The organism is Streptomyces goshikiensis (assembly GCF_014650555.1).
Taxonomy (GTDB): domain Bacteria; phylum Actinomycetota; class Actinomycetes; order Streptomycetales; family Streptomycetaceae; genus Streptomyces; species Streptomyces goshikiensis.
The window spans coordinates 112,387-467,802 of the sequence record NZ_BMVE01000007.1; the positions used below are offsets into that span (position 1 = coordinate 112,387).

184 protein-coding genes and 2 pseudogenes (1 of these 186 only partly in view) are annotated in these 355,416 nt (G+C 74.1%); 69 read left to right on the top strand and 117 right to left on the bottom strand.

Translation table 11 applies throughout. The features are described from left to right. Positions 1-694, top strand: the final stretch of a protein-coding gene (locus IE248_RS21600; RefSeq protein ID WP_190031436.1) for a serine/threonine-protein kinase. The gene continues 908 nt to the left of window position 1, outside the view; 694 of the gene's 1,602 nt are visible here — the last part of the coding sequence; the start codon falls outside the window, past its left edge; its stop codon occupies positions 692-694. Here the strand turns inward: IE248_RS21600 and IE248_RS21605 are convergent. Continuing rightward, complete coding sequence (locus IE248_RS21605; RefSeq protein ID WP_190031437.1) at positions 651-1,613, bottom strand: LysR family transcriptional regulator; 963 nt, start codon at positions 1,611-1,613, stop codon at positions 651-653. The two genes, IE248_RS21600 and IE248_RS21605, sit on opposite strands and share 44 nt — an antisense overlap. A 71-nt stretch (positions 1,614-1,684) precedes the next feature. Here IE248_RS21605 and IE248_RS21610 point away from each other — a divergent pair, with 71 nt between their 5' ends. Then, positions 1,685-2,527 (top strand): NAD-dependent epimerase/dehydratase family protein, encoded by an 843-nt coding sequence (locus tag IE248_RS21610; protein WP_190031438.1) that lies wholly within the window; start codon positions 1,685-1,687, stop codon positions 2,525-2,527. 24 nt (positions 2,528-2,551) lie between these two features. On the opposite strand, the gene IE248_RS21615 is transcribed toward IE248_RS21610, so the two are convergent. After that, on the bottom strand, positions 2,552-3,298 hold the full coding sequence (locus tag IE248_RS21615; protein ID WP_123076033.1) for a GntR family transcriptional regulator: 747 nt from the start codon (positions 3,296-3,298) through the stop codon (positions 2,552-2,554). A 224-nt stretch (positions 3,299-3,522) separates the two neighbouring features. Here IE248_RS21615 and IE248_RS21620 point away from each other — a divergent pair, with 224 nt between their 5' ends. The 6 genes from IE248_RS21620 to IE248_RS21645 all read left to right on the top strand — a co-directional run bounded on the left by IE248_RS21620 (position 3,523) and on the right by IE248_RS21645 (position 9,045). After that, a complete protein-coding gene (locus IE248_RS21620) occupies positions 3,523-4,692 on the top strand; it encodes an ABC transporter substrate-binding protein (RefSeq protein ID WP_073793967.1) in 1,170 nt (389 codons plus the stop codon). Next, positions 4,692-5,591, top strand: coding sequence for an ABC transporter permease (locus IE248_RS21625; protein WP_047960455.1), 900 nt, complete (start codon positions 4,692-4,694; stop codon positions 5,589-5,591). Before IE248_RS21620 ends, IE248_RS21625 begins: the two co-directional genes overlap by 1 nt. Then, positions 5,588-6,511 carry an ABC transporter permease gene (locus IE248_RS21630; RefSeq protein ID WP_373301583.1) on the top strand — a complete coding sequence of 308 codons (924 nt, stop codon included), beginning with the start codon at positions 5,588-5,590 and terminating at the stop codon, positions 6,509-6,511. Before IE248_RS21625 ends, IE248_RS21630 begins: the two co-directional genes overlap by 4 nt. A gap of 6 nt (positions 6,512-6,517) precedes the next feature. Continuing rightward, positions 6,518-7,639, top strand: a complete 1,122-nt coding sequence (locus IE248_RS21635) for an ABC transporter ATP-binding protein (protein WP_190031439.1) — start codon at positions 6,518-6,520, stop codon at positions 7,637-7,639. Then, complete coding sequence (locus IE248_RS21640; RefSeq protein WP_190031440.1) at positions 7,636-8,310, top strand: HAD family hydrolase; 675 nt, start codon at positions 7,636-7,638, stop codon at positions 8,308-8,310. Before IE248_RS21635 ends, IE248_RS21640 begins: the two co-directional genes overlap by 4 nt. A gap of 186 nt (positions 8,311-8,496) precedes the next feature. After that, positions 8,497-9,045, top strand: coding sequence for a DUF1062 domain-containing protein (locus tag IE248_RS21645; protein WP_073780769.1), 549 nt, complete (start codon positions 8,497-8,499; stop codon positions 9,043-9,045). 85 nt (positions 9,046-9,130) lie between these two features. Here the strand turns inward: IE248_RS21645 and IE248_RS21650 are convergent, their stop codons facing one another. Then, a complete protein-coding gene (locus IE248_RS21650; protein ID WP_124289847.1) occupies positions 9,131-9,637 on the bottom strand; it encodes a hypothetical protein in 507 nt (168 codons plus the stop codon). Between the two features lie 86 nt (positions 9,638-9,723). Between IE248_RS21650 and IE248_RS21655 the strand changes: the two genes are divergently transcribed. Further along, positions 9,724-10,809, top strand: a complete 1,086-nt coding sequence (locus tag IE248_RS21655; RefSeq protein WP_190031441.1) for a DUF2330 domain-containing protein — start codon at positions 9,724-9,726, stop codon at positions 10,807-10,809. A 26-nt stretch (positions 10,810-10,835) separates the two neighbouring features. Here the strand turns inward: IE248_RS21655 and IE248_RS21660 are convergent, their stop codons facing one another. The 4 genes from IE248_RS21660 to IE248_RS21675 form a co-directional block, all read right to left on the bottom strand. Further along, positions 10,836-11,699 carry a DMT family transporter gene (locus tag IE248_RS21660; RefSeq protein ID WP_190031442.1) on the bottom strand — a complete coding sequence of 288 codons (864 nt, stop codon included), beginning with the start codon at positions 11,697-11,699 and terminating at the stop codon, positions 10,836-10,838. Positions 11,700-11,814: 115 nt separating this feature from the next. Beyond that, entirely contained in the window at positions 11,815-12,312 is a 498-nt protein-coding gene (locus IE248_RS21665) for a MepB family protein (RefSeq protein ID WP_190031443.1), read from the bottom strand. Beyond that, on the bottom strand, positions 12,309-13,130 hold the full coding sequence (locus tag IE248_RS21670; protein ID WP_008743526.1) for an ATP-grasp domain-containing protein: 822 nt from the start codon (positions 13,128-13,130) through the stop codon (positions 12,309-12,311). Before IE248_RS21670 ends, IE248_RS21665 begins: the two co-directional genes overlap by 4 nt. Next, on the bottom strand, positions 13,127-14,035 hold the full coding sequence (locus IE248_RS21675; protein WP_190031444.1) for an ATP-grasp domain-containing protein: 909 nt from the start codon (positions 14,033-14,035) through the stop codon (positions 13,127-13,129). The genes IE248_RS21670 and IE248_RS21675 overlap by 4 nt, the downstream gene beginning before the upstream one ends. A 300-nt stretch (positions 14,036-14,335) precedes the next feature. On the opposite strand from IE248_RS21675, the gene IE248_RS21680 reads away from it, so the two are divergent. The 7 genes from IE248_RS21680 to IE248_RS21710 are packed head-to-tail and all read left to right on the top strand — an operon-like array spanning position 14,336 to position 20,465. After that, complete coding sequence (locus tag IE248_RS21680; RefSeq protein ID WP_190031445.1) at positions 14,336-15,832, top strand: sensor histidine kinase; 1,497 nt, start codon at positions 14,336-14,338, stop codon at positions 15,830-15,832. Further along, positions 15,829-16,230: a roadblock/LC7 domain-containing protein gene (locus IE248_RS21685; protein WP_008743530.1), complete on the top strand. Its 402-nt coding sequence runs from the start codon at positions 15,829-15,831 to the stop codon at positions 16,228-16,230. The genes IE248_RS21680 and IE248_RS21685 overlap by 4 nt, the downstream gene beginning before the upstream one ends. After that, positions 16,227-16,601: a DUF742 domain-containing protein gene (locus tag IE248_RS21690; protein ID WP_073793978.1), complete on the top strand. Its 375-nt coding sequence runs from the start codon at positions 16,227-16,229 to the stop codon at positions 16,599-16,601. The genes IE248_RS21685 and IE248_RS21690 overlap by 4 nt, the downstream gene beginning before the upstream one ends. Next, on the top strand, positions 16,582-17,214 hold the full coding sequence (locus IE248_RS21695) for a GTP-binding protein (RefSeq protein WP_073793979.1): 633 nt from the start codon (positions 16,582-16,584) through the stop codon (positions 17,212-17,214). The genes IE248_RS21690 and IE248_RS21695 overlap by 20 nt, the downstream gene beginning before the upstream one ends. After that, the gene (locus tag IE248_RS21700; RefSeq protein ID WP_073793981.1) at positions 17,211-18,449 is read left to right on the top strand and encodes a cytochrome P450; all 1,239 of its coding nucleotides are present in this window, start codon (positions 17,211-17,213) and stop codon (positions 18,447-18,449) included. The genes IE248_RS21695 and IE248_RS21700 overlap by 4 nt, the downstream gene beginning before the upstream one ends. Then, complete coding sequence (locus IE248_RS21705; RefSeq protein ID WP_008743534.1) at positions 18,446-19,681, top strand: cytochrome P450 family protein; 1,236 nt, start codon at positions 18,446-18,448, stop codon at positions 19,679-19,681. Before IE248_RS21700 ends, IE248_RS21705 begins: the two co-directional genes overlap by 4 nt. A 52-nt stretch (positions 19,682-19,733) precedes the next feature. Further along, positions 19,734-20,465 (top strand): DUF7873 family protein, encoded by a 732-nt coding sequence (locus tag IE248_RS21710; RefSeq protein WP_190031446.1) that lies wholly within the window; start codon positions 19,734-19,736, stop codon positions 20,463-20,465. 331 nt (positions 20,466-20,796) lie between these two features. On the opposite strand, the gene IE248_RS38220 is transcribed toward IE248_RS21710, so the two are convergent. The 3 genes from IE248_RS38220 to IE248_RS21725 form a co-directional block, all read right to left on the bottom strand. Continuing rightward, a complete protein-coding gene (locus IE248_RS38220) occupies positions 20,797-21,519 on the bottom strand; it encodes an anti-sigma factor family protein (RefSeq protein WP_008743537.1) in 723 nt (240 codons plus the stop codon). Further along, a complete protein-coding gene (locus tag IE248_RS21720; protein ID WP_037795127.1) occupies positions 21,516-22,112 on the bottom strand; it encodes a sigma-70 family RNA polymerase sigma factor in 597 nt (198 codons plus the stop codon). The genes IE248_RS38220 and IE248_RS21720 overlap by 4 nt, the downstream gene beginning before the upstream one ends. 113 nt (positions 22,113-22,225) lie before the next feature. Then, positions 22,226-23,224, bottom strand: a complete 999-nt coding sequence (locus tag IE248_RS21725) for a DUF1996 domain-containing protein (RefSeq protein WP_190031447.1) — start codon at positions 23,222-23,224, stop codon at positions 22,226-22,228. Between the two features lie 203 nt (positions 23,225-23,427). Between IE248_RS21725 and IE248_RS21730 the strand changes: the two genes are divergently transcribed. From IE248_RS21730 to IE248_RS21740, 3 genes are all read left to right on the top strand, one after another. Next, positions 23,428-24,177: a DUF1838 family protein gene (locus IE248_RS21730; RefSeq protein WP_190031448.1), complete on the top strand. Its 750-nt coding sequence runs from the start codon at positions 23,428-23,430 to the stop codon at positions 24,175-24,177. Between the two features lie 397 nt (positions 24,178-24,574). Then, positions 24,575-26,350 (top strand): S8 family peptidase, encoded by a 1,776-nt coding sequence (locus tag IE248_RS21735; RefSeq protein WP_079195869.1) that lies wholly within the window; start codon positions 24,575-24,577, stop codon positions 26,348-26,350. A 259-nt stretch (positions 26,351-26,609) separates the two neighbouring features. Then, a complete protein-coding gene (locus IE248_RS21740; protein WP_229895443.1) occupies positions 26,610-29,378 on the top strand; it encodes a helix-turn-helix transcriptional regulator in 2,769 nt (922 codons plus the stop codon). Positions 29,379-29,584: 206 nt separating this feature from the next. Here IE248_RS21740 and IE248_RS21745 read toward each other — a convergent pair whose 3' ends face one another. The 11 genes from IE248_RS21745 to IE248_RS21795 form a co-directional block, all read right to left on the bottom strand. Further along, positions 29,585-30,508, bottom strand: a complete 924-nt coding sequence (locus IE248_RS21745; protein WP_373301570.1) for a glycoside hydrolase family 19 protein — start codon at positions 30,506-30,508, stop codon at positions 29,585-29,587. Positions 30,509-30,688: 180 nt separating this feature from the next. Further along, positions 30,689-31,102 (bottom strand): rodlin, encoded by a 414-nt coding sequence (locus IE248_RS21750; protein WP_073793990.1) that lies wholly within the window; start codon positions 31,100-31,102, stop codon positions 30,689-30,691. A 346-nt stretch (positions 31,103-31,448) separates the two neighbouring features. Continuing rightward, positions 31,449-31,640, bottom strand: coding sequence for a DUF5302 domain-containing protein (locus IE248_RS21755; protein WP_037796998.1), 192 nt, complete (start codon positions 31,638-31,640; stop codon positions 31,449-31,451). Between the two features lie 142 nt (positions 31,641-31,782). Then, complete coding sequence (locus IE248_RS21760) at positions 31,783-32,058, bottom strand: hypothetical protein (RefSeq protein ID WP_037799276.1); 276 nt, start codon at positions 32,056-32,058, stop codon at positions 31,783-31,785. Beyond that, positions 32,055-32,801, bottom strand: a complete 747-nt coding sequence (locus IE248_RS21765; protein ID WP_229895444.1) for an HNH endonuclease family protein — start codon at positions 32,799-32,801, stop codon at positions 32,055-32,057. Before IE248_RS21765 ends, IE248_RS21760 begins: the two co-directional genes overlap by 4 nt. 133 nt (positions 32,802-32,934) lie before the next feature. After that, on the bottom strand, positions 32,935-34,851 hold the full coding sequence (locus IE248_RS21770; RefSeq protein WP_229895445.1) for a hypothetical protein: 1,917 nt from the start codon (positions 34,849-34,851) through the stop codon (positions 32,935-32,937). Further along, the gene (locus IE248_RS21775; RefSeq protein WP_190031449.1) at positions 34,848-38,519 is read right to left on the bottom strand and encodes a DUF5682 family protein; all 3,672 of its coding nucleotides are present in this window, start codon (positions 38,517-38,519) and stop codon (positions 34,848-34,850) included. The genes IE248_RS21770 and IE248_RS21775 overlap by 4 nt, the downstream gene beginning before the upstream one ends. Further along, positions 38,516-39,673 carry an ATP-binding protein gene (locus IE248_RS21780; RefSeq protein ID WP_073775924.1) on the bottom strand — a complete coding sequence of 386 codons (1,158 nt, stop codon included), beginning with the start codon at positions 39,671-39,673 and terminating at the stop codon, positions 38,516-38,518. Before IE248_RS21780 ends, IE248_RS21775 begins: the two co-directional genes overlap by 4 nt. Positions 39,674-39,819: 146 nt before the next feature. Next, the gene (locus IE248_RS21785; RefSeq protein ID WP_229895446.1) at positions 39,820-44,769 is read right to left on the bottom strand and encodes a DNA-binding protein; all 4,950 of its coding nucleotides are present in this window, start codon (positions 44,767-44,769) and stop codon (positions 39,820-39,822) included. Beyond that, the gene (locus tag IE248_RS21790; protein WP_073775926.1) at positions 44,766-45,620 is read right to left on the bottom strand and encodes a DUF4132 domain-containing protein; all 855 of its coding nucleotides are present in this window, start codon (positions 45,618-45,620) and stop codon (positions 44,766-44,768) included. The genes IE248_RS21785 and IE248_RS21790 overlap by 4 nt, the downstream gene beginning before the upstream one ends. A gap of 260 nt (positions 45,621-45,880) precedes the next feature. After that, positions 45,881-48,061: an FUSC family protein gene (locus IE248_RS21795; RefSeq protein ID WP_190031450.1), complete on the bottom strand. Its 2,181-nt coding sequence runs from the start codon at positions 48,059-48,061 to the stop codon at positions 45,881-45,883. A 235-nt stretch (positions 48,062-48,296) separates the two neighbouring features. On the opposite strand from IE248_RS21795, the gene IE248_RS21800 reads away from it, so the two are divergent. Then, positions 48,297-48,644, top strand: a complete 348-nt coding sequence (locus IE248_RS21800) for a hypothetical protein (RefSeq protein ID WP_037799271.1) — start codon at positions 48,297-48,299, stop codon at positions 48,642-48,644. A 58-nt stretch (positions 48,645-48,702) separates the two neighbouring features. On the opposite strand, the gene IE248_RS21805 is transcribed toward IE248_RS21800, so the two are convergent. Next, positions 48,703-49,236, bottom strand: coding sequence for a GNAT family N-acetyltransferase (locus IE248_RS21805; RefSeq protein ID WP_229895447.1), 534 nt, complete (start codon positions 49,234-49,236; stop codon positions 48,703-48,705). Positions 49,237-49,409: 173 nt separating this feature from the next. Between IE248_RS21805 and IE248_RS21810 the strand changes: the two genes are divergently transcribed. The 3 genes from IE248_RS21810 to IE248_RS21820 all read left to right on the top strand — a co-directional run bounded on the left by IE248_RS21810 (position 49,410) and on the right by IE248_RS21820 (position 54,709). Then, positions 49,410-50,525 carry an alpha/beta hydrolase gene (locus tag IE248_RS21810; RefSeq protein WP_190031451.1) on the top strand — a complete coding sequence of 372 codons (1,116 nt, stop codon included), beginning with the start codon at positions 49,410-49,412 and terminating at the stop codon, positions 50,523-50,525. Between the two features lie 63 nt (positions 50,526-50,588). After that, positions 50,589-52,022, top strand: a complete 1,434-nt coding sequence (locus tag IE248_RS21815; RefSeq protein ID WP_190031452.1) for an SWIM zinc finger family protein — start codon at positions 50,589-50,591, stop codon at positions 52,020-52,022. Continuing rightward, complete coding sequence (locus IE248_RS21820) at positions 52,019-54,709, top strand: DUF7824 domain-containing protein (RefSeq protein WP_190031453.1); 2,691 nt, start codon at positions 52,019-52,021, stop codon at positions 54,707-54,709. Before IE248_RS21815 ends, IE248_RS21820 begins: the two co-directional genes overlap by 4 nt. 46 nt (positions 54,710-54,755) lie before the next feature. Here the strand turns inward: IE248_RS21820 and IE248_RS21825 are convergent, their stop codons facing one another. Further along, positions 54,756-55,475: a glycoside hydrolase family 16 protein gene (locus IE248_RS21825; protein WP_229895448.1), complete on the bottom strand. Its 720-nt coding sequence runs from the start codon at positions 55,473-55,475 to the stop codon at positions 54,756-54,758. Between the two features lie 160 nt (positions 55,476-55,635). On the opposite strand from IE248_RS21825, the gene IE248_RS21830 reads away from it, so the two are divergent. Then, the gene (locus IE248_RS21830; protein ID WP_190031454.1) at positions 55,636-57,711 is read left to right on the top strand and encodes a SpoIIE family protein phosphatase; all 2,076 of its coding nucleotides are present in this window, start codon (positions 55,636-55,638) and stop codon (positions 57,709-57,711) included. Beyond that, entirely contained in the window at positions 57,708-58,097 is a 390-nt protein-coding gene (locus tag IE248_RS21835) for a VOC family protein (protein ID WP_037796989.1), read from the top strand. The genes IE248_RS21830 and IE248_RS21835 overlap by 4 nt, the downstream gene beginning before the upstream one ends. A gap of 9 nt (positions 58,098-58,106) precedes the next feature. Here the strand turns inward: IE248_RS21835 and IE248_RS21840 are convergent, their stop codons facing one another. Further along, positions 58,107-58,949: a class I SAM-dependent methyltransferase gene (locus IE248_RS21840; RefSeq protein ID WP_073794457.1), complete on the bottom strand. Its 843-nt coding sequence runs from the start codon at positions 58,947-58,949 to the stop codon at positions 58,107-58,109. Between the two features lie 165 nt (positions 58,950-59,114). Here IE248_RS21840 and IE248_RS21845 point away from each other — a divergent pair, with 165 nt between their 5' ends. After that, complete coding sequence (locus IE248_RS21845; RefSeq protein WP_190031455.1) at positions 59,115-59,714, top strand: TetR/AcrR family transcriptional regulator; 600 nt, start codon at positions 59,115-59,117, stop codon at positions 59,712-59,714. A 22-nt stretch (positions 59,715-59,736) separates the two neighbouring features. Here IE248_RS21845 and IE248_RS21850 read toward each other — a convergent pair whose 3' ends face one another. The 3 genes from IE248_RS21850 to IE248_RS21860 form a co-directional block, all read right to left on the bottom strand. Next, positions 59,737-61,644, bottom strand: a complete 1,908-nt coding sequence (locus IE248_RS21850; protein ID WP_190031456.1) for a helix-turn-helix domain-containing protein — start codon at positions 61,642-61,644, stop codon at positions 59,737-59,739. After that, positions 61,641-63,020: an MFS transporter gene (locus IE248_RS21855; protein ID WP_073794008.1), complete on the bottom strand. Its 1,380-nt coding sequence runs from the start codon at positions 63,018-63,020 to the stop codon at positions 61,641-61,643. The genes IE248_RS21850 and IE248_RS21855 overlap by 4 nt, the downstream gene beginning before the upstream one ends. A 355-nt stretch (positions 63,021-63,375) precedes the next feature. Next, positions 63,376-64,065 carry a TetR/AcrR family transcriptional regulator gene (locus IE248_RS21860; protein WP_190031457.1) on the bottom strand — a complete coding sequence of 230 codons (690 nt, stop codon included), beginning with the start codon at positions 64,063-64,065 and terminating at the stop codon, positions 63,376-63,378. A gap of 83 nt (positions 64,066-64,148) precedes the next feature. On the opposite strand from IE248_RS21860, the gene IE248_RS21865 reads away from it, so the two are divergent. Continuing rightward, on the top strand, positions 64,149-65,081 hold the full coding sequence (locus IE248_RS21865) for an MBL fold metallo-hydrolase (protein ID WP_190031458.1): 933 nt from the start codon (positions 64,149-64,151) through the stop codon (positions 65,079-65,081). A 114-nt stretch (positions 65,082-65,195) separates the two neighbouring features. Here the strand turns inward: IE248_RS21865 and IE248_RS21870 are convergent, their stop codons facing one another. The 6 genes from IE248_RS21870 to IE248_RS21895 form a co-directional block, all read right to left on the bottom strand. After that, a complete protein-coding gene (locus IE248_RS21870) occupies positions 65,196-66,704 on the bottom strand; it encodes a DUF4246 domain-containing protein (RefSeq protein WP_190031459.1) in 1,509 nt (502 codons plus the stop codon). Positions 66,705-66,811: 107 nt separating this feature from the next. Beyond that, positions 66,812-67,387, bottom strand: coding sequence for a hypothetical protein (locus IE248_RS21875; RefSeq protein ID WP_037795057.1), 576 nt, complete (start codon positions 67,385-67,387; stop codon positions 66,812-66,814). A 170-nt stretch (positions 67,388-67,557) separates the two neighbouring features. Then, positions 67,558-68,745 (bottom strand): cytochrome P450 family protein, encoded by a 1,188-nt coding sequence (locus IE248_RS21880; RefSeq protein ID WP_190031460.1) that lies wholly within the window; start codon positions 68,743-68,745, stop codon positions 67,558-67,560. Beyond that, on the bottom strand, positions 68,742-69,932 hold the full coding sequence (locus tag IE248_RS21885; protein ID WP_190031461.1) for an MAB_1171c family putative transporter: 1,191 nt from the start codon (positions 69,930-69,932) through the stop codon (positions 68,742-68,744). Before IE248_RS21885 ends, IE248_RS21880 begins: the two co-directional genes overlap by 4 nt. Then, positions 69,929-70,456: a M48 family metalloprotease gene (locus tag IE248_RS21890; RefSeq protein ID WP_073794460.1), complete on the bottom strand. Its 528-nt coding sequence runs from the start codon at positions 70,454-70,456 to the stop codon at positions 69,929-69,931. The genes IE248_RS21885 and IE248_RS21890 overlap by 4 nt, the downstream gene beginning before the upstream one ends. Positions 70,457-70,591: 135 nt before the next feature. After that, positions 70,592-71,047 carry a helix-turn-helix domain-containing protein gene (locus IE248_RS21895; protein WP_008743477.1) on the bottom strand — a complete coding sequence of 152 codons (456 nt, stop codon included), beginning with the start codon at positions 71,045-71,047 and terminating at the stop codon, positions 70,592-70,594. A gap of 653 nt (positions 71,048-71,700) precedes the next feature. On the opposite strand from IE248_RS21895, the gene IE248_RS21900 reads away from it, so the two are divergent. Further along, positions 71,701-73,422, top strand: a complete 1,722-nt coding sequence (locus IE248_RS21900) for an FG-GAP-like repeat-containing protein (RefSeq protein WP_190031462.1) — start codon at positions 71,701-71,703, stop codon at positions 73,420-73,422. 145 nt (positions 73,423-73,567) lie between these two features. On the opposite strand, the gene IE248_RS21905 is transcribed toward IE248_RS21900, so the two are convergent. Both IE248_RS21905 and IE248_RS21910 read right to left on the bottom strand, forming a co-directional pair. Beyond that, positions 73,568-76,003, bottom strand: a complete 2,436-nt coding sequence (locus IE248_RS21905) for a SpoIIE family protein phosphatase (protein ID WP_190031463.1) — start codon at positions 76,001-76,003, stop codon at positions 73,568-73,570. A 105-nt stretch (positions 76,004-76,108) separates the two neighbouring features. Beyond that, complete coding sequence (locus IE248_RS21910) at positions 76,109-77,269, bottom strand: PP2C family protein-serine/threonine phosphatase (protein WP_073794018.1); 1,161 nt, start codon at positions 77,267-77,269, stop codon at positions 76,109-76,111. Between the two features lie 186 nt (positions 77,270-77,455). On the opposite strand from IE248_RS21910, the gene IE248_RS21915 reads away from it, so the two are divergent. After that, complete coding sequence (locus IE248_RS21915) at positions 77,456-77,617, top strand: DUF5670 family protein (RefSeq protein ID WP_037795052.1); 162 nt, start codon at positions 77,456-77,458, stop codon at positions 77,615-77,617. A gap of 51 nt (positions 77,618-77,668) precedes the next feature. Beyond that, positions 77,669-78,034, top strand: a complete 366-nt coding sequence (locus IE248_RS21920) for a PRC-barrel domain-containing protein (RefSeq protein ID WP_100582958.1) — start codon at positions 77,669-77,671, stop codon at positions 78,032-78,034. A gap of 68 nt (positions 78,035-78,102) precedes the next feature. Here IE248_RS21920 and IE248_RS21925 read toward each other — a convergent pair. Further along, positions 78,103-79,346 (bottom strand): annotated as a pseudogene (locus tag IE248_RS21925) (cytochrome P450). Between the two features lie 136 nt (positions 79,347-79,482). Between IE248_RS21925 and IE248_RS21930 the strand changes: the two are divergent. Further along, positions 79,483-79,935: a DUF5709 domain-containing protein gene (locus IE248_RS21930; protein WP_190031464.1), complete on the top strand. Its 453-nt coding sequence runs from the start codon at positions 79,483-79,485 to the stop codon at positions 79,933-79,935. 24 nt (positions 79,936-79,959) lie between these two features. On the opposite strand, the gene IE248_RS21935 is transcribed toward IE248_RS21930, so the two are convergent. From IE248_RS21935 to IE248_RS21980, 11 genes are all read right to left on the bottom strand, one after another. Next, complete coding sequence (locus IE248_RS21935; protein WP_190031465.1) at positions 79,960-80,814, bottom strand: VOC family protein; 855 nt, start codon at positions 80,812-80,814, stop codon at positions 79,960-79,962. A gap of 42 nt (positions 80,815-80,856) precedes the next feature. Further along, positions 80,857-81,048, bottom strand: a complete 192-nt coding sequence (locus tag IE248_RS21940; protein ID WP_037795047.1) for a DUF6381 family protein — start codon at positions 81,046-81,048, stop codon at positions 80,857-80,859. Positions 81,049-81,129: 81 nt separating this feature from the next. Further along, the gene (locus IE248_RS21945; protein ID WP_190031533.1) at positions 81,130-81,912 is read right to left on the bottom strand and encodes a YhjD/YihY/BrkB family envelope integrity protein; all 783 of its coding nucleotides are present in this window, start codon (positions 81,910-81,912) and stop codon (positions 81,130-81,132) included. Between the two features lie 148 nt (positions 81,913-82,060). Next, positions 82,061-82,480 (bottom strand): VOC family protein, encoded by a 420-nt coding sequence (locus IE248_RS21950; protein ID WP_008743468.1) that lies wholly within the window; start codon positions 82,478-82,480, stop codon positions 82,061-82,063. A gap of 65 nt (positions 82,481-82,545) precedes the next feature. After that, positions 82,546-82,776 (bottom strand): hypothetical protein, encoded by a 231-nt coding sequence (locus IE248_RS21955; protein WP_190031466.1) that lies wholly within the window; start codon positions 82,774-82,776, stop codon positions 82,546-82,548. Positions 82,777-82,780: 4 nt separating this feature from the next. Continuing rightward, a complete protein-coding gene (locus tag IE248_RS38225) occupies positions 82,781-82,903 on the bottom strand; it encodes a hypothetical protein (protein ID WP_256382374.1) in 123 nt (40 codons plus the stop codon). Between the two features lie 127 nt (positions 82,904-83,030). Continuing rightward, on the bottom strand, positions 83,031-84,215 hold the full coding sequence (locus IE248_RS21960; protein WP_190031467.1) for a nitric oxide synthase oxygenase: 1,185 nt from the start codon (positions 84,213-84,215) through the stop codon (positions 83,031-83,033). Positions 84,216-84,252: 37 nt separating this feature from the next. Continuing rightward, positions 84,253-85,473: a 4-nitrotryptophan synthase gene (txtE, locus tag IE248_RS21965; protein WP_073794029.1), complete on the bottom strand. Its 1,221-nt coding sequence runs from the start codon at positions 85,471-85,473 to the stop codon at positions 84,253-84,255. Then, positions 85,470-86,009 carry a cupin domain-containing protein gene (locus IE248_RS21970; RefSeq protein ID WP_073794031.1) on the bottom strand — a complete coding sequence of 180 codons (540 nt, stop codon included), beginning with the start codon at positions 86,007-86,009 and terminating at the stop codon, positions 85,470-85,472. Before IE248_RS21970 ends, txtE begins: the two co-directional genes overlap by 4 nt. A gap of 11 nt (positions 86,010-86,020) precedes the next feature. Continuing rightward, positions 86,021-87,601 (bottom strand): cytochrome P450, encoded by a 1,581-nt coding sequence (locus IE248_RS21975; RefSeq protein ID WP_268254098.1) that lies wholly within the window; start codon positions 87,599-87,601, stop codon positions 86,021-86,023. A 367-nt stretch (positions 87,602-87,968) separates the two neighbouring features. After that, complete coding sequence (locus IE248_RS21980; RefSeq protein WP_190031469.1) at positions 87,969-88,523, bottom strand: hemerythrin domain-containing protein; 555 nt, start codon at positions 88,521-88,523, stop codon at positions 87,969-87,971. A 189-nt stretch (positions 88,524-88,712) separates the two neighbouring features. Between IE248_RS21980 and IE248_RS38230 the strand changes: the two genes are divergently transcribed. Beyond that, positions 88,713-90,371 (top strand): alpha/beta hydrolase, encoded by a 1,659-nt coding sequence (locus tag IE248_RS38230; RefSeq protein ID WP_190031470.1) that lies wholly within the window; start codon positions 88,713-88,715, stop codon positions 90,369-90,371. 52 nt (positions 90,372-90,423) lie between these two features. On the opposite strand, the gene IE248_RS21990 is transcribed toward IE248_RS38230, so the two are convergent. The 3 genes from IE248_RS21990 to IE248_RS22000 all read right to left on the bottom strand — a co-directional run bounded on the left by IE248_RS21990 (position 90,424) and on the right by IE248_RS22000 (position 93,363). After that, entirely contained in the window at positions 90,424-91,155 is a 732-nt protein-coding gene (locus IE248_RS21990) for a hypothetical protein (RefSeq protein WP_037796984.1), read from the bottom strand. 155 nt (positions 91,156-91,310) lie between these two features. Beyond that, a complete protein-coding gene (locus tag IE248_RS21995) occupies positions 91,311-91,730 on the bottom strand; it encodes an SSI family serine proteinase inhibitor (RefSeq protein ID WP_229895449.1) in 420 nt (139 codons plus the stop codon). Between the two features lie 337 nt (positions 91,731-92,067). Beyond that, positions 92,068-93,363, bottom strand: a complete 1,296-nt coding sequence (locus IE248_RS22000; protein ID WP_190031471.1) for an amidohydrolase — start codon at positions 93,361-93,363, stop codon at positions 92,068-92,070. A 163-nt stretch (positions 93,364-93,526) separates the two neighbouring features. Between IE248_RS22000 and IE248_RS22005 the strand changes: the two genes are divergently transcribed. Next, positions 93,527-93,700, top strand: a complete 174-nt coding sequence (locus IE248_RS22005; protein ID WP_037796982.1) for a thiazolylpeptide-type bacteriocin — start codon at positions 93,527-93,529, stop codon at positions 93,698-93,700. A 73-nt stretch (positions 93,701-93,773) separates the two neighbouring features. On the opposite strand, the gene IE248_RS22010 is transcribed toward IE248_RS22005, so the two are convergent. From IE248_RS22010 to IE248_RS22095, 18 genes are all read right to left on the bottom strand, one after another. Beyond that, on the bottom strand, positions 93,774-95,714 hold the full coding sequence (locus IE248_RS22010) for a TOMM precursor leader peptide-binding protein (RefSeq protein ID WP_190031472.1): 1,941 nt from the start codon (positions 95,712-95,714) through the stop codon (positions 93,774-93,776). Continuing rightward, positions 95,711-96,466, bottom strand: a complete 756-nt coding sequence (locus IE248_RS22015; RefSeq protein ID WP_037796981.1) for an ABC transporter permease — start codon at positions 96,464-96,466, stop codon at positions 95,711-95,713. Before IE248_RS22015 ends, IE248_RS22010 begins: the two co-directional genes overlap by 4 nt. Continuing rightward, positions 96,463-97,491 carry an ABC transporter ATP-binding protein gene (locus IE248_RS22020; protein ID WP_190031473.1) on the bottom strand — a complete coding sequence of 343 codons (1,029 nt, stop codon included), beginning with the start codon at positions 97,489-97,491 and terminating at the stop codon, positions 96,463-96,465. The genes IE248_RS22015 and IE248_RS22020 overlap by 4 nt, the downstream gene beginning before the upstream one ends. Positions 97,492-97,562: 71 nt before the next feature. Continuing rightward, on the bottom strand, positions 97,563-98,687 hold the full coding sequence (locus IE248_RS22025; RefSeq protein ID WP_190031474.1) for a zinc metalloprotease: 1,125 nt from the start codon (positions 98,685-98,687) through the stop codon (positions 97,563-97,565). Continuing rightward, a complete protein-coding gene (locus IE248_RS22030) occupies positions 98,684-99,769 on the bottom strand; it encodes a lantibiotic dehydratase C-terminal domain-containing protein (RefSeq protein ID WP_373301585.1) in 1,086 nt (361 codons plus the stop codon). Before IE248_RS22030 ends, IE248_RS22025 begins: the two co-directional genes overlap by 4 nt. Continuing rightward, on the bottom strand, positions 99,766-102,549 hold the full coding sequence (locus tag IE248_RS22035) for a lantibiotic dehydratase (protein ID WP_229895450.1): 2,784 nt from the start codon (positions 102,547-102,549) through the stop codon (positions 99,766-99,768). Before IE248_RS22035 ends, IE248_RS22030 begins: the two co-directional genes overlap by 4 nt. A 12-nt stretch (positions 102,550-102,561) precedes the next feature. Beyond that, positions 102,562-104,154 (bottom strand): SagB family peptide dehydrogenase, encoded by a 1,593-nt coding sequence (locus tag IE248_RS22040; RefSeq protein WP_190031475.1) that lies wholly within the window; start codon positions 104,152-104,154, stop codon positions 102,562-102,564. A gap of 44 nt (positions 104,155-104,198) precedes the next feature. Continuing rightward, entirely contained in the window at positions 104,199-106,130 is a 1,932-nt protein-coding gene (locus IE248_RS22045; RefSeq protein ID WP_373301586.1) for a TOMM precursor leader peptide-binding protein, read from the bottom strand. Between the two features lie 4 nt (positions 106,131-106,134). After that, a complete protein-coding gene (locus IE248_RS22050; protein ID WP_190031477.1) occupies positions 106,135-108,360 on the bottom strand; it encodes a TOMM precursor leader peptide-binding protein in 2,226 nt (741 codons plus the stop codon). A 120-nt stretch (positions 108,361-108,480) separates the two neighbouring features. Next, on the bottom strand, positions 108,481-110,157 hold the full coding sequence (locus tag IE248_RS22055) for an AfsR/SARP family transcriptional regulator (protein WP_373301575.1): 1,677 nt from the start codon (positions 110,155-110,157) through the stop codon (positions 108,481-108,483). Positions 110,158-110,674: 517 nt separating this feature from the next. Beyond that, positions 110,675-111,166: a hemerythrin domain-containing protein gene (locus tag IE248_RS22060; RefSeq protein ID WP_100583024.1), complete on the bottom strand. Its 492-nt coding sequence runs from the start codon at positions 111,164-111,166 to the stop codon at positions 110,675-110,677. 49 nt (positions 111,167-111,215) lie between these two features. Then, positions 111,216-111,485, bottom strand: a complete 270-nt coding sequence (locus tag IE248_RS22065; RefSeq protein ID WP_037796974.1) for a GlsB/YeaQ/YmgE family stress response membrane protein — start codon at positions 111,483-111,485, stop codon at positions 111,216-111,218. 116 nt (positions 111,486-111,601) lie between these two features. Next, the gene (locus IE248_RS22070; protein ID WP_037796972.1) at positions 111,602-112,024 is read right to left on the bottom strand and encodes a YjbQ family protein; all 423 of its coding nucleotides are present in this window, start codon (positions 112,022-112,024) and stop codon (positions 111,602-111,604) included. 44 nt (positions 112,025-112,068) lie between these two features. Then, positions 112,069-112,734 (bottom strand): HAD family hydrolase, encoded by a 666-nt coding sequence (locus IE248_RS22075; RefSeq protein WP_190031478.1) that lies wholly within the window; start codon positions 112,732-112,734, stop codon positions 112,069-112,071. Positions 112,735-112,825: 91 nt separating this feature from the next. Beyond that, the gene (locus tag IE248_RS22080) at positions 112,826-113,056 is read right to left on the bottom strand and encodes a DUF5133 domain-containing protein (RefSeq protein WP_037795297.1); all 231 of its coding nucleotides are present in this window, start codon (positions 113,054-113,056) and stop codon (positions 112,826-112,828) included. Between the two features lie 132 nt (positions 113,057-113,188). Next, complete coding sequence (locus IE248_RS22085; protein WP_073794052.1) at positions 113,189-113,812, bottom strand: hypothetical protein; 624 nt, start codon at positions 113,810-113,812, stop codon at positions 113,189-113,191. A gap of 1 nt (position 113,813) precedes the next feature. Beyond that, the gene (locus IE248_RS22090) at positions 113,814-114,356 is read right to left on the bottom strand and encodes a hypothetical protein (protein WP_190031479.1); all 543 of its coding nucleotides are present in this window, start codon (positions 114,354-114,356) and stop codon (positions 113,814-113,816) included. A gap of 60 nt (positions 114,357-114,416) precedes the next feature. Next, a complete protein-coding gene (locus tag IE248_RS22095; protein ID WP_190031480.1) occupies positions 114,417-114,962 on the bottom strand; it encodes a gluconokinase in 546 nt (181 codons plus the stop codon). Between the two features lie 211 nt (positions 114,963-115,173). Here IE248_RS22095 and IE248_RS22100 point away from each other — a divergent pair, with 211 nt between their 5' ends. The 4 genes from IE248_RS22100 to IE248_RS22115 are packed head-to-tail and all read left to right on the top strand — an operon-like array spanning position 115,174 to position 120,319. After that, a complete protein-coding gene (locus IE248_RS22100; RefSeq protein ID WP_008743730.1) occupies positions 115,174-116,007 on the top strand; it encodes an SDR family oxidoreductase in 834 nt (277 codons plus the stop codon). Positions 116,008-116,041: 34 nt separating this feature from the next. Next, the gene (locus IE248_RS22105) at positions 116,042-117,514 is read left to right on the top strand and encodes a cytochrome ubiquinol oxidase subunit I (RefSeq protein WP_190031481.1); all 1,473 of its coding nucleotides are present in this window, start codon (positions 116,042-116,044) and stop codon (positions 117,512-117,514) included. Further along, complete coding sequence (locus tag IE248_RS22110) at positions 117,511-118,530, top strand: cytochrome d ubiquinol oxidase subunit II (RefSeq protein WP_037796967.1); 1,020 nt, start codon at positions 117,511-117,513, stop codon at positions 118,528-118,530. Before IE248_RS22105 ends, IE248_RS22110 begins: the two co-directional genes overlap by 4 nt. A gap of 19 nt (positions 118,531-118,549) precedes the next feature. Continuing rightward, positions 118,550-120,319 (top strand): cation:proton antiporter, encoded by a 1,770-nt coding sequence (locus IE248_RS22115; RefSeq protein WP_190031482.1) that lies wholly within the window; start codon positions 118,550-118,552, stop codon positions 120,317-120,319. A gap of 13 nt (positions 120,320-120,332) precedes the next feature. Here IE248_RS22115 and IE248_RS22120 read toward each other — a convergent pair whose 3' ends face one another. From IE248_RS22120 to IE248_RS22140, 5 genes are all read right to left on the bottom strand, one after another. Then, complete coding sequence (locus IE248_RS22120; RefSeq protein ID WP_190031483.1) at positions 120,333-121,913, bottom strand: GMC oxidoreductase; 1,581 nt, start codon at positions 121,911-121,913, stop codon at positions 120,333-120,335. A 23-nt stretch (positions 121,914-121,936) separates the two neighbouring features. Beyond that, a complete protein-coding gene (locus tag IE248_RS22125) occupies positions 121,937-122,881 on the bottom strand; it encodes a cyclase family protein (RefSeq protein ID WP_073794058.1) in 945 nt (314 codons plus the stop codon). Positions 122,882-122,895: 14 nt separating this feature from the next. Further along, positions 122,896-124,719 (bottom strand): glycoside hydrolase family 15 protein, encoded by a 1,824-nt coding sequence (locus IE248_RS22130; RefSeq protein ID WP_073794059.1) that lies wholly within the window; start codon positions 124,717-124,719, stop codon positions 122,896-122,898. Positions 124,720-124,813: 94 nt separating this feature from the next. Then, positions 124,814-126,325 (bottom strand): glycine betaine/L-proline transporter ProP, encoded by a 1,512-nt coding sequence (proP, locus tag IE248_RS22135; protein WP_100582977.1) that lies wholly within the window; start codon positions 126,323-126,325, stop codon positions 124,814-124,816. A 189-nt stretch (positions 126,326-126,514) separates the two neighbouring features. After that, a complete protein-coding gene (locus IE248_RS22140; protein WP_190031484.1) occupies positions 126,515-127,537 on the bottom strand; it encodes a cation diffusion facilitator family transporter in 1,023 nt (340 codons plus the stop codon). Positions 127,538-127,697: 160 nt separating this feature from the next. On the opposite strand from IE248_RS22140, the gene IE248_RS22145 reads away from it, so the two are divergent. Then, positions 127,698-128,792, top strand: a complete 1,095-nt coding sequence (locus IE248_RS22145) for a carboxylate-amine ligase (protein ID WP_073794062.1) — start codon at positions 127,698-127,700, stop codon at positions 128,790-128,792. A gap of 45 nt (positions 128,793-128,837) precedes the next feature. Here IE248_RS22145 and IE248_RS22150 read toward each other — a convergent pair whose 3' ends face one another. The 4 genes from IE248_RS22150 to IE248_RS22165 are packed head-to-tail and all read right to left on the bottom strand — an operon-like array spanning position 128,838 to position 133,516. Next, a complete protein-coding gene (locus tag IE248_RS22150; protein WP_190031485.1) occupies positions 128,838-130,409 on the bottom strand; it encodes an amidohydrolase in 1,572 nt (523 codons plus the stop codon). Between the two features lie 13 nt (positions 130,410-130,422). Beyond that, entirely contained in the window at positions 130,423-131,340 is a 918-nt protein-coding gene (locus tag IE248_RS22155) for an ABC transporter ATP-binding protein (protein WP_190031486.1), read from the bottom strand. Next, a complete protein-coding gene (locus IE248_RS22160) occupies positions 131,337-132,449 on the bottom strand; it encodes a FecCD family ABC transporter permease (protein ID WP_190031487.1) in 1,113 nt (370 codons plus the stop codon). Before IE248_RS22160 ends, IE248_RS22155 begins: the two co-directional genes overlap by 4 nt. After that, the gene (locus IE248_RS22165; protein WP_229895451.1) at positions 132,446-133,516 is read right to left on the bottom strand and encodes a FecCD family ABC transporter permease; all 1,071 of its coding nucleotides are present in this window, start codon (positions 133,514-133,516) and stop codon (positions 132,446-132,448) included. The genes IE248_RS22160 and IE248_RS22165 overlap by 4 nt, the downstream gene beginning before the upstream one ends. Positions 133,517-133,705: 189 nt before the next feature. Here IE248_RS22165 and IE248_RS22170 point away from each other — a divergent pair, with 189 nt between their 5' ends. Next, positions 133,706-135,403: an ABC transporter ATP-binding protein gene (locus tag IE248_RS22170; RefSeq protein WP_190031488.1), complete on the top strand. Its 1,698-nt coding sequence runs from the start codon at positions 133,706-133,708 to the stop codon at positions 135,401-135,403. Next, positions 135,400-137,277 (top strand): ABC transporter ATP-binding protein, encoded by a 1,878-nt coding sequence (locus tag IE248_RS22175; protein WP_190031489.1) that lies wholly within the window; start codon positions 135,400-135,402, stop codon positions 137,275-137,277. The genes IE248_RS22170 and IE248_RS22175 overlap by 4 nt, the downstream gene beginning before the upstream one ends. Positions 137,278-137,686: 409 nt before the next feature. Here IE248_RS22175 and IE248_RS22180 read toward each other — a convergent pair whose 3' ends face one another. The 3 genes from IE248_RS22180 to IE248_RS22190 form a co-directional block, all read right to left on the bottom strand. Beyond that, positions 137,687-153,373: a non-ribosomal peptide synthetase gene (locus IE248_RS22180; protein ID WP_190031490.1), complete on the bottom strand. Its 15,687-nt coding sequence runs from the start codon at positions 153,371-153,373 to the stop codon at positions 137,687-137,689. A 69-nt stretch (positions 153,374-153,442) separates the two neighbouring features. Then, positions 153,443-154,477, bottom strand: coding sequence for an iron-siderophore ABC transporter substrate-binding protein (locus tag IE248_RS22185; RefSeq protein WP_199848803.1), 1,035 nt, complete (start codon positions 154,475-154,477; stop codon positions 153,443-153,445). A gap of 109 nt (positions 154,478-154,586) precedes the next feature. Further along, positions 154,587-155,945, bottom strand: coding sequence for a lysine N(6)-hydroxylase/L-ornithine N(5)-oxygenase family protein (locus tag IE248_RS22190; RefSeq protein WP_100582985.1), 1,359 nt, complete (start codon positions 155,943-155,945; stop codon positions 154,587-154,589). A 247-nt stretch (positions 155,946-156,192) separates the two neighbouring features. Between IE248_RS22190 and IE248_RS22195 the strand changes: the two genes are divergently transcribed. After that, positions 156,193-157,140, top strand: a complete 948-nt coding sequence (locus IE248_RS22195; RefSeq protein WP_190031491.1) for a methionyl-tRNA formyltransferase — start codon at positions 156,193-156,195, stop codon at positions 157,138-157,140. A gap of 169 nt (positions 157,141-157,309) precedes the next feature. Then, on the top strand, positions 157,310-158,437 hold the full coding sequence (locus IE248_RS22200) for a MarR family transcriptional regulator (protein WP_159032097.1): 1,128 nt from the start codon (positions 157,310-157,312) through the stop codon (positions 158,435-158,437). A 53-nt stretch (positions 158,438-158,490) separates the two neighbouring features. Here IE248_RS22200 and IE248_RS22205 read toward each other — a convergent pair whose 3' ends face one another. The 5 genes from IE248_RS22205 to IE248_RS22225 all read right to left on the bottom strand — a co-directional run bounded on the left by IE248_RS22205 (position 158,491) and on the right by IE248_RS22225 (position 164,458). Then, positions 158,491-160,332, bottom strand: coding sequence for a siderophore-interacting protein (locus IE248_RS22205; RefSeq protein ID WP_190031492.1), 1,842 nt, complete (start codon positions 160,330-160,332; stop codon positions 158,491-158,493). Between the two features lie 97 nt (positions 160,333-160,429). After that, positions 160,430-161,473 carry an ABC transporter substrate-binding protein gene (locus tag IE248_RS22210; RefSeq protein ID WP_190031493.1) on the bottom strand — a complete coding sequence of 348 codons (1,044 nt, stop codon included), beginning with the start codon at positions 161,471-161,473 and terminating at the stop codon, positions 160,430-160,432. Between the two features lie 14 nt (positions 161,474-161,487). Further along, entirely contained in the window at positions 161,488-162,294 is an 807-nt protein-coding gene (locus tag IE248_RS22215) for an ABC transporter ATP-binding protein (protein ID WP_100582989.1), read from the bottom strand. Next, the gene (locus tag IE248_RS22220) at positions 162,291-163,397 is read right to left on the bottom strand and encodes a FecCD family ABC transporter permease (protein ID WP_190031494.1); all 1,107 of its coding nucleotides are present in this window, start codon (positions 163,395-163,397) and stop codon (positions 162,291-162,293) included. Before IE248_RS22220 ends, IE248_RS22215 begins: the two co-directional genes overlap by 4 nt. 5 nt (positions 163,398-163,402) lie before the next feature. Next, complete coding sequence (locus tag IE248_RS22225; protein ID WP_190031495.1) at positions 163,403-164,458, bottom strand: FecCD family ABC transporter permease; 1,056 nt, start codon at positions 164,456-164,458, stop codon at positions 163,403-163,405. A 132-nt stretch (positions 164,459-164,590) separates the two neighbouring features. Between IE248_RS22225 and IE248_RS22230 the strand changes: the two genes are divergently transcribed. Further along, positions 164,591-165,373 carry a helix-turn-helix transcriptional regulator gene (locus IE248_RS22230; protein ID WP_229895452.1) on the top strand — a complete coding sequence of 261 codons (783 nt, stop codon included), beginning with the start codon at positions 164,591-164,593 and terminating at the stop codon, positions 165,371-165,373. Here IE248_RS22230 and IE248_RS22235 read toward each other — a convergent pair. From IE248_RS22235 to IE248_RS22270, 8 genes and pseudogenes are all read right to left on the bottom strand, one after another. Further along, the gene (locus IE248_RS22235; protein ID WP_190031537.1) at positions 165,357-165,989 is read right to left on the bottom strand and encodes an isochorismatase family protein; all 633 of its coding nucleotides are present in this window, start codon (positions 165,987-165,989) and stop codon (positions 165,357-165,359) included. The two genes, IE248_RS22230 and IE248_RS22235, sit on opposite strands and share 17 nt — an antisense overlap. Positions 165,990-166,094: 105 nt before the next feature. Next, positions 166,095-167,750, bottom strand: a pseudogene (locus tag IE248_RS22240) ((2,3-dihydroxybenzoyl)adenylate synthase); the annotation flags it as partial. Then, entirely contained in the window at positions 167,747-168,952 is a 1,206-nt protein-coding gene (locus tag IE248_RS22245; protein WP_100582994.1) for an isochorismate synthase, read from the bottom strand. The pseudogene IE248_RS22240 and the gene IE248_RS22245, both read right to left, overlap by 4 nt. Positions 168,953-169,133: 181 nt before the next feature. Beyond that, positions 169,134-169,949, bottom strand: a complete 816-nt coding sequence (locus tag IE248_RS22250; RefSeq protein ID WP_100582995.1) for a 2,3-dihydro-2,3-dihydroxybenzoate dehydrogenase — start codon at positions 169,947-169,949, stop codon at positions 169,134-169,136. 205 nt (positions 169,950-170,154) lie between these two features. Beyond that, the gene (locus IE248_RS22255; protein WP_190031538.1) at positions 170,155-177,300 is read right to left on the bottom strand and encodes a non-ribosomal peptide synthetase; all 7,146 of its coding nucleotides are present in this window, start codon (positions 177,298-177,300) and stop codon (positions 170,155-170,157) included. A gap of 20 nt (positions 177,301-177,320) precedes the next feature. Further along, positions 177,321-188,405 (bottom strand): non-ribosomal peptide synthetase, encoded by an 11,085-nt coding sequence (locus tag IE248_RS22260; protein ID WP_190031497.1) that lies wholly within the window; start codon positions 188,403-188,405, stop codon positions 177,321-177,323. 65 nt (positions 188,406-188,470) lie between these two features. Then, positions 188,471-189,856, bottom strand: a complete 1,386-nt coding sequence (gene entS, locus IE248_RS22265) for an enterobactin transporter EntS (protein WP_190031498.1) — start codon at positions 189,854-189,856, stop codon at positions 188,471-188,473. 31 nt (positions 189,857-189,887) lie between these two features. Then, the gene (locus IE248_RS22270; RefSeq protein WP_100582998.1) at positions 189,888-190,130 is read right to left on the bottom strand and encodes a phosphopantetheine-binding protein; all 243 of its coding nucleotides are present in this window, start codon (positions 190,128-190,130) and stop codon (positions 189,888-189,890) included. 203 nt (positions 190,131-190,333) lie between these two features. Here IE248_RS22270 and IE248_RS22275 point away from each other — a divergent pair, with 203 nt between their 5' ends. Continuing rightward, positions 190,334-190,900 (top strand): GNAT family N-acetyltransferase, encoded by a 567-nt coding sequence (locus IE248_RS22275; RefSeq protein ID WP_229895454.1) that lies wholly within the window; start codon positions 190,334-190,336, stop codon positions 190,898-190,900. A 76-nt stretch (positions 190,901-190,976) separates the two neighbouring features. Here IE248_RS22275 and IE248_RS22280 read toward each other — a convergent pair whose 3' ends face one another. The 6 genes from IE248_RS22280 to IE248_RS22305 form a co-directional block, all read right to left on the bottom strand. Continuing rightward, positions 190,977-191,186, bottom strand: coding sequence for an MbtH family protein (locus IE248_RS22280; RefSeq protein WP_100582999.1), 210 nt, complete (start codon positions 191,184-191,186; stop codon positions 190,977-190,979). A gap of 60 nt (positions 191,187-191,246) precedes the next feature. Further along, complete coding sequence (locus IE248_RS22285; RefSeq protein WP_190031499.1) at positions 191,247-194,081, bottom strand: condensation domain-containing protein; 2,835 nt, start codon at positions 194,079-194,081, stop codon at positions 191,247-191,249. 6 nt (positions 194,082-194,087) lie between these two features. Then, positions 194,088-195,566, bottom strand: a complete 1,479-nt coding sequence (locus tag IE248_RS22290; protein WP_190031500.1) for a lysine N(6)-hydroxylase/L-ornithine N(5)-oxygenase family protein — start codon at positions 195,564-195,566, stop codon at positions 194,088-194,090. 212 nt (positions 195,567-195,778) lie between these two features. Beyond that, entirely contained in the window at positions 195,779-196,693 is a 915-nt protein-coding gene (gene argB / locus IE248_RS22295; RefSeq protein ID WP_190031501.1) for an acetylglutamate kinase, read from the bottom strand. Beyond that, positions 196,690-197,718, bottom strand: coding sequence for an N-acetyl-gamma-glutamyl-phosphate reductase (gene argC, locus IE248_RS22300; protein WP_190031502.1), 1,029 nt, complete (start codon positions 197,716-197,718; stop codon positions 196,690-196,692). The genes argB and argC overlap by 4 nt, the downstream gene beginning before the upstream one ends. 34 nt (positions 197,719-197,752) lie before the next feature. Further along, positions 197,753-198,382 carry an isochorismatase family protein gene (locus IE248_RS22305; protein WP_308438167.1) on the bottom strand — a complete coding sequence of 210 codons (630 nt, stop codon included), beginning with the start codon at positions 198,380-198,382 and terminating at the stop codon, positions 197,753-197,755. A 249-nt stretch (positions 198,383-198,631) separates the two neighbouring features. On the opposite strand from IE248_RS22305, the gene IE248_RS22310 reads away from it, so the two are divergent. Further along, the gene (locus IE248_RS22310; RefSeq protein ID WP_073794064.1) at positions 198,632-199,879 is read left to right on the top strand and encodes an arsenic transporter; all 1,248 of its coding nucleotides are present in this window, start codon (positions 198,632-198,634) and stop codon (positions 199,877-199,879) included. A gap of 115 nt (positions 199,880-199,994) precedes the next feature. On the opposite strand, the gene IE248_RS22315 is transcribed toward IE248_RS22310, so the two are convergent. Beyond that, the gene (locus IE248_RS22315) at positions 199,995-200,684 is read right to left on the bottom strand and encodes a sigma-70 family RNA polymerase sigma factor (RefSeq protein WP_190031503.1); all 690 of its coding nucleotides are present in this window, start codon (positions 200,682-200,684) and stop codon (positions 199,995-199,997) included. Between the two features lie 154 nt (positions 200,685-200,838). Further along, positions 200,839-201,531 (bottom strand): hypothetical protein, encoded by a 693-nt coding sequence (locus IE248_RS22320; protein ID WP_190031504.1) that lies wholly within the window; start codon positions 201,529-201,531, stop codon positions 200,839-200,841. Positions 201,532-201,782: 251 nt separating this feature from the next. Here IE248_RS22320 and IE248_RS22325 point away from each other — a divergent pair, with 251 nt between their 5' ends. Then, complete coding sequence (locus IE248_RS22325; protein ID WP_190031542.1) at positions 201,783-202,913, top strand: MFS transporter; 1,131 nt, start codon at positions 201,783-201,785, stop codon at positions 202,911-202,913. Beyond that, positions 202,910-203,968, top strand: a complete 1,059-nt coding sequence (locus IE248_RS22330) for a sugar ABC transporter permease (protein ID WP_190031505.1) — start codon at positions 202,910-202,912, stop codon at positions 203,966-203,968. The genes IE248_RS22325 and IE248_RS22330 overlap by 4 nt, the downstream gene beginning before the upstream one ends. A gap of 21 nt (positions 203,969-203,989) precedes the next feature. Here the strand turns inward: IE248_RS22330 and IE248_RS22335 are convergent, their stop codons facing one another. Beyond that, a complete protein-coding gene (locus IE248_RS22335) occupies positions 203,990-205,129 on the bottom strand; it encodes an acyl-CoA dehydrogenase family protein (protein WP_308438168.1) in 1,140 nt (379 codons plus the stop codon). Positions 205,130-205,337: 208 nt separating this feature from the next. On the opposite strand from IE248_RS22335, the gene IE248_RS22340 reads away from it, so the two are divergent. Together IE248_RS22340 and IE248_RS22345 are read left to right on the top strand one after the other, a co-directional pair. After that, complete coding sequence (locus IE248_RS22340; RefSeq protein WP_190031506.1) at positions 205,338-207,125, top strand: CoA transferase; 1,788 nt, start codon at positions 205,338-205,340, stop codon at positions 207,123-207,125. Then, positions 207,122-208,819, top strand: coding sequence for a class I adenylate-forming enzyme family protein (locus IE248_RS22345; protein WP_190031507.1), 1,698 nt, complete (start codon positions 207,122-207,124; stop codon positions 208,817-208,819). Before IE248_RS22340 ends, IE248_RS22345 begins: the two co-directional genes overlap by 4 nt. 100 nt (positions 208,820-208,919) lie before the next feature. Here IE248_RS22345 and IE248_RS22350 read toward each other — a convergent pair whose 3' ends face one another. From IE248_RS22350 to IE248_RS22375, 6 genes are all read right to left on the bottom strand, one after another. After that, positions 208,920-209,726, bottom strand: coding sequence for an ABC transporter substrate-binding protein (locus IE248_RS22350; RefSeq protein ID WP_190031508.1), 807 nt, complete (start codon positions 209,724-209,726; stop codon positions 208,920-208,922). Further along, entirely contained in the window at positions 209,684-210,550 is an 867-nt protein-coding gene (locus tag IE248_RS22355) for a metal ABC transporter permease (protein ID WP_268254099.1), read from the bottom strand. Before IE248_RS22355 ends, IE248_RS22350 begins: the two co-directional genes overlap by 43 nt. Continuing rightward, the gene (locus IE248_RS22360; RefSeq protein WP_037794121.1) at positions 210,547-211,182 is read right to left on the bottom strand and encodes a metal ABC transporter ATP-binding protein; all 636 of its coding nucleotides are present in this window, start codon (positions 211,180-211,182) and stop codon (positions 210,547-210,549) included. Before IE248_RS22360 ends, IE248_RS22355 begins: the two co-directional genes overlap by 4 nt. A 161-nt stretch (positions 211,183-211,343) precedes the next feature. After that, positions 211,344-211,751 (bottom strand): copper chaperone PCu(A)C, encoded by a 408-nt coding sequence (locus IE248_RS22365; protein ID WP_308438169.1) that lies wholly within the window; start codon positions 211,749-211,751, stop codon positions 211,344-211,346. Between the two features lie 126 nt (positions 211,752-211,877). Continuing rightward, a complete protein-coding gene (locus IE248_RS22370) occupies positions 211,878-214,133 on the bottom strand; it encodes a heavy metal translocating P-type ATPase (RefSeq protein WP_190031544.1) in 2,256 nt (751 codons plus the stop codon). A gap of 50 nt (positions 214,134-214,183) precedes the next feature. Then, entirely contained in the window at positions 214,184-214,423 is a 240-nt protein-coding gene (locus IE248_RS22375) for a hypothetical protein (protein WP_100583011.1), read from the bottom strand. 148 nt (positions 214,424-214,571) lie between these two features. On the opposite strand from IE248_RS22375, the gene IE248_RS22380 reads away from it, so the two are divergent. From IE248_RS22380 to IE248_RS22410, 7 genes are all read left to right on the top strand, one after another. Continuing rightward, on the top strand, positions 214,572-214,838 hold the full coding sequence (locus IE248_RS22380) for a DUF4235 domain-containing protein (protein ID WP_073794078.1): 267 nt from the start codon (positions 214,572-214,574) through the stop codon (positions 214,836-214,838). A 154-nt stretch (positions 214,839-214,992) separates the two neighbouring features. Beyond that, complete coding sequence (locus tag IE248_RS22385; RefSeq protein WP_190031509.1) at positions 214,993-215,355, top strand: hypothetical protein; 363 nt, start codon at positions 214,993-214,995, stop codon at positions 215,353-215,355. A gap of 48 nt (positions 215,356-215,403) precedes the next feature. Next, complete coding sequence (locus IE248_RS22390) at positions 215,404-216,387, top strand: LLM class F420-dependent oxidoreductase (RefSeq protein WP_190031510.1); 984 nt, start codon at positions 215,404-215,406, stop codon at positions 216,385-216,387. A gap of 98 nt (positions 216,388-216,485) precedes the next feature. Then, complete coding sequence (locus IE248_RS22395; RefSeq protein WP_190031511.1) at positions 216,486-217,025, top strand: type 1 glutamine amidotransferase domain-containing protein; 540 nt, start codon at positions 216,486-216,488, stop codon at positions 217,023-217,025. Between the two features lie 71 nt (positions 217,026-217,096). Beyond that, positions 217,097-218,131 carry a zinc-binding dehydrogenase gene (locus tag IE248_RS22400; protein WP_073794083.1) on the top strand — a complete coding sequence of 345 codons (1,035 nt, stop codon included), beginning with the start codon at positions 217,097-217,099 and terminating at the stop codon, positions 218,129-218,131. Positions 218,132-218,728: 597 nt separating this feature from the next. Then, on the top strand, positions 218,729-219,493 hold the full coding sequence (locus IE248_RS22405; RefSeq protein ID WP_008742472.1) for a thioesterase II family protein: 765 nt from the start codon (positions 218,729-218,731) through the stop codon (positions 219,491-219,493). Between the two features lie 216 nt (positions 219,494-219,709). Beyond that, positions 219,710-222,583, top strand: coding sequence for a helix-turn-helix transcriptional regulator (locus IE248_RS22410; protein WP_229895455.1), 2,874 nt, complete (start codon positions 219,710-219,712; stop codon positions 222,581-222,583). Between the two features lie 69 nt (positions 222,584-222,652). Here the strand turns inward: IE248_RS22410 and IE248_RS22415 are convergent, their stop codons facing one another. After that, complete coding sequence (locus IE248_RS22415) at positions 222,653-223,285, bottom strand: response regulator (protein WP_008742470.1); 633 nt, start codon at positions 223,283-223,285, stop codon at positions 222,653-222,655. Next, a complete protein-coding gene (locus tag IE248_RS22420) occupies positions 223,278-224,573 on the bottom strand; it encodes a sensor histidine kinase (RefSeq protein WP_073794084.1) in 1,296 nt (431 codons plus the stop codon). The genes IE248_RS22415 and IE248_RS22420 overlap by 8 nt, the downstream gene beginning before the upstream one ends. A gap of 165 nt (positions 224,574-224,738) precedes the next feature. Between IE248_RS22420 and IE248_RS22425 the strand changes: the two genes are divergently transcribed. The 9 genes from IE248_RS22425 (at position 224,739) to IE248_RS22465 (ending at position 341,769) form a co-directional block, all read left to right on the top strand. Then, positions 224,739-225,272: a hypothetical protein gene (locus tag IE248_RS22425; RefSeq protein ID WP_190031512.1), complete on the top strand. Its 534-nt coding sequence runs from the start codon at positions 224,739-224,741 to the stop codon at positions 225,270-225,272. A gap of 62 nt (positions 225,273-225,334) precedes the next feature. Beyond that, positions 225,335-225,835: a PH domain-containing protein gene (locus IE248_RS22430; RefSeq protein ID WP_008742467.1), complete on the top strand. Its 501-nt coding sequence runs from the start codon at positions 225,335-225,337 to the stop codon at positions 225,833-225,835. Beyond that, the gene (locus tag IE248_RS22435) at positions 225,832-227,382 is read left to right on the top strand and encodes a PH domain-containing protein (RefSeq protein WP_190031513.1); all 1,551 of its coding nucleotides are present in this window, start codon (positions 225,832-225,834) and stop codon (positions 227,380-227,382) included. The genes IE248_RS22430 and IE248_RS22435 overlap by 4 nt, the downstream gene beginning before the upstream one ends. A 326-nt stretch (positions 227,383-227,708) precedes the next feature. After that, positions 227,709-262,133 (top strand): type I polyketide synthase, encoded by a 34,425-nt coding sequence (locus IE248_RS22440; protein ID WP_190031514.1) that lies wholly within the window; start codon positions 227,709-227,711, stop codon positions 262,131-262,133. Positions 262,134-262,252: 119 nt separating this feature from the next. Continuing rightward, on the top strand, positions 262,253-272,593 hold the full coding sequence (locus IE248_RS22445) for a type I polyketide synthase (RefSeq protein ID WP_190031515.1): 10,341 nt from the start codon (positions 262,253-262,255) through the stop codon (positions 272,591-272,593). Between the two features lie 21 nt (positions 272,594-272,614). Next, entirely contained in the window at positions 272,615-292,633 is a 20,019-nt protein-coding gene (locus IE248_RS22450) for a type I polyketide synthase (protein ID WP_373301579.1), read from the top strand. Positions 292,634-292,755: 122 nt separating this feature from the next. Further along, positions 292,756-302,367, top strand: coding sequence for a type I polyketide synthase (locus IE248_RS22455; RefSeq protein WP_190031517.1), 9,612 nt, complete (start codon positions 292,756-292,758; stop codon positions 302,365-302,367). A gap of 62 nt (positions 302,368-302,429) precedes the next feature. After that, positions 302,430-324,893, top strand: coding sequence for a type I polyketide synthase (locus IE248_RS22460; RefSeq protein WP_190031518.1), 22,464 nt, complete (start codon positions 302,430-302,432; stop codon positions 324,891-324,893). Positions 324,894-324,960: 67 nt separating this feature from the next. Further along, positions 324,961-341,769, top strand: a complete 16,809-nt coding sequence (locus IE248_RS22465; protein ID WP_190031519.1) for a type I polyketide synthase — start codon at positions 324,961-324,963, stop codon at positions 341,767-341,769. A 104-nt stretch (positions 341,770-341,873) separates the two neighbouring features. Here IE248_RS22465 and IE248_RS22470 read toward each other — a convergent pair whose 3' ends face one another. The 3 genes from IE248_RS22470 to IE248_RS22480 all read right to left on the bottom strand — a co-directional run bounded on the left by IE248_RS22470 (position 341,874) and on the right by IE248_RS22480 (position 345,008). After that, positions 341,874-342,911 (bottom strand): ACP S-malonyltransferase, encoded by a 1,038-nt coding sequence (locus IE248_RS22470; RefSeq protein ID WP_073794098.1) that lies wholly within the window; start codon positions 342,909-342,911, stop codon positions 341,874-341,876. 163 nt (positions 342,912-343,074) lie between these two features. Continuing rightward, positions 343,075-343,947: an ABC transporter permease gene (locus IE248_RS22475; protein WP_078489213.1), complete on the bottom strand. Its 873-nt coding sequence runs from the start codon at positions 343,945-343,947 to the stop codon at positions 343,075-343,077. Next, on the bottom strand, positions 343,944-345,008 hold the full coding sequence (locus IE248_RS22480) for an ABC transporter ATP-binding protein (protein WP_073794100.1): 1,065 nt from the start codon (positions 345,006-345,008) through the stop codon (positions 343,944-343,946). Before IE248_RS22480 ends, IE248_RS22475 begins: the two co-directional genes overlap by 4 nt. Before the next feature lie 324 nt (positions 345,009-345,332). Between IE248_RS22480 and IE248_RS22485 the strand changes: the two genes are divergently transcribed. The 3 genes from IE248_RS22485 to IE248_RS22495 all read left to right on the top strand — a co-directional run bounded on the left by IE248_RS22485 (position 345,333) and on the right by IE248_RS22495 (position 348,132). Further along, entirely contained in the window at positions 345,333-345,905 is a 573-nt protein-coding gene (locus tag IE248_RS22485; protein ID WP_190031520.1) for a sugar phosphate nucleotidyltransferase, read from the top strand. Further along, positions 345,902-346,636, top strand: coding sequence for a thioesterase II family protein (locus IE248_RS22490; protein ID WP_008743182.1), 735 nt, complete (start codon positions 345,902-345,904; stop codon positions 346,634-346,636). Before IE248_RS22485 ends, IE248_RS22490 begins: the two co-directional genes overlap by 4 nt. A gap of 83 nt (positions 346,637-346,719) precedes the next feature. Beyond that, entirely contained in the window at positions 346,720-348,132 is a 1,413-nt protein-coding gene (locus IE248_RS22495) for a class I adenylate-forming enzyme family protein (protein WP_037794802.1), read from the top strand. Positions 348,133-348,225: 93 nt separating this feature from the next. Here IE248_RS22495 and IE248_RS22500 read toward each other — a convergent pair whose 3' ends face one another. The 4 genes from IE248_RS22500 to IE248_RS22515 all read right to left on the bottom strand — a co-directional run bounded on the left by IE248_RS22500 (position 348,226) and on the right by IE248_RS22515 (position 354,581). Next, positions 348,226-349,887, bottom strand: coding sequence for a flavin monoamine oxidase family protein (locus tag IE248_RS22500; RefSeq protein WP_190031521.1), 1,662 nt, complete (start codon positions 349,885-349,887; stop codon positions 348,226-348,228). A gap of 182 nt (positions 349,888-350,069) precedes the next feature. Continuing rightward, on the bottom strand, positions 350,070-350,813 hold the full coding sequence (locus IE248_RS22505) for a 4'-phosphopantetheinyl transferase family protein (protein WP_100583911.1): 744 nt from the start codon (positions 350,811-350,813) through the stop codon (positions 350,070-350,072). Next, positions 350,810-351,706 (bottom strand): metallophosphoesterase family protein, encoded by an 897-nt coding sequence (locus tag IE248_RS22510; RefSeq protein WP_037796951.1) that lies wholly within the window; start codon positions 351,704-351,706, stop codon positions 350,810-350,812. Before IE248_RS22510 ends, IE248_RS22505 begins: the two co-directional genes overlap by 4 nt. Next, positions 351,687-354,581 (bottom strand): helix-turn-helix transcriptional regulator, encoded by a 2,895-nt coding sequence (locus IE248_RS22515; RefSeq protein WP_190031522.1) that lies wholly within the window; start codon positions 354,579-354,581, stop codon positions 351,687-351,689. The genes IE248_RS22510 and IE248_RS22515 overlap by 20 nt, the downstream gene beginning before the upstream one ends. Before the next feature lie 485 nt (positions 354,582-355,066). On the opposite strand from IE248_RS22515, the gene IE248_RS22520 reads away from it, so the two are divergent. Further along, on the top strand, positions 355,067-355,416 hold a 350-nt coding region (locus IE248_RS22520; protein ID WP_308438170.1), incomplete at its 3' end, for a carboxyl transferase domain-containing protein.

Here is a 355,416-nt window from a genome sequence, read left to right on the forward strand (position 1 = left end):
GGAACAGCCCACCCGGCGGGAGCCTCCCACCCGGCGGACGCCTTCCGCGGCCGGGGTCTTCGAAGTCTCCTGGTCCGGCCAGGAACCGATCACCGACTACGCTCCCTGCACGCGACGGCCGTCCAGAACGGTGTTACGGGTCCTGGCGGTCTGGGTGATCACCGCGGCGGCTTGCCTGCTCTTGGCCACGGGCGCCGTCGCGGAGTGGGACCCGGCGCCGGACGGGCAGAGGAACCCGGCATGGGTGCTGCTCGCCATGGTGGCGGTCCTCGGCTCTCTGGCGGGGCTCCTGTGCCTCTTCCCTCTCGTGGAAGCCCTGCGCCTGTGGCCTCTGCTCCGCAGGTCAGGCGGAACGCCCTGGACCCTCACCGTCGGTCCGCAGGGCATCGCCACAACGGGAGGCGTGATTTCTCGTACGGTCGCCTGGGACCAGATGGAAGCGGTCACCAGGGAGTCCATCCGCGCCGCTGTGCCCTACGAGTTCACCGGGCTGCACATCCGTCTGGCGAAGGACTCCAGCCAGTCTTTACGCGATCACCCGGCGGGCTGGCCCTACTCCGACGGCCCCACCCATCGCGGTGACGGCAAAGTACCGTTCTGTGTTCTCGGCCCACTGACCACACAGCAGCGCATCCGGCTCGCCGAAGCCCTCACCCGGCACGGCGGTCCGCTCTGGTACCCGCTGGTGAGCTAGGACGCGCCCGGACGGTGTCGGACGCCGCGCCGGCCGGGCCCGCCGCTTCGACGAGGGCTTCGACCAGGTCCTCGACGTACCGCGGCCGCGGCCGCCGGCGGCGGGGGGTGACCACCGCGATGTGCCGGGCGGGACGCGGTGGTTCGACCCGTACCAGGTGGGTTCCGGCGGACTCCGGGGCCAGTGCGATCCCCGGGATCAGCGAGACGCCGACGCCCGCCGCGACCAGCGTCCGGGCGAAGAAGTAGTCGGTGGTGGAGCCCGCCACCCGCAGCTCGAACCCGGCCCGCTCCGCGTACCGGCGCAGGAAGGCCTCCGTCCGCAGACAGCCCAGCACCCAGCGGTCGGAAGCGAGTTCACCGAGGCCGACCTCCTCGCGCCCCGCGAGCCGGTGCCCGTCCGGGAGGACGAGCCACAGCGGGTCGTCCGTCAGCGGCGTCCGGTCCAGCCCGGTGTGCGGCGGCGGCGGGCCGTCGAAGTGGTACGTCAGCGCGAGGTCGGCGACGCCGCGGCGGACCATCGTGACGGCGGCCTCCGGTTCGGCCTCCAGGACCGTCAGCTCCACCTCCGGATGCGCCCCGACGCACCGCGTCAGCGCCCCCGGCAGCAGCCGGCGGCCCCCGCTGGTGAACGTGGCGACCGTCAGCCGGGGCCGCTCCGTCAGCCGGTCGATCTCCCGGCGGACCAGGTCCAGTTCGGCGGTGATGGTCTCCGCCGTCTCCACCAGCAGCCGCCCGGGCTCGGTGAGCGTGACCCCGCGGGTGCTGCGCACGGCCACCGGCCGGCCCAGGCTCCGCTCCAGCGCCGCGATGTGCTGGGACACCGCCGACGGGGTCATGAGCAGGGCGGCGGCGGCCCTGCTGAAGCTGCCGTGCTCGGCCACGGACCGCAGCACCCGCAGCCGCTGCACATCGATCAACAGTTTTCCTTCACGCGCGTTCAGTGAGCAGCCAGTTCCGCTGGCGACCCTACAGCGGCAGGGTCGGACCCATGAAGCGGATTCTTGTCATCGGCGGCAGCCGGTACTTCGGAAAGCACCTGGTCAACCTGCTGGCGGAGGCCGGGCACGCGGTGAGCGTGCTCAACCGGGGCTCCGCCGTCCCGCCCCGGGGCGTGGGGCACCTCGTCGCCGACCGGGACGACGAGGAGCGGCTGCGCGCCGCCCTCGGCGGGCGCACCTTCGACGCCGTCGTCGACCAGGTCTGCTACACGCCCGGTCAGGCGGCCGTGGCCCGCCGTGTCTTCGCCGGGCGGACCGGGCGGTACGTGATGACCTCGACGATGGAGGTGTACGACCCCGCGCCACCCACCGCCGAGGCCCTCGGCTACGCGGAGGGCAAGCGGCGGGCCGAGGAGGTGTTCCTGGCCGAGCCGGCCCCCTTCGCCTTCGCCACCGTCCGCACCGCGCACGTACTCGGCGGCGGCCGGGCGGATTTCACCGGGCGGCTGGCGCACTACGTCGGGCGGATCGCCGCCGGGGCGCCGGTCGAGGTGCACGCGGCCCCGTACGCGACCTCCTTCATCCACCACCACGAGATCGCGGAGTTCCTGGGCTGGGCGGCGACGGGTGCCTTCACCGGCGCCGTCGACGCCGCCTCGCACGGCGCGCTGGACGTGCGCGAGCTGTGCGGGCTGATCGCGGGGCGGCTGGGCCGGCCGGTCCGCTACCGGGTCGTCGCCCAGGGCGCCGCCGCCTCGCCGTTCTCCTTCGACCGCGCGTACGCCCTGGACAACTCCCGTGCGGATGCGCTCGGTTTCCGCTTCGGCCACGTCGCGGACTGGCTTCCGCGCGCCGTCGACGAGACGCTCCGCGCCGCCCCGGACCGGGCCTGAAGGAGACGGCCTGAAGGAGACGGGCTAGCGGTCGCCCGCGTGCCGCTCCAGCGGAGTCGCCACCGCCGAGTTGCTCACACTGAACGTGACGCTCCCGGCCAGGTAGCGGTCGTCCGACCACTCGATCGGGCGCCCGGTGTTGGTGGCCGATACGTGCCGTTGGCGCAGCAGCGGGCTGCCGCGCCGGATCCCCAGCAGCCGGGCGTCCTCACTGCCGGCCGCGAGCGCGTCGATCAGGTGCTCCCCGTAGTGCGCGACGATCGCGGAGCCGGCCGCGAGGCCGTCCATGACCGAGCGGCAGTCCGGCTCCATCGCCTCGACCGCCGCCGCGACCCAGTCGGCGTACGCGGTGCGCTCCACCATGGTCGGCTCCCCGTCGAGCAGGCGCAGCCGCAGCACGGCCAGGATCTCCGTACCCGGCGCCAGCGCGAGGCGTTCGGCCTCCTCGGCGGTGGCGGGCCGCCGGGTCCGGGACAGGAAGCGGCTTCGGACCTCGTGTCCGACGCCCTCCGCCCACTGGGCGAAGCTGTTCAGTTCGCCGAAGCTGTGCCGGCGCTCCTGGCGCAGCACGATCCGCCGGGCGCCCTGCCGGGAGCCGATCAGCCCCTCGGAGGCGAGCGTGGCCACCGCCTGGCGGACGGTGCCGCGCGAGGCGGACCAGCGCGCGGCCAGGTCGCTCTCTGAGGGCAGCTGGGCCCCCACCGGGTAGTCGCCGGAGAGGATCGCGGCGCGCAGCGCCTCGGCGATCTCCAGATAGCGGACCCTGCCCATCGCGTGTGCCTCCTCGCTCCTCGTCGTGTGCGGCCACCCTAACCAGGGGCCGTTCTCTTGATCATTGACGCTGATCTGTCACGACTTCTTTCGGTCATTCGCATCTCTTCGTCGAGCCGTGCTCCACGGTCCAGCCCCCGTTCACCGTCCGTACAGCGGGCACGGGCGAACTGGAGCCAACTTGTTCAGACAAGTGATTGCCCCCTTAGTCTCCGGGAGAGACCGTGCTCAGTTCCTCCGCCCGTCGCGGTGCGGCCGTACTGCTCAGCGCCGCCGTCCTGACCACCCTCAGCGCGTGCGGCGCCGCACCCGAGGAGAAGACCGCCGGCGCCGGCGCCGACGGCAAGGCCAAGGTCCAGCCGGGCGCCGCCACCTCGGTGGCCGACCTGGGCGGCATGGAAGCCCTGGTCGCGGCCGCCGAGAAGGAGGGCCAGCTCAATGTGATCGCGCTGCCGCCGGACTGGGCGAACTACGGCGAGATCGTCAAGGCCTTCCAGGCCAAGTACCCCAAGATCAAGATCAACAGCGAGAACCCGGACGCCGCCAGCGCCGACGAGATCGCCGCCGTCAAGTCCCGCAAGGGCCAAAAGCGCGCCCCCGACGTCCTGGACCTCGGCATAGCCTTCGCGCGCAGCGGCGCCACCGAGAACCTGTTCGCCCCCTACAAGGTCACCGCCTGGGCCAAGATCCCCGACGCCCAGAAGGACGCGGACGGCCGCTGGTACAACGACTACGGCGGCTACGTCTCCATCGGCTGCGACGCCGCCCGCATCCCGAACTGCCCGCAGACCTTCGCGGACCTGCTGAAGCCCGAGTACAAGGGCAAGGTCGCCCTCAACGGCAACCCCACCAAGTCCGGCTCCGCCTTCGGCGGCGTCTACGCGGCCGCCCTCGCCAACAAGGGCTCCTTCGCCGACGTCCAGCCCGGCATCGACTTCTTCGGCCAGCTGAAGAAGAGCGGGAACTTCATCCCGGTCGAGTCCACCCCGGCCACCGTGGAGAAGGGCGAGACGCCCATCTCCATCGACTGGGACTACCTGAACGCCGGCTACGCCGACCAGTTCAAGGGCAAGGGCGTCGACTGGAAGGTCGCCGTCCCCACCGACGGCGTCTACGCCCAGTACTACTCGCAGGCCATCAACAAGGAGGCCCCGAACCCGGCGGCCGCCCGCCTGTGGATGGAGTTCCTCTACAGCGCCGAGGGCCAGAACCTCTGGCTGAAGGGCTACGCCCGCCCCGTCCTGCTCCCCGGCATGACCCAGGACGGCACCGCCGACAAGGAGGCCGTGGCCAAGCTCCCGAAGGTCGAGGGCACCCCGGCCTTCCCGGCCTCCGAGCAGCTCGACAAGGCCAAGGCCACCCTCGCCGAGAAGTGGGACAAGGCCGTCAGCTGATGTCCGCCACCACCACCCCCCACCCGAAGGGGACCGCCGGCGGCAACCGCCGCCGGCGGCGCGGCCCCCGCACCTGGCTCGCCGCCCTCCCCCTCCTCGCCTTCACCGGGCTCTGCTTCGGCATCCCGCTCGGTGCCATCGCCTTCGGCGCGGTCACCCGTACCGACCCGGCGACCGGCGCCGTCCGGCCGACCGGCGAACACCTTGCGCGCTCGCTCCAGGGCCCCTACCTCGGCTCGCTCATCGGCAGCGTCCAGCTCTCCGCCCTCACCGCACTCGTCGGCGGACTGCTCGGCGTCCTGATCGCCCAGGCCGTGGTCACCTCCCGCTCCACCGCCCTGCGCAGCGCCGCGCTGACCGCCTCCGGCGTCCTCGCCAACTTCGGCGGAGTCCCGCTCGCGTTCGCGTTCATCGCCACGGTCGGCATCTCCGGAGTCGTCACCCAGCTCGCCGACCTCGGCGGCCTCGGCTGGAGCCTCTACTCCTTCACCGGCCTCACCGTGGTGTACCTGTACTTCCTGATCCCGCTGATGGTGCTGGTGATCGCCCCGGCCCTGGACGGACTGCGCCCCCAGTGGCGCGAGGCCGCCCAGAACAACGGGGCCACCGCCGGACAGTTCTGGCGCCACGTCGGCCTGCCGGTCCTCGCCCCCTCCCTGCTCGGCGGGTTCGTGCTGCTCTTCGGCACCGCCTTCGCCGCGCACGCCACGGCCGCCGCCCTCGTCGGCGGCTCCGTCCCGCTGGTCACCCTCAAGATCGCGGACGCGCTGTCCGGAAACGTGCTGACCGGCCAGGAGAACGTGGCGCTGGCCCTCGGCCTCGACATGATCCTGATCGCCGGCCTGGTCATGGCGGTCTACCTGCCCCTCCAGCGACGGAGCGCCCGATGGCTGCGATGACCCCGACCGCCCCCGACACGGTGGAGGCCGGGACCTCCGGCGCGGCGCCGCGCGCGAGCACCCGGCGCCCCCGCCCGCGTTCCCGCCCCCGACCCCGCGTCTGGCGCGGAGCCGTCCTCGCGCTGGCGGGCGCGTACTTCCTCACCCCCCTCATCGCCTCCTTCGTCTTCACCGTGCACGTGCCCGGCCGGGGGATCTCCTTCGAGGCGTACACCGAGCTGCTCGCCGCCGACGGATTCACCCAGAGCCTGCTGCTCTCCCTCGGCCTGGCCGCCGCGACCATCTCGCTGTCGCTGCTGCTGGCCGTCCCGGCGCTGATCGCCGTACGGATCGGCTCGCCCCGGCTGCGGCCCGTCGTCGAGGTGGTGTGCATGCTGCCGCTGGTGGTACCGCCGATCGCCCTGGTCACCGGCATCACCACGGTGCTGCGCTGGGGACCGGAACACCTCTCGCGCACCCCGCTCTACCAGACGTTCCTGGCCGTCCAGAACGAGGACTTCCCCGTCGTCCTGGTCCTCGCCTACACCGTGCTGGCGCTGCCCTTCGTCCACCGCTCGCTCGACGCGGGCCTGCGCGCCATCGACGTGCCGACGCTGGTCGAGGCCGCCCGCAGCTGCGGAGCGAGCTGGCCGCACGTCGTCCTGCGCGTGCTGCTGCCGAACCTGCGGGCCTCCCTCGCCGGAGCGGCCTTCCTCACGCTGGCCCTCGTGCTCGGCGAGTTCACCATCGCCTCCCTCCTCGGCTTCCGGCCCTTCGCCGTGTGGATCGTCTCCATCTCCGGCGCCCAGGCCCGGATGTCGGTCGCCGTCTCCATCCTCAGCCTGGTGATCACCTGGCTGCTGCTGCTCCTCCTGTCGCGGGCCGCAACCGTCCCGGCCACCGTCTCCGCCGCTCCCGCCACCTCCCGCAAGGAGTCCTGAACCCTCATGTCCACCACCCTTCCCGCCGCGCGGAAGCCGGGAGACGCCGACGTCAGGGACACCCCCGCGGGCGCGCGCGTCGAATTCCGCGGCCTGCGCCGCGCGTTCGGCTCCACCGTCGCCCTCGACGGCCTCGACCTGACCATCGAGCCCGGTGAACTCGTCGCGCTCCTCGGCCCGTCCGGCTGCGGCAAGACCACCGCCCTGCGCGTCGTCGCCGGCTTCGAGCAGCCCGACTCCGGCGAGGTCCTCGTCGACGGACAGGACATCACCCGGATCCCGGCCAACCGCCGCGACGCCGGCATGGTGTTCCAGTCGTACAGCCTCTTCCCGAACCTCAGCGCCCGCGACAACGTGGCCTTCGGCCTGCGCGTACGCAAGGTCGCGGCGGCCGAGCGCCGCGAGCGGGCCGCCGAACTCCTCGACCTGGTCGGCCTCCCGGACCACGGCGACCGCTACCCGCACCAGATGTCCGGCGGCCAGCAGCAGCGCGTCGCGCTCGCCCGCGCGCTCGCCCTGCGGCCGCGCGTGCTGCTGCTCGATGAACCGCTCTCCGCGCTGGACGCCAAGGTCCGGGCCAACCTGCGCGACGAGATCCGCCGGCTCCAGCTCTCCCTCGGCATCACCACCGTGTTCGTCACGCACGACCAGGAGGAGGCCCTGTCGATGGCCGACCGCGTCGCCGTGCTGAACGCCGGCCGGCTGGAGCAGTGCGCGGCCCCCGCCGAGCTGTACGAGCGTCCCGCCACGCCGTTCGTCGCCGAGTTCGTCGGCACCATGAACCGGCTCCCGGGGCGGCTCGCCGACTCCGGGCTCGTGGAGGTCGTCGGCGCGCGCCTCCCGGTGGACGGCCCGGTGCCGGCGACGCGGGACGTGGAGGTCCTCGTACGCCCCGAGAACGTCACCGTCACCGTCCCGGCCGAGACGGACGCCGGCACCGACCGCACGGCCACCGTGGTCTCCGCCTCGTTCCTCGGCTCCGTGACCCGGCTCCACCTGGTCCTGCCCGACGGCACCTCCGTCAAGGCCGACCTGCCCTCGCGGGACGCCGGTGCACTGGTCCCCGGCGCGCGGGCGACCGTGGGCCTGACCGAGCGGCCCGTCCTCGTCGTGGCGAGGCCCGCATGAGCGAACTCGGCGCGGTCCTCTTCGACATGGACGGCACCCTCGTCGACACCGAGGTGCTGTGGTGGCGCACCACCGAGGAGGTCGCGGACGGCCTGGGGCACGCGCTGACCGACGCGGACGCCCCCGAGGTGGTGGGCCGCGCGGTGGAGGACACCGCCGCCCACCTGGTACGGGCGGCCGGCGCGGGCGATGCCGCCACGGTGGCGGCCGAGCTCACCGAGAACTTCTTCCGCAAGGTGGAGGCCGGGGCGCCGATGCGGCCCGGCGCCATGGGGCTGCTGACCGAACTGGCCGCCCAGGGCGTGCCGTTCGCGCTGGTCAGCGCCTCGCCGCGGGTGGTCGTCGACTCGGTGGTCGGCGGTTCGCTGGCCCGGGTTCCGTTCGCCTTCACCCTGTCCGCGGACGACACCCCGCGCACCAAACCGCACCCCGACCCGTACCGGGCGGCCGCCGAACGGCTCGGCCTCGCACCGCGGGAGTGCGTCGCGGTCGAGGACTCCCCGGACGGCGCCGCCTCCGCGGAGGCGGCCGGCTGCGGGGTCCTCGTAGTGCCCTCCCTGCTGCCGGTCCCGCCCTCCCCGCGGCGGGTGTTCGCCCGGTCGCTGGAGGAGGCGGACGCGGAACTGCTGCGGCGCTGCCTGGCCGCGGCCCACGGCGGCCCGTCCGCATAGGGCGCCACGAAAACCAGTGGAGCCGCCCCGCTGTGGGCCATTACCGTGCTGCCGGACAAGTCGTCTAGGCAAGGACGTTCCGTTGTACACCGTGTGAGACCCCCCGAGTGCTGATTCGTCGCGCGGCGCGCATGTGCGCCGTGCTCCTTTCTGCTGCGGTCTTCTCACTGGAACCGGTGTACTTCTGTGCTCAATACCTGGGTGGTCACTCCCACCTGCCTTCCGCTCGTTCTCCGCCGATGCCACACCTGCGCGTCCGAGCGCTTCCGGGCGAACGGCAAATTCCGTGTCAACGCCAACCACAAGCTCCTCGACGCCTGGCTCCTCGTGCTCTGCACCGTCTGCGGGGACACGGCGAAACTCACGGTCCTGGAGCGGGTGCACGTGCGCTCCGTACGACCCGAGCTGCTGGACCGAATGCATGACAACGACCCGGGCCTGGCAGCCGAACTGCTCCAGGATCCGGTCGTGCGGCGCCGCAATCACATCGCCCTCGACTGGGACGGCGCCTGGCGCCTCGACACCGGCGGATCGGATCACCTGGACGGCGAAGTGCTCGACGTCTCGGTCCGCTTCGCGGCGCGGATCCCGGTCCGGCCGGTGCGGTTGATCTCCGAAGGGTGCGGTCTTTCCCGGGCCGAGGTCGGGAGACTGATCACGGACGGGAAGCTCGTCTCGGCGGTCCGGCTGAGCGGCAGGCTCTCCGGGGACTTCACCTTCATGCTCAAGCGCTGACCCCTCCCGGGGCCGGGGCCTGTCCGGCGGGATCCGCCGGACAGGCCCCTGGCGCGGATCCGGCCGGAGGCCGCCTCCGGGCGGGTCAGGTCATGCCGAGGATGTCCAGGATGGCCCGGGCGTACTCGGCGTTCCCGGAGGCCGGGCCGCCCGCCGCCTCCCGGAGCAGCCCGGCCGTCCCGGTCCGTATGAACGCGGCGCACTGCCCGTACAGCCCGGCCTCGTGACTGCTCCCGTCGTCCACGCAGCACAGCAGGCACAGCAGCGTCCACAGCAGGGCCTCGCGGGTGTCCTGCCGGGGCGGTCCCGCGGCCCACACCGCCATCAGCACCCCGCACACCGCGGGGGCGGGCGGTTTCAGGGCCTCCGCGAGGAAGACGTGGCCCTCAAGGGCGCGGAACGCCGACGGATGGCCCTCGGCCGCGTCCCGTACGGTGCCGACCAGATGGCCCGCCGAATGCCCGCAGCCGCACGGGATCGCGTCCCAGTCGTGCCGGGCGAGCTCCGCCTCCACGGAATCCGGGATCAGCGGACTGAGGGGCGGCGCGGGGCGGCGCTTCCCCGTCCGCTGCGGCATGTCGTTTTCCCACATGGCGCACAGTATGAGGGCCCGGGCGGCGAGCCCGCGACGGTGGTCGGAACCGTACGGCGCGACGGGCCGTCCCAGACCCCGTGTGGATGAGACGAAGAATTGCGGCCGTGCTGTTCGCCCTGCTCGCGACGCAGCTGGGATCCCTGATCAGCCCGGCGTACGCGTGCGGGTGCGGGGCCATGATCCCCGACCGGATGGCCCGCATCGGGGTCGACCGGGAGACCTCCGTCGTGCGCTGGGACGGCCGGGCGGAGCAGATCGTCATGCGCTTCACCGTCGCGGGCGACGCCAAGCGGGCCGCCTGGATCATGCCCGTGCCGAACCGGGCCGCCGTCGAGCTCGGCGACGCCGCCGTCTTCGACCAGCTCGCCACGCTGACCCGGCCCGAACGCAAGACCCGTACCCACTTCTGGCCGCGCGAGCGCGACTGGCCGTTCGCCGCCGGCTCCCGGGACGGCGTCGGCGCCCCGCTCCCCGGCGCCGGGGCGCCGGCCGTCGGCGTCGTGGGCCGCGAACGCCTCGGCGACTTCGACGTCGCCCGCCTCACCGCCACCGACCCCGACGCCCTGCGCGACTGGCTGCGCTCCAACGGCTTCGAGCTGCCGGACCGGCTCTCCACCGAACTGCGGCCGTACGTCGACCAGAAGTGGGAGTACGTGGCCGTACGCCTCGCGCCCCGCGAACCGGGCACACCGCTGCGCGGCACCCTCGACCCGCTGCGGATCCGCTTCGACAGCGACCGGCTGGTCTACCCGATGCGGCTGTCCCGCATGGCGCGGACCGCGCAGTCACTCGGCCTGTACGTACTGGCCGACCACCGGATGGAGCCCAGCTCGCCGATCGGCGGCGACGCCCCCGAGGTGACCTTCGCCGGGACCGTCACCCCCCAGGGCCCACTGGCCGGCCTCACCGACGGCAAACCCGCCTTCCTCACCGCCATCGACCAGCGCTTCCCCGAGCCGGGGCGGATCGACGGCGACCACGAACTGCGCCGGACCGCCGCCGACACCCCGTACCGCCGTGCCGTCTACCGCGACGAACTGCTCACCGCCGGCGGTATCCCCGTCTGGCTCCTGACCGCCGGGGGCGCCCTCGCGGCCGTGACCGCCGCCGGCCTCGCCGCGGGACTGCGGATCCGCCGGACCAGGGGCCCGCGCCGCGCCGGGGCCTGAGCGGCCGCACCGGGCCCCGGCGGGCGTCACGGCGCCTCGGCGCCGACCTCCGGGCGGGACAGGGCGAGGATCCCGGCCGCGATCAGCGCGAGGCCGAGCAGCTGGGGGAGCAGCCACCAGCCCGCCCGGACGTGCTCCTCGTACAGCAGCACGCCCAGCGCGATGCCGAGCGTGGCGTCGCCGAGCGTCAGCGCGGGCTGCGAGGCGACCAGCGGGCCGCCCTGCATGGCGTGTTCGAGCAGCAGCAGGGCGCAGATGCCGGTCGCCACGAACGCGTACGTCTGCCAGGCGGTCAGGAACGCGACGATGCCGCCGCCGTCGCCGAGGCGGACCACGGCGGACTTCATCAGCGCGGCCGTGAACGCGTAGCAGACGGCGGTGGCGGCCCCGAGGCAGCAGGCCCTGGCACGCCCGGGCGGGCGCCGCAGCCCGGTCACGGCGAGGACGGCGACGGCCGCCGCGCCCCCCACCAGGGCCGGGATCCACCGATCGAGCGGTACGTCCGTCAGGTTCCCCTCGGGCGAGGCCCCCACCAGCGCCAGCCCCAGCCCGCCGACCACCGCGGCCACGGCCAGCCACAGCGCCCGCGGCAGCCGCCGCCGGCCCAGCAGCGAGGCGATCAGCAGCGCGAGGGGCAGCTCCAGCACGAACAGCGGCTGTACGAGGGCCAGCGGGCCCGTCGCGAGCGCGAAGGCCTGCCCCGCCCCGGCGGCGATCACGGCGAGGATCCCGGCGACCCACACCGGCCGGCGCAGCAGATCGCGGATCAGGCCGAACCGGAATCCGGCGCTCTGCGGCACGGTGAGGGCCGCCTTCCGCTGGAGCACGGTGGCCAGCGCGTTGCTGAGCGCCGCGAACAGCGCGAGGAGGACCGGCAGGACGACGCCCATCCCGCGATCCTCACGGCGCCCGCGCCCCGCCCGCCCCGCCGACACGCCGGCCGGCCCGCATTCCCCCGTCCGCGCCGCGCCCGAGCCGCGTGCCCGCGGCCGGGCCGGGGCCGCGTCAGGGGTGGTAGAGCCGTCGCGCCCGGCCGAGGTCGGTGGTGGAGGGCGTGCTCAGGTCCAGGAAGTGTTCCAGCTGCCAGGCCTGGGTACGGGCGGCCTGGCGGCTGGGCACGGTCACCCACGGCGGGTACACGCGCAGGGCCCGCTTGCCGCCGGCGCCGTCCACGGAGACCACTCCGTGCCGGCGCATCGCGTCCATGGAGAACACGAACTGGCCGAAGTGGTCCTGCTCGCGGCTGCTGATGACGAAGAGGTCCACGGGATCCGCCGCGTCGAACGGCTGGATGGGACCGCCGGGGGACCTCTTCCACACCGTGACGAACTGACCGACCTTCGTCGGCGTCGTCCGCGCCACCCGGAACCGGACGGCGCGGCCGTCGAGGGTGAACACATGGGCGGCGTACTCGGCGCTCTCGGCCTCCGGCACCGGCTCCGAGCAGGCGAAGCCGCACGGGTCGTAGGCGAGTTCGCGCGCCGCGCGCAGCTCGGGGTTCATGAATCCGTCCCGTCACGAGGGGCCGGGACGGAGGGCGGTCCGGCCCGGCGCAGGGTCAGCGAGGCCAGGGCCTCGGGGGCGCCGGCCTGGCCGCGGACGCCGGGGAAGGCGTTGACGTCCACGATCAGCGGGGCGCCGTCGCCGGATTCGATGATGTCCACGCCGTACACGTCGAGCCCGAACGCCTCGCCGACCCGCAGCGTCAGATCCGTCCAGGCGGACGGCAGCCGCGGCAGCGGCAGGTTGGGGCCCCGGCCGTCCGGCGAGAGTTCGGAGCGGCGCCGGGCCGCGAAGACCCGGCCGCCGATCGCCCAGAGCTTGTGGTCCCAGCCGCTGTTGGGCGTGAACGCCTGCACCACGACCGGCTCGCGCGGCCATGCGCGGGCCAGCTCCGCCAGTTCGCCGGGGGTGTCCACGCGGGCGACCAGATCGCCCCGGCGGCTGCGCCGGCTCTTGACGACCACGGGGGAGTCCAGGGACTCCTCCGCGGCCCACGCCGACAGCGAGGCGTGGGTACGGGTGGCCGCGAAGGGCAGGCCCGCCCGTATAGCCAGCTCCGCCATCTCGGTCCGGTCCTGGCACCGCGCGGTCGCGGCGGCGGAGTTCACCACGGCCGCGCCGCGCCGCTCCAGCTCCCGCGCCAGCTCCAGGGCGCGGGGCGTGCGCGACTTCAGCAGGTACACGTCGGCCGGCGGCCCGGGGACCCCGGGCGCGGTACCCGGATCCAGTACCTCCACCCGGTGCCGGGGGGTGAGCAGCGCGGCCGCGCCCGCCAGCAGCGGATGCCCGGGTTCCGGCGTGATCAGGCCGATCCTCACAGCGGCTCACCCGCCCGGGCGGAGACCTGCGCGGGGATCGACACGGACAGCGCCTGGGCCCGGGGCCGGGGCGCGGGCGGCGGGACGGGCGTGCCGCCCGCCCGCGCCAGGTCCAGTACCGCCCGGGCCACCCGGGCCGCCGCGTCCGGGACCTGACGGAAGCTCGGGAAGTCGTTCACGTCGACCACCATCGGCCCCTCCGGTCCCAGGAGCACGTCCACCCCGTACAGGTCCAGCCCGTACACCGCCCCCACCTGCGCGGCGATCGCGGCGACCTCCGCCGACAGCGGCACCCGGCGCTCCCGGACCGCCGGATCCGGGTGCAGCGGCGAGCAGCGCTCGGTCGCGAACAGCTCGCCGCCGACGGCGTACACCTTGATGTCGGTGCCCGAGTTGCGCACGTACGGCTGCGCGATGAGCAGGCCCTCGCCCGCCAGTTCCGGGAGCAGCGGTTCGAGCTGCCCCGGCGAGGACACCAGGTGGACGGCCCGCCCCGAACTGCCGTCGGAGGGCTTGACGACGAGCGGGTACTCGGAGGCCGGGATCTCCCGCAGCAGCTCCGGCCGGGCCACGGCGTACGTCGTCGGCATCGGCAGCCCCCGGGTGCGCCCGATGGCGGCGGCCAGCGCCTTGTCCCGTACGCCCCGGATCGAGCGCGCGTCGTTGACGGTGGTCATCCCGGCCGCGGCGGCGGCTTCGAGCAGCGTCAGCCCCGGTCCGCCGGACACGGTCTTGAGCACCCACGCGTCGTGCGTGCCCGCGCCCATGACCTCGGTCATCCGCAGCAGTGATCCGCCCGGCCGCACTACGTCGACCTCGTGGCCCCAGGCCGTCAGCTGCCGGACGACCTCGTTCGGCATGCCGTCGTGGCGGTAGTGCTCCTCAACCAGGAAGCAGAGCCTCATCGACCTTTCCCCACATTCCCCGGACGTCCGCCGATCCCGTCCGGCGAGTTGTGACGTCACAGGATGTCATGGACCGCAATGTGATGATCCCTCCGCATGCGGGGCCGTCGACTCCGCCGGGAGTTCGGTGGGTGGAACGGCCCGGGGTCAGAAATCGCCGCAGATCCGCTGTAATCGGTCTCGACGGGGGGAGATTTCTGTCAGGGGCTATCTGAAACGATCAGCAACCCTCCTATAGTTGGCCATCGTTGCCGCAGGAACCCCTTCTTCCATTTTCGCCCCGGTTTGAGGCTCTGATTGATGACGGCGTCGTCCTCCCCCCTTCGCCCCTCCGCCCTCGCCCTGCTCGTCACCTCGGTGGCCTCGGGCGCGTTCTGCACGGCGGCGGTGGCAGCCGCCCCGTCGTCCGTCCAGCTCCCCCTCGGCTGGTTCGCCGGTTCCGGCGCGCTGCTGCTCAGCGTCGCGGCCTTCGCCGTGACCTGGCTCGCCCACTCCGCCCGGTTGCTGCGCCGTCAGGTCGGTGACGCCGAGGCGCGGAACGCGAGGCTGACCGCCGAGACCGCCGCCCGCGCCGCCGAACTCGACCGGCTCGCCGGGATCCACGCCAAGGAGACGGCGGCCCTCGCGGCCGCCCACGCCGCCCGCCTCGGCGCCGCGAACGCCGCCCACGCCGACACCCGCGAGCGCCTCGGCGAGGAGCTGCGGCGCGCCGAGTCCGGCCGGGCCGCCGCCATGGCCGCCGCCGCCAACGCGGCCGGGCGGATGCAGGCGCTCGCCACCGGGATGCTCGCCGACCTGCGCGAGATGGAGCACCGGCACGCCGCCGAGGACGTCCTGGCCGACCTGCTCCACCTCGACCACCGCACCGCCCAGGCCGGCCGCCTCGCCGACTCCGTCGCCGTCCTGACCGGGGCCCGCTCGGGCCGCCGGTGGGCCAGGCCCATCGTCATGGAGTCCATCCTGCGCGGCGCGATGGGCCGGATCGGCGGCTACCAGCGGGTCCGGCTGCACTCCACCAGCGACGCCGCCGTCGCCGGGCACGCCGCCGAGGGCGTCATGCACGCCCTCGCCGAACTCCTCGACAACGCCGCGAACTTCTCCCCGCCGACCGCCGAGGTCCACGTGTACGTGGAGGAGGTGCCGGCCGGGATCGTCATCACCGTCGAGGACAGCGGGCTGGTGATGAGCGACCTGCAACTGCGCCGCGCCGAACGCGCCGTGACCGCCGAGTCGCTGGACCTGGCCGGAATCTCCGGCACCCGCCTCGGCCTCGCCGTCGTCGGGCGCCTGGCCCGCAAGCACGGCCTCACGGTCTCCTTCCGCCCCTCCGCCCGCGGCGGTACGGGCGCGCTGATCCTGCTCCCGCACGAGCTCCTCAGCAGCACCAACCCCGAACCCCCGCTCTCGCCGTCCACCCTCCCGGCCGACCTGCCCGCGGCCACGGCCGACGGCGCGGCGGACGAAGGCGGCGTTCGGACCGAACGGGCCGCCCCGGCCCCCGCCCCTGCCCCCGCCCCGGCGCTCGCCGAGGCCGAGGCCGCCCCGGAACCCCCGGCCCGCCAGGGCGACGGGGAAGGGCCGGAGATCGGCGAGAGCGGACTTCCGCAGCGGCGCCGGGGGCGGACCCTGGCCGCCGCGCACCCCGACGGGCCGGACGCCGCCGGCCGGGCCCCCCGTATCCCGCCGGGCACGGCGTCCAGGTCGGCCGCCCGCTTCGGCAGCTTCCGCCAGGCCGTACGCGCCGCAGGCACCCCGCATTCGAACCCCCCGCACCCGGAAGGCGACACGGAAAAATGACCGGCACCACCACCGACGAGAAGCTCAGCTGGCTCCTGGAAAGCCTCCTGGAACGCACCCCCGGCGCCCGCCACGGCCTCGTGCTCTCCCGCGACGGCCTCAAGCTGTGCCGCACCCCCGAACTCTCCGTCGACCAGGCCGACCAGCTCGCCGCGATAGCCGCCGGCATCCAGAGCCTGTCGCACGGCGCGTCCATCGAGTTCGGCGACGGCACCGGCGGCGTGCGCTCCGCCATGGCCGAGTTCTACGGCGGGATCCTGTTCATCGTCGAGGCCGGCGAGGGGGCGCACCTGGCCCTGGTCGCCGCCGAGGACGCGGACGCCGGACTCGTCGGCCACAACATGTCCGAACTGGTGGAGCAGCTGAGCGAGCATCTGATCGCCAGGCCACGGGGTTGAGCCGGAGAAGGCCGGGCCGGGACGACTCCCCGGACCGGCTGTACACCCTGACCGGCGGCCGCAGCAGCTCCGGCTCCGACGTGTTCGACCTGGTCACCCTGATCGTCGCCGAGTGCGATCCGGTGCCCGGCATGCAGTCGGAGCACGCGGCGATCCTGCGGATGTCCCGGTTCCCGACGGCGGTGGTGGAGATCGCGGCCGAACTGGAACTGCCGGTGTCGATCGTCCGGATCCTCCTCGCCGACCTGCTCGGCACCGGGCGCATCAGCGCCCGGCACCCGCGCACGGCGCACGGCTCGGCCCACTCGTCGTACCGACTTCCCGATCCCGACATCCTGGAGCAGGTGCTCGTTGGACTCCGCAATCTCTGAACAGGGCGCAGACCGGCCCGACGACCGGCCCCCGGCGCTGCGGAGCACCGCCGACAACGGCCTGAAGATCGTCATCGTGGGTGGTTTCGGCGTCGGCAAGACCACCATGGTCCGCTCGGTCAGCGAGATCCGACCGCTGAACACCGAAGAGACCATGACCAAGGCCGGCGAGGCCGTCGACGACACCGCCGGCGTCGCCACGAAGACCGCGACCACCGTCGCCTTCGACTTCGGCCGCATCACCCTCGACGCGCACAACGTCCTGTACCTGTTCGGCGCCCCGGGCCAGGAGCGGTTCTGGTTCCTGTGGGACCGATTGTTCTCGGGCACCCTCGGCGCGGTCGTCCTCGTCGACACCCGGCGGCTCGCCGACTCCTGGTACGCCATCGACCGGCTCGAACACCACGGCACGCCCTTCGTCGTGGCCTGCAACGACTTCGGCGGCCCCGCCCACACCCCGGAGCAGGTCCGCGAGGCCCTCGACCTGCCCGAGGGCGTCCCCCTGGTGTTCTGCGACGCCCGCTCGCGCGAGTCCAGCAAGGACGTCCTGATCTCCCTCATCCAGCACCTCCAGGCGTACCCCGCGCCGCTGACCCCGGAGCCCGCCCCGTGACCACCCCCGCCGCCCACGAAGCCCCGCCCGTCCACCTCGGTGACCCCCGCTTCCAGACCGACCCCGCCGAGCTGTACCGGGAGATGCGGCGCGACCACGGCGCCGTCGCGCCCGTGGTCCTCGACGGGGACGTGCCCGCCTGGCTGGTCCTCGGCTACCGCGAGCTGCACCAGGTCACCGGCGACCCCGTGCTGTTCTCCCGGGACTCGGACCTGTGGAACCAGTGGGACCGCATCCCGGCCGACTGGCCCCTGCTCCCGATGATCGGCCGCAAGCAGCAGTCGATCCTCTACACCGTCGGCGAACGCCACCGGGAGCGGGCCGGGGTCATCACCGACGCCCTGGAGTCCGTGGACCCCTTCGAACTCAAGGGCCACGCCGAGCGGTTCGCCGACGAGCTGATCGACGGCCTGTGCGGCAAGGGCGCCTGCGACATCGTCGGCGAGTACGCGATGCTGCTGCCCCTGCGCGTCCTCGCCCGGATCTACGGGTTCTCCGACGAGCAGGGCCCCGGCCTGGTCACCGCCATGAACGACATGATCAACGGGCGGGAGGGCGCCCTGGAGGGCCAGCGCCACCTCGGCGAGTCGATGTACGGGCTGCTCGCCGCCAAGCGGGCCGCGCCCGGCCCCGACGTCGCCTCCCGGATGCTCGCCGCCGGGACCGGGTTCACCCTCGACGAGATCGCCCAGGACCTGATGGTGATGCTGGCCGCCGGCCACCAGCCCACCGCCGACTGGATCGGCAACTCGATGCGCCTCATGCTCACCGACGACCGCTTCGCGGCCTCCCTCGCGGGCGGCCGGCACAGCGTCGGCGAGGCCATGAACGAGGTCCTCTGGGAGGACACCCCCACCCAGAACGTCGCCGGCCGCTGGGCCTCCCGCGACACCCACCTCGGCGGCCGCCGCATCGGCCGCGGCGACCTGGTGCTGCTCGGCCTGGCCGCAGCCAACTCCGACCCCCAGGTGCGCACCGACTCCGGCGCCCTCACCGGCGGCAACAACGCCTTCTTCTCCTTCGGGCACGGCGAACACCGCTGCCCCTTCCCGGCCCAGGAAATCGCCGAGGTCATCGCGCGCACCGGCATCGAGGTGCTCCTCGACCGGCTCCCCGACGTGGACCTCGCGGTGCCCGCCGACGCTCTCGCCCGGCGCCCCTCGCCCTGGCTGCGCGGCCTCACCGAACTGCCCGTCTCCTACACGCCCACCCCCGCCCTTGGAGCCGACCGATGACGTGCCCGATCGACCACACCGGCCCCGCCGCCATCACCCTGGACCCCTTCGTCACCGACCTCGACGCCGAGAGCGCCGCCCTGCGCGCCGCCGGCCCGCTGGTCCGGGTCGTCCTGCCGGGCGGCGTCGCCGTGTACGCGGTCACCCACCACGCCGAGGCCCGCAAGCTGCTCACCGACCCCCGGGTGGTCAAGGACATCGACGTCTGGGGCGCCTGGCAGCGCGGCGAGATACCCCTGGACTGGCCGCTGATCGGCCTCGCCAACCCCGGCCGCTCCATGCTGACCGTGGACGGCGACGAGCACCGCCGGCTGCGCGGCCTCGTCGCCCAGGCCCTGACCGTACGGCGGGTGGAGAAGCTGCGGGCCGGCATCGAGGCGCTGACCACCGGCATGCTGGACCGGCTCGCCGCGCTCCCGGCCGGCGGGGCGGTCGACCTGAAGGCGGAGTTCGCGTACCCGCTGCCGATGAACGTCATCAGCGAGCTCATGGGCGTCGACGCCGCCGACCACCCGCGCCTGAAGGCCCTGTTCGAGAAGTTCTTCTCCACGCAGACGCTGCCCGAGGAGGTGCCGCAGATGATGGCGGACCTCGGCGCGCTGTTCTCGCGGATCGTGGAGTCCAAGCGGGAGAACCCCGGCGACGACCTCACCAGCGCCCTCATCGCGGCCTCCGAGGACGGCGACCACCTCACCACCGAGGAGATCACCAACACCCTCCAGCTGATGGTGGCGGCCGGCCACGAGACCACGATCAGCCTGATCGTCAACGCCGTCGTCGCCCTGGAGACCCACCCCGACCAGCGCGCCCTCGTCCTGGCGGGCGAGGTCCCCTGGGAGAACGTCATCGAGGAGACGCTGCGCTGGTCCACCCCGACCTCGCACGTCCTGATCCGCTTCGCGACCGAGGACATCGAGGTCGGCGACCGGATCCTGCCGAAGGGCGAGGGACTGATCGTCTCCTTCGGCGCCCTCGGCCGCGACGAGGCCCAGCACGGCGAAACGGCGGGCGAGTTCGACGTCACCCGCACCCCGAACCGGCACATCTCCTTCGGCCACGGCCCGCACGTCTGCCCCGGCGCGGCGCTCTCCCGCCTGGAGGCCCTCGTCGCCCTGCCCGCCCTGTACGCACGCTTCCCGGGCCTCCGCCTGGCCGTCGCCCGCGAGGAACTGCGCAACAAGCCGGTCCTCACCCAGAACGACCTGTTCGACCTCCCCGTCCGGCTGGCCTGACGCCCCCGGAAAATCGAATGTGCCCGCGAATCGGAGCGGATAGGTTGCTCACGTGCCGAAGCTGAATCAGATCATCGCAGTCGAAAAGGGCGTCAAGTCCAAGTCCCTCCAAGAGCTGACCCAGGCTCACCACGACGTGCAGAAGCCCGCCCTGCTGGCCGGCATCTCGCGGACGTACCAGCCCAAGGACGAAGAGGGCGAGCAACTGCCGCCCGAATCCACCCGGGTCCAGATCCAGGCGGAAGAGGTGCTGCGCGCGACGGCGGTCACGCTGTCGCGGCTGTTCGACGTGACGGCGACCAAGGACTGGGCGAACCGCACGGCCGCCGCCGACGTCGTCGTCGACGGGAACACGCTGCTGGCGCAGGTGCCGGTCCCGTACCTTCTCTTCCTGGAGAAGCAGCTCACCGACCTGCACGCCTTCGTGCGCAAGCTGCCCGTCCTGGACGCCTCGGAGTCCTGGAACCTCGACCCGTCCACGGACGCCTGGAAGACGGACCCGGTGCGCACCATCCGCACCAAGAAGGTGCCGCGCAACCACGTCAAGGCCGAGGCGACGGAGAAGCACCCGGCGCAGGTCGAGGTGTACTACGAGGACGTCGCCGTCGGGTACTGGACGACGGTGAAGTTCTCCGGGGCACTTCCCGCCCGCCGGGTCAACGAACTGCTGGACCGCGTCGAGAGGCTCCAGCAGGCCGTCAAGTTCGCCCGCGAGGAGGCGAACGGCACCGAGGTCACCGACCAGCGGGTCGGGGACGCGGTGTTCGGCTACCTGTTCCGGTAGCCCCACGATCTCCCCCTGGGAGCAGGGGGTGGCGCGAGAGCGCAAGCTGAAACTGACGTTGAAGCTGAATGAGGGGTGGCATCCCTCTCAATCTCAGATTCTTGCTCAAGTCTCAGTATTCGCCGCCGATCACCGGATCGACCGAGCGCGGACGACCACCGACGGATAGGGGTTCAAGTCCCTTCTGCGCCTCTCTCATGGCGCGGTAGTTCAAAGGTAGAACACGTCGGTATGAGAATGATCCGCGACTCTTAAACGCCGCCGGTGTGCGCAATTGGGTGGCAAGCAGGGGCCCGGGAGCTGGACATGCTCCCGGGCCCTGTCATGTTCGCTATACCCGGACGGAGACGAACCGGGTGCCGGCCTCGTTCTCGACGAGGACCTCCTTCACATCGGCGGGATCGACCGCCGCCGAACCGTCCAGCGCGGCGCCCTTGCCCTCGCCGTTCTCCTGGCCGCCCACGACCCAGCTGCCCGCGCTGGTGCGCTTGCCGTCCTTGGAGACCACGACCAGCCGGCACCGCTCGCCGGGCGGCACCCCGGTCACCGCGGCGTGCACCCGCACCCACTTCGCGGCGGGCGTCACCTGTACGGTCGCCCGCGCGCCGGTGACCTGGTCGGTCGCCGAGCCCACCTTGGTCCCCGGCACCGGGGTCGGGGCCGCCGACACCGTCGGGGACGGCGGGGGATCGAGGGCGACGTTCTGCCCGTCGTCCGTGCCCAGCTGCGTACCCGCCCAGAACACGGCGGCCAGCGCGGCCGCGGCCGCCAGTCCCGCCAGGCCCGCGCCACGGCGCCGCGCGGCCGTCTGCTCGGCCCGCACCTGCCTCAGCGTGCGCTGGAGCAGCAGATCGCCGCCCTGGGGCGGCCCGTCCAGGAACGCCTCCTCGGGAACCTCACCGAGCACCGCCTCCATTTCGCGCAACGCCGCCACCTCCTCCCGGCACCGCACGCAGCCGGTCATGTGTTCCTCGACCCGGCGGACCTCCTCCTCGTCGAGAACGCCGAGAACGTATGGGCCGAGCAGCTCCTCCTCGTGCCGCTGCCGGTTCATGCCACCACCTCCCGCAGTCCTGCCGGCTTCTGCGGCGGCCTGCCCCTTCGTCTGCCGTCCCTACCGCCGCTGTTCTGGAAGACCTCGCGCAAGGCCTTGAGCGCGTAGTGCGAGCGTGATTTGACCGTGCCCGCCGGGATGCCGAGCCGGTCGGCGACCTCGGACACGCTCAGCTGCCGGTAGTACAACTCCGTCAGCACGTCCCGGTGTTCCGGTGACAGCTGTTCCAGCGCCCCGAGCACGGCCATGGTGTTCACCACCGCGTCGGCGTGGTCCGCCTCGACCGGGGGAGCGGCCGCGGAACCCGACACCTCCGCCGGGCGGGCCGCCTTGGCCCGGTATCGGTCGGTGATGATGTTGCGGGCCACCGTGAGCAGCCAGCCGCGTACCGAGCCCTTCCCGTTCACCAGTGCCTCGGAGTGCCGCCAGGCCCGGATGAGCGTCTCCTGGACGACGTCCTCGGCCGCGGCGCGGTCCCCGGTCAGCCGGGTGGCGTACGCGAGCAGGGCATGGCCGTGCTCCTCGTACACCGACCTGATCAGTGCTTCATCGGTCGAGCCCCGCCGAGTGCGGGGCCACAGTGGTCCGGCCATCTCACCCTCTCCGTCTTCCTCGCGATCCGTGGTGCGGACAGAACACGCCACCTGGCCGGACCCGGTTCACGTGACCTGCGTCACTCGGGGTGCGGTCCGGGTCCGCGCACCGCTCAGATCCGGCAGTGGCGGCCCTCGTTGAGGCAGTCGACGACCCCCTGCATCTGGCGGTCGGTCATCGCGTTCACGAACATCGCGTGGTCCGTCTTCGCGCTGTGCCGCTGCTCCGGGAAGGAGTCCAGCGCCAGCGGGACCTCGGGCGGCACCTCGTACGCGAGGGAGAGCCGCAGCTCGGGCACGGGGAAGGTGCCCGTCGGGCAGACCCCGTTCGCGGCGGGGAACGCCAGGTGCGAACGGTGCCCGGCGCTCTGGGTGTCCAGCCCGTTCCAGCAGCTGGGGAAGACCAGGGTGCGGGTCACGCGCTCGCCGGCGGGGCAGCGCGGGTAGCGGGTCGTGGAGCGGCCCGGGGAGCCGGAGCAGCCCCAGCGGGCCCGTACGTCGGCGTCGCTCGCCGCGGTGAAGGCGACCGCGTCACCGGTCATGCCGCGCAGGAACCGGGGCATCGGCACGACCTTGCCGACCGGGTTGCCGCGGAACTCCACGCCCACCGCCTCCTCCGCCAGGATCGCGCCCGCGTTGCCGTGCCCGGCGGAGCTCTCGTGCGCCCCGCCGCCCGCCCGGTCGGTGCGGCGCAGCACGGGCCAGTAGTACGTGGACCGGTCGCCGCCGCGGCAGCTGGTGGGCGCGGCGGCCAGCGTGGCGTCGGTGGACAGGGCGGTGGTGGACAGGTTCCCCACGTACGCGTGGGTGTGGTGGGCGCCGGCCGTCAGCCCGGGCGAGACGACCAGGTTGTCCTCGTTGTAGTGGCCCTCCTCGTTGCGGCCGCACTCCACCGTCACCGTGCCCGTCGAGGCGTCGGGCCCGGCCGGGCGCGGCTCCGCGGGCCCTGGCGGTACGTCACGTATGTCCACGTACTCCACGGCCGCCCCGGACCCTGCCGAGGTGTGCGCGCGCGACCCGGCCGCCCGCGAGGCGCCCAGTACGGCGGCGAGCAGTCCGCCGCCCAGGACCAGGCAGACGACCAGCGTGAGCAGTCGGTGTTCATTCCCCATGGCGGCCACCGTTGCCGGTGCCCGCCGCGCCCGTCAACCCGGTCTCGCGATGCCGCGAACGGCCGCCTCGAACCGAGCGCACGGCGGCCCTCGGGCCCGCCCCGGCCGGCTCGTCCGCCGGTCCGCGAACTGGCCCGCCCGGCCGCCCGGTTGGCCGGGCCGCCGCTTGCCCGCGCGCGCGGAGATCACGCAGAGTACGCGGTATGACACCCACGGAACTCTTCCGGGCGTTCGCCCGTACCCGCGCCTCGCTGGACGGGAGCGAGGTGACCTACTGGTGGACCGGCGACGTCTACTCCTCGGCCCCCGGCGAGCCCTACGAGCGCCTCTTCGGCTTCGAAGGGGTCAACGTCGGGCGCCTGGTCCCCGACGAGGACGCGGAGGCGGGAGCGGACGCGTACCGGTTCCTCAGCCGGGAGGCGGCCTTCTACCTCGACCCGAGCAGCCGCGAGATCCTGGAGACCTGGCGGGGCGAGCGGGTCGTCCACGTCTGGAACGACCCCGCCAACCAGCGGTGGCGGCCCTTCCCCGTCCCCATGACGGAACTCGGCGACCAGGTCTGCTTCAGCCTGGAGATCCCGCTCGCCTACCCCTCGCCGCTGCCCGTCGCCGACTACCCCGCCCACTCCGCCGACGACACCTACCGGGCGCTGGAGCTCTTCCAGTTCTTCGCTCCCGCCTCGGTCCTCACCACCGACGCGCCGGGCGTCGCCGCCACCATGTCGTGGACCCGGATGTCGCCCTGGCTGCCCTGGATGCGGCAGGGGCGGCGGCCGGGCGGGCTCACCTTCCACTGCCGCGGCCGCAAGCTCGGATCCTACGTCGAGGTGCCCGAGCGCACCCGCGCGTACATCGCCGCGAACCACCCCGAATACGCCCGTGCGCCGCAGGCGTGGAGCGAGCCGAACGAGACCAGCTGGACGTATTTCCGCAAGCTGAACCCGCCCGCGTAACGCGCGCGTAACGCGCGTGTATCGCACGGGGGGTGCGGGGGTGGCGTAGGGGGGTCGACAAGGGTTTTCCCCGTATCGGGTTCATCCCCGCGTTGCCTACTGTCTGCCCACCGGCGATCTTCCCCGGCCGTGAGGACCCCGCACCCACCCCACATGGTGCGAAACCGCACGGCCGGGCAGGCCGTCGGCAACGCCGTTGCCCAGCCCCGCCGTCGCGGCCGGGCAACGCGGCGCGCGGCGGTGGCCGGCGCGGGTTCGACCAGCCCGCGCCCGGCCCCGCGGTCCGCCGGTTCACCTCCCACACAGCTCAAACCGGCCGCTCCGGCCTGCCCGGAAACGGCCCGCGAAAGGGAACACCGTGCACGCAAACAGACGTCGGCTCATATCCGTGGTGGCCATGTCGGTCACCCTCCTCGCCGGCTCCGCTACCGCTTCGGTGGCCCTGACCCAGTCGGCACCCGCCGCGGCCCCGGCCGCGGCCGCCGCGGTCCCCGCCCCCACCGCGCCGGTCGAGAACCTGATCGTCGGCTACAAGTCCTCCGCCACGGAGGCCAGTTCCAACACCGCGGCTGCCGATGACGCCACCGCGAAGGGCAAGAAGGCCGGCAAGAAGGCGAAGTTCGACCGCCGCCTCGGCACCGGAGCCGCCCTCGTCAACCTCGGCGGTGCGACCGCCCCGGCCGACGCGGCGAACGTGATCGCCCAGTTCCGCTCCGACCCCGACGTCGCCTACGTCGAGCCGGACACCCGCGCCTACGCCATGGCCGTCACCCCGAACGACACCGAGTACGCCAAGCAGTGGGACCTCTTCGAGCCCACCGCCGGCATGAACGTTCCGCCGGCCTGGGACAAGACCACCGGCTCCGGCGTCACCGTCGCCGTGATCGACACCGGTTACGTCGCCCACTCGGACGTCGCCCCGAACATCGTCGCCGGCTACGACTTCATCTCCACCGCCTCCGAGGCCCGCGACGGCAACGGCCGTGACGCCAACCCCGCCGACGAGGGCGACTGGAACGCCACCGACGGCGAGTGCGGCGCCAGCTCCAAGGCCAGCAACTCCTCCTGGCACGGCACCCACGTCGCGGGCACCATCGCCGCCGCCACCAACAACTCCAAGGGCGTCGCCGGCATCGCCTACGGCGCGAAGATCCAGCCCGTCCGCGTGCTCGGCAAGTGCGGCGGTGCCACCTCGGACATCGTCGACGCCATCACCTGGGCCTCCGGCGGCTCCGTCGCGGGCGTCCCGGCCAACGCCACCCCGGCCAAGGTCATCAACATGAGCCTCGGTGGCCCGGGCGCCTGCGGCACCAGCTACCAGAACGCCATCAACGCCGCCGTCGCCCGCGGTACCACCGTCGTCGTCGCGGCCGGCAACAGCAACGCGAACGCCTCCGGCTTCTCGCCCGCCAGCTGCAACAACGTCATCAACGTGGCGTCGACCAACCGCGCCGGCGACCGCTCGTACTACTCCAACTACGGCGCGATCATCGACGTCGCCGCCCCGGGCGGTGAGACCCGCCGCGCCACCGACACGCCCGGCACCGTCACCACCCCCGAGAACGCGATCCTCTCCACCCTGAACGCCGGAGCCACCACCCCCGGCGCCGAGGCCTACAAGCCCTACCAGGGCACCAGCATGGCCGCCCCGCACATCGCGGGTCTCGCCGCCCTGCTGAAGTCCGCCAAGCCCTCGCTGACCCCGGCCCAGGTCGAGTCCGCGATCAAGAACACCGCCCGCCCGCTGGCCGGCACCTGCACCGGCGGCTGCGGCACCGGTCTCGCCGACGCGGCCGCGGCCGTCGCCTCCGTGACGACGACGACCCCGCCCGCCGGCAGCTTCGAGAACACCACGGACTTCGCCATCGGTGACAACGCCACCGTGGAGAGCCCCATCACCGTCAGCGGCGTCACCGGCAACGCCCCGGCCGCCCTGAAGGTCGGCGTGAAGATCGCGCACACCTACATCGGTGACCTGAAGGTCGACCTGGTCGCCCCCGACGGCAGCGTCTACACGCTCCACAACCGGACCGGCGGCGGCACCGCCGACATCAACCAGGTCTACACCGTCAACGCCTCCTCCGAGGCCGCCAACGGCACCTGGAAGCTCCGCGTGAACGACAACGCGGGCGGCGACACCGGCAAGATCGACTCCTGGAGCCTCGGCTTCTGATCCGCCACCGCGCCGGGGGCCCCACACCCCGGCCGGACGCGGTCCGGGCCGCGCCCCGGCCCGGCTGACGGGCCGATAGTACGGACCAACACAGCCCGCGGGCCTGCCGGTACACCTCGTACCGGCAGGGCCGCCGGGCTTTCCCGGGATCCGACTGAATTCTGCGTCACAATCGGGGTCGACACGCCATCCGACCTCGTATTGTCGCCTCTCACAGGAAAGGCACAGGAGCTGGGGACCGAGAGGCTGGTGGCTGTGCGTGGTGGCGGCGACGGGGAACGCTGACACGACCGTCGGACAGGGCGGGATCATCGAGGCGGTCGACCGTGCGCTGACCACGCACGGCAGGGCCCTCCTCACCGGACCCGCCGGCGCGGGCAAAACAGAGGTGGTGCGCGCCGTCGCGGCCGCCGCCGAGCGCCGCGAGACCGTGCTCCGCCTCGCCCCCGAGGCCGGCGACGAGGCGATACCCGAGGCCTCGGCCGCCGCCCTGCTCTCCACCGTCCCCCGCACCGCGCTGGAACGGCTGGCCGGACCGCAGCGCACCGCCATCGCCCTGCTGCGCCGCGAGACCGACGAGCCCCGCGACGGCCGCGACCACGTCGCCCTGCGCCTCGCCCTCGTCGAGGTCCTGCGCACCCTCGCCGCCCGCACCCCCGTCCTGATCGTCCTCGACAACGCCCAGTGGCTCGACGCCGAGAGCGCCGATCTGCTCCGGTTCGCCCTGCGCCTCACCCCGCCCCGCGTACGGGTCCTCGTGGCCGAACGCGTCCAGGGCGGCGGCCCCGCCACCGAACCCCTCTGCGGCCCCGGCACCCCCGAGATCCGGGTCCCCCCGCTCGGCGCCGAGGAGATCGCCGAACTCCTCGTCCGCCACAACCTGCCCGCCCGCCTCGCCGGCCGCATCCACCAGGCCAGCGGCGGCAACCCCCGCCTCGCCCTCGCCCTCGGCCACTCCCTCGCCGAGGCCGGCGGCGCCCGCGACGGCGGAGCCCACCACGCCGACACCCTGCCCGTCTCCGGACAGGCCCGCGAGGTCGCCCGCAGACTGCTCGCCGAAGCCCCCGCCGAGGGCCGCCGCACCCTGCTGCTCGCCGCCCTCGCCACCCGCCCGACCACGGCCCTGCTACGGCGGGCCGGCCGCCCCGACGCCGAGAGCGAGCTCGCGCGGGCCGAACGGGCCGCACTGGTCACCGTGGGGGAGGACGGCGCGGTCCGGTTCACCGCCGGGGCGCTGCGCACCACGCTCGCCGCCGACGCCGGATGGCCCGAACGCGCCGCCGCGCACGCCGCGCTGGCGGGCGCCGTGGACGATCCCGTCCAGGCCGTACGCCACCGCGCGCTGGCCGTGGACACCCCCGACCAGTGGCTCGCCGCCGAGATCACCGAGGCCGCCGCGGCCTGCCGGCGCCGCGGCCAGCGCGCCCTCGCCGCCGAACTCGGCCTGCTCGCCGCCGAACGCACTCCGGTCGACCTCGCCGGCGAGGAGCTGGCCCGGCTCGTCGCCGCCGCCGAGGACGCCGGCTGGGCCGGCCGCGCCGACCTCGCCCGCCGCGCCACCCGCGCCGTCCTGGCCCGCGACGCCTCGCCCGCCGACCGGGTCCGGGCCCGGCTCGCCGTCATCGACGCCGCCGGGCAGGCCCTCTCCGACCTCGACGAGACCTTCGCCCACGCCATGGCCGACGCCGCCACCGAGCCCTCCCTCCAGGCCGCCGTCCAGCTCCGCGTCGCCTGGAAGCACAACCTCAGCGACGGCGACCCCGTCCGCTCCCGCGACGCGGCCGCCGCCGCCGGAGAGCTCGCCGCCACCGGCGGGGACCAGGTCGCCGAGGCCATGGCCCTGGCCGTCCGGGCCCGCATGGGCCGCATCCTCGGCGACCCCGACGCCGAGGAGATCCTGGCCGAGGCCCTCGCCGTGCCCGCCCCCGAAGTGCCCCTCGGCATGCGCAACGCGCCCCAGTACCTCGCCGTGCGCCACGCCCTCTTCGACGACCGGCTCGACGACGCCCGCCGCCAGCTCCTGGTGCTGCTGCCCGCCGTCCGGCGCACCGGCTCCGCCGAGGACGTCTTCGAGGTGCTGCGCAGCCTCACCGAGGTCGAACTGCGCGGCGGCCGCTGCGCCGCCGGCTCCGCGCACGCCCGGCACGCTCTGGAGCTCACCATCGAGGCGGGCCTCTCGCCCGGACCCGCCTGGTACTGCGCCGCGACCGCCGAGGCGCAGGGCGGCAGCTTCGCGCGCGCCGCCGGATACGCCCGGCGCGGCATCCAGGCCTCCGAGGAGGAACACGACCAGGTCTTCCTCTCCCGCAGCCTGTACGCCCTCGGCCTGGTGGAACTGGCCACGGGAGAGGCCGCGAAGGCGGTCGCCACCCTGCGCCGGGTCGCGGAACTGGAGGCCGCCCAGCAGGTGGTGGACCCCTCCGTCCTGCGCTGGCACGGCGAACTCGCCGAGGCCCTGGTCGCAGCCGACGCGCCCGACGAGGCGGCCCGGCTGATCGAGGACGTCCGTACGACGGCCCGCACGCTCGGGCGCACCACCGTGACCGCCGCCCTCGACCGGGCCCAGGGCCTGTGCCTGTCGGCGCTCGGCGAGGCCGAGGAGGCCGTGGCCCTGCTGGAGGCCACCGCCCGGCGGTTCGAGGCCCTCGGGCTTCCGCTGGAGCGCGGCCGCACCCTGCTCGCGCTCGCCCGGGTGGAGCGGCGCCGTCGCCGCCGCGCACCGGCGCGCGCCGCGCTGCGGGCGGCCGCCGAGGTCTTCGAGCGGGCCGGCGCGAAACCCTGGCTGGACCTGGCGCGGGAGACCGCGCCCGAGACCGCGGCCACCGCGGCCCGCCACCCCGGCGTGGCGGCGCTGACGGACGCCGAGACGAGGCTCGCGCTGCTCGTCAGCCAGGGCGCCAGCAACCAGGAGGCGGCCGCCAAGCTGTTCCTCAGCGTCAAGACGGTGGAGTCCCGCCTGACCCGGATCTACCAGAAGCTCGACGTCCGCTCCCGCGCCCAGCTGGCCACGGCGCTGCGCATCGCCTGAGCGGAGCCGGGGCGCTCCGGCCCGGGCCCGCCTGGCCTTCCGGCCCGGGCCCGCCCGGTCATCCCGCCCGGGCCCGTCCGTTCTTCCGGCCCGCGTCCTGTCCAGGACGCGGCCGGGGACCGTCCCCTTCGCCGACCCGCGCCGCGCGGCGCCCTGGTCATCGTCGGCGGCGAAGGGGCAGGCCCCCGGCAACCCCCGGTGGGTGGTCAGCAGCTGAGGTTGTTCCCCGGCGTGACGCCGAGCAGCTGGGTGAAGCTCTGGTACTTCGAGACGCGGCTCTGGACCTGGCCGGGGTTGCCGCCGTTGCACTCCAGGGAGCCGTTGATGGAGCGGATCGTCTCGCCGAAGCCCGCGCCGTTCACCATCGCCGCGTGCGCGGTCATCGTGCCCGGGCCGTTCTGGGTGTTCCAGTACCAGAGCGCCGTCTTCATGGCGACGGCCGGGTCCTGCTCGACCAGGTAGGGGTTGGCGAGGAGGTTGATGCCGAGGGCGTCGCCAGCGGCCTTGTAGTTGAAGTTCCAGCTCAGCTGGATCGGGCCGCGGCCGTAGTAGGCGGCCTGGCCCGCCGGACAGCCGTAGGGCTGCGTCGCGTCGCAGTAGTGCGGGTAGTTGGCCGTGTTCTGCTCGACGATGTACACCAGCCCGCCGGTCTCGTGCGAGACGTTCGCGAGGAAGGCGGCCGCCTCGCGGCGCTTGACGGTGTCGTCGCCGGTGCGGGCGAAGCCGGGGTACGCGGACAGCGCGGCCACCAGGCCGTTGTACGTGTAGAAGGAGTTCCGGTTCGGGAACATCTGGTTGAACTGGGCCTCGCTGACGACGAAGCCGGAGGGGTTGCCCGGGTCCGGGTCCGGGTCCTGGCCCCCGCCGCCCCCGCAGGCGCCCTGGTCCGACCAGACGCCCCACTGGCCGGTGGTGCCGGGCGTCTCGCCCTGCGTCCACCACTTCGCCAGCCAGTTGTGGCCGCCGTGCGAGGCGGTCATGCCGTTGGTGTAGACGGCCGAGGAGGCCCAGGCGCCGGCGCAGGCCGGTGCGGCCGCGGCGGGCGAGGCGGGCAGTGCGATCGCGAGGCCGAGGGTGACGGCAGCGGCGGCGGCCAGCGAGAGGGCGCGGCGGCGTAGCGCACGTATCACGTAAGAGCTCCTTGAGTGGGGGGAGTTGCCGTGGGGGAGCGACTACCGCCACTGAACCGAAGCTGGTCTGGACCTGTCAAGGTCTAGACCATATAAATCCTGAATCCCTGAATCCCTGACTCCGCAAACGCCGGACCGGCGTGACGACCAGGGTCGTCACGCCGGTCCGGAGGGAACGGATCAGCTGCCGGCGGAGAGGTTGCCGGAGAGCACCGGGATGTTGTCGACGATGTGCGACAGGGACTCGTCGCCCTTCGCCTGGGTGGAGTTCTCGGCGCACTGCTGGTTCTGCGGGTTGGACAGCACGTTGACGTCCTGGACGCCGATGTTGGCGAGAACCGCGACCAGCGACTGGGCGTTGACCTTGGCCGGCAGGCCGACGCAGAGCTTGTTCAGGGAGCCCTGGACGGCGCTGAGCTGCGGGCTCATGGCGCCGTGGGTCTCCTGGTTTCCGTAGATCTGCGAGGCGTTGTTGCCGTTGACCGTGTTGACGCCGTTGTCGTTGCCGATCGCCATCGCCGGGGAGGCGGCGATGGCACCCGCGCCCAGGGCGGTCGCGGCGATCGCGGCGGAGGTCATGAACTTCTTGAGCATGTCTCGGAATCCTTCTTGTCGCATGAGTCGTTCCCCGGCGGGACATGCTGGTCAACTGCCGACGAGGCCCTTGGTTATCGCTCATCACCCATGCGGCCCAACAACTCACTCCCCGTGCGCCGTGGCCGCCCCCGCGTGCGCCCCCTCGTGCCCTGGGGGAGGCGGGGGTCGCGCCGGGAGTGCTCACCGGCGCCCGGCCGCGCGGATCCTCCCGCGCCCCGGGCGGCCGGCGGGGCGGGGCGGTCACCGGGGCGGCTGCTGCGGCCGGGGTGACCGGGAAAGGCGGAGTTGCCCGGTCCCGCCGTCGGGACGGCGAGACTGAGCTCCTCGACGGTGGGGGCGAGGGTCAGCCGGTCTTGCGGCGGACCTTCTTGTTCTTGCCGCCGGCGCCGCTGCTGGAGCCCTGCACCTTGGCCCGGTTCTGGTGGGCCTGCTGCGCGTGGGCGTTCGCCGCGTTGCGGTCCAGCGCCTCCCGGAACTTGCGCTTGGCCGCGTCGGCCGGCGACTCGTCCTGCGGGGTGTCTGTTTCGTCAGCCATCTTGTCCTCCTGGGGTGATCAAGCCGTTTCAGTCTGTCAGCTGCCGTGCCCGCTGACCAGCGGTTTCCCGCCGGACGTGGCGGACCGCCGCCGAAGCGGCACCACATCGGCACCACATCGGCACCGGCCGCCGCGACCGCGATCAGGCCGGTGCGGCCGGTGCCTGCGCCCCGTTTCCCGCCCGGATCGCGGCCAGCGCGGCCCGGTGGAGCGCGTGCGGATCACCGTGCGGGAGCGGGCTGCCGCTGAGCGTGTACCACTCGTCGGCGTCGGTGTACTGCACCTCGAACCGGATCTTCCCGTCCGGTGCCGCGACGGTACGCAGCGTGAGCGGACCGGTGATGACGCCGACCTCGTCGGTCATCGCGCCGCCCGGTCCGGCCGGCACGTCGTCCTGCCACTCCTGTGGGTGATTCATCGGCCGCACGTGTCGATCATGGTGGTGAGCATGGCCCTCTCGGGTTCGGTGACGGTCAGACCATAGTCGGATTTCACGACGGTCCACGCCCGCCCGTACTGGCACCAGCTGCTCTTGTCCGTCGGCTGCCACAGGTCGGGGCTCTGATCGCCCTTCGACCTGTTGGAGGCCGCCGACACCGCCAGCAGCTGCGGGTGGGTCAGGTCGTTCGCGAAGGCCTTGCGGCGGGCGGCGTCCCAGCCGGCGGCGCCGGAGCGCCAGGCCTCCGCGAGCGGCACCATGTGGTCGATGTCCAGCTTCCCCGCGTCGGTCGTGGCCGAGCCGTCGTACAGGCTCTTCCAACTCCCCGACACGGCGCGGCACTCGGCGTCCTGGGTGACCCCGGAGCCGTCCCGCTTGAGGACGACCTCCCGGGTGTCGCACTTGTTGCCCTGCTCGGCCCAGTGCGTGAACTTGTCCCGGCTGTACCCGGCCATGGTGCCCGGTTTGGCCACCTTCAGGCCGGCCAGCCGGGTACGGGCCACGGCCGCGGTGACCATGCCGGGCAGCACGTCCCCGGCGGCCGGTTTGCCACCGCCGGCCGGCGCGGACGGGGCGGGCGCGGAGGTCTTCCCGCTCGGCTTGCCGCCCGCCTTCCCGTCCGGCTCGCCGGCCGCGCCGCCGGTGGATCCGGCGCATCCGGACAGGCCCAGCACCAGCGCGACGGCCAGTGCCCCGCCCCGTACGCGTATCTGACGTCCCATGACCCCACCCCGAGCAGACTCCGCACTCCGACCGGGGAAGACTACCCATAACCGGACATCCAACCGCACGAAACGAGCCGATGGGCGGTGAAGATCACACCGGTTCATGCGCCTTTAGGGGGACTTCGCCCGATCAGGCCCAGGAGGCCGCCACCAAGGAACGCTCCGCCGCCGCGAGATGGGCCGCCGCCGCCAGCCAGGCCCACGCGTACCGCTCGGCCGACGCGTCCGCCAGACGCCCGAAGGCATCGCGCGGGCGCCGGTCCGCCTCCGCGGTGAGCGCGGCGGCCAGCTCCGCCGCCGAGCCGAACCCGGCCCGGCGCAGCGCCGCCGCCAGAGCGGCCGGCTCCGCGCCGCGCGCCGCCTCGGCCACCGCCCGCCGCCCGCCCGCGACGCCCGCCTCCAGCAGCCTCCGTACCCGCCACAGCGGGGAGTCGGCCAGCGGATCCGCGCCGGCCGCGGGCGCGGACTCCTGCGGTACGAGGCCTTCGGCACCACCCGGGAAATGGGCGCCCTGGAGGCGGTCGTAGCCGAGGTCCGCCCGGCCCAGCCATTCCGGCGGCAGCCGCAGCGAGTGCTCCGCACCGGGTACGGGGCCCGCCGCGAGCGGCCGCAGGGTCGCGGCCCGGTCCAGGTCGGGGCGCCCCAGCACCCGCAGCACCAGCCCCGGATGCCCCGCGATCCTGCGCAGGTTGGCCGCGTGCGGCAGCTCCGGATGCGGATGCGCGGGTGCCAGCCGCAACAGCGGAGCGCCCGGGGTCAGTTCGCGGACCAGGACGTGGTCGCCGCTCGCCCCGACCACCCGGACGTCGCAGCCCAGCAGCCCCGGCTCGGCCCCCTCGGCGGGCATCGCGGCCACGGCCTCGGCCGCAGGCCGGGAGAACAGGGCCGCCGTCGGGCCCTCGCCCCACGCCACACCGCCCACCGCGGTCGCCCGCACCCCGCGCCCGGCCCCGAGCCGCCCCTCGGGCGACACGGTCGCGCCGACGACGCGCAGGCCGCCGCGCGCCAGCCCGGCGTGGTCCAGCACCGCCCCGCCGAGCGCGACGGAGGCGGCACCCGCACCCCGGGCGCGGGACAGGCCGCCGGGGCGGACGTCGGACACCGAGTAGTGCGCCCCGTCCACGCCCAGCAGGTGCGTGGCCACACCGCCGTACCCGGTCGCGGAGAGCACCGGCTCCCGGCACAGCCCGTACACCCGCAGGCTGCCGCCCGCCTCGTAGGAGCGGCGGACGGCCCCGGTCAGCCCGGCGCCCGCCGCGCCGGACGCCAGCAGCCCGGCGGTGTAAAGCAGTTCGCGGAAGGCCCCGGTGAGCTCCGCCAGCCGCTGCGCCGCGCTGCGGTCCCGGGCGGCGCGCAGGCCCCGTACCACCCGCAGGGCGGCGGCCTCGGCGCGCGGCAGCCCCGCGATCCGCGCGGTGTGCGCGGCCCGCAGCAACTCGGCCTGGACGACGGCGCCACCGGCCGTCACCCCCGCCGCGAGCGCCTCGGCGGCGGCTCCCCAGAGCGCGGCCGCCGCCCGCACCTGCGCGGCGGTGAGCCCCCCGCCTTCCGCGGCCCCCTCCGCCCCGCCCGCCGCGGGGCCCGCCGCAGGCCCGGCCGCCGCGCGGGCCGCCGTCGTCGCCGTCGTCGCCGCGGATGCCCCGGGCGCCGCACCGGGCCCGGCGGCTGCCGCGGGCCCCGTCACCGGGTCGGGCCCCGGGGCCGGGGGCGCCGGCTCCTGCGGGTCCGCGATCGGGGACGCGCCGAGTACCGCCGCGCGGTGCAGGCAGCGCGGAGCCAACAGGCAGCCGCAGACGGCCTGGTCCGCCTCCGTGACCACCCCCGAAGGGCCCGGCCGGAGGGTGACCACCGCGTCCTCGCCGAACCGGACGCCGACGCTCCCGTCGGCGGCCCGGACGGCGCCGGCGGCGCAGCCCTCGATCGCGGCGTCGAGCTTCTTGCGCAGCCGTCCGCTCAGGCTCTCCACCGCCTCGGCGAGGACCTCGGGGGCGACGGCGGGAAGGAGGACCGAACCCGGCCCGCCGGTGCTCGACTCATCGATGCTCAATTGGATTCTCCACGAAGGCGTTCGCCCACCCAGCGGGCGAGGGCGAGAGGACTGAGCGCGGCCACCGGCATCCCGGCCGCCACGAGCTGCCGCGCCACCGGCACCGAGTACCGCGGCGTGCCCGCGTCGTCGAGCGCGGCGCAGCCCAGCAGATGGGCGCCGGAGGAGGCCAGCGCGTGGACCTCGCCGAGCAGCCCGCCGAGCGGCGCGCCCTCCTCGAAGTCGCTGACCACCACGACCAGCGTCCGGCTGGGCACGGTGATCAGCGAACGGGCGTGCGCGAGACCCGCCGCGATGTGCGTACCACCGCCGACACGGACCTCCAGCAGCAGAGACAGCGGGTCCTCGACCCGGTCGGTGAGGTCCACCACCTGCGTGGAGAACGCCAGGAAGTGCGTGGAGAGGGTCGGTACCCCGCCCAGCACCGCCGCCGTCAGCGCCGACCAGATGACGGAGGCCTCCATCGATCCGGACACGTCCACCACCAGGATCAGCCGCCAGTCCGCCTCCCGGCTCGCCCGCGTGCTGAACACCGGCCGCTCCGGTACGACCACCACCCGGCCGTCGTCCAGCCGCCGGGTGTGCGCCAGGTTGGCCCGCAGGGTCCGGGCCAGGTCGAGCCGGCCGCCGGGCCGCCGCGTCGGACGCGGGGTGGCGATGCCCGACAGCGCCGGCCGCAGCCGGGTCGCCAGCTCCCGGGCCAGCTCGTCGACGAGCCGCTTGACCAGCGGGCGCAGCCGGGCGAGCTGCGCCTCCGGCATGCCCCCGGCGAGCGAGAGCACCGAGGTCAGCAGCTCGACGGAGGGGCGCACGAGCGCCGGGTCGAGCTGGGCCAGCACGTCGGTGCGCCCCGCGCCGGCCGCGTCGGCGAGCACCTCCTCCCGTACGTCCGCGCCGAACAGGGCCTCCAGCTCCGCCGACCACTCGCGGGCGGTGGGGAAGGAGGGATCCTGGCCGCCGCCCCGGCCGGCGCCGCCCTCGACGTCGGAGGCGCCCTCGCCGCGCCCCGCGCCGTACAGCTCGTCGAGCGCGCGGGCGTAGCGGCGCGCGTCGGCCGGGAGCCGATCGCGCTGGCGGCCGAGCAGCAGCCGCCACCGGTCGGCCGGAGCCAGCCGCTGATCCGCCGCAGCGGGGCCGCGGCCGGTGGCGCCCGGAGCCGCCGGGGCCCCGGGCCCGGCCGCGTCGGCCGTCCCGGTCGCCGGGGCCGGCAGCGGCAGGGACTTCAGCGCCGCGAGCCCCGCCGCGTCGGCCGCGGCCCACAGGGCGAGCAGCGCGGGCGGCGCGTCCAGCGATACGTCGATCCGGTCGCCGAGCCGCTCGGTGACGGTGTCCAGGAGCCGCCCCCGGGCCGCCGGGGACAGCGCGTCGAAGCCGCCCCGCAGCGCCGGGAGCCGGTCCAGGAACGCCTGGTCGGCGAGGCCGTCCACCCGGTCCAGCAGCGGGGTGAGCGCCGCCGGCGAGGACTGGAGCAGGGGACCGGCGGCGGTCAGCAGCCCGCCGAGCCTGCGGGCCAGCGCCCGCCGGGCCCCGGGGGTGACGGCGCCGTCGATCCACCCGGCGGCGCGGCCGCCCAGCCCGGCGGCCGGATCCAGGTCCAGGAGCACCCGTACGGCCAGGGCCGCGCCCTGCATCAGCGGCGACGCGGTGTCGGACAGCTCCGCGAGGGCGGAGTCGATGCGGAGCCCCAGGTGCCGGCCCGCGGCCCGGTCGGCGAGTGCCACCAGGGCGCCCGCGTCGGCGGGGTCGTCACTGCCGGCCAGGCCGGGCAGGGCCCGTACCGCGGCCTCCAGGAGCTCACCGGTCAGCTCGCCGGCCGCCGCCAGGGCCTCGGCGGAGGTCCCGGGGAAATGCCCGCGCCGCAGGCCCTCCAGCAGCTCCAGCGCCTGGAGGAGTTCGGGCAGGGCGGCGGTCTCGGGCAGCACTGCGGCCGCCTCGTCCATGCGTACGTCGACCAGCTCGGGCAGCTCGCACCGCGCGGCGGCGGCGAGCCCGGTCAGGATCTGCGCCGGAGTCGGGCCGCCCTCGGCGGCGGCCCGGCGTGCGACGTCCCGCAGCGTCCCGGCGGCCGCCTGGGCGGCGTTGACGCCGCGGACCCCCGCCAGATCGAGGCGCGCGGGCACGGACGGCGTCCAGGACAGCCGCCACTTGGTGCCGAGGGCGGTGCCGTCGCCGGTGGCCGCCACGGCGAGCTGCTCCCCGTAGGAGGCCCCGCAGACCAGCAGCCGTTGCAGCATGACCTCGCGGCGGGCGTCGAGCGGCGAGCGCAGCGGATCGAGGCGGACCTCCCGGGGCGCGGGGTCCCGCGGGGACGGCAGCCGCAGCTCGGCCAGCTCGGCCTCGACGGAGGGTCCGAGCCCGGAACGCGGGGCGTGCGGCGTGACCCGGCCGCGGCCGGTCCCGACGAGCACGGCCTCCAGGGCGCGGGCCTGGGGCCGCCCCCCGCCGAGCACGGAGCCCACGGCCTCCAGCAGTTCGCCCCGCCCGGGGGCCGGCAGCGCGCGCAGCCCGGCCAGGTCGCAGGCGACCCGCAGCATCTCGGCCGCCTCACCGGTCCCGGCGACGTGCCCGGCCCGGCGCAGCTCCCGGCACACCCCGACGATCGCGACGGAGGCGGCCTCCCGTACCCGCTCAGGCTCCCCGCCGGCCTCCAGCACGGCCTGCTGCCACAACGGGTCCCGGATCCCGGCGGGATACCCGGACCGGGAGTCGAGCAGCTCGTACGCGTAGGCGACGAGCGACGTCACCACCCCCTGCCCGGAGCTCCCCCCGGACCCCGCGCCGGTGCCCTCCCCGACAGGAACCCCGTTTACCGGGCCCGGGCCGGTCCGGCCCGGGGTCGCGTCGGGTCGCCCGGCGACGGGCGGCACCGGGTTGGCGCCCGCACCGGCCGTCCCCGTGGCCGGGCCGGTACCGGCGGTCCCCGCGTCGGGGAGCGGCAGGGCGCTCGTGTCCGAGGGGTCGGGGTTGGCCGGAGCATGTCCGTGTGGGGCCGGGGCCACGAGGGCCGGGGCGTGGAAGGCGCCGATGACGGCGGCCACGCGGCGGCCGCCGGACGCGGCCCCGGCGATGACCTCCCGCATCCGGGCCTCGCGGGCCAGGTCGGTGGCGGGGACGGCCGCGTCCGCGCGCAGCCCCCACCCGACACCCAGCGCGGCGCGCCGTACCGCCTCCGGGGAGCAGCCCGGAGCCAGCACCTCCACCGCGCGGTCCCACAGGTCGTCACCGTCACGTCCCGAGCCGGACGCGGACAGCGCGTCCGCGAACGGCCGCCGCCCCGGGGCCGGGGCCCCGGCCCCGCCCGGCAACGTCCACCCCGGGTCGCCGAGCGGCAGATCGCAGCACACGACCTCCGCCCCGCGCGCCCGCGCCCAGCGGATCGCCGCCAGCTCGGGCGAGAAGTCCGCGAACGGGTAGAACGCCAGCCGGCCCTCCGCGCCGGCCCCGGCCAGCGCGACCGGCGCCACCGTCTCCGGGTCGGCCAGATGCCCCAGCCACGGCTGGAAGTCGGCCGGCAGCTCCACGCAGACGACCTCCGCCCCCGCCGCGTCCAGCAGCGCCGGCACCACCGCGGCCAGCGCGGGGCTGTGGTGCCGCACCCCCAGCAGGTACGGCTCGCGGCACGCGGCGAGCGCGTCCACCGCCGCCCGGGGATCGATCAGCTCCGTCACCGAAGGCTCCCGCGCAGGTCCCACAGCCGCCGCCACATCGCCGAGCCGTCCTCCGCGCGGCGCCGCACCGGGCCGTCCCAGTACCCCAGCAGCCGCCCGTGGTCGGCCGGGTCGTCCTTGCGCACGACACCCAGCAGATGCCCCGGCAGCAGGTCCAGTACGTCCCCGCCCGGCAGGTACGCCGCGGCGACCCCCAGTGACGCGGCCACCTGTACGGCCTCGGCGGTGGACATCACCGTGCCCGGCCGCTCCACGTCCCAGCCCTCGGCGGAGCGCCCGGACCGCAGGTCCCGGAAGACCGTGACGAGCGCGTCGAGCACCGCGTCGTCGACCCCGAACGAAGCCCCGGCCCGCTGTACCGCGGCGACGGCCTGACGGCGGATCAGCGTGGCCTCCGCGTCCGCGTCCGCGATCGGCTCGACCGTCTCGAAGTTGAACCGCCGCTTCAGCGCGGCGGACATCTCCGAGACCCCGCGGTCACGCAGGTTGGCGGTGGCGATGACGGTGAACCCGGGGGCCGCCGAGACCACCGCGTCCTCGGTCGCGGTCAGCTCGGGCACGCTGACCCGCCGGTCGGACAGGATCGACACCAGCGCGTCCTGTACCTCCGGCAGGCAGCGGGTGATCTCCTCGACGCGCGCCACTCGGCCCGTCCGCATCGCGGAGAGCACCGGGGAGTCGACGAGCGCGCCCGCACTCGGGCCCTGGGCCAGGAGCAGGGCGTAGTTCCAGCCGTAGCGGAAGGCGTCCTCCGTGGTGCCGGCGGTGCCCTGCACGGTCAGCGCGCTGGTGCCGCAGACGGCGGCCGACAGGAGTTCGGACAGCATGGACTTGGCGGTACCGGGCTCGCCGGTCAGCAGCAGCCCGCGTTCACCCGCGAGGGTGACCACGCAGCGCTCCACCAGCGCCCGCTCGCCGACGAACTTCGGGGCGATCGCCAGCTTGGCCGGCAGGCCCGCGCGCCGGCGCCCCGGCAGGACCAGTTCGGCGCCGTCGCTGCCGCAGACGAACGTGACGACGGCGCGCGGGGTCAGGGCCCAGCCGGGCGGCCTGGGCCCGGTGTCCTGGGCGGCGAGAAAGGCCAGTTCGGCGGCGTACCGCTCCTCGGCCGGCATGACCTGCCGGGCGGGCGCGGGCTGTTCGGTGACGGTCATCGGGGTCGTCCTCTGAGGTGATGCGGGAATCGGAATCGGGAATCGGGAACGCGGACATGAGGCAAAGGGGGGAGGGGGCGGGCGCGGCGCACCCCGCAGGGCAGCGCCGCGCCCGCCGACGGGAGCTCCCACCGGGGCGCCCGGTGTCAGCGCCGTCGGGTGCGGGTGCGCTTGACCTTGAGCTCCTCGAACCGGGGCGCGTCGCCCTCCCGCACACGCCGCCAGGCCCGCTCGTACAGCTCCGCGACCGGCTCGGTCGGCACCAGCACGCCCAGCGTCGGGTACTCGCCGCAGACCAGCCCGTACAGCGGGAGCTTCCACGTCTCTACCGGCAGCGCCGGCGCGGCCGACTCGGCCCACCCGCCCGGCAGGAACAGCGAGCGTCCGGCCCGGCTGCGGCTGGCCTCCACCACCAGCTCGGTGGCGGCCAGTTCGGCGCGGGCCGCCTTGAGGCGGGCCGGCTTCCAGCCCGTCCACCGCGCGACGTTGCGGTCGGTGGGGTCCGGCATCGCGAGCAGCGTCAGGTACAGCACCGCGGCGTCGGCGCCCAGCCCGTACGCCTCGCCCACCTCCGCCACCAGCCCCGGTACGGAGCGGCTCGGGTCCTGCGGCCACCAGGTGCCGTCCGCGTCGGTCCCGCCCGCCGCCGGGGCGCCCGGGTCGGCGAGCAGCCGGGCGAACGCCGGTTCACGCACGGCCCGCAGCGCCGTCTCGACGGCGCCGGGCAGCTGCTCGTCCCCGCGCAGCAGCGGCAGGTACGGGTCGCAGCCGGTGGAGTCCAGCAGCGTCGGCACCAGCGCGGGCTTGGGACGGTGGTCGTGCGTGGGCAGCACGACCGCGCCGTACCGCTCGTAGCCCTCGGCGGTCTCGGTCGGGTTCCCGGCCGCCGTGCGGAAGGAGCCGAGGTCCGCGTAGTTGTCGAGGCTCAGCAGCAGTTCGGGCGCCGCGAGCCGCTGTCGCAGGGCGGTGAGCACCGGCGGCAGCCCCGCGCGCAGCCCGTCACCGGCGGGCAGCCGGTGGGCGAGCCAGGCGGCCAGCCTCAGCGAACCGGTCAGTACGGCCGAGTTGAAGGGCCGTTCGGCCGGTACGGCCGGCTCCACGTGGTCGCCGACGACCTTCCAGGGCAGGTCGGCGGAGAGCTCCGGCGCGGCCGCCGGGTCGAGCAGCGCGGCCAGTCCGTGCCGCCCGGCCCACCCGTGCCGCGCGACGCGGGCGACCTCGGTCGTCAGCCAGTCCGGTACCGGCGTACGACGGCCCACCCGCCGGTTCCACACCGCCGCGGCGGCGGCCACGTCCGGCCCCTCGCTCCACAGCCGCGCCGGATCGGCGGGCAGCAGCGCCGCCACCACGGCCTGCCGGACCCCGCTGGGGAGCGCCTTGAGCTCGTCGCGGGCGTGGCCCGCCTCGGTCGCCTTGACGCCGAGCACCTTGCGCTCCTGCGCGGGCAGGAAGTTGTTCTCCCAGCTGTCGACGCGGGGCAGCCCCGCGACGATCAGCCTGGCCATCACACCGGAGACCCCGGTGAGCCGGAAGAACTCCTCGGCGGCCTCCGCCACGAAGGGCGCCGCGCCCCGGCCGGCGGCCTCGTCGAGGAAGACGGAGAGCCAGCCCGGGCCGCGCTCCCGGTCGCCGAGCGGGGCGTCACCGAGCGCGGTGTACGGGCCGGGGACGTCGAGGCGGCCGGTGGGGTCGTACAGCAGCGCCCCGAACTGGTGGCCGTCCGGCACGGAGGTGTCGTCCTCGGTCAGGGCGAGGACCGCGCCGCCGCCGAGCGGGAGCACCGCCCGGTGCGGCACGCTCCGGGCGAGGCCGTCGGGGGTGCTCAGGTGGCGCTGGTCGAGGTGGACCAGGACCCGGCGCCAGTGCGCGGCGCAGCCCTCGGCGGAGTCCAGGCCGAGTTCGTCCACCAGCCGGAGCACGGTGACGAGCGCCGCCCGCTCCTCCTCGGAGGCACCGACGGCGACGGCCCGGTAGGCGAGGGCGGCGGGCTGGTCCAGCAGCGCGGTGAACGGCAGCGAGCTGTACGGCAGCGCCGGCATCTCGAAGTGCAGCCGGCCGGGCACCCCGGGCGCGTCCGTCCGGGACCGGGCGGCGACGAGCTCGCGCAGGAACCGGTGCGCGGTGTCGTTGTCGCCGCCGTAGCCGTAGTACCCGGTGCCGGTCACGCCGTTGAGGGCGTCGCCGAGCAGCCGGTCGGCGGGCCCCCGCACGGTCTCGGCGGCGGCCGCGGCGTCGGGGTGCAGGCGGGCCGCGACCCCGTCGAGGGACTTCTGCTGGCTGACCGCGAACCGCAGTACCTCGACGACGCCGCCGATCATCTTCGGGTCGGTGACCCCGGGCAGCGCCGCGCTCACCAGGCCCGGCAGCTCTTCGGCCGTGCGGACCCCGATCGCGGCCTTGAGCAGCGCGCCGACGGTCTCCCGGTCGGCCGCGCGCAGCACCAGCGAGGCCTCGGGGTCGCGCGGGCGCAGCGCGTACCAGTAGTCCAGGGGCGGCAGGTCCACGCTGCCGGTGGCGAACCCGGCGGACCGGTGGGTGTCGTGCGAGGTGACGGTGATCACGCCGTCGGGGTCGGTCAGGTTCAGCTCGCGCCAGCGCTCGGTGACGGCGCGCGGGCGCTCGTCCCCGGGGAACACGACGGCGGCGACGGGCATCTGGTGGCCGTCGGGCACGACGACCGTGCGCCCGGAGGTGTCGGAGGCCTGCCACCCCTGGTCGCGGACGTGGACGGGCCGCCAGCCGAGCAGGCCGTCGACGGGCGCGCCCAGCACCGAGCCCGGCACGGTGGGAGCGGGCCGCAGCCGGCAGGAGGCCAGGGCGAGGTTCGAGCCCTCCGGGTGCCCGCGCAGCGCGTCGGAGAGGACACCGGGCAGGGACCGGCGGCCGTGGCGGGCGCCGGCGGGGGCGGTGGGGTCGTACTCGCGCCAGCCGGGCTCGGGGTTCTCGGCGCGGTTGCGGTCCCACCCCTCCCACACCCAGTAGGAGGTGCCGTCCGACAGCATCGCCCGCTCGGCGGGCAGCGCGGTGTCGCCCGCGTGCAGGACGCCGGCGCCGGTGGCCCGGCCGCCGCCCGGCAGCGGCAGGCTGATGTGCTCGGAGCGCAGGTCCCAGTGGCTGCGGCCGTTGGTCTCCAGGGTGAAGACCTCGTCGGGCGCGGTGTGCCAGTAGCCCTCCGTCGTGGGGTTGCTCCAGGACGACCAGAAGACGAGCAGCGCCCCGTCGACGTAGTGGAAGCCGTAGTGGTACGAGGTGGTGCCGCCCGGGGTGCGCAGATCGTGCGTCAGGACGGTCCCGTCGGCGTCGAGGACACGGACCTGGGTCCGGCTCGCCACGATCAGGTACGGCCACGCCTCCACGACGGTCAGGCCCTGCGTCCCCTGGCCGGGCTGCATCTCGGCGACCGCGCTCTCCCAGGCGGGCCAGGCCAGTTCCTCCAGGAGGCCGCCGCGCAGGGTGCGCGCCAGGGTCTCGCCCAGGTCGGTGGCGGCCGCCGCGGCCACCTCCACCGGGGCCAGCTCCAGCGCCTCGTACGGCAGCCACGTCAGCCGCGCGATCGCGTCGGGCACCCCGGGCAGTCCGGCGGCCTGCGAGGACCGGGCGACCTCGCGCACCCATTCGGTCAGCAGCGGGCGCCCGCCGGGCGCGGCGGCGACCTGCCGGACTATGTCCTCGCCGGCTTCGCTCAGCCCGTTCAAGGCCTTGCGGAAGGCGGGGTGGAAGCGCTCGTCGGCGCCGAGGGCGACCAGATCGCGGCGCTGCCCGGCGCGGGCCCAGTCGCTCAGGTTCAGCTGGGCGTTGCCCTTGGGGTCGGGAGCGGCGACCGGGATCTCCAGCGAGAGCAGCAGGTCCAGCAGATCGACGTCCTCCACGTCCACCCGCAGGCCCTCCTCCCGGCCGGGCAGGGCCAGTTCGGCGCGCAGCCGCCCGGCGCAGCGCCCGACGAGGTCGAGCAGGGACGGCGGAGTGGGGCGCCGGCCCCAGCCGGTGTGGCGGGCCTTGTGGAAGCGCTCCAGCCAGCCCGCGGTGCCGTCCGGGGAGCGTTCCTCGGCGGGCACCTCCTCGGCGGCCAGCCCGGCGGTCGCGCCGGACTCCTCCAGGACGTCCAGCCACAGGCCGGTGAGGTCGCCGTCCCCGCCGCCGCCGGGCGGGGTCAGCCCGAGCAGGGTGCCCCGTACGGACGGGACCCGGCGGGCCAGCTCGACCAGGGCGCCGCGGTGCGCCGTCCACCAGCCCTGCGAGGCGCGCATCGTCGCGGGCAGCGGCAACAGCTCGGCGAGGTAGTCCTGCTCGGGCTCGGTGCCCTTGAGTCCCGCGGCCCTGGCCAGGCGGCGCAGCTCGACGGCGACCTGCGCGGAGGGCGCCAGTCCGCCCGCGGTGCGGCGCACGCACAGCCGGCGGAACCGCTCGAACGCCTCGGCGGGGGACACCCGCGCCGTCAGCTCCTTGCCGTACCCGGTGAGCACCTTCACCGGGAGGGCGCCGGCCAGCGCGAACTCCAGGAACGCGGCGTCCAGGCGCTCCTCGTCGATGGTCAGCCCGTTCTGCGCCTCGGCCTTGCGGGCGCGGGTGAACAGCTGTCCGGCGTACGTGGTGTTCTCGACGCCGAGGAAGACCCGCGCGGCCTGCTCGTAGAAGACGGGCAGGAAGTGCGGGACGGAGGCGCCGAGCCGTTCGGCCATCTCCAGGCAGGCGTCGAGCGCGGCCTTCGGCTTGGTCTTGGCCTGCCGGGCGGCCCGGTCGAGTTCGGGGACGAGGGCGAGCGCGTGGTGACCGTCCTTCGGGTGGTGCACCAGCACCCACTCGGGGAACCCGAGGGCCTGGCGCTGCCCGAGGCCGACCACGGGCGGTTCGCCGTCCTCGGGCACGAGGCCCAGGAATCCGGCGGCGAGGTCCTCGGCCGCGCCGAGTTCGGCGGCGGCGAGCCGCACGACGACGCGGCCCTCGTCGAGGGCGGGGTGCCGGTAGGACCGCGCGGTCAGGTCGACGGCCCCGGGGCCCGCGTCCGGGGTGCCCGTCGGGAGCACCGCGCCCGCCTTGAGCAGCAGTTCGGCCTCGCTCACGGCCCGCCCCTTGGTGTTCTCGGTCGTGGTGTTCACGCGTTCCCGCCCTCTTCGATCGTGCGCCCGGCGTACAGCGCCGCGGCCATCCGCATCCCCTCGGACCAGGCCACCGGCCCGACCTGGGTCAGCCGCACCGCCTGACCGTCCTCGCCGTGCCAGCTGAGCCCGCCGGTCGTCTGTTCGTCGTCGTAGTACGGCTCGCCGATCCACACCGACGCCTCCGTGGTCCGGCCGCCGTCGCGGACGGTGGTGGTGGCGTAGCCGCCGGAGACCCGGTAGCCGAGCCCGGTGGCCCGCGCGGCGAGGCTGAAACGGTTGGGGAACGCCCCGCCCGCGTAGTCCCGCACCTCGTTGGTGTTCGCCGGGAGCACCTCGGGGCGCTCCCAGGTCGCCCGGTGGATCTGCTCGACCCGCTGGGTGATGCCGAGTTCGGCCGCGAAGTCCCGTACGTCGTCCAGGTCGGGCAGCAGCACCGGGTGCGGCAGGGTCACCGTGCGCGGGGAGAGCCGTACGGTCTCGCCGTCCAGGTTGACCACCTTCAGCTCGCCGGCGTCGGTGGCGTCCCGCAGGAAGCCCACCTCGTCCGGGTCGTCGCCGACGACGGCCATGTCGCGCAGGGCCTCCCGCCAGGCCTCGTCCCGCCACACCCGGGCGAGCAGCGCGGTCGGCACCGGCAGGGAGGACACCATCCAGCCGTCCACCTGCGCGACGCAGGCGGCCGCGTGCCGGTCCAGCCACTCGGCGAGCTGGCGCAGCCGGTCCACCTCGGGGTGGTCCCGCAATGCCTTGGGCAACGCCTTCAACTGCCGCCCCGTGGCGCCGCGTGCCACCACGCGCCCGTCCACGAGGGCGATCTCGTACCCCTCACCCGCCGCCAGCCAAGCCATCAGCCGTGCCCCTCCGCCTGTTGCGAATCCGCTTCCGCGCAGCCCTCACCGGGGCGACGACAACGCCCCTGAGCTGCGGTATGCGGGGAGACTAGCGAGGGCCACTGACAACGCCACCACCAGGGAGGCGGGATGGGCGGTACGCGGGTGCCGGCGGGCCCGCCGGGGGCGGCCGGGAGCGACCGGGGACGGCCGGGCGGACGACGAAGCCCCGGGACCACCGGGCCCGGGGCTTCGCGCACTTCGCTTGACCGCCGTGTTCAACGACCGGCGCTCCCCGAGGTCACGCGGTCCACGGCGGCCATTCGCGTCAGGTCGGCCGTCAGCGCGTCCAGCCAGATGGCGGCGGCGAAGAACAGCGGCGGCCCGAGCTCCGGCGCGGCCGGCCCGTAAGGGGCTCCGGGGGCCGGTTCGGCTCCGGGGGGAGCGGGCGCCCGCCGCAGGCCGTCGGCGACCCCCGCCGCGTGGGTGTCCGCCCAGGCGGCGGCCTCCGGATCGAAGGCGGGGCCCGAGCGGGCCAGCAGCCGCCGAGAGCCCCACAGCACGTGATGGCCCGTCATCAGGACCGCCTGCCAGTCCGCGACGGGTCCGGTGTGCTCGCGCGGCTCGCTCTGGTACTGCGCGAAGGCCGACTCCGCCATGATCAGCGCGTGCTGGAGCGGCTCGTCGTCCGGGGCGTCCGCGGGCCGGGCCGCCACCACGGCCGCCGTCGTGTCCTCGACCGTCTTCGCCGCCGTGCGCAACAGGACGGAGGCGGAGCGGCGCAGCTCCCGCTGCGCCCCGCGCGGCCAGGCCAGCAGCCCGAACACCATGCCGATCAGGCTGCCGATGACCACGTCCAGGATCCGGACCTCGGCCAGCTGCCAGGTCGCGGGGGCGAGCTGCGCGAAGACGAGGGAGACCACCACGGTGAACATGCCCTGTGCCCAGCCCACTCCCCGGACCGGCCCCACGCTGAACGCGACCAGCATCACGAAGGGCAGCGCGACGGCGTAGACGGTGGTGTGGCCGGCGACCGTGGCGAGGACGACCCCGGCCACCAGGGCTCCGATCAGGGTGCCGGTCAGGGCCTGGCGCACGCTCGTCCGGGTCTGGGCGACCGTGGTCCGGGTGAGCGTGAGGGCGGCCAGCATGGCCCAGAACCCGTGCGGGAGGGAGTCCAGGCCCGCCACCGTACGGGCGGCCGCCAGCGCGAGGCCGATCCGTACGGCGTTCTGGAAGTACACGGAGCGGGGCCCGGCATGCCCGACCAGCCGGTGCCACCACAGCTGCGGGGCGCGCTTGCGGGCGTACCAGAAGCGGCCGGGGTCGATCAGGGAGGGCGCCGCCGCCCGCCCCCGTACGGCCAGGTCGGCGGCGGTCGCCAGGCCCACGGTCGCGTCCGCCACCTCCAGCAGCGCCGCCCTGTGGCGCAGTACGGGGGCGGTCGAGAGCGGCGGGTCCTGCGCCGTGGCCTCCCCGCGGGCCTGCCGCAGGGCGTCGGCGGCCCCGGTTCCGACGGCCCGGCCCGCGCGCGCGGTGCCGCTCAGCTTGGCCGAGGTCTCGGTGACGGCCCGGCCCGCCGCGGCCAGCAGGTCGGGCCCGTGCCGCGGGGGCCGGTGGCCCGGGGGCGGGGCCAGCCGGAGCAGCCGGGCCAGCAGGGTGCGGGCGGCGAGACCGGCGTGCGCGAGCGCCCGGTCCCGCAGGCCCGGCCCGGCGGGCCGCTCCGCCTCCGCGACGAGGGAGGGCCGCAGCGACTCGCCCGCCGCCATGGCGGCCTCCCGCGCCGCCGGGGACAGGGCGTACGGGGGTCTGCCCAGCTCGTCCGCGCAGCGTGCGGCGGTCGCGGACGCCCGGGCCACCAGCCGCGCGTACGAGGTGTCGCGGCGTTCGGGCAGCAGGAACGCCTCGGCGAGGATCAGCAGCACGATGCCGAGGGTCGCGCCCGCCAGCCGGGAGCCCAGGGTGTCCGGGAGGTACGGCGGGAAGCACGGCAGGATGTAGAGCAGTTGCAGCCCGGGGGAGGCGCCCGCGGCCTTCGGACCGGCCGCCGCGACGAAGGCCACCGCGAAGCCGATGACCAGCACCCCGAGGACGGCGCTCCAGGTCCGTACGGCCAGGTAGGTCCCGGCCGTCACCAGCACCCAGGCGACCGGCAGCGTCCACACCAGCACGGCCGCCCGCTGGGGGCCGGTACCGGGGATGTGGGACAGGGCGGCCATCGAGACCGCCCCGAAGAGGGCGTACGTCGCCGCGACCGAGTCGTCCAGCCCGTACAGGCACAGGTAGAACCCGGCGCAGGCCGCGAGGGTGGTGCGTACCGCGCGGCGCGCCGCCAGGGCCTTGGGGCCCGGACCGCGCAGCCGGCGCAGCCAGTGCGGGCCGCGCGGGTCGAGGGGGCCGCGCGGGCCCGTCGGGCCGGCGCGGCCGCCTCGGTTGCCGCCGTCAGGATCAGCGCCCATGACTCCAGCATCAGCCCCCCGGCCCGAAGCCACCATCCCTGACGGATCTGTCAGTCAGGGCGGCCGGTGGGCGGCGGGTGGGCGGCGGTGCCGAGGCGCAGCCGATCACCGGTCGCCGCTACCGGATAATTGCGCCGTACCCCTGCCGGCGCGAGGCCGGCACGCCCCGGAAACGGGCGAGAAGACACCTGAGATGCCGGGCCGGACGATCGCGCGGCAGGAGATGGAGCCCCCGATGGACGTACAGCACTTCGAGCGGATCACCTCGTTCATCGAGGCGCGGCTCACCCCGCTGTTCGCCGCGGAGACCGGCAGCGACAACGGCTTCGCCATGGACGACACCTCCCGCGCCCTGCGCGCACTGCGCAACGCGGTGCTGGAGGCGTCGGCGGTCAAGGGCCTCATCGAGAAGCGCGAGACGGCCGAGCCCGCGGTGCGCCGCGTCATCGACCAGTCGGTCGAGCACCACTGGGACGTACTGCGCGGCATCGCCCGGCAGTGGGAGGACCACGCCGACTTCGCCCGCGAGTTCAAGCGCCACGCCTGGGAGCTCGACGCGGCCCCGGCGGCGGCCGCGCAGTAGCGGCGGCCCGGCCACGGCGCGGCGGCGGGCGAGCCCGGCCCGATCCGAAAGACGGGCCCTACGGGCGCGGGCGGTGGTAGCGGACCTCCGGGACGGGGACGTCCGCCACGGGGTCGGCGCAGGTGCCGCCGTCCGGGCCGAAGCCGGCGCGCTCGTAGAAACGGCGGGCGCGGTCGTTGCCCTCCACCACCCACAGCCGCATCCCCGGGTACGGGGACAGGCCGAGCACCTGGTCCATCAGCGCCCGGCCCACGCCGCTGCCGATGAGGTCGGGGCGGGCGTAGAGGGCGTACAACTCGCCCTCGCCCGGCGGCAGGTCCTCGTCCCGGGCGGGCCCGAAGCAGGCCCAGCCGGCGACCGTCCCGTCGGCGCTCTCGGCGACCAGCTGCGTCACGCCGGGGGCGGGCGCGGCGAACCGCTCGCGCCGCTCGGCGGCGTCGGCGGCGGCGTCGAGCCCGTCCAGGTAGGACCGCGGCAGCAGCCCGGCGTAGGCGTACCGCCAGCCGGCGATCCGCAGGGCCGAGACGGCGTCCACGTCCGACGCGGTCATTTCGCGGACGACGAGGGGGGTTTCACGCGATGCGGTGGTCATGCGGCCGAGTCTGGCAGGGTGAAATCCGGCCGGGCAAAGGGATTGACCGGCCGAAGCGTCCGATCATGGAACGGATCCGCCCGCGCCGCGCTCTAGCCTGACGCGCACCCGCAGAGGGTGCCACCGGGCCCGCGGGGTCCGGGCCGCCGTTTCGCAGAGAGCTCTCCTGATCCGTGAGTCTGACAAGCACCACGCTCCTGGCCGTCTTCCTCCTCGCCACCGCGATCGTGTTCACGGCCGCGGTCTGGCTGTGGCCACGGCTTGCGCGGCGCGGGTGGAGGCAGGTGCTGGGCCGGGTGGGGCTGGTGGTCGTCGTCCAGGCACTGGTGCTGTCCTCGGTCGGACTCGCCGCGAACCGGAGCTTCCTGATCTACGGATCCTGGACGGAACTCGCGGGACGGGAGAAGGCGACGGCGGCCGACCACGCGGACGTGGCCGGCGGCTCGGCCGTGGAGGTCATCGGCCGGGTGAAGCCGGACTACCCCGGCGGCGGGACGCGCCGGCTGGGCGGTGACATCCAGAAGATCATGATCCAGGGCCAGAAGTCCAAGATCGCGACCCCGGCCTACGTGTACCTGCCCCCGGAGTACTTCCAGAAGGGCAACGAGAAGCGGAAGTTCCCCGCCGCCATCGTGCTCACCGGCTTCCCCGGCACCGCCGAGAACCTGCTGGAGGGGCTGCGGTACCCGAAGACGATGTGGACGCTGGCCAAGGAGAAGAAGTCGCAGCCGATGATCCTGGTGATGATGCGCCCCACCGTCGCGCCGCCGCGCAACACCCAGTGCGTGGACATACCGGACGGCGGCCCGCAGACGGAGACCTTCTTCGGCACCGACCTCCCGCAGGCGATCTCCGGTGCCTACCGGGTCGGCACCTCGCCCCGGAACTGGGCCATCATGGGCGACTCCACGGGCGGCTACTGCGCGCTGAAGGTCGCGCTCCAGCACCCGGAGAGCTACTCGGCCGGAGTCGGCCTGTCGGCGGACTACAAGCCGGACATCGACTCGAAGTCCGGCGACCTCTTCCACGGGAACACCAAGGAGGAGCGGCGGTCCGACCTGCTGTGGAGCCTGGACCACCTGCCGCAGGGCAACTCCTCCTTCCTCGTCACCACCTCCCTGCAAGGGGAGGGGAACTACGGTCCCACGCAGGAGTTCATCAAGAAGGTGAAGGCGCCGGCGCGCGTCTCGTCGATCACCCTGGGCAGCGGCGGGCACAACTTCAACACCTGGAACCGGGAGATCCCGCCCTCGCTGGTCTGGCTCAGCGGCCGCCTCAGCGCGCAGTGACCGCGGGGTCAGGAGACCGCTCCCGAACGGCCGTTGTCAGTGCCCGGACCTAGCGTTGCGTTCATGACCCGATCCGTTCAGGCACTCGCCTACGCGCGCTCTTCCACCCTCACCTCCGACGCGGGTGGCCGGCTCCTCGGGCTGGAGACCGCCGGGGGGCTCACCCCGGCCGGGGCCGAGGCCCATCCCCGGTTCTTCGCCGGGTTCCTGACCTCGCCCCAGGCCGCGGCCCGGGGGCTGCTGGCCGTCGCCGACGTCGCCGCCACCCGCTACCACCAGCGCACCCTGCGGGCCTCGCTGGACCCGGTGGTCACCGGCAACGGCGACCGGCTGCGGTTCGAGTCCTTCTCCGGATGCTGCGGCGTGTACGCCCGCCTCGATGTGCTCCAAGGCGGCCTCGACGGGGCCGACACCGGCCACGGCACCACCAACGTCGACGTCAACAACCCGCTGCGCGAGGCGCTTTCCCGGCTCGCCGGAGACGACCCGCTGCACCTGCGGGTCGGCCCCGACGAGCTGGCCGTCACCACCCTGGACGGCCCGGTCGTGGAGAAGAAGGTGCCGCTGCCCGACCGCTGGCTGCGCGGCTTCGCCGAGTCCCAGGTGATATCGGTCGGCTTCGACCTGCGCGCCGAGCTCACCGCCGCCGAGGCCGTACGGTTCCTGCGCGCCCTCCCGCGCACCGCCCCGGGCGCCGGCGCCGCCCGCGGCCCGATGTGGGTCGTCCCCGCCGGCCGCACCCTGCGGCCCACCACCCGGCCGGTCCCCGGCGCCGTCTGCCTGCCCGGACCCGACCGGCTCGCCGCGCTCCAGCGGGTCCTGCGGCACGCCACCGGCCTGCGCGTGTACGGCCCCGCCGCACACGACGGCGCGCCCACCGCCTCCGCCTGGGAGGTCACCATGCCCGGCATGCGGCTCACCCTCACCCTCTCCCCGGAGCCCGCCCGGGGCTTCTCCGGCGAGGGCGGCGTCCTGGAGGCGCTCGCCACCGACGAGGCCGCCGGGGACGCCGAGCTGGTCTCGGTGCTGCTCGCCTGGGAACCCCGTATCGACACCGCCGACCTCGCCGAGCAGTCCGGACTGAGCGTGCCCCGGGTGCGCGCCGCGCTGGCCCGCCTCGGCACGGCGGGCCGGGTCGGCTACGACGTCGCCGACGCGGCGTACTTCCACCGCGAGCTGCCGTACGACGGCGCCCGGGCCGAGCGGCACAACCCGCGGCTGGTCGCCGCCCGCGCGCTGCTGGCGGCCGGGGCGGTCCTCCCGGGGACCGGGGACACCTCCACCGTGGTGTCCGGGGACCGCCACTACCAGGTCCGCGAGGCGCCGGGCGGCGTCCTGAGCTGCACCTGCCAGTGGTGGGCCGACTACCGGGGCCGGCGCGGCCCCTGCAAGCACGCCCTCGCCGTCCGCATGGCGCGCCGCGCCACCCCCGCGCCCGCCCCGACAGCGCCCACCACGGCCGCACCCGCCGCACACGTTTCCGGAGCCACCCGATGAACCAGATCCTCGACGCGGTCCGCGCGGGCCGCACCAGCCTGCTCCCCCTCCTGATCAAGCGGCTCACCCTGCCCGAGCGCCGGGCCCTGCTCCCCGAACTCACCGCCCTGCGCAAGGAGGTCCGCGACTGGGACTGGGCCCGCCGCCGCGAACACGGCGGGGTCGCCTCCGCCCTGCTCGTCGCGGGCGCCGGCTGCCACACGGGCGCCGCCGCCGCGGCCGCCTGGATCGGCTCGCGCGACCTGGCCGAGGGGGGCGCGGCCCGGGGCAGCTCCCGGTGGGCCGGCCTGCTCGCCGTGCTCGGCGACCGCGAGCCCGCCTGGCTGGGCGACGTCGCCCACCGCCTCGCCGCCCGCGCCGTCACCGTCGAGGACAACTACCCGCTGATCCGGGAACTGATCGGGCTCGCGGACTGCCCCGTCCCCACCACCGACGGGTTCGTCCACGCCTGGGCCGAGGACATGGCCTTCGGCGGCTACCCGCGCTCCTCGCGCCACCTGCTCTCGGTGGCGCTGCGCGAGGATCCCCGGGCCGCGGAGATGGTGCCGCTGCTGTTCCAGACGGCCGAACCCGCCGCCACCCTGAACTGGTACGTCGATCCGCAGGCCCCCGACCACTGGCCGTCCGCACTGACCGCGCTCGTTCGGGAGGGCATCGTCGAGCGCCGGGTCCTGGTCGACGGCTGTGTGGCGCGGCTGCTGCGCGGCGGGCGCCCGGGCGGGCTGAAGTTCTACCAGGTGCTGCTCCAGCGCCTCGACCTCACCCCGGCGGAGCTGCGGGAGCACACCGCCGACTGGATCGCCATGACCGCCGACGCGCCGTCCGTGCTCGCCGGGCAGGCCCAGCAGGTCCTCGCCGGCCTGTCCGAGGCGGGCGAGCTCCCCGCCGAGCGGCTCGCGGAGATGTCGGCCGGGGTGCTGTTCCGCCCGGAGAAGAAGCTCGTACGCGCCCAGCTGGTGCTGCTGGGCAAGGCCCTGCGCCGCGACCGGGAGGCCCGGCACGTACTGCTCCCGGCCGTCGCCGCAGCGTTCGGGCACGAGGACACCGCGCTACAGGAGCGCGCCCTGGGGCTCATCGGCAAGCACCTGCGGCCCGGCGACGAGGAGCTGCGTACGGAACTCGGCTTCCAGGCCGAGCTGCTGAGCCCGGTCCACCGGCGGGCGGCTGCCGAACTCCTCGGCGCCGGGGGCGTCGACTTCGCCGACGAGCCGCCGTACGAGGAGATCCTGCCGCCCGCGCCGGTGCGCCGCCGTATGCCGGACCAGGCGCGGACGCTCTCCGAGACCGTCGAACTGGTGGCGGCCCTGTCCCGCTCCGCCGCCCCCACGGTCACCGAGTTCGAGTCAGCCCTCGACGGCCTGGTCCGCCACGCCCACCACGACCGGACGGCCCTGGCCTCGGCGCTGCGCCCGGCACTGGCCGACCGCTGGTGGGCGACGGGCGACCGGCAGGCCGAAGCCGGCCAGATCCACGGGCTGGAGCTGGTCGCGGCGGCGGTACTGGGCTGCGTACGCGCGTACGACCTGAGGCCCGGGAGCGTCCCCCAGAGCGCCGGCTACCACCAGAACTGCGTGCACAGCGTGCTGGGCGCGGTGGTCGCCGACCGGCTGCGGGAGGCGGCGCACCACGCGGTGAGCGGCACGCTGCCGTTCCTGCTCGCCACGCCCAGCTGGGACACGGGCTCGCTGGAGCCTCGGGAACTCGTCGAGCGGCTCGCAGCGTACGGGCGCCTCGGCGTCCGGCCGGCCCCGGTGGACTTCGCCCAGGCGCTGCTGCGGGTCCGGCGCGACCCCGCCGCCGCCGAGACCGCGCGGGCCCTCGGCACCCGGGAGGGCGAGCGGCTCGCGGCCTGGCTCACCACGGCCGGAGAGCCGCCCGAGCTGCTGCGCCGGGTCAGGGAGCCGGATCTGAGCCTGCGCGGCCACTGGTGGGACCGGGACTGGGAGACGATGCGGCGCATCGTGATCGAGACGGCCGAACGGCCAGTGCTCCAGAGCGAGTTCCCGCAGTCCTTCCACGGGCTCGGCCGGCCGCGCACGGGCAACGGCCACCGCTGCTACTGGGTCCCCGACGACGCCGCGTACGGCGCGGTGCTGCCCGAGGACCGCGAGACGCAGGCGGCCTGGCTGCTGCCCGAGGTGACGGTCTGCGCCGCCCTGGACGGGCGGGGCGCGGGCGCGCGGCTGTCGCGGCTGGCCGAACTCGGTGGCCCGGCGGGCCCGGCCGTCCACCTGGCGGTGGCCACGGGGCTCGGCGCCCGGCATCCCGAGGACCGGCTGGCGGCCGTGGACGCCCTGCTGGTGCTCGCGGCCCGGGGCGAGCTGGACACGGCGCTGCTCGGACAGGACGTCGCCGAGCTGCTGCGGCTGGGCACGGTCAAGCCCAACCGGCTCGCGGACGCGGCCCGTACGATCGCCGCGACCGGGGCGTACGCCACCACCTGGGCGGTGCTCGACGGGGCGCTGCCGGCGCTGCTGGCGGGCGGTGCCGGAGCGGCGCGGGGCGCCGGGGAGCTGCTGGCCGTGGCGGCGGACTGCGTGGAGCGGTCCGGGGCGGGCGGCCCCGGCCCCGAGGGCCTGGCGGCGGTCGCCTCGCGCGCCGGATCCTCCCGACTCGTCACACAGGCGCGGCGGTTGAGGGCGGCGCTGGCCGCGGCCGAACCGGAGGCCGTCGCACTGGTCTCGTAGGCCGGGCGGGGGCGGTGGCCGAGGCCCCGCCCCGCCCGGGCTCTTCTCAGGGGCGGTAGACGCGCAGCCCGGACACCTCGTAGGAGATCTCCGAGACTCCCGGGGCCGGGGGAGGGTGGTACCGCCCGGCGCAGATGGACAGGTTGACGATGAGGTAGGCGCGCCAGCGGCGGCCCACCCCGCGCCGGTCCGCGTAGACCTGCCGGCCGCCCACGTACCAGACGACCGAGTCCGAACCGAACTTGATCTTGAGGTCGATCCAGGCGCCGGGGGCGACGGCCGGATCCCGGTAGTAGGAGCCGCTCTGCCGCACGTGGTTGGAGAGCTCCAGCAGGTCCGGGTTGTCGGGGTGGTACTCGAAGACGTCCACCTCCTGGCCGCCGTCCCGCCAGGTCCAGATCGCGGGCCAGGCGCCGACCGCTTGCGGCAGCTTGACCCGCGCCTCCAGGGTGTCGTTCGCGCGGACCATGAAGCCCTCGGAGCTGCCCTCCGTGGTCAGCAGTCCGGTGTTCCAGTTGCCGTCGGGCCGGCGCGTGGCGCGAAAGACGCCGCTACGGCTGTACGAGGGATCCGAGACGAGGTGGTCGAGTTTGTTGTCGCCCGGATTGACCGGGCCACCGTTGGGATAGGCCCACGAGCGCCCGGCGACCCACTGGGACGTCGAGCCGAAATCGGCGGTGAAGACGGGTGCCGCGCTGGTGCGCCGGAACCGTGTGAGGAATTGCGAGATCACCCCGTTGATCTGCCCATGTCGCACAACGGTCATTCCCGTGATGCCATCCGAAAACACCATCGAAGCCGCTCTTGGCGGGTCACCGGCTGTTACCGTGCCAATTCCGGGTGTCGTTCCCACCCGGGGCGGGAAGCCGCCCTCCGGGACGACGGGCAGAATTGAGGGCGTGGGCCGCGTGCGGAAGGGGGCTCGGATGCCACCGGACCGGCCGTCGGACGACCGGGATCCCGGCCCGATCCGTTCCGAGCCGGGATCCCTGCTCGAACACGTCTCCGTGGCCGTCTTCGGCATCGACGAGGACAACCGGGTCGCGTACTGGGGCCCCGGCGCGCAGAGCCTCTTCGGCCACGAGGCCCGCTCGGTGCTGTCCCGGCCCGCGGCCGCCCTCTTCCCCGGCCCGGCCCCCGGCGCCCCCGCCTCCGCCGAGCACCTCACCGAGCGGGCCCGGGCCCTGGGCTACTGGCGGGTACGCCTGCCCGCCCTGCACCGCGACGGCTCCGTCTTCGACTGCGGTTTCCGCGTCTTCCCCGTCATCGGCCCGGACGGCGGCGGCGTCGTCATGGGCCTCGCGAGCCGCTCCGACGAGCTCGACCGGGTGAAGACCAACCTGTCCTTCCTCGACGCGCTCTTCGAGACCTGCCCCATCGGCCTGGTCATGCTCGACGAGGAGCTGCGCTACGTCCACCTGAACCAGGTACTGGCCGACATGGACGGGGTCCCCCTCGCCGACCACCTCGGCCGCCGGATGCAGGACATCATGATCACCTCCGACGGCGGCGAGTACCAGCGGATGCTGCGTTCCGTCGCCGAGGAGGGCCGGCCGGTCGTCAGCACGCTCGTGGGCCTGCGCACCCCGGGACACCCCGACCGGGACCAGGTGCGGTCGGTGAGCTTCTTCCCGCTGACCGGCGCCGTCGACACCCGGCGCGGGGTGGGCGGCCTCCTGGTCGACGTCACCGACCGCGAGCAGGCCATCCTGGAGGCGACGGCCGCCCGGCAGCGCCTCGCCCTGCTCGACCGGGCCTCGGCCCGCATCGGCACCACCCTCGACGTCCGCGTCACCGCGCGCGAGCTGGTCGAGGCCGCGATGCCGGACTTCTGCGACGCGGCCGTCGTGGAACTCGTGCAGTGGATGGCCGAGCCCGAGGTGTTCGACCCGGCGCTCCCCCTGATCACCCGCCGGATCGCGGCCGGCACCACCCTCGGCGACGCCGCCGTCGAGCTGGTGTCCGGGCTCGACACCGTCACGTACCCGCCGGACTCCAGCATCCACGAGATGCTGCGCACCGGGCGCCCCCTGTGCGTCCCGGTGAACGAGGACTTCGTGTCCCGGACCGTCGTGCACGACCAGCGCGCCCGGCTGCTCAGGGACAGCGGTCTGGCCGGCATCGTCATCGCCCCGCTCGTCGCGCGCGGCACCGTCCAGGGCGTCACCATGTTCGGCCGCTCCGCCGCCCGCCCCGCCTTCGCCGACGAGGACCTCAGCCTCGCGGGCGAACTGGCCTCCCGCGCCGCCCTGTGCCTGGACAACGCCCGCCTCTACAGCCGCGTCAAGGACATCGCCCTCACCCTCCAGCGGGCCCTGCTCCCCAGCGCCCCGGCGGCCGGCCCGTACGTGGACATCGCCCACCGCTACCTGCCCGGCAGCCACGTCACCGAGGTCGGCGGCGACTGGTACGACGCGATCAACCTCCCCGGCGACCGCGTCGCCCTCGTCGTCGGCGACGTGATGGGCCACGGCGTCCCCGCCGCCGCGGCCATGGGCCGGCTCCGGATCACCGCGAAGACCCTCGCGCGGCACACCGGGGAGCCCGGCGCGCTGCTCGAAGAGCTCGACGCCTGCGCCCAGGAGGCCGGCATCGAGTGGGCCACCTGCCTGTACGTCCGCTACGACCCGTACACCGGCCGCGCGACCATCGCCAACGCCGGTCACCCCCCGCTCCTCGTGCGCCACGCCGACGGAACCGTGGAGACCGTCGGTGACATGCTGGGCGTCCCGCTCGGGGTGGGCGGCGTACCGTTTCTGACCACGGAGGCCGAGCTGCCCGAGGGGGCCACCCTGGCCCTGTACACCGACGGCCTCATCGAGACGCGCGGCCAGGACATCGACACCGGCATGGAGGCGCTGCGCGCCCAGCTGCGCGGGAACGTGGACTCGCTGGAGGAGGCCGCCGACCGCATCCTGGGGAACCTGCTGCCCGACACGGCGACCGATGACACCGTCCTCGTCCTCGCGCGGGTGCGCCGTGCGGGACAATCGCCGGCATGAAGATCAACATCGCGAGCGTCTTCGTCGACGACCAGGCCAAGGCCCTGCGCTTCTACACCGAGGTGCTCGGGTTCCGGAAGAAGACCGACGTCCCCATGGGCGGCGACGTGTCCTGGCTGACCGTGGTCTCCCCGGAGCAGCCGGACGGCACCCAACTGCTCCTGGAACCCAGCGGGCACCGCGCCGTCGGCCCCTTCAAGGAGGCGCTCGTCGCCGACGGGATCCCCTGGACCTCCTTCGCCGTCGACGACGTCCACGCCGAGTTCCGGAGGCTGTCGCGGCTCGGCGTGCGCTTCGTCCAGGAGCCGGCCGAGATGGGCCCGGTCACCACGGCCGTCCTGGACGACACCTGCGGCAACCTGATCCAGATCGCCCAGATGCACTGACCGCCGGGCCTACCCGGCCGCCGCGCCGCCCCGGCGCGCGGTGACCAGCAGGTACTCCCACTCCATCGCCCCGTCCCGCAGCGCGCCGCCCGCCAGTTCGTCCAGGGCGCGGTCCAGGTCGGCCGTCTTGCCGGGGTCGTCGGCGATGTTCCGGTAGACCGCGATCGTCGGCCCGTACGTGGCCTTGAAGAACGTCCGGAACTCCTCGGGACTCCCGAAGTGGTCCACGCGGACGGTCCCCCGGCGCGCCTCGAACCCGCTGACACCGTCGCCGAGCAGCGTACGGACGTGCTCCTCCCGCCCCCACAGCGGCGGCGGCTGCGCCCCGGGCGGCGGGGGCGGCGCGTACGGCTTCATGGTGGCGAACATCTGCCCGATGAACCCCTCCGGGGTCCAGTTGACCAGCCCGATCGTGCCGCCCGGCCGGCAGACCCGGAGCAGTTCGTCGGCCGTCTGCTGGTGGTGCGGGGCGAACATGACCCCGACGCAGGACATGACCGTGTCGAACGCCCCGTCGGCGAAGGGCAGCGCCTCCGCGTCCGCCTCCTGCCAGCGCAGCTCGGCGCCGCGCGCCGCGGCCTCCCGCCGCCCCACCTCCAGCAGCTCGGGCGTGAGGTCGGAGGCGACCACGACCCCGCCGGCCAGCGCGGCCGGAACGGCGGCGTTACCCGATCCGGCGGCGACGTCGAGGACCAGGTCGCCGCGTTCGACCCCGCAGGCCTCCACCAGCACGGGCCCGAGGGCCGAGACGACCTCCCGGGCGACGGCCGGGTAGTCGCCGAGCGCCCACATCGTCCGGTGCTTCGCCTTGAGCGCCCGGTCGGCCTCGCGCGCGTCCGCCGTATCCGTCATGCCGTCCGCCTCCATCGCCTGGTGCCTCGCTCCTGCCTCTCCCGAGCATAGGAACCCGGGCGGGCCCCGGCCCGTCGAGCGGCGGATGGCGGTAAGCCGGACCGGGGCCCGGAGGTTCGGCGGAGTGCCGGCCGGCGGCGGGCACCGCTCCGTACAATGCCCGCCATGGGTACCGCGGAAGACCTCATCGAAAGCACCCGCGAACTGCTCTGGGAACGCGGATACGTCGGCACCAGCCCCAAGGCCATCCAGCAGCGCGCCGGCGTCGGCCAGGGCAGCATGTACCACCACTTCACCGGGAAGCCCGGCCTCGCGCTCGCCGCGATCACCCGTACGGCCCAGGAGATGCGCGCATCCGCCGAGGCCCGGTTCACCGCGCCCGGCACCCCGGTCGAGCGCGTCGCCGCGTACCTGCGCGGCGAGCGGGAGGCCCTGGGCGGCTGCCCCGTCGGCCGTCTGAGCCAGGACGCGGACGTCATGGCCGACCCCGTCCTGCGCGCGCCGGTCGTCGAGGCGCTGGCGTGGCTCCGGGGCCGGCTCGCCGAGCTGCTGGCGCAGGGGTGCGAGCGCGGTGAACTGCGCCCCGGGCTGGACCCGGAGGCGACGGCCGACGCCATCACGGCAGTGCTCCAGGGGAGTTGGGCGCTCACCCGCGCGGCCGGGAGCGGTGAGCCGTTCGCCGACGCGGTCGACGGGATCCTCGCCGTACTCGCCGCGACCCCTGCCCCTGCCACTGCGGCGGAGCCCGCTCCGGGGACCGCCTGACGGGCGGTCAGGCGGCGGGCGGTCAGCGCGGCACCGGGCCGCCCCGGTCCGAGACCCGCAGGATCCGCAGCGCCAGCTGGATCTCCAGGGCGCGCGCGGGGGAGTTCCAGTCGTCGCCCAGGATGTTCCCGATCCGCTCCAGGCGCTGCACGACGGTGTTCACGTGCACGTGGAGCGCGCCCTTCGTCCGGGTCAGACTGCTGCCGTGGGCGAAGTACGCCTCCATGGTCGCCACCAGCTCCGTCCCGCGCCGGGCGTCGTAGTCGACGACCGGGCCGAGCACCTGGCGTACGTACCCGCCCACGTCCGTGCGGTCGCCGAGGAGCACGCCCAGGAAACCCAGGTCCGCCAGGCCCGCCCCGTAGCCGGTGTGACCGAGCGCGTGCAGCGCCTCCAGGCAGCGCAGCGCCTCGGCGTACGCCTCCGGGAGGTCCCCCGGGCCGGCGGCCGGACCCGCCGCGCCCGCCGTGACGGGGGCGCCCAGCGCCTTGCCGAGATCGGCCGCGAGGGACCGCGCGAGGACACCCGGTTCCGCGGCCGGAGCCAGCAGTACGACCCGCCCCTGGTACAGGCCGGCCAGACCGTCGCGGGCCTGCGCGTGCCGGGCCGCCTCCGTCGCCAGCCGGGACCGCAGCGCCGCCTCGCAGTGCAGGACAACGACCGCGTGCGGCCGGGTGAGGACGACCCCGAGCCGGCGCGCCCGCAGGCTGTGGCTGCCGGTGTCGCGCGGGCTCCCGGGCTGCCCCGGGGTGAGCAGATCGCCGAGCAGCTCGCCCCGTACCCGGTCCTCGGCGTGGGCGATGGACCGGCGCAGCAGGAGCAGCAGCGCCGTCACCAGCCCCGCCCGCTCGAACAGCCGCCGGTCGCTGTCCGCAAGGTCGGCGCGCCCCACGAGGGTGATGCCGCCGAGGAGTTCCGGCCCGGCGAGCACCGCGCAGACCCACGCCCCGTCCACGGCCACCGCCCGCCCGCCGGACCGCGAGGCCGCCAGCCCGGACGCGGACGGGCCGAGCGGATCGGTACCGACCCGGGCGAGCTCCACACCGTCGGCGTCGTGCACCACCAGCCCGCCGCCCAGCAGCGTCGCGACCTCCCGCGCCACATCGGCCACGTCGCCCCCGCGCAGCACCAGATGGGTCAGGCGGTCGTGGGTCTCGGCCGCCAGCCGCATCGCCTCGCTGTGGGCGCGGGCCCGCTCGGTCGCGGCGTTCAGCTCGACCAGGGCGGCGCGGGTCTCCTCCAGCAGCCGGGCGCCGTCGATGGCGACGGCCGCGTGGTCCGCGAGGGAGGCCAGCAGGGCCACCGCGTCCGGCGCGAACTCGCGCACCTCGCGGTCCGCCGCGTACAGCACGCCGATGACGCGGGTGCCGACGCGCAGCGGAACGCCGAGGATGCCGCGCAGCCCCTCCTCCCGCACCCCGCTGTCGATGGTCCGGGTGTGCCGGAACCGGTCGTCGCCGCGGTAGTCGGAGCTGGCGTACGGGCGGGCCGTCTGCGCGACCAGGCCGCCCAGCCCCTCGCCCATGCCGAGGCGCAGCTGCTGGAAGGCGGCCGAGACGGAGCCGTCGGTGACCCGCATGAACGTGTCCCCGGCGACGGGGTCGTTGAGGGTCAGGTACGCGACGTCCGTGCCCAGCAGCATCCTGGCGCGGTGGACGATGGCCCGCAGGACGGCGTCGAGATCGCGCAGGGCGGCCAGATCGCCCGCGGTGTCGAACAGCGCCGTGAGCTCCGCCTCGCGCCGGCGGTGCTGGTCGAGGGTCCGCCGGATCTCCAGCGCCACCCCGGTGGCCTCCTCGACGGCCCGCTGCTCACCGGCGCCCGCCCCGGCGCCCCGGGCGGCGGCGGCGGGCCGGGCGAACTCCTCGGCCGGCGCGCCGCGCCGCAGCAGGTCCAGCAACTCCCGTACGGGGTCCATCGCGGAGGTCATGCGGACAGTGTGCCCGCCGCGTCCTTCCGGTCGTACCCCGGTGCGGGTGCCGGGGCCGTGCCCGTACGCGCCAGGTCGCGGCCCCGGGTCTCGCGGGCGAAGGCCACGGTGAGGGTGGTGACCACGGCGGCCGCGCACAGGTACAGCGAGACGGGCAGGGACGAGCCGTGGTCCTTGAGGAGTTCGACGGCGACGATGGGCGCGAGCGCCCCCGCGACGATCGAGGCGAGCTGGGAGCCCATGGAGGCACCGGAGTAGCGGACCTCGGTGTCGAACAGCTCGGAGATGAAGGCGGCTTGGGGCCCGTACATCGCCCCGTGCAGCAGCAGGCCGGCGGTCACGGCCGCGGTGATGACGACGAACGACTCCGAGTCGACCAGCGCGAAGAACGCGAACGCCCACACGGCCATGCCGGCCGAACCGATCAGCGTCACCGGGCGGCGCCCGATCCGGTCCGACAGCGCGCCCCAGGCGGGGATGGTGACGAAGTGGACGGCCGAGCCGATCAACACCGCGTTCAGGGCGGTGCTCTTGGGGAGACCGAGGTGGGCGGTGACGTAGACGAGGAGGAAGGAGGTGAGGACGTAGTACGAGATGTTCTCGCCGAACCGCGCCCCGACGGCGGTCAGCACCTGCCGCCAGCTGCGGCGGAACACCTGTACGACGGGCAGCTCGCCGCGCGCTTCGCCCGACGCGCCGCGGGCGGCCTGCGCGGCGAGGAACACGGGGGACTCGGACACGGACAGCCGGATCCACAGGCCGACCACCACCAGGACACCGGAGAGCAGGAACGGCACGCGCCAGCCCCAGGCCAGGAACGTCGCGTCCGACTGCACGGCGGCGAGCAGCGCGAGCACCCCGGTGGCCAGCAGGTTCCCGCCGGGCGCACCGGACTGGGGCCAGGAAGCCCAGAAGCCGCGGTGGCGGTCACCGCCGTGCTCGGAGACGATCAGCACGGCCCCGCCCCACTCACCGCCGAGGGCGAACCCCTGGACCAGCCGCAACACGGTGAGCAGGATCGGCGCCCCGACCCCGATGCTCGCGTGGGTCGGCAGCAGCCCCATCGCGAAGGTCGCCCCGCCCATCATGAGCAGGCTGAGGACGAGCAGCTTCTTGCGGCCGAGCCTGTCCCCGAAGTGCCCGAACACCACCCCGCCGAGCGGCCGGGCCAGGAACCCGATCGCGTAGGTGACGAAGGCGATCAGGGTCCCGGTCAGCGGGTCACTGGTGGGGAAGAACAGCTTGTTGAACACCAGCGCGGCGGCGGTGCCGTAGAGGAAGAAGTCGTACCACTCGATGGTGGTCCCGATGAGGCTCGCCGCGACGATCCTCCGGATTCCGGTTGGGGACGGTGCGGCTGTTGCGGGGGAGGACATGTGCACCACTTCCGGGGTCTGCAGGGACGTTTGGCGTGGCCACACCATAGAAGCCCGCAGTTCGGCGGCGTATGTGGCGGGACATCACATTCAGGCGCCACCCTGTGTACGCGACCGCCACATCGCCGACATGGATGCCCTGAAAGGCTGCGGGAACCACCCCCCCGACACCTGCCGGAATCGCTTGGATCAGCCCCCTCGGCACTGCCCGTCCGGTGATGCGGCCTCGCCAGGCGACGTCACGGGGGCTGGGTAGCGGTCACGGCGTTGGCATCGCCGGCCGGGCCGAGTCGGACCGCGTCAAGGATCGGAGTTCCGGGGAGGTCCTTGCGGCCTGCGGCCTTCCGCGGGCCGTTCAGGGTGAGGGCGTGTGCGGAGCGGGGCCGGGGGCCGGGCTCCGGGTGAGGCGCCGCGTATGCGTGGTGGTGGGCATGGGCCGGTCCGGCTCGGGGGCGGTCTCCCGCGCCAAGCCGTTGAAGGTGGCGAAGACCAGGCGTTCGGTCTGGAATTCGACGCCTTGCCGGTCGTCGATGTGTACGAGGCCGTCGATGAGCAGGACGGCCAGGCCGTGGATGGCGGCCCAGACCACGAATTCGGCGCCCGGGCGGGCTCCCGAGGGCAGGTGGCCCGCGTCGGTCAGACGGTCGAGTTCGGTGGTGAGTACGTCGTGCGGGTGTGGCGATACGGCGGACTGCGCCGGGGTGGCGCCGCCGCGGAAGACGAGCCGGGCGACGGCCGGGTCTTCGACGGCCCAGGTGACATAGGCGCGTCCGCACGCGGCGAGACGTTCGGGACCCTGCTCCGGCGCTGCCTCCATGGTCTCGCGCAGGCGATTCCCCAGCCGGGCCAGCACGACCTCGGACAGGGCGGATACGAGTTCGTCACGCGAGCCGAAGTGGTGGTAGGCGGCGCTGGGGCTGACACCGACCCGCGCCGATGCCTCACGCAGCGACCAGCCGTCGACACCCCGCTCTCGTACGAGGGTCTCCGCGGCCTCTAGCAGGGCGCCGCGCAGGTCCCCGTGGTGGTATCGCTTCCTTGCCATGCCTCCATCTTAGCGGTGTTCACATTGCGTGTTAGGCTCCGCCTGACATCTCAACGCCGTTCAGATTGATCTGGAGTTGCGCCATGTGCCCCACTGACCCCACGCCTCTCGCCTCCGACGGCGCGCCGGATGTGCTCCAGAGCCCCCCGCCCGTCGTAGCGGGACCTCCCGTCGAGGTGTCCGCGGGCGTTTTCGTCATCCCTGACCGCCGCGTCGAGTTGGTCCCCAACATCGGCATCGTCCTCGGGGAGAAGGCCGCGCTGGTCATCGACACCGGCATCGGCCCCCGCAACGGCGCGCTGGTGCTGGAGCAGGCCCGGCGCCTGGCCGGCGACCGCCGCCTGTACCTGACCCTCACCCACTTCCACCCTGAGCACGGCTTCGGCGCGCAGGCGTTCAAGGGCGCCGCCACGATCGTCTACAACAGCGGCCAGCGCGCCGAACTGCGGCGCAAGGGAGCCGGCTATCTCGGCATGTTCAAGGGCCTGAGCCCCGCGGTCGCCGCCGAACTCGAAGGAGTCGAACTGGTCGACCCCGATCTGGTCTACGAGGGCGAGGCCGAGATCGACCTCGGCGGCCGTACCGTGCTGCTGCGCGAGTTCGGTCCCGCGCACACCGGCTCCGACCAGGTCGTCCTCGTGGACGGCCGGGTGCTGTTCGCCGGCGATCTGCTGGAGACCCGCATCTTCCCGATCGCGCCGTACTTCCCGCCCCACGACACCGATGTGGACGGCGAGGGCTGGATCGGCGTGCTCGACCAGCTCGCCGCACTCGCCCCGCAGACCGTCGTTCCCGGCCATGGCGAGGTCACCGATGCCTCGCTCATCCACGACGTCCGCGACTACCTCGCCTACGTCCGCGACGAGGCCCTGCGGCTGCGCGAGTGCGGCACCAGCGCCGATGAAACGGTCGCCGCCATCGACAAGAACGCCCGTGCCCGCTGGCCTTCCTGGGAGCGCCCCGAGTGGATCGGCCTCGCCGCCCGCGCCTTCTACGACACCCACGCATCGGCCTGAGCGGCATCACCCTCACGCCCCGCCGGGACTCCGCAGCGGGCGCCCGGAATTCGCGCGGAGGGATCCCGTGGCGACCGCGTGCGTTCTGCCCGTGCCCCAGTGATTCCGGCGGGTTCAGTGCTCGCAGAGGGAGAATTCTCGTTCGTAGAGCTGATCGTTGTGTTCGGCGACGAAGAACTTGCGTTCCCGCATGAGCTGTTCGCGGTGTTCCTTCGCCTGTTCGAGCGTCATGGTCGAGGTGTCGGACCACGGTTGCTGCGGTGGCACGTCGGAGGTGGAGACGATGCTTTCCGACGGGTCGACCAGGAAGAACGCGAGGATCTTGCGGTGCCCCGGGCGGGTGGTGTCCGTCAGGCGGAACGAGCCGACGCGGTGCTGCAGGACGTTCGGGAACGCCAGGCAGCGGCCCGCCGGGGTCGATGCCGATCCCAGCGTCTGGTTCAGGGCGTCCTCGTCCTCCAGGCCGTAGACCTCGCGCAGACCGTTGTCGTCGTTCTGCTCGTAGCTCGGGTCGTCGAGCGCCGCCCGGAAGCTCAGCCGGCTCTCGGTGATGTTCTCGCTGTCCCAGTAGTAGATGCCGGTCGAGACGATCCGCTCGTTCATCATCCCCTCGACGTGCCAGGAACCGCCGGCGTACTCGGGCTTGTCCGGGGTGAGGTGGATGGTGGCGAGCTTGACGATGACCTGGAGACGGCGGCCGCGCAGGTCGACCCGGTCGGATGCGCCGGGCCGTTCGGGCGGGGTGAAGTCCGGGGCGTCCGGGATGACCGGGCTGCGGTTCTCCCACCAGTCGTCCAGGGCCAGTTCCCACGCGCTCAGGGCTTCCGCGTAGGCCTCGTCGTCGCCGTGGGCGGACTTTTCCGGACGCTGAGGTTCCGAGTCGTACCAGCCGTAGGGATCGGCCTCGATCCGCAGGGGCCGGGGGTGGCGCAGATCGGTGAGCACGTTCTCGAACAGCGGGCGCAGGCGCGCGAACAACTCCGGCAGGACGGATGCCAGCTCGCGGTGAACCTCGGGGTGGACGTTGTTGACGTACGAACGGAAGGCGACGTCGCCGTCCTCACTGACGTCGACGTCGGTGGGCAGCCACTGGAACTTCTCCGAGAACTCGTACCTCGAATAGCGGTCCGTCGGATTCAGCCAAGCCCGCTCGGGGCCGCCGCTCACCTCGTTCACCAGGCAGAACAGCGAGGGATGGACCAGATCCAGTACCTGGCCGTCGGAGCCGGGGTGCCAGTCCTTCTCCGCCTCGGGGACCTGTTCCAGAACCCGGACCGCCTCGCGCAGCCGGGACCTGAGCCCGTCGTCGACCAGCGCGTCCGACTGCCACACCCCGTCGACGGCGGACACCTCGACGCCGGTTCGCCCGTCCCGCAGCGCCGCGTAGTGCGCGAGTTCCGCGAGGACGTAGCGAACCTGCGCCTCGGTGAGGCCCTGGCCGAGCGCTTCACGCGTCCACCTGGCGACGACGTCGGCGTCGTTCCTCTTGTCGAACCATCCCGGCTTCGCCCGAAGGTGTGCGCTGCACCGCATCATCTCCAGCTCCCGCAGCGTCCGGGGTGCGGCGAAGGCTATGGAACGGGATGTGTGGAAGGGCAGCGGGAAAGCAGACAGGCCGGTCACTTCTTCAGGTCCTCTGACTCGATGTGCGGTGGCCGGAAGAATACTTCAGGGCACTGACACCGGGACCGGCGCCGAGGAGAGGCGCCGAGGACTCCACCTGGCGGCGCTCAGCGGTTGTTGCAGACCCGGTTGAAGGAGCGGTTGGCCGCCTGGCTCCAGGCCTGCCAGTAGGCGTCGCTGTGCTGCGCGCCGGACTTGTCCGCCACCGGCTTGGTCTCGCAGCTCTTCTTGGCCGCCGCCGCGCCCGCCTGGGTGCCGGCCGCTCGGCCCTGGGCTACGTCCCGCCGGGAACCCGGCTGGAGGGGCGGGGTCGTGTTCTGCGGGTTCTGGGGCTTCGGTGTCGCCGCCGTGCCCACCCTCTTGCAGTTCACGAAGACGAAGTTCTGGTTCTCGTTCGCCGCGAGGACGGTGTAGTCGACGTTCTTCTGGAAGCGCTGCACGCGGAAGGTTCCGTCCGGGCCCACCGCCAGGTCCACGGTGGACTCGCCGTCGTTGAGCTTGCGGGGCGCCGTGAAGCCCTCGCCCGTGATCGTGACGTACGTGTCGTTCGGCCCGGGCGTGACCGTACAGCTGGCGGCCGGTGCCGCCGCGTCGGCGGCCGGTGCGAGGACGACGGCGCCACCGCATACGACCGAGGAGGCGAGCAGGGACGAGACCACGGCGCGTCGGGTGCGTCGGTACATGAGGGTGCTCCCATCGGATGTCGAGGAAGGGAGGGAGGGGCGGGGCGGCGCATCGCCGGTGCCCGCCCCACTCCATGCTCCCCCGGCCACCGGGGGGTGTCGACCGGGAGCCCTGGTTCCCGGTCGTGGGGCGGGCTCCGCGGCCGGTCAGAGGGTCGGGGGACAGGCGGTCAGAGGGCCAGGGGGAGGGCGGTCAGGCCGCGGGTGAGGCGGGTCCGGCGCCAGCTCAGGGACTGCTCGGGGACGGCCAGGCGGATGTCCGGGAAGCGGGTCACCAGGGTGCGGAGCGCGATCTCCGCCTCGGCGCGGGCCAGTGGGGCGCCCGGGCAGCGGTGGATGCCGTGGCCGAAGGAGAGGTGGCCGCCGGCGTCGCGGTCGAGGTCGAGGCGGTCCGGTTCGGGGAACGCCGCCGGGTCGCGGTTTGCGGCCCCGGGGGCGATGAGCACCGGGAAGCCCGCCGGGATGTCGACCCCGCCGACGCGCAGGTCCTCCGTGCTGTGGCGGAAGGTGGCCACGCTCACCGGGGAGTCGAAGCGCAGCAGTTCGTCCAGGGCGCCGGGGATCAGGTCCGGGTCCCGGCGCAGGCGGTCGAACGCCTCCGGGTGCCGGAGCAGGGCCAGGACGGCGTTGCCGATGAACTGGGTGGTGGTCTCGTGCCCGGCGACCAGGAGGAGGGCGGCCAGGGAGACGGTCTCGTCCCGGTCGAGGCCGCCCTGGTCGCAGTCGCGCAGGAGGGAGTGGAGCGGGCCCTCGCCGGGGGTGGCGCGGGCCGTGTCGACGAGGTGGGTCAGGTAGTCGCCGATCCGGTGCGACGCGGCGTCGACACGGCCGTTGTCGGTCGCGTCGAAGAGGTCGTGGGACCAGCCCGCGAGGGCGGCGCGGTCGGACTCCGGCACCCCCAGCAACTCGCAGACGACGGTGACCGGCAGGGGCACCGCCAGCTCCGCCACCAGGTCGACCTCCGCGCCCGGCCGCCACGCGGCCATGAGGCCGTCGACGACCCGGGTGACGTACGGGCGCAGTTCCCGGACGCGTCCGGTGGTGAACAGGGGCGTCGCCACCCGCCGGTGGCGGGTGTGCGCGGGCGGGTCGCTCGCCAGCATGTTGCGGGAGAGCGCCGGGTGCAGGTCGCGGTCCGAGGGCCGGCCGGCGAAGAAGCGGGCCGTGTCCTTCGACAGACGGGGGTCGGTGAACGCCTCGCGGGCCTCGGGGTGGCCGGTGATCAGGTACGCGTGGTGCCCGCCGGAGCCGGTGGGGACGCGTTGCACCGGGCAGCCTTCGCGCAGCCGGTCGTAGGTGGGGTAGGGGTCGGCGAAGAAGCGCGGGTCGCGCAGGGGGTCCTGCCGGGGGGCGGTCACGAGGCCGCGCCCGCGTGCTCGGGCGCCGGGCGCCGCGCGTAGGCGGCCGCCACGAGCAGCAGCCACGCGGTCTCCGCCGGGAGGTCGCCCTTGCGGGAGCGGGTGCCGGCGGCGGGCGGGGCCTCCTCGCCGTCGAGGGGGAGTCCGGAGCGCTTCGCCTCGACGGCCGCGGCGATGACCGCCGCCTCCACCTCGGCCTCGCCCCCGGGGGTGCCGGCCGCGCCCCGGCGGGCGACCTCGGCGGCCACGGCGTCCCGTACCGATGCCTGACGGTACCGGCGCAGGGCCAGCACGCAGTCGTTGATCTCGATGACCCGGCGGTGGAGGTGGAAGTCGAGGTCGTGGGTGTCGGCCTCGGTGTTGCCCGGGTCGAGCACCACCTCGGGGACCGCCGAGGTGACCTCCCGCCACAGGGGCTCCAGCGCGGTGAACGAGTTCCGCTCCCAGCGGCGGCGGCGCAGTTGGCTGAGCGGCCACAGCAGGGCGGGGAGGGTGAGTCCGGCGGTGATGAGGAGGACGGCGACGGCGGGCGCGCTCACGCTGAACGCGCAGCGCACGGGCGTCAGCGGCGTCGAGCACCGGGCGTGGTCGGGCACGAGCCCCAGGCCGAGCCCGATGGAGACCAGGGCGAAGAGCTTGTACGCGGCGTAGACGAGGGCGAAACCACAGCCCACCGAGGTCGCGCGCAGGCCCCAGCGCTGACTGCGGCGGGTCGAGCGCTTGGACTGCGCCCAGGTCTGGAGCAGGAAGTCCTTGGCCGTGTAGCCCAGGTAGGAGATGTAGATGAGCACGTAGCACGCGTACAACACCGGGCTGCGCCCGGTGAGTTGTTCGGCCGCGAAGAAGGCGGTCATGCCGGCGACGCAGACCGCGAGGGCGATGACGCGCAGCCGGATCTGCCGGTGGGCCCGTTCGCGCTCCAGATTGAGCTGGAAGAGGAAGGCGAGGACCGAGGTGGCCGCCGTCAGGGTGAAGGTGTTGCTGAGGAGCCGGGCGACGTGGGGGACCACCGATTCGACCGCGCGCTCCACGGCGGGCGCGTAGGAGGCGAAGGCGAGGGCGAACGAGGTCAGCAGCGCCGCCATCGCCCAAGTCCCCCTGGGGCGGTGTCCGCCGCGCCCCCGCACCCAGTAGGCGGCGAAGCACAGCAGCACGACGGCCGTGCCCGTGAACACGATGTTGATCATTTTCGGTGGCGTTTCTTCCTGTGCGGCTCGGCGAACAGCGCGTCCCAGCTCTCCGCGCCGCTGGCGGGCCGGATCGACGGACTTTCGCGTCCCCGGTACATGAGTTGGCGGATCACGCTGGCCATCACCTCGGCCTCGCGTTCGTCCTCGCTGGTGTAGCTGGTCCGGCCGGACATGCGCCGCACGAGGGTGGGGTCGAACCCGATCGCGCGCAGGGTGTCCTGGTCCAACTCCAGGCTGCCCGGGTGGTCGCAGATGATGTGGCTGATCTCGTGGGCGAGGATGTGGTTCTGGTGGAGGGGGGAGGTGGCCTCCTCGTAGAACAACAGGTCGGCGTCCGGGGTCTCCAGGCGGATTCCGCACGGTGCGTCCATGGCGCCCAGGGTGCTCAGGGGGCGCAGGACGATGGGACGTCCGCGCTGCTCGGCCACGGCGTCGCGGAGGTCACGGGTACTGAAGCGGTGCGGGAGCCGAAGCGCCTCGACGCGCGCCTCACACGTGGCGCGAAGCTGCTCAAGGTCCATGTCCTCACTCTGGTGACGCCGGCCGGCCGGGGCGCACCTCTCCCTGGAAGCCCGGTACGCGCGCGTCCCCATGCTGACATGTTCGTGACTCCGCCCCGAGGCCGGGGTGCCGCCGGAACGGGGCCGGCGCGCGGCTCAGTCGTCCAGGTTGAGGTCCTGCCCGCCGTCGTCGGTGGTGAGCCCTTCGAGCTTCCGGGCCTGTTCGATCACGGTGGACAGCATCTTCAGGCTGTCGACGCTCAGCCCGTTGGCGCGCAGGGCCACTTTGCGGACGTCCTGGTCGCGCATGGCGGCGAGGAGGCCGATCTCCGCCTTGGTGCGCTCGGCCGCCGCGCTGTCGACGAAATAGCCCGCCGGTACGCCGAAGAAGTCGGCCAGGGCCTTGATGGTGTGCCGCGTCGGGTTCCGCTTGGCGCCGGTGCGCAGTTGCTGGATGGCGCTCGCCGTCACCCCGCGCCCCTCTCCGGTCGCGGCCTTGCGGATGCCCTCGGCGACCTCCGCGTAGGTGTAGGGCCCCCGGGAAGGGGGGTGCACCTCGCGGAAGAGGTGGTCCAGGAGTTGGGCGAAGGTGGGCGACTGGTCATCCTCCACGTACACGACCTCCTTGGTGTGATGCCGAGCCTTTGCCCACCACAGTGTTTCTCGAAGCCCCTCGGGCTGGCCCCGGCAACACTTTGGTTGACGCCGGACAGTCACTCTGGTGTACGTTACCAATGCTTCGCCGCCACTGAAGTGTTGAGGGGGGAGTGGTGGCGTTGCCGGCGGGTCGAGGTCGAGCTTCACGGGGGTGGGCTCGGCCGAAGGCCCGGAGCGCCGTGGCCGCGCCGGAACGGTTCCGTCCCGCCCGGCGCGCGGCGACGCCGGGGGGAGGCGCGGGCCTGCGCCGCCGTCCGCCGACCACACGGTCGGCGGACACCCCCACGGCCCCGCCCCCGCCCCCCGCCGGCCCAGCCCGAGCGTGCCGCTCCAGGCGGCGCTCGCCACCGCCACCACCGCCTGCCCCACAGGTTGTTTGCTCTTCTATCCTGGCGGCGCCACCTCATTGCAAACCGCTGAAGGTCGGCGACAGCGGCTGGAGTTGCTCCTCACCAGTCTCTCCTGAGGCCTCTTCAACGCCGAGATGGCCCGTGGCCCCCGCCTGACCGTGGGGGCCGCGGGCCGTTTCGTCGGGCTTCGGCCGCGGTTTTCACCACTTCGGAACGACAGGCTCCCCACGGGGTGCCTTACCGGAAAGTCAGGTCTCGTTGAACAGAAGTTTCCGCAGAGCGGCGTCGATAGCCACGGCGACGGCTGCCGTGGCGGCCGGCCTCGCGGCGGTGGCCACCCCTGCGCTGGCCGTTGACTCCAACCCCGTGTTCTCCCAGTCCAGGCAGGATCAGGTGCTGCCGCCCGGTGTTCTATGGCAGAACGGGATCGGGCTCGTCTCTGGTGTCGCGCGCGGCAAGATGATCTACGCGTTCTCCACGAAGCCCCTGGACGGGCCGGTGGCCGCGGCCGATGGGCTGCCCGCCTCCTTCGCCAAGCGGTCCAACATGTGTGAGGAGGTCGAGGGGGCGACGTCGGTCTATGCCTGTTCGGTGTGGGACGACGAGAAGCCGAACTTTCTCCTCGGCCAGGACACCGCCGACTTGACGACGGTTTACGAGGGCTACGCCTACGTCCCCCGGGGCGGTGACCTGCAGGCTGCCGTCGCGGCGGCGCAGAGCGCCGGCACCCGCCCCAGCAGCCCGACCGGCGGCGCGACCAAGCTGACGGTGAAGAGCCTGGAGCGGGCCGCGCGCAACACGGCTACCTTCCACACGCCCGATGTCCCCGCCGGTGCGTCCGTGCGCCACCGTGTCGAGGTGCACGCGCTGGACGCGGGCTGGCGGAACTTCGTGTACTTGCCGGGCGAGGGATCACCCGACCGGGCGTTCACCCCGCTGGCGCGACTGAGTGACGTGACCACCAGCGAAGGCATGTCCTGCACGTTCGGGCCGGCCATCGGCTTCTACCAGACGAACGGCAGCTGCACGTACCCTGCGGGCGAGCACTGGATCGAGTACACCCTCACGGTGCCCGCGGGCAGCGGCACGACGCCGCTGGTGGTCGACACCACCAGCAACATCTACACCAGTGGCCCCAGCCAGCGGGCCAAGACCTCCTTCAGCACGGGTAGCGGAGCGCCGCGTCGGCTCCACTACCTCCTCGCCCGTGACGGTGGCGGTCAGCTGTTCCGGTACTGGGGGGACGGCGAGGACTCGCTGGCCGGTGACCGGGCCCTGATCGGCGGCGGCTGGAACACGTACGACCAGCTCACCAAGCTGACTTCGGTCACCGAGTACCTCAGCTACCGGTCCGACACGCCGGCCAGTGTGGTGGCCGGGACCGGAGAGGTCGTGGGCCGTGATGCCTCGGGCGTGCTGTGGCACTACCGGCGGCAGTTCGGCGCCCAGAGCGGTTTCGCGGACCGCACCCGGGTCGGTGGCGGCTGGAACGTCTACGACCAGCTGATCGGCGCCGGTGACATCTACCGGGACGGGAAGCCGGACCTGCTGGCGCGTGACAAGGCCGGTGTGCTGTGGCTGTACAAGGGCACCGGCAACCCGGGCAGCCCGTTCCAGGACCGGGTTCGGGTCGGTGGCGGCTGGAACGTGTACGACCAGCTGATCGGCTCCGCGGACATCACCGGCGACGGCCGCCCCGACCTCCTCGCCCGTGACAAGGCCGGTGTGCTGTGGCTCTACAAGGGCAATGACAACCCGACGGTTCCGTTCGAGGACCGCACCCGTATCGCCGGTGGCTGGAACGTCTACGACCAGTTCAGCCTCGTCGGTGACATCACGGGCGACAACCGCGCCGACCTCGTCGCTCGCGACGCGGCGGGCGTGCTGTGGCTCTACAAGGGCAACGGCAACCAGCCCGTCCCCTTCGACGACCGCACCCGCGTCGGCTCCGGTTGGAACACCTACGGGCAACTTCTCTGATGACCTGACCGAACGCCCGTGAGGGTGCTCCGCGGGAGCGGCGGCCGGCCCGTGTGCGCGGGCCCACCTTTCAGGCCCGCGCACACGGGGCCGGCCGCCGCAGGGCCGGCATCGAGGGCTCCGGCCCAGCTGCCGTGCTGCGGCTTCAGGCGGGCGGGTGGTGCCAGGGGATTTCGGCCCATACCTGTTTGCCGCCGCTCAGGGGGACCGAGCCCCAGGCCGTCGTCGTCGCCTCGACGATCAGCAGGCCGCGGCCGCCCGTCGACTCCCAGCTCACCCAGGGCGGTTTGACGGGGCTGCGCGGCGAGACGTCGTTCACGGCGATCCGCAGCCGGTCCGCCGACAGGGTCAGGTCCATGCCCACCTCGCCCTGCGTGTGCGCGATGGCGTTGGTGACCAGCTCGGACACGACCAGCAGGGCCGCGTCGAGTTCCTCCACCACGCCCCAGGAGCGCAGGGTGCGCGCGGTGAACCGGCGCGCGTGCAGCACCGCGTTGGGCAGCCGCCACACCGTCCAGTGGCTCCGCCGCGGCCGGTCCCCGGTGCCGTCGTACCGCAGCAGCAGCACCGCCACGTCGTCGTCGCGGCGGCCCACGCCCACGACCAGCTCGTCGGCGACCCTTCCGGGATCGGCCGGGTTGGCGGCGGCGAGCACCTCGCACACCCGTCGCATGCCCTCCTCCAAGTGCAGCCTGGCGGACTCGACCAGACCGTCCGTCAGCAGGACGAGCAGGGTGCCGGGGAGCAGGCCCACCTCGGTCATGGGGAACTCGGCCTCCGCGAGCACCCCCAGCGGGGGCCCGCCCTCGACCGCCAACTCCTCGGCCACGCCGTCGGGATGGCGCAGCAGCGGCGGCAGATGACCGGCCCGTACGAACCTGGCGATGCCCTCCTCCATGTCCAGGTCCACGTACGCGCAGGTGGCGAACAGATCGGTCTCCATGCCGGCGAGCAGCCGGTTGGCCCGTGCGACCACCACGTCCGGCGGGTGCCCCTCCACCGCGTAGGCCCTGACCGCCGTGAGGATCTGGCCCATGATGGTGGCGGCTCCCGCGCTGTGCCCCTGTACGTCCCCGATGACGAAGGCCACATGACCGGCGCTGAGCGGGATGACGTCGTACCAGTCGCCGCCGACTTCGAGTCCGGCCGTCGCGGGCAGGTAGCGGGCCACGGCGACCCCGCCCGCCAGCTCCGGAAGCTTGCGGGGGAGCAGACTGCGCTGGAGCATCGCGGCCAGTTCATGGCCCGCGTCCAGCGCGTGGGCGCGCACCAGCGCCTGCCCCACCAGCCCCGCGGTCGCGGTCAGCAGCGAGCGCTCCTCCGGTCCGAACCGGTGCTCCGTGTCCCAGCCCACCAGGCACACCCCGACCATCCGGCCGTCGGCGGGCAGCGGGAGCACCGCGAGACCGCCGGGCCCGACGCCCAGCAGACCGGGTTCGAGGGCCGCGCCCGGCGGCCACAGGCTCATGTGGCCCCCACGGACCGCGCTGCGCAGGGTGGGCAGGTCGTTGAGCGGCACGTCGGGCCACTCGGACCGCCATTCCGAGCGCCAGACCTCGGGCCAGGCATCGGGTTCCGGAGGGTCGAGGGCGGTGACGATGAGCCGCTCGGGCTCCAGTTCGCCGACCGCGACCCGGTAGGCGCCGAGCGGTTCGCGCAGGGCGGCGACCACCAGCCGGCTGACCTCCCGGATCGTCGCCGCTCCCGCGAGCGTGGCCGACAGCCGCTGTACGAGGGAGACCTCGTCGGCGCTGGGGCGCAGATAGGTGGCATCGGCGACCACGCCCAGGACGCGCCGCGGCGTGCCACCGGCGTCCACCTCCACCCGGCAGCGCAGCCCCAGCCAGCGCAGCTCCCCGTTGGGGCGGCGGATACGGAACGCCAGCTGCTGCCCGGTGGCGCCCGCCAGCCGGTCCGGCTCCACGATCGCCATCAGCGCGGCCATGTCGTCGGGGACGGCGCAGGCGAGCACGGTCTCCACCTGCCCGTCGAACCCCTCGGGAGACAGACCGAGCAGGTCCAGCACGTGCGCGTGGGCCTCGATGCGGCCGGTGCCCAGTTCCAGGATGAACGCGCCGCCCTGGTCGGGCACCAGGGACTGGCTCAGATGCGCCTGCGGGGCCTTGCGCCCGGCGAAGCGGGCGGCGACGGACGCGAGCCCCGCCGCCACCTGGTCCGCGTAGAGCTCCAGCAGGCTGCGGTCGTCGGCGCTGAAGCCGTCACCGGCCTCCCCGGCGACGATCAGGCACCCGAGCTCCTGTTCGCCGTGGCCCAGTGGCAGTGCCCCCAGCGAGATCGTGGCCGGGGTGTCGGGGTCACCGGGCCGGACCCGGGTGGGGAAGTGATGGGGATCGTCCTCGATGAAGGTGGCGAGTTCCTTGGGGTTCAGCCACAGCGGGCTGCCGGAGCGGAAGGCGTTGGCGGCGGGCGAATGGCTGTCCACGGAGAGGATCGCGGGCAGTCCGTAGAGGACGCCCCGGTTCCCGGTCAGCTCGGCGAGATGCAGTTCCCTGCCCTGGTCGGCGACCACGTAGACAGCGGCGAGCTCAGCCCCACAGAACGCGAAGCGATGACTGGGCACTGTCCCTACCACCTCCGTCCGAAGGCCGGCGACCGTCCTCTCCCCATGCTTCGCGCCCGGGACCGTCCGGGCGAGTCGGACCAGGGCCGCCCGCCGCCGCGGACCCTACGCCGGGCCGGCGGCCGGCCGGGTTCCCCCGTCCTCGCGCCGGTCGACGAGGAGGACCGCGACGTCGTCCGACAGGCGGCTCTGGGTGTGGCGGAGCAGCGCCTGGCGCAGACCCTCCAGGAACGCCTCCCGGGTGTGGTCGCGCAGGGCCGCCATGGCCTCGGTCAGGTCGAAGAAGGTGTCGTCCGGGTCGCGGGCCTCGATGACGCCGTCGGTGCACAGCAGCAGCCGGTCTCCCGGAGCGAACGGATAGCGCTCCGTACGCCCGGGAGGGCCGCTGATGAACTCTTCGAGCCCGAGCGGCGGCATGGGGGCGGCGGGCATCAGCGCCCGGACCGTGCCGTCGCGCAGCAGCAGCGGCGGCGGATGACCCCGGTTGATGACCTCGATGTGCGGGCCGTCCGGGATCTGGGCCACGAGCGCGGTCACGAAGCCCTCCAGGACGGCGTCGTCCCCGCCGACCATGCCCGTGACCACGGCGTCCCGCCGCAACGCCGCTCCGCAGTGGCGGATGACCTCCACCAGGTCCTCCTCGTAGTGCACGGCCTCCCGGAACGCCCCCAGCACGACCGCGGCGGCCCGGACGGCGGGCAGCCCCTTGCCCCGGACGTCCCCGACGATCATCCGGACCCCGTACCGGGTCTGGACCACGTCGTACAGGTCGCCGCCGATCTGCGCGCCGGCCTCGGCCGCCAGGTACATGCTGGACGCCCGTACGGAGCCCAGCCGGTCCGGCACCGGCCGCAGCAGCACGTCCTGGGCGGCGGTGGCGATCCGACGGACCTGGTTGAGCTCGTTCTCGGTACGCCTGCGCGCGGCGCGGCTCGTCATGAAGCTCGCCACGGAGACCAGGAACAGGGCGAGGAAGTTCGTGTAGACCTGCTGGCTGCCCCAGGCGTGGTTGTGGGTGGCGGTGGCCACGCTGACGGCGACGGCCACCCCGGCCGCCGCGAGGGTGCCCTTGGGGCCCATCGTCACGGCCGCCAGCGCGGGCGTCGCCACCAGCATCGGGCCGGTGTACAGGACGTGCGCGGGCGAGAACTCGACGACGAGCACCAGCAGGGCGATCGCGAACGGCACGCACTCCGCGAAGACGAAGAGGACCTGGTGGTGGCCGTCCGCTCGCGGTCCAAGGGACGAGCGCAAGGGCGCTCTCATGACTCCAGCCTGCCCCGGCCGGACCGGTGACCGCCACTCCGGCCCGTCCGGGGCGCGGCCGGTGCCGGTGCCGGGCGCTCCGCGAGGACGAGGGCGCCAGCCGATTTCGGCATTCAGGTGATCCGCAAATCCGGCAGGTGTGATCCGGAGGACGCAGGGCACACGTCTGAACGGAGGTTGATAATCATGGTCCCCCTGCTTCTCGTTCTTCTGCTGATCCTGCTTCTCTTCGGCGCCGGTTTCGCGGTGAAGATCCTCTGGTGGATCGCCATCATCGTGCTGGTGCTGTGGCTGATCGGTTTCGTCGCCCGTCCCAAGGGCGGTAGCGGACGCTGGTACCGCTGGTAGCGAACCCGCGCCGCGTAAGGAAAAAAGGCTTACCGGAGGAGTTGTTCTCGCGTGTCTGAGTATGTGTGGAGTTACAAGGCGACCTCGGGCCACCTGGCGGGTACCGACCTGAGGGGGTACAAGGTCGAGGCGATCGACGGCGGCGTCGGCAAGGTGGACAAGCACTCCGACGAGGTGGGCGACGCCTACGTGGTCGTGGACACCGGGATCTGGATCTTCGGCAAGGAGGTCCTGCTGCCGGCGAGCACCGTCATCCGGATCGAACCGGAGGAGAAGCAGATCTACGTCGACCGCACCAGGGAACAGATCAAGAACGCCCCTGAATTCCACCGCGAAAAGCATCTCGAAGACGCGGTCTACCGCGAGGAACTCGGCGCCTATTACACCCCCGGCGCCCCCTTCGGACGCCCCGCCTGATTTCCGCGCAAGCCGAAAGGGCCCGGACTCGATCGTCGAGTGCGGGCCCTTTCGGCTGTCTTCGGAGATTACGACAGGCTCATCTCGAAACCGCTGCGCGGAAGCGTCGGCATTCGGGACAGCGGGATGGTCAGGTCCTGGTCGGGAACGGCGAAATCCAGTCCCGCCAATTCGGTGGCCAGGACCGCGAGCGCCGTCACGGTGATGTCCTCGCCGGGGCAGCGGTGGCCGCCGGCCGGATCCCCGCCGCCCTGGGCGATCAGGTGGTCCAGGGTTTCGGCCCCGGTGGTGAAGCGGTGCGGGTCGAACCGGTAGGGGTGGTCCCACAGGGCCGGGTCGTGGTTCTGCCCGTACAGGTCGAGCAGCACCAGCGTCCCCTGTGTGATGTCCTCGCCCCGCCAGTTCAGGTCCCGCGCCGCGAGGCCGCCGACGAACGGGGCGAAGGGGTAGAAGCGGCGCACCTCGTGGGCGAACGCCTCGGCGTAGCCCTTCTCGGATTCGGAGCGCAGCAGGTCGCGCTGGTGGGGCCAGCGGTGCATGGCGTGGGCGGCGAAGGTGGCGAACCAGGCGATCGCCACCGTGGGACGGATGATGTTCAGGAGCTCCACGGCGGCGGTGCGCGGGTCGAGCGGGTTTCCGTCCTGCCCGCGGTGCCAGGCCAGCGTCTCCAGCGCGGAGCTCTTGAGCTCCGGCTCCGGCCGCTCGCGCACGCCCAGGACCGTACGGGCGAGTGCCTCCTCCTGGCGGGCCCGGGCGCGGCGGGCGCGCAGGTGCCGGGGGCCGGGAGTCGCGAAGCCGTCGACCATCGCCGTGCAGTCGTGCGCGAGCTCCGCGGCCGCCGGGCCGGTGAGGGGGACTCCCACCCAGTCGCAGACGGCGAGGCGAGGACCCGGGCGCTCTCGTCGAAGAGGACGACCCGCTCCCGTCCCCAGCCGGCCACCGCCTCGCGCCACCGCCACCCGACGTGCCCGGCGAGCACGGCCGGGGCGTCCGGGGCTCTGAGGAGGGCGTTGAACATCGCCTTGCGGGCCCGGTGGGCGTCGCCGTCGAGGGTGTGCACGGCGCCCTGCCCGAAGAGCGTGTCGAGGACGGGATCCGGCAGCGCCGAGGTCCGTACGACGTGCTGCTCGTCGTAGAAGAAGCCGACCGCTTCCGGGCCGCGCAGCGCGACCGTCTGGCGGCCGAGGAGGCGGGTCCGGACGGTGCCGCCCGTCTCCGCGCGCATCCGGTTGGGCAGCCACGCGTAACCGTGGCTCATGAGACCGAGCGTGCTGTCGCTCCACGAGGCCACTGGATTCTTGAAGGGGGACATACGGGGCGGCTACCCGGTGCGACCCCCCGCACACCCCCGCGCGCACCCCCGTGCGATCAATGCCCGCCGCACTGCGTGATCCCCAGATTTCTGGGGAGGTGCCCAGAGAGGCGCGACGAGGGAAGGACACGTGCTCATGAGTGACTCGGACGCACGGGGCGACGACGTCTACCAGCCCCAGCCGGAGGACGAGCGGTCCGAAGGCCAGCCGGACATGGATGACAGCCTCGGGGAACCCGATACCGACGCCATGCTCGACCAGGGCTACTCCCCGCCCGAGCGCCCCTACGCCAGCGACCGCCACGCCACCACCGGCGAGGAGCAGCGGCTGGGGGAGAGCCTCGACGAGCGCCTGGCCCGCGAACTCCCCGAACAGGGGCCCCCGGCGGGGGACGGGATCGGCGACCTGGCCGACGGGGAGGGCGAGCCCCTGGACCCGCAGGCGGGCGGGGCCCGCGCCGGCCGGCTGGCCCCGGCCACCGCCTCCCCGCGCGGGAACAACGTGCTCGCCCGTGACGTGGGCATCGACGCGGGCGCCGCCTCCGCGGAGGAAGCGGCCGTACACGTCATCGAGGAAGAGCCGCCGTAGACCCCGGCTGAGGACGGGGCGCCGTCAGCCCGCGCCGGGCGCCGTCCGCGGTGCGAGCACGGTGAACAGCGCGCCTTCCGGGTCGCCGAGGGTGACCCACCGGCCGGTGGCGGAGGTTTCGACGGGGGACGCGACCCGCCCGCCCGCGTCCAGGGCCGCCCGGACGGCCTCCTCCAGGTCGGGCACCCGGAAATGGACGTGCCACCGGGGGCGGATCTGCGGGTCGGGGTCCTCGCCCACCGCTCCGCCACTGATCCGGGCGACGGTGTCCGCGCCGTGGCGCAGTACGACGTGGTCCTGCTCGTAGGCCGCCGTCACACAGCCGCCGGGCGGCTCGCCGGCCCAGTCCAGCACCTCCCCGTAGAAGATGGCGGCCGCGAAGGCGTCGCGCGTACGCAGCTCCAGCCAGGCGGGGGCGGGACCGCGGCCCACCCGCCAGCCCGGCAGGACCCGGCCCTGCCACAGCCCGAACACCGCGCCCGCGGGGTCGGCGGCCATGGCGGCGCGGCCCCCGCCGAAGCTCAGCGGGCCCACCGCCACGGTGGCCCCGCGCTCTCGGATGCGCGCGGCGGCCACATCGGCGTCGGGGACGGCGAAGTACGGGGTCCACGCGGCGCGCAGCGACAGCTTCTCGGCGTACGCCCCGATGCCGGCGACGGGAGCGCCGTCACGGTAGGCGAGCGAGAAGCCCTCCCCGCGGCCGGGCCGCCGGAACGACCAGCCCAGCACGGCGCCGTAGAACCGCTGCGCGGACGCGAGGTCGCGGGTCAGCAGGCTCACCCAGCACGGCGCGCCGGAGCCCTCGTGGCGTGATGTGGACACCGGGCCACCGTAACCGGGCAGGGCGGCGAAGGCCGCGAGGCGCCCGGCACCGATCATGGAAAGGGACCGTAAGGGGGCCGCCCGGTCATGGCTGCACGGCTACATGGGGTCCATGGTTCCGCTGCCCCTGCCGTTGACCTGCTCGCTCTTCTCGCGGATGCGCAGGGCCTTGTCCGTCAGCCGCCGCCGCTCCGCCGGATCCATGGCGTGCTGCGCCGCCTGCTCCAGCTCTTCGGCCTTGTCCCGCATCTGCCGGGCCCGCTCGCTCGGCCGGCTCGCGTTGCTGCTCATGATCAGTCCTCGGGTCGTGGGGAGCGCCGTCCCCCCAGCCAAACAGCACCGGGCGCCGCCCGCCACCGTGGCGGACGCCCGTCAGCGGCCCTGACCGGCGGGGTTCGCCCGCCGCCGCAGCTCCTCGTGGAGCAGCCGGCCGACGAGTGCGCCGCCGAACACGACGACGCCGATGGCGACGAGCCAGGACTGGAGGACGAGGACGGTCCCGAAGGGGCCGTAGGTGACGGCGCTGGAAGCGATCAGCGGCGAGAAGACGAGGCGGGAGAAGATCCGCAGGCCGAGCAGGCCGAGCATGGTGGCCACCGCGCCGGGGAAGAGGGCGGTCCAGCCCACCCGGCCGGCGAGCAGCAGCCGCTGGGACCACCAGAAGAACAGGGTGCCGATCAGGACCGTCACGACGCCGCGGACGGTGGAGTCGCGCCACGGCGGGGAGATGCCCGCCAGGTAGAGCACCCCGATCAGTACGGCGAGCCACAGCGCGTGCCGCCACCGGGCCCACCAGCGGGCCGGGGGCAGGTCCCAGACCTGCTCGTAGCCGCTCTGGAGCATGGTCCCGAAGGACAGGCCGAACACGGTGAGCAGCGCCAGGCCGAAGGCCGTCGTGGTCCGCCACGCCTGACCGGGCAGGGCGAAGAGCCGCTCGATCTCCAGCCGGGCGGGCGCCGAGACGCCGAGCCCGTCCCCGAGCCACTGCGCGAACCCCCGCCCGTCGGCGGCGTCCGCCGCGGAGACGACGATCAGCAGGGGGACGAGGGTCAGGAACCCGAGCGCGGCGAACCCGAGCGCGCGCTGCCACAGATCCAGTTCCCGTACGTGACCCCAGCGGCGCCCGGCCCGCGCACGGCGGAGCGCGCTGCGCATCCGGCCGACGGGCGAGAGCCGCCCGGTCGTCGCCGGAGGGCCGCGATCCGGGGAAGGCGGGTTGACGGGCATGGCCGCTCCAGCTGCTGCCTTCCCCACGGTAGGCCGTCCGGGGCGGCGGCTCCACCGGGTGCGCCGCCCCCCGGCCTCACACGGGGCGGATGCCGGGTCCCTCCGCGGCGGAAACGAGGAGGAAGGCGTGGCCGGCGGGGTCGGTGAGGCGGCGTACGTCCGTACGGTCGTCCAGCCGGGTGCCGTCCTGCCCGGCCCCCACGGGCCGGGCCCCGAGGGCGACCGCCTCGCGCTCGGCCTGGTCGAGGCGGTCCGGGGCCACGAGGACGTGCAGGTGGGCCTGCTGTGAGTCCTCGGGGCGGGGCCAGCTCGGTGGCGCCTGCCCGGGGTCACGGCGTATGCCGACGAGGACGCCGGTGGCGCTGGTGACGAGGAAGAGGTCGGGGTCGGCGGAGGACCGGCCCGCCGCGGCGTCCAGGAACTCCGCGTAGAACCGGGCCAGGGCCTCGGGCTCCGCGCAGTCCAGGACGAGGAAGCTTGTCTTGGGAACCGTCATGTCGCCGCGTGTACCCCGCGGTTGGGGTTGCACACGGGCCCGCCCGGCGCGCGCGGGCCGGGCCCTCAGGCGGCGCGCCGCCGGTGCCGGCCCCGGTGCCTTTCCCGCTCGGGGGCGCCAGGCGCCGGCGCGTCCTCGTCCGGCGCGGGAGCGGGCACGGCGTGCAGGTGTCTGCCGCTCTGACGAGCCGGGTCCGGAGCGCTTTCCGCCGGCCCGAGGATGCGCTCCTCGTACCGGCCGAGTCCGAGGGCGGCGCACATCAGCAGGGGCGGTACGAGCAGTGCCAGGAACAACACGGCACTACCGGTGCCTGGCGAGGCTGACGTAGAGGACGAGGACCGCGAAGGCCATGACCAGGAGGTGCAACCACGCGGGTCCGGCGTTCGCGGCCCATGCCAGCGTTGCTGTCGCATTCGATGTCATACCTGCGCGCATGCCCGCCTTCGGCGAGCTGACGCACTTCCCCGCGACCGGCGTGTGCCGAGGGGTCTGCCCGGGCCGGCGCCGGGCCCGGACGGGACTCGGCTTGAAGGCCTTCGCGGCCACGGGCTCAGTGGGGGTAGGGGCATGCGCCGGTGCCCGGATCCGGGGCGGGGGGATAGAAGTTGGGGCGCTGGTCCGTGTCGTCGTAGGAGCGGTGGAACACGGGGGTGATGCCGCCGGAGAGCGGCGGGACGATCCAGGTCCAGTCCGCGGGCACGGTGCGGCCCTCGCGCTCCTCCCTGGCCAGGTGCGCGAGGAAGCGGCGGGATTCGGTGTGGTGGTCGCTCATCCTGGCGCCCGCGGCGCGGAAGGAGTGCAGGACGGCGACGTTGAGCTCGACCAGCGCGCGGTCGCGCCAGAGCGTGCCCTCCCTGCTGGTGTCCAGGCCGAGGCAGGCGGCGACGGCGGGCAGCAGGTTGTAGCGGCCTTCGTCGACGAGGTTGCGGGCGCCGATCTCGGTGCCCATGTACCAGCCGTTGAAGGGGGCGAGGGGATAGTCGATGCCGCCGATGCGCAGGCGCATGTTGGAGATGGCCGGTACGGCGTGCCAGCGCAGGTCCAGTTCGGCGATCCGCGGGCAGTCGGGGTGGGTGATCGCGACCTCCATCACCAGGTCGTGCGGCAGCTCGAAGAGCATCGGTTTGTCGTCCGCGGTGTCGACGACCAGGGGCAGGATGTCGAAGGGCCCGTCGGGTCCCTGCCAGCCGAGGTCCCGGACCCGTTCGGTGAAGTCCACGTAGCCCGCGTCGCCCTCCACCGTGCCGTCGCCCCGGCGCCGGCCGGCGTAGCGGATGAGCTGGTCGTTCCAGATCCGCGGGCCGGGCCGGCCGGGTGCGTCGGGGGCGAAGACGGAGATCACGGGGCGGATGCGGCCGCGGTTGGTGGCCTGGCGCAGGTGATCGCACAGGTACCGGTGGATCTCCCCGGGGGTCTTCGCCTCGCGGCGGTCGAGGACGCGCAGGCTGTTCCAGTAAAGGCGGCCGATGCAGCGGCGGGAGTTGCGCCACGCGACGCGGGCGCCGAAGGCGAGTTCGCCGGGGGTGTGCCGGTAGGTGCCCGCGGTGTCGATGGCGGCGCGGACCTGGCGCAGGCGCCGGGCGAGGGGGACGGGTTGCTCGGGGTGCTCCGTGTGGAACTGGCGGAGGAACTCCTCCGCCTCGTCGCGTTCGGCGACGGCAACGGTCCCGGGTCGCCGGGCGGTGGCGGAGTGGGCACGTGTCGGGGTCGGTGCGGGCAGGGGCGTGGAGTTCACGGTTTCCTCGCGGAGGCGTGGCGCCGAAGTGGGGGCTTCAGCGGAGGCTGAGCGGTAACGACCGCAGCGACCGGAATTCGAGGTTCTGGTTCCAGACGGGCTCGCCGGCCGGCCGGACGGCGGGGAAGCGGCGCAAGAGCGCGACGAAGAACCACTTGAGCTGGAGGCCGGCGATCTGCCTGCCGAGGCACGCGTGGACGCCCTGGCCGAACGAGAGGTGCCTGGCGCTGTTGGGCCGGCCGAGGTCGAACACGTCGGGGCGCTCGAACACCTCGGAGTCCCGGTTCGCCGCGCCGAGGAAGAGGGCGAGGCTCTGGCCCTTCCCGATGCGTACGCCGCCCACGTCGAGGTCCGTCGTCGCGACGCGCCAGGTGAACTGGTTCGAGGCGTTGTGGCGGAACACCTCGTTCGCCGTGTTCTCCACGCAGGCGGGCTCCGCCAGGAAGCGGGCGATCTGGTCCGGGTTCCGCGCGAAGGAGAGCATGCCGCTGCTGAGGGAGCCCGGTGTGGTGGGCGCGAACAACGCGATGAACAGCAGCACGAGCTGGTGCACCGTCTGCTCCGGCGTGGTCTCCGTCAGACCGTCCTGGGCCGCCGCGAGGCGTGCGATGACCGTGTCCGGGAGGACCTTGCCCCGCTCGCCCTCGATGAGTTCGAGCGCGTACGTGTGGAGGTCCGCGAGGAGTTCCAGCAGGCGGCCGAGTTCCACCGGCTGGTCCTGCGGCCCGGACCAGTACGTCATGAGCGTCTCCACGCACGGGATGACGAAGGCCAGGTCTTCCTCCGGCACCCCGAAGGCGGACACGGCCGAGCGCACGGGGAGTTCGGCGGCGAACGCGGCGACGGCGTCGATCTCCCTCGTCCCGCCGGGCACCGAGGCGACGAGGTCGGCCGCGACCCGCTCGATGACCTGGCCGTAGTGTTCGTGCGCGGCCCGGGTGAAGCCCGACTGGGTGGACCTGCGCAGGGCGTCGTGGAGCGGCGGATCCGTGTACATCATGACGTTCTTGGTGAACCGGTGGTAGATGTCGTCGGGCGGCAGCGGCTCGCCTGGGAACTTGACCTCCAGCACCTCCTCCATCCGCTCGGCCTTGAGCCGGGGGTCCTTCAGCGCTGCCGCGCAGTCGGCGTACTTCATGACGGCCCAGGCGTTCAGCCCTTCGTCCCAGTGGACCGGTTCGCGCCGCGCCAGGCGGGCGTAGACGGGATAGGGGTCGGCCACGATGCCCGGGTCCGAGAGCGGGGACGGCTTGGTCACGGTGTCCTGCCTTCCTTCTGCGTTCCGGGGTCGGGGAGCGCGGCCGGGATGCCGGGCGGACCGAGCACCTCGATCCCGTACGGGGCCGCGACGGCGAGGATGTGCTCCAGGTCCGGCAGCGCGTCCACGTCCGACGGAATCTCCAGGGACCGCGCGGGCCGCGCCAGTTCACGCAGGAAGCCGTCGAATCCGCCGGGTTCGGTCACGTGGAGGAACCTCGCCTCCTCGGAAGTGACGAGGAACGTGTGGGGCGCGTGGCGAGGGCCGTAGACGAACGAACCGGCGGTCGCCGGGAATTCCCGGCCCGCCACCCAGAACGTCATCTCCCCGTCGAGGACGTACCACCATTCGTCGTCGTGATGGTGGACGTGCAGGGGCGAACCGGAGCCGCTCCGGCCGAGGAACTCGACGACTGACGAGGCTCCGTTCATCTCCGCGGAGGAGCCCTTCACCTTCGCCAGGAAATCGAGGAACCACAGGGCTTCTCCCTCGTCCCGGCCCAACGCGATCGGCGCGGTCCGGCCGCTTTCCGTCATCTCCGGTCCTTTCATCGTGGGACCAGCCTGACCGGTACGGCCGATGGCACCACGGAGATCGTGGAATGGAACTGCACCTTGATGTGCCGCAGGGGCACGACGTGGAAGTTCTTCAGGATTTCCGTCAGCAGCACGATGCACTGCTGCTCGGCGAGCCTGTTTCCCACGCAGTGCCGGGGGCCGGCACCGAAGGGGAGGAAGCTGGAAATGGTGTCGTTCCGCTTCTCGCCGTCCGCCGGGAACCGCTCCGGGTCGAAGCGGTCCGGGTTGAACCGCTCCGCCTCGCGGAAGATTTCCGGGTTCTTCCCGACGGCGTTCTTCATCCACATGATGACGGTCCCCGGCGGGATGCTCATGCCCTGTTCCACCACGGCGCGCTCGTCGCTGAACTTCGCGCTGAAGGGGACCGGCGGGAACATGCGCAGCGTCTCGTAGACGATGTTGCGGACGTAAGGGTCCGGGCCGGGATCACCCTCCTGGGCGAAGGACGAGGAGGCCTCGATCGTCTTCCGTGCCTTCTCCTGGACGTGCGGATCGAGGGAGAGCATCACCAGGGCCTGGGACAGCACGTAGGACATCGGATCCGCGCCGCCGAGGATCAGCGACATCAGCTCCTCGACGCGGTCCTCGGCGGACCACGGCGCCCGGGTCACCCGGTCGAGCAGATCGCCGCCGGCGGCGCCGGTGGCCGCTGCGGCTCCGGTGGCCCCGTGGGCCGGGCAGGCGGCGGGGATCCGCTGCTCACGCCGGGTCACGACCTCGCCGAGTTCCGCCGCGACGCGGTGGTAGGCGGCCCTCACCCGGCGCCGCCGCCTCGGGAAGACCCACCTGACGAAGAAGGGGTGGAAGGCCCGGAAGCTCACCTCCTCCTCGATGGCGCTCAGCGCGCGGTGGTACGCGTGCAGGTCCGCTCCGACGTCCCAGTCGTCGCCGAAGAGGAAGGCGCTGAGACAGTTCACGCTCCAGTCGCGCAGGTCGGACTGGAGGCCCTCGTACCCCTCGTCGACGTGCTTCCACTTGTCCACGTACCGCTCGGACACGTCCTTCAGCACGTACCCGCGTTCCGAGACGCCGCGGAAGGTCATGGAGGGTGCGATGACCTGCCGATGGGTCTGGTGGAGTTCACCCCCCGCCATTCCCATGAGGCTCCGGGACAGCACGGTCCGGTCGGCCCGGCGGTGCGAGTCGAGTTCCTTCCTGAGGAGGTTCGGGGACACGTACGAGAGCGACACGAACGGGGCGCTTCCCCAAGCGGCATGGAAACGCACGAGGGGACCGTACTCGTCGTGCAGCGCCTGGAGGGATTCGTGCCGGCCGCCGTGGCCGTGGAGCAGCAGATCGCTCATATTGCCGAGGAAGAACGACGGTTTCGGCCCGGGCAGATGCCGCCGGGACCGGAATTCGGTCAGACGCCTGCGTACGGCGAGAACCAGGAGTCCCGCAACGGCCGCCGAGACGAGTGCCACCGGCCAGCTCCGCAGGCTGAGGCCGGTCCACAATCCGAAACCCGCCACCAGGAGGGTCGCGGTGACTCCTGCCGCGTAAATGGCTCGATAGAGCGAAAGCAAAGGGCGTGTGCTGGGCGCGCTCATGGGTAATCCCCTCCACGGCTTGCGAGAGCCTTCCCGCGGGCCAAAAGCGGCTCGAACGGGCCAATGCTTGAGGGACTTTTGATGCCCCGTCAGGCTATGGAGACGATTCCCGGCACCGCAATATCGCAGGAGGGGATGGCCGGTTCCCACTGGAGTGCCGAATCGGTGCGGCACCCGGCGCGGGAGCCCGGGCACAGCAGGCCAGCGTTCCCCCCGGCGCGCTCCCCGCCGCGCCGGGGCAATCGGCCGCGCCGGGCGAGATGGCTTGTTCCCGGACGGCGGCCGCGCCGGGGAATCCGCGCCTCCTCCCACCGGGGGTGAACAGCGGGCGGCGCGCCGGCCACAACGCGGACCGCCCGGCGCGCCGCTACCGGCCGCGGCCCGAGACGAAGTCCCGGGCGCGGTCGACCAGACCGGTCACGGGCGCCGGCAGCCGGCCGGCGGGCGGGGTGCCGGGCGCCCCCGGGTGGGGCCGCGTCGGCGCGAACTTCTTGGCCCGGCGCACCTTGTCGCCGAGCCGGTGCAGGTCCTCGGACGAACATCCCTGCCGCAGCCGCGGGAAGAGGTTCTGCTCCTCGTCCCACACGTGCGCGGTCACCTCGGCCCGGAGCTCGGCGATCCGGCGGTCGAATTCGAGGCCCGCGCCGTCCACCCCTTCGAGGTCCTTCAGCATCCTCTCCACCCGGGCGTGGTCCGCGAGCTCCTTGTCCGCGATGAGCTCCCCGTCGGGGAAGTGCTCGCGGATCGCCGGGTAGAGGTGCTCCTCCTCGGCGACCGCGTGCCGTACGAGTTCGATCGTGAGCTGCTCGGCTAGCGTCTGCCGGTCGAGCGCCGGGGCGGTCCGTTCGATCGCGGAGAACAGGTCGTCCACCTCACGGTGATCGCACATCAGCTCCTCGATGACATCCGCACCATGTCCCATGTCACTGCTCCGTTCCGATCGCCGGTGGCCGGGCGGAGTGCCGGTCGTCCCGCGCGTACCCACCCGGCCACGGAGCTAACGCGGGCCCGTTCGGACGCCCGTGAGTTGCCCGGCGCGCCGGGCACCGATGTCATGGCGGGAAGGGCCGCCGGCACCGCGCGGGCCCGTTTCCCTGACGAAGGGCCGGCGATGCGAACGACCGGGACGGCGATACCGCTGCGCGCAGCCGCCGGGGCGGTGGCCGCCGCCCTGCTGGCGCTGCTGTCGGCCGCCGGCCCGGCATCGGCGGGCGGCCCGGGCGGCGGCGACGGCGGCGACGGCGGTCGTGGTGTCGTGCTGCGCTGGAAGCCCTGTACGCGGAAGGCGCAGGCGGGCTTCGAATGCGCGGTGGCCAAGGTGCCCCTGGACCACGCCGAGCCCTCGGGCCGCACGATCGACCTGGCGGTGATCCGCCACCGGGCGGCCGCGGCGGGGCGGCGCGCCGGATCGCTGTTCTTCAACCCCGGCGGACCCGGCGGCCCCGGGACGGTCGGACTGCCCGAGCTGTACCGCAAGTTCCCCGCCGAGCTGAGGGACCGCTTCGACATTGTCAGCTGGGACCCGCGCGGGGTCGGCGAGAGCACGGCGGTGCGCTGCTTCGACACGGCGAAGGAGGCCGCGGCCTGGCACGCCAAGGTCCCGCCGTTCCCGGTCGGTGAGGGGCAGCGGCAGGCGTTCGTCACCGCCTACGCGGAGCTGGCGCAGCGGTGCGAGCGGCGGGACCCCGAGCTGCTGCGCCACATCTCGACCGCCGACACCGCGCGCGACCTGGACCTGCTGCGCCGGGCGGTGGGCGAGGAACGGCTGCGCTACTGGGGCGTCTCCTACGGCACGCTGCTCGGAGCCACGTACGCGAACCTGTTCCCCGACCGCGTCGGGCGCCTCGTGGTCGACGGGAACGTCGACCCTCGGGCGTGGACGGACGGCGGCGCGGGCACCGAGCCCGCCCGCAGCACCTTCCTGCGCCTGGGCTCCGACCTCGGCTCCGCCGACACGCTCGGTCAGTTCCTCGACCTCTGCGGCCGCGCGCCGATGACCGGCTGCGCCTTCTCCGCCGGCAGCCCGGCGGCGACCCGGGCCAAGTACGCCACCCTGCTGGCACGCCTCGCCGAGCGGCCGGTCGGCCGCTGGACGTACGCCCGCGCGGTGAGCGAGGTCCGGGGCGGCCTCTACACCGTGCACCCGGGCTGGTCCGGGACCGCCGCGACCCTGGAATCGCTGTGGCAGGGAGTGGCGCCCGGCGAGTCTCCGGCCGTGGCCGCGCCCGCCCGCTATCCCGGGTTCGAGCAGTCGCTGGCGGTCCTGTGCGCCGAGAGCCCCAACCCCGCCCCGCCCGGGCGCTACCCCGCGCTGGAGGAGCGGGCGGTGCGGGAGGCCGGTCCGCTCGCCCGGTGGTGGGTGTGGGCGAACGAGCCCTGCGCCGCGTGGCCGGCCCGGGCCGCCGACCCGTACACCGGCCCCTGGAACCGGCCCACCGCGCATCCGGTACTGGTCGTCAACTCGGTGCACGACCCGTCCACCCCCTACCGCGCCGGAGAGGCGATGGCACGGGAGCTGGGCCGGGCCCGGCTGCTGACGCTCGACGGCTACGGGCACACCGCGCTCGGCAACCCGAGCGCCTGCGTGGGGCGCCACGTCGTCCGGTACGTCCTGACCGGGGCGCTGCCGGCGCGGGGCGCGCGGTGCGCGCAGGACACCCCGCCGTTCGTGAATCCGGGAGAGCCGTCGGCGGCGACCGCCGCCGTCACCCCTCCGGGCGGGCTGCTCCGTACGTGGCCGCCGGCCTGGCTGCCGCGCGGCGCCGGCTGACGGATCGACCGGAGCCGGCCCGGGGCGCCGGCCGCGCCCGCCCCGCCCCCCGTCAGGCCGACGCGTTCCAGGCCGTTGTCAGGCCGTCCAGCCACGCGGGCGGCAGCTCGGCGGCGTCCCACTCCTCCCGCAGCGCCGAGGGCGCCGTGGCGAGGCGTTCCAGGACGGCGAGGCTGGTGGGGGAGTGGACGACGGAGTAGCGGCCGTGGATCGCGATGGGGCTGCCGGGGCCGTACTCCGTGTACAGCCGCTCCAGACGGGCCCGGTGGGACGCGCTGAACTCCGTGAGCCGGCCGGCGTACTGGGCCCGCTGCCTGGAGCTCATCGTGCCGAGGATGGCGGTGAGGACCTCGGAGGTGACCTCCGGGTCGAAGTCGGAGACGGAGGTGAAGGAGAGGTAGAGGGGGGTGACCGCCACCTGCGCCCGCTCCAGCTCCATCCGCCGTACGCGCGGGCGCTCCTCGGGGGACTCGTCCGGCGCGTCGGATCCGGCGGAGCGGCGTCCGGCGCGGGTGGCGATCGCGCCGAGTTCGTCGACGACGTCGCGGGCTCCGTCGAGCCAGCCGGACTCGTACGGCTCGCCCTTGTCCCCCGGGGCGCTCCCCGCCCGGGCGGTGATCTCCTCGTACGCGCGGGCCAGGGCGCCCGCCTCGACGAGTCCGATCAGTTCCTCCGTGTCGCCGGTGAAGACGCCCGCGCGGGCGAGCAGCTGGAGGAGCGTCGTCTTGGCATTGGCGACGCTGACCGCGTCCGGCAGCTGCGGTCCCTCTCCGGCGGCGTTCATCGGATCCTCCTCGTGACTCGGGCGGCGCGGCGCGGGGTACGCGTACGCGCTCGGTCCAAGGATGCAACGCCCGATGATCGAGTCGCGAACCGCCACCGCCTCCGTACCCGGGCGGGTACGGAGGCGGTGGCGGGCGCGGGGGGAGGTCCGGCGGATCAGAACGCGAAGGCGGCGTTCCCGTTCAGCGTCGCGGACATGGCGCACGAGTTGGAGAAGGTGTGCTTCCAGGCGATGCGGCTGCCCTTCCAGACGCCGTCCGCGGTGACGGTGACGGGGTCGTAGTGCATCGGACAGGCACGGTTGGTGTCCGGGGCCGCGAGGAGCGCGTCGAGGCTGCCGGCGGCGGCGTTGAGGGCCGCGCAGGCGCCCCGCGGGTCGGGGTGCGTGCCCTGGGCGGTCGGTGCGCAGCTGACGGTGGTCGCCCGTACGACGGTGGCGGCGTTCTCGCCCTGGGCGACGGCGAGGACCACGGCGGACGGGGCGTACAGGCTCGCGGGCTGAGCCTCCGCGATGCCGATGGAGCCGGCGATGGCGACGAGGGCGGCGGCGGAGACAGCAGCGATGCGGTGACGCACGACAAGACTCTCTTTCAATTCGAAGGACATGTGCAGCATTTGGCTGCGGTGTGTCGGGTTGACGTCGCTGAGTCTCTCGGGTCTGAAGGGCGCGCGCACATCGGTGACCGATTTCCGGACACTCCGTTCGCATGTCGGCGACCGAATGGTCGTTCGGCCAGCTCGGACGGGGTGTGTGCCCTTCGCGATCACGCGAAAACGGAGGGTGACGGCGGGAGTGACGTGCCGATCGCGGGCCGTTGACCTGCTGCCGGTCGCGCGCGGTTCATCGAACATCCATCCAGGCTGACCGGATAGTGCCGTTCCGGATGCTCCGCGGAGGGGGATTGAGGCTCGGTTACGGGGCGCCGAGCCGGGCCAGCGCCGCCGTCGTCAGGGCCCGCACGCCCGCCGGCAGGGCGGTACGGACGTCGGGGGCGAAGTCCGGCGCGTGGTTGGCCGGCAGGGCGGCCAGTTTCTGCGCCGCCGTCGTGCCGGGGGCCCGGGACCAGGCGGCCGGGCCGGCCGCGCCCAGCATCCAGTACCCGAGCCGGATGCCCCGCTCGCCGTGCACCTCCAGCCCCGCGTCACCGAACAGGGCGAAGTCCTCCGTCGCCAGCGACGGCGGCCACATCATCACCCGTTCGGCCCCGAAGGCGGCCGTGTGCGCCTCCCGTACGCTCGCCGTCACCCCCGGATCGGGATGGGTGACCGGGGAGGCGGAGACCCGGAGGATCTCCGGCTCCCGGGGGCAGTCCGCGGCCGCGCACTCGGCCCGCACGATCCGTTCCACGGCCTCGGCGGCCCGGGCCAGCGAGGCCTCGCTCACCGCCCGGACCGTGAGCGCCAGTTCGGCGCGGTCCGGGATGACGTTGGCCCGGTCCCCGGCCCGGAACGAGCCGACGGTCACCGCCACCTGCTCCGCCGGGGCGGCCTCCCGCGCCACCACCGTCTGCAGCCGGGTCACCACGTGGGCCGCGGCGACGACCGGGTCCACGGCGAGGTGCGGGGCGCCCGCGTGCCCGCCGCGGCCGTGCACCACCACCTGGAAGGTGACGCTCCCGGCCGTCACGGGCCCGTACCCGTGGGCGACCATCCCGGCCGGCAGCGGCGCCGCGTGCTGGGCCAGGACCTCGTCGGGCCGGCCGCACCTGCGGTAGAGGCCGTCGGCCAGCATCGCCCGGGCCCCCTCCAGCGTCTCCTCGGCCGGCTGCCCCACCACCACGAGCGTGCCCCGCCAGGCCCCCGGCGTCCCGGCCAGCAGCGCGGCGGTGCCCGCAGCCGCGGCCAGGTGCAGATCGTGCCCGCAGGCGTGCGCCACCTCCCCCTCGGCCGCGTACGGAAGACCGCTCGTCTCCCGCACCGGCAGGGCGTCGAGCTCGGCCCGCAGCAGCACCGTGGGACCGTCGCCGTTGCGCAGCACCCCGGCGAGCCCGTGTCCGCCGATGCCGCGCGTCACCGCGAACCCGGCGGACTCCAGCCGGGCGGCGAAGCGGTCCGCCGTACGCCGCTCCGCGCCCGACAGCTCGGGATCCCGGTGCAGCTCCAGGTAGAACGCCGTCAGGGCGTGCAGGTGCGCGTCCAGCCGGGCGAGCGGCGCGGGGACGGGCGGGGAGGCGGGTGCGGCGGCGGAGGAGGGTACGGGGCCGGTCATGCGGCCATGATCGGACAGCCGTTCCGGAGGCGGTGCGGCAGGGCGCTGACACGTGGTGTCAGAGGAGTGTCAGCGCCGCGAAGGGTCGGGTGACGGCGGCACCGGCTCTGATGGGGACAGACACGGCACGGCCCCGTGCCCGCCCGCACCAGAAGGAGTCACCATGGAGAAGTCGCCGCTCGCCTCGCTCGCGGAGGAGATCCTGGAGCTGGAGTCGGAGACCTTCGAGATCTCCGACTACTCGGACGCCAGCGAGGTCGTGCTCGCCGGTTCGACGAGCTGCAGCTCGACCTCGACCTGCTCCTCGACCACCAGCACCACCTCCTGTTCCGCCTGATCCACCGGGCCGCGCGGACACCGGCGCCCCGCCCCTCGCCGAGCGAGGGGCGGGGCGCCGCCGTTCACGGTTCCTACGGGAACGGGTGCGGAACCATCCGGACCTCCGCCTCGGTCAGGTCGGTCGCCCGCAGCCCCGCCCGCCGCGGCGCGCTCCGCAGCCTCGGCAGGTACGGCGCCCGCTGCCGGGACCACCCGAAGTCGATCGGCAGCAGCCCCGGCACCACCGCGCACACCGTGCGCAGCCCGATCCGCCGCTGCTCCGGCGTGGTCTGGTCGACGACGATGACGTCGTGCCCCGCCCGCGTCAACTCCTGTACGCAGCACAGCAGATCGTCCCTCAGGTCGCCGGTGCGCGGCCGCCCGTCCTCCGTCCAGGACCGGTAGACCTCGTCCATCGCGCGCACGGCCACCGGCTCCCGGTAGGGCCGTACGTGCTCCGCCATCGCCGGCAGACCGTACAGCTGGGCGTGGTCCTTCAGATGCCGCACGCGGCTGAAGTCCCGCGCCATCTCCTCCAGTTCACCCCGCCGCTCCTCGACCTGGCGGGGCAGGTGCGGAATGTAGGTGAGGACCTCCGACAGCGCCGCCTCCACGGCCGCCGCCGGATCGAGCGCCGCGCCGGCGCCGAAGGAGAACAGCCCCGGACCGCCGTCGCGCCGCACCGCCAGCCCCGTCACCACCGGCACCGCGAGGTCGATGCGGTTGTCGAAGGCGTGCACGTCGTACCCCTGGAGCGACGCCCGGTCGGCCATCGTGCGCACCGCCGTCCCCGGCACCGTCGCCAGGTCGATCTCGGTCAGCGGCAGCCCGCCGTACCAGGCGATCAGGAACGCGTCCCGCTCGATGAGTTCGAGCAGCGCCCCGAGCAGCGCCTCCTCCAGACAACTGCCGATCGCGCAGCCGTTGGAGCACTCGAAGACGAAGTTGTCGGCGGCGACCCCCGCGCTGTAGTGCACCAGCCGGGCCGGGACCAGGACGGGCCGGTCGTCGCGCAGCGAATGCCCGTACACCCAGGGGATCGGCCGCTCCGGGTCGAAGGGGGACACGAGCGGGTCGTCACGGTAGGTCTCGGGAGCGTAGAACCCGCACTCGGCGGGGTCCAGGGCGCGGTCGCCCAGCTCCGCGTAGGAGGCGGTGAGCAGCGAGTTCCCGGTGCGGCGGTGGGTTCCGGCGTACCGCTCCAGCCCCTCCAGGTGGGCGAGGTCGCGGCTCGCGGCGAAGCTGTTGGCCTGCCCGCTCCAGGTGACGTCCGTCAGCCCCGCGTACCCGCGCATGAACACGCTCCCGGCGACCGGCGCGGTCGTCGGCGAGGTGACGTTGAGCCAGGTGCCGCCCCCGAGCACCCCCGTCACCGGATTGGCCAGCGCCGCGTACGGCATCGGGTACGAGGACGCGGCCCGCAGCCGCTGGGCGCCGGGGTCGGGCTTGGGGCGGGACTCGGGCGAGAAGGGCCGGGGCGCGTCGGTGCCCCGCGGCCCGCAGTCCGGGCACAGCGGGTCGGCGAGCAGCGGGTACGTGCGGATCCGCAGCGTCTCCAGGTCGAGGCGCGACACCTGCGGCAGCGCCCGGTCGGCCGCCTCCGCCCCGCCGGGCGCGCCCGCCCGACCGCCGTGGACGGCCGCGTGCAGCGCCGACACGGCGTCGTACGCGTACCGGGACAGCCGGGGCCATTCGGGGCCGGCCGGGGTGCCCGGCCCGCCGCCGGTCTCCAGCGCGTCGCGCTCGCTGCGGCTGCGCAGCCGCTGGCGGCGCATCGCCAGGCACTGGCCGCACGCCGGCGCGGTGCCGTCCCCGCCCCAGGGGCCGACGAGGACCTCGCGCGCGGTCAGGTGCACCGTCGCCCCGGGCCGGACCGCCGCGAACGGGTCGGCGGCGCGCGGCCCCAGGGCGTCGTGGACGCCCAGGGTCACCACGACGGCGCCGAGCGGCTCCAGCGCCCGGGCGAGGTCCCGGCGGGCGGCCTCCAGGGGAGTCCCGTCCGGGGCGAGGGGGCGTACGGACGGCGTCGTCATGTCCGGTTGCTCCAGCGGAAGGTCTTCAGCCCGATCGCGCCGAAGAGGAGGGCGAAGCCGAACAGGACCGCGCAGCCGGTTCCGATGGTGGCGAGGGACCCGCTGCCGGTGAGGGCGCCGGTCGCCGCGTCGTTGAGGTAGCGCAGCGGCAGCACGCGCGAGACCTGCCGGAGCCACGACGGCATCATGTCCAGCGGCAGGAACGAGCCGGACAGGAACGCCATCGGCACCATCAGGCAGTTGGCGATCGCGGCGACGGCCTCCGGGGTGTTCGCGTACGTGCCGACGATCACCCCGATGGCGAGGAACGCGGTGATGCCGAGCACGAGGGCGGGCAGCACCAGCGGCCAGCGGCCGTCCAGGGTCAGCCCGAAGCCCGGCAGCATCGCGACGGCGACGAACACGGCCGCCTGGACCACGCCGACGGCGAGGGCCAGTACGTACCGGGAGGCGAGCACGGTCGTCAGCGGGGTCGGCGTGAGCCGGATCAGCCGCAGCAGGTCGTCGCGCCGCCACTGCATCAGGGTGAAGGCGATGCCGAAGACGGCCGCGTTGGCTACGCCCCAGGACATCACCCCGGGCGCGATGTACGAGATGTAGGGGCGGCCGGTCTCCTCCACGTCCTGGCCGCTGAAGATCAGGCCGAAGACGACCAGGAAGAGCAGCGGGAAGGCGAAGGTGAAGAAGAGGGTGGCCTTGTCCCGGACCTGGGCCCGGTAGCCGGCGGCGGTCAGGGCCGTGTACGCGCTCATGCCTGGTGCTCCGTCTGCGTGTGGGGGCCGGCCTGGGGGCCGAGGTGTCCGGCGGCGGTGTCTGCGGCGCCGGGGTCTGCGGCGGCGGGATGTGCGGCCCCGGGATGTGCGGCGCCGGTGAGTTCGAGGTAGACGTCCTCCAGGGTCGCCGTACGGGTCATCACCCCGTCCAGCCCGGTGAGCGCGTCCACCGCCTGCAGCACCTTGCCGGGCGTCGCCGTCTCCAGCACCAGCGAGCCGCCCTGCACGGTGGCCCGGTCGACGCCGGGCAGCGCGGCGGCCTCCTCGACGCCGAGCCGCCCCTGCGGCAGCAGCAGCCGGGAGGGTGCGCCCGCCGCCGTGACCAGCCGGTGCGGCGAGTCGAGCGCGGCCGTCCGGCCGTCGACGAGGATCGCGACCCGGTCGCACAACGCCTCGGCCTCGTCGAGGTGGTGGGTCGTGTAGACGATCGTGCGGCCCTCGCTCTTGAGGGCGCGCAGCACCTCCCACAGGTCGCGGCGGGCCTGCGGGTCCAGGGCGGCCGTCGGCTCGTCCAGGAAGATCAGTTCCGGGTCGTGGACGAGGGCGGAGGCGATGGCCAGGCGCTGGCGCTGACCGCCCGAGAGGTTCTCCACCAGGACGTCGCACTGCTCGGTGAGCCCCACGGTCTCCAGCGTGCGGTCCGCGGCCTCCGGGCCGCGGCGGTACAGCCCGGCGACGGTGACGAGGTGCTCGCGGGCGCTCTGGCGCACGAAGAACGCCGAGGCCTGGGTCTGCACGCCCATCCGGGGCAGCAGCGCGGTGTCGCGGGGCCAGGGGCTGTGCCCGAGGACCCGGACCGTACCGGAGTCCGCCTGCCGCAGCCCCTCCATGATCTCGATGAGGGTGGTCTTGCCCGCCCCGTTGGGGCCGAGCAGGCCGAAGAACTCGCCGCGGCGCACGTCGAGGGAGACCCCGTCCACCGCCTGGCGGTCGCCGTAGCGTTTGCGCACGTCCTGGACGGAGATGGCCGGGGAGCCGGGCGGCTGGTTGCTGTCAGTTGTCATGGGGCGTGCGTTCCTCTGTGTGTGCGAGCGGTCCGGACGGCGCGCCGGCCCGGGGTGGTTCGGTCGTGGGGTCAGGTGGTGACGGCGTACCAGACGGCTCCCGTGAGGCCGGCCGCGAGCAGCAGGACGAGCAGCGCGGAGCCGATGCCGTACGCCAGGTAGAGGCGACGGGCCCGCGCCGGATACGCGGCGGCGGCCGCCCGGTCGCGCATCCTTAGCCGCAGGTACCCCGAACTCGCGGGCGCCAGCCGTGTCACGCGCAGGCCGTGGCCGAGCATCGTGTAGCCGTCCAGCGGGGGCAGCGGCAGCAGGTTGACGAGCGCCTGCGCACTGCCGAGCAGCAGGAGCGCGCCGAGCGCGCGGCGGGTGGGATCGCCCTCTGGCAGCGCCGCCCACCAGCCGAAGAACGGCAGCAGGAACAGCAGGTTGGCGAAGGCGCCCGCGCAGGCCACCGCCACCTGGTGCCGACGGCGCGCCAGGAAGCGGTAGTTGTCGACGACGCAGTACATGATGGCGACGGGCAGCCGCCACCGCAGCCCGATCTCACCGACGGTCCCGCCGAGGTGGCGGGCCGCGATGCCGTGCGCGAACTCGTGCAGCGCGGTGCTCAGCCACATGAGGGTGGCCACCGCCAGCAGGGGCGCCGGATGGCGCAGCAGCCACCCCAGCCCGTCGGCCAGTTCACCGAACGAGACGGCCAGCGCCGCCTCCATGGCCAGGCAGCCGAGCAGCAAGGCGACGAGCACCACGGGGTGCAGCAGCGGGCGCAGGGCCCGGTGCAGCCGCGCCGTGGCGGCGTCGGCGTCGGCGACCAGCCGCAGCCGGCCGCGGAGCAGGGTGCCCTCCAGCGGGCCCCCGGGCGGTGCGGGCGTGGCCGGCGGCGGCCCGCCGGCGAGCAGCCGGCGGGTGCCGAGCAGGGCCAGCAACTGCTGCCAGTTGCCCTCGCCGAGCCGCCGCCCGAAGGCCTGCGCGTACGCGGCGCCGATCTCGGCGAGGCTGCGGGAGCCGTCCAGCCGCGAGACGAGGAAGAACTCCTTCGGCCCGATCTCGAACGAGGCCCCGGACACCGGGTCCTTGACCAGGTGGACGGTGGCGGCCCCGTTGAGCAGCGGAGCCGACAGCAGGACGTCCGGCCGCAGGGCGGGCCGGTGCCCGAGCAGTCCCGCCGGGCCGGGCGCGGGGGAGGGGCCGGTCACGGGGCGACCGCCGCGCCCTCGGGCACGCCCTCGCTCTCGCGCAGCACCCGGCCCAGCAGATGGGCCAGGTACGCCTCGTCGCGGATGGTGACGTGGAGCCGGTTGTTGGTCATGTGCATGTACGGGGAGAGCAGCAGCGGCAGCGCCTGCGCGGGATCCGTCACCCGCTCGTCCCGGGCGCCGTCCCAGGAACGGAACACCAGGTCCCCGGCGACGGCGAGGGCCTCGGCGCGCTCGCGCAGCTCCCGGCAGTGCTCCGCCCAGCCGGCCAGGAACGCCGGGAGCCGGCCGGTCTCCCCGGCGGCGAGCGCCCCGCGCACGGCGGCGAAGCGGCGGCCGAGCCCGGGGGCGGTCTGCCCGTACGTCCGGTCGTACTCCTCGGACCCGATGAACCCGGTGCCGGGGAAGGCCCGGTGCCAGAACTCGTAGTACCGGTCGAGGTATCCGGCGAGCTCCTCGCGCTCCGGCAGGAAGACGCCCGCCATGACCATCATCAGCTGGGCGGAGGTGCCCAGCAGGACGGTCCGCAGGTGCAGGTTCATCCGGTGCAGGGCGTCCATGACGAGGTCGCTGGAGCGGGCGAAGTGCCATTCGGCCAGTTCGACGCCGGCCGGGCCGCCGTACTTGCCGAACTCGGGCTCGTAGGGCTCCCGGGCGTACGAATTGTTCGGCCGCAGGTTCATCCGGCCGTCCGGGCCCATGAAGGCGGCCCGGTCGCCCTCCGGGAACTCGATGTCGAACAGCGTGTTGTAGAACTCGTTGAGGAACCCGGAGTCCACCTCGTACAGGGCCGGACGGGCCTTCAGGAACGCCGCGACGGCCTCCTCGGCGCGGCGCCGCACCTCGGGCCCCGCCTCGGGCGTGACGGGGCGCAGCCGCAGGCGTACGTGCGGCCCCTCCAGCCAGTAGTTGATGAAGAAGTGGCCGGCGAGCAGGCCGTCGGCGGTGAGTTCGGCGATCAGCGGCCGCACGCACCGCGTCAGCAGCGGCTGCGGGTTGGCGGCGTAGAAGATGTGCAGGGCCTGCCACGCGCCACGGGTGTCGGCGGGGCTGTCGGTGCGGGCGCCGGCGGGCGGGGTCATCTCGGACATCGGGTGCCGCCTTCCTGGTCTCGGATGGTTGAGGTGAACGTCTCGACGGCCAGTTCGGCGACGTGGGCGCCGCGGGCCGAGCGCACGTGCGGGCCGTCGGGGCCGGGGAGCATCTCGCGGAAGACGACCCGGTGCGCCGGATCGCGCAGCAGCGTCTCGAAGGCCGCGAGCGAGAGGAGGCTCGCGAAGTCGACGTACTGCGGTTTGGCCCCGGCGGCCGACGGGCCGGCCGAGACGGTGGCGAACACCTGCTCGGGCAGGCCGTGGGTACGCCGCCAGCGCTGCCAGTCGAGGAAGTGCCCGGCCTCCCGCGCCCCCCGGACGGGCAGGGCGCCCGCCGTGGTGGTCCAGCTGCGCCGGCTGAGGACCACGTCGCCGTGGACCACCCGGGGCCGCGTGGTCACCCGGTCGAGGGCCGCGCCCTCCGGTACGCCCGCCCACACGTCGAGCGGGGACATCGACGACGGGGACAGCAGCAGGAGCGTGCGCGGGATCGCGGGCAGCGCGAGCGGCACCAGGTAGCCGAGGTAGACGGGGATCACCTCGCGCCCCAGCCGCCGGGACCGCAGCACCACCCGCCCCGTCGCCGGCACGTGCTCGGCGTACAGGTCGTCCAGGTGCAGCCGGCGCTCCGGCGGGAGCGTGCCGCTCTCGCCCGGGCAGACGATCTCGTAGTCGGTCAGCTCCCCGTGCAGGTTGAGGTTGGTGGTGACCGGACCCCCGGTGACCTCGGCGAAGACCGCGCCAGGCGGGGTGACCCGGCGGGCGGTGTCCCGCAGCCCGGCGCAGAAGCCGGCGCCCGGCGCGTCCGTCGGCCCCGGCCCGCCCTGCTCCTCGTACACGTGAGTGAAACGGCTGAAGGGGAAGGCCAGACCGCCGTACGAGCGGTTCAGGACGGTCAGCGGGGTGCCGTCGGCGGGATCGCGGGCGAACTGGAGGTGGTGGCAGCGCGGTGCGAAGTCCGGTGTCACCGGCGCAAGTTCAGCCGCCACCTCGGCCAGGTCTGCCTCGTCGAGACGGATGTGGTCCGCGGCCGTCCCGTCCGCCCCGTCCGTCCCGGCCGTCCCGTGCGCGGCCTCGTACGCCGACCAGGCCCGCCGCATCCGGCCGATGAACGCCCGGCGCGCCGCGTCCAGGGCCCGGATCCCGGGCAGGCCCAGCCAGTTCTCCTCCGCGACGTACTCGCCGCGCTCGTCGAAGGGCCTCCGCCGGGCGGTGAACGACAGGTACTGGTCGTAGAAGTCCTCGTGGAAGTCGTGCACCAGCCCCAGGAGGTCCTCGCAGCGGCCCCCGGAGCCGTACCGCGCGGTGAAGAACCCCTCGAAGGTGACCCGCCCGGCCAGCGTGAGGTCGAAGGCGGGCAGGATCCGCTCGACCGAGCGCAGCGCGGTCCAGTCCGGCGGCGCGCAGGGCAGCTCGTGGCCCCCGCTCACGTCCTCGTACAGCAGGGTCTGCGGCAGGGCCGCGTCCGGTGCGCCGAGTTCCTCCCACGCCCGGTGCAGCCCGCTGCGCAGTTCCCGCAGCAGCCCGGCCCGTTCGGCGTGCCCGGCCTCCGGATAGCCGGCCAGCGCCGCGGCGGGCGCCTCCAGCAGGGCGGCGAGCCGGTCCGCCCAGGGCCGCTCCAGCGAGGTCAGCGACCGCTGGAAGGAGCGCAGCGGATCCCCGCCGTGCACCTCGGTGTCGAGGCAGGGCACGCGCACCATGCCGAGCTGGAGGAGGGCGGCGACGTACGCCTCGCACTCGGCGGGATCCGCGGCGTGCTCGGCGGCCAGCCAGTCGGTCAGCTCCCGGTGCCGCAGCTCGGGCCGCCCGGCGAACAGGGCGAGGAGGCGGTCGAGCGTCCCGCTGCGCCGCAGGAAGAACAGCCGGTCCTTGACCGCGTCGAAGGTGACGGCGGCCGAGTCGTCGCCCGCCGTGACCGAGCGGCGCACGTAGCGGATCCGGTCCTCCTCGTGGCCCCAGCCCGAGGCCGGGCGCAGCGGCAGGTCCCGGCGGCGCACGGGGTCGGCCAGGATCAGCTCGGCGAGCCGCGCGAGGACCACGACGTTGAGGCGGACGTGGCTGCTCCAGACGTCCGCGACCCGCGCCGCGCCGCCCGGTGCGCCGTCGCCCGTGAAACGCCCGGTCGCCACCCCGGTGAAGGTGCTGAACGGGCTCGTCTTGCAGGCCGTCCGGTACACGTACGAGAGGACCGACCGCTCGGCCTTGCGGGCCCGCCCGCCCGGCACGCCCTCGGCGCTCGCGTACCCGTCGAGCTGCTTCTCCAGCACCGGGGAGGCGAGCAGCAACCCGTGCCGCAGCCGCTCGTCGGCCAGCAGCTCGCGCAGCGCGGCCCGGTTCCCGGCCAGGTCGGCGGCCAGCAACGGCGGGCCCTCGGCCAGCAGTTTGTCCAGGAGCCCGCGCCGGTGCAGCCAGCCCGCGAGGTGCTCGGCGGCGTCCTCGTCCATGGCGGCCACGGCTTCCACGGCCGTCTCCGTCGACGCGTCCCGGCGGGCCGGCGGCCGGCCGTTGTGGATCTGGCGGCGCAGCCGCAGCAGCGCGCGCCGCTGGGCGGCGCCCGGGCCGTCCGGCGCCGGATCGGTGGCCCCGACGGCCTCGTGGAGTACGTCACCCAGCCGCTGCTCGCCCTTGCGCAGGGCCGCCTCGGCGGTCAGGACCTCCTCGGCCCAGCGCCCGGTGTCGGTGGCGCGCAGGGCTTCGACCGCGGACAGCGGGAGTCCGGCGACCCGGAGCATGAAGCGGTCGCCCGCCTGCCATTCGGTGGTGTTCATCGTCGGCTCCCCTCAGGCGATTTCGTGACGGAAGTCGGCCGGGCGCGGACGGTCGTGCCCCAGCAGCATGATCAGCAGGGGCGCCTCGTCGGTCCCGGTCAGCCCCAGCTCCTCCCGGTACGAGATGTTGTCGAAGCCGAGCGCCACCCCGGCGCCCAGGCCGAAGGCCGCGGCCGTGGTGTAGAAGGTCTGGGCGACCGCGCCGATGGTGGCGCCCACCAGCCGGTAGCCGCGATCGCCCACCGCGTCCAGGACCGCGGTGGTGCGGACCGTCGGGACGATCACCGCGCCGGCCTGCTCCAGGTTGTAGTTGGACAGGAAGTAGTTGCGCTGGAGGAAGGACCCGGGCGGCCCCGGCACCCTCAGCCGCAGGGTGTGGGCGGCCGGATCGTAGGCGTACGCGCCGGGCGCGATGCCCTCGACGTGGTTGACGAAGGCGTACAGCGAGGTGAGCGGGGGCCCGCCGGGGCGCTCGGTCTCCGTGCCGTACGCCGTGGCCGCGCAGTCGGCCAGCGCGGCGGCGAACGGCCCGGCCGCGAGGGTACGGGAGGCGTCGAACCGGCCGAAGCTGCTGCGGCGTTCGCGCAGCGCCCGCCGGGTGGTGACCGGTGGCGCGGGCGGCGCGGGCAGCGGCAGCGGATCGCCGCCCCGGGGCGGGAACGCGGCGGCCGCGTCCAGCGCGTCCGGCGCCGGGCGGTCGGCGGCCCGGCCCGCGGTGGCCTCGTGGATGCGGCGCAGCGTCTCGAACACGAGGACGCGGCGGGAGCGTTCGACGTCCCGGTGCCGGACGGCCGGGGCCGTCTCAGGGGCCGGGGTGACGTCGGGGGCCGGGGCAGCTCCCGGCTGTCCGGCACCGGGCGCCCCGTCCCAGGTCAGGGGCACCACCGCGAAGATCCCCTCCTCCTCGGGCGCCACGCCCAGCAGCCGGGCCAGGCGTTCCTCGTCGAACCACAGCACCGGGTCGATCCGCAGCCCGTACCGCGCGGCCCACAGCCGCCACGTCTGCACCAGGGCGCCCACGTCCATGCTCACGGCGTGGAAGGAGAAGCTGTTGTACTTGAAGGCGTTCTGCCAGTACTTCACCCCGAGGACGAGGTACTGCGTCGCCGCCGCGGCCGCGCCGGCCCCCGGGCCGAGGGCCGACCGGACCTCCCCGGTGACATCGCCCGTCAGCAGCCGGCGCAGCCCGTGCTGGTGCGGCGCGTAGTGGTAGAGCCCCGGGGTCAGCGGCCCGCCCGGGCCCGCCGCCCAGTGGACGGACACCGGGTAGAGCCCGCCGCCCGACGCGGTGCCCCGCGACCAGTTCGCGTGGGTGTAGTGCGGCAGCGCCGCCAGGTCGGTGTTCGCCTGGACCGCGAGCCGCCGGCCGGTCAGCCCGTACGAGTCCCGGAGCATCCCGGACAGCAGCGGCAGGGTGAACCCCCGGACCCCACCGGCGGCCTGCTCCGGCGGTTCCGGCGATTCCGGCAGCGGCAGGGTCTCGGCGTCCGGGTGGAACTTGGCCTTGCGGGGCCGGTCGGCCCAGTCGGGCACGAAGTCGGCGGGCTCCATCGGCACCCGGCCGCGGTGCATGATCTCGTGGGCGTAGACATGGGCGTAGCCCATGGGTCCTCCTACGTTCGGGTCGGACGCCGGTCGCGGCGGCCGGGTCAGGGGAAGGGGTGGGGTGCCGGGTTCAGGTCGCCGGGCTCCAGCGCGCGCTCGCGCAGCCCGGCGGTGAACAGGCCGGTCCGCATCCGTGGCATGCCGAGCGCCCGCTGCCGGGACCACCCGAAGTCGATGGGGAGCAGCCCGGGGACGAGCACGCTCACCGTGTGCAGGCCGAGCTTCCGCTGCTCGGGCATCGTCTGGTCCACGACCACGACGTCGAAGCCCTCCGCCGTGACCGCCGACACGCACCGCTCCAGATCCGTGCGCACGTCGTCCGAGGCGGCCGCGCCCCACCGGTCGGGCCACTCCAGCTCGGCCACCGTCCGCGTCGGCCCCCCGCCCGGCGCCCGCAGCAGGAAGTCCGCGTGCCGGCCCATCTCCGGGACCCCGTAGACGAGCGGATGGTCGTGCAGCGCCGTGACCAGGGAGAAGTCGGCCGCCATGGCGCGCAGCCGGGCCTCGTCGCGCTCGGTGCGCCCCGGTAGGTTGACGGCGTCCGTGGCGATCTCGCAGAGCGCCGAGTCCAGGGCCGACTCCGGGTCGAGACCGGCTCCCGCCCCGAAGCACATCCGGCCGGTGCCGCCGTCGAAGCGCTCGGCGACCGCCGTCACGACGGGGATCGGGAAGGTGATCCGGGTGTCGAAGAAGCGGGCGCGGTAGCCGTACATCGCCAGCCGGTCGACCATCGCGCGCGTCGCCGGACGGGAGCTGCTCGCCGGGTCGATCTCGGGCAGCGGCTGCCGTCCGTACCAGGTGAGGAGGAAGGCGTCCCGCTCGACGACCTCCATCAGGGCGAAGTACACGGCCTCGGCCGCACTGCCGCCGGAGGCGCAGCCGTTGGAGCTCTCCTGCACGAACCGGTTCTCCAGGCCCGGCGCGTGGTAGTACGTCAGGATCTCCGGCACCAGCCGGGGCACCCTGTCGCGCAGCGACCAGCCCCACACCCAGGCGATCTCCCGGTCCGGGTCGAAGGGGCGCACGCGCGGGTTCTCCCGGTGGAAGGCCTCGCTGTACAGGCCCACCTCCCGCGGGTCGACGGCATCGGCGCCGAACCGCGACAGCGGACCGGTGACGCTCGTGGTCCGCGACCGCGCCCGCATCCCTGCGTAGCGCTCCAGCCCCTCCAGGACCCCCACCTGCCCGCTGCGGGTGAAGGAGTCCGTGTGACCGCCCCAGAACGTCTCGCGCAGGTACTCGCCCGAACGCATAGAGAAACAGCCGATGGTGGCGGAGGTGGTGGTCGAGGACACGTCCTGGACGAGGGAGGGACCCAGCGCCCCGCACAGCGGGTTGGCGAAGGCCGCCACCTCGATCCCGTACGACTCGACGGGGCGGGTACGGAAGACACCGGGCCGGTACTTGGGCGAGGGCGGCAGGTCCAGGGCGGCCCCCGCCGCGGTGTCCGTCTCCGGCGCGGCGCACCCCGGGCACTCGGGGTCGGGAACCAGCGGATGGCGGCGTACGGAGCCGGTCCGCAGGTCCAGGAGCCGCACCTGGGGGAAGACGCCCCCGGGGGAGGCGGCGCCGGGCGCCCCGGCGGCGGTGATCAGCGCGGCCAGCGCATCGGCGGCGAAGGCGTGCGCGTACGGCCAGGCACCGGCGGCCAGGGTGCCGCCGCCCAGCTCCAGGGCGTCCCGGAGCGCGACGGACCGCACGGCCTGCCAGCGGCGCTCCAGACACCGCGCACAGCCGCCGGGCGTCCCCACGACCGCCTGGTGGCCGTACAGGTGCACGGGCACGGAGGCCCGGCTCCCCCCGGGTCCGGGGGCGGGGCGCGCGAAGGCGTCCGCGGTCCCCAGCGCCGACAGCGTCACCCTCGGGCCGCCGAGCGCGCCGAGGGCACGCTCCAGCAGCGCGGTGAAGCGGGCCGCCGCGCCGGGGCCGAGCGCGTGGACGACCTCGGGGCCGGCCGCGACCCGGCCGGCGGGGATCCGGTCAGTGGTCATCGCCCGGCTCCTGGGCGCAGGTGAGGAGCACTCTGGCGGTGTGCAGTCCGGCGGAGGCCAGGTCGGGGGAGCCGGTGGGGACGACGTAGGCGTCACGGCCCGCCGCGCGCAACCGGTCCAGCACCCCGGCCCAGTCGGCGGCGACCGGGTTCCCACCGGCGTCACCGGCGTCGGCGGACAGGGTGAGCGTGCGGGCGTCGAGGTCCCGCAGCAGCGGATCACCGGTGTCGGCGGGAGCCCCGGAAGCCGCGGCGTCGCGCTCGTACTGCACGGCGCCCAGCAGGTCCCGCAGGGCGTCGGCCGTCGCCGTCCGCCGGTCCAGGGCGGCGCCCACGGCCCAGCGGTCCGCCGCCCGGGCGAGCAGCACCTGGACACCGGACCGAGCGGCCTCGCCGAGGTCGAGCAGCTCGACGGTGATCCCGAGGCGCTCCGCCGACCGTACGAGGAAGGCGAGTTCGGCGTCGGGCGTCCCCTCCGTCAGCGCGACCGGCGCGGCCGCCGCCCCGCGCACCGCACGCAGCAGCGCGTCGTGGGCCAGCGCCGACAGCAGGCCGGCCGCCGCCGCGTCGGCGGGCGAAGGGCCCGCGCCGGCGCCGGCGCGGGTGCGCTCGAAGAGCCGGTCGCCGTTGTGCGGCCCGAACGGGCGCACCGCCGCCGCCGGAACCAGCACGGGTTCCTTCGTGACCAGCGAGACGGCCCGCTGCCAGGCCCCGGCCGCGCCCGGCAGACCGGAGGCGAGGGTCAGCGAGGCCTCCGCGACCGCCCCCTCGGCGCGTGCCACGACACCGCGCGCCGGGACGACGTGCTCGGCGTACACGAGGGCCGCGGCGTCCAGCGCCCGCATCCGCGCCCCGGCGACGTGGTGGACGTCGAAGGCCGCGACCGCGCGGGGACCCGCGTGGCCGACGCCGAACTCGACCACGCTCAGCTTCAGCGGGATCTGGGTGAGCGGCTCGTCCGCGTAGCGCGTGAAGACGCCGGTGTACGGACGGACCAGCGCGGAGCGCCGGTTCAGCTCCTCCACCAGCGCGTCCGCCTCGCGGGCGGTCTCCAGGGTCGGCAGGGCGGGCGCCCCGGAGGTGCCCGCCTCGGTGAGGGCCACGGGCGCCGGGGTCTCCCGCGCCGCCTCCTCCTCGGCCGGGGCGCAGAACGGGCACCGCGGGTGGACGAGGAGCGGTTCCGCGGTGACGTCCAGCGAGGCCATGTCCTGGACGATCACCTGGCCCGCGGTCTCGGCGGGCAGCGCTCCCGAGGCGGCGCGGAAGACCTCGTACCCCAGGAGGTTGCCGATCATCGCGGCCAGCGGCCGGCCCGGCTCGGGGCCGGACGCGGCGGGGCTCCCGGGCAGCGCCAGCGCGCTCCACAGTTCGGCGGCGGCCGCGGTGTCACGGCCGGCGGCGCCGCCGAGCCGGAGCGCGGCGCAGGCCCAGCAGCCGGCGCTGCCGGCCGTCATCAGGGGGCCGATCACGGCGTCGGAGCCGTACGACCAGGCGGGCAGCAGGGCGGCGCCGGCCGGGATCCCGGCGCGCAGCAGCGGCAGCAGCCGGGCGGGCGCGGTCCGGCCGCCCGTGACGACGACGAGGTTGTAATCGGCCAGTTCGGTCCAGCCGGGCTGGCGCCCGTCGGCCGGCGCCAGCGTGCGGAGCTCGACGGGGCAGCCGTCGCCGACGGCCTCGGCGACCTCCGGGCCGAGCGCCGAGGCGACCCGGCCCGCCGTCACGCCGACGGTCGCGCAGCCGTTGCGTATCAGGCTCGACGCGCACCAGCGGGCCACGTCGTCCTCGCCGAGGACGGCGACGCGGGTGCCGCGGAAGCGCAGGAACCGGGCCTCGGCGTCATCGGCGTAGTGGTCGGCGTACGCGATCTGCGGGGCGAACCGGCGGGCCACGTCGGGAGAGAGCACCGCCTGCCCGTCGGCGCGCGGGGCGGGGTCGGTGACGGGCCGGGCGAAGTCCCGCTCGTACAGGGTCCGGACGAGTTCGCCGACCATCGTCCGCTGTGCCTCGCCGAGGCCCCGGCACAGGTCGGCGACCGCGTGCTCGCCGGTGAGGTGGGGCACGATCAGCGTCGCGAAGCGGTAGGCGGACTTGGCCGTCAGGCGGAAGCCGCCGTCCGCGTTGTGGAACAGCACGCCGTCCGGCGTCTCGGTGAACAGCACGTCGCGGCGGATCCGGGGACGGGTCGCGGCAACGGCTTCGTAGCTGGCGTGAGCCATGGGACACCCCTGGGTGCGGTCTGGGCGGGATCGGGAGGGGGGAGCGTAGGGGGGAGAGGGGAGCGGTGAGTGGGGGGAGCGGTGTGGGCGGAGGGGTGGTGCGACGGACCGGGCGGGAGGTCAGCGCGGTGCGGCCGCCGCCGGGGCCGCCGCGGTCGTCCGGTGCGTGCGGACGTGCCAACGCGCGTAGACGCGGAGGAAGTCGTGGACGCGGTACGGGCCGGGCGGCCCGTCCTCCAACAGCCCGGAGTCCACGAGCTGTTCGAGCACGCTCTCGCTCTCCCCGGCCGACGGATCGCCGTCCGCGCCGGGCCCGCCCAGCCGGAGGAACGCCTCCCGCAGGTCCGGGGCGAGCGCGTCGAGCGCCTGCCCGAACACCTCCGGCACCGAGAGCCGGGCGTCCTCCGCGAGGGCCAGCCGGGCGGGGGGATCCGCCGCGAGCCATGCCGCGCAGTCCGCGACCGACAGGGCGGGCCGGGTCAGCAGCCGGCCGGCGGCGATCCGCAGGGCGAGCGGGAAGTGACCGCAGACGGAGGCCAGTTCCCGGGCGGCCGCGGGCTCGGCGGCGATCCGCCGGGCGCCGATGAGCCCGGCGAGCAGCCCGTACGCCTCGGCGGGCCGCAGTACGTCGAGCCGGTGCACCGCGCCGCCGTGCGTGGCGACGACCGCGGCCAGGGCGCGCCTGCTGGTCACGATGACCGAGGCGTCTCCCGCCGCGGGAAGCAGCGGGGTCACCTGCCAGGCGCCGGCCGCGTCGTCCAGGACGATCAGCTGCCGGTCGGCGCCGGTACCCGCGCCGGCGTCCGCAGCGGCTTCGGGCAGCAGGCGGGCCGCCTCCTCGACGGTCAGCGGTGTTCCGTCGGGCCGGGCCAGCGCGAGTACGAACACCCCGCCGGGGAAGGAGTGCTGTGTCTCGTGGGCCGTCTGACGGGCCAGCGCCGACTTTCCGATGCCCGGTGCGCCCGATACGACGACCAGCCGGGGCCCGTCGGCGCAGGTGAGCCGCTCGGCGATGGCTCTTCGGTCGCTCTCGCGCCCGGCGAAGGCGGGGACGGGCGGTACCTCCCGTCTCGGCCGGCGGCCGTGGGCGGGCGCGCCGCGCGGCGGCAGTGCGGGGACCGCGGACCCGGTCAGCGCCCGGGCGGGCGCCGACGGGGGCACCGGCGGGGCGGGCGCCAGGTCCTCGGAGCGCAGGATGGCGAGCTCCAGACGGCGCAGTCCCGGGCCCGGGTCGATGCCCAGCTCGTCGCGGAGCCGGTCGCGTACGGTGCGGTACTCGGCGAGCGCCTCGGCCTGCCGTCCGGTGCGGTAGAGGGCCTCGATGAGCTGCTCGGTGAACCGTTCGCGCACCGGGTGGCGGCGGGCGCCCTCGTAGAGGTCGACCAGGACCTGATGGCAGTTGCCGGCGGCGAGTTCCAGGTCGCAGACCCTCTCCAGGACCCGTAGCCGCTCCTGTTCGAGAGCGGGGACGGCATCCTGCTGGAGCATGCGCGAGGCCACGTTGGCCAGGGGCTGCCCGTGCCAGAGCGACAGGGCCTCCCTGAGCCGGTAGAGCTCCTCTCCCGGGCCGGTCGCGGATCCCGCGCCGGCCGTGAGCGTGCGGAAGAGCACGAGGTCGAGGGTCTCGGTGTCGTTGCGCATCCGGTAACCGCCCGGCACGGCCTCGATGGTGGTCGCGGATATGCCGTACTTGGCGAACAGCCGGCGCAACCGGAGCACGCAGGTCTGCAGTGCGGCGCGGGCGGTGGCGGGCGGTTCCTCGTCCCACACGGCGCGCAGCAGATAAGTGGTCGACACGACGGAGTTGGGATGCAGCAGGAGCGCGGCGAGAAGGCTGGTCGGCTTGGACGGTTTGAGTACGACGGTTTCGGGCCCGTGCGCAATGCTCAAAGGCCCCAGAAGCTGGAACCGGATGATTGATCCCCCGTGTCGGGTCACGCATTCCCCCTATAGGGAGCGTGGCGGGGGCGGTGGTCTGCCGGTTCCGCGGGGCCCGTCACACGCCGGAAATAGTCCGGACCAGGCCTGCAGTCGCTGCTCGCCCCCCGTTGGGCGGTGAATGACTGGAACACTACATAACGGATCTTGTGGAAGTCGAGCCAAAGGGTGACTTGTTCGGCGCCAGCCGGCTGTTTCTCCCTTCTCCGTAACCTGGGCGCTTCGAGGAGTTACCGTCGGTTCGTCAAAACCGTTCAGTGCTAAACGAATTACGGTGGCGGCGCCATCCAAGCACGATGTGGTGATCCAGTTAAGGTGCATATCCCGCCACTGATCTGGCCGGTCGTCGCCCCCCGACCGGGGCGACGACCGGCCGTCAGCCCTTCACGAGGGCGCGCACGTGGTCGACGCGGCCGCAGTCCGCCGCCAGTTGCCGCTCGCGCTCCTGGAGGAAGGCGGCGCCCAGCTCGGCGCGGCGCTCGTCGGGCACGTTCTCCCGGGCGCCGTTGAGGATGGTCCGTTCCTCCTCGTCGATGTGGTGCGACACGGCCTTCACCAGGTCTTCCAGCCGCTCGTCCCACTTGTCGGAGCCGACCTCGGACACCTCCAGCAGCGCCAGCAGCGCCGCGTTGCCCTCGGCGTGCTCCTCGGCCCCGTGCTCCACCTCTTCGTTGTCGACGTCCTTGAACCGCTTCAGGGCGCCGTACACCTTGGCCTCCTCGGCCTCGCCGTGGGCGATGAGCAGGGCCGAAAACTGTTCGAGCGCCTTCGCGCGGTCGGATTCCACGCTCCGCATCCGGCGGAGGAGGTCCTCCATGGTGCGGTGGTCCTTGAGGATCACCGCGACGACGTCGTGCTGCACGGTCATGGTCCGCTCCTGTTCCTGCTCGTGTTCGTTCAGGTTTCCGAAGGGGGGCTCAGCGCCGCCGGCCTCCACCGGAGACCATCCGGTAGGCGAGCAGCAGGATCATCGAACCGACGATCGCGGCGACCCATGTTGACACCTCGAAGAACCCGTCGATGGAATCGACACCGAAAAGCACCTTGCCGAGCCAGCCCCCGAGGAGCGCGCCCGCTATGCCGATCAGGATGGTGATGATGATGCCGCCGGGATCTCTGCCGGGCAGCAGGGCCTTTGCGACGATTCCCGCGAGCAGTCCGATGACGATCCACGCGATGATTCCCACGACGTCTCCTCGATTTCTCCCGCCGAGCCCCGATTGTTCGTGACTCCCGTCAATCGCCGGGTGCTCGCTGCGGAGGAATCCAAACGCCCGGCATCGGGCGGGTCGCGGGGGACCGCTCAGCCCAGGAAGGACAGCCGTACCGTGCGCTCGGGGTTGTCCCGGTTGGTGTCCACCAGCACCACCGACTGCCAGGTTCCGAGAGCCAGCTCGCCCCGTACCACCGGAAGGGTGGCGTGCGGAGGCACGAACGCGGGCAGTACGTGGTCGCGGCCGTGGCCGGGTGAACCGTGCCGGTGCCGCCAGCGGTCGTCGGCGGGCAGCAGCGTGCGCAGCGCGTCCAGCAGGTCGTCGTCACTGCCGGCGCCCGTCTCGATGACGGCCAGCCCGGCCGTCGCGTGCGGGGTGAAGACGTTGAGCAGCCCGTCCCGGCCGCGGGCGGCCTCACTCAGGAACTCCGCGCAGGCCGAGGTCAGGTCGTGGACGGTCTCGCCTGAGCCCGTGGTCACATCGAGCGTGCGTGTGGTGAACGTGTCGGTCATGCGCCCATCCTCGCCGGGAACCCGCGGACGCGTCGGAGCCCGGCTCAGCCCGCGACGCCGAAGGGACTCGCGTCGAGGTGTTCGAGCAGGTCCGCGGGATCCCGGTAGACCGGGCCGGCGCCCGCCGCTTCGAGGTCGTGACGGGGAATGCCGCCGCTGAGGACGCCCACGGGCCGCACCCCCGCCCGGGTCGCGGCCTTCATGTCCCACACGCTGTCGCCGACGAACACGGAGCCGTGCGCGGACGCGTCCGCCAGCTCCAGCGCGTGGCGGACAGGATCCGGGGCGGGCTTGCCCCGTTCCACGTCAGCGGCGCTGGCGGTGGCGGTGAGGGCGTCGTCCGCGCCGATCGCCCTCCGCAACGCGTCGAGCTCGCCGCCTCCGGCCGAGGTGACCAGGACGACGCGCCAGCCCCGGCGGCTCAGCGTGCGCAGCAGCTCGTCCGCCGAGCGCAGCCGGGGCAGGCGCTCGAAGTACGTCGCGTACAGGGTGTCGTGGGCGGCGCTCAGCGCCCCGTCCCCGCCGGTGTCCCGCTCCTCGCCGAGGAGGTGGGAGAGCAGGTCCTCGCCCGGCAGGCCGAGCGCACGGTGGATGGCGTGCATCGGTACGTCGTGCCCCGCCTGGCGCAGCGCCTCCCACCAGGACGTGACGTGCAGGTGATTGGTGTCGACCAGTGTTCCGTCCACGTCGAACAGCGCGGCCCGGTTCATGTGCCTCCTCGTCCGGGGAGCGGGACGCGCACGGGGGCGCCCACGCGAGCAGTCTCGCGTGGGCGCCCCCGGCACGCACCCGCACGCACCCTCAGCGGGCGGGTATCACCGAATCGTCGAAGGTCCCCGCACCGGGGAGCCGGTAGCGGGCGGCGACGACGGCCGCCTCCGCGCTGCCCGTACCGGTCGCCGTGCACAGCAGGGCCGAGAGTTCCTCGATGCGACGGACCGTCCTCGGACTCCCTTCGAGGGCGTTCAGGAGGCTCAGCGTCTCGTACTCACGGACGGCGGCGGGCAGCAGTGCGGGGTGGGCCATCAGCATGGAACGGATCCCTTCTCCGGCGGTCTGTCTCTCTGCCGGGCTTCTGCCCAGGGCTGCGCCCGCCACACGCCCGGGACACCGCGCACCGGGCCCGGTGGCCGCCTACTGCCAACGAATCTCCGACTCAGGTCACTAGGTGTTCAGCAGGCGGTTGAAGAAGGAGCGGTACTGCTGGAGCGCCAGCCGCAGCTCCTCCGTGGCGACCTGCCCGCCCTGGCCCCACTGTCCTTCCAGGCCCTGCTTGCGGGCGGAGAAGGTCCGGGCCAGGGTCTGCATCACCTCGGCCACGAGGGCGTCGGCGGACCTGACGGCCTCCTGCGGGTCGTCCACGAACCTGCCCTGGATCTCGCTCCAGGCCTTGCGGTAGCCCTCGGCGTCCGGGGCGCCGAGCAACGGTTCCTCATCCGCCGCCGGGGCGTCCACGGCCCCGCGCTCCGTCGTGGCCCGCCCCGGCTCCCCGTCCCACTGCTCCGTCGGCGCCCGCCCCGGAGCCCCGGTCCCGTCATACGCCTCCCGCGTGCCCGGGTCCGTCTCCCGTACGCCCTCGGCGGCGTCCCGCCTGCCCGGGTCCGTCTCCCGTACGCCCGCGGCGGTGTCCCGCGGGTCCGCGGTGGCCTCGCCCGGGTACACGGGCACCTGCTGCCGCTCGTCCTCGCGGGTGGTCGCCGCGGGCGCCCCCGCCTGGGGGTGGGCGATGTCCTCGGTCGTCAGCCCCGCCTCGTCGGCCCGGGCGTCCCGCTCTCCGTGGTCGCGCATGTCACCGGCTCCTCTGATCATTCAGCAATTCCTCGAACAGCGCGCGATAGTGCACCATCGCGCCGCGGAGTTCCTCCGTCGTCGTCTGTCCCGCGCCGCTGCGCACCTTGACGTCGTGCGCGGCGCGGTAGTGCTCCACCGTGCGTCCGTGTTCCACCGACAGGTCGCGCAGCTGCCCGCTGTAGTCCTCCGTGGGATAGCCGCGCTCGCGCATCAGCCGGGTGACCAGCTCGTCGGCCTCGCCGACGGAACGCTCCGGGCGGTCCACGAACGCCTCCTGGACGCCGCTCCACTCCTCGGTGTACTGCTTGCGCCGCTCCGGCGGCAGTTCCTTGATCTCAAGCGCGTCGTGGCGCGCCTCGCGGGAGCGCAGCTCCCGCTCCGCGGCCTTGCGGCCGCCTTCGGCCTCCACCGTCCGGTCGTACTCGGGACCGAACCGGCTGCGCAGGTGCCGTCGGCGGGACCTGGTCCACAGCCCCACGGCGAGTGCGATCACCAGGACGGCCGCGATCACGATCACGGCTATGAGCATGCTGGTCGACATGGTGTTTCTCCATCCGGGCCTCTTCAGCCTCTGCCGCGCGCCTGCCCCTGGCGGCGTCGGTCAAACCGACCGGGCCTCGAAGCCGGCGAGGGCCTCCCCGGCCCGGCGCAGTACGGAGTCGGTGCCCGCGCCGGCGTCGAGGGTGAGGCCGTCCTCGTCGGCGCCCAGCGGTTCCAGGACCTCGTACTGGGACTCCAGGAGCCGGACCGGCATGAAGTGCCCGGCCCGCCCGGCGACTCGGGCGCGCGCCACCGCCCTGTCCAGCGTCAGGTGCAGGAACCACACCGCCGGGGCGGCCTCGCGAAGGCGGTCCCGGTAGGCGCGCTTGAGGGCGGAGCAGGAGACGACGGCGCCCTCGCCGGCGCGCACGACCTCGCGGACCGCCTCCGTCAGCGCGGTCAGCCAGGGCTCGCGGTCCGCGTCGTCGAGGGGGTGCCCGGCGCGCATCCTGGCGATGTTCGCCGCCGGGTGGAAGTCGTCGCCCTCCACGAAGGGCACCCCGCGGCGGGCGGCGAGGAGGCGGCCCACGGTGCTCTTGCCCGAGCCGGACACCCCCATGACCACCACGACGGGCGGGGCCGGCCGTGCCGGTCCGGATGTCTCCACAGCGCCCTCCCGGGTGGCCCGCGAGCCGGACGGTCCGGTCAGGAGATCATCCCGGCGACCGGCTCCCTCCGGCCGCTCCTTACGCCGTCGGAGGGGTGTGGTTGCCCCGATCGGCCGAGCGGCGCGAGCCGCCCGGCGCCGCCCGCTTGCGCGCGGGCGACCGTGGTCTGCCGGTGCCGGTGGGTGAGGCCAACGATGGGAGAGACGAGTGATGTCGACCGGGGACCAGACGCTCAGGGAGACGCCGCGGATTCTCAAGGGCCAGAAGGCCCTGGTGACGGGGGCCAACTCGGGCATCGGCAAGGCGACCGCGATCGGGCTGGGCCGCGCGGGAGCCGACGTGGTCGTGAACTACGTCGCCGGAGCGCAGGAGGCCGAGGCGGTCGTCGAGGAGATCAAGTCCCACGGGGTGCGGGCCTACGCGCACGAGGCGGACGTCTCCCGGGAGGACCAGGTCGTCGCGATGGTCGACCGGATGGTCGAGGAGTTCGGGACGATCGACATCATGGTGGCCAACGCCGGACTGCAGCGGGACGCGGCCGTCACCGAGATGACGGTCGCCCAGTGGCAGAAGGTGCTGGACGTCAACCTCACCGGCCAGTTCCTGTGCGCCCGGGAGGCGACGAAGGAGTTCCTGCGCCGCGGCGTCGTGCCGGAGGTGTCCCGCTCGGCCGGGAAGATCGTCTGCATGAGCTCGGTCCACCAGATCATCCCCTGGGCGGGCCACGTGAACTACGCCTCCTCCAAGGGCGGAGTCCTGATGATGATGCAGACGCTGGCCCAGGAACTCGCCCCGCAGGGCATCCGGGTGAACGCCGTCGCGCCCGGAGCCATCCGCACCCCCATCAACAAGGACGCCTGGGACACCCCCGAGGCCGAGAAGGCCCTGCTCCAGCTGATCCCCTACCGCCGGGTCGGGGACCCCGAGGACATCGCGAACGCGGTGACCGTCCTGGCCTCCGACCTGATGGACTACGTCGTCGGGACCACCCTCTACGTCGACGGCGGGATGACCCTCTTCCCCGGCTTCGCGACCGGAGGCTGACCCACCGCCCTCACGAGTCACCGAGGACCGCTTGATGATCCCAGTACACCTCCTGGCGGACGCCCCCGCGCAACTGCTGCCCGCGCGGGAACTGATGGCGTTCACCCTGGCCATGCACATCACCCTGGTGCCGCTGGGGGTGGCGTTGCCGTTCATCACCCTGGTCATGCACCACCGGGGCCTGCGGAAGTCGGACCCCGTCGCGCTGCTGCTGGCCCGCCGCTGGTCCGCCGTGATGGCCGTGCAGTTCGCCGTCGGCATCATCACGGGCACCGTGCTCTCCTTCGAGTTCGGCCTGCTCTGGCCCGGCATGATGGGCCGCTGGGGCGATGTCTTCGGCCTCGGCTTCGGCATCGAGGCCTGGGCCTTCTTCCTTGAGGCGATCCTGATCGCCATCTACCTCTACGGCTGGCGCCGGCTGCCTCCGAAGACGCACTTCTGGCTCGGCGTACCGCTGCCGCTGGCGGCCCTGATGGGCGCCTTCGGCATCATCGCCGCCAACTCGTGGATGAACACCCCGCGCGGCTTCACCCTCGACGGCAACGGCCGGCCGGTGGACGTCACCGTCCAGCAGGCGATCTTCACGCCGATGTTCGGCCCGCAGTACTGGCACTTCGTCGTCGCCATGTTCATCACCGCCGGCTACGTGGTGGCCGGGGTCTACGCGGTCGGCTGGCTCCGGGGCCGCCGCGACCGCTACCACCGCCTCGGTTTCACCGTGCCGTTCACGGTCGCCGCGATCCTCACCCCCGTGCAGTTCGTCCTCGGCGACAACATCGCGAGGCAGGTCTTCCTCAAGCAGCCCATCAAGTTCGCCGCCCTGGAACTGGTCTGGGAGACCGACACGCACGTTCCCGAGTACCTGTTCGGCCGGCTCCAGGAGGACGGCACCGTCAAGGGCGGCATCAAGATCCCCCAGCTCGACTCCATCCTGGCCGGGAAGAGTCCCGACACGAAGGTCACCGGCCTGAGCTCGGTGCCCGCATCCGACCGCCCCACCGCCACCCAGGCGACCATCGCGCACTGGGCCTTTGACATCATGGCGCTCGTCGGCACCGCCCTGATCCTGCTCGCCCTCTGGTACGCCTGGTGCTGGTGGCGCCACCGCGACCTGCCGAAGTCCCCCTGGTTCTTCCGCTGCGCCGCCGTTTCCGGCGTGGCCAGCGTGGTGACCGTGGAATGCGGCTGGATCAGCACCGAGGTGGGCCGCCAGCCCTGGATCGTCTACGAGAACATGCGGGTGTCCGAGGCGGTGACGCCCACCGGAGCCTCCGCCCTGTGGGCCGTGTTCGGTCTCGTCGTCGTGGTCTACCTGCTGGTCTTCGGCTCGCTCCTCGGCGTGGTGCTGAAGATGAGCGGCCGCTGGCGGCTCGCCGACGCCGCGTCCGGCCCCGGACCGGCCGGGGAGCCCGCCGACGACCCGGAGGCGGACACCCCGTACGGCCCGCGTCCCGAACCGGCCGGCGCCGCCCCCGGTGACCACCGAGCACCTGGGAGCGAGCAGTGACCGCGAACGTCGTCGCCTGGATCCTGCTGCTCGTGATCGCCGCCTACGCGTGCGGCGGGGGAGTCGACTACGGCGCCGGGTTCTGGGACCTGTGCGCCGGCGGCGCGGCACGGGGCAAGCGCCCGCGCTGGCTGATCGACCACGCCATGGCACCGGTCTGGGAGGTCAACAACGTCTGGCTGATCTTCGTACTGGTCCTGATGTGGACCGGATTCCCGGAGTTCTTCCAGACGGTGTTCACCGCCCTGTGGCTCCCCCTGGCGCTCGCCGCCGTCGGCATGGTCCTGCGCGGCGCCGGTTTCGCCCTGCGCAAGCCCACCCGCAACCTCGCCGGCCGCCGGATCTACGGCGCCGCCTTCGCCGTCTCCTCCCTGCTCACCCCGTTCTTCCTGGGCGCGGTCATCGGAGGCGTGGCCTCCGGGCGCGTCGCACCGGGCACCGTCGCCTCGGCCCACGCCTGGGCCAACACCACCTCGGTCATGGCCGGCCTGGTGGCCGTCGCCGCCACCGCCTTCCTGGGAGCCGTCTTCCTCTCCGTGGACGCCCGGCGCTTCGGGGCCACCGACCTGATCGGCTACTTCCGCCTCCGGGCCCGGATCGCCGGCTTCGCCCTGCTCGTGGTCGGCGTGATCGGTGTGACGCTGACCGACCCGCAGGCCGCGTACGTCCACCACGGGCTCACCCACGGCGCCGGACTGGCCGCCCTCCTCGCCGCCGTCGCGGCCCTGGTGCTCACCACCTGGCTGGTCTCCGGCCCCGCCTCCGGGTGGGCTCGGTACTCCTCGGTGGCCACCGTGGCGCTGCTGGTCGCCGCCTGGGGACTCGCCCAGCGGCCCTACCTGGTGCCCACGAGCCTGACCGTCCAGGAGGCCGCCGGGGCGAGCGAGCCGCTCCACTGGATGCTCTTCGTCACCGCCGTCGCCCTGGTGCTGATCGGCCCCGCCCTGGTCCTGCTGTACCGCCTCGACACCCGGGGCGTACTGGAACCCCTCACCGAGGAGGACGTCGCCGAATGACGGGAGGGGACGGGGTGCGGTGACCTCCACCCAGGTCCTGGTCGGCACCGCGCTGATCGTCGCCCTCGCCGTGGGCTCCCAGCTGCTGGCGAGCCTCCTGCGGATCCCGGCGATCCTCCTGCTGCTCCCGGCCGGTTTCATCGCGGGCGTCCTGACCGACGACGTCAACCCCGAGAAGCTGCTCGGCGCCGCGTTCTCCCCCCTCGTCTCGCTCGCCGTGGCGGTGATCCTCTTCGACGCCGGACTCGGCCTGGACACCCGCCGGCTGCGGGGCCACACCCGCACCGTCGTGGTCCGGCTGATCTGGCTCGGGGCCCTGCTCACCGCGGTGGCGACAGCGCTGCTCGCCGTCCCCGTCCTCGGCATGTCCACCGGCGCGGCCGTCATGCTGGGCGCGATCCTCGTCGTCAGCGGACCGACGGTGGTCGGACCGCTCCTCGACTTCGTCCGCCCGAGCGAGCGCCTCCAGCGCGTCCTCGTCTGGGAGGGCACCCTGATCGACCCGCTCGGCGGCATCCTCGGGGCGCTCGTCTTCCACGGGGTCCGGGCCGGCGGGCAGCAAGGCCTCGGCAGCCAGGTCCTGGAGTTCGGCGGCAGCGCGGCCGTCGGACTGCTCGGCGGCACCGCCGGAGCGGCGGCGCTCTGGCTGCTGCTGCGCCGCCTCGACCTCGGTGAAGTGCTCGGCACGACGGTCCAGTTCGCCACCGTGGTCGCGGTCGCGGCGGCCTGTGACGCGTTCCGTGACGACACCGGCCTCATCGCCGCCGTCGTCATGGGGATGGCGCTGGCCAACCTGCCGGGGCTGGACATCCCCGCCCGGCGGCCCTTCTTCGAGACGCTGGTCTCACTGATCATCGGCGTGCTGTTCGTCTCCATCTCGGCCACCGTCACCCCGCAGTCCCTCAGCCACGTGGTGCTGCCCGCGCTCGTGCTCGTCGCCGCCCTCGTCCTCGCGGTCAGACCCCTGGTGGCGCTGCTCTCCACGGCCCGGACCGACGTCCCCTACCGCGAGAGGTGGTTCATCGGCTGGATGGCCCCGCGCGGCATCGTCGCCGCGGCCACCGCCTCCACCTTCTCCGTCTCCCTCGTCCAGGCCGGCGTCGCCGGCGCGCAGAAGATCCTCCCGGCCACCTTCATCGTGATCGTCGCCACCGTCATGGTGTACGGCCTCACCGCGCTCCCCGCGGCCCGGCTGCTCGGCGTCCGCCGGTCCGCCCGGTCCCGGCCGCTCCTGGTGGGCGGCGATCCCTGGGTGGTGGAGCTGGGCGGCGCCCTGCGCGCGGCGGGTCTGGACGTACTCATGTGGGCCGGCCTCGACGAGCAGCGCCGGAGCATCAAGGACGCCGGTCTCGGACTGGCCCCGGGCGAACTGCTCGCCGCCGCGACCGGCGCCGGCGCCGAACTCGAAGGCATCACCGACGTACTCCTGCTCACCAGCGAGGACGACTTCAACGCGCTCGCGCTGCTCACCCTCAAGGCGACGGTGAAGGGCCCCGTCCACCGCCTGGAGCCGCCCACCCGCAGCCACGGGGTCATCGCCCCCTACACCGGAGGCGAGGCGCTGTTCTCCCGCGGACTGGGCCGGACCGAGCTGGCCCGCCGGTACGCGGACGGCGCCCGTGTCGTCGCCTTCCGGGTCGAGGGGGACATCCCGCCCGGACACGAGGTGCTGTTCCTGGTGCGCCCGAGCGGACAGCTCCTCGCGGTCACCGACACCACCGTGCCCGTACCGGCGGCCGGGGACACCGCCATCCTGCTGACCCCCGCGGCCGCGCCCGGCCGCGGGTAGGCGCGGCCGCGGCTCAGCGGATGCGTTCGGCGATGAGGTCGCCGACGCGCATCGCGTTGGCGATGGCGGTGAGCGAGGGGTTCACGGCGCCGATGCTCGGGAAGAAGGAGGTGTCCACGACGTAGAGGTTGTCGAGGTCGTGCGCCTTGCAGTCGACGTCGAGCGCCGAGCTGCGCGGGTCGGTCCCGAAACGGACGGTGCCCGCCTGGTGGGCGGTGGCGCCGATCGGCATGCCCTTGTGCAGGTAGAGGCTGTGCGGGAGGAGATGGTGCGGATGCATGCCCAGCTTGCCGAGCATCCCCCGCAGCTTGTGCTGCAGCCGCTTCAGCCCTTCGATGTTGTTCTTCTCGTCCAGTGCCAGGTGGATGTCGCCGTTGTCGTCCAGGGTGACGCGGTTCTCCGGCTGGGGCAGGTCCTCGCCGCACAGCCAGAAGTCCACAGCGTGGTGGGCCAGCACCTCGAACGGCATGTCGGGCGAGGCCATGCCCGCCCAGCGCGGCGCCTCGCCCTTGATCTGGTCCGCGTCGGACTTGCCCAGCATCTGGATGCCGCCGAGCGGGAACTCCCAGTCGTCCGCGCCCAGGTACCAGTCGTTCAGCGCGAGGGTCTTCTGGAACTGCGTGTCGTTCGGCTCGTGCGACACCGCCATCAGGGCCAGGTTGTTGTGCCGCATGTAGTGGCGGCCGACGACGTCCGAGCTGTTGGCCAGCCCGCGGGGGTGCCGCTCGTTCGCGGAACGCAGCAGCAGCGCGGCGGAGTTCACCGCGCCGCAGGCCACCACCACGATGTCGGCGCCGAACCGGGCCTCGGAGCCGTCCTCCAGCTCGGCGACCACCGCGGTGACGGTGCGCCCGGTGTCGTCGGTCTCCAGCTTCCGGACGTTGGCCCCCGTGACCATGTCGACGTTGTCGTGCCTCAGCGCGGGGTCGACGCAGACCACCTGGGAGTCCGCCTTGCCGCGCACCAGGCAGGGGAAGCCGTCCACCCGGTTGCAGCGGATGCACACGCTGTCGTGGGTCGCGCGGCCCTCGGCGTCCTGGGTGAGGTTGACGCCGATGGGCAGGTGGAAGGGGTGCAGGCCGTGGCTCTCCAGGTCGTCGCTGAGCTGCTGGATCCGGGGCTCGTGCAGCACCGGCGGGAGGGCGTACTGGGCGCTGACCGGCCCCTCGCCCGGATCCTCGCCGTGCCGGCCGTGTACGAGGTAGAGGTGCTCCGCCTCCGTGTAGTACGGCTCCAGGTCCTCGTAACGGAGCGGCCAGGCCGGGGAGATGCCGCCGTGGTGGCGCAACTCGCCGAAGTCCTCGGGGCGCAGGCGGAACAGCGCGGCGCCGAAGAACTTGGTGTTGCCGCCGACGTAGTAGTTGACCTCCGGCGGGAAGCGGTCACCGTGCTTGTCGTACCAGAACTCGGGCGCGCGGTACTTGCCCTTGACGAAGACCGCCGTGGACTCCCAGTTGTCGCGCTCCCGTGGGAGGTAGCCGCCGCGCTCCAGGATCAGGACGCGCTTGCCGGTCGGGGCGAGGCGGTGGGCGAGCGTGCCGCCGCCCGCACCGGTTCCGATGACGATGACGTCGTACTGCTGGTTGTCGACCATGGCGGCCACCTCGGTGTCGTGGGTCAGAGGATCGCGATGGGGTTGACGGGTGAACCGGTGGCCCGGGGGAGCCGCAGCGGTGCCACCACGCAGAAGAACGACCAGCGGCCCTCCTCCTCGCAGAGCGGCACCAGGTCCTCGAACTGGAGGTAGTCCAGCAGGTACAGCCCGAGGGCGTGCACGCCCAGTACGTGGACGGGGAACTCCACTCCGTCCGTCAGGCTCGGGGCCGTGTCGTTGTTGCCGTCGCCGCCCAGGGCGGCCACCCGGCGCTCGGCCAGGAGTTCCATCGCCGCCGGGTGCAGCCCGGCCCGGGTCTCGGCCGCGTTCCAGGGACCGGACTCGGTGCGCCGGCGCCGGTGGCCGACCCGGACGAAGAGCAGATCGCCCTCGCCGACCCTGACGTCCTGGCTCCGCTCGGCGGCCAGCAGGTCGGCGGCGGTGACGTGGTCGCCGGGATCGAGCCAGGGCACCCCGCGCAGGCGCGGGATGTCGAGCAGGACGCCCCGGCCGACGATGCCGTCGCGCGCCAGCTCCACGGACAGCGCGGTGGCGCCTTCCGGGGTGAGGGAGGCCGCGGAGACGCCGCCGTGCAGGGTGCCGTTCCAGACGACGTGGCAGAGGGCGTCGAGATGGCTGTCGGCGTCGCCGTGCACGTTCATGCCGAATCGGTCGGTGGCGAAGTGCAGGCCGAGGGCGAGCGCCTCGTCCTCGGAGGGGCCGGTGAGCCGGTGGCCGGCGGGCTGGGGGTTGTCCGGGGCGGACCGGGTCTCGACGGGGGCCGCGAGCGTGACCGTCCGGCCGGAGCGGATCTCGCCCGCGGCGGCCCGGACGCAGGCCGGCGGGATACGGGCCGGCGAGCCGCCGGCGCCCGTCGCCCGGCGGCGGAGGGCGGCGTACAGGGCCTCGAACTCGGCCGGGCTCTGGCGCGGCCCCCGGCCCGGCCGGCTCTCCTGGTCCGTGGACACCTCCGCTCCCGGGTTCACTTCGCGCGTTGCCGGTCGAGGGCCTCGTCCAGGGTGCAGGCCGCGGTGATCAGCGACAGGTGGGTGAACGCCTGCGGGAAGTTGCCGAGTTGCTCGCCGCTGGCGCCCACCTCCTCGGCGAAGAGACCGACGTGGTTGGCGTAGGTGTGCATCTTCTCGAACGTGTACCGGGCCGGCCGCAGCCTTCCGGCCCGCGCCAGCGCGTCCACGTAGAGGAAGGTGCAGAGGCTGAAGGTGCCCTCGGAGCCGCGCAGGCCGTCCGGGGAGGCGGCCGGGTCGTACCGGTAGACGAGGCTGTCGGAGACCAGGGTGCGGTCCATCGCGTCCAGGGTCGACAGCCACGACGGGTCACGGGGGCTGACGAACCCGACCCGGGGCATCAGCAGCAGCGAGGCGTCGAGCACGTCCTGCCCGCCGTAGTGCTGGACGTACGCCCGGTTCGCCTCGCTCCAGCCGTGCTCCATCACCTGCTCCAGGATGGCGTCGCGGGCCTGCGTCCAGCGGTCGGTGTCGGCGGGCCGGCTGAACTCGGCCGCCAGCCGCAGGCCGCGGTCGAAGGCGGACCAGCACATGATCCGGCTGTACGTGAAGTCCTTGCGGCCGCCGCGCGTCTCCCAGATGCCCTCGTCGGGGCGGTCCCAGGAGTCGGCCAGCCAGTCGAGGGTGCTGGACAGCACCTTCCAGCCCCGGAAGCCGGTCTCGGCGGCCACCTCGTGGCCCGCCGACAGGGCGTAGAGCGCCTCGCCGTAGATGTCCAGCTGGAGCTGGTCCGCGGCGGCGTTGCCGAGGCGCACCGGGGCCGAGCCGCGGTAGCCCTCCAGGTGTCCGAGGACCTCCTCGCCGAGCAGGGGTTCCCCGTCGACCCGGTACATGATCTGGAGCGGCTCGCCGGGCTTGCCCGCGCTCTCGCGCAGCCGGTCGCCGAGCCAGCGCGTGAAGGCGGCGGCCTCTTCGACGTAGCCGAGGTCGAGCAGGGACCGGACGGAGAGCGAGCCGTCCCGCACCCAGGTGTAGCGGTAGTCCCAGTTGCGTTCGCCGCCGACCTGTTCGGGCAGGCCCATGGTGGCCGCGGCGACCGGGGCGCCGGTGGGCGCGTAGGTGAGCAGTTTCAGGGTGATGGCGGAGCGGTTGACCATGTCGGGCCAGCGGCCCCGGTAGTTGGAGCCCCGGACCCACTTCTGCCAGAAGTCGACCGCGTCCCAGAGCTGCCCGGTGACACCGTCGACGGTGAGCGGAGCCGGGGGCGCGTCGTCCTTTCCGCAGACGGTGAGCACCGCGGCCGCCGATTCCCCGACCTGTAGCGTGACCGAGCCGCGCAGGTCCTCGCCGTCGCGTTCCAGGGGGAAGGTGCTCTGGAGGAACGCGGTCACGCCGGGTGCCCGGAAGGTGGCGTCGGCGCCGTTCAGTTCGAGGGTGTGGGTGGCCCGGCCGTAGTCGAACCGGGGGCGGCACTCCAGGTCGAAGCGCACGGTGCCCCGCACGGTGCGTGCGGTCCGGATCAGGGTGTGCCGGTCGGCCGCGGTGCGGGCGGTGTTCGGCGGCATCCAGTCGATCACCTCGCCGACGCCGTCGGGCGACATGAAGCGGGTGACCAGGAGGGCCGTGTCCGGATAGTAGAGCTGCTTGCAGCTGGCGTCAGGATCGTCGGGGCCGAGGAGGAAGTACCCTCCCCGGTCGTGGTCGAGCAGTGCGGCGAAGAGGCTGGGCGAGTCGAATCGGGGTGCGGCGAACCAGTCCACCACCCCCCGGGAGGTCACCAGTGCGGCCGTCTGGAGGTCCCCTATGAGGCCGTGCTCGGCTATGGGCGGGTATCGGTCCATGAGCGTCCCCAGATGAGAGAGATCCTTACGACTCACTATCTGTCAGGAACCCCCGATGTGCCTGTTGCGCCGGTTGGTGGGCGGCTGACCTGCGCTAATCGTCCCGGTGGGAATGGTGGGCCCACGGGTGGCGCAGCCGGATCCAGATGTCCCGGGCCTGCCGTCCGGCGGCCGTCCGGCTGCGGGCCACCAGCCGCTCCGCCTCCCCGGGCGTCTCGACCATCGGCCCCGAGCCCCGCAGCGGCTTGCCGGCGGTCTCGTGGAGGAACAGGGTCGACACGAACCCGATGACGCCCGCGGCCATCAGGTAGTACGCCGGGACCATGTCGTTGCCCGTGGCCTCCACGAGCGCCGAGGTGAACAGCGGCGTCGTCCCTCCGAAGAGCGAGACGGAGATGTTGAAGGCGATCGACAGGGCGCCGTAGCGCAGGCGCGTGGGGAAGAGGGCCGGCAGGGTGGAGGCGGCCGTACCGGCGAAACAGACCAGCAGCAGGCCGAGGACGGCGCAGCCCACCGCGGGCAGCAGGACGCCGCCCTCGCGGATGAGCAGGAAGGCCGGGACGGCGAGGACGATCATGGCGACGCTTCCCGTGAGGAAGACGGGCCGCCGGCCCCAGCGGTCGGAGGTGTGCCCCACCGCCGTGATCGTCAGGACCACCAGCAGCATGGTGGCGAGCACCAGGAGCTGCGCCGTGGTGTCGTTCTGGCCGAGGGTGACCGTCATGTACGTCGGCAGGTACGAGGTCACCATGTAGTTGGTGACGTTGTAGAGCAGGACCAGCCCCATGCAGATGAGCACCGCGTGCCAGTGGCGGGTGAAGATCTCCTTGAGGTGTCCCCGGCCGCTCTCGCCGGCGCCCTCGGCGCCCGGCAGGTCGGCCTTCCCCTCCGACGCCGCGTAGGCGGCCTCCTTCTTGAACGCAGGGGTCTCCTCCAGCTTCATCCGCATGTACAGGCCGATCAGACCCAGCGGTCCCGCGATGAAGAAGGGGATGCGCCAGCCCCAGTCCTGCAGCCCCTGCTCGCCCAGGATGAGCGTCAGGACGGTGACGAGACCGGATCCCAGGGCGTAGCCGACGAAGGTGCCGAAGTCGAGCCAGCTGCCGAGGAACCCCCGGCGCTTGTCGGGGGCGTACTCGGCGATGTAGGTGGTGGCGCCGGCGTACTCACCGCCGGTCGAGAACCCCTGGAACAGCCGGCAGACGAGCAGGAGCAGGGGCGCGAGGAAGCCGACGGCGGCGTAGGTGGGCAGGAAGCCGACGGCGAAGGTGCTCGCCGCCATCATGATCATGGTGGCGGCGAGCACCTTCTGCCGGCCGATACGGTCGCCCAGCGGTCCGAAGACCAGTCCGCCGAGCGGGCGGACCAGGAAGGCCGCGGCGAAGGTGGCGAAGGCGGCGACCACCTGGGCACCGGGGGAGCTCGACGGGAAGAAGACCTTGCCCATCGTCCCGGCCAGATAGGCGTACACACCGAAGTCGAACCACTCCATGGTGTTGCCCAGCGCGGCGGCGGTCACGGCGCGGTGCACCTGCGGCCGGTCCGAGACCGTCACGTCCTCGCTGCTGAGGGCCTTCTTGCGACGGCGGAGCAGCGTGCGCAGCATCCGGTCCGTCGCCGGATGGCCACGGCGCGGGGGCGGTGGGCGGCGCGATGGTCCTGCCATGGTGACGCCCTTTCTGCCTGGTCCGCGGCTGTCGCGTCGATCCCTGATTCTCCGTCCGCCGCGCGGATCCGGCATCCCGGCGGGGCCGTCCGCATGAAGACCGCCCGGCCCCGTTGGCCCGCCGGTGGTTCAGGAACCCGCCGGACCGGGGCCGTGGGCGGCCGCGCGCCGGGACGCCGCGGCGTCCGTCACGTCGAGGAACACCCGGTCCAGCTCCGGCCAGCGGGCCTTCAGCTCGCCCCGGATGCGGACCATCGCGTCCTCGACGGTCTCGCTGTCGTACCCGGCCGTCAGGTCGACGGACGCGGCCAGCAGCGCCGAGTCCGGCCCCAGGCGCATCGTGAGCAGCGAGGGGACCGAGTCGATCTCCGGCTGCCGCCGCAGCAGCTCCTTCACCTCGCGCTGCAGCGCGGGATCGGCCGCCTCGCCGATCAGCTGGGCCCGGGCCCCCTTGCCGAGCACGTACGCCACGTAGACCAGCAGGACGCCGATCAGGATGGAGGCGGCCGCCTCGTACGCCACCTGCCCGGTCACCATGTGGAGGGCCATCCCGGCCATCGCCAGCAGCACGCCCGCGCAGGCCGTGCTGTCCTCCGCCAGGACGGTCCGCAGCGCCGGATCGCGCCCTTCCCGGATCTCCTCGGCCGTGCTGCGCCCGGCGGCCGCCGCCGCGGCGCGGACCTGACGGACCGCGCGGACCAGCGAGGCACCCTCGGCGAGCAGCGCCACGAAGAGCACGGCCAGCCCGATCAGATAGCCCTCGTGGGATTCGGAGGCGCCGGAACGGAAGGCCTCGATGCCCTGGAACACCGAGAAGCAGCCTCCGGTGACGAAGATGCCCACCGCGGCGAGCAGGGACCAGAAGAAGCGCTCCTTGCCGTAGCCGAAGGGGTGCCGCCGGTCGGCCGGGCGCCGGCTGCGCTTGACCGAGGCCAGCAGGAACACCTCGTTGAGACTGTCGGCCACCGAGTGGGCGGCCTCCGACAGCAGCGCGGGAGAGGCGGCGACGATGCCGCCGATGCCCTTGGCCACGCAGATGACCAGGTTGGCCGCGAGGGCCACCCACACCGTGAAACGGGTCTCGGTGTCCCGTTCGGCCGGGGTCGGCCCGGATTCGCTTCGCTCGGGCTGGACGCGCTCGGGCTGGGACATGCACCCTCCGTGGGCCGGAACCGTACGGGATCCCTGGTGGGCCATCCCGTACCCCCGCGCCTGCCCCTGGCCCGGCCGCCCAAGCAGACGGGATCGGGCGAGACCGGCCCATTCCCCCGCCGACGGGGGTGATCATGACGTATCCGGGTAGCCCCAGAGCGTGATCACGGTTGGCGTCGAAGAAGAGTACTTGCTGGTGGACCCGGACACCGGGGTCCCCGCACCGCTCGTGGAGGACGTACGCCGCACGGCCGGCCTCGGGCCGCTCGCCGAGCGCGGCGAGGTCCAGGACGAGCTGCTCCAGGCCCAGGTGGAAGTGGCCACCCCGGTGTGTTCGAGCCTGGAGGAGGTCGGGGGCCACCTGCTGCGCCTGCGCCACGCGATGGCCTCGGCGGCCGAGGCGAACGGCTGCCGGATCGCCGCCACCGGCGCCGCGCCGGTCCGGGGCCCCAGCCCCGTACCGGTGACTCCGACACCGCGCTACCTGAGGATGGAGGGGGACGCCCGGCAGCTGGTCGACGAGCACCTGATCTGCGGGATGCACGTGCACGTGGCGGTCCCCGACCCCGAGACCGGCGTGGCGGTGCTGAACCGGATCCGGTATCGGCTCCCGACGCTGCTCGCGATGTCGGCCAACTCGCCCGTGTGGGACGGGCATGACACCGGCTTCGCGAGCTGGCGGACCATCGTGTTCGGCCGCTGGCCCGTCAGCGGACCCCCGCCGCGCTTCGCGGGGCACCTCGACTACGAACAGCGCCTGGAGGCGCTGGTGGCGTCCGGGGTGATCCCCGACCGGGGCCAGGTGTACTGGCAGGCCCGGCTCTCCGACCGCTACCCCACCGTCGAGGTGCGGTGCTCCGACGTGCAACTGCGGGCCGACGACGCGGTGATGCTCGCCGGCATCGTCCGCGCCCTGGTCGCCACGGCCATCGCCGAGGAGAAGGCGGGCGTCCCGGCGCCCCCGTGCGCGCCGGAGCTGGTGCGCGCGGGCACCTGGCACGCCGCCCGGTACGGCCTGAACAGCACCCTGCTGGATCCGCTGGGCCATCCGCACACCAGCGGCGACGTGCTGTGCTCGCTGCTGCTCCACATCACCCCGGCCCTGGAGGAGGCGGGTGACTTCCGGCAGGTGAGCGCCCTCGTCCACCGGCTCTTGCAGGAGGGCACCCCCGCCGACCGGCAGCGCCGCGCCCTGACGGAGGGCGGGCTGCCGGGGCTGCTCGGCCTGATCACCGGGGCGACCGCGTCCGACTGAGGGGAGCGCGCCCGGCCGGGACGCGCGCCGCCCGGGGCCCGGGGGTCAGCCGAGGTGCGCGGTGGGCCTGCCGTCCACGTAGGTCTCCAGTACCTCGATGTCCCCGATCCGCGAGGTCTCCACCCGGCGCGGATCGTCGCCCAGCACCACCAGGTCCGCCCGCTTGCCCGGGCTCAGGCTGCCCGCGTCGTCCTCCCAGTGGCAGGCGAACGCGCCGGCGGCGGTGTACGCGTACAGCGCCTCCTCCACGGTGATCGCCTCGGCCGGGCCGATCGGCTGTCCCGAGGCGGAGGCCCGCTCCACCATGAACTGGACGGCGCGCAGCGGGGAGCCGTCCGTGACGGGGCGGTCGGAGCTGCCCACCAGGGTGACGCCCCGGTCGAGGAAGCCCCGGCCCCGGTACATCCACGGGGCGCGCTCCGGGCCCATGATCGCCGCGTAGTCGTCGCCGAAGGAGCGCAGGAAGTGCGGCTGCACCACCGCGCTGACCCCGAGGGCGGCGAAGCGCGGCAGCTGGTCGGGGCGGATCAGCCCGGCGTGTTCGATGCGGTGCCGGGCGCCCGGGCGGGGCCGTAGCCGCTGGGCCCGCTCCAGGGCGTCGAGGGCGAGGTCCGCGGCGCGGTCGCCGATGGCGTGCACCGCCAGCTGCCATCCGGCGAGATGGCCGGCGACGATCAGGTCGGTGATCCGCTCCGGGGCGTCCTGGAGTTCGCCCGCGCCGTCGGACCCCTCGTACGGGCTGGTGAGCGCGGCCGTACGGGCCATCATGCCGCCGTCGGTGTAGATCTTGAGGGCGCCTAGGGACAGCCAGTCGTCCCCGAATCCGGTCCGCAGCCCGAGGCCGAGCGCCCGCGGGATGCCGTCGGCCGGGTGGGCGGCGACCGGGTGCAGGGTGTCCCCGGCGGCCATCAGCTGCACGCGCAGCGGCAGCCGGCCCCGGTCGCGCAGCAGTTGGTACGCCCCCGCCTCGACCGGGCTGTGGCCGAGCAGCCCGCCGCCGATGCCGGCCTCGGCGCAGGCGGTGATGCCCTCGGCCAGGCACTGCCGGCCGGCGCGCTCGATCGCGCCGGCCAGCTCCTCCTGGGAGTACGGCAGCCGCAGCCGCCGGGCGGCGGTCATGGCGCTCTCGGCGAGGAAGCCCTGCCCGTCGGCGGCCGGGGCGGGGAGCAGGTCCAGGACGGCGCTGTTGACCACGCAGCCGTGCCCCGAGTCGTGGATCATGAACACCTTGCGGCCGTCGCTGACCTCGTCCAGTTCCGCGGCGGTCAGGTGGCGGCCCAGCGCCCGCTGGTCGTATCCGGCGACGTCCACCCAGGCGCCCTCGGGCCGGTCCGCGACGGCCCGGGCCACCACGGCCAGGATGTCCTCGGCCCGGGTGCAGGGGGCCACGCTCGGGGCGGCCGCCTTCAGGCCCGTCCAGGCGAGGTGGACGTGGCTGTCGATGAACCCCGGGAGCACGGTGGCGCCCTGGAGGTCGACGACCTCGCGGGCGGGCAGACCCGTGACGGCCCCGTCGAGCCCGACGACGCGGCCGCGCCAGATGCCGAGGTCACGGGCGACGGGGTGGGCGGGGTCCATGGTGATGACGTGCGCGTTGGTCAGCCGCGTGTCGAGCATGGGAGTCGGGTCCTCAGGGTGTGTGTGCCACGGATTGCGGATTCACCTGGTGCCCCGGACCCGTGAAGTGGCGGGTGCGGGCGGTGGGGATCATCAGCGGGGTACCGGTCTCCGGGTCCTCGATGATCCGGCAGGGCAGACCGAAGACCTCCCGGACCAGCTCGGCCGTCATGACCGTCGAGGGGTCCCCCTCGGCGGCGATCGTGCCTCCGGGTTTCATGACCACCAGGTGACTGGCGTACCGGCAGGCCTGGTTGAGGTCGTGCAGCACGGCGACGATGGTGTGCCCGCGGCGCTCGTGCAGGTCGGCGCAGAGGTTGAGGACCTCCACCTGGTGGGCGATGTCCAGGTAGGTGGTCGGCTCGTCCAGCAGCAGTACGGAGGTCTGCTGGGCGAGCACCATGGACAGCCAGACGCGCTGGCGCTGGCCGCCGGAGAGGTCGTCCACGGGGCGGTCCGCGAGCTCCAGTACGCCGGTCTGCCCCATGGCCTCGACGACGGCGGCCTCGTCCTGCGGCGACCACTGCTTGAGCATCCGCTGGTGCGGGTAGCGGCCGCGGGCCACCAGGTCGCCGACCGTGATGCCGTCCGGCGCGGTGGAGGTCTGCGGGAGCAGGCCGAGCCGGCGGGCGACCTCGCGGGAGCGGTAGGAGGCGATGGCCGCCCCGTCCAGGTAGACCTCGCCCGCCTTGGGCTTCAGCATCCGGGCGAGCGCCTTCAGGAGGGTGGACTTGCCGCAGGCGTTGGGGCCGATGATCACGGTGAAGGAGCGGTCGGGGATGACGACCCCGAGGCCGGTGGCCACGGTGCGTTGCTCGTAGCAGAGGGTCAGGCCCTCGGCCCGCAGCCGGGCCGTCGGGGCCGGTTCTGTCCGGGCGGCCGGTTCCCCCTCCGGTGAGGGGGAGGCGTCCGGAGCGCTCGTACGTGTCATGCGCGGCTCTTTCGCGACTCGGTGACCAGCAGCCAGATGAGGTAGAGCCCTCCGATGGTGCCGGTCGCCGTACCGACCGGCAGGAGGGCGGGGGAGAAGACGCGCTGCACCACGAGGTCGCTCACGGCCAGCAGGACGGCGCCCATCAGGGCGGCCGGGACCAGCCCGGATCCCGGGGAGCGGATCAGCTTGCGGGAGAGCTGGGGCGCCGCCAGCGCGATGAACCAGATCGGCCCGGTCACCGCGGTGGCGAACGCGGCCAGCGCCACGCTGATCAGGAGGAGGGCGGTGCGGCTGCGGGCCACGTCCACGCCGAGGGCCATCGCCGTGTCGTCCCCCATCTCCACCATGGTCAGCCGGCCGCCGAGGAGGAAGGTGGGCGGCAGCAGGACCGCCACCGCGAGCCCGACCGCTGTGGCGTGCTCCCAGGTGCGGTTGCCCAGGCTGCCGATCAGCCAGGCCTGCGCCTCCAGTGCCTCCTGCCAGGAGGCCCGGGTGATCAGGTACGAGTTGACGGCGAGCAGCAGCGCGCTGACGCCGATGCCCATGACGACGAGGCGGAACCCCTGGACGCCCCCGCCGAACACCAGGAGGTAGACGGCGAGGGCGGTGCCCAGTCCGCCGATCAGGGCGCCGAGGACGATCTGGGTCATGCTGCCGTGCAGGACGACGATGACGACCAGCGCGCCGGTCGCCGAACCGTTGGTGAAGCCGATGATGTCCGGGCTGCCCAGCGGGTTGCGCGTCAGGCTCTGCAGGACGGCCCCGCTCACGGACAGGGCGGAGCCGACGCACAGGGCGGTCACCAGGCGGGGCATGCGCAGGGTGTTGACGATGAAGTCGGCGCCGCCGGAGCCCTTGCCGGCCAGGGCCCGGAGCACCTCGGGGACCGGGAGGGCGAAGTCGCCGGTGGTCAGCGAGACCAGCACGACCGCCACCAGTACGACGGCCAGCGCCGCGGTGACGGCCAGCGAACGGCCGTGGAAGCGCAGGGAGACACGGCCCCGGCGGCTGCGTACGACCCGGCCGGTGACCACCCGGGGGCGGGCGCCGGGCCGGCCGGCCGGTGCGGGCGGAGCGGAGGTCCTCGCCTCCGGAGCGGGGCTCACAGCATGACCAGCTTCCGGCGGCGGCACAGGACGAGGAAGAGCGGCGCCCCGATGAACGCGGTGACGATGCCCACCTGTACCTCCCCGGGCGCCCCGAGCACCCGGCCCAGCACGTCCGAGCCGATCAGCAGGACCGGCGCCAGCAGCATCGAGTACGCCATCACCCAGCGCTGGTCGGGGCCGACCACGAAGCGCGCCACGTGCGGGACCACCAGGCCGACGAAGCCGATCGGCCCGGCGGCGGCGGTCGCCGCCCCGCACAGCAGCATCACGGAGACGACCCCGAGGACTCGGGTGCGGCCGATGTTCACCCCCAGGGCCCTGCCCAGCTGTTCGCCCATGGCGAGGGCGTTGAGGGAGGGGGCCAGCAGCAGCGCGAGGACCAGCCCGGTCACGACGAAGGGCGCGATCACCCACACCACGTCCATCCGGCGGCCGGCGAGCGCGCCCACCGTCCAGAAGCGGAACTGGTTGAAGGCCCGGGGATCGAGGAGCAGGACGGCGGAGTTGAAGGCGTACAGCACCGCGGTCACCGCCGCCCCGGCGACCACCAGCCGGTCGGGGGTGGCCAGTTTGCGGCCCGCCGAGCCCAGCAGGTAGACGGCGACCGAGGCGAGGGCGGCTCCGGCGAAGGCGAACCAGACGTAGCCGAGGGCCGAGCCGACGCCGAGGAAGGCGATGGCCACCACCACGCCCGTCGAGGCCCCGAGGCTCACGCCCAACAGGCCGGGATCGGCCAGCGGGTTGCGGGTCAGGGCCTGCATGAGGGCGCCCGACAGGCCGAGGGCGATGCCCACCAGCAGGCCGAGCACGGTCCGCGGGATCCGGTAACTGTGGATGATCACGGAGGTCTGTGACCCGTCGGGGTTCCACAGCACGCTCCAGGTGGAGGTGAACGGGATGTCCCGGGTGCCCAGCCAGACGCTGAGCAAGGAGATCAGGATGAGCGCGGCGAGGGCGACGAGCAGGCCCGCGCCGCGCAGGGCGGTCACGGCGGTCCTGCGCGGGGCCGGGGCGGCCGCCTCCGCGGCGCCGCTCCCGGCCGTCGCCCGGGTCTCGACCGACAACACGGCTCCCCTCGGCGACCTTTGGTTCGCGAAGCGATAACTTAGGTGAGGCTAACCGAATGAACTCGACAGGGTCAACGGCCTTGCAGACCTGGGCAGTCCGGGTGAGTGAGGTGGATTCGCACCCGGTTCCGAGTCTCGAACATTAGAGTAGCCTTACCTAACTAGAGGCCACTTCGGAGGTCCCGCATGGCTGAGGGAAGTCCACCCGGAGGCTCCGTCCTCCGGCGCGCGATCAGCGGGCAGCGGCGCCGGGTCGCCGCCGCCTCGCTCCTCGGTACGACACACCAGGCGTGCGAGGCCATGGTGCCCGTCGTCATCGGCGTCATCATCGACCGGGCCGTGGCCACCGGATCCACCACCGCGCTCCTGCGCTGGCTGGGGATCCTCGCCGCGCTGTTCCTCCTCCTGTCCACCTGCTACCGCACCGCGGCCCGCATCACCGACGGCTCCGGCGAACTCGCAGCCCACCGCCTGCGCACCGAACTCGCCGCCCGGATCCTCGACCCCCGCGGCGGCGCCGACACCGGCCGGCTCCCCGGCGCGCTCACCGCCATGGCCACCGGCGACGCCGCCCGGGTGGGAGCCGTGGTCGCCGCGCTCCCGTACTTCGTCGCCGCCCTCGCCGGACTCGCCGTCAGCGCCGTCGCCCTGCTGCGCGTCTCGGTCCCCCTCGGCCTGCTCATCCTGCTCGGAGTGCCCCCGCTGCTCTGGCTCGGGCACCGCATCAGCCTTCCGCTGGAGCGGCGCAGCGAGGCCGAACAGGAGCGGGCCGCGCACGCCTCCGGAGTCGCCGCCGACCTCGTCGCCGGACTGCGCGTGCTCAAGGGCATCGGCGCCGAACAGGCCGCCGTGGCCCGCTACCGCCGCACCAGCCAGGACTCCCTCGCGGCCGCCCTGCGCGCGGCCCGCAGCCGCTCCCGGCACGACGGGGCGATCCTCTCCCTGACCGGAGTCTTCATCGCCGTCATCGGCCTGGTCGGCGCCCGCCTGGCGATGGACGGCTCCCTCAGCGTCGGCGAACTCGTCGCGGCCGTGGGCCTGGCCCAGTTCCTCCTCGGGCCGTTCCAGCTCCTGACCTACGTCAGCGGCGAGTTCGCCCAGGGCCGCGCCTCCGCCGAGCGGATCGGCGAGGTGCTCGGCTGCGCACACGCCGTGCCCGCCGGAACCGCCGCCCTGCCCCGCCCGGTCACCGGAGGACTGCGGCTGCGCGGACTCTCGTACGGCGCCCTGCGCGGGATCGACCTCGACATCGAGGAGGGCAGCCTGGTCGGCGTCGTCTCCCCGGACCCGGCCGCCGCCACCGACCTGCTGCTGTGCCTGGGCCGCGAGAGCGACCCCGACGAAGGCACCGTCGAGCTCGGCGGGATCGCCCTCTCCCGCCTCGACCCCGACGCCCTGCGGCACGCCATCCTCGTCGCCCACCACGACGCCGACCTGTTCGAGGCCACCCTGCTGGACAACGTACGGGCCGGAGCGGACACTCCGGAAGCGGACCTCGCGCCCGTGCTCACCGCCTCCACCACCGACGACGTGGCCCGCGCCCTGCCCCGCGGCGTGCACACCCCGCTCGGCGAACGCGGCCGCTCCCTCTCGGGCGGACAGCGCCAACGGGTCGCGCTGGCCAGGGCCCTGGCCGCCGACCCGCACGTCCTGGTGGTGCACGACCCGACCACCGCCGTGGACACCGTCACCGAATCGCTGATCGCCGGCCGGCTGCGCGAGCTGCGGCGGGGCCGCACCACCCTCCTCGTCACCACCAGCCCGGCGCTGCTCGCCGTCACCGACCGGGTCGTCGTCATCGGTGACGGCGCCGTCACCGCCGACGGCCACCACCGGGAACTCGTCTCCGCCGACGCGGCCTACCGCTCGGTGGTGCTCGTATGAACCCGACGACGGAACCCGGAGCCGTGCCCGCTGCTGCTGCCGCTGCCGCCGGGCCGGCCGGTGACGCCGGCGAGCGCGCCATCCTGCCCGTCGCCACCGGAGCGCAGACCCTCGCCGCCGTCGGCCAACTGCTGCGCGGCCGCCGCCTCCAGGCCCTCACCGCCGCCGCCGTCCTGATCCTCGGCACCGGCATCGGCCTGCTCACCGCGCCGCTCCTGGGCCGCATGGTCGACCTGGTGGCCGGGCACCGGGGCACCGCCTCCCTGACCCTCCCGATGATCCTCCTCGTCGCCGTGGCCGTCGGCCGCGGCGTCGCCACCGCCATCGGCGGCTCCCTCGTCGCCCGCCTCGGTGAGACCGTCCTCGCGGGACTGCGCGAGCGGTTCGTCGAACGGGCCCTGAACCTCCCGCTGGAACGCGTGGAACGGGCCGGCTCGGGCGACCTGACCTCCCGGGTGACCGGCGACGTCACCCTCGTCACCCGGGTCGTGCGCCACGCCCTGCCCGAGTTCACCACCGCCCTGCTCACCATCGCGCTGACCCTCCTCGGACTCGCCGTGCTCGACTGGCGGTTCCTGCTCGCGGTCCTGCCGGCCGTCCCCGTCCACGTCCTCACCGTCCGCTGGTACATCCCGCGCGCGGTCCCCGTGTACGCCGCGCACCGGGTGGCGAGCGGGGCGCTCCAGCACCAGCTTCTCGACAGCGTCGGCGGCGTCCGCACCGTCCGGGCGTTCCGTCTGACCGGCCGGCACACCAGGCTCCTGGAGGAGCGCTCGCGGGAGGCCGTCGACCTGGCCCTGCGCGGGATCCGGCTGGTCTCCGGGTTCTTCTCCCGCCTCAACCTTGCCGAGTTCATCGGACTCGCCGCCATCCTGGTCACCGGCTTCCTGCTGGTCGGCGACGGTTCGGTGAGCATCGGCACCGCGACCGCCGCCGCGCTGTACTTCCACAGCCTCTTCAACCCCGTCAACGCGGCCCTGTTCCTCATCGACGACGCCCAGTCCGCCGGGGCCGGCCTCGCCCGGCTCGTCGGCGTCAGCGCCCTGCCCGCCGAACCGGGCCCCACCGGGGCCGCCGAACCGGCCGACGCCTCCGTACGGGTACGGGCGCTGAGCCACGCCTACACGCCCGGACACCCGGTGCTGAGCGAGGTCGACCTGGAGGTCCGCGCCGGGGAACGGGTGGCCCTGGTCGGCGCCAGCGGAGCCGGGAAGACCACCCTGGCGAAGCTGATCGCCGGGGTCCACCGGCCGGCCGGCGGCTCCGTGGAGCTCGGCGGGGCCGACACCCGCGCGCTCGGCCCGGCGGGCGTACGGCGGACCGTGACCCTGATCAGCCAGGAGGTCCACGTCTTCGCCGGGCCCCTGGCCGAAGACCTGCGGCTGGCCCGGCCCGGGGCGAGCGACGCGGAGATCGCCGCCGCGCTCGCCCGGGTCGACGCCCTCGCCTGGGTGGAGGCGCTGCCGGAGGGAGCCGCCACCGTGGTCGGTGAGGGCGGGCACCGGCTCACGGTGACCCAGGCCCAGCAGCTGGCCCTGGCCCGCCTGGTGCTCGCCGATCCGCCGGTGGCGATCCTGGACGAGGCCACCGCCGACGCCGGGAGCGCCGGCGCCCGCACCCTGGAAGCGGCCGCGCTGCGCGCCCTGGAGGGGCGGACCGGCCTGCTGGTCGCCCACCGCCTCCCGCAGGCGGCGACCGCCGACCGGATCGTCGTCCTGGACCGGGGGAGGGTCGTCGAGACCGGCACGCACGCCGAACTCGTCGCCGCGGGAGGCCGGTACGCGGCTCTCTGGGCGGCCTGGTCGGACAGCCGCCGCCCCGGCCCGGCGCCGGGCGCGGTCCCACGGCCCCGCCCCAGCGGGGGCGAGGCCTGACGCCACGCCACCGGCGGCCGGGCCGCCGCGGCGAGCCCGGCGAACGTGCCGTCGGCGGCGAGGGAGGCGCGCCGTACCTGCGGGCGGGCCCGCGCACGACCTGGGGCTTCGGGTCCGGGCCGGCGCGCCGCCAGACCATGTCGTTGACCCGGACGAGGACCGACACCACGTCCGGGCGGCAACGAGCACGTCCGTCTGCCAGCGGGCTCGCCCGCGACGCGCAGCGGGTGGCCGAAGCCGAGACCGGCCTCGCTCTCCAGCCGTTGGCAGCCGGTGGTCGAATCGCCGGTGAACACCACACTCCCCGAGGGGGTCGCATCGCGGACCGGCGGCCGGACGGGTTTGCCCGGCCGGCCTCCGCAACGCTGCCAAGCCGCGCCCCCGGCACCCCGGTTAACGCCTCACCGGTTCACGCCTCCCCGGTGCTCGTGCACATGAGCGCGAACAGCTCCGAGAGCGGCCGGCGCGGGTCGGCGGTCACCTGTCCGATCAGCGTGTGGAGTTCCCCGGCGAGCCGCCGGGCCTTGGCCGTGCCGAGGAGCTCGGTCGCGTGGATCAGCTCGCCGTGCACCGGGCCGTCGTCGCGCGGCTCGTAGAAGCTGAGGGTCAGCTCCGCCGCCGTGCGGGCGGCCGGTACGGCGTGGAAGGAGCCCATGCCGCCCTCCAGTTCGCCCAAGTCCGCCTGCTCGTGGTGCACCACCGTCACCTGCGGCCCCCCGGGTGCCAGCCCGGCCGCGCGGGCCACCTCGTCGTACGGCACCTCCTGGCGGTCCAGCGCGCTCAGTGTCGTCTCCCGCACCCGCGCCAGCAGCTCCCCGAAGGACGGGTCGCCCCCGGTGTCGGTGCGCAGCACCACCGTGTTCAGGAAGCAGCCCACCAGCGGGGCGAGCCGCTCGTCCGGCCGGCCCGCGACCATGGTCGCGATCGGCAGGTCGGTGCCCGCGCCGTGCGCGGTGAGCAGGGCCGCCAGCGCCGCGTGCAGCACCATGAACATGCTGGTCCCGGTCTCCCGGGCCAGCGCGTCCACCGCGGCGTGCAGGGGCGCGTCGAGGACGAAGGGCACCCGGCCGGCGGTGTACCCCGACGGGCCGGCACCCGCCGGGCGCGGCCGGTCCGTCGGCAGGGCCAGGGCCCGGGGCGCGTCCCGCAGCGCCTCGCGCCAGTAGGCGAGCTGCCGCCCGCCGACGCCGTCGGGGTCGGCGAGGTCCCCGAGCACCTCCCGCGCCCAGTGCGCGTAGTCGGCGTACGTGACCGCCAGCGGCTCCCAGTCGGCCGCCCGGCCCGCCGCCCGGGCCTCGTACGCCCGGGTCAGGTCCCGGAACAGCGGCACCACCGACCACTCGTCGACGGCCAGGTAGTGCGAGGCCAGGAGCAGGGCCTCGGTCCCGTCCGGGGCCCTCAGCAGCCGGGCCCGCAGCGGGGCCTCGACCGTCAGGTCCGGGGCCTGCGCGGCGAGTTCGGCCAGCCGGGCGTCGAGATCGCCGCAGTGCTCGACGGTCAGCACGGGCGGCCGTGCGGCGGGCCGCAGCTGGAGCCCGCCGTCCCCGTGCTCCACGAAGGAGGTCCGCAGCGGGGCGTGCCGCTCCACCACGTCGCCCAGCGCCGCGGCCAGCGTGCCGGGGTCCAGCGCGCCCGCCGAGCGCAGCGCGAGCGCGCTGTCGAAGCCGGGCCGCTGCCGGTACGCCCGCCACTGGGCGCCCTGCACCGGCGCGGCCGGCGCCTCCCGGGCACCCTCTCCGCCCCCGCTCCCGTCCCCGCCGCCCGCGCGCAGCGGCGGCCGGGCCGTCCTGGCGCCGCCCAGCCGCTCGGCGATCCCGCTCACCGTCAGGGCGTCGAAGACGTCGCGGATGCTCAGCTCGACCCCGAACTCGGCCCGGATCAGGCCCAGCAGCCGCATGGCCGCCATCGAATGGCCGCCCAGCGCGAAGAAGTTGTCGTGGACGCCCACCTCCGCCAGCTTGAGGATCCCGCCGAACAGCCCCGCCAGCCGGGCCTGGGTGGCATCGGCGGGGCGGGCGTCACCGGTCATCCCCGACCAGTCCGGCGCGGGCAGCGCCTTGCGGTCGAGCTTCCCGTTGGGCGTCAGCGGAAGCGGGCCGTCCAGCGGTACCACGAGGGCCGGCACCATGTACTCGGGGAGCAGGCCGGCCGTGTGCGCCCGCAGCGCCCGCGCGTCGAGCTCGCCGCGCTCCGGCACGGCGTACCCCACCAGGCGCACGATGTCCCCGTCCCGGTCGGCCAGTACGGCCGCCTGGGCCACATCGGGGTGCGCGGCGAGGGCGGCCTCGATCTCGCCGAGCTCGATGCGGAAGCCGCGGATCTTCACCTGGTTGTCGACCCGGCCCAGGAAGTCCAGGTTGCCGTCGCGCCGCCACCGGGCCCGGTCCCCGGTGCGGTACATCCGGCCACCGGGCGGACCGAACGGGTCGGCGACGAACCGCTCGGCGGTCAGCCCGGGCCGGCCGAGGTAGCCGCGGGCCAGCCCGCGCCCGGCCACGTACAGCTCGCCCGCCACGCCCGGGGGGACCGGCGAGAGGGTCGCGTCGAGCACGTGGCAGCGGGTGTTGGGGTCGGGGCGGCCGATCGGCACGCGCCCGCCGGGCCGTCCGCCGGCCTCCCGCGCCGGCCACAGCGTGGAGTTCACGGTGGCCTCGGTCAGCCCGTAGGCGGCGATGAGGTTGACCCGGTCCCAGCGCGCGAAGAGGTCCGGCGGCACGGTCTCGGTGCCCACCAGGATCGTCGACCCGTCGGGCAGTTCGCAGCCGGCGGGCAGCGCGGACACCAGGGAGGGAGGCAGGATCATGTGGGTGATCCCCTGTTCCGCGAGGAAATCGGTGAGCGCGGGCCCCGCGACCCGCGCCTCGTCGGGGACGAGCACCAGCCGGCCGCCGTGGCACAGGGCCATCGCCAGCTCGAACACGGCGACGTCGAAGCCGATCGAGGCGAACTGGAGCACCCGGCTGTCGGGGCGCAGCCCCATCCGGTCCACCGCGGTGGCGACCAGGCTGGCGATGCCCTCGTGCGGGACGGCCACGCCCTTGGGGCGGCCGGTGGAACCCGAGGTGTAGATCACGTACGCGGCGCCGTCCAGCGGTACGGGAGGTCCCTCCACCGGGGTCGGGGGCAGCCCGTCGAGTTCGGCCGCGGCCCCGGGAGAGTCGAGCAGGACCACCGCGACCCCCGGGGCCGCGGGGATCTTCCCGGCGACGGACTCGGTCGCGACGACCAGCACGGCACGCGAGTCCCGGACCATGTAGGCCAGCCGGTCGGCGGGATGGGCGAGGTCGAGCGGCAGGAACGCGGCGCCGAGCTTGAGGGCGGCGAGCACCGTGGCGACCATGTCGGCGGAGCGGGGCACGGCCACGCCGACCACGCTCTCGGCGCCGACCCCGTGCCGGGCCAGCAGCCGGGCGATCCGGTTGGACCGGGCGTCGAGCCCGGCGTAGCTGAGCGTCACGGACCGGTCCACGACGGCGGGGGCGCCGGGCCGCTCCGCGAGCCGCCGCGCGAACAGCCCGGGCAGGGAGTCCTCCTCGACGGCCCGGTCCGTGGCGTTGAACCCCTCCAGGACCAGCGCGCGCTCCCCGGCGTCCATGATCTCCAGCCGGGACACCGGCAGAGCCGGATCGGTGGCCGCCGCCGTGACCAGCCGCCGCAGCCGTTCGCCGAGCAGCTCGGCGCTCTCCCGGTCGAACAGCTCGGTGGCGAACTCCAGCCGGCAGCCGAGCGCACCGGCATGGTCAGCGGCAGCGGCGCCCGTGTGCTCGGTGAAGCTGAACACCAGGTCGAACTTGGCGGAGCTGATCCTGAACGGCACGTACTCCACGGCCAGCCCGGGCAGGGCCGGTTCCTCGCCGGTGCGGTGGTGGTAGCCCACCATCACCTGGAACAGCGGGTTGCGGGCCAGCGAGCGGGTCGGGTTCAGCCGCTCCACCACCGCTTCGAACGGCACGTCGGCGTGCGAGAACGCCGCCAGTGCGGTGTCGCGCACCCGCGACAGCAGCTCGCCGAAGCCGGGGTCCCCGCCGAGGTCGGTGCGGAGCACCAGCGTGTTGACGAAGAAGCCCACCAGGTCGTCGAGCGCCTCGTCGCCCCGCCCCGCGATGGGCGAGCCGACCGGGATGTCGCTGCCGGCGCCCATCCGGTGCAGCAGCGCGGCGACGGCCGCGTGCACCACCATGAACATGCTGGCGTTGTGCTCCCGGGCCAGCCGCCTGAGCCCACGGTGGGTCCCGGGGTCGAACGCGATGTCCAGCTCGCCGCCCGTGAAGGCGGGCCGGGCGGGCCTGGGCCGGTCGGCCGGCAGCTCGGTCTCCTCCGGTGCCCCTTCCAGCGCGCCCTGCCAGTACGCCAGTTGCCGGGCGGCGAGGCTCCCCTCGTCGTCGGCGTCACCGAGCAGGCGGCGCTGCCACAGCGCGTAGTCCGCGTACTGCACGGGCAGCGGCTCGAAGTGCGGCCGCCCGCCCGCGAGCCGGGCGGCATAGGCGGTGGCCAGATCGCCGAGGAAGGGGCGGTCCGACCACTCGTCGGTGGTGATGTGGTGCAGCAGCAGGACCACCACGTGGTCCTCGGGGCCCACCGCGAAGACCGAGGCGCGGAGCGGGAGTTCGGCGGAGAGGTCGAAGGGACGGCGCACGGCGGCGTCGATCAGGGCGGGCAGTTCCTCCTCGGCGGCGCGGGCCACCTCCACGACCGGCCGGGCCTCGGAGGCGGGCAGGATCCGCTGGAACACCTGCCCCTCGCGGGTCGGGAACACCGTACGCAAAGCCTCGTGGCGGTCCGTCACATCCGCGAGCGCGGCCCGCCAGGCTGCGATGTCCAGGGGGCCGCGCAGCCGCATCACGAGCGGGAAGTTGTAAGCGGCCGAGGCCGATTCGATCTGCTGGATGACCCACAGCCGCTGCTGGGCGTGGGACAGCGGCAGCTCCCCGGGCCGCTCACCGGCGGTCAGCGCGGGCCGCCCGGCGTCCTCCTTCCGCCCGGTGCGCTCGGCCAGTTCGGCGACCGTCGGCGCCTCGAACAGGTCCCGGATCGCGAGCTCCGCCGACAGCGCGGTCCGTGCCCGGCTGACCAGGCGGGTGGCCAGCAGGGAGTGGCCGCCCAGGTCGAAGAAGGAATCGTCGATCCCGACCCCGCCCGGCGGCAGCCCGAGCACCTGTGCGAACAGGGCGCACAGCGTCTCCTCCCGAGGCGTCCGGGGCGGCCGGCGGGTGCCGGAGCCGACGGGATCCGGCGCGGGCAGGGCCTGGACGTCGAGCTTCCCGTTCACGGTCAGCGGCAGCGTCTCCACGGTCACCAGCGCCGCCGGGACCATATAGCCGGGCAGGACGGACTTCAGGTGCTCGCGCACCGCCGTGAGCAGGGCCTCGTCGCCCCCGGCTCCCGGCTCGGGCACCACGTACCCCACCAGCCTCTTGTTCCCCGCGTGTTCGCTTACGACGACCGCCGCGTGAGCGATCCGGGGGTGATCGGACAGCGCCGCCCCGATCTCGCCCAGCTCCACCCGGTAGCCGCGGATCTTGACCTGGTCGTCCGTCCGGCCCAGGAAGTCGATCAGTCCGTCCGGGCGCCGCCGCACGAGGTCGCCGGTCCGGTACATCCGCCCGCCCGGCGCCCCGAAGGGATCGGCCACGAACCGGTCCGCCGTCATGCCCGGCCGCTCGTGGTAGCCGCGCGCCAGCCCCGTACCGGAGATGTACAGCTCGCCCGGGCAGCCCGGCGGGACGGGCCGCAGCATCGCGTCGAGCACGTGCGCGCGGGTGCCGCGGATCGGCCGGCCCACCGTCGGGGTGGCGCTGTCGGCGGTCGAGCCGCCGAGCGTGTTGATCGTGTACTCGGTCGGGCCGTACAGGTTGTAGCCGTACGTGTCCCGCGTGCGGGCCAGCCGGCTCCACACGGCATCGGACACGGCCTCACCGCCGAGCAGCACCAGGGCCGGACGGTGCCGCCCCGCGGCCTCGTCGCGCTCCAGCAGGCCTTCCTCGATGAGCAGTTGGGCGTAGGTCGGGGTCACGTTGACCACGTCGACCCGGTGCCGGTCGCAGTAGGCGACCAGGGCGGCGGCGTCGCGCCGCAGTTCCTCGTCGCACACGTGCACCTCATGGCCCTCGACGAGCCAGAGCAGCTCCTCCCACGACATGTCGAAGGCGAAGGAGACGGTGTGCGCGATCCGCAGCCGCCTGCCGCCCGCCGAGGCGATCGCCGGATCGAAGATCTCCACCTGGTGGTTGAGCTGCATGTTCGTCAGCCCCCGGTACGGGGTGACGACGCCCTTGGGCCGGCCCGTCGAACCGGAGGTGTAGATCACGTACGCCGGGTGCTCCAGCCGGTCCGCCACGGTGCGCGCGAACGCGGGCCGCTCGGCGTCGGTCACCGCCCCGCCCGGGAGCGCCGCGAGGGCGGCGACGGCCTCCGGCCCGTCCAGGAGGAGTTCGGGAGCGAGCGGCCCCGCCGGAGCGCGCAGCGCCGGCGCGACCGCCGCCGTGGACACCAGGCACAGCGGCCCGGTGTCCTCGATCATCAGGCGCAGCCGGTCCACCGGGTGGTCGAGATCGAGCGGGAGGTACGCGGCGCCCGTGCGCAGCACCGCGAAGAGGGCCACCACCATCTCGATGGAGCGCGGCAGCGCCAGGGCGACGACCCGCTCCGGCCCCGCGCCCCGGGCCAGCAGCAGCCGGGCCAGCCGGTTGATCCGCGCGTCCAGCTCCGCGTACGTCAGGGCCTGTTCGCCGAAGACCAGCGCGACGGCGCCGGGTGTCCGGCCGACCTGGTCCGCCAGCATGTCGGCGACCGTCTCGTTCGGCACCGGCCGCTCGCCCGCCTCCAGGGCGGCTGCCCGCTCGGCGCGTTCGGCGGGCAGCAGCAGGTCCAGCGCCGCGACCCGCTCCCCGAGGCCGTCGACCAGCCGTTCCACCAGGGCCCGGTAGCGCTCCAGGGTGGCCGTCGCCCGGGCGTCGTCGATCAGGTCGGGCCGGTACTCCAGCTTCACGCGGACCGTCGAGGCCGGGTTGACGATCAGGGTCATCGGATAGTGGGTGGCGTCCACGCTGTCCACGCCGGCGATGCCGTGCCGGTCGGCGAGCCGCCGGAAGGCGTCCTCGTCGGCGAAGTTCTGCAGCACGTACAGCGTGTCGAAGAGCACCCCGAGCCCGCCGGCCCGCTGGAGCTCCGCCAGCCCGAGGTACTCGTGGTCCATCACGGCCACCCGCTCCGACTGCACGCGGCGCAGCAGGTCGAGGACCGTCTCCTCGGGCCGCAGCCGCACCCGCAGCGGGACGGTGTTGAGGAACATGCCGATCGCCGTCTCCGCGCCCGGCACGTCCGCCGGGCGGCCCGCCACCGTGGCGCCGAACACCACGTCGTCGCGGCCCACCGCGGCCGACAGCACCAGGGCCCACGCCGTGGACAGCACCGCGTTGACCGTCAGCCCCTGCTCCCGGGCGCACCGGCGCAGCCGCCCGCTCAGCTCCGGGCCGAGATCCAGGGAGCCGCGGCGCGGGATCGTCGGCTCTCCGCCCTGCTCCCGGGCCACCAGGGTCGGTTCCGCGAGCCCGGACAGGGCGGCGCGCCAGGTCTCCCGGGCCGCGTCGAAGTCCTGCGCGGCGAGCCAGGCCAGGTAGTCGCGGTAGCTTCCGGGCGTGTCCATGCCGCGGGCGTCGCCTGCCGCCTCGTACAGGGCGAGGAGTTCCTCCAGGAACAGGGACTGCGACCAGCCGTCCCAGGCCACCAGGTGGTGACTGAGCATCAGCCGGTCGGTGTCCGGGGTCAGCCGGATCAGCCGGAGCCGGAACAGCGGGGGCGCCGCCAGGTCGAACCGCAGCAGCCGGTCCGCCCCGGCGATCTCGGCGAGCCGCTGCGCGCGGGTCTCCTCGGCCAGGCCCGTCAGGTCGGTCTCGGTGAGCGGCGCCGGTATCGCGTCCGGCGGGCAGACGAACTGTACGGGGCCGGGCAGGCCGTCGCCGGTGATGCCGGTGCGCAGCGCCGGGTGCCGGGCGAGGAGCGTCGCGCAGGCCGCGCGCAGCCGGTCGGCGTCGAGGCGGCGGTCGAAGTCGAAGCAGTCCTGGGCGGTGTAGACGTCCAGCGCGGCGGAGTCGTAGCTGGCGTGAAAGTGGATGCCCTCCTGGAGGGGGGACAGCGGCCAGATGTCGGCGACGGGCGCCGGGCTGACCCGCTCGACCAGCCCGATCTCCTCCTGGCTGAGGCGTACCAGCGGCAGGTCCGCGGGCGTGAGCCGCCGGGGACCGGGCGCGCCGTCCCCGAGGAGGGCGATCAGCTCGCGCAGGGCCGCCGTCCAGGCGTCGGCGAGTGCGGCCACCTCGCGGGCGGTCAGCGCCCGGCCCCCGGGCCCCTCTTCGTTCTCGTCCTCGCCCTGCGGCCACGTCCAGGTGGCGCGCAGCTCGGGGCCGTCCGGGGTGTCCGCGCAGACGGCGTTGACCTGGAGCGGGTACGGCACGGCCAGCCCGGCGTCCGGTGCCATGCGCAGGGCGTCGGCCTCGGCGGCGGGGGCCCAGTCCCGGGCCTGCCCGGCGGGCAGCCGCCCGAAGTAGTTGAACAGCAGCTGGGCGCCGGACAGCCGGGCGAAGACGGGAGCGAGCTGCGGGTTGAGGTAGCGCAGCATGCCGTACCCGGCGCCGGAGTCCGGAGCCGAGCGCACCGCCTCCTTCACCCGCCCGAGCAGTTCGAGCGGCTCGCCCGCGGCCGGCAGCCGTACGGGGTGCAGGCCGGTGAACCAGCCGACGGTACGGGAGAGGTCCATGGCCTCGCCGTACCCCTCGCGGCCGTGCCGCTCCAGGTCGACGAGGAGTTCGCCGTCCGGGCCGCCGCCGCCCCGCCGGGCGACCGCGAGCCGCAGCGCCGTCAGCAGCACCTCGGTGACATCGGCCAGGGCGGCCGCCGGGACGGTGGTCAGCAGCGCCCGGGTCTCGGCCGTACCCAGGCTCACCCGGTGCTCCCGCGCCGACCCCGCCGTCCCGGTCCGCGGCGCGCCGGGCAGCAGCTCCGCCCCGGGGGCCAGCACCCCCGCCCAGTAGGGGAGTTCGGCCTGGCGGCGCGGCGAGCTCGCCTGTTCGGCCACCTCCCGGGCGAAGCGCCGCAGTGAGGTCGGTACGGGCTCCAGCGCGGGCCGCTCGCCCCGCGCCACGGCCTCCCAGGCGGCGGCCAGATCGCCGAGCAGCACCCGCCAGGACACCCCGTCGACGGCCAGGTGGTGGACGGCGAGCAGCAGCCGGCCCGGCGATCCCGTACCCGCGTCGAACCAGACCGCCTGCACCACGGTCCCCGCGTCGGGGTCCAGCCGGGAGGCGGCGGCGTCGGACTCCTCGGCGATCAGGGACCGCAGCGCGCTGTCGTCCAGCCCCCGGGCGTCGGCGCGGCGCAGCAGCCCCGCCGCGTCCACCGCGCCCGGCGGGCGGATCGCGGCCGACCACAGCGCCGGGACGGCCGGGCCGAGGTCCATCCGGGACAGCGTCAGGCGCAGGCCGTCGTGGTGGTCCAGGACCGCCTGGAGCACCCGGCCCAGGGATCCGGCGTCGGCCCCGGCCGGGGCCCGGAGCAGCATCGACAGGTTGAAGCGGCCGATCGGGCCGCCGTCCTCGCGGAGCTGGTGGACGATGGGCAGCAGCGGAAGGTCGCCCACCCCGTCGGGGTCGGGGGCCGCCGCCCCCGCCGCGGCCCCGCCCGCCGCGCCGGAGGCCGCCAGCGCGGCCGGTGTGCGCAGTTCGAACACGGCCCGGGGCGTGACCGTCAGCCCCGCCCGGCGGGCCCGGGAGGCCACGGACATGGACAGGATGCTGTCCCCGCCGAGTACGAAGAAGTCCTCGTCGGCGCCGACCTCTTCGAGACCGAGCACCTCCGCGAAGATCGCCCGGAGCCGCTGCTCGCGGTCCTCGGGTGAGACGGGTGAGACGGGTGAGCCCGCGCCGGACGGCCGGGGCCGGGGCCGCGCCGAGGGCGCCGGCAGCGCGGCGAGGTCGGTCTTGCCCGCCGTGGTCAAAGGCAGCGCGTCGAGCGTCACGAAGTGGCTCGGCACCAGCGGAGCGGGCAGCGACGCGGTCAGGGAGGCCCGTACGGCCTCCGGGTCCAGGCCCGCGGCCGGGTCGGCCGGCACCAGGTAGGCCACCAGCCGGTCGGCCCCCCGCTCGTCGGCGCGGGCGACGACGACCGCCTCCCCGACGGCGGGCTCGCTGCGCAGACGTGCTTCGACTTCCCCGAGTTCCACCCGGTTACCCCTGATCTTGACCTGGTGGTCGGTGCGCCCCAGATAGGTCAGCACACCGTCCGCACTGAACTGGACGAGGTCGCCGGTGCGGTACATCCGCTCGCCGGGACCGCCGAACGGGTCGGCGACGAAACGCTCCGCCGTGAGGGCGTGGCGCGCGTGGTAGCCGCGCGCCAGCTGGGCCCCCGCGACGTACAGCTCGCCCGGCTCGCCCGCCGCCACCGGGCGCAGGTACCGGTCGAGCACGTACAGCCGGGTGTTCCACACCGGGCGGCCGATCGGCACCGTGCCCGCCGCGCCGGAACCGGGGAGCGGATCCGGCCCCGCCGCCCAGCCGGTGACCTGGATGACCGCCTCGGTCGGCCCGTACACGTTGAACAGCGGCACCCCGGTCCGCTCCCGCCAGCGCCGCGCGAGCGGCACCGGCAGCGCCTCGCCGCCGCTGAAGGCCCTGCGCAGCGTGGACCACCAGGGCGCGGCCTCGCCGGAGGCGGTGTCCTCCTCCGCCAGCAGCGCGGTGTACAGCGAGGGCACCAGGTCCACGGTGGTGACCCGCTCGGCGCGGATCAGCGCGGTCAGGTACGCCGGGTCGCGGTGGCCGTCCGGCTTCGCGATCACCACCGTCCCGCCGGCCAGCAGCGGGACGAGGACCTCCTGGAGGGACGGGTCGAACCCGGCCGCGTACTGGTGCAGCACCCGGTCCTGCGGACCGAAGCCGAACTCGGCCGCCGTCCATGCCAGTTGGGATGCCAGGGCGCGATGGCTCACCACCACGCCCTTGGGGCGGCCCGTGGAGCCCGAGGTGTACATGAGGTACGCGGCGCCGTCCGGCTCGGCGGCCGGGAGCGCGCGCGGGGCCGCTGCGAAGGCCCCCGCCGCCGCCCCGTCCGCCGCCTTCTCGTCCTGCGCCGTCCCGTCCTGCGCCAGCAGCACCGTGCGCGGCCCCCCGGCGGCGGTCGCCGCGGCCCGCGCGTCCGCGGTGGTGACCAGCAGCCGCGCCCCGGAGTCGGCGAGCACGTACCGGATCCGCTCGGGCGGCAGACCGGGATCGACCGGCAGGCACACGGCGCCCGCCCCGAGCACCCCCAGCAGCGCGACCACCTCGGCCGCCGAGCGGGGCACCATCACCGCGACCACGCTCTCCGGACCCGCCCCCTCGGCGGCGAGCCGGTGCGCCAACCGCTTTGCCCTCCCGGCCAGTTCGGCGTAGCGGGTGCCGTCGCCCCCGTGGCGCAGCGCGACCGCGTCCGGGGTCCGGCGGGCCCGCGCGGCGAACGCCTCGTACACGCTGGCGCCGGGCAGCGGTCGCCGCGCCCCGGCGAGCAGCTCCTGGGCCGGTCCCCGGCCGGTCCGGGCGACCGGCACCGCCGGGTCCGCGGCCAGCTGACCGAGCAGCGCGCGCAGCCGGTCCAGGAACCGCCGCGCGGCCGGGTCGTCCAGCCGGGACCGGTCGTGGTCGAGCTGGAGGCGCAGCCGTTCACCCGGCAGCACGGTGAGCGCGAGCGGATAGTGCACGGCGTCCCGGACACGGGAGCCGGTGATCCGGATCAGACCGGCGGGATCGCTGCGCCCACCGCCGTCCGGCAGGTTCTCGACCACCACGAGCGCGTCGAACAGCTCGCCGCCGCCCGCGGCCCGCCGGATGTCGGCGAGGCCGAGGTGTTGGTGCTCCATCAGCTCGGCCTGGCTCTCCTGGAACCGGGCCAGCACCTGCGCCAGGGGCTGCTCGGGGCGCCAGGCCAGCCGCGCCGGAACGGTGTTGATCAGCAGGCCGACCAGGGACGCGACGCCCGGGACCGGAGCCTGCCGGCCCGAGACCGTGACCCCGAGGACCAGGTCGTGGGAGCCGAGCACATCGCCGAGCACCAGGCCGAACCCGCCCTGGACGACCGTGCCCAGGGTCAGTCCGAGCTCCCGGGCCCGCGCCGCGAGCGCGGCGCTCTCCCCGGCGGAGAGGTCCAGGGTGATCCGGCCGCTCCCGCCGCCGCCCGCCGCCACCGGCCGTACGGGCAGCCCCGCTGGAGCGCCCCGGCCCGCCAGCGCCGCGCGCCAGGCGGCCGCGGCCCGCTCCCGGTCGAGCCCGGCCAGCCAGCCCGCGTAGGCCAGGTAGCCGGGATCCGGTTCCGGCCGCCGCAGCACCTCGCCGGGCCGGTAGCCCTCCAGCAGCTCCCGCATCAGCAGGGACACCGACCAGCCGTCGACCACGATGTGGTGCAGGGTCAGGACCAGCAGCGACCGCTGCGGACCCAGTCTCAGCAGGGCGGCCCGCAGCAGCGGCGGGCGGCCGAGGTCGAAGCCGTGGCTCCGCTCGGCGGCCTCCGCCCCGGCCACCGCGGCGGCCTGCCGCTCCGGGTCCAGCCCCGAGAGGTCGGCGCGGGTCCAGGGGAGTTCCACCCGCGCGGCGATGAGCTGGACGACGGGCCCGTCCGGGCGCTGCGCGAAGGCCGCCCGCAGCAGCGGATGGCGGTCCAGGAGGTGCTGTACGGACACCCGCAGCGCGTCCGCGTCCACCTCGCCCGCGAGCTCGACGGTGTCCTGCACTGCGTACCCGTCGGCCCCCGCCCCGTCCATCTGGGCGTGGAAGAAGAAGCCCTCCTGGAGCGGGGTGGCCGGGACGACGTCCACCAGGTCCGGGACCTCGGCGGCGAACGCCTCCCGCTCGGCCGGGGTGAGCGCCACGAGGGAGAACGGCTCGGGCGGCGCGGCGGCCGCCCCGGGCTCCGGGTCCCGGCTCCCGGCGGCGAGCGCGAGCGCCGCCACCGTGCGCAGCCGGAAGACCTCGCGGGGGCTGAGCGCGAGCCCCGCCTCGCGGGCCCGCGCGACCAGCTGGATCACGACGATGCTGTCGCCGCCGAGTTCGAAGAAGCTGTCGTGGACGCCCACCGAGGGCAGCCCGAGGACCTCGGCGAACAGGCCGGTGAGCAGCGCCTCGGCCGGGGTCGCCGGCGCCGCGCCACCGGTCAGCGCCGTCCACCGCGGCGCGGGCAGGGCGCGGGTGTCCAGCTTTCCGTTGGGCGTCAGCGGCAGCGGCCCGTCCAGGCGCACCACGGCCGAGGGCGCCATGTGCTCCGGCAGGACCTCCGACACCCGCGCCCGGGCGGCGCTCACCACGGCGTCGGCGTCCCCGCCCTCGCCGGTTCCCGCGTCGGCGCCGGTCACGAGGTAGGCCACCAGCCGCCGGGCCCCGCGCTGGTCCTCCCGTACGAGCACGGCGGCCTGCGCGATGCCCGGGCAGGCCATGAACGCGCTCTCGATCTCGCCGGGTTCGATCCGGTGGCCGCGGATCTTGAGCTGTCCGTCCGCACGGCCCAGGAACTCCAGGTTCCCGTCGGCGGCCCAGCGCACCCGGTCGCCCGTGCGGTACATCCGGGAGCCCGGCGCCCCGTACGGATCGGCGACGAACCGCTCCGAGGTCAGCGCCGCCCGGCCTAGGTAGCCCCGGGCGAGGCCGCGCCCGGCCACGTACAGCTCGCCCTCGACGCCCACCGGAACGGGGCGCAGCGCCGAGTCCAGTACGTACACGCGGGTGTTGGGGTCGGGGCGGCCGATCGGCGCCGGTCCCGGGCGCCGCGGATCGGCGCTCCACAGCGTCGAGTTGACGGTCGCCTCGGTCAGTCCGTACGCGACGACGACGCGCAGCCGCCCGGCCCAGCGGGCGATCAGCTCGCCCGGAACGGCCTCCGTGCCGACCACGAGCACCGCCCCCTCGGGGAGTTCGCACTCGGGCGGCAGGGCGGACACCAGGGACGGGGGCAGGATCATGTGGGTCGCGCCGTGCTCGCGGACGTAGTCGGTCAGGGCGGCTCCGGCGACCCGCCGCTCGGCGGGGACCAGGACGACCCGGCCGCCGACGCACAGCGACATCACCAGGTCCCACACCGTGACGTCGAAGCCGGCCGAGGCGAACTGCACGACGCGGCTGTCCTCGTCGACGCCGATCCGCTCGGTGGCGGTGGCGATCAGGCTGCCGATGCCGTCGTGGGTGACCACCACGCCCTTGGGGCGGCCGGTGGAACCCGAGGTGTAGATGACGTACGCGGCCGCGTCCAGGGGGACCGTCACCCCGGGGTCCGCGGCGTCCTGCGCGGCGAGGGCGGCGGCGACGGCCGGGTCGTCCAGGACCAGCCGCCCGGCGGCCGGTCCGTCCGGCAGGCCCCCGGCGGCCTCCCGGGTGGTGATCACCGTCCGCGCGCCGGAGTCGGCGAGCATGTAGGCGATCCGCTCCCGGGGATGGTCGGCGTCCAGCGGCAGGTAGGCCGCACCCGCCTTCATCACCGCGAGCAGGGAGACGACGAGTTCGGGGGAGCGCGGGACGGCCACGGCGACGACGTCCTCGGCGCCCACCCCGCGCGCCCGCAGCAGCCGGGCCAGCCGGTCGGCGGCGGCGTTCAGCTCCCCGTAGGACAGCACGCGGTCCTCGCAGACCAGGGCGGTCCGCTCCGGCGCGAGCCGCGCGCGGTGTGCGAAGGCGGCCGGCCAGGACACCTGCGGGACCGGGTGCGGGGCGACGCCGAGGGAGGTCAGCAGGAGCTCCCGCTCGGGTTCCGCGGTGAGCTCGATCCGGCCGACCGGCAGGTCCGGGTCGGCTATCAGGGCGTCCAGGACCATCCGCAGGCGCCGGGCGTGGGCGCCGATCTCCTCGTCGCCGATCACGTCCGCGTCGGCGTCGAAGTGGAAGCGGACGGCGCCGCGCTGGGATTCGCCGACCGTCACGGCCAGGTCGCTGACCGGCCCCATCCACTGGGGGCGCAGGTCCCCCGGGTGGTCGCCGAAGCGCAGCCAGCCCGTCCCGGGCAGCACGTTGACCGTCGGCCCGACGAGTTCCGCCACGCCCTCGACGAGACCGAGGTCCTTGGCCAGGTCCTCGGCCCGGTAGCGGCCGTGCTCGACGGCCTCCGCGATGCGCGCGGTCACCTCCCGCAGCAGCTCCCGCCCGGTGGTGCCCGGGCCAACGGCCAGGCGCAGCGGGAGGATGTTGGACACCATGCCGGGGACCCCCGCCGCCGCCGGGTCCAGCCGGGTGGTGACGGGCAGTCCGAGGACGAGGTCCCGGGCGCCGGTGACCCGGTGCAGGTAGCCCGCGAGGGCCGCGACGAGCAGCCGCGAGACGCGGACCCCGGCGGCCGAGGCGGCGTCCCGCAGCCGTGCGGTGTCCGCCTCCGTGTACTCGTCGGTGCACCGCACGCGGCGGGCGATCACCGAGGGCCGGCGCTCGACCAGGCGGACCGGGTCGGGACGGCCGGCGAGCCGCTCCAGCCAGTAGGCGCGGTCCGCCGCGTACTGCCCGGACGCCCGGTAGGCGGCCTCGGAGCCGGCGAGCGGCGGGAGCGCCCAGCCGGCCTCACCGACCGGTCCGGAGGCGCTGTAGACCTCCCCGGCCCGGCGCGAGAGCAGGCCGACGCTCAGGCCGTCGATGACGATGTGGTGGTAGCGCTGGTACCACAGGACCCGGTCGTCGGCGAGACGGATCAGGGCGTGGTGGAAGAGCGGGCCCCGCGCGAGGTCCATGGGCAGCTGACGGTCCGCCTCCAGCCAGTCCCAGGCCGCGAACTCCGGGTCCGCCGCGTCCCGCAGGTCGACCGTGGGCACCTCCACCGGGAACCTGTGGACGCTCTGACGGGGCCGCCCGTCGGCCTCGGCCGTGAACCGGACGTGCAGGCAGTCCGCCTCCCCGACCACCTGCCGCACGGCGGCGGCCAGGCGGTCGAGGTCGACGTCACCGCGCAGCTCCAGGGTGAACGTGACGTGGTAGGCCGAACTGTCCGGCTCGATCCGCTGGGCCAGCCAGATCCCCGACTGCCCCCCGGTGACGTCCGTTTCGGGGCCGCCGGGGCCGTGGGGGGCGGATGCCGGCTCGTCCGGTTCGGCGGCGTCAGACATCGTTCGATCAGCCCTTCCCTGGTTCGCGCGTCGGGTATCGCGTCGGTATCGCGTCGGCGTGGCCCTGCGTTACTTGATGGCTTCGAGCTTCGGGACGATCTGGTCGATGGCGTACGGGATGCTCAGGACGGTGTTGAAGGAGAGCGCCGCGCCGATGTCCGGGCTGTCGTAGGGCAGGAAGAGGTCCCGCTTCTCCTGGTACACCTTGGTCTTCCGGTAGAGAGGGTCCGCCTTCATGGCGGCCTCCGTCTCGGCGTTGCCGAGCCAGACCGTGCGGTCGGCCTCCATGACGTCCAGGCGCTCGGAGCTGAGGTCGGCGACGTTCTCCTTGCCGAGGGCCGTGCGGTAGGCCTCGGGGGTGGTGAACCCCATCTCGCCCAGGAAGATGACCTTGGGGTCCTTGGGGGAGAACGCCGAGAACTTGCCCGGCTCGTAGGGCTCCCCGACGGTGACCGTCTTGCCCTTCCACTCCGGGTGCTTGTCCCGGACCGTCTTGAAGCGCGCGTCGATGCCCGCGATGAGCTCGTCGCTCTCGGCGCCCTTGCCGAGGGCCTTGCCGATCTGCCGGGTCATCACCTGCCAGGTCGCCTGGTAGTCCTCGGAGCCCTTGGGCTGCGCCACCACCTTGGCGATCTTGGACAGCGTGTCGTACTGCTCCTTCTTCATGCCCGAGTACTGGGCGATGATCAGATCGGGCTTGAGCGCCGCGATCTTCTCCATGTTGTACTCGTCGCGCTCGCCGACGACCTGCGGGGGCGCGGAGCCCCACAGGTCCTTCGCCCAGGGCCACTTGCCGTACGGCTGCTCCTTGAACCAGTCGACCGCGCCGACCGGCTTGACGCCCAGGGCGAGGACGGCGTCCTGGTCGGACAGGCCGAGGGTGACGACCTTCTTCGGCTGCGCGGTGATCGTCGTACTGCCGTACTTGTGCTCGACCGTGACGGGGAAGGCGCCGGCCGCCGCGCCGGGCTCCCCGCTCTTGGCGCCGTCGCTCTTGCCGGTCTTGCCGGTGTCATCGCCGCCACCGCAGGCGGTCAGCGCGAGCGCGGCCGCCGCGGCGACGGCGACGCGTGGGAGCAGGCGGGGGCGTGTACCAAAGGGCACGGGTGTTTCCTTTCGCGGGGACTTCGGAGTGCTGCGTGCGCGGAGCCGCGCGCCGCACCGGCCCGGCGCGCGCCGTTGGCGCACCGGGCCACCGCGGCGGCGGGTGGGACTAGAGGGGCGAGCCGATCTCGTCGGCCGCCCGGCGGGGTCCGCCGGCGGGCTCCGCCGGGCGGCCGGTGATCGACCGCAGGATGTCCCCGACCCGGACCGCCGTGTTCGACAGCAGGGACGAGGTGATGCCGTGGGTGTGCTCGGTCCCGCCCTGGAGGTAGATCCCGCAGCGCAGTTCGGGGTCGGTCGTGACCCGGTAGTCGCGCTCGACCCGGACCCGGCCCCGGTCGTCGAGCCGGCAGTACCGCCCCACCTCGCCGAGGAGTCCGAGCGGGTCGGCCGACCGGTACCCGGTGGCGTAGATCACCACGTCGGCGTCGAGCGGGGTCCGTTCCCCGGTCACCAGGGACTCCACGGTGGCGCGCACGCCGTGCGGCGTCTCGACCACCTCGCTGAGGCGGGAGACCTTCAGGAAGCGCAGCCGCTCGGTGCCGAGCACCTTCTCCTGGTACTGCTGCCGGTAGAGGTCGTCGATCAGATCGATGTCCACCACCGAGTAGTTGGTGTTGGCGTGGTACTCGATGAGCTTGCGCTTGACCTCCTCCGGGGCGGTGAAGTACTCGTCCACCGCGTCCGGGTCGAAGATCCGGTTGGCGAACCCGCTGTCGTCGGCCGGGCTGTAGCCGTACCGGGAGAAGACCGCGCAGACCTCGGCCTCGGGGAAGGTGCGGTGCAGGAAGGCCACGTTCTCCGCGGCGCTCTGGCCGGCGCCGACCACGACGAACCGGGAGGGCGTGGTGTCCTTGAGGGAGTCCACCCGCGTCAGCAGGTCGCAGGCGTGCCAGATCCGGTCGGTGCGCCCGACGCCCTCCGGCATCCGGGGCCGCAGTCCGGTGCCGATGACCAGGTTGCGGGCCCGGTGGACCACCGGCTGCGAGCCGGAGCGCGCGATCACGTCCAGGTACTGGATGACCCCGTCGAGCACGACGGGCCGTACGGCGACGACCTCGTGCCCGTAGGACACCATGTCGTCGACCTTGGCGGCCGCCCACGCGAAGTAGTCGTGGAACTCCACGCGCAGCGGGAAGAGGTTCTTGTGGTTGACGAAGTCGATGAGCCGTCCTCTGCTCTGTAAGTAGCACAGGAAGCTGAATTCGCTCGCCGGGTTCCGCAGGGTCACCAGGTCCTTGAGGAACGAGACCTGCATGGTGGCGTCGTCGATCAGCATGCCGCGGTGCCAGCCGAAACGCGGCTGTTGCTCGAAGAAGTGAGCGGTGACCGCGCCCTGCCTGTCGACGCTCGCGTTGTGCTCGCCGAGTGCGATGGCCATGGCCACGTTGGAGGGCCCGAAGCCTATTCCAATGAGGTCGTGGATCAGTGGTGCATCGTCAGGATCGTCAGGAGGAGCCTGTGACATGTCACTCCCATCGGGGGGACGGCAGCCTGCCAGGTGTGAGGGGCGGGCGGAAACAAGGCATGCCGAGGTGCGACTGCAGGAGAACTTAGGGAAGGCTAACCTGATCTGCAAGCCCCTGTCGATGGGAAAGAGGATCCCCTTCTGGGGGAATCTCGGGACCAAAGGGCCCCGAAAGTGGGGATGTTGCGTAGTTAGGTAAGCCTTGCTTTACTGGTTGTAATCCATCATTCGTCTGAGGAGGAACCGCATGCGGGTCGTCATGTTCGGATATCAGACCTGGGGGCACCGCACCCTGCGAGCGCTTCTGGAGTCCGAGCACGACGTGGTGCTGGTCGTCACGCACCCCAAGAGCGAGCACGCCTACGAGAAGATCTGGAGCGACTCGGTCGCCGACCTCGCCGCGGAGCACGGCGTACCCGTGGTGATCCGCAACCGCCCGGACGACGAGGAGCTGTTGGCCCGCCTCAAGGAGGCGGACCCCGACATCATCGTCGCCAACAACTGGCGCACCTGGATCCCCCCGCAGATCTACTCCCTGCCCCGGCACGGATCGCTCAACATCCACGACTCGCTGCTGCCGAAGTACGCGGGGTTCTCCCCGCTGATCTGGGCCCTCATCAACAACGAGCCCGAAGTCGGCGTCACCGCCCACCTGATGGACGAGGTGCTCGACGCCGGGGACATCGTGGTCCAGCGGGCGGTGCCGGTCGGTCCCGCCGACACCGCGACCGACCTGTTCCACAAGACGGTCGACCTGATCGCCCCGGTCACGGTGGGCGCGCTGGACCTGATCGCCTCCGGGCGCACCGAGTTCACCCGGCAGGACCGCTCCCAGGCGACCTTCTTCCACAAGCGGGCCGAGGAAGACATCAGGATCGACTGGAACTGGCCCGCCGAGGACCTGGAACGGCTGGTCCGGGCCCAGTCCCACCCCTACCCGAGCGCCTTCACCCACCACCGCGGCCGGCGCCTGGAGGTCCTGGCCGCCGTGGTCTCCGAGGGCAGGTACGGGGGAACGCCCGGCCGGATCTTCTACCGCGAGGGCGACGGGGTGGTCATCGTCGCCGGAGCCGACGCCCGCACCGGGCGCAACCGCGGACTCGCCGTCACCCGGGTCCGTACCGAGGACGGCCGGGAACTGCCCGCGAGGGAGTACTTCACCTCGATGGGCGGATACCTGACCAGCAGGCCCTGAAGGACCGGGGGCGGACCTGACCAGTCCGCCCCCGGCGCGCCGCACACCGAAGCGGCCTTCGGCCGCCCGGCCGGACCATCGCCGTCGCGCGGATCTCCCGATCCGCGCGGCGGCGATGTCTTTCCGGCGGCCGCGCATGTACGAACGGACGGGGAATGAGGGAAAGCTGATGGAACAACCGGTGGCCGAGGGAACGAACGGGGGAGCCCCGGGGGCCCCGTTCGTCATCATCGGCGTGGCGAACACCCAGGCCGACTGGGCGCGCGTACTCGGCGCCCTGACCCACGCGGACCTGCCCCTCGGCGCCCCGCCGGCGCCGGGGACCGCCGCCGAGCCCGCCGAGGCCCGGGCCGCCGATGCCGCCGAGACCAGAGCCGCCGGGAACGGACCGGCCGCCGCGCGGGACGGACAGCGGGGGAGAACGGGCGGCGGGGGCGTACCGGAGCCGACGAGCGCGACACCGCCGAGCGTGCTCGACCTCAACGCGTACCTGGTGTACGCGATCGGCAAGGCGGCCCGCCGCAGGCTCACGGCCAAGCTGACCGAACACGGCCTGCGCCTGTGGCACCTGACGGTGCTCGCCCTGCTCTGCGACCTGGGCCCCCAGTCCAAGGGGACCCTGGCCACCCGGCTCGACATGAACGCCAGCGACCTCGTCAAAGTCGTGAACGACCTGTCCCGGTCCGGGTACGTCGAGTGCGTGCGCGACACCGCCGACCGGCGCCGCGTCGTCGTGGAACTCACCCGGGAGGGCCGCACCGCGGTCAGCCGCCTCAACGCGGACATCGCCTCCACCGACGAGGAGTTCCTGGCGCCCCTGAGCGGACCGGAGCGCGCCCAGCTCGGCTCCCTGCTGCGTCGGGTGCACCGGCACTTCGACACCACCCCGACGCACACCGTGCACGAGGACTCCGACGCCGCGGCGCCGGACACCGCCCGGCCGCGGCCCGCGGGCGCCCGGTCCGTGGAGGCCCTGCGCATCGACTGGAACCGCTCCGCCGAGGACATCGAGAACCTCGTCCGCGCCCGGTCCCGGGGCGGGACGGGCGCGTACACCCACCACGGCGGGCGCCGGCTGGAGATCCTGGCGGCCACCGCCACCGAGGGCCGCTACGACGGCGCGCCCGGGCGCGTGGTGCGGTCGGGGACCGACGGCCTGGTGATAGTGGCGGGACCGGATGCCGGGGCGCCGGGCCGCGGGCTGTCGGTGCTACGGGTGCGCACCGAGGACGGGACGGAGATGCCGGCGGCCGACTACTTCCACCCGCAGGGCGGCGGTCCGACCACCGGGGAATGACCCCCGCCCCGGCCCCCGCCGCCACGGCGACGACCCGGGTTCACGGCCCCGGGTCACCGCGCCGGGGTCAGTACCCACAGGCGGTGGTCCCAGCCGATGTCCGTGCAGGACCGCACCGCGAGCCCGGCCCGCCGCGCCAGCTCCGTGTACCCGGCCTCGGATCGCAGCTCCGAGCCGAACGCCGCGGCCAGCCGCAGCTGATGGAGCGCCGCCTCCGCATCGTCCGGGTCGGCCCCCTCCACGGGCTCCACCAGGAGCAGCGTGCCCCCGGCCGGCAGCGCCGCCGCGGTCTCCGCCAGCGCGAGCACGGCGTCCTCCTCCGGCAGCAGCTCCAGCAGCCGGCACAGCAGCACCGTCCGGTCGCCCGGCGGCACCGTCCCGGTCACGGCCAGCAGTTCCACCCGGGGCAGCACCTCGGTGTCCAGGACCCGCTCGCGCACCACGCCCAGCGCCGACGGCTGCGCGGCGATCCGCGCGCGCAGCTCCGGGAACGCCTTGAGCAGCGTGTTGACCACCGCGCCGGCCCCGTGCCCCGCCGCCGTCAGCGAGCCCGCCGAGGCCCAGTCGTACCCGCCGGCCACACCGCCCGCGATCCACAGCGCCTCGTCCTCCACGGCCTCGCGGGCCGAGCCGCCCAGCCGCTCGTCCGCCGCCATCGCCTCGGCGAGCGGCAGACCGGACAGGGTCCGGTAGCCGGCCCGGCCGCTCGCCAGGGTCTCCGCGAGCCCCGACAGCGACAGGTCCAGCGCCGCCTGGGCGCCCCGCAGGTCGTACTCGGCCAACGAGTGGTCGTCCTCGACGAGTTCCTCGCCGACCGGGGTCAGCCGGTAGCCGTCGGCGCCCCGCTCGAACACGTCCAGGGACACCAGGTACGTCAGCAGCGCCCCCAGGGTGCGCGGGTGCGCCCCGGTCCGGGCGGCCAGCGCCTCCGTGGTCCGGACCCCCTGGTAGACGAGGTCCACCAGGCCCACCGTCACGGCCGCGCGGATGGCCAGCCCCGGTGCGATCTCGGTGAGTTCGTGCAGCCGGTCGTGCGCGTCGTCCTCCTCCTGGACGGCCCCCGGCGCGGCCCCCGGGACGGCGGCCGGCTCGGTGCGCCGCCAGTAGCCCGTGATGTGCGTCTGCTCGCGCGGCACCTGCCGGTCCACCGCGAGGTGGCGGCGGATGCCCTTGAGGGTCACCGCCTCGCCCGCCGCCCAGGCGAACACCGTCCCCGGCAGCCACTCCATGCCGCGCACGGCCCGCTCCAGCAGGTCGGTGGTGCCGGCGGGCGCCCCGCCGCGCACCAGCCAGGTGATCTCGGCGTCGGCGCGGGTCGCCAGCTCCTGACGGTGGCTCTCCTCCCCGACCTCGATGAACACCCGGGCGACCGTGCCGGCCGGCATCTCCTCCAGCCAGCGGGCGATGGCGGGCAGCGCCGTCTCGTCACCGATCGCCAGCAGCCAGTCCGCGCCCTCCGGGTGGCCGTGGGACATCTTGGGCCCGGCGATCCAGGTGATGTCCCCGGGCTTGGCGCTCTGCGCCCAGGAGGAGGCGACACCGCCCTCGTGGTTGACGAAGTCGAAGTCGATCTCCCCGGCCTCCGGGTCGAACCGGACCGGGGTGTAGTCCTTGGTCAGCGGCCGGGCGTCGGCGGGCCAGTCCAGGCTGGAGACGTTCTGCCCCGGCAGCACCGGGTCCCGCCCGTCCTGCGCGAAGAAGAACTTCACGTGGTCGTCGAAGCCCTCGCTGCGCAGCGCCGGCAGTTCCAGGCCGTCCTTGCCGAAGGCGGCCAGCTGCGGCCCGCCCAGGGTCACCCGCCGCATTCCCGGGGTCACGTCCGAGACGCGCAGCACGGTCAGCTCCCTGAGCACGATGGGGAAAGTGACGACCGGGCGGGGGTTGCGGCTCGACATGGGAAGGCTCCTTCACGGGGTGGGCGGGGTGGTGCGGCACGAGGGCCGCCCGCCGTCGTCGGCGAGGGGCGGGCCGGCCCGTCGGGTCCTGCTGGTCCTACTGGCCTGCGACGGCCTTGGCCAGGATCGGCGTCAGCTGCTCGACGATCCACGGGGCGCTGAGCGCGTCCGGGTAGGCGATGGCGGAGGCGAGGGTGTTCTCGGACGGCACCACCGCGAAGTGCTTGCTCTTGACCGAGTTCAGCGACAGGAAGAGCTTGTTGGCCTCCAGCTCCTTGGGGCTGATCACCCCGCGGTCGCCGAAGGGGTAGGTGACGAGCAGGACGTCGGCGTCGAGCTGGTCGAGGTTCTCCAGGCTGACCGCGTTCTTGTCGGGGCCGTAGTTCTTCGCCTTGTCGGTCTTGGCGAAGCCGAGCTGTTCGAAGACGCCCGGGTCCTGGTCCCCGTAGGACATGAAGCTGATCTGCTCCGGGTGGACGACGGTGTAGGTGTACGTCTTGCCCTTGAACTCCGGGTGGGCCGCGGCGGCGTCGGAGGTGCCCTTCGCGCTCGCGGCGATCACCTCTTCGGCCTTGGCCTCCAGACCCAGCGCCTTGGCGGCGGTCTTCAGCCGGTCCTGCCAGGTCATGGTGTCGGCCTGCGCCTTGTCGGTGTACGTGACGACCGGGGCGATCGGGGTGAGCTTGGCGTAGTCCTTGTCCATCTCCCAGGTGTTGATGCCGAGGATGACGTCGGGGGCCTCGGCCGCGATGGCCTCGTAGGCGGTGCCGTCGGTGTCGTCGTACGTCTTGAGCTTGCCGGCGCCGAGCTTGTCGATGGCCCGCTGCTTGTACACGGGGACCTTGCCGCCGTCCTCCGCGTCGGGGGTGATGACGGGGACGATGCCGAGCGCGAGGGCGATGTCGGTGTCCCCGTCGGAGACGGTGGCGACCTTCAGCGGCTTCTTCTTGATCTCGGCGCTGCCCCACGCGTTCTTGAGGGCGACCGGGAAGGAGCCCTTGCCGGCGTCGGCCGAGGCGCCCGCCGCGGGCTTGTCCGCGGCGGAGGAGTCGTCGGAGCCGCCGCAGGCGGTGAGCAGGGCGAGGCAGGCGGCGGTGGCGGTGAGGGCGGCCGCGGTGCGGGATCTGGTGTGGACGGACACGGGGACTGTTTCTCCTATGCGGTGGTGCGTCGGCCCAGGGGGAAGATCTGGGGCCGGCCGGAATGGGGATGGGGGACGACCAGGCAGTCCAGTCCGAAGACCTCGCGGACCGTCCGTTCGGTGAGGACCTCCTCGGGCGTGCCCTGGCGGACGATCCGGCCGTCGCGCATGGCGACGATGGTCGAGGCGTACAGGGCGGCCTGGTTGAGGTCGTGGGAGACCAGCACGATGGTCTTGGACGCCTGCTCGTTGAGATCAGCGAGCAGGTCCATGACCTCGATCTGGTGCGCGATGTCGAGGTAGGTGGTGGGTTCGTCCAGCAGCAGCGTGGGCGTCTCCTGGGCGAGCGCCAGGGCGATCCACACCCGCTGGCGCTGGCCGCCGGAGAGCTGGTCCACGGGCCGCCCGATGAGCTCGGCGGTGCCGGTGGCGGTGAGCGCCCGGGCGATGACCTCGTCGTCGGAGGCCGTACGCCGCTGCCCGAACCGCTGATGGGGATGGCGGCCGCGCCAGACCAGGTCCCCGACGGTGATGCTCTCGGGGGCGATCGGCGACTGCGGCAGGATGCCCAGGCGCCGGGCCACCTCGCGGGTGGGCAGGGCGTGGATGTCGTCGCCGTCGAGCAGGACCGCGCCGGCGGCGACGGGCAGCAGCCGGGCGAGCGACTTCAGCAGGGTCGACTTGCCGCAGGCGTTGGGGCCGACGAGGGCGGTGATCCGGCCGGTGGCTATCTCCAGGCTGAGGCCGTCGATGACCGGCTTGCGCTCGTAGCCCGCGCTGATGGACCGGGCCGCGAGCCCCGGGGCCGCAGGGTGACTCATGAGGTTGCTCCTTGACCGCGGCGCAGAATCAGCCAGACGAAGTAGGGGGCGCCGAGCAGCGCCGTGAGGACTCCGGTGGGCACCGGGCTGATCAGCGGGCCGTGCTGGGCCAGGACATCGGCCCCGAGCACCATCACCGCACCGATCGGCGCGGCGAGCGGCAGCGACCGGTCGGCGCCCACCAGACGGACCGCGATGGGCCCGCTGACCAGGGACACGAAGCCGATCGGGCCGGTCACACTGGTGGCCAGGGCGGCGGCGGCCGCACCCAGCAGCAGCGCGGCGGTCCGCGCCCGGCCCACCCGGGTGCCGAGCCCGGCCGCGAGCTGGTCGCCCAGGGACATCGCGCCGAGGGCCCGGCCGAGCGGGGCCGCGGCGAGGGCGCACGCGAGGAAGGCGACCGCGAGGGTGGTGACCCCGTCCCAGGTGGCCCCGCTGACGCTGCCGACGAGCCAGCGCGTCACCTGGGCGATGCTGTGCTGGCCTGCCAGGGAGAACAGGTAGTTGACGTACGCGGTGCACACGGCCGCCATGCCGATGCCGATCAGCACCAGCCGGAAGGTGTCCACCCGGCCGCCGCGCCGGCTCAGCGCCAGCACGATGCCCACCAGCAGGAAGGAACCGGCCAGGGCGGCGCCCTCCACGCCGAAGGGGACCGCGGGGGCGAACAGCAGCACCGTCACCGCTCCGGCGCCCGCCCCGGCGGAGATCCCGACGATGTCCGGGGTCGCGAGGGGGTTGCGGATCAGCCGCTGGTAGAGCGCGCCGGAGAGCCCGAACAGGGCTCCGGCGAGCAGCGCGGCCAGCGCCCTCGGCAGCCGGATGCGGTGGATGACGTAGTCGGCGAGTCCGGTGCGCAGGCCGAACGCGGCGGGCAGTACGTCGCCCGCGGGGATGTTGCGCGTCCCGCCGAGCAGGACCGAGGCCACCAGCAGCGCCGCCAGGACCAGGACCAGGACGCAGGCCAGGAGGGCGGCCCGCCGGGTGGCGGCGCGCCGGGCGGCGCGCAGCCGCGCCGCGGTGACGGCGACGTCGGGCTGCTGAGCCGGGGCGGGGCCGGCCGTGGGTGCGGGGGTGTGCGCGGGCACGCGGATGCCGGTCACGGCCCTCACATCCGGACCAGGTCGCGGCGGCGTGCCAGCCACACGAAGAACGGCGTGCCGACGATCGCGGTCATCACCGACACCTGGACCTCGCCGTGGTCCAGGACCACCCGGCCCACGGTGTCGGCGCCGACCAGCAGGACGGCCCCGCAGAGCATCGACAGCGGCAGCGACCAGCGGTGGTCCGCGCCGACGAGCATCCGCGCGAGGTGCGCGGCCACCAGGCCCACGAAGGCCACCGGGCCGACGGCGGCGGTCGCCGCCGCGCACAGCGTCACCGCCACGGCGGCGGCGGCCAGCTGGGCCCGCTGGACCCGCAGCCCCAGCCCCCGCGCGCTCTCCTCGCCGAGGCTGAGGAGGTTGAGGGTACGGCCGAGCGGCAGGGCGAGCAGCAGGCCGACGACCGCGAAGGGCGCGATCTCGCCGAGCACTTGGGCCCGGCCGGTGAGCTGCCCGACCGACCAGAAGCGCAGCGAGGAGTAGACGGCCTCGTCCCGTACGACGAGCAGGGTGACCAGTGAGGCCAGCACGGCGGCGATCGCGACGCCGGCCAGCACCAGCCCGATGGTGGTGCTGCCCGCGTTGGTGCGGGTGCCGATCAGGTACACCAGGGCAGCCGTGACGGCCGAGCCGGCGAGCGCCAGCCAGAAGAACCCGCCGGCGTCGCTCACGTCGAGGAACAGGATCCCCAGGACCACGAACATCGCGGCGCCCTGTTCCACGCCCAGTACCCCCGGATCGGAGAGCGGGTTCATGGTCAGGGCCTGCATCACGAGGCCGGAGGCGCCCAGCGAGGCGCCCACCGCCAGCCCGAGCAGGGTGCGGGGGATCCGCTCGGTCCACAGGACGTCGTGGTTGTACCCGCTGCCGCCGGGGTGCAGGAGGATCTTGACGATCTCCAGCGCGGAGATGTCGCGGGCGCCGAGACCGGTGCTCGCGATCACCACCACCGCGAGGAGCAGTCCGCCGAGCAGCAGCACCGAAGTGCCGCGGGACAGGCGGGTCCTCGCGGGGGCCGGTGGCGGCGGTTGTGCCGTCGTCGGCAGGACCGTGTGAGTCATGGGTGTTCCGGAGCTCCTCGTTTGTGCAGCGACTACTTAGGTTAGCCTTACCAATGTGGGGCCGATCCAATGCCGGAGGCGGAACGCTCCCACTCAGGGGCCAGAATCCGCACGAGCGCGAAGGGGAAGGCGATGACCGGGGAACCGGACGGGTACCGCGCCGACGACGGGGTCATCGACGCGGGCGGACACCCTCCGCACGTCCACACCTTCCACGAGTTCCTCTACGTACCCATGGGGCACATCGTGGTGTCCGCCCAGGGCCGGGAGTTCGAGCTGGGCGCCCGCGCCGCGCTGTGGATCCCGGCCGGCGTGCTGCACGGCGCCCGGTTCGGCGACGACGCGGTGATCGCGGTCGAGGCGTTCGAAGCCGAGGAGTTCACGCTGCCGTACGCGGAGGTGACCCCGGTCGGCGTGAGTGACGGTCAGCGCAGGCTGCTGCTGGGCCGGTTGCGCAGTACGCGGGGTGTCGAGGGCGATCGCGAGGTGTTCGCCCGGCTGTGCGCCACCCACCCCGACAGTCTGCCGCTCCCGCAACCCACCAGCGCCAACGCGGCGGTGGTGGCGCGCGAGCTGTCCCGCACCCCGGGCGATCCCAGGACCGCGACCGAGTGGGCGGCCGGGCTGTACACCAGCTCCACCAGCCTGCGCCGGGCGTTCCTGGCGGAGACCGGGCTGGCGTTCTCCGAGTGGCGCACCCGGCTCCGGCTCAACCACTCCCTGTGCCTGCTGGAACAGGGACAGCTGGTGAGCGCCGTGGCCGCCCAGGTCGGCTTCGTCAGCACCAACGGCTACATCCTGGCGTTCCGCAGGTACTTCGCCTGCACCCCCGGCGCGTACGTCAGGCAAGTCCTCGCCCGGCCCGCCGGGCGGGAGGTCCGCCGGGGGCCGGACCGGGTCACAGCTCCGAGATGACCCGGTCGGTGGTGGTCACGTACGCGCACCGGCCCGCGGCCCACTCCAGTGCCAGCCGGTGCTCGCGCTCCGAGAAGTCCGCGACCGCGTCCGCGACGACGAACGCCCGGATGTCCCGCATCCACGCGTCGCAGGCGGTCATCAGCACCCCGATGTGGGCGTACACCCCGGTGATGACCAGCTGGTCCCGGCCCGCCGCGCGCATCCGCTCCAGCAGGTCCGTACGGACGAAGGCGCTGTACTTCCACTTGGTCAGCACCGTGTCCCCGGGCCCCGGGGCCACGGCCGGGGCGATGGCCGCCGCCCCGGGGTCGGCCGGCAACCCCGGCCCCCAGAAGTCCTGCTGGAGGCCGCGCTCGGCGGCGCTCTGGCCGCCGGGCTGGGCCGTGTAGAAGACCGGCACCCCGGCCCGGACCGCCTCCTCGCGCAGCCGGGACACCTCCCGGAGCAGGCCGGTGACGGGCTCGCTCCCAGTGTCGTACGCGGAGAGGAAGTAGTTCTGCAGGTCGTGGACGAGCAGCACCGCGCGGGCGGGATCGACCTTCCACTCCACCCGGTTGGCGGGCAGCTCGGCGGCGGTGGGCATGGGGTAGGGGGCGATCACGGGGAGACCCATGGGAGTTCCGTTCGGTGCGGTGTCGGGAAGCGGCGGGCGGTGAGCCCGCCGGGGGAGGGGGCCGGTGGGGGAGGGGCCGGTGGGGCCGGCCGGTCGGGCGGGGGCCGCGGGGGCCGGGGTCGCGGGGGCGGCGGCCGCCCGCAGGTCCTTCTTCGAGACCTTGCCGACGCCGGTGGTGGGGAAGGCGGTCACGAACTCGATCCGGTCCGGCACCTTGTACGCGGCCAGCCCCCGCTGCCGCACGAACCGCTTCATCGCGACCCCCGTCACCGGTCCGGCGTCCGCGCGCAGGATCACGTACGCGCAGGTCCGCTCGCCGAGGTACGGGTCCGGCTCCGCGACCACGTTCGCGTCGTGCACCGCCGGGTGCGCGAGCAGGTGGTTCTCCACCTCCTCAGCGGCGATCTTCTCGCCGCCGCGGTTGATCTGGTCCTTGGCGCGCCCCTCCACCACCAGGTGCCCGGTGGCGGTCTGCCGCACGATGTCGCCCGTCCGGTAGAACCCGTCGGCCGTGAACGAACGGGCGTTGTGCTCCGGCGCCCGCCAGTAGCCGCGGATCGTGTACGGGCCCCGGGTCAGCAGGTGCCCGGTGGTTCCGCCCGGCACCGGCCGGTCCTCGTCGTCGACCACGAGGATCTCGTCGTCCGGGGAGATCGGGCTGCCCTGGGTGGTGAAGACCGTCTCCAGCGGATCGTCCAGCCGGGTGTAGTTCACCAGCCCCTCCGCCATCCCGAAGACCTGCTGGAGGGTGCAGCCCAGCGCCGGGCCGACGCGCCGGGCCGCCTCCTCGCTGAACTTCGCGCCGCCCACCAGCAGGACGTCGAGGCTGCTCAGGTCGTGGGCGGTGTGCGCGGCCGCCTCCGTCCACAGCAGCGCCAGCGGCGGGACCAGCCCCGTGATCGTCACCCCTTCCGACTCGACGAGCGGGAACGCCGCGTCCGGCACGGGCTGCGGACTGAGCACCACGCGCCCGCCCGCGTACAGCGTGCCGAGCGAACCGGGCGAGGACAGCGGGAAGTTGTGCGCCGCCGGCAGCGCCACCAGGTACACCGAATCGGCGGTCACGCCACAGATCTCGTTCGAGGCGCGCACCGAGTAGAGGTAGTCGTCGTGCGTGCGCGGGATCAGTTTCGGCACGCCCGTGCTGCCGCCGGAGAGCTGGAGGAAGGCCAGGTCCCCGGGTGCGGGACCGGCCGGGCCGCCGTCCGGGTCTCCGTCCGGGTCGGCCGGTACCCCGGACAGGGCGGTGAACGGCCCGGGGTCGCCGCCCGCCACGAAGACGTGCCGCAGGCCCGGGACCTCCGCGCAGACGTCCGCCGCCAGCCGGCGGTAGTCGAAGCCGCCGTGCACCTCCGGGACGACGTACGCCACGGCCTCGGTGAAGGAGCAGAAGTACGCGATCTCGGTCCGCCGGTGCGCGGGCAGCGCGAACACCGGCAGCGCGCCGATCCGGAACAGAGCGAAGACCACCTCGAAGAACTCCGCCGTGTTGGGGAGCTGGACGACCACCCGGTCGCCGGCGCCGATGCCGCGGGCGGCCAGCCCGGCGGCCATCCGGTCGGCGCGCAGGTCCAGTTCGCCGTACGTCCAGGTGCGGCGCCCGCCGTCCGGACCGCCCGCCGGGTCCACGACCGCGATCCGGTCCGGGTGCTCCGCCGCGCGCTCGCGCAGCATCCCGCCGAAGGTCTCGCCGCGCCACCAGCCCGCCGCGCGGTAGCGCGCGGTGAAGTCCTCGGGCCAGGTCGGTGCGTCAGTGCTCACAGCTCGGCTCCCACGGCCTGGAGGAAGGTACGGAACTTCGCGGCGGTCTCCGCGGTCTCCGCCTCGGGGTCGGAGGTCCCCACCACACCGGCGCCGGCGAACAGCCGCAGCCGCCGGCCCTCCGCCTCGGCGCAGCGGATGGTGACGACCCACTCGCCGTCGCCGCTCGCGTCCTGCCAGCCGACCATCCCGGTGAAGAAGCCCCGGTCGAACGGCTCGGTCTGGCGGATCACCCGGCGGGCGATCCCGGTCGGCGTGCCGCACACCGCCGGGGTGGGGTGCAGGGCGCAGGCCACGTCCAGGGCGCTCACGTCCGGGTCGGCCGGCACTCCGGTCACGGTGGTCGACAGGTGCCACATCGTCGCCGTACGCACCAGAGTGGGCCGTTCGGGGACGTGGAGTTCGGAGCAGTACGGGGCCATGGCCGCGCGGACGGCGTCCACGACGACCCCGTGCTCGTGCAGGTCCTTCTCCGACCGCAGCAGCGTGGCGGCCCGCAGTACGTCCTCGGCGAGGTCGGCGCTGCGCGGGGTCGAACCGGCCAGCGGGTTGGCGGTGAAGCGGTTCCCGCGGCGTGAGACGAGCAGTTCGGGGCTGGCGCCGAGCAGCGTCCGGCCGGGGCCGGTGGGCAGCGCGAACGTGTACCCGTCCGGGTCCCGGCGGGCGAGGCGCTGGAGCATCGACGGGAGGTCCAGCGGCCCCGGGGAGAGCAGTTCGAGCGAGCGGGCCAGGACCACCTTGCCGAACTCGCCCCGCCGCATCCGCTCCACCGCCGCGGCCACGCCCTTGGCGTACACCTCCGGTTCCGGGACGGCCGCCACTTCCCAGCCGGCGGGGGCCGCGGCGGCCGGCTCCAGGGCCACCAGCGGATCGGTGCGCAGCGGGGGGCCGCTGCGCACCCGCTCGGGAACGACCAGCGCGGCCGGTTCCTCCGGGTCGAAGGGGACGGCCCCGAGGACCACCGGCCAGAGGTCGCCGTCGTGCGCCGCGCCGGCGAGGGCGGCGCGCACCCGCCCCGGCAGCGGGGCGTCGCCGGGGGCGACGGCGGCCCGGACGCCGTCCGCGAGGAGGGTGCGGGTCGGGGTCGCGAGGAAGTGGTCGCCGGGCCGGTAGGCGTCGAGCAGGGCGGTGGCCGCGCCCACGGCGGGACGGGACGGGTCGCCCGGGGCGGGGGGTGTGGCGACGGGGTGGACGGTTGGCACGGTGGCTCCTCTTCGGACAGCGGGCGGGCGGTGCGGCCGCGCCGGGCGGGAGCCGGCGGTGCACGCCCGCGGGCGGGCTGATCTGGCGGGTGTGGCGGTGCGGTGGGGAAGTGCGGTGGGGAGGTGCGGGGTGCGGAGGTGCGATCGCGGTCGCGGGGTCCGGCGTCGGTCCGGTGCGCGGTCAGCGCAGGGTGGCGCCGCCGTCCACGTAGAGGTCCTGCATCGTGATGTGCCGGGCCTGGTCGGAGGCGAGGAAGACCACGGCGTCGGCGATGTCCTGCGGGTCCGCGATCCGGGCCAGCGGGATCCCGGTGCGGTAGGTCGCGAGGTCGCCGTCGAGCACCCGGCGGGGCGCGTCGGCATCGGTCCACAGGGAGCGCTGCATCGGGGTGTCGGTGGATCCCGGGGCCACCACGTTGCAGCGGACCCCGTGGCGGGCGTACTCCAGCCCCAGACACTTGGTGAACATCACCGCGGCAGCCTTGGACGCGGCGTACGCGGACATTCCGGTGCGCGGGATCCCCGCCGCGTTGGAGGCGACGGTGACGATGCTGCCGGTGCCGCGCGCGGCCATCCTGGGGGCCACGGCGCGGGCGGTGTGGAAGACGCCCGTGGTGTTGACGGCGAAGGTCCGCGACCAGTCCTCGTCGGTGAGTTCGGCGGCCGGCGCGGTGCGCAGGATGCCGGCGACGTTGACCAGGATGCCGAGGGGACCGAGGTCGCGCTCGATCCGGTCGACGGTCTCCTCGACGGCCCGGCCGTCGGTCACGTCGAGCGGGTACGCCCGGACGGCCGCGGCCGGTCCGGAGGCCGGGGCCTGCGGGGCGAGTCGTTCCGCGAGTTCCGCGACGGCGGCTCCGTGGACGTCGGTCGCGGCCACGGAGACCCCGAGCGCGTACAGCGAGCGCGCCACGGCCGCTCCGATGCCCTGTCCGGCGCCGGTGACCAGGGCCACCCGTCCGGCGAGCCGTGGCCTGCCGGGCACTGTGTCAGACATGCCTGCCCCCTCATAAGGTAAGCCTAACCTAACTGAATCGTTTCTCCCACCCCGGTGGGCCGCCCTGCCCCGGCAAACCCCCTGCTCCGGCAGAGACTTGCGCGGGGCGGGCCCCGGGGGCGCGGGCGCGGGGCGCGGGCGCGGGGCGCGGGCGCGGGGCGCGGGGCGGCGGCCGGCCGGAGCCGGCCGCCGCCCCGCCCCCGGCTCACCCCCCGGAGGGAAGGGCGGCCAGCGCCCGCGCGAGTACCGGGCCGATCCGTGCCAGGACGTCCGGGGACATCAACTCGTCGTGGCCGCAGTCCAGTACGTGCTCCTCCAGCCGTCCGTCGAGGTACGGCGGCCACATCCGGGCGGGCGCCTCCGCCGCCGGCGTGGTGCGGGCCGCCGTGAAGAACAGCACGTCACCGCGGAAGCGCCGGGTCCGGCTGCGCGAGAGCAGCCGTACGCAGTGCATGTTGGTCGCGACGATCGCGTCGAGCAGCTCCTCGTCGAACCCGGCCAGCAGGCCCTGGCTGTCCCGGATCGCCGTCACGGCCTCCGCCCGGTCCACCGCGCCGCCCTCCGCGGGCCCTTCCAGCCCGGCCACCGAGAGCAGGAACCCGCTCTCCTCCCGCTCCAGCCGCTCCCGCCACTCCGGGTCGTCGATGTACGCCCAGTCCTCCGCCTCCGGCGGATACGCGTCGAGCAGCCCGAGGAAGGCGACCTCCTCGCCGCGCTCCTGGAGCATGGCGCCCAGCGTCTGCGCCACCGTCCCGCCGAAGGAGTACCCGAGGAAGTGGTACGGGCCCTGCGGCTGCACCGACCTGATCTGCGCGAGGTAGACCTCCGCGAGCTCCGCCACGTCGGCGGCGTCCGGCTGCGGCCCGGACAGCCCCGGCGACTGGAGGCCGTACACCGGCCGGTCCGCGTCCAGGTACCGCAGCAGGCCCGTGTACTGCCAGCTGAAGCCCGAGGCCGGATGGAAGCAGAACAGCGGCGCGGCCGCGCCCCGTTCCCGCAGCGGCATCAGCACCCGCAGCGCGTCCCGGCGGGCGTCCGAACCGATCCGGGAGGCGATGTCCGCCACCGTCGGCGCGGTCATCACGGAGGCGACCTGCACGGGCACCCCGAGGGCGTCCCGGATCCGGCCGACCAGCCGCATCGCGAGCAGCGAATGCCCGCCCAGCTCGAAGAAGTTGTCCTCGACCCCGACCTGCTCCAGTCCGAGGATCTCGGCGAAGATCCCGGCCAGCAGCTCCTCGCGGGCGTCCTTCGGCGGCCGGCCGCCGCGCTCGCCGGAGAACTCCGGCGCGGGCAGCGCCGCCCGGTCCACCTTGCCGTTCACCGTCAGCGGCAGCGCCGCCAGCTCCACGAACGCCGAGGGCACCATGTACTCCGGCAGGTTCCGCGACAGGTGCGCGCGCAGCGCCGCCGGATCGCAGCCCTGCCCGGTCGCCGCCACCGTGTACGCGACCAGCCTGCGCACCCCGCCCCGGCCGCTGTGCAGCGCCACCGCCGCGGCCGTGACGCCCGGAGCGGCCGCGACCGCCGACTCGATCTCGCCGAGCTCGATCCGGAAACCGCGGATCTTGATCTGGTCGTCCGCCCGGCCGAGGTAGTCGAGGGCGTCGTCCGCCCGCCAGCGCACCAGGTCGCCGGTGCGGTACATCAGCGTCCCGGGCTCCCCGAACGGGTCCGCCACGAACCGCTCCGCCGTCAGCGCGGGGCGCCCGAAGTAGCCCCGGGCCAGGCCCGCCCCCGCCAGGTACAGCTCACCGGGAACGCCTGCCGCAGCCGGCCGCAGCGCGCTGTCGAGCACGTACGCCCGGGTGTTGTGGATGGGCCGGCCCACGCAGGAGCCCGCGCTGTCGGCCACGTCCGCGCCCAGCGCGTTGATCGTGTATTCGGTCGGGCCGTACAGGTTGTAGCCCATCGTGCCCTGCGTCTGCTCCAGCAGCGTCCACAGGCTGTCCGGGACCGCCTCGCCGCCCAGCAGGACCAGCGCGGGCCGGTGCCGGTCCGGGCTCAGCAGGCCCGCCTCGACCAGCTGCTGCCCGTACGAGGGAGTGACGTTGACGACGTCGATGCCCACCCGGTCGTAGTGCGCGGTCAGCGCCGCCGGGTCCAGCCGCAGCTGTTCGCCGATGACGTGCACCTCGTGCCCGTCGACCAGCCAGAAGAACTCCTCCCACGACATGTCGAAGGCGAAGGAGACGGTGTGCGCCACCTTCATCCGGCGCCCCCCGGCCAGGGCCACCGCCGGGGCGAAGATCCGCTCCCGGTGGTTGAGCAGCATGTTCGTCAGCCCCGAGTAGGGCACCACCACCCCCTTGGGGCGGCCCGTGGAACCGGAGGTGTAGATCACGTACGCCGGGTGCCGGCCGTCGCGCACGCCGGTCAGCTCCGACTCCGCGAGGGCCGCCGGGGAGAGCCCCGCCAACTCCTCCCGGACGCCGGGAGCGTCGAGTTCCAGCGCGGGTACGCCCGCCACCGCCGGCACCCGGTCCGCCACCGCGCCCGTCGTCACCAGGCACAGCGGCGCGGCGTCGCGGACCATGTCCGCGAGCCGCTCCACCGGGTGGTCCAGATCCAGCGGCAGGTACGCGGCGCCCGCCTTCAGTACGGCGAACAGCGCGACCACGAAGTCCGCCGACCGCGGCAGCCCCAGGGCCACCACCGCCTCCGGCCCCGCGCCCCGCGCGACGAGCGCCCGGGCCAGCCGGTTCGCGCGGGCGTCGAGCTCGGCGTAGCTCAGCCGCTCGTCCTCGAAGACCAGCGCGGTGTCCTCGGGCGTGCGGGCGGCCTGCTCGGCGAACAGGTCGATCACCGTCGTGTCCGGGACGGAGTGGCCCGTGTCGTCGCCCTTGGCGAGCAGCGCCTCCCGCTCGCCGGCCGCCAGCGTGGCCAGCCGGCCCACCGGCAGCGCCCCCGCGTCGGCGAGCTGCTCCACCAGCGCGGCCAGCCGGCCGGCCAGCTCGCGCGCGGCCGCCTCGTCGTACAGGTCGGGACGGTAGGCCAGGGTCAGCTCCAGCGCCCGGCCCGGGGTCACCGCCAGGGTCAGCGGGTAGTGCGTCCCGTCGACGCTGTGGGTCCAGCCGATCCCGTGGCGCTCCACCGCCGCCTCGCGGGCCGTGTCGTCCAGCGGGGTGTTGCGGAACACGTACAGGGTGTCGAAGAGCTGCCCGATCCCGCTCAGCCGCTGGATCGGACCCAGGCCCACGTAGTGGTGCGGCAACAGCTCCGCGTGCTCGCGCTGCACCCGCACCAGCAGGTCGCGCAGCGGCTCGTCGGCGCGCAGCGACACCCGGAACGGCAGCGTGTTCATGAACATGCCGATCATCTGGTCCACCCCGGGGACGTCCGCCGGGCGGCCCGAGACCGTCGCGCCGAACACCACGTCGTCCCGGCCCGTCATCGCGGCCAGCGCGAGCGACCAGGCCGTGCTCAACACCGTGTTGAGGGTGATCCCGCAGCCCCGGGCGAAGGCCCGCAGCCGGTCGCTGGTCCCCTCGTCCAGGGACAGGTCCACCACCTCGGCGGTCACCGGCTGCCGCGCCGGGTCGGCCGGCGCCACCAGCGCGCCCTGCTCCAGCCCCGACAGGTGCGCCCGCCAGGCCCGCGCCGCCTCCTCGGTGTCCACCAGGGAGAGCCAGCGCAGGTACTCCCGGTACGGGGTCACCGGCGCCAGCGCCTCGACCGAGCCGCCGTTGCCGTACAGGGCGAACAGCTCCTCGAAGAACAGCGACTCCGACCAGCCGTCGGTCAGGATGTGGTGCTGCGTCACGCACAGCACCCAGCGCTGCGCCGCGCACTTGACCAGCGTCACCCGGATCAGCGGCGGCGCCGCCAGGTCGAACCGGGTCGCCGCGTCGGCCAGCGAGAACTCCCGCAGCGCCGCGTCCTGCGCCTCCCGGTCCAGCCCCGTCAGGTCCAGCTCCCGCCAGGGCAGCTCCCACTCGCCCGGAACCACCTGCACCGGGCCCTCCAGGCCCTCGTGCCAGAACCCGGCCCGCAGGTTGGGGTGGCGGCGCAGCAGGGCGTCGAACGCCGTCCGCAGCGCCGTCGCGTCCACCGCGTGCAGCAGCTCCACGAAGTTCTGCATCAGGTACACGTCCAGCGCGCGGTCGTCGTACACCGCGTGGAAGTACAGGCCCTCCTGGAGCGGGGCGAGCGGCAACGCCTCCGCCATCGACGGGAAGGCGCCGGTCAGCAGCTCCCGCTGCTCCCGCGTCAGCTCCACCAGCGGCCCGGCGGCCGCCGGAGCGGACTGCGGGGCCCCCGCGGTGCCCGCGGCCGCCGCCAGCCGGGCGACCGTACGGTGCTCGAAGACATCGCGCGGGGTCAGCACCAGACCCTCCTTGCGGGCCCGCGTGACCAGCTGGATGGAGACGATGCTGTCGCCGCCCAGCGCGAAGAAGTCGTCGTCGATCCCGGTCGACTCCAGCCCCAGCAGCTCGGTGAAGACCGCGCACAGCGTCCGTTCGCGGTCGTCGCGCGGGGCCCGGGAGCTCTCGGCGCCGCCGAGCGAGGGAGCCGGCAGGGCGGCCCGGTCCAGCTTGCCGCTGACGTTCACCGGCAGCCGGTCCAGCATTACGACCGCCGCCGGGACCAGGTACTCCGGCAGCCGGGCCGCCAGCCGCTCGCGGGCGAGCGCCGGATCCACCCCTCCGGTCACGTAGCCCACCAGCCGCTTGACCCCGGGGGTGTCCTCCCGGACCACCGCGGCGGCCGTCGCCACCCCCTCCAGGGCGCTCAGCGCGGCCTCCACCTCACCCAGCTCGATCCGGTAGCCGCGGATCTTGACCTGGTCGTCGGCCCGGCCGAGGAACTCCAGCCGCCCGTCCGCGCGCAGCCGCACCAGGTCGCCCGTCCGGTACATCCGGGAGCCGGGCGGCCCGAACGGATCGGCCACGAACCGGCCTGCCGTCAGCGCCGGGCGGCCCAGGTAGCCGCGCGCCGTGCCGTGCCCCGACAGGTACAGCTCGCCCGGGGTCCCGGCCGGCGCCGGGCGCAGCGCCGCGTCCAGCACGTACGCCGAGGTGTTGGCGATGGGCCGGCCCACGAGGGGGACGGCGGAGTCGGCCAGGTCGGCGGCGAGGGCGTCCACCGTGTACTCGGTGGGCCCGTACAGGTTCACCGACATCACCCCGGGCGCGTCCCGGACCTGCGACCACAAGGCCTCCGGCACCGCCTCGCCGCCGAGCAGCAGCAGGCCGGGCCGGTGCCGGTCCGCATCCAGCAGCCCCCACTCCAGCAGGGCCTGCGCGTACGTCGGCGTCACGTCCATGGCGTCGATCCGGTGCTCGCGCACGTACCCGACGGTGAACTCCGCGTCGCGGCGGCCCGTCTCGTCCAGGACGTGCAGCTCATGGCCCGCGATCAGCCAGAACAGCTGCTCCCAGGAGGTGTCGAAGCTGAACGAGGCGGTGTGCAGGGCGCGCAGGCGGCGGCCGCCCGCCGCGGTGACCGCCGGGGCGAACACCTCCGCGAGGTGGTTGGCGTACAGGTTCGACAGCCCCCCGCTCGTCAGCACCACGCCCTTGGGAACGCCCGTGGACCCCGAGGTGTAGATCACGTACGCGGGATGCCCGGACTCCACCGCGGGGCCGGTGAACCGCTCGCCGTGCGAGGCGAGTTCGGCGCGGGTCTCCGGCGCGTCCAGCACGATCCGCTCCGGACCGCCGGCCGCAGGGGCGGGCAGCAGCCCCGCCGCGCTCCCGCCGGTCAGCACGCACGCCGGGCGCGCGTCCGCCAGCATCAGCGCCAGCCGGTCGGCCGGGTAGTCCAGGTCCATCGGCAGGTACGCGGCGCCCGCCTTCAGCACCGCCAGGATCGCGACGACCGACTCCGCCGAGCGCGGCAGGGCGAGGGCCACCACCGACTCCGGGCCCACCCCGCGCCTCGCCAGCAGGGCCGCCAGCCGTCCGGCCCGCGCCTCCAGCTCCGCGAACGTCAGCCGCGTCGTACCCGCAACCACCGCGCACGCCCCGGGCGTCGCCGCCGCCCGCTCCGCGAACCGGTCCGCGACCGTGCCCGCGGGGACGTCGCGCACGGCGCCGGCCCAGCCGGCCCGCAGCCGGTCCCGCTCACCCGGGGTGATCAGCTCCAGGGCGCCGACCGGGGTGTCCGTGGTCCGGGCCAGCTGCTCCAGCAGGCCCGCCAGCCGGTCCGCGATCCCCGCCGCGGCCCGCGCGTCGAACAGGTCGGGCCGGTACTCCAGGGCCAGTTCGGCCCGCTCGTCCAGGGCCACCGCCAGGGTCAGCGGGTAGTGCGTCGCGTCGCGCGCCGACACCTCCGCCACCCGCACCCCGTCCGACAGGGCCGGCCGGGCGGACGGGTCCACCGGGTAGTTCTCGATGACCACCAGCGTGTCGAACAGCTCTCCGCCGCCCGCCTGCTTCTGGATCCCGCGCAGCCCGAGGTGATGGTGGGCCAGCAGGGCGTTCTGCTCGTCGCGGAAGCGGCGCAGCAGGTCCGCGACGCTCTCCTGCGACCGGGCGCTCAGACGCACGGGGACGGTGGTGATGAAGAGCCCCACCATCGACTCCACGCCGGGTATCTCCTCCGGTCTGCCCGAGACCGTCAGCCCGAACACCACGTCCTGGCGCCCCGTCAGCGAGCCCAGCAGCAGCCCCCAGGCCGCCTCGATCACCGTGCTCGGCGTCGTGCCCAGCCGCCGCGCCGCCGCCTTCAGCCCGGCCGTGGCCCCCTCAGACAGCTCCAGCCGGTGCACGCCCGGCCGTACCGAGGTCCGGGACGGATCCGAGGGAGCCACCAGCGTGGCCCCGTCCAGGCCCGCCAGCGCACCGCGCCAGGCCCCCTCGGCGGCCGGAGCGTCCTGCCGCCGCAGCCACGCCAGGTACTCCCGGTACGGGCGCACCGGGGGGAGCGCGGCGAGGTCGCCGCCGTTCTCGTACAGCGCCAGCAGGTCACCGACCAGCAGCGGCATCGACCAGCCGTCGACCAGGACGTGGTGCACCGTGACGATCAGCAGGTGGTCGTCCGGACCCCGGCGGGCCAGCGCCATCCGCAGCAGCGGCGGCTCGTGCAGGGCGAAGCGGTGGTTCAGCTCGGCCCGCTCCACCCGGCGCACCGCCGAGGGAGAGGGGTCGTCGCTCAGGTCCACCCGGCCCAGCGCGAAGGAGACCTCCGCCGGGACGAACTGCACCGGCTGCGGCACCCCCTCGTGCCAGAACCCGGCCCGCAGGTTCGGGTGGCGGCGCAGCAGCGCCGCGCCCGCCCGCTCCAGGCGCTCCGCGTCGACCGGACCGGCCAGCGTCACCGAGACCTGCACGGTGTAGATGTCGGGCGCGCTCTGGTCGTACACCGAATGGAACAGCATTCCCTGCTGCAAGGGGGACAGCGGAAGCATGTCCTCGATTCGCGCCTGCGTCACTGCTGGGCCCTCCACATTTCTTCGAGCATGGTGATCTGGTCCTGGTCGAGGTCGACCAGGTCGAGGTCCGAGGGGGTGTGCCCCCCGGTGGTGGTGCCGTCGGCCCAGGCGGCGAGGGCGTCCACGGCGGCCGACAGCCCGTCGGCGAGCTGTTCGACGGTGTCCTGGGAGAGCGCCCCGCCCGCCCAGACGAAGGCCGCCGTCAGCTCCGGCCCGTCGTCGCCGTCGGTGATCTCCGCCGTGATCTCCAGGACGTGGGAGAGCGGCAGGTCCGGATCGTGGCGGGCGGACAGCGCGTCGGCCTCCGCCGCCGGACCCCACGCGGAGGCCGCCCGCCCGGTCTGGCGGCCCAGGTAGTTCCACAGGATCTCGGCGCGCGCCGCCGGGTCGAACAGCCGCGCCGTGGCCGGGTTGGCGTAGCGGAGCAGACCCGCCCCGATCCCGCCGTCCGGTACGCCGCGCAGCAGCTCCTTGACCTCCTTCAGGGCAGCCCCGGCGTCCTCCCGGCCGGCCAGCACCGCGGCCGGGTCGTAGGTTCCGGCGGGCAGCCGCAGCGGGTGGATGGTGGTCAGCCAGCCGACGGTACGGGTGAGATCGGCGCCGGGCAGCAGCTCCTGCTCCCGGCCGTGCCCCTCCATGTCCACCGTGAACCCGTGACCGGCGCCCCGGCCCGCGCGGGCGGCCCAGGCTCCGACGGAGAGGGCCAGCGCGGTCAGCAGGGTGTCCCCGACCGTGCCGTGGAAGGCGGCCGGCACGGCCTGGAGCAGGGGCCCGGTGCGCTCGGCGGACAGCCGCACGCTCATCCGCCGGGCCGTCGCGACCGTGTCCCGCACCGGGTCCAGGGCCCGCTCGGCGAGGAGCGGGCCGCCCGGAGCCGCCGCCAGCCAGCGCTCCAGCTCGGCCGTCCGCCGCGGGTGCTGGGCCTCGGCCAGCAGATGCGTGGCCCAGCCGCGCAGCGAGGTGGCGACCGGCTCCAGGGCCGGGGTCCGGCCCGCCGCCACCGCCTCGTACGCGGCCCGCAGGTCGGGCAGCAGGATCTGCCAGGACACCTCGTCCACCGCCAGGTGGTGCGCGGCGATGAGCAGCCTGCCCTCCTCGCCCGGCCCCCGGTCGAAGTGCACCGCGCGTACGGACACCCCTGCCGCCGGGTCGATCAGCGCCGAGACGCGCCCCGACTCGGCGCCGATCAGCGCCCGCAGCTCCGGATCCCCGAGCCCGGCCGCGTCGGTGCGGTCGAGCACCGCGTCGGCCCGTACCGCGGCCGTCTCGCGGATCTCCGCGCTCCACACCCCCGGGTACGGGACGGTCAGCGCCATGCGCAGCGCGTCGTGCCGGTCCAGGACCGCCTGGAGGGCGGCCACCAGGTGTGCGTGCTCCGCTCCGGCGGGCAGAGCGACGAGCCGGGCCTGGCCGAACGAGGCGAAGGGGCCGCCGCGTTCGGCGAGCCACTGCGCGACCGGGGGCAGCGGCAGCGGACCCGGGCCGCCGTCCGAGGGACGCGGCGCTGCGGCGGGCGCGGTGTCGCGCTCCATGGCCACGGCGGCCAGCGCGGCCGGGGTCGGGTGCTGGAAGATCTGCCGGGCGGAGATGGTCAGTCCGGCCTTGCGGGCCAGGCTGACCAGGCGGATCGAGACGATGCTGTCGCCGCCCAGCTCGAAGAAGTTCTCCTCCGGGGCGACCGCGGACAGGCCGAGCACCTCCGCCGTCAGCGCGCACAGCACCTGCTCCGGAGTACCGGAGGGGGCCGCCGGGGCGTCGGCGGCCGCAGGGGGCGCCGGGGCCGCCGGCCGGGGGGCGATGACCGGTGCGGGGAGTGCGTTGCGGTCGAGTTTTCCGTTGGGGTTGAGGGGGAGGTGGGTGAGGTGGATGTAGTGGGTGGGGTGCATGTAGTCGGGGAGTTGGGTGGTGAGGTGGGTGGTGAGGGTGTGGTGGTTGGGGGGTGTGTTGGTGGTGGTGAGGTAGGCGGTGAGTTGGGGGTGTTGGGGGTTGTCGTGGCGGAGGAGGACGGTGGCGTGGGTGATGTGGGGGTGGTTGGTGAGGGCGGTTTCGATGTCGCCGAGTTCGATGCGGAGGCCGCGGAGTTTGATTTGGTTGTCGGTGCGGCCGAGGTAGTCGAGGGTGCCGTTGGGTTGCCAGCGGACGAGGTCGCCGGTGCGGTACATGCGGGTGCCGGGGGGGCCGTAGGGGTTGGCGGTGAAGCGTTCGGCGGTGAGTGCGGGCTGTGCGGTGTAGGCGCGGGCGAGTTGGGTTCCGGCGAGGTGGAGTTCGCCGGGGACGCCGGGGGGTACGGGTCGCAGGTGGTGGTCGAGGACGTAGAGCTGGGTGTTCCAGACCGGAGCACCGATCGACACGGAAGCCGCTGACGAACCGTCCACGACGGGCGGGCAGTTCGCCGCCGTCACGTCGACGGCTGCCTCCGTCGGGCCGTACAGGTTCGCCAGCACCGCGCCCGCCCGTCCCGCCGAGGTGTGGAAGCGGGCGGTGAGGTCGGCGGGGAGGGCCTCGCCGCTGCACACGACCAGACGCAGGGTCGGGCAGCTCGCGATCTCGGTCTCGGCGAGGAAGGCGGCGAGCATGGAGGGCACGAAGTGCAGGACCGTGACCCGCTGTTCGCGGATCAGAGTGGCCAGGTAGTCGGGGTCCTTGTGGCCTTCCGGCCGGGCGACGACGAGGGGGACGGCTTCGGCGAGAGGCCAGAAGAACTCCCACACCGACACGTCGAAGCCGGCCGGGGTCTTCTGGAGGACACGGTCGTCCGCGGTCAGGCGGTAGGCGTGCTGCATCCACTGGAGGCGGTTGACGATCGCCCGGTGCTCGACCATCACGCCCTTGGGGCGGCCCGTCGAGCCGGAGGTGAAGATGACGTACGCGGGATGGCCGGGCAGCAGCGGCGCCGTCCGCTCCGCATCCTCCACCGGCCCGCCCGGCAGCGAGCCGAGCTCCTCCCGTACCTCCGGCGCGTCCAGGACGACCGGCTCCGCCCCGGCGGCCTGCGGCAGGCCACCGAGCGAGGCCGACTCGGTCAGCAGGCACACCGGCGCCGCCGTCCGGACCATGTGGGCGAGGCGTTCGGCGGGCAGGGTGAGGTCGAGGGGCAGGTAGGCGCCGCCCGCGCGGACGACCGCGTGGAGGGCGATGACGAGGTCGAAGGAGCGCGGCAGCGCCACGCCGACGACGCTCTCCGGTCCGACGCCGCGCCCGATGAGGAGACGGGCCAGCCGGTTGACGCGGTCGTCGAAGGCGGCACGGGACAGCTCGACGCCCTCGAACACCAGGGCCGTGCCCTCGGGGTCACGGCGCGAACCGGCGGCGACCAGCGCGTCCAGGGTCTGCGCGGGCAGCGGGCGCCCGGTGTCGTTCCAGCCGTGCAGGACCAGCTCCCGCTCCGCCTCGCCCATCACCTCGACCGCCGACACCGCCACCTCCGGATCGGCGGCGGCCGCCGCCAGGATCCGGACGAGACGGCTGGTCAGGGCCCAGACGGTCTCCTCGTCGAACAGATCGGTGGCGTACCGCACCCCGCAGGTCATCCCCGGGCCCGACCCGTCCCGGCCGGGGGTCCGGCGGAACAGGACCTCCAGGTCGAACTTGGCCGCACCGGCCGCGACGGCGACCTCCTCGGCCGGGATCCCGGCGAACAGGGCGGCCGGCCCGGAGCCGCCCTCGTAAGCCACCATCGTCTGGAACAGCGGGTGCCGCGCCAGCGAACGCTCCGGGTTCACCGCCTCCACCACCGCGTCGAAGGGCAGATCGGCGTGGTCCAGCGCCGCCGTGGCGGTCGCGGCCGTACGGCGCAGCAACTCGGCGAAGCTCGGCGCGCCGGACAGGTCCGCCCGCAGGACCACGGTGTTGACCAGGAACCCCACCAGCGGGTCGAGGGCCTCCTCGCCGCGCCCGGCGACCGGGCTGCCCAGCGGGATGTCCTCACCCGCGCCCAGCCGGTGCAGCAGCGCCGCCACGGCCGCCGTGACCACCGTGAACACGGTCGTACCGGTCGACCCGGCCAGTTCGTCCAGCCCCGCCACCAGCGCGGCCGGCAGCTCGGTCTCCACCGTCGCACCCCGGTGCGAGGGGAGCGCCGGACGCGGCCGGTCCGCCGGAACGGACAGCTCCGCAGGGACCCCGGCGAGGGCCTCCCGCCAGAAACCCGCCTGCCGGTGGGCCAGAGAGCCCTCCCGCGCCGGGTCGCCGAGCAGCTCCCGCTGCCACAGCGCGTAGTCCGCGTACTGGACGGGCAGCGGGGCGAACTCCGGCTCCCGGCCCGCCAGCCGCGCCGCGTACGCCCGGTCCAGATCGGCCAGCAGCGGACCGGCCGACCACTCGTCGGTGGCGATGTGGTGCAGCAGCAGGACCAGCGTCCACTCCTGCGGCCCCGATTCCAGCAGCGTCACCCGCAGCGGAAGCTCCGTCTCCAGGTCGAACGGGTGGCTCGCGGCGGCCTCGATGCGCTCGGCGACCTCCCCGGCCGCCACCCGGACCATCGAGAACGGCACCTCGGCCGCGGCGGGCGCCAGCACCCGCTGGTACGGGCCCCCCGCGTCCTCGGCGAACACGGTGCGCAGCGCCTCGTGCCGGGCCACCACATCGGCGACGGCGGCCCGCAGCGCGGCCGGGGCCAGCGCCCCGCGCAGCCTCAGCACCTGCGGGATGTTGTAGGTGGCGTTCGGCCCCTCCAGCCGGTGCAGGAACCACAGCCGGGCCTGGGCGTACGACAGCGGCAGCCGGTCCGGCCGCTCCGGCAGGCCCGCCGTGGCCAGGGCCGGACGCGCCGCCCGGCCCCGGCCGCCGATCCGGGCCGCGAGCGCGGCGACCGTACGGGCCTCGAACACGTCGCGCACCGAGCAGTCGGTGCCCGACTCCCGGAGCAGGGCCGCCACCCGGGTGGCCAGCAGCGAATGCCCGCCCAGCCGGAAGAAGTCGGCGTCGGCCCCGGCCGAGGCCAGCCCCAGCGCCTGCGCGAACACCGCCGCGACCCGCTCCTCGACGGGGCCGCCGGGCGCGCGTCCGGCGGGCTCCTCGCCCGCGAGCGGCGCCGGCAGGGCCGCCCGGTCCAGCTTGCCGCTGACCGTGGTCGGCAGCTCCGCCAGCCCCGTCACCACGGCCGGAACCATGTGGTCCGGCAGCGTCCTCGCCAGCTCCGCCCGCAGCGCGGCCGGATCGGCCGGGCCGGTGACGTAGCCGACCAGCCGCGGGACGCCGGGCACGTCCTCCCGTACGACCACGGCGGCCGCGGACACCCCGGCGAGCGAGGTCAGCGCGGCCTCCACCTCGCCGAGTTCGACGCGGAACCCGCGGATCTTGACCTGGTCGTCGGCCCGGCCGAGGAACTCGATCAGACCGTCCGCCCGCCACCGGGCCAGATCGCCCGTCCGGTACATCCGGGTGCCCGGGCTCCCGTACGGGTCGGCGAGGAACCGCTCGGAGGTCAGCGCGGGCCGGCCCAGATAGCCGCGGGCGTTCTGCTCGCCCGCCAGGTACAGCTCACCGGGCACCCCGGCGGGCACCGGCCGCAGCCGGGCGTCCAGGACGTACGCGCGGGCGTTGTCCAGCGGCCGGCCCACCACCGGGGTGGCGCAGTCGCCCACCCGGGCGACCAGCGCGTCGACGGTGAACTCCGTCGGCCCGTAGTAGTTGACGACCTCCACGCCCGCCACCGCCCGCAGCTCCGTCCACAGCGCGGCGGGCACCGCCTCGCCGCCCAGCAGGAACAGCGGCGGCCGCCAGGGACCGGCCAGCAGACCGGCGTCCACCAGCTGCCGCCCGTACGAGGGCGTCACGTCCAGCGCGTCGATCCGCGCCCGGCGCACGTACGCGACCACCGCCTCGGCGTCCCGCCGCCCGAACTCGTCCAGGACGTGCAGCTCGTGGCCCGCGATCAGCCACAGCAACTGCTCCCAGGAGGAGTCGAAGGAGAAGGAGGCCGTGTGCAGCGCGCGCACCCGGCGGCCCAGCCGCGCGGCGACCGGCAGGTAGAGCTCCCGCTCGTGGTCGCGGAACAGCCGGGTCAGACCGGCGTGCCGGAGCACCACGCCCTTGGGGCGGCCGGTGGAACCCGAGGTGTAGATGACGTACGCGGCGTGCTCGGGGTCGACGGGGGTGTCCGGGCCGGGCACCGCGGCGGCCAGCCGGCCGGCGGTCAGCGGGTCGTCGAGCACCACGGCGGGCGTCCCCGCGACCAGGTCCGCCGCCGCACGGGTGGTCACGACGCACACCGGGGCGGCGTCCCGCAGCATGAACGCCACCCGCTCGGCGGGAAGGTCGAGATCGAGCGGCAGGTAGGCGCCGCCCGCCTTGAGGACGGCGAGCACCGCCACCACGGCGTCCGCCGAACGCGGCACCGCGAGGGCGACGACCGTGTCCGGCCCGACGCCCTCGGCCGTGAGGACGGCCGCCAGCCGGCCCGCCCGCTCCGCGAGCTCGGCGAAGGTCAGCCGCTCCGCGCCCGCCACCACAGCGATCGCCTCCGGGTCCCGGGCGGCGCGCTCGGCGAACACCTCCGCGACGCCCTGCGGGGGCACCGGGCGGCCGGTCTCGTTCCACCGGGCCATCCGGGCCCGCTCGTCGGCGTCGCGCAGCTCCCAGGCCGACACCGGAGCGGCCGGGTCGGCGACCGCCTCGGCCAGCACCCGCAGCAGCCGGTCGGTGAAGGTCTCCACCGTGGCCCGGTCGAACAGGCCCGTGGAGTAGAACACCTCCAGCTCCAGGTCCTCGCCGTGCGCCGCGTCGGCGAAGGTGATGTCCAGGTCGAACTTGGTCGCCCCGGGGTCCACCCGGTCCACCCGGGCCGGCAGCCCGAACAGGGTCCGCAGGTCCTGGGTCACCGTGCTGTGCGAGACCATCGTCTGGAACAGCGGGTGCCGCGCGAGCGTCCGCTCCGGGCTGACGGCCTCCACCACCTGGTCGAAGGGCAGGTCGGCGTGGTCCAGCGCGGCCAGGTCGGCGGCCCGGACCCGCTCCAGCAGCTCGCCGAAGGCCGGATCGCCCGACAGGTCGGTGCGCAGCACCAGCGTGTTGACGAAGAAGCCGACCAGCTCGTCCAGCGCGCTGTCCGCCCGCCCCGCCACCGGGCTGCCCAGCACGACGTCCGTACCGGCGCCGAGCCGGTGCAGCAGCGCGGCCACCGCGGCGTGCACCACCATGAACACACTGGTGCCGCTCTCACGGGCCAGCTGCCTCACGCGCAGCGCGAGCTCGCGGGGCACCTCGCGGTGGACCAGGGCCCCCGCGTGCGCGGCCACCGCCGGCCGTGGCCGGTCGGCGGGCAGCCCCGCCTCCTCGGGCAGCCCGGCGAGCACCTCCCGCCAGTACGCGGCCTGCCCGGCGGCGAGCGAACCCGGCTCTTCGACCGCGCCCAGCAGCCGCCGCTGCCACAGCGCGAAATCGGCGTACTGGACGGCCGGCGGCGCGAACCGCGGCTCCTCGCCCGCGCACCGGGCCCCGTAGGCCTGCTCCAGATCGCGCAGGAACGGCCCCATGGACCACTCGTCGCTCGCGATGTGGTGCAGCAGGACGACGAGCGCGTCCGCGCCCGCCTCCCGGTCCCGGACCAGGGTGACCCGCAGCGGCGCCTGCGAGGTCAGGTCGAAGAGGTGCGTGAGCGCCCGCGTCACCGCCTCGTCGACACGGCCGTCGCTCACCTCGTGTACGTGCAGCCGCACCGCGGCCGCGTCCGTGTCCAGCACCCGCTGGTACGGGACGCCCCCGTGCTCGCCGTACACCGTGCGCAGCGCCTCGTGACGGGCGGCCACGTCACCGAGCGCGGCGTCCAGCGCGCGGGCGTCCAGCGCACTGTCGAACCGTACGGCGAAGGGGATGTTGTAGGTGGCGCTCGGCCCCTCGACCTGGTCGAGGAACCACAGGCGCTGCTGCGCGTACGAGAGCGGCAGCGGATCCGGCCGTACTCCGGCGGCCGGCGCCGGACGGGCGGTGGCGGTGCGCTCGGCGAGCAGGGCCGCGAGGGCGGCGACGGTACGGGACTCGAACACGTCCCGGATCCCGCACTCGCTGCCCAGGGCGGTCCGGACCCTGGCGATCACCCGGGCCGCCAGCAGGGAGTGGCCGCCCAGGGAGAAGAAGTCGTCCTCGGGGCCGACGGCGGGCAGCCCCAGCACCTCCGCGAAGATCCCGGCCAGGATCTCCTCGCGGGCGCCGCGCGGGGCCCGCGAGGAGGCGGCGCCGGTCAGGCCGGAGAGGTCGGGGGCGGGCAGCGCCCGCCGGTCCACCTTGCCGTTCGCGGTCAGCGGGAAGCCGTCCAGCACCACCACGGCCGCCGGCACCATGTACTCGGGCAGCCGCTCCGCCACCGCCCGGCGCAGCGCGGCCGGCTCGGGCGCGGGAGCGCCGGCGGCCGGCGTGACGTACCCGACCAGGGCGGGGAAGCCGGGCAGGTCCTCGCGGACCAGGACCACGGCCCGCGCCACGCCCGCGGCGGCCGTCAGCGCCGCCTCGATCTCCCCGAGTTCGATGCGGAAGCCGCGCAGCTTGACCTGGTCGTCGGCCCGGCCGAGGAACTCGATCCTGCCGTCCGCACCGCGCCGGGCCAGGTCGCCCGTCCGGTACATCCGGCTGCCCGGCGCCCCGTACGGGTCGGCGGGGAAGCGCCCGGAGGTCAGCGCGGGGCGCCCCAGGTAGCCCCGGGCCAGCTGGGAGCCGCTCAGGTACAGCTCGCCGGGGCGGCCCGGAGCCACCGGGCGCAGCGCGGAGTCCAGGACGTACGCCCGGGTGTTCCAGAACGGCAGCCCGATGTCTGGGACCCCGAGGTGCGCCGGGTCCAGGTCCGCCGAGGTGGCCCAGACGGTGGCCTCGGTCGGCCCGTACACGTTGGTGACCGACAGCGCGGTGCGGGCGAGGCGTTCGGCGAGCGCGGCGGGCAGCGCCTCGCCGCCGACCAGGACCCGGGTGCCGTCCAGCGTGGTGGGCCGGCCGTCCTCCAGCAGGGCGTGCCACAGCGAGGGGGTGGCCTGCATGACGGCGGGCCGGTGCGCGTCGACGAGCGCGGCCAGCGCCGCCGGGTCGCGCACGGTGTCCCGGTCCGCGAGGACCACGGTCGCCCCGCAGATCAGCGGGGTGTGGATCTCCAGCGCCGCGATGTCGAACGAGATGGTGGTGACCGCGACGAGACGGTCGGCCGGAGCCAGTTCGAGGACCTCGGCCTGCATGTGCAGGAAGTTGGCGAGCGCTCCGTGCCCGACGACCACGCCCTTGGGCCGGCCCGTCGAACCCGAGGTGTAGATCACGTACGCGGGCTGGTCCCCGGCCGGGGCGGCCGGTCCCGCCGCGAGTTCGCCGGCGTCCACGCCGGCGAGGGCGGCCAGGGTGTCGGGGGAGTCCAGGACCACCGTCTCCACACCGGGCACGTCCGGGGCCAGGGCGGCGCAGTCCAGGGTGGTCAGCACGCACACGGGGCGGGCGTCCTCGACCATGAACCGCAGCCGGTCGGCCGGGTAGTCGAGGTCCAGCGGCAGGTAGGCGCCGCCCGCCTGCCAGACCGCGAGCAGCGCCACGACCAGATCGGCCGTACGGGGCAGGGCCAGCCCGACGATGCCCTCGGGGCCCACGCCCCGGTCGGCCAGCACCCGGGCCAGCCGGGCCGCCCGGTCGGCCAGCGTCGCGTAGTCGAGGGTGACGGATCCGGCGATGACGGCGGGCACCTGCGGCCGGCGGCGGGCCTGCGCGGCGAAGGCCTCGACGACGCTCTCCGGCGGCAGCGCCCGGGCGGTGTCGTTGCCGGCCCGCAGGACGGCGGCCACGGCCTCGGACTCCAGCAGGTCGTGCCGGCCGACCGGCGCCTCGGGGCCCGCGGCCGCGGCGGCGCGCAGGAAGCGGGCGAACTCCCCGCAGCGCGCGGCCAGCGAAACGGCGTCGTAGGCCAGCGGGTTGCCGTCGAACTCGAAGCGGATGCGGCCCTCGGCAGCGTCGTGGTAGACGCCGAGGGTGAGGTCCTCCACGGGGCCCGCGGCCACGTTGTGCACGGTGCCCGGGGAGCCCGCGAAGTCGAGGTCGTTGTCGAAGGCCTTGACGTTGACCATGGGCCCCAGCAGGCCCTGGCCGCGGCCGGAGAGGCCGAGCTCGCGGCGGATGTCCTCGGCGCGGTAGCGCTGGTGGCGGCGCAGGTCGCGGACGGCGGCGGCCACCTCGCGCACCAGCTCCGCCAGTTCGGCCCCCGGCCGGACGGCCACGCGCAGCGGCAGCACGTTGACGACCATCGCGGGCACCTTCAGCGCGGCCGAACCGAGCCGCGCCATCGCCGGCAGGGACAGCAGCACGTCCCGGGTTCCGGTGGCCCGGTGCAGATAGGCGGCGAAGGCGGCCGTCACCACATCGGCCCAACTGGCGCGCGCCGCGCGGGCGATGGCCAGCAGGCCGGAGGTCTCCTCGGCGGAGAGGGTGACGCCTTCGCGCAGGAAGGCGTGCGACGCGGGCAGCACGGCACCGCTCAGCGGCTCCGGCTCGGGGCAGTCGGCCAGCCGGTCCAGCCAGTAGGCGCGGTCCTCCTCGAAGCGGTCGGAGGATCTGTACGCCTCCTCCTCGTCGGTGACGACCCGCAGCCCGCCGAACGGGCTGGGCGGCGGCTCCTCGCCCCGGACCAGGGCGCTGTACACCTCGGCCGTGCGGCGCGATACGAGGGAGAACCCGAAGGCGTCGAGCGCGATGTGGTGGGCGCGCTGGTACCAGAGGGTCCGGTCCGGCCCGACCCGGTGCAGGGTGAAGGCGTAGAGGGGGTCGCGCGCCGGGTCCACGGGGGTGGCCATGTCACGGCGCATCAGGGAGACGGCCTCGCCGACGGGGTCGTCCTGGCCGGTGTGGTCGAGCGTCGCCACGATCGGGCCGGCGGCCGGGCCCGGCCAGGTCAGCTGGTACGGAACGCCCTCCGCGTCCTCGCCGAACCGGGCGGTCAGCGCCTCGCTCTCGGCGACGGTCCGCCGCAGGGCGGTGAGGAACCGGCCGGGGTCCAGAGCGCCGTTGATCTCGACGTACTGGCCCACGTTGTAGACCGGGGACTCGGGGTCGAGCCGCTGTCCGTACCAGACACCGGTCTGGGCCCCGGTGAGGGGGAGGCGCTGGGAGGGGCGGTCACTCATGGGGATCGTGCTCCAGGGATCGGCGACGGCGGGGCGAGGAGGGGTGAGGGGGAGGGGGGAGCCGCTCAGTGCTCGGGGGTGCGGGCGGGGTCCTTGGCGGGGCCGCTGGGCGCCCCGGTGGCGGCGTCGGGGGTGGCGCCGCCCTGCGCGGAGCCCTTGGCCCCGGCATCGGCGTGGGCGTCGCCCTCGGCCTCGCTCTCGCGGGGCAGGGTGGCGCGGCGCAGTCCCGGTACGGCGACGGCCACGGCGACCGCCGCGACGGCGCAGACGGCGCCGTTCAGCACGGCCGCGCCGGCCGGACTGAACCACCGCGCCACGGCCGCGACTTCGGCGTCTCCGACGACGCCGCCCGTGGTGCCCTGGGCGGTGATGACGCTGACGATGCGCCCGCGCAGCCGGTCCGGGGTGCTGTGCTGGACGAGCGCGTATTCGAGGATCTCGTACACCGTGCCGGCCGCGCCGCCGACCGCGAGCATCGCGAAGGCGACGGCCGCGTGGCCGCTGAGGCCGAATCCGACGGTGGCCAGGCCCCCGGTGAAGGCGGCGGCGATCAGCATCCGGCCGGGGCGGGCCGTGCGGCTGAGCCAGCCGCTGGTGGCCGACACCAGGACGGCGCCGACGGCGGGAGCGGTGTAGAGCAGGCCCAGCATGACCTCGCCGCCGTGGAACTGCCGGTCGACCATCTCGGGGAAGAGCACGACGGGGACGTTGAACACGGCGACCACGCCGCCGAGCAGCACGAGCCCGCCGACCACCCGGTTGCGCAGGGCGTACCTGAAGGCCACGAGCGGTGATCCGGTGTCCTGCCCGGCGTGTTCGTCGTCCTCCTCCTCGTCCCCGCCGACGCCCGGCGGGAGCGGGCGGATGCGGGAGATGAGGAAGGTGGTCACGGCGGTGGTGACGGCGGCGAAGGCGTAGACGGGGCCCGCGCCCCAGGCGGCGAGGAGCACTCCGCCGAGGAACGGCGCGCTGACGGAGCCGATCTCGCCGGTGAGGGAGATCAGGGCGCCGGCGGCGGGGAGCTGGTCGGGGCGGACGAGGGTCGGTGCGACGGCCATCAGCGCGGTCACGCTGACCCCCGTCGCGAGGCCGTCCCAGGCCACGCACGCGTAGATGGCCCACAGGGAGGGGTCCGGCAGCATCGCGTTGACCGCGAGGCCGGCGAAGGCGAGGGCGGCCGCGCCGCGCGCCCAGACGATGAGCCGCTTGCGGTCGGTCCGGTCGGCCATCACGCCGCCCCAGAGAGAGCCGAGCAGCACCGTGACGCTCATGATCATGCTGGCGACGGCCACGTCGAACGTCGACCGGGTCATCCCGTAGACCTGGGCGGACAGGGCCACGGTGGCCATGCCCAGGCCGAAGAGGGAGACCACCCGGGCCGTGAAGATGGCCCGGAAGTCGGGGCTGGTGCGCAGCGGTTCGATGTCGATGACGAGGTCACGCAGGGACACAGGGGACTCCGTAGACGGCGACGGCCGCGGATCAGGCGGTGGGGGACAGGAGCGCGGCCCATTCGCGCAGGGTGGGGCGCTCGGCGAGGTCCACGAAGCTGATCCGGGCGCCTTCGGCGCGCCATCTCTCCACGAGGGTCATCAGGCGTATGGAGTCCAGGCCCTGGTCGAGGAGGTCCTCGTCGGGGGAGATGTCGGCGGGCTCTGCGTAGAGCACGTCGGCCACGTCCTGGATCAGCCGGTCGAGGGTGAGGGGCTCGGTGGAATCGGACATGAGTGGCTTCCTTCGTCTGGGAATGCGCGCCGATGCTGGAGAGTAGTAAGGCAAGGCTTACCTAACTAAAAATGAGCTGGCCGAGTCAAGCCGGAGGTCCAGGTCATCCGCCCTTTTCGGTGCGTCAACTCGCCTTGAGGATGTGTCTGGTGGGGCGGGTGTGGCGAATTGCAGGGCCAGTAAGGGAAGGCTAACCTAGCTATGTGTCCACAGTTGCCGCAGCCGCCCTGGGGGATCACTCCCCTCACCCCCCTTCGCCTCCGGGTATCCCCGTACGCCCGGAGCCCCCGGACCGCCCCGCGCCTCCGGGCCGTCCCGAGTCCCCCGGCGTCCGGCCGGCCCGTCTCGGTGACGTCGCCGCCCTGTACGCGCTGTCCCGGACCTTCGTCCGGTCCGGCGCGCTCCGGGCCCGGACGCCCCGTCACTACCTGTCCCGCGTAGGGGACTTCCTCGTCGCCGAGGGCGCGGAAAGGAGCCGCCCGCGCGGCTGCCTCGCCCTGAGGGACGAGGGCCCCGCGACCGCGGTCCTCTACAACTTCTGCGTCTCACCGTGCAGTCAGGGGCAGGGCGTCGGATCGCAGCTGCTGGGCGCCGCCTTCGCGCGGTCCCGGCGGCGCTCCGTTCGGGTGATCTTCACGGCGACCACCGGATCCGCCGCCCTCTTCCTGCGCCACGGATTCGTTCCGGTCCCCGCCGCCGAGGCGCCGGCGCGGTGGGCCGCGGCCCTCGATCCGGCCCGCGGCTCACAGGTGCTGCGCCTGACCCTGTGACGACGGGCCACTGAGGCCGGTCCGGAGCCTCGCTCCGGACCGGCCTCCGCGCTGTACGGGGTCCGGTGGCGCCGTGTCAGCCCTGGGCGGCGATCAGGCTCGCCGGGCGCATGTCGGTCCAGTGGGCGTCGGTGTACGCGGCGCAGCCCTCGCGGGTGTCCTCGCCGTGCACCACGGTCCAGCCGGCCGGCACCTCGGCGAAGGCGGGCCAGAGCGAGTGCTGGTTCTCGGCGTTCACCAGCACGAAGTAGCGCGCGTCGTCGTCCTCGAAGGGGTTGGTGGCCATGGCGGATCTCCTTGGTGATGGGGGTTGGGGATACGGGTGGGGATGTGGCTGGGGGAGTGGTCAGGGGGAAGGGTGGTCCCGTGCGGGTTCCGGCCGCCCCGGCAGCAGGGCGCGTACGGTCTGCGTCGCCTCCTCGGCCAGTCGCCGCGCCTCGGCGGGGCCGAAGAGCAGGTCCGACCAGCGCCAGCGCAGCGTGACCGAGGTCCCGCCGTCCGGCAGCGCCTCCGTGTCCGCGACCAGCTCCAGCGGCCCGGCCAGGGGCAGCGAGGCGCCCGGTACGTCCAGGGCCCGCCACTCGGGCGCCGGAGCCGGCCCCCAGCCGTCCGTCCCGGCGGCGCGCGGTACGGTCCGGCGCCGGTAGCGGATCGCGCACCCCGGCAGGTTCGAGAGCCGGGCCGCGGTCTGGGGGTTGAGGTGGCGCAGCTGGTCGAGCCCCTGCCCGTGGTCCGGGACCGCGGCCAGGTCGCGCGCGACCCGCCGGTACGTCGGCCCGGGGTCGCCGGATCCGGCCCGCCCGGCGGTGTCGAGCGGGAGCCGGACCAGGTGCGCCGAGGTGAGCCGGCCCGCGGTGCGGGGCGCCGCGCCGGGGCGGGGCAGCTCCAGGTCCACCAGCAGGCCGGTCCCGTCGTGCAGGCGGGGCCGGCCCGCCGCGAGCCGGGTCAGTGCCGTCAGCAGCAGCGCGTCGAGGGGGTGCCCGTCGCAGGGCGGCAGGGTCAGCGCGGTCACCAGGCGGTGGCCGCCCTCGGTGGCCGCCCAGGCCCGCCCGGCGCCGCCCGCCGCGAGCGCGGACCAGTGGGGGAGCTCCGAGATCCGCGCCGTGGACTGGGCCTCGGAGGTGAGCCGCGCCGCCCAGGCGGCGAGCCCCCCGGCGGGCGGCAGGCCCTCGTCGGCGCCGTGCTCACCATGAGCGAACTCCCCGTACAAGGCGGAGAGTTCGTCGCCGAGGAGCTGCCAGGTGACATCGTCCACGGACAGCTGGTGGCCGAGCAGCAGCAGCCGCCCCGGCTCCCGGGGGCCCGCGTCGAACCAGACCGCCCGCAGTACCGTGGCCGTGCCCGGGTCGAGGGCCGCGGCGGCCGCTCGGGCCGCATCGGACACCAGCCCGTCCCGTTCGGCCCCCGTGCGGCCCGCGACGCCGATCCGGCGCAGGGTGCCCGGATCCGTGACGGCCGGGGCGGAGACCGCCGGCCGGATCTCCTGGGTCCAGATGCCCTCCGTACGGCGCAGCGCGAGGCGGAGCGCCGGATGGCGGCGGGCCAGGGCCGCGAGGGCCTGGCGCAGCGGGGCCGCCCGCAGCCCCGCCGGAACCCGCAGCAGCACGGACTCGTGCAGCCGCTCCACGGCGGCGTGCGCCGCGCGCAGCCGGTGGGCGGACGGCAGCAGCGGCAGGGCCCCGGTCTCGGTGTCGTGCTCGGGCCCGCCGGGGCGGCGTCCGGGACCACCGCCCGGACGACCACCGCCCGGACGCCCGATGCCCGGACTCCCGGCGCCCGGACGGCCGCCGCCCGGATGCCCGGCGGTCCCGGCGGCGAGGCCGCGGACCAGGGCGCGGGCCGCGCGGTCCGGCTCCCGGGCGAGGGCCACCAGGGCGGCTGCGCAGCCGTCCGCGTACCGGGCCAGCGAAGCCGCGTCGTACAGCGCGGGGTTGGCGTCGAAGTCCAGGCGCAGCCGACCGTCGGGGTGGCTGGACGCCGAGACGGACAGGTCGTCCACCGGGCCGGAGGCCAGGCTGACCACGTGCCCCCGGGTCCCGGCGAAGTCCAGCTCGCTCTCGAAGGGACGCAGGTTGACCAGCGGCCCCGGAACCCGGGTGCCCGGCAGCGCCGGCCACAGGTTCCGGGCGAGTTCCTCGCCGCGCACCCGCTGGTGGCCGCGCAGGAAGGTGAGTTCGGCCGCGGCGCGTCCCAGCAGGGTACGGAAGGTGTCCCCGGCGCCGACCGGGACGCGGACCGGCAGCACGTTGAGCGCCGTCCCGGGCACCCGCAGGGTCCCCGGCGCGGTCCGGGCCGTGGCGAACAGGGCCAGGGTGGCCTCCCGCGCCCCCGTCCGGTCGGCGAGGTGCGCGGCGGTCGCGGCCACCACCGCCTCGCCCCAGGTGACGCCGGCCGCCCGCGCCGCGGCGGCCACGACGGCGCCGTCGGCCGGGTCGAGCGGCACGGTGCGGCGCAGGGCGGTGTCGCCCGCCGGGGCGGTGCGGCCGGCGGGCCAGACCGGATCCGGCAGGTCGGCGTACCGTTCCTGCCAGGCCGCCAGATCCGCGGCGTGCGCGGCGGAGGCGGTGTAGGCCCGTTCGGCGTCGGCGAGCACGGACACCGGGGCGAACGGCGACGGAGCCACCGGCGCCCCGCCGACCAGGGCCGTGTAGCGCTCGGCGATCCGCCGGCTGAGCAGGGCCACGCCGTAGCCGTCGACGACCAGCTGGTGGAAGTACTGCACCAGCAGGTGGTGCCGGGGTCCGGTGGTGACCAGCACGGCGCCCGCGAGATCGGGCACCGCGTCCGGCCGCACGGGGTCGATCAGCAGTTCCAGCCTTGGCGGGCAGGCGAGTTGGCCGCGTACGAGGTCGACCGCGGCGGCCACCGGGTCGGCGGCGCCGGAGGTGTCCAGCCGGGGCAGCCTGCGCACCGGAGGCCGGGCCGGTACCGGGGCCTGGCGGAACCGGCCGCCCGCACTGGTGACGCTGAAGCGGAGCCAGGGGGCCTCGTCGAGGGTGCGGCCGACGGCCTCCTCCAGCGCCCCGTCGTCGAGGGGGCCGACGAGTTCGATGTACTGGCCGACGTTGTAGCCCGCGTACGAGGGGGCCGCGGTCTGCCCGGCGAGGACATGGGCCTGGGCCGCCGTGAGGTCCACGGCGGGCGGGGCCGCGGGGGCGAGGGGGGTCCGGGTGGGGGGCACGGCAGGTCAGCCCCGGCTCGCGGGGACGGCGGGCGCGCTGCCCGGACCGGCCGCCGCGCCCGAGCCCGCGCCGACGCCCGCGACGGCCGGTACCCGCCGCAGCTCCCGCTCCGTGCCGCGCAGCAGCAGCGCGTCGCGGATCTCGCCCGAGCGCACCGCCAGCGTGGACAGCAGGGAGGAGGTGATGCCGTGGGTGTGCTCGGTGGCCGCGCCCTGGAGGTAGATCCCGGCGCGCAGCCGGCCGGTGGTCTCCACCCGGTGGTCGCGGCCGACGCGCAGCCGCCCCTGCCCGTCGGTGCGGCACTCCCCGGCGAGCTCACCGAGCAGCTCCAGCGGGTCGGTGGGCCGGTAGCCGGTGGCCAGGACCACCGCGTCGCAGTCGAGGGCGAGGGTCTCGCCCCCGGTGAGGGAACGCACGGTGGCCCGTACGCCGTTCCCGGTCGGGGTCACCGCGGCGAACTCGCTGGCCCCCATGATGCGCAGCCGCTGCGTGCCGCTCACCTTCTCCTGGTAGGCGGTCCGGTACAGCTGCTCGATCAGGTCCCCGTCCACCACCGAGTAGTTGGTGTTGGCGTGGTAGCCGAGCAGCTGGTGCTTGACCTCCTGGGGCGCACCGTAGAACGCGTCCACCGCGGCCGGGTCGAAGATCCGGTTGGCGAAGGGGCTGTCGTCGGCCGGGCTGTACCCGTACCGCCGGAACACCGCGCACACCTCGGCGTCGGGGAAGGTGCGGTGGAGGTAGTCGGCCGTCTCGGCCGCCGACTGGCCCGCCCCGACGACCAGGAACCGGCGGTGCGGACGGTCCATCAGCCCCGGTGCGCGGTAGAGCAGGTCGCGGTTGTGCCAGATCCGCTCGCCGGTCTCGATGCCCGCGGGCAGCCTGGGCTCCAGGCCCGTGCCGATGACGACGTTGCGGGCGCGCAGGGTGGTGGCGCCGTCCGCGCCGCGGGTGGTGACGTCGAGCTCGTCGACGGTACCGGGGGAGCCGGCGAGCTCCGCGAGGTCCGTGAGGCCCGCGAGGTCCGTGAGGTCCGCGGCGTCGGGGCCGGCGGCGGTGACCGAGGCCACCTCGGCGCCGTAGCGGACCTGGTCCCGGAAGGCGGCGGCGCACCAGCGGAAGTAGTCGTGGAACTCGATCCGGGTCGGGAAGAACGTCTTGTGGTTGACGAAGTCGGCCAGCCGGCCGCGGTCCTGGAGGTAGTGCACGAAGCTGTAGGGGCTTCCGGGGTTGCGCATCGTCACCAGGTCCTTGAGGAAGGACACCTGCATGGTGGCGCCTTCGAGCAGCATGCCCCGGTGCCAGCCGAAGCCCTCCTGCCGCTCGACGAAGGTGGCGTGCACCGCCTCACCGGACGTGCGCTGGGCGTTGTGCTCCTCGATGGCGATCGCGAGCGCCAGGTTGGCAGGGCCGAAGCCGATGCCCACCAGATCTCGGGTGCCCGGGACTCGACTCCCCGGAGTGGTCTGCGCGTGTGGTGCGGACATGCCCGTCCTTCCTCGGTCTCACCCAGTTAGTTAGGTAAGGCTGGCCTAACATCAACCCATCGTGGGGGTGCTGTCAAGTTGACCGAAACCCCCCGGGTGTCGACCACGCGGATGGCCAACTCACTTTCACGGCACCTGATATGGGCGGGCATGCCGAGAACCCCGGCGGCCTGGCCGGCCGGGGTCACGCGTCTCGGGGGGTGGGGTGGGTGTCAGTCGCGGCGCACGGGAGGGGAGGGGTGCGGCCCGTCGGGCACCACCGCGGTCCCGGTGTGCTCGTCGGCGAACACCTCCAGCAGTACGGCGTGCGGCACCCGGCCGTCGAGGACGTGCGCCATCCGCACCCCCGCCCGCACGGCCCGCAGACAGCCCTCCATCTTGGGCACCATGCCTCCCGCCAACCCCGGCAGCATGGCCTGTAGTTGACTGGCCGTCAGCACATCGATCACCTCGGTGCTGTGCGGCCAGTCGGCGTACAGTCCGGCCACGTCTGTCAGCATGATCAGCTTCTCCGCGTCCAGCGCCTCCGCTAGGGCGGCCGCGGCCAGATCGGCGTTGATGTTGTAGACGGAGTCGTCCCGGTCCCCCCGGGCGATGGGGGAGACCACCGGGATCCGGCCGCGCTCCAACAGCGCGCGCAGGGTGTCGGGTTCGACCCGGACGATGTCACCCACCAGGCCGATGTCCACCTCCCGCCCGTCCACCACGGCGGGCCTGCGCACCGCCGTCAGCGTACGGGCGTCCTCGCCGGTCATCCCGACCGCGAACGGGCCGTGCGCGTTGATCAGATTGACCAGATCCCGCTGCACCTGCCCGGCCAGCACCATTCGGACCACCTCCATCACCTCGGGGGTGGTGACGCGCAGCCCGGCCGCGAACTCGACGTCCAGGGCCAGTTGCCGCAGCATCGCGCTGATCTGCGGGCCGCCCCCGTGCACCACGACCGGCCGCAGCCCGGCGTAGCGCAGGGACACCACGTCCTGGGCGAAGGCCCGTTTGAGTTCCTCGTCCACCATGGCGTTTCCGCCGAACTTGACCACCACGGTCCGGCCCTGGAAGCGTTCCAGCCACGGCAGCGCCTCGATGACCGTCCGCGCCCGCGCCCGCTCGGGCGGCCGCCCGCTCACGGCGCGACCCCGTCCACCGGCAGCCCGAGGGTCTCGGGCAGGCCCAGCGCGATGTTCATGCTCTGCACCGCCGCGCCGGCCGTGCCCTTGGTGAGGTTGTCGACGGCGCAGACGGCCACCAGCCGCCCGGCCGCCGGATCCACCGCGATCTGGACCTGCGCCGTGTTGGACCCGAGGACCGCGCCCGTGGCCGGCCACTGTCCGTCCGGGAGCAGCCGCACGAAGGGCTCGCCGGCGTAGGCGGACGCGTACGCATCCCGCAGCCGCCCCGGTGTGGCCCCGGCCCGCAGCCGCACCGAGCAGGTGGCGAGGATCCCGCGCGCCATCGGGGCCAGGACCGGGGTGAAGGACACCCCGACCGCGGTGCCCGCCGCCGCGGACAGGTTCTGCACCAGCTCCGGAGTGTGCCGGTGGCCGCCGCCGACGCCGTACGGGCTCATCGACCCCATCACCTCCGCGCCGAGCAGGTCGGTCCGGGCCGTCCGGCCGGCCCCCGAGGTCCCGCTGGCCGCGACGACCAGGGCGTCCGGCTCCAGCAGGCCCGCCCGGTAGCCCGGCCACAGGGCCAGGGTGGCGGCCGTCGGGTAGCAGCCGGGCACCGCGATCCGGGTCGCGCCCTCCAGGGCTGCCCGGGCGCCCGGGAGTTCGGGCAGTCCGTACGGCCAGCAGCCCGCGTTCGGGCCGCCGTAGAACCGCTCCCACGCCCGCGGGTCCCGCAGCCGGAAGTCCGCGCCGAGGTCGATCACCAGGGTGGTGGCGGGGAGCGACGCGGCCAGCGCCGCCGACCGCCCGTGCGGCAGCGCGAGGAAGACCACGTCGTGCCCCGCGAGCCGGTCGGCCCCCGTCTCCTCCAGCACCCGGTCGGCGAGCGCGGCCAGATGGGGCTGTACGGAGCCGAGCGGCCGCCCCGCGCTCGTGTGCGCGGTGAGCGCGCCCACCTCGACTTCGGGGTGGGCGCCGAGCAGCCGCAGCAGCTCACCGCCGGCGTATCCGCTCGCACCCGCGACGGCTACCCGTACGGTCATCTCGGTCCGCCTCCGGGCGTGTTCGCAGCGATGGTCATCGGGCTTCCAGTTCGTTGATCAAGGTGGTGGTCGTACGGACGACCGCGCCCCGGGCCGCCGACCAGCGCAGCGCGAGCTCGTGCTCCTCGGCGGACAGGTCGGCCACGGCGTCGGCGACGACGAAGGGCTGGATGTCGTTCATGAAGGCGTCCGCGGCGGTCAGCAGCACTCCGGAGTGGGCGAAGAGCCCGCAGACGATCAGCTGGTCCCGCCCGGCCGTGCGCAGGATCCGCCCGAGGTGGCTGCGCAGGAAGGCGTTGTGGCGGGTGTTCGTGATGACGTGCTCGCCGGGTGCGGGAGCCAGCGCCGCCACGATGCCGCCGTCCGTGGCCGGCTCCGGCCCGGACAGCCGGTCGGCGAGGCCCGGGCGTTCCCGGCCGGGCGGCGGCTCGGTGCTGAAGACGACGGGCAGCCCCGCCCGGGCGGCGCTCTCGCGCAGCCGGGCGATGTTGCCGATCAGTTCGACCAGCGGTGAGCCCCCGGCGGGAAACGCCTGGACCAGGTGGTTCTGCATGTCGTGGACCAGGAGCGCGGATCGCCCCGGATCGAGCCGCCAGGGCGCGACGGAGTGCGGCAGCGCGTCCTCGGTGGGCATGGGGTAGTGCTCGGCCATCGGAAGTCCCACTGCCGCAATCCCCTCGGCACGGGCGGGTGTCCGCCTCGTCGGTAGTACTTAACTTAGCCTAACCTAAGTTTTTATGATCTTGCCATCGTCCCGTCCCGAGGGGGAGGTCCGAGAGCCGCCCGGCGGCCGTCAGTTGGCGGCGGCCGCCGCTGCCACCCTCGCGGCCGCCGGGGTCCTCAGCGGGCGCCGGTGTGCGGTGGTGGGGTGCGGTGTGTGCCCGTGGGGCGGCTTGCGGGGATGATCGGGGACATGTTCGTCGAGTTCCTGTCTGCCGCCGCCCTGGTCACCGTGCTGGTCTGCGCGGTGATCCGTCCCTTCCGCTGGCCTGAGGCCGCCTTCGCCGTGCCCGCCGCGGGAATCGTGATCGCCTCCGGCGCGATCCCGTGGGACCACGTGGCCGAGGAGGCCGAACGCCTCGGTCCGGTCATCGGCTTCCTGGCCGCCGTCCTCGTGCTGGCCAAACTCTGCGACGACGAAGGGCTCTTCCACGCCTGCGGGACCTGGATGGCCCGCTGGGCCCACCGGCGCCCCCGCAGGCTCCTCGGCGCGGTGTTCGGCCTCGCGTCGGTGATCACCGCCGCGCTGAGCCTGGACGCCACCGTCGTCCTGCTCACCCCGGTCGTCTTCGCCACCGCCTCCCGGATGGGCGCCCGCCCCAAACCCCACGTCTACGCGACCGCCCACCTCTCCAACACCGCGTCGCTGCTGCTGCCGGTCTCGAACCTGACCAACCTGCTCGCCTTCGGCGCGACCGGGCTCACCTTCGTCCGCTTCGGCGCGCTGATGCTGCTGCCCTGGCTGGTGGCGATCGCGGTCGAGTACGCCGTCTTCCGCCGCTTCTTCGCGGCGGACCTCGACGCGCCGACCCCCGGGGGCGAGCCGGAGGAGCCGGTCGAGATGCCCCTGTTCGCGCTGTGCGCGGTCGCCGCGACGCTCGCCGGATTCGCCCTCGCCTCGGCCCTGGGGATCGACCCGGCATGGGCCGCCGCGGCCGGAGCGGCCGTGATGGCCGTACGGGCCCTCGCCCGCCGCGAGACCACCCCGGCGGCGATCGTGCGGTCGGCCTCGCTGCCGTTCCTCGCCTTCGTCCTCGCCCTGGGCATCGTCGTCCGCGCCGTCGTCGACAACGGCCTCGGCGCCGCGCTCGCGCACGTGCTGCCCGAGGGCACCGGCCTGGCCGCGCTCCTGGGCATCGCCGCGGTGGCCGCCGTACTCGCCAACCTGATCAACAACCTGCCCGCCGTCCTCGCCCTGGTCCCCCTCGCGGCCCCGGCCGGTCCCGGCGCGGTCCTCGCGGTCCTGCTGGGCGTGAACATCGGGCCGAACCTCACCTACGCCGGCTCCCTGGCCACCCTGCTCTGGCGCCGGATCGCCCACCACCACGAGCACGAGGTCGACCTCAAGGAGTTCACCCTCCTCGGCCTCCTCACCACCCCGGCCGCGCTGGTCGCGGCGACCTGCGCCCTGTGGGCGGCGCTCCAGGTCATCGGGACCTGACCCGCGCGGCCCGGCCGGGGACCCCGGACCGGCCGCGGAGGCCGGACAGGCCGCAGGGGGCGGCCCGGTGCGAGACGCGCACCGGGCCGCCCCGGCGCCCGCCGGTGACGGCCCCTCAGGCCACCCTCGCCAGCAAGGCGCCGCCCGGGGCGCCGGCCCGCCCGCCCACTGCGGGACCCGCGGCCGGCGGGGCGGCGGGGTTCCCGGTGTCCGTGAGGAGCTCCATCAGGGAGGCCCGGGCACGCGCCACCCGGGAGCGGATCGTGCCGATCGGGCAGCCGAGGGCGGTCGCCGCCTCGGCGTAGGGGAGTCCGAGGACCTGGGTGAGGACGAAGACGTCCCGGCGCTCGGCGGGGATCGTGGCCAGGAGTTCGGCGAGGGCGATGCCGTCCTCGAAGCCGGGCAGGCCGCGGGGCTGCGTCTGTTCGGCGGCTGCCTGCCAGTCGTCCCGGTCGGAGATCTTCGGCCGGGCCGCCTTGTGGCGCAGGCTGTCGATGACGGTGCGCCGGGCTATGGACAGCAGCCAGGTCCGGGCGGAGGAGCGGCCCTCGAACCGGTGCAGGCTGCCCAGGGCGCGCAGAAAGGTCTCCTGGGTGAGGTCGTCCGCCGACTGCGCATCGGCACTGAGGTAGGCCACGTAGCGCCACACGTCTCGGTGCAGGGCGCGGACGAAACGGTCCACCGCGTCGGGATCGCCGTCGCGGGCGGCGAGCGCCAGCAGGGTGGTCGGCTCGTCCGGGCCGCCGGTGTGGCGTGCGGGCGTCGTCTCGGTGACGGTCGGACAGGGAAGCAGGGCAGGGGTCATCGCCTGATGTCCTTCTGGGAATCCGGGATCCGGGATCCGGCGCCGCGAACGCACTGCGGGCGGATCGGGCCGGTGAGCGGTACGGCCTGCCGGACGGCATGGCCGATGACCGAGGCGCGCGGCGGTGGGCCGGTGCGCGTCGGTGAGCCGGCTGTCAGATGACAGCGATCCCGACAGGTGGGCCCCGCGAGGTGATGGCGTGGGCGAGGAGGAGCCCGCGCGGCGGGCGGGAGCCGCCGTCCCGGCGCGCGGTCAGGCGCGGCCGGTCGGGCGGCGCGGGAAGCCGGAAGGCCAGCCGCAGGGGTACGAGGAGCCAGCCCGCTACGGCGCGCAGGACCCGGAACGCGCCCTGTTCCCCGTAGGCGAGCCAGAGGCCGCAGAGCAGCGCGGCGAGCAGGTGGGCGGCGAGCATGCCGACCGGTGACGCGGAGCCCATGGCGTGCCCGGCCGGCATGGCCGCGGGCATCGGCATCGGCATGGACATCGGCACGGCCGTGCCGCCCCCGGCCATCGCGTGCGCGGCCATGGAGTGGACGTGGCCGCCCGCGCCGGGCGGCGCGGCCGTGCCGCCCCCGGGCCCCGACGGGTGCGCAGCCGCCTGCGCCATGGAGAAACCGGTGTGCAGGGCGGCCTGGACGGCGACGGTCGCGGCGGTGACGGACACCAGGCCGCGTTCGCGGTCCGCGAGGACCCAGGCGGCCGCTCCGACGGCCGCGACGGCCACGGCCATCGCCCACCAGGCGACGGCGGTCCGCGACATGAGGACGTGGCCGAGGGATGCGAGCAGCACACAGGTGACCGCGAACATCGCGGCCCTGATCGCGCGGCAGTTCCGACCTGGGTTCATGGCTGACTCATCGTTGCACCCCCTCGGGACTGATCACCGGGGGGAGCCGGAAACTGATGTTAGATGACAAAATTTCCTGTGGCGCACACCACAACGACCGCGGGGAACCCGGCCGTTCGGCGGGCCGACTCCTCTCGTGGACCGAAGTGCCAGCCACGGGAACGGAGTCAGCGGTGGGGGAACGGACGGCGCCGGCGAAGGCGGCCGCACCAGGGGCCGACGGCCGGCTGACGGCGCTGCTCACCAGCGCCATGGCCTTCTCGATGCTGCAGTTGTTCCTGCTCGGAGCCCTGGGGCCCAGGCTGGTGCGCGAGTTGGGCGTGTCGGCGACCGTGCTCGGCCTGACGACCACGATCGGGTTCGGGACGGCGGCCGCGCTGTCGCCGGTCGGCGGCCGCGTCGTGGACCGGATCGGGCCCCGGCGCTCCCTCGTCGTCCTCCTGCTCGTGTCCGCGGCGGCCCTCGCGCTGATCGGGGCCGCGCCCGGGCCGGGATTCCTGCTCGCTGCCGTCGCCCTGGGCGGGCTGCCGCAGGCCCTCGCCAATCCCGCGACCAACAAGGCGATCCTGGCCGCCGTCCCGCCCGGCCGCCGCGGGCCCGTGACCGGGATGAAGCAGTCCGGTGTGCAACTGGGCGCCTTCGCCGCCGGGCTCCCGCTGGCCGCGCTGGCCGGCGGGATCGGCTGGCGCGGCGCCGTCTGGACGGCCGCCGCCACGGCCGCGCTCGCCGCGCTCTGGGCGCACCGCGCGCTGCCCGCCGACCCCCCGGCGAAGGCGGCGCCGCCGCGCTCCTCGCTCGTGCCGCGCGGCGCCATCGCCTGGCTGACGGTGTTCTCGCTCTTCCTGGGCTGTGGAATCGCCTCGGTCAACACGTACGTGGCGCTCTTCGGCGCCCAGGAACTCGGCCTGGGCCCGAACGCGGCCGCGGGCCTGGTGGCGGTGCTCGGTGTCGCGGGCATCGCGGGCCGGGTGGGCTGGTCGAAGGCGGCCCGGCCGGGGCGCGCCGAGTGGCTGCCGGGCTGGCTGGCGGGCGGGGCGGTGCTCGCGGCGGGACTCCTCGCCGCCGCGCCGTACGCGGCGCCGCTGGTCTGGGTGGCGGCCGTCGCCGTCGGGGTGTTCGCCGTCTCCGGCAACGCCGTCTCGATGGTGCTGGTGATGCAGCGGGCCGCCCCCGGCCGGGCCGGGCAGGACTCCGCGCTGGTCGCCGCCGGGTTCTTCGCCGGGTTCGCGCTCGGGCCGCCGCTCTTCGGACCGCTGGCGCAAGCGGGCCGGTACGGGCCCGGCTGGCTGCTGGTCGCCGCCGAGTTCGCCGCGGCCGGAGCCGTCGCGCTGACCTGGGCCGTCCGTGAACGGCGGCTCCCGGCCACGGAGGCCGCGGCATGACCCCGCCGCCGTGGGCCGGGCGCGCGCTGGCCGACGTACTCGACCGGGCCGCCGCCACCCGGGCGGAGGCCGGCGACCGGTTCCCGCTGTACGCCGATCCGGACACCGGCCGGTGGGTGACCACCGGCCGCGGTTCGTGGACCGGCGGCTTCTGGGCCGGACTGCTGTGGCTGCGGGCCCGGCACACCGGCGCCGCGGACGACCGGGCCGCCGCCGCCGCGTGCACGGCGCGGCTGGCCGGCTGGGTGGAGGCCGACACCTCCACGCGCGGGCTGATCCTCTGGTACGGGACCGCGCTCGCCGACGGCGACACCGGGGCGCGGGAGCTGCGGACCCGGGCGGCGCGGGCCGCGCTGGCCGCGCTCGACCCCGAACTCGCCCTGGTGCCCTGGGGGTCGGCCTTCGGCGGCCCCCGGCTGCTGGCCCGGGTCGACGGCGTGCCCGGCATGGTGCCGCTGCTCGCCGCCGAGGGCCCGAGGGGCGCCGAGGCCGCCGCCTCACACCTGTACCGGCACCTCGACCTGTGCCTCGGCGAGGGCGGGCGGGTGGTGCCCGCCCGGGCGTTCGAGGCGGCCTCGGGGTGGTGGGAGTGCGCGAGCCCGCCGGCCGGCTGGAGCCGGGGCCGGGCCTGGCTGCTGCTCGCGGTGGCCGACGCGCTGCACCGTCCCGGTGTTCCCCGGCGGACACCGGACCGGCTGGAGGCCGTGGCCGAGCGGCTGGCCACCTCGTGGACGGGGCCCGGCGCACCCCTGGTCCCCCCGGCCGACGAGGCCAGGCCCGACGGCCCGCTCGACACCTCCGCCGCCGCCATCGCGGCCGTCGCGCTGCTCAAACTCGCCCGCCTGCCGGGCCCCCGGGCGGCAGGGTACGCCTACCGCGCGACGGCGGTCCTGGAACGGCTGGTCGGCGAACACCTGACCCGCGGCATGCTGCTGGACGGCTGCTACGACGCGGAGCAGGGCACGGCCGTACGGCACGAGCTGGTGTGGGGCGACTTCTTCCTGGCGCTCGGCCTGGCCGCGCTCACCGGCCTGGCCGACGTCCGGGACGTCTGAACCGCCCCGCCCCGACAGGAGCTACTTTCCCTGGGCCCCGTACGCACGCAGCACCCGGCGGGCCACCGAGGTGACGTGGAGCTCGTCCGGGCCGTCGAGGATGCGCGCCGCACGCCCGGTGCGAAAGAGCGCCGGCAGCGGGGTGTCGGGGCCGAGCCCGGCCGCGCCGTGGACCTGGATGGCCGAGTCCGCGACCTGTTGCAGCATCCGGGCCGCGGCGACCTTCGCCAGACCCACCTCCACGTGCGCGTCCCGCCCGGCGGCGATCCTGTCCGCCGCCTCGTGGACCAGCGGCCGGGTGGTGCGCAGGGCCAGCAGCGCCTCGAAGACGTGCTGCTGGACGAGCTGGTGGTCCGCGAGCGGACCGCGTGATCCGGTACGGGAGCCCGCGCGCTCGCACATCAGGTCGAAGGCGCGCTGGGCCTGGCCGAGCCAGCGCAGGCAGCGCAGGGTACGGCCCAGCTGGAGCCGCTCGCCCGCGACGGCCAGCGCCCGCCCGCGCCCACCGATCAGGTGGTCGGCGGGCACGGCCACCCGGTCGAACTCGATCTCCCACTGGCCGGCGGCCCCGAACACGGGGAGTTCGCGCACGACGCGGAAGCCGGGGGAGCCGGTCGGGACCAGCAGGAGCGAGAGACCGCTCCGGTCGCCGTCCTCCCCGTCGGTGCGGGCGAGGACGGTCACGACATCGGCCTCGGCGGCGCCCGAGGTGAACCACTTGCGGCCGCTCACCCGCCAGCCGCCGTCGGCCTGTTCCTCGGCGCGGGTCGCGGTGAGGAAGGGGTCGGTGCCCGGCGTGCCGGGTTCGGTCATCGCGTAGCAGGCGCGCAGCTCCCCGGCGGTCAGCCGCTTCGGATACAGCTCGCGGACCCGGTCGCCGCCGTGGTTCCACAGCATCGTCACGTCCAGCAGGGGAGCGGAGCCCAGGGCCGCCGGACCGTGGTCGCTGGCCCCCTCGGCCTCGGCGATCCGGGCGTAGCGCGCCAGGGGGAGCCCCTGGCCGCCCAGTTCGACGGGCAGCGGGAGCGCCCACAGGCCCGCCTCCTTCGCCCCCTCGCGCAACCGGCGCAGGGCGGCGGCCGCCGCCGGTCCGCCCGCGTCGAGCACGGGCTCGCAGGGCATGACCCGGCGGCGGACGAACTCCGCGACCCGGTCCCTCAACTCCCCTGTACCGCAGTCAGGTTCAAGGCTGTCGCGGCCCGCGTCCCCTCGGTGCTCCACCAGTTTCCTCCACTCTGCCGGGAACCCATGGGAACGACTGTCCGACTGCCTTCCCGAGGAACTGGTCGGGTGCGCACCCGGTCTGGTTCCCGCGTACCGCACATCCGGGGCGCCGGCCACCGCCGCGCGCCAGGAGAAGAGGAGAGGCATGGCGTCACCAGCCATCACTCAGACCGCGCAGCCGCTCGAAGGGCTGCGGCTCGCCGCCTCGGGACCGCCCGAACTGGCCGGCCCGGCCGCCGCGCACCTGCGCCTCCTGGGCGCCGGCACGCAGACGGGACGGACCGGGCCGGGTGGGGACGGCGCGGCGCACCTCGCGCTGTCCGGTGCGGGGTTCAGCGCACAGAGCGCCCACGTCACCTGGGCCATGGACCGGGCCGGCGGCATCACCGACGAGGCCACCGTCCAGGCCGAGACCGGGATCATGGCCGTACACGGCAGACGCGACGGCGCCCCGCGCGGCCTCGCCGTCGACTACGCCGCCACCGCGACGGGCGTACTCGCCGTACAGGGGCTGCTCGCCGCACTGGTGGGCCAGGCCAGGGGCGGCCCCGCCGCCCGAGTGGACACCAGCGCCGACCGGGCCGGACTGCTCGCCGTGTCCCAGTACCTCGCGGCGGCCGGAGCCGACGAGGGCGAAGCCGCCGAAATCGCCCCCGGCGGACCCCCGTTCACCTCCGCCGACGGCACCCTGTTCGAACTGGAGACCCTGGACCCCGGAGCCTGGGCCGCGTTCTGGCGGGCCCTGGCGGCCCCCTCCGACGCCATCCGGGCCGGCTGGCGGCCCTTCCAGTTCCGCTACGCCACCGCCTGCGCACCCTTCCCCGGCGCACTGCACACCACCACCCGCGCCCACACCTGGCAGCGCATCCGGGAGGCCGCCGCGGGCACCGGAGCCGAGGTCTGCCGACTGCGGACCCTGGCCGAGCGCGCCGCCGAACACGACGGCGCCGCGCCCTGGGAACTGGCCCCGTACGGCTCCGGCCACCGCATCCCCCGGGTGACGCCCACCGTCGCGCGGCCGCTGGCCGGGCTGACCGTCCTGGAGGCCGGCCGCCGCATCCAGGCACCGCTCGCCGCCCACCTGCTGGGGCTGCTCGGCGCCGACGTCATCCGGATCGAGCCGCCGGGCGGCGACCCGCTGCGCGGCATGCCCCCCACCTCCTCGGGGATCTCCGCCCGCTGGCTCGCCCTCAACCGCGGCAAGACGGCCGTCGAGATCGACATCAAGTCCGCCGAAGACCGGCGCCGGCTCCTCGGCATGGCCGCCGAAGCCGACGTGTTCCTGCACAACTGGGCCCCCGGCAAGGCGGCCGAGCTGGGCCTCGACCACCAGGACCTGGCCGGCGTCAACCCCGCGCTCGTCTACGCCTACACGGGCGGCTGGGGGACGAACCGCATCGCCGGCGCCCCGATGGGCACGGACTTCATGGTGCAGGCCCGCACCGGCGTCGGCGAGGCCGCCCGCCCCCTGGGCGAGGTACCCGCGCCCTCCCTGATGACCCTGCTCGACGTCCTGGGCGGACTCGTGGGAGCCGAGGCCGTGCTGGCGGGACTGCTGACCCGCGAGCGCGGCGGCCGCGGAGTGCGCGTCGACTCCTCCCTGCTGGGCGCCTCCGACGTGCTCCTCGGCCCCGCCCTGCGCCGGGCCCGGCGCGGCCAGGAGCCCCGCCGCCCCGCCGGGTTCCGCCGGCCCCTGCCGACCGCCGACGGCTGGATCGCCCCCGCCGACGCCTGCGGGGCGGCCGCCGCCGCGTACGACCTCACGAGCCTGCCCACCGGCGCCGCGCTCGCCCAGCTGCGCACCCACGGCCTCACCGCGACCGCGGTCACCGCCGACCCCGCCGACCTGCACCACGACCCGCGCTTCGCCGGCTCGATCAGCCGCGACGAACACGGTGCGCCCGCCGTTCCCGACCCCTGGAGCCTCGTATGACCGTCGCACTGCACGACCTGCTGCCCGCCGGCCTGCGCCGCTCGTGGGCCACCGACGGCACCTGCCCCGACCTGGACCTCTACAGCCTCTTCCGGGCCCGCCAGATCGCCGACCCGCACGCCACCGCCGTCATCGACGCCAAGGGCACGCTCTGTTACACCGCCCTGGACCGCAAGGTGCGATGTCTGGCCACCGGCCTCAGGAACCTCGGCATCCGGCCGGGCGACGTGGTCGGCGTACAACTGCCCGGCGGCCGCGGCGCCGTGATCGCCGAGCTCGCCCTGGCCGCCCTCGGCGCGGTGGCGCTGCCGTTCCCGGTCGGCCGGGGCAGCCTGGAGGCCGAATGCCTGCTCCGCCGGGCCGAGGCCGTCGCGGTCATCGCCGCCGTCGAACACCGCGGCGACCACCACGCCGCCGGCCTGCGCGACCTCGCCCCCGCCCTGCCCGCGCTGCGCCACGTCATCGCCGCCGGACGGGCCGGAGCCGCGCCCGAGGGCACGGTCGCGCTGCACGAGCTGCTGCGCACCGACGCCACCGACTTCGTCCCGGCCCGCCCGGACCCCGACAGCGCCGCCCGCATCCTGGTGTCCTCCGGCTCGGAGGCGGAGCCGAAGATGGTCGCGTACTCCCACAACGCCCTCGCCGGCGGGCGCGGCAACTTCCTCGCCTCCCTGATGCCCGACAAGGCGCCGCCGAGATGCCTGTTCCTGGTGCCGCTCGGCTCCGCCTTCGGCTCCAACGGCACCGCCGTCACCCTGGCCCGGCACGGCGGGACGCTCATCCTGCTCGACCACTTCACCCCCGAGGCGGCCCTCGCCGCCGTGCGCGAGCACGCGCCCACGCACATCCTGGGCGTGCCCACGATGGTCCGGATGATGCTGGACCGGCTGGAGCGCAGCGGCTCCGAAGACGGCGCGCTGCCGTCCCCCACGGCCCTGGTCCTCGGCGGCTCGGCCCTGGACGAGACCACGGCGCGCGCCGCGAGCCGGGCCTTCGGCTGCCCGGTCGTCAACCTCTACGGCTCGGCCGACGGCGTCAACTGCCACACCGGGCTCGGCCACGAGGTCCCGGACGCGGACGGCGCGGGCGTGGTGGCCGGCCGCCCCGACCCCCGGGTCGCCGACATCCGCATCACCGACCCGCGCACGCACGAGAAGCTGGCCGACGGGGAGATCGGCGAGATCATCGCGCGCGGCCCCATGACCCCCATGTGCTACGTCGCCTCCCCCGACCTGGACGCCCGCTACCGCACCCCCGAGGGCTGGGTCCGCACCGGGGACCTCGGCCTGATCGACGGCGGCGGCGTCCTGCACGTCGTCGGCCGCCTCAAGGACATCGTGATCCGCGGCGGCGCCAACATCAGCCCCGCCGAGGTCGAGCGGCAGCTGGGCTCCCACCCGCAGGTACGGGACGTCGTGTGCGTCGGCGTGCCCGACGAACTGATGGGGGAGCGCCTCGCGGCGTGCGTCGTGGCGCGCGGCGCGCAGCCGCCCACTCTCGACTCGCTGACCGGCCACCTCACCCGGCGGGGACTGGAACGGCGCAAGCACCCCGAACACCTCCTGGTGGTCGCCGAACTCCCGCTGACCCCGGCCGGCAAGCCCGACCGCGCGGCCCTGCGCGAGCGCCTGGCGCACGCCCCGCTCGCCGTCCCCGCGGCGCCCCCCGCGCCCCCGCTCACCCGCGCGAGCTGACCCCGCCGACGGCGCGGCGGCGCCAGGACCCCTCCACGTAGCGCGCGAAAGGGCGGGCGAGCACTCCCGGTGCTCGCCCGCCCTCTCTTTCGTCCCTGCGTCAGGAGGCGCCCATGGCCTTCTTCAGTTCCGCCGCCGCGTTGCGGTAGACCGGCAGCAGGTCGAGGTCGTTCCCCGGATAGTTGACGATCTTCACCTGCCTGGCGCCCGAGTCGGGCAGGACCGTCCCGGTCGACATGTGCGCGTTGTCCAGCACCAGGGCCGGCTTCTTCGCGGACAGCTCGGCGAGCTGCGCCGGGGTGACGGCCTCGGGCCCGTACGTGCCGACGGGGGTCGCGCCGGACAGCTTCGCGGACCAGACGGTGAACACCTGACTGACCACCACCGGGCTCTTCCCGCCGGGCCAGGCCCCCTGGGCGTCCTTCGACAGCTTCGCGTACTCCGTGTCGAAGGAGGCCGTCCACTTCGCGGCGGCGTCCTCGGTGCCGAACAGCTTGCCCAGCCGGGCCACCTCGGTCTTGACCTTGTCGGCGTCGTTGTCGAGGTTCACCTCGACCAGCTCGGCCTTCGAACCCGCCGCCTCCTTGATCTTCGCCGCGTACGGTTCGAAGGGCGCGTACAGGACGAAGTCGGCCTTGCCGACGGCGGCGAGGTCGGAGGGCTTCGGATCGTAGTCCGGGGCGTGGTGCACGGACTGCGGGACGATCACCTTGATCTCCTCGGCGCCGGCGGCCTTGGCGAAGGCGCCCTCCCACGTGGTGGTGACCACCACGACCGGCTTCCCGTCGTGGCTGTTCTTGCCGTCCTTCGATCCGGTGTCGCCGCCGCCGTTCCCGCAGCCGGTGACGAGGGCCAGAGCCGCACTCAGTGCGAGGAAGGAAGCGAATCGGACGCGGGTGCGCGCCATGTGCTGATTCTCCGTTCGGGGATGAGATGGACCGCGAGGACGAGCGTCCCGGCGGTGAGGACGAGGACCGGCCCGGGGGGCCAGTCGAGCCAGAGGGCGATCAGGAACCCGGTCAGGTTCACGGCGACCCCGATGCCGACCGCCCACAGGGTGATCGACCTGAGCGAGGTGCCCAGGCGGCGCGCCGCGAGCGCCGGCAGCAGGGTGAGGGCGTCCACCAGCAGCGCGCCGGTGAGCTTGATCGCCCCGGCGACCGCCACCGCGACCAGCACCAGCAGGACGGCGGTGAGCAGCCGGACCGGAACACCGGAGCACTGGGCGAGCTCCCGGTCGTACAGCAGCAGCGCCACCTCGCGGCGCCGCCACCAGAACAGCGCGGGCACCAGGGCGGCCAGCGCGCCCAGCACCACGAGATCGGCGGTGCCCACGGACAGGATCGAGCCCCACAGCAGCGCGAACGCCCCGGAGGCGTTGACCCCCGACACCGCCAGCAACAGCAGCGCCGCGGCGATGGCCAGGCTCATCAGCAGCCCCATCGCCCCGGACAGCCCGTCCGGAGTGCGGGCGAGCGGGGCCACCCCCGCCCCGGCCAGGGCGCACGCCACCAGCGCGCACAGCATCGGGTCGAGCCCGGTCAGCAGCCCGACCGCGATGCCCAGCAGCGCGACGTGCATCATCGCGAAGCGCACCGGCATGATGTCGAGTCCCACGATCACCACCCCGATCACGGGCAGGCCGACCGCCGCCAGCAGCAGGGCCATGCCCGCCCGCTGGACGGGGACCAGCTGCAGCAGCTCGCCGACGTCGGCCGTCGCGAGGATCACGCGACCTCCCGCAGCCGGCCCGCGGCCATCTCCAGCACCCGGTCGCAGCGCTCGGCGAGGGCCCGGTCGTGCGTCACCACGATCAGCGTCACCGGCAGCGACGCCAGTACGTCGGCCGCCTCCTCCTGCCCGCCGAAGTCCAGCGCGGCGGTCGGCTCGTCGGCGAGGAGCACCTCGGCGCCCGCCGCGACCGAACCGATGGCCCGGGCCAGGTACATCCGCTGCAACTGGCCCCCGGAGAGGGTGTGCAGCGGCCGCTCGACCAGCGAGCCGACCCCCAGCTTCCGCGCCGCTTCGGCGGCCTCCGCCGGTGCGCCCCCGCTGGCCAGCAACTCGTCCCCGAGCAGCGGGAACCGGCCGGCCGCCGGCTTCTGCGGGATCCAGGCGCAGGACCGCCGCCGCCACGCCCACTCGGCCGCCGAGCCGGTGCCCCGGCCGCCGACCAGGATCGAACCGCTGACCTGCCGGTGCAGCCCGAGGACCGCCCGCAGCAGCGTGGTCTTGCCCGAACCGTTGGTCCCGGTCAGGGCCACGCGCTCGCCCGCCGAGATCTTCAGGTCCACGTCGGCGACCGCTTCGACCCGGCCATGGCGGCAGGCGACCCCCCGCATGTGTACGTCCAGTCCGCCCATTCCACGCCCCTTCCCCGCTCCGTGCTCCGTCGCCAGGTGCCGGCGGCGGGTGGCCCGCCGCCCTTCACTCCGCGTTAGTCGGGCGCGGGAGGCTTCCAGTTCCGGCGGGCGGCACATCCGTCACCGGCGCCGCCGCGAGGGCAGGTCCGCGGCGGGCACGGTCAGCTGCCGGGCCGCACCACCACGGCCAGCACCTCGACCGGCGCGCTGTGGCGGAAGTGGAGGACGAACGGCACCACCTCGCCCGCGCGCCAGCGGGAGTTCATCCGGGTCATGACGCTCACGTCGAAGGGAGACATGGCCAAGGTGGCGCCCGCGGGGACCCGGACGGATTCCGTCATCCGCATGGTGTCGGCCCCGCGGCCCGAGCTCTCGTGCCGGCTCAGCATCGTCCTCCCGACGGAGTCCGAAGGAGAGGTCACCTTCGTCAACCGGTCCTCGCCGCCGCCGATGTTGGTCACCTCGAAGAAGGCGGCCGTGTCCCGGCTGTTGCCGTACGGCAGGAAGACGCGGCCGTTGCCGGCGGCGATCCGCGGGGGACTGCCCGCGGCGCCGGAAGCGGTCCACACGGTCAGCCCCGCCAACGCCACCCACCGAACAGGCGGCCAGCGGGGCGATCGCGGCCGACAGCGCCTCGCCCACCCGCCGCCGCGCCGGGCGCGGACCGCCCCGGCCCCCAGCCGAACTCGCTCCTGTCATCGCCCCGCACCTTCCACCCGTACGCCCGGCCCCGTCCGCCGGGCGCGCGGCGACGGCTGCCAGGTCCGCAGCCTCAGACTGTTGCCCACCACCAACAGGGAACTCACCGACATCGCGGCCGCCGCAGCCATCGGGCTCAGCAACCCCACCGCGGCCAGCGGCAGCGTCACCGCGTTGTAGCCGAAGGCCCACACGAGGCCCAGCCGGATCGTCCCGAGCGTCCGCCTCGCCAGCAGGACGGCGTCGGCGACCGCCTCGATGTCGCCGCGCACCAGCGTGACGTCGGCGGCGCCGATGGCCACGTCCGTTCCGCTCCCCATCGCGATGCCGAGGTCGGCGCCGGCCAGGGCGGCGGCGTCGTTGACCCCGTCGCCGATCACCGCGACCCGCCGCCCCTGCTCCCGCAACTCCCGCACCAGCTCGGCCTTGTCCTCGGGCGAGCAGCCCGCACGCACCTCCTCGATCCCGAGCGCGGCCGCGACATGGGCCGCGGCGGCCGCGCGGTCGCCGGTGGCCAGCACCGGCCGTACCCCCAGGCGCCGTATCCGGTCGACGGCCCGGTAGCTCCCGGGGCGCAGGACGTCGCCGACGCAGACCAGGGCCTGGTCCACCCCGTCCACCCGGACCAGGACCGCAGTCCGCGCGGCGGCCTCCGCCTCGGCCAGCGCCGCGGCCAGCGACGGATGCGCATCCGCGCCGGCGGCGCGGACCTCGACCCGGTGCCCCTCCACCACCCCGGTCACACCGACACCGGCGGTGGCCCGGAAGCCGGTCACCTCGGGGAGCGGCAGACGGGGCAGCTGCTGCCCGCAGTACGCGACCACGGCGCGGCCCAGCGGATGTTCGGAGCCCCGCTCCACCCCGCCGGCCAGCCACAGCGCCCGCTCCCGCCCGATCCCGCCGGGCACCGCGGTCACCCGGGCCACGGTCATCCGGCCGGTCGTCAGCGTGCCCGTCTTGTCCAGGACCACCGTGTCGACGTGCCGCAGGGTCTCCAGCGCCCGGGGCCCGCTGACCAGCACCCCGAGCCGGGCACCCCGGCCGGTCGCCGCCAGCAGGGCGGTGGGCGTCGCCAGCCCCAGCGCGCAGGGGCACGCCACGACCAGGACCGCGACACAGGCCGTCACGGCCGCCTGCGGATCGGCCCCCGCGCCGAGCCAGAAACCGAGCACGGTGACGGCCAGGGCCAGCACCACCGGAACGAAGGCACCCGCCACCGTGTCCGCCAGGCGCTGCGCCCGCGCCTTGCCGGCCTGTGCCTCGGTGACCATGCGGGTGATGCGGGCGAGCCGGGTGTCCGCGCCGACCTCGGTGGCCCGGACGACCAGCAGGCCGCCCGCGTTGACCGCACCGCCCACCACCGGGCGGTCCGGGCCCACCTCGACGGGCTCGCTCTCGCCGGTGACCAGGGAGAGGTCGAGCGCCGAACTCCCGGAGACCACCACCCCGTCCGTCGCGACCCGTTCGCCCGGCCGGACGATGAACTCCTGCCCCACCCGCAACCGTTCGATCGGGACGAGCCGCTCGGCGCCGCCCTCCCGTACGGTCACGTCCTTGACGGCCAGCCCGGCGAGCGAGCGGAGCGCCTCCCCCGTGCCGTGGCGGGCCCGGGACTCCAGGAAGCGCCCCGCGAGGACGAACAGCGGCACCCCGACCGCGGCCTCCAGGTAGACGTGGGCGACCTCCCCGCCGGCGGAGGGCAGCAGGGTGAAGGGCATCCGCATTCCCGGTGTGCCCGCGCCGCCGAGGAACAGGGCGTACGCCGACCAGCAGAAGGAGGCGGCCACGCCCAGGGACACCAGGGTGTCCATCGTCGCCGCCGCGTGCCGCAGCCCGCGCACGGCCCGGACGTGGAACGGCCACGAGCTCCAGACGACGACCGGCGCCGCCAGCACGAAGCACAGCCACTGCCAGTTGCGGAACTGCAGGACCGGCGCCATCGACAGCACCAGGACCGGGACCGACAACAGGGCGGTGACCAGCAGCCGTTGCCGCTCCTCACGATCGCCGCCGGACCCCGGTGATCCCGCCGGATCCGACGCATTCGGCGGCTGCGCTCGCTCCGGCGGGGGCGGAGCGGGCAGTTCCGCGCTGTAGCCGGCCCGCTCGACCGCCGCGAGGAGGTCTCCCACCGTGACGGCCGCGGGATGGCTCACCCTGGCCCGCCCGGTGGCCAGGTTGACCGTGGCGCTCACGCCCTCGATCCGGGCGAGCCGCTTCTCGACCCGGTTCACACACGCCGCGCAGGTCATACCGCCCACGACCAGATCGGTGCTCGCCAGGGTGTCCGTCCGCTCCGCCGTCACCGGGCGCCGCCCGTACCGCCGTGCCCGTGCGGCCCCAGGGGGCCCCGCTCGGACCCGGTGCTGCCAGGGTCCGAGGAGCGCATGCCGGGCGCCACCGGACCGGCCGCCGCCCCCACCGCGTACGACCCGGCGAACATCAGCCCGAGGAGCACCACGAACCCGACCAGCGCCGGCGGCGGCGCCCATCTCGCGGCGCCGCCCGCTGCCGGGGCTGGGGACTGCGGCCGCTGCGTCATCGTCACTCCGGGATCTCGTACTCGGCGCCTTCCGTGACGTAGTCGTACGGGCCCGGGCGGAAGTTCCCGGTCAACCGGTGGCGAGCGGGGTTCCAAGTGGCGCGGCCTCGAACGCGTACGGGGCGCCCGCCCGGGCAGGCGGAGGGACATGAAGGCATCGAAAGTCGCTTACAAGCCGGTCGCCCTGGTTCTGGGGGCCGGGGCCGGACTCCTGGCCGGGACGCTGTTCAAGCAGGTGTGGAAGCTCGCGGGGCACGAAGACGACGCCCCCGATGCCATGGACGAGGAACGCCGGTGGCGCGAGATCCTGCTCGCGGCGGCGATCCAGGGGGCGATCTTCGCCCTCGTCAAGGCCGCCGTCGAGCGGTCCGGCGCCGTGGCCGTCCGCCGTGTGTCGGGCACCTGGCCCGCCTAGACCGGTCCGCTCAGTACCGCAGGGTGGTTCCCGCCAGTTCCTGCCCAGGCATCCAAGGAAATTTTCCGTACTGAGTGCGGTTTGCTGCGTGTAGCGGTCTTCCGGCCGGGCATTTCCATGGTGAATCGTCAATACAAGAGGGGAAGGGGAGGCCGTGCTGCTCTCTCATCTGTTCGACGGCGGCGTTCTGATCGTCCGGCTGCACGAAGGCCTTGATGTCGGCACGCGCGGCGCCGCCGTCTGGGAGTTCGAAGCGCTGCTCGGCAGCTACCGGCCCCGTACCGTCGTGATGGAACTGCCCCCGGCCGCGGGCGCCGCCGTCGTGAGCACCGTACTGCGCGCCGAACGGCTGTGCCGGGCGGCCGGGGCCTCGCTGGCCCTGGTGGCGCGCCAGCTGTCCGAAGCGCAGGGCGCGCTGCGGTCGCACGGGCTGGAGGTGCACGCGACGGCCTCCCAGGCGATCCAGTCCGTCGAGTCCGCCCGGTCCGACGCGGACCGGGACGCGGCGGCCGCTTGATCCCGGTCCGCCGGGTTTGCCGCCGGGGAGACCGGTAAGGCGCAGCACATGGTGCGATTCGGATACACGATGATGACCGAGCAGGCCGGCCCCCGGGAGCTGGTGGAGCACGTGGCCGCCGCCGAACGGGCGGGGTTCGACTTCTCCGTCACATCCGACCACTACTCGCCCTGGCTCGCCGCCCAGGGGCACTCCTCGTACGCGTGGAGTGTCCTGGGAGCCGCCGCGCAGGCCACGACGACCATCCCCCTGATGACGTACGTGACCTGCCCGACGGTGCGCTACCACCCGGCGGTCGTGGCCCAGAAGGCGGCGACGCTGCAACTGCTGTCCGAAGGGCGCTTCCGGCTGGGCCTCGGCTCCGGAGAGAACCTCAACGAGCACGTCGTCGGCCCCGGGTGGCCCGCCGCGCACGTGCGGCTGGCGATGCTGGAGGAGGCGGTGGAGATCATCCGGGCCCTCTTCGCCGGCGGCGGCGTGAACCACCACGGGCAGTACTTCGACGTCGAGAACGCCAGGCTGTGGGACCTGCCGGAGCGGCCGCCGCCCATCGGCGTCGCGGTCTCCGGGGACCGCTCCTGCGACCTGGCGGGCCGGCTCGCCGACCTGGTGATCGCCATCGACCCCGAGCGGGAACTCCTGGAGGCGTTCGACCGCGCGGGAGGCGCCGGCAAGCCCAGGGTGGGCCAGCTGGCGGTCTGCTACGACCCCGACCGGGACGCGGCCGTCGCCCGCGCCCACGAACAGTTCCGCTGGTCGGCGGGCGGCTGGCGGGTCAACGCGGAGCTGCCCGGACCCGCCGCGTTCGACCAGGCCACGCGGTACGTGAGACCCGAGGACATCGCGGAGTCGATCCCCTGCGGGGACGGGACCGACGAGTTCGTCGAGGCCGTCCGCCCGTTCGCGGACGCCGGGTTCACGGAGATCGCGCTCGTGCAGGTGGGCGGAGCACACCAACGCCCCTTCATCGACTGGGCCGAGGGCGTCCTGCTCCCCGCCCTGCGCGCATCGTTCGACCCTAAGGCCCACTGACCACTGACCGGAGGCGCCATGGGCGGCATGCGGGACTGACTGACAGACCCGGACGACCCGGACGAACGACCCTGACCGACACGAAGGAAGTGACCGTCGTGCGCATCGCGTTTCTCGTCGCCCCCGAGGGCGTGGAGGAGATCGAACTCACCGAGCCCTGGAAGGCGGTGCTCGACGCCGGCTGGGAGCCCCGGCTGGTGTCCACCGAGCCGGGCACGGTCCAGGCCTACGACCACCTCGACAAGGCCGGCACCCACCCCGTGGACGACGTCCTCGACAGCTCCGCCCCCTCGGCCGGGGACTTCGACGCGCTCGTCCTGCCGGGCGGGGTCGCGAACCCGGACGCGCTGCGCGTGAACGAGGACGCCGTCGCCTTCACCCGCGGCTTCTTCGAGGCGGGCAAGCCCGTCGCCGCGATCTGTCACGCCCCCTGGACCCTGGTGGAGGCCGACGTCCTGCGCGGCCGGACCCTGACCTCCTGGCCCAGCGTCGCCACCGACATCCGCAACGCGGGCGGCACCTGGGTGGACGAGGAGGTCCGGGTCTGCCGCCAGGCGCCGGCGACTCTCGTCACCAGCCGCAAGCCGGACGACCTGGAGGCCTTCTGCAAGGCCCTCGTGGACGTCTTCGGCGGCTGACCGCCGCGCCGCCGTGACTGGCCGGCGACGGTGAGGGGGGATCGACAACCCCGACCGAAAGGCGATGCATCATGCGAGCGACCCTCATCTACGGCGCCGGCGACGTACGCGTCGAGAACGTTCCGGACCCCGTCCTGCGCGAGCCCACCGACGCCCTGGTGCGGGTCCTGCGCTCGTGCGTGTGCGGCAGCGACCTGTGGCCCTACGGCTCCAAGCCCGCCGCGGAACACGGCGACCGGATCGGCCACGAGTTCCTCGGCGTCGTCGAGGACACCGGCGCCGAGGTGACCGGGCTGCGCCGGGGCGACGTGGTCGTGGCCCCCTTCGTGTGGGCCGACAACACCTGCGACTTCTGCCGCGAGGGACTGCAGACCTCCTGCCGCCACGGCGGCTTCTGGGGCGCGCAGGACGTCGACGGCGGCCAGGGCGAGGCCGTGCGCGTCCCGCAGGCCGAGGGCACCCTTGTCAAGCTGCCCGTCGGGGAGGACTCGGCCCTGCTGCCGTCGCTGCTGACCCTCTCCGACGTGTTCCCCACCGGCCACCACTGCGCGCTCACCGCCGGCGTCGGACCGCGTACGACGGTCACGGTGATCGGGGACGGCGCCGTCGGACTGTCCGCGGTACTGGCCGCCAGGCGGCTCGGCGCCGAGCGGATCATCCTGATGGGCCGCCACAAGGACCGCACCGATCTCGGGCGTGACTTCGGCGCCACCGACGTGGTCGAGGAGCGCGGCGAGGAGGGCGTCGAGAAGGTGCGCGAGCTGACCGGGGGCGACGGCACCCACACCGTCCTGGAGTGCGTCGGCCTCAGGCCCGCCGTCGAGACCGCCTTCGGCGTCGTGCGCGACGGCGGCACCATCAGCCGGGTCGGCGCCCCGCAGTACCCGGAGGTGCCCATGGACCTCCAGGTGTTCTTCCGCAACATCACCCTCACCGGCGGCGTCGCCCCCGCCCGCGCGTACATCGAGGAACTGCTGCCCGACGTCCTGGACGGTGCGGTCGAACCCGGCCGCGTCTTCGACCGCACCGTCGGCATGGACGACGTCCCCGCCGGCTACCGGGCGATGGCCGACCGGCAGGCGCTGAAGGTCCTGATCCAGCCGTAACGGCCCCGGGACGGCGCCGGGACTCGGGCCGGGAAGGGCCCAAGTGCCCCGCACCGACGGGACGTTCGGCCCTACGGCGGCGAGGCGGCCGTTCCTAGGCTTGGGGCCATGATCGCCACAAGGAAACCGCGGCCCAACGGTTCTCCGCACCGGCGTGACGTCCGGTCCGCCGGGCGGATCCGGAACCCGGAATTCCGACACCTCGAAACGGCCGTCGGCGCGCGGCCGGGGCCGCCTCCCAAGGCCGCGAGCGCGAGCCCGGCTTCGGGGCCGGAGGGAGGCGGCCGCCATCGGCTCCGGCGGCACACCGCCCGTGCTCACGCCCCACGCCCCGGCTCCGTACGGCCCATCCCACCACACCCCACCGGCCTTGCAGGCGGCGGGCGTTCGACGGCGCGGATCCGTTTCCGCAGTGCCCCTCGGGGGGTACGGGTCAGGGGACTTCCGGCCACCATAGGGGTCCAACGTAGGGGTACTGACGGCATTGACCCTCTGCTAGACATGAGTACAACGGAACACGCGTACGGACGCGGTGGAAGAGTTCGGCCAACGAACCAGCGTGCCGCGTCCGCGCCGGAACAGGGAGTCTTCATCCCCTTGATCGACAAGCAGAATGCCGACGGCTGGATCCGCCGCTACCACGCCGCGGACGAAAGCCCGATCCGACTGGTCTGCCTCCCGCACGCCGGGGGATCCGCCTCCTTCTACTACCCCATGTCCCAGGCGCTCGCCCCCGAGGTGGACGTCCTGTCCGTGCAGTACCCCGGACGCCAGGACCGCCGGCACGAGCCGGGAATCACCGACATCGGCGTCTACGCCGACGCGGTGACCAGCGCGCTCGTACCCTGGCTGGACCGTCCCCTGGCCCTGTTCGGCCACAGCATGGGCGCCGTCCTCGCCTTCGAGGTGGCCCGCCGCCTCGAACGCGAGCACCGCTTCGACCCCGTCCACATCTTCGCCTCGGGACGCCGCGCCCCGTCGAGCCACCGCCCCGAGACCGTGCACCTGCGCGACGACGACGGCATCGTGGCCGAAATGCGGGAGCTCAGTGGAACCAACGCCGCGATCCTCGGCAACGAGGAGATCCTGCGCATGGTGCTCCCCGCTATCCGGAGCGACTACACCGCGATCGAGAACTACCGGGCCGCGCCCGAGGACACGGTGAACACCCCCATCACCGTGCTGACCGGCGAATCCGACCCCCGGACCAGCCGGGAGGAAGCCGACGCCTGGCGAGGACACACCCGCGCGGCATTCGACATCCACCGTTATTCCGGGGGCCACTTCTTCCTCGCCCAGCATCAGCCGCAGATCCTGAAGGTCGTTTCCGAGGAGCTCGCAGCGGCCGTCCGAAAGGGCTGAGCCGCACGCCGGGAAGCCGCAAGACCAGCGGTACCCCAGACGGCGAACGGGGACGAGAACGGGCCCCGAGGCCGGGCCGGACAGCCCTCCCCGCACGGAGGGAAACTGGCCCCGCCCCGGCGGCCCGCCCCGCCCACGAGGCGGGACGCGAGGAGGAACGACGCAGTGCAGCGCAGCAGCACACGTACAGAAGACTCGGGGGAAGGGAACCTGTTGGTGGCAAGGCTGGTCGAGCGCGACAAGCAGTGGGAGACGCTGGACGACCTGCTCGGCAGCGCCCGGCGGGGCCGCGGACGCGTCGCCGTCGTCAGCGGGCCGATCGCCGGCGGCAAGACGACCCTGCTGGAGCACTTCACCGAACACGCCATGTCGGAAGGCGTGCTGGTCCTCGAAGCCGCCGGATCCCGCGCGGAGCGCTACCTCCCCTTCGGCATCCTGCGCCGCGTCCTCGACAGCGCCGGGCCACTGGAGCCCGCCGTCCACGCCGAGGCCACCGCCCTGCTCGACGGCGTCGCCGCCCAGATCGCCGACGCCGAGGACGCCACCGGCGGCGTCGAGGCCGGGATGCGGGTCCTCCCGCACATCTGCGCCTCGCTGCTGCGGATCGCCCGGGACCGCACCCTCGTCATCGCCGTCGACGACGTCCACCACGGCGACGAACTCTCCCGCGCCTTCCTGCTCTGCCTCGCCCGCAGGGTCCGGCAGGCCGGCGTCCTCATCGTCCTCACCGAGGCCGTACGACTGCTGCCCGCCCAGCTCGCCTTCCACGCCGAGCTACAGCGCCAGCCCCACTGCACCACCATCCGGCTGCCGCTGCTCAGCGCGGACGGAACCGGACGCGTACTGGCCGGCCACTTCTCCACCGCCGCCGCCCAGCGGGTCTCCGCCGGCTGCCAGGAAACCACCGGCGGAAACCCGCTGCTGGTCAAGGCCCTGCTGGAGGACGGCCTGACGGTCCTCGGCGACAGCGAGCCGTTCCAGCCGCTCGCCCCCGCCGAAGCCTTCGAACGCGCCGTGCTCGACTGCCTCCACCGGGGCGACCCGGAGACGCTGGCGATCGCCCGCGGCATCGCCGTCCTCGGCGACACCTGCCCGCCCCTCGTGCTCAGCCGCATCACCGACGTCCACGTCAAGACCGCCGAACTGGCCGTCCAGGACCTCAACCGCTGCGGCATCCTGCGCGGCGGCGCCTTCCGCGAGGCCGCCACCCGCGCCGCGGTGCTCGCCGCGACCCCGACCGGGGCACTGTCCCTGCTCCACCAGCGCGCCGCGCGACTGCTGCACCAGGAAGGCGCACCCGCCCTCGACATCGCCCGCCACCTCCTCGCCGCCCGCAAGCCGGTGACGGACTGGGCGATCCCCGTCCTCCAGGAAGCCTCCGAGTACGCCCTCGTCGAAGGCGACCCGCAGCTGGCCCTGCGGTGCGGAGAGCTCGCCGTCGACTCCTGCCCCGAGGGCCCCCGCCGCACCGCCCTGAAGTCCCGCCTGGTCAGCATCGTCTGGCGCAGCAGCCCGGTCGCCGCGGAGAGCCACCTGCGCCAGCTGTCCCGGGAGTTCTGCGCCGGCCGGCTCACGGACCGCGACCTCCTCCACGCCGTGACCTGCCTCGCCTGGATCGGGGAGGCCCGGCAGGCCGGCGAGGAGATACGCCGCCTGCAGAGCGCCGCCGAGGAAGCCCGGGACGCCGGGCGGCCCTTCGCCTACCGTCCCGCCACCCTCGCCGCCGCGCAGAGCTGGCTGTCCGTGGTCAGCCCGCCGGTCCGCGAGGCGTTCGCGACCACCGGCGCCCCCTACGCCGACCGGACCGGCGCCCCGCGGACGCCGGCCCCGGCGGGCGCAGCCCCGTACGACATGCCCGACGACGCCCACATCCCGGCCGTCGAGGCCATGCGCACCGCGCTGCGCGGCGGCCAGGGCGAAGCGGCCGTCGCCGAGGCCACCCGGGTGCTCCAGCGCTACCACCTCAGCGACCGCACCCTCACCCCCCTCGTCCTCGCCGTACTGGCCCTCGTCTACGCGGGCCGCCTCGACCTCGCCCTCACCTGGATCGACCGGCTCCTCGGCGAATGCTCCGCCCGCAACGCCCCGACCTGGCAGGCGGCCCTCGGCGTGGTCCGGGCCGAGGTCGCCCTCCGCCAGGGCGACCTGCCGGGCGCGGCCGCCCAGGCCCGCCAGGCCATGTCCCTCATATCGGCGCAGTGCTGGGGCGTGGCCATCGCACTGCCGCTGGCCATCCTCATCGAGGCCGAAACCCAGATGGGCAACCTCGACGAGGCGATGAGCCTGCTCGAACAGCCGGTGCCCGACACCATGCTGGAAACGCAGGTCGGGCTGCACTACCTGCGCGCCCGGGGCCGCTGCCACCTCGCCACCGGCCGCTACCACGCCGCCGTCCGCGACTTCCTCACCTGCGGCGAACTGATGCAGACCTGGGGCATGGACGCCGTGGAACTGGCGCCCTGGCGGCTGGACGCCGCCGAGGCATGGCTCGCCATCGGCAACGTCTCCCGCGCCCGGCAGTACGTCGAGCAGCAGAAGCAGCGCGAACCGGGCCCGCCCGGCAGCCGCGCCCGCGGCGCCCTGCTGCTCGCCCTCGCCCGTACCAGCGGCGACCTCGCCTACCGCGTCAAACGGCTCACCGAATCCGTCGAGGCCCTGGAACAGGGCGAGGACCGGCTCCAGCTGGCCGTGGCGCTCGGGGAACTGGGCAGCGCCCACCGCGCCGCCGGGGACTTCAACCGCGCCCGGATGCTCGTACGCAAGGCCTGGCACGTCGCCAAGTCCTGCGGGGCGCAGCCGCTGTGCCTGCAGTTCACCCCCGGACAGGGCGACGGCGAGGCCGTCCCCGCCCCGCCCGGGCGCGAGGCGGAACCGGCGGCCGGCGAGGCCGAGGCGCTCTCCGAGGCCGAGGCGCGGGTGGCCCTGCTCGCCGCGCGCGGTCACACCAACCGTGAGATCGCCACCAAGCTGTACGTGACCGTCTCCACCGTCGAGCAGCACCTGACCCGGATCTACCGCAAGCTGAAGGTCAAGCGGCGCCGCGACCTGCCCGCCCGGCTGTGGGACCTGAGCCTGCCCGGCACCGCCTGAGACCCGGACGCGAAAGCCCGGCCGTACCCCTGGGGCGGGGTACGGCCGGGCTTTCGCGTCCGCGGTCCCTCAGGACAGCAGGCCCCGCTCCAGCGCCGTGATCACGGCCGCCGTGCGGTCCGACACCGACAGCTTCTTGAACGACCGCAACAGGTGCGTCTTGACCGTCGCCTCGCTGATGAACAGCCGGCGCCCGATGTCCGCGTTGGTCAGACCCTGCCTGACCAGCTGCAACACCTCGCACTCCCGCTCCGACAGCACCGGCGCCTCCACCACCCGGGCCCGGAACAGCTTCGGCGCCAGCGACGGCGTCAGCACCGTCTCACCGCGCGCCGCCGCCTTCACCGCGTTCACGAGCTCCTCGCGGGAACTGCCCTTCAGCAGATAGCCCGCCGCGCCCGCCTCCACCGCACGCAGGATGTCGGCGTCGTCCTCGTACGTGGTCACGATGACCACCTTGCTCCGCGGCGACTCCCGCAGGATGTGCCCGGTCGCGGCCACCCCGTCCATCGCGCCCATCCGCAGGTCGAGCAGGACGATGTCCGGCCGCAGCCGGCCGGCCTGCAGCACCGCCTCCTCACCGGAACCCGCCTGCCCCACCACCCGGATGCCCTCGTCCAGCTCCAGCATGGCGCTCAGGCCCTCCCGGACCACCGGATGGTCATCGGCGAGCAGCACCCCGATCGGTTCGCGCTCACTCACCGGCCGACCCCCGCGCCACCGGGCCCAACGGCACCGTCACCTCGATGACCGTGCCCGCACCCGGGGTGCTGCTGATCTGTGCCATGCCGCCGATCTCCTCCACCCGGGCCCGCATGCCGCGCAACCCGAAACCGTTCCGCTCGCCGTCCGCCCCGCGCTCCCGCGCGTCCGCAGGCTCCGGGCCCCGCCCGTCGTCCTGCGCACGGAAACCGGCGCCGTCGTCGCGGACCACCAGCCGTACCGTGTCCGGCGCGAACGCCACCAGCACCTCCACCCTACGGGCGTCCCGCGCGTGCTTGCGCACGTTGGCGAACGCCTCCTGCGCCGAACGCAGCAGCACCACGCTGACCGCCATCGGCAGCGACCGCTCCTCGCCGCGGGCCGAGCACCGCACCGTCAGCCCCGTCTCCTCCCGCAGCAGATCGGCCTGGCGCCGTACGGCCTGCACCACCGAGCTCTCCCGCAACGGCGGCGGGGTCAGCGCGGAGACGAACCCGCGGGCCTCGGCCAGGCTGTCCTGCGCGACCCGGCCCGCCAGCCCGAGCCGGGACCGCGCCCGCTCCGGATTGCCCTCCACCTCCGACTCGGCCGCCTGCACCAGGCTGATGATGCTCGTCAGGCTCTGCGCCAGGGTGTCGTGGATCTCCCGGGCCAGCCGCTCCCGCTCGGCGGAGATGCCGGCCTGGTGGGACAACCGGGCCTCGCGCTCCCGGCTGCGCCGCAACTCGTTGATCAGTTCGCCCCGGTCGTTGCTCTGCCGCACCACCCGGGTGATCCACAGGCCCAGCAGCACCGACAGGGCGATGCCCAGCAGCGATATGGGCAGCACCGAAAGGATGTGGGGATCGAACTCCCCGCCCCGCAGCCACACCACCGTCACCGGCCACAGGTTGGCCAGTACCACCAGCACGATCGCCGGCGGCACCGACAGGCTCATCATGAGCATGGGCACCACCGCGAACAGCGCGAAGGAACCCGCGAGATCGAGCATGCTGGCGGAGCCGAACAGCAGGAGCAGCCCGGCGGAGAACACGATGCTCCGCCGCCCCTCCGTCCGGTGGACCATCAGCCTCCGGCCGAGCCCCGCGTACCAGGGCACGATCAGCGTCAGCGCACCGATCGCGAGGGCCCGGTGGGCCTGGCTCTCGGCCGAGGTGAACAGCAGGATGAGGGTGACGAAGTACGAGGCGGCGAAATAGCCGTCCCACAGGCCGAACCAGCGGCTTCCCGAGTCCGGACCGTAGTTCGCGGCCGTCCGCGGGACCTCCGCCTGAGAATCTATGTGCACGGCACAAGTCCTACCACGAGGTCCGCCGGTGTCCGTCGATCGGTTGACAGCCGGTCCCACCGATCGGTCGTCCCCCGGACCCGGCCGCCCCGCCTACGTTGGAACCAGCGGAAGGAACCGCGACAAGGGATTCCGAGGGAAAGCGGAAAGGACGGGTCAGGTCACGTGGGTCAGTTCACTACGGCGCTCATCACCTGCGGATCGATCCTGGCCGTCATCCTCGCGACCGACTCCGGCAACCGGCGCATCACCGCGACGAGGATCGCCGGCCCCACACTGGTGGCTGTCCTCGTCGCCGCCGCTTGCGTACACTCCTTCCCGACAGCGGGCAACGACACGTCGCTGCACCTCGCCAGCATCGGCATGGGCGCCATCTGCGGTCTCGGCGCGACCTCCCTGCTTACCGCCCACCGCGACAGCGCGGGAGACATCCGCAGCACCGGCGGACCGGGCCACGCTGCGGTCTGGACCCTCCTCTCCACCGTCCAGATCCTCTTCGCGTACGGCTGCGAGCACTGGTTCGACGCCTCCGTGACCCGCTTCACCACCGACTACCAACTCAGCGGCAGCGAGGTCCTCGTGAGCTCCCTCGCCCTGATGTCGCTGTCGATGGTGACGGCCCGGGCCGCCGTCCTGCTGTCCCGGCTGCGCACCGTACGCACCGCGACGGCACCGGTCGCCGACCGGGGAGCGAACTGAAAGCAATGCGGTACGAGTCGACCGGCGACGAATCAGAATCCTTCAGGAACCAGGGTGAGGCAGTGCTAGACAACCAAGAACTGAGGCTCCGTCCGCCTCGCAACCGGGTCGAGAGCCGTGCGATCGGGTGGTGGACCCTCCAGTCCTCCCTGTTCGCGCTGCCGCTCCCGCTCGTGTTCGGCGTGCTGTACCTCACCATCGGACCGGCCCGGTTCGTCTTCGGACCGCTCTTCCTCGCCGCCCTCGTCCCCGGCCTCCTCTACATGGGCGTCATGCCCATATGGCGCTACCGGGTGCACCGCTGGGAGATGACCGACGAAGCCGTCTACGCCGCCTCGGGATGGCTCTGGCAGCGCTGGCGGGTCGTCCCCCTGTCCCGCGTCCAGACCGTCGACATGCTCCGCGGCCCGCTCCAGCAGATGTTCCGGCTGTCCGGCATCACCGTCACCAGCGCCTCCTCCTCCGGCGCCGTGAAGATCAAGGGACTGGACCACGGGACCGCCACCGAACTCGTGGAGCAGCTCACCAGGTCCACCCAGGCCGTACCGGGAGACGCCACGTGACACCGGACACCGCGGTACGAGAGGCGGAGCACGCCCAGGACGACCCGTGGGGGCGGCTCAACCCGCGCCTGTTCCTCGTCAACCTGAGCGTGGTGGCCACACCGCTGGTCACCTTCGGAGCCACCACCGTCCTCACCGGCGGCGAGGTCAACCTCCAGGTCCTGATCACGTGCGCCACGTTCCTCATCACCTGCCTCGTCATCTCCGGCATCAGCCTGATGCGCCTCATCACCACCCGGTACCGCATCACCGAAGACCGGGTGGAACTCCACAAGGGATGGCTCTTCCGCAGCCAGCGCTCCGTACCCGTCGACCGCATCCGCAGCGTCGACCTGACCGCCAACCCCCTCCACCGGATCTTCGGCCTCACCTCCCTGAAGGTCTCCACCGGCGACCAGGCCTCCTCCGGCGGCGGCCTGTCCCTGGACGGCCTCAGCAACCGCGACGCCGACGCGCTGCGCAGCCGGCTCAGCGAACTCCGCCACGCCCGCCAGGGGCTGCGGACCGCCGACGGCGACACCGACACCACCATCGCCGAACTCGACTGGGCGTGGCTGCGGTACGCACCCCTGACCCTGTGGGGCGTCGGCGGCGTCTTCATCGCCGTCGGCAGCGTCTACCGCACCCTGCACGAGATGAAGATCGACCCCCTCGAACTCGGCATCGTCAAGGACCTGGAGGACCGCTTCGGCTCCGTACCGCTCTGGTACGGCATCCTCGTGGCCCTCCTCGTCATCGTCCTGATCGGCGTCGCCGGCTCCACGGCCACCTTCATCGAAGGCTGGGGCGGCTACCGCCTCGACCGCCCCGAGACGGGCATGCTCCGCGTCCGCCGCGGCCTGCTCATCACCCGCTCCGTCAGCATCGAGGAACAGCGGCTGCGCGGCGTCGAGGTGGCCGAGCCGCTGCTGCTGCGCTGGGCCGGAGGCGCCCGCGTCAAGGCCGTCGCCAGCGGCCTCGGCGACGAGGACGAGAACAGCAGCCGCAGCCGGCTCACCCCGCCCGTACCCCTGGCCCTGGCCCGCCGGATCGCCGCCGACGTCCTCGGCGCAGAGGTGTCCCCGACCGACGAGGCGGACCTCGCACCGCACCCCCGCGCCGCCCTGCGGCGCAGGATCAACCGCGCCCTGCGCTGGGTCGTCCTGATCGCCGCACCGTTCGTCGGCCTCGGCCTGTGGCTCACACCGGCCCTCGTGCACACCGGCTGGATCACCGCCCTGGTGCTCCTGCCCGTCTGCCTGGCCTTCGCCCACGACGCCTACCGCAACCTCGGCCACGCCGTCCACGGCCCCTACCTCGTCACCCGCGCCGGCACCTTCACCCGCCGCACCGCCGCCGTCCAGCGCGACGGGATCATCGGCTGGTCCATCACCCGCTCCGTCTTCCAGCGCAAGGCCGGCCTGCTCACCCTCGGAGCCGCCACCGCCGCCGGAAGCGGCGTCTACAAGGTCCGCGACGTCTCGGTCTCCGAAGGCCTCGCCCTCGCCGAAGAGGCGGTACCCGGCCTGCTCGCCCCGTTCATCGAACGGCACCCCGCCCGCCGCTGACCCCCGACGGCCACCACCCCCGATAACCAACTGGCGCACCCCCGGGAGACGGAGGGGCGGTCCCCCCCGGCCGCCCCTCCGTCTCCATGTCCGCCCGCTCCCGGACGGCGAATCCGGAATCGGCCGATGACAAAGACATTCGGAATTCTTGCAATCGCCCACACTCCGGGGGCATTATGATGCGGCGCGCCCACTGAATCACGACGCCTTTCACGGGGCCCCGCATAGGGGCCCGTAGGGGACCGTTAGGGGTTTCTGTGGAGCCCCTCCCGTGCCAGGGTCATCTCTGGTCTTAGGTTTCTCTGCACGGAGTGATGGAGCGCGCGATGTTGAACGATTCCCAGGATTTCGCTGCCGAAACCGACGACGCCTCCGAGGCCGGCGGAACCCAGGGAACCGAGCGCGAACCCCAAGGCACCGACAGCGCCGGGGCCGCGGCCGACGGCGACGGTGACACCCGTGCCGGGGCCGACGCTGAGACCGGCGATGACGGCGCGAGCGGCGGCACCGACGGGCCCGACGGATGGCGCGAGCGACTGGCCGGGCTGACCGAGACCGAACAGCACACCACGCTGCTCGACTGGGTCTCCTCCCTCGTCACCGCCTCCCTCCGCGACGCCGCACCCACCGCCCTGGACCCGCAACGCTCCTTCCTCGACCTCGGCTTCGACTCGCTCGCCGCCGTCGACCTGCACGCCCGGCTCGTCGCCGGCACCGGCCTGCGCCTGCCGGTCACCCTGGCCTTCGACCACCCCACCCCCGCCCACCTCGCCCGCCGGATCCACGCCCTGCTCCTGGGCCTGACCGCCCCCGCCGAGGCACCCGTCACCGCCGCCATCAGCAGCGACGAACCCATCGCCATCGTCGGCATCGGCTGCCGTTTCCCCGGCGACGTCCATTCCCCCGAAGCGCTCTGGGAACTCGTCGCGAACGGCACCGACGCCATCTCCGAATTCCCCACCGGGCGCGGCTGGAACCTCGACTCGCTTTACGACCCCGACCCCGACCGCGCCGGCACCACGTACGCGCGCGAAGGCGGATTCCTCCACGACGCCGACGAATTCGACGCCGCATTCTTCGGAATATCCCCGCGCGAAGCCCTCGCCATGGACCCCCAGCAGCGCCTCCTCCTGGAAACCTCCTGGGAGGCCTTCGACCGGGCCGGCATCGACCCCTCCGGACTCCGCGGCGGCCAGATCGGCGTATTCGTCGGTGCCGAGACCCAGGAATACGGCCCCCGGCTTGAGGACGCCGCCGACGGGTTCGAGGGCTACCTCGTCACCGGCAACGCAGCGAGTGTCGCCTCCGGCCGCATCGCCTACACCTTCGGCTTCGAAGGCCCCACGGTCACCGTCGACACCGCCTGCTCCTCCTCGCTCGCCGCCCTGCACCTCGCCGTCCAGGCCCTGCGCAGCGGCGAGTGCTCCCTCGCGCTCGCCGGCGGCGTCGCGATCATGGCCAGCCCCGGCTCGTTCGTCTCCTTCAGCCGCCAGCGCGGCCTCGCCCCCGACGGCCGCTGCAAGCCCTTCGCGGCGGGCGCCGACGGCACCGCCTGGGGCGAAGGCGCCGGCATGCTGCTGGTGGAACGCCTCTCCGACGCACGCGCGGCCGGCCACCACATCCTCGCCGTCGTCCGCGGCACCGCCATCAACCAGGACGGCGCCAGCAACGGCCTCACCGCGCCCAGCGGCCCCGCCCAGCAGCGCGTCATCCGCCAGGCCCTCGCCAACGCCGGCCTGACCTCCGCCGACGTCGACGCCGTCGAGGCGCACGGCACCGGCACTACCCTCGGCGACCCCATCGAGGCACAGGCCCTGCTCGCCACCTACGGCCAGGACCGCCCCGCGGAGCGGCCGCTGTGGCTCGGCTCCCTCAAGTCCAACATCGGCCACACCCAGGCCGCCGCCGGTGTCGCCGGCGTCATCAAGATGGTCATGGCGATGCGCCACGGCGTGCTCCCGCAGACCCTGCACGTGGACGCGCCGACCCCGCACGTCGACTGGGAAGCCGGAGCGGTCTCGCTCCTCACCGAGCCCGTCGCATGGCCGACCGCGGACGCCCCGCGCCGCGCCGGCGTCTCCTCGTTCGGCATGAGCGGCACCAACGCCCACGCCATCATCGAGGAACCGCCCACCGAGGACGCCGCCCAGCACGCCGAGGACCAGCCCCCGGCCCAGGAAGCCCCCGCCACGGACGAACCGGAAGCCGCGGCCGACCAGCTGCCGCTGCCGCTGCTGCCCTGGGCCCTGTCCGCCAAGACCCCCGAAGCCCTGCGCGCCACCGCCCGACGCCTCGGCGACTGGCTCGACACCCACCCCGACGCCACCCCCGTCGACATCGGCCACTCCCTCGCCACCACCCGCAGCCGCTTCGAACACCGCGCCGTCGTCCTCGGCGACGACCGCACCGCCCTCCAGCGCGGCCTGCACGCCCTCGCCGACGCCGCCGACACACCCGCCGTCATCCACGGCGAGCCCGCGGCCGGCCGCCCCGCCGTCCTGTTCACCGGCCAGGGCAGCCAGCGCCTGGCCATGGGCCGCGAACTGTACGAGACCTACCCGGTGTTCGCCGACGCCCTCGACGACGCCTCCTGGTACCTGGACGAGCAGCTCGAACACCCCCTGCTCGACGTCCTGTTCGCCGACGAGGACACCCCCGAGGCCGCCCTCCTCCACCAGACCGCCTACACCCAGCCCGCACTGTTCGCGGTCGAGGTGGCCCTGTACCGGCTCGTCGAATCCTGGGGCCTGCGCCCCGCGTTCGTGGCCGGCCACTCCGTCGGCGAGATCGCCGCCGCCCACGTGGCGGGCGTCTTCACCCTGGAAGACGCCTGCGCGCTCGTCGCCGCCCGGGGCCGCCTGATGCAGGCCCTCCCCACCGGCGGCGTGATGATCGCCGTACAGGCCTCGGAGGACGAGGTCCTGCCGCTGCTCACCGACCGCGTCAGCATCGCGGCCATCAACGGCCCGCAGTCGGTGGTCGTCGCGGGCGACGAGGACGCAGCGCTCGCCGTAGCCGAGGCCTTCGAGGCACAGGGCCGCAAGACCAAGCGGCTCACCGTCAGCCACGCCTTCCACTCGCCGCACATGGACGCCATGCTCGACGCGTTCCGCCGCGTGGCACAGGTCCTGGACTACGGCACGCCCACCCTCCCCGTCGTCTCCCTCCTCACCGGCACCACCGCCACCGCCGCCGAGCTCGCCAGCCCCGAACACTGGGTCCGGCACGTACGCGAAGCCGTCCGGTTCCTCGACGGCGTCCGCACCCTCCGCGCGCGCGGCGCCGACTCCTTCCTCGAACTCGGCCCCGACCCGGTCCTCACGGCCATGGCCCAGGACTGCCTCGTCACCGACCCGCAGGACACCACCAACCCCGTCTTCGCCGCCGCGCTCCGCTCCGGCCGCCCCGAGACCACCACCCTGCTCGACGCCGTCGCCCGCATGTTCGTCCGCGGCGCCGAGACCGACTGGGCCGCCTACTTCGCCGGTACCGGTGCCCGATCCGTCGAGCTGCCGACGTACGCCTTCCAGCGGCAGCGCTACTGGATGAACGCCCGCACCCCCGCCACCGAGCCGGCCACCTCGCCCGCGCACCGGACCGACCCGGCCGACAACGCGTTCTGGGACGCGGTCGAGCACCAGGACGTGGCCGCGCTCGCCGCCGCGCTCGAACTGGACGCGGACGGCGAACAGCCCCTGAGCGAGGTCGTCCCGGCCCTGTCGGCATGGCGCCGCCGGGTCCGGACCCAGTCCGAGGTGGACGGCTGGCGCTACCGGGCGTCGTGGAAGCCGCTGACGGACGCCGCCGCTGGTGGCGTGCGGCTGTCGGGGTCGTGGCTGGTGGTGGTGGCGTCCGAGGGCGTGGATGACACGGCTGTGGTGGCTGCGCTGGCCGGTCGTGGTGCGGAGGTCCGGCGGGTCGTTGTCGAGGCCGGTGCTGACTATGCCGGTCTGTTCTCCGATGCGGGTTCTGTGGCCGGTGTGGTGTCGCTGCTCGCGCTGGATGAGGCTGCGGGTGTTGTCTCGACGGCTTCTCTGGTGCAGGCGTTGGGTGCGGCTGGGGTGGAGGCGCCGCTGTGGTGCCTGACCCGTGGTGCGGTGAGCGTGGGTCGTTCGGACCGTCTGGTGTCTGCGGTTCAGGCTCAGACGTGGGGTCTGGGGCGGGTTGCCGCTCTGGAGCTGCCGGAGCGTTGGGGTGGTCTGGTTGACCTGCCCGAGGTGTGGGACGAGCGGGCCATGGCCCGTCTGGTGGGTGTCCTGGCCGGTTCTGGTGAGGACCAGGTCGCGGTGCGGTCGTCCGGTGTCTTCGGGCGTCGTCTCGTTCGGGCTGCGGATGGTGGCGCGGAGTCGTGGACGCCGTCCGGGACGGTCCTGATCACCGGTGGCACGGGTGCCCTGGGTGGTCGGGTCGCGCGTTGGCTGGCCGGTGCGGGCGTGGAGCGTCTGGTGCTGACCAGCCGTCGGGGTCTGGACGCTCCGGGCGCTGCTGAGCTGGTGGCGGAGCTGGGCGTCGATGTGTCGGTGGTGGCCTGTGACGCCTCCGACCGGGATGCCCTGCGCGCGCTCCTGGAGGCTGAGGCCGAGACGCTGACCGCTGTTGTCCACACCGCTGGTGTGCTGGATGACGGTGTGCTGGATGCTCTGACGCCGGAGCGCTTCGAGAGCGTGCTGCGGGCGAAGGCGACGTCGGCACTGAACCTGCACGAGCTGACCGTCGAGCTGGGTATCGAGCTCTCCGCGTTCGTGCTGTTCTCCTCGATGAGCGGCTCGATCGGTGCGGCCGGTCAGGGTAACTACGCTGCTGCGAACGCCTATTTGGATGCGCTGGCCGAGCAGCGGCGTGCTGCCGGGCTGGCCGCGACCTCGATCGCGTGGGGTCCGTGGGCCGAGGGCGGTATGGCCGCCGATGAGGCGATGGACGCGCGGATGCGGCGCGAGGGTGTGCCGCCGATGGCCCCCGATTCCGCGATCGCCGCGCTGGCGCAGGCCGTCGGCGCCGGCGAAGCCGCCCTGACCGTCGCGGACATCGCCTGGGACCGTTTCTCGTCGGTCGTGGCAGCGGTGCGCCCCAACCCGTCGGTGGCCGACTTCGCCACCGCCGCTTCGCAGGGCTCCGCCTCGGTCACCGGCCAGGGGACCGTGGTCACCGGCACGGACGTCGCGGGCGCCGCCTTCGCGAAGCTCGCAGAGCTGCCGCGCGCCGAACAGGACCGGGAGCTGCTCGGCCTGGTCCGTACGCACGTAGCCGCTGTCCTGGGGCATGACGGCGCGGACGCCGTCGGCGCCGAACGCGCCTTCAAGGAGCTCGGCTTCGACTCCCTGACCGCCGTCGACCTGCGCAATCGCCTGGGCGCGGCCACCGCGCTGCGGCTCCCGGCCACCCTCGTGTACGACTACCCGACCTCGTCGGCCCTCGCGGAGTACCTGCGAGGCGAACTGATGGGCAACGCGCCCAAGGCGGACGCTCCCCAGCACGTCGCCGCCGCCACCGACGACGATCCCATCGCGATCGTCGCGATGAGCTGCCGCTTCCCCGGCGGGGTCCGCACTCCCGAGGACCTCTGGCGCCTGCTCGCGCAGGGTACGGACGCGGTCGCCGACTTCCCCGCGGACCGCGGCTGGGACCTGGACCGCCTCTACGACGCCAACCCGGAGCAGCCGGGCACCTCGTACACGCGCGAGGGCGGCTTCCTCTACGACGCCGCCGAGTTCGACGCCGGCTTCTTCGGGATCTCGCCGCGCGAGGCCCTCGCGATGGACCCGCAGCAGCGGCTGCTCCTGGAGACCTCGTGGGAGGCCTTCGAGCGGGCCGGCATCGACCCCGCCCTGCTGAAGGGCAGCCAGGCCGGCGTGTTCGTCGGCACCAACGGCCAGGACTACCTCACCCTCGTCGCGGGTGAGGCCGACGGCCTCGAAGGCCACGTCGGCACCGGCAACGCGGCGAGCGTCGTCTCCGGCCGCCTCTCCTACGTGTTCGGCCTCGAAGGCCCGGCCATCACGGTCGACACGGCCTGCTCGTCGTCGCTCGTCGCCCTGCACCTGGCCGTGCAGGCGCTGCGGCAGGGCGAGTGCTCCATGGCGCTCGCCGGTGGTGTGACCGTGATGTCCACCCCTGATGCCTTCATCGACTTCAGTCGTCAGCGGGGGCTGGCGGAGGACGGCCGGATCAAGGCGTTCGCCGCGGGTGCCGATGGCACGGGCTGGGGTGAGGGTGTCGGCATGCTGCTCGTGGAGCGGCTGTCGGACGCGCAGCGCAACGGGCACCCGGTGCTCGCGGTGGTGCGGGGTTCGGCGATCAACCAGGACGGTGCGAGCAATGGTCTGACGGCGCCGAACGGTCCGTCGCAGCAGCGGGTGATCCGCCAGGCGCTGGCGAGTGCCGGTCTGTCGGCGGCGGATGTCGATGCCGTCGAGGCGCACGGTACGGGTACTCGTCTCGGTGACCCGATCGAGGCGCAGGCGCTGCTGGCGACGTACGGCCAGGAGCGGTCGGCCGATCAGCCGCTGCTGCTCGGTTCGGTCAAGTCCAACATCGGTCACACCCAGGCCGCTGCCGGTGTGGCGGGCATCATCAAGATGGTCATGGCGATGCGCCACGGTGTGCTGCCCCGGACCCTGCACGTGGATGCGCCTACCCCGCACGTCGACTGGTCGGCAGGTGAGGTCGAGCTGCTGACCGAGCAGCGCGACTGGCCCGAGACCGGCCGTCCGCGCCGGGCGGGTGTCTCGTCGTTCGGTCTGAGCGGTACCAACGCCCACACGATCATCGAGCAGGCGCCGGACGCGGACGAGGCGCCGACGGCACCCGCCGAGGGCACCGCGACTGCGGCTCTGCCGTTCGCCGTCACGGGCAAGAACCCCGCCGGACTGCGTGCCCAGGCGCAGCAGCTCGTCTCCTGGCTGGCCGAGAACCCGCAGGCTGCTCCCGCTGACATCGCCTACTCGCTTGCGGCCGGACGGTCCACGTTCGAGACGCGGGCTGTCGTGGTCGCGGACGCGGCGGACCGTGATGCGCTGATGGCGGGCCTGCGGGCCCTGGCCGCCGGCGAGCACGCGACCGGGCTCCTGCGGGGCACGGCATCGGGTGGCGGACTCGCGTTCCTGTTCACGGGCCAGGGGAGCCAGCGGCTCGGGATGGGCCGTGAGCTCTACGACACGTACCCGGTGTTCGCGGACGCGCTGGACGCGGTCTGCGCGCGGATGGACGCCCACCTCGAACTGCCGCTCACCGACGTGCTGTTCGGGTCGGATGCGGCTGTGCTGGACCGTACGGAGTACACGCAGCCGGCGCTGTTCGCGGTTGAGGTGGCGCTGTTCCGGCTGGCCGAGTCGTGGGGTGTGAAGCCGGACTTCCTGTCGGGGCATTCGATCGGTGAGATCGCGGCTGCGCACGTCGCCGGGGTGTTCTCGCTGGAGGACGCGTGTGCGCTGGTCGCGGCGCGTGGTCGTCTGATGCAGGCGCTGCCCGAGGGCGGTGTGATGATCGCGGTGCAGGCGTCTGAGGACGAGGTTCTGCCGCTGCTGACGGAGCGCGTGAGCATCGCGGCCGTCAACGGTCCGCGTTCGGTGGTCGTGGCCGGTGACGAGGATGCGGCTCTTGCCGTTGCGGAGGCGTTCCCGGACCGCAAGTCCAAGCGGCTGACCGTGAGCCATGCGTTCCACTCGCCGCACATGGACGGGATGCTGGAGGACTTCCGCCGGGTGGTGGAGGGGCTGTCCTTCGGGGCTCCCACGATCCCGGTCGTCTCCAACCTGACCGGTGCCCTGATCGCTGACGAGATGGGTTCGGCTGAGTTCTGGGTCCGGCACGTCCGTGAAGCGGTTCGCTTCCTTGACGGCGTCCGCGCTCTGGAGGGCGCCGGGGTCACGTCGTTCGTGGAGCTGGGTCCGGACGGTGTGCTGTCGGCGCTGGCTCAGGACTGCCTGACCGGTGAAACGGATGTTGCGTTCGTGCCGGTGCTTCGAGCTGGTCGTGGTGAGGCGGAGACGCTGGTCACGGCCGTGGCGCAGGCGCATGCGCGTGGTGTGGAGGTGGACTGGTCCGCCTTCTTCGCCGGTACCGGTGCCCGATCCGTCGAGCTGCCGACGTACGCCTTCCAGCGGCAGCGCTACTGGCCGGAGACGGTCCTGTCGAACGGTGCTGTTGTCGCGGCGCCGACGGTCGACGCGGTCGATGCCCGCTTCTGGGACGCGGTGGAGCGCGGCGACCTCGCGTCTCTGGTGGCTGAACTGTCGGTGTCCGATGACGCGAGCTTCGGTGAGCTCGTCCCGGCGCTTTCGGCGTGGCGTCGGCAGAACCAGGAGCAGGCGCAGGTCGACGGCTGGCGTTACCGGGTCTCGTGGAAGCCGCTGGCGGGGCCGGCGGCCTCCGCCGGGGTGCTGGGTGGCGAGTGGGTTGCCGTCGTGCCCAGCGCGAGCGAGGACGATGCCCTGGTTGCTGGTGTGCTGGGCGCGCTGACCGGGCGCGGCGCTGAGGTGCGTCGGGTGGTTGTCGAGCCCGGTGCGGATCGTGTTGCTCTGGCCGAGCAGCTTTCCGGCTTTGGTTCCGTCTCTGGTGTGGTGTCGCTGCTCGCGCTGGATGAGGCTGCGGGTGTTGTCGCGACGGCTTCTCTGGTGCAGGCGCTGGGCGATGCCGGGGTCGTGGCTCCGCTGTGGTGCCTGACCCGTGGTGCGGTGAGTGTGGGCCGTTCGGACCGTCTGGTGTCTGCGGTTCAGGCCCAGGTGTGGGGTCTGGGTCGGGTTGCCGCTCTGGAGCTGCCGGAGCGTTGGGGCGGTCTGGTTGACCTGCCTGAGGTGTGGGACGAGCGGGCGATGGCCCGTCTGGTGGGTGTGCTGGCCGGGTCTGGTGAGGACCAGGTCGCGGTGCGGTCGTCCGGTGTCTTCGGGCGTCGTCTCGTTCGGGCTGCGGATGGTGGCGCGGAGTCGTGGACGCCGTCCGGGACGGTTCTGATCACCGGTGGTACGGGTGCTCTCGGTGGCCGGGTGGCGCGTTGGCTGGCTGGTGCGGGTGTGGAGCGTCTGGTGCTGACCAGCCGTCGGGGGCTGGATGCTCCGGGGGCTGCTGCGCTGGTGGCGGAGCTGGGCGTGGATGTGTCGGTGGTGGCGTGTGACGCCGCTGACCGGGATGCCCTGCGTGCGCTGCTGGAGGCTGAGGCCGAGACGCTGACCGCTGTTGTCCACACCGCTGGTGTGCTGGATGACGGTGTGCTGGATGCTCTGACGCCGGAGCGCTTCGAGAGCGTGCTGCGGGCCAAGGCGACGTCGGCGCTGAACCTGCACGAGCTGACCGTCGAGCTGGGTATCGAGCTCTCCGCGTTCGTGCTGTTCTCCTCGATGAGTGGCTCGATCGGTGCCGCTGGGCAGGCGAACTACGCCGCCGCGAACGCCTATTTGGATGCTCTGGCCGAGCAGCGGCGTGCTGCCGGGCTGGCCGCGACCTCGATCGCGTGGGGTCCCTGGGCCGAGGGCGGCATGGCCGCCGACGGTGCGCTGGACGCCCGGATGCGCCGGGACGGCGTGCCGCCCATGGACGCGCAGCCGGCGATACGTGCTTTCCGGCAGGCCGTTGGGGCAGCTGACGCCTCCCTCACGGTGGCCGACGTGGAATGGGAGCGGTACCTGTCCGGCCACACGGCCGTACGCCGCAGTGAACTGTTCAGCGAGCTGACCGAGGTACGCGCGGCTCGCGCCGGGACTGACGCCCGTACCCAGACCGCCGCGCACACGGACGGGGCGGTCACCCTCGCCGGGCGGCTCGCCGCGCTCGCCCCCGCCGAACAGACGCGGGAGCTGCTCGGCCTGGTCCGTACGCACGTGGCGGCAGTCCTCGGGCATGACGGCGCGGACGCCGTCGGCGCCGAACGCGCCTTCAAGGAGCTCGGCTTCGACTCGCTGACGGCTGTCGAGCTGCGCAACCGCCTGGGTGCGGCGACCGAGCTGCGGCTGCCCGTCACGCTCATCTACGACTACCCGACGTCCGCCGCGCTGGCCGACCACCTCCGCGAGGAGCTCGTCGGCAGCATCCCCGTCTCCGGCGCCCTGCTTCCCGTCGCTGCGGCCGTCGACGGCGACCCCATCGCGATCGTGGCGATGAGCTGCCGCTTCCCCGGCGGTATCGCGTCCCCCGAAGATCTGTGGCAACTGCTCGCGCAGGGTACGGACGCGGTCGCCGACTTCCCGGCGGACCGCGGATGGAACCTCGACCGCCTTTACAGCCCCGACCCGGACCAGCCGGGGACCTCGTACACCCGCCAGGGTGGTTTCGTCGCCGGAGCGGCCGAGTTCGACGCCGATTTCTTCGGGATCTCGCCGCGTGAGGCCCTCGCGATGGACCCGCAGCAGCGGCTGCTGCTGGAGACCTCGTGGGAGGCCTTCGAGCGGGCGGGCATCGATCCGTCGTCGCTGCGCGGCAGCCGGGCAGGTGTGTTCGTCGGCACCAACGGCCAGGACTACCTCTCGCTCGTCGCCCGCGAACAGGACGGCCTGGAAGGCCACGTCGGCACGGGCAACGCAGGCAGCGTCATGTCCGGCCGCGTCTCGTACGTGTTCGGCCTCGAAGGCCCCGCCGTGACGGTGGACACCGCCTGCTCCTCCTCGCTGGTCGCCCTGCACTGGGCGATCCAGGCCCTGCGACAGGGCGAGTGCTCGCTCGCCCTGGCCGGCGGCGTGACCGTCATGTCGACGCCCGAGAACTTCATCGACTTCAGTCGTCAGCGTGGGCTGGCGGAGGACGGCCGGATCAAGGCGTTCGCCGCGGGTGCCGATGGCACGGGCTGGGGTGAGGGTGTCGGCATGCTGCTCGTGGAGCGGCTGTCGGACGCCCAGCGCAACGGGCACCCGGTGCTGGCTGTGGTGCGGGGTTCGGCGATCAATCAGGACGGTGCGAGCAATGGCCTGACGGCGCCGAACGGGCCTTCGCAGCAGCGGGTGATCCGCCAGGCGCTGGCGAGCGCCGGTCTGTCGGCCGCCGAGGTGGACGCCGTCGAGGCGCACGGTACGGGTACTCGTCTCGGGGACCCGATCGAGGCGCAGGCGCTGCTGGCGACGTACGGCCAAGAGCGGTCGGCCGATCAGCCGCTGCTGCTCGGTTCGGTCAAGTCCAACATCGGTCACACCCAGGCCGCTGCCGGTGTGGCGGGCATCATCAAGATGGTCATGGCCATGCAGCACGGGGTGCTGCCGCAGACCCTGCACGTGGATGCGCCGACCCCGCACGTGGACTGGTCGGCGGGCGAGGTCGAGCTGCTGACCGAGCAGCGCGACTGGCCGGAGACCGGGCGTCCGCGCCGGGCCGGCATCTCCTCGTTCGGTATCAGCGGTACCAACGCCCACACCATCATCGAGCAGGCCCCGGACACCGAGCAGTCGGCGCCCGCCGACGCCCAGCCGGCCGTGCGACCGGCCCGTGTCCTCCCGTACCTCCTCTCCGGCAAGACCAAGGAAGCCGTACGGGCGCAGGCGGCCTCCCTCACCGCGCACTTGGACGCGGCCGAAGGCGCCGACGGCGGCGTGGACGCGGAGGACCTGGCCTACTCCCTCGCCACGAGCCGCGCACACCTCGACCAGCGCGCGGCCCTCGTCCTGTCCGTCGCAGACGGCCAGGACCTGCGGGAGACCCTGGCGCGCCTCGCCGCCGGTGAGTCCGTGGCCGGCATCACCACGGGAACGGCCGGTGACGCACGTACCGCCTTCCTGTTCACGGGCCAGGGCAGCCAGCGGCTCGGGATGGGCCGTGAGCTCTACGACGCCCACCCGGTCTTCGCCGATGCGCTGGACGCGGTCTGCGCACAGCTGGACGCGGTGCTCGACAGGCCGCTGAAGGAGGTGCTGTTCGGGTCGGACGCGAGCCTGCTGGACGAGACGCGGTACACGCAGCCCGCGCTGTTCGCGGTCGAGGTGGCGTTGTTCCGGCTCGTGGAGAGCTGGGGTGTGCGGGCGGACTTCCTGTCCGGTCACTCCATCGGTGAGATCGCCGCCGCGCACGTCGCCGGGGTGTTCTCGCTGGAGGACGCGTGTGCGCTGGTCGCGGCGCGTGGTCGTCTGATGCAGGCGCTGCCGACCGGTGGGGTCATGATCGCGGTGCAGGCGTCGGAGGACGAGGTCCTGCCGCTGCTGAACGACCGGGTGAGCATCGCCGCGGTCAACGGTCCGCGTTCGGTGGTCGTCGCCGGTGACGAGGACGCGGCGCTCGCTGTCGCGGAGGCGTTCCCGGACCGCAAGTCCAAGCGCCTCACCGTGAGTCATGCGTTCCACTCGCCGCACATGGACGGCATGTTGGAGGACTTCCGTCAGGTGGTGGCGGGGCTGTCGTTCGAGGCCCCGCGCATTCCGGTCGTGTCCAACCTGACCGGCGGCCTCGTCACGGATGAGATGGGTTCGGCCGAGTTCTGGGTGCGGCACGTCCGCGAGGCGGTCCGCTTCCTCGACGGTGTGCGCGCTCTGGAAGCCGCGGGCGTGACGGCGTACGTCGAGCTCGGTCCCGACGGGGTGCTGTCCGCCCTCGCCCAGGACTGCCTGACCGACACCATCCACACCACCTTCGCCCCCGCCCTCCGCGCCGGCCGCCCCGAGGCGGAGACCCTCGTGACGGCCCTCGCCCGGGCGCACGCTCACGGTGTCGAGGTGGACTGGTCGGCGTACTTCGCGGGTAGTGGTGCGCGGCGTGTTGATCTGCCGACGTATGCGTTCCAGCGGCAGCGGTTCTGGCCGAGTGCGGCGTTGTTCGCCGCTGGGGACCCGGAAGCGATCGGGTTCGGTGATGCCGGGCATCCGCTGCTGAGTGCGGCGGTGGCGCTCGCCGATTCCGAAGGCGTGCTCCTCGCCGGCCGGCTGTCGGTGGAGACCCACCCGTGGCTCGTGGACCACACGATCCTCGGCAGCGCTCTGCTGCCGGGTACGGCCTTTGTGGAGCTGGCGATTCGTGCCGGTGACGAGGTCGGGTGCGATGTGGTGGAGGAGCTGACGCTTGAGGCGCCGCTCGTTCTGCCCGAGCGGGGCGGTGTGCAGCTCCAGCTCGTCGTCGAGGCCCCCACGGAGCCCGGCCGTCGGCCGTTCAGCGTGTACTCCCGTCGCCGCGATGCCCTCGCCGAGGAGTCCTGGACCCGGCACGGGTCCGGTGTGCTGGCTGCCGGCGCCCGGCCGGAGGCCGCGCTCGCCTTCGCCGACCTCGCTGCCTGGCCGCCCGCCGGCGCCGTGCCCGTCGACATCGACGGGCTGTACACGGACCTGGCGCAGGCCGGTGTCTCCTACGGGCCGCTGTTCCAGGGGCTGAAGGCCGCCTGGCGGCGCGATGGCGAACTGTTCACCGAGGTGGTGCTCCCGGAGGACGGGCGCGGCGACGCCGCCCGGTTCGGGCTGCACCCGGCGCTCCTGGACGCGGGTCTGCACGCGATCGGCCACGGAGACCCCGCCGAGCAGGCGGCCACCGGTGCGCTGCTGCCCTTCTCCTGGGCCGGCGTCTCCCTCTACGCGGCGGGCGCCTCTTCGCTGCGCATGCGTCTCACCCCGAATTCCGCGGGTGACCCCCACACCCTGGCCCTGCTGGTCACGGACGAGACCGGCCGCCCCGTCGCAGCCGTCGAATCGCTCACCCTGCGCCCGGCCTCGGCCGACCAGGTCAGCGCCGCCGGTGCCGGTCACCTGGAGTCGCTGTTCCGCGTGGAGTGGGCTCCCGCCCCTGTGGCCACGGCTCCCGCCGGTCTCCGGTGGGGTGTGCTGGGCCGGGACGAGATCGGACTGGCAGGCAGCACGGGCGCCCAGGTGACCGAGTACGCGGACGCGGCGGCGCTCGGTGCGGCGCTCGCGGCCGGTGAGCCGGCATTCGATGCCGTGTTCGTCGTCCCGTCCGCTCCCGTGCCGGGAGCCGATGTCGTCGGCTCGGTTCACACGGCGGTGAATGACGCTCTGGCAGTGGTCCAGGAGTGGCTGGCTGACGAGCGGTTCGCTGCGACTCGTCTGGTGTGGCTGACGTCCGGTGCGGTGGCCGTTGGTTCCGGCGAGGGTGTCCGGGATCTTGCGGGCAGCGCGGTGCGTGGTCTGCTGCGTTCGGCGCAGTCGGAGAACCCCGGGCAGCTGCTCATGCTGGATGTCGACGAGGCGTCGCTGGGCGCGGTTCCTGCCGCGTTGGCGGCGGGTGAGTTCGAGCTGGCGATCCGTAGCGGTGTGGTGTGTGTGCCGCGTCTGGTGCGCGTGCCGTCTGCGGAGAGCACCGGCGACTCCCCGGTCGTACTCGGTGACCCGTCCGGGACCGTGCTCGTGACCGGTGCGACGGGTGGTCTGGGCCGTCTGTTCGCCCGGCACCTGGTGAGCGCCTACGGCGCCGAGCGGCTGCTGCTGGTCAGCCGTCGGGGTCCTGCCGCAGACGGCGCCGACGAGCTGATCGCGGAGCTGGCCCGACTGGGCGCTCACGCGGACCTCGTGGCCTGCGACATCGCGGACAGGGGCGAGCTGGCCGCGCTGTTGGCGTCGGTCCCGGCCGAGCACCCGTTGACCGCTGTCGTTCACACGGCGGGCGTCCTGGACGACGGTGTCCTGTCGTCGCTGACGCCGGAGCGGGTGGCCTCGGTGCTGCGGCCGAAGGTGGACGCCGCGTGGAACCTGCACGAGCTGACGCGGGATCTGGATCTGTCGGCGTTCGTGTTGTTCTCGGGTGCGGCTGCCGCCTTCGGTGCGGCGGGGCAGGCCAACTATGCCGCCGCGAACGCGTTCCTGGAGGCGCTCGCCGAGCAGCGTCGGGCTGAGGGTCTGGCTGCTGTTTCGCTGGCCTGGGGCCTGTGGGCTCCGCAGGCGGGCAGCAGCGGTGAGGGCATGGCCGCACGGCTCGACGAGGTAGACCTGCGGCGCATCGCGCGGGACGGTGTGGGTGCGCTGGGCGCGGAGGAGGGCCTTGGGCTCTTCGACACCGCCATGACGGTGGACTCGGCCGTACTGATGCCGATCCACCTCGACCTGGCCGTACTGCGCGCACAGGCGGTCTCGGCGGGCGTGACTCCGGCCCTGTTGAAGGGTCTGGTCCGGGTGCCGGCGCGCCGGACGCTGGAGCGGCGGACCGGCGGCGGCGCGGACGGCGGATCGCCCCTGGTGGCGCGCTTGCTGGCGCTGCCGGTCGCGGAGCACGAGGGTGTGCTGCTGGATCTGGTCTGTGGACGTGTGGCTGCCGTGCTGGGCCACACCGGCGCCGACGCGGTCGATGCCGAGCGGGCCTTCCGGGACCTCGGCTTCGACTCCCTCACCGCCGTCGAACTGCGCAACGTACTGAAGACCGAGACCGGCCTCCGGCTGTCCCCGACGCTGGTCTTCGACTACCCGACGCCCGTCGCACTGGCCCGGCACCTGCTGGCCGAGCTCGCCGTGACCGGGGGCCTCGAAGCCCAGGGCGGTGTACGGGTGCCCGTCCGGGCCGCCGTGGACGTCACGGACGATCCGATCGTGATCGTCGGCATGGGCTGCCGCTACCCCGGCGGCGTCCGCTCGCCCGAGGAGCTGTGGCAGCTGGTGGCCACGGGTGGCGACGGCGTCACCACCTTCCCGTCCGATCGCGGCTGGAACGTCGAGGCCCTGTACCACCCGGATCCCGACCACGTGGGTACCTCCTACACGCGTGAGGGCGGCTTCCTTCACGACGTCGCCGACTTCGACCCGGCGTTCTTCGGTATCTCGCCGCGCGAGGCCCTCGCGATGGACCCGCAGCAGCGGCTGCTGCTGGAGACCTCGTGGGAGGCCTTCGAGCGGGCCGGCATCGACCCGGCCACGCTGCGCGGCAGCCGGACCGGAGTCTTCGCCGGCGTCATGTACCACGACTACGTCACGGGCTTCGGCCTCGGGGACGGCGCCGGCAGCGGCGACGCACTGCCCGAAGGCGTCGAGGGGTACCTCGGCACCGGAAACGCCGGCAGCATCGCCTCCGGCCGGATCGCCTACACCTTCGGCCTCGAAGGCCCTGCGGTGACGGTCGACACGGCATGCTCCTCGTCGCTGGTCGCCCTGCACTGGGCGATCCAGGCGCTGCGGGGCGGCGAGTGCGACATGGCCCTCGCGGGCGGTGTGGCCGTCATGGCCACTCCGGAGACCTTCGTCGACTTCAGCCGCCAGCGCGGGCTCTCCGCCGACGGCCGCTGCAAGTCCTTCGCGGCCGCCGCCGACGGCACGGGCTGGGCCGAAGGCGCGGGCATGCTCCTCGTCGAGCGCCAGTCGGACGCCCTCCGCAACGGCCACCCGATCCTGGCCGTGGTGCGGGGTTCGGCGGTGAACCAGGACGGTGCGAGCAACGGTCTGACCGCGCCGAACGGCCCGTCCCAGCAGCGCGTCATCCGTGAAGCTCTGGCGAGCGCCGGTCTGTCGACCGTGGACGTGGACGCGGTGGAGGCGCACGGTACGGGTACCCGGCTCGGCGACCCCATCGAGGCGCAGGCGCTCCTCGCGACGTACGGCCAGGACCGGCCGGAGGGCCGGCCGCTGCTGCTCGGCTCGATCAAGTCGAACATCGGTCACACCCAGGCCGCGGCCGGTGTCGCGGGCATCATCAAGATGGTCATGGCGATGCGCCACGGTGTGCTTCCGCAGACCCTGCACGTCGACGCGCCGTCGACCCAGGTGGAGTGGGAGGCCGGTGACGTCAGCCTGCTGACGCAGGCGATGGACTGGCCGCAGACCGGGCGTCCGCGCCGGGCCGGCATTTCCTCGTTCGGCATCAGCGGTACCAACGCCCACACCATCATCGAGCAGCCGCCGGTGCTTGAGCGGGCGGAGCCCGAAGCCGCCGCTCTGCTTCCGGCGGTGCCGTGGGTGCTCTCCGCGAAGGGCGAGGACGCCCTGCGGGCGCAGGCGCGCCAGCTTCACTCCCACGTGGCGTCCACCCCGGGTGCGCGTCCGGTCGACATCGCGTGGTCGCTGGCGGCCAACAGGGCCTCCTTCGAGGACCGCGCGGCTGTCGTGGCCGCCGACCGTGAGGGCCTGCTGGCCGGACTGGCCGCGCTGGCGGAAGGCCGCTCGACGGCCACGCTCGTCGGCGGCTCGCCCGTCGCCGGGAAGCTCGCTTTCCTCTTCACCGGTCAGGGCAGCCAGCGGCTCGGCATGGGCCGCGAGCTGTACGAGGCCTACCCGGTGTTCGCCGCCGCGCTCGACGCGGTGTGTGAGCGGCTGGACCTTGAACTGACTCTGAAGGAAATCCTGTTCGGGGACGACCGAGAGGTTCTGGACCGTACGGAGTTCACGCAGCCGGCGCTGTTCGCCGTCGAGGTGGCGCTGTTCCGGCTGCTGGAGTCGTGGGGTGTGCGGGCGGACTTCCTGTCCGGTCACTCCGTGGGCGAGATCGCCGCCGCGCACGTGGCGGGGGTGTTCTCGCTGGAGGACGCGTGTGCGCTGGTCGCGGCGCGTGGTCGTCTGATGCAGGCGCTGCCGTCGGGTGGCGTGATGATCGCGGTGCAGGCGTCGGAGGAGGAGGTTCTGCCGCTGCTGACGGACCGCGTGAGCATCGCGGCGATCAACGGTCCGCGTTCGGTGGTCGTGGCCGGTGACGAGGATGCGGCTCTTGCCGTCGCGGCCGCGTTCCCGGACCGCAAGTCCAAGCGGCTGACCGTGAGCCATGCGTTCCACTCGCCGCACATGGACGGGATGCTGGATGACTTCCGCCGGGTGGTGGAGGGGCTGTCGTTCCAGGCCCCGCGCATTCCGCTCGTGTCGAACCTGACTGGCGCCCTGATCGCTGACGAGATGGGTTCGGCTGAGTTCTGGGTCCGGCATGTCCGTGAAGCGGTTCGCTTCCTTGACGGCGTCCGCGCTCTGGAGGGCGCCGGGGTCACGTCGTTCGTGGAGCTGGGGCCGGACGGTGTGCTGTCGGCGCTGGCTCAGGACTGCCTGACCGGTGACGCGGATGTTGCGTTCGTGCCGGTGCTTCGAGCTGGTCGGGGCGAGGCGGAGACGCTGGTCACGGCCGTGGCGCAGGCGCATGTGCGCGGTGCCGAGGTGGACTGGTCCGCCTTCTTCGCCGGTACGGGTGCGCGATCCGTCGAGCTGCCGACCTACGCCTTCCAGCGGCAGCGCTACTGGCTCCAGCTGACGGGTGCGGTGCGGAGCGGCGCCGGGTATGACGTGGACTCCCGCTTCTGGGACGCGGTGGAGCGCGAGGATGTCGCGTCGCTCGTCGGCACGTTGGCCATGGACGACGAGAACGGCTGGAGCGCGGTGCTGCCGGCCCTGTCGGCGTGGCGTCGTGGCCTGCGGACCCAGTCCGAGGTGGACCGCTGGCGCTACCGCGTTTCTTGGAAGCCGCTGACCGATGCTGCGGCTGCCGGTGTGCGGCTGTCGGGGTCGTGGCTGGTGGTGGTGCCGTCCGAGGGCGTGGATGACACGGCTGTCGTGGATGCACTGGCCGGTCGTGGTGCGGAAGTCCGGCGGGTGGTCGTCGAGGCCGGTGCCGACCGAGCCGGGTTGTTCTCCGATGTCGGTTCTGTCGCCGGTGTGGTGTCGCTGCTCGCGCTGGATGAGGCTGCGGGTGTTGTCGCGACGGCTTCTCTGGTGCAGGCGTTGGGTGCGGCTGGGGTGGAGGCGCCGCTGTGGTGCCTGACCCGTGGTGCGGCGAGCGTGGGTCGTTCTGACCGTCTGGTGTCTGCGGTGCAGGCCCAGACGTGGGGCCTGGGTCGGGTTGCCGCTCTGGAGCTGCCTGAGCGTTGGGGCGGTCTGGTTGACCTGCCCGAGGTGTGGGACGAGCGGGCGATGGCCCGTCTGGTGGGTGTCCTGGCCGGGTCTGGCGAGGACCAGGTCGCGGTACGGTCCTCTGGCGTCTTCGGGCGTCGGCTGGTCCGTGCCACCGCTGGGAACGCGGAGTCGTGGACGCCGTCCGGCACGGTCCTGGTGACCGGTGGCACGGGTGCTCTCGGTGGCCGGGTCGCGCGTTGGCTGGCCGGTGCCGGTGCGGAGCGTCTGGTGCTGACCAGCCGTCGGGGTCTGGATGCTCCGGGCGCTGCCGAGCTGGTGGCCGAGCTGTCCGGGCTGGGTGTGGACGTGTCGGTGGTGGCGTGTGACGCCGCTGACCGGGATGCCCTGCGGGCGCTGCTGGAGGTCGAAGCCGAGGGCCTGACCGCTGTTGTCCACACCGCCGGTGTGCTCGATGACGGTGTGCTGGATGCCCTGACGCCCGAGCGTTTCGAAGGAGTGCTGCGGGCCAAGGCGACGTCCGCTCTCAACCTGCACGAGCTGACGGGCGAACTCGGCATCGAGCTCTCCGCCTTCGTGCTGTTCTCCTCCATGAGCGGTGTGACCGGCGCTGCCGGTCAGGGCAACTATGCCGCCGCGAACGCCTACTTGGACGCCCTGGCCGAGCAGCGTCGTGCTGCCGGGCTGGCGGCGACCTCGCTCGCCTGGGGCCCGTGGGCCGAGGGTGGTATGGCCGCCGATGAGGCGATGGATGCGCGGATGCGGCGTGAGGGGCTGCCGCCCATGGCGCCGGACACGGCGATGGCCGTGCTGCGGCAGAGCGTGGTCCCGTCCTCCGATGCGGCTCTGCTGGTCGCGGACGTGGACTGGGACCGGTTCGGGCCCGCCTTCACCGTGGCACGCCCCAGCACGCTCTTCGCCGAGCTGTCCGAGACCCGGCCCGCCGCTGAAGGTGCCGCAACCGGCACCGGTACGTCGGTCGACCGGTTCGCCGGTCTGGCTGCCGTCGAGCTGGAGCGGGAGTTGCTCGGTCTGGTTCGTACGCACGTGGCCGCTGTCCTCGGGCACGAGGGTGCGGAGACGGTGGGTGCCGAACGGGCCTTCAAGGAGCTCGGCTTCGACTCGCTGACCGCGGTTGAGCTGCGCAACCGGCTCGGGGCCGCCACGGGTGTGAGCCTGCCGGCCACGTTGATCTTCGACTACCCGACCGCCTCCGCGATCACGGCGTTCCTCCGCGACGAACTGCTCGGGACCCAGGCCCGGATCGCCGGACCGGTGTCCACGGCGGTCACGCCCGTGGACGACGACCCCATCGCGATCGTCGCCATGAGCTGCCGCTTCCCCGGTGGCGTCCGCACTCCGGAGGACCTCTGGCAGCTGCTGGCGACGGGCGGAGACGCCATCGGCGAGTTCCCCGTCGACCGCGGCTGGGACCTCGACCGCCTCTACAACCCCGACCCCGATCAGCAGGGCACGTTCTACGCCCGCGAAGGCGGCTTCCTCTACGACGCCGCCGACTTCGACGCCGACTTCTTCGGCATCTCGCCCCGCGAGGCCCTGGCCATGGACCCCCAGCAGCGTCTCCTCCTGGAGACCACCTGGGAGACCTTCGAACGCGCCGGGATCGACCCCGCCGCCGTGCGGGGCAGCCAGGCCGGTGTCTTCATCGGCACCAACGGCCAGGACTACGACGCGACGTTCCACTCCGTACCCGACGGGATCGAAGGCTTCCTCGGTACCGGTAACGCCGCGAGCGTCGTCTCCGGCCGGCTGTCCTACGCCTTCGGTCTCGAAGGTCCGGCGGTCACCGTCGACACCGCTTGCTCGGCTTCGCTGGTCGCCCTGCACTGGGCGATCCAGGCGCTGCGTGGCGGCGAGTGCGACATGGCTCTCGCCGGTGGCGTGACCGTCATGTCGTCGCCGGGTGCGTACATCGACTTCAGCCGTCAGCGCGGGCTGGCGGAGGACGGCCGGATCAAGGCGTTCTCCGCCGATGCGGACGGTACGGGCTGGGGTGAGGGTGTCGGCATGCTGCTCGTCGAGCGGCTGTCGGACGCGCAGCGCAACGGGCACCCGGTGCTGGCTGTCGTGCGAGGCTCGGCGATCAACCAGGACGGTGCGAGCAATGGCCTGACGGCCCCCAACGGGCCCTCGCAGCAGCGGGTGATCCGTGCCGCCCTCGCGAGCGCCGGCCTCTCGGCCGCCGACGTGGACGCGGTCGAGGCCCACGGCACGGGCACGACCCTCGGTGACCCCATCGAGGCGCAGGCACTGCTCGCCACCTACGGCCAGGAGCGCGCCGAGGAGCAGCCCCTGCTGCTCGGGTCGATCAAGTCCAACATCGGTCACACCCAGGCCGCGGCCGGTGTCGCGGGCGTCATCAAGATGGTGCTGGCGATGCAGCACGGAGTGCTGCCGCAGACCCTGCACGTGAACGAGCCCACCCCGCACGTCGACTGGTCGGCGGGCGAGGTCGAGCTGCTGACCGAGCAGCGCGACTGGCCCGAGACCGGGCGTCCGCGCCGGGCCGGTATCTCCTCGTTCGGCTTCAGCGGCACCAACGCGCACACCATCATCGAGCAGGCACCTGACGTCCTCGACGTGGAGCCGTCCGTACAGCCGCAGGAGCGGCCCGGCGGCGTCCTGCCGTGGGTGCTGTCCGCGAAGAACGAGGCAGCCCTTCGAGTGCAGGCCGAGCGCCTGCTGGCGGCCGTGACCTCGGACGAGCTCCTCGAACCCGCCGATGTGGCCTACTCGTTGGCCACCTCCAGGTCCGCCCTGGAGCGCCGCGCCGTCGTGGTCGCGGGGGAGCGGGACGAGTTCCTCGCGGCTCTGCGGGCCCTCGCGGCCGGCGAGCAGACGGCGGGCGTGGCACACGGAACGGCCGCCGTCGGCGGCACGGCGTTCCTGTTCACCGGGCAGGGAAGCCAGCGGCTCGGCATGGGCCGTGAGCTCTACGACGCCCACCCGGTCTTCGCGGACGCGCTCGACGCGATCTGCGCCCGGATGGACGGACACCTCGAACTGCCCCTGAAGGAGATGCTGTTCGGGTCGGATGCCGCTGTTCTGGACCGTACGGAGTACACCCAGCCGGCGTTGTTCGCGGTCGAGGTGGCCCTGTTCCGGCTCGTGGAGAGCTGGGGTGTGAAGCCGGACTTCCTCTCCGGTCACTCCATCGGTGAGATCGCGGCCGCGCATGTCGCCGGGGTGTTCTCGCTCGATGACGCCTGCGCGCTGGTCGCGGCCCGCGGTCGCCTGATGCAGGCGCTGCCGTCCGGTGGCGTGATGATCGCGGTCGAGGCCTCGGAGGACGAGGTCCTCCCGCTGCTGACCGACCGGGTGAGCATCGCGGCCGTCAACGGTCCCCGGTCGGTGGTCATCGCCGGTGACGAGGACGCGGCGGTCGCTCTCGCGGAGTCCTTCGCCGACCGCAAGTCCAAGCGCCTCACCGTCAGCCACGCGTTCCACTCGCCGCACATGGACGGCATGTTGGAGGACTTCCGTCAGGTGGTGGCGGGGCTGTCGTTCGAGGCTCCTCGTATCCCGGTCGTCTCGAACCTGACCGGCGCCCTCGTCTCTGACGAGATGGGTTCGGCCGAGTTCTGGGTGCGGCACGTCCGCGAGGCGGTCCGCTTCCTCGACGGCATCCGCGTCCTGGAAGCCGCGGGCGTGACGGCGTACGTCGAGATCGGTCCCGACGGGGTGCTGTCCGCCCTCGCCCAGGGCTGCCTGGCCGATGAGAACAGCAACGCCCTCTTCATGCCCGCCCTCCGCAAGGGCCGGCCCGAGGCGGAGACCCTCGTCACCACCCTCGGCCAGGCCCATGCCCATGGCGTCGAGGTGGACTGGGCGGCGTACTTCGCTGGTAGTGGTGCGCGGCGTGTTGATCTGCCGACGTATGCGTTCCAGCGGCAGCGGTTCTGGCCGAGTGCGGCGTTGTTCGCCGCTGGGGACCCGGAAGCGATCGGGTTCGGTGATGCCGGGCATCCGCTGCTGAGTGCGGCGGTGGCGCTGGCCGATTCCGAGGGCGTGCTCCTCGCCGGCCGGCTGGCTCTCGACACGCACCCCTGGCTTGCCGATCACATGATCCTCGGCAGTGCTCTGCTGCCGGGTACGGCCTTTGTGGAGCTGGCGATTCGTGCCGGTGACGAGGTCGGTTGCGATGTGGTGGAGGAGCTGACGCTTGAGGCGCCGCTCGTTCTGCCCGAGCGGGGCGGTGTGCAGCTCCAGCTCGTCGTCGAAGCCCCGATGGCGCCCGGCCGTCGGCCGTTCAGCGTGTACTCCCGCCGTCAGGACGCGCTCGCGGAGGAGCCGTGGACGCGTCACGGGTCGGGTGTGCTGGCCGCCGGCGCGCAGCCCGAGGCCTCGCAGGAATTCGGCGAGCTCGCCGAGTGGCCGCCCGCGGGCGCCGCGCCGGTCGACATCGACGGGCTGTACGCGGAGCTGGCCGGTGACGGAATGGCGTACGGGCCGCTGTTCCAGGGGCTGAAGGCCGCCTGGCGGCGCGATGGCGAACTGTTCACGGAGGTGGTGCTCCCGGAGGACGGGCGCGGCGACGCGGCCCGGTTCGGGTTGCACCCGGCGCTGCTGGACGCGGGTCTGCACGCGATCGGCCACGGAGACCCCGCCGAGCAGGGTGCTTCCGGTGCGCTGCTGCCCTTCTCCTGGGCCGGCGTCTCCCTCTATGCCGTGGGTGCCTCGGCACTCCGCATGCGTCTGACCCCGAATTCCGCGGGTGACCCGCACGCCCTGGCCCTGCTGGTCGCGGACGAGACCGGGCGACCGGTGGCGGCGGTGGAGTCGCTGATGCTCCGTCCGGCCTCTTCGGACCAGGTCAGTGCGGCCGGTGCCGGTCATCTGGAGTCGCTGTTCCGCGTGGAATGGCTGCCCGCGCCCGTGGCCCCGGTTTCCGCTCCCGCCGGTCCCCGGTGGGGTGTGCTGGGCCGGGACGAGATCGGACTGGGCAGCAGCACGGGTGCCGAGGTCACGGAGTACGCCGATGTGACCGCGCTCGGTGCGGCGCTGGCGGCCGGTGAGCCGGCCCCGGACGCCGTGTTCGTCCTTCCGACCGCGTCGGCGAGCACCGCTGACACGATCGGCTCGGTTCACGCGGCGGTGAATGACGCTCTGGCGGTGGTCCAGGAGTGGCTGGCTGATGACCGGTTCGCTGCGACTCGTCTGGTGTGGCTGACGTCCGGTGCGGTGGCCGTAGGTTCCGGCGAGGGCGTTCGGGATCTCGCGGGCAGTGCGGTGCGTGGTCTGCTGCGTTCGGCGCAGTCGGAGAACCCCGGGCAGCTGCTCATGCTGGACGTGGACGAGGCGTCGCTGGGCGCGGTTCCTGCCGCGTTGGCGGCGGGTGAGTTCGAGCTGGCGATCCGTAGCGGTGTGGTGTGTGTGCCGCGTCTGGTGCGCGTGCCGTCTGCGGAGAGCACCGGCGACTCGCCGGTCGTACTCGGTGACCCGTCCGGGACCGTGCTCGTGACCGGTGCGACGGGTGGTCTGGGCCGTCTGTTCGCCCGGCACCTGGTGAGCGCCTATGGCGCCGAGCGGCTGCTGCTGGTCAGCCGTCGGGGTCCTGCCGCCGACGGCGCCGACGAGCTGATCGCGGAGCTGGCCCGACTGGGCGCCCATGCGGAGCTTGTCGCTTGTGACATCGCCGATCGCGAGGCCCTGGGCGCGCTGCTGGCATCGGTACCCGCTGAGCACCCGTTGACGGCCGTGGTTCACACGGCGGGCGTCCTGGACGACGGTGTCCTGTCGTCGCTGACGCCGGAGCGGGTCGCCTCGGTACTGCGGCCGAAGGTCGACGCCGCCTGGAACCTGCACGAACTCACCCAGGGGCTTGACCTCTCCGCGTTCGTGTTGTTCTCGGGTGCGGCTGCCGCCTTCGGTGCGGCCGGGCAGGCCAACTACGCTGCCGCGAACGCGTTCCTGGAGGCGCTCGCCGAGCAGCGTCGGGCTGAAGGCCTGCCGGCCGCTTCGCTGGCCTGGGGCCTGTGGGCTCCGCAGACGGGCAGCAGCGGTGAGGGCATGGCCGCACGGCTCGACGAGGCCGACCTGCGCCGTATCGCGCGGGACGGTGTGGGTGCGCTGGGCGCGGAGGAGGGTCTTGGGCTCTTCGACACCGCCATGACGGTGGACTCGGCCGTACTGATGCCGATCCACCTCGACCTCGCCGTACTGCGTGCGCAGGCGGTCTCGGCGGGCTCGACCCCGGCCCTGTTGCGTGCCCTCGTACGCGTTCCCGCGCGCCGCACCGCGACGCGTCGGGACGGCGGCACCGAGTCCGGGTCCCCGCTGACGGCTCGCCTGCTGGCGCTGCCGGTCGTGGAGCACGAGGGTGTGCTGCTGGATCTGGTCTGTGGACGGGTGGCTGCCGTGCTGGGCCACACCGGCGCCGACGCGGTCGACGCCGAGCGGGCCTTCCGGGACCTCGGCTTCGACTCCCTCACCGCCGTGGAACTGCGCAACGTACTGAAGACCGAGACCGGCCTCCGGCTGCCTCCCACGCTGATCTTCGACTACCCGACGCCTGCGGCGCTGGCCCGGCACCTGCTCTCCGAGCTCGGGGTGACCGGTGCATCCGGTGACCAGGACGGTTCGCGCGGGGTGCTGACGCCGGTACGGGCCGTCGTGGACGTGACCGACGATCCGATCGTGATCGTGGGCATGGGCTGCCGCTACCCCGGCGGGGTGCGGACGCCCGAGGAGCTGTGGCAGCTCGTCGCCTCGGGCGGGGACGGTGTCACCGCCTTCCCGACGGACCGTGGCTGGAACGTCGAGGCGCTGTACCACCCGGATCCCGACCACGTGGGTACCTCGTACACGCGTGAGGGCGGCTTCCTGCACGACGTGGCCGAGTTCGATGCCGCCTTCTTCGGTATCTCGCCGCGCGAGGCCCTGGCCATGGACCCGCAGCAGCGGCTGCTGCTGGAGACCTCGTGGGAGGCCTTCGAGCGGGCCGGCATCGACCCGGCCTCGCTGCGCGGCAGCCGGACCGGCGTCTTCGCGGGCGTCATGTACCACGACTACGCGACGGGCTACGGGAACGGCGAGGAGCTGCCCGAGGGCGTCGAGGGGTACCTCGGCACCGGCAACTCCGGCAGCATCGCCTCCGGCCGCGTCTCGTACGCCTTCGGTCTGGAGGGTCCGGCGGTCACGGTCGACACGGCCTGCTCGTCCTCCCTCGTCGCTCTCCACTGGGCGATCCAGGCGCTGCGGGGCGGCGAGTGCGACATGGCTCTCGCGGGCGGTGTGGCCGTCATGGCCACTCCGGAGACCTTTGTCGACTTCAGCCGCCAGCGCGGGCTCTCCGCCGACGGCCGCTGCAAGTCCTTCGCTGCCGCGGCCGACGGCACGGGCTGGGCCGAGGGTGCGGGCATGCTCCTCGTCGAGCGCCAGTCGGACGCTCTCCGCAAGGGCCACCCGATCCTGGCCGTGGTGCGCGGCTCCGCGATCAACCAGGACGGTGCGAGCAACGGCCTGACGGCCCCGAACGGCCCCTCGCAGCAGCGCGTCATCCGCCAGGCCCTCGCCAGCGCGGGCCTGTCGACCTCCGACGTGGACGCGGTCGAGGCCCACGGCACCGGTACCCGGCTCGGCGACCCCATCGAGGCTCAGGCGCTGCTGGCCACCTACGGCCAGGACCGGCCCGAAGGCCTGCCGCTGCTGCTCGGCTCCATCAAGTCGAACATCGGTCACACCCAGGCCGCCGCCGGTGTCGCGGGCATCATCAAGATGATCATGGCGATGCGCCACGGTGTGCTCCCGCAGACCCTGCACGTCGACACCCCGTCGACCCAGGTGGAGTGGGAGGCCGGTGACGTCAGCCTGCTGACGGAAGCGATGGACTGGCCGGAGACAGGGCGTCCGCGCCGTGCGGGTGTCTCGTCGTTCGGCATCAGTGGCACCAACGCCCACACCATCATCGAGCAGCCGCCGGTCCTGGAACGGGCGGAGGCCCCCGCGGCCGCCGTCCCGCTGCCGGTCGTGCCGTGGGTGCTGTCCGCGAAGGGCGAGGACGCCCTGCGGGCCCAGGCACGTGAACTCCAGGCACACCTCCTGGCCGCGCCTGACGTGCGTCCGGTCGATGTCGCATGGTCGCTGGCGGCCAACAGGGCCTCCTTCGAGGACCGCGCGGCTGTCGTGGCCGCCGACCGTGAGGGCCTGCTGGCCGGACTGGCCGCGCTGGCGGAAGGCCGCTCGACGGCCACGCTCGTCGGCGGCTCGCCCGTCGCCGGGAAGCTCGCTTTCCTCTTTACGGGTCAGGGCAGCCAGCGGCTCGGGATGGGCCGTGAGCTGTACGAGGCCTACCCGGTGTTCGCCGCCGCGCTCGACGCGGTGTGTGAGCGGCTGGACCTTGAACTGCCTTTGAAGGACGTCCTGTTCGGGACGAATGCGGCTCTGCTGGACGAGACGCGGTACACGCAGCCGGCCCTGTTCGCCGTCGAGGTGGCCCTCTTCCGCCTCGTGGAGAGCTGGGGCATACGGCCGGACTTCCTGTCCGGTCACTCCATCGGTGAGATCGCCGCCGCGCATGTCGCCGGGGTGTTCTCGCTGGAGGACGCGTGCACGCTGGTCGCCGCCCGCGGTCGCCTGATGCAGGCGCTGCCTTCCGGTGGCGTGATGATCGCGGTCGAAGCCTCGGAGGACGAGGTCCTGCCGCTGCTGACGGACCGGGTGAGCATCGCGGCGGTCAACGGGCCGCGCTCGGTGGTCATTGCCGGTGACGAGGACGTCGCGGTTGCTCTGGCGGAGTCCTTCGCCGACCGCAAGTCCAAGCGGCTGACCGTGAGCCACGCGTTCCACTCGCCGCACATGGACGGGATGCTCGACGAGTTCCGCCAGGTGGTGGAGGGGCTGTCGTTCGAGACCCCGCGCATTCAGATCGTCTCCAACCTGACCGGTGCGCCGGTCACTGACGAGATGGCCTCGGCGGAGTTCTGGGTCCGGCACGTCCGCGACGCCGTCCGCTTCCTCGACGGCATCCGCGCCCTGGAGGACGCCGGGGTCACGACGTACCTCGAACTCGGTCCGGGCGGCGTGCTCTCGGCCATGGGCCAGGAGTGCCTGACCGGTGAGGGCGCTGCCTTCGTACCCGTCATGCGGAACGGACGTCCTGAGACCGAGGCGATGGTCGCAGCGGCCGCACAGGCCCATGTACGCGGCCTGAAGGTGAACTGGTCGCAGTTCTTCGTCGGTTCGGATGCCCGGTCCGTCGAACTGCCGACGTACGCCTTCCAGCGGCAGCGGTACTGGCTCCAGATGGCCGGGGTGACCCGGAGCGGCGCAGCCGACGAGCTGGACTCGCGCTTCTGGGACGCCGTGGAGCGCGAGGACATGGAGTCGCTCGCGGCCACGCTGGACATGGACGACGAGAACGCCTGGGACACGGTCCTGCCGGCCCTGCCGACGCTGTCGGCGTGGCGTCGTGGCCTGCGGACCCAGTCCGAGGTGGACCGCTGGCGCTACCGCGTTTCTTGGAAGCCGCTGACCGATGCTGCGGCTGCCGGTGTGCGGCTGTCGGGGTCGTGGCTGGTGGTGGTGCCGGCCGAGGGCGTGGATGACACGACTGTCGTCGATGCCTTGGCCGGTCGTGGTGCCGAGGTTCGGCGGGTGGTCGTCGAGGCCGGTGCCGACCGAGCCGGTCTGTTCTCCGATGTCGGTTCTGTCGCCGGTGTGGTGTCGCTGCTCGCGCTGGATGAGGCTGCGGGTGTTGTCGCGACGGCTTCTCTGGTGCAGGCGTTGGGCGAAGCCGGGGTCGTGGCTCCGCTGTGGTGCCTGACCCGTGGCGCGGTGAGCGTCGGCCGCTCTGACCGTCTGGTGTCTGCGGTTCAGGCCCAGACGTGGGGCCTGGGTCGGGTTGCCGCTCTGGAGCTGCCGGAGCGTTGGGGCGGTCTGATCGACCTGCCCGAGGTGTGGGACGAGCGGGCGATGGCTCGCCTGGTCGGTGTTCTCGCCGGTTCTGGTGAGGACCAGGTTGCGGTGCGTTCGTCCGGTGTCTTCGGGCGTCGTCTTGTCCGGGCCACGGGTGGCGACACGGGTTCGTGGACGCCCTCCGGGACGGTCCTGGTGACCGGCGGTACGGGTGCCCTGGGTGGCCGGGTCGCGCGTTGGCTGGCTGGTGCCGGTGCGGAGCGCCTGGTGCTGACCAGCCGTCGGGGTGCGGATGCTCCGGGCGCCGCGGAACTCACCGCGGAGTTGACGGAGCTGGGCGTTGACGTGTCCGTCGTGGCGTGTGACGCCGCTGACCGGGATGCCCTTCGTACGCTGCTGGCGGCCGAGGCCGAGACGCTGACCGCTGTCGTTCACACCGCCGGTGTGCTCGACGACGGTGTTCTCGACGCCCTCACCCCCGAGCGCTTCGAGAGCGTGCTGCGGGCCAAGGCGACCTCCGCCCTCAACCTGCACGAGCTGACGGGCGAACTCGGCATCGAGCTCTCCGCCTTCGTGCTGTTCTCCTCGATGAGCGGCATGACCGGCGCTGCCGGGCAGGCGAACTACGCCGCCGCGAACGCCTACCTGGATGCCCTGGCCGAGCAGCGCCGCGCTGCCGGGCTGGCGGCGACCTCGCTCGCCTGGGGCCCCTGGGCCGAGGGTGGTATGGCCGCCGATGAGGCGATGGACGCGCGGATGCGGCGTGAGGGGCTGCCGCCCATGGCGCCCGACACGGCGATGGCCGTGCTGCGGCGAAGTGTTGCTTCCTCCTCCGATGCGGCCCTGCTGGTCGCGGACGTGGACTGGGAGCGGTTCGGGCCGGCCTTCACGGTCGTGCGTCCGAGCAGCCTCTTCGCCGAACTGGCCGAGCTGGCGGAGGTCCGGCCTGCCGGGCCCGTTGCCCGCACCGCAGGCGGCGCCGGTTCGCCGGTCGAGCGGTTCGCCGGTCTGGGCGCCGTCGAGCTGGAGCGGGAGTTGCTCGGCCTGGTCCGTACGCACGTGGCCGCTGTCCTCGGGCACGAGGGCGCGGAGACGGTGGGTGCCGAACGGGCTTTCAAGGAGCTGGGCTTCGACTCGCTGACCGCGGTTGAGCTGCGCAACCGGCTCGGGGCCGCGACTGGTGTGAGCCTGCCGGCCACGTTGATCTTCGACTACCCGACCGCTTCCGCCATCACGGCGTTCCTCCGGGACGAACTGCTGGGGTCGGAAGTCCAGATGACCGCCCCGGCGGTCACGGCCGTGGCCGACGACCCCATCGCGATCGTCGCGATGAGCTGCCGCTTCCCCGGCGGGGTCCGCACTCCGGAGGACCTCTGGCAACTGCTGGCGGCCGGTGGTGACGCCATCGGCGAGTTCCCCGTCGACCGCGGCTGGGACCTCGATCGCCTCTACAGCCCCGACCCGGACCGGCAGGGCACGTTCTACGCCCGCGAGGGCGGCTTCCTCTACGACGCCGCCGACTTCGACGCCGACTTCTTCGGGATCTCGCCGCGCGAGGCCCTCGCGATGGACCCCCAGCAGCGACTGCTGCTGGAGACCACCTGGGAGGCCTTCGAGCGGGCGGGTATCGCACCGTCCTCGGTGCGCGGCAGCCAGGCCGGTGTCTTCATCGGCACCAACGGCCAGGACTACGGCGCGACGCTGCAGGCTCTTCCGGACGGGATCGAGGGCTTCCTCGGCACCGGTAACGCGGCGAGTGTCGTCTCCGGCCGGCTGTCCTACGCCTTCGGTCTCGAAGGTCCGGCTGTCACCGTCGACACCGCTTGCTCGGCTTCCCTGGTCGCCCTGCACTGGGCGATCCAGGCGCTGCGGAACGGCGAGTGCGACATGGCCCTGGCCGGTGGTGTGACCGTCATGTCGTCCCCGGGCGCCTACATCGACTTCAGTCGTCAGCGCGGGCTTGCCGCCGACGGCCGGATCAAGGCCTTCTCCGACGACGCGGACGGCACGGGCTGGGGTGAGGGTGTCGGCATGCTGCTCGTGGAGCGGCTCTCCGACGCCCGCCGCAACGGTCACCCGGTGCTCGCGGTGGTGCGGGGCTCGGCGATCAACCAGGACGGTGCCAGTAACGGTCTGACGGCCCCCAACGGGCCCTCGCAGCAGCGCGTGATCCGCGCGGCCCTCGCGAGCGCCGGACTGTCGTCCTCCGAGGTCGACGCCGTCGAGGCGCACGGTACGGGTACTCGCCTCGGTGACCCCATCGAGGCGCAGGCACTGCTCGCCACCTATGGCCAGGAGCGCCCGGCCGATCAGCCGCTGCTGCTCGGCTCCATCAAGTCCAACATCGGTCACACCCAGGCCGCGGCCGGTGTCGCCGGTGTGATGAAGATGGTGCTGGCGATGCAGCACGGAGTGCTCCCGCAGACCCTGCACGTGAACGAGGCCACCCCGCACGTCGACTGGAGCGCGGGCGAGGTCGCCCTGCTTACCGAGCGGCAGGCGTGGCCCGAGACCGGGCGTCCGCGCCGGGCCGGTATCTCCTCGTTCGGCTTCAGCGGCACCAACGCCCACACCATCATCGAGCAGGCCCCGGACGACGTCCGTGCGGCGGAATCGCCCGTGGCCCCGCAGCAGCGTCCCGGCGCTGTGCCGTGGGTGCTGTCCGGGAAGAACGAGGCCGCTCTGCGGGCCCAGGCCGAGCGCCTGCTGGCGGCTGTGACCTCGGACGAGCTCCTCGAACCCGCCGATGTGGCCTACTCGTTGGCCACCTCCAGGTCCGCTCTGGAGCGCCGCGCCGTCGTGGTCGCGGGGGAGCGGGACGAGTTCCTCGCCGCTCTGCGGGCCCTCGCGGCCGGCGAGCAGGCGGCGGGCGTGGCACAGGGGACGGTGTCCGCAGGTGCCTCGGCGTTCCTGTTCACCGGGCAGGGAAGCCAGCGGCTCGGGATGGGGCGTGAGCTCTACGACGCCTTCCCGGTGTTCGCCGACGCGCTCGACGCGATCTGCGCCCGGATGGACGCCCACCTCGAACTGCCCCTGAAGGAAGCGCTGTTCGGGTCGGATGCGGTCCTGCTGGACGAGACGCGCTTCACCCAGCCGGCCCTGTTCGCCATCGAGGTGGCGCTCTTCCGGCTGCTGGAGTCGTGGGGTGTGCGGCCGGACTTCCTCTCCGGTCACTCGATCGGTGAGATCGCCGCCGCGCACGTCGCCGGGGTGTTCTCGCTCGATGACGCGTGCGCGCTGGTCGCGGCACGCGGTCGCCTGATGCAGGCGCTGCCCGCCGGTGGCGTCATGATCGCCGTACAGGCCTCGGAGGAGGAGGTCCTGCCGCTGCTGACCGACCGCGTCAGCATCGCCGCCGTCAACGGCCCGGAGGCCGTCGTGGTCGCCGGTGACGAGGACGCCGCGACGGCCGTCGCGGCTGCCTTCCCGGACCGCAAGTCCAAGCAGCTGACCGTGAGCCACGCCTTCCACTCGCCGCACATGGACGGCATGCTCGCCGACTTCCGCAAGGTCGCCGAGAGCCTGTCGTACGAGTCCCCGCGCATCCCGGTCGTCTCCAACCTGACCGGCGCCCTCGTCACCGACGAGATGGCCTCGGCCGACTTCTGGGTGCGCCACGTCCGCGAGGCGGTCCGCTTCCTCGACGGCATCCGCGTCCTGGAAGCCGCCGGGGTCACGACCTTCGTCGAGCTCGGTCCCGACGGGGTGCTGTCGGCGCTCGCCCAGGACTGCACCGAGCAGGACGCCCTGTTCGTGCCCGCCCTCCGCAAGGGCCGGCCCGAGGCCGAGGCCGTCGTCACGGCCCTCGCGCGGGCTCATGTCCACGGCGTCACCGTCGACTGGACGGCGTTCTACTCCGGTACGGCCGCCCGCCGCGTCGACCTGCCCACCTACGCCTTCCAGCGCAAGCGGTACTGGCTGGAGGAGGCTCCCCGCCCGGCGACGGTCGAGCCCGGTGCGGGTTCCGGCGCCGTGGTGGACGCCCCGTTCTGGGAGGCCGTCGACAACGCCGACCTCGACGCCCTCGCCGCGACCCTGGAGATCGACGCCGACCAGCCGCTGAGCGCGGTACTGCCCGCGCTGTCCGCCTGGCGGCGCCGGCGCGCGGACCGGTCGGTCGTCGACGGCTGGCGCTACGGGGTGACCTGGAAGCCGCTGGGCGAGCCGGACGGCAGCCGTCCGTCCGGTACCTGGCTCGTCGTCACCGCCGCGACCACCGCCGAGACCGCCGGCTCCGGGCTCCCGGAGATCGCGGACGCGCTGCGGGCGCAGGGCGTGGACGTACGGGAGGTCGCGCTGGACGCGGCCGCCACCGACCGGGCCGTCGTGGCCGAGCGGTTGGATGCGGCGCTCGCCGGGAACCGGGCCGACGGGGTGCTGTCCCTGCTGGCGCTCGCCGAGGCCCCGCACCCGGCCCATCCGGCCGCGCCCGCCGGTCTGCTGCTGACCGGGGCGCTCGTACAGGCCCTCGGCGACGCCGGGGTCGACGCCCCGCTGTGGTGCGTGACCACCGGGGCCGTCGCGACCGGGCCCTCCGACCGGGTGCGCAGTGCCGCGCAGGCGCAGATCTGGGGCTTCGGGCGGGTGGTCGCACTGGAGCACCCCGAGCGCTGGGGCGGTCTGGTGGACCTGCCCGCCGCCATGGACGCCCGGGCGCTCGACCGGCTGCTCGCCGTACTCGCCGGCGACCGCGCGGCCGCCACGGCCGGGACCGGGACCGGGACCGATTCCGGGACCGCGTACGAGGACCAGCTCGCCGTACGTTCCGCCGGTCTCCTCGCGCGCCGCATCGGCCACGCCGCCCCGGCGGCCGGAGCCGGCGGCGACGCGGGGGCCGACCGCGCCCCCTGGCGGGCCCGCGGTACCGTCCTGGTCACCGGCGGTACGGGCGCGCTCGGCGCGCACGTCGCCCGCTGGCTCGCCGCCCAGGGCGCCGAGCACCTGGTGCTGGCCGGCCGGCGCGGGCCGCGGGCGCCGGGCATGGAGGCCCTGGTCGCGGAGCTCGCCGCGCTCGGGGCGCGGGCCACGGCCGTCGCCTGCGACGTGACCGACCGGCGGTCCGTCGGCGAACTCCTCGCCGCCCTCCGCGACGACACCACCGTTCCCGGCCTGACCGCCGTCTTCCACACGGCGGGCGTCGGCCAGTTCTCACCGCTCGCCGAGACCGGCCCGGACGATGTCGCCGCAGTCCTCGCCGCGAAGGTCGCCGGAGCGGAGCACCTCGACGCGCTGCTCGGTGACACGGAGCTGGACGCCTTCGTCCTCTTCTCCTCCATCGCCGGTGTCTGGGGCAGCGGCGGGCAGGGCGCCTACGCGGCGGCCAACGCCCACCTCGACGCCCTGGCGCAGCGCCGCCGGGCCCGCGGGCTGACGGCCACCGCCGTCGCCTGGGGGCCGTGGGGCGAGGGCGGTCTGGTCGCCGACGAGGAAGCGGCCGGTCAACTGCGCCGCCGCGGCCTGCCCGTGATGGCGCCGGAGCTGTCGATCGCCGCGCTCCAGCAGGCGTTGGACGCGGACGACACGACCGTGACCGTCGCCGACGTCGACTGGGCGCTGTTCGCCCCGGCCTTCACGGCCGCCCGGCCGCGCCCGCTGATCGCCGACCTCCCCGAGGTGCGCCGTGCGCTCGCCGCGGAGCAGCCCGGCGCGGGCGGCTCCGGCTCCGCTGCCGGAGACGACACCGCGGGCGAAGCGGCCCGGCTGGCCGACGAGTTGCGGGGGATGGGCGCCGACGAGGCCGAACGAACCCTGCTCGGTCTGGTCCGTACGCACGTCGCGGCGGTCCTCGGGCACGACGGGGCCGCCACGGTCGAGGCGGGCCGCGCGTTCAAGGAGCTCGGATTCGACTCGCTCACCGCGGTCGAACTGCGCACCCGGCTCGGCTCCGCCACCGGACTGCGGCTGCCCGCCAGCCTGGTCTTCGACCACCCCACCCCCGCCGCCCTGGCCGCGCACATCCGTGCGGAGCTGCTCGGCGAGGACACGGCGCCCGAGGTTCCGGCGCTCGCGGAGATCGACAGGCTGGAGTTCCTCCTGACGTCGGTCGCCGAGGGCGACGACGCCGCCGAACGCGGTCGCGTGACGGCACGGCTCGAAGCGCTCCTGGCGCACTGGAACCGGACGGAACGGGCCGCCCACCCCCTGGAGGACGAGGAGAGCGCCATCGAATCGGCGTCCGCCGAGGACCTCTTCGACATCATCAACAACGAATTCGGAAAATTCTGACCTGATGCCCGATCCGAAGCCCGATGTGATGCCCCGCCCCAGTCCCCACCCCGATTCCCATCACATTTCCCGCCCGATTTCCGTATGCATCGCGCATTTCTCCAGGAGGTGACGTTCCAGTGGCCGGCACGAACGAAGAAAAGCTTCTCGAAAACCTGAAGTGGATGACCACGGAGCTGCGGCGCGCCCGCCGCCGCCTCCAGGAGGTCGAGCAGGACGCCCAGGAGCCCATCGCCATCGTCGCGATGAGCTGCCGCTTCCCCGACGGGGTGCGGTCTCCGGAGGACCTGTGGCGACTGGTGTCCGAGGACGGTGACGCCATCACCGGATTCCCCGACGACCGGGGCTGGGACATCGAGTCCCTCGCCGACCCCGACCCCGACCGGAAGGGCACCTTCTACAACACCGGTGGCGGATTCCTTTCCGACGCCACCGTGTTCGACCCCGGATTCTTCGGGATATCGCCGCGCGAGGCACTGGCGATGGACCCGCAGCAGCGCCAGATCCTGGAAACGTCCTGGGAGGTGTTCGAGCGCGCCGGAATCGATCCGGCGTCCGTACGCGGCAGCCGCACCGGCGTCTACATCGGCGCGGGCGCCATGGGGTACGGGGCCGACCTGAAGGAGGTCCCGGAGGGTCTCGAAGGGCTGCTGCTGACGGGCGGCGCGACGAGCGTGCTCTCGGGCCGGGTCAGTTACGTCCTCGGTCTGGAGGGCCCCGCCGCCACCATCGACACGGCCTGTTCCTCCTCCCTCGTCGCCCTGCACCTGGCCATCCAGGCCCTGCGGCAGCGCGAGTGCTCGCTCGCCCTGGTCGGCGGCGTGTGCGTGATGCCCACGCCCGACGTGTTCGTCGAGTTCAGCCGCCAGCGCGGCCTCGCCGCCGACGGGCGCTGCAAGTCCTTCGCCGCTGCCGCCGACGGCACCGGCTGGTCCGAGGGCGTCGGCGTCCTCCTGGTGGAACGCCTCTCCGAGGCCCGCCGCAACGGGCACCCCGTGCTCGCCGTGGTCCGCGGTTCGGCCGTCAACCAGGACGGCGCCAGCAACGGTCTGACCGCCCCCAACGGCCCCTCCCAGCAGCGCGTCATCCGCCAGGCCCTGGAGAGCGCCCGGCTCTCCGCCGCCGAGGTCGACGCCGTCGAGGCCCACGGCACGGGCACCCGGCTCGGTGACCCCATCGAGGCGCAGGCGCTGCTCGCCACCTACGGCCAGGACCGCCCCGAGGGCCGGCCGCTGCGCCTGGGCTCCCTCAAGTCCAACATCGGCCACACCCAGGCCGCTGCCGGTGTCGCGGGCATCATCAAGACGGTCATGGCGATCCGCCACGGCGTCCTCCCGCGCACCCTGCACGTCGACGAGCCGACTCCCGACGTCGACTGGTCGGGCGGGGCGGTGTCGCTGCTGACCGAACCGATGGCGTGGCCCGAGACCGGCGCCCCGCGCCGCGCGGCCGTCTCCGCCTTCGGCGTGAGCGGCACCAACGCGCACACCATCATCGAGCAGGCCCCGCCGGAGGCGGGCCCCGACGGCGAGGGCACGGACGGGGCCGCCGCCCCGGAGGCCGCCCCGGCCACCGCCAGGCCCGCCGTGCTGCCCTGGACGCTCTCGGGCCGGACCGCCGCCGCGCTGCGCGCCCAGGCCGCCCGGCTGATCGCCGCCCGCGCCCAGGACGGCGCCGCCGCCCCGGCCCTCGACCTCGGCTACTCCCTCGCCACCACCCGCGGCGCCCTGGAGCACCGCGCGGTGCTCATCGGCCGCACGGACGAAGACCTCGACGCCGCCCTCGCCGCCCTCGCCGCCGGCGAGGAGGCCGCCGGCCTGGTCACCGACAGCGTCACCGAGGGCCGGACCGCGTTCCTGTTCACCGGCCAGGGCAGCCAGCGCCCGGGCATGGGCCGCGAACTGTACGAGACCTGCCCGGTGTTCGCGCAGGCCCTCGACGCGATCTGCGCGCAGCTGGAACTCCCGCTGAAGGACGTCCTGTTCGGATCCGACGCCGCCGCGCTGAACCGGACGGAGTACGCGCAGCCCGCGCTGTTCGCCGTGGAGGTGGCACTCTTCCGGCTGCTGGAGTCGTGGGGTCTGCGCCCGGACTTCGTGTCCGGTCACTCCATCGGCGAGATCGCCGCCGCGCACGTCGCGGGCGTCCTGTCGCTGGCCGACGCCTGCACGCTGGTCGCCGCCCGGGGCCGTCTGATGCAGGCGCTGCCGTCCGGCGGGGTCATGATCGCGGTGGAGGCCTCCGAGGAGGAGGTCCTGCCGCTGCTGACGGAGCGCGTCGCCATCGCGGCCGTCAATGGCCCGCGCTCGGTGGTCGTCGCGGGTGACGAGGACGCGGCGCTCGCCGTCGCGGCCGCGTTCCCCGACCGGAAGACCAAGCGCCTCGCCGTCAGCCATGCCTTCCACTCGCCCCACATGGACGGCATGCTCGACGCCTTCCGCGAGGTGGCCGAGCGGCTCACGTACGCGACCCCGCGCATCCCGGTCGTCTCCAACCTGACCGGCGCCCTCGTCACCGACGAGATGGCCTCGGCCGAGTTCTGGGTCCGGCACGTCCGCGACGCCGTCCGCTTCCTCGACGGCATCCGCGCCCTGGAAGCCGCCGGAGTCACCACCTACGTCGAACTCGGTCCCGAAGCCGTCCTGTCCGCGCTCGCCCAGGACTGCGTCACCGGCGACACGGCGGCCTTCGTCCCCGCGCTGCGCGGCGGCCGGCCCGAGCCCGAGACGGCCCTCGCCGCCCTCGCCCGCGCCCACGCCCGCGGCGCCACCGTCGACTGGACGGCGTACTTCTCCGGCACCGGCGCCCGCCGCGTCGACCTGCCCACCTACGCCTTCCAGCACTCCCGCTACTGGCTGGAGCCCGCCGCCACCACGGCCGGAGACGTCAGCGTGGCCGGACTCGACCCGGCCGCGCACCCGCTGCTCGGCGCGGCCGTCACCCTGGCCGGATCCGACCGGGTGCTGTGCACCGGCCGGCTCGCGCCCCGCACCCAGCCCTGGCTCGCCGACCACACCGTGGCCGGCACGCCCGTACTGGCCGGCGCCGCGTTCGTCGAACTCGCCGTCCGCGCGGGCGACCAGGCCGGCTGCGGGCACGTCGAGGAGCTGGTGCTCGACGCGCCGCTGACGCTGCCCGCCGACGGCGGCGTACGGGTCCAGGTGCTCGTGGAGGACCCCGACGAGCAGGGCCGCCGCGCCTTCACCGTGTCCGCCCGGCCCGAGGGCGAGGCCGCCGAGGACACCGGCTGGACCCGCCACGCCCACGGCGTCCTCGCGCCCGCCGAGTCCCCGGCCGCGGGCGTAGCCCTCGCCCAGTGGCCGCCCGCCGGGGCGGAAGCCCTCGACATCAGCGGCCTCTACGCCACCGAAGGCGCCACCGAAGGCGCCACTGAGGGCGACGCTCCCGCGCGCGGCCCGCTGTTCCGGGCCGTCGAGGCGGCCTGGCACCACGACGGCACCTACTACGCCCAGCTGCGCCTGCCCGAAGACGCCCCGCAGGCAGCCGACTTCGGCCTCCACCCCGCCCTGCTGGACGCCGCCGCGCACACCGCGCTCGCCCTGGCGGCCCCGTACGCCGACGGCGAGGGCAGCGGTGTCGGACCGGGCAGCGTCTGGTCCGACGTGACCCTGCACGCGACGGGCGCCGGCGCCCTGCGCGTCCGGATCCGGCCCGCCGCCGACGGGGCGTTCGCCCTGGACCTCGCCGACGACCTCGGCGACCCGGTGGCCACCGTCGGCCTGCTGACCCCGCGGCCGTTCACGGCCGGGACCACCGGCGCCCCCGCCGCCGTACCGGCCGTCGTCCGCGAGGCACTGTTCCAGCTCGACTGGACGCCGCTGCCGCTGTCGGCACGGCCGGAGGCCCTCGCGGAGCCGGCCGGACCCGAGGGCGGATGGGCGGTGCTGGGCTCCACCGGAAGCGGTCCGGGCACCCGCCACGCCGACCTGGCGGAGCTCGCCGCGGCGATCGACGCAGGCGCCCCCGTGCCCGCGTACGTCCTCGCCCCCTTCCCCCGGCAGGCCGACGGCCTCGCGCCGGACACCCTGAGCGAGGCCGCGCACCGGGCGCTCGCCCTCGTGCGCGGCTGGCTGGCCGACACCCGGTTCGAGACGTCCCGCCTGGTCGTCGTGACCAGCGGCGCGGTCGCCGGGCCCGGCGAAGGCGGCACGGACCTGCCGCACGCCGCCGTACGCGGTCTGCTGCGGTCGGCCGAGACCGAGAACCCCGGCCGCTTCCTCCTCGCCGACGTCCGCGACCTCGCCGACCTCGACGACCCGGCCGGCGCGGCCCTCCTCGCCGCGGCCCTCGCGTCCGGCGAGCCGGAGCTGCTGCTGCGCGACGGAGCCGTCCACGTACCGCGACTGCGGCGCACCCGCCCGGCCGCCACCCCGACGGCCGGGACCGGCGCCGCGGGCCCCGTCGTCGTCGACCCGAACGGCACCGCGCTGATCACCGGCGGCTCCGGCACCCTCGCCGGGATCGTCGCCCGCCACCTCGTCACCGCCCACGGCGTACGCAGCCTGCTGCTGCTCAGCCGTCGCGGCGCCGACGCTCCCGGCGCCGCCGAACGCACCGCGGAACTCGCCGCGCTCGGCGCCGAGGTCACCTGGGCGGCCTGCGACGCCGCCGACCGCGAAGCCCTGGCCGCCGTCCTGGAGGCCGTCCCCGCCGAACACCCCCTCACCACCGTCATCCACACCGCGGGCGTCCTCGACGACGGCGTCGTCGGATCCCTCACCCCCGAGCGCCTGGACACGGTCCTGCGGCCGAAGGCCGTCGCCGCCCTCCACCTGCACGAGCTGACCCGCGAACTGCCGGTCACGGCGTTCGTCCTCTACTCCGCCATCGCCGGCACCCTCGGCAGCGCGGGCCAGGCCAACTACGCCTGTGCCAACGTGTTCCTGGACGCCCTCGCCCAGCACCGCCACCACCAGGGCCTGCCGGCCACCGCGCTCGCCTGGGGCCTGTGGGCCGACGCCAGCGCGATGACCGCCGGCCTCGACGAAACCCAGCTGCGCCGCATGGAGCAGCACGGCGTGGGCGCCCTCACCTCCGGTGACGGAATGGCCCTGCTCGACGCGGCGCTCGCCTCCGGCCGGCCCGCCCTGGTCCCCGCCCGCCTGAACCCCGCCGCGCTGGCCGCCGCCGCCGCGCCCGGGCCCGTGGCCCCCGTCTTCCGGGAGCTCCTCGGCCCGGCCGGGCGCCGTACCGCGCGCACCCGTACCGACGCGGGCACCCCGCTCGCCGAACGGCTCGCGGCCCTCACCCGGCCCGAACAGGACCGGGCGCTGCTCGACCTCGTACGGGCCCAGGTCGCCTCCGTGCTCGGCCACGCCTCGGCCGAACAGGTCGAGCCCGCCAAGGCGTTCAAGGACCTCGGCTTCGACTCGCTCACCGCCGTCGAACTGCGCAACCGCCTCGGCGCGGTCACCGGACTGCGCCTGGCCACCACGCTCGTCTTCGACCACCCCTCGCCCACCGCGCTCGCCCGCCGGCTGCGCACCGACCTCCTCGGCGACGAGGACGAGGCCGGCCAGGACGGTGCACAGGGCCTGCGGGGCGCGGCGCCCGGCGCCGACGACGCCATCGCCATCGTCGCCATGAGCTGCCGCTACCCCGGCGGCGTCCGCGGCCCCGAGGAGCTGTGGCGGCTCGTCGAGACCGGCGGCGACGCGATCGCCGGGCTCCCCGGCAACCGCGGCTGGGACACCGCCGAGCTGTACGCCGGGCAGGACGGCCGGACCTTCACGGGCGGCTTCCTCCACGACGCCGACTCCTTCGACGCCGACTTCTTCGGGATCTCGCCGCGCGAGGCCCTGGCCATGGACCCGCAGCAGCGGCTGCTGCTGGAAACCTCCTGGGAGGCGATCGAGCGGGCGGGCATCGACCCGTCGTCGCTGCGCGGCACCCGGGCCGGCGTGTTCGTCGGCGCCTCGGCCGGCGGCTATGACGCCCAGCTGGAGCGGTCCGCCGACGTGGACGGCGTCCTCGGCCACGTGATGACCGGCAACGCGGGCAGCGTCATGTCCGGCCGCGTCTCCTACGCGCTGGGCCTGGAGGGCCCCGCCGTCACCGTCGACACCGCCTGCTCCTCCTCGCTGGTCGCCCTGCACTGGGCCGTCCAGGCGCTGCGCAGCGGCGAGTGCTCGATCGCGCTGGCCGGTGGTGTCACCGTGATGTCGACGCCCGGGACCTTCAGCGAGTTCAGCCACCAGGGCGGCCTCGCCCCCGACGGCCGCTGCAAGGCGTTCGCGGCCGCCGCGGACGGTACGGGCTGGGGCGAGGGTGTCGGCATGCTGCTCGTCGAGCGGCTCTCCGACGCCCAGCGCAACGGTCACCCGGTGCTCGCGGTCGTGCGGGGCTCGGCCGTCAACCAGGACGGTGCGAGCAATGGCCTGACGGCCCCCAACGGGCCCTCGCAGCAGCGCGTCATCCGCGCGGCCCTCGCCAGCGCCGGACTGTCGGCCGCCGAGGTCGACGCGGTGGAGGCGCACGGTACGGGTACCCGGCTCGGTGACCCCATCGAGGCGCAGGCGCTGCTGGCCACCTACGGCCAGGACCGCGCCGACGGGCAGCCGCTGCTGCTCGGCTCCATCAAGTCGAACATCGGGCACACCCAGGCCGCCGCCGGTGTCGCGGGCATCATCAAGATGGTCATGGCCATGCAGCACGGGGTGCTCCCGCAGACCCTGCACGTGGACGAGCCGAGCCCGCACGTCGACTGGTCGGCCGGGGACATCGCCCTGCTGACGCGGGCCACCGCCTGGCCCGAGACCCGTAGGCCGCGACGCGCCGCGGTGTCCTCGTTCGGCATCAGCGGCACCAACGCCCACACCATCATCGAGCAGGCCCCGGAACCCGCGGAGCGGCCCGCGCCGACGGCAACGCCGGTACCGGTGCCGTACGTCCTGTCGGCCCGGAGCCCGCAGGCGCTGCGCGCCCAGGCGGCCCGGCTGCTGCCCGTCGCCGAGGAAGCGGTCGCCGCCGACGGCTCCGGTCTGCCGGACCTGGCCTACTCCCTGGCCACCGGCCGCGCGGGCCTCGAACACCGGGCGGCCTTCGCCGCCGACGACCGTGAGGGTCTGCTGCGCGCCCTCGCCGGCCTCGCGGCCGACGAGCAGCCGCCGGGGCTGATCCGCGGCACCGTGTCGGGCGGCGGGCTGGCCTTCCTGTTCACGGGGCAGGGCAGCCAGCGGCTCGGGATGGGCCGTGCGCTGTACGCGGCCCACCCGGTGTTCGCGGCCGCGCTGGACCGGGTGTGCGAGCGGTTCGACCTCGAACTGCCCCTGAAGGACGTGCTGTTCGGCACGGACGCCGAGGTACTGGACCGTACGGAGTACACGCAGCCCGCACTGTTCGCGGTCGAGGTGGCGCTGTTCCGGCTCCTGACCTCGTGGGGTCTGCGCCCGGACTTCCTGTCCGGTCACTCCATCGGTGAGATCACCGCCGCCCACGTGGCGGGCGTGCTCTCGCTGGAGGACGCGTGCGCGCTCGTCGCCGCCCGGGGCCGTCTGATGCAGGCGCTGCCCGCCGGTGGCGTCATGATCGCCGTACAGGCCTCGGAGGACGAGGTCGTGGCGCTGCTCACCGACCGGGTGAGCATCGCGGCGGTCAACGGCCCGCGCTCGGTCGTGGTCGCCGGTGACGAGGACGCGGCGCTCGCCGTCGCGGCGGCGTTCCCGAACCGCAAGTCCAAGCGGCTCACCGTCAGCCACGCCTTCCACTCGCCGCACATGGACGGGATGCTCGCCGACTTCCGCAAGGTGGTCGAGGGGCTCACGTTCCAGGACCCGCGCATCGCGGTCGTCTCGAACCTGACCGGCGCACTCGTCACCGACGAGATGGGCTCGGCCGACTTCTGGGTCCGGCACGTCCGCGAGGCGGTCCGCTTCCTCGACGGCATCCGCGCCCTGGAGGCCGCCGGAGTCACGACGTACCTCGAACTCGGCCCCGACGGCGTGCTGTCCGCGCTCGCCCAGGACTGCCTCACCGAGGACGCCGCCTTCGTACCGGTCCTGCGCGCGGCGCGCCCCGAGGCCGAAGCCGTGACCGCCACCGCCGCCCTCGCCCACGCGTACACCCGTGGCGTCCCCCTCGACTGGCGGGCGTACTTCGCCGCCACCGGGACCGGCGCCCACCGCGTCGACCTGCCCACCTACCCCTTCCAGCCCGTGCGCTACTGGCCCGAGCCCGCCGCCCCCGGCGGCGCGGCGCAGACCGCTCCCGCCGCGGCCGGGGCCGACGCCCGCTTCTGGGACGCCGTCGAACGGGCCGATCTGACGGCGCTCGCCGACGAGTTCGACCTCGAAGGCGACCAGCCGCTCAGCACCGCGCTGCCCGCGCTCTCCGCGTGGCGGCAGGACCAGCAGGCCAGGGCGAAGGCCGAATCCCTCCTCTACCGCGTCACCTGGCAGCCCTGGTCCGGCCCCGACCGGGGAACCCCGGCCGGCACCTGGATCGTCCCCGTTCCCGCCGCGCAGTCCCAGGACCCGTGGGTGCGCGCGCTGACCGACCGCATGAGCGGCGACGGCGCCCGCATCGTGCCGCTTCCGCTCGACGTCGCCGACGGCGACCCGGCCGTCCTGCGCGCACACCTGGCCGCCGCCGGACCGGTCAGCGGCGTCCTCTCGCTGCTGGCGCTGGACGAGCGGCCGCACCCCGAGCACCCGTCGGTGCCCGTCGGACTCGCCCTGACCGCAGCCCTCGCCACGGCGCTCACCTCGGAGCCCGACGCCGACGCGGACCAGCCGAACGGCTACGCGAACGCGCCCCTGTGGTGCGTCACCCGCGACGCCGTCGCCGCCGCCCCCGCAGACACCCTCGGCGGCGCCGCCCAGTCCCAGGTCTGGGGCCTCGGCCGGGTCATAGCCCTGGAACACCCGGGCCGCTGGGGCGGCCTCGTCGACCTGCCCGAGGTGTGCGACGAGCGCGCCCTGTCCCGGCTGTCGGCCGTACTCACCGGCGCCGGCGACGAGGACCAGCTCGCGATCCGCGCCGCCGGACCGCTCGTACGACGCCTCGTCCACGCCGCCCCGTCGGCCGGAGCCCGCACCGCACCGCGGTGGACCCCGGACGGCACCGTGCTCATCACGGGCGGCACCGGCGCCCTCGGCCGCCACGTCGCACGGCACCTCGCCGCACGCGGCGCGCGGCGGCTCGTGCTCGTCAGCCGCAGCGGCGCCGACGCGCCCGGCGCCACCGAGGTCCGGGCGGAACTCGAAGCGCTCGGCGCGGCCGTGACCCTCGCGGCCTGCGACGTCACCGACCGGGACGCGCTCGAAGCACTCGTCGCCGGCCTAGCGGCCGACGGCGCCCCCGTACGCGCCGTCGTGCACGCCGCCGGCGTCTCCCAGCCGCCCGGCACCGGCACCGACCTGCCCGGCTTCGCCCGGGTCGTCACCGCCAAGACCGCCGGCGCCGTCCACCTCGACGCGCTGTTCGACACCCCGGACTCCCTCGACGCGTTCGTCCTCTTCTCCTCCATCGCCGGTGTCTGGGGCAGCGGCGGCCAAGGGGCCTACGCCGCCGCCAACACCTTCCTCGACGCGCTCGCCGAGCGCCGCGCCGCCCGGGGGCTCGCCGCCACGGCGATCGCCTGGGGACCGTGGGCCGACGGCGGCATGGCCGCCGAAGGCGACGCGGAGGAGCAGCTCACCCGGCGCGGACTGCCGCCCGTCGACCCGGGGACGAACCTCCTCGCCCTGGAACGCGCCCTCGCCGGCCGCGACGCGGCGGTGACCGTGGCCTCCGTCGACTGGGCCCGGTTCGCACCGGTGTTCGCCGCGGCCCGCCCCCGCCCGCTCGTCGGCGACCTGCCCGAGGTGCGCGGCGTACTGCGCGAGGAGCCGCACGCCGGCGGCACGTCCGCCGACGCGGCCGCGACCGTCCTCGGCCGGCTCGGCGAGCTGCCCGCGGACGAGCGCGACACGGCGCTCCTCGACCTCGTGCGCGAACACGCGGCGGCCGCGCTCGGCCACCCCTCCGCGGACGCCGTCGCAGCCGACCGGGCCTTCAAGGACCTGGGCTTCGACTCGCTGACCGCGGTCGAACTGCGCGACCGGCTGGGCGCCGCGTGCGGCCTGCGGCTGCCGTCCAGCCTCGTCTTCGACTACCCCAACCCGCAGGCCCTGACCCGCCACCTGCTGCGCACCCTCTTCCCCGAGGGAAGCGGCGGCGCGGCCGTCACGGACCTCGACAGCGACCCGCAGGACGCGGAGCTGCGCCGGACGCTCGCCACCATCCCCCTCGGCCGGATCCGCGAGGCCGGACTCCTGGACACCCTCCTGCGGCTCGCCGGACCCGACGCCCCGGCCACCGAGCCCGGTGCCGAGGCCGTCGACCCGGGCGGGTCCATCGACACGATGGACCTCCAGGACCTCCTCGACCTCGCCCTCGACGGCGGGGGCGGCCTCGACGACGACACCCCCGACACCACCACCAGCAACAGCAACTTCTGACGTGCCCGAAGTGCGGAGTAAGTGATGACCACCCCGAACGAAAAAGTCGTTGAAGCGCTGCGGGCCTCCCTCAAGGAAACCGAGCGGCTGCGCCGCCGGAACCAGGAGCTGACGGACGCCTCCCGCGAACCGATCGCCATCGTCGGCATGAGCTGCCGCTTCCCCGGCGGCATCAGCTCGCCCGAGGACCTGTGGAAGCTCGTCGAGAGCGGCGGCGACGCCATCTCCGGCTTCCCCGACGACCGCGGCTGGGACGTCGAGTCGCTGTACGACCCCGACCCCGACCACCCCGGAACCACCTACGCCCGCGACGGCGGATTCCTCTACGGGGCACCCGAGTTCGACGCCTCCTTCTTCGGGATCTCCCCGCGCGAGGCCCTCGCCATGGACCCCCAGCAGCGCCTCCTGCTGGAGACCTCCTGGGAGGCCTTCGAGCGGGCCGGCATCGACCCGGCGACCCTGCGCGGCAGCCGCGCGGGCGTCTTCGTCGGCGCGTCCGCCAACGCCTACGGCGCCGGCTCGGGCGAGCTGCCCGACGGCGTCGAGGGGCACCTGCTCACCGGCACCGCCTCCAGCGTGGTCTCCGGCCGGCTCGCCTACGTCTTCGGCCTGGAGGGCCCCGCCGCCACCGTCGACACGGCCTGCTCGTCCTCCTCCGTCGCCCTGCACATGGCCGTCCAGGCCCTGCGCCAGGGGGAGTGCTCGCTGGCCCTGGCCGCCGGCGTCACCGTCCTCGCCGGCCCGGAGGTCTTCGTCGAGTTCAGCCGGCAGCGCGGCCTGTCTCCCGACGGCCGCTGCAAGTCCTTCGCCGAGGCGGCTGACGGCACCGGCTGGTCCGAGGGCGTCGGCGTACTGCTGGTGGAACGCCTCTCCGACGCCCGCCGCAACGGGCACCGGATCCTGGCCGTCGTCCGGGGTTCGGCCGTCAACCAGGACGGCGCCAGCAACGGGCTCACCGCCCCCAACGGCCCCGCCCAGCAGCGCGTCATCCGCCAGGCCCTCGAAAGCGCCCGGCTGACCCCCGCCGACGTGGACGCCGTCGAGGCCCACGGCACCGGCACCACCCTCGGCGACCCCATCGAGGCACAGGCCCTGCTCGCCACCTACGGCCAGGACCGCCCCGCGGACCGGCCGCTGTGGCTCGGCTCCCTCAAGTCCAACCTCGGCCACACCCAGAACACCGCCGGGATCGCGGGCATCATCAAGATGGTCATGGCGATGCGGCACGGCGTGCTGCCCAAGACCCTGCACGTGGACCAGCCCACCACGCATGTCGACTGGACGGCCGGCGGCGTCGCCCTGCTCACCGAGCAGCGCGCCTGGCCGGAGACCGGGCGCCCGTACCGGGTCGGTGTCTCCGCCTTCGGCGTCAGCGGCACCAACGTCCACACGATCATCGAGCAGGCCCCGGAGGCCGACCGCGCCCCCGAGGCCGACCGGCCCGAGGGTGACGCGGGGCCCGAGCCGAAGGCCGTGCCCTGGATCCTGTCGGCCAAGGGCCGGGACGCCCTGCGCGGGCAGGCCGAACGGCTGCTGGCCCACGCCGGGGAGCACCCCGGGCTGAGCCCCGTCGCCGTCGCCCGGTCGCTGGCGGTCGGCAGGACGGCCTTCGAGGACCGCGCCGCGGTCGTGGCCGCGGACCGCGAGGGCCTGCTGGCCGGTCTCGCGGCGCTGGCGGCGGGCGAAGCGGCGCCGGGAGTGGTGACGGGCTCGCCGGCCGGCGGGAAGGTCGCCTTCCTGTTCACCGGTCAGGGCAGCCAGCGCCTGGCCATGGGCCGCGAGCTGTACGAGACCCACCCGGTGTTCGCGGCCGCGCTGGACGCGGTCTGCGAGCGGCTGGACCTCGAACTGCCCCTGAAGGAAGTGCTGTTCGGGACGGACGCGGACGTTCTGGACCGGACCGAGTACACCCAGCCCGCGCTGTTCGCGGTCGAGGTGGCGCTGTTCCGGCTGCTGGAGTCCTGGGGTGTCAAGCCGGACTTCGTCTCCGGGCACTCGATCGGTGAGATAGCCGCCGCGCACGTCGCCGGGGTGCTGTCCCTGGAGGACGCGTGCGCGCTGGTCTCCGCGCGCGGCCGCCTGATGCAGGCGCTGCCGACCGGTGGCGTGATGATCGCCGTCCAGGCCTCCGAGGAGGAGGTCCTGCCGCTGCTGACCGACCGCGTGAGCATCGCGGCGGTCAACGGGCCGCGCTCGGTGGTCGTCGCGGGTGACGAGGACGCGGCGCTCGCCGTCGCGGCCGCGTTCCCGGACCGCAAGTCCAAGCGGCTCACCGTCAGCCACGCCTTCCACTCGCCCCACATGGACGGCATGCTCGACGACTTCCGCCAGGTGGTGGCGGGGCTGTCCTTCGAGGCTCCTCGTATCCCGGTCGTCTCGAACCTGACCGGCGCCCTCGTCACCGACGAGATGGGCTCCGCCGACTTCTGGGTCCGGCACGTCCGCGAAGCCGTCCGCTTCCTCGACGGCATCCGCGCCCTTGAGGCCGCGGGCGTGACCACGTACGTCGAACTCGGCCCCGACGGCGTCCTGACGGCCCTCGCCCAGGACTGCGTGGAACAGGACGCCGTCTTCGTCCCCGTGCTCCGCAAGGGCCGCCCCGAGACCGAGAGCCTCGCCCTCGCCCTCGCCCGGGCCCACGCCCACGGCGCCCGGGTCGACTGGCACGCCTACTTCTCCGGCACCGGTGCCCGGCGCGTCGACGACCTGCCCACCTACGCCTTCCAGCGCCAGCGCTACTGGATCGAGCCGGGCACCCGGACCGGAGACGTGAGCACCGCCGGGCTGGACGAGGCCGCGCACCCCCTGCTCGGCGCCACCGTCGCCCTCGCCGACTCCGACGGCTACGTCTTCACGGCCCTGCTCTCCTCCACCACCCACCCCTGGCTGGTCGACCACCAGGTCATGGGCAGCGTCCTGCTCCCCGGCACCGCCTTCGTCGACCTGGCGATCTGGGCCGGGGACCAGGTCGGCTGCGACCTCGTCGAGGAACTGACCCTCGAAGCGCCGCTGATCCTGCCCGAACGCGGCGGCGTCCAGCTCCAGATGTACGTGAGCGCGCCCGACGCCGACGGAACGGGCCGACGCGCGTTCGGCCTCTCCTCCCGCCCCAAGGACAGCGCGCCCGACGAGCTCTGGACGCGCCACGCCAGCGGCGTACTCGCCCGGGGCGCCGTCCCGGCCCGGCCGGACGCCGCGTTCGAGCAGTGGCCGCCGGCCGGCGCCGAACCCCTGGCCACCGACACCCTCTACGCCGACCTCGCCGAGGTCGGCATGGGCTACGGGCCCGCGTTCCGCGGCCTCACCGCGGCCTGGCGGCACGGCGACAGCGTCTACGCCGAGGTCGCCCTGCCCGAGGAAACCGCCTCCGCCGCACGCGACTTCGGCCTCCACCCCGCCCTCCTCGACGCCGCGCTCCACACGCTGGGCCTCGGCGTCCTGGGCGGCACCGAGGGCGAAGGCCGCCTCCCGTTCGCGTGGAGCGGCGTGCGACTGCACGCCGGCGGGGCCGACGCCCTGCGCGTGCACCTCGTGCCCCGCGGGAGCGACGGCGTGCGACTGGAGATCGCCGACACCACCGGCGCGCCCGTCGCGAGCGTCGACTCCCTCGTCCTGCGGGCCGTATCGGCCGAGCAGGTCCAGGCGGCGCGCACCGCCCACCACGAGTCCGTGTTCCGGACCGAGTGGACGGCGCTGCCCGCCGCTGCCGCCGCCGGCGACCTTTCGGACCCGGTGCGCGAAGGCCGGTGGGCCGCCCTGGGAACCGCGGCCCCCGCCGCCCTGCTCGCCGACGCCGCCGCCCTCACCGTCCACGCGGGCCTCGCCGAGCTGGCGGCGGCGGTCGAGGCCGGAGCACCCGTACCCGAGGCCGTGTTCGTCGGCTACGGACAGGCCGCCGCCATCGCCGATGCCGATGCCGATACCGGTGCACCGGCCACTCCGGAGCTCTCCGCCGAGGCCGTCCACCGTGCCGCGCACCACGCCCTCGACCTGGCCCGGACCTGGCTGGGCGAAGCCCCCTTCACCGGCGACCGGTTCGCCGCCACCCGCCTGGTCGTCCTCACCCGGGGCGCCGTCGCGGCCGACGACACCGACACCGTCACCGACCCCGTCCACGCGGCCGTCCACGGCCTGCTGCGCTCCGCCCAGGCCGAGCACCCCGACCGGCTGCTGCTGATCGACACCGACGGCGCCGAGGACTCCGTACGCGCCCTGCCCGCGGCCCTCGCCGCAGGTGAGCCGCAGCTCGCCGTCCGCGCCGGCACCGTGCACGCGCCCCGCCTCACCCGCGTGGCCCGGGAGGACGCCGACGGGCCGACCCCGACCGACGCCGCCTCCGACGCAGCCCCGGTGTACGCGCCGGAGTCGACCGTACTGATCACCGGCGCCGGCGGCCTCCTCGGCGGTCTCATCGCCCACCGGCTCGTCGCCGAACACGGCGTGCGGCACCTCCTCCTCGTCGGCCGCCGCGGCGGCTCCACCCCCGAAGCACAGCGGCTCGGCGCCGAACTCGCCGCCGCGGGAGCCTCGGTGACCTGGGCGGCCTGCGACGTCGCGGACCGGGACGCGCTGGCGGCCGTACTGGCGGAGATACCCGCCGAGCACCCGCTCGGCGCGGTCGTCCACACCGCCGGCGTCCTCGACGACGGCGTCATCACCTCCCTCACGCCCGAACGCCTGTCGGCCGTACTGCGGCCCAAGGCCGACGCGGCCGTCCACCTCCACGAACTGACCCGCGACCTCGACCTCTCCGCCTTCCTGCTGTTCTCCTCCATCGGCGGCGTCTTCGGCGGCGCCGGCCAGGGCAACTACGCGGCCGCCAACGTCTTCCTCGACGCCCTCGCCCGCCACCGCCGCTCCCTGGGGCTCCCCGCCACCTCCCTGGCGTGGGCCCTGTGGGCCGACGGCGCGGGCATGGCCGGCAGCCTCACCGACGCCGACGTCAGCCGCATGACCCGCGGCGGACTGCCCCCGCTGACCTCGGCGGAAGGCCTCGACCTCTTCGACCTCGCGCACCGGCTCGACGAGGCCGCGCCGGTCCTGATGCGCGTCGACCTCGCGGGCCTGCGCACCCAGGCCCAGGCCGGCACCCTGTCCCCGCTGCTGCGCGGGCTCGTACGGGTCCCCACCCGCCGGCACGCGGGCGGCGCGGCCGCCGTCGCCGGCGGCTCCGGCCTGCGACAGCGCCTGGCGGGCCTCCCCGCCGCCGAGCAGGACCGCATGCTCCTCGACCTCGTACGGGGACAGGTCGCCACCGCGCTCGGCTACCCGGGCGCCGCCGCCGTCGAGCCGGGCCGCTCCTTCAAGGAGCTCGGCTTCGACTCCCTCACCGCCGTCGAACTGCGCAACCTGCTCGGCGAGGCCACCGGCCGCCGGCTGCCCGCCACCCTCGTTTTCGACTACCCGACGGCGACCGCCCTCGCGCAGTACCTCCGCCAGGAACTCCTCGGCGACCTCGACGCCGACCCGGGCAGCGGCGCCGACCGGGGCGGCCTCCCGGCCCGCCGACAGGCCGCCCGGGCCGCCCGCGCCGCGGACGACGACGACCCGATCGCCGTCGTCGCGATGAGCTGCCGCTTCCCCGGCGGCATCAACTCGCCCGAGGAGCTGTGGCAGCTGCTCGCCGAAGGCCGCGACGGCATCACCGCGTTCCCCGCCGACCGCGGCTGGGACCTCGACACCCTCTACAGCGACGACCCCGACCGGGAAGGCACCAGCTACGTCCGCGAGGGCGGCTTCCTGCACGAGGCAGCCGACTTCGACGCCGCCTTCTTCGGCATCTCCCCGCGCGAGGCCCTCGCCATGGACCCCCAGCAGCGCCTGCTGCTGGAAACCACCTGGGAGACCTTCGAGCGCGCCGGCATCGACCCCACCGGCCTGCGCGGCAGCCGCACCGGCGTGTTCATCGGCTCCAACGCCCAGGACTACCTCCAGCTCTGGCTGAACGACGCCGACGGCCTCGAAGGCCACCTCGGCACCGGCAACGCGGCCAGCGTCGTCTCCGGCCGCATCTCCTACTCGTTCGGCCTGGAGGGCCCGGCGGTCACCCTCGACACCGCCTGCTCCTCGTCGCTCGTCACCCTGCACCTCGCCGCCCAGGCCCTGAGGCGCGGCGAATGCTCGATGGCCCTCGCGGGCGCAGTGACGATCATGTCCACGCCCGGCGCGTTCACCGAGTTCAGCCGCCAGCGCGGCCTCGCCGAGAACGGCCGCATCAAGGCCTTCGCCGCCGCCGCCGACGGCACGGTCTGGTCCGAAGGCGTCGGCCTGCTGCTCCTGGAGCGGCTCTCGGACGCCCGCCGCAACGGCCACCCGGTCCTCGCCGTCGTGCGCGGGACCGCCGTCAACCAGGACGGCGCCAGCAACGGCCTCACCGCCCCCAACGGACCCTCGCAGCAGCGCGTCATCCGCGAGGCCCTCGCCGACGCCGGCCTGACGGCCGGGGACGTGGACGCCGTCGAGGCCCACGGCACCGGCACCCGGCTCGGCGACCCCATCGAGGCACAGGCCCTGCTCGCCACCTACGGCCAGAACCGGCCCGCGGACCGGCCGCTGCTGCTCGGCTCCGTCAAATCCAACATCGGGCACACACAGGCCGTCGCCGGTGCCGCGGGCGTCATCAAGATGGTCATGGCCATGCGGCACGGGGTGCTCCCGCAGACGCTACACATCGACGAGCCGACCCCTTACGTGGACTGGTCGGCCGGTGACATCGAGCTCCTGACCGAGCAGCGGGACTGGCCCGAGACCGGGCGTCCGCGCCGGGCCGGTATCTCCTCGTTCGGCTACAGCGGCACCAACGCCCACGCCGTCATCGAGCAGGCACCGCGGCACACGGAAGCGCCGGCGCACGCGACGCCCGCCGCACCGGGGCTCCCGGGCCTCCCCGTGCTGCCGTGGCTCGTCTCCGGCCGCACCGCGGCCGCCCTGCGCGCCCAGGCCGAACGACTGCTTCCGACCGCTGCCGACGCATCGGCGACGGCAGCCGGTGACCGGAGCGCACTCGACCTCGGCCACTCCCTCGCCACCCAGCGCGCCGCCCTGGAGCACCGCGCGGTGGTGATCGGCGCGCCGTCGGACGGCGAAGCCCTCGTGGCACGCCTGGCGGCACTGGCCGCCGGCGAGCAGGTGCCCGGTCTGGTGCGGGGCACGGTGTCGGGCGGCGGACTCGCCTTCCTGTTCACCGGTCAGGGCAGCCAGCGCCTCGGCATGGGCCGTGAGCTGCACGAGGCCTTCCCGGCCTTCGCTGCCGCGCTGGACGCGGTGTGCGAGCGGATGGACCTCGAACTGCCGTTGAAGGAGGTCCTGTTCGGGACGGACGCGGAGCTCCTGGACCGTACGGAGTACACCCAGCCGGCGTTGTTCGCCGTCGAGGTGGCGCTCTACCGGCTCGTGGAGAGCTGGGGCGTACGGCCGGACTTCGTGTCGGGGCACTCGATCGGTGAGATCGCGGCTGCGCACGTCGCCGGGGTGTTCTCGCTGGAGGACGCGTGCGCGCTGGTCGCGGCGCGTGGTCGTCTGATGCAGGCGCTGCCGTCGGGTGGCGTGATGATCGCGGTGCAGGCGTCGGAGGACGAGGTCCTGCCGCTGCTGACGGAGCGCGTGAGCATCGCGGCGGTCAACGGTCCGCGTTCGGTGGTCGTGGCCGGTGATGAGGATGCGGCTCTTGCCGTCGCGGCCGCGTTCCCGGACCGCAAGTCCAAGCGGCTGACCGTGAGCCATGCCTTCCACTCGCCGCACATGGACGGGATGCTGGACGACTTCCGCGAGGTCGTGGCGGGGCTGTCGTTCGAGACCCCGCGCATTCAGATCGTCTCCAACCTGACGGGCTCGGTCGTCTCCGACGAGATGGGCTCGGCGGAGTTCTGGGTGCGGCACGTCCGCGAGGCGGTTCGCTTCCTGGACGGCGTGCGTGCTCTGGAGGCGGCGGGTGTGACGTCGTTCGTGGAGCTGGGGCCGGACGGTGTGCTGTCGGCGCTCGCTCAGGACTGCATGACCGGCGACGCCGATGTTGCGTTCGTGCCGGTGCTTCGAGCTGGTCGGGGCGAGGCGGAGACGCTGGTCACGGCCGTGGCGCAGGCGCATGTGCGCGGTGCCGAGGTGGACTGGTCCGCCTTCTTCGCCGGTACGGGTGCTGGTCGGATGGAGCTGCCGACGTACGCGTTCCAGCGGCAGCGCTTCTGGCCGGAGACGGTCCTGTCGAACGGTGCTGTTGTCGCGGCGCCGACGGTCGACGCGGTCGACGCCCGGTTCTGGGACGCGGTGGAGCGCGGCGACCTCACGTCGCTCGCCTCCGAACTCTCCGTGGACGGCGACGCCCGCTTCGGCGAGCTCCTCCCCGCCCTGTCGGCCTGGCGTCGCCAGGGCCAGGAGCAGTCCGAGGTGGACGGCTGGCGTTACCGGGTGTCGTGGAAGCCGCTGACCGATGCCGCGACGGGTGTCCGGTTGTCGGGGTCGTGGCTGGTAGTGGTGCCCGCCGAGGGCGTGGATGACGCGCCGGTGGTGGCTGCGCTGGCCGGTCGTGGTGCCGAGGTCCGGCGGGTGGTCGTCGAGGCCGGTGCCGATCGTGCCGGTCTGTTCTCCGACGTGGGTCCTGTTGCCGGTGTGGTGTCGCTGCTTGCGCTGGATGAGGCGGCTGGGGTCGTCTCTACGGCTTCTCTGGTTCAGGCGTTGGGTGCGGCCGGGGTGGAGGCTCCGCTGTGGTGCCTGACCCGTGGCGCGGTGAGCGTGGGTCGTTCGGACCGTCTGGTGTCCGCGGTTCAGGCTCAGACGTGGGGCCTGGGGCGCGTGGCCGCTCTGGAGCTGCCCGAGCGTTGGGGTGGTCTGGTCGATCTCCCCGAGGTGTGGGACGAGCGGGCCATGGCCCGACTCGTCGGTGTTCTCGCCGGTTCTGGCGAGGACCAGGTCGCGGTCCGGTCGTCCGGTGTCTTCGGGCGTCGTCTCGTCCGGGCCACGGGTGGCGGCGCGGGTTCGTGGTCGCCGTCCGGGACGGTTCTGATCACCGGTGGTACGGGTGCTCTCGGTGGCCGGGTCGCGCGTTGGCTGGCCGGTGCGGGTGCGGAGCGTCTGGTGCTGACCAGCCGTCGGGGTCTGGATGCTCCGGGCGCCGCTGAGCTGGTGGCGGAGCTGGGCGTGGACGTGTCGGTCGTGGCGTGTGACGCCGCCGACCGGGATGCGCTGCGTGCGCTGCTGGAGGCCGAAGCCGAAGGCCTGACGGCCGTCGTTCACACCGCCGGTGTGCTCGACGACGGCGTTCTCGACGCCCTCACCCCGGAGCGTTTCGAGAACGTGCTGCGGGCCAAGGCGACCTCCGCCCTCAACCTGCACGAGCTCACCGTCGAACTCGGCATCGAGCTCTCCGCGTTCGTCCTGTTCTCCTCGATGAGCGGCACGATCGGTGCGGCCGGTCAGGGCAACTACGCCGCCGCAAACGCCTACTTGGACGCTCTGGCCGAGCAGCGCCGCGCTGCCGGGCTGGCCGCGACCTCGCTCGCGTGGGGTCCCTGGGCCGAGGGCGGCATGGCCGCCGACGAGGCCCTTGAGGCCCGGATGCGCCGGGGTGGTGTCCCGCCCATGAACGCCGATCTCGCGATCACCGCGCTCCGGCAGGCCGTCGGCTCGGACGACGCGGCCCTGACGGTCGTCGACTTCGACTGGGCGAAGTTCGTACCGGGATTCACCTCGGTGCGCGCCGGCAAGCTGCTCGGCGATCTGCCCGAGGCTGAAGCCGTCACCCGCGCCACGGAGAACGCGGGCGACCGTTCCGAGCGTTCGGGTTCGTCGCTCGCGGAGCGTCTTCGGAGCATGTCCGCCGGCGACCGCGAGCCGTTCCTCCTCGACCTCGTGCGCCACCAGGTCGCCGAGGTCCTGGGGCACTCCGGTGCCCAGGACATCGAGGCAGGGCGTGCCTTCCGCGAGATCGGGTTCGACTCGCTCACCGCCGTCGAGCTCCGCAACCGGCTCGGCGCGGCGACCGAACTGCGGCTGCCCGCCACGCTCGTCTACGACTACCCGACCCCGGCCGCGCTCGCCGCCAACCTGCTCTCTGAACTGCTCGGAGCCCAGGTCGAGGCGACCGGCCCGGTGGCGGCGGCCGTCGAGGACGACCCGATCGCGATCGTCGCGATGAGCTGCCGCTTCCCCGGCGGTGTGCGCACCCCGGAAGACCTCTGGCAACTGCTCGCCTCCGGCTTCGACGCGATCTCGGACCTTCCCCTGGACCGCGGCTGGGACCTCGACGCGCTGTACGACGCCGACCCGAGCGCGCAGGGCACCTCGTACGCCCGGCAGGGCGGATTCGTCTACGACGCGGCCGACTTCGACGCCGACTTCTTCGGTATCTCGCCCCGCGAGGCCCTCGCGATGGACCCGCAGCAGCGGCTCCTGCTGGAGACCTCGTGGGAGGCCTTCGAGCGCGCCGGGATCGACCCCGAGACGCTGCGCGGCAGCCAGGCGGGCGTGTTCGTCGGCACCAACGGCCAGGACTACCTCTCCGTCCTCATGGAGGAACCGGAGGGCCTTGAGGGCCACCTGGGCACCGGCAACGCCGCCAGCGTCGTGTCCGGCCGCCTGTCGTACGTGTTCGGGCTCGAAGGCCCGGCCGTCACCGTCGACACGGCCTGCTCGTCCTCGCTGGTCGCCCTGCACTGGGCGATCCAGGCGCTGCGGAACGGCGAGTGCTCGATCGCGCTGGCCGGTGGTGTCACCGTGATGTCGACGCCCGGCACGTTCATCGAGTTCAGCCGTCAGCGCGGCCTCGCCGCCGACGGCCGCATCAAGGCGTTCGCCGCCGCGGCCGATGGCACCGGCTGGGGTGAGGGTGTCGGCATGCTGCTCGTCGAGCGGCTCTCCGACGCCCAGCGCAACGGCCACCCGGTGCTCGCGGTCGTACGGGGCTCCGCCGTCAACCAGGACGGCGCCAGCAACGGCCTGACGGCCCCCAACGGGCCCTCGCAGCAGCGCGTCATCCGCGCCGCCCTCGCCAGCGCCGGACTGTCGGCCGCCGAGGTCGACGCCGTCGAGGCGCACGGCACCGGCACCACCCTCGGCGACCCGATCGAGGCACAGGCGCTGCTCGCCACCTACGGCCAGGACCGCGCCGACGGACAGCCGCTGCTGCTGGGCTCCGTCAAGTCCAACATCGGGCACACCCAGGCCGCGGCCGGTGTCGCCGGTGTGATGAAGATGGTGCTGGCGATGCAGCACGGAGTGCTCCCGCAGAGCCTCCACATCGACGAGCCGTCGCCGCAGGTCGACTGGGAGACGGGCGAGATCGCCCTGCTCACCGAGCAGCGCGCGTGGCCCGAGACCGGGCGTCCGCGCCGGGCCGGCATCTCCTCGTTCGGCTTCAGCGGCACCAACGCCCACACCATCATCGAGCAGGCGCCGCTCCCGCAGGCGGCGGGAGAGGCCACCGGACCGGTGGAACCGCACTCCCTGCCGCTCCCGCTGGTGATTTCGGCGAAGAACGGCGAGGGACTCCGCGCCCAGGCGGACAGCCTGCACGCACGACTGCTCGCGGACCCCGAGCTCCGTCCGAGTGACGTCGGCAGGACGCTCGCGACCGGGCGTTCGGCCTTCGAAGAGCGGGCGGCGGTGGTGGCCGTGGACCGTGAGGGTCTGCTGGCCGGCCTCGCGGCGCTGGCCGCGGGCGAGTCGGCCGCGGGCGTCGTCAAGGGTTCGCCCGCCGGTGGAAAGGTCGCCTTCCTCTTCACGGGGCAGGGCAGCCAGCGCCTCGGGACGGGGCGCGAGCTGTACGACGCCCACCCGGTGTTCGCGGACGCCCTGGACGCCGTGTGCGCTCGATTCGACCTCGAACTGCCTTTGAAGGACGTTCTGTTCGGGGAAGACGCGGACCTGCTGGACCGTACGGAGTACACCCAGCCGGCGCTGTTCGCCGTCGAGGTGGCGCTGTTCCGGCTCGTGGAGAGCTGGGGTCTGAAGCCGGACTTCCTCTCCGGTCACTCCATCGGCGAGATCGCGGCCGCGCATCTGGCCGGGGTGTTCTCCCTGGAGGACGCGTGCACGCTGGTGGCCGCTCGCGGTCGCCTGATGCAGGCGCTGCCCTCTGGTGGCGCGATGATCGCCCTCCAGGCCTCGGAGGAGGAGGTCCTGCCGCTGCTGACGGACCGGGTGAGCATCGCCGCCGTCAACGGCCCCCGGTCGGTGGTCGTCGCGGGTGACGAGGACGCGGCGGTCGCCGTCGCGGACGCGTTCCCGGGCCGCAAGTCCAAGCAGCTGACCGTGAGCCACGCCTTCCACTCGCCTCACATGGACGCCATGTTGGAGGAATTCCGCCAGGTGGTGGAGGGACTCTCGTTCGAGACGCCGCGGACGCCCATCGTCTCGAACCTGACCGGCGCGCTGGTCACGGACGAGATGGGCTCGGCGGAGTTCTGGGTGCGGCACGTCCGCGAAGCCGTCCGGTTCCTCGACGGCATCCGCGCCCTGGAAACCGCCGGCGTGACGACGTACGTCGAGCTCGGTCCCGACGGCGTCCTCTCCGCCCTCGGCCAGGAATGCCTCAGCGACGACGGCGCCGTGTTCGTACCCGTCGTGCGCAAGGGCCGCCCCGAGACCGAAACGGTCATGGCCGCTCTGGCCCGCAGCCACGTCCGAGGGATCCCCCTCGACTGGCAGGCGGTCTACGGAACCGGTGCCGTACGGGTCGACCTGCCGACCTACGCCTTCCAGCGCCGGCGGTACTGGCCGGAAGCGGCGCTCGTGCGACGCGGCAGCCTGGGCGCGCAGTCGGACATCGACGGCTGGCGCTACCGGGCGTCGTGGAAGCCGCTGACCGATGCCGCGACGGGTGTCCGGTTGTCGGGGTCATGGCTGGTGGTGGTGCCGTCCGAGGGTGTCGACGACACGGCTGTGGTGGACGCGCTGACTGCTCGTGGTGCGGAAGTCCGGCGGGTCGTTGTCGAGGCCGGGGTCCCCGGTCTGTTCTCCGATGCCGGTGCTGTGGCCGGTGTGGTGTCGCTGCTTGCGCTGGATGAGGCTGCGGGTGTTGTCGCGACGGCTTCTCTGGTGCAGGCGTTGGGTGCTGCCGGGGTGGAGGCTCCGCTGTGGTGCCTGACCCGTGGCGCGGTGAGCGTGGGCCGTTCGGATCGTCTGGTGTCTGCGGTTCAGGCTCAGACGTGGGGTCTGGGGCGTGTCGCCGCTCTCGAGCTGCCCGAGCGTTGGGGCGGTCTGGTCGATCTCCCCGAGGTGTGGGACGAGCGGGCGATGGCCCGTCTGGTGGGTGTGCTGGCCGGTTCTGGTGAGGACCAGGTCGCGGTGCGGTCCTCCGGTGTCTTCGGGCGTCGTCTCGTTCGGGCTGCGGATGGTGGCGCGGAGTCGTGGACGCCGTCCGGGACGGTTCTGATCACCGGTGGCACGGGTGCCCTGGGTGGCCGGGTGGCGCGCTGGCTGGCCGGTGCGGGCGTGGAGCGTCTGGTGCTGACCAGCCGTCGGGGTCTGGATGCTCCGGGTGCTGCTGAGCTGGTGGCGGAGCTGGGCGTGGACGTGTCGGTGGTGGCGTGTGACGCCGCTGACCGGGATGCGCTTCGTACGCTGCTGGAGGCCGAGGCCGAGGGCCTGACGGCTGTTGTTCACACCGCCGGTGTGCTCGACGACGGTGTCCTCGACGCCCTCACCCCCGAGCGCTTCGAGACCGTGCTGCGGGCGAAGGCGACGTCGGCGCTGAACCTGCACGAGCTGACCGTCGAGCTGGGTATCGAGCTCTCCGCGTTCGTCCTGTTCTCCTCGATGAGCGGCACGATCGGTGCGGCCGGTCAGGGCAACTACGCCGCCGCCAACGCCTACCTGGACGCTCTGGCCGAGCAGCGCCGTGCCGCAGGCCTCGCCGCGACCTCGATCGCGTGGGGTCCGTGGGCCGAGGGCGGCATGGCCGCCGACGGTGCGCTGGACGCCCGGATGCGCCGGGGCGGTGTGCCGCCCATGAGCGCCGAGTCGGCCGTCGAGGCCCTGCACCGTGCCCTCGCCGTGAACGACACCGTCGTCACCGTCGTGGACGTGGACTGGGCCCGCTTCGCCCCCGGCTTCACCGCCGTGCGCCCCAGCAGCCTCCTCGCCGAACTGCCCGAGGCCCGCAACGCCAACGCCGCCCGCGCGGGCCGCGAAGGCGGGGCCGACACGGCCGCCGACGGCCGTCACTCGCTCGCGCAGCGACTGGCGGGCCTTTCCGCCGCCGAGCGGGACCGGGCGCTGCTGGATCTCGTACGCAAGGAGGTCGCCGCGGTCCTCGGCCACGCCGGCGCGGAAAGCGTCGGTGCGGGAAGGGCGTTCAAGGAGCTCGGCTTCGACTCGCTGACGGCGGTCGAGCTGCGCAACCGCCTGGGCGCCGTCACCGAGTTGCGGCTCCCGGCCACGCTGATCTACGACTACCCGACCTCCGCCGACCTCGCGGACCACCTGCGCGGCGAACTCCTCGGTGACGAGGCCGCGGTGGCGGCCCTCGTCCCCGCGGCCAGGGCCCTGGACGACGACCCCATCGCGATCGTCGCGATGAGCTGCCGCTTCCCCGGCGGCGTCCGCACTCCGGAGGACCTCTGGCAGCTGCTGGCGACCGGCGGCGACGCCATCGGCGAGTTCCCGGCCGACCGAGGCTGGGACGCCGAGTCGCTGTTCGGGCCGCAGGCCGGGCAGGACGCCTCGTACGCCCGAGAAGGCGGGTTCCTCTACGACGTCGCGCAGTTCGACCCCGGCTTCTTCGGGATCTCGCCGCGCGAAGCCCTGGCCATGGACCCGCAGCAGCGGCTGCTGCTGGAGACCTCGTGGGAGGCCTTCGAGCGGGCCGGCATCGACCCCTCGTCGCTGCGCGGCACCCAGGCGGGCGTGTTCGTCGGCACCAACGGGCAGGACTACCTCTCGCTCGTCCTGAACTCCGCCGATGGCGGCGACGGCTTCATGAGCACCGGAAACTCCGCGAGCGTCGTCTCGGGGCGGCTCTCCTACGTCTTCGGGCTCGAAGGTCCGGCTGTCACCGTCGACACGGCGTGCTCGGCGTCGCTCGTGGCCCTGCACCTCGCGGTGCAGGCGCTCCGGAGCGGCGAGTGCTCGATCGCGCTGGCCGGCGGTGTGACCGTGATGTCGACGCCGGGCGCGTTCGTCGAGTTCAGCCGGCAGGGCGGGCTTGCCGCCGACGGCCGGATCAAGGCGTTCGCCGCTGCCGCGGACGGTACGGGCTGGGGCGAGGGTGTCGGCATGCTGCTCGTCGAGCGGCTGTCGGACGCGCAGCGCAACGGTCATCCCGTGCTCGCCGTGGTCCGCGGCTCCGCCGTCAACCAGGACGGTGCGAGCAACGGCCTGACGGCCCCCAACGGGCCCTCGCAGCAGCGCGTGATCCGCGCGGCCCTCGCGAGCGCCGGACTGTCGTCCGCAGAGGTCGACGCCGTCGAGGCGCACGGCACCGGTACGCGCCTCGGTGACCCCATCGAGGCGCAGGCCCTGCTCGCCACCTACGGCCAGGAGCGCCCGGCCGATCAGCCGCTGCTGCTCGGCTCCATCAAGTCGAACATCGGTCACACCCAGGCCGCCGCCGGTGTCGCGGGCGTGATCAAGATGGTCATGGCGATGCAGCACGGGGTGCTTCCGCAGACCCTGCACGTGGACGGCCCCACCCCGCACGTCGACTGGTCGGCGGGCGAGGTCGCCCTGCTCACCGAGCGGCGGGACTGGCCGGAGACCGGGCGTCCGCGCCGGGCCGGCGTCTCCTCCTTCGGCGTGAGCGGTACGAACGCGCACACCATCCTGGAGCAGGCCCCGGCGGCCCCCGCGGCCGTGGAGGAGGACAGCCCCGGTACGTGGCCGTGGATCCTGTCGGGCAGGACCGAGAACGCTCTGCGCGACCAGGCGGCCCGGCTCCTCGCGCACCTCGGCGCGGAGCAGGAGCCGCGTCCGGTGGACGTGGGCCACTCGCTCGCGACCGGCCGGGCGCTGCTCGACCACCGCGCCGTGATCGTGGCGGGGGAGCGGGAGGAGTACCGCGAGGCCCTGTCCGCGCTGGTGGCGGGCGACTCCGCCGCCGCGCTCACTCGGGGTGTGGCGGGCACCGAACAGCAGACGGCGTTCCTGTTCACCGGACAGGGGAGCCAGCGGCTGGGGATGGGGCGTGAACTCCACGACACCTTCCCGGTGTTCGCGGACGCCCTCGACGCGATCTGCGCGCACATGGACGCCCACCTCGAACTGCCGCTCAAGGAAGCGCTGTTCGACGCGGACGCGGATGTCCTGGATCGTACGGAGTACACCCAGCCGGCGCTGTTCGCCGTCGAGGTGGCGCTGTTCCGGCTCGTGGAGAGCTGGGGTGTGCGGCCGGACTTCCTGTCCGGTCACTCCATCGGTGAGATCGCCGCCGCCCATGTGGCGGGCGTGTTCTCCCTGGAGGACGCGTGCGCGCTGGTCGCGGCCCGGGGCCGTCTGATGCAGGCGCTCCCGGCCGGTGGCGTGATGATCGCCGTACAGGCCTCGGGGGACGAGGTCCTGCCGCTGCTGACCGACCGCGTCAGCATCGCTGCCGTCAACGGGCCGCAGTCGGTGGTCATTGCCGGTGACGAGGACGCCGCCGTCGCCGTCGCGGCTGCCTTCCCGGACCGCAAGTCGAAGCGGCTCACCGTCAGCCACGCCTTCCACTCGCCGCACATGGACGGCATGCTCGCCGACTTCCGCAAGGTGGCGGAGGGGATCGAGTACCTCGCCCCCCGCATCCCGGTCGTCTCCAACCTGACCGGCGCGCTCGTCACCGACGAGATGGGATCCGCCGACTTCTGGGTGCGCCACGTCCGCGAGGCGGTCCGCTTCCTCGACGGCATCCGCGCCCTGGAAGCCGCCGGAGTCACGACGTACGTCGAGATCGGCCCCGACGGGGTGCTGTCCGCGCTCGCGCAGGACTGCGTGACGGCGGACGCCACCTTCGTGCCCCTGCTCCGCAAGGGCCGCGCCGAGGCCGAAACCCTCGTCACCGCCCTCGGCCGGGCGCACGTCCACGGCGTCAGCGTCGACTGGCCGGCCCTCTACTCGGGAACCGGTGCGCGGCGCGTGGACCTGCCCACGTACGCCTTCCAGCACGAGCGTTACTGGGTGGACTCCTTCGTCTCGCCGGAGGACGCCCAGTCGCTCGGCGTGGAGTCGGCAGGGCACCCCCTGCTCGGCGCCGCGGTCGAGCTGCCCGACACGGGCGGGTTCCTGTTCACCGGCCGGCTCTCCCGCCGCACGCACCCCTGGCTGGCCGACCACGTCGTGGCCGACTCCACGGTCCTGCCCGGCGCGGCCTTCGTCGAACTGGCCCTGCGGGCCGGGGACGAGGCCGGTTGCGGGCAGGTGCGGGAACTGACCCTGGAACAGCCGCTCGTGCTGCCCGAGGACGGGGCCGTTCAGCTCCGCCTCACCGTGGGCGGCGCGGACGGCGACGGCCGCCGCCCCGTACAGGTGCACGGCCGCCCGGAGACGGCAGACGGCGACGGGGCCGACGGCGGGACCTGGTCCCGTCACGCCACCGGGTTCCTCACCGCGCCCGGCGAAACGGCCGCCCCGGCCAACACCGGGCCGTGGCCGCCCGCCGGAGCCGAGGAGATGCCCGTCGAGACGGTCCACGACCGGCTCACGGCCGCCGGACTCCACCACGGGCCGGCCCTGAAGACCCTGACCCGGGTCTGGGTGCGGGGCGAGGAGGTCTTCGCACAGGCACGACTGTCCGACGAACTCCACGCCTCGGCGGGCGGATACGCCCTCCACCCGGCCCTGCTCGACACCGCCGTGCAGGCGCTGGCCGCTGCCACCACCACCGGTGACACCGCCGGCCGCGAAGCGCTCGTCTGGCGCGGGGTACGGCTGCACGCGGCCGGAGCGGACGCGGTACGGCTGCGGATCACGCCCGACGGCGCGGACACCGTGTCCGTCGAGCTGGCCGACGAACAGGGCGCGCCCGTCGCCACGGTCGAGGCCCTGGTGACGCGGGAGCTCGACGCCGAGCGGTTCACGGTGGCCCCGGACGGGGTGCACGACGCCCTGTTCCGGCTCGACTGGGTGCGTACGGCGGTACCGGCCCGGGCCGCCGCCACGACCCTCGTGGTCATCGGCGGCGCCGCCGATGCCGCGGCCGCCGCACTGGGCGGCGCGGGGGTCCCCGCCGCCACGTACGAGGACCTCGCGGCGCTGGACGCGGCGATCACGGCCGGCCGGCAGCCGATGCCGGACACCGTGGTCGTGCCGTTCACGACGGCCACCACCGGCGCGCCGGAGCAGGTGACCGCCCTCCTCGCGCAGGAGGTGCGCGAGACGACGCACCGCGCGCTGGCGACCGTGCAGAGCTGGCTGGACAACGGCCGCTTCGCCGGAGCGCGCCTCGCCTTCCTCACCCGCGGCGCGGTGGCGGCCCACCGGGACACCGAGGCCGGCGACCTCGCCCACGCCCCGGTGTGGGGTCTGCTGCGGGCCGCGCAGACCGAACACCCCGACCGGTTCGTCCTCGTCGACCTCGACCCCGGCGCGGACGACATCCCGGGCCGGGCACTCGCGGGCGCCCTCGCGTCCACCGAACCCGAACTGGCCGTACGCGGCGGGGCGCTGTACGCACCCCGTCTCGCCCGGGTCACCGCCCAGGCGACGGCCGACGCCACGCCGAGCCGGATCGACGCACGCGGTACCGTCCTGGTCACCGGGGCCGGCGGCGGACTGGCGGGGCTCCTCGCCCGCCACCTCGTCACCGAACACGGGGTGCGGCACCTGCTGCTCACCGGCCGCAGGGGCGCCGACACCGACACCGCAGCCGAACTCACCGCGCAGCTCGGCGCGTTGGGGGCCGAGGTCACCTGGGCGGCGTGCGATGTCGCCGACCGGGACGCGGTGGCCGCGCTCCTGGCCTCCGTACCGGCCGACCGCCCGCTGACGGCGGTCGTCCACACCGCGGCCGTCCTCGACGACGGAGTCGTGGACCTGCTCACGCCCGAGCGGGTCGACCGGGTCCTGCGGCCCAAGGTCGACGGGGCACTGCACCTGCACGAGCTGACCCGGCACCTCGACCTGTCGGCGTTCGTCCTGTTCTCCGCCGCCGCCGGTACCCTCGGCGGGGCCGGCCAGGCCAACTACGCGGCGGCGAACGTGTTCCTCGACGCCCTCGCGCAGCACCGTCGGGCCCGCGGCCTGACCGCGCTGTCCCTGGTCTGGGGCATGTGGGCCGAGGAACGCGGCATGGCGGGCCGCCTCACCGGTGCGGAGCGGGCACGCGCCGCCCGCGGCGGGGTCACCCCGCTGTCGGCGCGGGACGGTCTGGAGCTCTTCGACCTGGCCCTCGCGGCGGACGACGAGCCGGTCCTGCTGCCGGTCGGGATCGACCTCCCGACCCTGCGGGCCCGGGCCGCCGACGGCGGCATCCTGCCCATGTTCCGCGGTCTGGTCCGCACTCCGTCGCGGCAGCGGCGGACGGCGGCGGCGACGCCCGGCGCGCACCGTACGGAGGAGACGGCCGCGGCCGCTTCCACCGGGGCGGGCGAGCCGACGCTGGCACAGCGGCTGGCCGAGCTGTCGGCCGCCGAGCGGGAGCGGACCGTACTGAACCTGGTGCGCAGCCAGGTGGCCGCCGTACTCGGGTACAAGTCGGCCGAACACGTCGGCGAGGAGCAGGCGTTCAAGGAGCTCGGCTTCGACTCGCTGACCGCGGTCGAACTGCGCAACCGGCTCGGCGCGGCCGCCGGGCTCCGGCTGCCCGCCACCCTCGTCTACGACTACCCGAACCCGGCCGCTCTCGCCCGGCAGCTGCTGAGCGAGGTCGCCCCGGAGGGCACGGCCGGACGGAAGCTCTCCGTACTGGAAGAGCTCGACCGCCTCGAAAGCACCTTCGCCTCGCTGGACCCGGCGGAACTCTCCGCCGCGGCCGACGACGACGCGGCCCACGCGCGCGTCGCGGTGCGGCTCCAGGCCCTGCTGGCCCAGTGGAACGACGCCCGCCAGACGGACGGCGAGACCGCGGCCGACGAGATCGAGGACGCGAGCGACGACGAACTGTTCGCCCTCATCGACAAGAAGTTCGGCCAGGGCTGAACCGCACCTTCCCGCCGTGCCGCCGGAACCCGATTCCGGCGGCACGGCCCCCTTGAATTCTCGTATTCCTGATCTCCTTAATTACTTCCACGATCTCGACCACCCGAATAGGTGAAGTGCCAGTGGCGAACGAAGCAAAGCTCCGCGAATACCTCAAGAAGGTCACGACGGATCTCGACGAGGCGTACGGACGCCTGCGCGACATCGAGAGCCAGGCCCATGAGCCCATTGCCATCACGGCCATGAGCTGCCGCTTCCCGGGAGGCGTTCGGTCCCCCGAAGAACTGTGGGAACTGCTGGCCTCGGGCGGCGACGCCCTCACCGCCTTCCCCACGGACCGTGGCTGGGACCTGGAGCACCTGTTCTCCGACGACCCCGACGACCAGGGCACCTCGACCACCCGCGAGGGCGGGTTCCTGAGCGGCGCGTCCGCGTTCGACGCCCACTTCTTCGGGATCTCGCCGCGCGAGGCCATGGCGATGGACCCGCAGCAGCGGCTCCTGCTGGAGACCTCCTGGGAGGCGTTCGAGCGCGCCGGCATCGACCCGAACCTCCTGCGCGGCAGCCAGTGCGGTGTGTTCGTCGGCATGAACGGCTCGGACTACCTCACCCCGCTGCTGGAGGCGGCCGAGGACTACGCGGGCCACCTCGGCACCGGCAACGCCTCCAGCGTGCTCTCCGGGCGCCTCTCCTACACCTTCGGTCTCGAAGGCCCCGCCGTCACCGTCGACACCGCCTGCTCGGCCTCTCTCGTCGCCCTCCACCTGGCGGCGCAGGCACTGCGGGCCGGGGAGTGCTCACTGGCCGTCGCGGGCGGCGTCCACGTCATGTCCACCCCCGGGCTCTTCGTGGAGTTCAGCAAGCAGCGCGGGCTCTCCACCGACGGCCGGTGCAAGGCGTTCGCGGCGGGCGCCGACGGCTTCGGCCCCGCCGAAGGCGTGGGCGTCCTGCTCCTGGAGCGGCTCTCCGACGCGCGCAAGAACGGCCGCCCGGTCCTGGCCGTGCTCCGCGGTTCCGCGATCAACCAGGACGGTGCGAGCAACGGCCTGACGGCCCCCAACGGCCCCTCTCAGCAGCGCGTCATCCGGCAGGCCCTGGCCAACGCCCGGCTCTCCGCCGATCAGGTGGACGTGGTGGAGGCGCACGGCACGGGCACCTCGCTCGGTGACCCCATCGAGGCACAGGCGCTGCTGGCGACGTACGGGCAGGACCGGCCGTCCGACCAGCCGCTGCTGCTGGGGTCCGTGAAATCGAACATCGGGCACACCCAGGCCGCGGCCGGCGTGGCCGGTGTGATCAAGATGGTGCTGGCCATGCAGCACGGGGTGCTGCCGCAGAGCCTCCACATCGACGAGCCGTCGCCCCACGTGGACTGGGCGGCCGGCACGGTCGAACTGCTCACGGAGCAGACGGCGTGGCCCGAGCGGACGCATCCCCGCCGTGCGGGTGTGTCGTCGTTCGGTTTCAGTGGGACGAATGCGCATGTGATCGTGGAGCAGGCTCCGGCGGTGGAGGCGGCTGAGCCGGAGGCCGGTTCGGGGATGCCGGTGGTTCCGTGGGTGCTTTCGGGTAAGAGCGCGGGGGCGTTGCGGGGGCAGGCGGAGCGTCTGTCGGGCTGGCTGGCGGGCGCGGCGGGCGTTGATCCGCTGGACGTGGGCTGGTCGTTGGCGTCCACGCGTGCGGGGCTGGACCACCGGGCGGTGGTCTTCGGTGATCACGCGGCCGGTGTGTCCGCCGTGGCGTCGGGTGCGCTGACCGCCGGTGTGGTCACCGGGTCTGCCGTCGGCGGCAAGACGGCGTTCGTGTTCCCGGGCCAGGGTTCGCAGTGGCTGGGTATGGCGGCGGAGCTGCTGGAGTCCTCGCCGGTGTTCGCCGCGCGGGTGGACGAGTGCGCGAAGGCGCTGGAGCCCTTCACCGACTGGTCGTTGGTGGACGTGCTGCGCGGCGTTGAGGGCGCGCCGTCCCTTGATCGCGTGGATGTGGTTCAGCCGGCCTTGTTCGCGGTGATGGTGTCGCTCGCTGAGGTGTGGCGTGCGGCGGGTGTGCGTCCGGGTGCGGTGATCGGGCATTCGCAGGGTGAGATCGCGGCCGCGTGCGTGGCCGGGATCCTTTCGCTGGACGATGCCGCTCGGGTGGTGGCTCTGCGGAGCCAGGCCATCGGCCGGGTGCTGGCTGGTCTGGGCGGCATGGTGTCCGTGCCGCTGCCCGCCGCCGAGGTCCGGGAGCGGATTTCGACGTGGGGCGAGCAGCGGATTTCCGTCGCCGCCGTCAACGGCCCCTCCTCCGTGGTGGTTTCGGGTGAGGTCCAGGCGCTGGAGGAACTCCTCGCTTCCTGTGAGGCGGACGGGGTCCGTGCCAAGCGGATCGCCGTGGATTACGCCTCGCACTCCGCCCAGGTGGAGCTGCTCCGTGAGGAGCTCGACACGCTTCTCGCCCCGATCGTCCCGCAGGCGGCGGAGGTTCCCTTCCTGTCGACGGTGACGGGGGAGTGGGTCAACGGTCCCGAGCTGGACGCCGGTTACTGGTTCCGGAACCTGCGCCGGACCGTGGAGCTTGAGCAGGCGACCCGGACGCTGCTGGAGCAGGGCTTCGGGGTGTTCATCGAGTCGAGCCCGCATCCGGTGCTGACCGTGGGCATGCAGGAGACCGTCGAGGACGCGGGCCGTGAAGCCGCGATCCTGGGCTCCCTGCGGCGTAACGAGGGCGGTCTGGAGCGGTTCTGGCTCTCCCTCGGCGAGGCCTACGTCCGTGGTGTGGCCGTGGACTGGGGCGCCGTCTTCGCCGGTACCGGTGCCCAGCGCGTCGACCTGCCCACCTACTCCTTCCAGCAGGAGCACTTCTGGCTCGAAAGCAGTACCGCCGAGGACCCCGACACCGCCACCTACCCGGCTGACGCCACCGATGCCCGCTTCTGGGAGGCCGTCGAGCGTCAGGACGTGGCCGCCCTCATCGCCGAGCTGGACATCGACGGGGACGAGGCGCTCACCGCGCTCCTGCCCGCGCTGTCGTCCTGGCGCCGCCAGGGCAAGGAGCGCTCCACCGTTGACGGCTGGCGCTACCGGATCACCTGGAAGCCGGCCCCCGAGCCCGCCGCCACCCGTCTCGACGGCGCTTGGCTCGTCGCGGTTCCCGAGACCGGTGGAGCGGCCGACGACGTGGTGGGTGCGCTGGCCGAACACGGCGCCGACGTACGGCAGATCACGGTCCCGCGCACCCACGATGCTCGGGCCCAGCTGGTCGAGCGGATCCGTACGGCGCTCGCCGACGGGCCCGAGGTGGCGGGCGTGCTGTCCCTCCTGACCCCCTCGGCGGACGAGGCGGAGCCGATCGGCTCGGCCGCGCCCGCCGGTGTGAGCGCCACCCTCGCGCTCGTCCAGGCGCTCGGTGACGCCGATGTCGCCGCCCCGCTCTGGTGCGTCACCCGTGGCGCGGTGTCCGTCGGCCGCTCCGAGCAGCAGGCCGATCCCGCGCAGGCCCCCGTCTGGGGGCTCGGCCGTGTCACCGCCCTGGAGCACGGCGAGCGCTGGGGCGGTCTGGTCGACCTGCCCGCGCAGGCCGACGCCCGGACGCTCCGACGCCTCGTCGGGGTGCTGGCCGGGGACGCCGCCGAGGACCAGGTCGCCGTGCGGTCCTCGGGGCTGTTCGTACGCCGTCTCGTACGCGCCCGCCTGGCCGAGTCCCCGGCGGTCCGGGAGTGGCGTCCGCGCGGTACGACGCTGGTCACCGGCGGCACCGGAGCGCTCGGCGCCCACGTGGCCCGCTGGCTCGCCGAGAACGGCGCCGAGCACCTGATCCTGACCAGCCGCCGTGGAGCCGAGGCACCCGGCGCGGCCGAGCTGCGCGAGGAACTCACCGCGCTCGGCGCCCGCGTCACCCTCGCCGCCTGCGACGTCAGCGACCGCGAGGCCCTCGCCGCGCTCCTGGCCGACGTACCCGCCGACCAGCCGCTGACCGCCGTCGTGCACACGGCGGCCGTCCTGGACGACGGGGTCATCGAAGCGCTGACACCCGAGCAGGTCGAACGGGTGCTGCGGGTCAAGGTCGACGCGACCCTGCACCTGCACGAGCTGACGCGCGACCTCGACCTGTCCGCATTCGTCCTCTTCTCCTCCTTCGCCGCCACCTTCGGCGCCCCCGGCCAGGGCAACTACGCGCCCGGCAACGCCTTCCTCGACGCCTTCGCCGAGTACCGGCGCGCCGCCGGGCTGCCCGCCACCTCCCTCGCCTGGGGCCCCTGGGGCGACGGTGGCATGGCCGAAGGCGCCGTCGGTGACCGGATGCGCCGCCACGGCGTCATCGAGATGGCCCCCGAGCGGGCCGTCGGCGCACTCCAGCACGCCCTGGACCGCGACGAGACCACCCTGACCGTCGCGGACATGGAGTGGAAGCGCTTCGTCCTGGCCTTCACCTCCGGCCGTGCCCGCCCGCTGCTGCACGACCTGCCCGAGGCACGACAGGCCATGGAGGCCACCCGGACCGATGCGGCGGAGGACAGCGGCAGCGCCGCCGTGCTCGCCCAGCGGCTCGCCGGGCAGCCCGAGGCCGAGCAGGAACGGCTGCTGCTGGAACTGGTCCGTACGGCCGTCGCCGCCGTCCTCGGCTACGCCGGGCCCGACGCCGTCGACGCCGGCCGGGCGTTCAAGGAGCTGGGCTTCGACTCCCTCACCTCCGTCGAACTGCGCAACCGCCTGGGCGCCGCCGCGGGCCTCAAGCTGCCGCCCACCCTCGTCTTCGACTACCCGACGCCCACCGTCCTCGCCCGCCACCTGCGGGCCGAGTTCTCCGGCCAGAGCGCCGCGGCACCCGTACCGACGGCCGCCGCCGCCGGATCGGACGCCGAACCGATCGCCGTCGTCGCGATGAGCTGCCGCTTCCCCGGCGGCGTCCGCAGCCCCGAGGAGCTCTGGCAGCTGCTCGTCTCCGGCGGGGACGCCCTCTCGCAGTTCCCCGCCGACCGCGGCTGGGACGTCGAGGCGCTGTACGACCCCGACCCCGACGCGCAGGGCACCTCGTACACCCGCGAGGGCGGCTTCCTCTCCGACGCGGCCGCCTTCGACCCGGCGTTCTTCGGGATCTCGCCGCGCGAGGCCCTCGCCATGGACCCGCAGCAGCGCCTGCTGCTGGAGACCACGTGGGAGGCCTTCGAGCGCGCCGGGATCGACCCGGAGACCCTGCGCGGCAGCCAGTCCGGCGTTTTCGTCGGGACCAACGGCTCCGACTACTCCCACCTCGTACGGGGCGCCGCCGACGGCCTCGAAGGGCACCTGGCCACCGGCAGCGCCGGCAGCGTCGTCTCCGGGCGCCTCTCCTACACCTTCGGTCTCGAAGGCCCCGCCGTCACCGTCGACACCGCCTGCTCGGCCTCGCTGGTCGCCCTCCACCTCGCGGTGCAGGCACTGCGGAGCGGCGAATGCACCATGGCCCTGGCCGGCGGGGTCACCGTCATGTCCACCCCCGGCACCTTCATCGAGTTCAGCCGCCAGCGCGGACTGTCCACCGACGGCCGCTGCAAGGCGTTCTCCGCCGACGCGGACGGCTTCAGCCCCGCCGAGGGCGTCGGCATGCTGCTCGTTGAGCGGCTGTCCGACGCGCGGCGCAACGGCCACCCGGTCCTCGCCGTGGTCCGGGGTACGGCGATCAACCAGGACGGTGCGAGCAACGGCCTGACGGCCCCCAACGGCCCCTCGCAGCAGCGCGTCATCCGGCAGGCCCTGGCCAACGCCCGGCTGACCACGGCCGAAGTGGACGTGGTGGAGGCGCACGGCACGGGCACCTCGCTGGGCGACCCCATCGAGGCGCAGGCACTGCTGGCGACGTACGGCCAGGACCGCCCCGAGGGCCGGCCCCTGCTCCTCGGCTCGGTCAAATCCAACATCGGCCACGCACAGGCCGCGGCGGGTGTCGCCGGTGTGATGAAGATGGTGCTGGCCATGCAGCACGGGGTACTGCCCCAGAGCCTGCACATCGACGAGCCCACCCCGCACGTCGACTGGAGCGCGGGCGAGGTCGCCCTGCTGACCGAGCGGCGGGCCTGGCCCGAGACCGGTGACCGCCCCTGGCGGGCGGGAGTGTCGTCGTTCGGGTTCAGCGGGACCAACGCCCATGCCATCATCGAGCAGGCCCCGGTGGAACAGGGGTCCGACGAGCAGGGGACCCCTGCGCCGCCGACCCCCCACCCCCTACTGACCACGACCACCCCGCAGGACACCGGTTCCGACGCGCGGACCCCCCTGCCCTGGGCGCTGACGGCCAAGACCGAGAAGGCGCTGAGGGGCCAGGCCGACCGCCTGCTGGACCACCTCGCCACCCGTCCTGACCTGCGACGGGTCGACGTCGGCCACTCCCTGGCCAGCACGCGCACGGCCCACGACCGGCGCGCGGTACTGATCGGCCGGGACCAGCAGGAGCACCTCGCGGGCCTGGCCGCCCTGGCCGCCGGAGGCACCGCACCCCTGCTCGTCCAGGGGTCGGTCATCGGGGGCAAGACCGCGTTCGTGTTCCCCGGACAGGGGTCGCAATGGGTGGGCATGGCACAGGCGCTGATGGACGCTTCACCCGTGTTTGCTGCCCGGGTGGATGAGTGTGCGAAGGCGCTGGAGCCCTTCACCGACTGGTCGTTGGTGGATGTGCTCCGGGGCGTCGACGGCGCGCCCTCGCTCGACCGGGTGGATGTGGTGCAGCCCGCGCTGTTCGCGGTGATGGTGTCGCTGGCCGAGGTGTGGCGTGCGGCGGGTGTGCGTCCGGGTGCGGTGATCGGGCATTCGCAGGGTGAGATCGCGGCCGCCTGTGTGGCCGGGATCCTGTCGCTGGACGACGCGGCCCGTGTGGTGGCTCTGCGGAGCCAGGCCATCGGCCGGGTGCTCGCCGGTCTGGGCGGCATGGTCTCCGTGCCCCTGCCTGCCATTGAGGTTCGGGAACGGATCGCGCCGTGGGGCGAGCAGCGGATCTCGGTCGCCGCCGTCAACGGCCCCTCCTCCGTCGTGGTGTCCGGTGAGGTCCAGGCTCTGGATGAGCTGCTTGCCGCGTGCGAGGCGGACGGGGTCCGTGCCAAGCGGATCGCGGTGGACTACGCCTCGCACTCCGCCCAGGTGGAGCTGCTCCGTGAGGAGCTCGACACGCTTCTCGCCCCGATCGTCCCGCAGGCGGCGGAGGTTCCCTTCCTGTCGACGGTGACGGGGGAGTGGGTGAAGGGTCCCGAGCTGGACGCCGGTTACTGGTTCCGGAACCTGCGCCGGACCGTGGAGCTTGAGCAGGCGACCCGGACGCTGCTGGAGCAGGGCTTCGGGGTGTTCATCGAGTCGAGCCCGCATCCGGTGCTGACGGTGGGCATGCAGGAGACCGTCGAGGACGCGGGCCGTGAGGCCGCCGTGCTCGGTTCCCTGCGGCGTAACGAGGGTGGTCTGGAGCGGTTCTGGCTCTCCCTCGGCGAGGCCTATGTCCGCGGTGTGGCCGTGGACTGGGACGCCGTGTTCGCCGGTACCGGTGCCCAGCGCGTGGACCTGCCCACCTATGCCTTCCAGTCGCAGCGGTTCTGGCCGGAGGCCGCGCCGGTCGAAGCGGGCGATGCGCCCGTGGAGAGCGCGATCGACGCCCGGTTCTGGGACGCCGTCGAACGCGAGGACCTCGCCGCGCTCACCGCCGAACTGCGGATCGAGGGCGACCAGCCCCTGACCGCCCTGCTCCCCGCGCTGTCCTCCTGGCGTCGGCAGAGCCGCGAGCAGTCCACCGTCGACGGCTGGCGCTACCGGGTCGTGTGGAAGCCCCTGGCCGAAGCCGCCACCACCCGCCTCTCCGGCACCTGGCTGGCCGTCGTACCCGAGGCGGTCTCCGGACCGGCCGGTGACGCGGCCGCCGCTGTCCTTCGTACGCTCGCCGACCGGGGCGCGGAGGTCCGTACCGTCACCGTGGCCGCCGACGCGGCCGGCCGGGAGGCGCTCACCGTCGCCCTGAAGGCCGCCACGGCCTCGACGGCCGCCCCCGCCGGGGTGCTGTCCCTCCTCGCCCTCGGCGACGACGGGGCCGCGCTGTGCGCGCACTCCGGGCTCCTCGGCACCGCCGCGCTCGTCCAGGCCCTCGGGGACGCCGATGTGTCCGCGCCGCTGTGGTGCGTCACCCGCGGCGCCGTCTCCGTGGCCCGCTCCGAGCGGCTCCAGGATCCGGCGCAGGCACTCCTGTGGGGCTTCGGCCGCACCGCCGCGCTCGAATTCCCCGACCGCTGGGGCGGCCTGCTCGACCTGCCCGCGCAGGCCGACGACCGGACCCTCGAACGGCTCGCCGGGGTCCTGGCCGGTGACGGCTCCGAGGACCAGGTGGCGCTCCGCGCCTCCGGGCTCTTCGGCCGGCGGCTGGCCCACGCCCCGCTCGCCGACGCGCCGACCCCGCCCGGCTGGCGTCCGCGCGGTACGACGCTGGTCACCGGCGGCACGGGAGCGCTCGGCGCCCACGTGGCGCGCTGGCTCGCCGAGAACGGCGCCGAGCACCTGATCCTGACCAGCCGTCGCGGTGCCGAGGCGCCCGGCGCGGCCGAGCTGCGCGAGGAACTGACCGCGCTCGGCGCCCGCGTCACCCTCGCCGCCTGCGACATGGCCGACCGTGACGCCGTCACCGCGCTCCTCGCCGACGTCCCCGCCGACCAGCCGCTGACCGCCGTCGTGCACACCGCCGGTGTCCTCGACGACGGGGTCATCGACGGGCTGACCCCCGAGCGGTTCGCGACCGTGCTCGCCCCCAAGGCGGACGCGGCGCTGACCCTGCACGAGCTGACCCGCGACCTGGACCTGTCCGCTTTCGTGCTCTTCTCCGGAGTCGCCGGCACCCTCGGTGACGCCGGGCAGGGCAACTACGCGGCCGCCAACTCCTACCTCGACGCCCTCGCCGAGCAGCGGCACGCCGACGGCCTGCCCGCCACCTCGGTGGCCTGGGGCCGCTGGGGTGACAGCGGGCTCGCCGCGGGCGGCGCCATCGGGGAGCGGCTCGACCGCGGCGGTGTGCCCGCCATGGCGCCGCGCGCCGCGATCCGGGCGCTCCAGCAGGCCCTCGACCACGCCGAACCGGCCGTAGCCGTCGCCGACATCCAGTGGGAGCGGTTCACGCCCGGCTACACCGCCGTACGGCCCAGCCCGTTCCTCGTCGACCTGCCCGAGGTGCGTGCGCTCGTACGGGCCGCGGCGGCCGCCGGTGACGCGGCCGGCGCGGACGGGGAGGGCTCCCCGGCCGAGGCGCTGCGCCGACGCCTGTCGGTGATGCCGCAGGCCGAGCAGGCCCTGGCCGTACTGGAACTGGTCCGCTCGCACGCGGCGACGGCCCTCGGGCACCCCACCACCGACGAGGTGGGCGCGGGCCGCGCGTTCAAGGAGCTCGGTTTCGACTCCCTGATCGCGCTGGAGCTCCGCAACCGCCTGAACGCCGCCACCGGGCTGAAACTCCCGGCGACCCTGGTCTTCGACCACCCGACCCCGGCGGTCCTCGCCGACTTCCTGCGCGGCGAGATCGTCCAGGACGGCAGCGCCGCGGCGGCGCCGGGGATCGCGGAACTCGAAAAGCTTGAGTCCGCGCTGTCCGTCATCGACCCGGACGGCGAGACACGTTCCGACATCGCCTCGCGCCTGCAGGCACTCCTGGCGAAGTGGGGTGAACCGCAGGCCCATTCGAGTGGGGGGGCCGTGGCCGAGAAGCTCCAGGAAGCCACGGCAGACGAGCTCTTCGACTTCATCGAGAACGAGCTCGGCATCTAGCACAGCGGACAGCGCAGGCAGTAGCAGCACAAGGGTTTGTGACGAACATGGGTGAGGTTCCAATGGCGGATCAGGTAGCAGATCAGGACAAGATCATCGGCTACTTGAAGCGGGTGACGGCCGATCTGCACCAGACGCGGCAGCGCCTGCGCGAGGTCGAGGCCCAGGAACCGGAGCCGATCGCCATCGTCGGCATGTCCTGCAGGTTCCCCGGCGGCATCCAGTCGCCGGAGGACCTGTGGGACCTCGTCGCGGGCGGCCGGGACGCCATCACCGACTTCCCCACCGACCGCGGCTGGGACATCGAGTCCCTGTACGACGCCGACCCCGAGCAGCGCGGCACCTCGTACACCCGCGAGGGCGGATTCCTCGACGGGGTCGGCGAGTTCGACGCCGCGTTCTTCGGGATCAGCCCCCGCGAGACCCTCGGCATGGACCCTCAGCAGCGCCTGCTGCTCGAAACGTCCTGGGAGACCTTCGAGCGCGCCGGCATCGACCCGGCGACGCTGCGCGGCAGCAAGGCCGGCGTGTTCATCGGCACCAACGGCCAGGACTACCCCGACCTGCTCCGCGACGGCGTCCCCGAGGGCGTCGAGCAGTACCTCCTCACCGGAAACGCCGCCAGCGTCGTCTCCGGCCGCCTCTCCTACACCTTCGGCCTCGAAGGCCCCTCCGTCACCATCGACACCGCCTGCTCCTCCTCGCTCGTCGCCCTCCACCTCGCGGTGCAGGCGCTGCGGGGCGGCGAATGCTCCCTGGCGCTGGCGGGCGGCGTCACCGTCATGTCCAGCCCGCGAGCCTTCGTCCAGTTCAGCCGCCAGCGCGGACTCGCCCCCGACGGCCGCTGCAAGCCCTTCGCCGACGGCGCCGACGGCACCGGCTGGGGCGAGGGCGTCGGCATGCTCCTCGTCGAGAAGCTCTCCGACGCCCGCCGCCTCGGGCACCCCGTGCTCGCCGTGGTCCGCGGCAGCGCCATCAACCAGGACGGCGCCTCCAACGGCCTCACCGCCCCCAACGGCCCCTCCCAGCAGCGCGTCATCCGCCAGGCGCTGACCAACGCCGGACTCACCCCGGCGCAGGTCGACGTCATCGAGGCGCACGGCACCGGCACCACCCTCGGCGACCCCATCGAGGCCCAGGCCATCCTGGCCACCTACGGCCAGAACCGGCCCGAGGGCCGGCCGCTGTGGCTGGGCTCCATCAAGTCCAACATCGGCCACACCCAGGCCGCCGCCGGTGTCGCGGGCATCATCAAGATGGTCGAGGCGATGCGGCACGGCGTCGTGCCCGAGTCCCTCCACATCGACCAGCCGTCCGGCGCCGTCGACTGGGCCACCGGCGCCGTCGAACTGCTCACGCGGGCCGTGCCGTGGCCCGAGACCGGGCAGCCACGCCGCGCCGGCATCTCCTCCTTCGGCGTCAGCGGCACCAACGCCCACACCGTCATCGAACAGGCCCCGCCCGCCGAGGTCCCCGGCGCGGACGCGAAGGCCGAGGACACGGGCGCCACGGACAGCGGCGACCAGGACGCCGGCGCGGAAGGCGCCACCGGCCCGGTACCGCTGCTGGTCTCCGGCCAGGGCGACGACGCCCTGCGCGCCCAGGCCGGCCGCCTCGCCGCCCACCTGCGCGCCCACCCCGAACTCGCCGCGGACCCCGCGGCCCTGACCGACCTCGGGTTCTCCCTCGCCACCAGCCGCTCCGCGCTGGACCGCCGGGCCGTCCTCTTCGCCGCCGACCGCGAGCGGCTCCTCGCCGACCTCGACGCGCTCGCCGCCGCGGAGCAGCCCGCGACCGCCGTCCTCGGCGCCGTCGGCGACGGCAACACCGCCTTCCTCTTCACCGGCCAGGGCAGCCAGCGCCCCGGCATGGGCCGGGAGCTGTACGCCACCCACCCCGGGTTCGCGCGCGCCCTCGACGCGGTCCGCGACGAACTCGACCGGCACCTCGAACGCCCCCTGTACGAGGTGCTGTTCGCGGCCGAGGGCACCCCCGAGGCGGCGCTCCTCGACGCGACCGCCTACACCCAGGCCGCCCTGTTCGCCATCGAGGTCGCCCTCTACCGGCAGCTCGAACAGTGGGGCGTCACCGCCGACTTCCTCATCGGGCACTCCATCGGCGAACTCGCCGCCGCCCACGTCTCCGGGGTCCTCACCCTCCCCGACGCGGCCGCCCTCGTGGCCGCCCGCGGCCGCCTCATGCAGGCCCTGCCCACCGGCGGCGCGATGATCGCCGTCGAGGCCACCGAGGACGAGATCACCCCGCTGCTCACCGACCGGGTGTCCGTGGCCGCCGTCAACGGCCCCCGCTCCGTGGTCGTCTCCGGTGACGCGGACGCCGCCGGGGAACTCGCCGAGACGCTGCGCGCCCGCGGCCGCCGCGTCAAGCGGCTCACCGTCAGCCACGCCTTCCACTCGCCGCTCATGGACCCCATGCTCGACGCGTTCCGCGAGGCCGCCGAAGCCGTCTCCTACGCGCCGCCCGTCATCCCGATCGTCTCCAACCTCACCGGCGCCTCCGTCACCGCCGAGGAGATCTGCACCGCCGACTACTGGGTCCGCCACGTCCGGGAGGCCGTCCGCTTCCACGACGGGGTGCGGGGCCTGGCCGCGCTCGGCGTCACCACCTTCGTCGAGGTCGGCCCCGGCGGGGTCCTCACCGCCCTCGCGCAGGACTGCCTCACCGGCGAGAACGACCGGGACGACGCCGTCTTCATCCCCGCCCTGCGCGCCGACCGCCTCGAACCGGCCGCGTTCGCCGCCGCGGTCGCCCAGGCGCACGTCCACGGCGTCACCGCCGACTGGTCCGCCGTCTTCGCGGGCCGCGGCGCCACCCGCGTCGACCTGCCCACGTACGCCTTCCAGCGCGGCCGGTACTGGCCCGAAGCGCCCACCGCCTGGACCGGCGACGTCACCGCCGCCGGGATCGGCTCCGCCGACCACCCGCTGCTCGGCGCGGCCATCGCCCTGGCCGACGGCGACGGCTACCTGTTCACCGGCCGGCTCTCGCTGGCCACCCACCCCTGGCTCGCCGACCACACGGTCATGGACACCGTGCTGCTGCCCGGCACGGCCTTCGTGGAACTCGCCCTCCAGGCCGGCGAACACACCGGCTGCGAACTCCTCGAAGAGCTCACCCTCCAGGCCCCCCTGGCCCTGCCCCCGCACGGCGGCGTCCAGATCCAGCTCGCCGTCGGCGCCCCCGACGGCGACGGACGGCGCTCCCTGACCCTGCACTCCCGGCCCGAGGACGCCGCCGACGACACCTGGGGCGAAGGCGCCTGGACCCGGCACGCCACCGGCTCCCTCGCCCCCGCCGCACGCGACGCCGCGAGCACCCCGGCGGGCGCCGACCTCACCACCTGGCCGCCGCGGGACGCCACCGCCGTCCCCGTCGACGGCCTCTACGAGCACCTCACCGCCTCCGGCTTCGCCTACGGGCCCGTCTTCCAGGGCCTGACCGGCGCCTGGCAGCGCGCCGACGAGGTCTTCGCCGAAGTCCGCCTGCCCGAGCAGGCACACGCCGAAGCCGCCCTGTTCGGCCTGCACCCCGCCCTGCTGGACGCCGCCCTGCACGCCGTAGGCATCGGCTCCCTGCTGGAGGACACCGAGCACGGCAGGCTGCCGTTCTCCTGGAGCGGCGTCACCCTCCGCGCCGTCGGCGCCCGCGCCCTGCGCGTCCGCCTCGCCCCCGCCGGCCAGGACACCGTCTCCGTCGACCTGGCCGACGAGACCGGAGCGCCCGTCGCCTCCGTGGCCGCGCTGCTGCTGCGGCCCGTCTCCCCGGACCAGGTCCACGCCGCGCGCACCGCCTTCCACGACTCCCTGTTCCGCGTCGAGTGGAACCCGCTGGCCCTGCCGGCCGCCACCACCGTCGCCCCCGGCCAGTGGGCGCTGCTCGCGGGCCCCGACGCCGAGGCCGGTGATGCAGGTGCTCTCGCCGGCACCGCGGCCCGGTTCGCCGCCGTGCTGCCCGCCGCCGCCGTCCACAACGGCCTCGCCGCGCTCTCCGCCGCGATCGAGGCGGGCGGCCCCGTACCGCAGGCCGTCGTCGTCCCCGTCGCCGCCCCCGGCGCACCCGCGCCGACCCCCGTCGACGCGACCCTGCCCGCCGCCGTCGGCGACGCGCTGCACCACGCCCTGGAACTGGCCCAGGCCTGGCTCGCCGACGACCGCTACGCCGGCTCCCGGCTCGTCCTCGTCACCCGGGGCGCCGTCGCCACCACCGCCGGCTCCGACGTGCCCGACCTGGCGCACGCCCCGCTGTGGGGCCTGCTGCGCTCCGCCCAGTCCGAGCACCCCGACCGGTTCGTCCTGCTCGACCTGGACGACCGCGAGGAGTCCCTGCGCGCCCTGCCGGCCGCGCTGGCCACCGCCGAACCCCAGCTCGCCCTCCGCGAGGGCCGCGCCGTCGTGCCCCGGCTCGGCCGAGTCCCCGCCCTGCCCGCGGCCGAGGGCCAGGAAGCCCGCCCGCTCGACGCGGACGGCACCGCCCTCGTCACCGGCGCCACCGGCACCCTCGGCGGGCTCGTCGCCCGCCACCTCGTCACCGGACACGGCGTCCGCCGCCTGCTGCTGACCAGCCGCCGCGGCGAAGGGGCCGCAGGTGCCCCCGAACTGCTGGCGGAGCTGCGCGCCCTGGGCGCCGAGGTCACCCTCGCCGCCTGCGACGCCGCCGACCGCGAGGCCCTCGCCGCGGTGCTGGCCTCCGTACCGGCCGCGCACCCGCTGACGGCCGTCTTCCACACCGCCGGAGTCCTCGACGACGGCATCCTCGAAGCGCTCACCCCGGAGCGGCTCGACCACGTCCTGCCCGCGAAGGTCGACGCGGCCGTCCACCTGCACGAGCTGACCCGCGACCTCGACCTCGCGGCGTTCGTCCTCTTCTCCGCCGCCGCCGGCACCCTCGGCGCCGCCGGACAGGCCAACTACGCCGCCGCCAACACCTTCCTCGACGCCCTCGCCCAGCGCCGCCACACCGAAGGCCTGCCCGCCACCGCGCTCGCCTGGGGCCTGTGGGCCGAACGCAGCGGGATGACCGGCGACCTCGCCGACACCGACCTGGAGCGGATCTCCCGCGCCGGAGTCGCCGCCCTGTCCTCCGCCGAGGGCCTCGCCCTCATGGACACCGCCCGCGCCACCGGCGAGCCCACCGCGGTCCCCATGCACCTCGACCTGGCCGCACTGCGCCACGCCGACGCCGACATGGTCCCCGCCCTGCTGCGCGGCCTGGTCCGCCCCGCCGCGCGCCGGGCCGCCGCCCAGAGCGCCGCACCCGCCGACGGCCTCACCGAGCGGCTGCTGCCGCTGACCGCCGCCGAACGCGACCGGCTGCTGCTGGCCACCGTTCGCGTCCAGGTCGCCGCCGTCCTCGGCTTCCCCGGCCCCGACGCCGTCGACCCCGGCCGCGCCTTCAAGGAACTCGGCTTCGACTCCCTCACCGCCGTCGAGCTGCGCAACCGCCTCGGCTCGGCCACCGGCGTCCGGCTGCCCGCCACCCTCGTCTTCGACTACCCCACCCCGAACGCCCTCGCCGCGTTCCTGCGCACCGAACTCCTCGGCGACCAGGCCGCCCAGGCCCCGGCCGCCACCGCCGCCGCCACCCGCGCCGTCGCCGACGAGCCCATCGCCATCGTCGCCATGAGCTGCCGCTACCCCGGCGGCGTCAGCACCCCCGAGGAGCTGTGGCAGCTCGTCGCCGGCTCCGCCGACGCGATCTCGCCGTTCCCCGCCGACCGCGGCTGGAACCTCGACGCGCTGTACGACTCCGACCCCGGCCGCGCCGGGACCTCGTACACCCGCGAGGGCGGCTTCCTGCACGACGCCGCCGACTTCGACCCGGACGTCTTCGGCATCAACCCGCGCGAGGCCCTGGCCATGGACCCGCACCAGCGGCTCCTGCTGGAAACCTCCTGGGAGGCCTTCGAACGCGCCGGGATCGACCCGGCCACCGTCCGCGGCAGCCGCACCGGCGTCTTCGCCGGCGTCATGTACCACGACTACCTGACCCGGCTCCCGGCCGTCCCCGAGGGCCTGGAGGGCTACCTCGGCACCGGCACCGCCGGCAGCGTCGCCTCCGGCCGCATCTCCTACACCTTCGGCCTGGAGGGCCCGGCCGTCACCATCGACACGGCCTGCTCCTCCTCCCTGGTCGCCCTGCACCTGGCCGCGCAGGCCCTGCGCAGCGGCGAATGCGACATGGCCCTCGCCGGCGGCGTCACCGTCATGTCCACCCCGGACACCTTCATCGACTTCAGCCGTCAGCGCGGCCTGTCCACCGACGGCCGCTGCAAGTCCTTCTCCGCCGACGCCGACGGCACCGGCTGGGCCGAAGGCGCCGGCATGATCCTCGTCGAGCGGCTCTCCGACGCCCGCCGCAACGGCCACCCGGTCCTCGCCGTCGTCCGCGGCACCGCCGTCAACCAGGACGGTGCCTCCAACGGCCTCACCGCCCCCAACGGGCCCTCCCAGCAGCGCGTCATCCGCGAGGCCCTCGCCCACGCCGGGCTGACCACCGCCGACGTGGACGCCGTCGAGGCACACGGCACCGGCACCACCCTCGGCGACCCCATCGAGGCACAGGCCCTGCTCGCCACCTACGGTCAGGACCGCCCCGCGGACCGGCCGCTGCGCCTGGGCTCCATCAAGTCCAACATCGGCCACACGCAGGCCGCGGCGGGCGCCGCCGGCATCATCAAGATGGTGCTCGCGATGCGCCACGGCGTGCTGCCCGCGTCCCTGCACATCGGCGAGCCGTCCCCGCACATCGACTGGACCGCCGGCGCGGTCGAGCTGCTGACGGAGTCCGCCGCCTGGCCCGAGACGGACCGCCCGCGCCGCGCGGGCATCTCCTCCTTCGGCGTCAGCGGCACCAACGCGCACGTCATCATCGAGCAGCCGCCCGTGGAGCAGCCGTCCGACGAGAAGGACGGCGGCGAGCCCGGCGTCCCCGCCGTCGCCGGGGGCACCGTCCCCGCAGGCACCCCGCTGCCGTTCGTCCTCTCCGGACGCACCCCCGACGCGCTGCGCGCCCAGGCCGCCCGGCTCGCCGACCACCTCGCGCACCACCCCGACGCGGCCCCCGCCGACGTGGCGTTCTCCCTGGCCACCACCCGTACCGCACTCGACCGCAGGGCCGCCGTCGTCGCGCCCGACCGCGACGGACTCCTCGCCGCCCTCGCCGCCCTCGCCGAAGGCCGCGACGGCGCCCGGACCGTGCGGCACGACACCGCCGACGGCCGCACCGCCGTCCTGTTCACCGGACAGGGCAGCCAGCGCCCCGGCATGGGCCGCGAGCTCCACGCCACCTACCCGGCCTTCGCCGCCGCCCTCGACGCGGTGTGCGCCGAACTCGACCGGCACCTCGAACAGCCCCTCAAGGAGATCCTGTTCGACGAGGACGCCGGCGACCTCCTGAACCGGACCGGCTACACCCAGCCCGCCCTGTTCGCCCTGGAGACCGCGCTCTACCGCCTCGTCGAGTCCTGGGGCCTGCGCCCCGACTTCGTCGCGGGCCACTCCATCGGAGAGATCACCGCCGCGCACGTCGCGGGCGTCCTCTCCCTGCCCGACGCGGCCACCCTCGTCGCCGCCCGCGGCCGCCTCATGGAAGCCCTGCCCCAGGGCGGCGCGATGATCGCGCTGACCGCCACCGAGGACGAGGTCCGGCCGCTGCTCGCCGGACACGAGGACCGCATCGGCATCGCCGCCGTCAACTCCGCCTCCAGCGTCGTCATCTCCGGCGAGGAGACCCTCGCGCTGGAGATCGCCGCCGAGTTCGAGCGGCGCGGCCGGCGCACCAAGCGGCTCACCGTCAGCCACGCCTTCCACTCCCCGCTGATGGACGGCATGCTCGACGCCTTCCGCGACGTCGCCGCCTCCCTCACCTACCACGCGCCCGCCATCCCCGTCGTCACCCACCTCACCGGAGCCGTGGCCGGCGACGAACTGCGCACCGCCGAGCACTGGGTCAGCCACGTCCGCGAAGCCGTCCGCTTCCTCGACGGCATCCGCACCCTGGACGCCGAACACGTCACCACCTACCTCGAACTGGGCCCGCAGGGCGTGCTGTCCGGCCTCGGCCGCGACTGCCTCACCGAGACCGACGGCGCCACCGACCCCCTCTTCGTCCCCGCCCTGCGCCGCGACCGCGGCGAGGCCGAGGCGCTGACCGCGGCGATCGCCGCCGTCCACACCCGCGCCGTCCTCCTCGACTGGCCCGCGTACTTCGCCGCGACCGGCGCCCGCCGCGTCGACCTGCCCACGTACGCCTTCCAGCGGACCCGCTTCTGGCTCGAAGCGCCCGCCGGATACATCGGGGACGTCGAATCGGCCGGTCTGGGCGCCGCCCACCACCCGCTGCTCGGCGCGGCCGTCCCGCTCGCCGACGGCGAGGGCTTCCTCTTCACCGGCCGGCTCTCCCTCGACACCCACCCCTGGCTGGCCGACCACGCCGTCATGGGCACCGTCCTGCTGCCCGGCACCGCCTTCGTCGAACTCGCCGTCCGCGCCGGCGACCAGGCCGGCTGCGACGTCCTGGAAGAACTCACCCTCGAAGCCCCGCTGGTCCTCGCCCCGCACACCGCGGTCCGCCTCCAGATCGTCGTCAGTGCACCCGACCAGGACGGCCGGCGCACCCTGGACCTTTACTCCGGCGACCCCGACGCCGCCGACGACGAGCCGTGGACCCGGCACGCCGCGGGCGTCCTCGCCACCGGCGCGCCGCGCCCCGCGTTCGACCTCGCCGCCTGGCCCCCGCCGGGCGCCGAAGCCGTCAGCGTCGACGGCCTGTACGAGCACCTCGGCCAGGGCGGATTCGCCTACGGCCCCGTCTTCCAGGGCCTGCGCGCCGCCTGGACCCTCGGCGACGACGTCTACGCCGAGGTGGCCCTGCCCGACGACCGGCACACCGAAGCCACCCGCTTCGGCCTGCACCCGGCCCTCCTCGACGCCGCCCTGCACGCCACCTTCGTCTCCCGCGACGGGGACCGGCAGGCCGGACTGCCGTTCTCCTGGCGCGGGGTGTCCCTGCACGCCGTCGGCGCGTCCGCGCTGCGCGTGCGCCTCACCGCCGACGGCGACGACTCCCTCTCCCTCCAGCTGGCCGACACCACCGGCGCGCCCGTCGCCACCGTCGACCACCTGATCGTCCGGCCCGTCTCCGCCGACCGGCTCGCCGGCGCCTCCCGCACCGCGTACCACGAGTCGCTGTTCCGGATCGAGTGGGCGACCCTGTCCCTGCCGCCCGGCGCCCCCGGCGAGGACACCACCGGCACCTGGGCGGTCATCGGCGAGCCCGCCGACGTCACCGCCGAGCTGCCCGGCCCCGTCCACTCCGGCCTCGGCGCGCTCGGCGCGGCCCTCGACGCAGGCGCCCCGGCGCCCGCACACGTCCTCGCCCCCTGCCTGGCCGCCCCGGCGGAAGCCCTCACCGCGGACGCCGTCCGCGCCGCCACGCACCGGGCCCTCGCCCTCGTCCAGGGCTGGCTCGCGGACGACCGGTTCGCCGCGTCCCGCCTGGTCTTCGTCACCCGGGGCGCCGTCGCCACCCAGAGCGACTGGGACCTCGCCGACCCCGCCCACGCCGCCGTCTGGGGCCTGGTCCGCTCCGCGCAGTCGGAGAACCCCGACCGCTTCGTCCTGGCCGACCTCGACGCCGACGCCGCCGCCGGGACACTGGCCGCCGCCCTCGCCACCGGCGAACCGCAGTTCGCACTCCGCCGCGGCACCGTCCACGCCCCCCGCCTCGCACGGGTACCCGCCACCACCCCGCTGACCCCGCCCCCCGGCGAGTCCGCCTGGCGCATGGACATCGAGGACAAGGGCACCCTCGACCACCTCACCCTCGTCCCGAGCCCCGAATCCGCGGCGCCCCTGGAAGCCGGCCAGGTCCGCGTCGCCGTACGCGCCGCCGGCCTCAACTTCCGCGACGTGCTCAACGCCCTCGGCATGTACCCCGGCGACCCCGGCCTCATGGGCAGCGAAGGCGCCGGCACCGTCGTCGAGACCGGCCCCGGCGTCAGCGACCTCGCCCCCGGCGACCGCGTCATGGGCATGCTGCCCGGCGCCTTCGGCCCGCTGGCCGTCGTCGACCGGCGCATGATCGCCCCGATGCCCGAGGGCTGGACCTTCGCCGAGGCCGCGGCCGTACCGATCGTCTTCATGACGGCCTACTACGCCCTCCACGACCTCGCCGGACTGCGCGAGGGCGAATCCCTCCTCGTCCACGCCGCCGCCGGCGGCGTCGGCATGGCCGCCGTCCAGCTCGCCCGCCACTGGGGCGCCGACGTCTACGCCACCGCCAGCCCCGCCAAGTGGGACACCCTGCGCGGACTCGGCCTGACCGACGACAAGATCGCCTCCTCCCGCACCCTCGACTTCGAGAACACCTTCCGCACCGCCACCGACGGACACGGCGTCGACGTCGTCCTCGACTCCCTCGCCCGCGAGTTCGTCGACGCCTCGCTGCGCCTCCTGCCGCGCGGCGGACGCTTCGTCGAGATGGGCAAGACCGACGTCCGCGACCCCCGCGACGTCGCCGCCACCCACCCCGGCGTCTCCTACCAGGCGTTCGACCTCACCGAAGCCGGCCTCGACCGCATCCAGGAGATGCTCACCGAGCTGCTCGGCCTCTTCGAAGCCGGCGCCCTGAACCCCATCCCGGTCTCCGCCTGGGACCTGCGCCAGGCCCCCGAAGCCTTCCGCTACCTCAGCCAGGCCCGCCACACCGGCAAGATCGTGCTCACCGTGCCGGCCGACTGGAACCCCGACGGCACCGTCCTCATCACCGGCGGCACCGGCACCCTCGGCGCACTCGTCGCCCGGCACGCCGTCACCGTCCGCGGCGCCCGCCGCCTCATCCTGACCAGCCGCCGCGGCGAAGCCGCCGCCGGCGCCGCCGAACTCGCCGCGCACCTGCGCGCCCTGGGCGCCGACGTCACCGTCGCCGCCTGCGACGCCGCCGACCGCGAGGCCCTCGCCGCACTGCTGGCCTCCATACCCGCCGCGCACCCGCTGACCGCCGTCGTCCACACCGCCGGCGTCCTCGACGACGGCATCGCCGAGGCCCTCACCCCCGAGCGGCTCGACCGGGTCCTGCGGCCCAAGGCCGACGCCGCCCTCCACCTGCACGAGCTGACCCGCCACCTCGACCTGGCCGACTTCGTCCTCTTCTCCTCCGCCGCCGGCACCTTCGGCGGCGCGGGCCAGGCCAACTACGCGGCCGCGAACGTCTTCCTCGACGCCCTCGCCCGCCACCGCCAGGCCCACGGCCTGCCCGGCACCTCCCTCGGCTGGGGCCTGTGGGCCGAGGCCAGCGGGATGACCGGCGAACTCGACAGCGCCGACAAGGACCGCATGACGCGCTCCGGAGTCCTCGGCCTCTCCTCCGAGGAGGGCCTCGCCCTCCTCGACACCGCCCACCACACCGGCGACGCCCACCTCGTCCCCATGCAGCTCGACCTCGCGCCGCTGCGCCAGGCCGACGCCGCCATGGTGCCCGCCCTGCTGCGCGGCCTGGTCCGCGCCCCCGCCCGCCGCACCGCCCAGGCGGCCACCGCCGGGACCGGAACCCCGCTGGTGGAGCAGCTCGTACGCCTCCCCGAGAACGAGCGCGACACGCTCCTCCTCGACCTTGTGCGCGACCAGGTCGCCGCCGTCCTCGGCCACGCCACCTCCGACGCCGTCGAACCCGGCCGCGCCTTCAAGGACCTCGGCTTCGACTCGCTGACCGCCGTCGAGTTCCGCAACCGGCTCGGCGCCACCGCCGGAGTCCGGCTGCCCGCCACCCTCGTCTTCGACTACCCCACCCCCACGGTCCTCGCCGGCTACCTCAAGGACGAACTCCTCGGCTCCGAGGCCGCGGTGGCCGCCGCCGCCCTCCCGCGGCACCCGGCCGGCGCCGTCGCCGAGACCGACGACCCCATCGCCATCGTCGCCATGAGCTGCCGCTTCCCCGGCGACGTCCGCAGCCCCGAGGACCTGTGGGAACTCCTCGCCGAAGGCCGCGACGGCATCGCCGACCTCCCCGCCGACCGAGGCTGGGACACCGAGGCGCTCTACGACCCCGACCCCGACAGCCCCGGCACGTCCTACGCCCGCGAAGGCGGCTTCTTCTACGACGCCCACCACTTCGACCCGGCGTTCTTCGGGATCAACCCCCGCGAGGCCCTCGCCATGGACCCGCAGCAGCGCCTGCTGCTGGAAACCTCCTGGGAGGCCTTCGAACGGGCCGGGATCGACCCGACGGGCCTGCGCGGCGGACAGGTCGGCGTGTTCGTCGGCCAGATGCACAACGACTACGTGTCCCGCCTGAACACCGTCCCCGAAGGCGTCGAGGGCTACCTCGGCACCGGCGGCTCCAGCAGCATCGCCTCCGGCCGCGTCTCCTACACCTTCGGCTTCGAGGGCCCGGCCGTCACCGTCGACACCGCCTGCTCCTCCTCGCTGGTCGCCCTGCACCTCGCGGCGCAGGCCCTGCGCTCCGGTGAGTGCTCCCTGGCCCTGGCCGGCGGCGTCACCATCATCACCACCCCCGACGTCTTCACCGAGTTCAGCCGCCAGCGCGGACTCGCCGCCGACGGCCGCTGCAAGCCGTTCGCGGCCGCCGCCGACGGCACCGCGTGGGGCGAGGGCGTCGGCATGCTGCTCGTCGAACGCCTCTCCGACGCCCGCCGCAACGGACACCAGGTCCTCGCGGTCGTCCGCGGCACCGCCGTCAACCAGGACGGCGCCAGCAACGGCCTGACCGCCCCCAACGGCCCCGCCCAGCAGCGCGTCATCCGTCAGGCCCTCGCCAACGCCCGGCTGACCTCCGCCGACGTCGACGCCGTCGAGGCGCACGGCACCGGCACCACCCTCGGTGACCCCATCGAGGCACAGGCGCTGCTGGCCACGTACGGTCAGGGCCGCCCCGAGGACACCCCGCTGTGGCTGGGCTCCGTCAAGTCCAACTTCGGGCACACCCAGGCCGCCGCGGGCGTCGCGGGCATCATCAAGATGGTCCAGGCGATGCGCCACGGCGTCCTGCCGAAGACCCTCCACGTGGACGAGCCGTCACCGCACGTCGACTGGTCGGCGGGCGCGGTCTCCCTGCTCACCGAGCAGCGGGCATGGCCCGAGACCGGCCGCCCGCGCCGCGCGGGCGTCTCCTCCTTCGGCATGAGCGGAACGAACGCCCACGCCATCATCGAACTCCCGGAGACCCCGGCCGCAGCGGTCAGCCCGGCCGTCCCGGCCCCCGCGACGGCCCTCCCGTGGCACCTGAGCGCCCGCACCCCCGAGGCCCTGCGGGCCCAGGGCGAGCAGCTCCTGTCCCACCTGGAGGCGCACCCGGACACGCTCCCGGCCGACATCGGGCACTCGCTGGTGGCCGCCCGCGCCGTGTTCGAACACCGCGCGACGGTCGTCGCCACCGACCCCGACGCCTTCCGCACCGGCCTGGCCGCCCTCGCCGAGGGCCGCTCGGCGGCGGGCCTGGTCCAGGGCTCGTCGGCCGCGGCGGGCAAGCTGGCGTTCCTGTTCACGGGGCAGGGCAGCCAGCGGCTCGGGATGGGCCGTGAGCTGTACGAGACCTACCCGGCCTTCGCGGCCGCGCTGGACGCGGTGTGCGACGCGCTGGAACTGCCGCTGAAGGACGTCCTGTTCGGGACGGACTCGGATGTTCTGGACCGTACGGAGTACACGCAGCCGGCGCTGTTCGCGGTCGAGGTGGCGCTGTTCCGCCTCGTCGAGTCCTGGGGTGTGAAGCCGGACTTCCTGTCCGGGCACTCCATCGGTGAGATCGCCGCCGCGCACGTCGCGGGTGTCCTGTCGCTGGCCGACGCGTGCACGCTGGTTGCTGCCCGTGGCCGTCTGATGCAGGCGCTGCCGTCCGGTGGCGTGATGATCGCGGTGGAGGCTGCGGAGGACGAGGTCCTGCCGCTGCTGACGGACCGGGTGAGCATCGCCGCCGTCAACGGCCCGCGCTCGGTGGTCATCGCCGGTGACGAGGACGCGGCGCTCGCTGTCGTGGCCGCGTTCGCCGACCGGAAGACCAAGCGGCTGACCGTCAGCCACGCGTTCCACTCGCCGCACATGGACGGCATGCTCGACGACTTCCGCGAGGTGGTGGCGGGGCTGTCGTTCGGCGCTCCCCGTATCCCGGTCGTCTCGAACCTGACCGGTGCCCTCGTCACCGACGAGATGGGTTCGGCCGAGTTCTGGGTCCGGCACGTCCGCGAGGCCGTCCGTTTCCTCGACGGCGTCCGCGCCCTTGAGGCGGCGGGCGTGACCACGTACGTCGAGCTCGGTCCCGACGGGGTCCTCTCCGCGATGGCCCAGGCCTGCCTGACCGACGACACCGGCGCCGCCGCCTTCGCCCCCGCGCTCCGCTCCGGACGCGACGAGCCCACGACCCTGCTCTCGGCCCTCTCCACCGCGTACGTACGCGGCACGGCCGTCGACTGGTCCGCGTACTACGCCCCGCTCGGGGCCCGGCGCGTCGACCTGCCGACGTACGCCTTCCAGCGCTCCGTCTACTGGCTCGACGCCGGCCGCGCCGACGGCGACGTCGCGGCGGCCGGACTCGGCGCCGCCGACCACCCGCTGCTCGGCGCCGAGGTCCAGCTGCCCGACTCCGACGGCCACCTCTTCACCGGACGGCTGTCCCTGACCACCCACCCCTGGCTGGGGGACCACCGGGTGATGGGCGCGGCCCTCCTGCCCGGTACGGCCTTCGTCGAGCTCGCGCTCCAGGCCGGCGAGCACGTCGGGTGCGACCTGGTCGACGAACTCACCCTGGAGGCACCCCTCGTCCTGCCCGAGCACGGTGGCGTGCAGCTGCGGCTCTCCGTCGCGGCCGCCGACCCGGCGGGCCGACGCCGCAGCCTCACCCTGCACTCCCGCCCCGAGGGCGCGGACGCGGACGAGCCGTGGACGCGGCACGCCGTAGGTGTGCTCGCGACCGGGGCCGCCCCGGCCCCGCAGGGCCTCACCGAATGGCCGCCCGCCGGCGCTGAGCCCGTCCCGGTGGACGGCCTGTACGAGGGCCTCGCCGAGGCCGGTTTCGGATACGGGCCGGTGTTCCAGGGCCTGCGGGCCGCCTGGCAGCACGGCGACACCTCCTACGCGGAGGTCGCGCTCCCCGAGGGCGCGGAGGGGGAGGCCGCACGGTTCGGTCTGCACCCGGCGCTCCTCGACGCGGCCCTGCACGCGCTCGGACTGCGCGCCGCGGACACCGGCGCCGACGGACGACTCCCGTTCTCCTGGTCCGGGGTCTCCTTGCACGCCGTCGGAGCCTGCGAGCTCCGGGTACGCCTGACCACCGGCCTGGGCGGCGAGGTGGCCCTCACGATCGCCGACGCCACCGGAGCGCCCGTCGCCTCGGTCGCCGGCCTGGCCCTGCGATCCGTCAGCCGTGACCAGCTCACCGCCGCGCCCGACCTGACCCGTGACGCCCTGTTCCGGGTGGAGTGGGCGCAGACGACCGCAGGTGACGGGTCCTTCGACGACTGGCTGATGCTGGGCGAGGAGGGCGATGGCGACCTTCCGGCGGCGCTGGTGGTGCCGTGCGTGGAGCCGGCTGCCGGTGACGTGGCCGGCGCGGTGCACGCGGAGACCGCCCGGGTGCTGGGGCTGGTACAGGACTGGCTGGCCGAGGAGCGGTCCGCGGACGCGCGTCTGGTGTTCCTGACGCGGGGCGCGGTGGCCGCCGTACCGGGCGAAGGAATCGCGGATCTGGCGCACGCGCCGGTGTGGGGCCTGGTGCGCTCCGCGCAGTCGGAGAACCCGGGCCGCTTCGTCCTCGTCGACATCGACGCCGAGGGCGACCTCGCGGCCGGTCTGTCGGCGGCGCTGGCTTCGGGTGAGTCCGAGGTCGCGGTGCGGGATGGCGCCGTCCTGGTGCCGAGGCTGGCGCGTGCGGCGGTGGCTGCTGACGCGGGCGTCGAGTGGGATGCCGAGGGCACGGTCCTGGTGACCGGTGCGAGTGGTTCGCTGGGCGGGCTGTTCGCCCGTCATCTGGTGACCGAGCACGGTGTACGGCGGCTGCTGCTGGTGAGCCGTCGCGGTGAGGGCGCTGCCCTTTCCGCTGAGCTCGCCGGTCTGGGTGCCGAGGTGTCGTGGGCGGCCTGTGATGTGGCCGACCGCGATGCGCTGGCGGCCGTGCTCAAGGCGGTTCCTGCGGAGCACCCGCTGACGGCGGTCGTGCACACGGCCGGTGTTCTGGATGACGGTGTCGTCGGTTCTCTGACCGCCGAGCGGCTGTCGGCCGTCCTGCGTCCGAAGGTGGATGCTGCCTGGAACCTGCACGAGCTGACGCAGGACCTCGGTCTGTCGGCCTTCGTGCTGTTCTCCTCGGCCGCCGGTGTCTTCGGCGGTGCGGGGCAGGCCAACTACGCGGCGGGCAACACCTTCCTGGACGCGCTCGCCGCGCACCGTCGGGCCCAGGGCCTGGCGGCGACCTCCCTGGCCTGGGGCCTGTGGACCGGAGTCGGCGGCATGGGCGGCGACCTGGCCGACGGTGACCGCGAGCGGATCAACCGCGGCGGCATCGGTGCCCTCTCGCCGGAGACCGGCCTCGCCCTCTTCGACGCGGCCCGCCGTACGGACGACGCGCTGCTCGTGCCCCTCCCGCTCGACCTGGCCGCCCTCCGCGCCCAGGCCCGGGCCGGCATGGTTCCCGACCTGCTGCGCGGGCTGGTCCGCGTACCGGCGCGCCGCGCGGCGGGACAGGGGGCCACGGCCGACGGGTCCGCCCTGCGCACGCGGCTGGCCGCGCTGCCCGCCGAGGAGCGGGAGGCAGCCCTGCTGGAGATGGTCCGGGCCGAGGTGACGGCCGTACTCGGTCACGCCTCGACCGACGAGGTACCGGCCGACCGGGCGTTCAAGGAGCTCGGCTTCGACTCCCTGACCTCCGTCGAGCTGCGCAACCGCCTCGGCGCCGCCACCGGCGAACGGCTGCCTGCCACGCTCGTCTTCGACTACCCCACGCCGAGCGCGCTCGCGGCGTACCTGAAGACCGAGGTCCTGGGCCTGTCCCTGGACGAGGAGACGGCCGGCGCGGCCACGGCCGGGCCCGCCTCCGCCGGTGCCGCGCTCCAGGACGACCCCATCGCGATCGTCGGCATGAGCTGCCGCTACCCCGGCGGGGTGGAAACCCCCGAGGACCTGTGGCGCCTGGTGGTGGGTGGCGTCGACGCCATCTCGGAGTTCCCGCAGGGCCGCGGCTGGGACCTGGAGTCGCTGTACGACCCGGACCCGGACGGCAAGGGCACCAGCTACACCCGATCCGGCGGATTCCTGCACGACGCGGGCCGCTTCGACCCGGCGTTCTTCGGGATCTCGCCGCGCGAGGCCGTGGCCATGGACCCGCAGCAGCGCCTGCTGCTGGAGACCTCGTGGGAGGCCTTCGAGCGGGCCGGTATCGACCCGGCTTCGATGCGCGGCAGCCGGACCGGCGTCTTCGCCGGCGTCATGTACCACGACTACGCCACCCGCATCACCTCCGTGCCGGACGGTGTCGAGGGCTACCTCGGCACCGGCAACTCCGGCAGCATCGCCTCGGGCCGCGTCTCGTACGCCTTCGGCCTGGAGGGCCCGGCGGTCACCGTCGACACGGCCTGCTCCTCCTCCCTCGTCGCCCTGCACTGGGCGATCCAGGCGCTGCGGGGCGGCGAATGCACCATGGCCCTGGCCGGCGGTGTCACCGTCATGTCGACGCCGGGCACCTTCACCGAGTTCAGCCGCCAGCGCGGGCTGGCCGCCGACGGCCGCATCAAGTCCTTCGCCGCGGCCGCCGACGGCACCAGCTGGGCCGAGGGCGCGGGCATGCTGCTCGTCGAGCGACTGTCGGACGCCCGCCGCAACGGGCACCCGGTGCTCGCCGTGGTCCGGGGCTCCGCGATCAACCAGGACGGCGCCTCCAACGGGCTGACCGCCCCGAACGGCCCCTCGCAGCAGCGCGTCATCCGCCAGGCCCTCGCCTCCGGCGGACTGACCAGCGAGCAGATCGACGTGGTCGAGGCGCACGGCACGGGCACCACCCTGGGCGACCCGATCGAGGCGCAGGCGCTGCTGGCCACCTACGGCCGGGAGCGCGCGGCGGACGAGCCGCTGTGGCTGGGTTCGATCAAGTCCAACATGGGCCACACGCAGGCCGCCGCCGGTGTTGCCGGCGTGATCAAGATGATCATGGCGATGCGGCACGGGGTGCTGCCCCGGACCCTGCACGTGGACGAGCCGACCCCGCACGTGGACTGGGAGGACGGCGCCGTCACGCTGCTCACCGAGAACACGCCGTGGCCGCAGACCGGCCGCCCGCGCCGGGCCGGTGTGTCCTCGTTCGGCATCAGCGGCACCAACGCCCACACGATCATCGAGCAGGCCCCGGACGCGGTCGCCGTGAGCGCCGCCGCCGAAAGCGGTGCGGCGGCCCCGGTGCTGCCGTACGTGCTGTCCGCGCGGTCGGCGGACGCGCTGCGCGGCCAGGCGGCCCGTCTGCGGGTGCACCTGGAGGACTCGGCCGAGCTGAGCGTCACGGACGTGGCCTACTCGCTGGCGACCCGGCGCGCCGCCTTCGACCACCGCGCGGTGGTCGTGGCGGGCGACCGCGAGGAACTGCTGCGCGGGCTGGAGGCGCTGGGGAACAACGACCTGGCCGACGCGGCCGTGACGCGTGGCACGGTGGGCGCCGCCGGCGCCGGGAAGCTCGCCTTCCTGTTCACCGGCCAGGGCAGCCAGCGCCTCGGCATGGGCCGTGAGCTGTACGAGACCTACCCGGCCTTCGCGGCCGCGCTGGACGCGGTGTGCGACGTGCTGGAACTGCCGCTGAAGGACGTCCTGTTCGGGACGGACGCGGATGTTCTGGACCGTACGGAGTACACGCAGCCCGCGCTGTTCGCGGTCGAGGTGGCGCTGTTCCGCCTCGTCGAGTCCTGGGGTGTGAAGCCGGACTTCCTGTCCGGGCACTCCATCGGTGAGATCGCCGCCGCGCACGTGGCCGGGGTCTTCTCCCTGGAGGACGCGTGCGAACTGGTCCGCGCCCGTGGGCGGTTGATGCAGGCTCTGCCGTCCGGTGGCGTGATGATCGCCGTCCAGGCGTCCGAGGAGGAGGTCCTGCCGCTGCTGACCGACCGGGTGAGCATCGCGGCCGTCAACGGCCCGCGCTCGGTGGTCGTCGCCGGTGACGAGGACGCGGCGCTCGCGATCGCCGGGGCCTTCCCCGACCGGAAGTCCAAGCGGCTGACGGTGAGCCACGCCTTCCACTCGCCCCACATGGACGGCATGCTGGCCGACTTCCGCAAGGTCGCCGAGGCACTCTCGTACGGCGCCCCGCGCATCCCGGTCGTCTCCAACCTGACCGGCGCGCTCGTCACCGACGAGATGGGCTCCGCCGAGTTCTGGGTCCGGCACGTCCGCGACGCCGTCCGCTTCCTCGACGGCATCCGCACCCTGGAAGCCGCCGGAGTCACGACGTACCTCGAACTCGGCCCCGACGGAGTGCTCTCCGCGATGGCCCAGGACTGCCTGACCGAGGACGGCGCCCGGTTCGCGCCCGCCCTGCGCACCGGCCGCCCCGAGCCCGAGACCCTGAACAACGCCCTCGCCCATGCCCACGCCCACGGCGCGGCGGTGGACTGGGAGGCCTACTTCGCGCCCACCGGCGCCCGCCAGGCCGAGCTGCCCACGTACGCCTTCCAGCGCGACTGGTACTGGCTCGACTCGGCACCCACCGCGCACAACACCCCCGGCGACGCCGCGGGCTTCGGCCTCGGCGCGACGGACCACCCGCTGCTCGGCGCGGCCGTCGAACTGCCCGACTCCGACGGGTTCCTCTTCACCGGCCGGCTGTCCCTGGCCACGCACGCATGGCTCGCGGACCACGCCGTCCTCGGCTCGGTCCTCCTGCCGGGCACGGCCTTCGTGGAACTGGCCGTCCGCGCCGGGGACCAGGTCGGCTGCGACGTCCTGGAGGAACTGACCCTGGAGGCCCCGCTCGTCCTCCCCGAACGCGGCGGAGTCCAGCTGCGGCTCTCCGTCGCCGAAGCCGACGAATCCGGCCGACGCGCCCTGTCGCTTTACTCCCGCGACGAGGACACCCCCGCCGACGAGCCGTGGACGCGGCACGCCGCCGGTGTCCTCGCCACCGGCGACGCCCCGGCCCCGGCAGCCGACCTCACGGTCTGGCCTCCGGCCGGAGCCGAACCGGTGGACATCGACGGCCTCTACGAAGGCCTCGCCGCCGCCGGATTCGACTACGGCCCCGCCTTCCAGGGCCTGCGCTCGGCCTGGCTCCACGGCGACGCCGTGTACGCGGAGGTCAGCCTGGACGAGGAGACCGCGGAGGCGGCCGACTGGTTCGGCCTCCACCCGGCGCTCCTGGACGCCACCCTCCACGCGGCCGGTCTCGGCGCGCTCGTCGAGAAGACCGGCCAGGGACGGCTCCCGTTCGCCTGGAGCGGTGTCCGGCTGCACGCGGCCGGCGCCGGCGCCGTACGGGTCCGGCTGGCCCCGGCCGGCCGCGACGCGGTCGCGCTGGAGCTCGCCGACCCGGCGGGCGCACCGGTCGCCTCGGTCGAGTCGCTCGTGCTGCGCGCGGTCTCGCCGGAGCAGATCGGCGCGGCGCGCGGCGGTCGCCCGGAGTCGCTGTTCGAGGTCGAGTGGACGGCCGTACCGCTGACCCCGGTGTCGGCGTCGGAGCAGAGCCCCTGGGCGCTGCTCGGGGACGGCCACGCCGGTCTGGACGCGGTGGGCGTGCGCTACACGGCGCACGACGGCGGGCTCGCGACGCTCGCGGACCCGGCGCTGGTGTGCGTACCGCTGTCCCCGGTGTCCGGCACGGAAGACGTCACGGGTGCGGTGCACGCGGAGACGGGCCGGGTGCTGGCGCTGCTCAAGGAGTGGCTGGCCGAGGAGCGGTTCGCGGACTCGCGCCTGGTGTTCCTGACGCGGGGCGCGGTGGAAGCCGTACCGGGCGAAGGCGTACCGGACCTGGTGCACGCATCGGTGTGGGGTCTGCTGCGTTCGGCGCAGTCGGAGAACCCGGGGCGGATCGTCCTGGCCGACACGGACGGCACCGACGCCTCCTTCCGCGCGCTGCCCGCCGTGGTCGCCTCGGGTGAGTCCGAGGTGGCGGTGCGGGGCGGCTCGGTCCTGGTGCCGAGGCTGGCGCGTGCGGCGGTCGTGGCTGACGCGGGCGTCGAGTGGGATGCCGAGGGCACGGTGTTGATCACTGGTGCGAGTGGTTCGCTGGGCGGGCTGTTCGCCCGTCATCTGGTGACCGAGCACGGTGTACGGCGGCTGCTGCTGGTGAGCCGTCGTGGTGAGGGCGCTGCCCTGTCGGCGGAGCTGGCGGGTCTGGGCGCCGAGGTGTCGTGGGCCGCGTGTGACGTGGCCGACCGTGATGCGCTGGCGGCCGTACTCAAGGCGGTTCCGGCGGAGCACCCGCTGACGGCGGTCGTGCACACGGCCGGTGTCCTGGATGACGGTGTGGTCGGTTCGCTGACCACCGAGCGGCTGTCGGCCGTACTGCGTCCGAAGGTGGACGCGGCATGGAACCTGCACGAGCTGACCCAGGATCTGGACCTCTCCGCGTTCGTGTTGTTCTCGTCGGCCGCCGGTGTGTTCGGTGGCGCCGGTCAGGCCAACTACGCGGCGGGCAATGTGTTCCTCGATGCGCTGGCTGCCCACCGCCGGGCCCAGGGCCTGGCGGCGACCTCCCTGGCCTGGGGCCTGTGGGCCGAAGCCGGCGGTATGGGTGGCGGACTGGACGCCGAGGACGTCTCGCGTCTGGGCCGTGGCGGCGTAAGCGCCATCACCGCCGCCGAGGGCGTGGCGTTGTTCGATGCCGCCACCTCCGCCGAGCAGGCGTTGCTGGTGCCGGTGAAGCTGGACCTGGCCGCGCTGCGCGCCCAGGCCGGCTCCGGGATGCTCCCGCCGCTCCTGTCGGGTCTGGTGCGTACGCCCGCACGCCGCGCCGCCGGTACCACCGCTGCCGGTACGGACGGCGGAGCCGAGCTGCGCGAGCGCCTCACCGGGCTCTCGCCTGCCGCGCGGGACGAGGCACTGCTGGAACTGGTCTGCGGCTACGTCGCCGGGGTCCTCGGCTTCGCCGGACCGGAAGCGGTCGACCCGGCACGGTCGTTCAACGAGGTCGGCTTCGACTCGCTGACCGCCGTCGAGCTGCGCAACCGGCTCGGCGCCGCCACCGGCGTCCGGCTGCCCGCCACCCTCGTCTTCGACTACCCGACGCCGACGGCGCTGGTGGAGTACCTGAAGGACGAGCTGTGGCAGGACGGCGCGGCGGCCGTACCCCCGCTGCTCGCCGAACTGGACCGCCTGGAGAAGTCGCTCGTCACCTCGACGCCCGACGGCGCCGGCCGCGACCGCATCACCGAGCGGCTCCAGGCACTGCTGGCCGCCTGGAGCGAGGCCGGTGAACTCGCGGCAGCCCCCGCGGACTCCGACGGCCCCGACGTGGCCGAGGCACTGGAGAGCGCGACCGACGACGACCTCTTCGACTTCATCGGCAAGGAGTTCGGAATCTCATGACGCGGCAGTTCCACTCCGCCCCCTCCATCGACTCTGACCTTCTGGCTTCTGTACAAGGGATGCACGCATGAACGAGGAAAAGCTCCGGTATTTCCTGAAGCGGGTGACGGCAGATCTCCACGAGACCCGCCGTCGGCTCCAGGAGGTCGAGTCGGAGGAGCAAGAGCCGATCGCGATCATCGGAATGAGCTGCCGCTACCCGGGAGACGTCGAGTCCCCCGAGGACCTGTGGCGGCTGGTGTCCGATGAGACGGACGCCATCTCCGCCTTCCCGACGGACCGGGGCTGGGACACGGGGCAGCTGTTCGACGCTGACCCCGACGGTCGGGGCACGAGCTACGTGCAGGAAGGCGGCTTCCTGCACTCCGCCAACCGCTTCGAGCCGGAGTTCTTCGGGATCTCGCCGCGCGAGGCCGTGGCCATGGACCCGCAGCAGCGGCTGCTGCTGGAGACCTCGTGGGAGGCCTTCGAGCGGGCCGGCATCGACCCGACCTCCGTGCGCGGCAGCCGGACCGGCGTGTTCACCGGCGTCATGTACCACGACTACGCCTCGCGGCTGCGCGCCGTACCCCCGGAGGTCGAGGGCTACCTCGGCACCGGCGGCTCCAGCAGCATCGCCTCCGGGCGCGTCTCGTACACATTCGGCCTCGAAGGCCCCGCCCTCACCGTCGACACGGCTTGCTCCTCCTCGCTCGTCACCCTGCACCTGGCCATGCAGGCGCTCCGCAAGGGCGAGTGCTCGCTCGCCCTCGCGGGCGGCGTCACCGTCATGCCGACGCCCGGCACCTTCACCGAGTTCAGCAAGCAGCGCGGCCTGTCCTTCGACGGCCGCTGCAAGTCCTTCGCGGACGCCGCCGACGGCACCGGCTGGGGCGAGGGCGCGGGCATGCTGCTCGTGGAGCGACTGTCCGACGCCCGTCGCAACGGCCACCGCGTGCTGGCCGTCGTCCGCGGCTCGGCCGTCAACCAGGACGGCGCCTCCAACGGGCTGACCGCCCCGAACGGCCCGTCGCAGCAGCGCGTCATCCGCCAGGCCCTGGCCGACGCCCGGCTCACCGCCGCCGACGTGGACGTCGTCGAGGCGCACGGCACCGGTACGACCCTGGGCGACCCGATCGAGGCCCAGGCCCTGCTGGCGACGTACGGCCGCGAGCACACGGAGGACCGCCCGCTGTGGCTGGGCTCCGTCAAATCGAACATCGGTCACACCCAGGCCGCCGCCGGTGTCGCCGGCGTCATCAAGATGGTCATGGCGATCCGGCACGGCCGGATCCCGCGGACGCTGCACGTGGACGAGCCGTCGACCAAGGTCGACTGGTCCGCGGGCGCCGTGTCCCTGCTGCGCGACACCGTGGAATGGCCGGAGACCGGCCGCCCGCGGCGCGCCGCCGTCTCCTCGTTCGGCATCAGCGGCACCAACGCGCACACGATCATCGAGCAGGCCCCGGTCGAGGCACCGCCCACCGAACCCGTCGGAACGGACGCCGGTACCGACGGCGCCGAGGACACCGAGCCGCAGGCGCCGCGGCGCACCGTCGTGCCTCCGGCCCTGCCGTGGCCCCTCTCGGCCCGTACGGAAGAGGCCCTGCGGGCGCAGGCCGAGCGCCTGCTCACCCATCTGCGCGCCCACCCCGACCAGACGGCGGCGGACGTCAGCCGCTCCCTGGCCACCGGTCGCGCCGCACTGGAGCACCGCGCCGTCGTCGTGGCCACCGACCGGGAGAAGTCCCTCGCGGACCTCGACGCACTGGCGTCCGGCGACACCGTCACGGCACGGGTCGTACGGGGCGAGGCGGGTGCGCGGGGCAAGACGGCGTTCCTGTTCACGGGACAGGGGAGCCAGCGGCTCGGCGCGGGCCGCGAACTGTACGACGCCTACCCGGCGTTCGCGGACGCGCTGGACGCCGTGTGCGCGGAGCTGGACCAGCGGCTCGAACGGCCTCTGAAGGAAGTCCTGTTCGGGACGGACGCGGCTCTGCTGGACGAGACGCGGTTCACCCAGCCGGCGCTGTTCGCGGTCGAGGTGGCGCTGTTCCGCCTCGTCGAGTCGTGGGGTGTGAAGCCGGACTTCCTGTCCGGTCACTCGATCGGCGAGATCGCCGCCGCACACGTGGCGGGCGTCCTCTCGCTCGCCGACGCCTGTGAACTGGTCTGTGCCCGCGGCCGGTTGATGCAGGCGCTGCCGTCCGGTGGCGTGATGATCGCGGTCCAGGCCTCCGAGGAGGAGGTCCTGCCGCTGCTGACGGACCGGGTGAGCATCGCGGCGGTCAACGGCCCGCGCTCGGTGGTCGTCGCGGGTGACGAGGAGGCGGCGCTCGCCGTCGCGGAGTCCTTCGCCGACCGGAAGACGAAGCGCCTCACCGTCAGCCACGCCTTCCACTCGCCGCACATGGACGGGATGCTGGACGAGTTCCGCGCGGTCGTGGCGGGGCTGTCCTTCGAGGCCCCCCGTATTCCGCTCGTCTCCAACCTGACAGGCGCCCTGGTCACCGACGAGATGGGCTCCGCCGAGTTCTGGGTCCGCCACGTCCGCGAGGCCGTCCGCTTCCTCGACGGCGTCCGCGCCCTTGAGGCCGCCGGCGTGACCGCGTACGTCGAGCTCGGCCCCGACGGCGTCCTCTCCGCGATGGCGCACGGCTGCCTGACCGACACGACGGATTCCGTCGCCTTCCTCCCGGTCCTGCGCAAGGGCCGTTCCGAGGCCACGACCATCACCACGGCCCTCGCCGGACTCCACGTCCGGGGCATCGCCGTCGACTGGCACGGCTACCACGCCCACACCGGCGCCGAGCACGTCGACCTCCCCACGTACGCCTTCCAGCGCGAGCACTACTGGCTCGACGCCGGAACCCTCGGCGGGGACGTCACCACGGCGGGCCTGCGGTCCGCCGACCACCCCCTGCTCGGTGCCTCGGTGAGCCTGGCGGACGCCGACGGCCTGCTCCTCACCGGCCGGCTGTCGGCGGCCACCCACCCGTGGCTCGGTGACCACACGGTCGTGGGTTCGGTCCTGCTCCCCGGCACGGCGTTCGTCGAGCTGGCCCTGCGGGCCGGCGAGCAGGTCGGCTGCGACCTGGTCGACGAACTCACCCTCGCCGCACCGCTGGTGCTCCCCGAGGACGGCGGCGTAGAGCTCCAGATCACGGTCGCCGCGCCCGACGCGTCGGGCCGCCGGTCCGTCGCCTTCCATTCCCGCGACGACCGCGCGGACGGCGACGAGCCCTGGGTGCGGAACGCGACCGCGACCCTCACCGAGGGAGCCCCCGAACCCGCGGCGTTCGATCTGGCGGCTTGGCCGCCCGCCGGCGCGGAACCCGTCCCGGTGGACGGCCTGTACGAGGGCCTCGCGGACTCCGGCTTCGGGTACGGGCCGGTGTTCCAGGGCCTGCGCGCCGCCTGGCGCCAGGGCGAGGACGTGTTCGCCGAAGTCACCCTCGGCAGCGAAACCGCCCCGGAAGCAGCACAGTTCACGATCCACCCGGCCCTTCTCGACGCCGCCCTGCACGCCATCAACCTCGGCTCCCTCGTCGAGGACACCGGCCAGGGACAGCTGCCGTTCGCCTGGTCCGGAGTGGCGGTCCACTCCACCGGAGCGGACACCCTGCGCGTACGGCTCTCCCGGGCCGGGAAGAACGCGGTGCGGCTGGAGATAGCCGACGCCGACGGGGCCCCCGTCGCGTCCGTGGACAGCCTCGCGCTGCGCGCCTTCTCGCCCGACCAGCTCGGCCGGCCGGCCGGTGGCCACGGCGATTCGCTGTTCCGCGTGGAGTGGGCGGAGACGGCCAACGGTGGCGGGTCCTTCGACGACTGGCTGATGCTGGGCGAGAGCACGCAGGTGTTCGCGGACCTGGCGGGGCTGGGTGTGGCCGCCGTGGAGGGCGGTGAGCTTCCGGCGGCGCTGGTAGTGCCGTGCGTTGAGCCCGCCCCCACCGCAGATGTGGCCGACGCCGTCCACGAGGCCACCGGCCGGGTGCTGACGCTGCTCAAGGAGTGGCTGTCGGACGAGCGTTTCGCGGACGCCCGACTGGTGTTCCTGACGCGCGGCGCGGTGGCCGCGGTACCGGGCGAGGGCGTGTCCGATCTGGTGCACGCGGGTGTCTGGGGCCTGGTGCGCTCGGCGCAGTCGGAGAACCCGGGCCGTTTCGTCCTCGTCGACATCGACGCGGAGGGTGACCTCGCGGCCGGTCTGTCGGCGGCGCTGGCTTCGGGTGAGTCCGAGGTCGCGGTGCGGGGCGGCTCGGTCCTGGTGCCGAGGCTGGCGCGTACGGCGGTCGCTGCTGACGCGGGCGTCGAGTGGGATGCCGAGGGCACGGTCCTGGTGACCGGTGCGAGTGGTTCGCTGGGTGGGCTGTTCGCGCGTCATCTGGTGGCGGAGCACGGTGTGCGGCGTCTGCTGCTGGTGAGCCGTCGGGGTGAGGGCGCTGCCCTTTCCGCTGAGCTGGCGGGTCTGGGCGCCGAGGTGTCGTGGGCCGCGTGTGACGTGGCCGACCGTGATGCGCTGGCGGCCGTACTCAAGGCGGTTCCTGCGGAGCACCCGCTGACGGCGGTCGTGCACACGGCGGGCGTGCTGGATGACGGTGTGGTCGGTTCGCTGACCACCGAGCGCCTGTCGGCCGTGCTGCGTCCCAAGGTGGACGCGGCATGGAACCTGCACGAGCTGACCCAGGGCATGGACCTGTCGGCCTTCGTGCTGTTCTCCTCGGCCGCCGGTGTGTTCGGTGGCGCGGGTCAGGCCAACTACGCGGCGGGCAACACCTTCCTGGACGCCCTGGCCGCCCACCGCCGGGCCCAGGGTCTGGCGGGTGTCTCGCTGGCTTGGGGTCTGTGGGCCGAGGTCGGCGGCGGCATGGGCGGTGACCTGGCCGACGGTGACCGCGACCGCATGAACCGCAGTGGCGTGGGCGCCCTCTCGCCGGAGACCGGCCTCGCCCTCTTCGACGCGGCCCGCGGTACGGACGACCCGCTGCTCGTGCCGGTCAAGCTCGACCTGGCGGCGCTGCGCGCCCAAGCGGGCAGCGGGATGCTCCCGCCGCTGCTCTCGGGCCTGGTCCGCATGCCCACCCGCCGCGCCGCCGCCAAGGGCGGTACCTTCGCCCGGCATCTGTCCGCGCTGGCGAAGGAGCGGCAGCCGGGTGCCGTGGTGGACCTCGTACGTGGCCAGGTCGCCGCCGTCCTCGGCTTCGCCGGGCCTGAAGTGGTGGATCCGGCGCGGTCGTTCAACGAGGTCGGTTTCGACTCGCTGACCGCCGTCGAACTCCGCAACCGCCTCGGCGCCGCGACCGGTGTCCGCCTGCCCGCCACGCTCGTCTTCGACTACCCGACCCCGGCCGTCCTGGCGGAGTACCTGTACGCCGAGCTGCTCGGTGTACAGGAAGCGGACGTGGCCGCGGTCGCGGCCCCCGTACACGACGACGAGCCGATCGCCATCGTGGCGATGGCCTGCCGCTTCCCCGGTGACGTCCGCTCGCCCGAGGACCTGTGGCGACTCGTCCGCGACGGCCGGGACGCGATCTCGGCCATGCCCGCCGATCGGGGCTGGGACCTCGAAGGACTCTTCGACGCCGACCCGGACCGGCAGGGCACCAGCTACAGCACGGCCGGCGGGTTCCTGCACGACGCGCACCACTTCGACCCCAGCTTCTTCGGGATCTCCCCGCGCGAGGCCCTGGCCACGGACCCGCAGCAGCGGCTGCTGCTGGAGACCTCCTGGGAGGCCTTCGAACGGGCCCGCATCGACCCGGCATCGATGCGGGGCAGCCGCACCGGCGTGTTCGCGGGCGTGATGTACAACGACTACGGCACGCTCCTCCACCGGGCCCCGGAGGGCCTGGAAGGCTACATGGGGACGTCCAGCTCGGGCAGTGTCGCCTCGGGCCGCGTCTCGTACACGTTCGGCCTGGAGGGCCCGGCGGTCACCGTCGACACGGCCTGCTCCTCCTCCCTCGTCACCCTCCACCTCGCCGTCCAGGCGCTGCGCAACGGTGAATGCGACCTCGCGCTCGCCGGCGGCGTGACCGTGATGGCCACGCCCGGCACCTTCATCGCCTTCAGCCGCCAGCGCGGCCTCGCGACGGACGGCCGCTGCAAGCCGTTCGCCGCCGCCGCCGACGGCACCGCGTGGGGCGAGGGCGTCGGCATGCTGCTCGTCGAACGGCTCTCGGACGCGCGGCGCAACGGGCACCCGGTGCTGGCCGTGGTCCGCGGCTCGGCGATCAACCAGGACGGCGCCTCCAACGGCCTCACCGCTCCGAACGGCCCCTCGCAGCAGCGCGTCATCCGCCAGGCCCTGGCCAACGCCGGTCTGTCCGCCGCCGACGTCGACGTGGTCGAGGCCCACGGCACGGGCACGACCCTCGGCGACCCGATCGAAGCCCAGGCGCTGCTGGCCACGTACGGCCAGGACCGGCCGGAGGACCGGCCGCTGCTGCTCGGCTCCATCAAGTCCAACATGGGCCACACGCAGGCCGCGGCGGGTGTCGCGGGCATCATCAAGATGGTGCAGGCCATGCGTCACGGGACGGTGCCGAAGACGCTCCACGTGGACGAGCCGTCCCCGCACGTCGACTGGTCCGAGGGCGCCGTCGAGCTGCTGACGGAGTCGGTGGCCTGGCCGGAGACCGGACGTCCGCGCCGCGCGGCCATCTCGTCGTTCGGCATCAGTGGCACGAACGCGCACACGATCATCGAGCAGGCCCCGGACGAGGCCGCGGTGACCGTGGCCGAGACGGGTACGGAGCCGGTCCTGCCGTACGTGCTGTCCGCGAAGTCGGCGGACGCGCTGAGCGCCCAGGCGGCCCGCCTGCGGACCCACCTGCAGGACACGCCGGAGGCCGGAGCGGCCGACATGGCCTACTCGTTGGCCACCCGTCGCGCGGCTTTCGCCCACCGGGCGGTGGTCGTGGCCGGGACCCGGGAGGAGCTGCTCGGCGCACTGGCCGCGCTGGCGGACGGCGACGTGGCCGCCTCCGGGATCACGAGCGGCACCGTGGGCGCCGCCGGAGCCGGGAAGCTGGCCTTCCTGTTCAGTGGGCAGGGCAGTCAGCGGCTCGGGATGGGGCGTGAGCTGTACGAGGCCCATCCGGTGTTCGCCGCCGCGCTGGACGCGGTGTGCGAGCGCATCCGACTGCCCCTCGACAAGATCCTCTTCGGTACCGACGCGGAACTGCTGGACCGGACGGAGTTCACGCAGCCGGCGCTGTTCGCGCTTGAGGTGGCGCTGTTCCGGCTGCTGGAGTCGTGGGGCGTGAAGCCGGACTTCCTGTCCGGTCACTCGATCGGCGAGATCGCGGCCGCGCATGTGGCCGGGGTGCTGTCCCTGGACGACGCGTGCACGCTGGTGGCGGCCCGTGGCCGGCTGATGCAGGCGCTGCCGGGCGGCGGCGTGATGATCGCACTCGAAGCCTCCGAAGGCGAGGTCCTGCCGCTGCTGACCAGCGGGGTGAGCATCGCCGCGGTCAACGGTCCGCGCTCGGTCGTGGTGGCCGGAGACGAGCACGCCGCGGTCGCCGTCGCGAACGCCTTCCCGGACCGCAAGTCCAAGCGTCTCTCCGTGAGCCATGCGTTCCACTCGCCGCACATGGACGGCATGCTGGAGGACTTCCGCCAGGTGGTGGAGGGGCTGACCTTCGCCGCCCAGCGGATCCCGGTCGTCTCGAACCTGACCGGCGCACTCGTCTCGGACGAGATGGGTACGGCGGACTTCTGGGTCCGGCACGCCCGTGAGGCGGTCTGCTTCCTCGACGGCGTCCGCGCCCTGGAGGCGGCCGGGGTGACCACGTACCTCGAACTGGGCCCCGACGGAGTCCTCTGCGCCATGGCGCAGGCCTGCCTGACCGACGACACGCGTGCTGCGGTGTTCGCCCCCGCCCTGCGGAGGGAGCGTCCCGAGACGGCCGCCCTCACGGCCGCCGTCGCCGCGGCCCACGCCAACGGGGCCCCCGTCGACTGGGAGTCGTACTTCGCGGGCACCGGTGCCCGGAGCATCGACCTGCCGACCTACGCCTTCCAGCACGAGCGGTACTGGATCGACCTCCCGGTCGGGTCCTTCGCCGACGCGGCCGCCGCGGGCCTGCGGCCCGCCGAACACCCCCTGCTCGGTGCCTCGGTGATGCTGGCGGACGCCGACGGCCTGCTCCTCACCGGGCGGCTGTCCGTCGCCACCCACCCGTGGCTCGCGGACCACGTGGTCATGGGCGCGGTGACGCTGCCCGGTACGGCGTTCGTCGAGCTGGCGCTGCGCGCCGGTGAGCAGGTCGGCTGCGACCTGGTGGAAGAGCTGACCCTGGCCGCCCCCCTCGTCCTCTCCGAGGACGGCGGCGTCGAGCTCCAGATCGCCGTCGGGGCGCCCGACGAGTCGGGCCGCCGGCCCCTCGCCTTCCACTCGCGCGACGGCCTGGCGGCGGACAACGCCCTCTGGCTCCGGAACGCCACCGCGACCCTCGCGGTGGGTGCGGAGGAGCCCCCGGTGTTCGACCTCGCGGTCTGGCCGCCGGCCGGCTCGGAGCCCGTCGACGTCGAGGAGCTGTACGAGGGCTTCGCGGAGTCGGGCTTCGGCTACGGGCCGGTGTTCCAGGGCCTGCGGGCCGCCTGGCGGAAGGGCGACGAGGTGTTCGCCGAGGTCGGCCTCGGCGACGAGCAGGGCCCGGATGCCGAACAGTTCACGATCCACCCGGCGCTCCTCGACTCCGTTCTGCACGCCATCGGGCTCGGCTCCCTCGTGGAGGACACCGGCCAGCCGCGGCTGCCGTTCTCCTGGTCCGGGGTCGCGGTCCACTCCACCGGAGCGGACACCCTGCGCGTACGGCTCTCCCGGGCCGGCCGCGAAGCGGTGCGTCTGGAGATCGCCGACGCCGAAGGCGTCCCCGTCGCCTCGGTGGACAGCCTCGCCCTGCGAGCCTTTTCGCCCGAGCAGCTCGGCCGGCAGGTCGGCGGCCACGGCGACGCGCTGTTCCGCGTCGAGTGGCGCGAACTGATGCCGTCGGACGCTCTGTTCGGTGACTGGGTCATGCGGGACGAGGCCGACGCGCAGGTCCTCGACGATCTCGACGCGATCCCGGGTGCGCTGGTGCTGTCGTGCGGGGAGCCCGCCGCCACCGACGTGGCCGACGCGGTGCACGCCGAGGCGGGCCGGGTGCTGGCGCTGCTCCAGCGGTGGCTGTCCGACGACCGCTTCGCCGACGCGCGTCTGGCGTTCCTGACCCGCGGCGCCGTGACCGTCGCCCCGGGTGACGGTCCGGCCGACCTGGTGCACGCCTCCGTGTGGGGCCTGGTGCGTTCGGCGCAGTCGGAGAACCCGGGCCGGATCGTCCTGGTGGACGTCGACGCCGACGGCGACGTGGAGCACGCGCTCTCGTCGGCCTTGGCCTCGGGCGAGTCCGAGGTGGCGGTGCGCGGGGGCGTGCTGCTGGTGCCGCGACTGGCGCGTGCGTCGGTCGCCGGCTCCGATCCGGAGTGGGCGGCCGGGGGCACGGGCACGGTACTGCTGACGGGTGCGAGCGGTTCGCTGGGCGGGCTCTTCGCCCGTCACCTGGTGACCGAGCACGGTGTACGGCGCCTGCTGCTGGTCAGCCGGCGTGGCGACGCCGCCGAGGGTGCCGCCGGCTTGTCGGCGGAGCTCGCCGGGCTGGGCGCCGAGGTGTCGTGGGCCGCTTGTGATGTGGCCGACCGTGACGCCCTGGCCGCCGTCCTGGCCGAAATCCCCGCCGAACACCCGCTGACGGCGGTCGTGCACACGGCCGGTGTCCTGGATGACGGTGTCGTCGGTTCTCTGACGGCCGAGCGGCTGTCTGCCGTCCTGCGTCCGAAGGTGGACGCCGCGTGGAACCTGCACGAGCTGACGGCCGGCCTCGATCTGGCCGCGTTCGTCCTGTTCTCCTCCGCCGCCGGTGTCTTCGGTGGTGCCGGTCAGGCCAACTACGCCGCCGCCAATACGTTCCTGGACGCCCTCGCGGCCCACCGCCGGGCCCAGGGCCTGGCAGCGACGTCCCTCGCCTGGGGCCTGTGGGACGAGGAGGGCGGCATGGGGGACACCCTGAAAACCGGCGACGTCTCGCGCATGGCCCGCGGCGGTGTGATCGCCCTGACCGCCGCCGAAGGCGTGGCCCTGTTCGACAGCGCGTGCGCCTCCGGGCAGGCCCTGCTGGTGCCGGTCAGGCTGGACCTGGCCGCGCTGCGCGCCGCCACACGCGGCGGAATGCTCCCGCCCCTGCTCTCCGGCCTCGTCCGCATGCCCTCGCGTCGTGCGGCCCGGGGCGGCACGGCCGTCGGCGGTGCCTTCGCGCGCCGGCTCGCCGCGCTGCCGCAGGACCAGAGGCCGGGAGCGGCCATGGAGTTGGTCCGGGGCCAGGTGGCCGCGGTACTCGGCTTCGTGGGCCCCGAAGCGGTGGACCCGGCGCGGTCGTTCGGCGAGGTCGGCTTCGACTCGCTGACCGCGGTGGAGCTGCGCAACCGCCTCGCGGCGGCGACGGGTGTGCGCCTGCCGGCCACCCTCGTCTTCGACTACCCGAATCCGGCGGTCCTGGCGGAGTACCTGCACGCCGAACTGCTCGGCGGCCATGGAGCGGACGTGGCCGCGGTCGCGGCCCCCGTATACGACGACGAGCCGATCGCCATCGTGGCGATGGCCTGCCGCTACCCCGGTGACGTCCGCTCGCCGGAGGACCTGTGGCGGCTCGTCGCGGACGGCCGCGACGCCATCTCCGCCATGCCGGACGACCGCGGCTGGGACCTCGCCGGAATCCTCGACCCCGGCCGCCCGGGCGCCGACTACAGCCCGACCGGCGGGTTCCTGCACGACGCGCACCACTTCGACCCGGCCTTCTTCGGGATCTCCCCGCGCGAGGCCCTGGCCACGGACCCGCAGCAGCGGCTGCTGCTGGAGACCTCCTGGGAGGCGTTCGAGCGGGCCGGCATCGATCCGGCATCGATGCGGGGCAGCCGCACGGGCGTGTTCGCGGGCGTGATGTACAACGACTACGGCACCCTGCTCCACCGGGCCCCGGAGGGCCTGGAAGGCTACATGGGGACGTCCAGCTCGGGCAGTGTCGCCTCGGGCCGGGTCTCGTACACGTTCGGCCTGGAGGGCCCGGCGGTCACCGTCGACACGGCCTGTTCCTCCTCGCTCGTCACCCTCCACCTCGCCGTCCAGGCGCTGCGCAACGGTGAATGCGACATGGCGCTCGCCGGCGGCGTGACCGTGATGGCCACGCCCGGCACCTTCATCGCCTTCAGCATCCAGCGCGGTCTGGCGGACGACGGGCGCTGCAAGCCGTTCGCGGCCGCGGCCGACGGCACAGCGTGGGGCGAGGGCGTCGGCATGCTGCTGGTCGAACGGCTCTCGGACGCCCGCGCCAAGGGCCACCCGGTCCTCGCCGTAGTGCGGGGCTCGGCCGTCAACCAGGACGGCGCCTCCAACGGCCTCACGGCCCCGAACGGCCCCTCGCAGCAGCGCGTCATCCGCCAGGCCCTGGCCAACGCCGGTCTGTCCGCCGCAGAGGTGGACGCCGTCGAGGCCCACGGCACCGGTACCACGCTCGGCGACCCGATCGAGGCGCAGGCGCTGCTGGCCACGTACGGCCAGGACCGGCCGGGGGACCGGCCGCTGCTGCTCGGCTCCATCAAGTCGAACATGGGCCACACGCAGGCCGCCGCGGGTGTCGCGGGCATCATCAAGATGGTCCAGGCGATCCGGCACGGCGTTCTGCCCAAGACCCTGCACGTCGACGAGCCCACCCCGCACGTCGACTGGTCGGCGGGAGCGGTCTCGCTCCTGGAATCGGCGACCCCCTGGCCGGAGACCGGGCGCCCGCGCCGCGCGGCCGTGTCGTCGTTCGGCATCGGCGGAACGAACGCGCACACGATCATCGAGCAGGCCCCGGACGAGGCCGTGGTGGCCACGGCCGAGACCGGTACGGAGCCGGTGCTGCCGTACGTGCTGTCCGCGAAGTCGGCGGATGCCGTGCGCGGCCAGGCGGCCGGCCTGCGCAGGCACCTGGAGGGCGCGGCCGGGCTCAGGTCCGCCGATGTGGCGCTCTCCCTGGCCACGACCCGGGCCGTCTTCGACCACCGCGCGGTGGTCGTGGCCGGTGACCGGCAGGAGCTGCTGCGCGGTCTGACCGCCCTGGAGGACGGGGCCGCGGCCGCCGGAGTGGCACGCGGCACCATGAGCACCGGGAAGACGGCGTTCGTCTTCCCCGGTCAGGGATCGCAGTGGGTCGGCATGGCGACGGGCCTGCTGGAGTCGTCCGCGGCGTTCGCCTCGCGGATGGACGCGTGCGCGAAGGCGCTGGAGCCGTTCACCGGCTGGTCGTTGATCGACGTCCTGCGCGGTGTCGAGGGTGCGCCCACCCTCGACCGGGTGGATGTCGTACAGCCCGCGCTGTTCGCGGTGATGGTCTCCCTTGCCGAGGTGTGGCGTTCGGCGGGTGTGCGTCCGGAGGCGGTGATCGGGCACTCGCAGGGCGAGATCGCGGCCGCGTGCGTGGCCGGGATCCTCTCCCTGGAGGACGCCGCCCGGGTGGTGGCCCTGCGGAGCCAGGCCATCGGCCGCGTGCTGGCCGGGCGGGGCGGCATGGTGTCCGTACCCCTCCCGGCCGCCGAGGTCCGTGAGCGCATCGCCCTCTGGGGCGAGGAGCGGATCTCGGTCGCCGCTGTCAACGGCCCCTCCTCGGTGGTCGTGTCCGGTGAGGTCCAGGCCCTGGACGAGCTGCTCGCTGCCTGTGAGGCCGACGGGATCCGTGCCAGGCGGATCGCCGTGGACTACGCCTCCCACTCCGCGCAGGTCGAACTGCTGCGCGACGAGCTGGCCGAACTCCTCGCGCCGATCGCCCCGCGCACCGCCGAGGTTCCGTTCCTGTCGACCGTCACCGGTGAGTGGGTCGAGGGCCCGGAGCTGGACGCCGGCTACTGGTTCCGTAACCTTCGCCAGACCGTCGAGCTTGAGCAGGCCACGCGCACCCTCCTCGACCAGGGCTTCGGGGTGTTCATCGAGTCCAGCCCGCACCCGGTGCTGACCGTGGGCATGCAGGAGACCGTCGAGGACGCAGGCCGTGAGGCCGCCGTACTCGGTTCCCTGCGCCGTAACGAGGGTGGTCTGGAGCGGTGCTGGCTCTCCCTCGGCGAGGCCTTCGTCCGCGGTGTCGCCGTGGACTGGGACGCCGTCTTCGCCGGTACCGGCGCCCAGCGCGTCGACCTGCCCACCTACGCCTTCCAGCGCGACCGCTACTGGATCGAGGTGCCGGTGTCCCCGGTCGGCGACGTGGCGTCCGCCGGACTCGGCTCGGCCGAGCACCCGCTGCTGGGTGCGGCCGTCGAACTCCCCGACTCGGAAGGGTTCCTGTTCACGGGGCGGCTGTCGCTCCAGAGCCACCCCTGGCTGGCCGACCACCGGGCCGCGGGCGCCGTCATGCTGCCCGGCACGGCCTTCGTGGAGCTCGCGCTGCACGCCGCCCAGCGGGCCGGCAGCGCCTTCGTCGAGGAGCTGACCCTGGAGGCGCCGCTGGTGCTCCCCGAGCAGGGTGCGCTCCAGCTGCGGCTCTCGGTGGCCGCGCCCGACGAAGCGGGACGGCGCGTCGTGCTCGTGCACTCGCGACCGGAGACCGGGAACGGTGAGGGCGTTCGGAGCCAGGACGTGCCGTGGACCCGGCACGCCGGCGGCGTGCTCGGTGCGGGCGACGCGGTGGCCTCGCCGCCCGTAGCCGCCCCGGAGGTCTGGCCTCCGGCAGGGGCCGAGCCGCTCGACGTGGCCGACCTGTACGACCAGTTCGCCGCCATGGGATACGCGTACGGTCCCGCCTTCCGCAACCTGCGGGCCGCTTGGCGCGACGGGGACGAACTGTTCGTCGAACTCGCCCTGGCCGAAGGACCCCAGGCCGATGCCGCGCACTTCGGTGTGCACCCGGCGCTGCTGGACGCGGGGCTGCACGGCCTCGCGCTGGGCTCCTTCCTGACCGGCGGGGACGAGGAGGGGGACGAGGGCGACCGGATCCGGCTGCCGTTCTCCTTCACCGGTGTCGGCCTGCACGCCGTCGGGGCGGGTGCCCTGCGGGTGCGGCTGGCCCCCGCGGGATCCGGGGGCGTCTGCCTGACGGCCTTCGACGAGCGGGGCGAACCGGTCGTCTCGGTGGATTCGCTGCTGCTGAGGGCGCTCGACCCGACCCGGCTGCACGCGGCCCGGCCCACGTTCCACGAGTCGCTCTTCCGGCTGGAGTGGCCCGCCACGGCCGGCAACCCGGCCTCCCCGAGCGGACGCTGGGCCGTCGTCGGGACCGACACGTTCGGTCTCGAAGCGGCGCTGCTCGAAGCGGGCATCACCGCCGACGTCTACACCGACCTGGACGTGCTCGCGGGCGTGGTCCTCGCCGGCAAGCCGGTCCCGGACACCGTGCTGGTCCCGTACGCCACGGACCCCGCGGCCGACACCGCCGGGGCGACCCGGGAGGCGACGCACGAGGCCCTGAAGCTCGTACAGACCTGGCTGGCCGAGGAGACCCTCGCCGGTGCCCGCCTGGTGGTGGTCACCCGGGGCGCGGTCGAGGCACGGCCGGGCGAGGGCGTGGCGGACTTGCCGGGCGCGTCGGTGTGGGGGCTGCTGCGGTCCGCGCAGTCGGAGAACCCCGGCCGGTTCCTGCTGCTCGACCTCGAAGCCGGGCCGGACGGCGCCGCCGATGGCGCGGCGGCGGGCTTCGCCCCGCTGCTCGCGGCCGCCGCGGCCGGCGGCGAGTCCCAGGTCGCCGTACGTGACGGCGTCCCGCACGCCGCCAGGCTGGCACGGATCCCCACCGCCCGCCCCGAGGCGGACGGCGCCGACCTCGGCGCACCGGCGGCCACGCTCGACCCGGACGGCACCGTCCTGATCACCGGCGGCACCGGAGTGCTCGGCAGCCTGCTGGCCAGGCACCTGGTGACCGAGCGGGGAGCACGGCGCCTGCTGCTCACCAGCCGGCGCGGCCCCGCCGCCGCCGGCGCCCCGGAGCTCGTCGCGGAACTCGCCGCGCTGGGCGCCGAGGCGGCCGTCGTCGCCTGTGACGCGGCCGACCGGGAGGCACTGGCCGCACTGCTCGCGGGCATCCCGGCCGAGCACCCGCTCACCGCGGTCGTCCACACCGCGGGCCACCTCGACGACGGACTCGTACCGTCCCTGACCCCGGAGCGGATCGACGCGGTCCTGCGGCCGAAGGTCGACGCGGCCCTCCACCTGCACGAGCTGACCCGGGACCTGGACCTCGCCGCGTTCGTGCTGTTCTCCTCGGCGGCCGGCACGCTCGGCAGCCCCGGGCAGGCCAACTACGCGGCGGCGAACGCCTTCCTCGACGCGCTGGCCCAGCGCCGGCGTGCGGCGGGCCTGCCCGCGGTGTCGCTGGCCTGGGGGCTGTGGGAGCAGCGCAGCGAGATGACCGGCGACCTCACGGACGCCGACGTCCAGCGGATGGCACGCGCCGGACTGGCGCCGCTGTCCTCCGAGGAGGGCCTCGCCCTCTTCGACACGGCGTGCGCCCTGAGCGCGCCCGCCACCGGAGCGGACGCCGGAGCGGACGCCGCCGGGGAGCCCGGTGGGCCCGACGGCACCGTCTTCGTCGCGATGCGGCTGGACACCGGGCCCCTGCGGGCCCAGGCGGACGCCGGGGGCCTGCCGCCCCTCTTCCGCGGACTGGTCCGCGGGGGGCTCCGCAGGGCCGCCGCCGCCGGGGTCGCCGACGCGGCGGTGTCCGCCGCCGCACGACGGCTCGCGGGCCTGTCGGGGCTGCCGGAGGAGGAGCAGGAGCGGGTGCTGCTGGAGGTGGTGCGCACCACGGCCGCCGCGGTGCTCGCCTATCCCTCGCCCGACGCGGTGGGGGAGTCCCAGCAGTTCCTGGAGCTCGGCCTGGACTCGCTGACCGCCGTCGAGCTGCGCAACCAGCTGAACGCGGCGACGGGCCTGCGGCTGCCCGCCACCCTGCTCTTCGACCACCCGACTCCGCTCCTCGTCGCGGCCCGGCTGCGCGCCGAGCTCGCCGGAGCCCCGGGCGGCCCGGCCGGGCCCGACGGGGCGGCGGAGCAGGGCGAGGAGGAGGACGCCGGAGTGTTCGGCTCCATGCTCCGGGAGGCGGGGACGCAGGGCGCGTCGGGGCAGTTCATGGAACTGCTCATGCAGGCGTCACGGTTCCGGCCCTCGTTCGCCTCGGCGGCCGAGCTGCGCAAGGCGCCGAGCCTGGTGCGGCTCTCGCGCGGCGGGACGCGGCCCGGACTGGTCTGCTTCTCCTCCATCCTGTCGATCTCCGGTCCGCACCAGTACGCCCGCTTCGCGTCCGCCTTCCGCGGCCGGAGGGACGTCCACGCGATGGCCGCGCCCGGCTTCCTGCGGGGCGAGCAACTGCCCTCGACGGCCGAAGCGGTGATCGAGGCGCAGGCCGAGGCGGTCCTGCGGCACGCGGACGGGGAGCCGTTCGTCCTGCTCGGACACTCCTCCGGCGGCATGCTCGCCCACGCGGTGGCCGGGCGGCTGGAGGGCGCCGGGGTCTTCCCGGAGGCGGTGGTCCTCGTCGACATCTACTCGCACGACGACGACGCCATCATGGGCATCCAGCCCGGGCTGTCGCAGGGAGTGGACGAGCGGCAGGGCAGCTACGTACCGGTCGACGACAGCCGGCTGCTGGCGATGGGCGCGTACTTCAGGCTGTTCGGCGGCTGGAAGCCGGAAGCCGTGAAGGCGCCCACGCTGCTGGTCCGGGCGCAGGAGCAGTTCTTCGACTGGACCCGCGCCACGGACGGCGACTGGCGTTCCTACTGGGACCTGGAGCACACGGCCGTGGACGTCGCGGGCAACCACTTCACGATGATGGAGCAGCACGCGGCGACGACCGCGGGCACCGTCGAGGAGTGGCTGGACGCCCGCCTCTGAGGGCGGCCGGCCCGGTGACACGAAGGCCGGTGACACGAAGGCCGGGCCCCACCCCCTCGGGGGTGGGGCCCGGCCCCGTTCGCTCTGTTCGCTCCGTCAGGCCGTCACGGCCTCGGGACGGCCCGCTGGGCCCGCGTCGCGCGGGACCGCTCCAGCGCCCGCTCCCGCTCGCGCTCACGGGCCCGCTTCTTCGGCAGGCCCACCGCGACGACCTCGAAGTTCGCCTTGGTGACGTCCAGCCGGTGGAAGAGGCTGTCCGGGCCGGTCACGTACAGCGTGCCCACGCCGAGGCCCTTGAGCGACTCCACCATGCCCGGCCAGTGGATCGGCCGGTCGAAGGTGTCCAGCATCATCGCGCGCATCCCCGCGGCGTCCCGGACGACCGACCCGTCGTGGTCGGAGACCACGGGAAGGGCGGGGGCACCCGGCTCGTACGCGCCGAAGACCTCCTCCTCGGCCTTGCGGCGCAGCGCCGAGAAGGCCGCCGCGTGCACGGGCGGCCGCATCGAGTACATGGAGTAGCCGCCCGCCGCACTGATGCCGGCCGTCAGGGCGTCGAGGTCCTTCTCCCGTACGGACAGCATGTGGAAGCCGGCGTCGAGGTGGCCCGAGAAGTCGTACCAGGCGCCCCGGTCGTCGAACCCGGCGAGGATCTCGTCCAGGCGGTCCTGCGGGGTGCGGACGAAGCAGTGGGTGACCACGTCCTCGTACGCGCCGGAGGAGAAGAACTCCTCCTCGCAGCGGACCAGTTCGGCCGTCAGCCGGACCACGTCGGGGAAGGAGAGCGAGCCGACGAAGGCGGCCGTCGCCCGCTGGCCGAAACTGGGGCCGGCGCAGACGGTGGGGGAGACGCCCAGGGTGTCCACGGCCCGGTCCGCCAGCGCCATCGAGTTCACCAGGAAGGCGATCTGGAAATCGACCGAATAGTCTTCCTCGGCATCCCGGAAACGGTCGAACACCGAATAGCCGAGAGCCTCGTCGGCTTCCGCCAGACGGACCCGTGCGTACGGGTCGAGCATCAGGAATTTGCCGACCTCGGCAAAGGACGCGGGGCCCATGCCGGGGAATACGATCGCGGTGCCGGTCCGGGAATTGGTGGATTCGGCCGTACTGACCGCGGGAATCGCATCGGAATGAGTCATGATCCGTGAAATACCTTTGCTTCCGGGATGCCGTGACACCGGTCTGTTCTTTCGGTGCCATTTCGGTGTCATTGCGGTGCCGTTGACGGGAAAAGACCTCGTACCCGGGCCGGGCGCGGGTGCGCCGGTCCGGGCACGAGGCCGGAGGGTGAGATGGAGCGGGTCAGTCCTGGGCCCTGCGGTGGAAGCCCTTGATGCCGATCGTCCCGAAGATCAGGATGGCGGCGGTCAGGGCCAGCACGTCCACCCACAGCGGGATCGAGCCGGGCCCGCCGGGCGGCAGGAGCAGGGAGCGGATCCCCTCGCTGACGTAGGTCAGCGGGTTGAAGGCGCACAGCACCTGGAACCAGCGGATGTCCGCCAGCCCGTGCCACGGGAACTGGGTGCAGCCCGTGAACATCAGCGGGGTCAGCGTGACCGCGAAGACGATGCTGATGTGGCGCGGCGGGGCCAGGGTGCCGATGGTCAGGCCCACCGTGCTGCCGGCCAGCGCGCCCATCAGCAGGACGCCGAGGGTGGCGGGGAAGCTGTCCATGGGCCAGGAGGCGTGATCGAGGACGAGGAAGCCCATCGGGATCATCAGCAGCGAGGCGATCACGCCGCGCATCATGCCGAAGACCAGCTTCTCGATGGCCACCAGGGTGGTCGGGATCGGGGCGAGCAGCCGGTCCTCGATCTCCTTGCTCCACGAGAAGTCGATGATCAGCGGGAGCGCCGTGTTCTGCAGGCTCACCAGGAAGGCGTTGAGCGCCACCACGCCCGGCAGCAGCACCTGCTGGAAGCCGCCGCCGGTGAAGCCGAGTTCGCCGAGGACCTTGCCGAAGACGAACAGGATGAAGAACGGCTCCACGAGCACCTGCGCCAGGAAGGTCGGCAGTTCGCGGCCGGTGACGAAGATGTCCCGCCAGAGGATGAAGAAGAACGTACGGGTCACCGAGCGGACGCCGGCGGGCGCGGGCCTCAGCTCCCGCGGGAAGTCCGCGACCGGGTCGGCGGCGGTTGCGGTGGCCTTCTCGGCGGCTGTGGCGGTCGTCATCGCAGCTCCCGCCCGGTCAGCGAGATGAAGACGTCCTCCAGTGTCGCGGTGCCCACTTTGATGTCCTTGATGTCGCAGCTCGCCGCCGTCAGCGTGGTGATGGCGGCCGGAAGCACCGCGCCGGACGGCGCGTCGCTGTAGATGCGCAGCCGTACGGGCGCGTCCGCGCCCTCCCGGCCCGCCGGAAGATCGGGGACGTCCGCCGAAGTGCCCGGCGCCGTCGTGCCGTCGGCCGCGGCGTCCGCGGCATCGGTGGGGTGGCCCGGCTCGATGCGCTCGACCCGGGTCACCCCTTCGATCCGCTCCAGCAGCCGGATGACCTCCGCCGCACCGGTGGCCTGCGCCGGCCGCACGGTCACGGTGAGGGCGGTGCCGCTCAGGCTCTGCATGAGCGCCTGAGGGGTGTCCAGGGCGAGCAGCCGCCCGTGGTCCACGATCCCGACGCGGTCGCAGAGCCGGGCGGCCTCGTCCATGTCGTGGGTGGTGAGCACGGTGGTCACACCGCGCCCGCTCAGCTCGGCCACCCGCTCGTGGATGAACAGCCGGGCCTGCGGGTCGAGGCCGTTGGCCGGCTCGTCGAGGAAGAGCACGTCCGGCCGGTGCATCAGGGCCCGGGCGATCATCACGCGCTGGACCTGGCCGCCGGAGAGCCGGTCGCCGCGGTCCTTGCCGCGGTCGCCGAGCCCCACCCACTCCAGGCACTCGTCGGCGAGCCTGCGCCGTTCGGTGCGGCCCATGCCGTGGTAGCCGGCGTGGAAGGTCAGGTTCTGTCGCAGTGTCAGCGACTGGTCGAGGTTGTTGCGCTGCGGTACGACGGCAAAGGCCCGGCGTGCCTGGGCGGGATGGGCCACGACGTCCACGCCCTGCACGAAGGCGCGCCCCGCCGTGGGGGCCACACGGGTGGTGAGGATGCCGATGGTCGTGGTCTTGCCGGCCCCGTTCGGGCCCAGGAATCCGAAGACCTCACCCCGGCGGACCGAGAAGCTCAAGCCGTCCACCGCCGGCCGGTCACGGTCCCGGTACTTCTTGACCAGTCCGTCGACCACGACAGCGGAATCCACGGGTCGTTCAGGTTTCATTTATGCCTGCGAATCAAGCGGGACGCGGCGACGGCGGGCCGGCGGGTCCGCATGGGAATATCGCGTGACCGGCCGCGCGTCGGGCGCCGACTGAATGGGACGCGGAAATGATGTGCGTGCGCCATGTCTAGCATGAGGGACTTGGTAGCGCTCCGGCCGGACCCGCACCTAGGGGGGAATAAGGAAATGCTTAGGGGGGAATAGGGGTGATCACGTCTGGCGGTCCCGGCGAATATCCTCATAGCATCCCCGGGTGACCGCGCCGGATCAGCTCCGCTCGCCTCACCATTTTCGCGAGGAGACCCCGTGAAAGCACTCGTCCTGTCGGGGGGATCCGGCACCCGTCTCCACCCCCTGCCCGTCAACTCCCCCGAGCAGCCCCACCCCGCGGCCGACAAGCCCGTCCTCTTCCACGCCCTGGAGGACATCGCCGACGCGGGCATCACCGATGTCGGCATCGTCCTCGGCGACACCGCCGACGAGGTACGGGCGGCCGTCGGCGACGGCGCCCGCTTCGGCGTCAGCGTCACCTACCTGCCGCGCCGCCGGCCGGCGGGGCTCGCCCACGCCGTGCGCACCGCGCGGGACTGGCTGGGCGACGACGACTTCGTGACGCACCCGGGCGACGGCTTCGTACCCGGCGGGATCGGCGAGCAGCTGGAGGAGTTCCGCAGCCGCCGCCCGGTCGCGCAGGAAGTGCCGGGCAGGGCCGGGGTGTACTTCTTCACCGACGCCGTGCACCGGGCCGTCGAGGCCGTCCAGCCCTGCGCCCACGGCGAGTTGGAGATCACCGAGGTCCTCCGGTGGCTGACCGGCCAGGGCCTGGAGGTCGTATCCGGCACCGCCGGCGACCACGACGAGGCCCAGATCGCTTCATGAAGGCCCTCCGCACCGGAGGCGCCGGCCGTGCACCCGACCCGCGGGTCACGGGCACCGTCCGGGGCGCGGCTCCGGGGAGCGCGCCGCACGAGCACACCCGGCCGCCGACGGGGGAGGCCACCCCCGACGAGGTCAGCCTGATCCAGATCAGGCAGCCCGCGCTCCCGAGCAGCTACCGCATGATCTGCTTCCCGAGCTCCCGCAACTCCCCGCTGTGCTACCTGGCCATGGCCGAGCTGCTGCTGCCCACCGTGGAGCTGCTCATCGTCCAGTACCCCTCCTCCATGCCCGCCGACGAGGACCTCGACCCCGAGGCGGCCGCGTTACTGGCCGATCAGGTCTTCGAGGCGGTACGGGGCTGGGCCGACCGCCCCTTCGCGCTGTTCGGGCACCGGCTGGGCGCCGAGCTGGCCTACTCCGTGGGCTGCCGGCTGGAGCGGGAGACGTACGCACACGCGCCGCTGACCCTCTTCGTCTCCGGGCGGACGGCCCCCGGCCACCGCGGCAGCCTCGGACCGCCCGCCCTCAACTGCCGGGTCGTCGCCCTGACGGCCCACCACGACCCGCGCGCCGCGCTGGCCGGAGTCCGGGCCTGGCGGCGCTGCACCTCCGGCCGGTTCGACCTGGAGGTCTTCCCGGGCGCGCAGGGATACCTGAAGTCACACCGCCGGGAGGTGGTCAACATCGTGCACGACCAGCTGATCTCGCTCGGTGCACCGGACCCGGAGTGACCCGGGGCGGCCCCGCTGTACGGACCGCGGGGCGGCACCCACCGAACCCCCATCCCCATGTGAGGAAGGACATTGTGCGACCGATGACCGCGAGAATACTTGCAGCCGACTCGGTACGGCCCGTCGACGACTTCGAACAGGACGCCCTCCGGGTGGCCGAGGCGATCCGCGAACGCGGCATCGGCCTCGGCGACCGGGTCATGCTCAAAGCGGGCAACTCCGCGAGCTACGTGTGCGTGCTGTACGCGCTCATGCACGTCGGAGCCTCGATCGTCCTCGTCGACCAGCAGGAACACCCCGAGGAGACCCGCCGGATCGCCCTGCGCACCGGCGTCAAGGTCACCTTCGTCGACGACGAGACCCCCGTCTACCCCGACGCCGACCCCATCCACCTGTACGAGCTCATGGTGGCCGTCGCCGACCACGAGCCCACCGCCCCCGCCCTGTCCTTCGACGCGTGGGGCGAACTGCCGGACGGCCTCATCATGTGGACCTCCGGCTCCACCGGATCCCCCAAGGGCGTGGTGAAGTCCGGGGGTTCCTTCCTGCGCAACCTGCGGCGCAACGCCGACCAGGTGGGGCACCGGGCCGATGACGTCCTGATGCCGCTGCTGCCCTTCGCCCACCAGTACGGCCTGTCGATGGTCCTCATCGCATGGCTCACCCGCTGCTCCCTGGTGATCGCCCCCTACCGGCGTCTCGACCGCGCCCTGCGGATGGCCCGCGACGCCGGGGTCACCGTCATCGACGCGACCCCGTCCAGCTACCGCAGCATCCTCAGCCTGATGAACCGCAAGCCGGCGCTGCGCGAACACCTCTCCGCCACCCGCATGTTCTGCGTCGGCGCCGCCCCGCTCGACGCACCCCTGGTCGGGCAGTACGTGGCGGAGTTCGGGCTGCCGCTGCTGGACAGCTACGGCTCGACGGAACTGGGCAACATCTCCTTCGCCACCCTCGACAACCCGGTCGCCTGCGGCCGCGCCATGGAGGGCATCCGCCTGCGGATCGTCGACGAGGACGGCCGCGAGCTGCCCGCGGGGGAGACGGGCGAGATCCAGGTCGACACCCCCGACGCCCTCGAAGGCCAGGTCGCCGACGACGGCACCATCGTCTGGGCCGACTCCACCGGCTGGCAGGCCACCGGCGACCTCGGACACCTCGACGCCGGCGACAACCTGCACGTCCTGGGCCGCAAGTTCGCCGTGCACCGCATGGGCTACACGCTCTACCCCGAGCTGATCGAACGGAAGGCGGCCGCCGAGGGCTGTCCCACCCGGATCGTGCCCCTCCCCGACGAACTGCGCGGCTCACAGCTGGTGTTCTTCGTCGAGGACGAGGAGATGCGGGAGGCGGGCCACTGGCGGGAACGGCTGTGCGCCGTACTGCCCGCCTTCGAACAGCCCAACAAGGTCGTCGTGCTGGAGCGGTTCCCGCTCAACCGCAACGGCAAGCCCGACAAGAAGGCGCTGACGGAGCTGGCCGCCGCCCAGGCGTGAGCATCCCGACGGCACGGTGAAGGCGCCCCCGCCCGAGGCGGGGGCGCCTTTCGCCCTTCGTCGGCCGCGTCCCGGGCCGTCAGCCGCCGGCCGTCATTCCTCGTAGGGCAGTTCGACGGGAGCCAGCTCCTCGTAGAGGTCACCGGGGCCGGGGTTGTCCGGATGGGTGGCCCCGCCCAGGTGGTCCAGTACGCCCCACACCGCGTTCAGGGCCGTCGTGACGGCACCCTCCGCGAACCCCGCGGTCCACGACACGTCATCGCCGCACAGGAAGAAGCCGCGCCGCCCGCCGGGCAGCCCGCGCTGCATGAACTGAGTGAACAGCCTTCGCTGGTAGCGGTACTGGCCCGGCAGGTTCGACTTGAACGCGCCCATGAAGTGCGGCTCGTTCTCCCAGGTGATGGTCAGCGGATCACCGACCACGTGCGAGCGGATGTCCAGCCCGGGGTAGATCTCCGCGAGCTTGCCGAGCAGCACGTCGAGCCGCTCCCGCGCGCTCAGCGTCGCCATCTTCAGGGAGTCGTCGTTCCACGTGTACGACAGGCACATCACCCCCGGGCGGTCCGGGCCGTCGTCGAAGAGGTAGACCCCGCGCGGCATCCTGTCGGTGAGCGTCATGCTCATCACCGGCAGCCCCGTCCGCGGATCGACGTCGCGCCAGAAGGGCCGGTCGGTCAGGACGAACAGCTTGGACGAGCCCATGTAGTGCGTCCGCTCCACCGCCGTCCACAGCGGCGGGCTCAGCAGCTCCGGATCGGTCTCCACACGGTTCAGCAGCGTCCACACGTGCGGGGTGTAGACCACGGCCGGGAACCGCTCCCGCCGCCCGTCGGCGTCGGTGACGGTGAACTCCGCCCCGTCGCGCCGCACGGCGCGCACGCCGGGCCGGGCGGAGCCGCCGTGCAGGGAGGCCAGCGAGGTGCCCGCCGGCCAGTGCGCGCAGACCTCCGGCCGGTGTTCCCACAGCCCGCGCGGCACCTGCTGGGAGCCGCCGAGGATGGCCACCTGATGGTCGTCGGCCTCGGTGTAGACCACCCGCAGGATCTCCAGCAGCGAGTTGGGGAAGTCGGTGTCCCAGCCGCCGGTCCCGAAACCCACCTGCCCGAAGATCTCCCGGTGCCGGAAGGACCGGAACGCCGCGCTGGTGGCGAGGAAACCGTAGAAGGACTGGTCGTCGAACTCCCGGACCAGCCGGTTCCAGACGTGCTTGAGCGTCTCGACGTCACGCCGGCGGACGGCGTCGCGCATCGTGGCCAGCTCCGCCCGCTCCTGGAGCGCCTTCTCCCAGGCGACGGCCACCTCCTGGTAGACGTCGGGCAGTTGCTCCGCGCTGCGCACGGTGTGCCGTACGCCGCCCAGGTCCACGAGGGTGCTCGGGGTGTGCGCCGCCAGCGGGTTGGGGAACGGGCTCGTCTCCAGCCCCAGCAGGTCGATGTAGTGGAACAGCGCGCGGGCCGACAGCGGGAAGCGCATCGCGCCCATCTCCGCCACACAGCCGGGCTGCCCCGGGAAGGGCACCGAGCGCATCCGGCCGCCCACCTGATCCGCCTCGTAGACGACCGGGCGCAGCCCCAGCCGCATCAGCTCGTACGCCGCGGTGAGCCCGGCCATCCCGCCGCCCACCACCGCCACCGGCGTCCCGGCGCGCCCGGGCGGCAGGGAGCCCAGACCCGCCGGATGGCGCAGCCAGCCGTCGTAGGAGAACGGGAAGTCCGGCACGAGCATGGTGGTCGGGGCCGGGCTTGCTGATGTCATCTGGAGTACCTCTCGGGCCGGTTCGGCATCGTGTCCGGGGAAACCGGAGACGAGCCGGGCGCGGCCGGGGACGCGGCGTCGCGGCGGGGCCCGGACGGCGGGAGACCCACGCGCCGTGGTACGCCGTGCACGATCGGTCCGGTCCTCGCACGCTACGCAGCGGCCCCGGAGCCGGACAACCCCTATCGACCCGGGTGACCCACCCCGCCCGCGGCGTCGTACGGGGCCGGGTCCGCCGCGCGCCGGGCGGGTACGGCGATCGCGGTGACGACCAGGCCGCGGTGCGCGAGCCAGCGGCCGCCGAACCCGGTCACCGGCCGCCCGTCGGGGGCCGTTCCCGGACGCAGGACGCGGGCCCGGAACGTACCGCGCCGCGAGCCGTCGGCCCCGCCGTCGTCGTCCACGCGGAAGGAGAGGGCCGCGTCCTCGAAGTCCAGCTCGGTGCCCACCCAGGGGTACCAGGTCTTGTACACGGCCTCCTTGGCGCTGAACAGCAGCCGGTCCCGGCACACCCCGGCGGGCCCGGCCACCGGGGTGCGGGCCCACGCCAGCTCCTGCGGCAGGGCGATCGACTCCAGCACGCCCCCGGGCAGCGGAAGGTCGGGCTCGGCGTCGATGCCGACCGCCACCAGGTCCGTGTCCCGGGCGAGGACGGCGGCCCGGTAGCCGGCGCAGTGGGTCATGCTGCCCACCACTCCGGCGGGCCACCCCGGCACGTTGCGCCTGCCGGGCAGGACGGGCGCCGGCGGCAGCCCGAGCGCCGCCATCGCGCGGCGGGCACAGCCCCGTACGGTGGTGAACTCCTCGCGGCGCCCCTCTGTCGCGGCGGCGACCAGCGCCGCCTCCTCGGGATAGAGCACCGCGGCGCCGTCCGGCCCGAAGGCCTCGCTCGCGCACACCCCTTCGGGCAGCAGGGTCTCGATCACGTACGGGCCTCCTCGCCCTCGGTGTACGGCAGGATCTGCCGCAGCAGCCCCTTGGGGTGGCCGCGCCGGCGCCACTCGCGCGGGTAGCCGATCGACACCTCCTCGAAGCGCACCCCGTCGTACCAGGTGGTCCGGGGGATGTGCAGGTGTCCGTAGACCACGGCGGCCGTGGGGAACCTGCGGTGCCAGTCGGCGGTGAGCACGGTGCCGCACCACTGGGCGAACTCCGGGTGCCACAGCACGTCCGTGGGCTCCCGGACCAGCGGGAAGTGGTTGACCAGGACCAGCGGCACCGACGGGTCGTGCGCCTCCAGCCGGCGCAGCGTGTCCCGGACGCGGGCCCGGCACCAGGCGTCCCGGCTCGGGTGGGGGTCGGGGTGCAGGAGGTACTCGTCGGTGCAGACGACGCCCGCGTCGTACGCCCGGGCCAGCGACTCCTCCTTGGTCGTGGTGCCGGCCACCCGGAAGGTGTAGTCGTACAGCAGGAACAGCGGGGCGACGGCGACCGGCCCGCCGGGCCCGCGCCACACCGGCCACGGGTCCTCGGGGCTGACCACGCCCAGCCTGCGGCACAGCTCCACCAGGTACTGGTAGCGCTGCTCGCCGCGGGACTGGACCGGGTCCTCGCGCGGGGTCCACAGCTCGTGGTTGCCCGGGGCCCACACCACCTTGGCGAAGCGGCCGGCCAGCAGGCGCAGCGCCCACTCGATGTCCTCGGTCAGCTCGCCGACGTCACCGGCGACGATCAGCCAGTCCTCCGGGTGCGTGGGCCGCAGCGACTCCGTGATGGGCCGGTTGTCGGCCATCCCGATGTGCAGGTCGCTCACCGCGAGCAGCCGCGGCCCGGGCGCGGGCCCGGCCGAGGCGGTGGGATCAGGCAGTGTGTGCGACATCGATGTCCCAACTGACCGGCAGGTCTTGACGACGAGTTATGTTGATCTTCCGGTAGACCCGGGTCAGATGCTGCTCCACGGTACTGACGGTGATGAACAGCTTGGCCCCGATCTCCCGGTTCGTATACCCGTGCGCGGCCAGCGCCGCCACCCGGCGCTCGGCGTCCGTCAGCGTGGACACCACCTCCGGCCCGGGCCCCGGCGCCACGGAGCTCGGCTCCGGCGCCGCGACCGGCCGCGGCGGCGCGCTCTGCGGGGGCTGGTCGGCCTGGAGGCGCAGGGAGAGGTCCCGGGACCCGCAGGCCTCGGCGATCCGCCACGCCCGGCGGGTGCAGGTCTTGCCCCGGGCCGTGTCCCCGAGCTGCTCGTAGGCGACCGCGAGGTCGGTCAGGGCGCGGGCCAGCTCGTGGGAGTCGCCCTCTTCCTGGAGCAGGGTCACGGCCCGCTCCAGCAGCGCGGGCCGCTCGGCCAGCGGCCGGGCGCCCGCCAGTACCCGCAGGGCCAGGCCCCGCACCCGCTGTCCGGCGTCCTCGGCGAGCTGCTCGCGGGCGTACCGCTCCGCCTGGCCGCGGTTGCCGAGGGCCAGCGAGGCCTCGGCGACCCCGACCCGCCAGGGCGCCACCCCCGCCCGGTCCATGTCCCACTCGCGCATCAGCCGCCCGCAGGTCATGAAGTCCGTGAGGGCCGCGTGGTGGCGTCCGGTGGCGAGCTGGTGCCTGCCACGCGCGTAGACGTAGTGCAGTCCGTAGCGGGTGAGCAGCATCTGCTCCGGCACCGGGTGGTCCACCAGCGCCGCCGCCGCCTCGTGGTCGCCCATGGCGGTCCGTGCCTCTATGAGGGCCGCCAGCGGGATGCCGATGCCCACGCCCCAGCCGTGCGGCGGGAGTTGCTCCATCGCCTCCTCCGCGAGCCGCCGCGTCTGGACCAGTTCGCCGCGGCGCAGCGCCATGTGCGCGCGCATCGCCTGCATGACCGCGGTCCAGCCGGGCGCGTCGCGCTCGGCGGCCTCCTCCAGCAGCCGGTCCGCCCACAGGGTCGCCGCGCCCAGCCGGTCCGCGTACAGCAGGGCCAGCAGGCACGCCCGTACCGTGACGTGGGTCTCCTCGGTGAGCCGCGTACCGGACAGGATCCGCTCGGCGCGCTCGGTCAGCTCCTCGTCCGCGGGCCTCGCGGGGCCCGCGCTCAGGACGCCTTGGAGCGCTCCCATCGCGGCCATGACGCCGTCCTCGGCGGTGAGCTCGGGGGACTCCGCGCTCTCCAGGGCCGGGCCGAAGGCGCTGTCCAGCCGGTCCAGCAGCGTGGGGTACGTGGAGGCCAGCACCAGCCGTACGCTGCGCAGTTCGGCGGTGAGCGCGGCATCGGGGTTGCCCGGCATGCCCTCCAGGGCGTGCTGGATGGCCGTCGCGGCGTCGTCGATCCAGCCGTTCCACAGCAGGTCCCCGACGAGCCGCAGCGATTCGGTGACCGGCAGCGAGCCCTGCTGGGAGGCGGCGTTCAGCGGCCGCAGTTCCCGCGCCCAGGCGGACGGGTTGACCCGCCATATGAACTTGGCCATGCTCGCCCGGAGCTGGAGCCGCTCCCGCTGGTCCCGGGAGCAGAGCTCCGCCAGCCGCAGGCAGCGCACCGCGAACCCGACCCGCTGGGAGGCCAGCGCGGTGTGGGCGGCGTCGCTCAACACCCCCGGCGCCCAGTCCTCTTCGGGCAGGGCGCTCCCGAGGCCCAGGAGCTGCGCGGCGACGGCCACCGGCGCCGCCCCGGCCTCGTACAGCAGCCGGGCGGCGCGCCGGCGCAGCAGGGACACGTCGTCGTCGGCCAGGCTCTCCAGTACCGCCGTCCGCACCGATCCGTGCCAGAAGCGGACCCCCTGGAGGATGCCCGCCTCACCGAGGGCGGCGACCACCTCCTCCACCGTCCGCTCCTCGGCCTCCACCAGCCGGGCCAGCAGCGGCAGGGGGGCGGCGCTGCCCAGCAGCGCGATGCCCTGGGCGACCAGCAGGCCGTCGGGGCCCGTCCGGTGGACGCAGAACAGCGCGTTCTGCAGGAACCGCTCACCCGGGTGGAAGGATCCGGCGGCCGGGTCCGCGCCCCGCCGCCGGGGCGCGTTGTCTTCGAGGAGGCTGTGGACGAGCAGCGGGTTGCCGCCGGTGGCCGCGTGCAGGGCGGAGGCCAGCCGGGCGGTGTGCCCGGGGTCGGGCGCGCCCGTGGCCGTACGGGGCGCCTCCTCGGCCCGGTGGGCCAGCAGCTCCTCGACTCCCCGGGCGCTGAGGGGGCGCAGCCGCAGGCGAAGTCCCGTGCTCTGGCGCAGGAGTTCCTCCAGGACGTGCGGAGGGCTCGCGCCCGCGTCGGGGCCGCGCGTCACCATCAGGGAGAGCCGGGCGCCGGTGCCGCGCGCCCGGTCCAGGGCGTACCGCAGGCAGTGCAGGGACTGCGGATCGGCGTACTGCACGTCGTCGATGGCGATCAGGACGGGTCCGTGCGCCGCGAGCCCGGCGAGCCGGGCGTGGAAGGCCATGAGGGTCTGGGCCGGAACGAGGTCTTCGGCGCCGGCCGGCCCGAGGAGCGGGAGTGAGCCCGCGGTGTCCGTGGTGTCGCGCAGCAGTTCCTCCACCACGCCGAAGGGGATGTCCTGTTCGGCGGCCGAGGTCACCGCGCTGAGGAGCCGGACGCCCGAGTCGGCGGTCCGCTCCAGCACGCGGTGGAGCAGGGCCGTCTTGCCCGACGCGACCGGGCCGCTGATCACCGCGATCCGGCCGGGTCTGGAGGGGTCTTCAGGGGCGCTGCCGAGGGTGGCTCCGTGTGTGCTTCCGTGGGGCCGGGCGGCGCCGGACACCCAGGAGGTCAGCTTGGCGATCTGTTCGTCTCGCTCCACCAACATGGATGTGGAAGCCTCCCCGGTGAGATACGAAAACGTCGCATGTCGGTCTCATGGCATGACATGGCTATTCATTCGAGCGCCCGCGCGCAGCAGGAAGTCGGCGCCCGAGAGCGCATGGAATTGAGCGCTCACCGTTGGTCAAACGGCAGGCCGGTTCTTCCCGTTCGGCAGTTCGGACAGAACTCTATCAACATTGCTCCGCTTGCCTGCGTACGATCCTTATCTCTTGATGCGACGCAGACAGGTCGCGATCGGTTCAACCGAATCGCAGATGGTTCCGTATCGTCACGTTCGGAAACCTCAAGGAAACCTCAAATACACATGGATTCCCCTGATTCCGCTCTAGGGGTGGTCGTGCGGAGATTAGGGGTCGGAGGCGGTGGAGAAGCCGCCCGCGCCGCTCGTTTAATGGCGGGGTGCGGGCCCTTGGAGGCCCGCGCGAACCGATGACGCCCGCATCCGCGGGGCCGGGGGCGAGAGGGCACATGACGAAGAACCTCACCGGGCAGGTGGCCGAACTGCGCGAGCTGCGTGAGCAGGCCCGGCGTGGGCCCAGTGACCGGGCGACCGAGGCGCAGCACGCCAAGGGCAAGCTGACGGCCCGGGAGCGGATCGCGCTGCTCCTTGACGAGGGTTCGTTCCATGAGGTCGAGCAGTTGCGCCGGCACCGGGCGACCGGGTTCGGTCTGGAGGGCAAGAAGCCTTACACCGATGGTGTGATCACGGGGTGGGGGAAGGTCGAGGGCCGGACGGTCTTCGTCTACGCGCATGACTTCCGTATCTTCGGTGGCGCGCTGGGTGAGGCGCACGCGACGAAGATCCACAAGATCATGGA

Excerpts from the sequence above, each read along its gene's own strand:
- IE248_RS21610 (WP_190031438.1), top strand. The coding sequence starts at position 1,685 with ATGAAGCGGATTCTTGTCATCGGCGGCAGCCGGTACTTCGGAAAGCAC.
- IE248_RS21615 (WP_123076033.1), bottom strand. The coding sequence starts at position 3,298 with ATGGGCAGGGTCCGCTATCTGGAGATCGCCGAGGCGCTGCGCGCCGCG.
- IE248_RS21625 (WP_047960455.1), top strand. The coding sequence starts at position 4,692 with ATGTCCGCCACCACCACCCCCCACCCGAAGGGGACCGCCGGCGGCAAC.
- IE248_RS21630 (WP_373301583.1), top strand. The coding sequence starts at position 5,588 with ATGACCCCGACCGCCCCCGACACGGTGGAGGCCGGGACCTCCGGCGCG.
- IE248_RS21635 (WP_190031439.1), top strand. The coding sequence starts at position 6,518 with ATGTCCACCACCCTTCCCGCCGCGCGGAAGCCGGGAGACGCCGACGTC.
- IE248_RS21640 (WP_190031440.1), top strand. The coding sequence starts at position 7,636 with ATGAGCGAACTCGGCGCGGTCCTCTTCGACATGGACGGCACCCTCGTC.
- IE248_RS21650 (WP_124289847.1), bottom strand. The coding sequence starts at position 9,637 with ATGTGGGAAAACGACATGCCGCAGCGGACGGGGAAGCGCCGCCCCGCG.
- IE248_RS21655 (WP_190031441.1), top strand. The coding sequence starts at position 9,724 with ATGAGACGAAGAATTGCGGCCGTGCTGTTCGCCCTGCTCGCGACGCAG.
- IE248_RS21660 (WP_190031442.1), bottom strand. The coding sequence starts at position 11,699 with ATGGGCGTCGTCCTGCCGGTCCTCCTCGCGCTGTTCGCGGCGCTCAGC.
- IE248_RS21665 (WP_190031443.1), bottom strand. The coding sequence starts at position 12,312 with ATGAACCCCGAGCTGCGCGCGGCGCGCGAACTCGCCTACGACCCGTGC.
- IE248_RS21675 (WP_190031444.1), bottom strand. The coding sequence starts at position 14,035 with ATGAGGCTCTGCTTCCTGGTTGAGGAGCACTACCGCCACGACGGCATG.
- IE248_RS21680 (WP_190031445.1), top strand. The coding sequence starts at position 14,336 with ATGACGGCGTCGTCCTCCCCCCTTCGCCCCTCCGCCCTCGCCCTGCTC.
- IE248_RS21685 (WP_008743530.1), top strand. The coding sequence starts at position 15,829 with ATGACCGGCACCACCACCGACGAGAAGCTCAGCTGGCTCCTGGAAAGC.
- IE248_RS21705 (WP_008743534.1), top strand. The coding sequence starts at position 18,446 with ATGACGTGCCCGATCGACCACACCGGCCCCGCCGCCATCACCCTGGAC.
- IE248_RS38220 (WP_008743537.1), bottom strand. The coding sequence starts at position 21,519 with ATGAACCGGCAGCGGCACGAGGAGGAGCTGCTCGGCCCATACGTTCTC.
- IE248_RS21720 (WP_037795127.1), bottom strand. The coding sequence starts at position 22,112 with ATGGCCGGACCACTGTGGCCCCGCACTCGGCGGGGCTCGACCGATGAA.
- IE248_RS21725 (WP_190031447.1), bottom strand. The coding sequence starts at position 23,224 with ATGGGGAATGAACACCGACTGCTCACGCTGGTCGTCTGCCTGGTCCTG.
- IE248_RS21730 (WP_190031448.1), top strand. The coding sequence starts at position 23,428 with ATGACACCCACGGAACTCTTCCGGGCGTTCGCCCGTACCCGCGCCTCG.
- IE248_RS21735 (WP_079195869.1), top strand. The coding sequence starts at position 24,575 with ATGTCGGTCACCCTCCTCGCCGGCTCCGCTACCGCTTCGGTGGCCCTG.
- IE248_RS21750 (WP_073793990.1), bottom strand. The coding sequence starts at position 31,102 with ATGCTCAAGAAGTTCATGACCTCCGCCGCGATCGCCGCGACCGCCCTG.
- IE248_RS21755 (WP_037796998.1), bottom strand. The coding sequence starts at position 31,640 with ATGGCTGACGAAACAGACACCCCGCAGGACGAGTCGCCGGCCGACGCG.
- IE248_RS21760 (WP_037799276.1), bottom strand. The coding sequence starts at position 32,058 with ATGAATCACCCACAGGAGTGGCAGGACGACGTGCCGGCCGGACCGGGC.
- IE248_RS21765 (WP_229895444.1), bottom strand. The coding sequence starts at position 32,801 with ATGGGACGTCAGATACGCGTACGGGGCGGGGCACTGGCCGTCGCGCTG.
- IE248_RS21780 (WP_073775924.1), bottom strand. The coding sequence starts at position 39,673 with ATGACCGTCACCGAACAGCCCGCGCCCGCCCGGCAGGTCATGCCGGCC.
- IE248_RS21790 (WP_073775926.1), bottom strand. The coding sequence starts at position 45,620 with ATGGCTTGGCTGGCGGCGGGTGAGGGGTACGAGATCGCCCTCGTGGAC.
- IE248_RS21795 (WP_190031450.1), bottom strand. The coding sequence starts at position 48,061 with ATGGGCGCTGATCCTGACGGCGGCAACCGAGGCGGCCGCGCCGGCCCG.
- IE248_RS21800 (WP_037799271.1), top strand. The coding sequence starts at position 48,297 with ATGGACGTACAGCACTTCGAGCGGATCACCTCGTTCATCGAGGCGCGG.
- IE248_RS21805 (WP_229895447.1), bottom strand. The coding sequence starts at position 49,236 with ATGACCACCGCATCGCGTGAAACCCCCCTCGTCGTCCGCGAAATGACC.
- IE248_RS21815 (WP_190031452.1), top strand. The coding sequence starts at position 50,589 with ATGACCCGATCCGTTCAGGCACTCGCCTACGCGCGCTCTTCCACCCTC.
- IE248_RS21820 (WP_190031453.1), top strand. The coding sequence starts at position 52,019 with ATGAACCAGATCCTCGACGCGGTCCGCGCGGGCCGCACCAGCCTGCTC.
- IE248_RS21825 (WP_229895448.1), bottom strand. The coding sequence starts at position 55,475 with ATGACCGTTGTGCGACATGGGCAGATCAACGGGGTGATCTCGCAATTC.
- IE248_RS21830 (WP_190031454.1), top strand. The coding sequence starts at position 55,636 with ATGCCACCGGACCGGCCGTCGGACGACCGGGATCCCGGCCCGATCCGT.
- IE248_RS21835 (WP_037796989.1), top strand. The coding sequence starts at position 57,708 with ATGAAGATCAACATCGCGAGCGTCTTCGTCGACGACCAGGCCAAGGCC.
- IE248_RS21840 (WP_073794457.1), bottom strand. The coding sequence starts at position 58,949 with ATGACGGATACGGCGGACGCGCGCGAGGCCGACCGGGCGCTCAAGGCG.
- IE248_RS21845 (WP_190031455.1), top strand. The coding sequence starts at position 59,115 with ATGGGTACCGCGGAAGACCTCATCGAAAGCACCCGCGAACTGCTCTGG.
- IE248_RS21850 (WP_190031456.1), bottom strand. The coding sequence starts at position 61,644 with ATGACCTCCGCGATGGACCCCGTACGGGAGTTGCTGGACCTGCTGCGG.
- IE248_RS21855 (WP_073794008.1), bottom strand. The coding sequence starts at position 63,020 with ATGTCCTCCCCCGCAACAGCCGCACCGTCCCCAACCGGAATCCGGAGG.
- IE248_RS21860 (WP_190031457.1), bottom strand. The coding sequence starts at position 64,065 with ATGGCAAGGAAGCGATACCACCACGGGGACCTGCGCGGCGCCCTGCTA.
- IE248_RS21865 (WP_190031458.1), top strand. The coding sequence starts at position 64,149 with ATGTGCCCCACTGACCCCACGCCTCTCGCCTCCGACGGCGCGCCGGAT.
- IE248_RS21875 (WP_037795057.1), bottom strand. The coding sequence starts at position 67,387 with ATGTACCGACGCACCCGACGCGCCGTGGTCTCGTCCCTGCTCGCCTCC.
- IE248_RS21885 (WP_190031461.1), bottom strand. The coding sequence starts at position 69,932 with ATGATCAACATCGTGTTCACGGGCACGGCCGTCGTGCTGCTGTGCTTC.
- IE248_RS21890 (WP_073794460.1), bottom strand. The coding sequence starts at position 70,456 with ATGGACCTTGAGCAGCTTCGCGCCACGTGTGAGGCGCGCGTCGAGGCG.
- IE248_RS21910 (WP_073794018.1), bottom strand. The coding sequence starts at position 77,269 with ATGAGAGCGCCCTTGCGCTCGTCCCTTGGACCGCGAGCGGACGGCCAC.
- IE248_RS21915 (WP_037795052.1), top strand. The coding sequence starts at position 77,456 with ATGGTCCCCCTGCTTCTCGTTCTTCTGCTGATCCTGCTTCTCTTCGGC.
- IE248_RS21930 (WP_190031464.1), top strand. The coding sequence starts at position 79,483 with ATGAGTGACTCGGACGCACGGGGCGACGACGTCTACCAGCCCCAGCCG.
- IE248_RS21935 (WP_190031465.1), bottom strand. The coding sequence starts at position 80,814 with ATGATCGGTGCCGGGCGCCTCGCGGCCTTCGCCGCCCTGCCCGGTTAC.
- IE248_RS21940 (WP_037795047.1), bottom strand. The coding sequence starts at position 81,048 with ATGAGCAGCAACGCGAGCCGGCCGAGCGAGCGGGCCCGGCAGATGCGG.
- IE248_RS21945 (WP_190031533.1), bottom strand. The coding sequence starts at position 81,912 with ATGCGCAGCGCGCTCCGCCGTGCGCGGGCCGGGCGCCGCTGGGGTCAC.
- IE248_RS21950 (WP_008743468.1), bottom strand. The coding sequence starts at position 82,480 with ATGACGGTTCCCAAGACAAGCTTCCTCGTCCTGGACTGCGCGGAGCCC.
- IE248_RS38225 (WP_256382374.1), bottom strand. The coding sequence starts at position 82,903 with ATGACATCGAATGCGACAGCAACGCTGGCATGGGCCGCGAACGCCGGA.
- IE248_RS21970 (WP_073794031.1), bottom strand. The coding sequence starts at position 86,009 with ATGACGGAAAGCGGCCGGACCGCGCCGATCGCGTTGGGCCGGGACGAG.
- IE248_RS21975 (WP_268254098.1), bottom strand. The coding sequence starts at position 87,601 with ATGAGCGCGCCCAGCACACGCCCTTTGCTTTCGCTCTATCGAGCCATT.
- IE248_RS21980 (WP_190031469.1), bottom strand. The coding sequence starts at position 88,523 with ATGGGACATGGTGCGGATGTCATCGAGGAGCTGATGTGCGATCACCGT.
- IE248_RS38230 (WP_190031470.1), top strand. The coding sequence starts at position 88,713 with ATGCGAACGACCGGGACGGCGATACCGCTGCGCGCAGCCGCCGGGGCG.
- IE248_RS21990 (WP_037796984.1), bottom strand. The coding sequence starts at position 91,155 with ATGAACGCCGCCGGAGAGGGACCGCAGCTGCCGGACGCGGTCAGCGTC.
- IE248_RS22000 (WP_190031471.1), bottom strand. The coding sequence starts at position 93,363 with ATGACCGGCCCCGTACCCTCCTCCGCCGCCGCACCCGCCTCCCCGCCC.
- IE248_RS22005 (WP_037796982.1), top strand. The coding sequence starts at position 93,527 with ATGGAGAAGTCGCCGCTCGCCTCGCTCGCGGAGGAGATCCTGGAGCTG.
- IE248_RS22010 (WP_190031472.1), bottom strand. The coding sequence starts at position 95,714 with ATGACGACGCCGTCCGTACGCCCCCTCGCCCCGGACGGGACTCCCCTG.
- IE248_RS22015 (WP_037796981.1), bottom strand. The coding sequence starts at position 96,466 with ATGAGCGCGTACACGGCCCTGACCGCCGCCGGCTACCGGGCCCAGGTC.
- IE248_RS22020 (WP_190031473.1), bottom strand. The coding sequence starts at position 97,491 with ATGACAACTGACAGCAACCAGCCGCCCGGCTCCCCGGCCATCTCCGTC.
- IE248_RS22030 (WP_373301585.1), bottom strand. The coding sequence starts at position 99,769 with ATGACCCCGCCCGCCGGCGCCCGCACCGACAGCCCCGCCGACACCCGT.
- IE248_RS22035 (WP_229895450.1), bottom strand. The coding sequence starts at position 102,549 with ATGAACACCACCGAATGGCAGGCGGGCGACCGCTTCATGCTCCGGGTC.
- IE248_RS22040 (WP_190031475.1), bottom strand. The coding sequence starts at position 104,154 with ATGGGCTACGCCCATGTCTACGCCCACGAGATCATGCACCGCGGCCGG.
- IE248_RS22050 (WP_190031477.1), bottom strand. The coding sequence starts at position 108,360 with ATGGCTCACGCCAGCTACGAAGCCGTTGCCGCGACCCGTCCCCGGATC.
- IE248_RS22060 (WP_100583024.1), bottom strand. The coding sequence starts at position 111,166 with ATGACCGTGCAGCACGACGTCGTCGCGGTGATCCTCAAGGACCACCGC.
- IE248_RS22070 (WP_037796972.1), bottom strand. The coding sequence starts at position 112,024 with ATGACCGACACGTTCACCACACGCACGCTCGATGTGACCACGGGCTCA.
- IE248_RS22075 (WP_190031478.1), bottom strand. The coding sequence starts at position 112,734 with ATGAACCGGGCCGCGCTGTTCGACGTGGACGGAACACTGGTCGACACC.
- IE248_RS22080 (WP_037795297.1), bottom strand. The coding sequence starts at position 113,056 with ATGCTGATGGCCCACCCCGCACTGCTGCCCGCCGCCGTCCGTGAGTAC.
- IE248_RS22085 (WP_073794052.1), bottom strand. The coding sequence starts at position 113,812 with ATGCGCGACCACGGAGAGCGGGACGCCCGGGCCGACGAGGCGGGGCTG.
- IE248_RS22090 (WP_190031479.1), bottom strand. The coding sequence starts at position 114,356 with ATGTCGACCAGCATGCTCATAGCCGTGATCGTGATCGCGGCCGTCCTG.
- IE248_RS22100 (WP_008743730.1), top strand. The coding sequence starts at position 115,174 with ATGTCGACCGGGGACCAGACGCTCAGGGAGACGCCGCGGATTCTCAAG.
- IE248_RS22105 (WP_190031481.1), top strand. The coding sequence starts at position 116,042 with ATGATCCCAGTACACCTCCTGGCGGACGCCCCCGCGCAACTGCTGCCC.
- IE248_RS22120 (WP_190031483.1), bottom strand. The coding sequence starts at position 121,913 with ATGGTCGACAACCAGCAGTACGACGTCATCGTCATCGGAACCGGTGCG.
- IE248_RS22130 (WP_073794059.1), bottom strand. The coding sequence starts at position 124,719 with ATGGACCGATACCCGCCCATAGCCGAGCACGGCCTCATAGGGGACCTC.
- proP (WP_100582977.1), bottom strand. The coding sequence starts at position 126,325 with ATGCTGCGCACGCTGCTCCGCCGTCGCAAGAAGGCCCTCAGCAGCGAG.
- IE248_RS22140 (WP_190031484.1), bottom strand. The coding sequence starts at position 127,537 with ATGTCCCAGCCCGAGCGCGTCCAGCCCGAGCGAAGCGAATCCGGGCCG.
- IE248_RS22150 (WP_190031485.1), bottom strand. The coding sequence starts at position 130,409 with ATGCTCGACACGCGGCTGACCAACGCGCACGTCATCACCATGGACCCC.
- IE248_RS22155 (WP_190031486.1), bottom strand. The coding sequence starts at position 131,340 with ATGACACGTACGAGCGCTCCGGACGCCTCCCCCTCACCGGAGGGGGAA.
- IE248_RS22170 (WP_190031488.1), top strand. The coding sequence starts at position 133,706 with ATGGCTGAGGGAAGTCCACCCGGAGGCTCCGTCCTCCGGCGCGCGATC.
- IE248_RS22175 (WP_190031489.1), top strand. The coding sequence starts at position 135,400 with ATGAACCCGACGACGGAACCCGGAGCCGTGCCCGCTGCTGCTGCCGCT.
- IE248_RS22180 (WP_190031490.1), bottom strand. The coding sequence starts at position 153,373 with ATGTCTGACGCCGCCGAACCGGACGAGCCGGCATCCGCCCCCCACGGC.
- IE248_RS22190 (WP_100582985.1), bottom strand. The coding sequence starts at position 155,945 with ATGTCACAGGCTCCTCCTGACGATCCTGACGATGCACCACTGATCCAC.
- IE248_RS22195 (WP_190031491.1), top strand. The coding sequence starts at position 156,193 with ATGCGGGTCGTCATGTTCGGATATCAGACCTGGGGGCACCGCACCCTG.
- IE248_RS22200 (WP_159032097.1), top strand. The coding sequence starts at position 157,310 with ATGGAACAACCGGTGGCCGAGGGAACGAACGGGGGAGCCCCGGGGGCC.
- IE248_RS22205 (WP_190031492.1), bottom strand. The coding sequence starts at position 160,332 with ATGTCGAGCCGCAACCCCCGCCCGGTCGTCACTTTCCCCATCGTGCTC.
- IE248_RS22215 (WP_100582989.1), bottom strand. The coding sequence starts at position 162,294 with ATGAGTCACCCTGCGGCCCCGGGGCTCGCGGCCCGGTCCATCAGCGCG.
- IE248_RS22225 (WP_190031495.1), bottom strand. The coding sequence starts at position 164,458 with ATGACTCACACGGTCCTGCCGACGACGGCACAACCGCCGCCACCGGCC.
- IE248_RS22230 (WP_229895452.1), top strand. The coding sequence starts at position 164,591 with ATGACCGGGGAACCGGACGGGTACCGCGCCGACGACGGGGTCATCGAC.
- IE248_RS22235 (WP_190031537.1), bottom strand. The coding sequence starts at position 165,989 with ATGGGTCTCCCCGTGATCGCCCCCTACCCCATGCCCACCGCCGCCGAG.
- IE248_RS22250 (WP_100582995.1), bottom strand. The coding sequence starts at position 169,949 with ATGTCTGACACAGTGCCCGGCAGGCCACGGCTCGCCGGACGGGTGGCC.
- IE248_RS22255 (WP_190031538.1), bottom strand. The coding sequence starts at position 177,300 with ATGCTTCCGCTGTCCCCCTTGCAGCAGGGAATGCTGTTCCATTCGGTG.
- IE248_RS22260 (WP_190031497.1), bottom strand. The coding sequence starts at position 188,405 with ATGAGTGACCGCCCCTCCCAGCGCCTCCCCCTCACCGGGGCCCAGACC.
- IE248_RS22270 (WP_100582998.1), bottom strand. The coding sequence starts at position 190,130 with ATGTCCGATTCCACCGAGCCCCTCACCCTCGACCGGCTGATCCAGGAC.
- IE248_RS22280 (WP_100582999.1), bottom strand. The coding sequence starts at position 191,186 with ATGGCCACCAACCCCTTCGAGGACGACGACGCGCGCTACTTCGTGCTG.
- IE248_RS22290 (WP_190031500.1), bottom strand. The coding sequence starts at position 195,566 with ATGTCCGCACCACACGCGCAGACCACTCCGGGGAGTCGAGTCCCGGGC.
- argC (WP_190031502.1), bottom strand. The coding sequence starts at position 197,718 with ATGACCGTACGGGTAGCCGTCGCGGGTGCGAGCGGATACGCCGGCGGT.
- IE248_RS22310 (WP_073794064.1), top strand. The coding sequence starts at position 198,632 with ATGTTCGTCGAGTTCCTGTCTGCCGCCGCCCTGGTCACCGTGCTGGTC.
- IE248_RS22315 (WP_190031503.1), bottom strand. The coding sequence starts at position 200,684 with ATGACCCCTGCCCTGCTTCCCTGTCCGACCGTCACCGAGACGACGCCC.
- IE248_RS22320 (WP_190031504.1), bottom strand. The coding sequence starts at position 201,531 with ATGAACCCAGGTCGGAACTGCCGCGCGATCAGGGCCGCGATGTTCGCG.
- IE248_RS22325 (WP_190031542.1), top strand. The coding sequence starts at position 201,783 with ATGGCCTTCTCGATGCTGCAGTTGTTCCTGCTCGGAGCCCTGGGGCCC.
- IE248_RS22330 (WP_190031505.1), top strand. The coding sequence starts at position 202,910 with ATGACCCCGCCGCCGTGGGCCGGGCGCGCGCTGGCCGACGTACTCGAC.
- IE248_RS22340 (WP_190031506.1), top strand. The coding sequence starts at position 205,338 with ATGGCGTCACCAGCCATCACTCAGACCGCGCAGCCGCTCGAAGGGCTG.
- IE248_RS22345 (WP_190031507.1), top strand. The coding sequence starts at position 207,122 with ATGACCGTCGCACTGCACGACCTGCTGCCCGCCGGCCTGCGCCGCTCG.
- IE248_RS22350 (WP_190031508.1), bottom strand. The coding sequence starts at position 209,726 with ATGGCGCGCACCCGCGTCCGATTCGCTTCCTTCCTCGCACTGAGTGCG.
- IE248_RS22360 (WP_037794121.1), bottom strand. The coding sequence starts at position 211,182 with ATGGGCGGACTGGACGTACACATGCGGGGGGTCGCCTGCCGCCATGGC.
- IE248_RS22370 (WP_190031544.1), bottom strand. The coding sequence starts at position 214,133 with ATGACCTGCGCGGCGTGTGTGAACCGGGTCGAGAAGCGGCTCGCCCGG.
- IE248_RS22375 (WP_100583011.1), bottom strand. The coding sequence starts at position 214,423 with ATGACGCAGCGGCCGCAGTCCCCAGCCCCGGCAGCGGGCGGCGCCGCG.
- IE248_RS22380 (WP_073794078.1), top strand. The coding sequence starts at position 214,572 with ATGAAGGCATCGAAAGTCGCTTACAAGCCGGTCGCCCTGGTTCTGGGG.
- IE248_RS22390 (WP_190031510.1), top strand. The coding sequence starts at position 215,404 with ATGGTGCGATTCGGATACACGATGATGACCGAGCAGGCCGGCCCCCGG.
- IE248_RS22400 (WP_073794083.1), top strand. The coding sequence starts at position 217,097 with ATGCGAGCGACCCTCATCTACGGCGCCGGCGACGTACGCGTCGAGAAC.
- IE248_RS22440 (WP_190031514.1), top strand. The coding sequence starts at position 227,709 with ATGTTGAACGATTCCCAGGATTTCGCTGCCGAAACCGACGACGCCTCC.
- IE248_RS22460 (WP_190031518.1), top strand. The coding sequence starts at position 302,430 with ATGGCGGATCAGGTAGCAGATCAGGACAAGATCATCGGCTACTTGAAG.
- IE248_RS22465 (WP_190031519.1), top strand. The coding sequence starts at position 324,961 with ATGAACGAGGAAAAGCTCCGGTATTTCCTGAAGCGGGTGACGGCAGAT.
- IE248_RS22470 (WP_073794098.1), bottom strand. The coding sequence starts at position 342,911 with ATGACTCATTCCGATGCGATTCCCGCGGTCAGTACGGCCGAATCCACC.
- IE248_RS22475 (WP_078489213.1), bottom strand. The coding sequence starts at position 343,947 with ATGACGACCGCCACAGCCGCCGAGAAGGCCACCGCAACCGCCGCCGAC.
- IE248_RS22490 (WP_008743182.1), top strand. The coding sequence starts at position 345,902 with ATGAAGGCCCTCCGCACCGGAGGCGCCGGCCGTGCACCCGACCCGCGG.
- IE248_RS22495 (WP_037794802.1), top strand. The coding sequence starts at position 346,720 with ATGACCGCGAGAATACTTGCAGCCGACTCGGTACGGCCCGTCGACGAC.
- IE248_RS22500 (WP_190031521.1), bottom strand. The coding sequence starts at position 349,887 with ATGACATCAGCAAGCCCGGCCCCGACCACCATGCTCGTGCCGGACTTC.
- IE248_RS22510 (WP_037796951.1), bottom strand. The coding sequence starts at position 351,706 with ATGTCGCACACACTGCCTGATCCCACCGCCTCGGCCGGGCCCGCGCCC.
- IE248_RS22515 (WP_190031522.1), bottom strand. The coding sequence starts at position 354,581 with ATGTTGGTGGAGCGAGACGAACAGATCGCCAAGCTGACCTCCTGGGTG.